Genomic DNA, 454210 nt, shown 5'->3' with positions numbered 1-454210 from the left:
CCGAAGCGGCAGGGGGAATGGTGCTGCTCAACTCGCGCATCTCGGCGTCGCTCGGCGACATCGTCGGGCGCATCACGGCTGAAGGCGGAGCGCGCGTACTCGCGGTTGGCTCGCCGGCAGGCCCCGGCATCCTTGCGGCACCGACGCTGCTGGAAATCGACGCTGCCGACTTCACCGAGGCCACCGCCGAGGAAGCCTTCGGGCCGGTGCTGGTCGTCGCACTGTACGACTCACTGCACGAGATCTTTCACGCCGTCGACGCAATGCCCGGTTCACTTACGGCCACGATTCATCACGGCGATCACGAGCCGGAAGTCGTGCGCGAGCTAGCGGACAAGCTCGCGCCAACGGTCGGCCGTCTGGTCTTCAATGGCTTTCCGACCGGAGTGCGAGTGTCGTGGGCGCAGCACCACGGCGGAAACTGGCCGTCGACAAACTCGCAGCACACCTCGGTGGGCGTGAGCGCCCTCCGTCGCTTCCTGCGGCCCATCGCATTTCAGGATGCTCCCGAGGCCGTGTTGCCCGAAGAGTTGCGGGAGGATTTCACCGCCATTCCGCGCAGGATTGATGGAGTGCTTGTTCTTGCCTCTCGCTCCCTGACCAGCGAAAACGTGATCGTGTAACCTCGACTCGTTGGTATACCAAGAGCTAGCAATCCCGATTTTTAGCACCTGAATTTCAGCGCTCAACCAGAAAGAGGCACCATGCAGATCAACCTCACCGGCCGCAAAGCCCTCGTCACCGGCGCAGGCCAAGGAATCGGCGCGGCCATCGCGCTCGGCCTCGCACAGTCCGGCGCCGACGTCGTCGTTCATTACGCCAGCAGTAAGGATGCTGCAGAAGCGCTCGTGGAACAGATCGTGGCGCTCGGTCGCACCTCTGTCGCGGTGCAGGGCGACTTGACTGACTCGACGCAGACCACCGCGGTAGTGGAGGCCGCAGCCGCCGCTCTCGGCGGACTCGACATCGTCGTGAACAACGCCGGCAACCTCGTGGGGCGCCACACCATCGCCGAGATGACGGATGACCACTGGCACAAAGTCATCGACGTCAACGTCACAAGCGGGTTCTCCGTCGTGCGCGCGGCGATCCCGTACCTTTCTGAATCTCCTGCCGGCCGCATCGTGATGATGTCATCGCTGGCTTCGGAAAACGGCGGCGGTGCTGGTGCAGTTGCTTACGCTACGGCGAAGGCAGCAGTCGTGGGATTCACCCGAGGACTCTCGAAGGAACTCGCTTCGGCGAACGTCACGGTGAACGCCCTTGCTCCTGGCTTTATTGGAGACACCCCGTTCCACAACCAGTTCACGCCGAGCAGCGCACAGCCGGGGATCATCGCCGGTATTCCGCTGGGCCGAGCCGGCACCGTCGAAGACGTCGCCGGAGCAACAGTGTTCTTGGCTTCTGAGCTCTCGTCGTACATCACCGGTCAGGTGCTCGACATCAACGGTGGTCTGAACTTCCGCTAGTCGCGGTGCGGGCTGGTAGTCACTGCGGTGGCTGCCAGCTTCGCTCGGCCCCTACGCGCTCGGTTTGCCCCGCATCTCGAGCGTGATCTGCGTCGCGTCGAGATTGTCGAGAGCATTCTCGAGTAAGTCGGCGTCGAAGATGCCGTTATCGCGCGCATCGAGAAGAGCCGTACGTTGAGCCCGGATGACCGCGATGCGATGGTTCTTATCCGCCTCGAACTGCACGCGGCGCGACTCGAAATCGTCCCCGTCAGGAGTGGTCGTGTCGCCAGCCAGCGGCTCGGTGTTCGCGGTCGCATCCTCGGTGGCGGGCGTCGCCGTAGCGTCAGCCGTCGCAGTAGCAGCGGGCGTCGCAGCGGCAGTGGGCGTCGCGCTGGCGGCGGGGGTCGCACCAACCACCGCATCCGCACTCTCTTTCAGCAGAGCGAAGAGGCGGGTGCGCTCCGCGACCGTACGTTCGTGCTCTGCCGCCTGATCAGAAGCGGGGGAGATGCGCCGAACCAGGGCGCCGATCGTGCCACCCTGAACTAGCAAGGAAAGCGCCGCCACCACGAACGCGATCAGCACGAGAGTGGAACGCAACGGGGTATCCGAGGGGAGCGTCTGGGCAGCCGCGACAGTGATTGCGCCGCGCATCCCGGCCCACACGACCGTCGTGCCTTCGCGCCATCCGAGAGGCTCCCGGGCAAAGTAGTCGATGTCGGCAAGGGACCGAGTGACGAGGGACGTGACCCGGCGAACGTAGCGCGGCGACTTCGTGGGGCTCAGACCGCTCGGATGTTCGGGAGCCTCCAAGATCTCGTGTGGCGACCGCAGCCGCTCCTGAATGGTCTCCATGCGCGGTCGAATTCTGGCGTGCCGGTGCGAGCGCCGAGCGAGGAACCACAACAACACCGCGACGAAGAGTGCCCGCACGAGAATCGTGATGAGGAGTGCGCCCACGGCGAAAAGCACGGCCCTTCTGATGCCGGCATCATCGTTCTCGACATCGATGAGGATGCTCGAAATCTGCAACCCCATCATCAAGAAAATGGCGCCCTCGAGCACCAGTTCGATCATGCGCCAATTCTGAACATCCGACAGTCGATTTTGGGGCGACAGCACCCGAGCAGCCCGGATGCCGGTCACAAGGCCAGCGACCACTGCAGCGACCAGTCCCGAAGCTCCCAGAAGCTCGGCCGGAATCGCCGCCACGAACGGCACAGTGAACGACAGGACCGTGTTCACCGTCGGGTCGGTGATGCGTTTACGAATCACCAGATTGAGCCAGCCGATGAAGCCACCGATCAGCAGCGCGACCACAACCGAGTAGGAGAAAGAGACGGCAAAGTTGCCGAAGCTGAACGTGGCGGCCGTCGCGACAATCGCTCCGCGCAGCAGGGTGAGGGCAGTCGCATCGTTGAGCAGACTCTCACCATCGAGCATCGCAATCACGCGTTTCGAGACCGGGGTCTGCTTGATGATCGACACGGCTACGGCATCCGTCGGGCTGATCACTGCGCCGAGAGCAAGGCCCCACGCAAAGCCGAGGCCCGGAATCACGAGCATGAAGAAGAAGCCCAAAGTCACGGCGGTGCCGATCACCAGAATGACCGAAAGCCCGCTAATCGCGCCGAACTCGCGGCGAAAATTCATCGTCGGCAATGAAACTGCCGCCGAGAATAGCAGCGGCGGGAGGATGCCCTCCAAGATCAGATCAGGATCGATCTGGATGTCGCTGAACGCCGGAACCACCAAGCTCGCCACAACACCAATGGCCACCAGCACGAGCGGCGAGGCCACTCCCAAACGCGGACCGAGGAGAGTGGCGGTTGCGATCACCACAAGCGTGGCCACCATTACGATCAGCAGTTCAGTCATGCGCCAAGCTTCTCAGTAAAAGCTATCGCGTCGCTGACAGCGCGACGCTCAGAGCGCGACCCTCACAGCGCGACGCTGCCTAGGACACCAACGGGATAACCGCGACCTTGCCCTTAGCACCAGCAACGATCAGTACGTGAGGTGCCGCAACACCGTCGAGCGCGGCGACGACAGCCGCGACATCCGGCTCTTTCGTCACAGGCTCGGCCCGTTGCAGTACCGTCACCCGCGCGCCGGTAGCCGCGCGAACAGCCTCGAGCAGCTCGGCGTTGGTGCCCGACGACACAAGAGTGACGCGACCAATGCGGTGTACCGGTTCGATATCGACATCGGATTCCCGATCTTTGCGCCAAATCATGAAGTGATAGGTGGCAACGAGTCCGGTTGCTGTAAGCACGCCGAGCGCCTGTCGTGATCGCTCGATGAAGCTCTCGCCGCTGCCGCCATCGAGCAAGAAGGCGAACAACTGGAACCCGATCACGAGCAACGTGATGAGCGCGACGAGAGCGCTCAATCCGAAGATGATGACGAGAAACACGCGACGGCCGGGAGTGGCGACGCGCTCCGGTAGAGAGGCCTCACGGGGCCGCCACGTCACCCACCAGAGCACGCCGCCGACGACGAGTGCGCTGAGACCAGCGAGCAGCAGACTGCGGATGTTGCCCGCAAGCAGCGGATCGCTCGATGTCGCGAGCAAGGCGTTGACTGTGACACCAAAGCCGGAGGCCGCGAAAGCCAACGAGACACCCGCGGTCGAGAGCGAAGTTGCCGCACGCACGCCGGCGGAACGTTCGGCAACGATGCGCGAGTGGTACGTGAAGACCAGGGCGCCAACCAAGGCTCCCGCGATCGCTGTTCCCAGCGGGTTGAGCAGGCTGGGAAGCGGCTGCTGCAGGCCGGTCGCGAGTTCAAGAAGGATCGATAACAGAATGATGAGGCCGAACGCACACACGGCGAGCGAGGCGATTCCCGTGATGAACACGAGAAGCACCGTGCTGAAGCCAAAGGTCTGGTTTCGAACACCGAAGCGCACCCAGTGCCAACGCCACAGCAGTGCGCCGCCGATAGCCCAGACGAGGGACTGCGCGACGATTTGCCACAGCGGATCGCTCACCACGACCGCGCGGGAGCCGGCATCCGCGGCGGCATCGATGAGCTGGGCGAGCGCAGAGACGAGGCCTCCGGCGCCGTAGGTCAACCCAATCAGGGAGGCGAGGGCGGGTGCTGCGCCCTGAAGCCGCGTCGGGCCCTTGGCAGGGTGCTGCCACATCCAGTAATGCCACCCCCACACGAGCGCCCACACGATGCCAACGGCGAGCCCCGCAGGGTTCCAGCCGTAGCGAATGGTGTCGGCAAGCCAGGAGAGCAAACTAATCGAGAAGACGAGCAAAGCAACCGTCGACATGACCACGAGATAGACGGGCCAGAGAATGGATGCGCGGTCTCGCGCCATCGTGCCGTCACGCCACATCAGCCACCAGAGCAGGGCAGCGAGGGGGCCGGCGACCAGCGCGGAGGCGAGAGAAGTCGCGAGCCCGTAGTTGTCGTAGCTGACCTCGATGCGATTGAGGGTGAAGAGACGGTCGAGTAGCCCACTGAGGCCGCTCGCCGCAATAATCACCGTCGCGGCGAGGAGTGCGTAGGTGATGAAGCGGCGGACGGTTTGCACGCCGCCCACCGCGAGAGTTGCTGCCGGAGAACTAGTGGTGGAGGTCATCCGCGAAATCCTTGGTCGTAGCAGTACGTGAGTTCCCACGGGCTGGTCGAGATCTTCCAGTCGCCACCTTCCTCGACAAGAGTGAAGAGATCGTCGTAGCTGTAGCTCGAACCGCCAAAGCTGCCGCTGCCCTGTTCGAGAGAGACCTTCACCACAGCGGTGGTGTCATCGATAGTGGTGGAGATGACGGTCATCCGCAGTCCTTGAAGCGGGTTGCGGTCGGCTTCTTCGCACTTGTCGAGCACGTCTGCAGAAACGTAGCTGCGTGCCGTTTCGAAGTCGCTGGCGACCATGGCTCGCGAGTACGACTGAACGACGCCCTCGGGTGTGGAGGGATCGATATCGGTGGGCCCGCCGCGCGTGAACACCACGACGATGGCAATCACGACGATCGCAGCGATAACCAAGAGGATCGCTACCAATGTTCGGTCGGGCCGAGCAGCTTCCTGAGTCATGGGCCAAGCATCTCTCAGAATTGTCGACAAATCTATTCAGGAGAACCTCTAATTTTGTGCTGGTTAATAGGCACAAGCCCGCAACGCCCTCGCCCTGTGAGGCGAGAGCATTGCGGGCTTACCGAACCGGTGTGACGATCGAGGCGACCGCCACACTCGCGGCTAGGGCTGGCTGCGAATGATCGAGATCGGGCCGGAGTGGTCCGTCACTTTCGTCAGCTCGTGAGATTCGGCATCCGGAGCCTCGATACCGTCGTCATCGCCGAGCACATTGAGCGTCTCGGTCGCTTCGGCGCGGTCGATCGTTGTGGCCAACGGAACTTCCTTGATGAACATCAAGAGCACAGCTGAGACAAGTACGAGCGGCACCATGTAGAGGAACACGGGAGCCAACGAGTCGTTGTAAGCACCGACGATGATCTCGCGAACGGCGTCAGGGAGGTCGCGAACGGCGGCGGGCGTCAAGGAGTTGGTGTCTCCCGTCGCCCCTGCGGCTGCAGCCGGAAGGCGAGTGTCGAGCAGCTCGGTGAGGCGAGCGACGAAGAGGCTGCCGACCACCGCAGTACCGATGGACGCACCGATCTGGCGGAAGTAGTTGTTCGACGAGGTGGCCGTTCCCACTTGAGCGTTCGGGAACGTGTTCTGAACGATGAGCACGAGCATCTGCATGCTCATACCGAGGCCGAGACCCATCACCGCGAGGTAGCTGCAGAGAATCCACACCGGCAGATCCGGCGTCATCGTGGAAAGCAGCGCCAGGCCTGCTGCGATCACGAACGAACCTGTAAGGGGGAGCCACTTGTAACGCCCCGTGCGGCTCACGAGCTGGCCTGCGACGATCGAGGTGACGAGCATCGCGCCCATCATCGGGATCATCAAGAACCCGGCCTGCGTGGCGTTGACGCCCGTGACCATCTGCAGGTACGTCGGCATGTAGGCGAGGGCACCGAACATCGCGATACCCGTGATGAGACCGGATGCCGTGGTGAGCACGAAGTTGCGTTCCTTGAACATGTGCAGCGGCATGATCGGCTCGGCAGCCGCACGCTCGACCATCACGAATGAGAAGGCAGAAACGATAGCGAGCGCGATGAGGCCAATGATGATGAGCGAATCCCAGTCGTACTGAGTGCCACCCCAGGTGGTGACGAGAACGATCGCTGTCGAGGCGATGGCGAGGAGAACCATGCCAGCAACATCGATGGTCGGTTTGCCGCGAGTGTTCTTGGGCAGCTTGAGCAGCATTACGGCAGCGAAGATGGCGAGCGCACCCAGCGGAAGGTTCATCCAGAAGGCCCAGCGCCATCCAATGGATTCGGTGAACCAGCCACCGAGCAGGGGGCCAGCAACGCTCGCGAGAGCGAAGACGCCACCGATCGCACCCATATAGCGACCGCGTTCACGAGCAGGAACCACATCGGCGATGATCGCCTGCGAGAGGATCATGAGGCCACCGCCGCCGAGGCCCTGAACGGCGCGGCCCACGATGAGCCAGGTCATGTCGGGGGCGAGACCACCAATGATCGAGCCAGCCATGAAGATGGAGATCGCACCGATGAAGAGGCCCTTGCGGCCGATGAGGTCACCGAGCTTGCCGTACACGGGCATCATGATGGTGGCGGCCAAGATGTAGGCGGTCGTGACCCACAGCATGTGGTTCACGCCGTCGAGTTCACCCACGATGGTGGGTAGTGCGGTGCTGAAAATGGTCTGATCGAGCGCCGAGAGCAACATGGTGACCATGAGGCCGGCGAACAGCAGCAGAATGCTGCGTTTCGTCGCTGGGTCGCTCGTGGTGGTGCCGTCAGCCGCAGTTACGGGAGAGTCGTTCGTGGTTGTCATCGAAGTGTGTTCAGTGTTTCTCGTGTGAGTCCGATCGCGCGGAGGTACATGGAGTCGATGTCGGCGGTAGCGCCGGCAGCGATCCATTCCTTGACTGCGATGCGAACGGATGCGACGCAAGTGGCTACGGCGATTTCGGCGACGTGTTCGGGGTCGCGGGGGAGCGTAGTTTCTCGCTTGGTGAGGAATTCGACAACGGCAGCAGCCATCGTGCTGTTTAGTTGCGTGAATTGGTGAATCTGTCGGCTCAAGAGACGCGGGTGCTCTTGCACGAGCGCCATCCGTTGAGCTTTGAGCTGAGTGCGGGCGGCCATCGGGCCAAAGATTTGGAACATGGTGGAGACGATCGCAGCGACTAGATCATCGGTTTCTGCGGAGGCGACTCCGGCGGCAATCGCGCGCTGAACTTCGCCCATGTCTTGAGTGCCGAGGATCGCGTCCTCTTTGCTGTCGAAATAGTTGAAGAAGGTGCGCGGCGAGATGCCGGCGCGGTCGCTGATCATGTCGACCGTGGCGCCCTCGAGACCCTCGGCCGTGACGATGTCGACCGCAGCGGTTTCGATGCGCAGGCGCGTTTCGATTCGTTTGCGGTCGCGAAGACCAAGGGCAGGAGTATCAGGCACTCGCCAATAATTGCAGAGACTGCAAAAATGCACAACTGCAAAAAGCTGTGAAAATGCTTAGGGGTTAGAGCGCGATCGATTCGCCCGGCTGCAGAACGGTGAACTCGCCGCCGTAGCCCGCCATGACATCCGAAATTCGTGCGGCTGACAGGGCGAGTCCCTTGTCGGAGAGCACGGCATCGTGCGTCTGAATCGCGCGCTTCGGGGCCAGCTCGGCCACGTAATCCATGACCTCACTGATCTTGAGCCAGGGAGCGCCGGCGGGGATCGCTGCGCTCTGTGCAGGCTTAGGTGGCACGGTAAAGGAGTCGCCGCCATACCAAAACGCGTCATTGACGAGAACGCCAACGTTATCGATCAGCGGGATCGACTTGTGGATGACAGCGTGCTCGCTGCCAAAGAATTCCAGCGTCCACACGCCAACGGTTTCGCTCGCGCCGTCTGCCACGGTCGTGACGTTCCAGCTCGAGGCAGCGGCCGCGACTCCGGCCGGACCGAAGATGGGCGCGTCGGGATTGCTGTCGCGAATGCGCGCCAGCTGATCATCCGACCAGTGGTCGGGATGCTGGTGAGTGACGACGATTGCGGTCACGTTCTCGAGTGAGGGGAGCGGGCTCGTTAAGTTGCCGGGGTCGATCACGAGGCGCTCGCCGTCGTTCTCAAGAACGAGGCACGCATGCTCATACTTGGTCACATTCATGTCCTGAGCCTATGCCCGTGGTGCGCCGGATGCGAGGCCGTGCGACATACTGAAGTGTGGAGTCGATCAAACCCCTGCGTCTTGTTGTCGCGATCAATCCCACAGCATCGTTTGGGCGTGGCAGAAATGTCGGCCCGCGTGCTGTTGAAGCGTTGCGCGCCCTCGGGCATGAAGTCACTGCCCTCGAACAACCCAACTTTGCGTTGCTGCTCAAGCGCGGCCGTAAGGCGGTAGCGAAGAAGCCGGATGCTCTGCTCGTTGTTGGCGGCGACGGCATGGTCAATCTGGGCACCAATCTCGTCGCGAAGACGAAGGTGCCGCTGGGAATCATCCCCTCGGGCACCGGTAATGACATGGCCCGCGGCCTGGGCATCCCTTATTCAGATACGGATGCCGCTGTCGCCAGTGTTGTGCGCGGCTTGGCCCGACCGCCGCGGGCGATCGATGCCGGTAGCGTCACCTACGTCGATGAAGCGACGGGGGCGGCGGCTACACGCTGGTTCGCGTGCGTGCTTTCGGCGGGTTTCGACGCCATCGTCAACGAGCGCGCTAATCTCATGTCATGGCCGCGCGGTGCCAGTCGCTACACGGTGGCCCTCGTTATTGAACTGCTGCGCTTGCGCCCCATCAAGTACAAACTCACTCTCGATGGCACGGTCATCGAAACGACGGGCGCTCTCATCAGCGTGGGCAACAACGTGTCGCTGGGCGGCGGCATGAAAGTGACGCCCGATGCTCTGGTGGATGACGGTCTGGCCGATGTGCTCGTCGTCGAAGCTCTTTCACGCTTCGCTTTCTTGCGCGTTTTTCCGCGCGTCTTCAAGGGGACCCATCTCACCGATCCGCGCGTCACGGTGCATCGGGCCAAGAAGATTCGGATCGAGTCCGAGGGCATCACGGCCTATGCCGATGGTGAACGGTTCGCGGCATTGCCCATCGACATCAAGATGGTCTCGGGTGTGCTGAATATTCTCGACCAGCGACCGTAGTCGCGGGAGTCGCGGGTCAGCGAGTCGGCGCCTCGGAAGTTCAGGGGCGCAGCGACTCAGCGCCGTCTAGGCTTCGGGTGTTGCGCCGTCAGTCGCAATGCAGGCGTAGTCCGTCATGAGTGTGCCGTCGTCGGTCGTGCGCTCGGAAATAATGAACTCTTGATCGGGGCGGTCGCCGTCAGCGACGGTCTCTTTGAACGCGCTGAAGGTGTCTGAGCAGGCTGACGAGACCGCGTTCTGCAATCCGCCCGCCTCAGTGATGGCGCTCTTGGCGAGTTCGCCCTTGCCGATCACGATGTGCGTGTGCTCCGCCGTGCACGGGGCAACTTCGGCTTCGCTGAGGTCAGATCCCTCCACAAATGTGAAGCAGTCAGCCACGAGCAGTTGAGTGGAGCCAATGACGGTTGGTTCGAGCACCTGGCCGGCAGCATCCCGAGGAATTTCTGGAGAAAGTAGAGAGCACCCGGCGAGCGCAACAATGGCTGCAATGCTGAGAAACGTGGCGGTGGTGGCGCGCATGAAGGCAGTCAAGAAAAATCCAGAGGTTCGAAAATGGCGGATGTGGAAAAAGTTGCCCAAAAGATGTGGCATACTTTTCTAGTTGTTGTGAGGCCCCATCGTATAGAGGCCTAGTACGCCGCCCTCTCACGGCGGTAACGCGGGTTCGAATCCCGCTGGGGTCACAGTAGCAAAATCCCGGTCACGTTCGTTTGAACATGACCGGGATTTCTTCGTTAACGGCACACCCAGTTCAGGGGGTTACGGGCGGCGTCACCGAGGGCCACTGGGCGCTCGGCCTCGGTCCTGTCGCGGCGACGTTTTGGTCCACTCGGCGTAACACCGAGTAGCCGTACGAAAAAAGGCGACACAAACTCCATATCGTGCTGATTCAGGCACAGGATGTAGTCCACCCATTCAGAAAACGGGGTCGACAACTCAAGGAGTATTGCTATGTCTGATGTCACCATTGCCCGTCCCGCGATCGAGAACCGGTGGGCTGAAATCGCCCGCCCCACCAGCCCCGAAGGCTGGCTCGAACGCGCTCACGAAGTCTCCGACATCCTCGCGGCCGACGCCGTCGAGCGGGATGCCGCGAACCAGCCCCCGCACGCGGAAGTTGCGCTTCTCAAAGACTCGGGGCTCGTCACGCTGCTCGGGCCGGTCGAGCATGGCGGTGGTGGGCAATCGTGGCAGACCACGTACAAGGTCATCCGCACCATTGCCCGGGGCGACGGCTCGATCGGGCAACTGCTGGGCTACCACTATCTGTGGGCGTGGGCTGCGCGCCTCGTCGCGACCGACGAGCAAATCCTCGCGGTGGAGAAGCACTACACGGAGAACAACTTTCTCTTCGGCGGGGCCGTGAACCCCCGCGACTCTGATCTGGTGGTCACGGATGAGGGCGACGAGATTGTCTTCACGGGAAACAAGTCGTTCTCTACGGGCGGCGTCGTGTCTGACCTCACCGTACTCGAGGGCATCCTCGAGGGAACCGACACCCACGTCTTCGCTATCGTGCCCACGGCTCAGCCGGCGATCGTGTTCAACAGTGACTGGGACAACCTCGGCCAGCGACTGACCGAATCTGGTTCGGTGCAGATCAACGGCGTACGCACCGGATGGTCGTCAGCCCTCGGCTTCGTGAACAAAGAGTTCCAGCCGCTCACCTACGGCACGCTCAACGTGCCCGCGATCCAACTGGTCTTCGCGAACTTCTATCTCGGAATCGCGCAGGGAGCGATCGAAGCCGCATCCTCGTACACGCGCACGAAGAGCCGCGCTTGGCCCTACGGCGGCGACAACAAGGCTCACGCGAGCGAGGAGTGGTACATCCTGGCTGGCTATGGCGAATTGCAGTCAAAACTCTGGGCGGATGAGGCCCTGCTGGATGCGGTCGGCAGCGAAATCAGTGCCGTGCTTCACGCGCCGCGCACCGAGCTCACCGAACGCCGTCGTGGCGAAATCGCGGTGCGCATTGCAGCGGGAAAACTGCGCATCAGTGACGATGGATTGGAAGTCGCGACGAAGGTGTTCGAGCTGACGGGCGCGCGAGCATCCGCCAACTCAGTGGGGCTCGATATCTACTGGCGCAACCTGCGCACCCACAGCCTGCACGACCCTGCGCCGTACAAGAAGCGCGAAGTTGGTCAGTACGTGCTGCTCAATGAAGTGCCCGAGCCGAGCTGGTACACCTAGCCCTTGACTGCGGCGTCAACAGCCTCTGGCAGATTCTCGAGACGGCTCGTCTCGATGTATTCGTCATTCACGAAGAAAGTGGGAGTGCTGTTGACGCCCAGCTCAACACCGGCGTCGAAGTCGGCCTCGACGCGCGCCTGAGTGGCGGGGTCGGCAACGGCGGCATCGTAGGCATCCAGATCGAGGCCGATTTCTTCTGCCAGCGCGCGGAAGGCATCCGTCTGCGGGGGAGTGCCGCCGGCCCAGTCGCCCTGAGTTTCGAAGAGTCGCTGGTACATGGCCTCGAACTCACCCTGCTGGGCGGCAGCCTCGGCAGCGATAGCGGCATCCATCGAATTGAGGTGGCTGGGCAGCGGGAAGTAGCGAACAACGTAGTTGATGTCGCCCTCGTAAACCTCGCGCATCGCCTCGACATACGGGTAGAACTGGCCACACGCGCCACACTCGAAGTCGAGGAACTCAACAATCGTTACGGCGTCCGGCCCGACGTTATCGACGTAGTTCGAGTCGCTGGCCACAGTGGAAGCGAGCTCCTGAGAATCGGTGCTGCTGGCGGTCTCGGAGTCCGCGTTCTTGGCCGTGACGTACACGAACACGAAGGCGGCAACGAGCGCGAGAATCCCCAGCGCGGCGAAAGTGGGCAGGAGGGCTTTCTTCACACGAGACTCCGAACAGGCTGGGGTTGGTGGCGATCGCTCAGCAGCGCGCGCGAATCAAGGCTAGGCGAAAGCCGCGCTGCCCGCAGGCCATTGAGGATAACTACCAGCTCCGCAAGTTCGTGCACGAGCACGACCCCGGCCAACCCGAGAACGCCGGTGAGCGCTAGCGGAAAGAGGCCCACGATAATCGCGAGCGACAGCACGATGTTTCCCGTCATGATGCGACGCCCGCGCCGCGCATGAAGCAGCGCCACTGGAATGAGGCGCAGATCGCTGCCGGTGAAAGCGACATCCGCCGACTCGACGGCAGCAGCGGAGCCGGTAGCGCCCATTGCGATGCCCACATCGGCCGTCGCGAGAGCGGGGGCGTCGTTGATGCCATCGCCGATCATCGCTGTGGGGGAGTCGTTGGTCAGGCTGGAAATCGCGCTGGCTTTGTCGGCAGGCAATAGCTCGGCGCGCACATCACTGATGCCCGCGTCGCGCGCGATCGTTGCTGCCGTGCGCGCGTTGTCTCCGGTGAGCATGAGCGTGCGGGTGCCCGCGCTCGCCAACTGCGCAACAGCTTCAGCAGCCTCGGGTCGCAGTTCGTCGCGGATGCCGAGGAGCCCGATCACGATGCCCTCGCGCTCGATCGCCATGACTGTCATGCCGTCGTCGGCTAGGCGCACCGCGGCCGGCGACAGTTCGCCAGCGTCCATCCACCGGGTGCTTCCGGCGCGCACGGAAACACCGTGGAGCGTACCCGATATTCCGCGACCGGCATCTTCGCGAACGTTCTCGGCTTCCGCGTGTGCAGGCTGCTCGGCGAGTACTGCCTGGGCGAGCGGATGCGTGCTGTGAGTTTCGAGCGCGGCGGCGATATTGAGCACTTCATCCCGGGTCACGGTAGCTAGCGTCTCGACAGCGACAACGCTGGGCCGATTTTGGGTGAGCGTGCCGGTCTTGTCGAAAGCAACCGTGCGGATGCTGCCCATTCGTTCAAAGGCGGCGCCCGACTTCACGATGATGCCGAGCTTGCTTGCCGACCCAATGGCCGAGATGACGGTCACGGGAACGGCAATCGCGAGAGCACACGGAGACGCGGCGACGAGCACGACGAGCGCACGCTCGGTCCAGAGCTCGGGGTCACCGACGAGGAAGCCAAAGCCCACAATGGCCGCAGCCACGCCGAGGACGATCGGCACGAGCGGGCGCGCGATGCGGTCCGCCAGTCGAGCTCGATTACCCTTCTGCGCGTTGGCTTGTTCGACAAGCTTCACGATGGTGGTGAGCGAATTGTCAGTGCCGTTTGCCGTCGCGCGGATGCGCAGGGCGCCTTCGCCGTTGATCGAGCCGGCAAACACCGCGTCGCCGGTCTCCACCGTCGCTGGCATCGATTCGCCTGTGATCGCAGAGGTGTCGACACTGCCGCGGCCACTCGCGACTATGCCATCCGTGGCCACGCGCTCGCCCGCTCGCACGACAAGAATGTCGCCGATCATGATGTCGCTCGCCGGCAGGGTGAGTGGTTTCCCGTCGCGCTCGACCAGGGCGGCGTTGGGGATGAGGGAGAGCAGGGCCCGCAGGCCATGGCGGGCACGATCCATCGCGCGGTCTTCGAGCGCCTCGGCGATAGAAAACAGGAACGCAAGGGCGGCTGCTTCGCCGACATGGCCCAGGAGCACGGCCCCAATCGCGGCAATGCTCATGAGTAGGCCGACCCCGAGAGAGCCGCGCAGCAAGCGGCGTACTGTGCCGGGCACAAATGTTGCCGCGCCGGCGATCAAGCTCAGGCTCTGAAGAACGGTCACGAACCAATCTGCGCCGCCCGTCCAGCCCGCGACGAGGGACGCCGCCAGCAGGATGCCTGAAGTTGCGGGGAGACGCAGCCCGCGGTCTTTCCACCACGGAGAGAGGTCGTCGTGCGCGGCGCCAGCGGTGACGGTCGTGGGCGGAGTGGGGGAGTCGCTAGCGCGGGACTTCGGCGGAGCATCCACTCCGCAGCATTCTTCGCTCACGCGGTCACCTCGGCGGCCGTATTTGGGGTACAGCAGAACGGGTCATTGCAACTGTCGCCGGCGCAGGGCGTGCCATCGTCGACCGCGAGCACGACGTTCACGACGTCGTTGAGGGCGTGGGCAAGATGGGGGTCCGAAATCTCGTAGCGAGTCGACCGCCCTTCAGGCGTTGCCACTACAAGTCCGCAGCCGCGCAGGCACGTGAGGTGGTTAGAGACGTTGCTGCGCGTGAGCTCAAGGTCGTGGGCCAGTTGCACGGGGTAGCCCGGCTTCTCGAGCAGTGAAAGAAGAATGCGAGCACGAGTGGGGTCAGTCATGGCGCGACCCAAACGGTTCATGACATCGACGCGAGAAGCAATAGTCAGCATGTGCTGACTATACAGCGGATGCTGACCTAAAGCGTGCTCGTGAAGCTGTGAATTTCTCGGCGGCGTTCAGCACAGCGTCGGCTATCATGGTGCACGCGAAGGGGAGTATCCCACCTCGTTGTCCTCGTCAATACGAACCACTCGGTAGTGGTTCCGGGGCAGCGGCATCCACTCGGTTTCTGGATGCGGGAGAGACTTTCGAGACCTGCTACGCCTCGAAAACCTTGAACGGAATCTCTTGACCACTCTGCCTATTTGGTTCGAAGTCACGTCGCTGACGGTGCTGTTGATCATCCTCACTGCCGACCTGATCATGGCGTACAAACGTCCGCATATCCCGAGCACCAAAGAATCAGCCTTGTGGGTCGGTTTTTACGTCTCGCTCGCACTGATTTTTGCGCTGCTCATGTTCCTGCTTGGCGACGTTGAGCAGGCCGGACAGTTCATTGCCGGTTGGGTCACGGAGTACAGCCTCTCGATTGACAACCTCTTTGTGTTCGTCATCATCATGGGGCGCTTCTCGGTGCCGCGAAAGTACCAGCAAGAGGTACTGATGGTGGGCATCCTGATCGCCCTCGTGCTGCGCGGAATCTTTATTCTGCTCGGTGCTCAGCTCATCGAAAACTTCAGCTTTATCTTCTACATCTTTGGCGCATTTTTGCTCTACACCGCCATTCGCCAGGTGTTCGAAGACCACGACGACATGGAGGAGACCGAGAGCGGAATCATCCGCTTCTTGCGCAAGCACATCAACATTTCGCCGATCTTTGACGGTGGCAAGGTGCGCACCGTGATCGACGGCAAGAAGGTCTTCACCCCGATCCTTGTTGTCTTCGTAGCTCTCGGCATCACCGACCTCGTGTTCGCGATCGACTCGATCCCGGCCATCTTCGGAATCACGACAGACCCGTTCATCGTGTTCACCGCGAATATCTTTGCGCTGATGGGACTGCGTCAGCTCTACTTCTTGCTCGGCGACCTCATCGACAAACTCGTGTACTTGCACTTCGGCATCGCGTTCGTGCTCGGCTTCATCGGCGTGAAGCTGTTCTTCCACGCCATGCACGTCAACGAACTGCCCTTCATCAATGGGGGAGAACCGATCCTGTGGGCGCCCGAGATCGGCACCTGGACCTCGCTCATCGTGATTCTCGTAGCCATGGCCGTCGCCGTCATCGCGAGCCTGCTCAAGATGAACAGCGACAAGAAGCGTGAAGCTATCTCTGTCGACAGTGAGTAGAGGCAGCTCGCTAGGGGCACTCGCCGCCTAACGGCCAGCACTAACGACAAACGCGCGGTGTCTGCACCCTGAGCCAAAACTCGGGGGCGCAGACACCGCGCGTTTCTGTTGTAACGAAATAAGTGCGCGAAGGGCTAAATCGTGGTGGCGAGGCGAGATTGCGCGAGGCGCTCCGCGGCGTCCAAGGTGGTGATGCCCTGGGCGGCGGCGTCGCGGAAGATGGTCGTGACCGTGTCACCGATAGCTTCCACGCGTGTGGCAATCGCGTCAGTATCCGCATCGGGTTCTGAAGTCATGTCGAGGTAGATCACGCCGCCGCCGTTAACCACGAAGTCGGGAGCCCAGAGAATGCCGCGCTCAGCGAGTGCTTCAGCGCCGTCGTGCTGTGCGAGCTGGTTGTTGGCGGCGCCCACGACACCGCTGACGTTGAGTTCGCGGATGACGCGGGGGCTCAGTACGCCACCCAGCCCACAGGGAACAAAGATGTCGGCCACGACGCTGTGAGCTTCGTCGACGTCGACCCAGTTGGCATCGAGCTCGGCGGCGAGCAGTTTGCGGTCGAGGTTCACATCGGTGACGGTGAGCACGGCGCCGGCGGCGGTGAGGGAGCGCGCGAGGCGGCCACCGACCTGGCCGAGGCCCGAAACAATGAGGTGGCGACCAGCAAGGTCGCGCGTTCCGAAGAGGGCTTCGCACGTGGCGAGGATGCTCGCGTGAACGCCAGCGGCAGTCGCGTCCGCGGGTTCACCGGCTCCACCCTGATCGGCAGGGAGACCACAGACGTGTTCGGTGCGCTCCGCGACAACCGACATGAGTTCGGCGCTCGTGCCGACATCCTCTGCCGTCATGTACGCGCCGTTGAGGCTTTCGATGGCATCGCCCAGATCGAGCATCGCATCGCGCTTCTGTTCGGTCGTCAGCGTGACACCCATCGGAATGTGGATGACCGACTTTCCGCCACCGCGGTTGAGGCCGGCGGCCGAGTTCTTGAGCGTCATCGCGGCAGAGAGGCGCAGGGAGTCTGCAACGGCATCCGTCCAGTGCGGGTAGTTCCACATTCGGGCACCGCCGAGGGCTTGCCCGAGAACGGTCGAGTGGACTGCGACGCTGATGATCAGGCCGGAGCGCTTGCCCGTTGACACGAGAACTTTCTCGTGACTGAATTCGGCGTTTTCAAGAGCGGAGACCGGGGCCTCGAGCGTCGTCGATGCTTGCGTAATCATGTACTTCTCCTGCGTGTGGGCCTTGTGGGCAAAACAACAAAATGGCAAGTGGTGGTAGCACGAGGGTGGTGCGCTCTGGTCAGCATACCGCTGGGCTTCGGTGCTGTCGCCTGTTCCCCTGTGGCTTATGATCTGACCATTGCTTAGACGGTCAGGAACGGTCGTCGCGGCCCCGCTCTGCGGTGTACGCCGATGACAGAGAGTGCAGTTAATGAGTGACATTCCGGCGGCACCCCAGCCGCCCCGCCGCACCCCGGTGTGGAACCTCGTGAAGTTTCTGGTCATCCCGTTGATCGTCATCGCGGGCATCGGTTTTGCGACGCTCGGCAACCACGACGACCGGGCCACCATCCTCGACAAGGGCGTCGTTGCCGAAGCGGTGCCCACGGGCAATACGGTGGCGGAATCACAACGCGATGGCCGCCACACTATTCAAGTCGTGCGGCTCGAATTTAGCTTTGAAGTTGACGGCACAACGTACACGGCGTTGGGTGACCACACCTTCGACGAGGAGTCCTTTGACAAAGCAGCGGCCCTCGCGGCGAATGACTCTGCCGAAGTGCACTATCTCGACGACGATCCTGCGGCGGCAGTCGTGCTCGACAACGACTATCGCTAGCTGGCTTCGAAGTCGCAAAAGCGCGTTGCACGCGGCGTAGACTAGAGAGATTGAGCCGCGCTCTTTGCGGTGCGATCGTTGATTCGAAAGAGGTGCGCTATGGGCAAGACCCTGGCAGAGAAAGTGTGGGATGACCATCTGGTCGTCAAGGGTGCCGATGGCACGCCCGACCTTATCTACATTGACCTTCACCTTGTGCACGAAGTCACGAGCCCTCAAGCTTTTGACGGACTGCGGATGGCCGGCCGCCCGGTTCGCCGCCCCGATCTGACGATCGCGACCGAAGACCACAACACCCCCACGCTCGCCATCCACAAGCCGATTGCCGACCTCACGAGCCGCACCCAAATTCAAACGCTGCGCAACAATGCAGAAGAATTCGGCGTGCGCCTGCACTCGCTCGGCGACATCGAACAGGGCATCGTTCACGTTGTCGGCCCGCAGCTCGGGCTGACCATGCCTGGCATCACCGTGGTCTGCGGCGACTCGCACACCAGCACCCACGGCGCTTTCGGCGCCATGGCCTTCGGAATCGGCACGAGTGAAGTTGAGCACGTACTTGCCACTCAAACTCTGCCGCTCAAGGCCTTCAAGACCATGGCGATCACCGTCGAGGGCGAACTGCGCCCCGGCGTCACCGCGAAAGACATCATCCTCGCGGTCATCGCGCAGATCGGAACCGGCGGAGGCCAAGGGTACGTTCTCGAATTCCGCGGCAGCGCCATCCGCTCCCTCTCTATGGAGGGTCGCATGACGATCTGCAACATGTCGATCGAAGCAGGCGCCCGCGCCGGCATGATCGCGCCCGACCAGATCACCTACGACTACCTCAAGGGCCGCCCGCATGCCCCCGAGGGTGCTGACTGGGATGCCGCCGTCGAGTACTGGAACACCCTCGCGACCGACGAGGATGCGGTCTTCGATGCCGAAGTCTTCCTCGACGCCAACACGCTCGAGCCGTTCGTAACCTGGGGCACCAACCCCGGCCAGGGCGTCTCGCTGAGCGACAACGTTCCTGTTCCCGCCGACATCGCCGATCCCAACGAGCGTGCTTCGGCTGAGCGTGCCTTGGACTACATGGCGCTCGACGCTGGCATGCCGATGAAGGACATCCAAGTCGATGCCGTCTTCATGGGATCGTGCACCAACAGCCGTATCGAAGACCTCCGGGCCTTCACCTCGATCATTCAGGGCCGCAAGAAGGCCGACAACGTGCGCGTCATGGTCGTACCCGGCTCCGCACGCGTTCGCCTCGAAGCAGAAGCCGAAGGCCTCGACAAAATCGTCGAAGAGTTCGGTGCCGAGTGGCGATTCGCGGGTTGCTCGATGTGCCTCGGCATGAACCCCGACCAACTGGCTCCGGGGGAGCGTTGCGCCTCCACCAGTAACCGCAACTTCGAAGGTCGCCAAGGCAAGGGAGGGCGCACCCATCTGGTGTCGCCGCTCGTTGCCGCAGCCACCGCCATCCGCGGAACACTCTCAAGCCCGTGGGATCTCGAAAACAGCCCCCTGCCCGAGCAGCTGGCGCTCGCCGCTACGACCGCTGAGGAGTCACGCTAATGGACAAGATCACGACAATCAGCGGAATCGCTGTTCCGCTCAAGCGCAGCAACGTTGATACCGACCAGATCATCCCTGCCGAGTTTCTCAAGCGAGTAACGAAGACTGGATTCGACGACGCGCTCTTCTTCGGTTGGCGTCAAGACCCCGACTTCATTCTGAACCGCGAGCCCTACAGCCACGGCAAGATCCTGATCGCCGGCTCTGACTTCGGCACTGGCTCCAGCCGTGAGCACGCCGTCTGGGCGCTTCGTGACTTTGGCTTCCAAGCCGTGCTGAGTTCACGCTTCGGCGACATCTTCCGAGGCAACTCGGGAAAGCAAGGGTTGTTGGCCGCGCAGCTTTCTGAGGCAGACATCGAGTCGCTCTGGGCCCTCGTCGAGGCTGACCCTGAACTTGAAGTGAGCGTTGACCTTGAATCCCGCACCGTAACAGCGGGGTCCGCACAGTTCACATTCGAGATTGATGATTACACTAGGTGGCGTTTGCTCGAAGGCCTCGATGACATCGGCCTCACCCTGAGAAACGAAACAGACATCACGGAGTTTGAAAGCCGCCGCGAATCATGGCGACCCAAGACTTTGCCAGCGAAGTAGAGGTAACGATGAATCCATTGGCTCAAGACGCAACAGCGGCGGCCAAGCGATCCGGTCTGCATTCCAACCAAATCGTCATTAATGGTGGAAAGCCTCTTCGTGGACGCATCAACGTTCGCGGTGCGAAGAACCTCGCTACTAAAGCAATGGTGGCGGCGCTTCTCGCCGACACCCCCAGCGTTCTCAGGGACGTTCCGGCTATTAGCGACGTCGGCGTCGTTACCGGGATGCTTGAGGCCTACGGCGTTACGGTCACCGAGACCGGAGACGGCGAACTCACCCTCGACCCCAAAAACGTACTCAAGGCGCACTTCGCCAAGATTGACGCCCTTGCCGGCTCGAGCCGCATCCCGATCCTTTTCTGTGGACCGCTGTTGCACCGCCTCGGCGAAGCGCTGATCCCCGACCTCGGTGGTTGCCGCATCGGCGACCGCCCCATCGACTTCCACTTGGATGCTCTGCGTGCCTTCGGCGCTGTCGTCGACAAGAGCTATGAGGGCATTCGCCTCACGGCCCCCGATGGCCTCCATGGCGCGAACATCGACCTGCCCTACCCGAGCGTGGGCGCGACTGAGCAAGTGCTGCTCACGGCGGTTCTCGCCCAGGGCGTTACCGAGCTCAAGGGCGCGGCAATCGAGCCCGAGATCATGGATCTCATCGCTATCTTGCAAAAGATGGGTGCGATCATCAACGTCGAGCCCAACCGCGTCATCTTCATCGAGGGCGTCGAGAAGCTCAGCGGTTACAACCACCGCGCACTCTTCGACCGCAACGAAGCCGCGAGCTGGGCGTCCGCTGCTCTGGCCACCGGCGGAGACATCTTCGTTGAAGGCGCCATGCAGCAAGAGCTCATGACCTTCTTAAACATCTTCCGCAAGGTGGGTGGCGCCTTTGATATTGCTGAAGACGGCATCCGCTTCTGGCACCCCGGTGGAGCGCTCAAGCCCGTTGTTATCGAAACTGATGTGCACCCTGGCTTCATGACGGACTGGCAGCAGCCCCTTATCGTTGCGCTCACTCAGGCTGAAGGACGTTCCGTGGTTCACGAGACGGTGTACGAGAACCGTTTGGGCTTCACCGAGGCGCTCGTTGAGATGGGCGCGAATATCGAGGTGTTCGAAGCAGGAATTGAGTCGGTCAGCCGCCGCGTTCCTCGCCGTCCCCTCGAGCAGGCAGCGGTCATCATCGGCCCGACAGCGCTGCACGGTGCGGATGTTGAGATCCCCGACCTGCGCGGTGGATTCAGCCACCTCATTGCAGCGTTGACCGCTGACGGTCAGTCGACAGTCAGCAACATCGGGATCATTGCGCGCGGTTACGAACACTTCATCGACAAGCTCGAATCGCTGGGCGCTGACTTCGTCTACGAGGGATAGCCGCCGGTGACATCCAGCTCACCGCAGCCGAAGCGTGTGAAGTCGGAGAAAACGGCCGCCTTTCGGGTGCTCGCTCTTCTCCTGCTCCCCACGATGACCGTGTTGGCGAAGTTCAGATTGCACGACGCCCACCACGTTCCCGCTGAGGGTGCGTTCGTCATGTCGCCTAACCACTACAGCAACATCGATCCCGTCGTGATCGGCGTTGCCATGTGGAAAATTGGGCGGATGCCGCGCTATATGGCCAAAGCGTCGCTATTCAAGGTTCCCGTTGCTGGCTGGCTGCTCAAGAAATCGGGGCAGGTTCCCGTAGAGCGTGTCTCCCGCGGTCGCCAGAGCGGCGATCCCATGAAGGCCGCTCGTCAGATTGCTGACCAGGGCCTCGCGGTAGTGATTTATCCCGAGGGCTCGCTGACCCGCGAGCCCGACATGTGGCCGATGCGTGGCAAGTACGGTGCCGTGCGTACTGCGCTTGAAGCGGGCATCCCCCTCATCCCCACCGCGAGCTGGGGTGCGCATGAAATCCTGCCGCGGTACTCGAAACGTATTAGTGTTTTTCCCCGTAAGACAATTCACATTCGTTTTGGTGAACCCATCGATCTCTCGGAGTACGAGGGCAAGCATGTGGATTCGCGTGTGCTCGCTGAGGCAACGGAGAAACTCATGACTGCCATTACGTCGCTGCTCGAAGAATTGCGACAAGAGAGCGCCCCCGCCGTGCGCTACAACCCCGCCGAGCATGGTCAAAGCGAGACCGGCCGATTCGAGAGTAAATAACGTGATCAACGACAACGCTGAAACGCCCGAAACTCCCCGCCGCGTCGCCGTTCTCGGTGCTGGCTCCTGGGGAACCACGTTCTCCAAAGTTCTGGCTGACGGCGGCAACGACGTTGCGCTGTGGGCACGCCGCCCCGAGTTGGCTCGCGAAATTTCGCAGTCCAAGCGCAACAGCGATTACCTTCCCGGTATCAACTTGCCACGCTCCCTCTGGGCCAGCGACAAACTGCATGAGGTTTTGGATGGCGCCGAGCAGGTCTATCTCTCAGTGCCAGCTCAGTCGCTGCGGGAGAACCTGCGCATCGTTCGCGAGCTCATTCCAGAAGACGCGATTATCGTCTCGCTAATGAAGGGTGTCGAAAAGGGCACCGGAGCGCGAATGAGTGAAGTTATTCTGCAGGAGTTGGGCGTTGATCCCAACCGGGTTGCCGTGGCATCCGGCCCCAACTTGGCTCTAGAGATTGCCAAGGAACAGCCGACCGCTGCGGTCATGAGCAGTGCGAGCCTCGAAACCGCAACTGCGGTTGCCGTCACCGCACGCAACCGCTACTTCCGTTCCTTCGTAAACACCGATGTCATCGGCACCGAGTTTGGCGGAGTGCTCAAGAACCTCATCGCTGTCGCCATCGGAATCGTGGATGGCGTGGGTTACGGCGAGAACACCAAGGCCTCGATCATTACGCGCGGCCTTGCCGAAATGACAGACTTCTCGGTCGCCTTTGGCGCCCGCCCTGAAACCTTGGCCGGTCTTGCCGGGCTCGGCGACCTCATCGCGACGTGCGAGTCATCACTTTCGCGCAACAACACCGCCGGCCGCCTGCTGGGTCAGGGCTACAGCTTCTCTGAAGTTATCAAGCAGATGAACCAGACAGCCGAAGGCCTCTCGTCGGTGGCGCCGATTCTCGAACTCGCGCTCTCAAAGGGCGTAGACATGCCGATCGCCAGCCAGGTCGCCGAGGTCTTGGCCGGCACGCTCGCCCCGCGGGATATCGCGCCGCACCTCACCACTGACGACCTTCCTCAAGGGGAGTAAACGATGACGACTCAGCCCACACCAACCGCGAGTGGTCCTGTGACGGTAGTGCTGCTGTTCGGCGGTCGTTCTTCGGAACACAGCATCAGCTGCGCGACCGCCGGGGGAGTTCTCTCCGCGATCGATCGTGACAAGTACACTGTCATCCCCGTCGGCATCACTCGGGACGGCGCGTTTACGCTGCAGCCCGATCACGCCGAGACTTTCTTGCTGAACCCCGAGGCGATGCCCGAGGTCGTTGACAATGGCACGCGCGTGCGCTGGCCAGATTCGGCGGCGTCCCGCGAAATGACCGTGGTGGAGGCCGACGGCAGCGTTCGCAGCCTCGGCGACGTCGACATCGTGTTCCCTATCTTGCACGGACCCTTCGGCGAAGATGGCACCGTTCAGGGCCTCATCGAGCTCTCGGGATTGCCTTATGTCGGCAACGGCGTACTCGCCTCTGCCATGGGCATGAACAAGCACTTCACGAAGCTCGCGCTCGAGGCTGCCGGTGTTGCCGTTGCGCCGTGGGTGACCGTGTCGGCGCTCGACTGGCAGCGCACCCCGGATGTCTGGCGCAAGCGCGCATCCAGCCTGGGTTTCCCTGTCTTTGTGAAGCCTGCCCGCGCTGGCTCGTCGGTGGGCGTGACAAAAGTCTCGAGCCCCGACGAACTCGATGCTGCCTTCGCTACTGCCTTTGCCGAAGATTCCACTGCTCTCGTAGAGCAAGCAATGACCGGTCGCGAGATCGAGTGCGGAGTACTTTCGGGCCGCGATGGTGGCGAGACGCGGGTGAGCCTCCCAGGCGAGATCGTGGTCACCGGCCGCGATTTCTATGACTTTGAAGCAAAGTATCTCGATGTGGCCGCCGCCGAACTTATTTGCCCCGCGCCGTTGCGCGATGGCGAACTCTGGCAAATGCAGCGCACCGCGGCCCGCGCTTTCGAATCGATCGGCGGGGCAGGCCTTGCCCGCGTTGATTTCTTTTTCGACGGCTCTGAGTTTGTGGTCAACGAGATCAACACGCTGCCGGGTTTCACGCCGATCTCGATGTTCCCCAAGTGTTGGGCAGCGAGCGGAATGAGTTACCCCGAGCTGATCAACGAACTGATTGAACTCGGGCGTGAAACCGTTCGCTAGCTCGCTCTAGCGGAGCAGTTCGCGTCGAGCAGGAGCAAGGGGCGCCGAGTCCACCGTGGCATCTGGGCTATTCAGGCGCGTCGGTGTCCGTCGGTGCAATGGTGTCTGACAGGGCGACGCAGAAGCTGTCGGCGGGCACTTGGCTCACGGCCCCGGCTACGTCGCTCAAAGCGTCGAACCCAGAAACCTCGTCGCCTTCGATGTCGGGGTCACCATCGCTGTCGATGATGACCTGCACGGCAGGGTCGCGGCCGTATGACGTGAAGACGTAATTGGGGGCGTCGCTGTCGTCGCGCAGCCAGTCGATACCGTCTTCGGGCGCTGTGACACAGGCAAACTCAGCAGTGGGGTCAGGAACGGCAACGCCGCAGCGCAGCAGGATGGTGGCGGGTTCGCCCCATGCGCCGGTGCCCTGAGCATTGGTCTCGCGCTTGTCGAGCCCCGCGACAGTATCGGGCAGTCGCACGATGACGTCGGCGCACGTCGGGTTACCCGCGTCATCACCGGGCTCGAGCGGCACGATCGCCGCGCATCCGCCCAGCGTTGCCAGTAAAGGGACCATCGCGAGCAGGGCGATCAGGGGAGTGCGGGTCGTCGTTCTCATCGCCTTCAGGCTACCGTGAGTTCATGACGATTGACCGCGAGAGCGAGACCCCAGACACTCTCGGTGGCGTTGGCGAACTTGCTGCCCTGAAGCGCATTTTCCCTCGCCTGCCTTCTGCCGCTGCCGAGCTAATTGGTCCGGGCGACGATTCTGCCGTGTTGGCGACGCCGGACAAGCGCGTCGTGATCACAACGGACATGATGATTCATGGCCCCGATTTTCGGATGGCGTGGTCGAGCCCGTATGACCTCGGCTGGAAGGCCGCGGCCACGAACCTGTCAGATGTCGCTGCGATGGGGGCGGTGCCCACCGGTCTCGTGGTCGCGATCGCTGCCCCGAACGACACTCCGGTCTCGTCGCTCGAAGCGATTGCTGATGGCCTGCGCGAAGGCTGCGAGGCGCTGGCTCCCGGCAGCGGAGTCATTGGTGGCGACCTTTCGGTGTCGACCGTTCTCACAATTGTCATCACCGCTTTTGGAGATCTCGAAGGCCGCGCTCCCGTTTTACGCTCGGGGGCCCGCGTCGGTGATGTGATCGCGGTCTCTGGCACGCTGGGTCTCGCGGCCGAAGGGCTGCGGCTGCTCTTCGCCGAGGGTGTCGTCGACGGGGAACCGGATGCTGCAGCCGCCGCCGCGCTGGCAGCCCAGCATCCCGAGGCCATCGCCGCCCAACTCAGGCCAGCGCCTCCCATCGCGGACGGCAAAGCTGCCGCGCTCGGCGGAGCCACTTCGATGCTCGACCTCAGCGATGGGCTCGCGATTGATGCGCGCCGCATTGCGACGGCCAGCGGAGTGGGGCTCGACCTGTCATCCGAAGCGGTGGGTGGTCGAGTGCAACTCGATGGTGGCGAAGATCACTCGCTGTTGGCGACGTTCCCCGAGGGGGCAACGCTACCGGCAGGTTTTCGGGCGATCGGTCGCGTGGTCGAGGGGGAAGGGCTACTCGTCGATGGAGTCGCGTACACCGAGCGCGGTGGCTGGGACCCGTATGCCGGGTGGGATGGCGCGGCGGGGTAGCGCTCGCTCAGGCTCCACCCGCGAAGCTGTGCCCAGAAGTGCGAGCCTGCGGTACGGCTACTGCTCGCTCGGCTGCACCCAGTACAGGGTGGTGTCGCCGTAGTCTTTGCGGCGGTCGAGTTCGAGACCCGCGGGCCACTCTGGTTCGGGGTCGCGTGAACTGCGTTCCACAATCACGAGGGCGTCAGGGCTCAGTTGCGGTGCGAGCAATGCGAGAGCAACGTCGAGTTCGGCATTGCCGAGCTCGTACGGCGGGTCAATAAAGACGAGATCCCACTGATCACCGGATGTCTCCAAAAACGTGTGCACGGCGCGGGCGGCGGTGAGAATGATTGGCTTCGAACCGCGCGGAGCCTTCGCCGCGATGAGCGTGGCGTTCTTGCGGCACGTGTCGGCGGCGCGCGGATTCTTCTCCACCAGGGTCACGTGCGGTGCTCCGCGGGAGGCGGATTCGAGACCGAGGGCTCCGGAACCGGCATAGAGATCGAGCACGCGGGCGCCGTCGATGGCGTCGCGAGCTTCAAGTGCGGAGAAGATCGCTTCGCGCAAGCGGTCGCTCGTGGGGCGCGTACCCGCGCTGGGAACGGCAATCGTGAGGGAGCCGGCGTATCCGGCGATTATGCGTGTCATGGCCTTTCGAGCCTAGCCGTCTGAAGAACGCCAGTGGTCGCGGGTACTCTTCTAGAGTGACCTCGCCCCTTGATCAAAAGCTCAGCGCTGTGCTGGGCGGGCGCACTGCTACTTCGATGCAGCGCGGCCTTGGTTTGCTCACGGTCGGCGACCTCATGACGCACTATCCGCGGCGGTACGCTCGGCGCGGTGAGCTCACCGCTCTTGCCGAATTGCCGCTGGATGAGGCGGTCACGATCGTGGCAGAAGTGCGCGAGGTGCGTAACCGCCCGATGCGCAACAAGCGCGGCTCGATTCTTGAGGTGTCGATCAGCGACGGCACGGGCATCCTGACCCTCACTTTCTTCAATCAGGCGTGGCGGGCGAACGAGCTCCTTCCGGGCGTTCGCGGAATCTTTGCCGGCAAGGTCGGCCAGTACCGTGGCACGCGTCAACTGGCGCACCCTGATTACGAACTTTTCGATCGCGATGCTCTTGAGCTGAAGAAGCCCGAGCAGGCTAAGGGGTGGGCAGAGCAGCCGATCCCGATTTACCCCGCGACTTCCACTGTCGCGAGTTGGCAGATTCAGAAGGCGGTCGAGGTTGTGCTCGATACGCTCGGCCCGCTCGAAGACCCGGTTCCGGATGCCGTGCGCCGCGAACGCGAACTGCTGCGGTATTCGCAGGCGCTTGAGCTTGTGCACCGCCCCAAGGTCGATTCCGATTGGCGCAGCGCTCGCGATGCTTTGCGCTTTCAAGAAGCTTTCGTGCTGCAATCCGCTCTCTTGCAGCAGCGCCAGAAACAACGCGAGTCTGAGGCGATTGCGCGCTCGGCGGGCTCTCTGCTCGAAGGTTTCGATGCTGCGTTGCCGTTTACGCTCACAGGCGACCAGCAGTCCGTCGGCGAGCAAATTTTCCATGATCTTGCCGAGCCTGTGCCGATGAATCGCCTGGTGCAGGGTGAGGTGGGTTCCGGTAAGACGCTCGTCGCGCTGCGGGCGATGTTGGCTGTGGCACAATCCGGTGGCCAGTCAGCGTTGCTGGCGCCCACCGAGGTGCTCGCTCATCAACACTTTCGGTCGATCGTGCGAACGCTGGGTCCCGATCTCGCGGCCGAATTGCGCCCGACCCTCATCACTGGTCAGTTGCCCACGGCAGAGCGCAAGAAGGCCCTGCTGGCGACCGTTTCGGGTGCTTCGCGCATCGTCATCGGCACACATGCACTCCTGGGTGATGCCGTCAGCTTCGTCGATCTCGGTCTCGTCGTCGTCGATGAGCAGCACCGCTTTGGTGTCGACCAGCGTGAGGCTCTGCGGCTCAAAGGCGCCAAGCCGCCGCACGTTCTCGTGCTCACCGCAACGCCGATCCCGCGCACCGTGGCAATGACGGTCTTCGGCGACCTCGACATTTCGTCCATCGCCGAGTTGCCCGCTGGCCGCCAACCGATCAGCAGTCATGTCGTGCCGCTGGCAGAGAAGCCCGGCTGGGTGTCGCGCGTCTGGCAACGGCTGGCTGAGGAACTGGCTATCGGGCGGCAGGGCTTCGTGGTGTGCCCCGCGATTGACGCCAAGACAGAAGAGCCCGGCAGCGAGCCCGCCCCGAAAGCCACCGATGATCCGGACGCCGGCCCGCCGCGACCCATCGCCAACGTCACTGAGGTGCTGGCCTCGCTGCGCAGCAACGAGGTCCTCGCAGGCAAGCGGATCGAGGCGCTGCACGGCAAGCTTTCGAGCGACGAGAAAGACGAACTCATGCGCTCGTTTGCTGCGGGCGATATCGATGTGCTCGTCGCGACGACCGTGATCGAGGTGGGCGTCGACGTGCCCAACGCTTCAGTGATGGTCGTTCTTGATGCGGACCGCTTCGGAGTTTCCCAATTGCACCAGCTGCGCGGCCGTGTCGGCCGTGGTGGCGTCCCCGGCCTGTGCCTGTTTGTGACAGCAGCCGAGGGGGAGTCATTGGCTCGCGAACGCGTTGAGGCTGTGGCATCCACTCTCGATGGCTTCGAACTCGCGAATAAAGACTTGGAACTGCGTCGCGAAGGCGATGTGCTCGGCGGAGTGCAGTCGGGCGGGCGTTCGAGCCTCAAGCTGCTGCGCGTGGCCAACGACGGGCAACTCATCACGGAAGCACGCGAGGCAGCACAAACGGTGCAGGCCGCCGATCCGACCCTTGCGGAGCATCCGGCGCTCGCCGAGGCCTTGCAGCGTCGTCTCGACGAGAGCGCCGAAGCCTTCCTCGGTAAGAACTAGCCCAACGAAAACTAACGTCAGCAAAACAAGTTCTCCGCACAGCGAACTCCCACGATGTTGCAAGCCCTCAGCGGCTATCGTTGAAGCATGAGTCGGATCGCTGTCGTTCCCGGGTCCTTTGACCCTGTCACCCTGGGCCACCTGGACGTGATTGAGCGGGCAGCAAAAACCTTTGACGAAGTGCACGTTCTTGTCGTGCACAACCCCGGTAAGACGGCACTTTTGCCGATTGCCCAGCGCGTCTCGCTGCTTGAGCAAGCGATAGCGGATGCTCGGTTCGCCGGCAACATCCGCGTCACCAGCTGGAGTATGGGCTTACTCGTCGACTACTGCACCGAGGTCGGTGCGAGCGTCATCGTGAAGGGCATCCGTTCTCAAGTGGATGTTGCGTACGAAACGCCCATGGCGATCGTGAACCGCGATCTCGCGGCCGTCGAAACCATCTTTATGCTGCCGAATCCCGCGCATGCGCACGTCTCCAGCTCGCTCGTGCGCCAGGTGGCGGCGCTCGGCGGAGATGTTGCGCCGTATGTACCTCGGGTGGTTTCTGAGTTTTTGCAAGCGCCGCGCGACTAACACCGGCACAATGGGTCTATGACTCTCACTCTCGGATACAAAGCGTCAGCCGAACAATTCGCCCCGCGTGAACTCGTAGAGATTGCGGTGGCCGCCGAAGCTCACGGTATGGAGAGTGTTGCGGTCAGCGACCACTTTCAGCCGTGGCGTCACGAGGGCGGTCACGCCCCGTTCTCGCTGAGCTGGATGGCAGCGGTCGGTGAGCGCACGAGCACGATCCGTATCGGCACGAGCGTGATGACCCCGACCTTCCGTTACAACCCCGCCGTGCTCGCTCAGGCCTTCGCCACGATGGGTTGCCTGTACCCGGGGCGCATCATGCTCGGCGTCGGAACAGGCGAGGCCCTCAACGAAGTAGCGACCGGATTCCGCGGTGCCGGAGAGCAAGACTGGCCCGAGTTCAAAGAGCGCTTCGCTCGCTTGCGCGAATCGGTTCGCCTCATGCGCGAGCTCTGGACTTCAGACCGGGTGTCGTTCGAGGGGGAGTATTACTCCACTCACGGTGCGAGCATCTATGACCGCCCCGACCAGCCCATCCCGATCTATATTGCCGCCGGAGGACCCATGGTGGCGCGCTATGCCGGCCGCGCGGGTGACGGCTTCATCTGTACCTCGGGCAAGGGTATGGAACTCTACAACGACGCGCTCATCCCGGGCGTCAAGGAGGGTGCGGCCAAGGTGGACCGCAAATTCGAAGACATTGACCGGATGATCGAAATCAAGCTCTCTTACGACACCGATGCCGACGTTGCTCTCGAGAACACGCGTTTCTGGGCGCCACTTGCTCTCTCGAAGGAGCAGAAGCACGACATCACTGACCCCATCGAGATGGAACGCGCCGCCGATGCTCTGCCGATCGAGCAGATCGCGTCGCGCTGGATTGTGGGCAACGATCCCGACAAGATCGTTGACGAGATTCGCCCGTACGTGGATGCCGGCCTCAATCACCTCGTGTTCCACGCGCCCGGTGGCGACCAGCGTCGCTTCCTTGAACTCTTCGAGCGCGACATCGCTCCGCGATTGCGGGCGCTGTAGAGCGCTAGAGCGCGAGACGCGCACACGGTTTAACGAACGATGGGCGGATGCGTGAAGCATCCGCCCATCGCTGCTGTGTCGGCAATCAACGCCGCCGACTACTGCTTGCTGGCTAGCTCGTAACAGCGACCTTCTCAGTCGATCGAGCCTGGTTCACGGAGTTGGTGCTGACCTCAATTTTGCGAGGTTTTGCCTTCTCCGATACCGGGATGATGACGCTCAGCACGCCGTTGTCGTAACTGGCACTGATGTTGTCGCGGTCAATGCCCGCACCGATGCTGAACTGGCGAAGGTAGGAACCGTAGCGGCGCTCCTGCGAGAGCCATTTGGCTCCTTCGCGCTCGCCAGCGGTGCGCTCGGCTCGAATCGTGAGGAGCTGACCGTCAACGTCAACGTCAACGGAGCCGGGATCGACGCCCGGAAGGTCGGCGGTGAGAACGTACTCGTCAGCCTGGCGGTAGAGATCCACGGGCATGGGCTGGGTGCCGACGCGGGACTGGGCAGCTGTGGAGAGCCTGTCGAGTTCGGCAAAAGGATCAAATGACAGTGTCATGGGAAACCCCTTTCTCAAAGTTGAGTCACTGTGACTCAACAATCAAAAATTAGCACTCTCGCCCCGAGAGTGCCAAGTCATTGTGCTCAAAGTTCGCTGACAACGAAACGACCGTCGCCGGAGGGCTCCGGCGACGGTCGCGTGCGTGGTTCTCAGCGGATGATGAACCGCGGGTAATTCTGCTCGGCACGAGCCCTGGCCTGAGCCAGTCGCTCGCGACGAAGCTGATGTTCGGCCCGCAGCTGGGCCGAGGCGAGCAGTCGAGCTCGGTGCGGCCGGCGGCTCCACGTGATGAGAGCGATGCCGAGGTGCAGAGCAAGACGGTCGATGACTCCGACGCGACGCGGTGAGGCGTGGCGCGGTTGTTCAGCGACGGGGCTGGGGTTGGGCGGATGGTCACGGCGGTCTTTAGGGACCGCCAGAGTTGCGTTCATGAGATGTCTTTCGTGAGCTGTATTCGTGAGAAAACTGGATGCGGAAGGCGCGCAAAATTGCGCTGTTTCAGGTGGTGACCCAACGGCTTCCCACAGTGATCGCGAGTCGCTGAAGAAGGGACAATCATCGAGAGGCGAACGCACCCGCGAAGGGGATGCAGACTCGTCAGTCGTCGCAGTCTCGCGATGATCGAGTTGGGCCGTGTGCTCCGTGAGCGCCGCCACCGTCAGAACCGGTGAGCGAAAAACGCTAACCGATTAGGCGGTGAGGCGCCAGACGGAGCCGGCGGTCGTGGGGTTCTTCGTAAAAGTGAAAATAAACACGCGAGGCTCCTTTCAATAGTTGGCGTTTGCTCAGTGTAGGGCGGGCAGTCGCTGACGACAAGACCTAATTTAGGTGCGATGCAAAGCCGTGATGATGGCGTCCGAGAGCTCAGCGGGTTTCGTGAACTGCGGCCAGTGCCCGGTCGGTAGGTCCACGAGTTCGAGGTCGGTGAGCTGAACGAGTTCGGTCGCGAAGGGTGTTCCCTCGCTCATCCACTCTCGCATCTGGTCGGCGGGAAACTCACAACAGATCACGGTGGCGGGCACGCTGAAGCGCGCCGGGGTGGAGAGCGTTTGCGGGGTGGTTGCGATCAGCGCTGGCTGGGGGATCGCGATTTCTTGAAACCAGGTGCGCAGTTCGTCGGTGAGGTCAACGAGATCTTCATCATCGAAAACGCTCCAGTCGGGCAGGGGAATCTCGCCCTCCACGGTGGGTAACTCGGTGTTGATCGGCATGCCGTTGGGCAGCGGCACGGTGTCGACGTGCACGATTCTGGCCAAGCACGTGGGCCGGGCATCCGCTACCGCGTGGGCAATGGGGCCACCGCCGCTGTGGGCAACGAGGGCAATGCGGGGCGTCGGTCGTTCGTCTTCGTCACCGTTCTCGCTGCCATCAGCCTCCACGTGGGTGAGGGCGTCAACGACCGCGACCACGGCCGCGATGTGGTCAGCCAGGGTTACCGTCGCGCGGTTGGTGTCGCGGCGTCGCAAGCCAGGGAGGGTGAGCGGGTGCACGGTGTGTCCAGCATTGCGAAGTGCGCGGGTTACAGGAGCCCAGGAGTCTCCATCGAGCCAGAATCCGGGGATGAGAATGACGTGCATCGGCGGGCTAGCGGTGCTGATCGATCAGGATCGGGACTCGCGCTCGACTGCATCTCTGGGGGAAAGCGAGAGGCACCGCACGGTATTTCACGGTGACACTGACTGAAAACGCGCCGAGCTTCATGCTGACTCCTCATTGAGTAGACCGCCATTATCCGCCCGTCGGCGTGCCAACTCAACGGTTGCGCGAATGGTGGGCCCACTTGGGGCACCATTACCGCCACAATAGACGGATGCCCGTGACTGTTGCTGCCCCCCATATCGGCTATGCCGCCATGCTCGAACGGTTTCATCCGCGCGAGGTGATGGGCTTTGCGCAGCATGCAGAAACGCGGGGCTTTCGCGGGGTCATGGCCGCGGATCACTATCAGCCGTGGGTGCCGCAGCAGGGGCAAGCATCGTTCGTGTGGAACGTGCTGAGTGGTCTCGGCGAAACCACGACGGGAGATCTCGGTACGGGCGTCACAGCGCCGACGTTCCGGTGGCATCCTGCGATGGTCGCCCAGGCCTCCGCCACCCTTGCCGCGATGAACCCGGGCCGTCACTGGTTGGGGCTTGGCAGTGGCGAAGCGATCAATGAACACATCGTCGGTCAGTACTGGCCCGAAGCCCCAGAACGCATCAACCGGATGTTCGAAGCCGTCGAGATCATCAAAAAGCTCTTCGCCTCGGGGCTCGCGAACAAAGACGTTCGCCACGAAGGCCAGTTCTACCGCCTCGAGTCGACGCGACTCTGGACAATGCCCGAGGTCGCCCCCGAGATCTTGGTCGCGACGGCCGGCCCGGTCGCCGCAAAGCGCGCCGGCAAGACCGTCGACGGCCTCATCACCGAAGCGGCACCGCTTGAGAAGATCGACATGTTGCTGGGGCGCTTCGCCGAAGGTGCCCGTGAGGCGGGGCGCAGTCGAGAAAGCCAGAGCCGCGTGCTGCGGCTGCACTTGAGCTGGGCCGAAACCGACGAACAGGCCATGCGCAACGCGCTCACCGAATGGCCGAACGGTGGACTGCGGTTCGCTAAGAACGACATCCGCTCGCCCTTCGAGCTCGAACAGCTTGCCCGCATGGTGCGACCAGAAGACTTCGAGGGGCGGATGCCCGTCAGCGCCGATCCCGACGTGCACCGCGCCTACATCCAGAGCTACCTCGACGCCGGGTTCGATCGCATCTACCTGCACAACGTAGGTCGCAATCAGCGGGAATTCTTGGATGTCTTCGGCCGCGACGTGCTTCCCGCACTGCGCAAGTAGAAGCGCGCACGAATAATGCCCCACACTAGAAGCGTGAGAATGAGCGCATGGGCCGTGCCCGGCATCCCCGAAATTGTGTCCGGAGACGATCTCGTCGAGGTGATTGCGGACGCCCTCGTGGCAGAGTCTGGCGATGTTAATGCGGGCGGACTGCTCGATGGTGACATCCTCACCGTGACCTCCAAGATTGTGAGCAAGGCGGAGGGTCGCTCGGTCGAAGCGGCAGATCGCGAACAAGCGATCACCGACGAAACCGTGCGCATCGTCGCATCGCGCGAGCACCCCAATGGTGTTACGCGTATCGTCGAGAACCGACTCGGTCTCGTGATGGCGGCCGCCGGTGTTGATTCCAGCAACACTCCCGACGGCATTGTTCTGCTCTTGCCGCTCGATCCCGACGCGACCGCGCGCACGCTGTGTGCTGGCCTGCGGCAGCGGTTCGGCGTGACCATTGGCCTCGTGATTACCGACACCGTGGGGCGCCCGTGGCGCAAGGGGCAGGCCGACATCGCCATCGGTGCCGCCGGCATTCACGTGCTTGACGACCTGCGGGGAACCGCGGATGCGTCGGGCCGCCCGCTCGCGGTGAGCGTCACGGCGCTCGCCGACGAGGTTGCCTCCGCGACTGATTTGGTCAAGGGCAAGGCCGGGGGATTACCCGTGGCGGTGCTGCGCGGGCTCGGCAGCCATGTCGCCGATCTCGATGCTCCCGGCGCCCGCTCCCTCGTGCGCAGCGGCCCCGAAGACATGTTCAGTCTGGGCACAAAAGAGGCGTGGATGGCAGGCTTCGATGAGGCTCATGACGAGAGCGCCCTCAAAGAGGAATAATGCTCGACTGTGGCTGATTTTGCGCTTACGATATTCGAATGGGGCTCCTCGTTTCGTTCGCGTATTTCGCGCTACTGATCTCTGTTCTGATCGACGTCATCCTGATCGATGAATCTCGCATCAAGAATCTCGGCAAGATCACGTGGTTGTTTATCGTGATCATCATGCCGTTCCTCGGCAGCATTTTGTGGTTCGCGGTTGGTCGCGAATACAACTCGGCTGCACCGACCTTCTCATCGTTTGGCGCACCCGAGCGCCGTGCAGACCTCGCGACGAACACCATGAGCTCGACAGAAGCCGAGATCGCCAAGCTCGACGCCGAGATCGAATATTTTGAGCGCCAACAGAAGATTCGGGCTCTCGAAGAACGCCTCCGCGACCGCAAACAATTGCCGTAGTGCAAGACGGGTGTAAGACTCACTCCATGGATGTCCCTAGCTCCGGGTCTCTGCCCGATGACGTGTTCCACGAGCGCTGTGATGCGATTATTCGCAGTGTTTCGACAGTGATCGACGGCAAAACCGAGGCAGTGCGACTGGCGCTCACGGTGCTGCTCGCCGAGGGACATTTGCTCATCGAAGACGTCCCGGGCGTCGGCAAGACGATGCTCGCGCGTGCACTGGCCCGCACGGTCGACAGCACGGTCTCTCGCGTGCAATTCACTCCAGACTTGCTGCCCGCCGACATCACCGGTGTTTCGGTCTACAACCAGAACACCCGCGAGTTCGAGTTCAAGAAGGGCCCCGTTTTCGCGAACATCCTCATCGGCGATGAGATCAACCGCGCGAGCCCCAAGACCCAATCCGCATTGCTCGAGTGCATGGCTGAATCCAGCGTGACGGTCGACGGTGCCACCTACACCTTGGAATCACCGTTCATCGTGGTTGCGACGCAGAACCCCATCGAGATGGAGGGCACCTACCCGCTGCCCGAAGCGCAGCGCGACCGCTTCATGGCACGCATTTCCATGGGCTATCCGGATGCCGCCGCCGAGCTCGAGATGCTGCGTTCGCGTGAGCTGTCGAGTCCGCTCGATGCGCTCACTCCGGTCGTCTCCGTTGAGCAGTTGCGCGAGCTCATCGCGACGGTGCGGCGCGTCTATGTGAGCACGGCGGTTGAGGAGTACGCGGTGGCGATTGCGCAGGCGACGCGACGTGACCCCGAAGTGCGGTTGGGGGCGAGTCCGCGAGCCACGCTGCACCTGGTCCGGGCCGCGAAGGCACGCGCCGCGATCGATGGCCGAGACTTCGTGTTGCCCGATGACATCGACGCGCTCGCGGTGACGGTGCTGGCACACCGGATGATTCCGGCGCGGCATTCGGCTCAGGCATCCACTGTTCTCACGGGGCATTCGATCGCTGATGTGATCGAACGCATCGTCGCGGAAACACCGGTTCCGGTCACCGCTGCGGCGTCCTAGTCGGCCCTGATGCCTCGCCTTCGCCCGTTCCGAGCTCTCTCCGTTGCGCTGCGCGTGGTGCGGCTCACCAACCGCGGCAGTGCGTTCGTGGTGCTCGGCGGGCTAGGGCTTGTAGCGGGCTATGCGGCCGGTATGCCGATTCTGTTATATGCCGGATGCTTCGCCCTGGCCTTGCCTCTGATGGCGGGGCTGCTCGTGCGTTCTCGAGAATCCTCTCTGGCCGTCGCGCGTCAATTTGCGTTCCCTGTCGTGGAGGCCGGCAGCACTAGCCAGGTCACGCTGCGGGTCGATAATCATGCGCGTACGGGCCTTCGCGGGGTGCACTGGGCTGATGGTTTGCCGTGGCAGCCGTGGGCGACTGCAAGTGGCTGGTTGCCGCCGCTCTCAGCTCGCGTGGGTGGGCTCAACCAGCGCAGTGCCGCACAACTCACGTACTCTCTTACCCCGCGCGATCGTGGCATCTTTGAGATCGGCCCGCTCTTGCTGCAGAGCATTGACCCGCTGGCGTTGGCTAATGGAACCTGGAGTGTCGGCGGGGTGACTGAACTGACCGTCACGCCGCGAGTCGTCGCTCTGGCCCAGTCGGCATTGCTCGCTCAGTCGGGCGATGGTGAAGCTCGGGTGCTTCAGCGTCGGTCGGCTGGTGACGACGACGACGCGATGACGCGGGAGTACCGCCGCGGCGATGCGATGCGCCGGGTGCACTGGCGAGCATCCGCCCGCCACGGCAGCCTGATGGTGCGCCAAGAGGAGCAGCACAGTTACCCCGAAGCCCGCATCATCGTGGATACCCGTGTGGCGGGATATCCGGATGCCGGCCGCAACGAATCCGCGCGCCTCTCGAGCGGAGCGATCACCGCAGCCGCCCACAGCCCGCGTTTCGAGTGGATCGTCAGTATGCTCGCCTCTGCCGCCGTTCAACTCAAGCGCGAAGGCTTTCTCGTCGAGGTCATCGAAACGGGTCCCTCACAGCTGGCGGAGGCGTCGATCGTGCACCGGCGGGCTGCTGAAGAACAAGAGTTCTTGACCCGCCTTGCTACGTTCGGGCCGGTCGAAAGTGCGCCGGGCTGGTGGGGTGAGCCGGTGCCGAGCACGAGTGCGGGAGGCCCAGTGCTGGCGCTGGTCGCGCATCCCGAGCCTGAAACGGTGGCGTACTTGCGACGTCAGGCACTTGCGGGCGTTCTTGCTGTGGCGTTTGTGGTGGAATCGTCGTCGAGCTTCGGAGATTTCACGCGCACGGGTGACCCTGCGCGGCAGCCTGTCGTGGAGGAATTGCGCGATGCCGGGTGGAAGGTCATTGCGGTGCAGTCGTTCGATGATGTTGCCGAGGCGTGGGCACTGTTCGTTGCGGAGTCGAGGGCACACCGTGACAACAACTGAGGAGAGCCGCGCTCGTAGTTTGCGCGCTCACGAACGGCGCGTGCGCATCTGGTCGCTGAGCGCCACTCTCGTTCTGGCGCTCGGCGTTGCGGCGAGCAGTTTGGGCGAAGTGCTTACCGAGGGAGCGTGGTGGTTCCCCTACATCGGCGTCGTAGTCGTGGTGCTTGCCGTCGCCGCCGTGGCTCATGCCCTCATTGTTCGCGCCTGGATCGGATCGCTCGTGGGGGCCGCGGCTGGCTTGGCGACCCTGACCCTGTTCTTTGCGCCCGCTACCGCAATCGTGGGCATCATCCCCACCTTCGACACGTTCGATCGCTTTGGCGCGCTGATTGCGCAAGGTCGGTCTTCGATGGAGAACCAGCGATTCCCCGCGGATGCCGACACCGGCATCGTCTTCCTGATCTGCCTCGGTGCGGTGGGGCTCGCCGTCGCGATGGATGCCATTGCCTTCGTGCTGCGGAGACCAGCGCTGACGGCGCTTCCCCTGCTCATCATGCTCGCAGTTCCCGCTTTTGTGCGCAGCGAGCTGCACGATGCATTCGGCTTCGCGGTGACGGCTCTCGCCTACGCCGGCATCCTGCTCGTCGCGGGGGAGCGAACGACGGTGCGTGCCGCGTGGCCAGTGGTGGCAAGCGCGCTCGTGCTGGCGTTGATTGTTCCCGTGCTCTTGCCGAGCGTTGAACCGGGAGAGTCATCGTCGAGTGCCACGGGCCTTATCTCTACCGGTGTCAACCCGATCCTCAACCTGAGTAACGATCTGAGGCGTGACTCGGCGCTGCTCGCGCTGACCTACTCCTCTGACGAGGGTGACGAGTACCTCAGAGTGGCTGCGCTCGATGAGTTCAGTGACGAAACGTGGAGCCCCTCCGAACGTGAGATCGACGACGCAAACACCGTTGACGAGTTCGCTCCCGCCCAGGGGCTCTCTGATGAGGTTCCTCGAACCGAAAACGTCATGCAGATTCAGATCCAGCGCTTGCGGGGAAAGCTGCTGCCGGTGCCATACGCCGCCACGAGCATTACGGATGCCGGGCGCGGGTGGGTGTGGGAGCCCGAGGGCCTCACGGTGGCCAGTTCGTTCGCGAACTCCAAAGACGCCAACTACGAAGTGTCGTACATCACGCCAGCGCCGACGATCGAGCAGTTGGAATCAGCGCCGACCGAATTGCCGGCGGGATTCGACAAGTATTTGGCGCTGCCGGAGTCGTTGCCCGCAGTGGTGGCCGAAACCGCGCAACAAGTGGCGGGGGCTGAAGCGACGCGCTTCGACCAAGCCTTGGCGCTGCAGACGTTCTTTCGCAACGGAGATTTTGTTTACTCCGAGGAGGCACCCGTCACCGACGATTACGACGGTTCGGGTGCCGAAGTGCTCGGTGAATTCCTCTCGGCCCAGAGCGGCTACTGCGTGCACTTCGCTTCGGCGATGGCGGCCATGGCTCGCAGCCTCGATATCCCTGCCCGCGTGGTGGTCGGCTTCACTCCGGGTCAGCGTCAGGTGAACTCAGAGACGGATGAGGTGCTCTACGCCGTCACGACCGACAACCTGCATTCGTGGCCGGAGCTCTATTTCCCGACCGTCGGTTGGGTGCGTTTCGAGCCGACAACCTCCGTCGGCAGCACGCCGAGCTTCGCGCAAAGCGTGAACGATGATCCGAGTACTCCGGATGTCGATGAGTCGAAGCCTGAACCCACCGCCACTCCCACCGCGAGCGCAACTCCGGGAGCTCTACCCGACGTGCCGCGTGATGACATCCCCGATAACTCGACCCCGGGCGAGACTCGGATCTCACCGTGGTGGTTGACGCTGTTGGCCATTCCGTTCCTGCTGGCGATTCCCGCTCTCGTGCGCGCCGTTCGTCGTGGTCTGCGACTGCGGGCAGTGGGTCGGGGAAACATGGCTCTGGCGTGGCGAGAGATTTGCGACAGTGCCGCCGATCTCGGGGTAGCCGTCTCCCGCAATGCCACTCCGCGCCAGCAATACGAGCAGCTCGCGGCTCAGCTCGGCCTCGTCACCTCGGGCGCCGAGTCGTCGAGCTCGGCGCCTCCTGCTCTGGCCGCCGTGCTGGCCGCCGTGGAGGCATCCGCATTCAGCCCGCACCCGCACCCCGTGCGCCGAGACGCCGTGACCAGCGTGCTGGCTTCGCTGCGGTCATCAGTCGGCTGGAAGGCCCGGATCGCGGCGACTCTCGCACCCCGCACGGTATTCGACCGCTAGCGAGCTCGAGCGCCACACCGGCGAATAGCTACGCCGGGCTGAAGCCGATCACAGGCTTGCCCGTAACAGGATTGCGCAGGATGGATGCCGTAACGCCATACACATCGGCGATCAGCTGTTCGGTCAGCACCGTCTCGGTCGCGCCCGCCGCCACTACGCGACCGTGGGACAGCACGATGATGTGGTCGCAGTAACTCGCCGCGAGAGAGAGATCGTGGAGGGCAGCCAGCACGGTCACACCGGTGCTGCGCAGGCTCGACAGTAGTTCGAGCACCGCCAGCTGGGCGGCGATGTCGAGGTGATTGGTGGGTTCGTCGAGGGTGAGCAGCTGCGGCTGCTGGGCGAGTGCCCGGGCCAGCATCACGCGCTGCTTCTCGCCGCCGGAGAGGCTCTGAAACTCGCGCTCGCGGAACGCGGTCATTTCTACGGTCTCGAGGCTCGCGGCAATGATGGCGGCAGATTCGGGGGAGTCGGCCTCCCACAGTGACTGGTGCGGCAGGCGGCCGAGTGAGACCACCATTCCCACCGTGAGGGAGGTGTCGGTGGTGGCGTCTTGTTCCACGAACGCGGCGAGGCGGGCGCGTTGGCGGCGCGGCATCCCAAGCAGATCGTGGCTGCCGAACGTCACGCTGCCCGCAGCGGGAGTCTGTACGGCGGTGAGGGCACGCAGCAATGTCGATTTGCCGGCACCGTTTGGCCCGACGAGCGCGCTGAGGGAGCCGCGCGCGACCGTACAGTCGACGTCGTCGATGAGCAGGGTGCCGTCGGTAGTGACGCGGATGCGTTCGGCGACAAGGCCGCTGTCGTCGCCGAGGCTGGCGGCGCCCAGACTGTCGTCGCTCATGTGGAGCTCTTTCGCCGGGTGAGGAGGAACGCAAAGATGGGGGCGCCGATCATCGCAGTGACGATGCCCACGGGAATCTCGCGAGGATCAAAGAGGGTGCGGGCAAGAGTGTCTGCCCAGACGAGAAAGACAGCGCCGAGGAGGGCGCTGAGGGGGAGTAGCGCGCGATGGCCTGGCCCCACGAGCAGCCGCACAGCATGCGGCAGTATCAATCCCACAAAGCCGATCGAGCCGCTCACCGACACCATGGCACCCGTGACGAGAGCGGATGCCGCCAGCAGCCCCCAGCGGGTGGCGCTGACGTTGACGCCGAGCGACGCTGCCTGCACGTCGCCAAAGGCAAAGGAGTCGAGCAAGCGTCCCGTGAGCATCACAGGGATGCCGATCACGATGATGGCGGCCATCGTGATGCCGACGGCGGGCCAGCGTGCTCCGCTGAGCGAACCCAGCAGCCACGAGAGCACTTCGCGATACGAGTCGCCGGTGACGCTCCAGAAGATGACAAAGCTCGTGATGGCCGAGGCGAGTGCCGAGACGGCGATACCCGCCAAGACTGTGCGCGAGGGCGTGATCGTGCCAAGCGACCCCGCGAGCAGCAACGTCAGGGTGAGAGCGAGCAACGCTCCTACAAAGGCGGCGAGCGGCAGCAGTACCGCCGCGCCCAAGAGCAACACCGAGACCGCGCCGAGTGCAGCGCCCGACGACAGCCCCAAGAGGTACGGGTCGGCGAGCGGATTGCGCGTAATCGCCTGCATCACGGCACCACTCAACGCGAGCCCTGCGCCCACCGCAGCAGCAGTCAGCACTCGTGGCAGCCGCAACTGCCACACAATGCCATCCCGAAGCTCGCTCAGCGGGCTCACCCCGATACCGAGGTGACTGGCAATCGACCGCCACACTTCATCGAAGCGGATGTCGGCAGGGCCGATCGTCACCGCCACCGTGATCGACACCAGTAGTGCGATCGCGAGGGCGGTACCGAAAGCGAGCGGAGAAACTTTAGCCATCGAGCTCCGCAATCTGGGCCGACAAGCTTGCGGCAGCTTCAACGCTGCGCACGCCAGCCTCGCTCGCGGCGAACGGCACCACGAGGTAACGGCCAGCTTTCACAGCACTGAGGTTAGCGGTTGCGGGATTGGTCTCGAGAATGTCGATTTTGCCTTCGGCTGTGTTCCAGGCGGCATCCACGAGCACAATGAAGTCGGGGTCGGCGTCAACGACGGCTTCCCAGTTGAAGGGAGCCCAAGTGGAGTCGATGTCGGCTGCGATGTTGGTCAGCCCGACGGTATCGAGCAACAGTTGCGGTGCTCCGATGCCGGCGCCCACATACGGGGTGTCGGACCCTGAAGAGAACCACAGCGCGGTGCGGGAGTCGCCATTCGCATCGACGTCAGCGAGCTGAGTGGCCTGTTCGGCGAGAAGGGTGCTGGCATCCACTCGGAAGATCGACGCCACCGTTTCGATGTCGCTAAAGACATCGTCGAAGCTCAGCTGAGCGGGCTGCTCTGCACTCTGGCAGGCCGAGGGCGCTACGAAGGTATTGATGCCCAGAGCAGTAAGGTCGGCACGCTCGCCAGATCCATCAGCACTGAAGTTGGATTCCCAGCCGGCGAAAATGAGATCGGGCTCAAGGTCAAGCACTGCTTCTTCGCTGGGCACTTTCTCAGCGATCGAGGTCAGATCAGCGGCCTCGGATGCCCACTGCTCGGGCACCGGGCCGTCTTGAAAGGCGGTTCCAATGATGCGGTCGCCCAGACCGAGCGCCAGCAACATCTCGGTGGTCGATGACTTGATGGTGATGACGCGCTCGGGGGCTGCATCGAAACTCACGTCAAAGCCGCAGTTGCTGAGGTCAACGCTCTGCGCGGCGGCGTCGGGGGAAGCGGTGGTCTCCGGCGTCGCGGTGGCGCAGCCGCTCAGGGCGAGAGCCGACACTGCGAGAAGAGCAGCACTGCGAACAACGGTGCCACGGGTGCTGCTGCGGTGAATGTTGGAGCGAGCAGCGAAAAAGGAACGGGTAAGAGCAGACATGGGGCCTTTCGAGAAACGGCGAAGGGGGCGCGAGAGTGCGCCACGAAAACGAAAAAGTGTTTCAAGAAGACCGGAAGCCCAATCCTGGGCAAACCAACCACGCCATACCAAGCGCACGGGTCTGTCGCACCAGTCTAGAGAGGCGCGGATGCTCGTGCCTACACCGACCCGCGCACCGGTGAACGCTCATCCGTGGGTCACAAGACTGAGCGATCACTGACCGGGGGCGACAGCAAGCCCTTCTCCGGGGTAGAATTATCGATCGTGTCTAGAATCAGTGAGAACCCGTACGCCGTGATGGTGCGCGACCTCATCCACCGTCCCGGTGAGATGAGAGAGCACTCCGTCTCTGTCGTCGTACCCGAGTCCTTTGGCAACGCCGTTATCGCGGTGCCGGCGGGATCTCAACTGACGATTAACGGCCGTTTCGAATCGCTTCATGACGGAGTCCTGGTCGACGCTGTCGTCTCGGGGCAAGCTCAAGCAGAGTGCGTTCGTTGCCTCATTGACGTCACGATGACGGTTCGGGTCGAGTTTCAGGAACTTTTCGCGTATTCTGAGGACGAAGCTTTTGACTACACGGTTATTGACGAGCATGTCGATTTAGAACCTGTAGTGCGGGATTCGGTAGTGTTGTCACTTCCGTTCCAACCGGTCTGTCAAAAAGATTGTCTTGGCCTGTGCCCTGAGTGTGGGGTTCGGTTGCTCGATAATCCAGGACACGAACACGAAGCACCCATCGATGCTCGCTGGGCAGCGTTGGCCGGCCTCCAAGATTTCACGCAAGACTCGCACGATCACGACTTGAACGACACGAACGATTTCCCTGAGACCCAAGAAGAAAAGAGTTAGTCATGGCAGTACCGAAGCGCAAAATGTCGCGGGCCAGCACCCGCATGCGCCGCGCCCAGTGGAAGGCAACCCCTACCGCTCTCGTTAAGACCATCGAAAACGGCAAGACTGTTTACAGCCTCCCGCACCGCGCCAAGGTAGTCGAAGACTCCGCTGGCACCCCCCTGTACATGGAGTACAAGGGCCGCAAGGTCGCTGACGTTTAACTAGTTTCCACACTCTCGAGTCGAAATGGCGATGACGGGCTCCAGCTCACTTGCTGAGCTCTCCGCTGTGCTCGGGGTCAGTATTGATCCCGAGTTGCTCACGCTTGCGTTGACTCACCGCTCTTTCGCGTACGAAAACGGCGGCATCGCGCATAACGAGCGACTCGAATTTCTTGGTGACTCAATTCTTGGCCAGGCAGTAACGGTCAAGCTGTATCGCGATAACCCGGAGCTTGACGAGGGAGACCTTGCCAAGCGCCGGGCTAGTCTCGTTTCTTCTGTAGCTCTTGCCGAAATTGCGCGCCTGATTGGTCTTGGCGCGTACATTCGCCTCGGTAAGGGTGAAGAGCAAACGGGCGGCCGTGAAAAGCCGTCCATTCTGGCAGACACCGTTGAGGCGATCATCGGTGCTGCCTATCTCGACCTCGGCGGGGACGAAGCCACAGCTCTCGTCCTCCGCCTCGTCGCCCCTCTGCTGGCAGATCCTGCACGGTTCGGCGCGGCGATGGACCCCAAGACGAGCCTTCAAGAGCTCGCCGCTCAGATCGGGCGTGGGGCTCCCGACTATCGCATCGAAGATAGCGGCCCCGATCACTCCAAGCGTTTTCACGCGAGCGTCTGTCTCGACGACGAAGTAGTTGCGACAGGTATCGGCTCCAGCAAGAAGCAGGCCGAAATGGCCGCAGCGCTCGAAGCCTGGACCATCCTTCAAGCCGCAGTGAAGTAACCGGCGTGCCCGAACTTCCCGAAGTCGAAGTGGTTCGCGCCGGGCTCGAACCGGCAGTCACCGGCGCGACTGCGGCATCCGTCACCGTCTTCGACGAGCGCTCTCTGCGTCGCCATGATGGGCCGAGCGAAGACTTTATCGACCGTCTGACCGGACGCACGTTCCTCACCCCTCAACGCCGCGGCAAGTTCATGTGGCTTCCGCTCGCTGATAGTGCCGAAGCTGATCGGGCTGAGGCCCACGGTGAAGCGCTCGTCGCCCATCTCGGAATGAGCGGGCAGGTGCTCTTGCGCGATCGGAGCACGGATGACCGGCTCACGCGCATCCGCATCGAACTTGATCACCCGGACCACGGCGCGCTGCGCCTCAACTTCGTCGACCAGCGTATCTTCGGCTCGATGGCGATCGACAGCATGCTGCCCACCGTTGATCAGCCCGCTTTCGCGGTGCCGAGCCAAGTGGCGCACATCGCGCGTGACCCGCTCGACCCCTTCTTCGACGACGCCAAGTTCTTGCGGTTGCTGAAGGCGAAGCGCACGACCGTGAAACGAGCGCTGCTCGACCAGACCCTGATCAGCGGCATCGGCAATATCTACGCCGACGAAGCACTCTGGGCGGCGCGCGTGCACTACAACCAGCCCACCGAGACCCTCAGTCGAGCTAAGGCCGTTCAGCTGCTTGCCGAAGTGCGGGCGGTGTTTTCCAAGGCGCTAGCCGAGGGCGGCACGAGCTTCGACACCCAGTACCTCAACGTGAACGGTGAGTCGGGCTACTTCGCGCACTCGCTCAACGTCTACGGCCAGCAGGGCCGCGCGTGCCCGCGCTGCGGTCGCGAAGTAGTGCGGGAGAGCTTCATGAACCGCGGCTCGCACTTCTGTAAGTTCTGCCAGCGTATTCGCGTAGCTAAATAGTTGTTGTGAGCTCAGCCCCTTTGTAAGCGAAGGACACATTGCTCACTGCGTGTCTGGAGCTGACGGTAATGAAGTTGTGGTTTCCGATATTCGTCTTCGGGAGTGACCAGGGGAAGTCGTGGGTCGCGCCGAGCGACTCGAAAAAGTGTTTTCCTGGTTGAAGTTGCTTGTGTGTGAGCTTGTCACTGCCATTATTGCCAGTGCACGATACTTCGATTCTCGAAATTGGAGCGGGGAGACTGTTCGTGATCAGGATTCCCCATTTTTCCCCAACCTCGCCGGTGATTTCAGCCTTCACCCACGCGGCGTTCACGCTGCTCTCTATCTCAGCGTGGGTGCGCGCTTGGCTCTCGAGTCGGTCTTGCCGACGCCAAAAGAAGATCACCGCAGCGCTGGCTGCGCTCAGCGCCATAACCCAATTCGGGATGGTCTCGGACCAGATGTAGAGAGATTCATTATCCATAATGATAATTTATCGCTATTTGCGTGGCGTTGGTCTCGGCTTAGCCTTAATTCTTCGCATACGGCGGGCAACATCGGTCACGATCCCGACCGTGCACTTGGCCTGATTGCCGTCGGATGCTGCGCGAACGACCGGCGATCGATGCCCGTGACTGCAGCTCGCTAGGCCGCAATTGCCTGCAGCCTAGCGAGCGCGTTTTAGCCCCAGGTGCGTGCGTCACCGCTCGTGCGGTAGTCAGGCCAGGGGAGATCGATCGGCGGCTGGAAGTCCACCGGCAGCAGGGCGGGCATCGGCTCGTCAGCGACTCGTTTGTCGAACTCGCTCTTCGCCTCGGCGAGAAGGTCCGGGTCGACTAGGAGGTCGATGAAAGTTCCCGCAACGGTCTTGCCCGCGGTCTCGATGGTGGGGTCGATCGTCTCGGGGATGCCGCCGAGAGCGTTCATGACCCACCCTGGGTAGGCGCCTGTTCCGGGCGCGGGCTTGAGGGCGGGCCGTGAGACGTAGAAGCGCACGGTCGGCGCGTAGTGCGTCATCTCGACATAGTCGTCGCTCGTCCAGTTCTGCTGCCACGGAGCGAGGTGTTCGCGAAGCGCCTTCTCGGCATCCTGCGGGGTGATGAGCTGTTCGCACTCGTCGAGGAACGGCTTCTCCATGGCCTCAAGGCCAAGGTTTCGCTGAATTTCCTGTGCCACAGCGATAGCGTCAGCGCCGTAGCGGGGGGCGCCCACCGCTTCGAGGTTGTTGTAGAGAACGGTCGACATCGCGTGGTTCGTGCGACCGGGGCGGCTGCGCGCCACCCACGTGGTCTCCACGTCGCAGTGCGCCATAGCGCCAGCGTGCTCAGCGTTGCGGTCGAGCACAGCAAGCACGTGCTCCGCCATCTCGATGTTCGGGGTGCGCCACGAATACTGGATGCGGGCAACGCGCGCCGGCAGATTGTCGGCGGTCGCTTGACCGTCGAGCAAGATGGCGTCGCTGAGACTCCACCCTCCAAAGCTCGGGAGCATGGCATCCTGCATAATGCGCGACGAGGTGTACATCGACATCAGGGCAACGTTGGCGCCGGGAGCGCGCGCTGCGGAGTGCGAGGCAGGAATGGGCGAATTGGGGTTGGCGTTGAGCTGCCACGACTCCGGCTCGTCGCAAATGAAGGTATAGACCTTGCTGTAGTAAGCACCGCACTGGGTGTCCCAGCGGGCGGTGTTGCACAGCGGCAGCATGTAGAAGGGGTGGAAGCTCACGATGGCATCCACGTTGTCGTAGTAGCCGCGCAGGCCGTGAACGACCTTGGAGCCGTGCATCTTTTCGGCGGGCTCGCCCGTGTACTTGAGGGTGCCGGGGATGTCGTGCTTCTCCATGGCGTGCTTGGTGGCGAGCAGTCCCGCGAGAGTCGAAATGCCGAGCGCTGAGTGCGGGTCGGTGTGACCGGGCGCGAAGCGGCTCATGCCCTCGCGGCTGTCTTGAGTAACGGATGCCGACTGGTTGTTGCCGGGCACCGCGTCGTATTCGGCGTAGCTCAACATCGTGGGGCCGCCCGTGCCGTTGGTCCATTCCGCGCTGAAGGCGGTCGGCATCCCGGCCGAACCTTCTTCAACCGTAAAGCCCTCCGTGCGCAGCAACTCGACGTACCACTGCGCTGAATGGAACTCGCGCCAGGCCGGCTCAGCGAGCTGCCAGATGTGGCTGTGCCACTCCGAGAGACGCGGCATGTTGTTATCCACCCAGGTGCGGGCGGTGGCCTTGGCGTCGGCGGCGAGAGTGATTTCGGTCATGTCGTGATCCTTGAGCTAAAGAGAAATGGTGATGAGGAGAGGTGTCGGGCCGCTGGGGCTAGCCCCCGTTGCTAGCCCCAGCGGCTTCGAAGATGCCGAGCGGCACGTGAACGAGCGCGAACCCCGGGGTAGCGATCGCCTGAGCGACGGTCTCCGTGAGTTGCTCGGGTTGAGTGACCGAGAACCCATGACCGCCGAAGGCCGCGGCGAGAACCGACCAATTGGGCTGAGCAAGTACGACGCCAACGGGAGTGATGCCGCGGTCGCGCTCGTTCTGGTTGATCTCGGCATAGCCGCCGTTATCAACGCATACGATCGTCACGTCGAGGCCCTGTTCGATCGCGGTGATGAACTCCTGCACGGCGAACATCAGCGCACCATCGCCCAGAACGCAGACCACGGGGCGATCCGGCGAGGCTACCTTGGCGCCCAGCGTGGCGGGCAGGCCATAGCCGAGCGTCGCGTACGCGGGCGTGTAGAGGAACGAGTGCGAGGTTTCTTGGCGAACGACGCTCGCCATCCCGAAGTAGGTGATCTGCGAGGAGTCACCCGCGACGATCGCGTTCTCGGGAATCGCCTCGTTGATCATCGTCGCGACCCGGTGCAGGGTCGGTGAGACCTCTTGAGCCTCACGAACCGCTGTGGCGCGCACGGTGTCGAGCTCTGCAGCCTTTGTCGAGTTGCCAGTGATGGTGCGGGTAGCCAGAGCGTCGCGCAGCTGGCCAACGATGACCGAGCTGTCTCCAACCAGACCGAGATCGCTCGCGACGTTCTTGTTGAGTTGCGATTCCAAGACATCGATGCGGATGACCGTGCCGACCGGCGCGATGACGCCGCCCCACAGCTCTGCTTCGCCCAGCTTTGAACCGATGATGAGTACGGCATCCGACTGGTTGATCAGTTCGTGGATGACCGGCAAACGAATCTCGGAGGCCAGTGACAGCGGGTGTGTCTCGGGGATCGATGCTTTGCCGTTGAGTGTTGTCACGACGGGCGCGTTGAGCGATTCGGCCAGAGCGGTGAGCCCGCTACCGACACGGCTCGCACCGCCACCCGCGATGATGACGGGATGCGCGGCAGCGGCCAAGATCTCGGCGGCGCGTTCGACGGCACCGGCATCAGCGGCGGCACGGGCACGCTCAGGGCGGGCCTGCAGCAGTTCGTCCGGGCAGTCGCTCGCCGACTCGAGCACGTTAAGCGGAATCTCGATGTGCACGGGGCGCGGGCGACCGTAGCGGAACAGCTCGAAGGCGTCGTGAACGGCGGTGACCGCATCCGTCGCGCTCGTGACTCGACGGCTCCACTCCACGATGGCGCCAGCGGCACCCGTGGAATCTTTCGTTTCGTGGAGGGCGCCGTTGTCGGCAAACTCGCTGCCCTCGGCGACACCGGGGGAGATGAGGATCATCGGGCGAGATTCGCAATACGCGGTGCCCGCGCCCGACAGAGCGTTGAGTAGGCCGGGGCCGGAGGTGGTAATTACGACACCGGGCAGGCCGGTCTGCTGCGACCAGCCATCCGATCCGTAGCTCGCTCCCTGTTCGTGACGAGTGGTCACGGGGTGAATGCCGAGCGCGCTGAGGGGGCGGTACAGCTCAAGGTTGTGCGTGCCCGGGATGCCAAAGATGGTGTCGATGCCGTAGTTGCGCAAGACGGTCATCAGCGCCAGGCCCGCATTGTTCACGTCCACTCCCACGGCGAAGGCGGTTGCGGCAGCGTCAGCGCTGTAGTTGTCGTTGCTGGTCGTCGTCATTGCTGTGCTCACTTCTCGTCGGTGCTGTACTGGCGAACGCCATCGACCCACGTCTCGGCGACGGTAATCGCACCGATCTGAGCGCATTCGGTTTCAAAAATGTCGGCGGTCAGCACAGCAAAGTCAGCGCGCTTGCCGACCTCGAGGCTGCCTAAGTCATCTTCGCGCCCCAGCGAGTGGGCCGCGTTGATCGTGTGTGCCCGCAGCGCTTGCTCACGGCTAATCGCGAGGGAATCGGGGCCGAGCTGAGTACCGCGGCGCGTGATGCGCGTGGTGGCCGCCTGAATGGCTTCCAGTGGACGCGGGTCTGCAACTGGGGCATCCGAGCTGATCGTGATGGGTACGCCAGCCGTAGCGAATTCACCGAGAGGGTTGAAGCGCTCGCCGGGGGTGCCGATGGCCTGTTCTACGCCTTCGCCCCAATTGAAGTGGTGCTGCGGTTGATTGACGGGCCGGATGCCGGCTGCCGCCATCCGTTCAATCTGGCCGGCGGTGGGCAGGCCGCAGTGTTCGATGCGGTGCCGGGCGTCACTCGTGGGGTTTTCTGCCTGCGCCGCTTCAATCGCGTCCACGACCATTTCGATGGCGGTGGGGGACTGGGCGTGGGTTGCGGTCTGGAGCCCGACGGCATGAGCGCGGCTGATGAGCGCCTTGTAATCGGCCGGGTCGTGGTAGAGCTGGCCGGTGCGGCACGGGTCTCCGACGTAGCCGTCAGGGAAGTACGCGGTCCAGCCGCCGAGGGTGCCGTCGGCATAGAACTTGATGCCCGAGAAGCTCAAGTGGGCGTTGCCGAAGGCTCCGTGCATCCCGGTTTCGATCGCTTCGTCGAGCAAATGCGAGAGCAGGTACATCGAGATGCGGGTCTTGAGCTGGTTTTGCTCGGCGAGACGCAGGTAGGTGTCGAACTCGCGACGGGAAACCTGCGCGTCACCAATAGTCGTCACGCCGCCCTCGAGGAAGGCGTTCTGCGCCACGGCGAGCTGGCGCACGTGTTCCGCGGGGGTGTCGGCGAGGTGGAAGTTGGGGCCGTGGTGGCCGACCTTCACTCCACCGAGGCCGGTAAGAATGTTGCAGGCGGCATCCGAAAGCTCACCGGTGAGGTCGCCATCGGCGTCGCGGAAGAACTCGCCGCCCTGTGGGTTTTCCGTCTCGCGAGTGATGCCAAAGAGTTCGAAGGTGTAGCTGTTGACGACCCCGCCGTGGCCGGAGGCGTTCATGAGGTAAACCTCGCGGTCGAGGGCGACTTCGTCGAGCTCAGTGCGGTGCGGATGGCGCTGTTCGGCGAGATTGCGCTGCTCGTAGCCGTAGCCCCGAATCGGTTGCCCCTCGGGAACAGTATCGGCCGCGGCCTTCAGCAGCGCCACAATCTCCGGGATGCTCGAGGCCTTGTCGGGCCCGCAGTCGACCCAGCTCATCATCTGACCGAGCATGAGTGGATGAGCGTGCGCGTCGATGAAGCCGGGCACAATCACCTGGGTTCCAAAGTCAACCCGTGCAGGCTCCGCCGGTGACAACGTCGCTGCGGCGGCGAGACACTCGTCAACGGTTCCGGCGGCGGCGACCGTGCCGGCGAACATAAGAATGGCGCTCACGACAGTGTTCTCGGCATCCAGAGTGTGGATGGCTCGGGCGGTCACCACCGTGGGGGTGAAATCGGAAAGTGGCACGTCAAAGGCCGAAAGCTTGCGCATGAGTACTCCGGTGAGGTTCTTAGTGAGTGGAGGTTGAGGGTGCCGGTAGCGACACGAGAGGAGTGTCGGGGGTGCCGGTCGAGGCCCACGAGACAACGTTCTGGGCCTGCAGGCGCACATACTCTGCTTCGCTACGGCCAGAGAAGTAGGCGATGTGCGGCGTGATCAGAGCCCGGGGATGACCAAGGAGCGGATGCTCGGCGGTCGGCGGTTCGACATCCAGCACGTCGAGGCCAGCGCCGGCGAGGTGGCCGCTGTCGAGGGAGGCGCGGAGGGCGGCGCTGTCGACAAGTCCGCCACGGCTCACGTTGATGAGGTACGAGAGCGGCTTCATCGAGCTGAGGAAGTCGGCATCGACCATGTTCGCGGTGTCGTTCGTGAGCGGCAGGTGCAGCGACAGAACGTCGGACTGCGAACGCACAGCGTCAGCGTCAACGCGGCGAACTCCCGCAGCGGCAAAGCGCTCGCGAGTCTCCTCGGTGTCGGGGATAAACGGGTCGTAGCCGATGATCTCGCCAAACAGGGGACGCGCAAGTTCGGCGAACTTCATGCCGATGCGGCCCAGGCCCATGAGGCCGAGTGTGAGCTCGCTCAGTCGTGGTTGCACGAGAGTATCCCGCTCATTCCAGCGCTCGTCGATGACAGCTCGCTGGGAGAAGTTCACCCCGCGAGTGAGCTGCAATGCCATCGCCAAGGCGTGCGTTGCGACCTCTTCGGTCGCGGCGCCGACGATGGTCGTCACCCAGATTCCGTGTTCGGTTGCCGCATCCACATCGACGTTGTCGAAGCCCATCGACATGAGGGCGATGACCTTGACCGAGGGCATCCGCTCCATCATCGAGCGAGTGATCTGGGCGTAACCGACGAGCAGTGCGCTCGCGCCTGCTGCGCCAGCGACGATCGCTTCGGAATCCAGAGAATCGAGGTAGCTGACCTCGAAACCGGCAGCGCTGAGGAGATCGCGTCCGGCCGAGAAGTCGGTGCCATCGAGGTCGGTGTAGACGGCGCGAAGCACGTCGTCGCTGCTAGTGGACATGGCTCAAGAACTGCTTCGTGCGCTCGTGCTGCGGGTTCTCGAAGAACTCGGCCGGCTCGGCCTGCTCCACGATCACTCCGCCATCGAACAGCGTGACCTCGTCAGCGGCCCGACGGGCGAAGCGCACCTCATGGGTGACAACGATCATCGTCATTCCGGCGGCAGCCAGGTTCTCCATTACCTCGAGAACTTCGCCGACCAGCTCGGGGTCGAGCGCGGATGTCGGCTCATCGAAAAGCATGACGTGCGGGTTGAGAACGAGAGCGCGAGCAATCGCGACGCGTTGCTGCTGGCCACCGGAGAGCTCAGAGGGAAAGTGTCCGTCGCGCTCAGCAAGCCCGACCTTATCGAGAATCTCGAAGGCACGCTCGCGAGCTTCGACCTTGCCGACTCCCTGCACATCAGTGAGGCCGAGAGCCACATTGTCGAGTGCGGTGAGGTGGGGAAAGAGGTTGAACTTTTGGAAAACCATGCCGATATCGCGGCGCTGCACGGCGAGTTTGCGCTCGGAGTGGTGCGCGATGCGACCGTTGGCGTCGGAGGCGCCGATGCGTTTTCCGTCGAGCAAGATCTCACCAGCATCGGCGGGCTCGAGCAGCGCCATCAGGCGAAGCATCGTAGATTTGCCCGAACCCGATGGCCCGAGAACCGCTTTGACTTGGCCCTTGTTCACGGCGAACTCAACACCCTTGAGTACTTCGTTGCCGTTATAAGCCTTGTGGAGGTTGGACACCTGGAGGGTAGGCACGGTGGCCGGAGTCTCGTTGCTCATGCTTACTTCTCCTTGGGAACGGTGGCGAGGGCGCGGGTGTTGAGCGAGAGAGGCGACGTGCTCTTCTTGAGGCCTCGTGAGGTCCAGAGGAATCGTCTCTCGATGCGGCTCTGAATGATCGTGATGATCGAGACGATGACGAGGTAGTAGATGATTGCGACGGCGTAGTACTCGGCGTAGCGGAAGGTGATGTTCACGCCAACCTGCGCGGTCGTGAGCAGCTCTTTCAGCGAGATCACGGATGCCAGCGAGGAGTACTTGATCAGGCCGATGAACTCGTTACCGGTCGGCGGCAGCGCCGTACGGATTGCTTGCGGCAAGATCACCTTGCGCATAACGGAGCCGGGCTTCATGCCGAGGGCGCGGCCGGCAAGTTCTTGGCCGTCATCCACGCTGCTGAGGGCGGAGCGGATGATCTCGGCCATGAATGCCGCTTCGACGAGGCCAAGACCGATGGATGCTGCGATGAACGGGGTGTACCAGTCCGAGCGCAGGGCCGGAATGATCTGGGGCAGGGCGTTCCACATGATGAGTAGAACGAGCAGTGCGGGCAGGGCACGGAAGAACCACACGTACAGGTGGGAAGGGCCTCGCAAGTATGACTTCTTGGAGGTGCGACCGACGGCGAGGAAGAAGCCGAGAACGGTGGCGATGACGAGCGAGAATGCTGCGACACCGATCGAGGTCAGTGCGCCCCAGAGGTATGCGGGGTTGACGAGCTGCTCGAAGAAGATTTCTGGATTGAAGATCATGTGGTGTGACTCCCTGGTTGTGGGTGGTCACGCAAGGTGACCACCCACAGTCGAGTGTTCTTAGTAAACGTCGACGATCGACGCGTCGAGGTTGTAGTCGGCGGCGATCTTGGCGAGCGTGCCGTCGTCGTAGAGAGCGCGCAGGGCTTCGGCAATTGCCGGGCTCAGTTCGCCGTCCTTGGGGGTGAAGACTCCGAAGGTCGTGTCGGGGTCAAACACGCCATTGGCAACCGCGAGGAGGCCGTCGTTCTGGGTCGCCATGTAGGCGGCGGCTACGTTGGTTTCAACGAGAACGTCTGACTTGCCGTTGATCACAGCGAGTACGGTTTCTGCAGTCTTGGGGTATTCGGTGTTCGTGATGGGGTCTTTACCCGCGGCGACGCAGTCATCGCTGAGCTTCTGAACGCTGACGGTGTTGCTCGATGCTGCTTGAGTTGCCACCTTGAGCCCGCAGAGGTCGCTGCCCTCTTTCAGTGTCGCTGCGAGGTCAGGTGCTGCCAAAGCGGCAGGGCCAGCGTTCATGACGGCGGCGGCGTCGGCGATTTGCAAACGCTCTTCGCTCATGTAGAGCCCACCGAAGATGACGTCGCACTTGCCGGTCTGAAGGCCGGGCATGAGGCCGTCGAAGGAGGTCACTTCGAACTTGGTCTCGACGCCCCAGTAGTCCGCAACAGCGCGGATGCCGTCGGCGTCGAAGCCGATGATGTCGCCACCGGTCGAGTCGGCGTAGTACTCAAGGGGAGCGTATTCGGGGTCAATGCACGCGGTGAAGGTGTTCGCGTTGACGAGCCCTTCGGGTGCGTTGGATGAAACGGCGGCGTCGGTGTCTGTGGCGGTGTCTGTGCCGGCGGCACAGCCCGTCAATAGAGCCGCGACCGAGATGCCGGCGGCGATGCCGATGATCGATTTCTTCATTGTTTCTCCTGTGGCTGCAGAGCGATTCACCCGGTGGAGGTGCTGGGAGGGTGACTTGGTTCTGACCATTGTGTTCACACCGCGGCACCTTGTCAATGCATATTTGCGTTTAAGTAACCAACTTGACGCAAATTTGAAACAAATACTCTCCAAATTGACGATGAAACTGGAATATCGGCCAAAAAATGTGACAAATCGCTACGTTTGTCGGGTGTGCTGCGATAGTCTGGCCGCGTGGACCAGCTAACCGAGCAATCTTTCGCAATCTTGCGCCAGGACGGCCGAACGTCGTTCAGCGATATTGCGCGCCAACTCGACACCAACCGAGCCAGCATCGCTAAACGCATCAACCCCCTGCTGCAATCGGGAGACATCCGCATCATTGCTGCCGTGCATCCGCGACTCTTGGGACTGCACGTCCTTGCCCACTTGTCGATTCAAACCGAGGGGGATGCCGGCGAACTCGCCGAGCGCATCTGCACTCTCAACTCGCCCGTTTTCGTGTCGGAGCGCACGGGCAAATATCAACTCATCTCTGAGCTGCACACGACGACCATGGCGGAGCTGCACAATGAGATCCGAGCGATTCGCGCGTTCGACGGTGTCGTGGACGTTCAGGTGCTCGTGTACGAGCGCACGCTCAAGAGCTTCTTTCTCGGCGAGGAACCGGAGCTTGCGGGGCTGCCTATGGATTCCATCGACCTTCAACTCATGGAACTGCTGCAGGACGATGGTCGCCTGGGCTACGCCGAACTTGCCGAAGCGGTGGATCTTTCGATCAGCGGCTGCCGCACTCGCATCAATCGGTTGACAGAGACAGGAGCGATGCGAATTGGACTGCTGCGCGACCGCAGCGACATGACCTCGCACCTCACGTTCGGATTCGGATTCATCACGAAGGGTGATCTCGAGCCTCTCCAACGTCTCATCGACGAACAAGCGGGAGTCGAATTCATGGCGCGCACGATCGGCCGATTCGACTTCGTTTCCACGATTTCGTTCCCCACCTTGGCGGCCTACAACGATTTCGTGGCCGCGCTGCGCGAACTCGACGGTGTGACGTCACTGGAGACCTGGCTGCACGCTCGCATCCACAAGGAGCGCTATCAGCACAGCCTGCACCGCATTCGGGATGGCGCATCGGTGCTGGCCGACCGCAGTGCCGTCGCTGCGCCCTAAGGCCGACGGCGCTGCAGAGCGCTAGCGCAGCTCCTTCTTCCACGCGCCCTCATATCCGATGGGTACGAACCCAACGGCTTCGTTGACCGAGAGCATGTGGCGGTTTTCCTCAGCGTTGTAGGTAATGACCGAGGGATGCCCGGGCGCGACTCGTTCGAGGTGCGCGAGGTTCAGCACTTTGAGTAGGTTGCCGAGACGGTGACCGCGGTGCTCGCTGAGAACGATCGTGTTGTCTTGGAGTACCGCACGCTCGGTCTGTGTGGGCACCGTAAGCGCCGTATAGGCGACTAACTCTCCCGACGCGACGTGCTCGATTGCGGCATACACGGTCGTCACGCCGCTCGCGAGTTCACGCTCGTCGTGGTCAACTACTCGTTCTGCAGTCCAGACATCTTCGGGAGGCTCAAGCCCCGCGCTGGGTTCGTCCGTACTCATCCGCGTGTAGAGAAGAGCGAGGTCGTTGCGCCACTGTTCTGGACACAACCCCACCCACTCGTGCACGGCATAGTCGCGACTGCAGCGTGTGATGGCGTCGTCAACCAGAGAGTGCAGGCTGGCGATGGGAAGGGGCAGCCGGCTCACCCGTTCAACCTGCTCGAAGCTGTACTGCTGCGCGAGCAGAAACTGAGTTCCGGCGCCGTCGCGGGCCACAGCGCCAAAGCCGGTGGGGGAGTCGAGGAGCGCGCCCTCGCTCGGCAGGCTCGAGACATACACGTGGACTTTGCGTTTGCCGGCATCCCGAGCAGTGGTCTCGAGCTCGGCGAGCAAGCGGGCCCCAATGCCGCGACGCCGATAATCCGGATGCACGTACGCTTCGATCCACGCGGTATCGGCCTCCTCGCCTACGGTGGTGCTGTAGTCGCCGCGGCCCACGATGCGACCCTGATCTCGGGCGACGAGCATCCGCCGTTCCTCAAAGGCGCTGGGCTGCTGAGTCACGAGCGCAACCGCCGGGTCGAAGGCCAGTTCGGGGTAGTGAAGCAGCAACTCGTCGGTCTCGTTGCGCAGCACAGTCGCCGCGATGAAGTCATCCGACCCCTCGGCGGAGAGCGCGAGAGGAATCTCGAGGGTCGTGATCTCAATCTCTGACATGAGCGCACCAATCTGCCGGGGTAAGCGCTACGGAGGTAGCCGACCAGACTACGCCGCGAGCTCACAGCACGCCAGAGGCTCAGGGGACTCGTTCTGCGCGGCAGAACGGTGCAACCCCGCGCATCCGGTACCGTATAGCAAGGTTCTGGCCAGCAACTTGGTCAGAGATTTGACCAACGCTGAGACCAGCAACGACCGGGCGGTGACGTGTACCTCAAGAGTTTGACCCTCAAAGGGTTCAAGTCGTTCGCTCAACCGACCACTTTTGCGTTCGAACAGGGCGTGACGTGTGTCGTCGGCCCCAATGGTTCGGGCAAGTCGAATGTGGTGGATGCTCTCGCCTGGGTCATGGGCGAGCAGGGTGCCAAAACTCTGCGCGGCGGCAAGATGGAAGACGTCATCTTTGCCGGAACTGCGACCAAGGGTCCGCTGGGTCGTGCCGAGGTTATCCTTACGATCGATAACGCGGATGGCGCGCTGCCGATCGAGTACAGCGAAGTCACCATCAGCCGCACCCTGTTCCGTAACGGCGGCAGCGAATACGCGATCAACGGCACCTCATGCCGATTGCTCGACGTTCAAGAACTCCTCAGCGACTCCGGTCTGGGTCGCGAAATGCACGTCATCGTTGGCCAAGGCCAGCTGGATGCGGTGCTGCACGCGAGCCCCGAGGACCGTCGCGGTTTCATCGAAGAAGCCGCCGGCATCCTCAAGCACCGTCGTCGCAAAGAGAAGACGCTGCGCAAGCTCGACGCGATGCAGGCGAACCTCACGCGCCTCTCCGACCTGGCGGGGGAGATCCGTCGTCAGCTCAAGCCCCTCGGCCAGCAGGCCGAGATCGCCAAAGAGGCAGCGTCGATTGCTTCGATCGTTCGGGATGCCCGCGCTCGCCTCCTTGCCGACGAAGTCGTTGAACTGCGCTCGAGCATCAACGACTTCAGCCGCAGCGAGAGCGAACGCAAAACGCAGCGCATTGTGCTGCAAGAGCAGCTCGACCAGAACAAACTGCGTGAAGCCCGTCTCGAACAGGCGCAGGTCGGTGACGACGTTGATGAGGCGCGTCGCGTGGCCTTCGGTCTCGAATCGGTGCAAGAGCGCCTGCGCAGTCTGTACACGCTCGCCAACCAGCGCCTCTCGCTACTCGGGCAGCAGAGTGATGCGCCCGTCTCCAACAACAGCGTCAGCCAAACCCTTGTTGACGAGGTCAATGCTGAAGCCGATCTTCTTGCCGCCGGTGTCGCGGATGCCGAGAAGGCCGTCGCCGCTGCCGCTGCGGCAACCGCCACAGCGAAGGCCGCGCTCGACTCGCTCGACGAAGAAATCGCCGCGCAGAGTGCGCTCGTATCGCGTCACGAACTGGAGAGCGCCGGGCTCACCGCCCGCGTGGAAGTCGCCACCTCCACTCTGACTGCAGCCCAGGGTGAACTCGTTCGTCAGCAGCAGGCGCTCGCCGAAGCGCAGGCTCGCCGCGAGGCCGCTCAGGCCGAGTTCGAAGCCCTCGAAGCCGAAGCCGGTAACTCCACGATCGAAACCGATGGCTCGCTCGACACCGCGTACGAAGCGGCCGAAGCAAAGGTTTCGAGCGTTCAGGCGGAGATTGAAGCCCTGCGCGAAGCACTCCACACGTCCGAGCGTGAGCGCGATGCCCTCGCCGCCCGCAACTCGGCGCTATCCCTCGCGGTCGATCAGAAAGACGGCTCAAGCGCTCTCGTCGCGGCTAAGCTCTCGGGCATCCGCGGTCTCGTGGCCGAGCACGTGAAGATCACGCCCGGCTACGAAGCGGCGATCGCTGCCGCTCTCGGCACGCTTGCGGATGCCGTACTCGCCGATGACCGCGATTCGGCCATTGATGCGCTGGCCGAGTCTGCCTCGCGCGATTTCGGTCGCGTTGAAGTGGTTGTGGCCAACGCCGCGAAGCAGACTGTATCCCTCGGAACGGCGGCCGGCACTGTTCCCGCCACCGACGTTGTCACCGCTCCTGATGGTGTTCACGGTCTCCTCACTCACGTGCTCATTGCCGACGATCTCGAGGCTGCTCGCGCGGCCTATGGATCGCTGTCGAACGCCGCCGACCTGACCTTCGTCACTCGCGACGGCGACGTGCTCACCCAGTTCGTGCTGCGCGGCGGCTCTGGCGCCAAGCGTTCGCGCCTCGAACTCGTTGCCGAGCGAGATGCCGCCGCCGACAAACTCGGTGTCGTCACGACCCAGATTGAGCGCACGAGCTTCGAGCTCGACGAGAAGCGCCGCGAACTTACCTCCGCCAAGGCCGATGCCGAAGCCGCTCTTGTGGCCCTGCGCGAATATGACGCCCAGCTCGCTGCGCAATCCGAATTGCTCGGACGCCACCGCATTCAAGCCGAAGCAGCGCAAGCCGAGTGCGACCGCCTGGCGCGTGCCGTCGACGTTGCCGAAGAAGCGGTAGCCGACGCGACCACCGAAGTGGCTCGCGCGCAAACTGCGGCCGACAAGTACCAGGCTGCTCCGCGCCCCATGCTCGACGTCTCCGAACGCGAACCCATGCTGGCCGAAGTGGATGCCGCCCGAGCTCGCGAAGTCGAGTTGCGCATTCAGATGGAGACCATCCGCGAGCGGGTGCGCGCTGAGCGTGCACGGGCCGAGCAACTCGCTGCCCAGCTCGTGCGCGAGCGCGAAGCAGCGCAAGAGCAGGCCCGACTGGCCGTTATTCGTCAACGCCAGATGGCATCCGCCACCAAGGTCGTCGAGATGTTGCCCGCGGTCCTGGATTCTGTCGATCGTTCGCTGTCGGAGGCGCGCGTGTCGCTCGCCTCGAAAGAAGCCGAGCGCTCAGCGCAGAACGAAGAGCTGTCGGCGCTCCGTCGCGAGGAATCTGCGCTGCGCGAGCGTCTCTCGGCTGTCAGCGAAAGCGTTCACGGCCTCGAAATGCAGATCTACGAAAAGAAACTGCACCTCTCTAGCCTGCTCGAACGATCGGGCGAAGAACTCGGTCTCGTCGAAGATGTACTCGTCGCGGAATATGGCCCCGAGGTGCCGGTTCCCGACGATCGCGTAAGCGACCCGAGCGACGAGCCCAAGGCTCCCGCTGGCGGCTCCAGCAGCGAGGCATCAAACGACAACAGCGACGACAGCGGCGACAGCGACGATAGCGGCGACGACCGCGACTATCGCGCCACCGAAACCGACGCTGACGCGGCTGCCGAGCCCGCGGCATCCGGTCGCCCCTTTGTGCGTGCCGAGCAGGAAGCCCGACTGCAGAAGGCCGAGCGCAAGCTTGCTCGCTTGGGCCGCGTGAACCCGCTCGCGCTCGAAGAATTCGATGCGCTCGAGCAACGACACAAGTTCTTGACCGAGCAGTTGACCGACCTCACGAACACCCGCAAGGACCTACTGACTATCATCGACGAACTCGATGACAAGATGCAGTCGATTTTCGCCAGCGCGTTCGAAGACACGAAGAATGCCTTCAACGATGTCTTCCCCGTGCTGTTCCCGGGCGGAACCGGCAGCATCTTCCTCACGAACCCGGATGACTTGCTCGCGACCGGCATCGAGGTCACGGTGAAGCCGGCCGGCAAGAAGATCGAACGACTGTCGCTACTGAGCGGTGGTGAGCGTTCACTCGCCGCCGTCGCGCTGCTGATCGCCATCTTTAAGGCGCGCCCCAGCCCGTTCTACATCATGGATGAGGTCGAGGCTGCCCTCGATGACGCCAACCTGGGGCGTCTGCTCGCGATCTTCGAAGACCTACGCCAAACGAGCCAGCTCATCGTCATCACGCACCAAAAGCGCACGATGGAAATTGCGGATGCTCTCTACGGCGTCAGCATGCGCGCCGATGGCATCAGCGCCGTCGTGGGCCAGCGCGTCGCCAAAGAGACTGCTTCAGCCGACGCGAGCTAGCTGCAGCCAGCTCGCTGCGGCGAGCTAGTCGACTCGCTTGAGCGGTTCGCTGTTGACCGTGTGCACGCACCAGCCGCTGTGAAGCTTTTCGACGGTGGAGACCGAGCCGTTGATGATCTGGTCGAAGTCGCGGCCAGCCAGTTCCGACAGGGTGTAGCGAATGATCGTGCCGTGGCACACGATGATCACTTTCTTGCCGGGGTAGTCCTGCGAGACCTCGTTGAGGGCGGCGATGCCGCGCTCAACGACGTTGTGCAGTGATTCGAGCCCCGGGTACACGGCGCTGTTCGGCCAACGATCGTCGATCTCGGCTCGAGTGAGTCCTTCGCCCTCGCCGTAGTTGCGCTCAATGAGCAGGTCGTAGGTGCGGCCGAGCTCAAGACCGAGACCATCGGCAATGATCTGGGCGGTCTCGCGGGCGCGCTGCAGGGGAGAGCTGACGATGACGTCCCAGTCGCTGCCACGCAACACCTCGACGGCTTCGCGCGCCTGCTGGCGGCCGGTGTCGTTGAGGGGAATGTCGCTGGAACCTTGCATGCGTCCGGCAGCGTTCCAGTCGGTTTGGCCGTGGCGAATCAGTGAGAGCATCCAAAAACCCTAGCGCGGTTAGGGAAGCGGCATGCACCTGCCTTAACCTGTAGTCATGGCAGCATCCTGGTCGCTCTCGGGCGCACTCAAATCTATGTTCGCGCGTGACACGATCGACGCTGATACGTGGAACGACCTTGAAGACGCGATGATTTCCGCCGACTTCGGGCCCGACATCACCGAGTCGGTCATCGACGAGTTGCGAGCAAGTGTGGCGAAGTTCCGCACCGACGACCCGGCAGACCTGAAGCGGATGCTGCGCGAAACTCTCGAGGAACGCCTCGCTCGTCTCGACCCGACCCTCACTCTCAGCGCGCGCCCCGCGGTCGTGCTGGTCGTGGGTGTCAATGGCGTCGGAAAGACCACCACGATTGGCAAGTTCACGAAGTTTCTCGTCGGTCACGGCCGCTCGGTGGTCGTGGGCGCCGCAGACACGTTCCGCGCCGCTGCCGTTGAGCAACTGGCGACGTGGGCCGAGCGTGGGGGAGCATCGATCGTGCGCCCGCAGCAGCAGGGCCAGGATCCGGCATCCGTCGCCTTCCAGACGGTGGAGCGCGCGCAACGTGAGGGCATCGACATCGCCATCATCGACACCGCTGGTCGTTTGCAGACCAAGAGCGGTCTAATGGATGAGCTCGGCAAGATTCGTCGCGTCGTCGAGAAGCAGACCGAAATTGCTGAGGTGTTGCTGGTGCTCGACGCGACAACCGGCCAAAACGGTGTGGCGCAGGCAGAAGCGTTCATTCAGCACGCTAGTGTGACCGGCCTCGTCATTACGAAGCTTGATGGTTCAGCGAAGGGTGGTTTCGTGCTCGCCGTTCAGGAGCGCACGGGCATCCCGATCAAGCTCGTCGGCCAGGGTGAGGGCATCAACGATCTCACCGGTTTCACCCCGCACGTCTACGTGCAGGGTCTCATCGGCTAGTTCGGGGCAGATGCCCGCGAGCTAGTTGCCGACTGCTTTGTGCGCGGCAGAAAGTTCGAGGTAGTGCGCGGCATTCTCGCGAACGCCAGCTTTTTCTTCGTCGCTGAGTTCGCGGCGAACCTTGGCGGGCACTCCGGCCACGAGCGATCCGGGCGGGATGATGGTGCCTTCGAGAACGACGGCACCCGCCGCCACGAGCGAACCAGTTCCGATAACCGCACCGTTGAGCACGGTCGCGCTCATGCCGATGAGGCAGTCGTCTTCGACGGTGCAGCCGTGCAGCACAGCGCCGTGGCCGACACTCACTCCAGAACCGACGGTCGTCGGGATGCCCTCATCACAGTGCACCGCCACGTTGTCTTGGAGGTTCGAGCCTTCGCCAATGGTGATCGAGTCGGTGTCCCCGCGCAGCACTGCACCATAGAAAATGCCGACTCGCTCGGCGAGGGTGACGTTGCCGATGAGGGTCGCGTTAGGCGCTACGAAGGCGCTGTCGGCAACCTGGGGCGTGTGTCCGGCGATGGTCACGATAAGAGCAGTCATGGTTCTAAGTTAGCGCGAGAGCTACCGCGGCGAGAAGCGCGAGGCGATCTCGACCATGACACTTTCTTTGCCGGCGTAGATGCCATCGGCGCGGGGCCAGTGCCCGATCACGTCGGTGAAGCCGAGTGCATCAGCGCGACCGACGGCGTCTTCCCACGTGTCGACGCTTTCGAGGCTGAACTGGGGTGCGCCATCCAGATTGAGGTAGCGATCGAGGCTCGCGGATGCTCGGCCGGCCTTCTCGAGCGCGTCATCCATGCGCGCGGCGGTGTCGGCGACAATCTGCCACCACTCGTCGAGGGTGTCGGCGGTGCGGCCGAGAGTGAGCCAGCCGTCGGCTAGTTCGGCGGTCAAGCGCAGTCCGCGGGGGCCTTCGGCGGCGACCACGAATGGCATGCGTGGTCGTTGGGCGGGTGCCCCGACCATCCGAGCGTTGACGGCAGTGAACCAGTCACCGCTGAAGCTGATGCCGCCGCTGCCGGGGTCTTCGAAGCGCAGTAGCTCGTCGAGTCCGCGCACGAACTCTTCGAAGCGGGCATGACGCTCGCGCGGGGTGAGCTCCTCTTGGCCGAGCACAGTCGCGTCGAAACCTGTGCCGCCCGAACCGACGCCGAGCAGAAAACGGCCAGCGCTCACATCGTCGAGGGTCGCGAGTTCTTTGGCAAAGGGAACCGGATGCCGGTAGTTGGGCGAGGCAACAAAGGTGCCAAGCCCGATGCGGTTCGTCACGCTCGCTGCCGCAGTGAGTGTGGGAATGGTGGCGTACCACTGCTCATCGGCGAGAGATCGCCACGACAGGTGGTCGTAAATCCACGCGTGATCGAAGCCCATTTCTTCGGCCTGAATCCAGCGATGTTGGGCTTCAGCCCACGGCTGTTGGGGCAGTATGACGATTCCGTGTCTCACGCTCTCAGCCTACTCCGAGCGTCTGTCGGCGTTGTGGAGTCGCAGCACAGCCCAAGACACCTTAAACTGGTGTCATCATGGCCACTTTTGGAAATCTCACCGACCGCCTCGCGGATACCTTCAAGAACCTGCGCGGCAAGGGCAAGCTCAGCGAGGCGGATGTCGATGGCACCGTTCGCGAGATTCGCCGCGCCCTGCTCGAAGCTGACGTTGCGCTCGAGGTTGTTAAGCAGTTCACGGGTCGCGTTCGCGAACGTGCTCTCGGCCACGAAGTTTCTGCTGCGCTGAACCCCGCGCAGCAGGTGGTGCAGATCGTCAACGACGAACTCGTCACGATTCTCGGTGGCGAAGCCCGCCGCATCCAGTTCGCTAAGAACCCGCCGACCGTCATCATGCTCGCGGGTCTGCAGGGTGCCGGTAAAACGACGCTCGCCGGAAAGCTTTCCAAGTGGCTTGCGGCTGACGGCCACACGCCGCTGCTGGTCGCTGCCGACCTTCAGCGCCCCAACGCCGTCACGCAGCTGCAGGTAGTTGCTGAGCAGGCGGGCGTTGCCGTCTTCGCGCCTGAGCCGGGTAACGGCAAGGGTGACCCGGTCAAGGTTTCCAAGCAGGCAATGAAGTTTGCCAAAGACAAGCAGCACGATGTGGTCATCATCGACACCGCTGGTCGTTTGGGTGTGGATGCCGAGCTGATGAAGCAGGCCGCCAACATTCGCAAGGCTGTTGACCCTGACGAAGTACTTTTCGTCATTGACGCAATGATCGGTCAAGACGCCGTCACCACTGCTCGCGCCTTCCAAGAGGGTGTTGACTTCACCGGAGTCGTGCTGTCGAAGCTCGATGGTGATGCTCGCGGTGGTGCAGCGCTGTCCGTTGCCTCCATCACGGGGCGCCCGATCATGTTCGCTTCGACGGGTGAAGGCCTCGACGACTTCGAGCCGTTCCACCCCGACCGCATGGCTAGCCGCATCCTCGACCTGGGTGACATTCTCACCCTCATCGAGACGGCGCAGAAGACTTTCGATGAAGAAGAGTCGCGCAAGGTCGCTGAAAAGTTTGCAACCGACAGCTTCACTCTCGACGACTTTCTGCAGCAGATGCAGCAGCTCAAGAACATGGGCTCGATCAAGGGCATGCTCGGCATGCTTCCCGGTGCCAAGGGCATGCGCGAGCAGCTCGACAACTTCGATGAGTCGGAGATCACGCGCACTGAGGCAATCATCCAGTCGATGACCAAGCAAGAGCGCACCACGCCGAAGCTCCTCAATGGTTCGCGTCGCGTGCGTATTGCGCGCGGATCGGGAACCACCGTCACCGAGGTGAACGCGCTCGTCAACCGCTTCGAGCAAGCAGCGAAGATGATGAAGACGGTTGCGAAGGGTGGCGTGCCGCAGATTCCGGGCATGGGCCCGATCCCCGGTGGTCACGGTGGCAAGTCATCGAAGAAGAACCAGAAGAAGAAGGGGTCCAAGTCGGGCAACCCTGCCAAGCGCGCAGCGGAAGATGCTGCTCGCGCTCAGGGCGCGGTCGCCCCCTCGGCTCCCTCCGGTTCAGGCTTCGGTCTCGGTGGCGCCAAGGCTCCTGCCGGCGGTCCGTCGCCGGAAGAACTCGAGAGCCTGCAGAAGTTCCTCGGCCGCTAATACGCGCGAGAGTGTATGCACGTTTGTGCTGCCCGCTAAGTGCGCGGATTTGCTCTTCGTCGTGTCGCTCGCTCGGGATACTGTGGAGCTATGACACAGAGCCGTCCCGTTCGCATTGCCGTTCAACTTCAACCCCAGCACGCTGAATACTCGCTCATTCGTGATCGCGTAAAAGAGCTTGAGCAGCTGGGCGTCGACGTTTTGTTCAACTGGGATCACTTCTTTCCCCTATTTGGCGAGCCAGACGGCCTCCACTTTGAAGCGTGGACCGAATTGGCCTCGTGGGCAGAGATGACGAGCCGCGTTGAATTCGGCACGCTCGTGAACTGCAACAGCTACCGCAACCCCGACCTGCAGGCCGATATGGCCCGCACGCTCGACCACATCAGTGGTGGCCGCTTCATCTTCGGCACGGGCTCGGGCTGGTTCGAGCGTGACTACCAGGAGTACGGCTACGAGTTCGGCACCGCCGGTTCGCGGTTGGATGCTCTCGCTGAGGCATTGCCTCGTATCGAGTCGCGCTGGGGCAAGTTGAACCCGGCGCCGACGCGCAAGATCCCCGTTCTCATTGGCGGTGGGGGAGAAAAGAAGACCCTCAAGCTCGTGGCCAAGCATGCCGACATCTGGCACAGCTTCGCAACTGGCGACGAGCTCGTTCACAAGCTGAGCGTTCTCTCTGGCCACTGCGAGGCCGTTGGCCGCGACATCAACGAGATCGAGATCTCGAATGAGCTGCGCGACAAGAGCGTTGAAGACGCCGACAGCATGCGCGAGCAGGGCATCACGCTCTTCACTTTGGGCATTACTGGCCCCGAGTATGACCTCACGGCGGCCAAGCAGTGGCTCGCGTGGCGTGACTCTCAGAACGGTTAACGGCACCTCTTTGGGGCTTTATTGGCGATCGGTTCCCGAAGCGCGCAAAACTCTGGCAGAATAGGCGGTTGAGTCCTCCGTAGCCCGACCCTCTAATCAGGCCCGGATGGAATCCACTAGAGCTTTTCTGCCGAGTGTGCCCCCACGCTCACGGCTAGCGGTTCGCCACCAATAAACATTTAAATCAGGAGAATTGTGGCTGTAAAGATTCGTTTGAAGCGCATGGGCAAGATCCGTGCACCGTTCTACCGCATCGTCGTTGCCGACTCGCGCAAGAAGCGCGATGGTCGTGTCATCGAAGAAATCGGAAAGTACCACCCCACCGAGGAGCCCTCGTTCATCGAGGTCGAGTCCGAGCGTGCGCAGTACTGGTTGAGCGTTGGCGCCCAGCCCAGCCCGCAGGTTGAGGCTATCCTCAAGCTGACCGGCGACTGGGGCAAGTTCAAGGGTGACAAGAACGCTGTCAGCACCGTCAAGGTCAAGGAAGCTAAGGCTGAGTTCCAGGCTGACGAGAAGAAGAAGCCTGTTCTCAAGCCCAAGACTGAAAAGGCTGAGCCTAAGGCTGAAGAGGCACCCGCTGCAGAGGCTCCCGTCGCTGACGAGGCTCCCGCTGAAGCACCTGCCGCTGACGCAGACAAGGCTTAGCAATTGCTCGCTCCCGCTTTAGAACATCTCGTCAAGGGAATCGTTGACCACCCCGACGAGGTCCAGGTCGTTGCGAAAAACACGCAGCGCGGTGACCTCCTCGAGGTTCGCGTGCACCCAGAGGATCTCGGCCGTGTCATCGGTCGCTCTGGTCGCACCGCGAAAGCTCTGCGCACGCTGATCACGGCTCTGGCCGATGGTCGCAAGGTGCGTGTCGACGTTGTCGACACTGACTTCTAGCCAGTGAGCGAAACAAAGATTCCCCGCGAAGGTCGCACACAGCTGCGAGTGGGGCGCTTGACGAAAGCTCACGGGCTTAAGGGAGCGATCAAAGTTGAGATGTACACGGATGCCCCGGAACGTCGTTTCGTTCCGGGCGCCGTGTTTTCTCTCCAAGTGCCCACGAGTTCTCCGTGGCACGGCAAGACACTCGAGCTCGTCGAGCTCAAGTGGTTTAACGCACAGCCGGTCGCGTTCTTCAAGGGCGTTCCCGACCGCAGTGCTGCAGAAAAGCTTGTAAAGGCTATTCTCTGGATCGATTACGATCCCAACGAGGCGCCAGAAGAGGATGCGTGGTTCAACCACCAACTCATCGGCCTCAAGGTCATTCGTGACGGCAAACAGGTCGGCACTCTCGCGCAGGTTGATCATTTCCCCGCGCAAGATCTGCTGACCGTCTCTACAGCCAATGGCGATGTGCTGGTTCCGTTCGTGAAGTCGATCGTGGCGAGCGTCGACATCGAAGCGGGAGAGATGGTCGTTACGCCTCCGCCAGGACTCTTCGAAGAGATCGCTGACGAGGCGGCGGCTGCTGAAACAGACGTTACCGAAGCAGACGCCACTGAGGCGGCTGCCGACGACGCAGGCAACTCCACCGAATCCGACTAACAGTAAGGGTCGACGAGTGCGCATCGACATTCTGACGATCTTCCCGGATTTCTTCGGGGTGCTAGACATTTCTCTTCTGGGTAAAGCGCGCGAGCGTGGAATCATCGAATTGGGCGTGCACGATCTGCGTGACTACACGCACGATCGTCACCGCACTGTTGACGACACTCCCTACGGTGGTGGCGCTGGCATGGTCATGCGTCCCGAGCCGTGGGGCGAAGCGCTGGATGCCACGCTCACGCCCGAAACGGTAGTCATCGTTCCGAGCCCTGCCGGTGTTCCTTTCACGCAGGCAGCAGCCCGCGAGCTGGCCCAAGAGAAACATCTCGTCTTCACGTGCGGTCGCTACGAGGGCATCGACCAGCGCGTCATCGACTACGCCGCAGATACGGTTCGTGTTCGCGAGATCAGCTTGGGCGATTATGTGCTCAACGGTGGTGAAGTCGCCACGATGGCCATGATTGAAGCGATCGGTCGCCTGGTGCCAGGCGTGGTGGGAAACCCCGAAAGCCTCACCGAAGAAAGCCACGAAAACGGCCTGCTTGAGTACCCCAGCTACACGAAACCGTCGACGTGGCGTGAACGCTCCGTACCGCCGGTGCTGCTGAGTGGAAACCACAAGGCGATCGCCGATTGGCGTTACGAGCAGCAGCTCGAACGTACGCGTCGAGTGCGCCCCGATCTTTTGCCTGACGGCGAGTAGTACAACTCTCACCGCATTCCGGCCCGTGTGAAAACATGGACGCATGACTTTCCGATCGACGCACGTTTCATTCTTGGCCGCGATTGCCGCCGTTGCCCTGCTGGCCGGGTGCACCGCGACAGCGACCGAGGATGTCGACTCGTCGGCTGACTCGGCGACGCCGGGGCCCGCATCCACTTCGAGTACTGAAGGCGGTGCTGGGGAGTCGAGCGATTCGACCCTGACGACGCGGCGGATGACCGTTGACGACGTCACCTTCGCAGATCTCGCTGCGCACCCGCTGCCGAGCGGTTACACGCAGTCTGCGGTGTCGGTGGACGCCTGGCCCTCGGTCGAGGTGCTGGTAGATGCCACCGACGACGAGGTGGCTCAGGCGCGCGGCGCCTTGGCGGCGACGCTCGGTGGCGCAGACATGGTCGTGACGACCGAAGTGCAGTCGTGCGAACTCATCGCCGTCTGGGTACTCCCGCAACCGGACAGCCTGCGGGTTGGTCACGAAACCCACCCCGATTCGGCAGGCTGCACCGACACCACCACGTACGACGTGCTATTTGCGATCCCGCAGGCGGGTACCAACAGCGAGGGCGCCTGGGATTACACGACGTCGGTGCCGCCGATTCAGCTTGAGGTTCGCGCGGGCGCGCAGAACTAGAGGAATAAGCGCGCGTTCATCGTCGCCCGCCGGCTAATCGTGTGGCGGTTCGAGCGGTGCGAGCCGTTCGCTTACTCGCGGGCGCTTACTTGCGCGCCGTGAGAACGAGCGGGCCGTCGGGGGTAACCGCAACCGTGTGCTCGAAGTGGGCGGCGCGAGAGCCGTCGACGCTCCGCAGGGTCCAGCCGTCGTCATCCGTGAAGATATCGTCGGTGCCGATCATGAGCCATGGCTCGATCGCGAACACGAGGCCGGGCTTCAATGGCATGCCGCGGCGAGCCTTGCCATCGTTCGGGATGTGCGGGTCGCCGTGCATTTCGCGACCAACGCCGTGGCCGCCGAAGTCGAGGTTCACTTCGTAGCCCGCGCCGTAGGCGACGTCTCCGATGGCGGCCGAGATGGCCCCGATGCGGTTGCCGACGATGGCGGCGGCGATGCCGGCGTCAAGGGCACGCGAGGTGGCATCCATGAGTTTGAGGTCTTCGTCACGGGGAGTACCCACGGCGAAAGTGATCGCAGAGTCAGCGACCCAGCCATCAACCGCAACAGCGAAGTCGAGGCTCACAAGGTCGCCATCTTTCAGCGTGTAGTCGTGGGGGAGTCCGTGCAGGGCGGCGTCGTTGATCGACGTGCAGATGACCTTGCCGAAGGGCGAAGCTCCGAACGAGGGGTGGTAGTCGATGTAGCAGCTCTCGGCGCCACGCTCGCGGATCATGCTGTGCGCGAGGGCATCGATCTCGAGCAGGTTGGTGCCCACCTTGGTGGCCGCTTCCGTTGCGGTCAGAACGCTGGCCACGAACTCGCCGGCTGCCTTCATCTCGTTGATTTCGGCGGGGGTTCTCAACTCGATCATGCGGTAGCTGCCTCTTTCGTGTGCGGTGCCAAAAGTTGCGCAATGAACTCTCGGAGCTTGTCGATAAACGGTTCTTCACCGCGCGGGTCATACAAGAATGCACGCTCGAGGAGTGAATCGGCGATTTCTACCGTCACTTCGATATCGAAAGCGAGGGCATCCGAGGCCGGAACTTCGTACGTGGTGACCAGAAGGTCAGTCAGAATTTCGGCCAGCGCCGTGTTGTTGCTCTTGCGGTCGACATTGAAACGGCGGTCGATGATGTTGCCGAACGACAGCACTCGAAAGCCCGGTTCGGTGCGGCAAAATTCAACGTAGAGGTCGATCGCGGTGTTGAGAGCTTCGAGACCCGTCGTGGCCCGTTTTGCGAGGGTTGCCGAGAGCCCGGCGCGGTACTTGTCGAAGTTGCGCGACGCTAAGCCACGAAGCAGCGACTGGATGTTGGGGAAGTAGCGGTAGATAACGCCCACAGAGGACTGCGCTCGCTTCGAGACGTCGCTCGTGGTGAGCGCGTCGATCCCGACTTCATCGAGCAGTACCGCGGCTGCATCGAGCAGCACGTTGATTCGTTCTGCACTCCGCTGCTGCACTGGTTCGGTGCGAACGTTCGCGGGGTTGGGCACGGGGGATACCTGGTCTTTCGGTCTGATGCTTCTCAGCATTCCTGATCACAACGAAGATACCCTGAGAACCATGATGATTAGGCGCGCGTTCTACTACTGGCAGTTCATCGCGGTAATCGTGTTGCCGCTGTGGGTATTGCTTGCCCGCGGTATCTACGGTTCGAGCGTGGGCTGGGATTTCGTCCTGTTCCTTATCCTGTGCCCAATTCTGGCTTTTGCCCTGCTGGCCATCGCGGGGCTCACGGTCGCCCGTAAGAGTGTGCGCGATTCGAAGCAGGTGTCGTGGATCGACGCGGGAGTGCTCGCGGCGTGGCACGCGGCGATCATCGTCTATGGCTTTGTGGATGCTTCGTTCCCGGCCGCGCTCATCGTGATTGTCGCCATCGCGGCGTTCTGGATCGCGCTCTGGCAGCTCGTCACCGAGACCCGCAATCGCTTTACGAGCCTCGTCGAGGGCTTCGAGCGCGACGCGCAACGACCCTCGCGCCCGGGAGAGAACCTCGACAACGGTCGCGTCATCATCCTCGAAGCCGAGGAGAATCGCACTTTCGACTGAATGTGTGGCAGAATTATCGATTGTGCTCGCGCACGACTCTGCCATGAGGGCGTCGTAACCGCTTGAAGCACAAATTTTCTTATCTAACTAAGTGCGTTCGACTCATGGCGGGCGCAGAGAGCGATTACTCATGCATATCCTCGATGGCGTCGACAAGGCGTCTCTCAAAGACAACATTCCTGACTTCCGTGCCGGCGATAACGTCAAGGTTCACGTAAACATCATCGAAGGTACGCGCTCGCGTATTCAGGTGTTCCAGGGCGTTGTAATCGGTCGTTCAGGCCACGGCGTTCGCGAGACCTTCACCGTTCGCAAGGTCAGCTTCCAGGTCGGCGTCGAGCGTACCTTCCCGGTTCACTCGCCCGTAATCGACCACATTGAGGTCGTTTCGCGTGGACTCGTTCGCCGCGCCAAGCTGTACTACCTGCGCGACCTGCGCGGTAAGAAGGCGAAGATCAAAGAGAAGCGCGACAACTAACTCTCGCGTAATTCACAAACCAACGGCTCCCAGCGGCATATGCTTGCTGGGAGCTTTGGGGTTTAATGACACACAATACTGTTGACGACGCGCTGCCCAGCAGCAACAGCGAGCGCCACCGTGCCGCCAAGAAGACGGGCGGCTGGAAGCTGTTCATTCGTGATCTTCTGATCATCTTCGTGGCTGCGATCGTGATCTCCTTCATGATCAAGACGTACCTCGTGCGGTCGTTCTACATTCCGTCGTCGTCGATGGAAAACACCCTGCAAATTGATGACCGCATTCTGGTCAACCAGCTCGAGCCCGCTCTCTTTCCGATCGAGCACGGCGACGTCGTTGTCTTCACCGATCCGGGCGGCTGGCTTCCCGCAGTTTCGAGTGAGCCTGAGAACTGGTTCGTCGGCGCTGTCGATGGTGTTCTCGCGTTCGTGGGGCTGAGCGCCCCTGACAGCAGTAACCACCTCATCAAGCGTGTCATCGGGCTGCCCGGTGACACCGTGGAATGCTGCAACGAATTCGGCCAAATAGTCGTCAACGGCATCCCTCTCGAGGAGCCCTACATTCTGCTGCCGGATGCTGTTACCAAAGCGACTCAAGAAGATTTCTCGGTCACGGTGCCCGACGACTCCATCTGGGTCATGGGTGACAACCGCTACAACTCTGCTGACTCTGCCTTTCACAAAGACGACCCCACGGGTGGTTTCGTGAAAATCGACTCTGTCGTGGGGCGTGCCTTCTTGATCAGCTGGCCCACCGAGCGGTGGACCATGCTCGACAACTACTCCACGACGTTCCAGCGGGTCACACAGAACGCCGAGTAGATCATGGCAGTGTCAGACCCGCACAGCGAGGTCGAGAGCGAACTCTTTCATGCAGGTGCGCGAGCAGTAATAGGTTGCGACGAGGTTGGTCGTGGCGCGATCGCCGGCCCCGTTGGCGTGGGCATGACGGCGATGACGCCTGCCCATGGCGTCTGGCCGGTGGGGCTGCGTGACTCCAAGATGCTCAGCCAAAAACGGCGCGAACTTCTTGAGCCGCTCACGCTCGAGTGGGCACCACTTTCTGCGGTCGGCTACGCGGATGCCACCGAGATTGATGCGATTGGCATCACGGCCGCCCTGGGGCTGGCCGGCAAGCGCGCGCTCATCCAATTGCACGAAGCGGGCCTCGACGTGATGTCGAGCGTTGTGCTGCTCGACGGCAGCACCGACTGGCTCAGCGGCGCCCTGACCGTCGCGCCGCGAGTGCAGACCAGGGTGAAGGCTGACCGCGACTGCGTCTCTGTTGCTGCGGCATCCGTGGTGGCAAAAGTGCACCGGGATCGCCTCATGATCGAGGCCGACGAGGAGTACCCCGGCTATGGCTGGCCGAGCAACAAAGGCTACGGTTCGGCAGCCCACTTTGAGGCGGTACGCAGCCTTGGCGCCACCGAGCTTCATCGGCACACATGGTTGCGCTAGCGCGGCCTACAATAAGGGCAGCATGGATGAAGACGAGTTTGAAGACTACGACCGCGAGGTCGAGCTTGCGCTGTACCGCGAATACCGCGATGTAGTGAGCCAGTTCCGTTTCGTGATCGAGACAGAACGGCGGTTTTACCTGGCCAACGAGGTCGATTTGGTGCGCCGCGATACGGAGCACGACTTCTACTTTGAGCTCTCGATGACCGACGTGTGGGTGTGGGATGTGTATCGTTCCGACCGCTTCGTGAAGAGCGTGCGCGTGCTCACCTTCAAGGACGTCAACATCGAAGAGCTCAGTGCCAAAGATCTCGAACTGCCGAAGGAACTCGCGCTCGACGAGTAGCTGGTACCGCCGTTTAACGCTCAGGAAGCGCAGCGGCAAGGACCTCCGCGAGATGCTTGCCCTCGGTGTTCGCGAGTTGTGATGCCTGCGTGCGGCACGAGAAGCCGTCGGCCAGCAGCGTACTGTCGGATGCCGCAGCGCGCAGAGCAGGCAGGATGCCGTTCTCGGCGACGGCGACCGAAACGTCGTAGTGTCCCTTCTCCATGCCGAAGTTTCCGGCGAGCCCGCAGCATCCGCTGATCTCGGTGACGGTTGCTCCTGTGGCGGCGAGCAGTGCGCGATCGGCGTCGAAGCCCATGACCGCGTGCTGGTGGCAGTGTGGTTGAACGACAAAGGTCTGGTCGCTGAGAATGGGCGGTTGCCAGTTGGCTGGCCCCAGCGGTGCCGGCGCGGTGAGCAGCTCGGAGAGCGTGAAAGTTGACCGGGCGACTGCTGCCGCCGCGGGGTTGCCGGGCAGAAGCTCGGTCAGGTCGGAGCGCAGCACGGCCGTGCACGAGGGCTCGATGCCGATGATCGGGATGCCGCGGTCGACATAGCCAGCGAACTCGCTCACCAGGTCGGTGAGCTTCTGGCGCGCGCCCGCCAACTGCCCGGTGGTAATCCAGGTGAGGCCGCAACACACATCGCGCTCGGGAAGCAGAATCTCGTAGCCGGCCTCATCCAGCACGCGGATCGTGGCGCGGGCGATGTCCGGCGAGAAGTTGTCGGTGAAGGAATCGGCCCAGAGGAGGACTCGCGGGCGTGGGGCTGCGGTCGAGTTGCTGACGGTGGCAGTTGCGTCAGCGAGAGCGCCGGGGGCGGTGGCTGCGGTGGCGGGGGTTGCCCGTCCAGCGATCGGCGCCTCGGCCGGGGGCGCAGCGCGCAGGGCGCGAGCCTCGGAGCTCGAGCGGAAAGGATGACGGGCGAAAGCGGGGAAGGTGCGCCGAGCATCCATTCCGCCGGCCCACAGGGTGAAGCGTCGCACAAGTGGCACTCGCAGCAGAGCATTCGCGAGCGGGGCGATCGGCGAGATCAGGCGTGCCCAGAGCGGGAGCTGGCCGAGGAGGTAATGGCTGCGCGGGCGGAGCTTGCCCTCGTAGCGGCGGTGCAGCACTTCGGCTTTGAGCGTGGCCATATCGACGCCCGCGGGGCAGTCGCTCGCGCAGGCTTTGCAGGAGAGGCAGAGATTGAGGGCGTCGTGCACTTCAGGGGAGTTCACTCCGCCGGAGATGAGAGAACCGTTGGCCATTTCTTGCAGCACGCGGGCGCGGCCGCGAGTGGAATCTTTCTCGTCGCCGGTCGCCAAGAACGACGGGCACATCACACCGTGGCTGACCGAGTTGTCGGCGCGACACTTGCCGACTCCCACGCAGCGGTGGCTGGCGGTGGTGAGGTCGCCATCGTCGTCGCTAAACGCAAACCCGTTGACCTTGATAAGAGGTAGGGCGGCCGGGCGGCGCAGAGCGGCATCGACCGGAGCCGGGTCGACAACGATTCCCGGGTTCATCAGATTGTTCGGATCGAAGAGCCGCTTGAACTGCCCAAACAGGTCAATCGCGGCCGGCGAATACATGCGCGGCAGCAGCTCGCTACGTGCGCGACCGTCGCCGTGTTCGCCCGACAGCGAGCCGCCATAGGACGCGACAAGCGTGGCGGCGTCATCCACGAAGGCACGCAAAACGGTGCCATCGGTCGCGAGAGGAATATCGAGCCGCACATGAACGCAACCATCGCCGAAATGGCCGTACGGCATCCCCTCGATGTTGTAGTCGGCGAGCAGGGCGTCGAAGTCGCGAAGGTAGGCGCCGAGGCGTTCGGGTGGTACGGCGGCGTCTTCGAAGCCGGGCCACGCTTGCGTTCCGGATGCGGTGCGCCCGGCGAGCCCGGCCCCGTCTTCTCGGATGCGCCACAGTTGCTTCGCGGCCACCGGATCGGTGATGACGCGGGACTCGATCGCCGCAGCATCGGCAGCGAGACGGTTTGCGCGCTGAAGGGTCTCCGCGGGGTCGTCACCGGTGACCTCGACGAGCAGCCAGCCAGCGCCCGCGGGCAGGGCGGCGACGGCGCGGGCTCCGCGGGTGCGGCTGACGGCATCCACGATGCGGGCGTCGAGACCCTCGATCGCGCTGGGGCGGTGGGGGAGCAGCGCGGGCACGGCGTCGGCGGCGGTCGCCATGTCGGGGTAGCCCAGCGCGACGAGCAGCGGATGCTGGGGCTCGGCCACCAGATCAACGGTCGCCTCAAGCACCGTCACGAGACTGCCTTCGGTGCCCACGAGACTGCGGGCGAGGTTGTGGCCGTGCTCGGGCAGCAGGTGTTCGAGGCTGTAGCCCGACACTTGACGGCCGAAGCGCCCGAGCTCGGTGCGGATTATCCCGAGGTTGTTGCTGACGAGGGCGGGGAGGCCCTCAGCGACGCTCGGGTCGTTGGCCGCAGTGAATCGTCGACCGAGGCCGTCGACCACATCGAGGCTCTTCACATTGTCGGCGGTTTTGCCGAACTGCAGGGAATGGGCTCCGCAGGCGTTGTTGCCGATCATTCCTCCGACGGTGCAGCGCGACCACGTAGAGGGATCGGGGCCGAAGCGCAGACCATGAGGCTGCGCGGCGGCTTGGAGAGTGGCCAACACGGTGCCCGGCTGCACGCGGGCGGTTCGGGCATCCGCATCCATCTCAAGAACCTGGTTCAGGTACCGGGAGAAATCGAGCACGATGCCGGTTCCGATGGCATTGCCGGCGACTGATGTGCCGCCACCGCGCGAGGTAAGAGGCGTGCCGCTGTCGCGAGAAACCGAGAGTGCTGCGAGCGCGTCGTCGGTGTCACGCGGAAACACGACCACCTGCGGCACAACCCGGTAGTTCGAGGCATCGCCGGAGTATTCGGCACGGCGGCGCGTGGAGTCATCTACCTCGCCGCGCACCGCAGAAGTCAGCGCGTGAACGAGGTCACGGTGCTCCGGCGATGGCGTGGTCGGCATGAACCCATTCTGCCCCTAGAGTCATCTCATGCCTCCGATCATCGCCGTCGTTGTCGCCGGGTTCGGCTTTGGGCTCTCGCTGATCATCGCGATCGGCGCGCAAAACGCGTTCGTGCTGCGGCAAGGGCTGCGGCGGGAACACGTCACCGCGGTCGTGCTCGTCTGCATGCTCTCTGACATCGTGCTGATCACCGCCGGCGTTGCTGGCCTCGGCGCGCTCATCGAACAAGCCGGGTGGCTGCTCGTGATCGCGCGGGTCGGCGGTGCCCTCTTCCTGCTCGTGTACGCGTTCTTGTCGCTGCGCCGCGCCGTGCGCCCGCAAGCCCTCACAGCATCAACCGGCGGCAAGGGGATGACGCTCGCCGCCGCCCTCTCGACGGCGTTCGCGCTCACCTGGCTCAACCCGCACGTGTACATCGATACCGTGCTGCTGCTCGGCTCCATCGGCGGCACCTACGGCGACGACCGCTGGTGGTTCGCGCTCGGAGCCTGCCTCGGCAGCGTGATCTGGTTCACAGCGATCGGTTACGGCAGCCGCTATCTGCGACCGCTCTTCGCCAAGCCCGTTGCGTGGCGGGTGCTCGACATCGTGATCGCGGTGATCATGGTGGTGCTGGCGGCGAGTTTGATTGCCGGGTTGTTCGCGTAGCTGAGACCCGCGCCGGGACACTTGTGCCCTGCTTGTGGCGACCGGAGCCCTGTGTACTGTGCCCTGTGTGGTCCAAAACGGTTTCATGACAATTCGTTAGATTCACTAGGCGGGTGCGCGGCCGAGTGTTAGAAAGCCACTATGCGTATTTGTGGAGTCGCTCTTGTCGGTGTCGCGGTATTGCTCGGACTTGTCGGGTGCGTCCCGGCTGAGCCCCAAGCATCCGAGACTTCGGGACCATCGGGGGCTTCCAGTGATGCGGGCGAATCGAGAATGCCGTTCTTGAGCGCGGACCCCGGAATGCAGCGATCAGGGTTCAGTGACGCCATTCTCTTCGAGCAGGTGGATGTGGGTGCCCACGAATACTCCCTCCCGCCGCTCAGCGGCTCCGTCGATCAGCTCTTTCTTGCCATCGGCTGCGACCGCCCATCGGAGTTTGAACTCTTTCTCGTGTCCGACGGAGAAATCGTAGACGGAGTGCAGGCAAACGACTGTGTGAGCGAGCGCGGAACTGCGGCAATGGCGAGCATTACGGAGCCGTTCGACGCTGACCCGGCCACTCTGAAGCTCAGGGTTACCGTCGACGATGGTGTGTGGTTCAGCGTCTCGGTGTTCGAAGCGGGCAACGCGACCGAGTAGCCAACTAGTCCTCCCCATCGGGGTGCGGCGGCGGGGCTTCTCCCACATTGCGTGCAGGCTCGGTCGCGGCTGCGCCGAGGCGCGACGCTTGAGCCATGGCAGCAAAAGATGAACTTGGCGCACGTGGCGAACAGCTCGCGACCGACCACCTGACTAGTGCAGGGCTCGAGATCCTCGACCGCAATTGGCGGTGTTCGCAAGGGGAGCTCGACATTGTGGCGCGCGAGCGCGACGAGTTAGTTTTCGTCGAGGTCAAGACTCGCTCGAGTGTGATGTTTGGGCATCCCTTCGAATCGATCACTGCCACCAAACTCGCGCGGCTGCGGCGACTCGCTGCGGCCTGGTGCGATGACCATCCGGGATCTGGTGCTTCCGTGCGCATCGATGCCATTGCGGTAATCGTGCCGTCTCGTGGCGTCGTGGAAATCGAACAGTTGAAGCGCATCTCGTGATCGGCAGAACGTACGCCGTTTCCCTGCTGGGACTCGAAGGGGCCATCGTGGAGATCGAAGCAGACCTCTCCAACAACCTTCCCGGGTTCGTCCTCATCGGGTTACCCGACACTGCGCTGGGCGAGGCAAAAGATCGCGTACGGGCCGCAGCAACGAACTCTGGATGCGGGCTGCCGAATCGCAAGATCACCGTCAACCTGTCGCCGGCTGCGCTTCCCAAACACGGCTCCGGCTTCGACCTCGGAATCGCGCTCGCGGCGCTCGCCGCCTCGGGAACAATCTCGGCAGAATCGATCGACCGCGTGCTTCACATCGGTGAGCTCGGTCTCGATGGGCGACTTCGTCCGGTCAATGGGGTACTGCCCGCGGTGCTCGCCGCGTCGCGGGCCGGGTTCACGACCGTGATGGTGCCGAGCGGCAACGCCGACGAGGCATCCCTCGTTCCCGATATGCGGGTGATTGCCGTGCCTTCCCTGAGGGATGCTGCGATCTGGCACGGCGGGGAATTTGAGCCTGAACCTGTCGAGATCATCACTCGGCCCGCTCCCGAAGTGACGCTCGAGAACGCGGGCGACCTTTCCGACATGATCGGCGGAAGCGACGCGATCGACGCGATGCTGGTCGCCGCGGCGGGTGGTCATCATGTCTTCCTGCTGGGCCCGCCCGGTGCCGGTAAAACGATGCTCGCCGCGAGGCTGCCCGGCCTCCTACCGGATCTTGATCCGCAGGCGGCCCTCGAAGTCTCCTCCATTCGTTCTCTCGCCGGACTCCCGGTCGGCAGCAGCCTCACGACTCGACCACCCCTCGAAGCGCCTCATCACACGGCGACGGCCGCGGCGCTCGTGGGCGGCGGCAGCTCCCAGATACGTCCGGGTGCTGCCGCCCGAGCCTCCGACGGAGTGCTCTTTCTCGACGAAGCACCCGAGTTTGCGCCGGCAGCGCTAGACGCACTTCGGCAACCTCTCGAATCGGGGGTAATCAGCATCCATCGAGCCAACGCACTCGCCCACTTTCCCGGCCGCTTTCAACTCGTGATGGCCGCCAACCCCTGCCCTTGCGGGCAGTGGGGTGCGCGCGACAGCGAGTGCACGTGTCCGCCCAACAGTCGGCGGCGGTATCTCGCACGTCTCTCGGGGCCGCTGCTTGATCGCATCGATATTCAGTTTCGAGTCGAGCGCATCACGAGCGCTCAACTGCGCTTGGCAGGGGAGCGGCCGTCACTCTCGACCGCGGATGCTCGAGCTCAAGTCACCGCTGCTCGCGAACGTGCCGCGGCTCGCCTCGAAGCAACACCGTGGCGGCTCAACTCTCACGTGCCGGGTTCGTATCTGCGTGGTCGCGAACTGCGGCTCGCACCCAAGGTCACCGCCGGCCTCGACCGCGCTCTTGAACGCGGAGGCATCACGATGCGCGGGTACGACCGCGTGTTGCGCGTCGCGTGGTCGCTTGCCGATCTCGCCGACGATTCCCGGCCCGACGACACCCACGTTGGGCAAGCGCTTTACCTCAGAAAGGCCATGTCACAGTGACCATGTTTGGACTCAAAGAATCAGAAGTAGCCACTCTCGTCAGGGCAGTCAGCGTCGGTGGCGGTGAAGACTTCGACCGCGATGCGATCGAAGAACGATTCGCTCGCGCCACGTGGAGTGGCTTGGCCGAGCCCGGCGACCGCCTGGCCGGTCGCGCCATCCAACAGCTCGGAGCCGTGCGCGCTCTCACGGCCGTTGTCGAGCATTGGGAGCCCGAGCGGTTCGCCGCGACGCTCTCGGCTGACGGCGATGCAGTGAGCGACGACGATATGGCCCAAGCAATCGACCGGTGGATGCCACGGCTCAAGTCCAACACCGCGCTCATCGCTCTGCGTCAGGCCGCCCGTTTCGGCGCACGACTACTCACGCCCGGCGACACCGTGTGGCCGTCGCGGCTCAACGATCTCGACTGGCATGCGCCCTCGGCGCTGTGGGTTCGCGGAACCGATGAAGCCCTTGCCGGAATCGAACGCGGCATCGCCCTCGTCGGCGCCCGCGCCGCCACTGGCTACGGTGAACACATCACGATGGAGGCTTCCGCCGGGCTCGTTGATCGTGGATACACAATCGTGTCGGGCGCCGCCTACGGAATCGATGGCATGGCCCACCGTGCGGCGCTCGCCAGCCACGGCCTCACTGTTGCGTTCCTCGCCGGGGGAGTGGACCGCTTCTATCCGAGTGGTCACGACGCGCTTCTCGGTCGCATTGTCGAGAATGGCGTCGTCATCTCAGAGCTCCCGTGCGGCTCACCACCCACTAAATGGAGGTTTTTGCAGCGCAACAGGCTCATAGCCGCAGCGAGCATGGCGACGGTGGTTCTCGAAGCGGGCTGGCGATCCGGCTCCCTCAATACGGCTGGTCACGCGGCCACCTTGGGCCGACCGCTGGGAGCGGTGCCCGGCCCGGTTACCAGCGCCGCCTCCGCGGGCTGTCACCGCCTCATCCGTGACTATGACGCCGTGTGTGTCACTAATCCCGACCAGATGGCCGAGTTAGCGCCGATCGAGCAAGCGTTGCTCACCATCGATGAGGTGGCGGGCGCAGAGCAGTTCGCGGCCTCTTCAGGCGCCGGCGCGGATGCCCGCGGCCCCCGCGACACCGACACGACCCGTCTTCTCGACGCCCTCAGCGCTCGCAGCGCCCGTTCCGCCGATGATCTAGCTGCGCGCAGCGGGCTCGCGCTCTCCACAGTTCGCGCCCGACTCGGCTTGCTCGAACTCGACGGCCGTGTCACCGAGACTGAGCGCGGTTGGAACCGTGTAACGAGCGCGCGGTAAGTGGGCAGCGCTGTGTTTGATGCCAAGCGAAGAGTTCAGCTACTTGATTCGATACAACACATCCGCGGTGGAACGTGGATCGAACCAAGCAACAAAGTCTCGTTCGTTCGGTACCCAAACCTCGTCCCATAGCCGTTCGTGATCTCGTCCAAGCCGGCGATCACGCGCCTTCCCCTGAGCAGTGGCATCGTCGAGCGCTAAGTCAACCCACACGGTGAGATCGAAGGCGCCCGCAAGCTCCGGATGAAAGAGCCCGATCGCGTCAACCACGACGACATCCGCGAAGGGCAACGCCTCGGGGGTCGCGAGAGCGCGAGCTGACCAATCGAACCGCTGAAACGAACCGCTGCGGCCGTGGCGAAGAGGATCGAGCACTTCTCGACGCAAGCGCAAACGTTCAACGCCAGCGCAGTCGTTCGAGCGCTGGTGCGATCGAACAGGCTCAAGAAAATCGTCGCCACGTATGCGAACACAACTCGGCAGTGTAGACACCAGCTCGCGAGCGAGCGTTGACTTGCCCGCCCCGCCGAACCCCGAAATGCCAACGACGGTCGTATGCGAGGTCGGAGGCAACTCGTCGATGGCGGAAAGGACGCGAGCGACTGTCATAGTGGCGTCAGTTTACGCGGCGTCGAGGCTGACCTCGAAGTGTTGAAAATTGTGTTCAGCTGTGGCCGGGCGCAACACTCCTGTGTGGGCTCCGCATAAGCGCGTGATTCCTGTCTAACTGCGCACAAGCGTTAGAAACTCTTACCTTTTATGTGCGTCGATTGAGATTGTTACTAATCCTTATCTCTGCAAGGGTAGACAGGCTTAACCCACGCACACGCATGAGAAAGGCGACACCTTGAACGATCTAACCTTCCAAATTATTGCGATGGTCATTTATATGGCCGCAATGCTCGGGATCGGCTGGTGGGCCTACAAACGCACTACCGACCTCGACGACTACATGCTTGCTGGTCGCAAGCTCAGCCCCGGAGTGGCGGCGCTCAGCGCAGGAGCATCCGACATGTCCGGCTGGCTCCTCCTCGGACTCCCCGGTGCCTTCTACGTAGGAGGCCTCGTAGAGGGCTGGATCGCCATCGGTCTGACGATCGGCGCCTGGCTCAACTGGAAATTCGTCGCACCCCGACTGCGGGCGTACACCGAAGTGTCCAAGAACTCGATCACGGTACCCAGCTTCTTCGAGAACCGGCTTCGCGACAAAACACACATCTTGCGCATTACCGCAGGAATCATCATCCTCGTCTTCTTCACGTTCTATGTCTCCTCCGGCATGGTGGCCGGTGGAAAGTTCTTCGAGAGCGCATTCAACTCTGAATACCTCGTCGGAATGCTCCTCGTCGGTGGCGTCACCGTGCTTTACACCCTCTTCGGTGGCTTCATCGGTGCGACCTACACTGACGTTGTTCAGGGCATCATGATCTTCCTTGCACTGATCTTCGTACCGATCATCGGTATCTCGCAGGTCGGTGGCATCGATGGCGCAATTGAGTCAATCCGCGCAGTCAGCACTGAAGAAGTCGACATGCTCAACCTCTTCGGCGGTTCCGCAATCGCGGCAATCTCCGCAGCAGCGTGGGGCCTTGGCTACTTCGGTCAGCCGCACATTTTGGTCCGCTTCATGGCGCTGCGTTCGCCCGGGGATGCCGTAGCCGGTCGCCGCATCGGCATCAGCTGGATGATCATCTCGGTTCTCGGTGCGCTGGCATCGGCCCTCATCGGTATCGCGTACTTCCAGCAGAACCCCGACCTCACCCTTGACGACCCCGAGAAGGTCTTCCTCGAGCTGTCGCAGATCTTCTTCCACCCGCTCATCGCTGGTTTCGTTCTCGCCGCAGTGCTCGCTGCTGTCATGAGCACGATCTCCTCGCAGTTGATCGTGTCGTCGTCGGCTCTCGTCGAAGACCTCTTCAAGATCATCGCGAAGAAGGAAGCAACTCCGAAGGCACAGGTTGTTCTTGGTCGTATCGGCGTTCTCGTCGTCTCGGTTGTTGCGATCATTATCGCGCTTGACCCGCAGGCGTCAGTGCTCGATCTTGTTGGTTACGCTTGGGCTGGCTTCGGTGCCGCATTCGGGCCGATCGTCTTGCTGTCACTCTTCTGGCGCAAGCTCACCGCCCCCGGCGCGATCGCCGGAATGATCGCCGGTGCTGTCACCGTCGTCATCTGGGGCAACACCGATGCGCTGTCGGGCGTCATGTACGAAATCGTTCCTGGCTTCCTCCTCAACCTCGTTGTTGCGATTGTCGTAAGCCTGTTCACTTTCAAGCACAGCGACAACATCGTCACCGAGTTCGATTCTGCCGTCGAAGGTGTTCGCACCGGAACGGTCACGTTGCCGGTCTTCGACAAGAAGGACTAACGTCACACGATCGAACGCGCCCCACCGGGCGTAATCGGTACCGGATGCCCGTCGACCACAGTTGTGGCGGCGGGCATCCTGCGTTAACCAGCACGGTTCGAGCACGCAGGCTTTCGCACCGCCTTGCGATGCCCTATTGAATGACACCCGGCAGGCCTAGGCTGGGCGTGTGATTCAACTCGGCCAGTACCCTGCCCCCAGCCACGTCATCGCTCACGTGAGCGACACCCACTTACTTGCGGGCGGCCGACCGCTCTACGGCGCGGTCAACACGATCGAGCACCTCGAGCAGGCGCTTGCCCAGCTCGAGCGATCAACCGCCAACCCGCAAGCGATCGTATTCACGGGTGACCTCGCCGATCTGGGGGAGCCCGACGCCTACGTTCGCCTTCGCGAAATTGTGGAGCCCGCAGCTAAGCGCATGAACGCCGAAATCATCTGGGTGATGGGCAACCACGACGAGCGCGACCAGTACTCCAAGCTGCTTTTCAATGACGAATCGGATGCTCCGCAAGACCGGGTCTACATGATCGACGGGTTGCGCATCATCTCCTTCGACACCACGGTTCCGGGTTACCACCACGGCGACATCAGCGACGAGCAGTTGGAATGGCTGCGAGCCGAACTGGAAACCCCCGCACCGCACGGCACGCTGCTCGCTGTGCACCATCCGCCGATCCCCACCCCCATGCTCGAAGCAATGGGCATGCTCGAACTGCAGCGCCAAGAACGCCTAGCGGAGGTGCTGCAGGGCAGTGACGTGCGCGCGATTCTGGCCGGGCATTTGCACTACTCCACCCACTCGACGTTCGCGGGCATTCCCGTCTCGGTCGCTTCGGCGACGTGTTACACGCTCGACTTGAGCGCTGAAGATCGGCTGCTCTCGGGCGTCGACTACGGCCAGGCCGTGAACGTGGTGCACGTGTACGAGAAGCAAACCGTCCACTCGATCGTCCCGGTGGGCGACACCGCCGAGATCACGGGGCACTCAGCAGAGGCGTGGGCACAGATCGAGGCGATGACTCCCGAGCAGCGGCTCGAAACATTCTCGGCCAAGAACTCCACTTTCAATGCTGCCGAAGTTGCTGCCTCCGACTAGAGCGCTGGCACTGGCGCGTGCACTGGCACGTGCGCGGTAACTGTCGTCGTGGGGCACCTCGTGCATTGCGTGCCCAGTTGAGCGTGAAATCATTGCGGTATGACCTTGGGTTCGACACACACTGCACCGGCCACTCGAATCGAACAGGAACAGCGCGAGATTTCGCCCGAGTTCGTTACCGACACTATTAAGGTGCTCACTAGCCACGAGTCGATTCGCAGCTTCGAAGAGACGCCGATTGCGGCGGAAGTTCTCGAGGCCATTCTGGTCTCGGCTCGCAGCGCCCCGACGTCTTCGAACCTCCAAGCCTTCAGCATCGTCGTGGTCGAGGATGCTGAGCGTCGTGCCCGCCTGGCTCACCTCGTCGGCGACCAGCGCTACGTCGCCGAGGCTCCCGTCATGCTCATCTTCTGCGCAGACGTGTCGCGGTTCCACTACTTGGCCGAGCGTCAGGGGCGCACCTTCGGGGCAGACAATCTCGAGATGTTCTTGACGGCATCCGTCGATGCCACGCTTGCGCTTCAGAACGCGCTCGTCGCCGCCGAGTCCTTGGGGCTCGGCACTGTGCCCATCGGATCGGTGCGCAATAGCCCGAGCGCTATCGCCGAAGAGCTGGGGCTGCCGCAGGGCGTCTTTGCCGTGGCGGGGCTCACGATCGGCTATCCGAAAGAGGGCGTGCGGCGGGGCACCAAGCCGCGCCTGTCGAGCGAAGCCGTGGTGCATCGCGAGCAGTACTCCAGCGCGGATGTCGAAGAGCACGTGCGAGAGTACGACGACGTCATGATCGCCAATGGCCTCTATGCGGGGCGTCAGGTCGCCGGCGGTGCTGCTCACGTTCCGGATGCCGAATACGGCTGGGCTGAGCACACCGCTCGCCGCACAAGCAAGCCCGATGGGGTGACCGGGCCGTCCGCTGCCCTGCGCGATCATCTCAAGGCTGAAGTTGAGGCGCGCGGCTTTCCGATTCGCTAGCCGGCGGCCTTTGCCGACTCAGCGCGGCTCGATCGCGCCACCGCAACAAGAATGAGCGGCTGGGCCACCTTCATAAGCGCCCACACCAACTTGTAGCGAATGCTCGGAACGGAGAGTGCGCGACCGCGCGCCGCCGAGTGCAGAGCCGAGCGAACCACGAAGTCCGCGTTGAGCCACATCCACTTCGGGGCCATGTCTGAGCGTTCGATGCCGAGGCGGGCATGAAATTCGGTGCGTACGAAACCGGGTGCGACCGCACTGAAGGTCACGCCGCGGTGGCGGTAGTGCGCATTGGCCCAGCGGCTGAAGCTCAGCGGCCAGGTCTTGGCGGCTGCATACATTCCGAGCGGCGCCCCTCCCGCGATACTCGCGACCGTCAGGATCGTGCCCGAGCCGCGGGAGAGCATTCCGCCGAGCGCAGCATGGCTGAGGCGCATGGGCACCGTCGCCAAGATCTCGAGCATCCGCTCTTCGTCATCGACGGAGTTTTTTTCGAACTCCTGCGCAAGGCCGTAGCCGGCGTTATTCACGAGATAGCTGACCGGATGCTCCGGGGAAGCCAGCCGCTCTTCAACCATTGCCCGCTGCTGCGGGTTAGTGAGGTCGGCGGCGAGTACCTCGACGTCCACGCCGAAAGTCGAGCGCAGCGAATCGGCCACACTCTCTAGGCGAGCGCGATCGCGTGCCACCACGATGAGGTCGTGGCCGGCTGAGGCGAGCTGGCGGGCGAACTCTGCGCCCAGTCCCGAGGTTGCGCCCGTCACGAGAGCGGTGCCGACGTGCTGCGCTGAAGATGGAGTGGTCATCCCGAAACGCTATCGCGTCGCACACTAATGTCTGCAGCATGCCGCACGATAGACACGTGAACCTGCACCGGCTCGTGGATGTGTTTGTCGAGTACCTCTCGGCAGACCGCGGCTTTAGCGTGCATACGATCCGTTCGTATCGTTCCGATCTCACCACGCTCGTCGATTTTGCTGCTGAGCGCGCCGCGACAGCACCGGCTGACCTCGATCTCGAACTGCTGCGCGAGTGGCTCTGGCAGTCGTCGCAAGACGGCCTCGCTAAGGCGACGCTCGCTCGGCGGGCGGCAGCGGCCCGGGCTTTCAGTGCCTGGCTAGCAGCTAACCACCACACCGAAGTGGATGCCGCGGCGCGGCTCAAAGCCCCTAAAGCCGAGCGCCACTTACCCCGGGTTCTCAATCGCGACCAAATGGCTGAGATGCTGCAGAGTGTTGAGGCGCGCGCCTCCTCGTCCGACCCGATTGCGCTGCGGGACAGGGCTATTGTCGAGCTCCTGTATGCCTCGGCACTGCGGGTGAGCGAACTCGTGGGCTTGAGTGCCAACGATGTCGATGATTCGCGACTAACCGTGCGCGTGATGGGTAAAGGTTCGAAGGAACGTGTTGTTCCGTTCGGCATCCCGGCCCAACGGGCACTCAGCGATTATCTTGAGCGCGGCCGGAGTCAGTTGACTACGGAAACCGGGGGAGCGGCTCCGCTTTTCGTGGGCGCTCGGGGAAAACAGGTCAGTTCGCGCACAGTGTATGAAGTTATTGCGCACTTGCTTGCCGATGTTCCGGGGGCCGGCGGTTCGGGGCCCCACACATTGCGGCACACGGCGGCGACCCACTTGCTCGATGGTGGTGCTGATCTGCGTGCTGTGCAAGAACTCCTCGGGCATGCCAGCTTGGGTACAACGCAGCTCTACACTCACGTTTCTACCGAGCGCTTGCGCGAAAGCTACCGAACGGCGCATCCGCGAGCGTGACCGGGCTCGGTGCCGAGACCTCGGGGGCCGAGCTCGCCGGCAGTGCGTGATGTGTGCGGCTGACGCGATCTAGCTACTGAATGAGGTCGGCCCGACCTGGGTCTCAGGCTTCCACGACGAGCGCCGCGGTCCGGGCGGATCAATCTTGGGCGGGGCGACGGCCGGCTTCGGCGCGGGAATGTCGGCGGGGTCGGGGAGTTGCTCACGATAAATCGTGACGACTTGATTGAGGTAGCGCTCGATGACTTCTTTCTCGGTGTCATCGAAGTTGTCGAGTACGCGGTCGATGCCCATGATCATGGGCATCAGGGTGGCCATGGCGGTAGCAACAGATCGCGGATTGGGCACGACGACAACACTGCGGCGGTCTGTCGGATGCTGTTCACGAGTGACGTGGCCAACGCCAATAAGACGGTCGATCGAGGCGGTCACCGCCGGTGTCGAAATATTGAGGCGGCGCGAGAGCTCGGTCGGCGGCAGCGGTCCACTCATGATCAGGTGTTCCATCGCTTCGAGATCAGTGGCGTTGACGGAAAGCGTGCGGCCGACGTGCTCCTCAAACTCTTCACTGATGTCCAGGATGTCCCGCAGCAGCTGGGTGGGGCGGCGTGCTTGGGGGCGCTCCATGGCGGGTTGGGTGTGTTGCATGCCGCTCAGTTTACCGCTATGTTTCTAACTTGTCTAATATCTAGTTAATCGAAGTACTTTGCTTCAGAAGGAGAGCGATGTCTCGCCTCAGGACGTTCATCACCGCCCGAAAGACTTCGTGGATCGTGTTGGTCACCGCATTCCTCGCCGCTGGCGCGATCTTTGCTGCCGGTTCCGGTAACGAAGAGGGCGCTCTTCCCGGCGTTGGTCTTCCGGATTCCGCCGAATCCGCCCAGGCTGCCGCTGCCGCAGAAGACCTGCCGGGCGCCGATTCCACAGTCGCGCTGCTGGTCTACACCCGTGACGGTGGAGACCTCACCGACGACGACATCGCCGCGATCACTGACGCAACGGGTTCGCTGAGCGAACTCTCCGCTGAAGGATTCGTTCCGCCGCCCTCGTTCTCCGACGACGGCACGACAGCCCTCGTCACCGTTCCGCTCGACGCGCTCACTGAAGCGGGCGCACAAGCGGAGCGCGCTGACGAGATTCGAGCCGAAGCCAACGCGGGACTGCCAGACGGACTCTCCGCTCTGTTGAGCGGTCCTGAAGGATTCGCTGTCGACATCGCTGCCGTCTTCGAGGGCGCTGACTTCACTCTTCTCCTCACGACCGTGATCGTGGTCGCCGTGCTGCTGCTCGTCACTTACCGCAGCCCGTGGTTGTGGCTAGTGCCGCTCATCGTCGTGGGTACTGCTGACGGTCTCGCAGGCATCGTTGCCGCTCGCGTTGCCACTCTTGCCGGCATCCAGTTGGATGCTTCCGTCACCGGAATCCTCTCCGTACTCGTTTTCGGTGCCGGTACTAACTACGCGCTCCTGTTGATTGCGCGTTACCGCGACGAATTGAGGCTCGTCGAGGATCGCCGTGAAGCCATGTCTCGTGCCTTGCGCGGTGCAGGCCCCGCCATCATTGCCAGCGGCAGCACCGTCGTGCTTGCCCTCCTCACGCTCGTGTTCGCTGAGCTGGAGGGCAACCGTGCCCTCGGTATCGCGTGTGCCACGGGTGTTGTTATTGCGATGATTTTCGCGCTCGTCGTTCTGCCTGCCGCTCTCGTACTCTTCGGCCGTGGCCTCTTCTGGCCGTACATTCCCAAGTTCGGCACTGAGGGCAGCGCCGAGCGTGGCGTCTGGCACAAGCTGGGTGTTCTTGTTTCCAAGAAGCCTGTCGTCGTCGCAATCCTTGGCGCAGTCGTGCTCGGCGCGCTCTCCTTGGGCGTGCCGCAGATCAAAATCGGCCTCTCGCAGACCGAGAGCTTCACGCAGGTTCCCGAAGCTGTCCAAGGTCAAGAGCTCATTGCAGATGCGTTCCCTGCTGGTAGCGGATCGCCCGCGTCGGTCATTGTGAATTCTGACTACGCCGAAGAAGCAGCCCAGGCTGCCGAAGGTGTCGATGGCGTTGATGCGGTGCTCATCGGCGAAAGCACCTCCACGATCACGCAGATCAGTGTGGTGTTGGATGACGCGGCCGAAACGGAAGGTTCGTTCGCTGCCATCGAGGCTCTCCGTGCTGAGCTCTCCACGATCGAGGGTGCTGATGCGCTCGTCGGTGGGCTGGATGCGCAGGCTCTCGATGTTGAGCGCGCTCAACAGTCTGACCAAGACTTGGTGATCCCGCTCATCCTCGGTCTCGTGTTCATCGTGTTGGTGTTGCTGCTCCGTTCGCTGGTGGCGCCGATCCTGTTGCTGCTCACGGTTGTTGCCTCGTTCTTCGCGAGCCTCGGTGCTAGCTGGTTGCTCTTCCAGACAGTCTTCGACTTCCCAGCAATCGATACGAACGTGGTGCTGTTCAGCTTCCTGTTCTTGGTGGCCTTGGGTGTCGACTACAACATCTTCTTGGTCACTCGAGCTCGAGAAGAAGCCGTGGAATACGGCACTCGCCAGGGCATGATCCGCGCGCTCTCGTCGACCGGTGGCGTGATCACGAGTGCGGGTATTCTGCTCGCCGCGGTCTTTGCGGTGCTCGGAGTGCTGCCGCTCATCACGCTCACGCAGATCGGAATCATCGTCTGCATCGGTGTGCTGCTCGATACCCTCCTCGTGCGTACGGTGATTGTTCCTTCGCTCGCGTTCATGCTGGGGGAGAAGTTCTGGTGGCCGACTCGGGTGATCTCGGTGGGTGCTGAAGTGCGCACTCCGAAGGGAACGGGCGATCACGTGCGTACCCATGCTCCGGCGCACTCGACCGAGCACACTCCGAAGCATGCCGAGGGTGACGCCGCTCCCAAGCACAAGGTCGACCACTAAGTCTCCGTTCGGATCACGGGAAACTAGCCCTAGTCGGGTTCCTGCGCCTCGCGCTCGAACCCGGCTAGGGCTTTCTGGTGGGCAAGAGGATCGCGCGCGGAATCGCTCCGAGGTAGTTCAGCGGCGACACGTACTCGCCATCGAGGCGCACGCCAAAATGGAGGCACAAGACGGAGCAGTGCCCTGGCTGCAGTTCGCCCACAATCTCACCCTGCGCCACGGGGTCGCCTCGAGCCAGCGCGCTCGTTACAGGCTCGTAGCTCGTGATGAGCCCACCAGGATGCAGAATCGACAGCACCGGGCGATCGACAACGGTGCCGGCGAAATGCACCACGCCCGCGGCTGGTGCCTTCACCTCGGTTGACGCACCGGCGCCGATGTCGATCCCGCGATGTCCAGCCGAGTAGGGAGTTTCGGGCGCGATATAGGGCCGGATGATCGGATGCGGTGTCTCCACCGGCCAACTCCACCCGGCTTCGGCGCTAACAGCGGCGCTCGCGCCGGTCGACACGGCAACGACTAGGGCAAGAATTGTGAACAACGGGGCTCGAATCATCCACCCAGTGTCGAGAAATCACGCAGGGCTAGTCGCTAGAAAACCGCTCCCGGGGAAAACCGAAACCGGTGACGTTGTTGTGGGGGAGCGATGGTATGATTTTGGCAGCACCGCGTGTATTCGCGGTGACTACGCGTGCCCCGGTGCAGTACAACTACTTCACCACACGGCCGCTATCTCCACTCAGTCCCCTTTCGTGCAGCACTGCGATCGGGGCGGAGGTATGCCCGGGCACTAGGATTCGCGCCAACCGGTAGCGAGTATTAACTGAGAAGGCCATTGCCGCCACGCGCGCCAGTGAGCCAGAAAAGGAGAACGGCCATGGCCGTCGTAACCATCCGCGAGCTGCTTGACAGCGGCGTACACTTCGGACACCAGACTCGTCGTTGGAACCCGAAAATGAAGCGCTTTATTCTGACCGAGCGCTCGGGCAGCCACATCATTGACCTTCAGCAGTCGCTGGGTCACATCGACTCCGTTTATGACTACGTCAAGGAGACCGTCGCCCACGGCGGAACCATCCTCTTCGTTGGTACCAAGAAGCAGGCACAGGGTTCCATCGCTGAGCAGGCACTGCGCGTAGGCCAGCCCTACGTCAACCAGCGCTGGCTCGGTGGACTCCTCACCAACTTCCAGACGGTTTCCAAGCGTCTTGCACGCATGAAGGAACTCGAAGAGGTCGACTTCGACGACACCACTCGTGGTTTCACCAAGAAGGAACTCCTCATTCAGAAGCGCGAGCTTGTGAAGCTGCAGAAGAGCCTCGGTGGTATTCGTAACCTCACGAAGACCCCTTCGGCTATCTGGATCGTTGACACCAAGAAGGAGCACCTCGCCATTGACGAGGCTCACAAGCTTGGTATCCCGGTTATCGCCATCCTCGACACCAACTGCGACCCCGACGACGTTGCGTACCCGATCCCGGGTAACGACGACGCCATCCGCTCGGTTGGTCTCCTCACGCGCATCGTTGCTGATGCAGCTGCTGAGGGCCTCATCCAGCGTCACCAGAAGCCAGAAGAGGGCAAAGAAGTAGAGCCCATGGCTGCATGGGAAGCTGAGCTTCTCGGCCAGGCTGATGCAGATGCTGCTGCAGCTAAGACCGAAGAGCCCAAGGCTGAGGAAGCAAAGGCTGAAGAGCCCAAGGCTGACAAGGACGACGCAAAGGCCGATGACGCTGCTGCTAAGCCCGCAGCAAAGAAGACCCCCGCGAAGGCTGCAGATGCAGCTGACGACAAGAAGTAAGGATTCGAACAATGGCAGACTTTAGCCTCGAAGACCTCAAGACCCTGCGCGAGCGCCTCGGCACCGGCATGGTCGAAACCAAGAACGCTCTCGTTGAGGCAGGCGGTGACCTCGAGAAGGCCACTGAGCTTCTTCGTCTGCGCGGTGCCAAGAGCAACGCCAAGCGTTCCGACCGCTCCACCAGCGAAGGCCTCATCGCCGCACAGTCCGCTGGATCAGCAACGACCATCATCGAGCTCGCCTGCGAGACCGACTTCGTAGCAAAGGGTGACAAGTTTGTTGCTCTCGGCGAAGCCGTTGTAGCGGCAGTTTCGGCCGCTGGTGCTTCGACTGTAGAAGAGGGCCTCGCAGCAACTGCAGGCTCGGCTACGGTTGCAGACCTGATCAGCGACGAAGCAGCAATCCTCGGTGAGAAGATCGAGCTGCGCCGCTTGGCCAAGCTCGAGGGAGACTCGTTCGAGATCTACATGCACCGCACCAACAAGGACCTGCCTCCGCAGGTTGGCGTTGTTGTCGCGTACACGGGTGACGATGCAGAGACCGCCCGCGGAATCGCTCAGCACATCTCGTTCGCTGCTCCTTCCTACCTCTCGCGCGAAGACGTTCCGGCAGAAGATGTCGAGAACGAGCGTCGCATCGTTGAGGAAATCAGCCGCGGAGAGGGCAAGCCTGACGCTGCTCTCCCCAAGATCGTAGAAGGCCGTCTCGGCGCATTCTTCAAGCAGGTTTCACTGCTTGACCAGGATTACGCTCGTGACAACAAGCTCTCGATCGCTAAGGTCGCCGAAGCTGCAGGCATCACCGTTACCGGTTTTGCTCGCTTCAAGGTAGGCGCCTAACACTCAGTGTGATGAAGGCCCGAGGCTCTATTGCCTCGGGCCTTTATTGTGCGCGCACCACCGGTGGAGGCCCGGCGCGGCTTGCGGCGAATCTGCTGTGCGCCCGTGCTGAAGGCACCACAACGCAATAGCCTGTAAATGAACATCAACACGGAAAGAAGACGATGACAACTCAACGCAAACGCCGAGTGCTACTGAAACTATCGGGAGAAGCGTTCGGTGGTGGTCAGCTGGGTGTGAACCCGGATGTTGTCTCGGCACTCGCCAAGGAAATCGCTGCGGCATCCGCCCAGGTCGAAATCGCGATTGTCGTTGGTGGAGGCAACTTCTTCCGTGGAGCCGAACTAAGCCAGCGCGGTATGGACCGTGGCCGTGCTGACTACATGGGCATGTTGGGCACCGTCATGAACGCCCTCGCCCTTCAAGACTTCTTGGAGCAGGCCGGCGTAGCAACGCGCGTGCAGTCGGCCATTGCCATGACTCAGGTTGCTGAACCGTACATTCCGTTGCGTGCAGAGCGTCACCTCGAAAAGGGTCGCGTTGTTATCTTCGGTGCGGGCGCTGGCCTGCCCTACTTCTCGACCGACACAGTGGCCGCCCAGCGTGCCCTCGAAATCGGTGCCGAAGAAGTGCTCGTTGCCAAGAATGGTGTGGATGGCGTCTACGACGCTGACCCCCGCAGCAATCCCGATGCCCGCAAGCTCGAGTCAATCAGCTTTCAAGACGCTCTCGTTCAGGGCTTGAAGGTTGTTGACTCAACCGCGTTCAGCCTGTGCATGGATAACTCCATGCCCATGCTCGTGTTCGGCATGGAGCCGGCCGGAAACCTCACGCGCGCTATTGTCGGTGAACAGATCGGCACTCGCGTGCACGGATAGCGCTCTGCTATCCGAAAACCCATCAAGCTAAACGATTTCCGAGTGCCGCGCAACGGTTGTAGCAACGACCTCACGCTAAACTCGGGTAAGACCTAGAGGAGTGCCCCCGTGATCAGTGATGTTCTAGCCGAGGCTAGCGAAAAGATGAACAAGGCAGTGGATGCTGCCAAAGAAGACTTCAGCACGGTGCGTACCGGCCGCGCTAACCCGGCGCTGTTCCAGAAGGTTCTCGTTGACTACTACGGAACACCGACCCCGCTGCAGCAGTTGGCTTCGATGGTGAACCAAGAGGCTCGTACTCTGATCATCACGCCGTTCGACAAGTCAGCTCTCAAAGACATTGAGAAGGCGATTGCTGCGGCCCACCACATTGGTGCCAGCGTCGGCAACGACGGAAACGTCATCCGTGCCACGCTGCCAGAACTCACCGAAGAGCGTCGCAAGGATTTCGTCAAGGTTGTTCGCGAGAAGGCTGAGCAAGCTCGTGTCTCGCTTCGCAACGTGCGCCGCAAGGCAAAAGACGACCTCGACGCGCTGACCGAGGTCGGCGAAGACGAGATCGCTCGCGCAGAAAAAGAACTTGAAGCGAGCACGAAGGCTCACGTTGACGCGATCGACGATGCACTCAAGCGCAAAGAAGCTGAGCTGCTCGAGGTCTAATGGTTTCTGAATTCGAAGCTCAGGTTCGAGCAACAAACGACAAGATCAACGCCCGCACGGGGCGTCCTTTGGCGATGGCAATCATCGTTGGATTGGCTTTGGGTCTGTCGTTGTTGTTCAGCCTGATCTTCGTCAAAGAGCTCTTCATGCTCTTTGCCGGAGTGCTCGTCGCGTTCACCGCGTTCGAGCTGGCGAGTGCGCTTCGCTTCTCCGGGCTCAAGATTCCTCGTGTAGGAGCGGTAATCGCCGCCGTCGCGGTGGTGCCCGCATCGTTCTACTGGCATGCGGAAGGTCAGTGGTACATAACGCTGGCCGGCATCGCCTTCATGTGGGTCTGGCGACTGGTCGAAGTGGTCATTCTGCCGAGCCATCGCGGTTCAGTGCGTTCGATCATGCGCGACCTCGGCGCTGGCGTCTTCGTGATGCTGTATGTGGCGTTCTTGGCAAGCTTCACTGTCATCCTCACGTCGGAAGACGGCGGCCAGTGGTGGACTCTTGCCATGTTGATCGTCGTGGTCGTCAGCGATATTGGTGCGTATGCCAGTGGACTGTCGTTCGGTAAGCATCCGATGGCTCCCACCATCAGCCCCAACAAGACGTGGGAGGGATTCGCTGGTGCAGCGGCTGCTGCCGTCACCGCCGGCGTGCTCCTCGCAATCTTCATGATCGACCAGCCGTGGTGGGTGGGGCTCATCTTCGGCCTCGTTATTCTCGGCACCGCAACGATGGGTGATCTCGCTGAATCGCTCATCAAACGAGACCTCGGCATCAAGGACATCAGCACGTGGCTGCCCGGCCACGGAGGCTTCCTCGACCGCGTAGATTCGTCACTTTTGTCGGCCGCAGCCGGCTACGCGCTGTTTCTCATCTTCGCGTAAGGCAGAATGGAACCGTGAGTACCACATTTCCCCGCAGCCGTAAGTCAAAGTTGGGGTACAACGTCGACCAGGTCGAGGACTTCCTCGAGGAGGCGCGTCGTGCCTACACCGCCGATCGAAGCGACTCTTCTGTAGTGTCGTCGCGCAGCATCCGCAAGTTGGCGTTTGCCATGCAAAAGGGCGGCTATTCGCCCCTCCATGTCGACTCGGCGTTGGAACGCCTTGAGGATGCCTTCGCCGCTCGCGAACGTGATCGTGCGATTGCTGAGCTCGGCGAGACCGCCTGGTACGCCAATGCCCGTGCGGAAGCGCAGGAGATTCTGAACCGCCTCGCCCGCCACGACGGCAAAAAGTTCTCCAAGGTGAGCTCGTTCACGATGGGGTACTCGGTCAAGGATGTGGATGCCTTCGCTCAAGAGCTGGCCAACTACTTTCAGCACGGTGCGCCCCTCACGATTGACCGCGTTCGCACCGTTGCTTTCCGCAGTGCCAAGGGCGGTTACCGCGAGGCCCAAGTTGACTACCTGCTCGACTCGGTAATCGACGTCATGCTGGCTGTTCGCTAGTTCTCTCTGTTTTTTCAGGTCTGTCGACTAATATCGCTCATACTTTGTTTATTAATTCGCGAACGGCAATCATCCGCGCTCAGGCTAAAAGCCAGGGTGCGGATCTTTCTGGGCGCCACAAACGTGTGTCGTGGAGCCTCCCAGTCTTTGCTTCTGCAGTGAGCTTGGGCTTCGTTGCCACCCTCATGATGGCTGCTCCCACCCCCGCGAGCGTCGTTTCGGCTGCTCCTGCCCCCGTTAACAGCATTGAGCGTGCAGAAGTGCAATCGCTCACCGTGGCTGAGGGATTTGTCAACGAAGTTTCGCGTGACAAGCTCGCCATCAAGGAGATCGTCGTTGAGCCGGTTCTTCCGGCTGCCCCCGTTGCTCCTGCAGCAGGAACCCCTGACCCGGGCACTGCGCAGGCCATCGCTCAGTCGATGCTCACCGCGCGCGGCCTCGGCGCCGGAGAATACAGCTGCCTCGTGAGCCTGTGGAATCGCGAATCGGGCTGGAACGTGTACGCGCAGAACCCGTCGAGCGGTGCCTACGGCATCCCGCAGTCGCTGCCGGGCAGCAAGATGGCCACGGCTGGCGCCGACTGGGCCACCAACCCTGCCACTCAAATCTCGTGGGGCCTCAGCTACATTGAAGGCCGCTACGGCACTCCCTGCGGCGCCTGGGCTCACTCAGAGTCCAACGGCTGGTACTAGAACGCTTCGCCTCACCGCATAAGCTTGAGCTATGCCTCGTTCCAATCGTCCCCGCGGGCGACGTCGCCCCGACGATGACGAGAGCAGTGACTTGAGCCATGTGCTCTTTGGTTCGCGCCGCACTGAGATCAAACGAGACGGTGCCTGGAACGTTCAACCCGTTTCGCCGACGAACGCTGTCAAGAACTACACGTGTCCCGGATGCTCGCAGACTATCTCTCAGGGCACTGCCCACACGGTGACGTGGCGGGCCGACGGCATCATGGGCGAAGCCGACGACTTGGCAGCGCGCCGCCATTGGCACCAGCACTGCTGGAAAATCAGATTGTGAGTGATACCCGATGAGCGACATTTCCCCCCACGACGAGGCAGCCGTGCAGCCCGAGGCCGAGCCCATTCGTGGCGCCACAGAATTGCCCGCGGTTCGGGAGAACATCGAACTGCACACGAGTGACGGCCTCACCTTGGTGGGGGAGCTATCGCTTCCCGAATCTGGCCACATCGCCGCGACGTTGGTCACGCTGCACCCGCTGCCGACCGCTGGCGGCTTTATGGACTCCCACATCATTCGCAAGGCTGCAGCACGACTGCCGGCGCTAGCGGATGTCGCTGTACTCCGATTCAACTTTCGCGGAGTCACCTCACCACGCGGTACCTCTGAAGGCTCATTCGGCGAGGGCACACTCGAGGAACTCGACCTCGCAGCCGCCATGGATTTCGTGCGCGAGCGCGAGTTACCCAACGTGTGGCTTTTGGGCTGGTCGTTCGGCACTGAAGTCACCCTCAAATACGGTCTGCAGCATCCGATCACGGGCGCAATTTTGCTGTCACCGCCGCTTCATCGTGCAACGGCGGATGATGTTGCTGCGTGGGCAGGCAACGAACGCCGACTGGTTGCAGTGATCCCCGAGCTCGATGACTATTTGCGCCCTCCCGAAGCCGCCGAACGGTTCTCTTCGGTGCCCGAACTGGAGTTCGTGGCTGTTGAGGGCGGAAAGCACCTGTGGGTGGGGGAGACCCAGACCTATCGCGTGCTCACTGAAGTCGTGGAGCGACTCAATCCTGTCGTACTGCCGCTGCCCCGTACGTGGCCGCCGGAGTCGCCCTCAATCGCTTAAAGGTCTGCCTGACGCGGCACGATCACCTGTTGCACGACGATCAGAATCGCGGCGGCAACAGGGATAGCGATGAGTGCGCCCAGAATGCCGAGCAGCGTTCCACCGGCGAGTGCTGCGATCACAACGAGCGCACCAGGAATCTTGACGGCCTTGTTCATGATGCGTGGGTTGAGAACATACGCTTCGATCTGCATGTAGACGAGGTAGTAGATTCCGACGGCGATGACGCTCGGTGACCCGTTGAAGAGAAGCACGAGCAGCGTGATCACGATCGAACCACTGAGGGTTCCCACGAGGGGAATCAACGATCCCATGAAGGCGATGAAGGCCAGCAGCGCGGAGTACTTCACGGGCAAGCCAAAGGCCGGGAAGATCAGGGTGAGCACAATGAACGAGAGCACGCCGTTCACGAGAGCTAGCGATCCCTGCCCAATGACGTAGCGGCCGACGGCAGCGCTCACTTGTTCAGCAAGGTCGATGAACTTGGCCCGCTTGGTGGCGGGCACGAGTTGGTAGATGCCCGACTTGATTCCGTTGAGTGACGACACAAAGTAGATCGTGAGAATTAGCACGATGATCGCGCCGGTGATCCCGGTGGCGATTCCGATTCCGACGGCGAACACCCCGCCACCGATGGTCGTCACGTCGAGATCGGCGATCCAGCTGTTGAAGCCATCGAGAAGATCTTGAACGTCAAGCCACGGCAGTGCGGTCTCGACGTTTTCGCGCACGGTGCCGTCAAAGAACGCCGTGACGAGTCGAGGTGTGGCTTCAACGGCGTTTCGAACCTGCTCGGCGATGACGGGCACGATTGCGAAGATCAGGCCTGTGAAGACGCCGAGCACGCCCGCGAGCACCGTGAGGATCGCTGTCCACCGCGGAAACTTCTTGGTTTCGAGCCACGTGACCACGGGATCCAGCCCGAGAGCAAGGAACAGTGCTGCGCCCACGTAGGTAAGAATCGTGGCGAGCGAAATGACGGTCTGACCGATTCCGACCGCGACGAGAACCCCCAGACCGCCAAGCAAACCAAGGCGGAACGGATTGAGGATCTTCATTGCGTGGCTCCATTCAGCCTGACCAACAAGTGTCAGGCTGAGCGCAATTCTAGAGGCCGCGCGGGCAGTTCCTAGTTAACTTCCTCGGCTTGGTTGAGAACTCCACGAAGGTTTTCGAAGTATCCAGCAACGGTCTCGCGCTCGGCCTTGATCTTTGTGAGACGATCTTCGGCATCGCTGACCAGTTCGCGCGAGCGCTTCTCGGCTTCGTCCACAGTCGCCTTGGCGCGCTGCTCGGCATCGGAGAGTTCCTCGGCGGCGCGAGCAGAAGCGTCGGCGAGCACAGCTTTTGCCTCTGCCTGCGACGACTTGGTGAGTTCTTCGGCTTCGTGGCGCTTCGCATTTGCCTCTCGCACGGCTTCAGCCAGCTGGGCCTGAGCTTCTTCGAGGTAGTTGTGGGTTTGAGCGGTTGCTTCTTTGTGCTGCGCCAAGAATTCCTTCTCGGCGTCATCGCGACGCACGGCGAGCTCTTGCTCGAGAGAAATGCGAGCCTCTTCTGCTTCACGCTCAATCGTGGTGCGGGTTTCTTCAAGCTGGTGCTTGATCGTTGCCCTCGTTGATTCAACTTCGTTCGCCAGTTCAGCACGCTGACGCGCAATGTCGCGCTCCAGATCAGCGGTCTGCTTTTCCACATCGTGGGCGAGCGTTGCGCGAGTCTCGCTCACGTCGCTGTCGAGTTCGGTGCGCTTGCTGTCGATATCGGCGTCCAAATCGGCGTGACGGCGTGCCATCTCTTCTTCGAGCGCGGCGGTGGCAGAAGCAATCTCGGCCTCGAGCTCGTTGCGACGCGTGCTCATTTCGGAGTCGAACTCCGCACGGGCTGTCGTGCTCTCGTGCTCGAATGCGGCGCGGGCGGTTTTGATTTCCTCTTCGAGGCCGGCCTGAGTCGTCTCCACGTCACTCTCGAGCGCTGCGCGCGTGCTTGACACCTCTTTCGCCAACGCCTTCTTCGTGGAATTGACTTCGCGATCGAGCGCCTTCTTCTGTGCGGCAACGTCTGCCGCGAGTTCACTTCTGGTGGCCTTCACGTGCGCTTCGAGCTCGGCACGAGTAGTCGTTACTTCGTCGTTGAGCGCGGCCTTGGCTGTAGCTACTTCGTTGTCAAGCTCGGAGCGTGTGGTCGTAACCTCTTGCTCCAACGAAGCCTTCGTGACCTTGACCTCTTGTTCTAGGGCCGTCTTGGTCGTCGACACTTCCTGCTCGAGGGCAGCCTGGGTACTTGTGACTTCGTGTTCCAGAGCAGCCTTCGTCGTCGAAACTTCGTCCTCGAGTGCAGCGCGCGTGCTCGTCACGTCGTGTTCGAGCGCCTGACGCGCTTCGCGTTCTTCGGTCTCCCAGATTTCGCGAGCTTCAGAAAGCTCGGCATCGAGGGCGGCCCGGGTTGTCGTTACGGTCTTCTCGAGTTCAGCGAGAGTGTTTGCGGCCTCGGTCGCGGCAGCGTTGCGGGTGGCCTCGGCTTCTGCTTCGAGCGCGGCGTAGCCGGCATCCAGATCTGCCTTGAGCTTGGCTTGGGCAGCTTTGGTCTCGTTGGCGAGCTTCGCGTGACCGGCTGCGGTCTCGTTGGCGAGCTTCGTGTGCGCTGCTTTGGTCTCGTTGGCGAGCTTCTCCCGAGCCGTCGTTGTCTCGGCTTCGAGTTCAGCGCGCGCTGTCTCAATCTCACGAGCGAGATCGGTGCGGGCCTGCTCGATGTCGCGCTCGAGGTCTTCGCGCTGCTTGGTGTTCTCTGCCTCGAAGGTAGCGCGACCGAGCTCGGCGTCCCGAGCGAGGGACTCTGCTGCTTCGCGTGCTTCGGCTACTTCGGCCGCTGTACTGGCGCGCAGCTCGGCCATTGCTCGTTCGGTTTCGGCACGCAGTGCTGCGGCTTCTCGCTTAGCGGAGGTGCGGGCATCCGCAGCCTCGGTGGCGACGGCGCCACGAATAGTTGCTGCTTCTCGTGAGGCATCGCCGACGAGCTGTGACGCCTCGTCCTTGGCGCGTGCCACCAGCGCGTCTGCTTCGGCGCGCGACGACTTGGCGAGTGCTGCGGCATCGTTCTGGGCGTCGTTGAGAATGCGTTCGGCTTCACTCGCGGTCTCGTTGCGCAGCGCGGTGGTCTCGGATTGAACCGCCTTGCGCATCTTCTCGGCGTCGATGTCTGCCTGGCTGATGAGCTGAGTCGAGTGCTCTTCGGCAACGCGAAGCATGCTCTCGAGCTTGGAGCCGAGCCCGCTGTACGTGGGACTGCCGGATTCATCAAGCTCAGCCTGAAGATCTTCGTTAACGGCGAGGAGTCGCTTGACTTCCTTCGTGGAAGCGGTGCGGTCTGCTTTGGCGGCAACAAGCTCGCGACGAAGTTCGCCGATGAGCTTGTCGACTTCGTCCTTCTTGTAACCGCGCATCTCTGTGCCGAAATCGGTATCGTTCGCGGCCAAGATTTCTCCTCGATGTCAGCGGAATGAACCCTCTGAGTTTAGTGGGGCAAAGAGGCCTCCTGTCATTTTGGTCTCATCCCCCAAAAGTGGGCATTCAACGTTCTCCCAGAAACTTCCCAGAAGAGTAACTAGGTGGCGCCAAGGCGATCGGCTATTCTTGAACGTCTTTGTTGTTGCCTACCCGAATGGATGGGGCCCTTACCTCCAGACCAGCGGAGGTTTTGCCAGCGTGGCAAGGGTTGTCTTTCCGTGAGTCATCTTGGGCAACACGAAAGGAGAGATAGTGAGATTCGTTCTCGCCATAGTGAGCTTCATGCTCGCAGCCGTCATGATCGGCTACGGCATTGCACAGCAAACAATACTTGCGACCCCGGATGAGGTTTCAGTCTCAGCGGAGACTGACGGCACTGCGCCCCTCACCGTGATCAGCGGCGAGGCGTTTAACACGTACTCGGGCAACCAGACCATCCGTATTGAGGGTCCTCGCCGGATCGTGGCCGCCTACGGCCGCTCTATCGACGTCATGGCTTGGGTTGGCGACGCCAGCTACAACATGGTCACGGTCGACCCGGAGACGGGCGACCTTGTTTCCGAGACCATCACGGGCACCGAACAAGAGGTTCCCGACCCCTATAACTCCGACCTCTGGCTTGAAAACTACGAAGCCGAAGACGAACTTGCTCTCACCGTGAAGATTCCGAGTGATGTGTCGTTCATCTTGGCATCGGATGGAGTAGACCCGGCACCCAACGCCGTCTCGCTGTCATGGCCGCTCGACAACAGCACGCCGTGGGCAGGAACGCTCATTCTCGGTGGTGCTGCCGTGCTGCTGATCGGTCTCATCTTCTTGATGTGGGCTGTGCACCACATGCGTCGTGCCGGCGGACCTCGCCGCAAGCCGCAGAAGATGCCCAAGGTTCCTAAGAAGCCTCGCTACAAGCCTGCGAAGCGCGGCGCTAAAGCAAGCGACGCACCCTCGCTCCGCACGAGTGTGCGCGTTGCTGTGCCGACCGTGCTGGTCAGCGCGCTTATTTTGAGTGGCTGCACCGCATCCACCGCTCCGAACTCCGCCGCAGATCAAGGCGATCCCACGCCGACCCCCACGTCAACGTCGGAGGGCAGCACTGTCACAGCGCCCGCGGTCGCGGTTCGACAGATCGAGAAGATCGTCGCTCAGATCAGCGCTGTTTCTCAAGAAGCTGATGAGGAGCTCGATTCGGACCTGCTCGAGACACGATTCTCTGATGCAGCGCTCGAATACCGCCTCGCAAACTACGAGATGCGCGACGCGGATAGCGATATCTCGTCGCCGGTCGCGATTCCCGACGGTCCAGTGCAACTGACCCTGCCCCAGCAGACCGAGACCTGGCCGCGCACGGTATTCACGATCATCCTCGATGAGGCCGATTCCACCGTCGCGCCGATCGCCCTGTTCCTCGAGCAAGAGACCCCGCGCGATAACTACAAGGTCAGCTATGCCATGAACCTGGAACCCTCCGTGGTGTTCCCGGATGTCGCAGCAGCCAGCGTCGGAACCTCGCGTCTGCCTGCCGACAGCGGGCTTCTGCGTTCGTCGCCGACCGAGGTTGCCCTCGACTACGCCGAGATCCTTGAACAGGATGTCGACAGCGACTCCTACCTCGACTTCGAGGAAGAGGGCGACAGCTTGCGCGTGAGCGTTGGCCTCGACGTCAAGAACAAAGAGAAAGCGGCGCTCTCCAGCACCGCCACTCTGACTTACGGTCACGAACTCGGGTCTGCCGAACCCATCGCGATGGCCACCATTGACGCTGGCGCGATTGTGGCGGTTCATCTCTATGAGACCAAGGTCGCAGCGCCGAAAGAGGAGGGCTCTGCCGTCACCTTCAGCGGGCAGACAAAGGCTCTGTCGGGAATCTCGATTACCGAAGAGGGCATTAAATCCACCTACGGCGATCAGCTACTCTTTTATGTCCCCGCAGCGGGCAGTGGCGAGAAAATCGTTCTGCTCGGCTACACCCAAGGACTCGTTGCAGCATCGGAGTTGAAATGACAAACGCCCCCTTGAACGCCGCTAGTCTTCGCGGAGCGGTCGACCTTTCATCGCTCGTTCGACAGCACAACACGCCCGCTCCCGCGGCTGGAGCTTCCGGCGCGGCGGGCGCCGCGCCTACCGGCGAAGCACCTGCGCCGAGCGGGTACGCCACGAGCGCGAATGATGCGTCGTTCGCCCAAGTACTTGAACTCTCTAACACGGTGCCCGTCATCGTTGAGTTTTTCGGCCAAGGGATCGAAGCATCGCTCGAGCCGACAATTGCCCAGTACAAGGGGCGCTTCGCTTTGGTAGTCGTGGATGCCACGAGCAACCCCCAGCTCGTGCAGGCGTTCCAAGTGCAAGAGGTGCCGACCGTCGCTGCCGTTATTGGCGGGCGCCCTGTGCAGTTGTTCAGCGGCATCATGCCCGAGAACGATCTCAAGGAAGTTCTCGAACAGGTGCTGCAGCTCGCCGCCGAAAACAAGGTGACGGGCACGCTGCCGCCCGCTGACGAGGCAGCCGAGGGCGAGGCCTCAGAACCGGTTGAAGAGCCGCTTCCGCCCCTGCACCAAGAAGCTTTCGATGCAATTTCTGCGGGCGATTTCACGAAAGCGATCGAGGCCTACAAGACCGCTATTACTCAGAACCCCCGCGACCAGCAGGCCATCGCCGGCCTTGCTCAGGTCTCGCTGCTGGCCCGGCTTGAAGGTCACACCGCTGACTCGGTGCGCAGTGCCGCCGCGCAGGCACCATCAGATGTCGCGGCGCAACTTGCTGTTACTGACCTCGATGTTTCCGGTGGTCATCTAGGCGACGCTTTCGATCGTCTTCTCGAACTCTTCCCGACGACAGACGCCGATGGCAAGAGCGCGATTCGCACTCGCTTGCTCGACTACTTCGAGATTGCAGGAGCCGAAGACCCTCGCGTGGCCGATGCTCGTCGCCGACTGACGCTGCTGCTCTACTAGTCGCGCGCAATCGCGCCGACGTAAGCGTCGGTAGCACGAAGAAGATCTGCGGGTGAAAGCTCGATGTCGAATCCGCGTTTGCCGCCGCTCACGAATACGGTGTCGAAGAGTTCGACTGTCTCATCGATCACGGTTCGGTGGGCAAGTTTCTGTCCGATTGGACTGATACCGCCCAGCACATAGCCGGTGCGACGCTGGGCCAACGCAGGGTCAGCCATCGTCGCTTTCTTAGCGCCGAGGGCGGACGCAAGTGCTTTGAGGTCGAGCTTTCCTGACACGGGAACGACGGCGACGACCATGTCGTCATCCACCATCGTCATCAGAGTCTTGAAGACCTGTTCAGGAGCAACCCCGAGCACCGTGGCGGCCTCGACGCCGTAATCCTGGTTGCTAGCGTCGTGCTCGTAGGGGTGCGCGGTGAACGTGATACCCAGCGAATCGAGTGCGACGGTCGCGGGGGTTCCGAGCGCCATCAGTGGTTGTCCGCGCGGGAGCGAGTGAGGGCCGGGTCGAAGCAGCAGTGCATGCGATCTAGAGTAATGACACACAGTCATCCATGCGGATGTTGTGGGGGAGTAGCGGAGTTACGGTGACCATTTATCTCGATCATGCGGCAACAACGCCGATGCGCCCTGCCGTAGTGCAGGCGTTCGCGGCGGCGCTGCCGGTTATCGGTAACCCGTCGTCAATTCACTCTCAGGGTCAAGCGGCCAAGCGAATGCTCGAAGAAGCGCGCGAAGTTGTTGCTGCGAGCGTGGGTGCAGACTCCGTCGAAGTCACTTTCACCTCGGGCGGCACTGAAGCCATCAACCTTGCGCTCAAGGGACTGTACTGGGCGCGAAACTCGGGTTCGGTCGAACGCCGACGTGTGCTCGTCGCTCAGGCAGAACACCACGCCACGATTGACGCGGTCGACTGGATGCAGGCCCACGAAGGCGCCCAACTCGACTGGATTCCTGTCGACGCTTTCGGTCGCATCGATGTCGACTATGTGCGCACTGCGCTCGCCGACGATGTTGCGCTGGTCTCGATGCTCTGGGCCAATAACGAAGTCGGCACCCTGCAGCCGGTAACCCAAATTGCGGCCCTCGCGGCCGCTCACGGAGTGCCGGTTCATGTGGATGCCGTGTCTGCTCTCGGCTACGTTCCGATTGATTTTCATGCGGCCGGTATCGCCGCGCTCAGCGTTTCGGCACACAAGATCGGTGGGCCGGTTGGCGTTGGCGCTCTCGTGATCGCGCGTTCCGCATCCGTTACTCCGCTGATTCACGGCGGTAGCCAGCAACGGGCCCGCTCGGGAACCATGGATGCGCCCGGCGCGGTTGCTTTTGCCGCGGCCGCACGCGAGGCTACTGCCGACTTGGCTGAGCACGCGGCACGGCTCACTGTATTGCGCGATTCGCTCATTGCGGGGGTGCAGGCTGCTGTTCCCGAGGCTGTTTTGCGCGGCGATCCGAGTGATCGTTTGCCGGGTAATGCCCACTTCACGTTCCCCGGTTGTGAAGGTGACTCTTTGCTCTTTTTGTTGGATGTCGCGGGCTTTAGCGTCTCGACTGGCTCTGCCTGCCAGGCGGGAGTGCCCGAAGCGAGTCACGTGTTGCTGGCGATGGGCCTCGACGAACCTACGGCGCGAGGAGCGCTGCGTATCTCGCTGGGGGAGTCCACGACTACAGCTGAGGTTGAGCAGTTCGTTGCGGCGCTTCCCCGCGCTGTCGAACAGGCGCGCAGCGCTGGCTACTCCGACCGTATGACGGTGCTGGGGCGCGGCTAGCTGGACTACAGCGATGCGGCGGAAGGGCAGTTCGCCACTTGCCCGGCCCACCCGGAACTTGCCCAGTAACACGTCTCGTACACTGGACTCATGAAGGTTTTAGCGGCAATGAGTGGCGGAGTGGACTCCGCCGTAGCTGCCGCGCGCGCTGTCGAAGCGGGGCACGAGGTTGTTGGGGTGCATTTGGCGCTGAGCCGGCAACCCGGAACCCTGCGCACCGGTGCTCGCGGTTGCTGCACGATTGAAGATTCGATGGATGCCCAGCGGGCCGCCAACATCATTGGAATCCCGTACTACGTCTGGGACTTTTCCGAGCGCTTCAAGCTCGATGTCGTCGATGATTTCATTGCCGAGTATTCCGCCGGTCGCACCCCAAACCCCTGCATGCGCTGCAACGAGCGCATCAAGTTTGCTGCCCTTCTCGAGAAGGCCGTGGCGCTCGGATTCGATGCGGTGGCAACCGGTCACTACGCCAACATCATCGAAGATGAGAACGGCAACCGTGAGCTGCACCGCGCTGCGGCCTGGGCTAAGGACCAGTCCTACGTTCTCGGTGTGCTTACTACCGAGCAGTTGGCGCACAGCATGTTCCCGCTCGGCGCTACGCCTTCCAAGGCAGAAATTCGCGCGGAAGCCGCTGAGCGCGGCTTCTCGGTAGCCAACAAGCCCGACTCCCACGACATTTGCTTCATCCCGGATGGCAACACCCGTGGTTGGCTCGCCGACAAGGTTGGCGCGGAGCAGGGCGAAATTCTCGACCGCAACGGCGACGTTCTCGGAAAGCACGAGGGTGCTTTGGCCTTCACCATCGGCCAGCGCAAGGGCCTCAACGTCGGCTACCCCACGGATGACGGCAAGCCCCGTTTTGTGCTCGAGATCCGTCCCAAGACCAACCAGGTCGTAGTCGGTCCGCGCGAAGCTCTCGCGCTCTCGCAGGTCGCGGGCACTAAGTTCTCGTGGGCGGGGCTCGACCCGCAAGCATCCGGTCTCATCTCCGAATCGGGGGAGAGTTTCGAGTGCCACGTGCAGGTTCGCGCTCACTCTGACCCGATGCCTGCGGTTGCGCGTATCGCCCCGTCGACCGAGGGCACCGACAACGTCGGCGACGCCACCGGGCCAGAGCTGATCATCACACCCCACGAACCGCTCAATGGTGTCTCGCCCGGCCAAACCGCCGTGGTTTACGTCGGAACCCGCGTTTTGGGGCAGTGCACAATCGCGCGCACCGTCTCTGCGGTTCCTGCTGGTGTCTAGCCCTGCGCAGGCACGCACGAACCGACGCACGCACGAACGTTCTCTCGCACTAGCGTGAGCCACGCTCGACTGCGCTGTCGTTTCACACGGAGAAGTCAGTGCCGCTGTTTACACTTGTGCTGTGGCCAATAGCACTGTGAATTCGGGTTCTTCTCACTCTTCAGACGAGCACGTTCCCGAGACTGTCGATCCCGAGCTCGCTGAAGCACGGGATGAGGCGCAAGCGCTCACGACGCGCATTCTTGAACTCCGCGACGCTTATTACGTTCGCGATGAAACGCTCGTCGACGATGCCGAGTACGACGGTTTGATCGGCAGGCTTGAAGAGCTGGAGAAAGCGCATCCCGAGCTCCAAGGACAAGACAGTCCTACCTTGCGCGTCGGTGGCCGCGTAGCGACCCTGTTCGATCCCGTCGAACATGCCGAACGCATGTTGAGCCTCGACAATGTCTTCTCGCTCGAGGAGTTCGGCGAATGGGCCGCCAAGGTTCAGCGCGACTCCGCTCGCCACATCGATTTTCTGTGTGAGCTCAAGATTGATGGGCTCGCTATCAACCTGCGCTACATCGACGGCGTTCTCGTCAGTGCGGCAACGCGGGGCGATGGTCGCGTCGGCGAAGACGTGACCGAGAACATTTTGCGGGTTGAAGGTATCCCGCAGCGCTTAGCTGGCTCGGGGCATCCGCCCATCGTCGAAGTGCGCGGGGAAGTCTTCATTCCTTTGGAACTCTTCCGCGAGCTCAACGCAGAACAGGCACGCATCGGTGAGAAGGTCTTTGCCAACCCACGCAATGCTGCAGCCGGTTCGCTGCGCCAAAAATCTGAGGGTAAGAACGACGAAAAGTTGGCGGCCATGCGGCGTCGTTTGTCGTCGTTGCGGATGCTCGTACACGGCATCGGGGCTTGGAACGGTGAACGCGAAGGCAGCGATCCGATCCGCACCCAGAGTGAGGTGTACGGCGTTCTGGCACAGTGGGGTTTGCCGACGAGCAGCTATTACAAGGTTGTGCCCACAGCGACCGAGGTTGACGAGTTCATTCGGTACTACGGCGAGCACCGCGACAGCGTCGTGCACGAAATTGACGGCATCGTTATCAAGGTCGATGAGCTCGCGCTGCATGAAGAACTTGGCGCAACGTCTCGTGCTCCGCGCTGGGCAATCGCGTACAAGTACCCTCCCGAGCAAGTGAACACGAAGCTGCTTGACATCGTGGTTGGCGTTGGGCGCACAGGTCGAGCAACCCCGTACGCCGTAATGGAGCCAGCGCTGGTTGCTGGTTCGGTCGTGCGCCAGGCCACGCTTCACAATCAGGATGTCGTCAAGCGCAAGGGCGTGCTGATTGGCGACACCGTTGTGCTGCGCAAAGCGGGAGATGTTATCCCCGAGATTCTTGGCCCGGTTGAAGAGTTGCGTGATGGCACGGAGTACGCCTTCGTCATGCCCACGAACTGCCCGGAATGTGGCACGCCGTTGCGCGCCATGAAAGAGGGCGACATCGATTTGCGGTGCCCAAACGCTCGCAGTTGCCCGGCGCAGGTTCGAGGCCGCATCGAGCACACCGGCAGCCGGGGTGGGCTCGATATCGAGGTGCTCGGCGAGGTAATTGCGCGGGCGCTTGCTCAACCTCGAGAGCCCGAAGTGCCCCCGCTCATCAACGAAGCGGGACTCTTCGACCTGACGGTCAGGGATATTTTCCCGATTGTGGTCGCGGTACGGGATTCCGAGACCGGTGAAGTGCTCACCAACGACGATGGCACCGAGCGGCTCGTCACCCCGTTCCGGCGCGCACGTAAATCAACGGGCAAAGACGCTGACCCCGAGTTCGACGCCGACGCTGACGGTGAAAATTTCGCCGGCACTCCCGACTGGGTGCCCTCGAGCAATGCGATCAAGCTAATCGCCAACTTGCAGGAAGCTAAGACGAAGCCGCTCTGGCGACTGCTCGTGAGCTTGAGCATCCGCCACGTCGGTCCCGTCGCGGCTCGTGCGCTGGCTGACTACTTTGGTTCGCTAACGGCCATCCGTGAGGCTACGCGTGAAGAGCTGGCTGCTGTCGATGGTGTTGGCCAGATCATCGCTGACTCGGTAGCCGATTGGTTCGAAGTCGACTGGCATCAAGAGATTGTTCAACGTTGGACGGATGCGGGAGTGCAATGGTCCACTCCCGGCCATCCGGGCCCCGGGGCAGCGCAGTCTAACGACGGACCTCTCGCGGGTCTCACGATTGTCGCGACCGGCAGTCTGGAAGGATTCACGCGCGAAGGTGCCCAAGAGGCGATCATTGCCGCAGGGGCAAAAGCGGCGTCGAGCGTGAGTAAAAAGACCGACTTCGTGGCCGCGGGACCCGGTGCGGGGTCAAAGTTGACGAAAGCGGAACTGTTGGGAATCCCAGTTATTGACGCGGCACAGTTCGCTCGACTGCTCAAAGAGGGGCCCGACTCCCTCTAAAACCTAGTAAAACGTTGATAATGCCTTCGTCTCACCCCTGAATGGGGCCGTTTTCCCTTAGGATTAGCTGAACGTGATCGTGCGCGGGGATGGCGCACAGTTCACGGTCCTGAGGGGATCACCCGACGTTGCTGATTGAAATTGCACTCGCTTTGGCTACCTCGGTCGCAGGCTTACCCGCCGCCGAGGCCTCTGGCGCGCCCTCAATTGAGTTCCGCTCCATCGTCACGAGTGACGCACCAACTCCCTTTGTCGGCCCCATCGTCGACACCACGGGTTCTCTCGGCACCGCAACGTTCAGCGGTCGCACCCTCACCTCACTCGCGAGTATCCCCGCCGACAGCATCCCCGAGTTCTTAGCAGCGCGACCGGGCGCAATCGAACAGATTCTCGCCTCGCAACCTCCCGCCCAAGAAGTTGCGCTCTGGTGGGGCGACTTGGCGACTGACAGCCAGACCGCTCTCGAGATTGCTAGCCCGCAACTGTTGGGCAACCTCGAGGGCGTTCCCTACACAATTCGCGACGTCAGTAACCGCACTGTTCTCGACGAAACAATCGTCGAACTCACCGCGGTCGTCAACTCGGATGCGGGTCGTGCCGTGCAGCAGAGCGCGCGCCAGCAGCTCAACATGCTGTCGTCGATCTCGGAGTCTCTCGCGTTCGATCGGGCGGCGCCCGAGCGAACCCTCATCACCCTCGATGTCACGGGTCAGGGCAAGGCAGCCATCGTCCTCGGCGACTTGAGTGAAGCCGACTATGTCAGTTTCTTAGTGCCGGGCATGTTTTTCACCATCGAAGGCCAAATGTCGTACTGGGCGGATGCCGCCTACACGCTCTACTGCGAACAACAGTTGTGGCTCGATTACTTCGAGTCGCAGTCGGTGTTCACCAGCAACGAGACCGTGGCGACGGTTGCGTGGATCGGTTACGACACCCCCAACCTCACCAACGTGGGCGCGATCGACAACGCGAACCAGGGCCGCGACACTCTTGCCGATGCGATTCTTGGCTTGCAGGCGCTGCGCGGCACAGACCAGCCGTATATCTCGGTGGTGGCGCACTCGTACGGAACTACTGCCGCCATGATGGCGCTGTCGGAATACGACTTCGAAATCGATGCACTCGCCATGGTCGGGTCACCCGGCAGTCCCGCGACATCCGTCGACGACCTGAACGTACGCGATGGAAACGTCTTCGTGGGCGAGGCAGCGTGGGACCCCATCCCTAACAGTTCCTACTTTGGTGCCGACCCGGGAACGGAGTCTTTCGGCGCCAAGTCGCTCGGTGTCGGCGGTGCTTACGATGTTGTTATGAAGCAGCCGCTCGCCGGCTCTGTCGGTCACAACGAATATTTCACTCCGGGCACAGAGTCGATGCGCAACTTCGCTCTGCTGTGCATCGGGCGCAGTGACCTTGTGATTCCCGAGGACGCACCCACCGTTCAACGCGCGGTCGCCTCCGTGGGTAACACGCAGAGCTGATGGCTCTTCGCCCCAAACGACGACTGCATCTCGCTGAGCCCACGGCTGGCGACGAATCTTTGATCGCGCGGGTGCAGAACGAGGTGCGGCCGCGTCGTCACGACCGATTGAGTGTTGCGACCTGTGCCGAGGGCCAGTGGCAGACCGCGCACTTCGGGGCGTCGGATTCTCTCGTCTACGAAATCGGTTCCCTCACCAAGACTGTCACCGCATCGCTGCTGGCGCTCGCGATCGAGCGCGGCGAGGTTGCTGTCCAGACACCAGTGGGGGAGTTGCTAGAGCTCGGATCAAGCCCTGCCGCGGCACTCATGCTTGGTGACATCGCAACTCACACCAGCGGGCTCCCGAGACTCCCTGTGAGCTTCGCTGAGATTCGCCGCGGAACTCGTGCGGTGCGCGCCGGGCTCGACCCATACATAGCGACGGTGGCCGAACTAATCGCGCAGACCGCCGCCACTCCGCTCGGGCGTGCTGGCGCATTCAACTATTCCAACCTGGGGTTCGCGGTATTGGGGCAAGCACTCGCAGCTGCCGCCGGTACCGGTTACTCCGCACTTGTCGAGGATCGGATTGCGGTTCCACTCGGGCTGAGCGCTACTCGTTCCGCCGCGACCGCGGCCGAACTGCCCGTCGACGCCGCTACCGGATTCGATGGGCGGGGCAGAGCTAACGCCCCGTGGACTATGAACGCCTATGGGCCGGCGGGCAACATCCGCTCTACGCTGGCAGACATGACGCGCTACACGCAGGCGCAGCTCGACGGCAGTGCGCCCGGACAGGATGCCTCTACGCCGCGAGTGAGCGTTCCGAAAATGGGCAGAATCGGTTACGCCTGGCTCACGAACCCCGAGGGGATGACGTGGCACAACGGAATGACGGGCGGCTTCGCGAGTTTCGTGGGATTTCATCGCGAGCGCGCGCGAGCTGTCGTCGTGCTGAGCAATACGGCCGTGAGTGTTGACGCTCTCGCCCTGTCGCTCATCGCCGACCGCTAAGCCGAATACACTGGAAGGGTTCCCTGTCTGTTTCCCATCTTCGGAGCTCCATGACTGACACCAATCCGGGTGCGATCACTACTGAGGTCGTTACGCACCTCGCATCGCTTGCCCGCATCGCCCTTACCCACGACGAAATCGAGAAGCTCACTGGTGAGCTTGGTGCGATTGTTGACTCTGTGGCCAAGGTCAGCGAGGTCGCAACCGATGAGGTTCCGGCAACGAGCCACCCGATTCCTCTGAGCAATGTTTTCCGTGCGGATGTTCCCGGCGTCACCCTCACCACCGAACAGGCGCTCGCCGGAGCCCCTGAGCACGACGGTTCACGCTTTGCCGTGAGCGCGATTCTGGGAGAAGAACAGTAATGGCAGCTTTGAACGACCTCACCACGATGTCGGCAGCAGATTTGGCCGGCAAGCTGAGCTCGGGCGAAGTGTCGTCTGTCGACGCGACCCAGGCGCACCTCGACCGCATCGCTGCCGTCGACGACCGGGTTCACGCGTTCTTGCATGTGTCGGCGGATGCTCTGGCCCACGCCAAGCGCATCGATGAGCGTCGCGCGGCAGGGGAGTCCCTCGGCGAGCTCGCCGGTGTGCCCGTCGCCGTCAAAGACGTGCTCTGCACGATCGACATGCCCACTACCGCGGGCTCCAAGATTCTTGAAGGCTGGGTTCCGCCCTACGACGCCACGCCCGTGGCAAAGTTGCGTGCCGCTGGCCTGATCCCGCTCGGTAAGACCAACATGGACGAATTCGCCATGGGCTCGTCCACCGAGCACTCGGCGTACGGTCCGACGCGTAACCCGTGGGATCTCGACCGCATCCCCGGTGGTTCCGGTGGTGGCTCTGCTGCGGCCGTCTCCGCGTTTGAAGCTCCGCTTGCTCTCGGTTCCGACACCGGCGGATCGATCCGCCAGCCGGCATCCGTCACGGGCTCTGTTGGCGTCAAGCCCACTTACGGTGGCGTATCGCGCTACGGCGCGATCGCTCTTGCGTCGTCGCTCGATCAGGTCGGCCCTGTCTCGCGTACCGTTCTCGACTCCGCGCTGCTGCACGATGTGATCGGCGGGCACGACCCGCGCGACTCCACCTCGCTCAACGAGCAGTGGCCGTCGTTTGCTGCCGCGGCTCGTGCCGGTGCCGCAGCCGAAAGCCTCAAGGGCCTTCGCGTGGGTGTTATCAAGCAGCTCGACAGCCCCGGCTTCCAGGCCGGTGTCTCGCAGCGTTTTCACGAAGCTCTGCAGTTGCTGACCGATTTCGGTGCCGAAATTGTTGAAGTGGATGCTCCGCACTTCGAGTACGCCGTTGAGGCGTACTACCTCATCCTCCCCGCCGAGGCGTCGAGTAATCTCGCCAAGTTCGATTCGGTGCGCTTCGGCCTCCGCGTCACGCCCGAGGGCGGCGGAACCGTTGAAGACGTGATGGCAGCGACCCGTGAAGCTGGTTTCGGCGACGAAGTCAAGCGCCGCATCATTCTCGGTACCTACGCCTTGAGCGCTGGCTATTACGATGCGTACTACGGCAGCGCGCAGAAGGTGCGCACGCTCATTCAGCGTGACTTCGCTGCGGCTTTCGAGAAGGCTGACGTTCTTGTCTCGCCTTCGGCGCCCACCACCGCGTTCAAGCTCGGCGAGAAGCTCGAAGACCCAATGGCGATGTACCTCAACGACGTCACCACAATTCCGGCCAACCTTGCGGGTATCCCCGGCATGGGGCTTCCGATGGGGCTCGCTCCTGAAGATGGGCTGCCGACTGGTTTCCAGATCATGGCTCCGGCTCGCGGCGATGCTCGCCTGTACGAGGTCGGCGCCACGCTCGAGCGTTTGCTCGAAGCTCAGTGGGGCCACACCCTGCCGAGCCAGATTCCGGCCCTCGGGTAGTCAACGCGCCGTTATTTGTTGCACGGCGGTCGCCGACGCTTAGTCGTCGGCGGCTTGCCGTTCGCGGTAGGCGATTTGGTTCATCCGGTTTCCACAGCGGATGCTGCAGAAGCGGCGTGAGCCGTTGCGCGAGAGGTCGGCCATCAGGCCTTCGCAGTCGGGAGCTTCGCAGCGCCGCAATCGCCACATCGCGTCGGACCGTACGACGTCGACGAGTGCCAACCCCACTTCGGCTTGAATGCGCTCGGCGAGCGGTGCTTCGGGGTCGTTGGCGTGCAGGTGCCAGTCGAGGTCGCCGTGGCGCGCTAAGAATGGCAGCGCTTTCGCCTCAGCGAGCATTGCGTTGATCTCGATCGCGGCGTCGTCGCGCGTGAGCTTCCAGACGCCGCGGATGCGGTCTCGAACGGCGCGCACTTCGGCCACTTCAGCGTCGTCTCGGTCGATGCGACCGCTAAACCGAAACTGCATGATGAGCTCGTGCACTTGCGCGACCGTCATGAGTTCGTCGTTGCCTGATCTGCTCGCGAGTTCATGCGTATTTCCGAGTAAAACGGCGAACTCGAGACTCTCCACTGTGTCAGGGGCAAATTGCAATTTGACTCCTTATTTGCTTCGAGACTAGCGTCAGCAGAAATACTCGTCAATCTCGTTCAAAGTAGCTGCCTATGAATCGCTCCTCCACCACCCTCGGCCTGCTCATTGCTGTGATCGCTGCGGCCAGCTTCGGGTTGTCGGGCGCGCTGATTAAACCGGTACTGGAAGCCGGGTGGAGCCCCGCTGCTGCAGTGACCGTTCGCGTTCTCATCGGTGGCACCGTGCTCGCGCCGTTCGCGATCCTGGCCCTCAAGGGTCGCTGGATCGCGCTCTGGTACGCGCGCAGCCGCATCCTGCTCATGGCCATCATTGGCGTCGCGGGTACGCAGCTTGTCTACTTCGCGGCCGTAGAACGCATCCCCGTGGGCATCGCCATCCTGCTCGAGTACATGGCACCACTGCTTCTCGTCGGCTTCGCTTGGGCGACGACGCGTCGCATGCCCAAAGCGGTTGTGCTGATCGGCTCGGTGGTCGCGCTCGGCGGTCTTATCCTCGTCGTCTCTCCCGAAGGATCAGGCGCTCTCGACCCGATCGGCATCATTTTTGGTGCTTGCGCGGCAGTCGGGGCGGCCGTCTACTACGTGGTTGCTGCGCGCTCAAGCGAGGGCTTGCCGGCTGTCGCCCTCGCCGCAGCAGGTCTGCTGATCGGTGGCATCATCTTGGGGCTCATCGGTCTCGTGGGTATCGTGCCGTTCGATATGCCGATGGTGGATGTCTCGGTGCTGGGTTTTGTGGCGCCGTGGTGGGTTCCGCTGCTCATCGTGGGTATCGTCGCGACCGGTATCGCGTACTCCACGAGCATCATGGCGAGCGAAATGCTCGGTTCCCGACTGGCGTCGTTCGTCGGGTTGCTCGAAGTCGTTACGGCAGCGATTTACGCCTGGCTCTTGATCGGCGAGAACCTGTCGATCACGCAGTTCATCGGGGGAGCGCTGATTCTGGCGGGGATCGCCTTCGTGCGTTCCGAGAAGTCGGAGCATATCGGTGACTTCACGATCGAGGCCGAGGCCTTCCCGAGCGACGAAGATGAACCAATTTTGGCCCCGGCATCCGCGCCGCTCGAACCGGGTACCGATACGGTGCCGCTGCGCCACGTACAATCGTCTGGTGGCTAAAGCTGAATTGATGGACTACGACAAAGCACTCGAACTATTTGAGCCGACGCTCGGTTTCGAGGTGCACGTCGAGTTGAATACCCAGACCAAGATGTTCTCGGATGCTCCGAACCCTGCCGCGGCGGGTGCTGAGCATGGCGAACCGAACACCATGATCACTCCGGTTGATCTCGGTTTGCCCGGCAGCTTGCCTGTCGTCAACGAAGAGGCGATCAAGTATTCGATCTCATTGGGGCTCGCGCTCGGGTGCGAGATCGCGCCGAGTTCACGCTTCGCCCGCAAGAACTACTTCTACCCTGACCTCGCGAAGAACTACCAGATCAGCCAGTTCGATGAGCCGATCGCGTTTGAGGGCTCGGTCGAGATTGAGCTCGAGAGCGGCCGCACAATTACCGTGCCGATCGAGCGCGCGCACATGGAAGAAGACGCAGGCAAGCTCACCCACGTGGGTGGCTCGACCGGTCGCATTCAGGGTGCCGAGTATTCGCTGGTTGACTACAACCGCGCGGGTGTTCCTCTCGTGGAGATCGTCACGCACATGATCACGGGTGCTGAAGCGGATGCTCCCGAGGTCGGCAAGGCCTATGTCTCGGCTATTCGCGACATCGTTCGCTCGCTGGGCATCTCTGAAGCACGCATGGAGCGCGGCAACCTGCGCTGCGACGCCAACATTTCGCTGAGCCCGCGTGGTTCGGGCAAGTTGGGTACGCGCACCGAAACGAAGAACGTGAACTCGATGCGCAGCGTTGAGCGTGCGGTTCGTTACGAGATCCAGCGCCAGGCGGCGATTCTTCAGAAGGGTGGCACGATCACTCAGGAGACCCGTCACTGGCACGAAGACACCGGCGTCACGAGCGCTGGTCGCCCTAAGAGTGACGCCGATGACTACCGTTACTTCCCCGAGCCCGATCTGCTTCCTGTCGAGCCTTCGGCTGAACTGATTGCCGAATTGCGTGCGGCCCTTCCGGAGCCTCCCGCGCAGCGTCGTAAGCGTCTGCAAGCGGCATGGGGCTTCACTGACCTTGAATTCCGTGACGTCAACAACGCCGGACTCTTCAGCGAGATCGAAGCCACGGTTGAGGCCGGAACAACGCCAGCTCAAGCGCGCAAGTGGTGGACGGGCGAAATTGCTCGTCTCGCCAACATGCAGGGTGCTGACGCCAGTTCGTTGATTAGCCCCGCGGATGTTGCGGCTCTCGTTGCGCTTATGAACGACGGCGTACTCAACGACAGCCTGGCCCGCCAGGTTCTCGAGGGTGTTATCGCCGGCGAAGGAACTCCCGCCGAGGTTGTGGAGAGCCGCGGGCTCAAGCTCGTGTCTGACGATGGTCCGCTGATTGCTGCTATCGATGAGGCCCTTGCTGCCCAGCCCGATGTTCTTGCGAAGATTCGCGAGGGCAAGGTGCAGGCTGCTGGTGCTGTTATCGGTGCTGTGATGAAGGCGATGAAGGGTCAGGCTGACGCTGCTCGCGTTCGTGAACTTGTCTTGGAGCGCGCCGCCGCCGAATAGGGTGCCCGAGGTGGCGTGGGCTTGGCGTAGCTCGAACGTCAGTTGTAGGCAGTACCGTTGAGGTCATGTCTGAAACTGCCGATCTTGTCGTCGAAATCCATGTTCCCCTCACTCCCGACACCGAGGTAGCCGAGGGCGAGAGCCGCTTCCCGTGGATTGAGTCGCTCGTGGAGTTCACGAGCGAGCTCGACGAGGGTGGCGAAATTTTCGTCGTCGAAGAGGGCGACGTCTTCAACGAGGCCTACGTGATTGTGATCACGGGCGCCGACGAGTCGACGCTCATGGGTGTCGCCAACCGCGTAGCGAACCTGCCGGGCATTCCGACGGGCGTTTTCGCGGTGCAAACGGATGCCGATGCTGACGAACTCGGTCAGGGCACCGTCGTCGAAATCTCCTAGCGAGAAGCGCGGTCAAACTTAGTCAAATTTGTTTGTTTTGCGTCGGCTGCGGCGTACACTGAGAAAGCACCGCAGCCGCCAGTACACGCGCGTGATTGAGTCACCGCCCTGACGAGGGACGATCCGCCCCGTCTGCAGTAGCTTCGTACTACTGAAGAGCACAACACCATGACAAGCAGCACCCCGGTGGGTACGCCCACGAGCCCCATTCCGATTCCCTCCACCATCTTTTCGCCGCAGGTGATGTGGACCACGATCGGCGCGTTCTCGCTGATCTTCTTGGGAGCGTTCGAGACCCTCGCGGTCACGACGATCATGCCCACGATTAGTCGCGACCTTGAAGGTGAATCGCTTTACTCCGTAGCCTTCTCGAGCACCCTTGCGGCGAGCGTGATCGGTATGGTCCTAGCCGGGCAGTGGTCCGACCGCACGGGGCCAGCCAAACCCCTGATCGCCGCCATGGCGGTTTTCACCGTGGGGCTCCTCGTGGCGGGTTTCGCCGGCACGATGGGTGTCTTCATCATCGGGCGCTTCCTGCAGGGGCTCGGTTCCGGCGCGCTTATCGTGGCGCTCTATGTGGTCGTGGCCCGGCTGTACCCGGCGGTGCTGCATCCGAAGATCTTCGGATTGTTCGCGTCGGCCTGGGTGTTGCCCTCTCTGATTGGCCCGCCGCTTGCCGGTGTCGTGGCCGAGCAGATTAGTTGGCACTGGGTCTTTTTCGGTGTGGTCTTTCTCGTGATCGCGGCCGGTGCTGCAATCTTGCCCGCGGTGCGCGTTTTGCTCGACCAGCCGGTCACGGTGGGGGAGAAGTCGTCCGGTAAGCGTGCCGTCGTGTGGGCAGTCTTGGCTGCCGTGGCGATCGTCGCGATTAGCCTCGGCGGTGAGAGCGAGGGAGCCCTCGCCTGGCCGCTCGCGATTGCAGCCCTCGTGATCGCCATCATCGCTCTGCGCCCGTTGCTGCCAGCCGGCTCTCTCACTTTGCGTCGTGGTTTGCCCACCACGATCGTGTTGCGTGGTGTCTTCGCCGCTGCGTTCTTCTCGACCGAGGTGTATTTGCCGTATCTCCTGAGCGAGCGCTACGGTTTGCCGGCGTGGGCCGCGGGGCTCATCCTCACCGTCGGTGCGGTGTCGTGGGCCACCGGTTCTGCGCTGCAAGGGCGACTGCCGGAGTCTGTCTCGCACAGCCACGTCGTGGTCGTCGGATCTCTGCTGCTGAGTGTGGGTATCGCGACCCAGTTCGTGACGGCCTACTTCATGCTCTCGCTGTGGATCGCTGCGGCGGGTTGGCTTATCGCTGGCGCGGGCATGGGAATCACCTTCCCTCGACTGTCCACTCTCGTGCTCAGCCACTCGAGCTCGCGCGACCAGGGCTTCAACAGCGCTGCGCTTTCCATTTCGGATGCCGCGGGCGGCGCCGTCGCGATTGCTTTCGGTGGTCTCGTCTTCGCTGCCGTCGGCGGGCTCGTGAACGGTGCGGGATTCGTGGCGGCTCTCGGCCTTGCGGCGGTGTTGGCTGTGGCATCCATTCCTGTGGCCCTGCGGGTGCGCACGCGCTGACGCATTATTTCGCTGTGTTAAGCAGTGCGTCGAAGCGTTACGTCGCGCTCTCGCGGGCGTGAACGATTGCGATTACCGTCGCCGCATGACACTTCTCACCAATGACACCACGACCACTAACCTCGCTGCCGACCGCGCCGCCCGACTGACTGCCGCTGGTTCCGCGTGGAACTCGCGAATCGCTGCCAAGCCCGCCGCTGCAGAACTCACCTACGCCGTCACCGGCAACGGTGTTGGTTCCGTCGGCACCGTTCTCAAAGCCGGCAAGCACGTCTTTCACATTGACGAGCCCGAAGGGCTTGCGGGGGACGATGTCGCTGCCAGCCCGGTCGAGATTGCGCTCGGCGCACTGATTGCCTGCCAGGTCGTGGTCTTCCGACTCTACGCTCAGGCGCTCGACATCCAAGTGGATGACATCTCAGTCAAGGCCGAGGGCGACCTCGATGTGCGTGGTCTCTTCGGCATCGACGAGAACGTTCGCAATGGCTTCGGAGCGATTCGCCTGTACGCCACCATTACTGGTCCAGAATCGCAGGAACGCTATGACGAGCTGCGCGACGTCGTTGACGCTCACTGCCCGGTACTCGACCTCTTTGCTAACCCCACCCCCATCACCACGCAGGTGGTCAAGGGCTAGGGGAACCCCATGATGATGCCCTCAGACATGATCGACCGGTAGCTCAGGCTACCGGTCGATTTTCTGTTAACGGCAGCATCGACGAGTAGCCTCGAGGCTATGAAGCCCGCCTTCGAATTCACGTCAGAGCTCACGCCGTGGGCATCGAAGCCCAGTGTGCACTTTCTTCACGTACCGCCGGATGTCGGAGTCGATATCAAAGAGATTCCGTCACCGCCACGGGGCTTCGGTGCCATCGCGGTCGAAGTCACGATCGGCGCCACCACGTGGACCACGTCGATCTTTCCCGACAGCAGCGTTGAAGATAGCTACTTCTTGCCTGTCAAAATCGCTGTGCGGCGCGCTGAAGCCTTAGAAGCCGGTGCCACAGTCGAGGTTACGATTCAGCTGATCTGAGGCCCCGCGCCGGCCGCTGGGGCGTCAGCGCGCAGCGGCGAGGGGCAGGCGTCCCGGCGTTAGGCGGGCCAGACTCCGATGATCAGCGCCATCACAACGATGGTGACGAACTCATGGCTCACGTTGAGCACAGTGAGGCCGTTGGGGCGCCCATCGAACTGGTCATGGGTGATGAAACGAGCGGCCGTGAATCCGCCCCACAGCACGATGCTAGTCAGCAGTGTGTTCACAAAGAAACTGCCGCCGTAGAAGTCGAAGGCGATGAACGCTGCTCCCGCGAGTACCCAGGCAGTGATGAAGCTCACGATTACCGTGACGACGATCGGGCGGATGGCATCCGCTGAGTTGCCGCTGGGCGTCACGCCTGCCGCTTTCATCCAGTAGTTGCCGAAGACGCGAGGGGAATACCAGATGGTGCCCACGATCATGCTGGAGAGAGTCGCGAGAATGACGGCGATGTAGTTAATTTCGGGAACCATGACAACCTCCGGTTGATACTCGGTGTCCGAATCCTACTCTCGCCGCCGTTAGCCGGTGATGCTTTCTTCGAAGCGCTGGATGGGGTCGTACCAGCCTTGTTCTAGAACGTAGCTCTGGAATTGCTTGTCGAGTCCCAGGATCACGGCGAGACCGACGATCAACAGGATGATGCCGACCACGCGCTTGAATACCCCGTTGGGGTTGGCAAGCCAGCCAAGTTTGCGAGCGAATGCTTGCCCGAGGAACGCGATCATTAGGAGCGCAATGGCGAGGCCGAGGGCGTAGACAACGATATAGAGCAGGCCTTCGCCGAACGACACGGGGAGTACCGTCGCCAAAATCAAGGCGTAGGTGGGGGAGCAGCTGCTGAACGTGGGGCCGAGGGCGGCGCCCAGCATGACATCGCCGCCGAGGCCGCCGCGCGAATACGATCGGTTCATCACGGCGTTAGTGCGGTTCTGGATGCCCGTGGCCATCATGAAGCGTTCCCAGAGCGCGGGAAACACGAGGGTGAGACCGAAGATGATGAGGATGCCGCCCGCGATGACTTGCCACACGAGTTGTGGAATGCCCAGAAGCGCGGTTGTTGCCTTGAGCAGCAGCGTGAAAAGGATGACCGAGCCCGCGAGGCTGACCGCGATCACGACCGGTCGGAACCACTGGCGTTCGGCGACTTTCGCGTCACTGCTCGTGCGCACGATGGAGCCGCCAACGATCACGGGCAGCAACGGCAATACGCACGGTGCCGCGACGGTGAGAATTCCCGCCACAAACGAGAGCAGGATAAGGCTGAGCATCGTGGCTTAGTTGAGCGCGGTGAGAACGGCGTTCAGAGTGGGGTCGGCGTAGGCGACGAAATTGTCTTGAACCTTGGCGCCGCTGGAATCAACCTCAACAAACGTCGTTTGTTGCGTCACGCCGTACTCGGCACGAAGATCTTGATTGGTGTCGTAGTCGACCTTCACGATCGTGATTCCCGAAGGAACGCCCGAGGCCTTGATGTCTCCGTCTGCAGAAACGCACTGCGGGCACCAGGTGGCGTGGAAGAACAGGATGACGCGGCCATCGGCATCCGCAATGGCGCTCGGGCTGTAGTCGACGTAGTCGCCGCCGCCATCGTTGGCGATTGCAGCGCTCTGGTCGGCGTCGGGCTCAACGTTCGAGTCGGCATCACTCGAGTTTTCGGAGACTTGAGAGCCGCCGGTGGATGCCGCAGTGTCAGCGGGGTCGTTTGAGTTTTGGACTGCGACGATCGAAACTGCTGCAATAACAATGACGGCAAGAGCGACAATGACCGCGAGAATTCGCTTGTTCATGCCATCTAGTAACGCATGCGGTCGACGAAAACTTCCGCCTCGCGAGAAATTTCTGGGACTATACCCAGACTTCAGCAGTGTGCGAATACAGCTTGAGATCGCCGAAAGTTAGCGCACCTGTGAATCTGGCTCGCGTATACGGAAGCAAAACCATCAATGCTGCGCCCGCTTTGTGCTCGATACGAACCTCGATCGCGTCCGACTTGAGCGACGCGATTCGCGTGTTGGAAACGATAGCGCTGCAGCGCGAGATGGCGGCCATTTGACGCAATTGCGTTACGGTCTGCGCGATCAACGCTTGGGCATCCAGATGCTTCTTCTTCAACGCTTCGTCCGCCGACATTTCCAACACCCGGCCCGTGGCATCCGTCATCAACGCGAACGTCATGAACTCGCTGGCATGGCTCAAATGATTGCGCGCCACGCTCAGTGACGAGTCGAGAATTCGATCAACGTCAGCCTGCTGCTCGGCGTTGAGCGCGTCCCTCCACGATTTCATATCCAAACCGTAGCGAGTCAGATGGCTCCTTGTCCTGCGAAGCGCCCAAATCACCCGCGTTTTGGTGTCAAGACTCTTTCTCACGTGTTGAGTTCGATTACCCCGTTTTTCGCCGACTGTCGCCGTGCTGCGCTAACGTCGAAGCATGCATAAAGCGCAGCTCAGCGGTGCCCAACGTGGCCATTCCCTCGTCGCCGGCGCGGTCGCGCACGCCCTCTTTTCAGTCGGCTGGCTCATGCTCGGGTTCGTTGCTCTTGGCGGAGGTATCACGCTGCTTCTCGGCGGCACTGCAAACGGCGTCAGCGGGCTTTTCGGTGATGTTCCGGTTGTGGCCGACTTCATCGGCAGCGCAGGCAGTGTCATCGGTACCGTCATCATCGTGGTTGCGGTGGTGGCCCTGTTGCTTGTTGCTCTTGCGGCCGTCGCGAGTATCTTCCTTCTCAAGCGAGGTGCCGTGCGCAAGCCGTGGCAGGTGACATTCCAGTCGCTCGGTATCGTCGCCCTGCTCGACATCCCGCTCTTCGTGGCGTACCTGACGATCGCGGCGAACGCTACTGATTCCGCCGTGGGTGGCACTGTGCTGCTCGGCCCTGTCGTCGGCATCATCGGTTCCGCCGTCGTGGGAGCGCTCGTGTGGTGGTGGATGGCGTGGGCACGCCGTGGATCAGCCTCGAAGTTTGCCGGAGTCACCGCCACGGCATCCGCAACCGCCGTTGCTCCTCAGAAATCGTCGAGCGCTGCTGGAGATACTGACGCCACCCCGTCGAAGTAATACGCCAGCGAGCGACACCCCGCAGCGGGCAAAACCGAGCAGAGAGCGCATGATGACGGCACGCATTGACACCCTGATCATCTTGGGAGCGGGCGGCGACCTCACGTCGCGACTGCTGCTGCCCGGCCTGGCATCGTTCTTGGCGAGCGATCAGAGCCAGCCACTGACGCTCATTGGGGTAGACCGCCAAGAAATGGATGACGCAGCCTGGCGCAACCGAGTGACGCAGTCATTCGACGCCATCGCTTCGCTCGCAGCCACCGCCGTGGCCAACGCGGCGCACTACGTTCAGGCTGACGTTACCGATGCCGAGCAACTGCGTGAATTGATCGCGTCGGGCTCCGGCCGGGTAGCGCTGTACTTCGCTCTGCCGCCCGCGATTGCTCAGAAAGTTGTGGCAGTGCTGGCGACGCTCGAGCTCCCCGAGGGGATCGTGCTCGCGCTCGAGAAGCCATTCGGCACTGACGAAGCGAGCGCTCGCGACCTCAACCGCATCCTGCAGACGATCGTGCCCGAAGAACAAGTTTTCCGAGTCGATCATTTTCTCGGCAAGTCAACGGTGCTGAACCTATTGGGGTTGCGCTTCGCCAACCGAATCTTCGAGCCGCTGCTGGCGGCCCCGAACGTGGCAAAGGTCGAGTTGATCTTCGATGAGGCGCTCGCTCTTGAAGGGCGTGCGGGGTACTACGACCGTGCTGGCGCGGTCGTTGACATGATTCAGAGCCACTTGTTGCTCGTGATGGCGCTGACGGCGATGGAGCCGCCGGCAAGTGTGAGTTCCGAGGATCTCCGTGGCTCGATGGCCCAAGTGTTGCGCGCCACTCGTGTGCAGTCGGTGGATGGCACGTGCGCCCGCCGCGCCCGCTATACAGCGGGAACAATCGGCGATCGCAACCTTCCGGCCTATGCGGATGAAGACGGCGTCGATTCCGAGCGAGGTACCGAAACTCTGGCCGAAGTCACGCTCGAGATCGACAACTGGCGGTGGGCCGGAGTTCCCTTCGTATTGCGTTCGGGCAAGGCTTTGGGCGATTCACGGCAAGACATCGTGATCACTTTCGCGCCCGTGCCTCACCTGCCCCGTGGCTTGACGGGCAGCGCTGAACCCGCTCAACTCACTATTTCGATCAAACCGGCGACGCTCTCCCTCGACCTCATCGTCAACGGTGAGGGAGATCCCTTCACTCTCGATCGCACTCAGCTGAACACCACCCTCGGCGACGCCGCAATGAGCGCGTATGGCGAGGTAATCGCGTCGTTAATCGATGGCGATCCGGTGCTCTCGGTTCGGGGTGATGTTGCCGAACAGTGCTGGCGCATCGTGGCTCCAGTGCTTGAGGCCTTTCGTGCCGATCAGGTTCCGTTGGAAGAGTACCCGGCAGGCTCCGGTGGCCCCGCGAGCTGGAGCTCGGTGTGAGCGCCACCGTGCGCGGCGTAACCGCCCGGGCCACGGCGCGTACTCGAGCGAGCGCCAGGCAGGCGTACGACCTTTCTGGTCCGCTCGACCCCACCCAGTTTTACCCGCGGTTCGGGCCGCTGCCCGCCGTCGTGGCGGTGCTGGATCAATCAGGGGAGTGGGACACGATTGGCCGCACCCGTCGCCTCGTTCTCTCCGACAGCGGTCATGTCATCGAGACAATTACCGACACCGAAGTTCCGGGGCTTTTTGCCTACGAACTTACTGATTTTCAACGACTGTTCGGGATGCTCGTCTCGGGTGCTCGTGCGGAATGGCGTTTCGATGACAGCACCAACGGTGCGCGCATCTCATGGAGCTACACCTTCTTCGCTAAACCGGCCAGACGCGGAATCGTGTGGCTCATAGTGCGGCTGTGGTGGGGGCGTTACATGCGCCGCGTCTTGCCGCCCATCGCTCGCGAGATTGAACGGCTGGCAGCACAGTAGCGACGTCAGTTATCGAATCGTTGCGATAAAACGAGCCGTTCACACCCTGCACGCACCATTCTCACAACTTGCGCGGAGATGGGCTTGTGAGAATGTTCGTATGTTCCGATCGAGATTCGCAGTCGCTGCCGCAGCAGCGCTGTACTTCGCCGCTCTGGCGAGTCTCGCATTCGTCATCGCTCCGGGCAGCGACGGTCGTTTCTGGCTCTGGACCACCGTGGCATTCATCCCGGTTGGAGTCTTTCTTGTGGGCATGTTCGGCCGCCGTCGGTGGTGGGCCGCTCTCGCTTTCAGCATTGTTGCCGCGGCGTGGCTTGAAGCAGCACAGACGGTGTGGATGCCCGCGGGCTACGCCGCCGTCGTCGACATCCTTCTGGCGAGCATCGGTGCCGCCATTGGCGTCTCTGTTGCTGTTGCGGTGGCTGTGTCGCGTGAACACTCGGAGCGGCCAGCACCGCGCACGGCGCACGCCGCCACCAACCTCGCGACCTCTCGTCGCGCCTCCGCCAGCAAATCGGCGGCACCGCTTAACCTCGATCGGTGACTGACGACCGCTACTCCCACGACGTTCTCGCCGACTTCAGCATTCAACGCGGCCCGAAGATTCTCCCGAAGGTGCCGATCGAACGCGACATGGTCGTTGAGGTTATTGCTGACGGCTACGTGGGAGCGCTCGTCCGATTCACTGATGGCCTCATGGAACTTGAAGACCGCAGCGGCCGTTCCCGCGCCTTTCCACTGGGAAGCGGCTATCTGATCGATGGCGTACCCGTCGAGCTGGTGAAGCCCCTGCCGAAGGCCGGTGCCGCTGCCGCTCGCAAGACCGCATCGGGCTCCTTTGCGGCGCCAGAGCAACGCGCTCGCACCGCTCTCGCGAGCCGCATCTACGTGGAAGGTCGCCACGACGCCGAACTCGTTGAGAAAGTGTGGGGCGATGACTTGCGCGCCGAGGGAGTCGTCGTCGAGTTCCTCGGTGGCATCGATGACCTCGAGAAGATCGTCGCCGACTTCGCGCCCACCTCCGAACGCAAGCTGGGAATCCTGGTCGATCACCTTGTTCCTGGATCGAAGGAGAGCCGCATTGCGGAGGCGGTGGGGCGCGGCAAGTACGGCACGTACGCGCTCGTGGTGGGGCATCCATTCGTGGATGTCTGGCAAGCGGTCAAACCCCAGAGCCTCGGTATCGCCGCGTGGCCAACAGTGCCCCGCACGATTGAGTGGAAGCACGGCATCTGCGAAGCCTTCGGCTGGCCGCACGAGGATCAGGCGGATATTGCGCGCGCGTGGCAGTTCATCCTCTCGAAAGTGAAGAACTTTGGCGACCTCGAACCGGAACTATTGGGTCGAGTCGAGCACTTGATCGACTTCGTGACGGTCGACCAGGAGGCGTAGCTAGCCCGCGGCTGCTTTAGTCGAGCTGAGGGATGACTTCGCGCGCGAGGAAGTCGAGCTGGTCGAGATCGTGGAAGTCCATGACTTGAAAGTAGACGCGGGTAAAGCCGAGGGCTTTCAGCTCGGAGATCTTGTCGACGACTTCGCTTGCAGTTCCGGCGAAACCGCCGTGGCGTAACGCATCGGGGGTGCTGTTGGCGGCGGTAGCTCGAGCGTCGATCTGAGCTTCGGTAGCGCCGACGGCCGTCGTCCCGGCGATCGACAGCACAAGAGTCGCGGGGTCGCGGTCGAAGTGCTCGCACGCGGCGTGAACGCGGTCGATGCGTTCTTTGAGCGGCGCGATGGTGGCGAAGCCAGCGTTGTACTCGGCCGCAAACGTGGCGGTGAGCGCCGGTGTGCGGCTCGGTCCACTGCCGCCGATGATGATCGGCAGCGGATTCTGCACCGGCTTCGGCAGCGCGGGGGACTGGCTCAGCTGATAGTGCTTGCCCTCATACGAGAAGGTCTTTCCGGGGTCGGTACGCCAAATGCCCGTAATCACGTCGAGCTGCTCTTCGAGCATCCCGAACCTCTTCGCCGGAAACGGGATGCCGTAGGCGGTGTGCTCCTTTTCGAACCACCCGGTGCCGAGGCCGAGTTCGATGCGCCCGCCCGACATGTCGTCGACCTGAGCCACCTGAATGGCCAGAATGCCCGGATGCCGGAAGGTTGCCGACGACACGAGGGTGCCGAGACGAATGGTCGAGGTTTCACGCGCGAGACCGGCCAGCGTGGTCCAAGAATCTGTCGGACCGGGCATCCCACCGTTGCGGTCATCCATCGTCAGGTAGTGGTCAGAACGGAAGTAGCCCTCGAAGCCGAGCTTCTCTGCCGCGTGCGCCAGCGCGAGCTGATCGGTGTAGCTGGCGCCGTTCTGAGGTTCGGTGAAGATGCGGAAGTCCATACCCCGAGCCTATTGATGATTAGACTGGGTGGCGAACACGGGAGTCCGGTGAGCCGGGCTGAGAGGGAGCTTCTCCAAGCTTCGACCGTCGAACCTGATCTGGATCATGCCAGCGCAGGGAGCAGACACTCTTGAAACCCGTGCCATTCACTAGTGAAAGGCACGAAAGTGACCACAACAGCATCATCCTCGTCCACGTCCAGCTCGCTGAAGCCAGGAATGCGGTTTCGGTGGCGCGTCATCGACATCGTCGTAGCCAGCGTGATCGGCGTCGCGAGCGGATTGATCTTCGTCGTGTGGAACGTCGCATCCTCTCCCGCCCTGGCTCCGTTTGCGGCGCTGCTGCCGGGACTGCAGGCCATCGGGGGCGGGTTCTGGCTGTTCGCCGGTGTGCTTACGGCGCTCGTCATCCGCAAGCCTGGTGCCGCCATTTATGGCGAGATGGTCGCGGCATCCGTCTCCGCGCTTATCGGTAACCAATGGGGCGTACTCACCCTCGTGAGCGGGTTCACTCAGGGAGTGGGCGCTGAGATCGTCTTTGCCGCCTTCCTCTACGCCAACTGGCGCGCGAGCGGTGCGATTCTCGCAGGAGCGGGCGCCGGCCTCGCGATGGCCATCACTGACCTGCTGCTCTGGTACCCCGGATCAGCGCTGCCGTTCATCATCATCTACACGGTCGCTGCCGTCGTCGGCGGAATGATCATCGCCGGGCTGCTCTCCTGGCTCGCCACTCGCGGTCTTGCTGCCACCGGAGCGCTCAACCGCTTCGGTGCCGGTCGCGAGATTGCGAAGCGGGTCTGACCCCCACTACGCCTGCTGGCGTTACCGTCGAAGGATGGGGGTGGCGCCACTCCAGCAGGCTTGCGTGGGCGGTGCGAGGTCTCGACCTGCGCATCGAACCGGGCGAACGCGTACTGCTGCTCGGCGAATCCGGTGCCGGAAAATCGACGTTTCTGCACGCCCTCGCCGGGGTTGTCGGTGACGACGAAGGGGAATCCGAAGGCTCACTGCTCGTGGATGGCCAGCATCCGGCAGCTATGCGTGGTCGCACCGGGCTCGTCATTCAAGACCCCGATAGCCAAGTAATTCTGGAGCGCGTCGGTGACGACGTGGCGTTCGGTTGCGAAAACCTCGGCGTGCCGCGCGACGAGATTTGGCAGCGGGTGCGTCACAGCCTCGACCAAGTCGGGCTCGACGTTGCCCTTGATCGCTCGACTAGTGCGCTGTCGGGCGGGCAAAAACAGCGCCTGGCGCTCGCCGGTGTGCTCGCGATGCAACCGGGGCTCATCGTGCTCGACGAGCCCACCGCCAACCTCGACCCCGCTGGTGTCACCGAGGTTCGGGATGCTGTGATTCGAGTTGCTGAAGCGACCGGCGCCACGATCGTGGTCGTCGAGCATCGCGTGTCGGTGTGGAGCGATGTCGTCGACCGCGTCGTTGTACTCGCGGCTGGCGGGGGAGTCATCGCCGACGGAGCACCCGCCGACGTACTGTCACGCCAGGGCAAAGAACTGGCAGCACGCGGGGTGTGGATACCGGAGTTTCCGCCGCCGCGCCCCGAACGTCGCACTCGCGGCGAGCAGCACACACGGCTGACAGCAGAACGCCTCGCCTTCGGACGGGCGAAGAAAGCACTCGGAGTGCCGTTTGATCGCGAAATTCTGAGCAGTCATGCGCTCGCCATCACCGGGGCCAATGGCGCCGGCAAATCCACGCTCGCGCTGACACTCGGCGGGTTACTCGCGCCGGTGGACGGTGCTGTGGTCGCGAGCTCCGCACTCGCGGCCGGCGCGGGCGAGCATCCGATTCGCTGGAAATCCCGGGAGCTACTCACCCGCATCGGCACCGTATTTCAAGACCCCGAACATCAGTTCTTGACGAGCACGGTGCGCGCAGAGCTCGAAGTCGGCCCGCGGGCTCTTAAGCTTTCGACTGGCGAGATGAGCGACCGAGTGGATGAACTGCTCACGCGATTGCGCCTCGACCGGCTTGCCGAAGCCAACCCCTTCACACTCTCGGGCGGTGAGAAACGTCGCCTCAGCGTCGCCACAGCGCTCGCTACGCGCCCCCAAGTGCTCGTGCTCGACGAACCCACGTTCGGCCAAGACTCGCGCACGTGGAGCGAACTGCTGGCTCTGCTGGCCCGCCTCGTGGATGTCGGCAGCAGCGTCATCGCGGTCAGCCACGACCTCGAATTCGTCGATGCGCTCGCAGACTCTACGGTGGTGCTCAAATGATCCCCATCGCGGCCGTGAATCCCGTGGCCAAACTCGGAGCCGGGCTCATCGTGAGCCTCTTCCTCATCGTCACGATCGACTGGGTTTCAGCGACGACAGCTCTCGTGCTCGAGCTCGTGATCATTTCCTTCATGGGCATCGAGCCGAAGCGCTTGTGGCTGCGAACGCTGCCGGTCTGGATCGCGGCGCCCCTGACGGCGCTCACGATCCTGCTCTACGGGCGCTACGAAGGCGAGGTGTACTTCGAGTTCCTGCTGATCAGCATTAGCGACGGTTCGATCGAGCTCGCTCTCGCGACGTTGCTGCGGGTGCTCGCGATCGGCCTACCCGCGGTGGTGCTCTTCATCTCGATTGACCCCACCGACTTCGCCGATGGTCTTGCTCAGCGGTTGCGCCTTCCCGATCGTTTCGTTCTCGGCGCGCTCGCAGCGGTACGGATGGTCGGCCTCTTTCTTGAGGACTGGCGCTCGCTTGAGCTGGCCCGTCGCGCTCGCGGCGTCGCCGATCGCGGAAGGCTCCGCCGACTCGCCGGGCAGGCGTTCGCCCTGCTCGTGCTGTCGATTCGGCGCGGCAGCAAGCTCTCTATTGCGATGGAAGCTCGAGGTTTTGGCGGCTCTCAGCCGCGCACCTGGGCGCGGGAATCACGTTGGGGGGCGGCGGAGTGGCTCACTCTGCTCGTCGGGCTTCTGGTGGGCATCACCGCTACCGTGGTTGCTGTGCTCACGGGAAGTTGGAACCTCATTGTCAACTAAACCCTCACCGCTTAAGCACTCACCGCTTCTGCCATCGCCGCTTCTGCCATCGCCGCGGTGGCGCTGTCTGATCGACGGCCGCTCCGGCTCGGGCAAGACCGAGTTGGGCCGAGCGATGGCGGCCGTGTGGCCCGAAATTCAGCTCATCAAGCTCGATGACTTTTACCCGGGCTGGGATGGTCTGGATGCCGCTAGCGCCCTTGTGCCGCGCATCCTCACCCAATTGCGGTGGCAAGAATGGAACTGGGCTACCGATTCGCCCGGAGGCTGGCACGAGCTCGATGGCGATCGCCCCATTGTGGTCGAAGGGATCGGATCACTCAGCCGTGCCTCCCAGCCGTTGGTCGATCACAGCATCTGGGTTGATCTCGACGATGCCTCCCGCAAGAAGCGCGCTCTCGATCGCGACGGCGACACCTACGCCCCACACTGGGAGCGGTGGGCGCGCCAAGAAGAGCGCTTTATGGCGCGCGAGAACCCGCGAGAATTGGCCGCCGAGATCGTCGATGGAACCGACATCTCGCGCTGGTTCACCCGTCGCTAGCTGGTTTTATTCCAAGTCTGCACGAGGTCAAAGCCGCGCGGGTTGACCGTCATCACGTCAGCTTCACACGTGATGATGAGGCCAACGACATCATCGAAGTCGCTGCGTGGGATCGTGTACGCGAGTTCTTCGACGGGCTCGTCAGCGATCGTGGCTGATGTCTCAACGGTGTAGTCCGAGACATCCCAATCGCGGGGGATCGCAACATCCACATTGATCAGAGCCTCGCCATTCACTGTGCCGGTGTAGGACTGCGTGATCGTCATGATCTGGTCCTTTTTAGGCTCGGCGGTAATCGTGAACACGAGGTCGGAGTCAATCGTGACGGCGCCCTCGCTTCCCCAGGTGAGGGTCTGGCCGCCGCTGGGCTCAACGGCCTTGGCGGGAACGTCTTCGGAGGGGAGTTCTGCAAGCAGCTTCTCAGAGAGATCGGCGGTGTCGAGCGACCACGTGTGACCCATCGCGCACAATTCCATAGCCGTTGGCGGCTCGCTGGTATCGGCGGGTTCGATCAGTGCGCAACCAGACAGCACCAGCAGTGCGGCGGGGGCCATCAACAACGCACTCGCGCGCTTGCTCGAAATCATCAATCCTCCTGAGGTTCGTGACACTCACGAAATCCTACGCGGTTGCGGCCGCAAGACTGCTCAACGACAGCTAGGCCCAGCCGAGTTCGTGCAATTGCTCGTCGTCGATACCGTAATAGTGGGCGATTTCGTGCACGAGAGTGATGTGAATCTGCTCTTTTAATTCGTCGAGCGACGCACTCACTGCAAGGAGCGGTTCACGAAAGAGGATGATGCGATCGGGCAGTTCGCCGAAGCCGTACTGGCCGCGTTCCGTAAGAGCGACGCCGTCATAGAGTCCCAGCACCGAAAGCGAGCCGTCTTCGGGGCGATCTTCGGTCACGAACACCACGTTGTCGAGGCCGTCAACAATCTCGTCAGAAAGCGCATCCAAGCCTTCGACCACGAGCGCTTCGAACTGTTGCTCGTTCAGATTCTCCATGAATACACCTTGCCAGCCGTGACAGCCGGGGGAGGCCCGATAGTCAGAGAACTGATGAATTGGGGCTTAAATAAAACAGTGGCTTGGCTGTGCGTGAAATCACGCGTGCCAAACCACTGTTTTCTTGGGGTGAACGACGGGGCTCGAACCCGCGACATCCGGCTCCACAAGCCAGCGCTCTACCAACTGAGCTACGCCCACCAAGGTTGTTTTTCGCCTTGCGGCGATAAGCAACTCTACAAGTGTATTACAGTCGCGAGGCGAATCCGTCCACTACGTCAGCAGAAATTGCTTGAACCTGCTCTGTAGTGGGCCCTGGCTCGCTGACAAACACTGCTTTTCGGTAGTAATCGAGCTCGCGGATCGATTCCAAAATATCTGCCAGAGCGCGGTGACCACCGTTTTTGTCGGGGGCGTTGAAGTACACGCGCGGGAACCAGCGCTTAGAAAGTTCTTTGATCGACGAGACATCGACGCTGCGGTAGTGCAGGTGAGTGTCGACGCTTGGCATGTATTTTGCCAAGAACGTGCGGTCGGTGCCGATAGTGTTGCCGGCCATCGGAGCGGTGCGCGCGTTCGGTACGTACTGCAGGATGTAATCGCTCACGGCGGTTTCGGCTTCAGCAAGCGAGACACCAAGCGGCATCTCTTCGATGAGGCCGCTTGAGGTGTGCATTGCGGTAACAAACTCACCCATGTTGGCGAGAGCTGCCTCGCTGGGCTTGATGACGATGGTCATGCCTTCGTCAACGGGAACCAGGTCGTAGTCGGTGATCACCACCGCAACTTCGACGAGTTCGTCGATTTCGACATCCAACCCCGTCATCTCGCAGTCGATCCAAACCAGATAATCAGCGTGTGATGCCATGAATCGATTCTACCGCCGAACAGAAGTCGCCAGCGTTCGCTCACTCTGGTCTGCTAAACCTGAGGTATGAGCGAAACAACTCCCACACTCGCGCATGGCGACGAGTACATCGTGTTTTTTGTCGGAGGTCCGTACAACGGCCAGAACGATACGCGTATTGCAACCGAAGCAGGATGGGATGATTATGTGACCCTGATCGCTGCAGATGCTGTCGGTTCCGAGACGCAATTGCGTTACGAATCTCCAGTAGCGAAGCAGGTCGGTGACAAAGTCCACGTGACCTACACGTGGGACCAAGCCGATAGCGACCCTCTGGAAGACCTTGACGAACGAAACGACCTCTAACAGCACTCCTACTGAACAGCCCACTGTGCTGTTCTTTTCGTCTGCTTTCTGTGACCCGTGTGCCGCGGCGCGCCGCACTCTCGATGAGGTGGCGCGTCTCGTGCCCGCGGTGACATATGCCGAACTGGATGTCGCGCGCGAGTCTGATCGTGCCGAACAGGCCGGAATTACCTCCACGCCCACGATCGTCATCGTGTCTTCGGCGGGAGAAGAAGTTTTTCGCGCCCAAGGCGCCCCCACGGTCAATCAGATGCTCGTGGCGCTCGCGAAAGCCGTTTAGAGACTGAGACATTCCGGCGCCGCTGACACGCTATCGTTTAAGCCGTATACCCCGCCCTCGTAGCTCAGGGGATAGAGCAGGAGCCTTCTAATCTCTTGGTCGCAGGTTCGAATCCTGCCGAGGGCACCCGCAATGAAGGGGACGGTCAGATGACGAATAAGCCAAACAAGACCGTGGTGACCGCGATGAGCGTCGACGAGTTCATTGCTGAAGTTCCCACTGATCGCCGCCGCGCTGAGGCGGAGACTCTTCTCGAGATCTTCTCTCGAGCATCAGGCCAATCCGCAGCGATGTGGGGGCCAACGATCATCGGCTTCGGCTCAACGCATTATCGCTACGCGACCGGTCGCGAAGGTGACACCGCCACGATCGGTTTCTCGCCTCGCAAAGCCAAGATTTCGCTTTACACCGCACGTAACTTTCGCGATTTTCCCGAACTATTAGAGCGCTTGGGCAAGCATGAGCTTGCGGTGGGGTGTCTTTACATTAAGAAGCTCGAGGATGTCGATCTTGCGGTTCTCGAAGAACTGCTCACGCGCAGCTACGAAGTGGCTCGTTACGATTACGACGCGCGAGCAGAGGGTAACTAGCCTGTGGCGGTGGCTCCGCGGTGGGGGCGGACTCTGCCACCATCCCGATTGCTTGCAGTTCTCGCGGTAACGACGCTCACGCTGACGGCGGCGGGGTGTATCGGCGGCCCGAAGCCGACGGTCGCGGTCTTCGAAGTGTCGGGTGGCGAGCAATTCACGATCGAGCTGGCCACGCCGGAGCTGGTGGAACACGCCCAGGGGTTGCTGGCGGGCGAGAACCTTGCAACGGTACCTACCGGCGAAGTGGTGCCCGGAAAGTCCAGCGTCAATGAGCCCTGGTCGTGGCACATCGATCCGGCAACGCTTGAGTTCACCAACGTGACGGTCGAGTCGTGCGACGGCAGTCCACAACATGTCGAAGACGACATCTCGTCGTTCGAACGTTTTTGCCCGTGGTCAGCCCGCGTGGTTGCTGTCGAAGGCCCTGACGCCTAAGCGAAGAGCCTTCCGCGCGCTACTTACGGTCGGGGGTGACGACGACCGTGGGCGTGGCTTCTGAGGTGGAGCTCGATGTGGTCGACGTTCCCGCGGTGGTGGGCGGCGTCGTTGTCGAACCTTCAGCAGCCTGACGTGAAGCCCACTCTTGCTGCTTGACGACGAGTTCGTCTTCAGCTTCGCCCGTTTCGTACTTCCAGCTCGCGAGGTCTTGTGCGAAAAGTTTCTTAGCGCGGCCGGGACGGGCCTGCCAGTCGATAAGGCCGTCCTGCAGTTCAGCCAGGTCCTGTTCGGCTTGGAAGCTGTAGTTGACCGAGTTCTTCTTCATGGCGGCCAACTTGTGGGCTGCCCAGTCGGCGGCGATGTTTGCACCCTTGAGGGGGAGCAGGCGTACGCGCACCTCGGCCTCGCTGGCCTGATGGTCGACGTGTTCCTTTTCGCCGGCCGAGAGCGTGCTCCACACGGCAGCGCGACGCCCGGAAGCGATAAGTGCTGCAACAGCGGCCGCTTTTGCTTGGCGGTCCTGCTGAGCAATGAGGCGACGCAGCGACGAGCGCGCGATCATGCCCACGATGATTCCTCCGACGACAATCGCGAGGAAGGGCACGAGAGCGCTCGTAATGAACGTCCACCCCTGATCGGAGTTGAACCAGTCGACGAGATCGTTCCACCACTCAAGAATCATGTTGGCACTGTAACCCCGCTAAGGGCCGCGAGAGCAGAGCGACAGGCGCGACACATCAAAACCGGAAGATATCCAAAGCATCTTCGATCGTCCAGAAGTCTCCGAGGGGCAAAAAGCGGCGTTGGCGTTGCAGCATTCGCTTCGCTTGGTAGCGTGCTCCGGCCGCTGACATCCAGCGGTGAACATAGCCCAGCACTTCGCCGTCGGGGCGAGTGATACGCCAGAGATCGTCGTTGAGCTGCACCGTTACGATGCCCGAACGGATCGATTGCGCGGGGCCGGCGAAGTCGAGAGTGGTCATGGAAAGCTCCTTCAGCTGCTGGGCACGAGTATCGAGTGATTCGAATATATGTTCGAACACTGACATTCGGCTGCGCCAGTGCGAAAACAGCAGACATGACAAAGGCCGGATTCCGCACGAGCGTGCGAAATCCGGCCTTTGTTGAGGTGCGGGAGTGGCTAGCGAAGAGCCGTACCGTCGACCGCAAGCGGCTCAATCGCGGCGAGTTCATCATCCGTCAGCGGTGCTCCTTCAAGAGCCGCGAAGTTGTTCTCCAACTGCGCGACACTGCTCGCGCCGACAAGAGCAGACGTGACCTGTGGATGCCGCAGCACCCAGGTGAGGGCAAGCTGCGCCAGGCTTTGACCGCGGTTCTGTGCGATCTCGTTGAGGGCGCGAACGCGCTGAAGATACGTGTCGCTGAGCGGACCGGGCTGAAGCCAGCGGCCCTCAGAAGCACGCGAACCCTCGGGGATCGTGCCGTCCATGTAGCGATCGGTCAGCAGACCCTGCGCCAACGGCGAGAAGACTATGCTGCCCGCGCCGATCTGGTCGAGCACGGGGAAGAGCCCGTCTTCGATGTGGCGATCGAACATGTTGTAGCGGGGCTGATGAATCGTGAGCGGGATGCCGTATTCGGCGAGCGCCTCTTGGGCGGCGAGCGTTTGCTCGGGGTTGTAGTTGGAGACACCGACGTAGAGTGCCTTGCCTGAGTTCACCGCGGTCGCGAGTGCGCCCATGGTCTCCTCAATCGGAGTCTCAGGATCGGGGCGGTGGTGGTAGTAGATATCGACGTACTCGAGGCCCATGCGGTCGAGACTCGCGTCGAGTGAGGAGATCAGATACTTGCGCGAACCGAAGTCTTGGTAGGGGCCCTCACCCATCGTGTAGCCGGCCTTGGTCGAGACAATCATTTCGTCGCGGTACGGCACAAAATCGTCGGCAAAGATCTCACCGAAGTTGCGTTCGGCGGCGCCGATTTCGGGGCCGTAGTTGTTGGCGAGGTCGAAATGGGTGATTCCGAGATCGAAAGCGCGGCGCAAGATCGCGCGCTGGGTGGCGCGAGGGCGATCATCGCCGAAGTTGTTCCACAATCCCAGTGAGATCGCGGGAAGTTTGAGGCCGCTGTGGCCTACGCGGTGGTACTCGGTGGAGTCATAACGAAGGGGAGAAGCGTCATAAGGCATTCGCTCAGCATACGCCCAGCGACTGAGGGAACACAGCGTGCGAGGTGTGCGTTGTATGAGACATCCAGCCCAAGAAAGTAGGCTCAACTTATGCACACATTTCATCTCGCAGGCGGCTGTTTCTGGTGCCTCGATGCGGTCTACCGCACCCTCAATGGCGTTACTGACGTAGTTTCCGGTTACACCGGCGGAACCGTGCCCAACCCCAGCTACGAACTGGTCTGCACGGAGACCACGGGTCACGCTGAAGCGGTTGCGGTGACGTTCGACCCCGAGGTCATCCCCGACGAAGTCATCCTTGACGTCTACTTCACGCTGCACGACCCGCGCCAGCTCAACCGACAGGGCAACGACATCGGTTCGTCGTACCGTTCGGCCATGTTCTATGTCGGCGACGAGCAGAAGGCGCTGTTCGAAGCAGCCCGTGATCGCGCATCCGAATACTGGGATGGTGGCATCGTGACCACGATCGAGCCACTCGACACCTACTACAACGCCGAGGAATACCACCAGGACTTCTTCGCTAAGAACCCCGGTCAGGGCTACTGCATGGCAGTGGCATTGCCGAAGGTCAACAAGATTCGTTCGTCGTTCTCGAGCTACATCAAGTAGCTTCCGCAGCGGCACTGTCTGTGCGCCGTCTGGCACGAAGGTCTTTATCTTCGTCGCGAGGCGGCGTACGGTCGTTAACGAACGACATTGGCGTCGCTCTCTAATTCGAAGGAGGTTCGGAAATGACAAACCACACTCTGACCGGACAAACCTGGGTGGCATTCACTCAGGCAGGAGCAGTTGGCTCGGTGCACCGGGTAACAGACGGGTTCACCTTCAAGTTATTGAAAGACGAAGACTATCGAGGGGTCTATCCGACGCTGGATGCCGCGAAGTCTGCCCTGCACGCGAACCTGCTGCCCGGCACGGCGTGGCCTGAGTTCCGCGAGCATTAGGCCGCGGGAGGGCGCGAGGCTCCTGTCGAAATGTCTCGGGTGTCCGTGAGCAGTGGAACGGGCCGTCTTCCCACTGTGCGGAAGACACCTGAAACTGCTAACGCCCCGACAATAGCGAGTTCAAGGAGTCCGAGGCAGACGAGCCAGAGCCCAATTCCTTTGGCATTGTCGCTCCCGATGTATTCGGCGATGCTCCCTCCGAGAACGACAGCGATGGGGAAAGTGCCCTGGCCGAGAAGTCGGCGTGCTCCGAACACCTTCCCTTGGTGGTGTCGCGGTGTTGCTTCGAGCCAGATAGCGGTTAGTGGTGCGTTCGCAAGCTGCACGCAGAGCGCGCGCACCATTCCGCCGAGTATCCATGCTGTCGGAAACGTAGTGAGCCCGACTGCGACGCGGCCAGCCACAGCCGCCACAGTCAACCCGCTAGCGATCGATGCGCCCCGGTTGAGTTGTGCGCCCCAAAGTGCAACGATTCCGGCGCCCACTACGAGCCCTAGCGCGGATGCGGAATTGAACGCACCCAGAACTGTAGCTCCGCCCATAGCACTGACGAGAATGAACGTCGACAGCCCGGCGGCAGCTAATCCGTTTGCGAAATTTCCCGCCGCATTTCCGATTTGAAGCCGGCGGTACGCGGCGCTGGCCCACACGAGACGGACTCCTGCTGCAGCCCCTTTCCACAAGGCATGCGGGGTGCTAGCTGACTCGTCAACGGAGGGCCACCTGACGATCGCGGCCACACCTGCCGAGAGTAAAAAAGTTGCTGCGTCAGCGATCAAAACAACGTGGATGCCGAAGCTGGCGAACAGGACCGCCCCGAGAATAGGTGCGACGATCGTAGGCGATGTCTCGAACACACTAATCACCCCGCTCAATCGGGTGAGATCGCCCTCGCGCTGAATATCTCGAATACTCGCGGTGAGCGCCGTGACGAGCACGCTGTCTGCGAAGCCTGAAATCGCGAACAGAGCCAATACGAGTCCGAGCCACGGGTCGTCAGCAACGATAATCACGACCGCAACGACACTGCTCACCGCGGCAAGGGCAACGTTGGTGGTGATGATGAGGCGCTTTCGCTGATATCTGTCAGCTATGGCGCCGGCGATGGGCGCGAAGTAGATCGTGATTGCAAATTTGAGCGCGATCACGACGCTAAGGGCAAAGGCGCTCGCGGTGTTGTCGAACACCCACAGGCTCACCGCAATGGTGGTCGCGCCTGAGAGTAAAAGCGACACGGCTTGACCGCCCCAGACTGCGAGAAATATTCGATCCATCGTTCCCAATTCTGCAGTCGACTGTTGAGCGAGAAATACTCTATTCGTTGACGTTTCGAAGGGTGGGAGCTCTCCACAGTCGATTGTGTGATCTGGATGTCCACTCCTGCAGCGTGCGGCGAAGTCGCAGCCGTCCACAGAAGGCGGCTTCGGCGGTTCTGAGCCGTGCGCCGGGCGAACACTGGTGTCAGACGGATGCCGGGTCGGCTTCCCGGCACGAGTGTCGGCCTGCATCTGTCTGCCATTCGGTCGCGCTCGTCGTTGCGCGACCCCTACCAAGGAGCAGCTATGTCAGACACCATTACCGTTTCCGGGCTTGTCGCCACCGCACCGCGTCATATCGTGACAGGGGAAGGTCTGCCGATCACTTCGTTCCGTCTTGCCTCAACGCAGCGACGCTTCGACCGCAGTAACCAGCGCTGGATCGACGGCGAGACCAACTGGTACACGATCACCTCGTTCCGTCAGCTCGCCATCAACAGTGCTACATCGATCGGCAAAGGCGATCGAGTTGTGCTGACGGGCCGGCTAAAGATTCGCGAATGGGAGAACGCCGACCGCAGCGGAACGAACATCGAGATCGAAGCAGACTCGCTCGGGCACGACCTCATGTGGGGAACGGCCCAGTTCTCGCGCACTATTTCGAGCGGAAATCAGCCGAACAGCCACAGCCGCAGCGACAATGACGGCGACGACAGTTTCCCTGCTGCGGACGACGCAGACGGTCACGACAGCGCAGAGGAAGGCGAACTCGTTGGTGTCGCAAGCGGAGAGGCTAAACCCTTCTGAGTAGATCGTGCGCGCAAGCAATCTAGACTTGACGCGGCCCGGAAGAATCGTGGCCGACGAAGGGAATGCAATGCGCGTACGACCTACCGGCCGACTCGGTGCTGCTCTCGCACTTACCATCGCGGCAGCGATTGCCCTCAGCGGTTGTGTTGCGCAAGAGCCCGAACCGACCGCAACGCCGACCGCAGAAGCCAGTAGCACACCCGAACCTGGGGCTACGGCTGAGGGGCCTGTGCTTCGTCCCGGCGAAGCTGCCGCTGGTAACCGCCAGTTCTTCGACATGCTCAACAACGAGTCTTTCGACGCGAATGGTCGCGGAGACGGCCGCAGCATCGTCGACACGCTCGTAGAAAACGGCTTCGAGAAGCAAGACATGGAAGTTACTCCCGATGCGACCGCTATTGGTCTTGCGGCAGACTCCATCGTCGTCTCGGTGCGCATCAAGGGGGAGTGCCTTATTGGGCAGTTCACCGCCGACAACTACTCGTCATCTATCGAACCTTTGTTGGGAACGGGAAGCTGTCTCGTCGGAAAGACTCGACCGATCGACTGGTAACTCCTCAACGGGTTCGACTGAACCCGAACGCTCCGTAGAATGGTCGCATGGCCGAATTCATTTATTCCATGGTGCGCGCGCGAAAAGCGGTCGGCGACAAGCTCATTCTTGACGACGTCACGATGTCGTTCTACCCCGGTGCAAAGATCGGTGTGGTTGGCCCCAACGGTGCTGGTAAGTCCACGATCCTCAAGATCATGGCCGGTCTCGACACCCCCAGCAACGGTGAAGCTCGACTGAGCCCCGGCTACAGCGTGGGCATCCTCATGCAGGAGCCCGAGCTCGACGAGACGAAGACTGTTCTCGAGAACGTGCAAGAAGGCGTCGGGCCCATCAAGGCCAAGGTTGACCGCCATGCCGCAATCGGCCTCGAAATGGCAGAACCCGATGCTGACTTCGACGCGCTTCTCGCCGAAATGGGCACCCTCCAAGAGGAGATCGACGCCGCCGACGCGTGGGACCTCGACTCCCAGCTCGAACAAGCAATGGACGCCTTGCGCACCCCTCCCGGAGACTGGCCCGTCAACAAGCTCTCTGGTGGTGAAAAGCGCCGCGTAGCGCTCACCAAGTTGCTCCTTCAGAAGCCCGACCTGCTGCTTCTCGATGAGCCCACTAACCACCTCGACGCCGAGAGCGTTCTCTGGCTCGAGCAGCACCTCTCCAAGTACCCGGGCGCCGTACTGGCCGTCACTCACGATAGGTACTTCCTCGACCACGTCGCCGAATGGATTGCCGAAGTCGACCGCGGTCACCTCTACCCCTACGAGGGCAACTACTCGACCTACCTCGAGAAGAAGCAAGAGCGACTTCAGGTGCAGGGCAAGAAAGACGCCAAGCTCGCGAAGCGTCTCTCGAGCGAACTCGAATGGGTGCGCTCAAACTCCAAGGGCCGCCAGACCAAGTCGAAGGCTCGACTCGCTCGCTACGAAGAAATGGCGAACGAGGCAGAGAAGACCAGAAAGTTGGACTTCGAAGAGATCGTTATCCCGATCGGTCCCCGCTTGGGCGCCCAGGTCATCGAAGCGAAAAACCTCAAGAAGAGCTTCGGCGACCGTGTGCTGATCGACGGGCTGAGCTTCACTCTCCCGCGCAACGGAATCGTGGGAGTCATCGGCCCCAACGGTGTCGGAAAGACCACGCTCTTCAAGACCATTGTTGGCCTCGAACCGCTCGACTCTGGAAACCTTAAGGTCGGCGAAACAGTCGATATTTCCTACGTCGACCAGAGCCGTGGAGGAATCGACCCCAACAAGACGCTGTGGGAAGTTGTGTCTGACGGCCAAGACTTCATCCAGGTCGGCAAGACCGAAATCCCGTCGCGCGGCTACGTTTCGCAGTTCGGCTTCAAGGGGCCAGACCAGCAAAAGAAGGCCGGTGTGCTTTCTGGTGGTGAGCGCAACCGTCTCAACCTCGCGCTGACCCTGAAGCAGGGTGGAAACCTCCTGCTGCTCGACGAACCGACTAACGACCTCGACGTTGAAACCCTCGGAAGCCTTGAGAACGCCCTTCTCGAATACCCCGGCTGTGCTGTGGTGATTACTCACGATAGGTGGTTCCTCGACCGCATCGCGACCCACATCCTCGCCTACGAAGGCACCGAAGAGAACCCGTCGTACTGGCACTGGTTCGAGGGAAACTTCGACGCTTACGAGGAGAACAAGATTGAGCGCCTCGGCCCCGACGCCGCCAAGCCTCACCGCAGTGCCTACCGCAAGCTCACGCGCGACTAAGCGATGAGGTTGCACGTACCGCTCCCGCTGCGCTGGTCAGACGTTGACGCGTATCAACACGTCAACAACGCCGAGGTGTTTCGCCTACTTGAAGAGGCGCGCATTCACGCGTTCTGGCCCGCGGCGGGAGCGGATGCGCCCCTCACCGCAGTACTCGATGGTCGCCCCGGCGGCCCGACGATGACGCTCATTGCGCGCCAAGAAATCGAGTACCTGCTGCCGATCCCGTACGTGCGCGAGCCGGTCGACATCGAGATGTGGATCGGTAGAGTCGGGGGTGCAAGCCTTGAGGTCTGCTACGAGATCTATACCCCGGTGAACGTTGCACCGCGCGAGTTGTATGTGCGAGCATCCACGACTTTGGTGCTCGTCGACGCTGCCAACTCGCGGCCACTGCGGATCAGTGCTGAGCAACGCGAGGTCTTCGCGCAGTATGCCGAAGAGCCACTGCAGTTTGGCAAACGGCGCTAACGTCTAGTCGTCAAGAACTCCGAGGCCGTCGCCCTCATCGTCGCGAAACTCTTCGTCCAGATCGGTGGGTTCGATCCATTCGGCAATAGCGTGAGCTCCTCGTGCTTCGAGCAGGGGAGCCGCCAGCTGGAAGAGTTCTTTACGGCTTTCGATTCCTGAGCCCAGCGGCAGAGCTACGTCAATGCCAGCAGCCTTCGCTTCGCTCGGGCTCATCCCCACACTGCCCGCGATAACCGCGAGCCAGCCGCGTGGACCTTTGGCGCCGCGCAGGTAGTCGACAACTTTGCCATCGAGTGACTGCGAGTCGAACCGGCCTTCGCCTGTGAGGATGATGTCGGCGTTGGCAATTACCTTGCTCAACCCGATCGCATCAGCAACTAGCTGGGCGCCAGGGACCAACTCAGCGCCGAAGAGCGCCACAAGAGGAGTGGCCATTCCGCCGCCCGCTCCCATGCCAGGGAGGGCGGAGATGCCGGCGGCAGAGAAACCGCGTTCGGCAGCGAGCGGAGTTTCTGCCAACACTTCGGCTAGGCGGGTGAGCCCGGCGTCCAAGACAGCGACATCGGATGCCGAAGCCCCCTTCTGAGGCCCGAAGATGTGGGCTGCGCCCTGTGCTCCCACCAGCGGGTTGGTCACATCGACGGCGATGCGCCACTGCGTCTCCAGTGCGCCGTCGATGAGGCCGCTGAGGTCGATCGTTGAGAGAGAGGTTAGCGCGCCCCCTCCGGGTGCCAGTTCGTTACCCTCGGCGTCGAGGAATCGCGCACCGAGCGCGCGGAGAATACCTTTGCCGCCGTCGGTGGTTGCGGAGCCGCCGAGAAAGAGTGTCACGTCGCGCGCGCCACTTTCGATGAGGCGTGCGGCGATAAGGCCGACGCCGTAGCTGTCGGCGCGCAGCGACTGCAGCGGAACATCGCTGACGAAGGGGAGTCCATTGGACTGTGCGGCTTCAATGATCGCCCGGCGACCTTCGCTGTCTAGGCCGTAGCGGGCTTCGCGTTCGCGACCGATGGCATCTACCGTCGTCATCGTGAGCGCCGGCTGGAGCCAGGCGGCCAGTACAGCGTCGAGAGAGCCTTCTCCGCCGTCAGCCATGGGAAACGTCAGCACGGTTGCGGTGTCGGGAAGCATCTCGCGTGCACCGCGCTCAAGGGCTGCTGCGGCATCCGCCGCGGTCAGGCTGCCTTTGAACGAATCGGGAGCGATGACGACGACTGGATTATCAATTGCTGGCACCATTCGACCCTAGCGTGACACTGGGTGGTTGCCGTGCGCACGCAAAAAGGGGCCGCCCGAAGGCGACCCCTTTTCGTGAGTTACAGCTCCGAAGTGCTGAAAGCTAAAACAGTATTAGCTGGTGAGGCCGTCTACGTAGTCCTGGTTCGCTGCGATCCAGTCAGCAACGATGGGCTCGAAGTCGGTTCCGTCGTACTCGTTGTACATGACGTTCTCGAGCGAGTAAAGCAGCTCGGAGTCCATCTTGAAGTTCGAGATCCACTCGGTGATCTCAGGCATGTCGTCGCTCAGTCCGTCGCGTGCGAAGGAGTGAATTTCTTCAACGTCTCCGAGCGTTCCCTCGGGGTCAGCAAGATCCTTGATGTCGAATGCATCGTAGGCCCAGTGCGGACGCCAGAGCGTAACGGCAATGTTCTCGCCGTTGTCGAGTGCAGCCTGCAGTTCAGCAAGCATGGCGGGAGTCGACGAGGTCAACAGTTCCATGTCCTCGAGGCCGTAGGTCGGCATGGTGTTGTTCAGTACTGCCTCGGTGAGGCCTGCACCAGGCTCGATTCCAACGATGCGGTCGCCGAAAGCGTCAGCGTTTGCTGCGAGCTCTTCGAGCGAGTCGATCGGTGCATCAGCGTTTACAGCAACGGTCAGTCCCGCTTCGCTGTTCCAAGCGCCGAGGTCCTCGATCGTGTCGCCGTATTCTTCCATGAGGCTGGCGTGAGTGATGGGGAGCCATCCGTCAAGCGCGATGTCGTAGTCTCCGGTGCTGAGACCCGAGAAGATCGGGGTGACGTCAGCGTATTCGAGCTCTACGTTGTAGCCCTCTTCTTCAAGGATTGCCTTCCAGAGGTACGAAACTGCTTCGCCCTCGGGCCATCCGTTGAATACGGCAATGCTGAGATCCTTGCTCTCAGCAGCGTCTCCGCTAGCCGTGTCGTCTCCGCCTGCAGCGCAAGCTGAGAGACCGAGGAGCGCAGCGGCTCCGATTGCAATTGCAGCGCGTGTCTGCTTCTTCATTGTGTCGTCCTTTTCTGTCAACGCTAAAGCGCGACGATGTTGACGTCGATGCACACAGGGTTTTCTGCATGCGGGGAAACGAGCGCGGGTGGGCGCCCGAAAATTAGCGAACGGGAGGAGTGAGTTCCGCAGGTTCGGTTGTTGCCGTGTCGCTGTTTGCGGCAGCATCCACTGCAGCAGATTCTGCGCGACGACCGCGAACGTTGAATGATTCGATGATGAATCGGAAGTAACCCTTACCCGAACCGAAGGATGCGGTGAGGCGGTCAAGGAAGATGGCCAAGATCACTACCGAAAGTCCAGCTTCGAAGCCGAGTGCGACATCCGCACGGCTCAGGCTCTGGATAACGGGCTGACCGAGGCCGCCAGCACCAACCATGGACGCGATAACGACCATGGAGAGCGACAGCATGATCACCTGGTTGATACCGGCCATGATGGACGGCAGTGCCAAGGGAAGCTGGATTTGACGCAGGATACGGCCCGGCGATGAACCGAAGGCCTGGCCGGCTTCAACAACTTCGCTGTCTACACCGCGGATTCCGAGTTCGGTGAGGCGTACTCCGGGAGCAAGCGCGAAGAGCACGGTTGCAACGATTCCGGGAACATCACCGATACGGAACAGGATGAGAGCAGGGATGAGGTAAACGAAGGCAGGCATCGTCTGCAGGAAGTCGAGAATGGGCTTCACGATGGTGGAAACCGTGCGGTACTTCGCGGCGAGCACTCCGAGCGGAACGCTGATGAGCACGGCGATAGCTGCAGCGACCAAGACGAGCGCCAGCGTGTCCATGGCGTTTTCCCACTGATCCAAGCTGAGGATCAAAAGGAAGCCGAGCGTTGTTCCGAGCGAGAACAGCCAGCCGCGGGCGACGAACGCGAGCACGGCGAAGATGATCAGCATGATCCAGAACGGCGGCGACGTGAACACGAAGTTCATTCCGTCGGCAACCGAGGAAATGATCAGCTTGATGAAGTCAAAAACAAAACCGAATGTGTCGGTGATGAAATCGATGCCATTTTCGACCCACTGGCCGAGGGGAATTCTGAGGAAGTCGTTCATCGTGCGTCCTCCTTCGCGTCGGAGCTCGTATCGCTGGCATCGAGGGCATCAGTGATGACGTCCGTCGAAACGGTTAGTGGTGGCTCTATGACCTGCAGTTCACCGGTGTCGGTCGTGACGTTGCCGAGCGCGGCGAGCAGTGTGACCCGCGGAACAACGCCCTTGAGGCGCCCACGCTCGTCGATCACGGCCAAGGGAAGGGGGCTTTCGACCGACGGAACAAAAAGTTCTGAGAGGTAGGTGTTCTCGTCGACAGCGTTGTACTCATCGCTCAAGATCGTTGTCATGTCGGTAACGCCCTTGCGAACCAGCTTCATGACATCCGCGTCGCGAACGACACCCTGAAGGGTGCGGTCGCGGCTGATCACGAATGCGGTTGAGGTCTGAAGGTCGCGCATGACCTTCAACGCTGCGCGCGGTCCGCCACTGGCGAATACCGTCGCGCGGACGGGCTCCATAACGCTGGCGGCCGTGAGAACACGCGAGCGGTCGACATCCTGAACGAACTGAGCAACGTAGTCGTTGGCCGGGTCGGTGAGGATGTCTTCTGGCGTACCGATCTGAACGATGCGGCCGTCGCGCATGACGGCAATGCGGTCACCCAGGAACATGGCCTCGTTGAGGTCGTGAGTGATGAAGATGATTGTCTTGCCGAGTTCGGTCTGAAGCTCGAGCAGCTGCTCTTGCATTTCACGACGGATCAGCGGGTCGAGCGCACTAAAGGCCTCGTCCATAAGAAGAACGTCGGTGTCGGCGGTCAGGGCGCGGGCAAGGCCGACGCGCTGCTGCATTCCACCGGAAAGTTCGGAGGGCATCTTGTGGCCCCAGCCCTTGAGGCCGACGAGGTCGATCGTCTTCTGGGCGCGAGCGAGTCGCTCTTCGCGGGCGATGCCCTGAACTTCGAGCGCGTACGCGGCGTTTTCGAGAACGCTACGGTGCGGGAAGAGTGCGAAGTGCTGGAACACCATCGAGATGCGGCGACGACGAACGTCGCGCAGCTTGGGAGCTGAGATGCCGGTGATGAGGTCGCCACCGACGGTGACGGTACCGGATGTCGTGTCCCAGAGGCCGTTGAGCATGCGAATGAGGGTGGATTTTCCGGAACCGGAAAGACCCATAACGACGAAGATTTCGCCGGGCAGAACGTCGAAGCTCGCATCGATAACGGCTGCGGTGCCCAGTTCGGTGATCTCATCACGGGAGGCGCCGTGCTGGAGCCTCTCTACTGCTTCATTGGGGCGACGTCCAAAAACCTTGTAGATGTTTTTGGCGCTGACAGCAAATTTCTCGGTCACGTTCTCCTGATTACTCGGCACCTTGAGGGCTTCGCTTCTCTCGATTACGGTCCGGGTTGAACGCAGGGCTCTGTCGAATCCTTGGGTGATTCTGGTGGGAAACGATAAGGGAGCGCTTTCGGAGCAACTCCACTGCGAAACAACCATACGAACGACATCCCAGTGCTGGGGTGGCGCGCGCGGCCTGATTCGTAGCACCTTGCCGACAGGACCCAAAAACGGGCACACCGGGGGCAAGGCCGATAACAACGGTAACGTTTTTTAAGGGTTCTCGCAGGCTGGAGTCCGCCAAATTGGGGACATCTCGTGCCGGGCGTAGTCGCCGATCCGCAGCACAGTAGGGATCGAGCGGGGTCGCCTTCGTTACTCTTTTGTTACCCAACGGTGTCGAATTAACCGACCAATTTGACGAAACGGTCGTGCGCTAGCGCGGCGGTCGAACCATTCCCTCTTGCGCAACGCTGGCGATCAGGCGCCCCGCGCGGTCGTAGATGCGCCCCTGCGAGAGGCCACGCCCGCCAATGGCGTTCGGCGACTCCTGCACATAGAGCAGCCACTCATCCACGCGGGCATCACGGTGCCACCACATGGCGTGGTCGAGGCTCGCGACCTTGATGCCGGGCGTGACCCAGGCCAAGCCATGCCGGCGCATGATCGACTCCAAGATCGAGTAATCGCTCGCGTAGGCGAGCGCAGCGCGGTGCAAGTTCATGTCGTCGGGCATCGGGCCTACCGATTTGAGCCAGACAGCCTGATGCGAAACCTTTCCGCCATCGACGCCAAGGAAGATCGGTGACGTGACGTAACGCATGTCGAACGGGCGTTCGGAGGCCCAGTAGCGAGCGACGGGATGATCGAAGGCCGCGAGAACCTCCGCCGTTGTCGGCAGCGATTCGGGATCCGGCAAATCAGTGGGCATATCGATCTGGTGGTCGAGACCCTCATCGTCGTCCTGAAAAGAGGCGATGGCCGACAGAATCGGCACGCCATCCTGATAGGCCTGCGTGCGGCGCGTGGAGAACGAACGGCCGTCGTGAATGCGATCAACCGAGAACGTAATAGGGAGTTCGATATTGCCGGGGCGCAGAAAGTAGCCGTGCATCGAATGCACCGAACGCTCTTCGGCAATGGTGCGCTGCGCGGCAACGAGGGCCTGCGCTAGCACCTGCCCTCCGAACACCCGGCCCTGCGGCATCCACTGGCTAGGACCAGTGAAAATGTCTTCGCTTGTTCGTGCGCCGGTGTCGGTCAGATCGAGGGCAGTCAGAAGCCCAGACATAGGGTCGCTCATGCCTGTAGTTTAGAGGCCTATGACTGCAACGTTTACTTTGGTTGATTCCCTTGCGCTGGGCGACCTGCAGGTTTTCTTGGGCCGAGCTGCCCGAGTGGATGAGGGCTCCGTTCGACTCATCGGTGGCGCCGGTGTACTCGCCGTCTATGTCTCTGTGCTGCACCCCGCCGGACTGCTCGATCAGAGCCCCACGGTACTGGGCCTGCGCACCTTTGCTCTCGCTTCGAAAGACGAGTTCGATGCCGTAGTTCCCGTTCGTTCTCTGCTGGCGCGCACTGAGAGCGCAGCCGAGGAATCAGCGGATACCGTGGGTGAGCCCGTCGCCGTCCGTTTGCCGATGAGTGTCAACACCGTCACGTGGGCGGCCATCACTCCGCCACGCGGGGGATGGGTGGCGATTGATTCTGTGCCGAGCGCCGTGCTCGAAGAAGCCGCCCGCGCTGGAATCGACGAAGTTGCTGAAGCGATTCCCGCCGGCACCGGCGAAGCGCTCGTGCACAAGGTGCGCACCGAAGTCTGGGGGCGTCCGCTCGACGAACCCGACTACATTCCGGCGGGTGCAGGATTCGCGGCGGTGAGCCTCGGGTTTATCGGCGATGACGAAGAAGCAGCATCCATCTACGAGTCAGGCGCGTGGACGCGGCTGACAACCAAGCGCGGCCACGTGCTCGTCAAGCGCCGCGCGTGGTCAGTCGCCCGCTAAGAACTGCTCCACACGCGAAGAATGGATTAGAGGCCGCCGCCGAGCGGGCCAAAGTTTGATCCAAAGTTCGATATCGCCGTGAACGCACCCCAGGTGATCACGGCCGCACCGAGAACTTGAACCGCAAGAGTCGCCCAGAAAAGTGAAAGCCCGGAACCGAGATAGCGCTTCACGTTGGCTGTACGCCCAATCACAAAGATGAAGGCGCCGAAATAGATCAGGCCCCACGGCATGGGGTATGGCACTCCGCGGCTCGCCAGTTTCTTGCCGTCTGACCGGGCCAAGAAGAAGTTGGCGATGAAGACAAACCAAATGCTGCCCATGGCCACGGCATAGAGCGGGTTGGTGACGATCGCGAACTGCTCATCGGATGACAACAGGCTCGTGTCGAGTGCAGCCGTGGTTGCCGTGATGTAGCTGGACCCCACGAACGGCAGCAGCGAGAGCACGATAATTGCCCACGCCTGCCAAGTATGGGGCGAGGGTGTTTCTGTCGCAGCGGCGGTTGGGATGGCTGGCGAAACCGTAGTGGCGCTGCTGGTCGGGACAGCCTGAGGGGGTGCCGCGCTGGTCAGCGCTGGCTGGTTCGTGGGCTGGTAGCCAACGACCTTGCCGCCGGGAACGTACTCCGAAGGGCCCCAGGAAGTGCCATTCCACCACGCTTGACCTCCGCGCCCTGAGGGGTCGGAATACCAGCCGGGAGCACGAGAAGTCATTGAGTCGTTCACCACTTCATTTTACGGGAGGATACGGGGCGAGGAGAGAGTTAGTAGTTGTAATTCATGGTGTTCGTCCACTCGATTGCGAGGCTGATTACGCGAGCCATGAAGATGAGGCTAGCGATGAGTCCGATCACTTGAACCGCAATTGCAGCCCACAGCGGCGCAAGACCCTGCCCAGTGCGGCGACGTACGACAACGGAGCGCCCGATTACGTAAACGGTCCCTCCCAAGAAGGCGAAAGCCCAGTGGAAGGGGCGGCTGATTTCGCGAGCGAGAAGAGCACGACGGTCGTAAATGGCCAGCGGAATACCGAGCCCGTACAGTAGCCAGCCCGCAGCGGAAAGCATCAGGTAGCCGGGATCGGTGTACTGGCGAAGTTGAGCGGTAAGCGGATCTTCGCCCGGCGCGGGGAAGAACACCGAAATGTCGATCGTGAACAAGAACGGGATCGTGAGGAGCGGGAAAAGCGCGAGTACCCAGATCTGCCAGGTGTTTGTTTCCGTCGTCGTCGTCACAGCAGTCGGTGCGGCGGGAGTCATTGGTGCGGCGGGAGGAACCGACGAGACCGGAGGCACCGCTGGGGTGGATAGCGTCGGAGTTGCCGCGGGAGTGGACGTCGCCGTCGGTAACGGCGTTGCATCCGCGGGCACAGTGTTGGCAGCGGCCCAGGCTGTTCCGTTCCACCAGCGAGGAGCAGCTCCTCCAGCGGGGTCGCGGTACCAGCCAGCAGGGGGGAGAGGATTCGAGGCGTCAGTCACGCTGCGATTCTAACGGTGAACAGCGCTAAAGCTGACACTTACTCGCGGGCGATTCGGCTCGCTGCGATCTTCCAGTCGGCGGCTTCTTCTGCGCTCAGGATGAGCTGCGCATCCTCTCAATCTGGGGCCACTTTCGTGCGGCGTCTTGTGAACGGACCAGTGTGTAGGTACCGTCAGATTAACTCCGAGCGACGAGGCTCGGGTCAACCGGCGATTTACCAATCGCGGTTGTGAGGATCGCTAGAGCGCGGCTTACCAGCAAGCGCAAAGGCAGATCGGAGAAACGATGAGTACCACCGTGCCCGTGAAAGCCCAGATGTCTGGGGCGAAGAAGCAAACTCCTGAGTTTGTACAACTTCTCGACCCTGACGGAAAACGGCTTAGCGACGAACTCTACGACCCTTGGGTTTCTGACGTCACCGGTGATCAGCTCGCGAGCCTCTACGAAGACCTCATCATCGTGCGCCGTATCGATACGGAAGCAACCGCCCTGCAGCGTCAGGGTGAACTCGGCCTCTGGCCACCACTCTTGGGGCAAGAAGCTGCGCAGGTCGGCTCTGCCCGCACGCTGCGCCCCGACGACTTCGTCTTCTCCAGCTACCGCGAGAACGCTGTCGCCTACTGTCGTGGCGTCAAGTTGCCTGACCTTGTGCGCGTCTGGCGCGGCACGGCATCGTCGGGCTGGGATCCCTTCGAAATCGGCATGGCAACGCCCGCCGTCATCATCGGCGCTCAGACGCTGCACGCCACCGGCTATGCGGTCGGGTGCACGTTTGACGGCGTAGACAGCGTCTCTGTCGCGTACTTCGGAGACGGTGCTACGAGCGAGGGGGATGTCAACGAGGCGATGGTTTTCGCCGCCTCCTTCAACGCTCCCGTGATTTTCTTCTGCCAGAACAACCAGTGGGCAATTTCTGAGCCCGTGGGGCTTCAAGCTCAGCGGCCGATTGCCGATCGGGCTCCGGGGTTCGGGATTCCGAGCATCCGAGTCGATGGCAACGACGTGTTGGCTGTCATGGCGGCGACCCGCAGTGCTCTTGACCGTGCTCGCACCGGCGGCGGTCCCACCTTCATCGAAGCGGTGACGTACCGTCGCGGGCCGCACACCACCTCTGACGACCCGAGCCGCTATGTCGACCCGAAGGTCGCACAAGAGTGGGAAGCCAAAGATCCCATCGCGCGCGTGGAAGCATTTTTGCGCAGCGAAGGGGTGCTGACCGACGAACTGGCGGCATCCATTCAAGCCCGAGCAGACGAGGTGGCGGCAGAATTCCGCGCCGGATGCTTGGCGCTCAAGAACCCCGAACCGCTCAGCGTGTTCGACAACGTCTATGCGACCGAGCACTCGGGGCTCGCGCGTCAAAAGAGTCAGTACAAGGCCTACCTCGAGGGATTCGACAAATGACTGAACTCACTCTGGCGAAAGCTCTCGGCTCGGGACTGCGGCGTGCGCTCAGCGACGATGACAAAGTAGTCTTGCTCGGCGAAGACATCGGAACCCTCGGTGGCGTTTTCCGCGTCACCGACGGGCTGCAGCGCGACTTCGGCAAGGACCGCGTGATCGACACCCCGCTTGCTGAAGCTGGCATCATCGGTATGGCCGTTGGCCTCGCGTTCCGTGGCTACCGCCCGGTCTGCGAGATTCAATTCGACGGCTTCATCTACCCTGGCTTCGACCAGATCGTTGCCCAGGTCGCCAAGCTGCACTACCGCACGGCCGGAAAGGTGCGGATGCCGTTGACGATTCGGGTTCCCTATGGCGGCGGTATCGGCGCGGTCGAACACCACTCGGAGTCGCCCGAAGCGTATTTCGCGCACACCGCGGGACTGCGCGTTGTGACGTGTTCGACCCCGCAGGATGCCCACAGCATGCTGCGTGAGGCGATCGCGAGCGATGACCCCGTGCTGTTCTTCGAACCCAAGCGCCGCTACTGGACCAAGGGCGAGGTCGACGAAGACGCCACCGGTCTGCCGATGGGCAAGGCCCGGGTGGTGACCGAGGGAACCGACGTCACGCTCGTGACCTATGGTCCGCTCGTTGCGACAGCTCTGGATGCCGCAGTCGCCGCCGCCGATGACGGCATCTCTATTGAAGTGATCGATCTTCGCTCGCTCTCCCCGGTCGACTTCGACACTGTTTCGGCGAGCGTGCAGAAGACGGGGCGGCTCGTGATCACCCACGAGGCATCGGAATCTGGCGGCCTCGGTGCCGAGATTGCTGCGACGCTCACCGATCGTTGTTTCTACTACTTGGAGGCGGCTCCGGTGCGCATTACGGGTTTCGATGTGCCGTACCCGGCGGCGAAGTTGGAGGACCATTTCTTGCCCGACCTCGACCGCATCCTCGACGGTGTTGACCGTGCGCTGGGTCGCGTGAATTCACTCACCGGTTGGAGCGCATAGTGGCTGTCAAAGAGTTTGCCCTGCCCGATTTGGGCGAGGGGTTGACCGAATCTGAGCTCGTGGAATGGCATGTTGCTGTTGGCGACCTCGTGACGCTCAATCAGCCCATTGCTGAGGTGGAGACCGCCAAGGCGATCGTCTCTCTGCCTTCGCCCGTTGCCGGCAAGATCTCGGCCCTGCACGCTGAGCCAGGTTCGACCGTGCAGGTCGGCACGCGCATCGTGACGTTCGAGCTGGAGGGTGGTGGGCCCGCGGGCGACAGCGGTTCGAGCAGTGCCACCGATTCAAGCGGTGCTGCGGATGATGCGACACAGGCGAACGGCGCAGACACCGCGGCTGCGGCAGAGGCCGCCCCCGAACGAAACTCGGTGCTCGTCGGCTACGGCCCCGCCGTGGAGAGCGGCAAGCGCCCCACGCGCAAGCCGCGCAAGGGCGGTGGTGCACCGGCGGTGGCAGAGTCAGCGGCAGTGTCATCGCCAGCTGCGGATGCCGCATCCGGCACCGTGGCAGAGCCTGCGACATCCACTACCGATGCCCCTACGGCCGCATCCTCGGAGCCCGCAGTCTCGCAGGCCGACGCCCGCACAAAGACAACGCCACCGGTGCGCAAGCTTGCCGCCGACCGTGGTGTTGACCTTACGCAGGTGACTGGAACGGGGCCCGAGGGCATCATCACTCGGGATGACGTGCTGGGCGCGGCGGAAACGTCAGCCGCCGGAGCGCTGGCTGACGATGACGCGGGAGCGGGAGCATCCGCCCCGACTGGCAGGGGAGCGCTTGCGGGCTCGCGTCCGCGCGAAACCCGTACGCCGATCAAGTCGGTGCGCAAGGCAACCGCGGCCGCCATGGTCGCGAGTGCGTTCACGGCACCGCACGTCACCGAGTTCTTGACGATTGACGTCACGCGCACGGTAGAACTGGTCGCGAAGCTCAAGGCCAAGGGAACCGCATCGTCGGTGCTCGGCGTGGTGGCGAAGGCGCTGTGCATCGGTGTAGCGCGCAACCCCTCGCTGAATTCGCGGTGGGATGCCGATGCCAACGAGATCGTAGAGTTCGGGTTCATCAACCTCGGTATCGCTGTCGCGACGCCGCGGGGCCTCATGGTGCCAAACCTCAAGGACGCCGACGCCATGAATCTCGCCGAACTCACCGAAGCAATTGGTGATCTGGCCCGTAATGCGCGCGCGAGCAAGGCCACTCCGGCCTCGTTGAGCGGCGGAACGATCTCGATCACCAACGTCGGAGTCTTCGGCATCGACGCGGGCACACCCATCCTGAACCCGGGCGAAGCCGCGATTCTGGCGATGGGCGCCGTACGCAGGATGCCGTGGGAACACCTCGGAGAAGTCGCGCTGCGCGACGTCATGACGTTGAGTCTCTCGTTCGATCACCGACTCGTCGACGGCGAGCAGGGCGCCAGATTCTTGACCGATGTTGGCTCGATTCTGAACGACCCCGGCACCGTTCTGACGATGGTGTGACAGCGGCGGTGGCCGCAACAGGTAAGAATGGTCTTATGACCGAGAATCTCGACCCTGCTGCGGCCACTCCGACGACGGCGACCACCCCGGCCACCCCGGCGACGACCCCGCGCGCACCGCGCCGTTTGCTCGTGGGCCTCTTTGCGCTCGCCGCATTCGTGATCGCTGCTGACCAGCTCAGCAAGTGGTGGGCTGAAGCCAACCTCAGCGGTGGCGAGAACATCCCGATCATCGGTGATTTGCTGTCGTTCCAGCTCGTCTACAACCCCGGGGCTGCCTTCTCGCTCGCCGAGGAGTTCACCTGGGTGCTCACGATCATTGCGGCGATCGCAGTCGTCGCCATCATCTGGTACTCATTGACCGTGCAGTCGCGCGCCTGGGCAGTTGCCCTCGGCATGCTCCTCGGCGGCGCGATCACTCACCTCGGTGACCGCCTGTTCCGCGACCCCGGTTTTGCTCGCGGCCACGTTGTCGACTTCATCAATTACAACGGATACTTCATCGGCAACATCGCCGACATTGCTCTCGTCGGCGGCGCCATCATGATCGTCATCCTTTCGATCATGGGCATTGCCGCCAAGCCAGAACCGGTCGCCGCTCGCGCTAACGCTGATGCGAAGACTGATGTCACGCCCGACTCCGAAGCGGATGCTGCGGCTCGGCCCTCGACAAGCGAATGACTGATCTCAGCCTCCGCATGCCCAACACGCGGCTGCGGGCAGTTCTCAACCTCGGCACGCGGCGCACTCCGCCCATCGACCTGCCGCCGACGCTGGCAGCGCCGGAACTTTTCGCCGGCTGGGATGACGAAGCCAACCTGAGCGACCTGCACGTTGAGTACGCGAACGGCCAGCTGCACTGCGAGACCACGAGCGAGGGCGTCAACCACCACTTTCACAGCGCGCAAGGCGAACCGCGCGAAACGAGCCCGTGGTCGGCGAATGACACGCGCACGCTCGTGCAGTGGGCAACCCGACTCGCGAGCGACTTTCACGCGCTGCTACCGCACCTGCTCGACGACATCACCCAAGCCGCAGCGTGGCACGACGCCGGTTTCGATCTCTACATTTGCGAAGTAGCAGACCCCGTTCAGCTCGATCTGCTCGAGATTGAGGTCGAGGGCGAGCTTCTGACGCTGCCGTGGCTCGGTGCCGGCACCGTGGGCCATGACCACATCGACGGCGAAAATCATCCGATCGCCCTGTTGTGGGGCGCGGGGGAGTCCGAGCCTGACCAACCCATCGCTGAAGCGTGGACGGACCCGCGCACGGGAGAGCCGCGCTCGAAAGCCGTTCCCGGCGTCGACTGGAGCACGATTGGTATGGCGGCCGAAGAAGTGCTGCCGTGGCTCGAAGGCATCTACCTGAACCATCACGTGATTCCGGATGCCGAGGGCACGCTTCTCAACGCCGTGCTGCGTCGACTCGGCAGCCTCGACGGCGGCGCTTAACCCCTCACGCGAAAGGGCCTGCGACCGATCAGTCGCAGGCCCTTCGTCCTGGGGGAGGTGTGCGGGGTGAGGCTTACTCCTCGGTGTCGCTTTCGGTTTCGGTGCTGGTGTCGGTGTTGGCGTCAGCAGAGCCACTGCGGTCACCCATCTGGCTGCGGTCGCCACGGTCTGCGTGCTCAGCACGATCTGCGCGGTCGCCATGGTTTCCGCGCTCACCGTTGTAGGCGTCAGGGTTGGTTTCGTGCTCGGCCTCATGCTCGTCGCGAAGCTCGGTGAGGGCAGCGGTGAGCGTGTCTTCGTCCACATTGAGTTCGGCAGCGAGAGACGTAACGAGGGCTGCTCGGCGGTCATCCTTTGCTGCGGTGCGCTCGTCGTCGGTGGCGTCGGAATCGAGCCATTCGGGGGGTTCCGTGCTGTCGCGCAACGCCGCTAGAGCATCCGAGACCTGAGTCTCGGTGAGGTTGAGCTTGGTGGCAAGGCCGGCCGCGTCGAGGCCGCGACCATGTCCGCGCCCGGCACGATCGCCATCCGCTGTGCTGTCGGAGGTGCTGTCGGAGGCCACCACGGTGGCAGCCGTGGTCGCAGTGTCGATCGTGTCAGCCTGGGCGGGCAAAGCAATGCCCAGTCCGACACAGGACGCCAGCACTACGCCGGCTGCTCCGGTGATCAGTTTCTTGTTCATTGTTGATCCTTTTCGTCCTATCCGGAATCTCCGGTGTACAAAATCAACAGTGCGCGCCGGTTCTATCAGAGCGCTGTGGTGAGGCTGCACGGGTCATGAGCAAGCTCTGCCGTAACCCAGTGAGGCGCCTATGGGCTTGCCCAGCGCTGTCTCTTTGTGCGGCGCTGCGGTGACGCGGGCGCTGCGGTTGAGGCATCCGGCTGCGGTTGCGGCGCTAGGCGTCGAGGGCGGCCAACGCCATCCGCTCGAGCACGGCACGCGTCGCGCCCGCGCGCCCGCTGTGGGGAGTGGAGTTGATGAGCCCGAAGGTGGCGTGAGCACGGGTGCGCAACTCGGTGGTCGCGGCATCCGGATGCAGGCGGGCGAGTGTGGCAACCCACTGCTCGACGTAGCTGCGCTGCAGGGCGCGCACCTCGTGGCGGTCGTCGTCGGTGAGGCTGTCGAGGTCGCGGTCTTGCACCCGGATGACGTTGGCATTGCGGAGCGCAAATTCAACATGAAACTGAACAAGGTTTTCGAGCGCGGCGCGTGCTGTGGGGGCGTTTTCGATCACGGTCTGGGCTCCGGCGCGCAGGCTGGAGCTGGCGTCGACCAGTATCGCGGCGAGCACGTCTTGTTTGCCGTCGAAGTGGCGGTACACGGCAGGGCCGCTTACGCCGGCCGCGGCGCCGAGTTCTTCGAGCGAGACGCGCGTGAAGCCGCGCTCGGCGAAGAGGCTGGCGGCGGCGTCGAGGAGGGCCTCGCGGCGGTCGGCCTTCGCTTGGCTGCGCGGAGTTGGCGTCTCGTTCATGTTCTGAGTCTAGACAGTTCGGTTAATGCTCGCTAACCTAAATTCAGTTAGTAATGACTAACCCAAGTGGCCACAAGCTGCGCTGAACGAAGGTGTTCGATGGAGAAGATTTCCACGGCCGCTCAACCGTCCCACCCGACGTTTGCGGCTAACGAAGAGTCAATGCGCGGCCTTGTCGAGCAATTGCGCGAACGACTCGCGACGACGGCTCTCGGCGGCTCGGAGAAATCTCGCGAACGCCACGTCTCCCGCGGCAAGCTGCTGCCTCGTGATCGCGTCGATGAACTGCTCGATGAGGGCAGCCCGTTCATTGAGATCGCCCCGCTCGCCGCGAATGGAATCTACGACGACCAGGCTCCCGGCGCTGGCGTGATTGCCGGTATCGGCCTCATCCACTCTCGCCCCGTGCTCGTGATCTCGAATGACGCGACCGTCAAAGGCGGCACTTACTTTCCCCTCACCGTCAAGAAGCACTTGCGGGCGCAGGAGATTGCGTTCGAGAACAAGCTGCCGTGCGTTTACCTCGTGGACTCGGGCGGTGCTTTTCTCCCGATGCAAGACGAGGTCTTTCCCGACCGCGACCACTTCGGGCGCATCTTCTACAACCAGGCTCGGCTCTCGGCGGCCGGCATCCCGCAGATCGCGTCGGTCATGGGCTCGTGCACCGCGGGTGGCGCGTACGTTCCCGCGATGAGCGACGAAACGATCATCGTGCGCAATCAGGGCACGATCTTCTTAGGCGGGCCGCCGCTCGTGAAGGCCGCCATCGGCGAGATCGTCACGGCCGAGGAACTCGGCGGGGGAGACGTGCACGCGCGCACCTCTGGCGTCACCGACCACCTGGCCGACGACGACCGCCATGCGCTCGAAATTGTGCGGGACATCATCAAGACGATCCCCAAGCCTGCTGCTCCCGCGTGGGATGTTGTCGCCTCGCGGCCTCCCGCCGTCAACCCTGACGAGCTCTACGGCGTCGTGCCGACCGACGTGCAGAGCCCCTACGAAGTGCGCGAAGTGATCGCGCGGCTCGTCGATGGCAGCGAGTTCCACGAGTTCAAGAAGGAGTACGGCACGACGCTCATCACCGGGTTCGCGACGCTGCACGGGCATCCGATCGGCATCGTTGCTAACGCCGGGGTGCTGTTCAGCGAATCGGCGCTCAAGGGCGCGCACTTCATCGAACTGTGTGATCAGCGCGGCATCCCGCTGCTGTTCCTGCAAAACATTTCTGGTTTCATGGTCGGCAAGGAATATGAGGCCGGCGGCATCGCCAAGAACGGCGCCAAGATGGTGACCGCGGTCGCAACGACGCGCGTTCCCAAGTTCACGGTCGTCATCGGCGGCTCGTTCGGGGCCGGTAACTACTCGATGTGTGGCCGCTCGTATTCGCCACGTTTCTTGTGGATGTGGCCCAACGCCCGCATCTCGGTGATGGGTGGCCCGCAGGCTGCTGCTGTGCTCTCCACGGTGCGCCGCGATCAGCTCGGCGAAGACGCCTTCACCGACGACGACAAGGTCGAGTTCGAGAAGCCCATCCGCGAACAATACGAACGTCAGGGCAGCCCGTACTATTCGACAGCCCGCCTCTGGGATGACGGAATCATTGACCCCAAAGACACTCGAGACGTGCTCGGCATGGCCCTCGATATCGCCGCGGCCACCCCGCTGCCCGACCCGGGCTTCGGCCTCTTCCGGATGTGATGGCGATGTTCTCTGCTGTTCTGGTCGCCAATCGTGGCGAAATTTCCTGTCGCATCACGCGCACCCTGCACTCGATGGGCATCCGCTCGATCGCGGTCTACACCGAGCACGATCGTGACGCGAATCACGTTCGAGTCGCGGATGCCGCGGTACTGATCGACAATTACCTTTCGGTCGAATCGATCGTTGCTGCCGCCCATGCCGTTTCGGGCATGAGCGCCGACGCGATCCACCCGGGCTATGGTTTCCTCTCCGAAAACGCGTCCTTGGCCGAGGCCTGCGCCGCCGCCGGAATCACGTTCATCGGCCCCGGCGTCGAAGCGCTTGAGATCATGGGCGACAAAATCGCGTCGAAGAAGCACGTGACCGAGCGCGGTGTCGCGGTGATCCCCGGCATCGCTGAGCCGGACATGACGAACGATGATCTCGTGGCCGCTGCCGCCGAGGTCGGGTTCCCGCTGCTGATCAAGCCGTCCGCTGGTGGCGGTGGCAAGGGCATGACGATCGTGCGCGAGCCCGACGCCGTCGCGGGCGCGCTCGACTCTGCTCGTCGCGTGGCCAGTGCCGCATTCGGAGATGACACTCTCTTTCTCGAGCGCCTCGTGGAGAAGCCCCGCCACATTGAGGTGCAGGTGCTGGCCGATAGCCACGGCACCACGATTCACTTGGGGGAGCGCGAATGTTCGCTGCAGCGCCGCCACCAGAAGATCATCGAAGAAGCGCCGTCGCCCCTGCTCGATGAGGCAACGCGGCAGCGCATCGGTGAAGCCGCCTGCGAGGTCGCGCGCAGCGTGAACTACGTGGGCGCGGGCACCGTCGAGTTCCTCGTCTCCGACAATGCGCCAGACGAGTTCTTCTTCATGGAGATGAACACGCGCCTGCAAGTGGAGCATCCGGTGACAGAAATGGTCACGGGAATCGACCTCGTGGAGTGGCAAGTGCGCATTGCCGCCGGCGAGAAGCTCGCGGTGGAGACGCCGGTGCTCACCGGTCATTCGGTCGAGGCGCGCATCTACTCCGAAGATCCCGCGAACGACTTCTTGCCGTCCGCCGGCCAGATCGTTGCGCTTCACGAAGCGAACGATGTGCGCGTCGACAGCTCGCTCGTCGAAGGCGGCACCGTCTCCGCCAACTACGACCCCATGCTCGCGAAGGTCATTTCGCACGCGGCAACCCGTGACGAAGCCCTCACGAAACTCGACCGCGCTCTCGCCGACACCGTCATCCTGGGCGTCACGACCAACATCGAATTTCTGCGGGCTCTCCTCAACCGCGACGATGTGCGCACGGGCGACCTCGACACGGGCCTCATCGAGCGGGCCCTCACCGAGATCGAATTCGCCGCCCCAACTCCGGCGGTGCTCGCAGCGGCGGCTTTGAGCATCCATTCCGATCGCTGGATGCCGGGCTCACCCTGGCAACGCCCCTCCGGTTGGCGCGTGGGAAACCATCGCCCAGCCCGCTACCGTCTCGCCAGTGCGGGGCAGGTGCACGAGGTCCTGGTTGCCGGCCCGCCCAGCGCAGCGGAAGTCACGATCGACGGCACCACCACCCCGGCTCGCCTGACGAGTACCGGTATCGAGTGGGGCACGCAGAGCATCCGCCTCACGATCGAAACGGTTGAGGCAACGGTGTGGATCGCGCAGGAGGGCACTTCCTGGGCTCTCACTATGCAGTCCCGCGCCGAGTCACTGGCAGCGCACCGCGCCACTCTCGCGAGAGTCGCCGGTGTGGTCGATCCCGAACTGCGTTCGCCCATGCCCGGCACCGTTGTTGCGGTCGCTGTCGCGCACGGTGACACCGTCACGGCCGGCCAGACGGTGCTCACGATTGAAGCCATGAAGATGGAACACCCCGTTGTCGCGACCCTCGATGGGGTTGTCGACATCAGTTTGAAGCCTGGCGATCTGGTCACGCGCGATCAGATCGTTGCCCGAATCGAATCGCCACAAGCGAGCACTGAAGGAGAAACCTCATGAGTCACGACGCTACCCGCGGCGAAATCACCCACCTCGGCCTCACCGATGAGCAGCTGAAGTTGAGCGCTGACGTGCGCGATTTCGCGGACAAGGTTGTTGCTCCGGCAGCGTATGAGTACGACACGAAGCGTGAACTGCCCTACGGCATCATCGCTCAGATGGGTGAGATGGGGCTCTTCGGTTTGCCATTCCCCAAGGAGTTCGGCGGGCAGGGCAAGGATTACGTTTCGCTGTGCATCGCAATTGAGCAGCTTGCTCGCGTTGACCAGTCGATCGCGGTCACGCTCGAGGCCGGCATCGGTCTTGGCGCCATGCCAATCTTCAAGCACGGCAGCGAAGAGCAGAAGCAGCAGTGGGTTCCGATGCTCGCGCGCGGTGAAGCTCTCGCGGGTTTCGGTCTGACCGAAGCGGATGCGGGCTCCGATGCTGCGGGAACAAAGACCACTGCCGAGCTCGTCGATGGCGAATGGGTCATCAACGGCACGAAGCAGTTCATCACTAACTCGGGCAGCGAGATCACGAAGGTTGTGACGGTCACGGCGGTCACGGGGCGTCGAGAGAATGGTCGGCCCGAGCTGAGCGCGATCCTCGTTCCGAACGGTACGCCCGGGTTCACTGTGCACCCGGCCTACGACAAGGTCGGTTGGCACACCTCTGACACGCATCCGCTGTCGTTCGACAATGTGCGGGTTCCCGAAGCGAACCTGATGGGGGAGCGCGGCCGTGGTTTCGCGAATTTCATTGAGGCTCTGGATGAGGGTCGCGTCGCGTTCTCTGCACTCTGCACGGGTGCGGCTCAGGGTTGCCTGGAGGAGTCGATCCGTTACGCCAACGAGCGTCACGTCTTCGGTCGTTCGATCGGCTCGAACCAGCACATTGCGTTCAAGATTGCGCGGATGCAGGCCCGAGTTCACTCGGCACGCTTGGCAACCTACGACGCAGCCCGCAAACTGGTTGCCGGAGTTCCTTTCAAGATGGAGGCGAGCTTGGCGAAAATGATCAGCAGCGAGGCGGCCATGGATAACGCTCGGGATGCCACTCAAATCTTTGGTGGTTATGGCTTCATGAACGAGAACCCGGTCGCCCGCCACTACCGTGACTCCAAGGTGTTGGAGCTCGGCGAGGGCACCACTGAGGTGCAGATGATGGTCATTGCCCGTGAGCTGGGGTTCGCAACCCTATGACCGGCAAACGTATTCAGCAGCGCGGTCTCTGGTTCGACGAGTTCGAGGAGGGCGCGGTCTATTTGCACGCTCCCGGCCGCACCGTCACCGAGGCTGACAATGTTCTCTTCACGACGATGACGATGAACACCCAGTCGCTGCACTTGGATGCCGCGTGGTCAGAGCAGCAGCCTTTCGGGCAGCGTTTGGTGAACTCGATGTTCACGCTCTCGACAATGGTGGGGGCATCCGTGGCTCAACTGACTCAGGGCACGATTGTGGCCAACTTGGGCTTCACGGAGGTCAACTTTCCGCATCCGCTGTATCACGATGACACGATGTATTCCGAGAGCGAGGTGCTGGAGAAGCGACTCTCGAAGTCGCGCCCCGGCCAGGGAATCATTTCGTTGCGTCACACGGCCAAGAACCAGGACGGCGTTGTGGTGGCTGTCGCAACCCGATCGGTGATGGTCTGGACTGAGGAGGGCGCACCGTGAGCTTCACGTTAGGGCCGTCCATTCTGTTTGTTCCGGGCGATCGCCCCGATCGTTATGCCAAAGCGCTGGAGCGCGCGGATGCCATCATCATCGACCTTGAAGATGCCGTTGCCAGTGTCGACAAGGCGGCGGCCCGCGCTGCTTTGATCGCGAACCCCATGGATCCGGCCCGCACGATCGTGCGCCTGAATCCGGCCGGAACCGAGGATCACGACAGTGACCTCGAGGCGTTGGAGCAGACGGAGTATCGCACGGTGATGCTCTCGAAGTCGGAGTCGGTTGCTGACTTCGATGCGCTCACTGACCTCGACGTGATCGCCCTGTGCGAGACGGCGCGCGGTGTGCTGGCGGCGACAAGTTTGGCGGCGCTGGAGTGCGTTGTTGCTCTCATGTGGGGTGCCGAAGATTTGGTGGCGTCGCTCGGCGGCTCCTCGTCCCGCGAAGATTCCGGTCCCTACCGCGGTGTCGCGCTGCATGCGCGCTCGTCGGTGCTGCTCGCGGCGGGAGCCTACTCAAAGGCTGTGATCGACGCGGTGCATCTCGACATCGCCGACACTGATGGTCTGGCTGCTGAGGCTCGGGATGCCGCAGCACTCGGGTTCACGGCCACGGCCTGCATTCATCCCTCTCAAGTGGCCATTGTGCGCGAAAGTTATGCGCCCACGGTCGAGCAAATCGCCTCAGCACGGGCGCTTCTCGCCGCCGCGGAATCGCAGCCCGGAGTCTTCAGCTTCGAGGGTCGCATGGTCGACGGCCCCATCCTGCGGCATGCGGAGTGCGTTGTTGCTCGGGCGGGGTTGCGCGAAAGCTAGTCGCTGGGAGAGCTTTTCTCTGGCGCAAATCTAAGTTCCTTGGCGTGCGGCTGCACGGCGATCGGGTGCGTGTCCACGGTACCCGCGACTAGAGAAGTTGACCAAGGTAAGTGGCGGTGAGTGGCCTCGGTTGCGATTGACTAAAAGCACCTATGCGGCCGGTTCCAGCAGGGCGCATCAGAATTAGGTAATTCGCCCGATAGACAGAGCGGCACGCACGGAGTGCGCGACAGTGGCGCGTTCGAATGGGCTACCGGACGCAGGAGGCAGGAATGATCGGATCATCTTCCTCACTTTGGAAACACAAACGGTTCTGGCGGTTCACTCATTACCATTGCCTCGCCAACCGCTGATCTACGTGCACCTGTGCCCCGCCGTCGCTCAAGCCAACTAGGTGGGCGTACATATGACACAAACGCTTGCCCAATCGAGCCCGTGAATGTTCCGCTTCCGACAGGGAACGAATACTCCCATGATCTTGAATCATGTGCCTCCAGCCTCATAGGCATGTCCTTTGGAATTGTCCCTCCAGTCAAACTAATCGGGTCGCCGTTAGCATTAAGTATTCGCCAAGCTAGGTGATCAATGGTCACTGCGGTTCCGCCTGCGTTCACTACTGCCAGGTCAATGAACCACAGCGGTTCGTCCGGATTCTCTCCGCTTATCCCGTAGCTGGCCACGCCGTTCACTGTTACCTGCGGTTGCTCCTGTCTTTCGCGAGCTATCTGACGCCAGAGACTAGAAATGGCCACTATCAATGCGAAAGACGAGAGTAGGACTGTCCAGATTTCTGCTGCGGTCATATCTAGAATCTAGTGGTGTGCTGGTGCATCCCGTAGGGCCTCACCCTTAACTTGAATAAGCAGCATGACTCGGGGCTGCCCGATCGAGTCCAAGTCGCGTGGGTCCGCGGAGCGACCTCACGAGCACGCACGGCTGGTGCTCACCGAGGTGGTCAATCTCGCTCGGTCGCGAAACCGTTGATGGCAATGGTTTGAGACAAAATTCCGCGCATTTCAAACCGTCTGGATCGGGCGCCGCGCCTGCAAAATCAGGCCTCGCAGTCGGTTGCCACGAACCTACAGCGTTATTTCCTGAGACAAATTAATTCCAGTCTGGGCTGCTGCCTATCAAGCGTGTGCTGTTAATCTGTTGATTTAGGGCGGGCACAATTCTCGCGACCAATCGCGATACATGCCTGATGGCGTCAACCGTGACACAACGGCGCCCCCGCACTGAGTAATTCCCTCTTTAGAAGCCAGAGGTTCGAGCGGATTCCCGTTCTATGTAACGGCTCAGTAGCGCTTCAAATGTGCCCCAGTAATGCTGCAGAAAACCGGTTAGGCGCTGAGTGGCACAGCTCAAGGTCGGGCTCGTCCGGGTACATCGGCAGGAGTGCCTCATCCGCTGCGACGCCTAAGTAGAATTCGCGCACGAGATTCTCGAACCTATCTCGGGCTACAAGCCCCGCAGCTTGTCTCGCAGCTGATCGACAGTGGGTGCGCCGGCAAAGCCATCCGGGGTGACATAGCGGCGGCAGGCAAGCCCGACCGGGGCATCCGGCTGGGCAAAGGGATCCACGCCATTGAAGAGGATGCTCGGTGACCCGCGGAACCCTACGCGCTCAGCTTCTTCGACCGTGTCGACCAGGTGTCGCGACACCGTGATCTGCGGGAACTCTTGCACGAGCTCGGTGATGTGCTGATCGGCAACCTTCCAGTTGGGGCAGCCCTCGAAGTATTGCAGCGTGATCTCCATACCCTCACGGTAACCCCTGAAGTTCAGGTGAAGCTGAAGCGGTGACGCGGGCGTCACAGCGCGCGCGACCAATATAGTGGGCGTCATGGCCATCACTAGCCCCGCTATCGAGACGCTTCGGCGTGCGGGGGTCACCTTTCGGCTCATGCCCGATGCGGATGCGCAGGGCGAGGACCCTACCGAGCAGACACAGGGTCTGATCAAACCGTTTCGTTCGCTCGCCTGCTTTTGCGTGTACCGAGAGAAACTCCCACCGGTGTTCGTGGTGCTTTCGCCTGAGCGCACGATAACTCGACACAAGGTCGCCGATGCCGTAGCCGACGTCATTGCGTCGATTGAGCCGCGAAAGCCCAGCGACATCGCGACGCGGCTGGGGGCCGAACGCGCCCCAGAGGTGCCTTCGCGGGTCATCGTGGATGTTGCCCTGACCAAGAAGACCGGGCACCTCATGCTTCCCAGCGGTGCTAAGGGTCAAACCATTGTCATCAGCCCCGAGGGCCTAATCGTTGGCTTTGACGCGCATGTCTGGGATGTGAGCGACGCACCGGTGTGGGAACGCGTGGAGCCTTACTTCGCCGTCACTGCCGATGGGATCCGATCACTAGAACCCAACAAGAAATATTTCCACGTGAGCCCTGGAGAAATTTACTTTCCCGAGGTCCGCCAAATCGTGAGTGTCGGCGCCACGGAGGAGTACATGGAGTGCTTCGATCGCGCGCTTCTGGCGGGCAAGAAGCATCACCCGAAGCAGTCACAGACCGAACACGCGGCAGCACATTTCAAATTCCTCAAGGAACGTTAAATGCACATCGCGCACGGTGGGGATGTCGAGAAAACCCCATCGTGCGCGACGGTGCAAAGTTAGCGGAGCAGAACGCGGCTGCGCCTAGCTGATGCCGTTTCCGGTGTAGGCATACACGTCGAGGTCGTCGCCGCTGACCTCAAAAGTGACGACAACGTTGGTGTCGTTGTCGGCATACCAACCGTGGTATTCGAAGATGACCCCGCCGGCGTCGTAGTCATTGTTCACGTAGTACGCGCCGTCAACACCGAACATGTCGGCAACATCCTGATAGCTCGTGGCGTCTCCGCTGAGGTTTGCCGCCTTCAGCTCCTCGAACGCCGCAGCGAAATCATCCGCTGGGATCAGCGGGTAGTCCTCGGGGAAGGCCGTGACATCCAATTCCTCGACATCAACCGTGTAACCCGTTGTATCTTCAGCGGAGGTACTTTCACCACTGCTGCACGCAGCCAAGGTCAGAGCTAGTGCGCTGGCAAAAAACAATGCTGTGATGCTCTTCACAATACGTATCCCTTTGTCGTAGTCATTCCGAACGTCGAAGGCGGATAACCTCTCGGCACTAACGGAATGACACCTCACGCAAAGAGACCTCAACAACCGCAGTCAGTCGAAACGTGCGGCGACTGTGCCGGGGTGCTGAGGCTCGTTATCCGGCGCCAGTTTAGGGAAAGTCAACGTGCTCAAGGAACCCAAAAAGGCGAATGTAGACCAATTATTTCAAACTAATCCTCAAACGTGTTGACCATGGCGTGCGCGGCACGGTCGAGGTGCGCCCAGATTTCGGCGTCGTAGAGCGGCGGCAATTCGAGGGCGTTCAGATGGCTGCGCTGGGGTGAGCTCGTCGAATTGGCAATAGCATCCGGAACCACCGCCGGCTTTGTTGGTTCTCATCGTCGGCGATTTGCGAGGCCTCTCTTCATGAGAATGGGCGGCTGCACAACGTGTTGACGAACTGAGTCGGCTCCAGCCGCGTCACTCCTTTTGGGGTGGGCTCACCGCCAGAATAGTCGAGAAACCAACGTGTGGTGCCTAACGTTTGGATTGATCAAAAGCATATGATGTGGACATATTCGATGCTGGTTGTTCGATGCGATCGTTCCAGAAGACGCCAGGGGATTTTCAGGGGGATTTCGATGGTCTTGTCACGCTCGTGTGCGGCGCTAGTGTCAGTCAGTTTTGTTGCAAGCTTGATCGTCGCGGTGCCGACCGCTGCGCTGGCTGAGGGCACGAAAGCCTCCGTGGTGCTCGCCGGAATTTCTGTGACTGCAGAAGACACGAGTCCATACGACCGCGACGATTTCGAACACTGGATAGATGCGGATGGCGATGGGTGTGACACTCGTGCCGAAGTGCTCAAAGCAGAGTCAACGATTGCGGTGACCTACTCCTCTGGATGCACGGTCGCCACTGGGCGGTGGGAATCTTGGTACGACGACGAAGTGTGGACCGAGGCGTCCGATGTTGACATCGACCACATGGTTCCGCTTCAAGAAGCATGGCAATCCGGAGCGTGGGCCTGGACCGATGAACAACGCAAAGCGTACGCAAATGACCTCACGTTTGAGCCTGCCCTCGAAGCAGTTACGGATAACGTCAACCAGTCCAAAGGGGCCCGCGATGTCGCTGGTTGGCTGCCATCCGCAACCTCGGCGACCTGTCGCTATCTCGAGAGCTGGATGCTGACCAAGTATCGGTGGAGCCTCAGCATCGACGCCGCCGAGAAAGTGGTCCTGCAGACACAGCTCGTCGAAAACTGCAAGGATCCGGCATTGACGTTGCCGGCCCGAGCAGCTGTGAACTCACCCACTGCTACCGGAACGACTTCGGGCGGGGAAGGCGCACCCGCAGCTGTCACTGATCCAACGTTCAGCGACGTGCCCGCTTCCCACCAGTACTTCGATGAAATCTCTTGGCTCGCCTCAACCGGCATCACGACCGGCTATTCTGACGGCACGTTCAAGTGGAGCAAGTCTGTATCGCGTCAAGCAATGGCCGCATTCCTCTACCGGTTCGCCGAAATTCCCGTGTACAACGCACCACTCCGCCCGACTTTCAGCGACGTCAAAGCCTCCCACCAGTACTACGAAGAGATCGCTTGGTTAGCCTCAACCGGCATCACCAAGGGCTACTCGGATGGAACTTTCAAATGGAGCAAGACGGTGTCACGACAGGCGATGGCTGCATTCCTCTATCGTTTCGCCGGATCGCCCGCGTACACACCGCCAGCCGAGTCAGTGTTTAGCGACGTGAGTACATCCCACCAGTACTACAAAGAGATTTCTTGGCTCGCCTCGACAGGGATCACAACGGGATACTCCGATGGAACTTTCAAATGGAGCAAGACGGTGTCACGACAAGCGATGGCTGCATTCCTCTATCGTTTCAACGATTCCTTCGATACACAGGTATTCGAGGGCCCGGGGAGCCCCGGCGACACCAAAAATTGCAGCGACTTCACAACGTGGAGTTCAGCACAGGCTTGGTATGAAACCTATTACCCCTACTACGGTGACATCGCGAAGTTGGATGGCGATAACGATGGAACTGCCTGCGTGTCGCTTCCGGGGGCGCCCTAGCGCGGAAATCGGCGGTAGAGCCCACGACGACCACGTAAACCCACCGTAGGTGTCGCTAGGCGCCTCGGTGCTGACAACCCAGCTAGTACTCAATCCTCAAAGGTGTTGACCATGGCGTGCGCGGCGCGGTCGAGATACGCCCAGATTTCGGCGTCGTAGAGCGGCGGTAGTTCGAGTGTGTCTAGGGCGTTGCGCATGTGGTGCAACCAGCGGTCGCGAGCATCCGGGTTCACCTTGAAGGGCATATGACGCATGCGCAGGCGGGGGTGTCCGCGTTCCTGGCTGTACGTGTTCGGGCCGCCCCAATACTGTTCCAAGAAACCCGTGAGGCGCTGGATCGCACCCTCGAGGTCGGGCTGCTCCGGGTACATCGGCAGCAGCACCTCGTCGGTAGCCACGCCAACATAGAACTCGCGCACGAGCTTTTCGAACGTGGGGCGGCCGCCGATGAGTTCCCACATCGAATCGGCCGGAGCATCCGGAGTCACCGCCGGCTTCGCAATGATGCGAATCTTGGGGCGCTTCGCGGGCTCGGCCGCGTTCGCAGTCTCGGCCACGTTCTCGGCGCCGGCTACGCCCTCGGGCCCGGTCGCGCTCTCAGAGCCCGCCACGTTCTCAGCTTCGGTCATTTCTTGGGCTTCTCCTCGCCAAAGTTCACGGGCACCGGGCGCGTGCGGGGCGGTCGTGCACCGCGCACACTCGCAGCACCCTCAAAGCCACTCAACACGATCGAGTTCAATGCGGGAAGTTTGACACCCGCCTCATCCAAATCCTTCTTCAAACGGGCCCGCAGCTCGCGAGCAACATCATCCTTAGTCGCGGATGCCGTCTTCACTACGAGACGAACGACCACGGCTTCATCCGAAATAGATTCGATGCCCCAAATCTCGGGCACCTCCAAGATGCGGGTCCTCCACTTGGGGGTCTTGTAGAGATCCACGGCGGTCTTCAGGATGCGCTCCTGCACGGCATCCACATCAGAGTCATAGGGCACAGCAAGATCGATGATCACGCGGGCCCAGCCCTGCGACATATTGCCCACCCTGGTGATCTCGCCGTTGCGCACAAACCAGAGGGTTCCGTTGACATCGCGCACCTGAGTGGTGCGGATGTCGACCGACTCCACAACGCCAACAGCCGGCCCGAGGTCAACAATGTCGCCCACGCCCAACTGATCCTCGGCCACCATAAAGAGACCGTTGAGTACGTCCTTAACGACGTTTTGGGCACCGAAACCCAGACCAGCACCGGTGGCGGCGGTGATGAGCGCGAAGGCGCCCGTGGCATTCGGCGCGAAGAGATCGAAGAGCAACAGCAGCACGACGATGACGATTGCAACGGTGACGAGGCTGGAGAGAACGCCGCCGAGAGTGCGGGTACGTTGAACAACGCGCACAGCGGCAAGAGGGGAAGTCAGCAGAACTTGCGTGTCGTGAATGTTCTCTTTGTGCTTCACGCCGTTCACTACGCGGTCGACGACGCGCTTAATGATGAAGAGTAAAGCCAGGCGCACAAACCATGCCACCACGATGATGGCGACACCCTTCACGATCGTCTCAACGACCGGCCACTCTGCGAAAAAGGCCGCAAGGCTGTCGCGCAAGCCGCCCAAGGTGAAATCTTCCATGCTCGGAGCCTAGCGAGTGACTTCTGTGTAGTCACCGCTAGGCCCCAGCATGCCCGCCATGAGGCGGCTGAGAGGGGTTAGGAGTTGTCGCGAGCTTGAACGATCAGCGCACGCTCAACACCCGCAAGGTTTTCCACGATGATGCGGCGCAGGGCCGGAACATCGGGGTTCGCCTCGAGCCAGGCGTTCGTGGCATCCACGAGTTCCTGGTTAGCCAACGGTGCCGGGTAGAGGCCACGGATGACCGTCTCGGCAATCGCGTAGCTGCGGTTCTTCCACACATCGTTGATCGCGTCAAAGTACGGAGCCACAAAAGCTTCCAGCACTGCGGGGTCGTTCACGTGGGTGTAGCCCATGGTCACGTTGCGCACGATCGCGTTCGGAGCCTTGTCGCTCTTCACGAGCGAATCGAAGGCGGCCTGTTTGCCCGCCTCCGTGGTGATCGTGGCGCGAGCGCGGGCCGCAGCCTGCTGGCCGTTCGCCGTCTTGTCCTTGGCGAGAGCCTCATCCACTTCAGCATCACCGGCAGCACCGTTGAGCACGAGGCCCTCCAGAAGCTCCCAGCTCAGGTCAGTGTCAATCTCGAGACCTTCAAGCGTGGTCGAACCGCTGAGCAGAGCGCGCAGCACCGTCACGTGCTGTTCGGTCGATGCCACATTCGCGAAGTACTTCACGAACTGGAACTGAGCATCCGATCCCGCTTCAGCACTCTGAGCGAGACCCCAGAGCGTGTCGCCGATCTTCTCGATCGTGGCGGCACGACGCTCGGGAGCAACGTACTGCTTCGCAACCAAAACCAGCTGCGCGAGCGTGGTGCGGATGGTGGTCGACTCGGTCTCCGACGCAATGTTGCCGAGAACCAGGGCGACATAGTCGCTGGCCGGAGTCTCAGCATCACGAGCAGCATCCCACGCGGCACCCCACACGATGGCGCGAGCCAGCGGGTCGGTGATGTCGGAGAGGTGCTTCATCGCGACAGCAAGCGACGAGTCATCGAGACGGATCTTCGCGTACGCAAGGTCGTCATCGTTGATCAGGATGAGGTCGGGGCGCGTCGTGCCGACGAGCTCGGGAACCTCGGTGCGCTCGCCCACAACATCGATCTCGATGCGGTGGTGACGAACGAGCTTGTCGTCCTGAAGCGAGTAGTAACCGATCGCCAGGCGGTGCGGGCGAATCGTGGGGTAGTCCTCGGTGGCGGTCTGAACGATCGAGAAGCTTTCGACGGTTCCGTCTTCGGCAGTCATGACATCCGGGCGCAGCGTGTTTACACCAGCGGTCTCAAGCCAAAGCTTGCTCCACTCCATGAGCTCGCGGCCACTGGTCTTCTCCAGCTCGACCAGCAGATCCTTGAGCTCAGTGTTGCCGAAGGCGTGCTTCTTGAAGTACGCGGCAACGCCGGCCATGAACGCTTCGAGGCCAACCCAGGCAACGAGCTGCTTGAGAATCGAGCCACCCTTGGCATAGGTGATGCCGTCGAAGTTGACGAGAACATCATCGAGGTCATTGATCGAGGCGTAGACGGGGTGCGTCGACGGAAGCTGGTCCTGCTTGTAGGCCCAGCTCTTCTCCATGGCCGCGAACGTGGTCCACGCTTCGGTCCACTCGGTTGCTTCCGCAGTAGCGATAGTTGATGCCCACTCGGCGAACGACTCGTTGAGCCACAGGTCGTTCCACCACTTCATAGTGACGAGGTCGCCGAACCACATGTGAGCCAGCTCGTGCAGGATCGTGACAACGCGACGTTCCTTGATGGCGTCGGTCACCTTCGAACGGAATACGTAGGTCTCGGTGAACGTGACAGCGCCTGCGTTTTCCATGGCACCCGCGTTGAACTCGGGCACGAACATCTGGTCGTACTTCTCGAAGGGGTAGGGGTACTGGAAGTGCTTTTCGAAGTACTCGAAGCCCTGCTTGGTCTTCTCGAAAATGTAGTCAGCATCGAGGTACTCGCTCAGCGAGGCACGCGTGAAGATACCGAGCGGGATGACGCGGCCGTCGCTCGAGGTGAGCTCGTCGCGAACCTCGGCATACGGGCCCGCCACGATCGCGGTGATGTAGCTCGACATGATTTGTGTGGGCGGGAACTCCCACGTAGCATTCTCGCCATCCACTACCGGTGTGGGCGTGGGGGAGTTGCTGATCAGCGCCCAGCGTGCCGGTGCCGTCACCGTGAACTGGAACGTGGCCTTGAGGTCAGGCTGCTCGAACACAGCGAAGACGCGACGCGAATCGGGCACCTCGAACTGCGAGTAGAGGTACACCTCGTCGTCAACGGGGTCGACGAAGCGGTGCAGACCCTCACCGGTGTTGGTGTATTCGGCATCCGCCACAACCTCAAGAACGTTGTTCTCAGCAAGGTTGTCGAGCTGGATGCGCACACCATCGTTCACGGCAGCAACATCAAGAGCGGTGCCGTTGAGCGTGACCGAATCAACCGTGCGGGTGATCGAATCAATGAACGTGGATGCGCCAGCAGTGGCAGTAAAGCGAACAGTCGTGCTGCACTTAAACGTCTCAGGACCCGTAGTGAGGTCAAGCGCAATCTCATAGCTGTCAACGTTGACAATCGCTTTACGTTCTTGCGCTTCAATTCGGGTGAGGTTCTCTCCGGGCACGTACAACTCCTTCGTGTTGGGGCGGTTTGTGACCGCACCTATCTACCTTATGCCGCGGTCCCTCAAAGTAGGCACTGGTGGATGCTCGCGACCCTAGACTGGAGGAATGCGCATCCACATCGCCACCGATCACGCCGGCCTCGAGTTCAGTGCCACTCTGCAGGAGCACCTCACCGCGGCGGGCCACCAAGTTATCGATCACGGCCCCGTTGCCTACGACGCTCTCGACGATTACCCCGGGTTCTGCATCGCCGCAGCGCGCGCGGTAGCGGCAGATCAGACCGCTGGTATCGAGGCGCTCGGCGTCGTCTTCGGTGGCTCAGGCAACGGCGAGCAGATGGCCGCGAACAAGGTCACGGGCATCCGCGCCGCTCTGGTCTGGAACGACTCGACCGCCGCGCTCGCTCGCCAGCACAACGACGCCAACGTCATCTCCATCGGCGCCCGCCAGCACACCGTCGACGAAGCCACCCGCTTCATCGACCTCTTTATCGCGGAGCCCTTCTCGGGCGATGAGCGCCACTCTCGCCGCATCGCGCAGCTCGCCGAATACGAAACCACCGGCGCCATCGCAGCGCACCCCTTCGCTCTCTAATGCCTGAGGGGCATTCCGTACATCGCATCGCGCGTCAGTTCGCGCTGCACTTCGTCGGCAAAACCGTCGCAGTGTCGTCTCCGCAAGGCCGCTTTGCCGCGGGAGCCGAACGCATCGATGGACTTCGGATGCTCAGCGCCAAAGCCGTGGGCAAGCAGATGTTCCTCGAATTCGAGCACGACCGCTGGTTGCGCGTGCACCTCGGGCTCTACGGAGCCTGGGACTTCGCGGGCAACTTCACCGCCGACGCGACGACGGCATCCGCCGCCGGTCGCATGGGGCAGACCAACCAGCACGGGACGGTTGTGGGGGAGCACGAAGACTCGCTCGCGAGCATCGGCGCCCCGCGACGCACTCGCTTACGGATGTCGGAGCAAGAGAAAGCCAGCGACACCGTTTCTGATTTCCCGCCCGAGCCCATCGGTGCCGTGCGTGTTCGCCTGCTCACCGAGACGACGTGTGCCGACCTGCGCGGGCCCACCGCGTGCGAAGTGCTCACTCCCGATGAGGTGCAGGTCGCGCTCAACAAGCTCGGGCCCGATCCGCTCGTCGATGACAATGGCGAGGCCGAAGAACGTTTCGTCGCTACCGTGCGCAAGAAGCAGACGGCTATCGGCATCCAGCTCATGGATCAGTCGATCGTCAGCGGAATCGGCAACGTCTACCGCGCCGAGATTCTGTTCCGCGCCCGCCTCGACCCGCACACGCCGGGCAAGCTCATCCCCGAAGAACTGCTGCGCGAACTCTGGCGCGACTGGGCGCACCTGCTTGAAATTGGTGTGCGTACCGGCCAGATGATGACGATGGATGGCCTCACCGGCGCCGACTACACGGCCGCGCTCGCGAGCCGGGATGACCGTCACTGGGTCTATCACCGCGAGGGGCTGCCGTGCCGCGTGTGTGGCACCAACATCGCGATGGAACTCGCCTCGGCCCGCAAGCTGTATTGGTGCCCGAGCTGCCAAGCGCCACTAGGCAGCTAACGTGCGTCACCGCGCTAACTGCGCGTACGCTAGCTCAGAACTGGCCGCAGAAATGACAAGGGCTTTACCGAGTGAAACTGACTAACGCGCGCATCGTCGGCGACGATGCCACCGCCCTGGTCGATGTCACCCTCACCGAGGGGCGCATCTCCGCTATCGAGCCCCACCGGCATACTGCGGATGCCGCGGGCGACACTGCTGCAGACCGCGACTCTGCCGAGCACGAGACTGTCGATCTCGACGGCCGCTGGATTATGCCCGGCCTCTGGGATCAGCACGTGCACTCGAGCATGTGGGCGCAGCAGTCGCAGCGCCTCGACCTCAGCCACACGACCTCAGCCACTGAAGTCGCCGTCACTCTCGCTACTTCAGTTTTGCCGCAGTCGGAGGGCATCATCGTCGGCCAAGGTTTCCGCGATGCCCTGTGGCCCGACCAGCCCACGCGTGCGCTGCTCGACTCGGCCGTCTCTGACATTGCCGTCGTTCTTGTCAGCGGCGACCTGCACGCGTGTTGGCTTAACAGCCTCGCGCTCGAACGTTTTGGTTTCTACGATCACCCCACCGGCTTTTTGCGCGAAGAAGAAGCCTTCGCGGTTGGCAGTGCCCTCAGCCGGGTCGAGCCCGAAGTGCTCGATGGGTGGATTCAGACCAGCGCCCGTGAGGCAGCATCCCGCGGCGTCGTCGGCATTGTCGACCTCGAGATGACGTGGGAGTTCGAGAACTGGCAGCGCCGCATGCTGCACGGCTTCGACCTCTTTCGCGTGCGCGTTGGCGTGTACCCGCGCTTCTTGGAACGCGCCATTTCCGAAGGTCTGGCCACCGGGCAACGCCTCGCACCGCTGCTCGAAGTCGGTCCGTTCAAGATCATCACCGACGGCTCGCTCAACACCCGCACCGCGTACTGCGTCGAGTCGTACCCGGGCGAAGCCGAGAACAGGGGAGTGCTCAACATCCCCACCGACGAACTCGTCGAATGGATTCGCACCGCCAGCGATGCCGGCCTCTCGCCCGCCGTTCATGCCATCGGCGACGACGCCAATACTCTTGCCCTCGACGCTTTCGAAGCTGTCGGATGCCGTGGCCGCATCGAGCACGCCCAGTTGCTTTCCGCCACGGACCTGCCTCGCTTCGCGGCTCTCGGTATTGGCGCGAGCGTGCAGCCCGAACACGCCATGGATGACCGAGACGTAGCGGACGCACTGTGGCCTGGGCGCAACGACCGCACCATCGCCCTGCGGGCTCTGCTCGATGCGGGTGCTGAGTTGCTGATGGGCTCGGATGCTCCGGTCGCTCCGCTCGATCCGTGGGCGGCGATTGCGTCTGCCGTGAGCCGCAGCCGCGATGGGCGCGAGCCGTGGCATCCAGAGCAGTGCATCACGGTGCAAGAAGCGCTGACGGCATCCGTTCAATCAAGCATCGCGGTAGGAGAAGTCGCTGACATTGTCGTGACACGTAAAAACCCGCTCGACTGCAGCGGTGATGATCTGCGATCGATGCGGGTTGACGCGACGATTCTGGATGGCCGCTTCACTCACAACGAGCTGTAGCTGCGACGAGTCGCAACCACAGCCAGTCGCCAGCGAAGCGACCGCCCGAAAAGTTACTTCGTGGCGAGGTGAGCGAAGAGGAACCAGCGGTCCTTCTCCAGCCCACGGGCAATCTCAATCGCAACGTCTTCGCTGACCTTGTCGAGCTCACCGAGCTCGTCAACGGCGGTGCGAACGGTCACGAGCGTGGCATCGATCGCGGCGATAACCTGCGCGATGACCTCATCGGACTGCTGGAAGCCAGCGGTCATGCTCGGAGTCGTTGCCTTAGCGCCAACGGTCTGCGTGCGAGCGTCGAGAGGGAGTCCGAGAGCAACAACGCGCTCTGCGGCCGTGTCAGCCCATTCGCGGGCGTGGTCGACGATGATGTCGAGAAGTTCGTGTACTGCCTGGAAGTTGACACCGCGAACATGCCAGTGAGCCTGCTTGCCGTCGATCGACAGGGCCGTGAGGTCGGTGACGACCGGGCCGAGGAACTGGGCAACACCCGAGGTGACATCAGGGTCTGCTGAGGTCTGCGGAACTGCTTGAATTTCGGTCATTGTGTGCTCCTTCATTGTTCTTCAGATACAACGCTACGCAGCCACAAAAATTTCACAAGCAAGCTGAGGCAACGCTAACCCGCCCGTAGGCGCTCCGATCAGTGCTCCGATCAGTGCTCCGGAGGTGCACGCCATTGCCGCCCGGAGCTCGAGCACGGGGGATATCCCCACCGCCAGTTGGTGTGCATCCACGCTGGGGCACTGTAGCCGTTTTCGAGAATCTGTATTCAACGAACATCCGCCCCGCTAATGCGCGAGACTGAAGCGAGAGAACAATGACTACAGACACTGTGACGAAACCCCGAAACCCGTATTGGCAGCTCTGGCGAACCACGCCAAAAGAGGTGCTCTATCTGATGCTGAGCTTCCCGCTCGCGACGACCGGATTTGGCGTGGCCATTTCTCTCGTCGCCAGCGGTGTCGGTACGCTCGCCGTATTTTTGGTCGGGTTCTTCGTCATGATCTTGGCCTTGTATGTGGGTCGAGGTTTCGGGCTCGCTCACGTCAACCTGCTGGAATGGGCCGGCCGCGACAAGATCGAACGACCGGACTGGCAGGATGATCGTGCTGCCACGGGGTTCGGCGGCTGGCTTTCTGCAACCCTCGGCAACGCCCACTACTGGCTCTACCTTCTCCACACTGTGATCCTGAGTTTTGTACTCACGCTCATCACGTGGACCCTGTCGGTGGTGTGGCTCAGCGTCGGTCTCACCGGAATCTTCGCGTGGTTGCTCGATGGCGAAGTGCAGACGGGCGACCCCGACTGGTCGCTCGGCGAGTGGTTCTTCGGCCTGTTCGGTGTCAACACCGCAGGCTGGAACCTCGAAGTTGCCGACAACATCGTCGTCTTCGTCGTGGGCCTCATCTTCATCGCGACCCTTCCCTTCGTCACTCGCGGTCTCGTGCTGACCCACTGGTGGCTGGCCCGCGCTCTGCTCTCTGCGTTCAAGTCGGATGGGCTGCGTCGAGAAGTGCAGTCCCTCGAAGAGTCACGCGGTGCCGCTCTCTCGGCAGAAGGACACTCGCTTCGTCGCCTTGAGCGCGACATCCATGATGGACCGCAGCAGCGTCTCGTTCGCCTGCAGATGGATCTCGCGGCAGCGGAACGTCAACTCGACGCCAACCCCGAGCAGGCGCGCCAATTGCTCTCCGAAGCGCGAGCGCAATCAGCCGAAGCCTTGGAAGAATTGCGTGCTCTCTCTCGTGGCTTCGCGCCGCCGCTCTTGCTCGATCGCGGCCTTGTCGCTGCCCTCGAGTCGGTAGTGACGCGTGCTGCTGTGCCTACCACCCTCACCGCTGAGCTGCCCACGCCGTTGGCGCTGCCCGGCGAAGTGGAACGAGCGTCGTACTTCGTCGTTGCTGAACTGCTCACGAATGTTGCGAAGCATTCGAAGGCCAGTCACGCCGGAGTGCACCTCGGTACAGAACTCAGCGACGACCGCTCGTGGCTGCTTGTGCAGGTGACGGATGACGGCCAGGGCGGTGCCGCAGTGCTCGCCGACCACGGCCTTGCCGGCATCGAAGAGCGTGTGCGCGGTGTGGGCGGACGTCTTGAGATCACGAGCCCTGAGGGCGGGCCGACTGCGGTCACGGCGCGACTGCCACTGCCCAAGTCGAGTGCAGATCGGGCGCCCGTTGACCTCTAGTCTTAAGCGCATGAGCCCTTTGCGCGTTGCTGTTGCCGATGATTCGGTACTGCTGCGCGAAGGGCTCGTGCGTGTTCTCATCGAAGCGGGTTTCGACGTCGTCGGCTCATTCGGCGACGCGGATGAACTGCTGGCGAACCTCGATGACTGCGCGCCCGAGCTTGTCGTGCTCGACGTGCGCATGCCGCCGACGTTTCGCGATGAGGGAGTGCGGGCCGCGATTCGCTTGCGTGAACTCCGGCCCCAGATCGGCATCCTTTTGCTCTCGCAATATGTCGAGGTTGTCTATGCGCAGGAGCTCTTGTCGTCGGGCCGTGGTGGCGTCGGTTATTTGCTGAAGGATCGCGTGGCATCGCTTTCTGAACTGCAGGATGCCGTGGAGCGAATTTCGGCGGGCAGCACGGTGCTTGATCGCGAGGTTGTCGCGCAGCTTGTCGGGCGCCGTCAGGATCCGCTCATGTCGCTTACGCCGCGCGAGCACGAGGTCATGACGCTCGTCGCCGAGGGGCGCACCAATGCCGCTATCGCCAAGCAACTCGTGATCGGAATCGGCGCGGTCGAGAAGAACGTGACCTCAATCTTTCAGAAACTGAACCTCGAAGATTCGGGCAGCGACCACCGCCGGGTGCTCGCTGTACTCACCTGGTTGCAGCGCTAGCGTCGTTTTTCTCGCTAGCGTGGTTTCTTCTCGCTAGCGAAGGGCGCTGAACTTTGTGTTGAGAGTCTTGAGATCCCGGATGCGCCGCTCCAGCGTTATGCCGAGGAACAACACGATCGCGCCACCGACCACAGCCCACAGCCACCAATCGGTGAGTTGGTACAGCGCCACGATGGCAGGAGCGAACGTGTGCGCCGCATGGATGAGAGTGACAACGGCGCCGATCACGAGGGGCGCTTGAAGTTTGAGCCAGGTACCGGCCACGATGGCGACGATGGAAGCAATGCCGAGAGCAAGGATTCTCCACACCGTGTTGAGGCTGTCGGTGGCAATGAATGTCGCGATCAGGCTGGGCAGCAGAATGACGACCAACCCGGCGGTGAGCGCGGAGAAGCTGCGAAGTTCGGGGTGGCGTGCCATGCGAATCACTCCGTGGAGAAGCACGGCAGCACCGAGCGGAACGGTGACCCACTCAACCGGAGTGATGAGTCCTCCGAGCGCAGCGATGGCCCCGACGAGGCTCGCGAGCCCGAACGCGAGGTAGCTAATGCGGTGCGTGAGTGGTCGTGCCGAAGGGCGAGCAGTCACGAGCAAGAGCGCGCTGCCGATCACCACGAGCCCAACGATGCGGATGCCGTCTAGCGCGCTCTCCACGCTGCCAGAGTCGAGCAGAACAAGGGTTTCTATCGCGAACAACAGCACGACTGCGGTGCCGAGCAAAATCTCGCTCGTCGGTGCCCAACGCGAATGTGCCGGATCGGTAGTGAAGCTAGTGGAGGCGAGGCCGAAACTGCCGAGGGCGATCACTGCAACGGCGCCGAGCAGCCACGAGTCAAGTTCTGGCAGCAGGTTGGTGTTGTGGCTCGCCAGCACGAGCGCGCGACTTCCGGTCGTAGCAACGAGTCCGACGCCGGCGGCGACGATCGCAACACCCCAGAAGTCGACGAGTCGTTCATGAGGCTCAACAAAGCAGGCGGTGAGCAGCAGCGCTCCGCTGAGTCCGGCAATGATGAGCGTGTGCAGGCCGCTGCCCGATGCGGCGTTGAGCCCCAGCGGCAAGACGGCAATGAGCAGTGCGGCGAGCACAATCGCGGGAGCGGAAACAAGGCGTGACTGGCGCAGTTCTGCGCGTGCCGTGAACATACCCACGATGAGCACGACAGCGGCGAGTGGCAGCACATAGGCCTCAAGCGCCTCGACACGACCCTGGTCTAGCCGCAGCCAGAGCGCCGCGGTGCCGAAAGTAACCGCGGCCCACACGAGGTGTCGACGTGGTGAGGGCGAACCGAAGATGCCATCGCGAGAAATGGATGCCAGCAGTAACGTGATCGCGACCAGCAGCACGATGAGCCAGTGACTCGCTCGCGGCTCGACGATCGCGTTGGCGGCGGTGATGCCGGCCACGGTGAGTGCGCTGATTTCGCTGACCCGACGCATCCGCGGGTGAAGTCCGCGCACGCGCAGAGCCATGCTGGCCGCGCCGACGAGAACGGATGCGGTTGCCGGTGCCAGTTGGATCGCAATGTCGGAGAGCCCCAGAGCGCGGCTCGCGCTGTCGAGTGCCCATACCGTTGCTGGTGCAAGGAGAGCGGCTGCCGTGTAGCGGGCTTCGAGCCGGTCGATTCCGACACGACCCGTCATGGTGAGAGCGAGCACGACGAGAGCAGCTGCGGCGATGATGAAACTCACGACCGACAGGTTGAGTACTAGCGGTGCTGAGTCGCGGGGTGCGCCGTTAATCGTGGCGATCCACAACACTGCGGCAGCCAGAGTGGTGGCTGCCAGCCCGATCCACCACACCGTGAGACGATCTGCCGCGGTCGTCTTCGGCGCCGATTTCCAGAACGAGAGCGCCAGTAGCAACACGCCTGCGGCTGCGACCACGAGCCACGATTCGAGTTGGTTCGGTTGCCCATCAGTGAAGCCGAATTGCAATTGTTCGCCCACTCCGGCTGCTGCCAGGAGCAGCACGATGCTAGCGCTGCCCAGCAGAGCGGCGCGATCGCCGATGCCGGTCAGCACGGAACGTGCGGCAACCAGTAGTGCGGCAGTAACCACGCTCGCGAGCACCCACGTGTGGTGGCTTGACCAGCCTGAGCTGTATGCCAGCACGAGGGGGAGCAACCCACCTGCCGCAATAGTGATGTGGATGCGTCGAGCCCCGTTGCGCCGTCGATCTCGCGCGATCGACACGAGAGCTGCCGTCGCGAGAATGAGCCACGCGATGACTGCGCTGAGGAGCGTGCCTGTCAGCGGAGCGGCGAGGGCAAGGGCGATGCCTGCGCTGCCAAGAACACTGTGCAGGCGGCCGCGCAACTGGCGGGTGAGCCACCAGACAATCGCCATCGTTGCCGGCACGATCAACAATGTCAGCTGGGGCCAGCCGCCGTTTTCGATGTCGAAGGGTGCACTGCCGGGCGTGATGCGTCGCAGATCTTGTTGCCCGGTAAATTGCAGCGCGACGACGAGTGACTGAAAGAGAGGGATGATCGCGGCAGCACCGGCGACAATCCAGACTCCAACCGCAGCCCAGAAAGTTGCGAGTCGGCCAGCGGTGGTGAGCCGCCTCCCGATAGTTTCGCTGGCAAGTGCTGTGGCCGTGAGTGCGGCAACGACGAGCAACAGGCGGAATGGGGCCGCATCCGCTCCTTCGACCGCACCGTCGACCGCTTCCACGTTCGGTGTGATCGCGATCCAGAGAGCGGCGCCGAGCAGCACGCCTGCCACTGCAGCGAAGACGTTGTACAGGCCGGGCATAAGGGCGTTGCCGCGGCCCCAGACGGCGATGCCGTGGAGTGCTGCCAGCGCAGCGAGTGCGAAGACCCACCCGACGGTGTCATTGTTGCCGCTCACGGTGTGGGTGAACGCCGCGAGGATAAGGCCACCGGTGAAGGCGAAGAGAGCGTAGACAACGGAGATAATGCGCTCGGCGTGGGCGGTGTAAGAGCCGTGAGCTGCGAACACATGGATGAGCGAGGCGGCCCCGAGAGCTACGAGCGTGGCGAGGGCTGCCGTGTCGAAGTCGCTTTCGTCAGCGAGTCCGGCCGCGAGGAGTGCGGCGGCGAGGGGAAACAGTGCGAAGCCCACCACGTTGACGAGCACGAGCGCACTTGCTCGATGCCACAGCATGAATCCGAGAGCGGCAAGCAATAGCGCGCCGCCCCAGTACAGTCGCCCTGCCTCGTCGCCGAGGACCACGAGGTCATTGGCCCTCAGCGCATAGATGTCGAGAATCACCAGCACCACGGCGAGAGCGGAGAGCGCTTCGCCGGTAGCGGCAAGCCCCCGGCGTTTCATGGCGGATGCCGTCACGATGCTTGCGATCGTGATGCTCGCGATGATTGCCGAGCGCCAGATGAGTCCGAATGTCAGGAATGCGTAGATAAGGAAGAAGATCGCGCCGATAGAAAGCAACGAGACTCCAACAACAAGCAAGAGAACTTGGATGCCGGAGTGCGGCTTGCCTGCCACCTCAGTGCTGGAGCGGGGAGGGTTCGCTGGCGTCGAGATTGTCGAGTCATGAGCTGGCGGGGTAGCGGCACCCGGAATTGCTGTGTTCGCGGCAGCGGCGGGGGCGGTGGCTGTGGCGGACGTAGCGGCAGAAACAGTGCGATTGTCAGATTCCGACGCGGCGGCTGATCGGGCCGCACGGTGAGCTGTCGCCGCCTCGAGCGCAGCGTACTCGGCATCCCGAATTTCGTCGCGAACGCGTTTGCGTTCGGCGGCAGTCTCGAAACGGATCTTGCCGATGAGCTCGAGCCGGGCATCGAGCAGAGTCGCAACGTCGAGTGATTCCTCGCGGAGAAGGGCGGCATCCGGGTGATTGAGATCAAGCCCACATTGTGAGCACACCGCAGAAGGCGGGAGCATGACAAAGCACGCCGGGCATCGCGAGGTATCGGTGAGGTCTAGCGGTCCACGAGGAAAGAGAACATGGCCTACATGCTCAATGAAGGAACGCGCTGAACTGACCATCTACTCTGACTTCCTTTCGGGAGGAAGTCTCAGAGTAGCGGTGCTGAAAGCCTAAGAAGCGATGAGGCGCGAAAGTGTGGACTGTTGCTGGGTGTAGCCCTTTGCAGCCTGAAGTTCGGGGCGCGGCTTTTCGAGACGGTTGGTCCAGACCTTGCCATCCCACCAACGAAGCAGGTGGCTACCAGCGGGGTCCGGGTACCAGCCGAAGGGAGGAAGTTGAGTTGCGGTGTTAGACATCGGGGGCGTCCAAGGTGCCCTGCCACAGGGGGCGATACGGGTGTGGCGTTCGATCCAGCCGCCGAGGATCAGTTCGGGGGAACGGCTAGTCCCCAGTATAGGGGGCACATTTCCGGCCCCACAAGGGGGTACGCGCCTCGGCGAGGGTGACTTCGGTGTGAGAGCACTCGTGGGTAAGATGGAGGAGTGAACATTCTTGGATTTGTAATTTCCTTCGCGCTCTTCGTGGGCGGCATCTACATGATGGGCGAAGCCTTCTACGTTGAGGGTCTGGAGTCTGTCGTGTTCGTCGGTGGCCTGCTCGTCACCACTGCGGGAGTCTTTATCCCGATCCACGTGATGAAGCGCGTAGACAGCTAGCACGACATGGCGAGCCTTCTCAGTCGGCTCGCTCCAATTGCGTTGACCCTTCGAGGGTCAAAACGCATGTTCAGCGATCCCCAGCGAACACTCGCGCGGATCGCTGAGCTTCGAAAGAAACCTGTTCAGTTCGCCCCTCCGGCGTCGATCTCCCGGCACGTCTCGGTCTCGCGACGCGATGTCGGCGGTTGGCCCGTGTTCACGATTGCACCCCAGTCGTCTTCAGGCGCCGGCCACGTCGTCTATCTCCACGGTGGAAGCTACGTCTTTCAGATCGACCCCCTGCACTGGAAACTCATCGCGCGTCTCGCGCGCGCCACCGGAACGACGTTCACCGTTCCGATCATGCCTCTCGCTCCCGACGGCCGTGCCTCCGTGGTCGTTGATCGAGCGGCATCCATCGTTCAGTCCGTTGTGGCCGACGTCGGCGCTAAGAATGTCAGCGTGATGGGGGATTCCTCCGGTGGTGGGATGGCGATGGCGGTCTCGATGGAGCTGCGCGACCGCAAGCTGCCGCCGCTCCGATCGATCGTGCTTATCGCGCCCTGGCTCGACATCAGCGGCACAGACCCGATGTTGGCGGAGATTGCTCCGCGGGATCCGTGGCTTGCGGTTCCGGGAACGCATGCAGCGGGGGCGCTCTATCGCGCCGAGCTCGACGAGAGCGACTGGCGTGTGAGCCCCATCCACGGCGACCTCACTGGCCTCGCCCCCATCACTGTCTTTACGGGAACCCGAGACCTCGTGCATGCGGATGCTCTGCGCCTTCGTGATCGCGCGCAGAAAGAGGGCATCGCCCTCGACTTCCATGTGGGGGAGGGCATGATCCACGACTACCCGCTCCTGCCGATTCCCGAGGCTGCCGAGGCGCGCTCCGTTATCGAACGCGCAATCAGCGGGGACGCCTCAACGAAGTAGCCTGCGGTGCACGCACCCGTGGACTACGCGCGGCTCGCTATTGCGGCTAATCGGTGGCATGTGGCAGCGCCGCGCTCGTGTGCGTGGCTACGCGAGCGCTAACGAATGAAGGCCGCCTCAGTGAGGCGGCCTTCATTCTGTAATGGAGGGGATACGGAGAATCGAACTCCGGTCATCAGTTTGGAAGACTGAGGCTTTACCATTAAGCTACATCCCCATTTGGTACCCGTTCGTGCTGTGTACCGAGGAATACTGTACCCGAAACCTCGCAAAGTGCGAAGTCGAGATCGCTCAAGGCGAAACTTCCCAGCGAATTGTTGGATGGGAGCCCGATAAACACGGTGAACGGGATGTGAAAGAGATCGATATTTGAATCTCGTCAACATTCTCTGCGCGCTCAGGCTAGACTTGCCGAGGCCAATTTTGTATCGGCATTGCACTGTGATGCCGCGGCCATGAAACAGCACGGCGCCCCGGGGCGTAGCTCAGCTTGGTAGAGCGCTCGGTTTGGGACCGAGAGGTCGCAGGTTCGAATCCTGTCGCCCCGACGAAATACACCATCGAATTACAGGAGATCCACGACGTGAAGACAACCGTTGAGAAGCTGAGCCCGACCCGCGTCAAGCTCAACATCTCGGTCACCCCCGAAGAACTCAAGCCGAGCATCGATCACGCGTATGGCCACATTGCCTCGCAGATCAACATCCCCGGCTTCCGCAAGGGAAAGGTGCCGCCGCAGCTGGTTGACCAGCGCGTTGGCCGCGAAGAGATCTTGAACCACGCTGTGAGCGATGGACTCGATGGCTTCTACCGCCAGGCTGTTACCGACGAAGAGATTCGCGTTCTCGGTCGCCCCGAGGCTGACATCGTCACATGGCCCGAGGTCAAGGACTTTAGCGGAGACCTCGTTCTCGCTATCGAGGTTGACGTTCGCCCCGAGTTCGACATGCCTGCCTACGACAAGCTCACCCTCACGGTTGACGCTGTTGAAGCATCCGCCGACGACGTCAAGACTGAACTCGACACCCTGCGTGCTCGTTTCGGCACGCTCGTCACCGTTGACCGTCCCGCCAAGACCGGCGACTTCGCTCAGCTCGACCTCGTCGCCAAGATCGGCGAGACCGAGGTTGACTCCGCAACGAGCATTTCCTACGAGCTCGGCTCGGGTGAACTGATCGAGGGCATCGACGAAGCCCTTGACTCGCTCAGCGCCGGCGAATCCACCACCTTCGAGTCAGTACTGCTCGGCGGAGACCACGAGGGCGAAACCGCCGTCATCAGCGTTTCGCTGCTCACGGTCAAGGAGCGCGAGCTTCCTGAGGCTGACGACGACTTCGCTCAGATGGCTAGCGAGTTCGACACCATCAAGGAGCTCAAGGCCGATCTCAAGGAGCAGGTAAAGCGCTCCAAGTCGTTCGGTCAGGCTTCTGAAGCTCGCGACCAGATCGTTGACGAACTGCTCAAGAGCGTTGAAATCCCCGTTCCCGAGAAGCTCGTTGAAGACGAAGTTCACCGTCACCTCGAGAACGAGAACCGCCTCGAAGACGACGAGCACCGCGCAGAGGTAGTCGTCGCCAGCGAGAAGACCTTCCGCTCGCAGATTCTCCTCGACTCGATCGTTGAGAAGGAAGAGATCAAGGTCAGCCAGGAAGAGCTCACTTCGTACCTCGTGCAGGGCGCCCAGCAGTACGGCATGGAGCCCGGCGAGTTCATCCAGATCCTGGACAAGAACGGCCAGATCCCCGCCATGGTGGCTGAGGTTGCTCGCAGCAAGGCTCTCGCAGTCGTGCTCAGCAAGGCCAAGGTTGTCGATACCAAGGGCAAGGCCGTCGATGTATCGGCGTTCACCGCTCTCGCTAACTCAGACTCCGCTGAAGAGGTCGTTGCAGAAGACGACGCAAGCGACGAGTCCTAAGCGACACAGTTTTACCCCTCACGGCCGACTAGCTATCTAGTCGGCCGTGAGGTCGTTAAGCGCGAAATATTAGACAGGGATCACCATGTGCTCCCGGTGCTTTCTAGTCGGCGAGTAACTCCGCGGCGTACCCGCGCACGGAGCGCTGGTAGATCGGGAGATAGCTTGCCAGAGCCATCAGGGCGACGGCGGCGCCCTGGGTAGGGTCGCCGCGACTGGTGAGGGCAAGAGCGAGGAAGGCGGCGGTAGGCCCCGTCCACTCATCGTCGGGATGCTCGTGGAGCTGCTGTTCGAGTAACGCGATTGACTCCTCGATGCGATTGAGGTTGCGTAGCGTGCTGGCTAGCTGGATGGTTGCACGGGGCATCAGGGCTGCATCCAATCCATTCTCGATGGCTCGGCGGTAGAGCGGTTCTGCTTCGGTCTCTAACCCGGCATAGTCCCGCGCGCCCGCTGCCTCGAAGAGCGCTTCGGCGTCGTCAGGGTCGCGTTCGGCGACAAGCTCATCGATCGCCGAGACAACATCGTGCTCCGCCATGGTGCCTGCGTGGGCCCAAATATCTGCGATTCGATCGCGCCAGTTCTGCTGCATTCGGTGAGCCTACAAGCAGCCTCTGGCGACGCGGTACTTTGCCTAGGGCGAACACGCCAGAATCACGGGCCGTACTCGGATAGATTCTTACTACGCGATAACTGAAATGGAGCGCAACAATGGCCCAACCGGCATTGGTCTCGAGCATCTTCGACCAACTCCTCAAGGACCGCATCATCTGGCTCGGCTCAGAGGTGCGCGACGCAAACGCGAACGAGATCTGCGCAAAGATCTTGCTGCTCGCAGCAGAGGATCCCAAGCGCGACATCTACCTTTACATCAACTCGCCCGGTGGCTCGATCACCGCTGGCATGGCGATCTACGACACGATGAAGTTCGTTCCGAACGACATCGTGACTGTCGGTATTGGCCTTGCCGCCTCGATGGGGCAGTTCCTGCTCTCCTCGGGCACCAAGGGCAAGCGCTACATCACCCCCAACGCACGCGTGCTCCTGCACCAGCCGTCGGGTGGATTCGGTGGAACCGCCGCAGACATTCAGACTCAGGCTGGCGTCATCCTCGACATGAAGAAGCGCATGGCAGAGCTCACCGCTGAGCAGACCGGCAAGAGCGTCGAACAGGTTCTCATTGACAACGACCGCGACAACTGGTTCACGGCTCAAGAAGCACTCGAATACGGCTTCGTTGACCACCTGCGCGAATTCGCATCCGACGTTGTGGGCGGTGGCGGAACCGAAGACAACGCGTCCGACGACAACGCAACCGGCAAGAAGGACTAATCATGGAGAACTTTAACCTCGGTGCTCAGGCACCCGCAGGCATTGGCCGTCCGGATGCTGACGCTCGCTACATTCTGCCGACGTTCGAAGAGCGCACGGCCTATGGCTACAAGCGCCAAGACCCGTACGCCAAGCTGTTCGAAGACCGCATCATCTTCCTGGGTGTGCAGATCGACGACGCATCCGCTGACGACGTGATGGCTCAGCTTCTCGTTCTCGAGAGCCAAGACCCTGACCGCGACATCGTGATGTACATCAACTCACCCGGTGGCTCGTTCACCGCGATGACGGCGATCTACGACACGATGCAGTACATCCGTCCGCAGATTCAGACCGTCGTTCTCGGCCAGGCTGCCTCGGCTGCCGCCGTGATCACTGCCGGTGGAACCAAGGGAAAGCGTTTGGCTCTGCCCAACGCCCGCATCCTCATCCACCAGCCCAGTGGTGGCTCGGAAGGGTCGAGCCAGGCGTCGGACATCGAGATTCAGGCTCGCGAGATTCTGCGCATGCGCGGATGGCTCGAAGAGACGCTGTCGTTCCACTCGAACCGCACTCCTGAGCAGATCAACAAGGACATCGAGCGCGACAAGATTCTGAGCGCGGCTGAGGCAATGGAGTACGGTCTCATCGACCAGGTGCTCACGAGCCGCAAGACGCTGCCGGCGATCACGAGCTAGTTTCCCTTAGTTACTGTCCAAAGGCCGCTACCCGAATCGGGTAGCGGCCTTTGTGCGTTGACGGCGCTACGCCAACGCCCATTCTCTCCACACGACATCGAGCGGCGAGAGGTGGTTTTCGCGCCCAAGCCACCGCGCAACACCGCCCGGCTCCTCGAAGTCGAGCACGACTACACCGCGTTCGATGGATGTCGTGGGTGGCCGTCGGCCAGCAAGCAAAACAGTATCCATGACACGCTCGTCCCCCAGATGGCCCCAGACGGGTGCGCTTCCGTCGAAATCTTGCTGCTCAATCAACACGGGGACAGCGTCTGCCGAGACGGAGGTTCGGGTTACGACCCGACCGCCTTTTTCCCCTTCGCGCCCTAAGACGAGAGTCTCCCGAATGAGCGCCACAGCGCCGTCATTCAACTCGACGTTCAGTACGCGCATGACGTAGGCGCCGTCGGCGATGATGAACGGGAGCGTAGCCCACGACAATCGAGCTCCGACCTCCAGCCGGACCTGAATCGTCATGGTCGCGGACTGACCCTCACCGTCGTACGCAACCATGCCGCCAATGTCTTCGAGCGTGAGGTTGCACCCCGCGCCGACCGTAATTTCGATCGCAACAGTATCGCCGCCGAGCAGTAGTGCGCCCCCGGCGACGAGAGCGACATCCGCTGACTGGTCCGTGCACGAGATGAGTCGCGGTATGAGTATTCCTGCCCTCAACTCCACGCGCGCGTTCCCGGACGCGTTCGCGTTTACAGAGACTCGCGTGACTCGCGAACCCGCATCGGACTGCACGCGAACGCCTTAAGCTCTCACGGGGTGGTCGTGGTCGTGGTCTGAGCTGGGACTGTGGGTGTGAACCACAGCTTGGCCGCCCTCATCGAGGTGACTATGCGGCGCCATCGGACCGGGGTCTTGGGGGCTGTGGGTTCCGGAGCGATAGGCGGCGAGCATTTCGAGCACCCATAGCCGTAGCTGGGCAATCGAATTGTCATCCGTTCGCGACAGGGCAACAACAGGCCGACCTTCGCGCGCGTGAGTCGCGTCAGAGACCATCGTCTCCACATCGACGCCGACGTAGGGGGCGAGGTCTGTCTTGTTCACCACGAGTAGATCGGCGCGGGAGATGCCCGGGCCGCCCTTGCGCGCCACGTCGCCGCCGCCGGCGACATCAAGCACGAAAATTTGCGCGTCGACGAGCGCAGGAGAAAACGTTGCGGTCAAGTTATCACCGCCGGACTCGATGATGACGATGTCGAGGGGAGCGAAGTCGGCTTCAAGATCTTCGGCCGCCAGCAAGTTCGCAGTCACGTCATCACGGATCGCTGTGTGTGGGCACGCGCCCGTCTCCACTGCGCGGATCCGTTCGGGATCCAGCACTCCGGCGGATCGCAGGAAGCGCGCATCCTCATCCGTGTAGATGTCGTTGGTGATGACACCGAGTCGCAGTTCCTCACCCAGAGAACGACACAGAAGTGCGATGAGCGACGACTTTCCGGTTCCCACCGGACCGGCTATTCCCAGACGTAGAGCGCGGGAGGGGGCGTTGTTTTCAAGCACGGAACAACCTCTTCTTCATAACAGCGTGGGCCTCAGCCCACCCTTCGGCTTGCGGAGCGCCCAAGGCGGGGATCGCCTCAGGCGTAGTGATGAGCGAAAGCTGGTCGATAAATGGTTCGGCTGCCTCGCAGGCATGGAGCACCCATGTGACCGCTGTGGCGGGGTCGATCGGGTCGAGCTTCAGCACAGCGGATGCCGCATTCTGAACCTCTTCGTAGACGACAAGACGAACCAGGTCGGCTGGCTTCATCTGGGTAGATGCCGCGATCGCCCCGAGAACCACAGCCCGGGGCGGTTGCTTCAGCTGAGCGCAGAACGCAATTGATGCGCTGTGCGGCCACACGGTGTGGCCAATCCTCGTGTAGCCGCGTCCGAGGAGTCTGGACGCGTCGCGCAACGCCGGGCTCGGGGTTCTCGCCGCCCAGGCCGCGATTAGTGCGTCGATCTCCGACGGCGAGGCTTCGCTAATGAAGTGATGCCGTGCCACCACCGCCGTTCCGGCTTCGACAAGTGTGGTCGACCGTGTTTTGCCGGCGAGGAACGAGGGGATGCCGTCTCGCTGAAGCCCGCCAAGCAAAGCAGGCTCCATTCCCGCCGAGTGAGTGTGCCCGCCCGTGGGCAGGCGCGCATCAGCGAGGAGCATCGCAAGCGTCCCCGAGTCGACCATTAGAACATCGTGTAGAGCTGAGCGAGGGGCAGAGTATCGACGGGAGCGGGCACGACAAGTTCGTCATCGATAGAAATCGCGAAGGTGTCTGGACGAATATCGATCTTCGGGAGCGTGTCATTGTTCTTCAGATCATGCTTGGTCACTTCCCGAGTGGACTGCACGGCGACAACGGTGCGCCCGAGGCCCACTCGTTCCTCAAAGCCGTCATCAATCGCAGCCTGCGCGACGAACGAGAGTGAGAGTCGGTCTCCAATGGCATCCGCGAATGACGGCCGCATGAGCACCGGTTGCGGGGTAGGGATCGACGCGTTTGGGTCCCCGAGAGCGCCCCACACCAAGCCGCCTCCCTTGATTACGACTTCGGGCCGGATGCCGAAGTGTCGCGGATCCCAGAGCACCAAGTCGGCTAATTTACCTGGCTCGATGCTCCCGACTTCTTTATCGATTCCGTGACCGATGGCGGGGTTGATCGTGTATTTGGCGATGTAGCGCCGTGCGCGCTCATTGTCGGCAGGATGCGCGGCGCCGAGCGGCCCGCGCCGTGCTTTCATGACGTGGGCAACCTGCCATGTGCGGGCGACGACTTCGCCAATTCGACCCATCGCTTGCGAATCTGACGACGTGATCGACAGGGCTCCAATGTCGTGAAGGATGTCTTCCGCCGCGATCGTTGTTGCGCGAATTCTGGACTCAGCGAACGCGAGATCCTCCGGAACCGACGCGTTCAAGTGATGGCACACCATCAGCATGTCGAGGTGTTCCGCCACAGTATTCGTGGTGTGGGGGAGCGTTGGGTTCGTTGACCCGGGGATGACGTTGGGAAGAGAGGCGATCGACAAAATGTCCGGGGCGTGACCACCGCCAGCACCTTCAACATGAAAAGCATGGATGCCACGCCCGGCAATCGCATCGATCGTGGACTGCACGTAGCCCGCTTCGTTGAGCGAATCGGAGTGTAGCGCGACCTGAAGACCGAAGGTATCGGCCGCCTCCAGAGCCGCATTGATCGCTGCAGGCGTTGCGCCCCAATCCTCATGAATCTTGAAACCACCGGCACCAGCTAGTGCCTGTTCCTTGAGCGCCTCGGGCGAGACGGTGTTGCCCTTGCCGAGCAGGAGCAGGTTGACCGGGAGGTGATCCATAGCGCGGTGCATGGTCTCCAGATGCCACGCACCAGGGGTGACAGTTGTGGCCTTTGATCCCTCGGAAGGCCCGGTGCCGCCGCCGACCACGGTCGTGATTCCGGTGGCGAGCGCCTCATGAATTTGAGAGGGCGAGATGAGGTGAACGTGGGAATCAATACCGCCGGCGGTGAGGATGCGACCCTCTCCAGAGATTACGTCGGTCGATGGACCGATCACGAGTTGAGGATGGACGCCGTCGGCGATGTCGGGATTCCCCGCCCGACCCAACGCTACTATGCGTCCATCTCTGATCCCGACATCCGCCCGCTGAATACCCCACCAGTCGAGCACGATTGCATTCGTGATCACAGTGTCTAGCGCGCCCTCGGCGCGAGTGCGCACGCCTTGAGCCATAGACTCTCGAATCGATTTACCGCCACCGAATACGGCTTCTTCTCCGCCGACGGTGAGATCGCGCTCGATTTCTATCCAGAGGTCGGTGTCGCCGAGGCGTATCTGGTCGCCTGCCGTCGGGCCGTAGATTGCTGCGTAGCGCTGTCGGTCAATGGATACCATCGAGTTGCTCCTTGCCTGCATTCGGAATCTGGAGGCCGGGAATACGCCTCGCTCCTCGAATTGCTACCGCGTCGAGTTCTCGAGACGCGCCTGGTTCGAATCGTTGCGACGTGCCCGAGGGGATATCGAGCCGAAAGCCGTGGGCTGCGTCGCGGTCGAAGGTGAGGGCGGTGTTCGCGTCTGGCAAGTGAAGATGAGACCCGATTTGGATGGGCCGATCTCCAGAGTTAAGGAAGACAACGCGAATACGCTCGGCCATCGTGCGGTCGGCGTTCAACTCGATGCTTCCCGGCCGGATTCTGAAGGCGCCTGGCCCTTCGGAGGGTGCACTAGCCATGATTTATCTCCCTTTTACTGGATGGGGTGATGCAGTGTGACGAGCTTGCGACCGTCGGGAAAAGTTGCTTCGACTTGAACGTCGCGGATCATCTCGGCGACACCAGGCATCACTTGGGCTCGAGTGAGTACCTCCCGGCCTTCGTCCATGAGATCGGCGACAAGGGCGCCGTCGCGCGCACGTTCGATTACCCAGCTGCTGAGCAATGCCACGCTCTCTGGGTAATTGAGGGCGACTCCGCGGTCGAGTCGCTCCCGAGCGACCATCGCCGCAACGCTGAGCAATAGTTTCTCGGTATCGGCGGGAGTGAGATGCATCAGACGCCTTCTTTCATCATTGACTGAGGAGCAACGAATGCAGCAGTGCGATGGCTGTACGATCGTCCGATTCCCAGCACAACAAGCCAGCCAACAAGGATGAGCCCCGCTAGTACGAAGCCAAGCGATGACACCTCGGCACCCGAGATCCAATTCAGCACGCCCGCGGTTCCGCCAGACGCAGTCGCCGCCGAAGCGAGCTGCACGACACCGACAACAACCGCGACGGTGACAGCGACGACAGTCATTCCGATGCTGAAGGCTCGTTGCACGCGTGAGGAGCGCGAGCCCGGTCGGTAAACGCGGCTTGCCATGAGGCCTTGAAGGGTATCCATTGCGGTCATTCCCGCTGCGAACAGAATGGGAAGCGCGAGCACAGCCCACAGCGAAGTAGTCGAGAGAGCGGCGGCGCCCAACAGGACGAGAAGCCAGATCTCTGTGGCGGTATCGAGCCCAAGTCCGAACAGGAGACCGACTACGTACATTCGACTTGGTCGATCCACCGCCTTATCGAAACGTCCGAGCAGCCAGGTGACGGGGCCTCGAACTCCGTGACGATGGGATCGGGTGAGCGCAATAATGTTGGCAGCGGCGATGACGAGCAGAAAGATCCCTGAAATCGTGGGGCCGTAGATAGTCGTGGTGAACTGAACCACTGAGCCGTCAGCTGCCATGGCGGTTTCCAATGCCTGCCCGAACGTCATAAGAAGCACGCACAACACCGTGACGATCGTCGAATGCCCCAGCGCGAACCAAAATCCGACGGTGCCGCGTGTTTCGCGGGGCGACGCCGCTAGTCGCCGGGTCGTATTGTCAATGGCGGCGATGTGGTCGGCATCAAAAGCGTGACGAACGCCTAAGGCATAAGCAGTGAGCCCGATTCCCAGAGCGACTGCCAGCCCGCTTGCGGCGTCCGACGAGTCCACTGCTGACGGCGCGTTCGCGAGAACGAGCGCGCCGAATCCGACGACGTGGAGCACAACGATCGCTCCGAGAACGCCCCAGGAGCGTTTGATTCGTGCGGTCGTGGCAGACCGTGACGGCAGGCTCACGACTTATCCCTCAGTCTGGTCGTCACTGCGACCGGAGAGTTCACTGACGAGGGTGAACAATGCTGAATGATCGAGGTCGCCATCACCGCGCGCTTTGAGCGAGCCCATGAGCTGTGCCACCACCGCACCGAGGGGAATAGCGACACCGGCTTCCCGGGCTGCCGCCGTGACGATTCCCAAATCCTTATCGTGCAAGGTCACTCGGAAGCCCGGTGCGAAGTTTCTAGAGAGCATGTTTGGGGCTTTTCTCGAGAGAACTGTGCTGCCGGCAAGACCTCCAGAGAGCACCTTCACTGCCGGTTCCATGTCTACACCGTGAGCCTCGAGGAAGACGAGAGCTTCGGCGACGAGTTCCATCGTGCCGGCCACAATGAGCTGATTGGCGGCCTTCACTGTCTGGCCCGAACCCGACGGCCCCACGTGAACGATGGTTGAGCCAACGGCGTCGAACACGGCAGAGGCCTGAGCGAAGGCCTCTGCTGATCCTCCGACCATGACCGAGAGAACACCCTCGATAGCTCCTGCTTCACCACCTGAAACTGGAGCATCGAGCATCTGGACGCCCGCGGTCGCTGCTTCTTCGGCGAGTCGGATGGCAACATCCGGTCGAATCGTTGAAAAGTCGATGACGAGGGTGCCCTGCGGCACACGCGCGAAGACTCCGTTTTCTCCGCTCAGCACAGATTCGACGTCGGGGGAGTCGGGCAGCATCGTCACCACAATTTCGGCGCCGACAATCGCTTCTTCGACGCTCTGTGCGCCTGACCCGCCCTGCGAAATGAACGTGTCGACGGCGGCACGGCTGCGGTTGAATCCTGTTACGTCGTGTCCGGCGGCGACCAAGTTTGCCGCCATGGGGGCTCCCATGATGCCGAGTCCGATAAATGCAATCGTTGTCATTGTGTGAAACCTCTCGTTACTGAAACTGTGATCGATGGGAAGTCATTGAGATTGGCGACGCTGGCTTGAGTGTCGCCAGTGGACGGTTTGTATTCAAGCGCGACCGCCCCGGTATAGCCTCGCTCGGTCAATTCGCTGAGATAGCGGTCGAAGTCGAGCGTTCCGGAGCCGGGTTCTCCGCGGCCGGGAAAGTCCGCAATTTGCACATGGGCAACGGCCGAGGTATGGCTCGCGATAGCGGCGGAAATGTCATCCCCGTTCGCAGCTAAGTGGAATATATCGAGCAAGAAAGCAACGTTCGAGTGTCCGGATGCTCGGACGCGATCGACCACCGCGATCGCATCTGCTGCGGTACGCAGCGGATAAGGCTTGGGGCCGCTGACAGCTTCGATGAGGACTGTCGCCCCGATCGTGGCGGCAGCGTCTGCGGCAAAGCCGAGGCTCTGGATCGCGAGCTCATCCTGTGCTTCCGGAGTCGAGGTCTCAACTCGATTTCCATACAGGGCGTTGAACGCTCCCACCTTGAGACGCGAACCGATGGCCGTCGCGATTTCTACGCTGTCACGAAATTCCGCTTGGCGCTCGGGGAGCGAGACCACACCGCAATCGGGACCGAAGAGGTCACCCGCAAAGTAGTTGAGTCCGACTAGCTTCGCGCCAGAATTATCGACTGCACTGACGAAAGCGTCAACGTCACGTTCGGAAGGTGAGGCCGATTCAAACGGCCACCAATATTCGATCGAATCGAAACCCGCGTTGTAGGCGGCGGCGGGGCGCTGCAGGAGCGGCAACTCCTGAAACAGCAGCGAGCAATTGGCAACGTAAAGGGAGCGTGGAGCGGAGTGCATGCGATGTCCTTACTTGAGTCCGGAAGAAGCGAGGCCCTGCACGAAGAAGCGCTGAGCGAAGAGAAAGAGCAGGATCAAGGGCACTGTGGCCACTGCTGCGCCAGCAAAGGTCAAACCCCAGTTGGGCAGCTCGCCGGCAGACACTGACTGGGCTATGGCGACTTGCACCACTTGATTCTGAGAACTTTGAACCACGGTCAGTGGCCACAGGAATGCGTTCCATGAGAACAAGAAGGTAACGAGGCAGAGCGTTGCCAAAGATGTACGCACGTTGGGAAGGATGATCGACCAGAACACGCGGAAGTGTCCTGCACCGTCGAGGCGTGCAGCCTCATCCAGTTCCATCGGAATTTCTTCGAAAGCCTGCTTCAACAGGAAAAGACCGAAAACGCTTGACACCCACGGGAGTGCGACGGCGAGGAGGGTGTCTTGCAGGTTGAGCCCGGCGACTACGCCATACATCGGCACGACGAGTGCTTCTGCCGGGAGCATGAAAGTAGCGAGGATCACTGCGAACACTACGCCGCGGCCCTTGAAAGATATTCGTGTCAGAGCGTAGGCGGCGAGGGTGCACACCACCAGAGTGCCGCCCACTTGGATAAACGCGACGATGAGGGAATTGACGAGCGCGAGACCGATTCCCTTCTCGAAAAGCGCCACGAAGTTGTCGATCGTTCCGCCGACGGGAAGAAACACCTTCCACGACAGCGGATTGAGTTCGTCGAAGATCGCGGTCTGGTTTTTTAAGGCAGACGACACCATCCACAGATAGGGCAAAAGAAATGCACCCACGATGATCGCGATGACCACGAAGGAAAGAGCGAAACGGGCGAGAGTGCGCGTAATTCGCTGGAGTTGAGCTGGTTCCGCTATGCGTTGCGTAGTCATGGCGTCCTCCTAGTAGTTCCAGCGAGTGCGGAGCAGTCGCATCTGGATCAAGCTGATGATGATCGCGAACACGAGCACGACGAGCGCCATTGCCGACGCATAGCCAGGCTGCTGAAGAATGAACGCAGTCTTGTAGATGTGGTAGATGATGAGGTTTGTGGTGCCCTGAGGGGCGCCTCCCGTCATGATGTATGCCGGCGCAAATGCTTGGAGCGCGAACACCGTCATCACCACGACGATGAACAACGTCGTTCGGGAAAGTAGCGGCAAGGTGATGCTGAGCGTGCGGCGGATTGGCCCGGCACCATCCATGTTGGCGGCTTCGCTGAGTTCGGCAGGAACCGCCTGAAGCCCTCCGAGAAAGAGGACGGTCGCGAGTCCCACTTGTTGCCAGACCGTCATCACGATGATGGCTGGCAGCGCCTGAGTCGTGTCGGTGAGGAATCCAGCGGTGGGGAGCCCCAGTGTCGAAAGAGTGGAGTTAATCAGCCCAGTTTCGTTAAGGAGGAACGTCCACAGCGTCGCGACGACGACGGATGATGTGACGACAGGAAGGAAGATCATCGTGCGGACGATTGCGCGAGCGGGAAGCTTACCGTTGAGGAAAACTGCGAGTGCGAAGGATGCCGGGACGACAAGGATCAGGACGCCGACGATGAATGCCAGCGTGACCAAGAGCGACTGAACTGTTTCTGCGTCGGTAAAGACACGGATGAAGTTATCCGCACCCACAAACGTTGAATTGTCCGGGTTGAAAAGGCTGTAGTCGAGCACGCTGCTGCGAGCCATGACTGCTAATGGAATGTACTGAAAAATGAGGAGGAGTAGGAGGAAGGGCGTGAGGAACGCAAGCGCAGGTAGTGCGTTTTTGCCCATCGCGATCTTCGATCTGCGCCTGGGCGAGAGCGACGTGCTCCCGCCCAGGTCTCTGACCGCGAGCGGCGTGGAATCGATCGGGCCAGAATGCATGACGATTTTTCCTGTTCTACTTCGAGAGGATCGGGTCGAGCTTGGCGACTGCCTGATCGAGCTCAGTCTTCGGATCCGCTCCGTACGCGATGTTCTTCAACGCTGCGGTGACGTAGAGGTCATACGCATCGAAGTGAGGTCCGGGAGGGCGCGGTACGCCCCACTCCTGAATCTCTTGGACGGGAATGTTCAACGGTGCTTCGTTAAGCGACGGCAGTGCTTCGGTCGTCGAAACCAACACAGGGATCCGGAGGTTGTTTTCAACCCACTCGAGGTACTGGTCGCCGGTGTCCATCGCGACAACGGCCGTGGCCGCTGCCTCTGCGTTGTTCGATCGTGCGGTGACGCCGAATGTAACAGCGCCGGTGTGCACAACCGGGGTAACGAGATACGGCGTTGGGCTCACACCGAAGTCCACTCCCGCGTTAGTAAGAGTCGTAGCGTTGGAGCTCACTTCGAGGTCGAAGCACGCTTTGCCATCAATCAACGCATTAGGAAGACCAGTCTTCGACGTCACAGCATCCGGGCCTTCAAACAAGTTCTGGTAGAAGGTCGCGCCCTCGATAGCTTCAGGCGAGTTTAACCAGCCATCAACAGTGGTGCCGTCGTCAGAGATTGCATAGAACGTCTTGTACGCCGATGACGACTCAGGAGCAGTGGGGTCTCCCATGCTGCGCAAGAAGAGCTGATCGCGGTACGACGTTCCCGGGGTACCGTCTCCGAGTCGTGACGGTGCGAGACCGTACACGGTTGACCCAGCAGCCTCGGTTGCCGATGCCTGGCAGGTCAGCATTGCGGCTTGCGCCTCTGGCCATGTCCACGCGGTGTCAAGAGAGGTGGGAGGTGTGATGCCGGCTGCATCAGTCAGCTCCTTGTTGAAGTACAAGGAGAGAGTGTCTTGCTCGTTGCCGGGCGAGTAAACCTGGCCGTCCCACGAGTTCTCTGTCAACGTCGCTGACGTCACGTCGTCAAACCAGCCATCGGGCAGGTAATCGTCAAGCGGAAGCAAGAAGCCCTGCGATGCGTAGGATGCGGTGCTTGGAGCGTCGAATCCGACAATGTCTGGCGGGTTCGACGACGGCGCGAGCACCGCGATCTTTTCTGCCAAGTTGCCGAACGGAACTTCGTCCACGGTGAAAATGACGCATTTGTTGGCGGCCGTGTAGGCATCCAATTGCTCGTCAGTGGGGGAGTTATTCTCTGCGCGGAGTACGGAGAGTTCCGTGACGCCGTCTTCGCAGCCGGCGATGGTGGGGGTGGAGCCGGCGGAGCATCCGGCGAGCGCCATGATAGCTACCGTCCCGAGCGCCGTGCTCATTGTTGCGATGTTGCGTTTCATTGTTTTCCCTTGCTTAGGTGGAGCGAAATATTCGAAACGTGAGAAGCAGTAGTTAGCGCTGGATAGAGACACACTCCTTTAGCAGTCGATAGAAGACGTCAGCATCCGCCGTCAAAGCGACGAACGCATTCGGTTCTTCCATGCCTCGGTGACGAACGTCGATTACAGTTCTGCCGAAGGTGCGCACTCCTGTTGTCTCGATGCCGACGTGAAGGTGGTTAAGAGGAATGACAGCGGGGTCAAGCAAATACGCGATGCAGACAGCATCGTGAATGGGGGCGCTGTCCGGAATCGCCTGCGGCTGGCTCTCATCGTGAGCGACAATGCGCTGTTGAATGCAGATCGCGGTCGCCAACCCCGCAGGAGTGCCGAGAGCCTGAAGTTCGGATGCCTGCGCTCCGGTAACGAGTGCGTCGTGCGTTGAATCGAGGGGAACGAGGACGATGCGTTCGAAGCCAGCTTTGAAAACAACGTCGGCGGCGACGGGGTCGTGCCAGATGTTCGATTCTGCTGACGGCGTTGCGTTACCGAAAGCGTGAGCCCCACCCATAATCACGATCTCGTCGACCTTGTCGATGATGGACGGGTCGAGGGTAATCGCCGCAGCAATGTTTGTGAGCGGTCCGACCGGCACGAGGGTGATGGGCTCTGTGCGAGCCCGCAGCGTTTCGACTAACCACTCGACAGCGCCCTGTGTTTGAGCGACGGAACTGGCCGGTGGAAGGTCGAGTTCCTTCGGGTGCATCTTTCCGCCGCTGTGATCATCCGAAGGATTCGGCTGCGGTACAACGATGGGGCCGAATGGTTCATCGAGTCCCCGGTAGACGGGGATGTCAGAGCGATTGATGTAGTCGAGCACTCGGAGCGTGTTGTCCGTCGTGTCCTCGACTGGACGATTGCCCCATACTGTGGTGCACGCAACGAGGTCGATCTCTGGCGATAGCGCTGCCATCATGATTGCAATCGCGTCGTCAGTTCCTGTGTCGACATCGAGGATGATTGACCGTGGCATGTAATGGGCTCCTTATTAGTTGGTGATGATGAGGATCAGACCGCAAGTACGGGGTCTGTCCGGAAGCGATCGTTCAGCATTTCTCCACGGAAGTCCTCGCGCGGGAACGCCCCATCGGCGAAGACGACGACGCCGCCGCAGACGGTGACGCTCGGCCACATACGCAGTGTCATGCCGGCGTAGGGTGAGTAGTCGATGGGCGAGTGAAGATCCTCGATCCGCACGACTCGCTCGCCCTCCTCGAGGATGACGAGGTCAGCATCCATGCCGATCGCGACCTTTCCCTTGCCCTCGAGCCCAAACCGCAGGGCCGCATTGCGGGACGTGAGTTCGATGAGTTTTTCCATGCTCATGCCGTTGTCAACGACGAGGTGTGTCAAGAGGAGGGGAAGCATGAGGCCGATGCCGGGCAATCCAGGCTTGGATGTCTCCCAGTCGGTCTTTGCTGCGCTTGGCCACTCGTTGTGGTCGGATCCAAAGAAGTCAATGTCGCCAGCGAGAACGGCTTCAGTAATGGAGTCGGAAAGGCTGCGGTCGCGGATCGGCGGGGCGACCTTTCCCTCGGGGCCGATGGCGGATTCTGTGCTGAGCACCATGTAGTGGACGCATGACTCCAGCGCTGCGCCCGGGTACCCCAGCGCCTTTCGCGCTTTGATGGCTTCCAAGCTGGAAACGTGCACGATCGATACTTGACACCCTGCTTCCTCAGCAAGGTAGAGGGCAGTCCACGCGGCATCTCCCTCGGCGATGGTGGGGCGCGAGCGCTCCCATCCTGCGAGTGAGTCAAGCCCCGCGGTGCTCTCCGTTTGCATCGCCGCGTCGACGATGTCGCCGTCCTCGGCATGCACCAAGGCCTGAGCACCGTTCGCGACGATTGCGGCGAACGCCTCCCGCATTTGCGCGTGGTTGAGGCTGCCGATTCCGCCGAGGTTCTTCGCCTCTTCACCCCGGTAGGGCATAAAGATTTTGAAGGTGCGCATACCTTCCTTGGTTGCCTGTTCGATCTCTGAAACCTGGCCCATATTCATGAGGCAGCCGTGGAACATCACATTGATCTGAGACTGAACGCGTGCTGCGGCAAGGCCATCGTGGAACGAGTCAAGAAGTGACGGGGTGCCGAACTGCACGTAGTTGAGGGCTGTCGTGCAGCCACCGGCCAGCGCGCCACGCGATTCGGCGGCAAAGTTATCGTCCGGGCCAAGGCCGGGGATGTGGTTGTACTCGTCAGCACGCTGGTTAATATGGGCGTGTGAATCGATCGCGCCGGGAATCACCCAGCGGCCAGCAGCATCTGTGGTTTCGGTCGCGGAGCCCAGATCTTGGAGGTTGCTCGACATCGCGACGATGATGCCGGCCTTGACGCCGATGTTGTAGAGCGCATCATCGTCGGAACGAATTTTTGCGTTGGTGATGACGAGGTCAAGGTTCTCGGCGGGCGCCGAGGCGCTGTGGTCGTGGGACATTACTGTGCCATCCATTCGGTTTTCAGATAATCGGTGTCGAGGTAGCGTTCGGAAAGTTGGATGCGGTACCACTCCTCGTGCTCGGTTTCGTCGAGCGCGCGGTACTCGCGCCAGAGGAGACCGATGGCTACGCCGGCGTACAGCTGATAGTCGAGAACGTTGGCGAGTGCCTCGCGGTCGTTGAGCAGCGCGTCGGCGCTTTCCGTCGTAAGGGTCTGAGGGGCCAACGTCACGAAGTCGGCGAAAGCTGCGCTCTCGACCGCAGCGAGCGAGTCGACGTGGGGCCGTCCTTCAGGACGGGAATCTACGTAGGTGACGAGATCGTCGTACAGAGCGAGCCACTGGCTGCGCTGAGGCTCATCGAGCCAGAGTGCAGAGCTGAAGAGCATCAGGGCGTGGTGCCGAATCATCGTGTAGTCCTCGACAAGCCCGTCGAGTTGGATCTGGAGAATGTCGTTCGTGATCGACATTTGGATGCGACTGGTACCGGTCAGCAATGCGCGGTAGGACGGGTTGGCTTCGAGCACCGGTGCATAAGCGATCTCGATGAGGCGAAGAAAGAACGCTGCGTCGGGAAGATGCCAGATGCGGCGAACCGCTTGGCTTGAGTCCAACCACGTCAACATGAAGTTGCCGAAAGTCCAGTCGGCCTCGTCGTCGGCGAGGACACCGACGACCTCGGCACGATGAGCGACAGGGCCCGCGAGCGAGAGTAGGTGATCAGAGTGCGACTGGGCCTTCGCGACCCACGCTGGCACGTCAGCCGCGACAACTGGTGCGCAGGTCGGCGCGTGGTGGTGGGGCGAGGGGAGTGAGGAATGAGCCACAGCCTTGGTTCCTTTCGAATCGCCGGACGAGCGTGCGATGTGAGGTTTGTTTAGCGATCTACGCGGGTAGATTGTGGACTATACAAACAGACCGTTTTGTCAGGGTCAAGCGTGAATACTGAAAATAGCCCTGTGATCGCGCAGATTTAACGTCAAAGAAACATAGAAATCTGCGTGAATTCTTGCCGTACGCACCTTTATTGCCTACCCGCGTAGATTTTTTTCAGGTAAAGTGAATTATCTTTAGCCTTGTGCTGCGGGTCGCGTCACGATCGCTTGTGCGAGGTGCGGGTCATCCACGGACTCCACGCAGCACAGGGCGACAACACTGATGAATAAGGGGATCGGATACACCGTGGTAACCAGAGACGATGTTGCTCGCGAAGCGGGCACTTCTACGGCTGTTGTCAGCTACGTCATGAACAACGGCCCTCGGAATGTTGCAGCGCCCACCAGGCAACGCGTGCTCGATGCTGTTGCACGGCTCGGTTACCGCCCCAACGCCACGGCTCGTGCTTTGGCGTCGGCATCCAGCACAGTCTTGGGGCTGATTGCTTCCGACATCACTAACCCGTACTGCAGCGAGCTTGCCATCGAAGTCGAGAACTCCGCTCTTGCACGCGGTCATTCGTTGCTGCTCGGGAACGCCATGAATAGCGACGAGCGACAAGCGCGCCACCTTCGCTCGTTCATGGAACACCAAGTGCGGGGGATTCTCTTCGTCGGCAGCACGGATGAGCGCCGTTCAAGTCATGAAGAGACCTCCAGCGTGCTTGAGAGCAACCACACACCTCTGGTGTTCTTCGACCGCCCGGCAAGCGAGCTTGGAGCGACCGCGATTCTGGTTGATAACCGAGGCGGAGGTTTTGCCGCCACCTCGCATCTGCTCGACCACGGGTACGAGTCCGTTGCGTGTTTCTCTGGCCCGGCGCACCTCTATGGCGTCAGTGACCGTCTAGCAGGGTGGGGCGACGCGCTCGAAGCGAAGGGCATGAAGGCCGAGGATCACGAGGTATTTGAGAGCGAATTCGATCGCTACAGTGCTTTCGCGCTCGCGCGGGTTATTCTTGCGCGGCCCACGCGTCCGCGCGCAATCTTTGTCCACAGCGATGAGCAAGCGTTCGGAATCATGACGGCGGCCACGCAAGCGGGTCTCAGCATTCCCGAAGACCTCGCGCTGATTTCATTCGACGGGCTCAAAGAGTCGAGCATCGTCTTGCCCCGCCTCACAACTGTTCAGCAACCGTTCCACACGGCGGCGTCGCTCGGTGTGGATGTTCTTCTTGACGCCACTCCGGGGTCTCGCGATGCTCCCCATAATCGTGTTCTTCCGCTAGATCTCACCATTCGGGAGAGCTGCGGCTGCGGGTGAGCGGAGCCCGTTCCGCCCGCGGCATGAGCGGTTAAGTTTTCAGAACCTAGTTCACGACGCTGGCGGACGAGACTAAGACGTCTCTTGCTCGTCTTTCTTGCGTTTGACGGAGATCAAGAAGATCGCCACGCCAGCAATGAGAACGAGCGCGATCGCGCCGCCGATCAACACGACCGTTTCAGCATCGATGCTCGTGCCGGCATCAGAACCGTCAGTATCGTTGCTGCCGTCGGAGCCTTCGGATGCTGCCGGGGGAGTGCTCTCCTCGAGCGACCCACCGCCGCAGGCTGGCGGGGCATCCAACGCTTCGGAGAGCACCTGATCGACATCCGGTTGCCACGTGAAGTTAATCTCGTCAGAGATGGTGTGGCCGTCGGCTGACACCAGCTGCCAGAGCATCCGGTACTCGCCGGGCTCACCGAGAGCCGCGAGCGTGGAGAGCGACTCGTCGCGGATGCTGACGCAGCCGTCGCCGTAGTAGCCGCCGTCGGCATCCAGAATCTGAATCGCGAAACCTCCGCCGTCTCCGGCGAGGTCGAGCAATACGTCATTGGTGGTGACGGAGAACTCGTCGGGCAGCACGGTGAGGGTTTCGCCCTCGAGGGGGGTGCTGTCGACGAGGTAGTTGTGGGCAGACGCGGGCGCGGCCACGAGCAGCAGCAGAGCTGCGATCGTGGCCGCGCTGAACGCGGCGCCGATGCGATTAACTCGACGCATGGTTCGAACTACTTAGTGGCGGGGCGGCGGAACGCGAATGCCGCTACGAGCGCGCCGAGACCGGCAACGAGGCCGGCGATTCCCAGTCCGCGGGCAACGGGGTCACTGCTGGATGCTGCTGCAGCGTCACTGTTCTCGTCTTCGCTCGCGTGGTCGTCACCGTGAGCGTCTTCTTCCGTTTCAGAGTGATCGTGGTCGTCCACCGGTGCGTCGTTGACGTAGAGGACAGGTGCGGGCTTCTCGGCTCCTTCTTCAGTATCACTCCAGCTCACTACGGTGCCATCGGTGTACGTCTGGTCGGCCGTCAGCACAACGCTTCCGACATCCGGAACCGGTCCGAGCGAGATCGGAAGCAGCAGCAGTGCGCCGTCTCCGATTTCGGAACCCGCTTGGGCTGTCCACACAATCGAGGTCACTGCTTCGGTGATCTCGCTTTCGCCGACCATGACGGGCTCCGGCAGTTCGCTGCGCACAAGCTCAGCGTCCCAGCCGGGAACAGGCACGAAGCGCACGCTCGTGAATGGAGTATCCGTGGGCAGGTTGAGCTCGACCTTGTTGGTCTTCTCGGTGTCTGATTCGTTGGGAACCTTGACCGTGATGAGGGCGTAGCTTCCGGCGTCTGCCTGGCCCGGGTCAATAGTGACGTGAGCCATCGCTGCGAGCGGAGCCGCTACCGCGAGTGCAGCACCTGCAGAGAGTGCGAGGGCAGCTTTAGTGAAGTTTTTCATTGTGTTCTTTCTCAAAAAGGGTCGCGAATGAGCGACAAATATCGGGGATGCTGTGCGGCGTCGTTAGGCCGCGGCGAGAGCGGCCGGTGGGCCCCGATAGCGCGTAATGGAGAGAAAGCGAGCGACGAGTTGCACCACTGGCGCACTGCGTGGCTCAAGGCGGAACTCCAGCACAGGAGTTGCGACGAGGGCGAGCGTGGCGAAAAGGCGCGAGACGAACATCCGCGCTGTATCGAACAGGCCCCAGAACGCGACTTCGGCGTGACGGAAAGCCACGATGGTCACTATGGCGGCGACGATGTGCGAGAGCGACATCGCCGAATCAGCAGACTGCGCTACTGAGCGCAAGTCGAAGGTCATTGCCGCCATGTCGTGTTGAGCGATTTGCGCCGGGGCGAGCATGGAACTGAACAGTGCGTGATACATCGCCTGGCTCGCCAGTATGGCGATGCTCAACCGTGCAAGCGAGACCGTGCGGCCGGTGAGCAAGGTGCAGACGGAGATGGAGAGCACAAGCGAGACGCCCATGCCGAACAGCGACGGCGAAACACCGCCAGCAAGTTGGTGAGAAAACGCGGCAGTGAACGTAGCGAAGAAAGCCGCAAGGCTGCCGCGGAGCACGCGCATGGCACGAGTATGCATGGGGCTCCTTCGGTTATCGGCGCTAGCCCTTCAAGCCTAGTTCCTCTTCGAGGCCTCGTTATCCGCCAAGAAACGGGGATATTGCAGTGCGACCGACTCGCCGAAACGCCGCCGGTAATGGTGACGAGACTGAACGAATATCGGGTTAGGCTCGTTATCAAGGTATTTACTCAGGGAGAGGAACCGGCATGGCCCGAATTGGGGAAAGCGCGGACCTGCTCAAGTGTTCCTTCTGCGGCAAAAGCCAAAAGCAGGTACAGCAATTGATTGCCGGTCCGGGTGTCTATATCTGCGACGAGTGCGTAGATCTGTGCAACGAGATCATCGAAGAGCGTCTTGCTGAAGCGGGCGAAGAGCCGTCGAGCGAATTCGACCTGCCTAAACCACGCGAAATCTACGACTTCCTTGAGGAATACGTCATCGGCCAGGAGGCAGCCAAGCGCTCGCTCTCCGTTGCCGTCTACAACCACTACAAGCGTGTTCGTGCTCGCAGCACCATCACCTCCGCCGATGCGGTCATTGACGATGTTGAGATTGCCAAGTCGAACATTCTGCTCATCGGTCCCACCGGTTGCGGTAAGACCTATCTCGCTCAGACGCTGGCCAAGCGCCTCAACGTTCCGTTCGCTGTTGCGGATGCCACCGCACTGACCGAGGCCGGTTACGTCGGTGAGGATGTCGAGAACATCCTCCTCAAGCTCCTGCAGGCAGCTGACTATGACGTCAAGCGCGCCGAGACCGGCATCATCTACATCGACGAGATCGACAAGATCGCTCGCAAGGCCGAGAACCCCTCCATTACGCGCGACGTGTCTGGTGAGGGCGTTCAGCAGGCGCTTCTCAAGATTCTTGAGGGCACTGTCGCGTCCGTTCCGCCCCAGGGCGGGCGCAAGCATCCGCATCAGGAGTTCATACAGGTAGACACCACCAACGTGTTGTTCATCGTGGCAGGGGCTTTCTCGGGTCTCGAAGAGATCATTTCCAACCGTGCAGGTAAGAAGGGCATTGGTTTCGGTGCTCCGCTTCACAGCAAGGGCGACGATGTGAACCTCTTCGGTGAGGTTCTGCCTGAAGACCTCCACAAGTTCGGTCTCATTCCTGAGTTCATCGGTCGCCTCCCTGTTGTGACCACGGTCACCCAGCTCGACCAGGTCGCCCTGATGGACATCCTCACCACTCCCAAGAACGCGCTCGTGCGTCAGTATCAGCGCATGTTCGAGATCGACGGTGTTGAACTGGAGTTCGAGCGCGATGCACTCGAAGCGATTGCCGACCTTGCCGTGCTTCGGCAAACGGGTGCTCGCGGGTTGCGCGCAATCCTCGAAGAAGTTCTCGGGCCAATCATGTTTGACGTGCCGTCTGATGAAACCGTCGGTCGCGTGATCGTAACTAAGGCTGCCGTTCTGGAGAACGCTGCCCCCACGATCGTTCCTCGCAAGCCAGTACGTGCGGAGAAGTCCGCCTAGTCGCAGTCACGACAACCGCGTACCAAAAACGCAGATGCCCTCGGGCGTCTGCGTTTTTTGCGGTCTTCGGCGCAGACCAGGCTATGACTCTGCGTGTGTGTAGCGGGGTCAGCGCGACCGGCAGAGCGTGCTCTGACGATGACGCAGCATGAGCCTCTGCGAGAAGTGATGTTCCTGAGGGCGACCGCGCCGGGCAAACTCATTGCAGCCAAATTCGGGGGGAGGCTGAGATGGGATCGCCCTCAGGACATCGTGCTAGGTGACGTCTAAGTGTGTTGGGGCGCGTCAAACGCGACCGGGACTATTGTGCCCGACCGGAGGGCGTTAGCGAAAGGTTTTCACAAATTTTTGTGGGTCGAGCACAACAATCACGCGTCTGGGGATTCAGCGACGTGAGGTAGTGACAACCAATTGAGCCGAACGGCCGTGAGAAGCGCTTCGCTGTCGCCGTTGCGCGCGTGTTCAATGATCGCTTGGTGCTGCGGCACAGACTCGCGCCCCGAGTGAGAGCTGAACCGCATTCTTTCCACCCGACGGAGCACCGGGGTGAGTTGGCTCAGCACTTGAGCGATGGTGTCGTTACCGCTGGCGTTGATGAAGACATCGTGGAAGTCGTCGTCAGCGTCGAGTGCGGCGTCTACATTTTCGGCGTCAAGAGCACTCGCGAAGCGGCGGTTTGCTGCCGACATCGCGCTGAAGTGATCGGGGGTGAGTCGAGGCAGCGCTAGCTGCGCTGCGAGCTCGTGCAGCGCTGCAGTGACCTGTTGAACGCCATGAGTGGATGCAGGGTCGTACGGCGCGACCAGGGTTGCCTTGCCGGGGTGCGAAATTACGAGGCCACCGCGTTCGAGTCGAAGCAGTGCTTCGCGAATGGGGGTGCGGCTGACGCCGAGCCACTTTTCGAGTTCGGCGTCGCGCAGTCGCTCACCCGGTGCAAATGTGCCATCGACGATGGCGTCGCGGATCGACGTGTACACGTCGTCGCGCAAGAGCGATCGCTTGTGGACAGCATTCTTTTCGGGCACTGGCATGCGAAATATTGTATGCCGCAAGCATGCAGTGCGTGTGCGCGTATTCAAAGCCGGTGGTCTTGGGGGTCGCGCGCCGTGCATGTTGTCGTCGGCGAAGGGGTTGACATCGCCATCTCGAAGCTGCAATATATTGCATATTGGTTAGGCCATAAGGCCTCGACGACAGGAGCCCTCATGGCGATTTCAGACTTCGAGCGTTACCCCCTCACGTTCGGCCCGAGCCCGATTCATCAACTGCCGCGCCTGAGTGAGCACCTCGGGGGAGCAACCGTCTGGGCTAAGCGCGAAGATGTCAACAGCGGCCTGGCTTTCGGCGGCAACAAGACTCGCAAGCTCGAATACATCGTTCCGGATGCCATCGCTCAGGGAGCTGACACGCTGGTCTCCATCGGTGGCTACCAGTCCAACCACACGCGCCAAGTTGCTGCAGTCGCGGCGAAGCTCGGCATGAAGGCAGTTCTCGTTCAGGAAAACTGGGTCGACTGGCCCGACCCGCTCAGTGACCGTGTGGGCAACATCCAGCTCTCCCGCATTATGGGAGCGGATGTTCGGCTCGACAACTCCGGCTTCGATATCGGTATTCGCGACAGCTGGAAGAACGCGATCGCCGACGTGGAAGCCTCGGGCGGCAAGCCGTACCCGATCCCGGCTGGCGCCTCCGAACATCACCTTGGAGGTCTGGGCTTCGCTAACTGGGCTGACGAAGTCGAAGCGCAAGAGCGCGAGCTCGGTGTGTTCTTCGACACCATCGTCGTGTGCACTGTGACCGGATCCACCCATGCGGGAATGATTGCTGGTTTCGCCGGGCAAGAGCGTCCGCGTCGCGTCATCGGCATCGACGCCTCGGCCACTCTCCAGAAGACTCGCGACCAGGTTGGCCGAATCGCACGCCACACCGCCCAGCTGATTGGTCTCGACCGCGACTTGCGCGACGACGAGATCACCGTGCTCGAAGGCTGGGCAGGAGACCTCTACGGCATCCCAGTCGACTCGACGCTCGAGGCTATCCGACTCGGGGGAACTCTCGAAGGCATGATCACCGACACTGTTTACGAAGGAAAGTCGCTTGCCGGCCTGATCGACCTCGTGTCTAGCCGTGAGATCCCTGCCGACAGCAACGTGCTTTACGCTCACCTCGGCGGCCAGCTCTCACTCAACGCCTACAGCGGGTTGTTCCGCTAGACGCACTATTCGGGTGTGGCTGCGCGCTGGCCGGCCGCGGAAAGCGCGAAGCCACACCGGTAACTCAGTAAGTCAATGACGACGATTCGCGCTCAGTGAGGACCGATAGATGACGCACGACAGCAGCCCAGCCGCCACCCCCGCAACAGAGTCCACCGAGACTGCCGAGACTGCAGAGACCGCAGGGTACATCGGAGCTCACGCTCTCGTCGCTGCGGAGTCGGAGCCCGCCGTGAACTCACGCCCGCTGTCGGCGGCCGCGAGTCTCGGCGATGATGTGCTCGACTCCATAGCGCAGCGCGTGTTGTGGACCGCCACAGCGATTATCGACTCGGCCAACCGGGGGCGTGCCAACGCATCCGGGGTCAAAGTGGGCGGGCATCAGTCATCGAGTGCATCGATGGTCGGCATCATGACATCGCTCTGGTTTTCGGAGCTCACCTCTATCGATCGGGTATCGGTGAAGCCGCACGCTTCGCCAGTGTTGCACGCCATCCATTACCTGATGGGGGAACTTCAGGAGAAATACCTCCCGACACTGCGCGAGCTGGGCGGGCTGCAGAGCTACCCCAGCAGGCTCAAAGATCCCGATACCGTTGATTTCTCTACCGGCAGCGTGGGAATTGGGGCGACCGCACCGCTCTGGGCCGCCATGTCGCATCGTTATGTGCGCGACCAGTTTCCTGAAACTCCAGAGTCGGGGCGCTTCATCAGCCTCCTTGGCGATGCCGAACTCGATGAAGGTGCGGTGTGGGAAGCGGTCACCGACTCGGGTGCGCGCAAGCTCGGCGAGCTCGTCTGGATCGTTGACCTCAACCGACAATCACTCGACCGCGTCATTCCCGACGTGCAGATCGCGCGCCTTCAGGGAATGTTCGCAGCGGCGGATTGGCAAGTTCTCACCTGCAAGTGGGGGCGCCGCATCCAAGCGCTTTTCGCGCAGCCCGGGGGAGCGCACCTGCGCGAACGTCTCGAGTCGATGCCCAACGAGGAATACCAGCGTCTGCTGCGTAGTCACCCCGACGAAGTCCATGCTCGTTTGCTCGGCGACGGCGCCTTGCCAGAACTTGAGCAGCTCGTCGCGGGGCTGAGCCCGCAGGAGCTCGCGGCAAGCATTCGCGACCTCGGTGGGCACGACATCCACTTGCTGTCAGAAACGTACAGAGACATTGACCCCGAGCGCCCGACAGTTATCTTCGCCTACACGGTGAAGGGGCGAGGTCTCGCCACCGAAGGTCATCCGAACAACCACGCCGCCCAGCTCACCGAAACACAAATGCAGGAGCTCGCCGAGCTGTCGGGAATGTCGCTCGATGAGCCGTGGCAGAAGTTTGCGCCGGGCAGTGCAGAAGCGACCGTGTGTGCGGATGCCGCAGCACGCCTCCAGCGGCCCGCGATCGAAAAACATGCGATCGCCCCGGTGCCAAGCGAGTTGCCGTGGAGCTACAAGCCGCTCATCTCCACCCAAGCGGCGCTTGGTCGATTCTTGCTTGATCTGAAGCGCGCGTCGCCCGAGGTGGCGCGCCGGGTTGTCACCCTGAGTCCGGATGTCGCGTCATCCACCAATTTGGGTGGCTGGATAAACAAAACCGGCGTGTGGTCGGTCGGTGAGCGGCACGATTGGTTCGCTGACGACACCGATCGTCTCCTCAAGTGGAGTGAGGGCGCGCAAGGGCAGCACATCGAACTCGGTATTGCCGAGGTGAACCTTGTGTGTTTGGCTGCAGAGCTTGGCTCGACCTGGAGTCGCTGGGGACAGCCCCTGATTCCAATCGCGACGCTCTATGACCCCTTTGTGTCGCGGGCTCTCGAACCCTGGTCGTACGGCATCTATTCGGGTGGTCAGTCGATCCTGATCGGCACCCCGTCAGGCGTCACGCTGGCTCCGGAGGGTGGCGCACACCAGTCGATTACGACGCCGTCCATCGGTCTTGAGCAGCCGGGTTGCATCGCGTGGGAGCCAGCTTTTGCGCAGGACCTCGAGTGGTGCCTGCTCGCCACCATGCAGCAGATCGGGGCTACTGGTGGGCAATCGGCTTACTTCCGCATCTCCACCCGTCCCATTGACCAACAGCTCGCACCGTTGCCCGACGACCCCGCACTGCGCGAGCGACGTCGCCGCCAAGCGATCGCCGGCGGCTATCGACTGAGTGCTCACGACCCGAGCCAAGACGTCGTCACTCTCGTGGGAGTGGGCGCTATCATGCCCGAGGTCATTGATGCGGCAGAACGGCTGACGTCGCGGGGCATCCGTGCCGGCGTGGTGTGTCTTACGAGCCCCGACCTGATTTTCCGCTCCATCAATCAGCGGTACGACGCTGCGGCATCCGCGCGAACATCGATCGTCGACGAACTGTTCCCGGCTCATGCTCGAACACCGCTCGTGACGGTAATGGACGGTCACCCCCACACTCTCGCCTTTCTGGCGGGAGTGCGAGGGGACCGTACCCGCAACTTGGGAGTCAGCGAGTTCGGACAGTCATCGAGCGTGGAGGACGCTTACGAGTTGCACGGCATTAATGCCAATGCGATCGTTCGCGCCGCCAGTGACGTGCTGGGGTACTCGGCTTAGCTCAAGCCGCGGCGGTCGAGCAGTGGCTGCAGTTCGGCGTCGCGACCGCGGAAGTCGCGGAAGGCATCGAGCGGGTTCTTCGACCCGCCAACGCCGAGCAGCCGCGAGCGGAAACGGTCGCCGTTTTCGCGGGCGAGGCCGCCGTTTTCGGTGAACCATTTCACTGTGTCGGCATCCAACACTTCGCTCCAGATGTAGGAGTAGTAGCCAGCGTCGTAGGCGGAGTTCGCGAAGATGTGCTGAAAGTAAGTGCTGGAGTAACGAGGGGGAACGGCGGGGTTATCGAGACCGACTTCGGCCAGTGCCTGCGCTTCGAAAGCGGCGACATCCGTGACCTCGTCAGCAACGCCGATGCGGTGCCACGCCTGATCGATCAGGGCAGCGGCTAGGTACTCGCTCGTGAGGAAGCCCTCATTGAAGGCGGCGCTGGCCTGAATGCGCTCGACGATCTCGCGGGGCATGGGCTCACCGGTCTCGTAGTGCTTGGCGTAGTTGTCGAGAACCTCGGGCCAGAGCATCCACATTTCGTTTACTTGGCTGGGGAACTCGACAAAGTCGCGGTAGGTGTTGGTGCCCGCGAATTTGGGGTATGTGACGCGGGCAAAGAGCCCGTGCAGCGCATGCCCGAACTCGTGGAACAGCGTGTTGACCTCGTCGTAGGTCAGCAACGTTCTCTCACCGGCGGCCGGCTTCGGCACGTTGAGGTTGTTGGTGACAATCACCGGATGGCCGAGTAGGTCTGACTGTGCGATGAGCGAGTTCATCCATGCTCCGCCGCGCTTGGAATCCCGCGTGTAGAGGTCGAGAGTGTAGAGCCCCACTTCAGTGCCGTCTTCGTTGGTCACCTCGAAGACGCGAACCTCGGGGTGGTACGCGGCAAGGTCGTGGCGCTCGCTGAAGGTGACGCCGTAGAGCTTGGTGGCGGCGAAGAAGACTCCGTCGCGCAGCACGCGCTCCGCCTCGAAGTAGGGGCGCATCTGGGCGGTGTCGACGTTGTACTGCTCGGCGCGCACCTTTTCGGCGTAGTACGCCCAGTCGGCGGCCGTCACCTCGGTGCCAGCGAGCTTCTCGAGAGCCGCGTGCTCGTCGCGAGCGTTGCGCGCTGCGGCGGGAGCAAGCTTGCCAAGCATGTCAGCGACCCGCTGCGGGTTCTGCGCAGTCTCATCGGCCGTGACCCAGGCCGCGTGGCTCTCGAAGCCTAGGAGAGCCGCACGCTGCGAACGAACCTTTGCGATCTCGAGCACTAGCTCGCGGTTGTCGAACTTTCCGCCGCGGATGCCACGGGTGCGCGACGCCGCCATAACCCGGCCGCGAACATCCGCATTCTTCAATACGGAGAGATGTGGTTGGTTAGTGGGCAAGATAAGCGTGATGAGGTACTTGCCGGTGAGCCCGCGATCATGTGCGGCGCTGGCAGCCGCCGAGATTTCGGAGGAGTCAAGGCCGTCAAGTTCGTCGATGCTGTCCACCACGACGGCGAGGTCGTTGGTGTCGGCAAGCAAGTTCTTCTCGAACTTGGTCGTGAGGGTCGACAGGCGCGAGTTGTAGTTGCGCAGGGTCGCTTTGGCCTCGTCGGAGAGTCCGGCGCCGGCGAGCGTGAACTCGGTGAAGTAACGCTCGACGAGGTAGCGGGCTTCGGCATCTAGCTCGGTGTCATTGAGACCGTCACGGATGCTGCGGATGCGTTCGTAGAGGGCACTGTTGAGGCTGATGGCGTCGTTGTGCGCGGCAAGTTGGGGAGCGATGACCTCTTCGAGAGCATCCGAGGCTGCATCGCCGTCCGCGGAGGTCTTGTTGAAGAAGACGATCGCGACCCGGCTCAACAACTGGCCGCTCTTTTCGAGCGGGATCATGGTGTTCTCAAAGCTGGGCGCTTCAGCCTGCGCTGTGATCGCTTCGATCTCGGCGAGCTGCTCGGCCATACCCTTCTCGAACGCGGGAGCGTAGTGCTCGTCTTCGATGTCGGCAAAGGGTGGCATGCCGAAGGGCAGCGTGCTGGGCTCAAAGAAAGGATTGGTCATTCTTCTACCCTATTCTCGGAAGATGACGAGCGAGCGATATACCCACGGCCATCATGAAAGTGTGTTGAAGTCGCACACCTGGCGTACGATCGCCAATTCGGCGGCGTACTTCGAGCCGCATCTCGAATCCGCGCTCTCGTTGCTCGATATCGGCTGCGGGCCGGGCACGATCACAGCGGAGTTTGCTGACCGATTGGCCCCCGGCCGCGTTGTCGGGCTGGATGCCGCTCCCGCCGCGATAGAAAAAGCCTCGGCTTTCACCGCCGCCAACCTGAGTTTTATTGTGGGCGACGCCTATGCGTTGCCGTTCGACGACAACAGTTTCGATCTCGTGCATTCGCATCAGACTCTGCAGCATCTGGGCGATCCGGTCGCGGCTCTCGTGGAAATGAAGCGCGTCGCTAAACCGGGCGGTCTCATTGCGGTGCGTGACGTCGACTATGCGGGCACCATTTGCTTCCCCGAACTGCCGGGGCTGAAGGTCTGGGCTGACGTGTACGACGCGGTGCACCGCAGCAATGGGGGAGAGCCGAATGCTGGCCGCCGTCTGAAGTCGTGGGCGTTGCAGGCGGGGTTGACTGATGTGGTGACGTCGGCTTCGATCTGGAATTTCTCCGACGACACTGACCGCGAGTGGTGGGGCAGCATGTGGGAGGCACGAGTGTTGGAATCGGCCTTCGCCGCCGACGCCCTGAGCAAGTCGCTGGCCACACAAGAGGTACTGCAGCAGATCAGCAGCGCGTGGCGTGAGTGGGCTGATTCGCCCGAGGGATGGATGGCGATGCCGCACGGTGAGATTCTCGCGCGAGCGTAATCTCACCGGCGGCTTACCGGGTTCTGCAGAAAGGTCGTGTGGAAAAGACCTACGACGGGTGCCCTACGAAACGGGTTCTTCGACGGTTACGGTGCCGTCGGCGCGTTGGCGCACGACGGTGCCGTCGTCGAGTTCGGCGACAGGACGCGATTCAAGCCACGTGAGCGTCCAACGCCACGCGCTTGTATCGAGGTGGGCGACATCCGCTTCAACACCAGCGATCGCCTCGCGCATTGCTGCGCCGAGGCGTTCGGGTACGTCGCCGCCGACCGACCATCGTGTGCCGAGCTGCATTAAACGTTCTTTTCGTACAGGATCCACGACGTGCGGTCAGCGACCTTGTCGTAGAGAGCCTTAGCGCTGTCGTTTTCCTTGTTGGTGATCCAGCGGAGCTTTCCGCCGCCATCTTCTGCCGCACGGGCAGCGATGTCGTCGATGATCGTTCCGGCAACTCCGGCACCGCGGTGCTCGGGGTCGACGTAGAGGTCATCCATGAACCAGCCCCACGAGGCGGTGAAGGTGTCGGGCAGGCGGCGGTACAGGCCAAAAGCGGCAACTGCGCCAGGAGTGGGACGGCCTTCGGGGGCCACGGCAACGACAGCGTTGAGCTGTGCCGAGTCATCCATGAGCCATTCCCAAACGCCCTGCACGATTTCTTCGGTGAACTCAGTGTCGTAGAACACTCCGTACTTTACGAAGTGTGCTTTCCACTGGTCAAAATCGTCCTGCTGAATGTCGCGAACTGTGTACGAAGGCTTCTCTGAATTCGTCATTTATTCAACAATACGCGGTTTTGGGGTTCGACGCCGTGCCGGCGCCGAACCCTCAGTAGACCTTTAGGCAGAAGCCTCCGGTGCAGCTTCAACCAGAACGATGTCGCGAACCTCGATCTCGTCGGCTTCCACAATCGTCAGATCGTGGATGCGGCCAACAGCCTTCAGGTCGTCAATAGCGGCAGCAATCAGGGCTGGTCCCGCGAGGGTGGCCGAGGTTACTTCCGTCTTTTGCGATGCCTTCGCGTCGGTCTTGGCGCGACGAATCGTGATGAGTGCCTGGCTGACCGCGTGGAACAGACCGCTCGGCTCAGCGGTGACGCCGAGTTCGTCGGCGGTGGGCCACGATGCCGAGTGAACTGAGGTGTCGTGCGTCCAACGCCAGACCTCCTCGGTAGCGAACGGCAGGTACGGTGCGAAGAGGCGCAGGAACACGTCAATTGCAGTGTGCAGCGCACGGTTCGCGCTCGCTTGAGCTCCGGGTGTTCCGGCGCCGTAGGCACGCTCCTTGACGAGCTCGAGGTAGTCGTCACAGAAGGTCCAGAAGAACTTCTCGGTGACCTCGAGCGCCTTGGCGTGATCGAAGTTCTCGAGGGCGGTCGTGGCCTGCTCAACGACCGAAGCGAGCTCAGCGAGCATCTCCAGGTCGAGAGCCTCGGTAACGACTGCACCGGAATCCGTTGCCGCAGCAGCGGGAGCCGGGAATGAGTAAACGAACTTCGAGGCGTTCAAGACCTTGATCGCGAGTCGGCGACCGATCTTGATCTGCTTCGGGTTCTGCGGGTCGAAGGCCGCGTCAGTTCCGAGGCGGCTGGATGCTGCCCAATAGCGAACGGCATCCGAACCATGGTCATCGAGCATGCCCTTGGGCGTCACAACGTTGCCCTTGGACTTGGACATCTTCTTGCGGTCGGGGTCAACGATGAAGCCGGAGATGCCGGCGTTCTTCCACGGCACCGTTCCGTGCTCGAGTTCCGAACGCAGCGCGGTCGAGAACAGCCACGTGCGAATGATGTCTTGGCCCTGGCTGCGCAGCGAGTAGGGGAAGACCACGTTGAACAGCTCAGGGTCGGTCTCCCAACCACCGGCAATCTGCGGGGTCAGTGACGAGGTGGCCCACGTGTCCATAATGTCGAGTTCGCCCTCGAAGCCTCCGGGGACACCACGCTGGTCTTCCGAGTAGCCGGGAGCGGTATCCGATGAAGGATCGATCGGCAGCGAGTCTTCGCTCGGAACGATTGGCGAACCCTTTTCGCCCTCGGCGTCGAGCTCGTACCAGACGGGAATCGGAACGCCGAAGAAGCGCTGGCGCGAAATGAGCCAGTCGCCCGTGAGGCCACCAACCCAGTTGTCGTAGCGAACGCGCATGTGGTCGGGGGTGAAGTTGATCTGCTGGCCAGCGTCAAGAAGGCGGCTGCGCAGCTTCTCGTCGCGGGCACCGTTGGTGATGTACCACTGGCGCGTTGAAATGATCTCGAGGGGCTTGTCGCCCTTCTCGAAGAACTTGACCTGGTGCTGAATCGGCTTAGCGTCGCCGATCATTTCGCCGGAGGCCTTCAAGAGCTCGACCATGGCGGCCTTCGCGCTGAAGACAGTCTTGCCCGCAAGCTCGGCGTAGGCGGCCTGCGCGGCGTCACCCACAATGACATCGGGAGCGTCAGCAATGATGCGGCCGTCGGCACCGATGATCGTGCGGTTCGGCAGATCAAGCTCGCGCCACCAGACAACGTCAGTGACGTCACCGAACGTACAAATCATGGCGATTCCCGAACCCTTGTCTTGCTGAGCAAGGTGGTGGGCCAAAATCGGAACCTCAACGCCAAAGATCGGCGTCTTTACCATCGTGCCGAAGAGGTGCTTGTAACGCTCGTCATCAGGGTGAGCCACGAGAGCAACACAGGCCGGCAAAAGCTCGGGGCGCGTCGTCTCGATGTGGATGTCCTCGCCATCCGCCTTGTGGAAAGCCAGGCGGTGGTAGGCGGCAGGCTGCTCTTTGTCTTCGAGCTCGGCTTGCGCAACGGCCGTGCGGAACGTGATGTCCCACAGGGTGGGAGCATCTGCCTGGTAGGCCTCGCCACGCTCAAGGTTGCGCAAGAACGCACGCTGGGCGGCGCGCTGAGCGTCGTCGCCAATAGTGCGGTAGGTGAGGTTCCAGTCAACACTCAATCCGAGCTGGCGCCAGAGGTCTTCGAACTGCTTCTCGTCCTCAGCGGTCAGCGTCTCGCAGAGCTCAACGAAGTTGCGGCGCGAGATCGGAAGCTGCGCGGCAGCCTTCGTTGACTTGCCTTCGCCACCCTGCTGCGGAGGCTCGAAGCCCTCGTCGTAGGGGAGCGTGGGGTCGCAGCGTACGCCGTAATAGTTCTGAACCCGACGCTCGGTGGGCAGACCATTGTCATCCCACCCCATCGGGTAGAAGATCTCCTTGCCACGCATGCGCTGGAAGCGAGTAACCAGGTCCATGTGGGTGTAGCTGAAGACGTGGCCAATGTGCAGGCTTCCGGATGCCGTTGGCGGGGGAGTGTCGACCGAGAAGACACAGTCAGAACCATCGGTGAGCGCCTTCTGGCGATCGAACCGGTACGTACCTTCGTTCTCCCAGACGGGAGCCCACTTGCCTTCGAGGCCTTCTAGGGCGGGCTTTTCGGGAACGCTCGACGACATTATTTCTCCGGTTCGATATGTGCGGCACCGAGTCAAAGAAGAGGTGCCTGAGTGTGAGTGGTATTTCCAATCGTAACTGAAGAGGGCAGGCCGAACGCGAACGCTGTGACGAGCCGGAACGAAGATTGCGGCGGAGCCTAGTTCTTGGTGACCGTTACCGACTTATGGGCGAGTGTGCCCGCAGAATCCTCGAGCGTGACGGTGTAGACCTCAGAGTCATTACTGCACTGATAGTCGATCGTGTAGGTCGCCGTCGTGGGTACTTCTTCGTAGGGCTCAGCTTTCGCATTTGTCGTTCGTACGCCGATCCACGCGCGTACGGCATCCGTGCTGCTCCACGAGAAGGTGAGCTGACTCGTGGGGTTCGCCGACGTACACATCGCGCTTTCCGGGGCGCTGAACGTGGCGAATGACGGACTCGCTGCTGGCGGCGGAGCAGTCGTCGGCTCGGCCTCCGGGGCTGGTTCCTCAGTCTCGCTTTCGCTCGGCTCAGGAGAAGGGCTCTCGCTTTCGGTGGAAGACGGAGTCGGCGACGTCGCCACCGGTACGGAGTCGCCTGAGCCTCGTGTCGCCATCAGCGTCAATGCGATCACGAGAGCGATGAGAAGTAGTCCGCCCACAATCGTCAGAATAATCAGTAGGGTGCGTGACTTGCCCTCCGGCTCCGAGAGAGGGGCCGGAGGCTCCCCTGAACCCGGCGGCGTAGTGACTCCGGCGGAAGCACCGCCGGTAGGAGCGCCTCCAGCAGGCTCGAAGCGCACCGTGGGCGCGTCGCCGCTCTGAGCATCGAATCGTTCAGTGGGTTGATCGTTACTCATGGCGTCGCTCCAAGATGGGGGATCATGCAAGCTGTCCAGCGTGGCTGAAGCCTAAACCCGCTACAGGCCTGTGTCGAGAGCTGCTCAATAACTGTCAGGCAACGTGCGACGTGGCGAGCACCGAGTCGAGTGCTCGCTCGACAAACGGCTCAAGGTGACCCCGCTGCGGCCCCGCCTGCGCCCACTCTTGCGCCGCCGCCACCACGCAAGCAATCAGCGCATACGCCTGGGCTCTCGCCACGGCCGGGTGCACGCCATGACGCTCGGCGAAGCCTGTCAAGAGTCGCGCTTGCGTGGCGAAACGACTCATCGCCGATGCTTGCAGTTCGGCCGCGCTGCCAATCAAGTCGTACTGGGTAAGAATGAACGGCACATGCTGTGACTCCAACGGTGCAACCGCGGCGAGCATTGCCGAGCGGATGGCGGTGAGCGCGTCAGCGGGAGGGGCCTGCTGATCCACCAATGCGGCTTTCAATCGCTCGGTCGCGGCATCCAGTTCGACCCAGAAAACTTCGCCCTTTGCCTCGAAGTAGTTGAAGAACGTATTGCGGCTAACTCCGGCTCGGGTCGCGATTTGGTCGACAGTGGTGCCGGTGTAGCCGTTCTCGATAAACAGCTCGAAGGCAGACTCTTGGAGGAGTTCGCGAGAGGCAGCGGGCGGGCGACCACGGGTGGCCGAGCGGGGAGGTGTCACGGCATCATCCTCTCACTCGCGGCAGCGCCGAGAGTAGCGACTGCGTGTACGGATGCCGAGGATTCGTGAAGATTTCATCTGTCTCGCCCCTCTCCACGACGCAGCCCTCGTTGATGACAGCCACGCGATCACTCATGTGGCGAATCACCCCGAGGTCATGCGAGATGAAGAGATAGCTGAGGTGAAGGTGGCGCTGCAATTCGTCGAGCAGATTCAGAACCCGGGCCTGAGTCGAGACATCCAGCGACGACACCGGCTCGTCGCACAGGATCGTCCGTGGCCCCGGTGCCAGTGCTCGCGCAATGGCTACCCGTTGCCGCTGACCGCCTGACAAGTGCAGCGGACGACGGTTTTTGAGCGACTGAGACAAACCCACAGCGTCGAGCAGTTCAGCCGTTGTCGTCAATGAAGGGCGAGTGTCGGATGCTCGCGCGCTGAGGGCATCGTTCAGGATGCGCTCGACGCTCAACCGTGGATCGAACGAGCTCAAGGCATCCTGGTAAATCGCGCCCAGGGTGGGACGAAGCGGGCGGCGCTCGCGGGCACTCAGCGAACCCCATTCGTGGCCGTCGAGCAGCACCTCGCCGCTATCGGCGGTCTCGAGCCCGAGTGCGATGCGTGCGATCGTGGTCTTGCCCGAGCCCGACTGGCCCACCAGGCCGAGCGTCGTGCCGGCGGTGAGCGTGAGCGAGACGTTATCGAGGGCTTGGATGGCGCTGCCGTGCGGCGTCGGATAGCGACGTGACACCGAGCGGAGCTCGAGAGCTGGTGGTCTGGGGAGGGCGGCGCTCGCGGTGGCAGTGGCGAGGTTTGTTGGAGTCGTGCTGGCTACCGCGCGATCGACATGTGCAATGACCGCCGTACCCCCGGCCGAACTATCCGTACGAGGCTTGGCATCGCTACCGGGTAAGGGAACGGCCTCGGCATCCGACGGCAGCGTCAACGGAACGCCGCGCGGAACATCCACGGGGATAGCAGCAAGCAACTGCTGGGTGGGCAGCGCTGCCGGCGCCCGCAAAACAGCGTTCGTTTCCCCGGTCTCCACGATGCGGCCCTCGTTCATGACGGCAACTCGATCGGCAACGCGCGACACAACCGCCAAGTCGTGGGTGATGAGAATCAGGGCGGTGCCGTTATTGCGCAACGACGACAGCAGCTCGAGCACGCGCGCCTGCACCGTGACGTCGAGAGCGGTCGTGGGCTCGTCGGCGATGATGAGTGCGGGGCCGGCCGCGATTCCGGCGGCGATGAGCGCTCGCTGGCGCAGTCCGCCCGAGAGCTCGCCCGAGCGTTGCCGGGCTCGCAGGGCAGGGTCGGGAATGCCTACAGCATCCAATAGCTCAAGCACGCGGTCCTGACGCTCGCGCTGGCTCAGCGTGGTGTGCAGCCGCAGTGCATCATCGATTTCGCGGCCGACCGGGCGCAACGGGTCGAGGGACACGAGCGCATCCTGCAACACCAGCCCGATGGATGCTCCGCGAATCGTTCGCCACCGTCGAGCACCGGGTGCCGGAGGGCTTTCTCCCGCCAGACTCAACTCGCTGAAGCTCACGTGGGCTCCGGCAGGCGCAAGCCCGAGCAGGGAACGTGCCGTGACGCTCTTGCCTGAGCCAGACTCTCCGACAATGGCGAGGCATTCGCCGGCGGCCACCTCGAAGCTGACATCGTCAACGGCCGGGCGGGCGGCGCGGTCGAAGTGCACGCTGAGGTTGCTCACGCGTAGGAGTGGGGTGGCGGTCATCCGCGGGCCTCCTGACGGGTGCGCGCGTTGAGGGCGCGACCAAGCACAGTGAATGACGCGGCGGTGGCGACGATAGCCAGGCCGGGGAAGACCGTGAGCCACCACGCGACATCGATGTAGGTGCGGCCGCTGGAGAGCATGGCACCCCATTCGGCGGCGGGTGGGGCGACGCCGAGCCCGAGGAACCCGAGCGAGGAGGCCCAGACGATCGCTTGGCCGACGCCGAGGGTGCCGAGCACAAAGATCGGCGAGAGCGCGCCGGGCAGAATGTGCTGCCACACGATGCGCGCCCGCGAATGCCCGAGCACGGTCGCGGCTTCCACATAACTGGCGCTGCGCACGCTGCGCAATTGGCTGCGGATGATGCGGGCATAGCCGGGTGCGGTCGACAGGCCCACTGCGACTGTTGAAGTGACGACTCCGGGGCCGGCAATCGCGATGAAGACGAGCGCTAGCAGTAGGCCGGGAAGAGCAAACATGACCTCAACGATGCGGGTGCTTACGAAGTCACCGATTCTGCTGCCGAGGCCGCCCAGCAGGCCCAGAATGAGGGCGAGCGCGAGCCCCACAACGGTCGCGGCGATTCCGATGAGCAGCGAGTTTCCGGCTCCGAAAACAACGCGGGTGTAGACATCGCGACCGGATTCATCGGTGCCGAAGAAGTGAGCAAGCGATGGTGACTGGAAGGCTTCGGCCGGGGCTACGGCATCCGGGTCAGCGGTCGTGATGAGCTGGGGCGCCAGAGCGGCGGTCAGAATAAGCGCGAGAACCGCGAGGGCAATCACGACGCCCGTGTTGCGCAGCAAGCCGCGGCGACCCCGGATGCCGCCCGCGCGCCCCGCAGGCTGCGAGAGACGGCCAGCCAAGATTTCCGTCATCGTGCTGCCACCTCCGTCACGCGCGGATCGACGATGCGGTCGACGGCATCCGTTGCAATGGTCATGAGGATGAAGGTCAGCGCCGAAAGTAGCGCGACGGCGGTAACGACGGGGATGTCGCGGATGGTGACGGCGTTCAGGAGTGTTCTGCCGAGGCCGGGTCGCGCGAAGATCGTTTCGACGACGACGGCACCGCTGAGGAGCGAGCCGAAAGCCCAGCCGGAAAGTGAAATGCCGGGCAGGGCCGCGTGACGCAGCACGTGACGCAGCCGCACTCCCCATTCACTCTCGCCGCGAGCCCGCGCCGACAGCACAAAGGACTGCTCGTAGGCATTCGCGAGAGACTCGCGCATCACCTGACCGAGGAAGCCGGTGAGAGGGAGCGCCAGAGTGAGCACGGGCAAGACGAGGCCGAGCGGGCCGGGCACGCTAATCGGCGGGAGCCAGTGCAGCGTATTGCTCAGCAGAATGATGAGTAGCGATGCCAACCAGAAGTGGGGAACGGCAGCCGCCAGCAATTCGAGACCCGACCCGATCGCCCGCGAGACGCGCCCGCGACCGCTCGTCGCCAAAGTGAGGGCAAGAGCGCCCAGCCAGGCCACGACCAGAGCAGCAATCGTGAGCACGAGCGTCGACCAGAGTTGCGTCAGCACATAGGGCGCCACCGCCACCTTGAGCGCATAGGAGTTGCCGAAGTCAGCGACGGCTAGCTTGCCCATCGCCAGAAAATACTGAACGATCAGCGGCTGATCGAGGCCGTAGTCGGCGCGAATCTGAGCCACGGCTTCGGCGGACGCTTGAGAACCGGGGCCGCCCAGAATTGCATCCACCGGATCGCCCGGAATCAACCGCAGCGCAAAGAAAATGACGGTTGCGACAGCCCACAAAACAAACACGCCGCCGCCCACCCGGCGCGCGATCCACCCCAGCGACCGCAATCGCGTCGCTGGGGCAGAGACACTCGCTGATGCAGCAGTGTCAGCCGAAACCGTCACAGAGGGCGTTCCTTTAGTTGCTCAACCACGCATCGTAGAACGTCGGCGCGGCGACCGGTGGCAAAGCCCGGAAGCCCTCAACGTTCGTGCTGTAGAGGTAGTGGTTCTGCTGATCGTAGAGGGGCAGAACATAGAAGCCATCGACAATGATTGACTGTGCCTCGGCGTATAGCTCTTGGCGCTCGCCGGCATCCGAGACTTCGCTTGCCGTCGTCAGAATCTCGTCCAAAGCAGGATCGCTGAGCTGGGCGAGGTTCGCGTAGTACCCGCTCGGCGCCGGAATGATCGAGTCCGAGTGGTACAGAATGCGCAGCACGTCAGCGCCGACCTTCGTATACGGAGCGCTTACGAGGTTGTACTCGTTCGTGAAGAGTGCGCCGTACCACGACGACAAATCGGTCGGCTGCAGGATGACCTCAAAGCCGACATCTTTCGCCGAAGCCTGAATCTGCTCAAAGAGCGACTGCTCGGCCGGGATCGACTGGTTCGTGCTTATGGGGAACGTGAGGCTCAGGCGCTCGCCGTCTTTCGTGCGGTACCCGTCGGAGTCGATCGTGTCCCAGCCGGCTTCGTCGAGCAGGGTCTTCGCGGCCTCAGGGTCGGTGGTGAACACGTCAGGGGTCGAGATGCCCGCACCTTCGACGCTCGAGAGTACCGAGTAGGAACGCTCGGCTGTTCCAAAGAAGAGGCTCTCGATTCCAGGGTCGACATCCACAGACCGGATGAAGGCTTCGCGCACGCGGATGTCGTCAAATGGCGCCTTGCCCGAGTTCAGCTCGATGCGGTTGGCGGCTCCGGGGCGCGGCGCGTCGAGTTCTTCGATGGTGGCCACGTCGGCGGCGGACGAAATGTTATTGGGCTGCGCGTTGTCGATCACGTCGACATCGCCCGACTGGAGAGCCGCGTAGCGAGTGGCGGCATCCGGAATGAAACGCCACTCAATAGCGTCGAGGCGGGCGGCGCCGGTGTGCTCGGCGTCAGCGGGAGCGGAGTTGTAATCATCGTTGCGCTCGAGAGTGACCGACTGTTGCTTGACCCACTCGGTGACGATGAACGGGCCGGTGCCTACGGGGCTCTCGCAGTTGGTGGCTTGGTCGCGCTCAAGCGCAGTGGGGGACTGGATGCTCACCCAGGGCTGCGAGAACGACTCGAGGAGCGCGCTGTCGGGCGCCGACAGGGTGAAACGTACTTGGTCGGCGGCGACGGCTTCGATGCCGTCGATCTTGCCCACGGCGAGGTAGCCGGTGGAGGAGGCGGTGTCGGGGTCTTTCAGGTGCTCGATGTTCGCTTTAACGGCCTCAGCATCAAAGGGGGTGCCGTCGGTGAAGTTCACGTCGTCACGCAACGTGAAATCCCACGTGAGTCCGTCTTCGCTCTCGGTCCAGTCGGTGGCGAGCCACGGGATGATTTCGCCGTCGCTGTCCTTGGAGACCAGAGACTCGAGGTACTGGGTGCTGATGAGTCCCTGTGGGTAGTTTCCGCCGACGTGGGGGTCGAGGCATCCGGGCTCAGCGTCGCCGGTCGCGTACACGAGCGTGCCGCCGTCAACGGGCTCAGCAGCCGGTTCGGTCGTCGCTATGCAGCCGGCAAGCAATGCGGCGCTGGCCGCTATCGAGAGGGGGAGTAATAGGATGCGGGGCGCGTTCACGGGGATCCTTGTGTGGGGGAGAAATGCTGCTCGGGTGCGAGACACTCAATTATTGTTGAACTGAGTACATTAAGTCCAACTGGGCAAAAAACCGGGCCGATTTGCCTGAGCAAACCGACCCGGTTGGTGAAGCTAAAGAGCGAGCGCTAGTCCTGCTTGCGCGAGAACTTCGTGGCGATCTTCCACGTGGTGGGGATCACGGCGGCGGCGATACCGGCCTTGATAAGTCCACCGATGATGAACGGGTAGAGACCCCAAGCGAGAACCTGCTCGAGAGTTCCGCCGGTAACGATGGCGAGCCAGGTGAGACCGAAGGCGAAGGTGACGACGGTGCCGCCAAGGAATGAGAGCGCCGCGCCGAGGAACTTCTTGTCCCAGTCGCGCTGAGCGAGCCAGCCCGTAAAGGCCGCAGCGACGATGAAGCCGATGATGTAGCCACCGGTCGTGCCGGCAAGAACGCTCCACCCGGAGGAAGCTTCGCTGAAGACGGGGAGCCCGACCAGGCCGAGCAGTGCGTAGAGCGCCATCGACAGCGCACCACGCGTTGCGCCAAGCGATGCACCAACAAGAAGCACAGCGAGCGTCTGGCCCGTGATCGGCACGGGGTACAGCGGCACAACAACCTGGGCCATCACAGCAGTCAAAGCGGCGCCGGCGGCAACGAGCGTGATGTCAGTGGCGAGGCTACGAGAAAAGACGGTGTCGGCGAGCGTGGGCCGGCCGAGGGTCAAAGTGAGAGTCGACACGCGACGCTCCTTTCCTTTGTCTGCGAACTGTGAAGAGCCCAGCCTGAATAGGCGGGTGCCTGAATAACCCTAGTCATAGTTCGCGGGCAGCGGTGTGCGCCTCGTGCTAACAAACCTGCTCAGATTTGTGCGATGCGTAACAATCACGATTCTCACCGGGTAGCGGTCACGCCAGCAGCGGTCGTTGTTGGTGCGTCCGCCACGGCTGCCGGTGCGGCAGCAAGAAACAGGGTTCCCCTCAGCACGCTTCCATTGAACGTGCGCACAGCGACGATTAGCCAGGCCGTGACGAGAGCTCCGTAGCCAACGACGGCCATCCACTCAAGAACGTGGGCTCCGGTGTGCAACGCTAACGCGCTCATGCCGGTCACGAGCGTGCCGACGGGGAACGTGAATGACCACCACGTCAGGCTGAACGGGAGCCCTTGGCGCGCGGTGTGCACAGTCATGGTGATGGCGAGCGCTACCCACAGCAGGGCGAAACCGAGAGTCGGGATGCCGTAGATGATGCCGAAGAATGTCAGGGCATCCGCAAACTCGGCGGGTACCGCGAAGTGGGCGACCGCTCCCAAGAGGTTGACGGCGGTGATCGACTGCCCGAGCGGGCCAAGAATGATCCAGAGAGTGGGCACGGCCGCCGACGGGCCAATCTTGTGGCGTACCAATCGCCCCCAGATGAGCGTAATGATCACGATCGACGCGATCAGGCTGAGCCCGAACATGGCGTAGCACGCGAGCAGCATTGTGAGTCGCGCCTCGCCCTCGGGTAGGTGCGGGATGAGCGCAGCGCCCGTCGCGGCAGAGACCATCGGCGGCACGACGGGCATGAGCCACCCGCCGAACGCGGAGTCATCGGCGGTGGACAGACTCGTGAACATCAGAAATGGCACCACCACCGCGGTGGCGAGCCCCAGTGCAGTACCGATTGACCACAGTGTGAGGGAAACGATGAGCGCGGCATCTGCTCCGATCACGGTTGGCCCGAGGAGGAGCGTGCCGGCGCCAACGGTCATGAGCGCCATGGGCGGTGCGCCATAGAAATGAGCCATGACGGGATGCCGGTGATGCGAACGCGCAACGTCGCGATGGGCGGCCCAGTGGGCTGCGGTCGCGGCGAGCAGCCCGACGAGGAGCACTGACGCAACTAACCAGACGAGGGTAGCGAAGGCGCGCAGTTGAGGTGCGAAGAGGGGAAGCGTCACTGCGGCATTGGCGATGATTCCAGTGCCCATAACTGAGGCGAACCAGTTGGGGGTGATGTTCGAGACGACGAGCCGCGGGTTACTGAGTTCGCGAAGAAACAGGCGCGGGCTTCTGGTGGTCGTGAGAACGGGGTCAGGAGTCGAGGGAGCGGTGCTGGCGGGAAAGGTCATGGTTCGATTCTCGAAATACGGGCAGCTGTCGGCGACGGGGCTAGGGTTGGAGCGCAACAACCTCTCTTTGTAACCGCCCTCTGTCTAACTGGAACCGCGCGCATGTCATTCCCCGATCTCGAAAGCCTGCGCATCCTCACCATCGTGGGCGCCAGCGGAAGCTTGACCGAGGCGGCCCGTCGCGCCGGGAGCAGTCAACAAGCGGTGTCCGCCCGAATGACGACTCTCGAATCCCAGCTGGGGCTTACTCTGCTGAAGCGCAGCAGCCATGGCACCGGGCTCACGGACGCCGGCAGCGTCGTCGCGGAATGGGCAGAGGAACTCGTCGTCGCTGCAGAGCGATTCACGGCGGCGACCGAAGCTTTAGCTGCCCCGCCCGCGCCATCACTGGCTGTTGCTGCCAGCTTGACGATTGCCGAGCACCTTGCGCCTCGCTGGCTCATGGAGTTGCGTCATGCCGCACCGACCACTCGGCTCGAGATGACAGCTGTCAATAGCGCGAACGTGCTCGATCTTGTCGTGCGGGGAGCGGTAGATGTCGGCTTCGTTGAGACTCCCGACATTCCCGCCGAATTGCACAGCCAACTCATTGCGGTCGACGAGCTGGTCGTGGTGGTGAGCCCCCAACACTCTTGGGCTCGTCGAGTCAGGCCTATCAGCCCCGCCGAGCTCGCCCACGCGCCTCGAGTGTCGCGGGAGCACGGATCGGGCACTCGACTCGTTGTGGAGCGCGCACTGGCGGAGGCCGGGCATCCGGCGATCGCGCCCGTGCTCCAGCTATCGTCTAGCGGCGCGATCCGCGCGGCACTCACCGGAGGCGAGCTTGCTGCCGTCTTGAGCATCGTGGTGGTGCGGGAACAACTTGCAAATGGTTCGCTCGTGAAGGTTCCCTTGGCGGGGTTGCGTATAACGCGCCCCCTCAGTGCTGTGCGTCTGCCTGCGGCTGCGCGCGATCATGAAGGAGCGGATGTGCTGGTGGAAATCGCCCAGCGCATGCACTAATCCGATCAGTGCTCGGGCGGCCCCGTCCGTAGAATCGCGCGACGACTATTCTGAGATAAAAGGCGGCGATCGACCGCAGCGGAGGAACCATGACCGAACTCGTGATCGTCGCCTTCGTGATCTTCGCCTTCGCGATGGTGTCGCGCAAGTTGGCGCTGTCTCCCGTGACCGCGCCGATGGTGTTTACCGCGGCGGGCATCCTGCTGGGCATTGTGGGCGCGCAGTGGTTTCAGCTCGACCTCAAGAGTGAGGTCGTTTCGATCCTTGTCGAGGCCACCCTTGTCTTAGTGCTCTTTACCGATGCCGTGCGCATTGATCTGCGCGCGTTGCGCACGCAGGTCTTTCTTCCGCTGCGCCTCTTGGGTATCGGCCTGCCGCTCACGATTGTGCTCGGAGCGGTCGCCGCCTGGGCCCTGTTCGGTGAGCTGACTTTCATCGAGGCTGCCCTCATCGCCGCGATCCTGGCGCCCACGGATGCCGCGCTCGGCCAAGCGGTTGTCAGCGATAAGCGGTTGCCGGTTCGCATTCGGCAGGCCCTCAACGTGGAGAGCGGCCTCAATGACGGAATCATGGTTCCGGTTGTGACGGTCTTTCTGGCGATTGCCGCCACAGAAACGGGCGCCGCTGCGGGCGAAAGCTGGGGCCTCTTCGCCGCGCAACAGATCGGCTTCGGAATTCTGTTCGGCGGGCTCGTTGGTGTTGTGGGCGGGTGGTCGCTGAGCCGAGCTGCACGCGCGGGCTGGGTTGACGGCATTTACCGCCAGTTAGCTACCATCGCGATCGCAGTCACGGCCTATGCGAGTGCCGGCGCCCTCGGGGGCAACGGCTTCATTGCTGCGTTCGTCGCCGGTCTTGCGTTCAGCGCGGTGGCCCGCGACCACTGCGAGGATGTGCAAGATTTCACCGAAGACGAGGGAGAGCTGCTCAGCTCGATCACTTTCTTGGTGTTCGGTGCGGTACTTGCAGCGCCGATCCTCACCTCGCTCACGTGGCAGATCGCGCTCTACGTGGTGCTGTCGCTGACGGTGGTGCGCATGGTGCCGGTTCTCCTTGCGCTGGCGTGGTCGGGCACTCGCTTCGAGACGCGGCTGTTCATCGGCTGGTTCGGGCCGCGAGGGCTCGCCTCAATCTTGTTCGCGCTGCTCGTGTTCGATGAGCTGAGTGGAGCCGTGGCCGATACCGTCTTCTCCGTGGCGGTGTGGACGATCCTCGTGAGTGTCTTTGCCCATGGTGCGACGGCGAGCCCGTGGACCTCTCGACTGGCACATCGTTTGAGTTCGGCGCCGGCATCCGCTGCCGAGTTGAAGCATGTGCAGGAGATGCCCGCACGCCGTCGATTCTGATGCGTCTCGACGGAAAACCAAAGTGCACTTGTGCTAGTCCAACTAGAACAACTAAAGTAGAGTCATGCTAGTTCGAGTCGATCCCGCGTCAGAGACGCCACTGTTCGAGCAACTCGCGGCGAGTATCCGCCAATCAGTCATCGATAGGTCGGTTACGGCAGGGGAAAGGCTCCCCAGCGCGCGTGAGCTGGCCAGCTCGCTCGGCGTCAACATGCACACCGTGTTGCGCGCCTATCAAGAGCTGCGTGATGAAGGCTTCATCGAACTTCGCCGGGGCAGGGGAGCGATCGTCGCGGCCACCGCCCACAGCTACGACACCCTCGCCGATGGCATCACCGCGATCGTGGCCGAAGCCCGCACCCAAGACGTTTCCCTAGCTGCACTGACCGCCCTCATCCGAGAGGAATACAAATGACCCTTCCTGCCGAGAACGTTGCGCCCCAACTCGCACGCAACCGTCGCCTCATTATCGTGATCGGCGTGGTGATCCCCCTGCTCATCACCATGGCCGCGGCCTTCGTCATGGCGCTGTGGGTCCCCGAGCTTCCGAACCCTGTCGCATCGCACTGGGGAACCTCCGGGCCCGATGGCTACTCCACAGTGGGAAGCGTCATCGCGCTGCCGCTGCTGCTCACCCTCGTAGTCGCGGCCCTCTCCGCTTTCGCGAGCTGGAAGGGCGGGCCCAACGGCGGCATGCTCTGGGTGCACAAGATCATGGTGGCCACCTCCGTGTTCCTCTCCATTTCCCTGAGCGTTATTGCGGCAGGCTCGCTCGCGGTTCAGCGTGGACTCGAGAACGCTGAGAATGCACCGGCGATCGGGGGAATCATGCTCGCGACTTTCCCGATCGCGTTCGTCGTCGCTGGCTTTGCATGGCTCATGCTGCCGCCGTCCGAGCAGATTAAGTCGACATCGGTCGCGGTAAAGCCGCTTGAGGGCACCACAACGCAGCGTGTTCATTTTTCCAGCAGTACGCGCGTCGGAGCTGGCGTTGTCCTCGTAATCGCGGTGGCACTCGCGTTCCTCGGAATCGCGCTCGGCGTGCAAGCCGTCAGCAATCCCACGGAACTGCTGCTCCCCTCCGTCATCGGGCTCGTCGTGATGGCGCTCGCCGTGAGCACGCTGTCCTGGCGCGTCTCCATCGATCAGCGTGGGCTGAAGGTTCGCTCCGCATTCGGTTTTCCCCGCGCCACGATCGCTCCCGACCAGATCGCCTCGGTCGCAACCGTCGAGGTGAACCCGATCGGCGAATTCGGCGGCTACGGCTGGCGTTGGGCTCCCGATGGCCGCAGCGGAATCGTGCTTTCCAAAGGCGAAGCCCTCGAGGTAACGCGCACGAACGGCAAGCGGTTCATCGTCACGATGCACGATGCTCAACTCGCGGCAGAGGCGCTCGCCACGGTCGCCAAGAAATAGCGCTCCACAGTCAGCTAACTCGCGTATCATTGCTGCCACACGCTATGAACCGGCTATCACCGGAGAGCGTTCGGAAGAAACCATCTCAACTTCAGCTTCGGCGGGGGAGCGGGCGGCGGTAGAACCGAACGGGTAAGCCCGTTACAGCGATACGAGTGGTGTGCCTCCGGGTGCACAAGCGGGGTGGTACCGCGGCCGTGAGGTCGTCCTCGTGCAGATTATTCGCACCCACGTACCACTGGAGCCTCATGTCGTATCCCCGCCACAGCTCAGACGATTCCGTCGCGCCGTCACCGAAGTTTCCGGCGATCGAAGAGCAGGTGCTCTCGTACTGGAAGTCCGACGACACTTTTCAGGCATCCATTGACCAGCGTGAAGGCGCCGATGAATGGGTCTTCTACGACGGCCCTCCTTTCGCCAACGGCCTGCCGCACTACGGCCACCTGCTGACCGGCTACGCCAAAGACCTCTTTCCGCGCTTTCAGACCATGCGCGGCAAGCAAGTTCACCGCCGCTTCGGCTGGGATACTCACGGGTTGCCCGCGGAACTCGAGGCAATGCGCCAGCTCGGCATCACCGAGAAGAGCCAGATCGAAGAGATGGGCATTGACACGTTCAATGCCGCTGCTCGCGAATCAGTGCTCAAGTACACCGGTGAATGGCAAGAGTATGTGACGCGCATGGCGCGCTGGGTCGACTTCGAGAACGACTACAAGACGCTCGACGTCAACTTCATGGAGAGCGTCATCTGGGCGTTCAAGCAGCTGCACCAGAAGAACCTCGCGTACGAAGGCTTCCGAGTGCTGCCGTACTGCTGGAACGACGAGACTCCGCTTTCCAACCACGAACTGCGCATGGATGACGACGTCTACAAGATGCGTCAAGACCAGACCGTCACCGTGACGTTCCCGCTCGACGGCGTAAAGGCCGAAAGCCTCGGCCTCACTGGTGTGAAAGCTCTTGCCTGGACGACTACTCCGTGGACGCTCCCCACCAACTTGGCTCTCGCCGTCGGCCCCGACATCGACTACGCCGTGCTGCCGTCGGGCCCGCTGGGTGCTGGCGACGGCTCCGAAGAAGGAGCGGCGCAGTTCATGCTTGCTGGCGACACTGTTGCCGCCTATGCGAAAGAACTCGGCTACGAGACCGCTGAAGACGCTCTGGCTGCCGTAACCCGCACCATCAAGGGTGCCGAACTCGAAGGCGTTCGCTACGACCGTCTCTGGGACTTCTACGCGGATGCCGAAACGTACGGCACCGAAAACGCGTGGCAGTTCTTGGTCGCCGACTACGTCGCCACGGGTGAAGGTACCGGCATTGTGCACCAGGCGCCCGCCTACGGTGAAGATGACCAAAACGTCTGTGCTGCAGCGGGCATCCCCGTTGTCATCTCGGTCGACGACGGCGGCAAGTTCTTGCCCTCCGTCGCACCCGTCGCCGGCATGCAGGTCTTCGACGCCAACAAGCCGCTCACCAAGCTGCTGCGTGAAGAGGGCCGGTTGCTCAAGGTCGCCAGCTATGAGCACTCGTACCCGCATTGCTGGCGCTGCCGCAACCCGCTGATCTACAAGGCCGTTTCAAGTTGGTTCGTGAAGGTTCCCGAGTTCCGCGACCGCATGAGTGAACTCAACCAGGAGATCAACTGGGTTCCCGAGAACGTCAAGGAAGGCCAGTTCGGCAAGTGGGTGGGCAATGCCCGCGACTGGTCGATCAGCCGCAACCGCTACTGGGGTTCGCCCATCCCGATCTGGAAGAGCGACAACCCCGACTTTCCCCGCGTGGATGTCTACGGCTCGCTTGCCGAGATCGAAGCCGATTTCGGTCGCTTGCCTCTCAACCACGATGGTGAGCCCGACCTGCACCGCCCGTTTATCGATGAGCTGACGCGCCCGAACCCCGACGACCCGAGCGGTCAGTCGACGATGCGCCGTATCGAAGACGTGCTCGACGTCTGGTTCGATTCGGGCTCGATGCCGTTCGCTCAGGTTCACTACCCCTTCGAGAACCAGGAGTGGTTCGATAGCCACAGCCCGGCCGACTTCATCGTGGAGTACATCGGTCAGACCCGTGGCTGGTTCTACACCTTGCACACGCTCTCAACGGCGCTATTCGATCGTCCGGCATTCTCGAACGTCATCAGCCACGGCATCGTGCTCGGTAACGATGGCCAGAAAATGTCGAAGAGCCTGCGCAACTACCCGGATGTCTCCGAGGTCTTCGAGCGTGACGGTGCCGACGCGATGCGCTGGTTCTTGATGTCGAGCTCGGTGATCCGTGGCGGAAACCTCATGGTCACTGAAGAGGGCATCCGCGATGGTGTTCGCCAGGTTCTTCTTCCGCTGTGGAGCACGTACTACTTCTTTACCCTGTACGCCAATGCGGCTGACAACTACGAGGCCAAGTGGCGCACCGACTCCGAGAACGTTCTCGACCGTTACTTGCTCGCCAAGACGCGCGAGCTGATCGAAGATGTCACCGCTGAACTCGATGCGCTCGATAGCCCCATGGCAGCCGCAAAGCTCCGCGATTTCGCCGACGTTCTGACCAACTGGTACGTGCGTCGCAGCCGCGACCGCTTCTGGAGCGGTGACGACACGGATGCCTTCGACACCCTCTTCACGGTGCTCGAGACGGTGGCGCGCGTTGCTGCCCCGCTGGTTCCGCTCGTCTCTGAAGAGATGTGGCGCGGGCTCACGGGTGAGCGCAGCGTTCACCTCACTGACTGGCCCGATGCTTCGGCGTTCCCCGCCGATCACGACCTCGTAGCTTCGATGGACCGCGTTCGCGAAATCGCTTCCAGCGGGCTCGCTCTCCGCAAGGCTCGCAGCCTGCGCGTGCGCCTGCCGCTGGCTTCGCTCACCGTCGTCAGCGCCGTGCCGTCTGCTCTCGCGCCCTTCAGCGACATCCTGCGCGACGAGCTCAACGTTAAGGCCGTGAAGTTCGAACTTCTTGAAGAGGGATCGCTCGACAGCTTCGGCATCACTAAGAAGCTCACGGTCAACGCTCGTGCGCTCGGCCCGCGTGTGGGAAAGCAAGTGCAGCAGGTCATCAAGGAGGCCAAGGCCGGCAACTGGGAAACCACCGCCGAGGGCGTCTCCGTTGACGGCATGCCGCTTGAAGCGGGCGAATACGAACTCCAGATGGAAGCCGCCGACGAAGCAAGCGCCATCGCGTTCCTCTCTGATGGTGGTTTCGTGATCATCGACACCCAGCTCACGCCGGAACTGTCGGCCGAAGGGCTCGCTCGCGACGTCATCCGTGCCATTCAGGATGCTCGAAAGGCTGCCGGCTTCGACGTCAGTGACCGAATTGCGCTCACCATCGGTGCGCTCGATGCCGCCGATCACGAAGCAATCGCGTTCCACAGCGCGATGATTGCGTCAGAAACGCTTGCAGCGGAATCCGTCGTTCAGGCCTTCGCGAATGAGCCTGCAGAAGGCACACTAGAAATGCACCGCACCGAACTGGCGGCAGGAAAGTATGCCAACACCGGCGCACTGGTGATCGACATCACCAAGATAGGAACGACCAATGCCTGAGCGCGATGATGAACTCGATAACGATCCCGAGTCCAACGACGATGCCATTGAAGCCTCGCTAACAGATGACGAACGCGCCGAGCTCGGCGATGACCATCCTCTCGCCGATCTGAGCCCCTTCGCCGACGGTTTCGAAGGCACCAACATCGACGACGACTCGGACTTCGAACTCGAAGACTCCGAGTACCAGTCGGATGCCGAGAATGTCTTCGAAGAATTGCTCGCCCGGGTGGGGGAGCAGGCGCCTCAGCCGCGGCTCGAAGCCACTCGCCGCGCCGTGGAACTAATCGGCGACCCGCAGCGCACCTATCCCGTGATTCACATCACCGGTACGAACGGCAAGACCAGTACGAGCCGCATCACCGAAAGTATCCTGCGCGCCTACGGGCTGCGAACGGGGCTCATGACGAGTCCGCACCTTGTGCGCGTCAACGAGCGCATTGTGATTGACGGCCGCCCCATTTCTAACCGGGCTTTGGCAGAGAACTGGGCTGACATCCGCCCGTTCCTGCTGATGGTTGATGCCGAGTTGCTTGCTAAGGGCGAAGAGGCTTTGACGTACTTCGAGGCGCTCACGGTGCTCGCGTTTGCGAGCTTCGCCGAGGCACCCGTCGATGTCGCCATTCTTGAGGTCGGCATGGGCGGCGAGTGGGATTCCACGAACGTCGCCGACGGCCAGGTCGCGGTGTTCAGCCCGATTGCCCTCGACCACACGCACCGCTTGGGTTCGACGATCTCCGAGATCGCTCGCACGAAGGCGGGCATTATCAAGCCAGCTGCGGCGATCGTGTCTGCGCTGCAGACCGCGGATGCTCAGATCGAGCTTGAGCGTGCTGCTGACCTCACCGAATCCACGATGGGCGTGGAAGGAGATGCCTTCGAGCTCGTCAGTAGCGATGTTGCCGTCGGCGGCCAGCTCATCACCGTTCGCGGAATCGCTGGTACCTACTCCGATCTCTTCATGCCGCTGTTTGGTGAGTTCCAGGGCCACAACGCCGCCCTCGCCATCGCCGCCGTCGAGTCGTTCCTGGGCGCGGGCACGCAGGCTCTCGTCCACGATGTTCTTGCTGAGGGGCTGGCGACCGTCACGTCGCCCGGTCGTCTTCAGGTGATCGGTGCTGAGCCGACGGTCATCGTGGATGCCGCTCACAACCCTCACGGTGCTGCTGCTCTCGCGGCCGCGCTCAAGGAATACTTCACTTTCGACGACATCGCCTTCGTGATCGCGGTACTCGACGACAAAGATGCTGCGGGAATCGTCGGTGCCCTTGCCCCGATCGCAAACCGCTTCTACGTCACCACTTCGGAGTCGGAGCGAGCAATTGCGCCCGAAGAACTCGTCGAGACCGTACGCACCTTCACCGATGAGACCACTGACTTCGACACCTTCGCCGAGGCTATCGAGCTTGCTCGCAGCTGGGCAGGGGAGAACGAACGCCGCGCGGTTGTGGTGACGGGCTCAATCACGCTCGTCGGCGAGGCTCTCGCCTTGGCGAAGGCGGAAGGCTGGAAGCCATGACCGCGCAGCCCAATGTTCGCCGCAAGCGGTCTGTGACCGAGCTGCTGCTGAGCATCGTGTTGGTGCTCGACGCCACGTTGATTTTCTTCGTCGCACTCACCGCATTCGGGCTCAAAGCGCTGGAGCCGGCTCCCGCCTTTATCGGGGGAGCAGTTCTCATTCTTGTGTTTGTAGCGTTAGCTCGCATGCTGCATCGCCCCGGTGCGATGGCTGTCGGTTGGGCCCTGCAAGGAGGCCTCATTGCGCTTGGCTTCATCCTCACCCCCATGTTCGTGGTGGGTGCCGGCTTCGCCGCAATTTGGGTGTTCTGTTTCGTCAAGGGGCAGCAAATCGACCGTGCGAAAGCCGAAATTCTTAGTACCCAGTCCATGACCACCCCCTCTGAGGAGACACAATGAACATCGAAGAGACCCTTGTACTGATCAAGCCTGACGGCGTTGCTCGCAACCTGACCGGTGAGATCCTTCGCCGCATCGAAGCAAAGGGCTACCAGCTCGTTGACGTTCGACTCGTGCAGGCAGATGTCGACCTTCTGTCGCAGCACTACGCTGAGCACGAAGGTAAGCCCTTCTACGAGCCGCTGCTCGACTTCATGCAGTCGGGTCCGACGGTCGCCCTGCGCATCGCCGGCAACCGCGCCATCGAGGGATTCCGCTCGCTCGCCGGCACCACCGACCCCACCACGGCAGCTCCGGGAACCATCCGTGGCGACCTTGGCCGCGACTGGGGCCTCGCCGTTCAGCAGAACCTCGTTCACGGCAGCGACTCGCCCGAGTCGGCCGCTCGTGAACTCGCGCTCTGGTTCGCCTAAAACGATCCTGTGCGTGAGCGGCTAAACCGCTCCCCGCAGAACAACGGCGAGAGTGTGACTTCGGTCAGACTCTCGCCGTTGGTGCGTTAACGAGGTCTGTTTTTAGTTCGGCTTCGGTATTCGCGTCGACGGCGGCGTTCTACTTGATCGCTGCGTTCCCGCCAGGGAATACGTTCTAGAGGTAGGCCAGCACGTCGAGTCGCACCTGGGCGACAATGGCGATGATGATGTAGCCGACGATCGTGATCACGGGAACCCAACTGTACGCTGCACCCGCGGCTTTTCGAATACGCTTCGGCGCCGGGATCGCACCGACCTTGAGGTTGCGCAGGGTCACTGCCCAGAACAGCGGAATGGTCACCGACCACACGGTCATGCACCAGATGCATAGCGTTCCGAGGTTGAAAATGCTCTGATATGCCAACCAGAGAATAAAGGCGAAAGCACCAGCAATCCCGAGGTTGAAGACCACCCAGAACCAGCTGTTGAAGCGTGCGCCGGCGAGAATCGCGGCACCGACAACAACGGGAGCCATGAAGGCGATGAGGCCGATGATGGGGTTGGGGAAGCCAAGGACGGCACCCTGCTGTGAGCCCAAGTTGGCGGCACACTGCACCACGAGGCTGAAGTCGCAACTGAGATCGACACCGGGATTCTCGAGCGCATGAATCTTCTCGATCATCAGTTCGAATGACGCCCAGAGACCAATCAGCCCGGCAAAAATCATGAAAATGGCGAGGGCGATGGGCCTGTTGCGAACCCCGGAAGCAGTCATGGAGGGATTATCGCACGCGCGCCCGGCTCACTTTCTCAGAATGCGTGCGATAATGAACCGTAGTTATTCCGAGCCGCGCTCGGAACAACACCAAGAAGTCTTCCCGGGCATAGCGACCGGACCAGTTGCGCAACGCTAGTTGCGTGAGTCGAATAGCCAGTTTCGAAGTGCTGTGAGAGAGCACAACTGCAACGCGAGCCACGGGCCCGTTGTAGGACCTGAAGAATTAGTAGCGGTTCCTGAACCATAGGTTTGGCGGGGGAATAGCGCACGAGAGAGTACCCGGTGGGTGGCGCGGTCGCCTACAAGGGCAAGGAGTACACCAGCAATGGTGAATGAAAGCGATAAGTCGAAAGAAGTTCCGAAGAAGAAGGGCCTGTTTGGCCGTATTCTTCCCTCATCCAAGGCAGCGACAGAGAAGCCTGTGGCGCAGACGCCTCAGGTTGACACTCCCGCGGTTGTGGAGGCTCCGGCCGCCGCACCAGCCGCCGCCGAGGCTCCCGCTGCAGCGCGCGAACCTCGCGCAGCCAAGTCGACGCAGCGTCCCGCCGCGAAAACTGCGAGTCAGCACCTCGGTCTCGAAGTTCCGGATGCCGTTACGGGCATGAAGGCGGATGCTGCGGCATCCGACTCTTCCGCTGCTCCCGCAGCCAAGGCCGACAAGAAGTCTGATTCTGAAGCGCCCGCTCGCTCGCGTTCGCGTAAGAGCACCGCGCCCAAGAAATCGACGGATGACACCAAGGCTGCCAAGGCCCCCGCCGCTGCCTTGACTCCGACGTCGACCACGTCGCTGCTCTTTCAGGCCCCTGACCTTCCCGATCTTCCGGAGCGCGCACCTCGTTCGCGCAACGACAGCGGCTCCAATGGCGACAGCCGCGACAACCGTGACAGCCGCGACAACGACAACGGCAACAACGATGAGGCCGGTAACGTCCGTCGTCGTTCGCGTCGTCGTTCCGGCGAAGATGCTCGTCCCGGCGACGAGTCGCCCAACACGGTCGTTCGGGTGCGCCAGCCGCGCAAGCAGGCTGAGCCCAGCAACGAGCCGACTCGTGTCAAGGGGTCAACGCGCCTCGAGGCTAAGAAGCAGCGCCGCCGTGATGGTCGCGATGCTGGTCGTCGTCGTCCCGTTGTCACCGAGAGCGAGTTTCTCGCGCGCCGTGAAAGCGTTGACCGCGTCATGGTGGTCCGCTCAAAGTTTGACCGCATTCAAATCGGTGTTCTTGAAGACGGCGTCTTGGTCGAGCACTACGTGGCGAAGGCCCAAGATGCGAGCCTCATCGGCAACGTCTACCTCGGTCGCGTTCAGAACGTGCTGCCCAGCATGGAAGCGGCGTTCGTCGACATCGGGCGCGGCCGCAACGCCGTGCTCTACTCGGGTGAAGTTGACTGGGATGCCGCGGCAGAGAACTCCGCTGACGGTAAGCCGCAGGCTCGTCGCATTGAGCTCGCGCTCAAGCCCGGCGACCGCGTGCTTGTTCAGGTCACGAAGGATCCCGTAGGTCACAAGGGTGCACGACTCACGAGCCAGGTTTCCTTGCCCGGCCGTTACCTCGTCTACGTGCCGAACGGTTCGATGAGTGGCATTAGCCGCAAGCTGCCCGACACCGAGCGTTCGCGTCTCAAGAAGATCCTCAAGGGTGTTCTTCCCGAGAACGTCGGTGTGATCGTGCGCACCGCCGCTGAGGGCGCGACCGAAGAGCAGCTCACGCTCGACGTGAACCGCTTGACCGACCAGTGGGCCGACATCAGCGCACAGGTCGACAACGCTCAGAACCAAGGTCCAGCGCTATTGCACTCGGAACCTGACCTCCTCATCAAGATCATCCGCGATGTCTTCAACGAAGACTTCCAGAAGCTCGTCATCGAGGGAAACGACGCTCGTAAGACGATCGAAAGCTACGTTCGTTCCGTTGCGCCCGACCTCGTTGACCGCCTTCAGACGCACGAGAGCTCGGTGGACTCTTTCGAGGAGTACCGCGTTTCAGAGCAGATCGAGAAGGCGCTTGACCGCAAGGTCTGGCTGCCCTCGGGCGGTTCTCTCGTGATCGACCGCACCGAAGCGATGACGGTCGTTGACGTCAACACGGGCAAGTTCGTCGGCTCTGGTGGAAACCTTGAAGAGACCGTCACGAAGAATAACGTGGAGGCCGCTGAAGAGATCGTTCGCCAGCTGCGTCTGCGTGACATCGGTGGAATCATCGTTGTCGACTTCATTGACATGGTTCTGGAATCTAACCGCGACCTCGTGTTGCGCCGCCTCGTCGAGTGCTTGAGCCGTGACCGTACGAAGCACCAGGTTGCCGAAGTTACGTCGCTCGGTCTGGTTCAGATGACGCGTAAGAAGCTTGGCCTCGGCCTGCTCGAAACGTTCAGCGAGAACTGTGAAGTGTGCGCTGGCCGTGGTGTCATCGTTCACCACGACCCCGTGTCGAAGCACCGTTCGCAGCCGACCCAAAACGAGCAGTCCGGCGGCGGTCGTCGCGGACGCAACCGTGGTGGTAACAACAGCTCCGGTGACTCGAACAACAACGGTCCAGGCAACTCCGGCTCCAACGGTGGCGGCAACGGAAACGGCGGTTCGAACGCTCAGCAGTCGAACGGCTCCGCGAAGGCGGCTGCGGCTCCGGCAGCGGGTGCCAGCAACGGTACCCACGCCATCACCGAAGACGTCCGTAACGCCCTCGCGCGGGTTGCTGCCAGCACGGTCGTTCCCGTAGTAGAGAACGGCACGGATGCTCCGGCCGCCGATTCCGCAGCGAAGAGCGCCGCACCCGCAGCAGAAGCCGCGACCACCTCGGCTCCTGAGCCGAAGAAGTCGCGCCGCAGCAAGAGCGGCAAGCAGACGAGCAAGTCGACATCGCCATCTCAGGCTGCAGCGGAACCAGCAGCTGCTGTGGCCCCCGCTGACGAGCCTGCAGTTGCGATTCTCGACATCCCGATCACGAAGACTGAAAAGGCTGCTCCCAAGATCAGCACGCAAGACGCGGAGCAGATTCTGGGATCGGTACTGGAGGCTCTTCCCGAGCCCAAGCAGCCCGGCCACGGCCGTGCTCGGGGATCGCGTCGTGCCAGCAGCCAGGGCAAGATCGTCACCGCCACCCCCAGCGACGAAAAGTAGTCTTTGGCGGCTCGGCACTTTTGGAGCTTCGAGTTTGTAAGGTTATTCCGTGACAACAACTTTGCCCGCGAGCGTCGATGATCATCATCACCACGATCATCGGCCTCGCCGCTCCCGAAAGCGATGGTTGTGGCTCGCAATCGGCACCTTGGGTGTGGCCGGTCTTCTTGGGCTGCGCGCTTTCACCGGTGGGCAAGAGTCGATCGGTGTTCCAGGCCTAACTGCTGACCTCGTCACGCTCTCCACGAGCGTCATTATCGAGTCGCTGCCTTTTGTCGTGCTGGGTGTTGTTTTGTCGATTGTGGTGCAAGCCTGGCTTCCGGATGATCTCCTCATGCGGTATCTGCCGAATAGCCCGGTGCTCCGTCGCGCCGCAATCTCGATGTTCGGAATTGCGTTGCCGGTGTGTGAATGTGGCAACGTTCCCCTTGCTCGTGGACTCGTGATGAAGGGGTTCTCTGTCCCTGAGTCGATGACGTTCTTGCTGGCAGCACCGATCATCAACCCGATCACTATCCTCACTACGCATCAAGCTTTCGGTTTTGATGACGGCATTCTCGTTGGCCGCATCTTGGGCGGTCTGGCGATCGCCAATATCGTTGGCTGGCTCTTCAGCCTCCACCCGCAGCCCAACTCCTTGTTGGAAGGGCGCTTTGCGGCTCAGTGTGCAGCAGGCTCTCACGGCCACAGCCAGTCGAGGTATGAGAAGAGTCTCGACATTTTCATGCGCGAGTCGAGCGTCTTGATGCCGGCAGTTTTCATCGGTTCGCTCATCGCTGGCGCCATTCAAGTTGCAGTGCCACGTGACGTTTTGGTGACGCTCGGCAGTAATCCTTTGTGGTCGATCCTGGCAATGATGTTGTTGGCGTTCGTTATCTCAGTCTGTTCCAGTGTGGATGCGTTCTTCATCTTGCCGTTTGCGAGCACTTTCATGCCTGGCTCTATCGTCACGTTCCTCGTGTTCGGTCCCATCATCGATATCAAGATGCTGGCGATCATGCGCACTACGTTCACGGCGAAGGTGCTCGTGCAACTGTCCCTTGTAGTCGCACTGATGAGTGCCTTGATCGGGTTGGTGATCAACTATGTTGCCTAGTCTTCGGCGCTGGTGGGGCGTCATCCTCATTCTGGTGGCGGTGAGCGCCACTGTCTGGCTTGCTGCGACTCAACAGCTTGTTCTTTATATCCATCCTCGTTATGTGGTCTTCACCGTCATCATGGCGGTCATTGCGCTTGTCATTGGTGTTCTCAGCGTGGCGGTACGCCCCGCGGACACCGAGGGTGCGGCACCGCGTAGAGGGTGGTCCCGTGTTGTTGGCGCGCTGGCGCTCGTTCTTTCCGGCGCCATGGCGCTCAGCCTGGTTCTCCTTCCTCCGACGACTTTGTCGAGTGCTACGGCCAGCCAGCGGGACATCGTGGGCTCCACGGTGGGCAGCGACAGTCAAAACGCCGATGAGGTCGAGAACGCTGACGACGAATTGATTGCGAGTTTCACCGTCGTTGATTGGGCATCGCTGCTTCGTCAGACGAGCGACCCCAGCTTCTACGCCAATAAGCAGGCCGATGTTGTTGGCTTCATCACGCCAAGTGAAGATGACCCCACCAACATTTTCTACGTGTCCCGGTTCACGGTGACGTGCTGTGCGGTAGACGCCCAGCCGGCCGGCGTTGCGGTGTACGCCCCTGACTGGCAGAACGAGTTTGAAGTTGATGCGTGGATAGAAATTGTGGGGTCGTTCGAGATCAACCCGAGCTCGCGAAGCGATTTGCCGCTCGTTTTGGTTCCGGAGAAAATGACTGCAGTGGAGCGGCCCAGTGAGCCATATCTCTATTAGCGCGCCGCCGCCGGAGGCCGCTAACAGCATGCGTTCGTTCCGTCGCACCTTTGCTTGGACGGTCGCAGCTCTCTTCGTGCTATCCGGTATCTTTCTCGCTTTGGGCTATCTTCAGGGCCCTAAATTGTCGAGTGCGCAGGTCGACGGGGACGCTTTGGTCGAGTCGTCAGATCAAACCTTGCGCTTGTTTGCGAATCAGACGATCGCTGAGATTGACCCTGAGGCGGTCACGGTTGTGCCGGCCGTCGACGCCGTGGCATCCAGCGAAGGCGACCTCATCTCAGTGCAGTTCGCCCAAGCGCTCGACTACAACACCGAGTACACCGTGAGCGTCGAAGGTGTCACGACGGCGTCTGGCGGTCCTGAGTCCACGTTCAGCTATTCCTTCACGACGGGCGAGCCTGAGCTTTACTACCTCGACCGGGGCCAGCCGTACGACGAAATCATTCGAACGGGCCTGACCTCGCAGGAACGCACGGTGGTGTTCGCGGGCGAGGGAATTCAAGAGTTTGTACCGGTTGGCGATGTGGTGGCCTTTACAACCGCAGCTGCCGACCGCACAGGCACTCTGACACTCGCGAACCCCGATACCGGGGTGACGGAAGAGGTGCTCCTGCCCGAGGTCGGTGAGGTCGCCGATTTGGATGCCACCCGTTCGGGCTCCCTGTTGGGCTTTACGATTTCGAGCAATGATCCCGGGCCCATCCCCACTGTTTCGCACACGCTATACACGGTTGATCTCGATCGAGGCCGCGATGTGGTTGCCGTCAACGACTTAGACGGTGAGCCGATGCGTGTCACGGGCTGGCAGTTTGTGCCTGGCACCACGGAGATCGTGGCGGTAACTACCGAGAGCACGCTCGTGCGCGTCGACATCACGACGGGTCTCATCGTTCCCCTCGGTGGCTATTTCAATTTTGATCGCGTTTCGGCAGATGGCTCTACGGCGATCGTGAGTGACACTACTGGCAGCGCGGCAGTAACGCTGGCAGATGGCACCGAAGTGCGGCTGCAACCTTCGCCTATTGATGGCGAACAACCCTTCATTGGTCAAACTGATGCCGATGAAGAAGGCAACCTTGTAGCCAAGATGGTGTTGGTGGGAGAGACCGGGGCATCGTTCAGCAGTGTTCTCGCGTTTGACAACGGCGAGGAGTCGCGAATCCTCTACCAGACAGTTGGCGACAAGGGAGCCATTCTCGGTTTTGAGGTTTCCCCCAATAACCAATTCGTCGCTGTCGAGGTTCAACCGAACGTTGCGACTCTCGATGCCGACGAATACGTAATGAATCCGCGACCGCAAAGCACCACGACCTATCTCGTGGAGATCGCCACGGGAGCCGTTACGCGCAGCGTTGAGGGCTTTGGTGCCGTCTGGCGCTAGCGTCGTTATATGACCGCTGTTTCTGATCTCAACGAGTTGCTCTCAACTATGGAGCCTCATCTCAACGAGGGCATTTACGTTTTCGCCACGGTGAAGTCGCTCGCGGACGTCGAGACGGAGTCACTTGTGGCCGTCATGCGCGAGACAGAGGGCGTCTCGGTAGTGATGTCCGAGGCGGATGCGGTGCGCCAGCGCATTCCGCACGAGTTCCGTTCATCCTGGATCACTCTCACGGTCACCTCGGCGTTAGAGGCAGTGGGGCTCACGGCAGCGTTCGCGCAGGCTCTCGGTGACGTGCAGATCAGCTGCAATGTGATTGCCGGGCATCATCACGATCACTTGTTTGTGCCTGTGGAGTCAACGGATGCCGCCCTCGCGGCCCTGCGGTCGCTGCAGTCGGCAGCGAACTAACTTTCGCTCGCGCCGACCGTTAGTGCGCCGGGCGATCCTTTTGCGCTACCCGCAAACCGCTGGCTTGGAGGCGATGCACGAACTCTCGCACGCCTACGGGCTCGGCGCCGAGTGCCACGAGATCACTCCACATGCGGGCGGGAACGTCGTAGTGGTCGAGGTCGAAGCCCCGGCGGGGGATGCCGGCACGCTCGGCGAACTCGTGCAGTTCTTCGAGCGAGGTGTCGCTCACAATGTGCGCCCAGACCGTATCGTGGGCTGGCCAGATGGGCTGGTCAATCAACACGGTCATAGGTTGAGCCTAATTGACGGCCAATCTGCAGGCGGAGGTTTTGACCCAGTGCCCGTTAGCGGCGTACTATTGAACCCGCTGCACCCGAGTTGTGGTTTCGATCTCCGAGATCGTGACCAATGTTGGTGTACACGTTCTCGTTTTCGTCGGGTCAAGTTGTGATTGATTCAGTCGAAAGCTACCGCAGCGTGTCGTTTGACCGGGAGTGCCCACGTCGAGTATCGTTGATCCTTGGCGTGTGCTGGGCAAAGCCCGCAGAGATCGCCACAAGCTTCAGTAGTTCTAGCTATTCAATCGTTAAGTAAGGGTCAAAAGTGGTTTACGCAGTTGTGCGCGCCGGTGGGCGGCAGGAGAAGGTAGAGGTCGGCACGATTGTCGTTCTCGACCGCATCGCAGCCGACAAGAACGGCAATGTTGAGCTCGCTCCAGTTCTGTTCGTTGATGGCGACAAGATCACTCACGACGCCAAGGCGCTTGAGAAGATCAAGGTCGTTGCCGAGGTATTGAACGACGAGCGCGGTCCCAAGATCGTTATCCAGAAGTTCAAGAACAAGACCGGCTACAAGGTTCGCCAGGGTCACCGTCAAGAACTGACCCGCATCAAGATCACCAGCATCAAGTAACTGCTGACGGACGTAAAGGACTTCTAGACAGATGGCACATAAAAAGGGCGCAAGCTCCACCCGTAACGGTCGTGACTCCAACGCGCAGCGCCTCGGCGTAAAGCGCTTCGGCGGCCAAGAGGTTCTCGCCGGCGAAATCATCGTTCGCCAGCGTGGCACCCACTTCCACCCCGGCGTTAACGTCGGTCGTGGCGGCGACGACACCCTGTTCGCTCTCGCAGCGGGCGCGGTTCAGTTCGGTGCAAAGGGCGGCCGCAAGGTCGTCAACATCGTTTCCGCGTAACTTTCCGCGGCATAAACTCCGCGTCACCTGCGTGCAGGGGGCGTAAAAGCGAAGAGCGAGCTTCGGCTCGCTCTCGCCATTTAAGATGGCAGGCTTCTGCTGTCTAAAATGACAGCAGAATATTTTCAGTAGCTCACGAGAACAGGAGGAACCATCGTGGCATCGTTCGTCGATCAGGTAACTCTTCACCTCGTGGCAGGCCACGGTGGTAGCGGTTGTGTGTCCGTTAAGCGCGAGAAGTTCAAGCCTCTCGCCGGCCCTGACGGTGGCAAGGGCGGTGACGGTGGAGACATCGTTCTCGTCAGCGACCCGCAGGTGACGACCCTTCTCAACTACCACCGCTCACCGCACCGTAAGTCGCAGCACGGTCAGCCCGGTCAGGGTGACCTCAAGGCGGGTACTGCTGGTGCGGAACTCGTTCTTCCTGTTCCGGTGGGCACTGTCGTGCGCGACGGCGACGGCGAAGTGCTCATCGATATGGACGCTCCGGGAATGCGGCTCATTGTCGCTCCTGGCGGTCAAGGCGGTCTCGGTAACGCTGCTCTGTCATCCACGAAGCGCAAGGCGCCCGGTTTTGCGTTGCTCGGTACTCCGGGTTTCGAAGGTGACATTCACCTCGAGCTCAAAACAGTTGCTGATGTTGCGCTCGTCGGTTACCCGTCCGCGGGTAAGTCCAGCCTCATCGCTGCAATGAGTGCCGCCAAGCCGAAGATTGCGGATTACCCGTTCACGACCCTGCACCCGAACCTGGGTGTAGTCGAGTCAGGTGAGATCCGGTACACAATCGCCGACGTTCCTGGTCTCATCGAGGGCGCGAGCGAAGGCAAGGGCCTCGGTCTTGAATTCTTGCGTCACGTCGAGCGCTGCACCGCTCTGCTGCACGTTCTCGACTGCGCGACCCTCGAACCTGGTCGCGACCCGATCAGTGACCTCGACATCATTCTCGGCGAGCTCGCTGCGTACCCCGTTCCCGAAGGCCAGAAGCCTCTCCTCGAACGTGAGCAGATCATCGCTCTCAACAAGGTCGATGTTCCTGACGGAAACGACCTTGCGAACCTCGTCAAAGCTGAGCTAGAGGAGCGCGGCTACCGCGTCTTTGAAGTCTCCGCTGTATCGCGTCACGGCCTTCGTGAGCTCTCCTTCGCCCTTGCCGCCCTCGTCGTGGCGGAGCGCGAAGCGCAGAACTCCGAGCCGGTCAAGGAACGTATCGTTCTGCGGCCGCGTGCCGTCAACGCCAAGGACTTTGTTGTCAAGGTCGAGGGTGGTACCTACGGCAACGTGTACCGCGTTGTGGGAGAGAAGCCTGAGCGTTGGGTCGCCCAAACAGACTTCGTCAACGAAGAAGCCGTGGGATACCTGGCTGACCGCCTTGCGCGCCTTGGCGTTGAAGACGAGCTCTTCAAATCAGGTGCCGTTCCCGGTTCCACAGTCATCATTGGTGCCAACGGTGGCGTCGTCTTTGACTGGGAGCCCACTCTGTCATCGGCCGCGGAATTGATCGTTGCTCCGCGTGGAACTGATCCGCGACTCGACGACAACCCACGCGAGACTAACCGCAGCCGTCGTCGCAACTACCTTGAGCGTATGGATGCTAAGGCTGCGGCTCGCGCCGAGCTCGAATCCGAGCGCGAGGCCGGCATCTGGCGCGACGACGAAGGCTTCGCAATTCAGCACGACGATGAGACAGAGGATCGTGACTAACAAGCCCACCGTGCGCGCCGAGATCCCTCGTGCGCGCCGCATCGTTGTCAAAGTCGGCTCGTCGTCGGTGAGCGGTGCCAACGTGGGACAGATCGGTGCTTTGGTTGATGCTCTAGTGTCAGCACATGCGGCGGGATCTGAAGTCATTCTTGTTTCCTCCGGTGCTATCGCCACTGGTATTCCGTTCCTGAAGCTCGATAGTCGTCCGACTGACCTCGCGACTCAGCAGGCTGCCGCGGCAGTGGGCCAAAATGTGCTCATCTATCGCTACCAGGAGAGCTTCGACCGCTACGGCGTTGTCGCCGCGCAAATCCTGCTCACGGCCGGGGACATGGAAAACCCCACTCACCACAGCAACGCTCAGCGTGCGCTGGAGCGTCTGCTCGGGCTCAAGATCTTGCCCATTGTGAACGAAAACGACACGGTTGCGACCCACGAGATCCGCTTTGGCGATAACGACCGCCTCGCAGCGTTGGTGTCTGTTTTGGTGCGGGCGGATGTGCTGGTGCTGCTCTCGGACATTGACGCGCTGTACACGAAACCTCCGTCTGATCCGGGTGCCGAGCGCATCAGTTTCGTCCCGTTCAGCAACGACCTCAGCGAGGTTACTTTTGGTGACATCGGGGCAGCGGGCGTCGGTACTGGGGGAGCGGGCACGAAGGTTGCCGCTGCTAAGCACGCTGCTGCGGCTGGAATCCCTGTGCTTCTTGCCGAAACGGGCAGTGTCGCGGCGGCTCTCGCCGGGGAAGAAATTGGCACCTGGTTCGAGGCAGACACCCTTTCGTTGTAACGTTCTTCGGCCTCGGGTTCGCGCCGCTACACTCTGACTATGGTTGATTCGGCAGTTACCGCTCTCTCTATTGACGACAAGCTTCGTGCAGCGCGCGCAGCTTCGCGCACGCTGGCAACGGCCACAACGGTGCAGAAAAATGCCGCGCTGGAAGCTATCGCCGCTGGAGTCGTTGCTAATGCGAACCGCATCGTTGAAGCTAACGCGCTCGACCTCAAGCGGGGTCAAGAAAACGGGATGACGGTCGGACTTCAAGATCGGTTGCGCCTCACTGCGGAACGAATCGACCAGTTGTCCGCTGCAGTGCTCGAAATCGTCGATCTCGCTGACCCTGTAGGCACTGTCGTACGGGGTTCGGTGCTGCCCAATGGGTTGTCCGTAGCGCAGACACGTGTTCCCTTTGGCGTTATCGGCGCTATCTACGAAGCGCGCCCCAACGTCACGATCGATATTGCTGCGCTCGCGCTCAAGAGCGGCAACGCGGTGATGCTACGCGGAGGTTCTGCGGCCGAGGACTCCAACCGCGTTCTGGTTGACGTCATCCAGACGGCACTGGGGAGTGTGGGTATTGACCCCGCTTCCGTGCAGACTGTTGATGAATTCGGCCGGGAGGGGGCGAAAGCGCTTATGCAGGCACGAGGCTTCGTAGACGTTCTGATTCCCCGAGGAAGTGCCCAACTCATCCAGACCGTAGTTAATGAGTCCACGGTTCCCGTGATCGAGACAGGCGCTGGCATCGTCCATATTTTTCTGGATGAATCGGCGGATGAAACAACCGCAGTCGAGATCGTGCATAACGCCAAAGTGCAGCGTCCGAGTGTCTGCAACGCCCTAGAGACGTTGCTGGTTCACGAGAACGCTGCTGAGCGACTGATCCCGGCCGTGCTTGCTCGCCTCGCTGACTCGGGCGTGACCATCCACGCCGACGCGCGTACTCGCGAGCTTTTCCCCTCTGCTGAAGCGGCCACCGATGAATCCTGGTCTACTGAAAACTTGAGTCTGGATGTCGCGGTGCGGGTCGTCGCCGACCTCGACGCCGCAATCCAGCACATCGATACTTACTCCACTAAGCACACTGAGTCGATCATCACTAATGATCTGGCGAATGCTGATCGCTTCTTGGCCGAGGTGGATTCGGCGGTCGTTATGGTCAACGCCTCCACTCGGTTTACCGATGGCGCGGAGTTCGGGTTCGGCGCAGAAGTGGGCATCTCAACTCAGAAGCTTCACGCGCGTGGACCGATGGGGTTGCCGGAACTTACGAGCACGAAGTGGGTTGTGCGCGGCAGTGGTCAAGTGCGCGGGTAGACTGTCAGTGGTTTTGTGAATGGAGATCTGATGCCGATTTTTCTAAACGTTCTTGCGTCGACCGAAGAGCTTGCACCTCTCGTGCTGCCTGCGCTCGCTTTCCCGCTCATTGCGGCTGTCGTCTTCACGACTCTGGGCTTCGTCACGTGGAGCTTCCGCGACGTCGCTAACCGTCAAGAACCGAAGGCCGCGAAGGCTGGCGACGCTCACGGCGCAGGCCACTAAGGCTTTTCATGACCGCCGAAACGGCGCCGCGCCGCGCACGCATCGGCATTATGGGTGGAACCTTCGATCCCATCCACAACGGCCACCTCGTGGCCGCAAGCGAAGCTCAAATTCAGTTCAACCTTGACGAGGTTGTCTTCGTGCCCACGGGTAAACCGTGGATGAAAGATACCGTCACGCCGGGGGAGCACCGCTATCTCATGACGGTCATTGCGACGGCGGCCAATCCAGGCTTCAACGTCAGTCGCGTCGACCTCGAGCGCGAAGGTGCCACGTACACGATCGATACGCTTCGCGATATGCGTCGAGCGTATCCGGATGCCGATCTGTTCTTCATAACGGGTGCGGATGCGGTGGCCCAAATTATGGAATGGAAGGACGTCGCGGAGGTCTGGACCCTTGCGCATTTCATAGCAGTTTCACGGCCAGGACACGCCTTAACTATTAGCGGATTGCCTGAGCAAGGCGTAAGCTCGCTTGAAGTGCCGGCGCTTGCGATCTCATCCACCGATTGTCGAAACAGGGTCAGTCGGGGTTATCCCGTCTGGTATCTGGTTCCGGATGGTGTCGTTCAGTACATCGCCAAGCACCATTTATATCGGAGTACTTAATGACCACTTTTCACGATCCGCCGCCGCAGTCGCGCCGTGCGGCGCGTCAGAGTGAGCGCGAGCACACGTCAGACGGGCAGCCCACGGTCGAAGGATTCACCACCTTCCCGGCGCAAGCACAGAACGAGCAGCCTTCGGCTGCCAAAAACCACGCCTCTCCCTCAGCAGATGCCGTTGCAGCCCAGCCAGCGCCCACTAGCGCGCCAGCAGCACACACCGCTGCTCCCGCAAAAGCCGCACCGACCGCAAGCACACCGACAACCGCATCCAGTGCAAACGGCGATGTAGAACCTGCTCGCGAACGCACGCTGACTCGTCGAGAGCTTCGCGAGATGCGAGCGCGCGAAGAAGCTGCGAAAGCTGCGAATCAGAACCCCGGTGAGGCGGCCCCAGAGCCCCGCGGCGCAGTGTCAACTGCGGCAGCCCCTGCTGCTCCCGTTCAGGCTCCGCCTGTTGTCCCGGTTGCACGCCCCACGGCGGCGGCTGCGCCTGCAGTTTCGCCTCCGCCTGCAGTTTCGCCTCCGCCGGCAGTCTCGCCGGCGCCTGCAGTTGCGCCCACATCCTCAACTTCAACCGCAGCGACGCCAGCGGCACCCGCGCCTGAAGCTCCTGCACGCTCGTCAGCGCCGGCACGTCCGAGCCTGGCCGACTTGGCCGCGGCAGCCTCCGCAGCGGCAGCAGCACCGTCTAAGCCTGCCAAATCAGTCGACGAGCTCTCGTTTGCACCCGATGCCCAGCTCTATGTTGAGCCTCCAGCTCTCGTCGACCCGCTCGCTGTTGTGCCCGAAGCCGCGTCTGACTCTGCTTCGGTCGACGCTTTGAGCGCGTTTGAGTCGTTGCTCGGCAATGCCGATGGCTCTGCGGCAGCGGCGCCTGAAGCGGCCGCACCGCGATCCCCTCTCGCGGACTTGCCTGCACCGAGTGCGTCGGCCCCGTCGTACGCCGCAAACTTGCCTGCTCCGACCTCGACTCCGGCATCCGCCAAGCTCGAGCAGCCCACGATCGAGGGTCTCCTCGGTCTCGAGCCCCCAGTTGAATCCACGAAGGCTGAGCCTGTCGCGCCCAGCCAAACCACGTTGAGCAACGCTCGCGCGGAATTCGACGAGCTTGCTCGCAAGCGTCTCGATGGCGACGTTGCTGCGCCGGCGACGACGACTCCAACTGCGCCGGCTCCGTCCGCAGCAGCGAAGGCTTCGGCTCAGACGGCCGCTCCGGCGAAGGCTGAACCGAACGCCGCGGCACCAGCAGCCCCCGGCACCTCGGCATCCACTCTCTCGGCCGGACACTGGTCCAAGCAGGCCAGCGTTACCGACGATTCGAACGACGCTATTGTTGCGCGCACGATTGGTAGCGGAAGCACGGCGACCAACGCCCTAGTGCTGCCAGCGATCCCGTTCGCAACTGACATTCGTGGGCCGCTGAACTCCAGCGGCGAAACTATGCTCACCGGATCAATTGACCTGCCGAGCACGCTTTCGGCAAGCGGGGTCTCTGACCGCTTCGATAAGGGCGACATTGATTCGCTCCTGGATCTCAACGACAGCGACATGGTGTCAACAGATTCAGCACCTGTGCGTGCGGTCAAAGCCGTCAGCACGTTCTCTAACCAATCAGTTACGCAGACGCAAAAACCGAAGGGCACCCGTGCGCTCACGGTTCTGCTGATCTCGGCGGCGTCGATGGCGGTTGTCGTTGCGGGTCTTCTCGTGGCAGCCTTTGCCTTCAACATGTTGTAGCTTTAACTCTTTGCCATCAGCTAATTTCCGATTAAGGATCCTGTGACTGCTTCTCCTCGTGCCAACGAGCTACTTTCCATCGTCGCGCACGCCGCTGACGCCAAGCAGGCGACCGACATGGTTGCTCTGGACGTCACCGGGCCCATGCCTTACGCCGATATCTTCTTCCTCGCGACCGGTCGCAACGAACGTAATGTTCAGTCGATCGCCTCCGAGATCGAAGAGAAGATGATCGCAGCCGGCGCCAAGCCGTTGCGCCGCGAAGGTCGTGCGGAGGGCCGCTGGATTCTTCTCGACTTCGGACACGTGGTCGCGCATATCTTCCACGAAGAAGATCGCCTGTACTACTCGCTCGAGCGACTCTGGAGTGACTGCCCCGTGATCCCGATCACGATCGAGCAGCCCGCACACGACGACGCCGATAGCGACGCGGAGTAACAAACTTCACACTTCGTAACCCAATTTTGTGGGGTTGCGTTTTACTGGTGTGCTTGGGGTATCCGGGCAGTTAGACCCCGGGGTCACTCGTACCGAGTCACCTTCTCACACTGGGGTTTCATGATTACGCTCAATTCCGTCACTAAGACTTTTGGTGATGTCGCGAACCCTGTTCGTGCTCTCGACGACGTCAGTCTGTCGGTGGCGAGCGGGGAGATCTTCGGCGTCATCGGCCAGAGCGGTGCCGGCAAGAGCACGCTCATCCGCACCGTCAATCTGCTCGAACGACCGGATGCTGGCACAGTGACGGTCGGCGACCGTGAACTCACCGCGCTCAACGATCGCGAACTGCTACAGGCACGGCGCGAAATCGGAATGGTCTTTCAGCAGTTCAATCTGCTCGATAGCCGCACGGTGCGCGGCAACGTTGAACTTGCTCTCGAAGTCGTCGGCGTCGATCGCCGTGAACGTACTAAGCGCACCAATGAAATTCTTGAACTGGTGGGGCTCGAGCACAAAGCCCAGCAGTATCCCGCTCAGCTCTCGGGCGGCCAGAAGCAGCGCGTGGGCATCGCGCGTGCTCTCGCATCACGCCCGCGGGTGTTGCTCAGCGACGAAGCAACCAGCGCACTCGACCCCGAGACAACAGAGTCGATTCTGCAGCTGCTGCGCAGCATCAACAAAGAGCTTGGGCTTACGATCTTGCTGATCACCCACGAGATGGATGTCGTCAAGAGCATTTGCGATTCCGCAGCGCTCATGAGCGGCGGCCGCATTCTCGAGCAGGGCCGTCTGGTGGACTTGCTCTCGCAGCCTGGATCGCAGCTTGCGCGCGGACTTTTCCCGCTGGGGGAGCTGCCGGAAGGTAATTCCACCGTCATCGACGTCACTTTTGTGGGGTTGTCGTCGGGTCGCCCCGTGGTGTCTCAGCTGGCGCGTACTCACCAGATTGATGTAGGCCTCGTTGGTGCCGCCATCGAGACGATTGCCGGTGCCCAATCGGGTCGCACGCGGCTCGAATTGCCGGGATCCGCTGACGCCAACGCGGCAGCGATCAACGACCTGCGGGCCCAAGGGCTCGTTGTTGAGATTGTGAGGAGCGGACGATGATTGATTCCACTGCTCCCGGCTTCTGGCCGCAGCTGTTCGAAACGCTTCTGAAGGCGACGGGGGAGACCCTGTACCAGGTGGGCGTCACCATGCTCATCACGCTCATTCTCGGGCTCGCCCTGGGAACGCTGCTGGTCGTCACTGATCGCGGCGGCATTCTTGAGCGCCCCTTCGGCAGCCTCGTCGCTGGCCGCATCATCAACGCGGTCACGCAGACTGTGGTGAACCTCGGTCGGTCCATCCCGTTCATCATTCTGATGATCGCGCTCATCCCGTTCACACGGTTGCTTCTCGGTTCAGCGTTCGGCGTCACCGCGGCCATCGTGCCGCTGACAGTGGCGGCCATCCCGTTTTACGCTCGCATCGTCGAGATCTCATTGCGCGAAGTGAACGAGGGGCTCGTTGAAGCAGGTCACTCGCTCGGCGCGACGCGGTGGCAGTTGGTGTCGAAAGTAATTATTCCTGAGGCAGTACCGGGCCTCATCCGTGGCTTTACAACGACAGTGGTGTCGATTGTGAACTACTCGGCAATCGTGGGCGCGATTGGTGGTGGAGGTCTGGGCGATGTTGCTATTCGCTACGGGCACCAGCGCTACAGCGTCATCCACATTGTCGCGGTAATCATCGTGTTGGTTGCGATTGTGCAGATCGTTCAAGTGGTCGGCGCTCGCTTGGCAAACCGAATGTCTCACCGCTGACACAGTCGGCGGCTGACCCTCACGTAGTTCTCTTTTTCCCTTCGTTTCACCCTTCACCAAAGGAATAGTTATGTCACGCTCTAAGTTCTTCTCCCTCTCCACCGTGGCCGCCGCTGGCGTGCTCGCTCTGACGCTGGCCGGATGCTCGGCTCCTGCTGAAGAGTCCGCACCGACTGATGGCACCCTCGGTTCGTTGACCGTCGGCGCCACGGCAACGCCCGCCGGTGAGATCGTTCAGTTCGTCATCGACAGTGGCCAGGCCGAGGCTGCCGGTCTCGAACTCGACATCGTAGAGTTCACCGACTACACGACCCCCAACCCCGCGCTGAGCGAGGGCAGCATCGACGTGAACCTGTTCCAGCACGCGCCGTTCCTTGATCTCTACAACGAGAACACCGGCGACACTCTCGCCGTAGTGGGCCAGGTGTACCTCCCACCGCTGGCGCTGTACTCGAAGACCGTCGATGAGCTTGCTGACCTGCCCGATGGCGCCAAGATCGCTCTGCCGAACGATGCCAGCAACGAAGGCCGTGCGCTGCTGCTTCTCGCGGATGCCGGACTCATCGAAACCACGGATGCCCCGTCGACCGTGTCGGACATCACCGCCAACCCCCACGCCTACAACTTCATCGAGATCGACGCAGCGAGCCTGCCGTCCGCTCTTGACGACCAGGACGCGGCGATCGTGAACTTCAACTACGCGGGCGCTGCTGGCCTTTCGGGTGACCTGCAGCTGGTTACCGAAGGCACATCGAGCGTGTACTACAACGTGCTCGCCACCCGCGATGAGCTCACGAGCGACCCGCGCGTCACGAAGCTCTACGAGCTGCTGACCTCCGACGAGACGAAGGCATACATCAACGACTTCTACAACGGACTCGTCATCCCCGTTTCCTAGGCAACTTAGCGACTAGGCGACGCGGGTAGCATCACCGTTCGCTCAGGCGCACGAAGGGCGGTCACCATCTTCACGGATGCTGGCCGCCCTTCGGCTTTTCCCAAATATTTTCCGTAGTTTAGGCCGGTATTCGCTCAGATGGTTTTGGATGCGCTGAGCGTGTAGTAATCTTGTCAAGTTGCGTTTTCTACACGGAAACAAAACAAATGGGTCCATGGCGCAGCCCGGTAGCGCACCTGCATGGCATGCAGGGGGTCAGGGGTTCGAATCCCCTTGGATCCACCATTTAGCCCCGCAATCGTAAAGATTGCGGGGCTTTTTCGTGCCCGCCTGCTGGCCTGCGCGAACTCCACCGTGGGCGTTGCCGTGTCAGAACTCCGTGCGGCAACCCCCGTGCGCTCAGCGCAGCCATTAGCCTGAGCGAAAACGATGTGGAGTGCGCCGCGCGAGTAACCGCAGCCGGCGGGCATCCACCTCACAGCAGAGCTGAATGGAAGACGCGCCGATGCATGAAGTTACCTGCCCTCACTGTGGCAAAGCGTTCACTATCGATGAGGCAGGCTATGCCGACATCGTGAAGCAGATTCGTGACCGTGAGTTCGAGAGTGAGCTGCACGAGCGACTTGAGTCGGCCGAGGCCACCAAGAAGGCGGAGATCGCGCTTGCTGAAGCGAAGGTCGCGCGGGAGCTGCAGGCCGAATCATCGAAGAAGGATGCCGCCATTCAGGAGCTGAAGGCGCAGCTGGAGTCTGGCGCTGTTGCTCAGAAGCTGGCAGTGTCAGAGGCTCTGAGCGCGGTGCAGACCGAGCGGGATGCTCTGGCTAACGATCTCGAGAAGGCCAAGCGAGAGCGGGAGTCTGCCGCCGAGCTGGCTGAAGCGAAGCGCGTGAGCGAGCTCCAAGCCGCCACCGCAGAGAAAGAAGCTGAGATCCAGGCGCTGAAGTCGAAGCTTCAGGCCGCAAGTTCAGAGCAGCAGCTGGCGCTCTCCGCAGCGGTGGGTGCCGTGGAGAAAGAGCGCGACGGGCTCAAGGGCACTCTTGAGCGGGTAGAGCTGGAGAAGAAACTCGCCGAGACGTCGCTAAAAGACAAGTACGAGACTCAGATCAAAGATCGCGACGACGCCATTGAGCGGCTGCGCGACATGAAGGCGCGACTTTCGACCAAGATGATCGGTGAGACGCTCGAGATCCACTGCGAGACCACGTTCAACCAGATTCGGGCTACCGCTTTCCCTCGCGCCTACTTTGAGAAAGACAATGACGCGCGCAGCGGCAGCAAGGGCGACTACATCTTCAAAGAGGCGGATGAGTCGGGCACCGAGATCGTGTCCATCATGTTCGAGATGAAGAACGAAGCCGACACTACGGCCACGAAGAAGCGCAACGAAGATTTCTTGAAAGAGCTCGACAAAGACCGCAACGAAAAGGGTTGCGAGTACGCGGTGCTGGTGTCGCTGCTCGAGCCAGACAGCGAACTGTACAACTCCGGCATCGTGGATGTCTCGCACCGGTACCCGAAGATGTACGTCGTGCGCCCCCAGTTCTTCATTCCGATCATCACGGTTCTCCGCAACGCGGCGCTCAACTCACTCACGTACAAGAATGAGCTTGCGCTTGTGAAGGCGCAGAGCATCGATGTGACGAACTTTGAGGAAGAGCTGGACTCCTTCAAAACAGGCTTCGCTCGTAACTTCGATCTGGCATCCCGTAAGTTCCAGACGGCGATCGACGAGATCGACAAGTCGATCGATCACCTGCAGAAAACCAAGGATGCCCTGCTCGGTACCAACCGCAACCTGCGCCTCGCCAATGACAAGGCACAAGACGTGACGATCAAGAAGCTGACGAAGGGCAACCCCACGATGGCTGAGAAGTTTTCCGACCTGAACAAGGGCGACGAGTAGCCTACGGCTGCGCGCTCGCTTTCCTGTTGAAGGAGCCACACTCCAAAGTAGGTATAGAGATAGGGTCATTTCTATAAAGGAGATTTTGTGACCGATGACGCTGTGGCCCCACCTGCTGGCTGGTACGCCGACCCGAACGATCCGACGCTGAGCAGATGGTGGAGTGGCTCATCGTGGACCGAACACTATGCGCCTGCTGTCGCCGCCCCCATTCAGGTTGTTGCGGTCGTTTCGCGCAAAGACGTGGCGATCACCTATCTGCTGGCGATCTTTTTGACCGGCTTCGCAGCGCACTACTTCTACCTAGGCCGGATCGGCAGCGCGATCGGCTTCCTTGCGTTGTGGTGGATAGGCATCGCTACGGCAGCCATTTTCATCGGTATCCCTCTTATCGTGGCCGCGTACGTATGGCTGATTGTCGATCTCTTCTTGATCCCCAGCTACGTTCGGGCCTACAACGCAAAGACCCTCGTTCGCTGAGGAATGGTTCGAGGCGAGACCCGAAGGCCGCTGCGTAACACCACCGCGGGCGTGCTGTTGGCGGCTAGCGCGTAGCTACGGGCGTCGTCGGCGGAGCTGCGGTGGGCTTGCGCACGCGCGCCTTGAACCACGCGGTATCCGGCACACGCGCCAACAGCGGGCCGGCGATGATCGTCATGAGTACGTAGGCAGTGGCGAGCGGGGCGAGCATGGGTTCGATGCCGGCGCCAACCGCGAGGCCTGCGATGACGATGGAGAACTCTCCCCGCGGGGTCAGAGCTAGCCCGGTACGCCAACGGCCAGGCGCGGCGATACCGGCGTGTTTTGCGGCTCGATATCCGGAGTACGTTTTGGTGCCGATGGTGAGCACAGCGAGGGCGAAGGCGGGCAGCAGCACCGGAATGATGTCGGCGGGCGAGGTCGAGATGCCGAAGAAGACGAAGAACACGGCAGCGAAGAGGTCGCGCAGGGGAGTGATGAGCTGAGCGGACTGGTGCGCTACAGGCCCCGAAATGGCGATACCCACGAGGAACGCACCAACTGCTGCGGAGACGTTGACAGCTTCGGCAAGGCCCGCGACGAGCATCGTGAGCCCGACTACTCCGAGCAGCAAGGCTTCAGCGTTCTTCTGGGGGAGCAAGCGCGACAAGACACGACCATGGCGCAGCGCTACGTAAAGAATGGTGACGACAACAGCAACGGCGATCGCCACGGTGAGAGACCCCTGCAGCAGCCCGGCACCGATCACGAGCGCCGACAGCACCGGCAGATAGAACGCCATGGCGAGGTCTTCCATCACCAGGATCGACAAAATTACCGGCGTCTCGCGGTTACCGAGTCGCCCGAGGTCTCGAATGACCTTGGCAATAACTCCGGAGGATGACACCCAAGTCACTCCGGCAAGAGCGACGACTGCGGCGGGTTCCCACCCGAGCAGAATGGCAAACAGTGCGCCGGGGAGCGCATTGAACACGCCATCCAGAATCCCCGACATCCGTGATGACTTCAGGTTCGCCATGAGTTCGTCGGCTGAATACTCGAGACCGAGCATCGCCAGCAGCAGGATCACGCCAATTTGCGATCCGACTTCAAAGAACTCTTCGCTGGCCTGCAGCGGGAGCAATCCGCCTTCCCCCACGGCGAGGCCGGCAAGAAGATAGAGCGGGATCGCCGAGAAGCCGAAGCGTGCGGCAACTCTGCCGAGCACACTCAGAACGAGCAGGAGAGCGCCAACCTCGATGAGTAGCTGCGTCGTCTCATGCATACGTGACTCTTAGCTGGGACCGTTATTGATGAGCTTGCCGAGGGCGTCGAGACCCTGGCGGGTGCCGACAGCAACGATGACGTCGCCGGCTTCGAAAACAACTTCAGGGCCGGGCGACGCGACAACGTCATTGCCGCGCACAATGGCAACGATCGAGGCACTCGTGAGGGTGCGGGCTTTCATCGCACCCATCGGGTGTCCGACAAAACCGGAGCCGTTGGGCAGCGAAATCTCTTCGTTGAAGAGACCTTCGGCCTTTTCGCCGAGAGCCGACAGCCGGCTGAGGGTGAGCGACGAACCGAGAACTTCCGCGATGGCGGATGCTTCATCATCGGTCAACGAGATAGACGCAGCATTCGAGTCGGGGTCGTCCGCATTGAAGAAAGCAAGATCACGTTCACCCGAACGCAGCGAGACCACGCTGACGCGGCATCCCGAGTTCGTGATGACGTCGTTGCGCACGCCAAACCCGGGAAGGTCAATTCGTTCGATTCTTACGCCCACGGTTTCAACTTACCTATTCGATTGTGGCCAATACTCCAGCGAGCAGCCTACGCCTGTTACGCCGCAACCCCATACTTTTTCATCGCAGTCTCAACGATCGTGAGACCTTCCATCCCGGGCATCCGAGAAATGTGGTCGTCGAGCTTACGGATTTCGCGCAGACCCTCTTCACCTGAGAAGAGGTGGCCCATCACATGAGTGACCTCATCCGCTGGCATGATGCTCGAACCCACAGGACCCCACGCGCCCTTGAGAGCGAATCGGGCCAGCAACTGACCCTTCTTGCTCTCTTCCAAGCGCTTTCGAGCTTGGGTCGCATAGAACGCCACATGACGAGCTTCTTGCTTGGCGATGCGGCGCAGCAATTCTGACAACACCGGATGCTTTTCTAAGTCAGCAAGCCGGTTGTAGGCGGCGACTGCCGACCATTCGTTCGCGGCACCCCAGATCATGTGCACGGCGATGAAGTCTTTGCCGATGACATTACCGAGGACCGACTGCTTAATAGGGTCGAGGCGGTCTTTCCAGCCCAACTTCAGGCGCGTCGCTTTGAGCTCGTCATAGTCGAGCGTGACGTCGTGCGCGCGCAGAACGTGTGAGAGCGCTTCTCCGTGCCAGAACTCTTCACGATTCCACATCGTCATGAAGGCGCTGACGTCGGCTTCCTTGTGGGAGGGCGTAACCAGAAGATCGCGAAGGTAGCAGACCGTGTGGTACTCAACGTCTGCCATGTAGCGGAGGCTACGCAGCGTTGCCTCAGGCAGAGGGTTGCGCTCAAACTCTGTGAAGTCGAGGTCAGCCCACTGCACCTTCTTGGATGTTGCGGTGTAGCGATCAATATCGAATGCCATGGTGTGTGGGAGCTAGCTCGACGGTGTCGAGTGGGGCTCCGCTCCTTCCGTTGTCGCAGGGGCCGCGGCGCGGGGTCGCGGGATGCGGGAGTTGGGGGTTCGACGCTTCCAGTCGAGCACGGTCCAGCGCTTCTCCTGAGCGTGCTTGTACAGGTTGACGTCAGGGTTGACCGCGTTGGGATGCCCGACGAGCTGCAGCCACCGCATGTCGGCGTGGCTATCGCCGTAACCGTAGGACTGGCTGAGATTGAGGCCATTCTGGGCCGCGTAGTGAAGCAACCAGGCAGCGCGAGCTTCGTCGACGAGCGGCGGGTCGGCGAGGAAGCCCGTAAGAACTCCGTCGCGTTCGTGCATGCGGCCTGCGATTACTTCGTCGAAGTACGGCAAGAACGGTGTCACGACGAGATCCATGGTTCCGGTGACCAAAATGGTGCGGTGGCCGGCGTCACGATGCGCTTGAACTTGGCGCAGAGCATCCGGCATTACTCGACGCATCATCGCGCGCCCGAAGCTGCCGCGAACCATACGCTCGATTTCCGCAATCTTAAAGCCCTCGTAGCGACGCATGAAGGTGCGGATGAACTCTCCACGGTCTCGACGCTCGGCCCGCACATATTTGCGCAGCGAGAATGTGAAGTCGGCAAGGTCGTGGATGACCTTCGAGCGCGGCACGGTGCCGCCCCACAGAAGGAGGTACTGCTTGACGAGGTTGGAATCGACAACGGTCCCCTCGAGGTCGAAGACCGCCACGACATCCGACCGCACCGGCAGTTTCTCTGCTGTTCGAGCTCGCGCCGCCGGTCGGTTAGCGAACGCTCGCGTGAGCGTCGTGATTGCAGGAAAGTGCACCTGCTGAAAATAGGTTTCCCAGTGGATGTCGTTGACGTCGAATCGCGCACTGGCCTCGGTTTTGCCGGGCAGCGCTGCCAGAAGGGCTCGCGTGTTCGCGTCGTCGAAGATGATCTCTGTCTGCACATAGGCCCGGTAGAGATTGGTGAAACCACGAAGCACATCGAGCTGGTGCTGACCGCTCTTGACTTCGTCGAGCCAGCGCCGAGTTCGAGGTGTTGTCGGCAACTTGGCGATAATGCCCTCGGCGCGTGCGGCTTGGCGTTCCCGCTTGACGAGCGCCTTCTCGACGCGCTGGCCGCCGGGGAAGCGCCACAGTGGCACCGCGATCTCGCCATCGTCGGCGGGGAGCGGGTTTGCGGTGAAATACGCGTTGACGTTCTCATACATGCGATGGAAGGGCAGCGGATTGCTTGCGCCCGAACTCACGTGGTAGTACTCCGGCGCGGCAGGATCAGCGGTGGTAGTGGCCGCTGCCAGAGCAGCGTTGACCACAAAGTCCACCGGAATGACGTCGAGAACAGAGTCGGGCAGTCCCGGGAAGTCCGGCAGCTGCCCGCGCCCATACGCCAAGATCAGCGGGTCGGCGACTTTGAAACCATCAATCCAGCCAGGGAACGGATGCAGCAAAGCGCTCTCAATGATCGAGGGCCGCACGACAGAAAGCGGATGACCGGCCTGAGCCCACATCTCCTCAGCGACTCGCTCAGCGAAGGCCTTCGTCAACGTGTAGACGTCGGTCCAGCCCAGGCTCTCGGCGCGCATGCGACCGTAGTCGACGAGGCGATCATGCACCCACTCAGCGCGAGCGGCTTCGGTGTACTGCGCAACAGCCTGCGGGCCGGCCTTACCGTGGCGTGCTTTCGCAGCCGTGAGCTGGGCGCGCAGAGCTTCGGGCTGCCGCGATTCGAACTCCACGCGTGAGCGAGCGGTGCGGGCGGCCTCATACTCAGCCCGCCAATCAACCTCATGAATCAGCGAGGCCTCGGGCACGATCCCCTTACGGATGCCGCCCACGTACGCGGTCGAAATGTGCACCACATGCGGGCGCGACTTGCTCGCCAGCAGGGCGGAGTAAATTCCCGTCGCTCCGCCGACGTTGGTGTCGAAGGCTTCATCGATGGGCGGATCGAAAGAGACAGTAGAGGCGCCGTGGATCACGATGTCGATGTCGTCGGGCAGGGTACCAACATCCGTCAGGCTGCCTTCAATCACGGTGACGCGGCGAGCGACCTGCGCCAGAGCCTCGTCTTTGCCCACGCGCTCCATCCACTGCGCAAATACAGGTTTGCGCATGAGGTTGGTGAGGCGGCCCTCGCCGCTGGTCGAGCCCTTGCCGCGCACCAGAATAGAAATGCGAGTTTCCGGGTGGCTCGACAACAATCGCTCGAGGATCGCTTGGCCGACAAAGCCGGTAGCTCCCGTGAGAAAGACATGCTCGCGGGTCAGGGCGGTGGTGGTCGTCATTTGGCGGCTGCCCTTGTCATGAGGTTGAGATTGGCCTGACCAGCGAGCGAGTCGATGAGGGCGTCAATCTGGGGGAGAACGTTCGGAGAATCGCCGAACAAGTAGGAGTAGAAAAACTGGGTGTTAGCTCGCGGTTCGGCCCGGGCACCAATCGGCCACGGAGTCTTTGAGAGGCGTCGTCGTGTGACCTTCTGCGCTCGCGGCGATTCGGTCAGGCGATGGCGGGCTTGGGCTTCAAAAAATTCAAGCTGACGCGTCTTCGTTGCCAGAATGCGCGCGACGATGTCGGCGAGTTGTGGATGCGGGTCTAGCTCGGCAAGGCGACGATAAGCGGCTTGCATAAGCCACTCATCCACGGTGCCGAGCGACGTGTGCACGGCAATCATGGGAAGACCAATGATGTTCGCCGCGATCGACTCACGGATCGTACGCTCGACCGGAGTGCGGAAGGGCGCGCGATTGGCGTCAGCGCCGTCATGAGCCCGAATGATCTGATCGAGAGCGTCAGCGATCCAGTATTTCTCGAAGGCCCACGTGATCAGAAACGCGGTAACGCGAGAGTCCTTGTGGGTCGCGGTGACGAGCACGCTGCGCAAGTGCGTCATTGTGCCCCGCTCTACTACATGAAGATAGCGAAGCGCGCGCACCGTATCGTCGCTAAGCGGTCGCTCTCGGTAAGCATCGAGCGACAGTTCTTCGCGATAACTTGCCTGTGCCTCTGCGGCATATCGCCGTACATCGAATGTGTGTGCCGGAACGGCCATATCATCGAGAGCAATCTCAAGACCCTGAGTCATCGTGCTCCTCCGCTCGCTGCATTGGTGGGGCGCTGAATGTCGCCAAGTGTAGTTTGTGTGCGCGTGTGTGACAGCGAAGCCACGGCGGTGTCGTGCCGTAGGGTTGGCGCCATGGCAACAGCGCTCATCACCGGTGGCACGTCGGGAATCGGCGCAGAATTTGCGCGACAACTGGCCTCAGCCGGCACCGATCTCGTATTGGTGGCTCGCAATGAAGAGCGGTTGGCTGCAGAGGCCCAGGCCCTGTCGCGAGACTTCGGCGTCGCTGTCGAGACGATCAGTGCTGATCTGGCGGACCGCGACGATGTGATGCGCATAGCCGAGCGGCTCGAAGACGTTTCTCGCCCGATAGATCTGTTCATCAACAACGCTGGGTTCGGTGTGCACGCCCGTCTCACCGATGCCGCGGCTGTCGCTGTGCACGAACATGCCTTTGACGTTATGTGTCGCGCAGTTTTCATCCTGGGCGGAGCTGCGGGGCGAGCAATGCGTGAGCGCGGCGCCGGATCCATCATCAATGTTGCCAGCATCGCCGGGCTTGTCATGATGGGATCGTATTCTGCGATCAAGGCGTGGGTAGCGTCGTACAGCCAGGGGCTTTCCGTTGAACTGCGCGGTACTGGCGTTTCGGTCACTGCCCTCATGCCGGGCTGGGTTGTTACGGAGTTCCACCAGCGGGCGGGCATCCGCACCTCAGCGATCCCCGACGCGCTCTGGATAGACGTCACCACTCTGGTGCGGGGTGCATTACGTGATTCAGCTCGCGGCAAGGTTGTCTCCACACCTACTGTTCGGTACCGAGCCATCGGATGGTTTGCCCGACATTTGCCGCAATGCACCATTCGTTGGATTTCGGCCAAGATCTCATCAAGCCGAAGTGGCGAGGGCTCCGAACTACCGGGCGTGAAAGATTCAACGTCGTGACGCCACCGGTCGACCGCTTTACCTCGCCAGCGATGGCGTGCGCTCGCTTTGTCGCGCAGCGGGGGCTGCTGAAACCGCTCGTCTGGTCTCTCGTGCGGGTGAAAGTCGTCGGTATGAGCACGATTGCTCGGTTCGATGGCCCGTTTGTCGTGGTTGCCAACCACTCGAGCCATTTGGATGCGCCTCTCATCATTGGAGCACTGCCGCGGGCTCGGGCGCGCTATCTCGCTGCCGGAGCGGCGGCGGACTATTTCTTCGAAGTCTGGTGGCGCAAAGGCCTGACGACTCTCTTTTTCAACGCCTTCGCCATTGAGCGCAATGCCGAGGGAAAGCGGGCGGGAGTATCGCGCGCGCTTCTGGAACGCGGAGTTCCCCTTCTCATTTTTCCCGAAGGCGGTCGCACGCGCGAAGGCGCTCTCGGCCGGTTCATGCCGGGCGCTGCAGCGCTCTCAATCGCAACGTCAGCTCCGTGCTTGCCGATCGCTCTGGTGGGAGCATCCGCTGCCATGCCGCGAGGCTACAACTGGCCCAAGCGCGGAAGGCTGCCCGTCACGGTAGTCTGTGGCGAATTAATGTATCGCGAAGGCACCGAAACCCCGGAACAGTTCTCCGTGCGTCTGGCCGCCGCAGTGCGGGCGCTGCACGAAACCGTTCACCCCATGCCAACCGCACTGCCGAAGGGATCGAAATGACCGCTGTCAAGCACATGAAATGGTGGGGCTGGGGAAACGAAGGTGTGGGCTTCCGTCACGAAGACAAGCCCGGTTTTGCGCCGTTCGTGCAGTATGCGGTCGGGCTCGATCTTACGAAAGCGGTGCGAGCCGGCGAGCCGTCGTTCGCTGACCTCAACGTTCCGGCGAGCAAGGCAACCGCAGCGTTCGTGAAGACGCTTGCGAAAATTGTGGGCGATGACAACGTCACGCGCGATGACATGGTGCGCGTCATCCACACCTATGGCAAGAGCTTGCGCGACCTCGTGCGTATTCGCAGCAACGCCATCCTGCGGAGCCCCGACGTCGTTATCTATCCCGCCGACGAGGCTGAAGTGCAAGCGGTCGTGGATGCCGCTGTCGCCGCCAACGCGGTCCTCATCCCGTTTGGTGGGGGAAGCAACATTGCCGGCAGCCTGGAGCCGTTGCCCGCGGAGAAGCGTGTCGTCATTTCGCTTGACCTTGGCCGCTTGCGTGAGGTCATCGACATCGACCAGGCGGCGGGCCTCGCCCGCATTCAAGCGGGAGCTCAGGGCCCCGACCTCGAACAGCAGCTGAACGATCAGGGCTGGACAATCGGTCATTTTCCCGACAGCTTCACGCACTCTACGGTGGGCGGTTGGGTAGCCACACGCTCGTCGGGAATGCAGTCAGACAAATACGGTGACATTGCCGATATCACCCGAGGGTTGCGAGTGGTTCGCCCCGGCGGAATGCTCGTTCTGCGCCCGCTACCCAGCACCTCGAGCGGTCCGAGCGTTCGCGAGATGATTCTCGGCAGCGAAGGGCGCCTGGGTGTCATCACCGAGGTGACGGTGCAGGTGCACCGCATCCCCGAAAAGCGCGACGTTTACGCGTACTTCTTCCCCAATTGGGAAGCCGGAATTGCGACGATGCAAGCCATCGCCGAATCGGATGCTGCGCCATCCATCACCCGAATTTCTGATGCGAAAGAAACGGGCTTTTCCCTTGCGACGAGCAAGACGCGCACCGGTTTTAGCAAGTTCACGGCCGAAACGGCGCTGCCCAAAATCATGCTCGCCAAGGGCTGGAACCTCGACGACATCTGTCTATCCTTCATCGGTTTTGAGGGCGAGACATCGCACGCGAAACGCCAAAAGAGTCTCGTGGACAAGATCGTTGCCAAGCACGGTGGCATGGGCGTCGGCAAGGGGCCCGGCATCCTTTACGACCAGAAAAAATTTGACACGCCATACCTGCGCGACTTTCTGCTCGACATGGGCGCCGCGGGCGACGTTTCCGAAACGGCGACCCCGTGGTCGTCGGTCGTGAAACTACACAAAGCCGCACACAAAGCTGCCCAGGATGCCTACGATTCGCTCGGTACCAAGGGCTGGATCATGTCGCACATGTCTCACTCTTATCACTCGGGCGCGTGTCTCTACTTCACGTTCGCCTTCACCTTCGGCGACGACCCGATGGGGGAATACGACACCGTCAAGCGCGCGATTCAGAAGGCGTTTGTTGACAACGACGGCACGATTTCACACCACCACGGCGTGGGCGTCGAGCACTCGCCCTGGATCGAGCAAGACATCTCGACCGAAGGTGTCAAAGTGATGCAGGGGCTATTCGACTCGGCAGACCCAGGCGCACACTTCAACCCCGGCAAAGTGACGCCGGCACAACTGGCTGTGGCAGTCGCGGTGAAGTCCGCGCCGGCGGAGAAGGCACCCAAGGCACCCAAGGCACCCAAGGCACCCAAGGCACCGAAGGCACCGGCGAAAGCTAGTCCGAAGAAGTAGCGCGCGGGCGCGGCGCTGGCGGTGGTGGCACTTCTTTGGCGGCGATCACCTTCGCAAGCTCGATGGTCTCGAGACCACGCTTGGTCGCGACGACGCAGTGAGTGTCATCGGCGAGGTGAAAGTAGCCCAGGGAGTCGGTGGCGCGGCCATCCTCGATGAGGTGGCGCACCACAACTCGGGTTCCACTCGTGGTGGCTTTCAAAAACTCTGCGGGGGTCGACATCGGGGTTACCACGAACTCTTGTCGTAGTCCTTGAGGAAGATGCCGAACAGATCTTCGCCATCCTCGCCGCGCACGATGGGGTCGTAGACGCGCGCTGCACCATCGACGAGGTCGAGCGGCGCGTGAAAGCCCTCTTCTGCCAACCGCACCTTGGTGGGATGGGGGCGTTCATCCGTGATCCACCCGGTGTCGACGCTCGTCATGAGAATGCCATCGCTCTCAAACATTTCGCGGGCACTCGTGCGGGTGAGCATGTTCACGGCGGCTTTGGCCATGTTGGTGTGTGGATGCCCGGGACCCTTGTAACCGCGGCCGAACACGCCCTCCATCGCCGACACATTCACGATGTATTTGCGACGGGACTCGGACGCTGCCATCGAGGGACGCAACTTGGAGATCAGCACGAACGGTGCCGTGGTGTTGGCCAGCTGAACTTCGAGCATCTCGAGCGGGTCGACCTGATCGACGTGCTGCGTCCACGAGTTAATCGAGTCGAGGTCAGGCACAAGGCCACCGGCATCAATCGCTGTTCCGGCAGCGAGTCGCTCCAGTGAGCTCGAGCCAGCGGTCATGGCTTGCTCGGTCAGCTCTTCAGCCCGTGTGGCAGCGGCGGCCAAGATCGGATGCGCCGACACCGACTGCGCTAGCGCCTGCGGGTGCGGGTCATTTGTGTGACCAAAGGTCACGAGCTCGGGTAGCGGGCCGTCGGGCAGGGGAGCAAGCTCGCCATCGACGAGCGGCTGGTATGCCCCGGGGGAGCGACGCACAGTCTGCGTCGCATTGTTGATCAGGATGTCGAGAGGACCCTGAGCTGCGACGGAGTCGGCCAGGCCGATTACTTGAGCGGGGTCGCGCAGGTCGATTCCGACCACGCGAAGGCGGTGCAGCCAGTCTGCCGAGTCGGGCAAGCTCGAGAAGCGACGAACGGCATCCCGCGGAAAGCGCGTCGTGATGGTCGTGTGCGCGCCATCCCGCAGTAAACGCAGCGCGATGTACATGCCGATCTTGGCGCGGCCACCGGTGAGCAGCGCACGCTTGCCCGTGAGGTCAGTGCGGGCGTCACGCTTAGCGTGATTGAAGGCCGCACAGCTCGGGCACAGCTGATGGTAGAACGAATCAACGGTCGTATACGGCTGCTTGCAGACGTAACAGGGACGAGCCTTAATCAGCTCGCCGGCGGTCGGCGTCGTCGTGCTGGTGGAGATAGGGATGCCGCGGGTCTCGTCATCAATACGGTCGGCGGCGCCCGTAGCGGTTGCTGCAATCACTTCGCGGTCGGCGTCAGCGATGGCAGCACGCTTCTCAAGGCGGCGCTCTTTCTTGACCGCCTTGAACATAGCGGCGGTCGCCCGGCGAACGGTCACAAAGTCGGGGTGCTCTTCATCCATGCCCACCATCTGGTTGAGCACTTTGAGGGCAACCTCAAGCTCGGCGGGGTCAAGACCGCTCGGGCCGTGGTCGGGGGAGGATGAAGAATTAGGCACACCCGATTCTACCCGCGCGTCCGGGCGCACCGCGCTCTCGGCGGTCTCCGCTGGCTCTATGCTGACGGGATGATTCTCAGCGTCGTTCTCGCCCTCGCCGGCTCCGTGTTTTACGGCGTCTCCGACTTCTTTGGCGGCTTGAGCACACGACGCTTGCAGGTGGTGCCGGCGACCACGATCATCCACGTCTTCGCCACTGTTTCGCTGCTCATCGCGATGCTGTTCGTCACCGTGAGTTTCGAGCCCGGCGCCATTCTGTGGGGTGCCATTGCTGGAGTAGCCGCCATCGTCGGGCTGCTGACGTTCTACGCGGCGCTCGCCGATGGGCCGATGAGCCTCGTTGCCCCCCTCATCGCGGTCGTGGGAGCCGTCGTGCCGGTCGCCTTTGCCGTGGTTTCGGGCGAACGCTTGCCGGTGCTCGCGTGGGTCGCCATCGTGTTGGCCATCGTCAGCGCTTTACTCGTGTCGGTCACCCGTTCGGATGCCGCCGCGCGCGTTCGCCCGCGAACCGTCGTGGTGGGCGTTGTCTCGGGCATCGGTCTCGGTACCGCTCTCATCGCGCTTGATCAGGCGCCGGAATCCGCGGGCCTCGCCACCGCGGTCGTCGAGATCGTGGTCGGCCTCGCCGCCATGCTGGTCCTGCTCGCGCTCACTCGCCTCAGCACGCCCATCCGCCGCTTCTTCGCGCAGTTCGATCACCAACCCGAGGGCGGTGCCGTCGTGAGTGTGAGCCGGGCACGGATGCTCGCTGCCGCCGGTGGTGTTCTCGTCGGAGCATCCAACGCTTTCGTGCTGTTTGCGCTGCAAGCCGGAAGCCTCGCGGTCGTCTCAGTTCTCGTGAGCCTGTATCCGCTGGCGACCATTGTGTTGGCGCGCTTCACTCTGCAGGAGAAAGTGAGCCGGGTGCAACTGCTCGGAATGGCACTCGCGCTCATCGCCTCGGTGATGCTTGCTCTGAGCTAGTGAGGTGCTGGTTGCGCGCTCGGTGCCTGCTCGTTGCGTGCTCGCCGTGCTCCGATGTCCTGTGACCCGGCTACGGTGGAACAATGCCCTCACTCTTGGATGCGCTTCCGACGCCCTTCGACGCAGACGCAACCTATGACGCTTTCGTCGGCTGGGCATCCGGCCGAGGCCTCGATCTCTACCCTGCTCAGGATGAAGCGGTCATCGAGCTCGTCTCGGGTGCCAACGTCATCCTCTCTACGCCAACGGGCACAGGGAAGTCGCTCGTAGCGATCGCCGCCCACGCGATTGCGCTCGCCCAAGGGCAGCGCACGTTCTACACCGCGCCCATCAAGGCTCTCGTGAGCGAGAAGTTCTTCGCGCTTGTCGAGGTCTTCGGCGCCGAGAACGTCGGCATGGTCACGGGGGATTCTTCGGTAAACGCCGATGCGCCCATCATCTGCTGCACCGCAGAAATCCTGGCAAATCTCGCGCTGCGCGAGGGGGCGGATGCTCGTGTCGATCAGGTTGTGATGGATGAGTTCCACTTCTACGCCGATCCCGATCGCGGCTGGGCTTGGCAGGTACCGCTGTTGATCCTGCCCAAAGTGCAGTTCGTGCTGATGTCGGCGACGCTCGGTGACATGCAACCGCTGGCGGATGACCTGAGCCGCCGTACTGGCCGCGAAACAAGTCTCATCACGGGTGTCGAACGCCCCGTGCCGCTGCACTACTCCTGGGCCCTCACCCCTATCCACGAGACGGTAGAAGAGCTGCTCTCCACCGGGCAAGCGCCGATCTACATTGTGCACTTCTCGCAAGCCGCTGCTCTCGAACGCGCGCAGGCGATGACCAGTATCAAGGTTGTCTCCCGCGAACAGCGTGACCAGATTGCTGACGCGATCGGGGACTTCCGCTTCACGACCGTATTTGGCAAGACTCTCTCGCGCCTCATCCGCTCCGGCATCGGCGTGCACCACGCGGGAATGCTGCCCAAGTACCGCCGCCTTGTGGAGCAACTCGCTCAGCGCGGGTTGCTGCGCGTGATCTGCGGAACCGACACTCTCGGCGTCGGCATCAACGTGCCCATCCGTACTGTGCTGCTGACGCAGCTCACCAAATACGACGGCACCCGAATGCGTCAGCTGACCGCCCGCGAGTTCCACCAGATCGCCGGTCGCGCCGGTCGCGCTGGTTTCGACACGGCAGGAACCGTCGTCGCTCAAGCTCCCGAGCACGAGTCAGAAAACGCCAAGCTCGTCGCCAAAGCCGGTGACGACACCAAAAAGCTCCGCAAGATCGTGCGCAAGAAGCCTCCCGAAGGGTTCGTCACGTGGAGCGAGACCAGCTTCGAGCGCATGATCGCCGCAGAGCCCGAACAGCTCACCAGCAACATGCGCATGAACCACGCGATGATCCTCAACGTGATCGCTCGCGGCGGCGACGTCTTCTCCAACGTGCGCACTCTTGTCGAAGACAACCACGAACCTCGTCGCAAGCAACGTGAACTCGCCAAGCAAGCGCTCGCGATCTACCGCACCTTGCGCACCGCTGAGATCGTCGAAGAGCACCGCGTTGCCGACACGATGATCGTGGATGGCGAAGAAGTCGAGAGCTTCGACGAACGCATTGAGATTCGCCTCACTGTCGATCTGCAGGCCAACTTTGCGCTCAACCAACCGCTCTCGCCGTTTGCCGTGGCATCGTTCGATCTGCTCGATCGCGAGTCGCCGACTTACGCGCTCGACATGATCTCCGTGCTCGAAGCGACGCTGGATGACCCACGCCCGATCCTCTCGCAGCAACAGTTCATGGCTCGCGGCGAGGCCGTCGCGGCGATGAAAGCCGAAGGCATCGAGTACGACCAACGCATGGAACTGCTCGAAGAAGTCACCTGGCCCAAACCCCTCGAAGAGCTGCTGGATGCTGCCTTCGATATGTACCGGGCGAGCCAGCCGTGGATCGGCGACTTCGCCCTCAGCCCCAAGAGCGTCGTTCGTGACCTCTACGAGCGCGCCATGACCTTTGCCGACTTTGTGGGCTTCTATGGTCTAGCTCGCAGCGAAGGCCTCGTGTTGCGCTACCTCTCCGACGCCTACCGTGCCACCCGTCAGACCATTCCGGATGATGCCAAAACCGACGAACTACTCGACCTCATCGAGTGGCTCGGCGAACTTGTTCGCCAGGTCGACTCGAGTCTCATCGACGAGTGGGAGGCCATGACGAACGGGGTCGACTCCGCCACTAGCGGTGAGCCGGTGTTGCCGCCTGCTCCGGCATCCGTCGTCACGAATGCTCGCGCTTTCCGCGTTCTCGTGCGCAACGAAATGTTCCGTCGCGTGCAGTTGGCTGCCCGCGACGATGCGGTCGCTCTCGGCGAGCTGGATGCCGCAGCCGGCTACGACGAAGAAGCGTGGGGCGAGTCGCTCGATCGCTACTTTGAGGAGCACGACTCTCTCTCCACGGCGGGTGATGCGCGGGGTCCCGCGATGATCACCATCACCGAGGAGCCGGGGCAGTGGCACGTGCGGCAAATCATCGAAGACCCGGAGGGCAACCACGACTGGTCGATCAACGCGACCGTGGATCTCGCTGAGTCCGCTGCCGAAGGTATCGCGGTTGTGCGCGTGACAGGGTTCAGCCGCCTCGACTAGTCGGTGCCCAAACAGCAGTAACGCCAGCAGCGCTCCGAGCTGGGCATAACGTGACGCTGGCGGGTGTTGAATAGAACCATGACCCGCGATCAACGATTTGTGCTGACCATCGCGATTCTGGCGTCGTTTGTTGCCTTTCTCGACGGGTCTGTCATCAACGTCGCGCTGCCTGCAATCAGCTCGGAACTGGGCGGTGGACTGAGCACTCAGCAGTGGGTTGTTGATGCGTACTTGATCACGCTCGGCTCCCTTATCTTGCTGGCAGGCTCTCTCTCCGACGTCTATGGTCGCCTCGTTATTCTGCGGATTGGCCTCATCGGTTTTGGCATTGCATCGCTGCTCATTGCCGTAGCGCCCACCGCCGAATTGCTCATCGTGATGCGTGGCGTTCAAGGAATCGCTGGCGCACTACTTGTGCCGAGCTCGCTCGCCTTGATCATGTCAACGTTCCGCGGCACCGCGCAGGCTCATGCCATTGGGCAGTGGACGGCCTGGACCAGCGCGGCCTTTATCGTGGGCCCCGTGCTCGGTGGTGTCTTCGTGGACCTGCTCAGCTGGCGACTCGTTTTTGCCATCAACGTCATCCCCATCGCGATCACGCTCTGGCTGCTGGTCAAGCTGGGGCACCGCGACGAGCGCAGAGCACACACGCGCATTGACTTCCTCGGCGCCGCCCTGGGCATCGTCGGGCTTGGTGGCCCGGTCTTTGCGCTCATCGAGCAGGGAAACTTGGGCTGGGGCAGCCCCGCCGTTTTCGTGCCGCTGGTGGTCGGCATCTTGAGCTTTATCGCCTTCATTGTGTGGCAGAGCCGGGCGAATCAGCCGATGCTGCCGCTTGAGCTGTTCCGCCACCGCAATTTCAGTCTGGGCAATATCGCCACGTTCTTCATTTACGGAGCGTTGGCGCTCGGCGGTTTCATCATGGTCGTCTACTTGCAAGAAGTGGCCGGCTACTCGGCGACCTTCGCCGGGTTTGCGTTCCTGCCGTCGTCCCTCGCCATCATTCTGCTCTCGTCATTCTTCGGCCGGTTGAGCGGCAAATACGGTCCGCGTTTGTTTATGACGCTCGGCCCGTTTCTTGCTGGCAGCGGTTACGTGACGTTCCTCGGTCTGGGGGAATCGGTCAACTACGTGACGGAAGTACTGCCCGGCGTGTTGCTGTTCTCCGTGGGGATGTCGATGACAGTCGCTCCGCTAACCGCGGCGATTCTCGGCGCGATTTCGGCCGAGCAAGCGGGCATCGGCTCCGCAGTCAATAACGCCGTGTCACGTATTGCCGGGCTCGTCACGGTCGCGCTGCTCGGCGTGATCACCGTCGGCTCGCTTTCGCCCGACAATTTTCACCGCGTTGTGATCGTGACCGCGGCCCTGCTGTTTGCCGGCGCTCTCACCTCGCTGCTGGGCATCCGCAATCCGGCTGTCGCTGCAGACGAACCGAGCGATATCGCGCCGCCGGTGGCGTAGAGGGTTAGCTAAGCTGCGGTGCCGACAGCACGAGAAGCGCGGCCGTGATGGCGGCGGCGACGATCGTTAGGCGAAAGAGCAATCGCTGGAGAGTTCCCCGTGCGATCAGCACTACGCTGACCGCAGCAACAGTGATGATGGCGACGAAGCCGATGAGAGCAAGAGTGCTCGGAGCTGTGCCGGGCCCGAACACCACGGCGATGCTCGCGCCGATCAGCCCGACGGCGATTGCGGCGGCAGAAAGACGGGTGCCCAGAGCGTGCGGCAACCCGCGCACCCCGGTGCTCGCATCGTCATCCAGGTCGGGCAATACATTGCTGAAGTGGGCCGCAACTCCCAAGAGCGCTCCCGCCGCAATCGCCCACGGCGCAGCAAGCTGCGGAGCACCGGCAGCAAGGGTCACGATGGCGGGCAGTGATCCGAATCCCGCGATGTACGGCACAACGGAGAACAGCGTCGCTTTGAGCCCTAGGTTGTAAAGCCAGCCGCTGGCAAGAAACACCGCATGGGCAAGAGCAGCAAGTGGCCCGAGAAGCAGCGAAAGAACAATGGATGTCGCGGCAAGCCCCGCGGCGATGCCCGCAACTTGGGTGACCGAGACTTCGCCCGACACGATGGGTTTATCGGTACGGCCGGAGGCACGGTCGCGCTCGGCGTCAAGCCAGTCATTCGAGAGACCCACCGATAGCTGATTGGTCAGAATCGCGGCAGTTAGGATGGCGATTCGCCACCCCTCGAGACCGTAACCCCACGCGAGTGCCAACATGATCACGGTCACTGCGGCAGTGGGGCCGGGGTGAGACGACCGAACGAGAGCGCGCATCATTTGCCCAGAGTAGCCGCAGACTCGAGTCGTGATGCGGACTCTCAGCCGCGGTGTTCTATGTTGAACTCGTGAGTGAAGTTTTTGATGCTTCGGTGCTAGCCGCCAAGCTGCCCGGCACCTGGTGCGTTGAGGCGACCAATTTTCCGATGTGGCTCGATGGAACGCGCCATAACCCGGAGTTTAGCTACGAGACAGCCGAGGGCGACGAGCTCACTTTCGCCGACACCGTCAGCTACACGACTCGCGATGGCGAGCAGAAGACCATCGTCGGCACCGACCGTTTGCGGGGCGATGAATTCGTCTGGCGCGGCCAAGGCTGGTTGAAGGTGCTCACGAGCCGTTGGCAAGTTGTCGGGGCTGACGATGCCTTCGACACCATCGTTCTGCGTTTCTCGCGATCGCGCCTCACGCCCGCCGGTATCGACGTTCTCACGCGCAAGGGCGTAGAGGTGCCCGTCGTACGAACAACCGTCGCTCACGCCACCGATCAGTTCGGTCTCACCGCGGAAGATTTTGCTTCGTTGACCTGGCTCTCCTGACCCTCTAGCGCCGAAGCCGGGTACGATCGCTGCATGACGATCGCGCGACGAATCCCTGCGATCGCCGCCGCTGTAGCCGCGACTCTCGTGCTTGCGGGGTGTACCGCGGGGCCTCGAACAGACGTTGTTCCCGCTCCGACCTTCACGCCGCGACCGGAGGCACAACCGGTAGATCCGATCGCTCAGTACGCGACCGACCGTCTCTCCACCATGTCGCTCCGCCAGAAGGTGCTCAGCATGCTCATGGTGCACGTTCCCGGCGAATCACCGGCCGAGCGAGTGAGCAGCGCTCTCGACGGCGTCGGCGGTTTCATTCTCATGGGGGATAACATCCCGGGCAGCTTGGGCGAGCTGAAAGCCGATACTGCCGCGCTGAGTTCAGAGGCAGGCCTGCCCGTTCTGGTCGCCACTGACCAGGAGGGCGGCATCGTGCGCCGTGTACCTACGGACGACGCGGCATCGGCGCTACAACTTCGCTCTCAAGCCCCCGACGCAGCCTTCGAGGCCTTCGCCCAGCGCGGTGCCTTGCTCGAATCTGTCGGTGTCTCGGTGAACTTTGGCATCGTCGCCGATATCGCCAGCGATTCATCCAGCTTCATTTATGAGCGATCGTTCGGAGCAACGGGCGCGGATGCCGGGGAGCGCGTTGCGGCGGCGGTACAGGGGGAGTCGATGGTGCTTTCCACTCTCAAACACTTCCCGGGCCACGGAGCGGCCGCGGGAGACTCGCACACGAGCATCCCGACGACGTCGCTGTCCTTTGCAGACTGGGAGAAGACGCACGCCGTTCCTTTCGCGGACGGCATCGCAGCGGGCGCACCACTGGTGATGTTCGGCCATCTGAAGTTCACTGCGGTGGATGAGGAACCCGCCACGTTCTCGACCCGCTGGCATGAGATTTTGCGTGACGATCTCGGTTTCGATGGCATCGCGATAACGGATGACATGGGCATGTTGGAGCGCTCCGGCGTCGCCGAATACTCCAACCAGATCACCAACGCGGTGCGGGCGATTGAAGCCGGAAATACGATGCTGCTCTATGTCGGAGCGGTTGATACCGAAGGAATCGTCGCCGCTGTAGAGCAGGCCGTCGACGAGGGCGAACTCGACGAGGCCCTCATCGACGATGCCGCGGGGCGATTGCTTGAGTTGCGGCGTGAACTCTCTGGTGAAACCGGGCGATTCGTTGCTTGTCTCGCGGAGTGCAGCGCGCTCGTCGGCTAACTAGCTCGCGCCGTCGTCGCCCACAATTTCTTCATGAACTCGGCGCACGTCTTCGAGCAGCGAGCCGATCAAAATCCAGTGCTGCGGATGTGGCGTCAATACCGTCAGTGGAGCGGTGAGCGTCAGCAGTTCCCGCGTTGGCGGCGCGGCTTCCCGTTCGCTGGGGGAGCGGCCGCGCAGCCGCAGGTCGTGAGCGGCCCTTTCTAGTTCTCGCGCGATTGACAACGCCACGGGGTCGGTGGCGAGGTTGGGGTCGTAGCGGTCGTGGATAGCGCGCGCCATTCCGAGGGCGCGAGTGACTAATACGGTGAGCATCGCGAAGAGTTCGCGGTCGCGGTGCAGAATTCGGTGGTGCTTGCTGCGGCGCGGATTCAGGGTGAGGCTGTCAGCGCCCTTGCGCAGGGCGGCGGACGCGGCATCGCGCAGCTCTTTGAGGTGGCGAGAATCGGCGAGCAGAACGTCGAGTTCGGCATCCGATTTCGGCACACGCAGAGCAGATGCCAACGACTCGAGCGCGGCCGCGGTGTGCTTGGTGAGGAGTAAGACTGCGGTGTGCGCGGGGCTCACGATCACGGGCGCGACGATGGCGAGATTCACGATCAAGCCGATCATGGCGCCGATGATCGTCTCTATGATGCGATCAACGGCATATTCGGCGTTCTGCCCGCCCAGGGCAATCACGAGCATCGCGCTGATGGGAATCTGGTTGGCAGATCCGGCACTCAGTTTCAGCAGCCACGCGACGAGAACCGCCAAAACGATCACCATCAAGATGACCCAGCTGGAAGTGCCGAAGATCTGGCCGGCGCCGAGCGCAATGACCACGCCCGCAACGACGCCGATACTGCGCTCGAGGCCCTTTTCGATCGACTGCGTCACGCTCGGCTGCACGACGAGCAGCGCAGCAATTGCAGCAAAGATCGGTAGCGGTTGTTGCACGACGAAGCCGGCAACGACCCACGCAATTACCGCGGCGACGGATGTTTTGAGCACCTGAAGAAGCGGTGAACGACGCGCAATCACCAGCGTCGTTACAAACTTCACTGCGGTGTCTTTGCTTCCGAGATCGCGTCGGCGGCGCGCACGAGGGCCAAGTGGCTGAGCGCTTGCGGAGTGTTTCCGGCCTGGCGATCGTTGGTGGTGTCGTATTCCTCACTAATGAGACCGACATCATTGGCGAAACCAACGAGGCGGTCCATGAGCACGGTCGCGTCATCGACGCGGCCCGAGGAGGCGTACTGCTCTACCAACCAGAACGAACACGTTAAGAACGGGTTCTCGCCGTCGGGCAAGCCGTCAACGCCACTCTCGGTGCGATACCGCAGCACGAGGCCATCGTGCAGCAATTCTTCCTCGATGGCAGCGACAGTGCCGAGCATCCGCGGGTCGTCAGCCTTGAGGTAGCCGACCTGAGGCAGCTGCAATAGCGACGCGTCTACGCCGGTGCCGCCGTAGTACTGCGTGTACGTGCCGCGTTCGGCATCCCAGCCGTCGCGTTCGATCTCTTGACGAATTTCTTCGCGGATGCCGATCCACTTATCGACGGGCCCTTCGAGACCGAACTCTTCCACGGCGGTGATTGCACAGTCCATCGCAGCCCAGAGCATCACTCGGGAGTGCGTGAAGTGGCGCTCGGGACCACGAATTTCCCAGATGCCGTTGTCGGGACGGTTCCAGTTGTCTTCAACGTGAGACATCAGGGCGCGCTGAAGCGGCCAGGAAAAGTCATTCTCGTGAACGCCGGAACGTCGTGCGGCCTGCAGCGCGATCATTACTTCGCCAAAGACGTCGCCCTGGAACTGGTCGAAAGCGCCGTTGCCCACGCGAACGGGAGAAGCGCCTTCGTAGCCCGGCAGCGAAGTGAGCTCACGCTCTTCAAGCCAGCGTTCGCCCGAGAGGCCGTACATGATCTGTACGTCGGCGGGGTCGCCCGCGATCGCGCGCAGAAGCCAGCGGCGCCACGCCTCGGCTTCGGCAACGTAGCCGTGGTCGAGAAGAACGTGCAGCGTGAGGGCAGCGTCGCGCAGCCAGACGTAGCGGTAATCCCAGTTGCGCGTGCCACCGAACCACTCGGGTAGGCTCGTCGTTGCCGCGGCAACAATTCCGCCAGTGTCTTCATGAGTGAGTACTCGAAGTACGAGTAGTGATCGCTTGACGATCTCGCGGTACTGTTCGGTCGGTTCGCAGTGCGCCGACCAATTGAGCCACCACTGGCTTGTGGTTTCGAGCACAGCATCCACGTTGACCTGAGATGGCGGATTACGGTGCGCGGGGTACCACGTCATGGTCAAGTCGCGAACCTCGCCCGCGCTCACAGTGAATTCGCCGCGGTGAGTGTGCTCGGAGGCGTGCATTTCGACACCGCGCGCAACGATCGCATCGGGGCCAGCAACACCGATGATGGCGTGGCCGCCCGCTTCGGGTGCCTGGTGCAACCACGGCAGGGCAGTGGCATAGCCAAAGCGGATCAACATCTCGGCGTACATCTCGACAGAGCCACTGATGCCGCGGACGCGACGGATGACATCGGCTCGACGGTTGCCGTGAGGCATGAAGTCAGTGACTTCGACTTCGCCGGTTTCGGTCACCCAGTTGGTGACGAGGATAAAGGTATTGGGTTGGTACTTGCGCGTCACCGTGACGGTGGCGGGAGCATCCATACTCGCTCGCGGAGCCACGAGCCAGCGGCCATGGTCTTCGTTGCCGAGCAACGCTCCAAACATTGAGGCGGAGTCGAAACGCGGGAAGCAGAGCCAGTCAATGCTCCCGTCTTTTCCGATGAGGGCAGCAGTCTGACAGTCGCCGATGAGGGCATAGTCTTCGATTGGTAACGCCATTAGTCAATCATTGCAGCGTCGCGGCTTGTGTTCATGTGCATCGCGGCATTCGTGCACCAAATTTAACAAAGCAATTCTGCTTTAGTCGTTGATCAGGCCCAGCTCGCGAAGTTCGATCGCCAAACGGGCGCCGTCGGGGGCATACCGCCACGGTACGGATGACTCACGCTCGCGTTCCGCAATTTTGCTGCGGCCACCGGCGAGCACCGCTTCACCATTCGACAGCTGGCGGATGGCGACGGCCGCGACGTTCTCGGGATGGCTGGCGACGAACTCCCCATAAATTTCTTCATCGTGCTGGCCGTCATCGCCGACCAGTAGCCATTTCACGTGGGGAAACTCAGAGGCGAGGCGTCGAAGGTTGGCACGCTTGTGGTCAGCGCCACTGCGGAACCAGCGATCGTGAGTGGGGCCCCAGTCGGTGAGCAGCATCGCGCCGCGCGGGTACAGGTTGCGGCGCAGAAAACGTGTCAGCGTCGGGGCAACGTTCCACGCGCCAGTAGAGAGGTAGATCACGGGAGAGTGGGGATTTGCCCGAGTGATGCGGTCGTACAGCACAGCCATGCCGGCGACCGGACGTCGTGCGTGCTCGTCGAGCACGAAGGTATTCCAGGCCGCGAGCAGTGGGCGGGGGAGTGCGGTCACCATCACGGTGTCGTCGACATCGGAGATCACGCCAAACTCTGTAGTGGGATCAACAACGAAAATATGGGCCGTGGTGGGGTCAGAGCCTGCCGAGTCGAGGGTGGCAGTGTGCCAGCCCGGAGACTGAGCGACCTCAACCTGTTCGTCGATCACTCCGCCGCGCCCGGGAGTTAGCTGGACCTGAATCCCCCCGATGGTGACGGTGACCACTTCAGAGTTCACGGGGATGCTGAAGAAGCTGCGCCAGCCGCGCACCTTCTCGGCGCGCTTCTTGGACGCTTCGGTACCTCGCGTCAGAACGACGCGACAGAGCACTCGAGCCCATCCCTCCGTCGCATAGCTGCTGTACGGAATGATCGTGGTGGTGAGCCCGCGCTTGCGGCCGCGGCGTTCACGCCAGCGATGGAAGGCATCCTCGATCCGAGCGGCTCGATGAAGAATCTCACCCGCTGTTTGGCTAGGGGAGTGGGACTTGCCGGTTCGAGCCATTACTCCAGCCTAGGCTCCCGCGCGCCCCTCGCGTATTCGCGGCAACTGTCGACGACCGCTCAACTCTGGGGTTCGGCATGCAACTGTTCACTCAGTGTTGCGGATGCGGCTACCGTCGCGTCAACGAGCAGACGGTCGCCGCGCGTGCGCGGATCGACCCATTCGTCGATCGAATCGTGATCGAGGATGACCGGCATCCGGTCGTGGATGTCAGCAAGAGCCCCGGTTGCCTGCTGGGTCAGCATGGTCGTGGTGAGATGCCAGCGCGCTGGATCGTCGGGGGCAGCCGCGGGATCTTTCCACCAGGAGTAGAGCCCGGCGAAGTACAGCAGGCCACTTGGTGGTGCGATGTAGTGGGGAACCGGCGTGGGCCCCGACTTCTGGGTTTCGAAGTATCCGATGGCGGGAAGCACCGCGCGCTGACTCACGATGGCCGAGCGAAACGTGGGCTTCTCAGTCACGGTCTCACTGCGCGCATTGAAGGTGGGGTACTTTCCGCGCAGTACAGGGGAGAACGGAGGAGTCAGCCACCACTGCGCGAGGGCCGCGCGTGGTACCAACTCAGACGAAGGATCGTCGCGGTCTTGCAGTGTCTTGAGCAGGATTGGCACCTGATCGGTGGGGCGCACAATCGGTGTCGCGAGCCAGTCTGCTTGCCACTCTTCGGGTGGCCGCCCGGTCGCCGTCACAAATTCGGTGATCATCTGATTCACCGTGTCGTCCATCGCAAATCGACCGCACATATATGAACTTTACGGTCTTCTTTCAGAAAAAGTGAGCTTCTACCCAGCGTAGAACAATCGTTCTAAAGGTTAGGATTGGTCAGACACCGAGAAGGGGGCCATTGTGTCCGCACAAACAACAACCATTGAAAGCGCGACTGAACCAGCAGTCTCGCTTCGCAACGAGCCGGTGCAAGCACGTAGCACCGCTCGTCTAACCGCACTACTTGATGCAGCAGCATCCATCGTCGACGAGGTCGGCATTGAGCGACTAACCACCGCTATGGTCGCCGAACGCGCGGGAGCGTCGATCGGCACCGTTTACCGTTATTTCCCTGACCGCATCGTTTTGTTGCAGGCTTTGGGATCGCGCAACTTTGAGCGCGTGATGGCTCGTATCACTGAGGCCATCAACGACCCGGCACACGCTGACTGGCGTGCTGCGCTTAGCAGCTCGTTCGCTACTGTGATCGACACCTACCGTACCGAGCCAGGCTTCCGTGGTCTTCGCGTTGGTGACCAGCTCGACTTGCGCCCGCTGCCCAACGGCCGCACGTTCAAGTCGTTGGTCGCTGAGCGAATCGTTGAAGCCCTTTCGGCGCGATTCGGCGTTGAGAACTCTGCAGCAACGCGCTTCACGCTCGAAGCCAGCCTTGAAATGAGCGATGCGCTTGTCGCTCGTGCGTTCTTGATGAATCCGCAGGGTGACGAGGAATTCATTGCGGTGAGCACCTCGTACCTTCGTGGCTTCATTGCGGAGAACATCGGCTGGTAGCTGATTTCGCTCTATGCGAATTTGCCTGAGTTATACCCAATCGGGAATGACAGCGGCGTCGAATACTGTTTAGCTATTAGTGCTGGCAAGTGTCGATCCGCGCATGGGCGCGAGGAATGAGCCGAAATCATGATTGAATTTCGTGCAGTAACCAAGCGTTTCCCCGACGGAACCGTGGCCGTCGAAGACTTTAATCTCGTGATTCCGTCGCGAAAGATTACAGTCTTCGTCGGGTCATCGGGCAGTGGTAAAACCACTCTGCTCCGGATGATCAACCGAATGGTCGATCCCACGGATGGCGACATCGAGATCGATGGCGACAGCATCATGGGCAAAGAGCCGGTGGCTCTGCGACGCAGCATCGGCTACGTCATGCAGAACTCCGGGCTTCTTCCGCACTTCAAAGTGATCGACAACGTCACTACCGTGCCAACGCTTAACGGCGTGCCTAAAAAGCAGGCTCGTGAACAAGCTCTCGAGCTGCTCGATACCGTGGGCCTCAGTCGAGGCCTAGCGGATCGCTACCCGAGTCAGCTGTCGGGCGGCCAACAGCAGCGCGTGGGTGTGGCACGCGGCCTTGCCGCTAACCCCAACATCCTGCTGATGGATGAGCCTTTCGGTGCGGTTGACCCGATCGTGCGCGCGGAGCTGCAACAGGAGACAATCCGCCTGCAGCATGAACTCGACAAGACGATCGTCTTCGTCACGCACGATATTGACGAGGCCTTTTTGCTGGGCGATCAGGTCGTCATCTTGGAAAAGGGCGCCAAGATCGCTCAGGTCGGCAGCCCGAACGAGATCATGGCTGCTCCGGCGAGCGACTTCGTGGCGAACTTTATCGGCACCGACCGTGGCAAGCGCGCCCTTACTCTCAAGAAAACGGAAGCTGGGACGATCCTGGTCGACAGTGAAGGCCGCGGGGCTGGCGTTCTTGTCGGGGGATCGGAGTCGGCGTGACGTGGATCATCAATAATCTTGATCTGATCTGGGGCCTCACGCTTGAACACATTCGGCTGAGCATCCCGCCGATTGTTATTGGCTTCCTCATTTCAATCCCGTTGGGCTGGCTGGCGTATCGCTTCAAGCTCACTCGAGGCATCCTGCTGACCCTTGCCGGTTTGCTGTACACGATTCCGTCGCTCGCGCTGTTCGTGATCCTGCCGCCGCTGTTGGGCATCAGCTTCCTCAGCGAACTCAACATCACCATCGCGCTCACGCTTTACGCCGTTGCCATCATGGCTCGTTCGGTAGCGGATGCTCTTGCCTCAGTTGATCCGGCAATCCGTCAATCGGCCACCGCTGTAGGTTTTGGCGGCTGGCGTCGATTCTGGACCGTGGATTTCCCGCTCGCGGGCCCCGTGGTACTCGCGGGCCTCCGCGTCGCGGCTGTGTCGACGGTGAGCCTTGTGACTGTCGGAATTCTCATTGGAGTGCAGAGCCTCGGCTATCTCTTCACTAACGGCTTTCAGCGCCGAATCTTGGAAGAGATCTTCGCCGGGGTCGTGATGACAGTGATTGTCGCGTTATTGATCGACCGCGCTCTCGTGCTGCTGGGCCGGATGCTGATGCCCTGGACGACGGTCGCTAAGCGCAAGACGCCCGCTCCCGCACTGGAAGGAGCACCCGCATGAACTTCCTCATAGAAGCAGTGCAATGGCTCTTCTCTCCGGAACGACTCGTGGGCACTAATCCGATTCCGCTCAGGCTCGAAGAGCACCTTTTCTACACCTTCTTTTCGGTAATCGTTGCGGCGCTCATCGCGATTCCCCTCGGTTTCTACATCGGGCACACGGGTAAGGGGCGCGACTTCGCCGTCGGGTTATCGGGAGCTGCACGCGCCCTGCCCTCGTTTGGTCTCATCCTGCTTCTCGTGCTGCTGATTGGGGTGACTCAGGTTCAACTCCAGCTCGCAGCAATCACGGCGTTCGTTCTTTTGGCCATCCCCTCGATTCTGGCGGGAGCGTATGCGGGAATAGAAGCGGTGGACCGCCGCGTTATAGATTCCGCGCGCTCCGTCGGTATGACGGAATGGCAGATCCTCTGGAAGGTAGAAGTTCCGCTGGGTCTTCCGTTGCTCATCGGTGGGCTCCGCGCAGCAACCCTGCAAGTCGTCGCCACCGCAACGCTTGCGGCGTACGTGGGTCTCGGCGGCCTCGGAATCTACATTTTCCGTGGTCTCCCTCTCCAGCGTTATGACGAGATGTTGGGCAGCGCGCTACTGATTGCGGCGCTCGCTCTGGTTCTCGATGGAATATTTGCGCTCATCCAACAATTCGCGGTTCCCCGCGGAGTTTCGGCTGGGCGTGCTAAAGATGTCCGCACGTCATCAACTCGACGACGTGCGGTGGCAGCAAAACCTGCCCAAGAAAGAAGAGGATAGAAATGTTCACAGCTAAGAACAAAGGCCGGCTCGCGCTTGGCGCCGCCGCGGTCGGGGTTGCAATTGCCCTGTCAGGGTGTGCAACTGGTGATCCCCTGGACTCCGGATCGAGTGACGAGAACACGAACAGCGACACCATCGTTGTCGGCTCGCAGGCTTACTACTCGAACGAAATCATTGCCGAGATCTACTCGCAGGCACTGGAGAACGCTGGCTTCGAGGTCGAGCGTCAATTCCAGATCGGCCAGCGCGATGCTTACCTGCCCGCTCTTGAGAGCGGCGAAGTAGACATCATCCCCGAATACACGGGAAACCTCCTCCAGTTCTACAGCGCTGACACCACGGCAACGGCATCAGAAGATGTCTACGCTGAACTCGCTGGTGCGCTGCCCGAGGGCCTCACGGTTCTCGAACAGTCGTCGGCTACTGACCAGGACTCCTATAACGTGACGGCTGACTTCGCGGCAGCTAACTCGTTGACGAGCCTCGCGGACCTCGCCGATGTCGCGGACCTCAAACTCGGTGGAAACGCTGAGCTCGAAGAGCGCCCCTATGGTCCTGCCGGACTTGAGGACGTCTACGGCGCCACGGTTGGCTTCACCGCGACCGGTGACACCACCGTTGCCGCACTCGTCGAGGGAACCATCAACATGGCTAACGTCTACAGCGCCGACCCGCGCATCCAGACCGAAGGCCTCGTTACCCTGACCGACCCTGAGGGCCTGTTCTTGGCCTCGAACGTCGTGCCTCTGGTGAACGCAGACATCGCCGACTCGATCGCCGATGTTATCAACGCCGTCAACGCCAAGCTCACCCCTGAGGGCCTCGTTGCTCTCAACGTGGAAAGCACCGTTGACAAGATGTCGTCTGACGACATTGCCACCGCATGGTTGAGCGCCAACGGCCTCATTTAACGCTGGCTACAACTGAACACGCTGCTGGCTAGTCCAGCACGAGGGGCGGATGCACGTGCATCCGCCCCTCGGTCGTTAAGAGTTATTCAGCGTCGTGGTGTTCCATGTGACGCTGTTGCGAGCGATGCAACAGCTTCTTGGCGATCACGGTGACGATCGCGATGACGGCCACGATGGCGACGAAAATATAGCCCGCGTAGTGCAGTTGATCGAGCAGCTCCCGAAAACTGCCTGCCGTGAGGGCGCCTACAGAGACGTACGCGATTGACCAAATGCTGGTGGCGGGAACGGTCCACGCCATAAAAGTGCGGTACCGCATCGTGCTCATGCCCACGGTTACGGGGATGAGCGAGTGCAGCACGGGCAAAAAGCGTGAGATGAAGACGGCAATGCCCCCTCGGCGCCCCAGATAGCGTTCGGCCTGCACCCAGTGCTGTTCACCGATGCGCTTGCCGAGGCGCGAGTGCCGAATCTTGGGACCAAAGTAGCGGCCAAGGGCGAAGCCGACGCTCTCGCCGATCAAGGCTCCCACGACCACGACCGCGATGAGGATGGCCGCCTCGAAGACGCTCCCTACGGCTGTGCTTGCCACCAACACCACTGTGTCGCCGGGCACGAGAAGGCCGACCAGTATCGACGTCTCCAGCATGATCGCCACGCCCGCGAGAATCGTGCGGAGCACCGGATCGACCGACTGCACGGTGTCAAGAATGTAGCTCAGCGCATCGTTGACCCACTGTCCGAAGTCGGCACTAGCAGCACTCGGTTCAGCGCTCAGAATGAGGTCTACGGGATCCACGCAACGAGCCTAGCGAGCAAACCCGAAAGCTCTCTGGCTAAATGGGGCGTGCCAAAGCGCCCAGGCGGGTGCGCCACTGTTCGAGCCGACCAGGTTTCTCGGCAAGCTCCGGGCCATCGACCCACTTCGAGACAATCCGGATGCCGTGCAGCGCATTCACGACCCAGACTTCGGTGCCCGCGAGCTCCGCCGGGGTGACCGCTTCTTCGTGGGTATCCAGCCCGAGCGCGCGGGCCAACGTCAGCACGCTGCGGGCGGTAACGCTATCAACACGCTCAAGCTCTGCCGGCGGACCGCAGAGAATCTCACCACGCCACCACAGCACAGCGCTATAGGCGCCTTCGATGACGAAGCCTTCCTCCGTGAGCAGAATCGCCTCGTCGGCGCCGTGGGCGCGCGCTCCTGCCTGCAGCGCGCCCATCGCGTCGATATCGGGGCCTTTGACCGCGGGCGCGGTGCGCGGGTCGGCGCCCCGAAAACTTACGGTCGTGGCCGAGCGCTTCAATTCGGGGTTCGCGCGCAAGCGCAGAAAGAACTCGACTCCGCGTAGCTCGACACGCGGAAACCACGTACCGGCGCGGGGGAGCGCCGCGATCGCAGTAGTGAAGAACAGGTCGGCAGTTTCTTGCTTGGCGGCGGGTACGGCATCCAGAAACCGTTGGCGGTGCAGATTGAGTGCGAGCACTGAGCCCGAGTTCACGAGCCAGGAATCGGCGACGGTCATCGGGGTTGTCGGCACCTCGTCGGGGGAGATCTCGAGAAGTTTGTCGTTCTGCCACCGATAAATTGCGTCCGCACTCATAGGCTTAGGTTATGCGCTCTCGCGTCTTGACTGCTGCCTTGCCGCGCTGGGTTGACCCTGCGGCAGTGTTTGGCGAACTCATGGCGCAGCAGGCGTCGGATGCCGCTGGTGCCGTCTGGCTCGACAGCGGAGCGGCGGCCGCTTCAGGGCGCAGCTACCTCGCCGTTTCGACTCGGGCTGTGCTGAGCACGGAGCTCAACGAACCGGTCTTCGAGTGGATGCGCCGCGAGTTCGCAGCGACAGACATCGATCACTCTGCTGCGCCCGCCGGCTTTCGGCTGGGCTGGGTCGGGTGGCTCGGCTACGAACTGCGCCGCGAGTCTCTCGGGGTTGGGGTAACAACGCCCGCAACGACTCCGGATGCCGCCTGGCTGTGGGTAGATCGTGTGATCGTTGTCGACCACGGGTCTCGCTCGCTCAGCGTGCTCGCGCTCGGCGACAGTTGGACGGGCGAGCTCGCGAAGTGGCGCGACGGTATTGCGGCTCTCGTCGAGACAGCAGCGACCCGCACCGCAACGGCGACGACCTCCCCAACCACCTCGTCGCCCACGGCAACACACCCTCCGGTGCCCGCCCCCACCGCGGTCTGGCGCGACTCCGATGCCGATTACCTCGAGATGATCGCAGCCTGCCAGCGGTCGATCGTCGAGGGCGATGCCTACCAGCTGTGCCTCACGACGAGCGTGCACGTCGACCACGGCGACAGGCCCGCGGATCCGGTCGCTACGTATCTCGCTCTGCGCCACGCCAACCCCAGTCATCACGGCGGCTTCATGCAGGTGGGCGAGATCTCGCTCCTCAGTTCCACTCCCGAGCAGTTCCTAGCGATTGATCCCTCGGGGTTCATCGAGACGAAGCCAATCAAGGGCACGCGCCGCCGCAGCGCCGACTCCGCCGAAGACCAGCGCCTTGCCGCCGAGCTGCTGGCCAGCGACAAAGAACGCGCCGAAAACCTCATGATCGTCGATCTCATGCGCAACGACCTCGGGCGGGTGTGCGAGGTCGGCTCCGTCACGGTACCGAAGCTGTTCGCCGTAGAAAGCTACGCGACCGTGCACCAGCTCGTCAGCACCATCCGGGGTCAATTGCGCCCTGACGTGAGCGCCGTCGACGCCATCAAGGCTTCGTTCCCGGCGGGATCGATGACCGGCGCCCCCAAACACTCCGCGACTCTCATTCTTGATTCGCTCGAGCGTGCCCCGCGCGGCATCTACTCGGGCGTCTTTGGGTACGTGGGCCTCGACGGTGCCGTTGACCTCGCCATGGTCATCCGCTCTATCGTCATGGATGCTCGGGCCTCAACGATCGGGGCTGGCGGCGGAATCACGGCCCTTTCGGTGCCCGAAGAAGAGCTGGCCGAGGTCAAGTTGAAGGCAGCAGCGCTGCTGCGAGTGCTGGGTGTTTCGGGCGACTGAGCGGTCGAGCATCCACTCTCGGTCGTAGTGAACGACCGGTCTACCGAGTTGCTGTGTACTGTGAGATGCGTCAACTCATAGACAATGGAATAACCCGACACTTTTTGGCCCCCTCGAGCGCGGCCGTGAGTTGGGTAATCTTAGATCTTCCCTGTAACGAATTGAGAGTGTTTACGTGACTGAGCAGCCCAACTTTGCTGGTGCACACGACGACCGCGAGAGTGGCTCGGACTACGATGTAGCCGCCATTCACGCTAAGTGGCAAGCCAAGTGGGAAGAGCTCAAGCCGTTCGCGACGAGCGACCCCGAAGACAAGCGCCCACGCAAGTACATTCTCGACATGTTCCCGTACCCCTCGGGCGACCTGCACATGGGTCACGCCGAGGCCTACGCCTTTGGTGACATTGCGGCGCGGTACTGGCGCCAGCGTGGCTTCAACGTGCTTCACCCCATTGGATGGGACTCCTTCGGCCTTCCTGCCGAGAACGCCGCCATCGAGCGCGGCATCGACCCTCGCGGCTGGACGTACGACAACATCGACCAGCAGAAGAAGAGCATGAAGCTCTACGGGGTCTCCTTCGACTGGGACCGCGTTCTGCACACGAGCGACCCCGAGTACTACAAGTGGAACCAGTGGCTGTTCCTCAAGATGTACGAAAAGGGCCTCGCGTACCGCAAGGATTCCTGGGTCAACTGGGACCCGGTAGATCAGACCGTTCTCGCCAACGAGCAGGTTCTGGCCGATGGTACGTCCGAGCGTTCGGGCGCGATCGTCGTCAAGAAGAAGCTCACGCAGTGGTACTTGAAGATCACCGATTACGCTGACCGTCTGCTCGATGACTTGAACCAGCTCGAGGGCGCATGGCCGTCGAAGGTTCTCTCGATGCAGCGCAACTGGATCGGCCGCTCGATTGGTGCGGATGTCGACTTCGAGATCGAAGGTCGTGACGAGAAGGTCACGGTGTTCACGACGCGCCCCGACACTCTGTACGGTGTGACCTTCATGGTCGTCGCCCCTGATGGAGACCTCGCCGCTGAACTCGTTGAGGGTACCGACGACGAGACGAAGGCATCGTTCGCGAGCTACCTCGAGCAGACTCAGAAGCAGACTGAAATTGAGCGCAAGGATGCTACGCGCACCAAGACCGGCATCCCGCTGAACCGTTTTGCAATCAACCCGGTCACGGGGGAGCGCATCCCGATCTGGACTGCAGACTACGTACTGGCCGACTACGGCCACGGTGCCGTCATGGCTGTGCCCGCGCACGACCAGCGCGACCTCGAATTTGCGATCAAGTTCGACCTGCCTGTGCGCGTTGTTCTCGACACGAACGCGCCCATCACCGGTGCGATTCCTGTTCTGGAGCTCGACGAGAACGGTATGGCGATTCTGCCGGATGATCTGCCGCCGCTGAACCCTCGCGACACCGGACAGTCGTTGCAGGGCGATGGCCGCATGATCAACTCGGGTCCGCTCGACGGGCTCAGCAAGTCCAACGCGATCAAGAAGATCGTGGAACAGCTCGAAGCTGCCGGCACCGGCCGCGCCGCGAAGACGTATCGGCTGCGTGACTGGCTGATCAGCCGTCAGCGCTTCTGGGGAACCCCCATCCCGATCATTCACGGTTCGGATGGCGAACTGATTCCGGTTCCCTTCGAGCAGCTGCCCGTTGAGCTGCCGTCGACCGAGGGCCTTGATCTCAAGCCCAAGGGCAAGTCGCCTCTCGCTGCCGCCGAAGACTGGATCAACGTTGAAGACCCGCGCGATGGCAGCCCTGCCCTGCGCGACGCCGACACGATGGACACCTTCGTTGACAGCTCCTGGTACTTCTTGCGCTTCTTGTCACCGAATGATCCCAACAAGGCCTTTGACCCGGCTGAGGCCGAGAAGTGGGCTCCCGTCGACCAGTACGTCGGTGGCGTCGAGCACGCGATTCTGCACTTGCTCTACTCGCGCTTCATCACCAAGGTGCTGTTCGACCTCGGTTACGTCAGCTTCACGGAGCCCTTCAGCGCGCTGCTCAACCAGGGCATGGTTCTCTCTGAGGGCAAGAAGATGTCGAAGCGCAGCCGCAAGGCCGTCACGTTCTCGGGCGAAATTGCCGAGCACGGCGCCGACGCCCTGCGACTCACGCTGGCCTTCGCTGGTCCGCCCGAGGAGAACATCAACTGGGAAGACGTGTCGCCTGCGGCATCGCACAAGTTCTTGGCTCGGGCGTTCCGCGTAGTGCGGGATGTCACGAGTGCTCCCGAGATCGAGTGGAAGACGGGCGACACCACGCTGCGTCGCGCCACCCACCGCTTCCTCGCTGATGGCCCTGGCCTCGCTGAGTCGTTGAAGTTCAACGTACTCGTTGCTCGCATCATGGATCTCGTGAACGTGACCCGCAAGGCTATCGACACCGGTGCTGGCGGCGGCGACGCTGCAGTTCGTGAAGCTGCCGAAGTCATCACGATCGCCCTCAGCTTGTTCGCGCCGCACACGGCAGAAGAGATGTGGGAGAAGCTCGGCTACGAGCCCACGGTCGCTCTTGCCGGCTGGCGCAAGGCCGACCCGGCGCTCCTCGTTGAAGAGTCGGTGACGGCTGTCGTTCAGGTGGATGGCAAGGTTCGTGACCGCCTCGAAGTCTCGCCCAAGATTGATGGCGCCGACCTCGAAGCTCTGGCCATGGCATCAGAAGCGATCAAGCGCACCGTCGGTGACCGCGAGATTGTCAAGGTCATTGTGCGGGCGCCGAAGATCGTGAGCATCGCGACTCGTCAACAGCCCGCCGAAGGCTAAGAGACTCCACACCTTGTGACTAAGCGCGCTCCGAGCAATCGGGGCGCGATTAGTTTGTGGAGGTGGAAGAGTTTGAGCAGGCCCGTCAAGCGCGGCTACGGGCACCCCCCCCGTTAGGGGGAGACAGCTCAGCAAAACCTGAGTTATTCTTTCAATAATGGCCGGTTGGCCACGATCAATGTAGATCAAATTGGAGGAAGACAATGGAAGAATTGGTCGCTCGAATCGAAAAGGACCACCTTGAAGCTTTGAAGCGAGGTGAGCTGGACTGCTGCTCAAACCCTGTCGCGACGTAGCAATAGTTGGGAGGGAGCGCTGACGCTCCCTCCCATTTGTTCGCCGAGGGACCAATAAAGGGGAGAAGATTGATTAGCGAAACATACAAACGAACAGCTCTATCGCGGATCGAGGGCAGGCCCTCTGAGACGTTGGAGCGTCAGTTGGGCGAGTGCCTAAAATACTTGGCAATCGTATCGATGACCGAGGGGAGGCGAATTCCAGTTACCCCAGAGGTCGACGACGTGTGGCATGAACTGCTGCTTCAAACAAGCAGCTATCGTCAGTTATGCGGCTCGCTGCCAGGAAAGAAGTTTCTGGATCACGAATCGATAGACCCACTCTCGTACAACGAGCGAGTGGGAGATGCAGCCTTCGTGCGGGAATGGGTCCAATGGATTCCCGACTACGTACAAAGTTTCGGTCCTTTCACCGCTGAGGTTGCCCAAGATTGGAACGTTGTGCGATTTTTGCAGGATGAACTCGCCATGTCTCTAGACCAGATCAATGAATTTGGGGCAAATAGCGAAGCGATTGCCGTCGTACCACGAGATTCCCTGTGGTCCGCTCTTTCCTAACGCGAGGAAGCCTTGCAGCGTTGGGCGCGTTTATTCCGAGCGTTCGTCCTGTCCTCATTCTGGGCATATTGGTCGTTTCTTACGACGCATCTGTGCAGACAGTGGTGGGTCTTACTGGAACCTACTTTGGGCTTGCTCTCGTCCTCGTGGCCGGTTTTACGGTTTCGGCGATCTTCCGACTATCTAGAATGAAGAACGAGAGCGTCGAAGCCCTCCGGGCTCCGATTACCGAAGAGTTTCGACTCGCGAGTGGTGCAGCGGTGTCGTTGGGCGTTTTTGCGGCCGCCGGTGGGTTTCTATTGCCACTCGTTCTCAGTGTCGACCCGGTCCTGTTTCGTACGTATTGGTTCGGGGCTGCGTTGTCGCTCCTAATCTTGCCGTTTTCAGCAACCCTCCTTGGGGTCTATCAGACTCGGAATCGTGATGGAGAAAACCTTGCAATTGCGGTAACGGCTGCGCTTTTTCAGGTTCTAGTTGCCGTCTCTGTCGTTGCAGCGGAACTATCTTCTTTGAACGCGGTCTTAGTCATTGGGGTGAGCGGGGTGGTTGGCGACGTGGGTGCTCTGGTTTATAGGCTCAAGCGTTTGGGATTCGAAGAGGGTACTACCCGCCGTGTTTTAGCGGATAGCGTGCGCCTTTTTGTCGCCAGTCCTATACATGCTATTCGTGAGTTGCCCAGTCGGCTGAAACCAGCGCTTGATGGTCTTGTGCTCATGACAGTTTTCACTGTCGCGGGCACGGTCGCTGCAGCTAGCGGTCCGAGAGACGGAGCAGTTGTTGTGCTGGTGGTTGCGTTGATGCGGGCTGTAGTCATTCCGCTTAAGCAATTTGGATTGGTTGGAGGGCGACTTATCGCTCAAGCGGGAGGGACGCTGGCGGATGATCGGGCTAGATTCCTTCAGCTAACGGCGATAGCAACGGGGATCCTCGTATCAATTGCGGCGAGTCTATTAGTAGTTCGAGCCATAGCTACACCATTAAGCCTGATCCCTTGGATGATCGTTTCGATGATGGCGCTACAGCTTTGTATGGAGCCGGTCACAGGCTTCGGGTTTGGGGCGCAAAAAGTGCTGACATCCCCCACATTCGGCCTTAAGAGCCTCGTCGTTATTTCGTTGGGCTTGACCATTCCTGCGCTACTTACTCTTTGGCTGTTGGGCTTGGGATCCGCGGAATCCATCTGGGCGGTTGTATTTTTGGGAAGGCTAGTTTTCTTCTCGTCGCTCGTGATTAGGCTTGCAAACTTGTCATCAGCTTCACAGCTCAGAAGATGAAAAGTCGAAAGGAGCAAGTATTCGCGTTGCCGCCGAAAGGTGTCTCCTTCGCATTGCCGAGTGAGGACTTTCCTGAAGAGCTGAAGAAGCAAGTCGCTAAGCGCATGGTAAGTATCGAGTGGAACAAATACATAGATCCAGAATTGAACAATGCGCGTCGGCAGCTTAGCGACGCTTTCGCGACCGCTCCAGAGTCTCTCATTTTTACCCATGGTTCAGATGACGCAATAGACAGAGTGGTCTCGGGCATGAAGCCAACCTTTGTCCTGCTGCCCCGTGGTGGTTACCCTGGATACTCGCGTTCTGCGGCCAGTTCGGGCTCGCGATCGCTGGTTTATCACCCTGAATCAACGTCAGATGTGCTGGTCGGCATGCTTGAGAGTTGCGTTGGCAGAACGCTGGTCTTTTTGTGTTGGCCAGGCAATCCACTAGGGAATTATGATCAGCTCAATGGTTTGCGTGAAATCGTGGCCAACTCGGATCGTGTCGTCGTGGACCTCACATACCTAAATCCGTTGACAACGGAGTTCGTGGCTATTCTGCATGGGATCATTCAAGCTGGAGCTTGCGCGGCCTTCAGCTTCTCGAAAACCCTCGGCCTCGCGTCTGCTCGTCTTGGGGGGATTGTGTTGCCCGAAGGGCATCATGCAGTTCTTTCCCGCGGCGAACATTTCCCGTGGACTCTATTCCAGCTTTGCGCCTTAGAGACGGCTCTCTGCTCCGAACCGGAGACGAAGCAACTACTCGCTCGAATGGTCACGAACCAGAAAAAAGTCAAGGCTGAACTCATTTCTTCTATCGAGGAAGTGGGCATTCCAGTGCGAAATGCAGATGCTGACAGCTTTCTAAGCGTCGACTTGGCGAGGCTAGCTGGGGGTGTCGAGGTCGGCACCTTGAACTTCCCCGTCGGTTCGAAGCAATATCCTTCCCTTGACGTGTTGAGGCTTGACGTCTCGCAGGCGAACGTCTCTTGGATGCAACAGGTTAAGGCCGCGCTGACCTAATCGTTGTCGCTGGCGGCTTTACCTTGAAGGGAAGGCAGCGAGCAGGCGCGGGCGACTCGTCAACAGCCCGCCGAAGGCTAAGCCACTCCACACGTTGCAACTAAGCGCGCTCCGAGCAATCGGGGCGCGCTTAGTTTGTGGGGGTGGAAGAGTTTGAGCAGGCCCGTACAGCGCGGCTGCGGGTGCGCGTTGGCGCTGTCATCGTGGTGGTGCTTGTGGCGCTCGGTTGCGCCGTGCTTGCGACCGCACTCACGGGCAGCCCTACTGCCGTAGAGATCGCGCGCGGAGAAGTGGGCTCGGGCGAGGATGCGCTCGTTGTTGAGTCGCCGTCCCTTTTTGTGCACGTCACCGGGGCTGTGGTGCGCCCGGGGCTCTTCGAGCTGACTGAAGGATCACGCGTCATTGACGCGATCGCTGCCGCCGGAGGTTTCACCGAAGACGCGAAGCAGGATCAGCTCAACCTCGCGCGTGTGCTGACCGATGGAGAACAGTTCGCCGTGCCCGCCGCTGGCGATGAGGATGCCGCGGCCACGGCATCCGATGGACGAGTCAACCTGAATACCGCGGATGCCGCCGCCCTCGATACTCTGCCCCGTATCGGGCCCGTGATGGCCGCTCGCATTCTGGCCTGGCGGGAGGCAAACGGGCGCTTCACGAGCATCGACGACCTCCGTAACGTCGCAGGAATTGGAGACGCTACCTTCGACGGGTTGCGCGAGCTGGTCACGGTATGAGTCTCGACCTACGGCTCAGCCTGCCCGTGGCGGCTGCGTGGCTTGTTGCCGCCATCGTAATCGGGGTTCCAGCGTGGGCGCCTGCTGTTGCCATTGCGCTGTGGCTTGCGACCGGGGTGCTCATCGCGGGTGCGCTGCTGAGCCAGCAGCGTTTTCTCGCGAGCGTCGCCTTGGGGTGCGCTCTGGCCGCGTTGTGCTCCACGTCTGTCGCTGTTCATGCTGAGACCCGTCAACCCGAAGCGCTGGGTGAGCTGGCTGCGAAGCACACGACGGTTACTGTCATTGCGACAACTACCTCTGCCGTCAAGGACAGCGCCGACTTCTTCCACGCAACAATTTCCACTCTCGAGGCCGACGGCGAATCAATCCAACTCAAGTCGCCCGCCTTGATCTTCACGGAACGCGGGAGCTTTGGTGCGGTCGATGCCGACCCTGATATACCGCAGCCCGGTCTAGACCCCTCGAATACCGACGACGAACCGTGGGGGATCGGCGTCACATTCACGGTCACGGGCACCTTGGCGAGCACTGCCCCGGGCGATGGGCGGGCAGCGCTGCTCTTTGCTACTGACGCGCCGGAGTGGCTGGCCGATCCCGGCTGGCAATTCGACTGGGCGAATCAACTGAGACGCACGTTTGCGGCCGCCACCTCGTCGTTGCCGGGCGGTGGCGGGGAACTTCTGGGTGGGCTCGCCATCGGCGATACCAGCGCCGTGAGTGACGACTTGGACGCCGCGATGAAGACCAGCTCATTGAGCCACCTCACAGCAGTGTCGGGCGCCAACTGCGCGATCGTCGTCGGGCTAATCATGGCTCTCGGCGGCCGGGTCGGTGCCCAACGGACCCTGAGGATCGGCCTCTCCATTCTCGTGCTGCTCGCGTTCGTAGTCGTGGTCACTCCAGACCCCAGCGTGCTGCGGGCAGCGCTCATGGCAACGTTCGTGCTGATCGCGCTGGGCAGCGGCAGGCCGATCCGAGGAATGGCGGTGCTGTCACTCGCAACGATCGCCCTCCTCGTCTTCGACCCCTGGCTAGCGCGCAACTTCGCGTTCGTGCTCTCGGTGTTCGCCACGGCAGGTCTCCTTCTCTTTGCGGAGCCACTCGCGCAGTTTTTGGGGCGTTGGATGCCGCGGTGGCTGTCACTGGTGATCGCCGTGCCGTTGGCCGCTCAGCTGGCCTGCCAGCCCGTGCTGCTGCTCCTGCAGCCCTCGCTGCCGACATACGGTGTGATCGCCAACGTGTTGGCTGCACCCGCAGCGCCGATTGCGACCGTTGTCGGTCTCGCGGCCTGCGTGGCGCTCTCGGTGATCCCAATCCTCGGGCTGGCATTGATGTGGGTCGCGTGGGTGCCGTCCGCCTGGGTCGCGGCCGTTGCTAACTTCTTTGCCGAGGCTCCGTGGGCGCGCATCCCCTGGTGGGAAGGCTGGGTGGGAGTACTCACACTCAGTGTGCTCACGGTTCTTCTCCTCGCGGCTGTCGTGACCAGCGGTGTCTGGCGCACGCACGCGCGTACGTCTCTCGCTATTGCGTCCACGCTCGCGCTGGCAGTCGTTGTAGGGTCTGCGGTCAGTGCCGCGTTGACGTGGCCGAGAGATTGGCAGTTTGCGCAGTGTGATGTTGGCCAGGGCGATGCGGTGGTTATGCGAAACGGCGAGGAAGTTGCACTCATTGATACCGGCGCCGAACCAGACCTGCTGAAAGCTTGCCTCGATCGACTCTCGATCGACCACATTGACCTACTCGTCCTGACGCATTTCGATCACGACCACGTCGGAGGAACCGATGCTGTTGTTGGCCGCGTGGATGTTGTCCTCGTCGGCCCCACCGGCTCGCCAAGCGATGAAGCGTTGCTCGAGAGCTTTGCGGCGGGTGGCGCGCAGGTTCACTCTGTCAGCGCGGGGGACCGCGGCCAGTTCGGCGAGCAGCAATGGCGCGTGCTCTGGCCACCGGTCCAGCTTTCGGGCATCGACCCCGGTAACGACGCGAGCGTCGTCGTCGATTTTCTGCCGCGCTCCGATTGCCTGAGTCACTGTCTCAGCTCGGTGTTCCTCGGAGACCTCGGCGAGAGTGCTCAAGCTCGTCTCGCTGCGGGTAATACATTCAGGCAAGTGGATGTGGTGAAAGTCAGCCATCACGGTTCCGGAGACCAGTACTCGGCCCTCTATGCCGAACTGCAGGCCACCCTCGGACTCATCGGAGTCGGAGCGGACAACGGCTACGGGCATCCGACCGCTAGCGCTCTCGCCATGCTCGACGACGCCGGAACCGCAGTGGCCCGCAGTGACCTGAACGGACTCGTGCTGGTATCGCCCACCGCCACGTCTGGCGTCGTTTCAGTGTGGTCGGAGAAGGATGTGGGCGCCCGGCATTAGGCTGGGTTTGCAGTTCAAAAAGAGGAGTCTTGTGGCCGCCAGAACCCCCGCCCGATCGCCGGCGAAGTCCAAAGTCGCGATCCCGCAATTGGCGTGGAACAAGGTGCGTCCCGCGCCCATCGTTCTTGTCAGCGGCACGGAAGGCTTCCTCGCCGACCGCGCTATCCGCATGCTGCGCGACACCCTCAAGGTCGAAGACCCCAGTCTTGAAGTCAACGACTTAGAAGCAGATCACTACGGCCCCGGTGAGCTCATCAGCCTGGCGAGCCCTTCGCTCTTTAGCGAACCGCGGATGATCCGCGTTACGAACGTTGAAAAGTGCACCGATGCGTTCATCACCGAAACCCTCGCGTACCTCGAGGCTCCGGCCGACGACACTTATCTCATTCTTCGCCATGCCGGGGGAGTGCGCGGTAAAAAGCTGCTTGACGCTATCCGTGCGGGCAAGGGTGGCGGCATAGAGATCACGTGCCTCGAGCTCAAGAAAGACGCCGAGAAGTACGATTTTGCCTCCGCCGAATTCGCTGCCAAGCGCCGGCGCGTGACGCCGGGCGCCCTTCGAACCCTCGTGTCAGCATTCTCAGCAGACCTGGCAGAGCTCGCCGCTGCGTGCCAACAGCTTCTCGCTGACGATGCCGACGAGATCAACGAAGCCACAGTGGCCCGTTACTACTCAGGCCGCGTCGAAACTAGTGCCTTCAAGGTTGCAGACTCAGCGATTGCCGGCCGCTCAGGCGAGGCGCTGGTGCTCTTGCGCCACGCTCTCGCCTCCGGAGCCGACCCGGTGCCGATCGTCGCCGCGTTTGCCGCGAAGCTGCGTACAATGGCGAAGCTTTCCGGGGGATCGATGTCGTCGGGGCAAGCCGCCAAAATGTTCGGTATGGCACCGTGGCAGGCCGACCGGGCAATGAAAGATTTGCGCGGCTGGAGTGATGCGGGGCTCGGCTCCGCCATTGAAGCCATTGCCGATACAGACGCTCAAGTAAAAGGTTTGGGGCGCGACCCTGTCTTCGCGCTGGAACGAATGATCTCTGTGGTTGCGGCTCGCGGCATCCGCTAGCCCGACCGCAACGGTTAGCGGTTGCTGCGGCTGGGCGACAGGTCCGACTGCTTGCGCCACTGGCTCACACGCACCGCTTAACGACAAAAGCCCCTGACCGCGAACGGTAGGGGCTTTTGTGTGGTCGGCGTAATGCCGATCAGAGAGCTTTAGAGAGCTGCAACCTGCTTGGCCATAGCCGACTTGCGGTTTGCTGCCTGGTTCTTGTGCAGAACACCCTTGCCTGCAGCCTTGTCGAGCGACTTGGATGCTGCCTTGAGGCGCTCGATGGCGGTCTCTTTGTCGCCAGCCTTGATAGCTTCGCGCGTTGCGCGGATCGCGGTCTTAACCTGGCTCTTCACCTGGCGGTTGCGGTCTTGAGCCTTCTTGTTGGTACCAATGCGCTTGATCTGCGACTTAATATTTGCCACGTTTGTGTGCTTTCTTGTTTGTGGATCAGAGATGGTGGGCGGCCGTGGAAGAGAATCGGTGTTCTGATTCCCGGCCGCGATGCGCATACTGTTCGACAAGAACCATATGCATAAGCCAACAGGCAACATTACCAAAGCGGCGGGGATATGGCAATTGCGCGGCACTAGCGCCGTGCAAAGCGGTGTTCGCGGGTTTCGAGACCGTGGAGCTTCCGAAGCCAACTGTCAGCGCAGTCAAGACTAGTGAACGTGGCTGAGTGTCTCGGTTGCCACGCCAAGTTCGCGCGTTAAAGTCGCCAGCCCAGCCCGTTGACTGTTCGCACGAGGGCCGTCCCCCTGCGCTTTCGGGGGTTACCCCGATACCGGCAGCGGCGCGGTTTTTCTACCGTGAATACATGACCTCCTCAACGCCTTCAACCCTTTCACCTTCAGCTCCCTCGTCCTCTGATTCCTCAGTGCCCGTCGAAGGGCCGAGCTTCGTCACAGCAGTCGACGCTCCGGGAGCCGGTGCCACAGCATCCGATGCTTCGGCAGCCGACATTCCGCCCGCGCCCACTTCGCGCAGCACGGCATCCCGCACCATGAGCGTGCTCGCTCTGAGCCTCGGCATCGCGTCGTTCTTCTTCGCCCAGAGCATCGTGGTGCCCCTGGCGGCCGTGATCCTCGGGGTGTTCGGCTTGCGCGACGAGCCAACGGGCCGCGGCTTCTCCATCTGGGGGATTGTGCTCGCGTGTGTAGCAACCTTCGGTTGGGTGCTGATTGTCCTCGCTGGGGCTTTGGCCGCGCTGCCGTTCGTCTTCCTGGCGGCAGCCCTCTAACAGGCGCCGTTCCTCCCGAATCCTTAGCCGCGCATCCGCCCCTTTGGGGCATTTGGCCTGTCGTATTGGGCGGGTGCGCGCAGGAACGTCGGCTTCATGGGAGAATTGGGCGGATGTCTCCTCGCGCCTCTTACACACTTGAGCCTGCTTCGACCGATCCTGCGTTTATCCGCAACTTTTGCATCATTGCGCATATCGATCACGGCAAGTCCACCCTCGCTGACCGCATGCTGTCGGTCACGGGGGTTGTCAGCGACCGCGATATGCGGGCGCAGTACCTCGACCGTATGGATATCGAGCGTGAGCGCGGCATCACGATCAAGAGCCAGGCAGTGCGGATGCCGTGGTCGCTTACCGACGAGAACGGTAAGGAACAGTCGTACGCGCTGAACATGATCGACACTCCCGGCCACGTCGACTTCACTTATGAGGTTTCACGGTCGCTGGCGGCGTGCGAGGGTGCAATTCTTCTCGTCGATGCCGCGCAGGGCATCGAGGCTCAAACTCTCGCCAACCTTTATTTGGCGATGGAGAACGACCTCACGATCATTCCCGTGCTGAACAAGATCGACCTGCCGGCGGCAGACCCCGACAAGTACGCCGAGGAAATCGCGGGCCTTATCGGTTGCGACCCGTCGACCGTGCTGCGCGTCTCGGGCAAGACCGGCATGGGAGTTCCGGAACTCCTCGACGAGGCTACGCGCCTCATCCCGGCTCCGGTCGGTAACGCGGATGCTCCGGCCCGCGCCATGATTTTTGACTCGGTGTACGACGCGTACCGCGGCGTTATTACCTATGTGCGTATGGTCGACGGTCAGCTCTCGCCTCGCGAGAAGGTCATGATGATGTCGACTAAGTCGGCTCACGAACTGCTCGAGATCGGCGTGAGCTCTCCTGAGCCGACTCCGACTAAGGGCCTTGGCGTCGGTGAAGTGGGTTACCTCATCACGGGCGTGAAGGATGTGCGCCTCAGCAAGGTCGGCGACACGGTCACTAACCACGCTAAGCCAGCCGAGGTCGCACTCAAGGGCTACTCCGAACCGAAGCCGATGGTCTTCTCGGGGTTGTACCCGATCGACGGGTCCGACTATCCGGTGCTGCGCGAGGCGCTCGACAAACTCAAGCTGTCGGATGCCGCCTTGGTCTACGAGCCAGAAACATCCGTGGCTCTTGGCTTCGGTTTCCGCTGCGGCTTCTTGGGACTACTTCACTTAGAGATCGTGCGCGAGCGACTCGAGCGCGAATTCAACCTCGACATGATCGCCACCGCGCCGTCGGTTATCTACGAAGTTATGGGCGACGACAAGAAGCTCACGACTGTCACCAACCCGAGCGAGTTCCCTGGCGGCAAGATCGCCAGCGTGACCGAGCCCATGGTGAAGGCATCCATTCTGACCCCGAAGGACTTCGTGGGAACGGTCATGGAACTCTGCCAATCGCGCCGCGGCACCATGCAGGGTATGGAATACGTCGGTACTGACCGCGTCGAGCTGCATTACACCATGCCGCTCGGTGAGATCGTGTTCGACTTCTTCGATCACCTCAAGAGCCGTACGCAGGGCTATGCGAGCCTCGACTATGAACCCAGCGGCGACCAAGAGGCAAACCTCGTCAAGGTGGACATCCTGCTGCAGGGCGAAGCCGTCGACGCGTTCAGCGCGATTGTGCACCGCGACAAGGCCTATGCGTACGGCGTGCTCATGACCGAGCGGCTGAAGACCCTCATCCCGCGCCAGCAGTTCGAAGTGCCGATTCAGGCTGCCATTGGTGCTCGCATTATTGCGCGTGAGTCGATTCGCGCTATGCGTAAAGACGTTCTTGCCAAGTGCTACGGCGGTGATATCAGCCGTAAGCGCAAGCTCCTCGAGAAGCAAAAGGAGGGCAAGAAGCGTATGAAGATGGTCGGTCGCGTCGAGGTTCCCCAAGCTGCCTTCATCGCTGCTCTTTCTGGCGAAGTCGAAGCCGGGAAAGACAAGAAGTAGACCGATGGATGCGCGCACCTACCCCAATGCTCCCGTTACGTACGGGGCGGTCGGTGCCACGCGTGGCAACACTTTCACGGTGCTGCCGCCTGCCGGGTTTCGTCGCGTTCAACGCAGCGCCCGAATCGGCCATGGTGAAGCACGGTGGGCTTTTGCGCGCGAACAGATTCTGACGTGGGGTGTGAAGCGCCGCAGCGGTTTCGGCGTGACGCTTCTTCCGCGCGATCCTCACGGCGAGAATCTCGATCTGTCGATCGACAACGCCGATCATCCGCACGTGCGCCCCGGCGACACGATCGTGCTCTCCATCGGCAGCGGACGGTTCACAGCGCACGAGCCCGTGCGCGTTGTGTATGTCGTTGATGACCCGGCTGTTGCGGGCTTTGCCTACGGCACACTCGAAGGTCATCCGCTGCGGGGAGAAGAATCCTTCATGGTGGAGCGGCGCGACGACAATTCAGTGTGGATGACCGTGCGATCGTTCTCGCGCCCAGCATCGTTCAAGTGGATGCTGGTGTCACCCGCGCTGCGCGTGTTCCAGTACATCGTGGTCGGGCGTTACCTTCGCGCTCTCGCCGGAGCGATTCCCGCTCAGAAGTAGCTGCCTCACCGCGCCGGAGCGCGATGGTGTCTGGGGCCGCGCCTAACCGCGCTGAGCGAGCTCGGCGATCATGCCGAGTACATCGTCACGACCGGCAACCAGATCTTCGACAACGACTAGAGCGCTCGTGTCGCGCAGTTCAGCAACGGTGTAGGCGCCGGTGGCGACCGCGATAAAGGGGATGCGGGCCGAATCGGCGGCCAGGCCGTCGTTCGGGGTATCGCCGATGATCACGCTGGGCTGCTCACCCAGAACGGGAGCGACGAGAGCTGTCAGGTGGTGACGGTCAGGGGAGCGGTCTCCAAAGAACGAGTTGGTCCAGTTGAAGTCGTCTTCGGCGTAGCCTGCCGCGGTCAGCTTCACACGCGAATGCTGCGGGCCGTTTCCGGTGAGCAGCGCGTTGGTCCAGCCTCGACCGCCAGCGTCTCGCAAGGCATCAGCGCCGCCGACAACTGCAGTGCGAACGTAGCCCGTCTCAAGCAGCTTCTGGGTACGCGCATCCAACTCGGCCAGCACGTCGTCGAGCATGGTTGCAGGGTGGCCGTTGAGCTCGAGCAAAGCGGTAAGAATCTGACCTTCAGTCTGCCCGTGAGGGTTCGTGATGAACTTCTGCGGCTCTGTGCCCGTCACGTGGGTGAAGGCCTCGAGATAGACAGCAGCGCCGTCTTTCGAGTTATGGATGAGCGTTCCGTCGATGTCCCAGAGGATGTGCATAGTCACCCACCAATGCTCCCACGCAAGAGGTGCGACAATTGACCAGTGCCCGTCGCTACGACAATGGGCACGTTTTCTTCACCGGTTGTTAAGGGGATTAGTTCGTGCCAGGTGCGTTGCCGATTGCTGATCCTGCTCCTCTCGACGGCGCTTTGCCTGCCAGCGTTGCTCTAGGCTCCCACGACCGTGACTGGAGCGTGTACCTTCACGTTCCGTTCTGTCGCGTGCGCTGTGGCTACTGTGACTTCAACACGTACACGGGTGAAGAACTGCGCGGAGCTAAGCGTGCGGACTACGCCGATGAGGCGATCGCAGAGATCAAGCAGGCGGCCATCGTGCTCGCGAACGCTGGTGTCGCGCCCCGCAAGGCATCAACGGTGTTCTTCGGCGGCGGTACGCCCACGCTGCTCCCTGTCACCGACCTCACTCGCATGCTCGCTGCAGCGCGAGACACGTGGGGTTTCACGGATGACGTCGAAGTAACGACCGAGGCGAACCCTGATTCTGTCGACCGCGATTACCTTCTTGCACTCAAAGAGGCTGGATTCACTCGCGTGTCTTTCGGCATGCAGTCGGCGGTACCGCACGTTCTCGCCACGCTGGAGCGCACGCACGACCCCGAGAAGGTTCCGCATGTGGTGAAGTGGGCGCGCGAGGTCGAGCTCGACGTCAGTGTCGACCTGATCTACGGCACGCCGGGGGAGTCATTGGCCGATTGGGAGCGCTCGCTCGATCACGCCATCGCGCAGAACCCCGACCATATCTCGGCGTACGCGCTCATTATCGAGACCGGTACGAAGCTGGCGGCGCAGATTAAGCGCGGCGATGTTGCTCCGGTAGACGACGATCTGCAGGCAGACATGTATGAGCTGGCCGATAAGAAGCTCGCCGCGGCGGGCTACGACTGGTACGAGGTCAGCAACTGGGCGAAGCGCGACGAAGACCCTGCCATCAGCCACGCAAGCCGTCATAATCTTGGCTATTGGCTAGGCAACGACTGGTGGGGTGTTGGCCCGGGTGCCCATAGCCACGTTGGCGGCGTTCGTTGGTGGAACGTCAAGCATCCGGCGGCCTACGCCGACCGAATTGCGGCTGGTCATTCTCCGGGAGCCGGGCGCGAAACACTCGCGGACTCCAGTAAATATCTTGAGCATGTACTTCTGCGGGCGCGTGTTCGCGGAGGTTTGACAACGGCATCGCTGGATGCTGAAGGTCGCACGGCAGTCGCCGGGCTCATCGCCGATGAACTCGTTGACGCTCCCGCGGCATTCAAAGGAACGATCATCCTGACGCTGAAAGGGCGCCTGCTCGCGGATGCCGTCGTGCGGCGATTGCTAGCAGACGCCCCCGTGTAGAGCGAGAATTCGCGCTACGGCGAAAGTTCGAGCTACTTGATGAATTCGATGGTCAACGGGTACTTGTACGCCTGACCATTGTTAGCGGCGACGGCAGCAATGATGCTGAAGATGAGGATGAAGATTCCTGCTGCAAGGATGACGAGAAACCCAATGCCGGCGATTGTAAGGAGTCCGCCGACGAACATCGCGATGGTCATCGTGATCTGGAAATTCAAGGCAGTGCGGGTGTGAGCCTGCACGAAAGGACCGCGGTCTTTCAGCACGAGGTAGCCCACGAGTGCGGGGATGAACGAGAAGAAGATTCCGCCAATGTGGATCAACGTTGCCCAGAGCTTCTCGTCGCTCGGACTCATCGGTTGGATCGGCGCGTACGGCGAGGCGGGGGGAGGTGTGGAATCTGACATTCCTCCATTAAAGCGCTAGTTGGGCAAAAAAGTAGCCCTGAGAGCAGAAGCTCTCAGGGCTAGCAGCTATCGAGCTAGTCGATAGCGGGAATTACTTGATGAGGCGCAGGGCGAATGGGTAACGGTAGTGGTTACCCTCTTTGGCCTTCGTGAAGCCGATAATGGAGAAGATGATTGCGACAGCGACGAGCGCGAACCAGAGCAGACCTTGGATGATGCCAAAGATGCCGAAGGTGGCGGCAGTCAAGATCGAACCGAGGATTGCAAGCGCAATGTGCGCAATAGTTAGTGTGATCTGGAAGTTCAGGGCTTCCTTCGCTTCGGTGTTGGTGAACGCCCCGCGCTCCTTGAAGACCAACCAGATAATCAGCGAGGGCAGGAAGCTCAGGATTCCACCAAGGTGGGCGAATGATGCCCACTGCTTGTCCTCAGCCTCGGTCAGTTGAGCTGCCGGCTGCGGTGCTGCGGGCTGCGGATTTGCGTCAGTCATGTGTTCGTGCCTTTCAGGTGAACGAGGGAACTTCCCGGGTTTCATCAAAGTGCTCGGTGTCACACCTGAGCATTTCCACAAAAAGGTAGCGCTCAAGTACACAGACACGCTAGCGCTATGACTCGCGCGGTGCAACGGCTGTGTCGTGGTGTGTCGAGTAAGATTGGCAGTCGAACGGATTGAGTGCCAATCAAGAGAGGTGGGTGGTGGAATGGTTTCCGCCCGCGGACTTGACGTACTTCGAGTCATCGTGCAGGACTACGTTGCTACGCGCGAGCCTGTCGGATCTAAGTCGATCGTTGAGCGACATTCCTTCGGGGTGTCCGCAGCAACGATTCGCAACGACATGGTCTTACTTGAAGACGAAGAGCTCATCACGGCGCCCCACACCTCATCAGGGCGTGTTCCGACCGACAAGGGCTACCGCATGTTTGTCGACCAGTTGGCCGACCTGCGCCCGCTTACGAGCGCTCAGCGTCAAGCCATCGAGTCGTTCCTCGGTCAGGCCGACGATTTGGATGACGTACTTGCGCGCTCGGTTCGCTTGCTGTCGCAACTGACCAACAGCGTGGCGCTCGTGCAGTATCCCTCGCTGGCGACCGCTCGCGTGCGGCATGTGGAACTTGTTCCCTTGCATGCCACTCGCATTATGACGGTGTTCATTACCGACTCTGGTCGAGTCGAGCAGCGCCTCATTGACGTCTCTGACCCCGTGGATGAGGCGTTCCTGGGCGAGGTTCGCGCCAAGCTGAATTCTGCTCTCACCGGGCAGTCACTGCCCGAAGCGGCCGATCGGCTCGCAAGTTTTGCGCAGATTTTTCCCGCAGAGAGACAGGCATTTGTTGGCCAAATTGCTACAAGTTTGATCGAGCAGGTGCTGGCCAACCGTGCCGACAAGCTCGTTCTCGCTGGCACCGCAAACCTCGCTCGCACCGAGCAAGACTTCACCGGCAGCATCTTCCCTGTACTTGAGGCAATAGAAGAGCAAGTAACGTTGTTGCGCCTCTTTGGGGAGATGGAAGTAGCAAATGGATCAGTTTCTACTCGCATCGGGCGAGAGAACGCAGAATTTGGGTTAGAAGAGACATCGGTCGTCACGGGCGGGTATTCCTCATCCGGCGGCGGTGTTTCGCGCTTGGGCGTGCTTGGCCCGACGCGCATGGACTATTCGAACAACATGGCGGCGGTTCGCGCAGTAGCGCGATACCTCTCGCGACTTTTGGAAGACAACTGAGCTCGTAAGGAGCAATCGGAACTTTGGCAGATCACTACGAAGCCCTCGGCGTTGCGCGCGAAGCGACCCCGGAGGAAATCAAGAAGGCGTACCGCAAGCTCGCACGCGAGTTGCACCCCGACGTCAACCCCAGCGCGGATGCGTCGGAACGCTTCAAGTCGGTAACTCACGCGTATGACGTGCTGAGCGATCCCCAGCAGCGCCAGCAGTACGACATGGGCGGCAGCGGCGGATTCGGTGGAGGCGCCAACTTCGGCTTTGGCGACATCTTCGAGACGTTCTTCGGCGGTGGGGGTGGCGCTCAGACCGCTGGTCCGCGGTCACGCCGCGAGCGGGGCCAGGATGCGCTGCTGCGTATCGAGGTCAGCCTCAAAGACACGATGTTCGGTGTCACTCGCGACATCGAGGTCAACACTGCAGAACTCTGTGAGACGTGTGAGGGCAGTTGTGCTGCCCCCGGCAGCTCGCCGGTTCGCTGCGACATTTGTCAGGGTAGCGGCCAGATCCAGCGCCAGGTGCGAAGCCTCCTCGGCAACGTCATGACGTCGAGCCCCTGTGGCACGTGCCGCGGCTACGGCAACATCATCGTGAACCCCTGCGCTACGTGTGCCGGCCAGGGTCGTGTTCGTGCGCAGCGCACGCTCTCGGTCGACATCCCCGCCGGCGTTGAGACGGGACTGCGTTTGCAGATGCCCGGTCAAGGCGAAGTCGGTCCCGCTGGCGGCCCCAATGGCGACCTGTTCCTCGAGATCAAGGTGCGCCACCACGACATCTTTAGCCGTGCCGATGATGATCTGTTGGCCACTGTGGAGGTCGAGATGATCGACGCAATCTTGGGTACAACAGTGAAGCTCGATGGCCTCGACGGAGAAATTGAAGTGGTCATTAAGCCTGGTACGCAGAGCGGCGAAGTGCTCACAGTTCGCGATCGCGGAATTACGAGCCTGCGTGGCAACGGCCGCGGTGATCTGCGTCTCGGCATCCAGGTCGTCACGCCGACGAAGCTCAGTGGTGCAGAACAGACCCTAATGAAGCAGCTCGCCGCCGTGCGCAAGAGCAAGCAGCCGCATTTTGCCGAGTTCCAGCAGGGGCTGTTCGCGAAGCTTCGCGACCGTTTCCTGTAGGCACTCATGGCACATCTCTATATCGATGAAGAGCTTGGCGACGTTGGTGTTGGCGCCTCCGTTTCTCTCGGCAATGCTGAAGCACGCCACGCTGTCACTGTGTCGCGCCTGAAGGTAGGCGAGACGATCGCGATTGGTAACGGTGCTGGCCTGATCGTTTCTGGTCCTATCGTCACGGCGGAACACACCGAGCTCACCATCGAAGTAGCGGATGTTCAGCAGTCGCCGCGGCGAACACCGGCCGTTTTCCTCGCTCAAGCCCTCGCCAAAGCGGATCGCGACGAACTCGCGGTTCAGGTCGCCACCGAACTCGGCGTCGACGGCGTCATTCCGTGGTCTGCGGCGCGCAGCATTTCGCGCTGGCAAGGCGCGAAGGTTGCCAAGGGTCGCGATCGCTGGGCCGCTATCGTTCGCGAAGCGAGCAAGCAGTCTCTGCGCAGCTGGATCCCCGACGTTCTCGACCTCGTCACGACCAAGCAGTTGGCAACCTTTGCTTCGACGACGCGGATGCTCGTGCTCGAGCCCACGGCAACCGAAACGTTGGCCGAACTCGAAGTCGACGACCGTGACATCCTGCTCGTAGTGGGGCCGGAAGGCGGGGTTGCGGATCACGAACTGGAGCTCTTGACGGCGGCGGGAGCATCCACTATTCGGCTGGGTAGTGAAGTGCTGCGCACGTCGACAGCGGGCCCAGCGGCGTTGGCGGCGTTGAACGTCAAGCTTGGCCGCTGGAGCTAGAGGTTTAGGCTAGAGACATGTCTGATTCCCCATCGATCTTTACCAAGATCATCGCTCGCGAGATTCCCGCGGATATCGTCTTCGAGTCAGACGCGGTAATCGCGTTTCGCGACATCGCGCCTCAAGCACCCGTGCACTTGCTCGTTGTGCCTAAAACCGAAGAGTTCGCCAACGTTACGGAGCTTGCGGCAGGCAACCCGGCGCTACTGGCCGAACTTGTCTCGGTCGCCCAATCGCTTGCCGACGAACATGCAGGCGGGCAATACAGACTGATCTTTAACACTGGCGAAAACGCTGGTCAAACTGTTTTCCACGTGCACGCTCATGTGCTCGGCGGAAACCTCGAGGAAGGCACCCTTGGTCACTAGTGACTCCGAGTCCGCAGGTTCGACAGAGCGCGAGAGCGTCTCGATTGAAGTAGACGGTGTCGCCATGGTGCGACTTCTTGGCCCTCACGATCGACTTCTCAAGGTCGTCGAAAGCAAGTTTCCGAACGTAGAAATGCACGTTCGCGGCAACGAAATCACCCTGACGGGCGATGCGTCGTCGGTCGCGGCCGCCAAAGAACTCGTCGACGAACTCGTCACGATGGTGCGCGACGGCCACGACCTCGGCGAGATCGAGGTCGACGCGTCGGCAAAGATTCTTCGCGGCAATCAGGGCAGCCCGCAACAGCTGCTCGGGCACACCATCCTGACAGCGCGGGGTAAAGCCATTCGCGCCAAGACTCTCGGTCAGGCGCAATACGTCGATGCGATGGACAACAACACCATCGTGTTCGGCATCGGCCCGGCCGGAACGGGAAAGACCTACTTGGCGATGGCTAAAGCCGTGCAGGCTCTGCAGCGCAAAGAGGTCGAGCGCATCATTCTGAGCCGCCCAGCGATCGAAGCAGGGGAGCGTCTCGGATTCTTACCGGGATCGCTCACCGACAAAATCGACCCTTACCTGCGCCCGCTGTACGATGCCCTCAACGACATGATGGATCCCGATCTCGTGCCCAAGCTTCTCGCAGCAGGCACTGTCGAGGTCGCACCGCTCGCCTATATGCGTGGTCGGACTCTCAACAACTCGTTCGTGGTTCTTGACGAAGCTCAGAACACCACACCCGAGCAGATGAAGATGTTCCTGACCCGTCTCGGCTTCGATTCGCAGATGGTCATCACCGGCGACATCACTCAGGTTGACCTTCCTGAGGGTGCGAGCGGGCTCAAGCTCGTCTCGAATGTTCTACGGGACATCGACGACATCCACTTTGCAGAGCTGTCGAGTGCTGACGTCGTTCGTCACAGCCTCGTGGGTCAAATCGTGGATGCCTACACCACCTACGACGCCGAAAAGCAGCGTGACGAATACAACCGCAATAACCGGCCGCCCAAGCGCAGCCGCAATCACGAGGGGCGCTAACGTGTCGATCGAAATCAACAACGAATCGGCCGTCGAGGTAGACGAGCACGCCTTCCAGCGACTCTGCACTTTCGCCCTCGACCAGCTGCACGTGCATCCGGATGCCGAATTGGGCATCGTCTTTGTCGACGAGGCCGCCATGGAGCAGCTTCACGTGCAGTGGATGGACGAGCCGGGTCCCACAGACGTCTTGAGCTTTCCGATGGACGAACTGCGCCCCGGAACTGAAGACCGCCAGACGCCCGCCGGCTTGCTCGGCGACATCGTCGTGTGCCCGCAAGTGGCGATCTCGCAGGCCGAGACTGCTGGCCATACGCCTCTGGAAGAAATGCTGTTGCTGACCACTCACGGTCTGCTGCACTTGCTCGGCTTCGACCACGCCGAGCCAGACGAGGAAAAAGAGATGTTTGGCCTCCAGCGCGAAATTCTGTTGGGGTTCGCCCTCGCAGAACGAAGTTAGTAGCCGATTGTGCTGATTGGTATTTTCATCACCGTCGCGATCCTTTTGGTTTCGCTCGGTGGTCTGCTCGCCGCTGCTGACTCTGCGCTAACTGTGTTGAGCCGTAGCGACCTTGTCGAATTAGCGGGGCGCAGTCGCGCGCACAAGTCGATCCTTGCGATCTCTCGAGACACGGGCGCGCACATCAACGCGCTCAACTTCATGCGAATCGTCGTGGAAACGACCGCGGCCGTGCTCGTTACCCTCGTCTTCGCCTCCGTCTTCGAGCAGTGGTGGCTCGTACTGCTATTCAGCGCGCTCATCATGACCGGGGCATCGTTTGTGCTCGTCGGCTCCAGCCCTCGCAGCGTCGGGCGTGCCCATTCACGCAAGGTGTTGCAGCTCTCGGCTCGGTTCGTTCGCGGCATCCGCGTCATCCTCGGCCCGATCGCGGATGCACTCGTCGCGATCGGTAACCGCGTCACCCCAGGGCGCCCGCGCACGGCAACCTTCTCGAGTGAAGAACAGTTGCTCAGCATGGTGGACGAAGCCACCGAGCACGAAGTTCTCGATCAAGACGACCGCGACCTCATCCACTCCATTTTCGACTTCAACAGCACGGTGATTCGTGAAGTAATGATTCCGCGCACCGACATGGTGACGGTCGAAGCTGATGTAACGGCCAGTGCCGCGATGGGCCTCTTCTTGAGCCGCGGAGTCTCCCGGGTACCCGTGATTGGCGACGACATCGACCAAGTGATGGGCGTGCTGTACCTGCGCGACATCGCGCGAGTCGTCTACGAGCAGCCAGCCGAGGCAGACAAGCTCACCACTCAGGCGCTCGCTCGCCCCGCACTCTTTGTGCCGGAATCGCAGCGCGCGGACAGCCTGTTGCGCCAAATGCAACTCGAATCGAATCACTTGGCCATGGTCGTCGATGAGTATGGCGGCATCGCTGGACTAGTCTCGCTCGAGGACCTCATCGAAGAACTCGTCGGAGATATTTCTGATGAGTATGACCGTGAAGTTGCCGAATTTGAACAGCTGGACGATGGATCATTCCGTGTGAGCGCCCGTCTCCCGATCGACGAATTGGGCGACCTGTTCGGTCTCGAGCTCGATGATGACGAGGTCGACTCCGTCGGTGGCTTGATCATGAAGACCCTGGGGCGACTGCCCGAGAGTGGCGCAGTCGCGCACTACTCGGGCCTCGTTCTCACGGCAGAACGTACCGAAGGCCGTCGCAAACGCATCAGCACTGTGCTGGTGTCAGTCGACCCCACCTTCACCAATCAGCACGACTCACGCCCGAATGAACGAGAGAACGGTGAATCACAGTGACCGACACCAGTGAATTCAGAGCAGGATTCGTGACCTTTGTAGGTCGACCCAACGTGGGCAAGTCCACGCTGACCAACGCCCTCGTAGGCGAGAAGGTCGCGATCACGTCGTCGAAGCCTCAAACCACTCGCCGCGCCATCCGGGGTCTCGTGCACCGCAACGACGGCCAGCTCATCATCGTGGACACCCCAGGTATGCACCGCCCGCGCACCCTGCTGGGGGAACGCCTGAACTCGATCGTGCAAGACACCCTCGGTGAAGTCGACGTCATCGGTCTCTGCATTCCGGCAAACGAGAAAATCGGTCCCGGCGACCGCTACATCAACGAGCAGTTGGATGCCTTCCCACATGCCAAGAAGGTTGCCATCGTTACGAAGATCGATGCTTCGTCGCGCCCCGGCGTTGCAGAGCAGCTCAAGGCCGTGGCAGAACTGCGCGACTGGGACGAAATCATCCCGATCTCGTCGTTCGACGACATCCAGCTCGACATCCTCTCGACTGAACTCGTCAAGCTCATGCCGGTCTCGCATGCGCTTTACCCGGATGACGCTGTCACCGATGAGTCGACCGAGTCGCGGGTGGCAGAGCTCATTCGTGAGGCGGCTCTTGAGGGCGTTATGGATGAACTTCCGCACTCGATCGCCGTCACGATCGACGACATGATCGAGCGCGACGACAAGAACCTTCTTGAAGTGTTCGCGAATATCTTTGTCGAGCGAGACAGCCAAAAAGGCATCATTATCGGTAAGGGCGGGGAGCGCCTGCAAGATGTCGGCGCCCGTGCCCGCGCTGAGATTGAGAAGCTCGTCGGCAAGCAAATCTTCCTCTCGCTTCGCGTGAAGGTCGCCAAGGAATGGCAACGCGACTCCAAGCAGCTCGGTCGCCTCGGTTTCTAAACTTTTATTGCCGCATCGCGGCAGCGCGGTAACAGTTGGAGAACCAGTCCTGCGGGGCGGCGCCCGCAGTGCTAGGGTGAAATTGTGTTCTTCGGTCTGCTCCTCCTTAGCTGCCGCGACGAGTCCTAACCCAGGCCTCACTCGTCGCGGGGTTTGTCATTGGCTGACCAGATTCGTTGCGAGTGGCCCATAAGGCCTTGAGAACAGCAGGAGCTTCACATGAAAAACAATCAGTCCGCATCATCGATGCCGGTTCACAAGTACCGTCCGTTTCACGAGATCATTTCTGTAGATCTGCCGGACCGTACGTGGCCTTCGAAGCGCATTACCGAGGCACCCCGCTGGTGTGCCGTTGATTTGCGTGATGGCAACCAAGCGCTCATCGACCCGATGAGCCCCGAGCGCAAGCGGATCATGTTCGATCTGCTGGTGAAGATGGGGTACAAGGAGATCGAGGTCGGGTTCCCCTCGGCTAGCCAGACTGACTTCGACTTCGTTCGTTCGCTCATTGAAACGAACGCGATTCCGGATGACGTCACCATTCAGGTGCTGACGCAGGCTCGCGAAGAACTGATCGTGCGCACGTACGAATCGATCAAGGGCGCTAAGCAAGCGATCGTTCACCTCTACAACTCCACGAGCGTTCTGCAGCGCGATGTCGTATTCCGCAAAGACAAGCAGGGCATCATCGATATTGCCCTCAACGGTGCTCGCATCTGTAAAGCTTCCGAGGCGATGGTCCCGGAGACCGACGTCTACTACGAGTACTCGCCGGAAAGCTACACCGGCACCGAGCTCGAGTTCGCGGTTGATATCTGCAACCAGGTGCTCGAAGTCTTCCAGCCCACGCCGGAGCGCAAGGTCATCCTGAACCTACCCGCCACCGTCGAAATGGCTACCCCCAACGTTTATGCCGACTCGATCGAGTGGATGTCGCGCAACGTGAACCACCGCGAGAACGTCATCATTTCGCTGCACCCGCACAATGACCGCGGAACCGGAATTGCTGCGGCGGAGCTGGGCTACATGGCCGGTGCTGACCGCATCGAAGGTTGCCTGTTCGGAAACGGTGAGCGCACCGGAAACGTCGACCTCGTTGCTTTGGGACTCAACCTGTTCACGCAGGGTATCGATCCGCAGATCGATTTCAGTGACCTCGACGAAATCCGTCGCACGGCTGAGCACTGCAACCAGCTGAAGGTGCACGAGCGCAGCCCGTGGGCTGGCGACCTCGTCTACACGGCCTTCAGCGGATCGCACCAAGATGCCATCAAGAAGGGCTTCGAGTCGATGGCGGCTCAGGCCGAACGCGAGGGCAAGCACGTGAACGATCTGGTCTGGGCTGTTCCGTACCTGCCGATCGACCCCAAGGATGTTGGCCGCGGCTACGAAGCAGTCGTGCGTGTGAACTCGCAGTCCGGCAAGGGCGGCGTCGCCTACCTGCTCAAGACTGACCACAGCCTCGACCTGCCGCGCAAGCTGCAGATCGAGTTCAGTGGTGTTGTTCAGTCGAAGACGGATGCCGAGGGTGGCGAAGTGTCGAGCGAGCAGATCTGGACGGCCTTCCAAGACGAATACCTGCCAGCATCCGCCGATCACGCCGAGCAAAAGTGGGGTCGCTACGAGCTGCTTTCTACTCGCACGACGAGCGCCAACGATGGTGAGGTCAGCCTCGAAGCGCGACTGCGAGTGGATGATGCCGAACTGGAAGCCCAGCATGTCGGCAACGGCCCGATCGATGCGTTCCTCGGCATGTTGTCCGCGCAGGGGCAAGGCATCGGCGTGAAGCTCTATGACTACGTTGAGCACACCATGAGCGAGGGCAGCAATGCCCAGGCTGCCGCCTACGTCGAACTCGACATCAACGGCCAGCGCCTTTGGGGCGTCGGCATCGATGGTGACATCTCGCGGGCATCCCTCAAGGCGATCGTGTCAGCGGTCAACCGCTGGGTGCGCGCTTCGCAGAACGCTCCTGAATCTGAGCTGGTCGCTGGCTAGGTCTCGATTTCGCACATGCCCCGCAGCGAGAGCTGTGGGGCATGTGATCGTTAACGGCAGTGACGGCGAGGGGCCGTGAGCGAGTTAGGGCCGGCGGAACTTGGGCAAGCGATTAATGGTTCGTTGCTCGGGCAGCGTCCAGTTGAAGAGGACGGCGAGCACCCGAACGCCCACCGTGATGGCGACACAAAATGATGCGGCCAGAAGAACCGGAACATCGAAACTGCGCATAATGACGAGGCTTGTGGCGCCGGACACCGCAGCGACGGCATAGAGCGACCCCACATGCATGAGCGCGATCGGCATCGAGAGCAGCATGTCGCGAAGGACCGAGCCGCCGACGCCCGAAATGGCGCCGACGAAGATGGCCGGCACCTCGGGAAGCCCCATCGCGAGTGCTTTAGTCGTGCCGATCGCGCCGAAGAGCCCGATGGTCAGCGCGTCGAGAACTGTGATGACCGGGCCCATCCGGGCGATGAGCCGTTCCAACAGCATCCCGCATAGGGCGGCGCCCGTGGCCACGATGAGATACCAGTTGGTGGTGAGAACTATCGGTACCTCAGAGAGCACGACATCGCGAATGATGCCGCCGCCAAAGCCGGACGCCAAGCCGATAATGGCGACCCCCAGCAGGTCGAGGCGACGGTCACGAAACTGGGCCGCGAACATCGCACCCTGCATGGCCCCGACGCCGACCGCCAACAGCCCCGCCCACAGCGGAATCTCGAAAGTCTCGTCCACGCACCATTCGTACCACGCGCGGAGCGCGCGGCGCGATTGTGCTCCGGGCAAGCCTGCAATCGCGGTGTGTGCGCTGCCGCTGTCTCCTGCGCCGCTTTCCTGTACTGCCTTCTGCGCCGCTTTCCTGTACTGCCTTCTGCGCCGCTTTCCTGCCGCTGTCTCCTGCACTGCCTTCCTGCACTGCCTTCTGTGCGCCGCCTTCTGTGCGCCGCCCGCGCCCTTCCCTTCCCTTCGGAAATTCAGGAAAAACGCCGTGATCTCGTTCGGGAAGTTTGTGTCTCCGCGGCTCGGGGCGCCGTCGGCGTGCGGATTTCCTGAATTTCCGAAGGGGCGAGGGGGCGAACAAAGGCAATGGGGAGGGGAATGCACGAGAGAACGGGGCTGGAAAGCCGGGATGTGCGCGAGCGAGGCTGCGGGCGGAGTCGCGCGGGACGCGGGACACGGACGGCGCGGGGTGACGCGGCACGGCGTGACGCGGCGCCGGGCTGCGCGGTGCAGAGCTGCGCGGTACGGCCTGACGCGGCGCCGGGCTGCGCGGTGCAGAGCTGCGCGGTACGGCGTGACGCGGTGCAGCGCGAGACGACGCACTGCGAGGCGGCGTGACGTGGCGCAGTGCGAGGCGGCGTGACGTGGCGCGGCGTGACGTGGCGCAGTGCGAGGCGCTGCAGTGTGAGGCGCTGAAGTTCAGGGCCGAACGGGTCAGGGCTGGCGCTCAGCGAAAGAAGCCGCGTGCGGGCCGTCGCTCAGCAAACTCGCGATAAGCGGAGGATACTTGTCGGGTGCCTACCTATCGTGATGAAGCCGTCGTGCTGCGCACCCACAAGTTGGGTGAAGCCGACCGCATCGTGACAATGCTTTCGCGCGAGCATGGCAAGATCCGCGCGGTAGCCAAGGGGGTGCGTCGCACGGCCTCGAAGTTCGGGTCGCGACTGGAACCCTTTATGGTCGCCGACATCCAGTGCTATATCGGTCGCAGCCTCGACATTATTCAGCAGGCGGAGTCGCTTGGTTCGTACGGCTCGAACATCACGGCCGATTATGCGAGCTATACCGCCGCAAGCGTGATGGTCGAAACGGCGGATAAGGTCACGGATGACGATGGCTCCCTGCAGCAGTATTTGCTGCTGGTGGGCGCGTTGCGGTCTCTGTCGCGGCGTGAGCACAACCCGAGCCTGACTCTCGACTCGTATCTGTTGCGCAGCTTGTCGATTGCCGGTTGGGCACCCAGCTTTGTGGATTGTGCGGTGACCGGTGCTCCCGGGCCGCACTCGGTTTTCGTGGCGCAGATGGGTGGTGTGGTGGCCGACGAGGTTGCGCCCCCTGGTTCGCCCCGATTGAGCCCCGCGACTCTCGGACTACTCGGCGCGTTGCTCGCCGGTCAGTGGGATGTCGCCGAGGCAGCTGACGAGCGGTCACGATCGCAAGCCAGCGGCGTTGTCGCCGCGTACACCCAGTTTCATTTGGAGCGCAGTCTTCGCTCCATTCAGCATGTGGATCGGAGCGCATGAGCCGCGTAGCAAAAACTCACAAAGATGCCGTGGAGTTTCGTCCGCTGGACTGGACTGGCATCCATCCTCCCGCGATGCCCAAGGGGTCTGTTCCCGAGCACATCGCACTCGTCATGGACGGCAATGGGCGCTGGGCCAACGCGCGCGGCCTCACGCGTGTCGAGGGTCACAAAGCGGGGGAGGCGAGCCTGTTGGATGTCGTGGCTGGCGCCATCCAAATCGGTGTGAAGCACATCAGCGTGTATGCGTTTTCGACCGAAAACTGGAGCCGTTCGCCCGAAGAGGTTCGCTTTCTCATGGGCTTCAACCGAGATGTTTTGCACCGTCGCCGCGATCAACTCAACGATTGGGGCGTGCGCGTGCGCTGGGCTGGGCGACGCCCGCGCCTGTGGACCTCCGTGATCAAAGAGCTGCAGTTCGCCGAAAAGCTCACCGAGAACAACAGCACCCTGACGCTCACAATGTGTGTGAACTATGGCGGCCGTAACGAGATCGCGGATGCCGTGCGTTCCATTGCCGACGATGTTGCGGCGGGCAAACTGAAGCCCTCCGCCGTCTCGGAGAAGCTCATCCAGAAGCGTCTCTATCAACCGCAGTTGCCCGATGTTGACCTGTTTGTGCGGTCGTCGGGGGAGCAGCGGATGAGTAACTTCATGCCCTGGCAGAGCGCCTACGCCGAAATGGTCTTTCTCGACACGTTGTGGCCTGATTTCACCAGGGAAGACCTGTGGGAAGCGATTCGCATCTATGCGAGCCGCTCGCGCCGCTTTGGTGGCGCGGTCGATGCGCCAGCGCCCTCTTCCGCCTAAGTCCGTCGCCCTTTTGGTCAGGGTGACTTTAAGGTGTATTCTGTGTTCAGGTCAGCATGACTCTTACTGAAGGGGGTGGCGATGGAACAGAGTGAACAAGCAATCTCGCTCGCGGTGTCCACCGTGATTTTTGCGCTGCGCCCCATTCCCGAGTCGGGCGAGAGCGCGCTGTGGATCCCACTCGTGCGCCGCACCCGCGAGCCGTATGCCGGCCAGTGGGCACTGCCCGGCGGTTGGGTCGGCAACGACGAAAGTCTTGCGGATGCCGCAGCTCGCAACCTGCTTGAGACCACTGCGCTCGAACCTGCTTACCTCGAGCAGCTCTACGCTTTTGGTGACGTGGAGCGGTCGATCGGTGGGCGTGCGGTATCGGTCGTTTATTGGGCGCTCGTGCGTCAAGAAGAGGCCGATCGGGCCACCGAGGGCGAGAATGTGCGTTGGTTCCCTGCAGATGACCTGCCGGAGCTTGCTTTCGATCACAACGTGATCATCGACTACGCCCTGTGGCGGCTGCGCACCAAGATGGAATACTCGCGCATTGCTCGTGCTTTCTTGGGTGAGACGTTCACTCTCAGCGAGTTGCGCATTGTTCACGAGGCCGTGTTGCAAAAGCAACTCGATCCCGCCAATTTCCGTCGTCAGATCGAGAATTCAGGTTCACTGGTTCCCACTGACCACGTTGTCTCGGGAGGGCGTCACCGGCCTCCGAGGCTGTACCGCTATGACGAGGGCGTTGAGCTCGTTGATAACGGCCCGCTCGGCCATCTAAAGACAGGGAGCACTCGTGTCATCCATTGATTCGACTATTCAGCGCATCACCAAGACGGGCGACGGGGAAACCTGCGCTCCTGAGTTGGCCGATGGCCCCTGGACCTTTGACCTCGGTGTTCCGAGCTACGGCCCCGGTGCATCCATGGGCGATGTGATTCCCACCGGCGCACCTCGTCAGGGTCAGTTGCCGCTGGAATACCAGCAGGCCTCAAACGAAGACCTCCACGCCCGCATCGTCGCCGCTAAGGCCACGCTGGGCGACCGTGCGGTGGTGCTCGGGCACTTTTACCAGCGCGACGAGGTCGTGCAGCACGCTGATTTCCTCGGCGATTCCTTCCAGCTCGCCAACGCGGCGCAGACCGTTCCGAACGCCGAGGCGATCGTGTTCTGTGGCGTTCACTTTATGGCTGAGACGGCTGACATCCTGGCTCGCGAGGACCAAGCGGTGATCCTGCCGAACCTCGCCGCCGGTTGCTCAATGGCTGACATGGCCGACATCGATTCTGTGGAGGAGTGCTGGGAACAGCTCACCGAGATCTACGGAACCGAGCCGGATGCCGATGGCCGCGTGCCGATCATCCCCGTGACGTACATGAACTCGTCTGCCGCGCTCAAGGGCTTCTGCGGTCGTAACGGCGGCATCGTCTGCACGAGCTCGAACGCTGCGACGGTCCTTGAGTGGGCCTACGAGCGCGGTCAGCGCGTGCTGTTCTTCCCCGACCAGCACCTTGGCCGCAACACGGCAAAGAAGATGGGCATTTCGACCGATCTCATGCCGATGTGGAACCCGAACAAGCCCCTCGGCGGCAACGACGCTGAGACCCTCAACGAAGCGAAGGTTGTGCTCTGGCACGGCTTCTGCAGCGTGCACAAGCGCTTCAATGTTGGCCAGATTGAGCAGGCTCGCGCTGAGCACCCCGGCGTTCGTGTGATCGTGCACCCCGAGTGCCCGATGCCGGTTGTGGATGCCGCTGATGAAGCAGGGTCGACCGACTACATCCAGAAGGCTGTTGCTGCGGCGACCGAACCGACAACGTTCGCGATCGGTACCGAGATCAATATGGTCAACCGCCTCGCTGCCGAGTACCCGCAGCACACGATTTTCTGTCTCGACCCGGTCGTCTGCCCGTGTTCCACGATGTACCGCATTCACCCGGGCTACCTTGCGTGGGTGCTTGAGGGCCTCGTTCGCGGTGAAGTGCTCAACCAGATCACTGTCGCGGACGACGTGGCAGTACCGGCTCGCGTGGCCTTGGAGCGGATGCTCGCCGCGAAGCCGCCGGTAACGACGAAAGAAGCGTAACCATGGCACGGGTCATTGTTGTCGGCACGGGTATTGCCGGTCTCATCACCGCCTACCGCGCAAGTGCTCACCACGAAGTGGTTCTCGTGACCAAGTCGGAGCTCGCGGAAAGCAACACCAAGTACGCCCAGGGCGGCATCGCTGCTGTTCTGTTCCCCGACGACACCGTGGCCAGTCATGTTTCCGACACGATGATTGCGGGCGCGGGACTGTGCGAGCGGGATGCCGTTGAAGTGTTGTGCAGCGAGGGTCCGTTGCGCGTGCAAGAACTCATCTCTCTCGGGGTGGAGTTCGACCGCATTGCCAATGGTGAGCTCGCTCGGGGACACGAAGCGGCGCACTCCTCGCGGCGCGTCATCCACGCCGGCGGAGATGCCACGGGGCTCGCGATCGAAGTCGCCCTGTTGCGCGCCGTCCGCGCGCTGGCCGTCGAGACCTACGCCTACACGTTCATGCGCGATCTGGTCACGGAGACGGATGCCGACGGCACGCCCCGCGTAACCGGTATCGACGTCATTGCTCCCGACGGCAACGCCCGGGTGATCGACGGAGACATCGTCGTTCTCGCCAGCGGAGGAGCCGGCCAGCTCTACAAGCACACGACGAATCCGTTCGTCACGACGGGAGACGGTGTTTCTGCCGCCTACCGTGCCGGCGCTGCTCTGGCCGATGTCGAATTCTTCCAGTTCCACCCGACATCGCTTGCGGTGCCCGGCAACCCGCTCGTCTCCGAAGCTGTTCGCGGCGAGGGAGCAACCCTGCTCGACGAGAATGGCAAGCGCTTCATGTTCGACGTGCACCCCGACGGTGAACTCGCCCCGCGCGATGTCGTCGCTCGCGGCATTGCCCGCGCTATGGAAAAACAGGGCGGGCGCCCGATCATGCTCGACGCAACAGCGCTCGGCTCCGAGTTTCTCGCCACACGATTCCCCGGCATCAGCGAGGTCTGCGAAGAGCATGGTTTCGATTGGGGCACAGAACCTATTCCCGTGACGCCCGCTGCGCACTACTGGATGGGCGGCATCCGCACCGACATCTCGGGGCGAACCAGCGTGCGCGGTCTCTATGCCGTGGGGGAGGCATCCTGCACCGGCGTGCACGGCGCCAACCGCCTCGCCTCCAATTCCCTTCTCGAATCGCTCGTCTTCGCCTGGCGTGCTGCGGATGCTCTCAACGAGCCCCAGCGAGCGATTGAGGTCGACACGCTTGAGCCCCAGTTCGAAATCACGGGCAAAGAGCCATTTACCCGTGATCAGTTGCGCGAACTCATGTGGAGCCACGTCGGACTCGAGCGGGACGCGACTCGTCTCGAAGAAGCATCAGCGATTTTGGCCAGCTGGCACTCCGAATCCAACACGGTCGAGGGCGCCGAGAACGCGAACCTGCTCGACCTCGCGCGCCTCGTCGTCGTCGCGGCGCTCCGCCGAAAGGAATCTCGCGGTGCCCACGAGCGCACCGACTACCCGGAGACCCGCGAAGAGCTCGCTTTTTCCACGCGCTGGGCGGCAGTCAACGTAGCGGGCGACTTCATCCCGGCAGAGGACCAAGCAGAAACGATTAAGCGATGAATCAGCAGCTCGTGGACAACGTCATCCTGATGGCCCTCGCCGAAGATGCGCCTTGGGGAGACATCACGAGCGACGCTTTCGTGCCTGAAGACGCCACCGCCACCGCCGTGCTCAATGCGCGAGAGGCCGGAGTCGCCAGCGGTCTCGAGGTCTTCGCTCGCACCTTCTACCTAGTGGATGCTCAGGCTGACGTCACGCTGCAGGCCAGCGATGGCGACTCGTTCACCGCCGGCCAGCAACTCGCATCGGTGTCCGGTAACGCGCGCGCCGTTCTGCGGGCGGAGCGCATCGCTCTCAACCTCAGCCAGCGGATGTCGGGAATCGCCACGCAGACCGCGGCCTACGTCGCGCAGGTGGCGGGCACGCACGCGCGGGTAGTCGATACCCGTAAGACAACGCCGGGGCTCCGGGCTCTCGAACGTCACGCTGTTCGTTCGGGGGGCGGCCACAATCACCGCTTCAGTCTCTCGGATGCCGTGATGGCTAAAGACAATCACCTGGCGGTTCTCGCGGCCGCCGGTATCGAACTTGGGGACGCCATTCGTCTCGCTCGTGCCCGGATCGGTCACACCACTCACCTTGAGGTCGAAGTCGACCGTCTTGACCAAGTCGAGACTGTTGTCTCGGCGGGAGTCGACACAATCATGCTCGACAACTTCTCGCTCGATGACCTGCGTGCGGGCGTCGAGCTCGTGGCCGGCCGTGCGATCGTCGAGGCCAGCGGAGGCGTGAACCTCGACACCATTGCGGCGATCGCAGCCACCGGTGTTGATGTCATCTCGGTAGGCGCCCTCACGCACAGCGTTCGCTCGCTCGACCTCGGTCTCGACATTGCGGTGAGCGCCGCCACCTCATGATCTTTCTTGACTCCGCCGCCACCACACCGGTGCGCCGTGAGGTGCTTGAAGCGATGTGGCCGCTGCTGACGGGAGACTTCGGTAACCCGTCGAGCCATCACGAGTTGGGGGAGTCCGCGAAGCGGGCCCTGGATGCCGCCCGCACGAGTGTTGCCGCGTCACTGGGGTGCCGGGCATCCGATGTCGTATTCACGTCGGGAGGCACGGAGTCAGACAACCTCGCCATCAAGGGCCTCGCGCTTGCCGAACCACGCGGACGCCACATCGTCACGAGTGCGATCGAGCATGAAGCCGTGCTGGAGTCCGTCGACTATCTCGCGCGCATTCACGGGTTCGAAGTCACGGTGTTACCTGTAGACGCTCACGGTCTCATCAACCTTGACGACGCTCGGGATGCGCTGCGCCCCGACACCACGCTCTGCACTGTTATGTATGCCAATAACGAGATCGGTGCTGTGCAGCCCATCGCTGCGCTCGCTGAACTCTGTCGCGCGCACGGGGTGCCGCTGCACACGGATGCCGTTCAAGCCGCTGGTTGGCTTCCCCTCGACGTCGCCGGGCTGGGCGTCGATGCCCTTAGCCTGTCCGGACACAAGCTCGGAGCGCCTAAAGGTATTGGTGTGCTGATGGTCAAGGGGCGCCGCAGCCTCGAGCCCGTGTTGCACGGGGGAGGCCAAGAGCGCGGCAAGCGCTCCGGCACCGAAAACGTCGCGGGTTCCGTGGGGTTCGCGCATGCTCTCGCACTCGCCGAGACCGACCGGGCTGAGCGTGCGGTCAGGATCGCGCAGCTGCGGGATGACTTCGTGGCTGATGTGCTGGCGCGGGTTCCCGCTGCGATCTTTACGGGGCCGGTTTTGGCTGGCAAGCCGGCTGGCGCTCAAGTTGGCGCTGACGCCTACGCTGCTGCCGGCGGAGACTCACCCACACCCACCCGTCTCCCGAACAACGCTTCATTCTGTTTCCCCGGCACCAGTGGGGAATCACTTCTGCTCGAGCTCGGCCGTGCCGGGATCATCTGTTCAGCCGGTTCGGCCTGTGCCGTCGGCAGCGACGATGTCTCGCACGTGCTGACTGCGATCGGCATTGACGAAGCGATCGCCCAGACGGCGGTGCGGTTTAGTCTCAGCGGGGATACGACAGCAGAACAACTCGCCACCGTAGCTGCCGAGATCGAAACGGCCTACCGGGCGGTTCGCTCGCTCTCCGGGTAGTCCTTCAGGCCCCAGACGTCTCCGCCCAGCGCGGTCAACGTTGCAATAGTCGTTGCCACGCTGGGGATTCGCGTGGCCCCCGGCTGAATCACGTACTGAATGGTGCGCTCGCTCGACGGCTGCGGGGCATGGATGCTCACGCCCTCCGGCAGCGTCAGCGACGACAGCGCCAGCTGGGGGAGAAGCGCCACCCCCAGCCCGCGGGAGACGAAGCTCAGTACTGCGAGAGCGTTATCCGTCTCCAACCCGATCTCTGGAGCGAAACCCTCGATATTGCACAGGGCCAGCAAGTGACCGCGACAGAGGGCGCAGCCTGCAATCCACGCGTCGTTGGCAAGATCGGCCAGGCTCACGCTGTCGGCCTTCGCTAAGGGGTGAGTATCCGGCAGCACGAGCACTACAGGCTCAGTGAACAGCGGGACCGTGGTGTGGCCGCCATCGCGCGACAAATGCGGATCAGCGCGATCCTCCGGGTACGAAAACGTAATCGCCAGATCCGCAGAACCGTCCCGCAACAGCTGCAGCGCCTGGGGAGGCTCAGCCTCGACGTAGTTCACCGTCAAATTCGGATGCTGCTGCCGCAACTGACGAATCAACCGCGGCACGAGCGTCGACGACGCCGTCGGGAAAGCCGCGATGCGAACCGTTCCGCTCGAGAGACCGGCTAGCTCTGCGAGTTCGGCGCTCGCCGCATCCACCGCGTTGAGCACGGTCACGGCATGGCTCGCGAGGGCGCGGCCAGCTTCGGTGAGGCGCACCCCACGGCCGGAACGCACAACGAGCGCGAGCCCCAGTCGCGACTGGGCGCGAGTGAGGTGCTGGCTCAGGGCCGGTTGGCTGTAGCCGAGTACGCGGGCGGCTTCACTGATGGTGCCGTGCTCGGAGATGGCGCGAACGATGCGCAGCGAGAGAAGGTCTGGAGTGGTGTCCATGGAGCAAGCATAACTAAACGTGATCGTTGGTATCCCAATCATGCTCTTGTCGCATGTATCGCGGCGCGGGAACATGGGGGCATGACCTCCCCAGCTCTGGCCAGCGCCATCGACAGCTTCGCGAACACCCGGGGGTACCTTTCCGCTGCCACCATGGGGCTCCCGACCTGCGCCGCCGTCACCGAGATGACTGAGAAGCTCGGGCAGTGGGCTACCGCCACCTGCAACCCCATGAATTACGGCGACATCGTCGAGCGCACGCGTGGTCACTATGCCCGTCTTGTTGGTACAGACACCAGTCGCGTTGCCATCGGTTCGCAAACCTCGGTGATGGCCTCATTGATCGCGTGCTCGCTGCCGGCCGGTTCCGAAGTGCTGGTCGTCGAATCCGACTTTACGTCGATCGTTTACCCGTTCCTGCAGCACCGTGACCTTCAAGTGCGCGCCGTGCCGCTGGCCGAACTGGCGGATGCGATCACCGACACCACCGCGCTCGTCGCGTTCTCGCTCATCCAATCGTGCAACGGCAAGGTCGCCGAGGTCGCGGCGATCACCGCCGCTGCCGACCGTCACGGAGCACGCACGCTGTGCGACATCACTCAGGCCGCCGGTGTGCACCCCGTGGATGCCAGTCATTTCGACGCGACCGTCTGCCACGCCTACAAGTGGCTGTGTTCGCCGCGCGGCGTCGCGTTTCTCACCATCTCCGAGGATTTCGCCGAGCACATCACGCCCGTGCAAGCGGGCTGGTACGCCGGAGATGACGTCTGGGGCAGTGTCTACGGCACCGAGATGAACCTTGCGAAGGATGCTCGCCAGTTCGACGTGTCACCCGCATGGCAGGCGTGGGTGGGAGCCGAGCATCCGATCGCCATGTTTGCCGACCTCGATATCGCCGAAGTCTGGGAACACTGCACCGACCTCGCCAATCTGCTCTGCGATGAGCTCGGAATCGAACGTCAGAATCAGGCCATCGTCACCTGGCCGGATGAATCGGGTGCTGACCTCGCCAAGCTGACTGCTGCGGGAATCACGGCCTCCGGTCGCGCCGGACGCCTTCGCGCCGCATTCCACCTCTGGAATACCGAAGAGGACGTCGCGGCGGTTATCGCTGCGCTGCGTGTCTAGCTAAACTGGTCGTCCGCCGACCGTGCATCCAGCTCGGCTGACTATTGGAGTTTCTGTGGCTACGCCTAACCCCCTCGACGCCGTTATCAACCTCGCCAAGCGCCGAGGTTTTGTCTTCCAATCGGGAGAGATCTACGGCGGTTCACGCTCAGCTTGGGACTACGGCCCGCTGGGAACCGCCCTCAAAGAGAACATCAAAAAGCAGTGGTGGCAGACCTTCGTTCAAGGTCGCGAAGACGTCGTCGGGCTCGACTCGGCCGTCATCCTGCCCCGCAAGGTGTGGGAAGCATCCGGTCACGTCGAGGTCTTCTCCGACCCGCTCGTCGAATCGCTGCACACCCACAAGCGCTACCGCGCCGACCACCTTCTCGAAGCCTACGAAGAGAAGCACGGTCACCCTCCCGTGAACGGGCTTGCCGACATCCGTGACCCTGACACCGGTCAGCCCGGATCGTGGACCGAACCGCAAAACTTCTCGGGGCTCCTCAAGACCTACCTTGGCCCCGTCGACAACGAAGAGGGCATGCACTACCTGCGCCCCGAAACCGCTCAGGGTATCTTCACCAATTTCGCCAACGTCATGGGTGCTGCGCGCATGAAGCCGCCCTTCGGTATCGGTCAGGTCGGAAAGTCGTTCCGTAACGAGATCACGCCCGGAAACTTCATTTTCCGTACCCGTGAATTCGAGCAGATGGAGATGGAATTCTTCGTCGAGCCGGGCACGGACGAAGAGTGGCACCAGACCTGGATCGACGAATCCATGAAGTGGTACACCGACCTCGGGATTAACCCCGAAAATCTGCGTTTCTACGAGCATGCTCAGGAGAAGCTCTCGCACTACTCCAAGCGCACGGTGGATGTTGAGTACCGTTTCCGCTTCGCCGGTAGCGAGTGGGGCGAGCTCATGGGTATCGCTAACCGCACCGACTTCGACCTGCGCACGCACTCCGAAGCCTCCGGTGCCGACCTGTCGTACTTCGACCAGGCCAAGGATGAGCGCTGGACGCCGTTCGTTATCGAGCCCGCGTTCGGCCTCACTCGCGCACTAATGGCCTTCCTCATTGATGCTTACGCTGAAGACGAAGCGCCTAACGCTAAGGGTGGAGTCGACAAGCGCACTGTTCTGCGCCTCGACCGTCGCCTCTCGCCGGTCAAGGTCGCCGTTCTGCCGCTGTCGCGCAACGAGCGCCTGTCGCCGATGGCGCGCGGCGTTGCTGCTGACCTGCGCAAGTACTGGAACGTTGACTTCGACGACGCCGGTGCGATCGGGCGCCGTTACCGCCGTCAAGACGAAATCGGCACCCCGTTCTGCGTCACGATTGACTTCGATTCGCTCGACGATAACGCAGTTACGATCCGTGAGCGCGACACGATGGAACAAAAGCGCATGCCGATCGAAGAGCTGCGCGGCTATCTCGCGCAGGAGCTCATCGGCTGCTGAACCCCGCGGTGAGTTTCGCGGCGTCTTTCGCCTCGAGCCCGCACTACACGAAAGCGGCCCTGGACACGTGTCCGGGGCCGCTTTTTCTTGCTCGGACGCCTTCGCCTTCGCGCCGCTTGCACCCCCTTCGCGGCGCTTTTAACCCCTTCGCGGCCTTCGCCCTCTAAAACGCCCCACCTCGCCCTGGTCTGCCGGCTTCCCGTCGCCCTTTCGTGCCGAATCGGTCCGCTTGTTCGTCTTTTGCCCTGACACCCTTCGGAAACCCTGTCACCCTTCGGAACCCCTGACACCCTTCGGAACCCCTGTCACCCTTCGGAAATTCAGGAGACCTGGGCTGGGGCGCGATCCCGTCATGGCCTCGCCCGCGGAATCCCGACCCTCCTGCTGACGGGCCCTGCGGATTTCCTGAATTTCCACAGCGAACTGCTCGTCCACATCACTTCAGTAGTCCGTCAGTCAACTGAATACTTTTTCGCAGACCGCGCTGGAGAATCCGCGACGATGCTGTCGTCATGGCAGATGTGCGCGAATTGGTCGATGAGTTGGGTGGGCTTGCGCAAAAACAGCAATTAGTCGCACGGGAAGTCCGCGATTGCGATCTCACTCAAGCAGTCAAGCGAGGTGAGGTTGTTAGAGCGCGCCAAGGTTGGTACTCCACGGCGGCTGAATCAGAACCACGGTTGCGAGCGGTGCGGGTGGGCGGTCGTCTTACCGGGGTCTCAGCAATTGCCGACTGGGGCGGCTGGGTTCTCGGCGATCATCCGTTGCACGTGTCCGTGGCTCAGAACGCAGCAAGATTGCGGAGCCCCCGGAATCGGCGTCGCCCGCTCAACGATCACAGCGGGGTCCACGTGCATTGGGATTCCGCCGAAGTCAATGATCAGGGAACGAATTGGCACGTCAGTGTATTCGAGGCGCTCAAGCGCACGATTCTCGATGAAACCCTAGAAACGGCAGTTGCTGCCGTCGACTGGGCGCTGCACACTGGCCGCATTGACGGGTTCGATTTCGAGCGGCTGATTCTCGCCTTGCCGCTAGGCAAGCGAACAATCCGTTCGTGGGTTGATGGGCGTTGCGAGAGTTTGCCTGAGAGTCTCGCACGTACCCGTCTGAGGCTGCACGGCCATCGGGTCGAGATCCAAATTCCTGTAGGCCTCAAGCGAATTGATCTCGTGGTGAACGGAATCGTCGGCCTTGAGATAGATGGGCGCCAGTTTCACGCGCATACTTTCGAGGAGGATCATCTCAAGGCGATCGAAATTACAATTGCAGGCTTTCATGCCATGAGTATCAGCGCCAGGATGGTTTTCACCCAGTGGGAGTTGTTTCTGCGGGGCTTGGATAGCGCGCTGGCCTTTCATTCGCAGTCTGGCTTCGGAAATTCAGGAGATCCGACGTTGTCAGAAATACGACGCCAACGAAGACGCGAGTTGTGAGGGCTGAGCTTGTGGATTTCCTGAATTTCCGAAGGTGGAGGCGCCACAAGCTTTAAGTCGGCCAGCACCACCAGGTCGGCCAGCACCACCAGGTCTGCCAGCACCACCAAGTCGGCCAGCACCACAAATCCAGCCACTACCCAACAGGAAAGCCGCCGGCACCCGCACGAACGGGAATACTCGGGGCGTCCGCGCGTTAACGCTGAGGTGAATGATTCAGCAAACCCGATTGCCCCCGTCAAAATCGACATTTGGTCCGATGTTCAGTGCCCATGGTGCTACATCGGAAAACGTCGCCTCGAAGCGGCCGTCGAAAGCTCCGGTATCGCCGTTGACATCGAGTACCACTCGTTCGAGCTGGCTCCCGATACTCCGGTGGAGTACGAGGGAACTCCCACTCAGTTCTTGAGCGAGCGCAAGGGATTGCCGATGCCGCAGGTGAAGGAGATGCTGACCCGCGTCACCGACATCGCCACGAGCCTCGGTCTTGACTATGACTACGACCACATCCACCAGACGAACACGATCAAGGCGCACGAGCTTCTGCATTTTGCGAAGGCTCAGGGCCGTCAACTCGAAATGAAGGAACGCCTTCTTGAGGCGTACTTCATCAAGACTGAGCACGTCGGTCGCGTCGACGACCTCGCCGAGATTGCGGCGTCCATCGGCTTCGATCGCGATGAAGTCGTTCGTGTTCTTGAGTCGAACGAGTACCTCCCCGCGGTGAAGGCCGACATGGAAGTTGCTATGCAATACGGCATCCAGGGCGTGCCGTTCTTCGTGATCGAAGGCAAGTATGGGGTCTCGGGCGCGCAGGAAAGCGAAACCTTCGCTAACGTACTCACACAAGTACTTACCGAAAGAGACGCGTAACGCAATGGATGCCGCAACGAAGCCAATCCCGACCTTCGCACTACAGCAACTCGGCGACCCGAACGCGGTGGCCTGTGAAGGCGACGCGTGTGTTGTCGCTGACGACCGCCACTCGCAGGCTCTCGTCAACCGCCAGATCGACGAAGGTCTGGTCTAACCCACAAAACCGCGCTTCGACCATTCGATGAGTTCGGCAGCGCTGGCCTGTTCTGGCGCAGCTTTTGCGACCCGCGACGGTATGAGCGTGAGCGGCGCAGTGGTGGGGCGTGCGGGCAGTGACGCGTGCTGAGCATCCGGTGCGTTGAAGCGCTTGTTGATCAGTGCGCCGATGATCGCGCCGCCACCGAACCCCACCGGCAATAGCAACAGGTAGAGCGTGGGGTCGAGGTTGGCGGCAGAGCCGACGGCGAGCACTCCCGCAACGCCCACGGCGGCTCCGATCGAGAACGACACCCACCAGCGCTGCAGCTTGGCGTTTTCTTTGTCCCAGGCCCGTTGGGCTCGTAGTTGCTCAAGTGCTTCGTCGCGCGGCGCGGGGCTCACCCACAGCCGTGCTTCGAAACGGAAGACATTCGGATGCTCGTCGAGGGCCATTAGTTGTTTCCTGCTTCGGTCGTGATGTCGGCAACGATCGCGTCGAGGCCGCTGATGAGGTCATCCGCCAACACCCACGCGGTGTGACCGTGGTCTCCGGCACCCATGGAGATGCGCTTTCCGGCGATACGTTCGTCGGCGTAGACGGGCCAGGCGGTGGTGCTGCCGAGTGGCGTGATGGTGCCGCGGGCGTACCCGGTGGCGTCGAGGGCGACCTCGGCTTCCGGCATCCGCAGCTTATTGACGCCCACGAGCGTCCGAAGTTTGGGCCACGAAATCTGACGATCACCGGGCACTAGCGCGAAGAGAAAACTGCCGTCGCTGCGCTTGACGACTAGCGACTTCACGATTTCGGCGGGAGTAATGCCCAGCAGCTCGGCAGCGTGTTCGAGCGAGGTCGCGGGCGCACGTTCGATGATTTCGATGGGGATGCCGCGGCGTTCGGCATCGTCTCGAACGCGGTCAGTTCCTGCCGTCATTCGGGGCCTCCCGGGATATGCGGCAAGGTTCAGGCTCGCCGTGGGACAATTGGTACGTGACTATTCTTGCCCCTGCCGACCCGCGTGTCGCGCCACAGCTCTCTATTGGGAACCTCGACCTCGATGTTCCTGTCGTCTTGGCGCCCATGGCAGGCATCACCAACACCGCTTTCCGCCGCTTGTGCCGCGAGTATGGCGCTGGTCTGTACGTCAGCGAAATGATCACGAGCCGCGCGCTGGTGGAGCGCACGCCGGAGAGCATGCGTCTCATCACTCACCACGAGTCGGAGACGACCCGCAGCATCCAGCTTTACGGCGTCGACCCGAAGACGGTGCGCGAAGCGGTCACGATGTTGGTGGCCGAAGACCGTGCTGACCACATTGACTTGAACTTCGGATGCCCGGTTCCCAAGGTCACTCGTAAGGGTGGGGGAGCGGCGCTTCCGTGGAAGATCGATTTGTTCCGCGACATCGTGGAGGGCGCTGTGAAGGCGGCCGGCGATGTTCCGTTGACGATTAAGATGCGCAAGGGCATTGACTCTGATCACTTGACGTACCTTGAGGCCGCGCGCGTTGGCGCGGGGGCCGGGGTTGCCAGCATTGCGCTGCACGCTCGCACTGCCGCCGATTTCTACTCGGGGCACGCCGACTGGTCGGCTATCGAGAAGCTTAAGAACACGATCACCGATACGCCCATTCTCGGCAACGGCGACATCTGGAGCGCCGCCGATGCTCTCAGCATGGTCGATGAGACCGGATGCGACGGTGTCGTTGTCGGGCGCGGGTGCCTCGGTCGTCCGTGGTTGTTCGGCGATCTCGCTGCGGCCTTCCGCGGTGAGACGCTCAAGGCTGAGCCCACACTCGGCGAAGTCGCCACGGCGTTTAAGCGCCATGCCGAACTTTTGGTCGAGTTCTTTGGCGAAGAAGATCGCGCGTGCCGCGACATCCGTAAGCATGTCGCTTGGTATTTCAAGGGTTACTCGGTCGGGGGCGAGTTGCGGGCCGGCATGGCAGCAGTTCAGTCGCTCGATCACATGGATGAATTGTTGGGCAACCTCGACTGGTCGCAGGAGTACCCCGGCATCGACGCCGAGGGGCAGCGCGGCCGTGCGGGGCGCCCGAAGAAGCCGACGCTTCCGCAGGGGTGGCTCGACAGCCGCGAACTGCAGGAGTCGCATCGTTCCGAGCTGAATCAAGCAGAATTGAGTACCAGTGGCGGTTAAGGGCTATACGGAAGCGGACGCTGAGCGTTGGCTTCCCGAGCAGCATTCGAGTCGCCGCAGTGATTTTGCACGCGACCGGGCACGGGTTTTGCACTCGAGCGCGCTGCGTCGCCTCGCGGCCAAAACTCAAGTTCTCAGCCCCACTATGGGCACTGACTTTGCCCGCAACCGTCTCACCCATTCGCTCGAGGTCGCTCAGGTCGGCCGCGAGCTCGCCGACAGCTTGGGGCTCGACCCGGATGTTGTTGACACGGCGTGCCTTTCTCACGACCTCGGGCATCCACCCTTCGGCCACAACGGCGAGCGTGCGCTCAATGAGTGGGCGGATGACATCGGCGGCTTCGAGGGCAATGCTCAAACCCTGCGCCTACTGACGCGCATCGAGCCGAAGGTGTTCGGCCCCGACGGCAAGACCTACGGTCTCAATCTCACGCGCGCCAGCTTGGACGCGAGCACGAAATATCCGTGGCCGAGCGCTCAGGGCATTCCGGATCCGAGCGGTCGCAGTAAGTACGGCTTCTTCGACGACGACACGGCCGCCTTCGAATGGTTGCGGGCCGGAGCGCCGGATCGTCAGCGCTGCATCGAGGCTCAGGTCATGGACCTGTCCGACGACATCGCCTATTCCGTGCACGACTTTGAAGATGCCATTGTGGGCGACTTTATTGACGTCACGGCTCTCGGTGCCCGCGTGAATCACGACGACCTCGTGAAGTCGATGTTCGAGTGGATCGGTGGCGAGTTCACCCACGACGAGCTCATCGCGGCCTTCGACCGTCTTGACCTGCTCGATCCGTGGATCGATCAGTGGGATGGCAGTCGTGCCGCCCACGGTCGCCTCAAGAACCTCACTAGCCAACTGATTGGCCGCTTTGCCGGTGCGGCCGTTCAGGCCACGCGCGAAGCTCACCCCACGGATGCTCTTGCTCGCTTCGGCGGCAGCTTGGTCGTGCCGAAAGAGATTCAGGCAGAGATCGCGGTGCTCAAGGGCATCGTGGCAGCCTTCGTCATGTCGACGAACGCGCGTCGCCCGATCTACCAGCAGCAGCGTGACGTACTCACCGAGCTCGCCGATGTGTTGCTCTGGACGGCTCCTGTGAACCTCGATTCCGGTTTCACCGCGGATTGGAATTCCGCTGAGAACGATCACCAGCGCAAGCGCGCGGTAGTTGATCAGGTAGCTAGCCTCACGGATCAGTCCGCGATTGCCTGGCACACACGACTCGTTGGCTAGAGTCGTCGGCCGGTCGGCCTAGAATTGCGATTGTGGCTGGCCTGATTAAACGAAGCGATATCGACGAGGTGCGTTCGCGCACCAACCTCGCCGACATCGTTGGCGACTACGTCACCCTCAAGAGCGCCGGTTCCGGCTCTATGAAGGGCCTGTGTCCTTTTCATGAGGAGCGCAGCCCGAGCTTCCACGTTCGGCCCCAGGTCGGCTTCTATCACTGCTTCGGATGCGGTGAAGGCGGCGACGTCTACACCTTCCTGCAGCGCATGGACCACGTCTCGTTTTCCGAGGCCGTCGAGCGCCTTGCCGGCCGTATTAGCTATGAACTTCACTATGAGGATGGCGGCGCGGCGACCGATCACGGCAATCGCGCGCGCATCTTGGCGGCCAATCAGGCGGCATCCGAATTTTTCGTCGCCCAGCTAGCGAGCCCCGAGGCCGCACCCGGGCGCAGCTTCTTGGGTGAACGTGGTTTCGATCAGTCTGCTGCTGAGCGCTTCGGCATCGGCTTTGCGCCTCGCGGTGGCGTGCTCATGAAGCACCTCAACAAGCTGGGCTACTCGTCCGAAGAGCTCGTCGTTGCCGGCCTTATCGGCAAGGGGGAGCGGGGCGACTATTACGACCGTTTTCGCGGGCGCCTTGTGTGGCCCATCCGCGATGTCACCGGTCAGACGCTGGGCTTCGGCGCTCGGCGGTTGCTCGACGACGACAAAGGCCCCAAGTACCTGAACACTCCGGAGACGCCGGTTTATCACAAGAGCCAAGTGCTCTACGGGCTCGATCTCGCCAAGAAAGACATTTCGCGCGGCAAGCAGATCGTCGTGGTCGAGGGCTACACGGATGTCATGGCCTGCCATCTTGCGGGCGTCACGACCGCGGTCGCCACGTGTGGCACGGCGTTCGGCGTGGACCACATCAAGATTGTGCGCCGCATGATCGGCGACTATGACAACGCTGACACCACAGCCACCGGTGAAGTCATCTTTACCTTCGACCCGGATGAGGCGGGCCAGAAGGCCGCGAACCGTGCGTTCGCCGAAGAGCACCGTTTCGCTGCGCAAACCTTTGTTGCGGTGGCGCCCGACGGCCTCGATCCCTGCGATTTGCGCCTGAAAAAGGGGGATGGCGCGGTGCGCCGTCTCGTCACCACCCGCAAGCCCATGTTTGAGTTCAAGATTCGCCGCGAGCTGGCCGTGCACGACCTCGAAACTGTCGAGGGCCGGGTTGCGGCGTTGCGTGCTGCGGCCCCCGTGGTCGCGGGCATCCGTGATTCTGCTTTGGGTATTGGCTACGTGCGCAGTGTCGCGGGCTGGCTCGGTATGGAGCCGACTGAGGTGCAGAACGCTGTGACCGCCGCAAAACGCACTGCAGCCCCGTCAGGACCGCCGAAGGCGCCGCAGCAGTCGCCGTCCGAGGCGTCTTCCCAGTCCCCGCCAGAGGGCTTCGGCGAGGCGCCAGCGCAGGCTGGTCCCTCGATCATGAGCTTGAAGGTCGACGCTATTACGCGCCTTGAGCGAGACACCCTCATGGCGGTGCTGCAGCATCCGGATGTCGTGGGTGCCGAGCTCATCGGCAAGCTCACGCAGATTTCGATCGCTGAGCCGTCACTCGCGGTAGTGCGCGATGCGATCGCCTCTCTCGTGAATCGCGCGCTCGAGCCCGGTTGGGCCTCCGCCGTGGCCGACGAAGTGCCATCGTCGTTCTCGACTTTCGTCAAGCAACTCAGTGTGGCGCCGATTCCGGAGCGTGAAGAGCGCATCGCGGTGTACTGCGTTCAGGTCACGACTGACCTCATCGAGCGCGACTTCTTGCGCCAGAAGCGGGAGCTTCTCGGTGTCCTTCAACGCATGGACCGGGAGAGCGACCCGGAACGCTACGTGCAAACCCAGCGCGACCTGATGAGGATTGAAGCGGACCGCCGTGCGCTCCGCGAAGAAACCTAACCGCTGCTCTTTGGTTGCGTTCGTGTAAATATCCCCCTTTCGCGGGTATACAACCTAGTCTCGAAGGTTCCTCGTGTGTTACTACTGAGGAACTACGATGCGCGGCGCCTACAAACGCGCCGTCGCATTTTCTGCACGCAACAGGAAGAGGTAGACGGATATGACATCCGCATCCAAGAACAGCAAGAGAATCCTTGCTGTAGTTGCCGGCTCAGCAGCGTTCGCGCTCGCTTTGACTGGTTGCCAAGCTGGGGGAGATTCCAGCGGTGGCGGTTCCGAGTCGCTTATCGTGGGCACGACTGACAAAGTCACGTTCCTCGACCCGGCCGGTTCGTACGACAACGGCTCGTTTGCACTCATGAACCAGGTGTACCCGTTCTTGCTCAACTCGCCACTCGGCACCTCCGATGTCGAACCTGACATCGCCGAGTCCGCTGAGTACACGAGCGAAGACGAGTACACCGTTGTACTCAAGTCGGGCCTGAAATTCGCCAACGGCAATGACCTCACGTCCTCCGACGTGAAGTTCAGCTTCGACCGCCAGGTTGCGATCAGCAACGAGAACGGCCCTTCGGTTCTTCTCGGCAATATCGAGAGCGTCGACGCTATCGACGACACCACGGTGGTCTTCAACTTGAAGAACGGCAACGATCAGACGTTCGCGCAGATTCTCTCGAGCCCGGCCGCGCCGATCGTTGATGAAGAAGTGTTCTCGGCTGATTCGATTACGCCTGATGACGAGATCGTGGAGGGCATGGCGTTTGCTGGCCAGTACGTGATCGACAGCTACGACTTCAACAACATCGTCTCGTTCAAGGCCAACCCTGACTACCAGGGCGTTCTTGGTGCCGCGGCTACTGACAGCATCACGTTGAAGTACTACACCGACGCGTCGAACTTGAAGCTCGATGTTCAAGAGGGCAACATTGACGTCGCGCACCGCAGCCTGTCTGCCACCGACGTTGCTGACCTCGAGGGCAACGACAACGTCAACGTGATCGTTGGCCCCGGTGGAGAAATCCGCTACATCGTGTTCAACTTCGACACGCAGCCGTTCGGCGCAAAGACTCCTGAGGCTGATGAAGCGAAGTCGCTCGCCGTTCGTGGCGCCGTGGCTGACCTCATCGACCGTCAGGAAATTTCTGACCAGGTTTACAAGGGCACCTACCTGCCGTTGTACTCCTACGTTCCCGACGGACTGACCGGTGCTACCGAGGTTCTCAAGGACCTTTATGGCGACGGCAACGGCGGACCCAGCGTCGAAGCCGCACAGAAGCGTTTGGCGGATGCTGGAGTCGAGACTCCCGTGAAGCTCAACCTTCAGTACAACCCTGACCACTACGGTGAGTCTTCGGGTGACGAGTACGCGCTGGTCAAGAGCCAGCTCGAGGCTGACGGAATTTTCGAAGTCAACCTGCAGTCGACCGAATGGGTGACCTACGCGAGCGAGCGCACCGCTGACGCTTACCCGGCCTACCAGCTGGGCTGGTTCCCGGACTACTCCGACGCTGACAACTACCTGACCCCGTTCTTCGGCGATGGCAACTTCCTCGGTAACCACTATGCGGATGCTGAAGTCAACGACTTGATCGTGGCTCAGGCAACCGAACTCGACCCCGCCACGCGTGAGGGAATGATCGAGGACATTCAGGCGAAGGTCGCGGCTCAGCTGTCGACTGTTCCGTTCCTTCAGGGAGCGCAAATCGCTGTGACGGGCAAGGACGTGACCGGAGCTACGCTCGACGGTTCGTTCAAGTTCCGCTACGGCAGCTTGGCCAAATAGGAGTAACTCGCTCCAGTTAGGCCTCGGCCTAGCGTTATGACGAACGGGGGTGGCCCGCACACAATGTGGGTCACCTCCTCGTCTTCGTTCTCTGCACGATAGGTAGGTATGTCGCAGTCCGCTTCCGCCGTGATCAATCCGGCACCGTCAGATCCGCCCACCCGGCGTTTTCGGGGGATCACAAATCCCCTTGCTCGTTTTCTTATTGTTCGATTCCTCCTGATTTTCCCGACCGTGTTCATCCTCGTAACGATGGTGTTCGTGCTGATGCGCTCGATCGGTGACCCCATCACGGCTGCCCTGGGGGATCGCCTGACAGCCGCCCAACTCGCTGAGCGCATCAGCGCTGCAGGTTATGACCGGCCGATTCTGGTGCAGTACTTCGAGTACCTCGGCCAGATCTTCACCGGAAACTTCGGTACGGCCATCACCGACGGTCGCCCGGTTTCGGAGTTGCTCGTCACGTATGGCAGCGCCACCCTTGAGCTCGCGTTTTACGCCGTTCTCGTCGCCCTGATCGTCGGTATTCCCCTCGGTATGGTCGCCGCGTATTTCCGTGACAAGTGGCCGGATGCGGTGCTCCGCGTTGCGGCGATCCTCGCCTACGCGACTCCGGTCTTCTTCGCCGGTTTGCTGCTGAAGCTCGTGTTCGCAGTGTGGCTGAAGGTGCTGCCGGTCGCGGGCCGCGCATCCACTCGCACTGAATTGCAGTTGAGCACTCTCGACGACAAAACGGGGATCTACCTCATTGACGCATTCCGTCTCGGCAGCCCGGCAGCGATCGGCGATGTTCTCTCGCACGCCGTCCTTCCCGGGTTAGCGCTGGGATTGTTGACCGCCGGTATCTTCCTGCGTCTCGTGCGCACGAACGTCATCGGCAGCCTCTCCATGGACTACGTGGATGCCGCCCGCTCGCGCGGCGTGAGCGAATACCGCCTCGTGCGCAAGCATGCCTACAAGCCCGCGTTGATCCCGATCATCACGGTCATCGGTCTGCAGATCGCGCTCCTGCTGGGAGGCGCGGTGCTGACTGAAACCACCTTCGAGTGGAAGGGCCTCGGCTTCAAGCTCGTCGAGTATCTCGGCGCGCGTGACTTTGTCGCCGTGCAGGGCATTGTGGTGCTGCTCGCCGTCATCGTTGCCCTCACTAACTTCATCGTCGACATAGTTGCGGCGATCATCGACCCGAGGGTGAGGTACTAATCATGACGACGACACCCTCACGTTTCGTGGCTGTGTGGCGCACGTTGCCGATTGTTCGGCAGGTTCGTCAATCGGTAGGGCTCCAGCGTGGAATGCTCGTTGCTGGGCTGATCTTGACCGGCATCTTCTTGCTGACGGCACTGTTCGCGCCGCTGCTCGCACCCTATGGCTTTTCTCAATTGCGCGACGACGACGGCGCTTTCGGGGCGCAAGTACCTCCCGGTGGAGCGCACATTCTGGGCACCACAGTGGGCGGCTACGACGTGCTCTCGCGCGTGATCTGGGGATCGCGCACCGCGGTTCTCGTGATCGTCGTTGCGGTGGCCCTGTCGATCTTTGCCGGCGTGCTGCTCGGTCTCGTATCGGGCTACCTCGGTAGCTGGATCGACCGCGTGCTCGTGGTTATCTCCGACGCTGTGTACGCGTTCCCGACTCTGCTGTTGGCCATTGTGGCCGCGATCGCGATTAGCGGTGGTCAGTCGAGCTTCTGGGGCGGCGTGTTCGCGGCGGCCGTGTCGATCACGGTTGTCTACATTCCGCAGTACTTCCGCGTCATCCGGGCCGAAACCGTGCGTATCAAGTCGGAGGCCTACGTCGAATCGGCGAAGGTCATTGGTTCGAGTACTCCGCGCATTATGTTCCGTCACGTGTTCCGCAACGCAACCCGCACGCTGCCGTTGATCTTCACGCTCAACAGCTCCGAAGCGATTCTGACCCTCGCCGGTCTCGGCTTCCTCGGTTTCGGTATCGAGCCATCGGCGGCAGCAGAGTGGGGTTACGACCTCAACAAGTCGATTTCGGATGTCACGAGTGGCATCTGGTGGACCTCGCTGTTCCCGGGGCTTGCGATCGTTCTTGTTGTGCTCGGAATCACTCTGGTGGGGGAGTCACTCAACGACCTCGCTGATCCACGACTGCGCACTCGACGTCGTGCCGAGCAGTCGGCGCCGGTTCTCGAAACCGCCGCTCTCTCGACGGTCGACCTCGACGATGATGCGAATCCGATTGACCCGCTGGAGGCTCGCTCATGAGCAAAATTGTCGAGATCAAGAATCTTGAAGTCACCTTCGCTACCGACAGTGGCGACGTCAAAGCAGTAGACGATGTCTCGTTGACCCTCGCTCCCGGGGAGGTGCTGGCCATTGTCGGTGAAAGCGGCAGCGGTAAGAGCGTTACTGCTAAATCCGTGCTCGGGCTGCTGCCCGAGACTGCGGTGTCTCGCGGTGCCATTGTGCTCAACAACAAAGAGGTCATCGGCATGTCGGGCAAGCGACTGCGTGAGCTGCGCGGCGTGGATGTGGCGATGGTCTTTCAAGAGCCCTCTACCGCGCTCAACCCGGTGTTCACCGTCGGCTGGCAGATTGCAGAAGGCCTTCGCGCACACGGCAACGTCAGCAAGCGGGAGGCGCGCACCAAGGCAATCGAGATCCTGCGCAAAGTCGGTATTCCTGAGCCGGATAAGCGCGTCGATTACTATCCTCACCAGTTCTCGGGTGGGCAAAAGCAGCGCGTGGTCATCGCGATGGCGCTGGTACTCGAGCCAGAACTGATCGTGGCTGACGAGCCCACGACCGCGCTCGACGTGACGGTGCAGGCGGAGATCCTCGATCTCCTCCGCCGCTGCCGCGATGAGTTCGGAGCGGCGATCATCCTGATCACCCACAACATGGGAATCGTGGCCGACCTGTCTGACCGCGTTGCCGTCATGTACCAGGGCAAACTGGTGGAAGAAGCGCCAGCGCAGCAATTGTTCGACGCTGCCCAGCATCCGTACACGCAGAAGCTTCTGGCCGCCGTTCCTCGCATCGGTTCGGGGGCATCCCGAGCGGCGGCTCGCGTTGCTGACCGCGCTGCCGTTGGCGGAGAGAAGGATGCCGAGGCGATTGTCATCGCCGACAACCTTGAGATCGAGTTCCCCGGCCGTTTTGGTCGCGCTCCGTTCCGGGCTGTCGACCGCGTGAGCTTCACCATTTCACCGGGCGAAGTGCTCGGGCTCGTGGGGGAGAGCGGATCAGGCAAGACCACGATTGGTCGCGCTATCGGTGGGTTGAACAAGATCACCGGTGGATCGCTCTCGGTGCTTGGGCACGAAATGTTGGGTTTCAAGGAGCGCAAGTTCCGGCCGGTGCGCAGCGATATCGGATTCGTCTTTCAAGACCCGGCATCGAGCTTCAACCCGCTGCTCACGATCGCGCAGTGTGTCGCTGAACCACTGATTGTGCACGGCGCGGCCGAAGATGCCAATGACGCCCGCGGGCGGGTCAACGAACTCCTCGAAGCGGTGCAGTTGCCGCGCGCGTTTGGAGACCGCTACCCGCACGAACTCAGTGGAGGTCAACGTCAACGCGCAAGCCTCGCACGCTCCCTTGCCTTGCGGCCACGACTGCTGATCGCAGACGAGCCGACAAGTGCGCTCGACGTGTCGGTTCAGGCGAAGGTGCTCGAGTTGTTCGCCGAATTGCAACGAGACCTCGGCTTCGCGGCCCTGTTCATCAGCCACGATCTCGCCGTCGTAGACATGCTCTCGGATCGCATCGCGGTGCTCTACAAGGGGCAGTTGGTGGAGGAAGGTGTGGGTTCCGAAGTGCTCGGAAATCCGCAACATCCGTACACTCAACGGCTGCTGGCATCCCTGCCGGTGCCCGACCCGCGTGAACAGACTGAACGAAGGGAAGCGCTGCGGGCGCTGACTGCCGTAGATTATTGAGGTGACTTCCACTCAGCCCACGGTGAGCGCCCGCGATCTTTCGCTGCGCTACCCGTCTCGCAACCCTGAAACACGCTCGGTCGCCGTCAACGGACTGAGTTTTGAGATCGGTGCGGGAGAAGTGCTGACTGTTGTTGGCGAGAGTGGCTCCGGTAAGAGCACCCTCGCCAAAGCGGTCGCGCTGCATGCTGAGACCGGTGCGTACGGCTCGCCGCTGTTCAGCGGCGGAGAGCTCACGGTGTTGGGCACTGACCTTCGCAAGGTGAGCCGCCGCAAGCGTGATCGTCTCAGCGTCAAGGTGGGCTACCTACCGCAGGATGCCGGAAACCATCTCAACGGTCGACTGACGGTGGGCGAAAACATCGCCGAGCCGATCTTTGTGCGCGACCGTCGGTTCAACCAGATCGAGGCCGCAGAAGCAGTCGCCACGCTGATCGATACCGTGCGTTTGCCGCTGTCGGTGATGAATCGCTACCCATTCGAACTCAGCAAGGGTCAGCGTCAACGCGTTGCGATCGCCCGCGCCATGATCTTGGAACCGCAGCTGCTTGTGGCCGATGACCCGACGGCGGGCATCGACGTGAACGTGCGCGCTGCCATCCTCGATCTCATCGTCGACCTTCAAGCGCAACGCTCGTTCTCGGCGCTGCTGGTGACCGCTGACCTTGCGGCTGTTCGCCGAGTCTCGACGAACGTAGCGGTGATGCACCGCGGCATCCTCGTTGGCATCGGTGAGCTGGATGCCGTTCTCGACAACCCCTGGCACCCCTACGTGAAGGGGCTAGCCGACTCACTTCTGGAGTTGCACCGTGACAACGCCTGACGTCATACCTGTTGCCGCGTCCACGTGGCTGGTTGGCGGCTTTGGTCCCGACATGGAGTGCGAGTCAGAGGGTATCTCGGTCATGCACAGCCGTGCCGATGGTTCTCTCGAACTCTCGCACCTGGCAGCAGCGGTGCCTTCGGCATCCTTCCTCGTGGTCGATGGAGCCAAGGTCTACTCGACGCTTGAGGGATCGGGTCAGGTTGCGGCGTTCGACCGCGACGGTGAGAGACTCAGCGAAGCAAGCCTGACCGCGAGCGGCGGGCAGTACCCCTGCCACGTCACCGTCAACGGCGGCACTGTAATCGCCGCCAACTACGGCACGGGCACATTGGGTGTCATCGACGCGGGAGGGGCTTCCGGAACGCTCGACACTCGCCAAGTTGTTGAGACCACCGGCATAGGGCCGCGCCCGCAACAGGAGGGTCCCCACGCCCATTCATCGCTGTTCGTGGATGACGACACCGTGTTCTCGCTCGATTTGGGCGCGGATCGCATCCGCATCTTCAGCTACGGCAACTTTGCGCTCGAGCAGATCGACGAGGTCACGTTGCCGGCCGGTTTCGGTCCGCGAGACATTGTCGCGCGCCCGGGCAACCTGTTCTACGTGCTGGGAGAACTCGGCTGCGGCTTCATGGTGTTCGAATGGAAAGACCGCCAGCTGCACAAGCTGTGTTCCATCGCGCTTCCCGGCGCGGTTGAGGGCGATCAAGCGGCAGCCATCGCGATCTCGGATGACGCCCGCCACGCGTATGTCGGCGTGCGCCACAGCAACCTGATCGCCGTTCTCACCATTGCCGAAGACGGCCGCAGCGTTGCTCCGCTCACGGCGATCTCGTGCGAGGGAAATTGGCCCCGTCACATGATTCTCAGCGACGGCATCCTTCATGTGTGCAACCAGTTTTCGAACCAAATCGCGAGTTTTAGAATTGATGACAACGGTATTCCTCAGTTAATTACTGCCCCCACGAGGGTTCTTTCGCCGACATACCTCGCTCGAATCGCCTGATGGTTTTCGAAGTGCCAAATCATTTGCTAAAGTAGTCGAGTCGCACAGCGATCCTCGATAGCTCAATTGGCAGAGCAACGCACTGTTAATGCGTAGGTTCTTGGTTCAAGTCCAAGTCGAGGAGCAGATTAGTCCCGGTCACTTCGGTGGCCGGGACTTTGTGCTTTCCAGACGGCTCCCAGGCGGCGTTCCGCAGGGTGATTTATGGCGACGTCGTCGGCGAGTTTTCGCGCTGTGTCGACTGCGACCGTGCCTCGACCACCCGCTCTACTCCGCCGGGAGTAGCGCACGCTGCACCAGCTGGCCGACGCGCGTGCTGGTAGCCGCAACTACCATCGAAGAATGCCTTCGTCTTCCCGTCGCTCAACACCGCGCGCATCGAGTGCGATGCTCGACGCACTCGTGAACGGAACAGGTGTCAGTGCATCGCGATCGCCGCGATCGCGGCGTTTGCGGCGGTGGATTCCCGTCGTTATCTCGCTACTGGTGCAGGTTCCCATCACGATCATGGGCGTCATCTGGAGTGGCGCCTATGCAGAGTTCGGTGATGCGGCATCCGTACTGCCGTTTAGCACTGTTCTTGAGCTGAGCAGTATCGGTGCCGGAGCGATCGCCGCCATCGCGCTCTCTATCGTCGGGCCGCTGCTGCTGTTGTGGATCCGTCGGTATCCGGGGCCGCTTATCGCTGTGATTTCAGCCCTAGCCGCTGCAGATTTTCTCATTGGTTACTCGGTGCTGTCGGCGCCCTACCTCGCTCTCGCGTTTGCGATTGTTATCGCGATCTCGCACGGTGCGCGCACGTGGACCTGGGTGTCGATGATCGTGGTGTGGGAGGCGACGCTTCTTGCCGCGCTCGTCGTGGGCATTGAGCTGGACCCGCATCGCGTCGTGCCGACCACCATCGGGCTCCTTTTTGTGCTCGGGTTCGCCGAAGCTCACCGCCGCCGGCGTGAACAACTGGAGCAGTTCCACACCGCCTTTGCGAGTCGTAGAGAAGAAGAACTGCGAGCCGAGCGCACCAGAATTGCCCGCGAATTGCACGACGTGCTGGCGCACTCGCTCAGTCAAATCAACGTGCAGGCCGGCGTCGGTCTTCACCTCATGCACAAGCAGCCGGAACAGGCGGAGGAAGCACTCGCGAGCATCAAACTGTCGAGCAAGGAAGCGCTCGACGAAGTGCGATCGCTGCTGGGGATGCTGCGCAACGACGGCGACGGCGCCGATTCGGGCGACGGGAGCCCGAATGGTGCTCCGCTCGTTCCGGAGCCCGACCTTTCCCGCCTCACGAGCCTCGCCGATTCGGTGCGCGCCCAAGGCGTTGAGGTCGATCTCGCGTCAGAGATCTCAGAGCACACCGCCGCAGCCGTTCAGTTAGCGCTGTATCGCATCGTGCAAGAGTCCCTCACCAATGTGGTGCGGCATGCGTCCGCGACCTCCGCTGTCGTCTCGCTGGCGGTCGAGGGCGACGACTATCTCGTTACTATTGCCGATGACGGTGTTGGCATCGACGCCGACGGTCACACAGAGGGACGAGGGCTGGTGGGCATGCGAGAGCGAGCTGAACTACTCGGCGGCACACTGACGGTGCGCGAGAGCGCGCTGCGCGGCACCGTGGTGACGGCTCGAATTCCGCGCCGTTCGGCATCCGCATGATCCGGGTTGTTGTTGCCGACGACCAGCAGTTGATCCGTGCTGGCTTCAGCAGTCTTCTCAATGCGGAAGAGGGCATCGAAGTCGTAGGCGAAGCGGCCACCGGCACCGAGGTCATTGAGGTAGTGCGTCGTGAGCGTCCCGACGTTGTACTGATGGACATTCGGATGCCCGAGGGCGATGGGTTGTGGGCGACGGAACAGATCGCGACCTACCCCGAACTTGCTGACACGCGCATCGTCGTCGTGACCACGTTCGAAGTGGACGAGTACGTCGCTCGCGCCATCCGGGCGGGCGCCAGCGGTTTTCTAGTGAAAGACACCGAACCTGTCGAACTAATTCGCGCAGTTCGCGTTGTTGCGTCGGGCGATGCCCTCTTGAGCCCCGGGGTCACGAAGCGACTGCTCGAACGTTTCGCTCGCGGCTCTCAGGTTGTCGTTGACGATGCCATCCTGTCGGCGATCACCGACCGCGAACGTGAAGTGCTGGCTCTCGTGGGCCAGGGCCTCACCAACTCAGAGATCGGCACCGCACTCTTCTTGAGCCCGCTCACGGCGAAAACTCACGTCTCTCGCATCATGTCGAAGCTCGCCGCTCGAGACCGCGTGCAGCTCGTCGTGATCGCCTACGAGACGGGGCTTGTGTCGCTGGGACGGGCGGTGTGACAGGCAGCATCGCGCGCGGTGCTGGGCGCGCGGCACGGTCTCCGCAAGTATCGGCCGCCATCCGTTCGAGCTTTGCGGTGGGACTTGCCGTTGCCGCGTACGGAATTTCCTTTGGCGCGCTGGCCGTAGCGGCTGGACTGGATGTCTGGCAAGCCTGCGTGCTCAGCCTGCTGATGTTCTCGGGCGGCTCCCAATTCGCGCTCGTCGGTGTGCTCGCAACGGGTGGCGCGGCAGCCGGCGGCGCCGCGATCGCGAGTGCAGTGCTGCTGGGCGCCCGCAACTCGCTGTATGCCCTGCGAGTGGCTCCGATGATCGGCCCGGGCGTCGCCAAACGACTGCTGGCGGGCCACTGGACCATCGATGAGAGCACCGCCGTCTCCACCGCTCAACCCACTCTGGCAAGCCAGCGTGCGGGCTTCTGGTGGACCGGCGCCATCATCTACGTCGGCTGGAATCTCACGACGCTGATCGGGGCGCTGATCGGCGATCAACTCGGTGACGTGAGTCAGTACGGTTTGGATGCCGCGGCCGCCGCAGCGTTTCTCGGTCTCTTGTGGCCGCGATTGAAGCAACTGCAACCCGTCGTGGTCGCGGTTGGTGCTGCAGTGGTCGCCGCGGTGCTCATGCCCGTGATGCCCGCCGGGCTGCCGGTGCTCGCCGCGACGCTCGTGGCTGTCGCCGTGGGCCTTACAAACTGGCTGGGAACGCGCGAGAGTGACCTCGCTGAAGCTGAACCCGACCCGATGGGGGAGCGATGACTGTCTGGCACATCATTCTGATCGCCTCCATCGCCGTGCTGGCCCTCAAACTTGCGGGCTTCACGATTCCCGCCGTGTGGGCCGAGAGGCCCACCGTGGCGAGGCTCGCGAACCTGCTGACGGTCTCGCTGTTGGCGGCGCTGATCGTTGTGCAGTCGTTCGGTTCAGTCCGCGGCTTCGAAGTGGATGCCCGGCTCCCGGCTGTCGCGGTGGCCGCCGTGCTCTTCGCCCTCAGGGTGCCGTTTATCGTTGTGATCATTGCGGCCGCTCTTGTGGCGGCCGGCATTCGGGCACTCACGTAGCGGCGCTGACGTAGCGGCGCTGACGTTGAGGGGCTGACGTAGGGTCGTTGCAAACGTAGAGCGCTGTTCGGTGGCGCGGTTACGCCGCGTTGCCTTACGCCGCGTCGCGCTTAGGCGTCGAGCTGTTCCTCGGTGGGCAACCACGAGTGGCCGGGCTGACCCCAACCCTGCTTGCGGATGGCCTTCGCAGCGGCTTTGGCATCCGGAGCCTGCAAACGGTCGGCGTACAAGACGCCATCGAGGTGGTCGTACTCGTGCTGGAAAATGCGGGCGAGCCAGCCAGACGCTTCAATTTCGAAAGGCTTCTGGTCGAGATCAAGGGCGCGCAGGATGACGCGGTCGGAACGAATGAGCGGGAAGCGTTCGCCAGGGATAGAGAGGCAACCCTCTTCATCCACTTCGTCAGCGTCAAGCAAGGGGAGCGGGCTCTGCCACAACTCGGGGTTGATGGCGACGCCGCGCCAGAGCGTGTCGTTCTCGTCGATCCAGTCGTAGACGAAGACGCGCAGCCCTACGCCTACCTGCGGGGCGGCAAGGCCGACGCCGGGCGCCTCTTCCATCGTCTCGAACATGTCGGCCACGAGGGTCGCGAGTTCACTGTCGAAGGCCGTTACCGGATTCGCGGGAGTGTGGAGCACCGGTTCGCCGGTGATGATGATGGGAAGAACGGCCATGTGCCCAGAATATCCCGAGTTAACCCAGTACATTTGACGGGTGCCGCCAGACATTCTTGACCTCACCGATCAGATCAGTCTGACCCCGCTTCAGGTCGCCGGAATCCCTCTGGCACTGATCGGGGCGATTCTGCTTTCGCTCGGGGCGCAGTTTCAGCACCGCGGCGTCGCTCGCATGGAAGAGAAACACGGCAGCGAAGCGAGCACCGGTCTCAACTTTTCCCAGATCAAGGCCTTACTGGCTCGCCCCTCGTGGGTAATCGGCACTGCGTTCCTCGGCCTAGCGATTGTTTTCCAGCTCTCGAGTCTCGCTATCGCGCCCATCATGGTGGTTCAGCCGCTCGGCGCTGTTGCCCTCGTGATGACAGCCATCATGAACTCTCGTATTGCCAAAGTGCGACTGGATGCGATTTCCATCCGTGCAATTGTGATGTGCGTTGTCGGAGTGGGCGTCTTTGTTGGGATCGCTGCAATGTTTGCAAAGTCGACGGTTGTCACTCAGCGTGAACTCTCGCTCGTACTTATCATTCTGGCGGTCGTGTTGACCGCCTGGATCATTCTTTTCTTGATCTTCCGCAAGAACGCGTCTCCCATTTTCTATATCTTGGGCGCCGGCATGCTCTTCGGCTTCGTGGCAACGCTGGCGAAGGTTGTGATCGACCGCGTCAAAACAATCGTGATCTCGGGTTCCGGCTTCGAGAGCACAGACTTCTTGACCATCCTCTGCATCGTCGGTCTCATCGTCGCGTCGTTGCTCGGTTCTTACTTTGTGCAGACGGCCTACGCCTCGGGCCCGCCCGATCTCGTCGTTGCTGGACTCACGGTCGTTGACCCTCTCGTGGCAGTCACCGTCGGCATCCTCGTGTTGGGTGAAGCGGCGGATGCCCCGGTCTGGGCAGTCATCGCCTTCGTGATCACCGGCGCGATTGCTATTTTCGGCGTGTTTTCACTCTCTAAGCATCATCCGCAAATCAAGTCGTAGCATTTCGGGGTCTGCGGCTCAGCGCCCCGCCCACACGGGCGTCGTGGGGTACGTTATTAGATGCCGTTGACCTGACCGGGTCGTAAACGAGTGGCTCATAACGCACAACTGTTAAGGAAATCTTCGACTGTGACTTCCGCTGTGAAACGCTCGCCCCACGAGGGCAAACCGCGACTTCGCATCCTGATCGGCGCTGACACTTTTTGGCCCCAGATTAATGGTGCCGCGACGTTCATCGCGCGGCTCGCCGCCGGCCTTGCTGAGCGTGGCCATGACGTGCACATTGTGGCGCCGTCGTACTCCAACAAGACGTTGGGAACAATGGTTGAGGAACACGAAGGTCAGAAAATGACCCTGCACCGCCTGTATTCGTGGCGTTGGCTCGGTCACCCGTGGCTTCGCTTCATGATGCCGTGGCGCGTGAAGCAGAACTCCGCTCGCATTCTCGACCAGGTGAAACCCGACGTAATCCACTTTCAGTCGCACATCATTATTGGCCGAGGGATGACGCTGGAGGGCGGCAAGCGCGGCATCCGTCTCGTGGGCACCAACCACTTCATGCCCGAGAACCTTCTCGACCACGCCTACATCATCCCCAAGTTCATGCGTCGAAAGGCCATTCGAATGGGCTGGGAGGCTGCGGGCCGTTCCTTCGCTCGCGCCGAGAGCGTCACCACTCCAACGCGTCGCGCCGCTGAATATCTCGAAGGCAATACGAAGGTGCGCAACGTCGTCGCCGTGTCGTGCGGAATTAACGCAGACGGCTACAACGGCAACCTCGACCCGAAGCCAGAGAACCTCATCGTGTTCCTGGGGCGGCTTTCGGAGGAAAAGCAGATTGACCGCCTAATCAAAGCTCTCTCGATCATGGATCCGGCGCTGAATGCGAAGCTCGAGATTGTGGGCGGGGGAGAGCTTGAGGGCAAACTTCGTGCGCTAGCGCAGTCGCTCGGTCTCGAAGATCGAGTCACGCTCACCGGTTTTGTTGAACAGGATCAGCTGCGGGATGCTCTTCAGCGCGGTTCTGTCTTTGCGATGCCTTCGATCGCTGAGTTGCAGAGCATCTCCACGATGGAAGCGATGGCCTCCGGTCTGCCGGTCGTCGCCGCTGACGCCATGGCGCTGCCCCATCTCGTGCACGATGGCGAGAACGGCTTTCTCTTCGAGCCCGGCAACGTCGAAGACCTGGCCGCGAAGCTCACGACGGTGCTCACAATGTCGCCGGACGAAGTTCTCAAGTTCAAGAAGGAAAGTCTCGCGATCGTCGCATCCCACGACATTCAGCGCACTCTCGACACCTTCGAGAGCATGTACCGCGGGGAACAGGTCACCGACCCTGCTGCCTTAGGCAAAAAGAACGAGAGCGCCTCCTAACAGGAGACGCTCTCGTCGGAGCCACAGCAATCGGCTCGTGAGTGTAGGCGTGGAACCTACTTCTTTGCCGGGGTGCGGTTCTCGGCCGACACCATCCAGGCGTACTGTTCAAGCGTTTCGATGATGCCGTGAAGCAAATCAGCGCTTGTGGGGTCTTCTTCATCGATCGGATCGTGCACCTCACGGATCGTCGCTACCGTGCCCTCAAGGCGCTCGGTAAGCAAGTCAATGGTGTCGGTGGTGCTGACCTCACCCGCAGGGAACGCGGGAAGAGTGGTGGTTTCGGCAACGGTGTCGCTGCGTCCATCAGGCGTGGCGTGGAGGGCGCGCATCCGCTCGGCGATCGTGTCGCTGAAGCCGCGAGCGGCATCAATGATTTCGTCGAGCACGAGGTGGGTATCGCGGAAGTTCTTGCCGACGACGTTCCAGTGCGCTTGCTTGCCCTGAAGCTGGAGTTCCAGCAGGTCAACAAGCACCTGCTGCATGCGATCGGCTAACCCTTTAGATGCCGTGAAGCCGTGCTCAGCGTTCTGCTGGCGGGTCTTGCGAGCCCCAGATTTGGCTGGACTCGTGGTCTGCGCTTTCTGTGAATCAGTCATGGTGCAACCGTACGAGCGTTGGTTTGACGCTGGCTCAACGTTGCGTGAGAGCAAGCTGAGTGGACGTCATTGGCATCGTATCGATCACACATTGTGCGCGAAGTGGCGTGCGTGGGTTGAGGCGTTTTGCCGGTAACGTAGGTACGCGCCCGCACCAGTGCGGGCACGGGGCGGTAGCTCAGCTGGTTAGAGCAGCGGACTCATAATCCGTCGGTCACGGGTTCAAGTCCCGTCCGCCCTACTTTTGTGTCTAGGCCAGGTGCGTGTGCAGCTGTTCGAGCTTTTCCGCCGTTACGGTGGGCGCGGTGAAATGGGCAGGGTACGACTTTCCATTGCGGTTCACCCACACCGTTGAGAGCCCTGCTGCCGCAGCGCCGTGAATGTCCCAGGGATGCACTGCCACGAGATAGGTAACGCCGCCGGTGTCGGTGCGCGTCAGTGCTTCCTCGTACGATGCGCGCGCGGGCTTCCAGGGTGAGTTGCCCTCCACCGAAAGGAAGCCAGCCATGGCATCCGCAACTCCGGCCTCGGTGAGCATGCGCTCAGCATTGCTCGCGGGCCCGTTCGAAAGCGTAAAGAGTCGGTGGCCTGCGTCGTGCAGGGCGCGGATGCCGGGGACCACGTCGCTGTGCAGGCTCACGTTTGAGAATGCGGAGATCACCGCATCCACAGCATCGTCGAGGGGCATGCTCAGTGTGGAAGCGCCGAGGCTGTCGCGCGCATTCGTCGTAGCGATGTCGAGGAACCGTGCCTCGGTGCCGACCGCCGTGAGCGCGAAGCCATCACGCAGAATGCTCGCAAACCACGACGACGCAACCTCGCGGGCGGCCCCGACGGACTCGAACGCGTCTCCGACGGGCGAAAGATCGGAGAGGGTCTCGTTGACGTCGAAGAAAATCGTTGCTGGTGTGTTCGGCATTGCATCCCCACTCGGTGTGCGGCTCCGCACCGTAGCGGCGGACCCTCAAGGTGTGGGGCTCTAAGGTACGCGCAGTACCGAGCGCTTTCCTGAGATCCAGAACACGAGCGAACCGAAGGCAAGCATGACAAAGACGATGAGGCCGACGAAGAAGAAGACGCTGGCGTAGCCAGTGTCGGGGTGCAGGAATGGGTACGGAACCCAACCGTCGGTGGCGCCGCGCACGAGCACGACGACGACCCAAACAATGGGGTAGATCAGCACGATCCACAGCCGGTTCAGCGCGATGCGGGCGCGGTCAGAGAAAAGGATCCAGTCGGCCAGCGCGAAGATCGGGGTGATGATGTGAAGCGCTGTGTTCGCCCACGCTACGGGAACGCCGCCGGCGGCCCCGAGTGGAGCAAGCAAGGTCGCATACACGACGCCGACGATGATGATGTACGTGGTGACCGAGGCTCGTGCGATGTTCAGCGCCGGTGACGCTGCGTCGCCGCGCAAGGCGACCACAGCGATTACGGCATAGATGACCGCGAGGATGATGTTCGACTGAATCGTGAAATATCCGAACATGTTGAAGGGGTTGATCACCGTGCGCCCTGCCGCCTCCGCAACGGTCGCAATTACAGCTGCTGTTACCAGCGCGGTAATGGCGAGGCGTAGAACGGCGACGATAACGGTGCCGCTTCGTGTTTCGGGTGTAGCGGGTGTAGCGGCGTAGGTCATAGTTCCCCTCGAACTAAAGCAAGTGTGAGCCTGACTATAGCGGGGTGGATCGCCGGCTTAAGAGCGGGCGCGCGGTTACTTGCGCACCTTGCCGCGACCGAAGATCAGCCAGAGGATCGAACCAAAGATAGACAAGAAGAATGCCACTAAGATCCAGAGGAACTTGCCGACGACTCCATGGTTCGTGCTCTTGGCGATCGAAACGACGGTGATAATAAAGACGATCAACCCGACGATGCCGAAGCTGAAGCTAATAGGTTCCATGGTCTAAATCTACCGGGCATGGCACTATCAAGTTATGAGTTTGCTGGATGCTGCGTGGCATTCCCTTGGGGAAGATGCTGCCGCCCTCGCCTTAGTGCGCGAAAACGGTACTGCGGTACCTCTCACCGGAGTGGTGCCCACGGGTCGCTTCGTTCACGATGCGATTGCTGCGGCATCGTTTTCGGCGTCGCTGCTGGCCGCCCGTCGGGTGGGCTGTGCGGTGCCCGCTGTCGAGCTGAGCCCGCTCAAGGTGGCGACCGCAGTCACAAGCGATAAGCACTTCCGTCAGGGTGGTGAACCCGTTGCAGCGTGGGCCGAGCTTTCGGGTTTCTGGCCGTGCAGCGATGGCTGGGTGCGTACTCATGCGAATTACCCACATCACCGCGCAGCATTGCTTTCGGCGTTGGACTTGCCTGTTGACACCGGCGCTGACGGGTTCATGCTCGCGCTCCACACCATGAACGCTGCCGACGTCGAAGAGAAAGTGGTCGCCGCCGGGGGAGTCGCGACTGTCGTGCGCACCGCCGAGGAGTGGGCCGAGCATCCGCACGCCCGCGCACTGGCCGATCTTCCCGTCATCGAGATGACCTCGCTGGGGGATACCGAACAGTCGGTTCTTGGTGACACCACCATCGACGCGCCGCTCGCTGGGCTGCGCGTTCTCGACCTCACTCGCGTGATCGCCGGCCCCGTCGCGGCACGAACGCTCGGACTCTGGGGAGCCGACGTCCTTCGAATCGACAGCCCGCGGCATCCAGAAATTGGTTGGCAGCACCTCGACACGGGCGCCGGCAAGCGCTCGGCACTGCTCGACCTCGAGGTCGACGCCGACCGTGCCACGTTCGAGAAACTACTCGAGACCGCGGATGTCGTACTCACCGCCTACCGCCCCGGCACCTTAGATAAGTTCGGACTTTCGCCCGCGGCTCTCGCCGAGCGCCGCCCGGGAATCATCGTGGGTCGTCTTTCGGCGTGGGGAACAGTGGGACCGTTGGCGGAACGCCGTGGCTTCGACAGCATTGTTCAGGCCGCGACGGGAATCGCGCTCACCGAGGGTGAAGGTAAGGGAACGCCAGGCGCCTTGCCCGCTCAAGCTCTCGACCACGCGGCGGGCTATTTGTTGGCGGCCGCGGTCACTACGGCAGTGCGACGCCGCATCGATGCGGGGCACTCGTGGCTCGTTGAAGTTTCGCTCGCGCGCGTGGCAACTGAGTTGTTGCAGCAACGCCGTCCGCGCCATGCGCCTACGGCATCCGCGAACTTTGTCCCCACGGTGACGACGAACGACGGCATCACGAGCGCAGTACCAGCCCCGGCCTACGCCGGCAGCCCTGGGCGTTTCGGCGCTCCCGCCGTGGAGTGGGGTTCGAGCGCAGCGGAGTGGCTCGCGTAGCACGATCGATCTAGCTTTCCTGAAATAATCCCGTGTCGGCAGTGGTTGGCATGAGGGACTTCAACAAGGATGGACTTATGACTGACACTGCCGCTCCCACACTCACGCCCGAAGCCAAGCTCGCGCTCTTTCGCGAACGTCGCGACCAGGCGGTCGTGCAGCAGAACGGCAACCTTGCGCTGACGAATACCCAGTGGGTTGACGCCGAGCAGACCATCTGGGGCGTTCCCGGAACCTGGGCTCCGCACGAGGACGGCCTCACGGTCACCGCTACCGCCGACGACAACATCGTGGTCGACGGCACTCTCGTGGATGGCAGCGCCGTAGTTCGCAGCAAGAGCCACGAGAACCCGAGCGCGATCGTCTTTGGCGAGACCGTGACGGGCTTCGTCATCACGGCGCCCGAAGGCAACCACGCCCTTCGCGTGTGGGACACCAACTCGCCTGCAATTCAGGAATTCGGCACGATCGACGCCTACCCGTACAACCCGGAATGGGTCATCACGGCGACTTTCACGCCCAACCCCGAGGGCACCACGCTCGGCTTCGAGCACATCAAAGACAACGGCCAGGAGCGCGAGCAGCCAATTCCCGGTGACATCTCATTCACCAAAGATGGCGTTGACTACAGCCTTGCCGCCTTCAAATCGGGTCGCGCCCTTCAACTCGTATTTGCGGATGCCTCTAGCGGTGTCGACACCTACAGCGTTGGTCGCTTCCTCTTCGTCGCTCCCAACCCCGACGGAACCATCGTTCTCGACTTCAACCTCGCGATCTTGCCTCCGTGCGCCTTCAGCTACAACTTCAACTGCCCGATGCCTCCCAAGCAGAACCGTTTTGCGGTTGCTATCGAGGCCGGCGAAAAGAACGTGCTGAAGAAGGATGGCTCGCTGCTGCACGACTAAGCGGTGTGCCTAGTCGCTAGCTGCTACTGCACGACTAAGCGCTCGGCGAGTGCGACTCTAAGAACTCGAACACTTCGGTGGAGTCCACGCCGGGATACATTCCCGTGGGCATCGCGGCGAGCAGGGAACTGTTGAGCCGCGCGCTCGGGAGTGAATGCTGCGCCCAGCGCTCCGTGAGGTCGTCGGGGGCGCTGCGGCAGCATCCGTCATCGGGGCACGTCGACACGGCACGATTCGTCGTGTCGCGACCGCGGAACCATTTTGCAGAGGCAAAGGGTGTTCCCAGACTGATCGAGAAGTCCCCGCGTCGCCCCGACTGAATGCGCGACGTGCACCAGTAGGTGCCGCCCGGCTTATCCGTGTACTGGTGGTAAGGGCTGAAGCGATCTTCGACGTCAAAGACCTGGCGCGCACTCCACTGCCGACACACAATCTGGCCCTCGATTGCTCCGAGCGCATCGGTGGGGAAGGCCGCGTTGTCGTTCTCGTAGGCTTTAGAAATCGTGCCGCCTTCGTGCACCTTCAGAAAGTGCACGGGAACGCCCAAGTGCTCGGTCGCGAGGTTCGTGAAGCGATGGGCGGCGGTCTCATAGGGCACGGCGAAGGCATCGCGCAGATCTTCGACCGACAATTCGCGTTGCGCCTTGGCGGCCGTCAAGAACTCCACTGCCGTCTTCTCGGGAATCATGAGCGCGGCAGCGAGGTAGTTGGTCTCCACGCGCTGGTACAGAAACTCGGAGTAGTCGGCGGGCTCGCGGATGCCCAGCACATGCCCCGCAAGAGCCTGCAACAATGTCGACCGTGGGTCGGTGCTCTCCGCCTGGGCCACCGGCAAATAGATGCGGCCATTGCGCAGATCCGTCACGCTGCGGGTGGAGGCGGGAAGGTCGGGCACGTAGTGCAGCGAGAACCCGAGGTGCGAGGCAAGGTCGGAGGCAACACGCTGCGAAAGCGGACCGCCGGTGTGGCCCACGGCATCCAGTAGCTCGGTGGCTGTCGCTTCGAGCTCACCAAAGTAGTTGTTGCGTTTACGCATCAGGCGCCGAAGTTCGGTATTGGCACGGCGAGCTTCTTCGGGCGTTGCGGCGCGCTCCCGGTGCAGCCGTTGTAGCTCGTCGTGCAGGCCAAGCACGGTCTCAATCGCTTCATCGCTCAGCGTCTTGCGGATCGGAAGCTCGGGCAGTGCAAGTGAGTTGTAGAGGGGGCCGCGCTGAGCACGTTCCAGCGCGATCTCGAGGGCCGCGCGCCGCGAGGGCGGTTCGGCGTTGAGCAGGTCGTCGACCGAAACGTCGAAGATGCGCGCGAGCTTCTGCAACTCACTGAGCTTGAGCTCGCGCTTGCCATTCTCGATGACAGACACCTGAGACGCGGCTCGATTGAGGGCAGCGCCAAGGTCGTCGAGGGTGAGACCGCGATCCGTGCGAAGTTGCCGGATGCGTCGGCCAACGGTGAGGGAATCGATCATGTCCTCATCGTCTGCCTGCGCGAGCGTGCGTGGGGTCATCGTGGCGTCCTCCTTGACGGCCTTCTGCGGAAAAACAGAAGAATGCAGAGAATTCTGCCGTAAAACCCGGTGAAGAACCAGTGCTAAGGCAGCAGAGTCGAAGAAACGCACCACCGACCATCCCTGACGAAGGAGCCAGCAATGTCGAACAACCGCCCCGGCGACCAAATCCAGACCGCAGCTGAACTCGAAACCGAGTGGAAGACTGCCGCGCGCTGGAATGGAATCGAACGCGAGTTCAGCGCGGAAGACGTCATTGCGCTGCGGGGGAGTGTTCGTGAAGACCACACGCTCGCTCGTCGCGGCGCCGAGAACCTCTGGAACCTTATTCAGCGAGACGAGACCGAGTGGGTTGCCGCTCTCGGAGCGCTCACTGGTAACCAGGCGGTGCAGCAAGTGCGCGCCGGACTCGAAGCGATCTACCTGAGTGGCTGGCAAGTTGCCGCTGACGCCAACCTGTCAGGTCAGACCTACCCCGATCAGAGCCTCTACCCGGCCAACAGCGTGCCGGCCGTAGTGCGCCGCATCAACAACGCCCTCCTGCGAGCAGACCAGATCGAGACCGCCGAGAACGGTGCTCCCCAGACCGACTGGATGGCGCCGATTGTGGCCGATGCGGAGGCAGGCTTTGGTGGGCCTCTGAATGCCTACGAACTCATGTCATCCATGATCGAAGCCGGCGCGGCCGGGGTTCATTGGGAAGACCAGCTGGCCTCGGAGAAGAAGTGTGGCCACATGGGCGGCAAGGTGTTGATTCCCACCTCGCAGCACATCCGTACGCTCAATGCCGCGCGTCTCGCCGCCGACGTTGCCGGGGTGTCGAGCATCATCATCGCTCGCACCGACTCGCTCGCCGCCGACCTCATTACCAACGATGTGGATGACCGCGACAAGCCGTTCTTGACGGGCGAGCGCACGAGTGACGGTTTCTACCGCACCACTCCGGGTATCGAAACGGTGCTCAGTCGCGGGCACGCTTACGCGCCCTATGCAGATCTGCTCTGGGTCGAGAGTGCGAAGCCCGACCTGGAGCTGGCGCGAACGTTTGCGGAGAGCATCCATAAGGAATTCCCCGGCAAGAAGCTCGCCTACAACTGCTCGCCGTCGTTCAACTGGAAGCGTCACCTCGACGACGCTCAGATCGAGACATTCCAGCGGGAACTCGCCGCGATGGGCTACGCCTTCCAATTCATCACCCTTGCCGGGTTCCATGCCCTCAACCACTCGATGTACACGCTCGCCCGTGGCTACAGCGAGCGGCACATGAGCGCCTATGTGGAACTGCAAGAAGCAGAGTTCGCGTCCGAAGCAGACGGCTACACGGCCACACGCCACCAGCGTGAGGTCGGCACGGGGTACTTCGATCGCATCGCGACCGCCCTCAACCCCACCAGTGAAACGCTCGCCCTCGTCGGAAGCACCGAAACGGCGCAGTTTCAATAAACCCTCTGGCGCCCTCGCCCACGCGGGGGCGCCAACCCCACCGACACCTCATGCCAGAACAATCTTTCTAAGGACCCATCATGACCACGCACAGAATGGAACCTCTCGCTGATTCGCATGACCGATCAAGCGAGATCCTCACTCCTGAAGCTCTGCACTTTCTGACTCGGCTCCACGACCAGTTCGCGGGTCGTCGTCACGACCGTCTCGCAGCGCGCATGGAGTCGCGCAAGCACATCACGAACGGTCGCAACCTGCGCTTCCTGCCGGAGACGGCCGCGATTCGCGAGGACGACAGCTGGCGCGTTGCCGGCGCAGGCCCCGGCTTGCACGACCGCCGCGTTGAGATCACCGGGCCGACCGATCGCAAAATGACGATCAACGCCATGAACTCGGGCGCGAAGGTGTGGCTCGCTGATCAAGAGGACGCGACGAGCCCGACGTGGCACAACGTGATTGGTGGTCAGGTGAACCTGCGCGACGCGATCCGCCGCCAGATTGACTTCACCACCGAGGAGGGAAAGACCTACGCTCTCGGCGAGGAGACACCCACGATCGTGATGCGACCGCGCGGGTGGCACCTGGTAGAAAAGCACCTGCGGTACACCGACCGGGCAGGGCTGCGTACGCCGGCATCCGGCTCGCTCGTCGACTTCGGGTTGTATATATTCCATAATGCGCACGAACTAATCGAGCGCGGCAGTGGGCCGTACTTCTACATCGCCAAGATCGAGAATCACCTCGAAGCGCGGCTGTGGGATGACGTCTTCACGTTCGCCGAAAACGCTCTGAACATTCCCCACGGCACGATTCGCGCGACAGTGCTGATCGAGACAATTCCGGCGGCGTTCGAGATGGAAGAGATCCTGTACGAACTGCGCGAACACTGCGCGGGCCTCAACGCGGGCCGCTGGGATTACATCTTCTCGATCATCAAGAACTTCCGTGGCCGCGGCGCCAGCTTCGTGCTTCCTGACCGCGCCGCAATCACGATGACGGTGCCGTTTATGCGGGCGTACACCGAGCTGCTCGTTGCAACCTGCCACAAGCGGGGTGCACATGCCATCGGAGGTATGAGCGCGTTCATCCCGAACCGCCGTGACCCCGAAGTGACCGCTCGCGCCCTCGATGCGGTAACGCGCGACAAGCGTCGCGAAGCGACCGACGGATTCGACGGCACGTGGGTCGCTCACCCCGATCTCATCCCCACCGCCCGCGCCGAGTTTGACGCGGTACTGGGAGAGCGCCCCAACCAGGTTGACCGCCTGCGCGACGATGTTCACGTGACGGCGGATGACCTGCTCGACCTGCGCATTGACGGTGCGGTAACGGATGCCGGAGTGCGTTCCAACGTCTCCATTGCGCTGCGCTACATCGAGAGCTGGCTGCGCGGAGTCGGCGCCGCAGCCATCGACAACCTCATGGAAGACGCCGCGACTGCTGAGATCAGCCGCAGTCAACTCTGGCAGTGGATGCACCAGCACGTCGTGACGGCGGAAGGCACACCGATTACGAACCGCAGCATCGAGGAGGAACTCGCTCACGTGTTTGCCACGATCGAGCGCACCCCCGGCGATCGCTTCGATGAAGCCGCTGCGGTCTTCCGCGAAGTAACGCTGGAAGAGGAATTCCCCACCTTCCTCACTCTCAGCGCGTACAGCAGCTACCTCGTCGAACAGCCCCGCGAGAACGCTGCCTGACAGTTCCACGGGCTAGCCAACTAAGCTAAGGGCACTCGACCAACGTTGATCGGAGTGCTTGTGGCTAGCCCGTGGATGTCCACCGCTGAATCCAGCGCGCGTGCCCGCGTTGAGCAGGCCCACAGTCGGGCCGTCGCCGATGGGGCACCGACTGCCGGAGTGCGACGCCTCGTTCACGAATCGTGGCAACGCTCACTCCAGCTGGAACTCGATCCCGATCAGCCGCTCGACGCTCGTCAACTCACCGAGCACGACCTGCGCGAGTACCGAGACTCGCACCCGCTCTCGCTCGCTCTTCCCACAATTCATCGTCTCCTGATCCGACACACTCTGGATGCCGGACTCATCGTCGCTGTCGGAGACCAAGACGGTCGTCTGCTCTGGATCGATGGCGATCGCACCATGCGTCGCCGCGCGGAAGGGATGCTCTTCGTAGAGGGTGCCGACTGGAGTGAACAAGCCGTGGGAACGAGTGCACCGGGCACCGCTCTGGCTCTCGACCACGGCATCCAAATTCATGGTGCCGAACACTTCAACCGCATCGTGCACCCCTGGAGCTGCACCGCCGTTCCGGTGCATGATCCGTCGACGGGGGCAATGCTCGGTGTCATCGACATCACTGGTGGCGATGAGGCCGTGGCTCCGGCGACTCTCCCGTTGATGGAAGCAGCGGTGGCCGCCATCGAGTCAGAGCTTCGCATCCGTACCCTTGACGCACAGATCGCTCGGCCTGCCCGCCGTATTCAGCACGCCGTATCCCGCCCGGAGTCACTGCCTGCGCTGTCGGTGCTGGGCCGCGAAGGTGGCGCGCTCGATGTTTCTGGCAGCTCGAGCGATCTCAGCCTGCGGCACGCCGAAATTCTTGTCTTGCTCGCCTGGCACTCCTCGGGGCTCTCGGCCGAACGGTTAGCGGAACTTCTCGGTTGTTCCGTCGACACTTTACGGCCCGAAATGGTGCGTTTGCGTCGGGTGCTGGAGAGCGCAGATGCGAGCCTCGTTCCCAGTTCACGCCCCTACAAAATGCCTCGCAGCTTCGACGTCGACGCTCAGCGGGTTCTCGCGTTTCTCGACCGTGGGGCGCACCGCGTCGCCTTGGCGGGCTATTCGGGGCAACTGTTGCCCACCTCGACTGCCCCCGGCATCCGTTCGATCCGGGATGATGTCAGCTCGCGTCTGCGCGAGTCGATGCTGACGGATGCCTCTCTCGACACTCTGCTGGCCTACGCCCGCATCGACGAAGCCGCCTATGACGTTGAGGTGTGGACAGCCTGCCTCACGCGTCTGCCCGCCAAGTCGCCCAAGCGAGCATCGATCGTCGCGCGCCTCGAACGCATCAACTCCGAGTTGGCCTAGCGCGACCCGTTAGCTTGCCACGAGGCTGCCCCTGAGGCTCCGGGGCAGCGCCTTTGCTTCCCACACGCGCCTCGCGATGCAAGCTTTCGCAACGTTGCTGCAACCTGTGTGCGCGTACCGTTCTGGCCACGGCATCCGCTTTACCGCCGCATCCCAGACAACGACGTCGACAGGAGTCATCGAATGACCGTTTATGCAGCCCCAGGCACTCCCGATTCGCTGATGGCTTTCAAGCCACGGTACGAGCACTGGATTGGCGGCGAGTGGGTAAAGCCCATCAAGGGCCAATACTTCGAGAACGTTTCTCCCGTGAATGGCAAGCCCTTTACCGAGGTTGCTCGCGGCACAGCAGAAGACATTGACGCAGCTTTAGATGCTGCGCATAAAGCAGCGCCGGCGTGGGGCAAGACCTCCACGACCGAGCGCGCAGCGGTGCTACACAAGATCGCCGACGTGATCGAGGCAAATCTAGAGTTACTTGCCGTCGCTGAAACGTGGGACAACGGTAAGCCCATTCGAGAGCCACTCAACGCTGACCTTCCGCTCGCGGCTGATCACTTCCGCTACTTCGCGGCTGCAATTCGGGCTCAAGAAGGTCACTTCGCTGAGATGGACGGCGACATGACGGCGTACCACTACAAAGAGCCGCTCGGCGTTGTCGGGCAGATCATCCCGTGGAATTTCCCGATCTTGATGGCGGTGTGGAAGCTCGCTCCGGCGCTAGCGGCGGGCAACGCGGTCGTGCTGAAGCCGGCTGAACAAACTCCGGCGTCGATCCTCGTGCTCATCGAATTGATTGGCGACATCCTGCCGCCCGGAGTGCTCAACATCGTCAACGGATTTGGTGCTGAGGCGGGCAAGCCGCTCGCATCGAGCCCGCGCATCCGCAAGATCGCGTTTACGGGTGAAACCACCACCGGCCGACTGATTCTGCAGTACGCGAGTGCCAACATCATTCCGGCCACGCTCGAGCTGGGTGGCAAGAGCCCCAACATGTTCTTCTCGGATGTCGCCGATCATGACGATGCCTATTACGACAAGGCGCAGGAAGGGTTCGCTCTCTTCGCTTTCAACCAGGGCGAGGTCTGCACCAGTCCCAGTCGCGCGCTCATCCAAAAGCCGATCTATGACGGATTCTTGGGGGATGCCGTCAAGCGCACGGCGTTGGCCATTCAGGGAAACCCGCTCGACACTGACACCCAGGTCGGTGCGCAAGCCTCAAACGACCAGCTTGAGAAGATTCTGAGCTACATCGACATCGGCAAACAAGAGGGTGCCAAGCTGTTGCTCGGTGGCGAGCGCGTAGATCTCGGGGGAGATCTCAGCGGCGGCTTCTACGTGCAGCCGACGATCTTCGAAGGCCACAACAAGATGCGGCTCTTCCAAGAGGAGATCTTTGGCCCCGTCGTCGCCGTCACGAGCTTCGACGACTACGACGATGGAATTTCGATCGCGAATGACACGCTCTATGGTCTCGGCGCTGGCGTCTGGTCGCGCAACGGCAACATCGCCTACCGCGCTGGTCGTGATCTTCAGGCGGGCCGCGTGTGGGTGAATAACTATCACGCCTATCCCGCCGGTGCCGCTTTCGGTGGCTACAAGAGCTCCGGAATCGGTCGCGAAAACAGCGCTCTTGCTCTTGACCACTACCAGCAGACGAAGAACCTGCTCGTGTCGTATTCCGAGAACAAGCTCGGCTTCTTCTAAACCAGGAATCAGCTCTCTTCAACCAGGGAGCAGCTCTTCTCAACTAGGGAGCAGTTCTTCTCAACCAGGGATCAGGGCGGCCAGGCGGCTGTCGCGCCACACAACGCGACAGCCGCCCTCGGCATCAATCGACAGGACTAACTCATGATCGAAGCACGCATAGCGATTCCCGGCGAAACGAAGCCGCGGTTAGGGATGACGGCAGAGAGCATCGACCTGCTGCGGTCGTTGTGGCGAACGCACGGGCCGCTGATGTTTCACCAATCCGGCGGATGTTGCGATGGCAGTTCCCCGATGTGCTTTGCCGCGGGGGAGTTTCTCACTGGTGGTAGCGATGTGCTGCTGGGAGTCTTCGATATCGCGCCGGAAGGGCATCCCGAGCAGCTGATTGACTTTTGGATGTCGGGTGAGCAGTTCGCCTACTGGAGTCACACCTATTTGACGGTGGATGTCGTCGCTGGGCGGGGCAGCGGATTCTCGCTCGAAGCACCCGATGGTGTGCGATTTCTGATCCGTTCCACGCTCATGGAAACCGCCGAACCGTTCAGCTAGACGGCCGCTGTCGGTGCAGCACGGCAGACTAGGGGCGTGTACCTCGTGCTCGCGACTAGCAGCCGCACCCTCACCGCCACACGAGTGGATGCTGCGGGCGCGGTTGTCGGCGAACGCGTTGTCGACAATCTGGCGGCGTTTGTTGCGCAGACGCAGGCCGCGGAGCCGGCCGTTCGTTGGGTCTGGCATGACACAGCGGCGTGGTATCCGGAGTTGCTCGAGGCGCGCGTGCGGGTCAACCGCTGCTTCGATCTGCGGTTGTGCCACGCGATTCTGCGCAATTCGGTCTTCACCCGAGAGTCGGCGTTAGCTCAGTCGCGCACGAGCCGCTGGGACGCGCTCGCTCAGGCGGGTCACGCGGCACCGGTAGACCCTCTTAGGCCGCAGCACTCAACGCTGTTTGATTTCGACGACGATTCTGAAGCCGTGGCCGACGGCGACCTCAACGCGTTGACCGAATTTCTGAGCCAGCTCGAGGCGGTGGCAACGTCGTCTGAGGCCGGACGGTTGCAGCGACTGCTCTCCGCCGAGTCCGCCGGCGCGCTCATCGCCGCCGAGATGCGCTTCGCAGGCTTGCCCTGGAGTGCGCAGGCTCATGACGAGATCCTCACCGAGATGCTGGGGCCGCGCCCGAGCGTCGAGGGCGACAGGCCCGCACGACTCCAAGCACTGGTCGACGAGATACGGCTGCGGCTCGACTCTCCGCGATTGGCGCCCGAGTCGCCCGCTGAACTTTTGCGGGCGTTGAGCGTCGCGGGCATTCAAGCGACCACAACCCGGTCGTGGGAACTCAAGCAGCTCACGCATCCGGTTATTGCCCCGTTGCTCGAATTCAAGAAACTTCAACGGCTGATGACGGCGAATGGATGGTCGTGGCTCGACGCGTGGGTGGTCGACGGTCGTTTTCGTCCCGACTATGTTCCCGGCGGGGTCGTGACCGGGCGCTGGGCAACCAGCGGCGGCGGTGCTCTGCAGCTTCCGCACCTGATTCGTGGTGCGGTCCGGGCCGATCCGGGCTGGAAGTTTGTTGTTGCGGACGCCTCGCAACTCGAGCCCCGCATCCTCGCAGCGATGGCCGGTGACCGCGGAATGGTCGCGGCCGGAGCCTCGGGTGATCTCTACGAAGGCATCGTGGCGAGCGGTGCCGTCGATACTCGCGCTCACGCGAAGCTCGCGATGCTTGGCGCAATGTACGGCGCGACATCGGGGGAGAGTGGCCGGCTCATGCCTCGCCTCGCGCGGGCCTACCCGCAGGCGATTGCTCTCGTGGAGAAGGCGGCACGAGCCGGTGAACGTGGCGAAGTGGTGAGCACCCAACTCGGGCGCAGTTCGCCTCCGGGCACTCACGCGGCGGACTACGACGATTCGCAGTCTCCCGCTCAGCGCGCGGTGTCGCAAGAACGCGGGCGCTCGTGGGGCCGCTTCACGCGCAACTTTATTGTTCAAGGCACTGCGGCCGAATGGGCGCTGTGTTGGATGGCGAGCATCCGCAACCGCCTCGGCCAGCTGTCTGAAGGCGCCTGGCTCACTGAAGCGCCCCACCTCGTGTTCTTTCTGCACGACGAGGTTGTGGTGCACGCTCCCGCAGAGCTCGCGGACAGCGTCGCTGAACACGTGACGGCGGCAGCAGCGGATGCTGGGCGGCTCGTCTTCGGCGACATCCCGGTCACGTTCCCGCTTACAACCGCCATCGTCGATCGCTACGATCACGCCAAATAGCCCGAGCGCTGCCAACCTGGCCCGTGGGTCCCACTATCCGTTGGACGAAGAGGAAGCACCGGTGGCGGGTCGCCCGCGCTTGGGTTTCGTGGGGTTCAAGGGAAAGGCATCAGCGAACCCGCGGGATTGTGCCGTGGTCAGTGCGCTCTCGACGCGGTCGAGCCACTGCAGTTCAGCTTCGGCGTGCGCGAGCAAGGAATCAGTGACGAGTTGCTCCGCGAACTGGCTGGCGTCGCGGGCATCCTCGCGCACTTCGGCGGTGAGGGAGAGGGCGTCAACGGCGCCACGGGTGGCTTGCCGTTGGTGTTCGATCACGGAGTGCGCATCCACTCCGGGGAGCGTCACGGCGATGGCGAGCTTGATCGCAAGCTCATCGCGGCTGACGGAATAACTGTCGACCGGAGTCGTGAGCCAGTGCTCCACTTCCTGCTCTCCGGCATCCGTGACCGTGTAATACGTCTGCTGCGGTCCGTCTGAGTCGTCGTCAGCGGGTGCGCTGGTCGTGAGCACGAGACCGTCGCGCACGAGCCGATCGAGCGTGTTGTAGATCTGGCCGACGTTGAGTGGCCAGGTGGACCCAGTGCGCCGGTCGAACTCCGACCGCAACTGATACCCGTAGCAGGGGCCCTGCGCCAAGATTGAGAGCAAGCTGTGGCGGATTGACATGCCAGACCTTCCGGGTAAGTCGATACTGAGTATGTAGTAGTTGACCCTAGCGAGGGGGCGGATGCTCGCCCGCTACTGTTCGGTGTGTCGAGTTCTTCGGCCTCGAGTGGTACCTCTCTGGTCCGCTCGTCGCAGTTTTCTCGGGGTGGATCATTGGAGGCCATAGCTCCCCTTCCGGCGACAAAATGTCCACGCAAGCCGCACGCGTTCTAGATGAACTGGACTCTTCGCGGTCGATTTCGTGCAGACCGCCTCCGCGCCCCATACTCATCTGCGTGAGTGATGCCCCCGTAGCCGCCGCAGCGGCCCAGCCTGTTCCCGATTCGATCAATAACCGCGAGTTCATTCTGGTCTCGTCCTCGGGGAGCGCTGTGTCGACGGCAACTCCCACGCGATTCCGCTATCACCAAGACGGCCAGATGGTCTGGGGTGAGTACTACGGCGACACCGTTGCTCTCGGGCGCTTCGTCGGTCGTCGCGATGGCGACATCGTGTCGATTCGTTTCGCCCACCGCTTGGCCGCGAGCGAGGAAATCGTTCTGGGTATGGCGTCCAGCACTATCCAGTGGAATGCGGATGGCAAGCTCGAGCTCTACGAAGAGTTCGAGAAGAATGGCGAAGCTCACGTGAGCATTTGCGTTGAGGCTGACCGCCGCGGGGCGTGGCCCGAGCTCGACCCAGCGCAGCGCAGCACTCCTCAGCTCGACGGCACCACATTCATCCTCGAGGAGTCGACCGCGAGCACGGTCAGCGCTGAGCCCACTCAGTTCGAGTTTGACGAGAACTCGGGCATCGTGTGGGGCTTCTACTTTGGAGACACGGTTACGGCAGGCCGCTGCGTCGGTCGCTACCGCGACGGCGTGCTCGATGAGTTCTTCGTGCACCACGTCATCGCAAGCGATGCAACCCTGCTGGGCGACAGCAGCACGACCCTCGGTTCACGCCCCGACGGTCGTCTTGAACTCATCGAGGAGTTTGTGCTCGATGGCGTTCCCGGTAAGAGCGTGTGCGTTCAGGTCGTCTAGCGCCTGAGGTGACGTGGCGAATTAGTTGTTGAGCCCAGCCCGCCCCGGGTCAGCCCGGGTGAACCGGGTGAGGCCCAATTGTGCGGGTTCTTGCGGGCGCTCGGGCAGGTCCGTGGGTAGCAGGTACGGGCGCTGAAAGACTTCGTCGAGTACCAGAACGGTCTCGAGCGACTTTACTTCGGGCAATACCGAGAGCACTCCGACAATGAAGTCGTGGATGGCGCCCACCTCGTGGCCGCGGATCAACAACATTGCGTCGTGCTCACCGGTAGTGATTCGGCACGACTCGATTTCTGTCATGTTTGTGATGCGATCGCGAAAGCTGGCCCAAGTCTGCGGATGCACGGAAAGAAACACCAGTGCGCAGATGCCGAGCCCGGCTTTGGCCGGGTCAACCTGGGCACTGAAGCCGGTAATCACTCCTTCAGACATGAGCTGTTCCACGCGCGTGTAGACGTTGGCGCGAGAGACATTTACCTTCTCTGCGAGAGCAGACATTGATATTCGTCCGTTATAGCGGAGCTCACTCAATATCTTCAGGTTGATCTCATCCAATTCTGACGATGATTGTCCAGTACTGGGTGAGCCGGTGGTGCCTTTACTGGACATATTGTGTGAAATCTCCCTCATGTTTAACTCATGGTCTGAATTATCGCGCCTTTGATTGGACAGACTAGCGGGAATTGTGCCAATCTCAAGCACAGCCGTCCAGAGGCTGTTCTATAACCACCAAGGAGTTCCCTTTGCGCACCAAGTTCCGCTACGTAGCGGCCGCGTTCGGACTGACTGCATCACTGGCTCTCGCCGGTTGCGCTGCAGCAGCACCCGAAGCAAGCGACAGCATCGTTATTGACACCGCTTTCACGCTCGAGACCAGCGACCCCGGTCGCAACTACGTCCCCACCGGGTACATGGTCTCGAAGGCTCTCTACGAGACTCTTCTCGACTTCGCCGGCTCCGACGAGTCGACTCCGGTTGACGGCCTCGCCTCCTACGAGTCGAACGACGACGCCACGGTCTTCACCTTCACGCTCAAGGACGGCCGCGTCTTCTCTGACGGTTCAGCAATCACCGCTGACGACGTTGTCTTCTCGCTCAACCGCGTCGCCGGTATGACCGAGAGCAAGGCAAACTTCTTGATGAACGGCATCACCGTCACCAAGATCGACGACATGACCGTCGAGCTCAGCACGGAAACCCCGTCGCTCAAGCTCCCCGCCCTCATGACGAACCCGTCGCTGGCCATCCTGAACTCCGCGCTCGTTATCGAAAACGGTGGAACGACGGATGACTCGGATGCTGCTGAAGCATTCTTGAACGAGACGTCGGCTGGTTCCGGTCCGTACATCCTCGACTCGGTTAACTTCGAGTCGCAGGTTGTTCTCACCGAGAACGAGAACTACAACGGTGACGAAGACATCGACTTCACTCGCGTTGTCATCCGCAACGTTTCTGAGGCCGCAACCCAGAAGATCAACCTTGAGGGCAATGACTCTCAGGTAGCGGTTGACCTCAGCGGTGACCAGGTCGCAAGCCTCAGCGATGGCATCAACGTGTTCTCGACTCCGTCGGCACAGACCATCTTCCTGCTGATCAACCAGAGCGAAGAAGTGGGTGGCGTTACGTCGAACCCCGACTTCGCTAACGCCGTTCGTTACGCTCTCGACTACCCGGCGCTCCTCGAGCTTGCTGGTGCAGGTTCCGAGCAGGCCACCGGCGTTATCCCGCCGTCGTTCCTCGGCGCGCTGGAGAACGGTGTAGAGCAGGACCTCGACGTTGCCGCTGCTTCGCTTGAAGCATCCGGCTACGACGGTGAGAGCATCACCCTCGAGTACCCGAACGACTACCCGGTTGGTGGCGTGAGCTTCACCCCGCTCGCCGAGCGCATTCAGTCGCAGCTTGCGGATGCTGGAATCACCATCGAGCTCGCTCCGGCACCGTTCACCACGCAGATCGACAGCTACGTCAACGGAACCGAAGCCTTCAGCATCTGGTTCTGGGGCCCTGACTACGCCGACTCCGCCAACTTCCTGCCGTTCTCGGCGGGACAGAAGGTTGGACTGCGCGCCGGTTGGACCGCTGAGCAGGACACCGACGTGGTGAACCTCGCTTCGGCAGCAGAGAACGCCACGAACTTCGACGAGCGCGAGACTGCATTCAGCAACTTCGCTGAAGCTCTGCAGCAGCGTGGACCGTTCGTTCCGCTGATCGTTCCTGGCTCCAACATCGCGACCGCCTCGTACATTGATGGAGTTGCGTACAACTCCACCTGGACGATGGACATCGCTGAACTGCAAGCTAAGTAGAAAGAACCTCTAGCGTGGGAAACACACCCCGCGCGACTCGCAGGTACTCGGCCAGATCACCTCTGGTCGGGTACCTGCTTCGTCGCCTCGGAACCTCAGTCCTGCTCCTCTTCGGAGTCACTATCGTCACGTTCGCTCTCGCGAACCTTGTGCCGGGTGACCCCATTGCGGCAGCGCTCGGTGAAGGGGCGGCGAGCAACCCCGCCACGGTCGAGGCTTACATCAAGGAACGCGGGCTCGATCAGCCGCTTCCCGTGCAGTACGCCAACTACATCGGCGGGCTGTTCCAGGGCGACATGGGAATCTCGCTGCGCACAGCACAGCCCGTGGCATCAGACCTCTCGAAGGCAGTGCCGGCCACGGTCGAGATCGCTCTGTTGGCCATCGTCGTCAGCCTCGGAGTCGGGGTGGCTCTCGGCTCCCTCGCGGCCTACCGCCGCGGCAAGATCAGCGACCAGCTGGTTCGCGTGTTCTCGCTCATTGGCCTCAGCATCCCGACCTTCTGGATGGCGCTGGTCAGCTTCAACTTCTTCTTCCTGCAACTGCGCATCGCGCCAGGTTCGGGCCGGCTCTCGCCCGCGCTGGCGCCGCCGCCCACTGTAACGGGGTTCTATACGGTCGATGCCCTGCTGGCGGGCCAGTGGGTCACGTTCACGGATGCCCTTGCTCACCTCATGCTTCCGGTCTTTGTCCTCTCGCTCTTCACGATCGGTCTGCTCACGCGCTTCGTTCGCACCTCGGTGCTCGAAGTGTTGGATGCCGACTACGTTCGTGCCGGTCGCGCTAAGGGGCTTAGTGGCCCACGACTGCTCTTCGGCTACGTGCTGCGCGGAGCATCGCTGCCCATCCTCACGATCGTCGGCCTCGCGTTCGGAACCCTGCTCTCGGGCACGGTGCTCGTCGAGGCAGTATTCGCGTGGCCCGGGCTTGGCAGCTACGCCTACAACTCGGCAACCAGCCTCGACCTGCCCGGCGTCATGGGCGTCGGTCTCGTAGTGGGCGTTGTCTACTTGACTATCAATTTCGCCGTCGACCTTCTTTACGGTGTACTCGACCCGAGGGTGAGGCTCGCATGAGAAAGCGCTGGCTAAAGATTCCTGCCGCGTGGATAACCCCACTCGGCGTCATCGGCGCTGTTATCGCAGTCGCTTGGGTGGGCATTGCCTTCACCGCTCGACTGTGGGTTCCGTTCGACCCGCTGGCGCAAGACTTGCCTCGACTGCAGGCTCCCGGCATCGACACCCTCATGGGAACGGATGCGCTCGGCCGCGACATCTTCTCGCGCCTGATGACCGGTGCGGGCGTCACGATTCCGCTGGCGCTCATGCTCGTGGTGATGTCACTCCTCGTCGGAACCCTCATCGGCGCGATCGCCGGGTACTTCGGCAAGTGGGTCGACGAGCTGTTGATGCGCTTGACTGACCTCGTCATGGCGTTCCCGACGGTCATCCTCGCGATGGTGGTCGCTGCAGCTCTCGGACCCTCGCTCTTCAACGCAGTGATCGCAGCCTTCGTGGTCTCGTGGCCGCAATACGCCCGCATGACACGAAGCATTGTGCTCGGGCTTCGTGCTCAGAATTATGTGATGGCCGGTCGGCTGATGGGCTTCTCGCCCTTCAAGACGCTGCGGGTCGATATCGCGCCGAACGTTGTTGGCCCGATTCTCGTTCTTGCGAGCCTCGACGTCGGAACCGCCATTCTGCTGCTGTCGGGCCTGTCGTTCCTCGGCCTCGGAGCTCAGCCTCCGACGCCGGAGTGGGGCTCGATGATCTCCGCCGCTATCCAGAACTTCGACAGCTGGTGGATCGGGTTGTTCCCCGGTCTCGCCATTCTCACCGTAGTGATGGCCTTCAACTTCGTGGGTGACTCGCTGCGAGACATCTTCGATCCGACTTCTCAGGTATCGCGAGCGGGGGCTCGGTCATGATCGACGCACCAACACCACAGTCCGCGGATGCCGCATCCGCTGCCTCCACGCCCGTGCTCACCGTCGACGGTCTCACGATCGGCATCGGCTCCCGTAACAACGTCAAATCAATCGTCAAAGGCATCAGCCTCGCGCTCACCCCCGGACGTATCCAGGGCCTCGCGGGGGAGTCGGGCTCGGGCAAGACCGTCACGTCGCTCGCGATGTTGGGTTTGCTGCCCAGCAACGCCGTCGTGGGTGGCTCGATCCGGCTCACTGATCCTGAACGTGGCGACACCGAGCTGGTCGGGATGTCGCACCGCCAGTTGAATGAGATCCGCGGGCGTCGCATTGCGATGATCTTCCAAGACCCATCGTCGAGCTTGCACCCGCAGCTCACCGTCGGAGTTCAGCTCACCGATCACGTGACGCGCCACCTCAAGCTCTCCAAGAAGCAGGCCCGCGAGCACGCCATCGGGCTACTCGACCGCGTGCGCGTGCCCAACCCCGCAGAGGCTCTTGGTCGCTACCCGCACCAATTCTCCGGTGGTCAGCGCCAGCGCATCGCCATCGCAATTGCTCTCGCGTGCGATCCCGTCGTGCTCTTGGCAGATGAGCCGACGACCGCTCTCGATGTGACTGTTCAAGCGGGCATCCTGCACTTGCTGCGCGATCTCGCCGATGAGCGTCAACTGGCCGTTCTCCTCGTCACCCACGACCTCGGTGTCATGAGCGCCATCGCCGACGACATCGCGGTGATGCGTCACGGCGAGATCGTCGAGTCGAACGTTCGTCACAGTATTTTCGCCGACCCACAGCACGCGTACACGCGTGAACTGCTCTCGTCTCTGCCCGGTGCAGAAGGCTTTCAGGAGGTAAGCCAATGAGCGAGCTGCTCGAAGTATCCGACCTCGTTATCGAGTACCACGGCGCGAGTGTCGTGCGCGCTGTCGACGAAGTCTCGTTGACGATCGCCCCCGGTGAAGTTCTCGCTCTCGTGGGGGAGAGCGGCTGTGGCAAATCGAGCCTCGCGCGTGCCGTCGTCGGCATGGAAAAGCCTCGTTCCGGCGCCGTCACCTACCGTGACGCTGAAGTCCCTCTTCTTGGCGTGCGTCGCCGCAAGGCGCAGTTCACGTCCATTCAGATGGTCTTCCAAGACCCCAATTCGTCGCTCAATCCGCGCATCCGCGTCGGCCAGCAGATCTCCGAGGGCATTCGTGCCGCGCTGGAGCGCGGTGCTGAAGGCTCCCAGCCCGAAGAATGGCTAGAGCGCGTAGGCCTGCCCACCACGATGGTGTCGCGCTACGCCCACGAACTTTCGGGTGGCCAGCGTCAGCGCGTCGCAATCGCGCGGGCTCTTGCCGCGCGCCCCGATTTGTTGGTGGCTGACGAACCGATTTCTGCTCTGGATGCCTCCAGCCAGGCCTCTGTCGCTGACATGATGCGCAAGCTCGCGCTCGATGCCGGCGCCGGGTTGCTCTTCATCTCTCACGACCTCGCGATCGTGCGTCTCATTGCCGACCGCACCGTCGTGATGTACCGCGGCAAAATCGTCGAATCCGGAGTATCCGATCTCATCTGGAACGATCCCGTCCATCCCTACACGCGGGCACTAATCTCGGCGATCCCGGAGCCCGACGGCAAGGGCATCCTGCCCGCGGCTCCCGCTGCAGAAGCCCCAGAAGAGTGGCGGATGACGGTACCTGAGGCTCTGAACCGCGTCTAATTCGCACAAATATAGTTACACGCTTGTATTTTCCCGGATTCGTCAGGGATAATGTCCCCAAGCGGTTCGCCGCACAATTTAATAGCCAAAGTGCCGTCACAGGTACCGTTCATGGGTCGATGGGGAAGTCGCATCCAACGGAACGGAGATATCGTGACTGCACACAACGCTCGCGGAGTGCTCTACGTGCACTCTGCTCCTCGCGCGCTCTGCCCACACATTGAGTGGGCGGCTGGTCGCGCTCTCGAACGTGCCGTGAACTTCGATTGGGATAACCAACCGGTGCTCAAGGGATCCCAGCGCGCCGAGTTCTATTGGGAAGGCCCGCAGGGCTCCGGCGCCGTGCTCGCTGCTGCGCTTCGTGGATGGGAACACCTTCGTTTCGAAGTGACCGAGGACCCGAGCCCCGGCTCCGACGGTGGACGCTGGATGCACACGCCTGATCTCGGAATCTTCTTCGCGCAGACCGATAGCGTCGGCAACATGGTAATCCCCGAGGATCGCCTGCGTTACGCGATGGAAGTTGCCGGTTCCGATGCGTTCGAACTGCATCGTGAACTCCGCCTGGCCCTCGGCCAGGCTTGGGACGACGAACTGGAGTCGTTCCGTCACGCCAGTCAAGACTCTGCAGTTGTGTGGCTCCACAAGGTAGGTTGATCATGATTTCCGAACGTACGCACACTCCAGAAGTAGCGGTTGACACACGGATTCCCTTGATTGAGTGGCAGGACTGCACCGACATCGTGCTCGACGCCGTCGACTCGCTCTTTGATGGCGAGTGCACCCTCCACGACGGATGCCGCTCCATCCTGTGACGCGTTGCATTCGCTGACGCGCCACATTTTCTGAACGCAGCGCCTTCATTCGAGCGCTGAAAAGCCATCTGCACATTTGTGTTGCTGTTTGTTCGCTGCGAGCGTGCCGTTCAGGTCGCTTGCAGCAGACTCTCGGAGTAGCGTTGAAATGTGGCCGGAAGTATTCGGGCACGGTTGCCACAATGGGCCGTCCTCGGGTCCTCGGGCCTTCTCCTTCCGGCTGAAACCGATTCAGTATTTGGAAGGAACACCATGTCTCGCTTTGACGGAAAAGTAGTTCTCATCAGCGGCGGCGCCCGCGGAATGGGCGAATCGCACAGTCGCGGAGTCGTCGCGGAGGGCGGCAAGGTCGTCATCACTGACGTTCTTGATGCCGAAGGGCAGGCTCTGGCCGAGGAACTGGGTGAAAACGCCATCTATGCGCACCTCGACGTCACGAAGGAAGAAGAGTGGAACGCGGCTGTCAAGCTAGCGGTCGACACCTTCGGTGGCCTCAACGTACTCATCAACAACGCCGGCATCGTGAACTTCGGAACCCTTGATGGATACACCGAAAAGGACTGGTCGCTGATTATCGGCATCAACCTCACCGGATCGTTCCTCGGCATTCGCGCGGCAGCTCCTGAACTCGTCAAGAACGAGACCTCGGCCATCGTCAACATCTCGTCGACCGCCGGCATGCAGGGCTTTGCGGCGCTGCACGGCTACACGGCATCCAAGTTCGGACTCCGTGGTCTCACGAAGTCAGTTGCGATGGAGCTTGGCCCGCAGGGTGTTCGTGTGAACTCGGTACACCCCGGAAACATCCGCACGCCGATGACCGACGGTCTGGGCATCGACGAGACGCGCACGCCGATTCCGCGCCTGGGCGAAGCAGAAGAGGTCACCAAGATGGTGCTCTTCCTTGCCAGCGAAGACTCGAGCTACTCGACCGGTTCTGAGTTCATCATCGACGGTGGAGTGCTCGCCGGTGAAGGCGCAGTTCCTCAGTAACTAGCACCTCAGCCGCTAGCGTGCTGCTGCGGCGTGGGCGCGGAGAAATCGTCTCTCGCCTCATCACACTCGTTAACAACACATCGCCCGCCTCGATCTTATGATCGGGCGGGCGATGTGTTGTTAAGCGCTTACCGGCACAGCCAACGAGCGCAGCGGAGCTTAGACCGAGCGGAACGCTGCAACAGCGTTGTGGCCGCCGAAGCCGAACGAGTTACTGATCGCCAATTGGGGGCCCGAGCCGAGGTCGCGAGGCGACGTAACGACGTCCAGCGGAATCGCCGGGTCCTGGTTGGTGAGGTTGATCGTCGGGGGAGCAGTGCGGTGGTGGAGAGCCAAGACGGTGAAGATTGCCTCGAGTGCTCCTGTGCCGCCCAAGAGGTGCCCTGTGGCGCCCTTAGTGGCCGAGACCGGAATGTTCGGCAGGTGGTCGCCGAAGATGCGCAGAAGCGCCTTGTACTCGGCGATGTCACCCACAGGCGTGCTCGTCGCATGAGCGTTGATGTGGGTAACTTCTTCCGGCGTTGCTCCGGCCGCTTCGAGAGCGTCGCGTACAGCGCGGGCTGCAGCGGTTCCCTCGGGGTCGGGAGCAGTGATGTGGAACGAGTCACTCGTCACGGCGCCACCAGCGAGTTCAGCGTAGATGCGCGCACCACGGGCGAGAGCGTGCTCTTCGGTCTCGAGAACGAGCGTTGCTGCTCCTTCGCCGAGAACGAAGCCGTCACGAGAAACGTCGTAGGGGCGCGAGGCCGTTGCCGGGTCGTCATTGCGCTTCGAGAGTGCCTGCATCGACGCGAAGGCGGCGATGGGAAGCGGGTGCACCACTGCTTCCGTTCCACCGGCGATGACGACATCCGCAAGCCCAGCCTGAAGGTGCGCGTACGCGTTGGCAAGAGCCTCGGTGCTCGAGGCGCAAGCCGATACGTCGGTGCGAGCGTAAGCACGCGAAGGAATTGCCATGCTGATCGCGGCCGCAGCGGCATTGGGCATGAGCATGGGGATCGTCATGGGCAGAACACGACGGGGGCCCTTTTCGCGCAGGGTGTCCCAGGCGTCGAGAAGAGTCCAGAGTCCACCGATTCCGGTGGAGTAATCGACACCGATACGAACGGGGTCTACATCGGGGGAGCCGGCATCCGCCCAGGCTTCACGAGCCGAGATGAGGGCGAACTGGCTCGAGGGGTCGAGACGCTTGTATTCAACGCGCTCAAGAACTTCCTCGGGGCGAACCTTGGCTTCAGCAGCGAAAGTCACGGGCAACTCGTGCTTGGCGACCCATTCATGCTCGAGCGGACGGGCGCCTGACTCGCCAGCGAGAAGGGCGTTCCACGACTCGGTCGCGGTTCCGCCAATGGGCGTAGTGGCACCGATACCGGTGACAACGATCTTTTTGGTCATTTCACGTTCCTTTAGAGTGCATGGCTCAGAAAATCGGCCAACGGCAGACTTCTGGAGTGCTGCGCGGAGGCCAACCGCAACGAGTGCGGTTGGCCGTCCACGACGAGCGGGTGTTACGCCTGAGCGTTGGTGATGAAGCTCACTGCGTCACCGACGGTCTTGAGGTTCTTTACCTCTTCGTCGGGGATCTTGACGTCGAACTTCTCTTCTGCGTTGACAACGATCGTCATCATCGAGATCGAGTCGATGTCGAGGTCATCGGTGAACGACTTGCCCATTTCAACAGTGTCGGTCGCAATGCCGGTCTCGTCGTTGATGAGCTCAGCCAATCCGGCCATAACTTCTTCAGTGGACAGTGCCATGTTTTTCTCCTTGGGATGTAAATTGACCGTTAGCCAGTGTAGGCCAGCGGCAGTGATTCTTAGGGTTACTACGGCAGAACGATTACTTGCGCGCCGAAGACAAGGCCCGCACCGAAACCAATCTGGAGGGCGAGGCCGCCGCTCAGTTCGGGGTTCTCTTCGAGCAGACGGTGGGTTGCCAGCGGAATGGATGCTGCTGAAGAGTTGCCCATCTCGGCAACGTCGCGAGCGATCACCACGGATTCAGGCAGCTTGAGCTGCTTCGCGAATTCGTCGATGATGCGCATGTTGGCCTGGTGGGGGATGAAAGCGGCAAGGTCGTCTGCGGTGATTCCCGCAACATCCAAAGCTTCCTTCGCGACCTTGGCCATGTCCCAGACAGCCCAACGGAAGACCGTCTGGCCCTCCTGGCGCAGCGTCGGCCAAGCAGCGTCGCCTTCACGGAAGTCGACGAGAGTCGCGTTCATCTTGATCGCATCGGCCTTGGAGCCGTCTGAACCCCACACGGGAGCGGAGATACCGGGGGTGTCGCTCGGGCCGATGACAACCGCTCCGGCGCCGTCAGCAAGAAGGAACGAGATGCTGCGGTCGGTCGGGTCAACGATGTCGGAGAGCTTCTCGGCACCAATGACGAGCGCGTATTTGGCAGCACCCGCGCGAATCAGGGCATCAGCTTGAGTCACCGCGTAGCTGAAACCAGCGCAAGCAGCGTTGATGTCGTAAGCCGCAGCGGGGTTAGCGCCCACACGGTCGGCGACAACGGCGGACATCGAGGGCGTCTGCAGAACGTTGCTGATCGTGGCAATGATCACGAGGTCGATGTCTGCGGGGTCGATACCCGACTTCTCGATCGCTTCGCGAGCGGCGTCAACGGCGAGATCGACCGCGAGGATGCCGGCGGATGCGCGATGGCGGGTGATCATGCCGGTGCGCTGCTGAATCCACTCATCGCTTGAGTCAATCGCTTCGACGAGCTGATTGTTGTCAACGACGAGGTCACCACGGGCGGCGCCGTAGCTGTAGATCTTCGTGAACTGTGACCCGGCGGACTGGGTGAGGGTGGGTGCGGTCATGCGTTGGCCTCCATCAGGTCAAATGCTGCGGATAGATCATCAGGGGTCTTCACTGCCACAGCAGGAATTCCGCGGAGGCCGCGCTTAGCGAGGCCCGTCAGTGCGCCCGCGGGCGCAAGTTCGATGATGCCGGTGACGCCGGCATCCGCCAGCGAGTTCATGGTGAGATCCCATCGAACCGGCGAAGAAACCTGGCCGACGAGAAGGTCAACGAAGTGTGAACCGCTCTCAATCAGCGAGCCATCGCGGTTCGTATAGATGGGCAGCGAAGGATCGTTCGCGGTGAGGCCGGCAGCCACGGTTTCGAGGTGCGCGACCGCGGGCTGCATGTACCGGGTGTGGAAGGCGCCGGCGACCTGAAGCGGCACAACACGCGTTCCCTTGAGCGGTTCTTCGGAGAGTTTGGCGAGCGCGTCGAGCGCTCCGGCGACAACGATCTGGCCGCCACCGTTGAAGTTGGCCGGCTGCAGACCGAGTTCGGCGAGACGCTCAAGCAGCGCAGTTTCGTCTCCACCGATAACGGCAGACATGCCGGTGGTCTCGAGTGCCGCAGCGGCGGCCATGGCGGATCCGCGCTGCACAACGAAGCGCATCGCGTCGTCTTCAGAGAGGATGCCCGCAGCGGCTGCCGCAGTGATTTCACCAACGGAGTGACCCGCGACAGCACCGATGTGCTTGCGACGGTCTCCGGCAGTCAGCGCGCTGAGCGTGAGTAGACCCGCAGCGACGATAAGCGGCTGAGCCACTGCGGTGTCGCGGATCGTGTCAGCATCCGAAGTCGTGCCGTGCGTGATCAGATCGATCCCGGCAGCCTCAGAGATCGCTCCAAGCTGCTCTCGCAGGGCGGGGTCTTCGAGCCAAGGCTCAAGAAAACCGGGGGTCTGGGAGCCCTGACCGGGCGCTACTACAACAATCACTTAGCTAGTCTGCCAATCTTTCGTCGGAATCGCTTGGATGACCCCACCAAAGCTCGACGGGATCGTTGTGTGAACTCACCAAACGGCGGAACGCTAGCGAGTGCGTCCGGGCTCGGGTTCAGAAATCGAACCCACGATGAGGGCTGCTTGTAAAATCAGCGCTTCGCGTGCTCCCGTGGCATCCCAGCCAATGACTTCGCTGACCCGCTTCAAGCGGTAGCGAACAGTGTTGGGGTGCACAAAGAGCTCGCGTGCGGTGGCCTCGAGAGACCTGCCGTTGTCGAGATAGCACCACAGTGTGGTGAGCAGATCGGTCGAATGGGCTTGGAGTGGTTTGTAAATCTTGTTGATGAGGGTCGAGCGAGCGAGCGGATCTCCCGCGAAAGCACGCTCCGGCAACAGATCGTTCGCCAGCGTTGGGCGGGGAGCATTGCGCCACGATCGAGCTACGGCAAAGCCAGCCAGAGCAGCCTTCGCGCTCTTCGAGGCATCAACAAGGCTCGGAACCTCTGGACCAAGCACGAGGTGCCCGCTACCGAAGCCGGGTTCCAGTTGCTCGGCGATCGTGATGAATGGCAGTGGCTCATCATCGTCGGTTTTCTCCGAGCGTGGGGCTGCGCGGCCAATGACAAGCACCAACCGAGAACCTTGCACTCCGATGAGAACGTCGGCGTCGAGATGACGGGCTGTACGACGCAATTGGTCGACGTCGAGCATTCGCGGGGAAGTGCCCACGAGTACGCACACTTCGCCATGACCGTTCCAGCCCAGAGCTGCAATGCGACTCGGGAGTTCGTTGTCGTACTCGCCGCTGAGGATGGAATCGACAACGAGGGCCTCAAGGCGCGCATCCCACAGTCCGCGTGCTTCAGCAGCACGGGCGTACACGTCAGCGGCAGCGAAAGCGACCTCTCGCGAGTACAGCAGAATCGCTTCGCGTAGTACGTCGTCGTCAGCCTTGACCCGCGCTTCAACAACTTCAACCGCAATACGGATGAGTTGCAACGTTTGGAGCAACGACACCGACCGCAAGAGTTCGCGGGGAGCCGCGCCGAAAACGTCAGCCGCGATCCACGGGGTGGAGGTGGGGTCTTCAAACCAGCTGATGAAGCTGGTAATTCCGGCCTGAGCGACGAGCCCGACGGCGGAACGCCGCCCTGGAGGGATTTCTCCGTACCAGGGCAGCGTGTCCTCGAGACGCTTGAGCGTCGCCGTCGATAGTTCGCCCGAGATAACACGCAACCAGGCGAGCGTTTGCGCCTTGGTCTTCTGTACCGGGGGAATTGTTTTTGCCTAGCTTTCGCCGCCGGCGGAACCGGTGGTACCAGCGTTGACGTCGTGCAGGCTGTACTTCTCAATTGCTTGAGGAAGCACTGCGGGGTCCATCTCGCCGCGCTTCACGAGCGACTGCAAGGTACGAACAACCAGCGAGTGGCTGTCGATCTTGAAGTAGCGACGTGCTGCTGCGCGGGTGTCCGAGAAGCCGAAGTCGTCAGCACCAAGGGTGGCGAAGTCACCGGGGATAAACGCGCGTACCTGGTCGGGTACAGCGTGCATGAAGTCGGTGACGGCCAAGAACGGTCCCTGAGCATCCGCGAGCTTAGACGTGAGGTACGGAACCTTGGCTTCGGCGGTGGGGTTGAGGAAGTTGTGCTCCTCAGCCGCCAAACCTTCGCGACGCAGTTCAGACCACGAGGTAACAGACCACACATCAGCGGCTACGCCCCAGTCAGAGGCCAGCAACTGCTGTGCTTCGAGAGCCCACGGAACGGCAACACCCGACGCCATCAGCTGAGCCTTCGGCCCGGTGATAGTCGGCGATGCCAAGTGGTAAATACCCTTGATCGCGCCCTCGACGTCAAAGTTCTCCGGCTCAGCGGGCTGAACGAGAGGCTCGTTGTACAAGGTCAGGTAGTACATGACGTTGGGGTCTTCGTGCTCCCCGCCGTACATGCGCTCGATACCGTCACGCACGATGTGACCGAGCTCGTAACCGTATGCAGCGTCGTAGCTGATCACTGCGGGGTTCGTGGATGCCAGCAGCAGTGAGTGACCGTCAGCGTGCTGCAGTCCTTCACCGGTGAGCGTCGTGCGGCCGGCGGTAGCTCCCATGATGAAACCACGGGCCATCTGGTCGCCCGCAGCCCACATGGCATCGCCTGTGCGCTGGAAGCCGAACATCGAGTAGAAGACGTAGACGGGAATCAGCGGCTCGCCGTGAGTGGCATACGAGGTGCCCACCGCGGTGAAAGCGGCAAACGCTCCTGCCTCGTTGATGCCCACGTGAACGATCTGACCCTGCGGGCTCTCCTTGTAGGCCAGCAATTGCTCGCGGTCTACCGAGGTGTACTGCTGCCCAGCGGGGTTGTAGATCTTGGCACTGGGGAAGTACGCGTCCATTCCGAACGTGCGTGCCTCATCCGGGATGATCGGAACGATGCGGTTACCGATCGACTTGTCGCGCAGAAGATCCTTGAGCAAACGAGCGAACGCCATCGTTGTGGCGATCTCCTGCTTGCCGGAGCCCTTCTTGACGACGTCGTAAGTCTTCGCTTCGGGAAGCTCGATCTGCGTGTACTTGCTGCGGCGCTCGGGAACGTAGCCACCGAGTTCGCGGCGACGCTCCTGCAGGTACTGGATGCCCTCGTCGTCGTTACCGGGGTGGTAGAACGGCGGCTGGTAAGGATCAGCTTCGAGCGCAGCATCCGTAATCGGGATGTGCATCTCGTCGCGGAACTGCTTGAGGTTGTCGAGCGTCATCTTCTTCATCTGGTGGGTCGCGTTGCGGCCCTCGAAGCTGGGGCCGAGGCCGTAGCCCTTGACCGTCTTCGCCAGAATGACCGTGGGCTGACCCTTGTGTTCGCTTGCAGCCTTGAACGCGGCGTAGACCTTGCGGTAGTCGTGGCCACCGCGCTTGAGGTTCCACACCTCGTCATCGCTGAGGTGCTCAACCATCTTGAGGGTGCGGGGGTCGCGCCCGAAGAAGTTCTCACGAACGTATGCGCCTGACTCAGCCTTGTACGTCTGGTAGTCACCATCGGGAGTGCGGTTCATGAGGTCGCGCAGGGCGCCCTCGTGGTCGTTGGCAAGCAGGTCGTCCCACTCGCGGCCCCAGATGACCTTGATGACGTTCCAGCCGGCACCGCGGAAGAAGCTCTCGAGCTCTTGAACGATCTTGCCGTTACCGCGAACAGGGCCATCGAGACGCTGCAGGTTGCAGTTGATAACAAAGTTCAGGTTGTCGAGCTTTTCGTTCGCGGCCCACTGGAGGGCTCCACGGCTCTCAACCTCATCCATCTCGCCGTCACCGAGGAAAGCCCAGACCTGCTTGTCTGACACATCCTTGATGCCACGGTTACTGATGTACTTGTTGTTCTGTGCCTGGTAGATCGCGTTGATCGGTCCGAGGCCCATCGATACGGTGGGGAACTGCCAGAACTCCGGCATAAGGCGGGGGTGCGGGTAGCTCGAAATACCGTTCGGCGCTTGCGACTTCTCTTGGCGGAAGCCGAGGAGCTGGTCCTCGCTCATCCGGCCTTCGAGGAAGGCGCGGGCATACATACCGGGGGAGGCATGGCCCTGATAGAAGATCTGGTCTCCACCACTTTCGTGGTCTGCACCACGGAAGAAGTGGTTGTGCCCTACTTCATAGAGAGCAGCGGACGACGCATACGTCGAGATGTGGCCGCCGACGCCAACGCCGGGGCGCTGCGCACGGTGCACTGTGATCGCGGCGTTCCACCGGATCCACGCACGGTAACGACGTTCGAGCTTTTCGTCACCGGGGAAATCGGGCTCATCATCCTTTGCAATGGTGTTGATGTAGTCCGTAGTCGGAACCATCGGAACACCGAGGTGCAAATCTTTGGAGCGCTTGAGAAGGCTGAGCATGATCTCCCGACCGCGCTCGTGTCCTTGTGCTGCAACGAGGGAGTCGAGTGATTCGTTCCACTCGGCGGTCTCCTCCGGGTCCTTGTCGGTGTTGGTTACCGAGTATGGGTCCTGGTCGTTTACCGTCACCGTTGACCTCTTTCGTGTAGAGAACAGAGTCGTGCGAGTCGAGGCACTACCGGGTTGCGGATGTGATGGGATCGACTACGCCCATCGATTCTAGTTGTCGAATGCGGCAAGATTCGAACCGGGGCTTTTTATCCCGCAAACACGGGGCGTTCGCTCAGTTTTCTCAAGAAAGGTTCTGTATGCCGATCACGCCGGGAGCTCGTGCGCCGAGTTTTGCGTTGCGCAATCAGCACGGTCAACACGTCGATTCCCAGGAGCTTCTTTCGCGACGCGCGGTGCTCGTCGTGTTTGTGCCCCTTGCGTTCTCGCCCGTGTGTGCTCGGGAGGTCGCTCAGCTGAACGAATGGCACGATGTTGCGGCCAGTGCCGGAGTTGAAATCGTTGTGGTCTCGGTGGATTCGACCGCGACTCTGCGTGCCTGGTCCGACGCCGACGGCCTCCGGCTGTCATTGCTCTCGGACTTCTGGCCCCACGGCGCGGTCGCGAACACGTTCGGGGCGTTTCTAGACGACAAAGGCTTTGCCAGCCGCACGAGTTTCTTGATCGATAAGACGGGAATTGTTCGCGATGTGATCACGTCGCCGCTCGGTGAACCCCGCTTGTTTGCTGACTACGAACGGGCTATCGAGCGACTTTCTGAGGAGCATCGCTGAACGTTTTGCGGCGGGTGTGTAATCGGCACCAAAATCCCGTGTAACATTATCGAGCGCTGCTTCGCATTGCGTCGCTGCGGGCCTTTAGCTCAGCTGGTAGAGCGCCACGTTTACACCGTGGATGTCATCGGTTCGATCCCGGTAGGGCCCACCGCAACAGAAAACCCCCGTCATTGACGGGGGTTTTCTTCGTTTCGCGCACAGCACCATTCCCTGCGCTACCTTCAAGGCCTGGCTGCTCGCCATATCGGTGCGCGCGCGGGGCGCGACGAGAAGATGGCGGCATTGCACAAACAACTGCCGACGCTGGGGGAGACGCCTTTTCCGCTCTCGTAAATCGGTCTATCCCTCATATTTGTTTCGATAACTGCGCTAACAACGGCTAGTCATACCCGCAAAACATTGGTATCGCCTTAGGATTTGTGCATGGCATTCCACGACGACGTTGACGACGCGAACGATGCGAACGACGAAACGTCTTCAAAGCATGAGTTCGAACTACCTTTCCCGCACGCTGCGGCTGCGAAAAAACCCGGCTCAGATTCGGCTGAGCCCCTGAGCGATGACGGTCGTATCGACCTCAGCGAAGCGTCAGCTGACGGCATTATCGATCTCGATGCCGCCCTCAACGGCGAAGCACCCGAACATGCTGCAGCGCTGGATGACTCTCTCGCGCCTCCCGTGGATTCTGCTATCCCTGCACCCTTCGACTTGAACGAAGAATTTCAGCGCTCGGATATCGCGGATGCGCTCGATCAAGGAATGCCGCCCTGGGCCATGGCCCCGGCGCCCGATCCGACTCAAGCCGTTCCGCAGCTTGACGCCCCCGAGTCCGCTTCAGTTTCGGATGCCCCGGTGAGCGCCGAAGAGCTGCCCTCCGCTGTCTCGGACTCAGCGACTGCCTCCGCAGATGATGATGACGACGACCCGTACCAAATTCCTGCTGACTACACGACGCCCGATTTCTTCGCCTCACGAATTTCGCGTCGGCGGACTCCGGCCGAAGCAGAGGCAGAGAATGCTGCCGCTGCGGCTGCTGAACTTGCGGCGTTGGAGGAAGAAGCAAGCGCGACTGCCGGAGGTGCCGAGGGGGGCGCTGCAACCGGTGACGCTTTCGATGTGAGCGCGGACTCTGCAGACGAAAAAGAGTTCAGCTTCGAATCCCTTTTCGCTACTGAGGAACCCGCCGCCGCGTCGAAGCCCCCAGCATCCGCTGACGACTTTGACGACACGATGTGGGCTGACGTTTCGCCTGCGATTGCTGAAGACGAGCCCGCTGCAGAGGCGGCCGAATCAGACGCGCCAGCAAACCACATTTGGAAGCTCGGGCCGCTTGAGCCCGAGGTCGCCGGAACGCCGGTGCCCGCTAGTTCTTCCGTGCCAACCGATGGCACTGAGCTTCCGACGGACACCGCCGCCGCTCTTCCCATTGAAGAGGTAGTTGAAGGCGCCCCGATGTGGAACCTCGACGGCAAAGACGCTGCCGCCACGGCCGCAGAGGCTCCGAGCCTTGGCCTCGACGGGTTCCTGTCGCTCGATAACGACCAGCCCGTTGAGGATGGGGCTGCTGGAGCTGAGCAGTCGGCCACTGACGCTTCTCATGCTTCATCAGATGCCACTGCGGAAGCCGAAAACGTCGCTGCTGAGCTCCCGCCGGTCGAAAGCGTTTCGGCCTTCGACCTCGATGCTGCGTTCAAAGAAGCGGCTGCCGCCGTACCCGCGGGTGACTCGAGCGCCGACGCCGAGGGAGACGTTGCTGACACCACCGACCTCGCAAACGATGATCCCACTCTGGGTGCCCCGGCCCCTGATGCTGCGTTCGATTTCTTCGCTGCGCTGAACGACGACGTCGCACAAGATGCACCCGTCGAGCACGCCAATCAACCATTAGGCAGCGGAGAAGCCGCAAACAGCGTCGAGGAGTCAGGCGTCAATGATGTTGACGAGCCAGCTGCCAACACCGTCGACGAGTTGCCTGTCGACAGCGTAGACGCGACCGCAGACGACGCTTCGATCGATCCCGTGGTCAAGTTCTTCGCCGCCCCTGCTCCTGCTCCCGGAACTCCTGCGCCTCCAGCCGAAATGCACAACAGTGCCAGCTCTGCGGCGGAGTTCGATGTGTCTGAGGTTGCAGGATCGGAAGCAACTAAGGCGGATACCGCTGAGGCACCAATAGCTGATGACGAGGATGCCGCTCGTGATGCCGAAGCTGCTTCGCCCCTAGCGCCATGGTCGTTGAGCGCTGAAAATGCAATTGATCTGGATGACGAAATCGCTCCCGTCGTGAATACGCACGACGAGTCGACCCAGCTCGATCACTCTGAGTCGCCGGCTGTTGAGCCAGTTGCGGACGAATCGGTAGACGCTGGCGCCGACGATTTCAGCGCGTTCCTTTCGCTTCCAGAGGAAGAGGAAATCGCGGCAACAACGGACGTCGAAGAGCAATCCGCTGCGGTAGCTGATGCCGCGCCATTTACTGTTGCGCCCGCCCAGCCCGCCGTCGAGAGTGACGCAGTTGATGCCGAATCAGGGTTCGGCTCTGAACTGCCGTCCTTCCCGGCGCCGGATGTCACCGCTTCATCCGCGGACGAGCCGGCTCAGGTGCCGTTGAGCAGTGAAACCGACGTCGTTGCTGACGCCACAGCCGCCACTAACTCTGAGGCCGACTCCGACTCCGACTTCGAATCGCCATTCGCCCCGCGGCAGTCATTCGTTGCCCCCTCGGCTGATGCGCCAGCTCCTCGCGTAGAGGATCTGTTCGCCGCAGCGGAGGATGTCGCCCCGGTTGATGAGTCGTCGCCGGCCGCACCCTTCGTCTCCAGCTTTGCTCCGCCGGCGCCGATGGCCCCGATGGTGCCCGAGAATCCGCAAACCGAAGCCACAACTGCGGCGCCCGCGGCCAATGCCTCGTCCACTCCGGATGATGCTTCGTCCACTCCGGATGATGCTTCGTCCACTCCGGATAGTGCCTCGCCAGTCGCCGGCGCGCCCATCGAAGAAGCAGCTGCTTCGACAGCGGACGAGCCCGCCGAGGCTTCCGCTGAATCCGATGCGAGCGCTACTGGCGAGGGTGATGACGCGCCGACGCCACCGACCCGCCGCTCGATGGCGGATGAAGAGTTGCTGACCTGGGCAGACAACCCTGCGAATCAATCGACGGGAACGCTCAGCGTCATCGAGGTCCTTGAGGCTCAATTGCGCTTGCGTGAAGAAGAAGCGCGCGAATATCGCGAGTGGGAGACTACGTTCCGTTCGCGCGGTGGCCCCGTAGCTGATCAGGTTATTGATCAAGTCCGATCGGAGTTCGCCGACGTCGTAGACGACGACCATGAAGCATCCGCGCCCAGCAATGCCGCAACGGATGCCCCCGAAGCTGACGCAGCGCCAGCCGCGTTCGCTCCCGCCCCCGAAGCAGTCGGAACCCCTGAAGCGGCCGAAGTACCTGAGGTTGCTGAAGCACCTGAGGCAGCTGAAGCACCTAAGGCGGCCGAAGCACCTGAGGCGGCCGAAGCACCCGAGGTTGCAGCAGCGCAGGAGGTTGCGGAGGCGCCCGCCGCCGCTCCGGCTGCCCAGCTGCCGGCCTGGGACGTGCCGCCGCCCAGTGAATCGTGGTCGCCCCCCGCTGACTTCGAAGACGAGATCCCATTCGCAGCCCATGCGGACCCGACCGGCTCCATCACGCTTCCCGTGGTTGGCGAAATCTCGGATGACAGCGCAGGGACTGCCGACACCGACGGTTTCGCATCCGCCTCTTCTCAGACGCCTGCTGCCGACACTTCGGCTGCTGCCGACACTTCGCCTGCTGCCGACACTACGGCCGCTCCTGAGAACGAACCAGTTCCTGACGCTGCGGCCGAAGCGACGACTCACGTTGCTGAGGATGCCTCCGCCGAGCCGGAAGCCGAAGTGCAGACCGAGGAGCAGACCGAGGAGCAGGAACCCGTAGCGGCGCCGCTGTTCGATCCCGCATCCGGTCTCCTGAGCTTCAGTGACACAACTCCTGAGCCTGCGGTCTCGCCTGACGCAACGGAAGCACCAGCAGCCCCTATCGCTGAGGATCTCTTCGCAGCGCCCGCTCCATCAGCCCCATCAGCGTCGGCTGCTCCTCCTGCTCCTTCTGCTCCTGACGCACCTGCTGCTTTTGCCGGACAGGCCGCACCGGAGTTCCCTGCCGACGAAGATGGCGATTACGACGAACTGCCCTTCGCCCCTCCGGCTCTCGTTGAGCCCGACACTGCACCGAGCATTCCGCGAGCGAATCTCGATGAGCATGTCTCCTTCGGCGATTTCGGCTTCGCGCCACCGCCGGCTGATGCTCCGGCTGCTGACATGCCCGAGGCTGTAGCTGAGGAGGACGCCTCCGAAGCGCCGTTTGCGTTTGGCCTGAGCGCTGAAGCGAACGCTTCCAACACTTCAACGCCCACCGTCGATGACGCAGTTTCTATCGACTCAGCGATCGCGCCGGTCGAAGCACAGGGTGCACCCACTCCAATTGCACCACTTGAAACGCCCGAAGCTTCAGCTGCAGCTGAAGCTGAAGTCGAGCCGACATCTGATGTCACGGCTGCTGCGGCCCCGGCGTTCAACTTCGCCTCGACGGAAAACCCGCACTACGTCGCGTCCGACCCGATCGATTTCGATGATCTCCTGAAGACTGACGACATCGATGATGCCGACGTCGACAGCGATGAGCCTGAGGTTGATCCTCTCGTGGCATTGCTGGCGAACGCCGCTCCGCCGATGCAGGGTGACCCTCTCTCCGAGCTGCAGACCGGTTCGATCGCGGTCAACCAGGCCGATTTCGAAGCAGAATCTGACGATGCTGTAGATGACAGCGATCGCCTTACTTATTCCACGGATCTTTCTGCAGGCGTTAGTGACGTTCCTTCCGAGAGCACTGCTACGAAGGACGATGAAATCCCGTTCGCCGCGGGTGCCGCAGGCGCCGCCGCGATCGGGGGAGCCGCTGCAGCAGCATCACTCGCATCGCAGCCGGCACCAATCGGCGCCGCAGTGCCGCTTCCGGCGCCCGCTGCCGCGCCCGTCGTTGCCGAGGCTGCGGCCGCACCGTCGGTACCTCAACCAGTAGCGCACTCCACTGCGGTGGTTGCTCAGCAGCCCCTCGGACTCGAGGAAGTTGCACCGACCGCTCAGAAGGTCTTCAGCCTCGAAGAGAGCGGCCTTGAGCCCACCCCTGTAGACCGTCGAATTGGTCACGCGGCTCGTTTGTTCTGGCTGTGGTTCGCGGCTAACTCGTCGATCGTGAGCCTCGGTCTCGGTGCCGCGGTCTTCGCTGTCGGGATGAGCTTGCGCCAGTCGATCGTTGCGATCTTGGCTGGTGTCGCTCTGTCGTTCATCCCTCTGGGCCTCACGACTCTCGCGGGCAAGCGCAGCGGTCAGCCGACGATGGTCGTCTCGCGAGCGTCCTTCGGCGTTCTCGGCAACATCGCACCGTCGGTTGTCGCTCTTATCGCTCGTCTCTTCTGGGGAGCGGTACTGCTGTGGGTCTTGGCATCGTCGGTGGCAATCGTGCTCGTCGGTTCCGACCTCAACGGTGGTCTCGGCGATCGTCAACTGCTGTTGATCGCTCTAGCCCTGTCGTTCCTGATTGCGCTAGTGATCGCCTTTGCTGGCTACCCGCTGTTTGCGCGCATCCAGCTCATCCTGAGCATCATCTCGGGTGTTCTCGTCGTCGGTCTCATTGGCTTTACGGCGCAGTTCATCGACGTCTCTCAGGCTCTCACCACCCCCGACGGCTCGTGGTTGCTCACGATCACCGGCGCCGTGCTCGTCTTCAGCTTCCTCGGTCTGGTCTGGGCCTACAGCGGTGCGGACATTGCTCGCTACCAGCGTCCATCGTCGAGCGGTGGGGCTTCGATGCTCTCCGCTACGTTCGGTGCTGCGCTTCCCGCGTTTGCACTGATCGCCTACGGTGCGCTTCTCGCCGCATCCGACCCGGCCATCGCTCGTGGATTCTTGGCATCGCCTCTCGATACCTTGATGCTCCTGCTGCCGAGTTGGTACCCGATCCCGCTACTGCTCGCTGCAACGCTGAGCCTCCTCTCCGGCATCACCCTGAGCCTCTACTCCGGCGGTTTTGCCCTCCAAGCAATCGGTGTGCGCGTTCCCCGTCAGTGGTCGATTGTGATCGTTGCCGTATTGCTCGGTGCTCTCTCGATCCTCTTCGCGTTCGGCGTCAACGGTGGCATCAACGAACTGTTCCGGGATGTCGCGACAACTCTCGCGGTACCCACTGCAGCGTGGGCCGGCATCTTTGCTTCGGAGACCATGATCCGCACCCGCAAGTTGGACAGTGCGGCGTTGCTTTCCCGCGGTGGTGTTTACGGCGACGTGCGTTGGGTCAACCTCAGCGCGTTCGTCGTGATCTCCGCAATCGGCTTCGCTCTCACGAGCGCAACGATCAGCTGGCTTTCATGGCAGGGCTACGGCTTCACCGCTCTCGGTGTAGACCTCACCTCGGAGCTTGCTGGAACCGACCTGGGCGTACTCGTTGCTCTCGGCCTCGGACTCCTGACGCCACTCGTCGCGGGCATCCCCGCCATCCGTCGTCAAGAGGCTGAGCAGGCTGAGCGCGCTCCGCGTCCCGCCTAGACTGAAAGCGTGTCTACTACTGTCGCTCACGTAATTGCCGCGGCTGAACAGCTCTGGCCCGTTTCTGGTGCCGAAGCGTGGGATGCCGTGGGCCTCGTCTCTGGCGACCTCGGTGCTCAGGTGTCGAAGATCTCGCTCGCTGTCGATGCGGTTCTCGACACCGTCGACGAGGCGATCGCCGACGACGCCGACATGCTCATCACGCATCACCCCCTTTTGCTGCGGGGCGTAACGTCGGTCGCCAGCGACCGCTACAAGGGCGCGGTACTTACCAAGTTGATCCGAGCCGAGTGCGCTTTGCTCGCTGCCCATACCAATGCGGATGTCGTAGAAACGGGAACATCGGGTCGCTTCGCCACCAAGCTGGGCTTGTCGTCCATCGCTCCCATCGTTGAAGGCGAAACCCCGGGTCGTGGCATCGGCCGCACGGGGCAACTGCCGGAGGCGATGACACTCGGTCGTCTCGCTCGCCTCATCGGTGAGATCCTGCCGCCGACGGCGACGGGCATCCGTGTCGCCGGCGATTTCGATCAACTCGTTCACTCGGTGGCATTGTGCGGGGGAGCGGGTGACGCATACTTGAACGACCCGGCCGTGTTGGCGTCGGATGTGTACATCACGAGTGACCTTCGGCATCATCCGGCCTCTGAGGCTCGGGAGAACGCTCGGCTGCAGAATGGCCCGGCACTGATCGATGTGTCGCACTGGGCGAGCGAGTGGTTGTGGCTCGATGCCGCAGCCAACGAATTGCGTGCGCTGCTGCCAGACGTAACGATTACGGTGAGCGAACTGCGCACTGACCCTTGGGATTTTGCGGTTGTGCAGTAAGCGCACCGTTAGACAGAAAGAAGCATGACTATGGCGTTGACCGCTAGCCCCGCTGACCAAGCTTTACTCCTCGACCTGCAGGCCTTCGACACGAAGATTGCCCAGTTGGAGCACCGCGCTAAGAAGCTTCCCGAGCACGAACAGCTGTCGGAACTCAAGAAGCACCGCGACAAGCTTCAGCTGACGATTCTCGAAGAGCGTGGCATCAAGGAAGACATCGAGCTCGAAATGAGCCGCATCGAGTCTGACGTCACGGTTGTCGAAGCGCGCATTGCTCGTGACACGTCACGCCTCGATGCCAGTTCTTCACCCAAAGACGTTGCCGCGCTTGAGCAGGAGCTCACCGCTTTGCGCACGCGACTCAGCAACCTTGAAGACATCGAGCTCGCCGTTATGGAGAAGCTCGAAGCGCAACAGAAGGTCGTAGATAACCTCCTGGAGCAGGGCGGAAACCTCACCTCTCAGTTCGCCGAACTCGAAGCCAGCCGCGACGAGGCTCTCTCCGTGATCGAAGCTGAGCTGGGCACGACTCGCACCGGTCGCACCGCGTTGCAGGCCACCATTCCGGCGGACCTTCTTGCTCTCTACGAACGTCAGCGCGATCGTTACGGCGTTGGCGCTTCGTTGTTGCGCGGCGGAGTATCGCTGGCATCTGGAGTCAAGCTGCTCGAGAATGAGATGCAGGAGATTCGTGCTGCCGCGCCCGACGCCGTGATTATGTGTGCCAGCAGCGAAGGCATCCTTGTCCGCACGAACGAGTCGGGACTCTAAGCGCTCTCCAAACGCTAAGCTAGACCGTTGAATGGGTCGGCAAGACGGTCGCGTTATCCGTTACGGATACCGAGGAACGTCCGGGCTCCGTAGAGCAGGATGGTGGGTAACACCCACCCGGGGTAACCCGCGAGAACAGTGCAACAGAAAGTAGACCGCCACAGACTTCGGTCTGGGGTAAGGGTGAAACGGTGGTGTAAGAGACCACCAGCGGCCGGGGTGACTCGGTCGGCTAGGTAAACCTCGTCCGGAGCAAGATCAGACAGAAGACGCCAAGGCTGCTCGCCAAGTCTTCGGGTAGATCGCTAGAGGTGTGCGGCAACGTACATCGTAGATAGATGACCGTCCAGCGCGAGATTTCGGTTTCGTGTGAACAGAACCCGGCGTACTAGCCGGCCCATTCCTTCATCGCAGCCCAGCTGCGCACTCAGCCGCGAAGCGCGGGCTCTGACGCGGCGCGCCTACCGGCGAGGCAGCGTCTAAACGACGCCGCTAGTGCCGAGCAAGGTTCCGATCAGGAACGTGGTGATGAGCGCGAGTGCGCCGCCAATCACGATGCGAAGTGTTGGTCGCACCCAACTATTGCCGCCGACGCGGGCCGAGAGCGCACCTGTAATTACCAAGGCCGTCAGCACCGCGATAAACGTCGCGAGAACTCGAATGGGTTCGGGAGCGATAAGAATTGCAGCCAGCGGTAGAACTCCGCCGACGGTGAAGGCTAGCGCGGATGCTCCGGCTGCTTGCCAAGCGCTCACGACGTCGTGTTCGGTGATGCCGAGTTCGGCTTCGAGGTGTGCCGCCAGCGCATCATGCTGCGTGAGCTCTTCAGCTACCTGCTGAGCGGTGGCAGCGCTAATGCCCTTGGCCTCGTAGATAGCGGCCAGTTCAGCCAACTCCTCTTCGGGCATCTCGGCGAGCTCGCGGCGCTCCTTCTCAATGAGCGCACGCTGGCTATCGCTCTGGCTGCTTACGCTCACATACTCACCGAGAGCCATCGAGATTGCCCCGCCAACGAGCCCGGCGACGCCGGCGGTGATGAGCGGTGCGATGGCGGATGTCGCACCCGCGACACCCACAACAATGGCCGCGACCGACACGATTCCATCATTCGCGCCCAAAACTCCCGCGCGCAACCAGTTCAAACGACCCGCGAGGTCTCCCGAGTGGGGCTCGTTCGAATGGAAGCTCATCGTTATTCCTTCACGGCTAAGGCTGCGGCGCCCATGATGCCGGCGTTGTTCCGCAGCTTCGCAGGAATGATTGGAGCATTCAGCTTCAGCAGCGGCAAGAACTTTTCGTGACTCTTAGAAACACCGCCGCCCACCAGAATGAGGTCGGGGGAGAAGAGCAGTTCAAGGTGGGTGTAATAGCGCTGCAGTCGCTTTGCCCAGGCTTTCCAGCTCAGACGGCGGCGTTCTTTCGCTGCAAACGAGGCGCCCTTTTCTGCGTCGCGGCCGCCGATCAGCAGATGCCCGAGTTCGGAGTTGGGAACGAGCGTTCCGTTGTAAATCAGGGCACTGCCGATTCCAGTGCCCAGTGTGGTGAGTAAGACGAGCCCCGAGACACCCTGGGCGGCGCCGTAACGCACTTCGGCAACGCCAGCGGCATCCGCATCGTTCACGAAGTGGATGTCGCGACCGAGGGCTTTCTCGAATTGCTTCTCGGCATCCAGCCCTATCCACTCTTTGGAGATGTTGGCGGCAGACATGGTCTTGCCGTTGCGAACGATCGCGGGAAAGCACACACCAACGGGCATGCCTTCTGGGAGGCCGCCGAGCTTCTCGATCAGTTCGACAACGACGGCAATGATCTCTTTAGGCTTGCCCGACTTGGGCGTTGCGATCTTCATCCGCTCGCTCACAAGTTTGCCGGTATCGGTGTCAACGATCGCACCTTTGATACCGGTGCCTCCGATGTCGATTCCAAGTGCCTGAGTCATAGTGTCTACTTTCGCGTGCGTAGGGATGCGTCAGATCGTGTGCGAGCGTTGTCGTTAGGGAAGCGTCAGAATTTCGGTGCCGCGTTCAGTCACAACCATTGTGTGTTCAAACTGGGCAGTCAAGCTCTTATCGCGGGTGGTAACCGTCCAGTCATCAGCCCACAGGTCCCACTCGTGGGTGCCGAGCGTCAGCATTGGCTCGATCGTGAAGACCATGCCGACCTCGATCACATCGTTGAACTGCGGCGCGGAGTCATAGTGCGGAATGATGAGGCCCGAGTGGAATGCTGAGCCAACCCCGTGCCCGGTGAAGTCTCGAACCACGCCATAGCCAAAACGCTTCGCGTACGACTCAATCGCGCGGCCGATCACGTTGACCTGGCGACCGGGTGCCACGGCCTTGATGCCGCGGTTGAGGGCTTCCTGAGTGCGCTCCACAAGGTTGCGGGCATCCTCCGATACATCTCCAACGAGGAATGTCTTGTTGAGGTCGCCGTGCATGCTGTCTTTGTAGGCGGTGATATCGATGTTGATGATGTCGCCATCCTCAAGCACGGTGTCATCAGGGATGCCGTGACAGATCACTTCGTTGATGCTCGTGCAGCATGACTTGGGGAACCCGCGGTAGCCCAACGTTGAGGGGTAGGCGTCGCGCTCGAGCATGTACTCGTGGGCGATGACATCGAGCTCTGCCGTCGTGATGCCGGGGCGAATAGCGGCACCAACCGCTTCGACTGCACCGGCGGCAATCTTTCCCGCGGCGCGAATGCGGTCAACTTCTTCGGCAGTGTAGACGTCGGAACCGGTGAACGGGCGCGGCGCCGTCTTGCCGACGTACTCGGGCCGAGTGATCGACTTCGGTACAGCGAGTTGAGATGGGATTACTCCCGGAACGAGGTGACCAGAATTATCCCGAGGCATTGGTCTAGTCTACCGGCGTAGTCTTACCGCGAGCGAAAGGACGAACCACATGGAGCAATGGTGGTACAACCACAAGACTGGTGAAGTCGAAGAGGGGCCGCAATCACTTGCGGTTGATCGCGATGGACCATTCGAAACGCGAGCAGAAGCCGAACGAGCTCCGCAGATCATCGCCGAGCGTGCCCGCAAATGGGCGGCGGAGGAATCCGACGCCTAGTACGAGTGGTCCTCGGCCGGGTAAGAGCCTGAGGCCACATCGGCACGGTATTCGTCTACCGCGCCCGCGAGCGTCGCACGCAAGTCGGCGTACTGTTTGACAAATTTGGGGATGCGACCCTTAGTGAGGCCAGCCCAGTCCGTCCAGACTAGGAGCTGCCCATCAACGTGGGGGCCAGCGCCGACACCGATCGTCGGAATCGTGAGTGCTTCAGTAATCTTGGCTGCGGCATTCGCGGGAACCATTTCAAGCACGACCGCAAACGCGCCAGCCTCTTGAACGGCGAGAGCATCGGCGAGAAGCTGCTCGAAGCCGTCGCCACGTCCCTGAATAACGTGGCCACCGAGGCCGTGTTCGCTCTGCGGTGTGAAGCCGATGTGAGCCATCAACGGAATGCCGGCATCCACGATGCGTCGGATCTGCTCGGCGCTGCGCACGCCACCTTCGAGCTTCACGGCGTGGGCGCCGGTTTCTTTCATGAACCGGAACGCCGTGTGGAGCGCCTCATCCGATCCGGTTTCGTAGGAGCCGAACGGCATGTCGGCGACAACAAAGGCGCGCGTCACAGCGCCAGCAACAGCGCGCGTAAGGGGGATGAGGTCGTCGATGCTCACCGGAAGAGTGGTGTCATAGCCATAAACGTTGTTGCCGGCAGAGTCACCCACCAAGAGGAAGTCGATTCCCGACTCGTCGAAGATTCCGGCGGTCAACTGGTCATAACTGGTGAGACCAACAATCTTGATGCCGTTCTCTTTCGCCGTCTGAAAGTGGCGAGTGCGAACTCGTTTGAGCTTGGCTTGGGCCTCAGCGGCGGCAGAGTCAGTCATAGCCGCCAGTCTATCGACACCGGCGAACGGTTCAATTGGGCTAGTGCGGCGGCGAGTGCGCTGCATAGATGCCTCAGAGCAAGTAGCCTTAGATTGGCAGAATCGATGTCGCAATTTCGCGGCAGGGCACGGATCGAGGGACTCAATGTCAATGGATAAGCAGCGCGACTTCGTTCTTCGCACTATTGAAGAACGCGGCATCAAATTCGTACGCCTCTGGTTTACGGATGTCGTGGGCACGCTCAAGAGCGTCGCTGTTGCTCCAGCAGAGATCGAGGGCGCGTTCTCAGAGGGCCTCGGCTTCGACGGTTCGGCCATTGAGGGCTTCACTCGGGCGTACGAGGCAGACATGCTCGCGCATCCCGACCCCACCACTTTCCAAATTCTGCCGTGGCGTGGAGAGATTGATCCCACTGCACGTATGTTCTGCGACATCACGACGCCTGACGGCCAGCCCGCAGCATCCGACCCTCGTAACGTGCTCAAGCGCACGCTCGAGAAGGCGGCCGAGCGCGGCTTCACGTTCTACACGCACCCTGAGATTGAGTTCTACTTGCTCAAGTCGAGCAAGCTCAAGAAGGGTCGCCCTGAGCCGGTTGACTCGGCAGGGTTCTTCGACAACGTTCCCGGGGGAACAGCCCACGACTTCCGTCGCCGTTCGGTGCGGATGCTCGAAGATCTCGGCATCTCGGTGGAGTTCAGTCATCACGAGTCGGGCCCCGGCCAGAACGAGATCGACCTCCGCTACGCCGACGCTCTCACGACCGCCGACAACATTATGACGTTCCGCACCGTGATCAAAGAGGTCGCTATCGAGCAGGGTGTCTACGCGACGTTCATGCCCAAGCCGATGTCGGGTCAGCCTGGTTCGGGAATGCACACCCACATGTCTCTCTTTGAGGGCGACCAGAACGCGTTCTACGACGCGAGCGGTCACTACCAGCTGTCAAAGGTCGGTCGTCAGTTCATGGCCGGCGTTCTCAAGCATGCTCCCGAAATCACCGCCGTCACGAACCAGTTCGTGAACTCGTACAAGCGGCTCTGGGGTGGCGACGAAGCGCCGAGCTTCGTCACGTGGGGTCACAACAACCGTTCCGCTCTCGTGCGTGTGCCGTTGTACAAGCCTGGCAAAGGGCAGAGCGCCCGCATCGAGTACCGCGCTCTCGACTCGGCTGCCAACCCGTACCTTGCTTACTCGTTGCTGCTTGCTGCCGGGCTCAAGGGCATCGAAGAGGGCTACGAACTTCCCCTCGAGGCTGAGGATGCCGTCGGCGATCTCTCGGAGCATGAGCGCCGTGCGCTCGGTTACGAGCAGTTGCCGTCGAACCTCAACCACGCGCTGAGCATCATGGAGAACTCCGAGCTCGTTGCTGAAACGCTGGGGGAGCAAGTCTTCAACTTCGTTCTTCTCAACAAGCGTCGCGAGTGGAAGGAATACCGCGCTCAGGTAACGCCGTACGAGCTCGAGAGCAGCCTAGAGATCCTCTAGACCCCGCGGTCACGTTATGTCGACGCCTACCTACACCCTGACCGAACTCGCCAAACTGGGCTTTCTCGAGCTCAGCGAGGCACGAGAGCGCCTTGTGGCGCTCGATCGGCCAGAAGTGCCGGCCGCGTTGTTCTCTCGTGCAGCGGACCCTGACCAAGCGCTTCGGCTGCTTCTCGAGCTCTCCGAATCGGCGCCTCAGCAGTTAGTGCCGCTGCTTCAGAACGATGAAGCCGCTGTGCGCCTCGTTCAAGTGCTCGGAGCATCCTCCGGGCTCGGCGACTTTCTCGTTCGTCATCCCTCTGAATTGGATGCGATGTGCACGCCGATCGCGGCGCCATCCTCGCCGGAGGAATACGTCGAGTCGCTCACTGAGGTAACGCGTGAACTCGACGAGGAGGATGCCTGGGTTGCGCTGCGCGTTCGGTACCGTCGTGAACTAGCCAAGATCACGGCGTGGGACCTCGCTCAAGACGATCCGCTTGCCGCCGTCGACCGCGTCGCGATGGCACTCGCCGACCTTGCGGGAGCAGCCCTCGAAGCTTCTCTCTCGGTCGCCCGTCGTTCCGTGAACTTTCCCGAAGCGGATGTTGCTGCCACCCGCATCGCCATCATCGGCATGGGTAAGGCCGGCGCGCGTGAACTGAACTACGTGTCGGATGTCGACGTGATCTTCGTCACGGAGCCCGACGGCATCAGCGCCGACAGGGCTGTCACGATCGCAACGCCACTCGCCGTGCAGACGATTCGCGGCATCCAAGACCTCACGATTGAGCCTGCCCTGTGGGAGGTCGACACGAACCTTCGCCCCGAGGGCAAAGACGGTGCTCTCGTTCGCACGCTCGACTCGCACCTGGCGTATTACGATCGCTGGGCAGAGAGCTGGGAGTTTCAGGCTCTGCTCAAGGCGCGCCCCCTCGCCGGTGACCGCGAGCTCGGCGGCCGCTATATCGGCGGCGTCTCGCCGCTTGTCTGGTCCAGCGCCTCTCGTGAAAACTTCGTCGCTTCAGTGCAGCGGATGCGGGAGCGCGTAACCGAGAACATCCCGCCTCAGGAGCGCGATGTGCAGCTCAAACTCGGCCCCGGCGGTCTGCGTGATATCGAGTTCACGGTGCAGCTACTGCAACTCGTGCACGGGCAGAACGATGAGAGCGTTCGCCAAACCTCGAGCCTTCAGGCGCTCATCGCGCTGGCCGAGAGCGGCTACATCGGGCGCACTGAAGCGGGCGAGTTCGCGCGCGACTATCGATTCTTGCGGCTGCTGGAGCACCGCATCCAGTTGTCCCGCCTGCGTCGAACGCATCTCATGCCGCGCGACCCGGATGACCTCCGGGTGCTCGCACGCGCCACCGGCATCGCGAAGAACGCCGCTGACCTCACCGAACAGTGGCAGCGCACCAAGATCGCCGTGCGTCGGCTGCACGAGCGTCTCTTCTATCGCCCCTTGCTCTCCGCGGTGGCAGCACTGCCCGAAGAGGGCTTGGCGCTGTCGAGCGAGCAAGCGGCTGCGCGTCTCGCGGCCATCGGTTTTCTCGACCCCAAGGGTGCGCTCGCGCATATTGCGGCGCTCACGGGTGGTGTCTCTCGCCGCGCGACGATTCAACGCGCGTTGCTGCCCGTCATGCTGCAGTGGTTCTCTGAGGGTGCCGATCCCGACTACGGGCTGCTCGCGTTCCGTCGTCTCAGTGAGGCGCTGGGGGAGGCCTACTGGTTCTTGCGAATGCTGCGGGATTCCTCCGGAGCAGCTGAGCGACTGACGCACGTGCTTTCGGCATCCAAATATGTGGGTGGATTGTTCGAACGTATTCCGGAGGCGGCTGCGTGGCTCGAGCATGAGAAAGAGCTTCGTCCCCGACCACTCGCGGTCCTCCGTGATGAGGCACGCGCAATCGTCTCCCGCCACAAAGGACATGAGGATGCAGCGGCGGTGGCCCTGCGAACCGCACGTCGTCGTGAAGTGCTTCGACTCGCGATCGGCTCCATCGTTGGCGTGATCTCGATTCAAGAGCTCGGCCGTGGGTTGAGCGACATCACGACCACCATTCTCGAGGGAACGCTCGCAGTCTTGCGTCCTGAACCCGACGGAATCGAGTTTGGCATCATCGCAATGGGACGCTACGGGGGAGCCGAGTCCGGCTTCGGCTCCGATACTGACGTGATGTATGTCTATCGGGCGACTGATGCGTCCGCCGAAGACGCCGCGAAGCGGGCTACTGCTCTCGCGAAGGGCCTCACTCGAATAACCGAAGACGTCAAGCTTCCTCTCGATCTCGACCTCGATCTTCGTCCTGAGGGAAAGAACGGCGCCATTGTGCGGTCTCTCGAGTCGTACGAGGCCTACTACGAACGCTGGTCACTCACCTGGGAAGCGCAGGCCCTGTTGCGTGCGCGCGGTGTTGCTGGCGATGAAGCGTTGCTCAACGATTTCACCGAGCTTGCCAATCGCGTGCGCTACCCGAAAGCGATCTCTCCGCAGGATGTTCGTGAGGTCAAGCGCATTAAGGCCCGCGTCGAGTCAGAGCGGCTTCCACAGGCTGCAGATCCGTCGCGTCATCTCAAGCTCGGCCGAGGATCACTGAGTGACGTCGAGTGGTTCGTGCAGCTTCTTCAGCTTCAATACGGTGCCGCCGTGGAGGGTTTACGCACAACGTCGACGTTGGACGCTCTGGATGCCGCTGTCGCGGAGAAGCTGGTCACGGCATCCGATGCAGAGCGGCTTCGTGAAGCATGGATCCTGGCATCACGAGCTCGGTCTGCCATCACACTGTGGACGTCTAAAACGTCGGATGTTCTCCCCAACGATCGCCTTCAACTCGAGGGAATCTCGCGCATGTTGGAGTATCCGCCGGGCTCTGCCAGCGAACTTGAAGAGGACTATCTTCGCGCCACACGTCGTGCTCGCCGAGTGTTCGAGCGGCGCTTCTACGGCGTCGCCAACGTTCCTCGTTCCTAAGAAGCTGCTCGGCTCTGCGCCGCGGAGTTCATGCCGTCTGGCGTGTGCTTCTAGGGGCTTCATTGTTTCGGCTATGTAAAACCTGAAACCAATTCGGGCACCTTCAGGCGTCGCTTTAGCGCCCTCCATTCTTGTACCCCATTGTGGGGAGGGGTGGCGGCGAATTCGCGCCTTGGATTCGAAACCGACGCCGCCGTAGACGATCAGTTCTACCCGTTCCCGCCGAGTTCTCATCGCCCGAAAAGCACCTCGGACGGGCACTTTCTTGAATCCGACTCTGCCTCAGTGACCGAGTGTCGATACAGCTAACGAGCCTTCGCTCGACGTCGCAGAGCGAGGAGTAATAGTCGCCCGAAAACGTCAGCCGAAAGGCCCACATCGCGACTGCGCGGCGTCTGCGACCGAGACCACTTTGTGTCGCAACCTGCCGAAACAGGAGCCTTGCGGCTGGCGAAACTAGCGGGCAATAATCAAGCAACTCAGCGCTGAGAAGCATCCTCAGCGTCGCGGATGATCACCTTTCACAATGACAAAGTCGGGGGCATTCGTGTTTATTTTCATTCTGCAGCTTCGCCACATGATCGAGGGTCACCCCGAGATCTATATGTTCGCCATCTACTCATCGCTTATCTGGGCGCTCTGGCTGCTCAAGGTCATTCTGTCGTCGCGGTATCGACCGTATACGGGCACTTTTACGGGCACGACAAGTGTCGTTGTGCCAGTGCTGGACGAGCCCGAGGATCTCTTTCGAGACGTTCTCGCTCGTATGGTCGAACAGCGGCCCTCCGAGATCATCGTGGTCATCAACGGTGCGCCGAACCCCACGCTGGAGAGAATCAGCGAAGAGTTCGCGCCGCTGGTGCGGTGGGTTCACACTCCCATCCCGGGCAAGCGCAATGCCGTAATGATCGGCACGGAGCTGTCGACAGGCGACATCACCGTGCTTGTCGATTCCGACACGGTGTGGACAGACAACACATTGTCAGAGCTGGTTCGTCCGTTCGCCGATACCAAAGTGGGCGGGGTCACGACGAGGCAGCGCATCCTGGAGCCGGAACGAAGCTGGATTACCCGCTGGGCGGACTGGCTGGAAAACTCGCGGGCGCTGTACTCAATGCCGGCTCAGAGCGTGCTCGGCCAAGTGGGATGCTTGCCCGGACGCACGATCGCGTTCCGCAGGTCGATCATGATGCGCGTGATGGACCGCTTCATGAATGAGCGATTCATGGGCGTGTTTCTCGAGGTCAGTGACGATCGAACCCTCACCAACCTCGCGCTTCAGGAGGGTCATCGCACGGTGTACCAACACACCTCGCTGGTATACACCGATGCTCCGCTTGAGGTGAAAAAGCTGTACAAGCAGCAACTGCGGTGGGCACGGGGCAGTCAGTACAACACACTTCGGATGCTCCCCTGGATGCTAGGGCACGCTCCCGTACTCGCCGTCTTCTTCATTATGGACATCATCCTGCCGTTCCTGCTTGCGGGAGTAATAGCGGGCTGGATCTATAGGGCCGTGAGCGGGCAGGGATACAACTTCTACGAAGGCTTCCTCTCGGAATACGGAGTGCAGAGCGGCGTGCTTTTGGTGCTCGGCCTCATGGTCGTTTCCTCGGTCGTGAGCATGGCGATTCGGCAAGTGCGCCACCTCTCTGAGAAGCCCATGGACTTCTTCCGGCTTCCGGCCTTCATTATCGTTTCGACGGCGTTCCTCATGCCCATCCGACTCATTGGTTTCTTCAAGATGGGCCACGCCAGCGGCTGGGGCACCCGGGCAGGGGCGTACGCGGGTGGCAACTCCAATGATCTTCTCGTCGAACAACTCGATGCTGACCGTAACGCTATCGCTGATCTCGATTTCCAGCCGGCGAGCCCTGCCGGGGCGGTGGCTGTGCTTGAAGCGCCGCCACGACGCGCAACACGCGTGGCAGCGAAAGCAGCTCCTGCACGTCGGCTCAACCCCAAGGCCGCGTGGCCTTACGTCATTGGCATTTCGATCTTTGCAGTAGAGGCGGTATCCATTGTTTTCTTCTCGTAACTCCGCAATCAGTAGTAGCGCCGCAGCATGGTGGGCAGTCAGTAGCGCGAGAACACGCTGGACGGGCGTCGGAAGCGCCGCACTAATTCTCACGCTCGGCGCGACTAGCGCCTTCGTCTGGATCTCACCGACTAGTCCCGTCAATCAAACCCTCAGCAACGCCGCGAAGAGCGTGCTCGGAGCAGAGACTTTGGCGGCTGAACGAGCCGCGTGGGAGGAGGAGAGAGACGATCTTCTCTCCGAGATCGAAGGGCTTGAAGCATCGATTGATGTCGCCAAGGAGAACCTGACGGAGACGAACGCCCAGTCTGCTGCGCTGCAGCAGGAACTGTGGTCGGTCGAGGGCACGCTCAAGGCTTTGCAAGCTAGTAAGTCGGCAAACTCCGCAGCGCCAGCACCATCAACCTCCAGCAAACCGCAGACTCCGTCGATCACGGCAGGAATAACGGCGCCGTCCAAAGCCGAGATCGTGAATCCCGCCTCGTCCTATCTGGGGCTATTCACGGAGCAAGCACCGTTCAACTGGGCAACGTACGACTCGGTTTCAGACAAGTTGGGCAGCACCCCCAACGCGGTGGGCTATTTCGGCGGCTGGGATGAAGACTTTAGGGCAAATGCGGTCACGCGATCGTGGGAACGAGACACGCTTCCCATTCTGACCTGGGAGTCACGTCCGATCGGCGCGGCAAACGATCAAGTCATCGAGCCTGATTACACCCTGCCGACGATCATCGGTGACCCCGAGGCTGGCGTTGCTGGTGCGTTCGATGACTACCTTCACCAGTACGCACGGGACATCGTTGCTACAGGGCTACCCCTCGGCATCCGCCTCGACCACGAGATGAACGGTGTCTGGTACCCGTGGTCTGAGACGGATGGGCAAGGCAACTCCATCAACTCGAATGGCGTCGGGGACTTCGTCGCCATGTGGCAGCACGTCCACGACATCTTCGCCGAAGAAGGCGCCAATGATCTTGTGGTCTGGATTTGGTCTCCCAACATCATCAATAATCTGCCCGCGACCCATCAATCGTCTGATTTCCTCGACGCTTTATATCCCGGCGACGAGTACGTGGACTGGGTGGGGCTATCCGGTTACCTCCGACCGCCGTACATCGCTGAGAACGACTTCACCTTCAGCTACACCTTCGACGCGAGTCTCGCTGAACTGCGGCGCATCACAGACAAACCGATCTTCCTCACCGAAATCGGTGCATCAGAAACAGGAGGCCATAAAGCCGAGTGGGTTTCCACGCTGTTCGAATCACTTGCAAAACCAGAAAATGACGACATCATCGGAATTTCCTGGTTCAACTTGGCAGTCACTTCCTACGTAGAAGGGGAGCGTGCGACGAACGATTGGCGCATTGATTCCCGTGCTGACTCGCTCACGGCCTTCATTGAAGGCCTGGCGAGACCCGATAGCGACTTCACCCTCACAACACGCTGAACCGATGAATAAGGAGAACGATATGAACAGCACAGCAGCATCCGCAGCAGGGCAGATCATCGGTCAGTGGGGCGGCGCTGAGCGTCCCCGCTTGAGCGTCGTCGGTACCGGCTATCTCGGAGCAACCCATGCCGCCGCGATGGCCGAGATGGGCTTCGACGTCATTGGGGTCGACACCGATCCCGCCAAGGTGAAGCAACTCAGCGAGGGAAAAGTTCCCTTTTTCGAGCCGGGATTACCTGAGCTCATCCGCACGCACGTCGCGAGCAGGAGACTTCGCTTCACGACCGACCTGGCAGAGGCTACTGCGAACTCCGACATCCACTTCATCTGTGTGGGTACCCCGCAGCAGCGGGGGAGTAACGCGGCGAACCTCGATTATGTCGAAGAAGCGACGCGACAGGTGGCGCGCTATCTCACGCACGACGGGCTCATCGTCGGCAAGTCGACGGTGCCGGTGGGCACAGGGGCACGCTTGCGCTCCATCATTGCGGATGCGGCCCCTCTGGATGTCGCGGTCGAACTGGTGTGGAACCCCGAGTTTCTCCGTGAGGGTAAAGCTGTCGAGGACACGCTGCGCCCAGATCGCATTGTGCTGGGCGGAGTCTCTCCCCGATCGGAAGCGGCGCTTCGCCAGGTGTACGCGATCCCCATCGAATCGGGTACACCCGTAATTGTGTGTGACCTTCCGACGGCAGAACTCGTCAAGGTGAGCGCGAACGCATTCTTAGCCACCAAGATCTCCTTCATCAACGCGATCGCGGAGGTGTGTGACTCCGCTGGCGCCGACGTGGCGGTCTTGGCGGATGCGCTCGGTCACGATGTGCGCATCGGCCGGCAGTTCCTCAACGCGGGCCTCGGATTCGGTGGGGGCTGCCTGCCGAAGGATATTCGCGCTCTCATCCACCGCTCGAGTGAACTCGGCGCGACGAAGGCTGCGGCGCTGCTTCAACAGGTCGATGAGATCAACATGTCGCAGCGGCTCCAGGTAATCGGTCTGGCCATCGACGCCTGCGGAGGCTCAGTGCTCAACCGTCGCATCGGAATCCTGGGTGCTGCTTTCAAACCGCTCACCGACGACGTGAGAGACTCGCCAGCGCTTAACGTGGCAGCAGCGCTGCACCTGCGCGGGGCTCAAGTGGTGGTCTATGACCCGGAAGCCACTGAAACGGCCCAGCGGATGTTCCCCACGCTCACCTATGTGGGTTCGGTCGACGAGGCGGCAGCAGGTTCCGATGCATTGCTTGTGCTCACGGAATGGGACGAGTTCACTTCGAGCGATCCGGTTGCTCTGGGTACTCTCGTCGGCCGCCGGGTCATGATCGATGCCCGAAACTGCTTGCACGCTGCGACGTGGCGTGCTGCTGGCTGGTCATTCAGCGGACTCGGGGCGGCATCCTCTCAGGCTCCGGCTATTGACGGCAGCGGCGTCGACCTCACGCGGCGCATGCCGCAGTTGGCAGCAGCGGGCTAGTTCGGAGTCGTTAACGAAGTGGGGCCGCATCCCGAAGGATGCGGCCCCACTCTGTGCTGTGTGAGCGCTTAGACGCCGAAGTACAGTTCGTACTCGTACGGGTGCGGGCGCTGTGCGAACGGAAGCAGTTCGTTCGTACGCTTGTAGTCGATCCAAGTCTCAATGAGGTCCTTGGTGAACACGTTGCCTTCCATGAGGAACTCGTGGTCGGCTTCAAGGGCAACGAGTGCCTCTTCGAGTGAAGCGGGAACCTGAGGAATCAGGCGTGCTTCCTCGGGAGGCAATTCGTAGAGGTCCTTGTCAACGGGCTCGTGCGGCTCAATCTTGTTCTTGATGCCGTCGAGGCCAGCCATGAGCTGAGCCGCGAATGCGAGGTACGGGTTACCCGAAGCGTCAGGCGCGCGGAATTCGATGCGCTTGGCCTTGGGGTTCGTTCCCGTGATCGGGATACGGATGGAAGCTGAACGGTTTCCAGCCGAGTACACGAGGTTTACGGGAGCTTCGAATCCCGGGATCAGGCGACGGTACGAGTTGACCGTGGGGTTCGTGAACGCGAGCACAGCAGGAGCGTGCTTGAGGAGTCCACCGATGTACCAGCGAGCAGTGTCGCTGAGTCCGCCGTAGCCCTTTTCGTCGTAGAACAGCGGCGATCCGTCGTTCCAGAGCGACTGGTGGGTGTGCATACCTGAACCGTTGTCGCCGAAGAGCGGCTTTGGCATGAACGTTGCCGTCTTACCCCACTCGTTCGCCGTGTTCTTGACGATGTACTTGAACTTGAGGATGTCGTCACCGGCGTGGACGAGAGTGTCGAACTTGTAGTTGATCTCACCCTGGCCTGCGGTGCCGACCTCGTGGTGGCTGCGCTCGACCTCGAGTCCGACATCGATGAGCTTCACGACGATGTCGTCGCGGAGGTCAGCGTGCTGGTCAACGGGGGAGACGGGGAAGTAGCCGCCCTTGAAGGGGGTCTTGTTGGCGAGGTTTCCGCCTTCTTCGGTGCGGCCGCTGTTCCAGGCACCTTCGCTGGAATCAACTTCGTAGAAGCTCTTGTTGGCCTTCACTTCGTAACGCACGTCGTCGAAGATGTAGAACTCTGCTTCGGAGGCGAAGAATGCGGTGTCCGCAATTCCCGTTGAAGCAAGGTACTTTTCCGCCTTCTTGGCAACCTGGCGCGGGTCGCGAGCGTAGATCTCGCCGTTGCGGGGGTTGTAGATGTCGAAGATGATGACGAGGGTGCGCTCGACGCGGAAGGGGTCGACGTACGCGGTAGTGACGTCGGGGATCAGCTGGAGATCCGACTCGTGGATTGACTGGAAGCCACGAATCGATGAACCATCGAACAGCTGGCCGACAGCGAAGAAGTCTTCGTCGACTGAGGCTGCGGGAATGTTGAAGTGCTGCTGGATACCGGGCAAGTCGGTAAACCGGATGTCGACGAACTTGACGTCTGTGTCCTTGATGAAAGCAAGAACCTCAGACGAATTGGTAAACTTCGGATGAGACATTGAGTGGAACTCCAAGGGGTTCATTTGGTGATCGGCTGTCGTTACAGCCACCTCTTAGGGTACAGAACCCGAGTTTCGACGTCACGTCAGAAATGTTTCCGGCATGTTACGCGCCTACCGTTCGTTAGGCTGGTGAAGTGAACCAGCAAGCAATAACCCCCGACGAGTGGCCAGGTAAAAGAATCGGACTTCCCGCGGAAGGCCCGAGATCAATAGGTCGCTTCGGCCGACGGTTAGTGGCCCTCGCTATCGATTGGGGCTTTGCGGTTGTCGTCTCAATCGCCTTCTTCGACTACGACGCTTTTGCCACGCTCGGCATCTTCGTGGCGGCCCAAGTCGTGTTGCTGATCACGGCCAATGGAAGCTTCGGTCATCTGATTACCGGAATGCGAGTAGTGCCGGTGACCGGTGGCATGCTGGGCGTCTGGCGTCCGCTTGTCCGCACAATTCTGATGGCACTGGTCATTCCTGCAGTGATTTGGGATGTCGATCAGCGCGGTATGCACGATCGTCTCGCTGGCACGCTCTTGGTGCGTCGCTAGTCCCGCGACCGGCACGGAAGTCACGGCGGTTAACGCACGAAGCCGACACGCCCTGGGGCATGTCGGCTTCGGTAATGAAAAGCTTAGGCGCGCTGCGAACGCTGAGCACGAGCCTTCATCGGGTCGATTCCCTTGGGAATCGGAAGGCTGTTCTTATCGAGTGAGGTCAGTCGGTTGGTGATGGCGAGGATCTCTGGTTTGCGCAGTACGTTCTTGAGTCGACCGAGTGCCGGCGCGAGCTTGTGCAGTGCTACCGAGTCAGCGTCGGGGCCGACGTAGATAAAGTGCACGGGAACGTTGGGTAGGAAGCGGTTCATCTTGCGACGTTCATCTTCGAGCATTTTCTGGGTGCGGCTGCGGGGACCCTCGCCGATCAGCGCAATGCCGCCCTTGCCGACCGCGCGGTAGACAGCATCTTGAGTCTTGGGGCTAATCGCTACGGGCATTTCGCTTGCGGTCCACCCGCGGCGAAGAGAGCTCTTCAAGACGGCGCCTACAGCTCCGGGCTGACCTGCGATTTGAGAGTACGCAGCGCGTTCGGCGCGACGGCCCAAGACGATGAGGAAGGCGAGAAGACCTGCCATCACGCCGGCCACGATGTAGAGCACGAAGCCGAGAACGTTCTCTGACGATAGAAGGAAAGCCAAGGCGAGTCCGACAAGAATCGGCAGCAGGAAGGCCAACAGGAAGAACCAAATCGCGAGGTTGTCGTACCGTCGCGTCATCTGGAAAACCTGGTACATCTGCTTGATGCGACCGGGTTCTTTTTGAGCCTTGGGGGTCTTTTCGCTGCGTGCCATGGTTCTAGGATAAGGCCTCCAGCGGTTCTATGAATTCGACGAGGGCAAAGATGTCGTTTCGCCCGCGGGAAGCCGAGCATCGAGAGCTCTAGTCCTCCAGTTTCCGGCACCCTCACCGTGATCCCCATGTTCGTGCGCGAGCTCCATCGCGACTCACCAACACGCGAAGCTGAGCGGGTGAATGAGAACACTATTGCGGGCTATCGCACGATTCGGTCACTGAAAGAAAACACTGAGGCTCAGACGATCTTGGTCCGTTCGAGCGCCCACGAGGGCGAAGCAGCGCTTGCCGAGTTGAAGACTGTCAAGCGCTTTGAGGCGGGCGCCGCGATATCGCGCATACTCTCGGAGATCGAGTGCGGCGTCCGAGCGAACGGGGAGTCCGTGTGCCCGGTTGAAGACATCGCGTCAGCTCCCGATGGTTCACCTGTGATCGTATCGTCGTGGCAGAGCGGAGGAACGCTTCGCCGCCTCTTGCGGGAGCGCGAGGCATTGCGGCCAGGCGAAGCGATCACGATTCTGGCTCCACTGAGCGCTGCTCTAGGTCGGGTTCATCGCGCTGGCGTCGTGCTGAGCGTAATCACACCAGACGGCATCCATTTCGATGCGGCAGGACGCCCATTCTTCGCCGAGTGGGAACACGCGCAGTCGAGGGAGACCTCTCCCACGCCGAAGGAGTTGCAGTGGGACTCCGCATTCCGGGCGGATCGCATGAACTTCGCTACCCTTGCGTGTGGAGTACTTGCGGCTATTAGAGCGGACCGAGAAATTGAGCGACGTGCCGCAGAGCTCACGGAGTGGCTGAGTGACATTGAACAGAGTGCCACGTCTGTGTGGGAGCTCGATTGGGAACGCAAGCTTTTTGAACTGGGGGCACCCGAACCCGTGCGGCTCGAGCTGGAGGGCGAATCCCCGGCTGCTCACTCTGAGCCGGTCCTATTCGACCGCAGCGCACTTGTGACGACGCTGCCCGAGGGCGTGAAGTCTGAATGGGGTGCTGTATTCGCGCTGCCGCCTGGTATTCAGCGCAGCGTCGTCGAGACGGCTCACCGTATCCGCGGATTCTTCGACGGCGTGGTTGGCTCGGCGCGAAAGTGGTGCGCACCGGTCCGAAAGCGAACATGGTTCATCGCCGCAGCGGGAGCTCTCGCGCTCGGACTGGCTGCAACAATACTGCTTTCCGATGATGCGGATGCGGGCGCGGATGCCAGCGCAGAAGCCTCCCGCGCAATCTCCGCCCCCGATAGCGGAAGCGATACTCCGGATGTGTCGGCTGCCGGCGCGGCACCGAGCAGCGATGGAGACGCTGCCGCTGTCCCGGAGATCGAGTTGACGAGTGGTGCCGGTGGACTAGCCGAGGACCCGCTCGAGGCGCTCCCCACTCTTTTGGCGACTCGCGCAGATTGTCTTCGGGATCTCTCAGTGGAGTGTCTCGACGCGGTGTCGCGTAGCGAATCGCCAGCATTCGCGGCGGACTCGGCCATGATCAGCGAGGTGATCGAGGGCGCAGAACTCTCCTCTGTCGTGCTTTTCGACGCGGCTCGTGCCGTGGAGGTGCAGCGTTTGGGCGACAGCGTGCTCTTCGAGTTTGAAACGCCTGGGGACGAAAGCGAACCGGCCTCGCTCCTTCTGGTGAAGGGCGAGGCCGGTTGGCGAATCAGGAGCTATACGCTCCCTCGATGATGCGGGATAACTTAGATTCCGAGCTTGTCGGCGAAGTCGCCACCCTCGAGGCGCTTCTTCATGTCGACGAGGAAGCCTGCGGCATCCGCGCCGTCAACGATGCGGTGGTCGTAGCTCAGTGCGAGATAGACCATCGAACGGATCGCGATCGAGTCACCATTGGCGTCGCTGATTACGACGGGCTTCTTGGTGACAATTCCGGTTCCGAGAATTGCCGACTGGGGCAAGAACACCACGGGAGTGTCGAACAGGGCACCGCGTGAACCGGTGTTGGTCAACGTGAACGTTCCGCCCGAGAGCTCGTCAGGAGTGAGCTTGTTGTCGCGGGTGCGAGCTGCGAGATCAGCGATCTCGCCAGCAAGGCCTGCGATGTCAAGCGAGGCAGCGTCGCGGATGACGGGCGTGAGCAATCCACGTTCGGTGTCAACAGCAATGCTGATGTTTTCCTGCGCCGGGTAGACGATCGAGTTGTCCTCGATTGTCGCGTTGATGATCGGGTGCGCGGTGAGTGCCTCCGCTGCAGCCAGAGCGAAGAACGGCAGGAACGAAAGCTTCGTGCCGGTCTTGGCGAGGAAGTCATCTTTCACCTTGTTGCGGAAGTTCGCAACAGCGGTGACATCAACTTCGACGACTGACGTGAGCTGTGCCGACGACTGCATCGACAGCACTGCGCGCTCGGCAATGACCTTGCGCAAACGCGACATCGGAACAGTGGTTCCGCGCAACGGCGAAACTTCGAGCGGAGCCGATGCGGCAGCGGGTGCTGCGGCTTCCGGTGCCGAACTCGTGGCCTGCTCGCTTGCGGCAAGAACATCCTGCTTGCGGATGCGGCCGCCGACGCCCGTTCCCGTGATCGTGCTCAGGTCGACACCACGCTCGTTCGCGAGCTTGCGCACGAGAGGAGTGAGGTATCCAGCCTGCGAGTCGTCGCTGTCGTCCGAGTCAGTTGCTGCAGGTGCAGTTTCTTCAGCGGGAGCGGCGGGTGCTTCTGCCTCGGTGGCAGCGGCGGGCGCTTCCTCCGCAGCAGGAGTAGCGTCTTCGGCAGGAGCCTCAGGGGCTACCGCTGGAGCCTGCTCAGTCGCGGCAGGAGCAGCAGACTCGGCAGCGGGTGCCGCTTCAGCTGCGGGTGCCTCGGCTGCAGAAGTTTCCGCTGCAGGAGCTTCGGCTGCCGGAGCCTCCGCTGCAGGCGCAGCCTGCTCGGCCGGCGCTTCAGCAACGGGTGCGGCTTCTTCAGCCGGCGCCGCTTCAGCAGCAGGTGCGGCTTCTTCAGCAGGTGCCGACTCAGCGGGGGCTTCTTCTGCGGGAGCGTCTCCGCCACCCGAACCGTCGCCGATCTTTACGAGCGCGGTGCCCACTTCAACTGTTTCGTCTTCGGCAACCAAGATCTCTTCGATGACACCGGCGACGGGAGACGGAATCTCCGTGTCGACCTTGTCAGTCGAGACCTCGAGCAGGGGCTCGTCAACCTCTACACGCTCGCCGACTTGCTTCAGCCAGCGGGTCACCGTGCCCTCGGTGACACTCTCTCCGAGTGCCGGAAGGTTAACGGATTCGCTCATCAGTACTGCTCCTTTGTGATGCTTGTCATCAATAGCTTAGTTCCGTGGTTGAGGCGGAGCCTAGACCGCGTGAAGCGGCTTGCCTGCCAGAGCGAGGAATGCCTCGCCGAGGGCTTCATTTTGGGTGGGGTGTGCGTGAAGCAGTGGCGTGATGTCTTCGGGGTGTGCTTCCCAGTTGACGATGAGCTGTGCTTCACCGATCAGTTCGCCAACGCGAGCTCCGATCATGTGGACTCCGATTACCGGGCCGTCGACAACGCGAACGACCTTAATCGAGCCAGCGGTGCCGATGATGGCGCTCTTGCCGTTGCCGCCCAGGTTGTAGTCGTATGCCTTCACGTTTTCAGCGCCGTGCGCCTCGATGGCCTTAGCTTCGCTCAGACCGATCGATGCAACCTCGGGGTCGCTGTACGTGACCTTGGGGATGTTGAGGTCGTTGATCACGATCGGCTTGAGGCCGGCGATCTCTTCGACAACAAAGATTCCCTGCTGGAAACCGCGGTGCGCGAGCTGGAGTCCGGGAACGATGTCTCCCACGGCGTAGACGCCGGGAACGTTGGTTGCGAGTCGCTCGTTTGTCAGAACGAAGCCACGATCCATCTCGATGCCGACCTCTTCGAAGCCGAGGCCTGCAGTAGACGGGCCACGGCCGACAGCGACGAGCAGAAGTTCTGCTTCAACGGTCTCGCCGTTTTCGAGTGTCACGACGACACCGTCATCGTTCTGCTCAACGCTCTTGAAGCGAACGCCCGTGTGGAAGTTGATTCCACGGCGGCGGAATGCGCGCTCGAACTGCTTGCTGACCGACTCGTCTTCGTTCGGGACGAGGTTGGGAAGACCTTCGATGATCGTGACGTCGGCACCCCAGCTCTTCCATACGCTGGAGAACTCCACGCCGATGACGCCGCCACCGAGAACGGCGACCTTCTTGGGAACGAAGTCGAGCTCGAGCGCCTGCTCCGAAGTAATGACGCGGCCGCCGATTTCGAGACCGGGGAGGCTTCGCGAGTACGAGCCAGTCGCAAGGATCACATTCTTGCCCACGACAGTGTCTTCGCCCACCTGAACAGTGTTCGGGGCAACAAGCTTGCCTTCGCCCTCGATCACGGTGATGCCGCGCATCTTCACGAGGCCCTGAAGGCCCTTGTACTTGCTCGCGACGATGTCCTGGCGGTACTTGGTGACGCCGGCGATGTCAATTCCGTCAAGGGTGGTGGTGACGCCGTACTTGGCGGCTTCGCGGGTGACGTCAGCCACTTCTGCTGAGTGCAGCAGTGCCTTTGTGGGGATGCAACCAACGTGCAGGCAGGTGCCTCCGAGCTTGTTCTTTTCGATCAAGCCAACAGTCATACCGAGTTCGGCGGCGCGCAACGCTGCTGCGTAGCCACCACTTCCTCCACCAAGAACGACAAGGTCAAAATTGTGCTCAGCCAATACAGCAGCTCCTCTGTAAGGAATTTGTTCGCCGGAACGCATCGTCTGTAATCCGTGCGACCGGATGGTGCGGAAAGAATCCGCGTTTAAAAAACCTTACTACGGACGGGAAAATTCCTCGGCCAGTTCAATGAGTGTTCGAACACCGATTCCGGTTGCTCCCTTACCGACGTAACCCCAGCCGCCACCGCGGTTGTCGGACGGACCAGCGATATCGATGTGCGCCCACGGGATCGTCTCGGTGCTATCAGGACGCTTTCCCACGAAGTCTTTGAGAAAGGCGGCGGCGATGAGCATGCCACCGGCAGTATTGCCCGGCTTGATGTTTGCGATGTCGGCGATGTCTGATGCGAGCAAAGGACGCAGCTCGGGGCTGATCGGCATCGGCCAGAAAGGTTCGCCTACTCGATCTGCGACAGCGACGACTTGGTTTACCAAGGCCTTATCGCCCATGGCTCCGGCGTAGCGGTTACCGAGGGCAACGACAGCGGCACCGGTGAGAGTGGCGATATCGACGATGGCGTCCGGGTTCTCTTCGCTGGCCGCTACCAGCCCGTCGGCCATGACCAGTCGCCCTTCGGCGTCAGTGTTAAGCACTTCGACGGTCTTTCCTCCGCGAATGGTCAACACGTCGTTGGGACGAATGGCGCTGCCTGACGGCATGTTCTCGGCCAGGCAGAGCCAGGCGGTGAGGCGCACATTGGTGCCGAGTTTTGCGCAGGCCTCTACGACGGCCATGACCGTTGCGGCGCCACTCATGTCGAACTTCATACCGATCATGGAAAGACCCGGCTTGAGCGAGAGCCCGCCGGAATCGAAAGTGATTCCCTTGCCGACGAGCGCAAGATGCTTGGCTGCGTCAGTCGGCGTATAGCTGATCTTGACGAGGCGCGGTCCTCGAGTCGATCCTTGGCCAACTCCTAGGATGCCGCCGAAGCCGCCTTCTTCTAGTTCCTTCTCGGCAAACACTTCTACTTCAACGTTGGCGAGTGAGGCGAGCTCGCTGGCGCGGTCCGCGAAGGTAGCTGGGTAGAGTTCGCGAGGAGCTTCGTTCACGAGGTCGCGCGTCACGTGGGTCGCGTGGGCGATGATGCTGGCGCGCTCGATGAGCGCGGCATCCGTCACTGGGCTAAGAACAGTAATGCTGCTCGCCTGGCTCTTCGCAGCATCAGGGGCGGTGGAACGGTACGCGTCGTACGAATAGGCGCCGATGGCTGCGCCTTCGAGTACGGCGAGCGTGTCCTCCGGTGACTCCGCGCCGAGGGCTAACGCGATGTGTGCGGCGCCGCGCAGCTGACGAGCAGCGGAACCGGCCGCGTAGCGCAGGCTCTCGGCTGTGGGGGAGGAGTCACCGAGACCGATAAAGGCGACTGCAGGCGCAGTAATGCCGTTAGCAGGAATGCGGAAAAGCTCATCAGCAGCCCCGGTGGCGCCAATGACGCTCAGCGACTGCTCGAACGATGAAAGCTCTGGCGACGCGTCGACGAGCTTGGGGCCAGAGTCTGTCTTCACCACCCCAATAACGAGAACATCGGATTCGAGTTCAGAGGCGGACGAGGTGGACAAGTGCAACGTAGCAACGGTCATATCCTCATGATAGCCAGCATCCGTCTGCATGTTCGCTAGGAGCATGATGCTGTGGAGGCGTTTGAAGAGGATGCTGTCGTGCCCGCGATTAGAGTGGGAGCATGCGAGATCCTGCCGGCTTATATGACATCGCGACCGATGTTGCTGGTGTGCCGCGCGGCCTGCCCCTTGTAGCCGGTCTGACTGGCTTCGCGGATGCCGGTGGTGCTGTCAGCCAGTTCAGTCAGTACCTGCTCGACACTCTCGAGCGCACCGTCGTTGCGTCGTTCGACAACGATGCACTCCTTGACTACCGAGCGCGGCGCCCGACTATTTACTTCGACCAAGATCACTTGAGCGACTACCGGCCGGCGAAACTCGAGCTGTACTTAGCCAAAGACGAGTTGGGGCAACCCTTCCTGCTGCTGACCGGATACGAGCCCGACTTTCAGTGGGAGCGCTTCTCCGCAGCGGTGTTGCGATTGATTTCGAAGCTTGATGTGAAGTCCACGACGTGGGTTCATGCCATCCCCATGCCTGTTCCTCACACCCGGAGCATCGGGGTCACGGTCAGCGGAAACCGCTCAGAACTCATCGACTCGATGTCGGTGTGGAAACCTCACACCCAAGTGCCGGCCAATGCGATGCACTTGATTGAATTCCGATTGCAGGAGCTTGGGCATCCCACCGCCGGGTTCGTGCTGTTGATTCCGCACTACCTCGCAGACACGGAGTGGCCGACGGCGGCTGTTACTGCACTCGAGAGCGTGAGTGCTGCAACTGGTCTCATCTTCCCCACAGACCGGCTCCGGGAGGAAGGTCGAGAATTCGTGGCCAAGATCGATGGCCAGGTCGAAAGCAATCAAGAGCTTGCGAAGCTCGTGGGAACGCTTGAAGAGCGCCACGACAATTACATGGAGGAGAACCCTATGCGTTCGCCCCTTACGGATGAAGATGGCGAACTGCCGTCGGCAGACGAGATTGCTGCCGAGCTGCAGAAGTTTCTCGCTATTCGTCGCGCTGGTGATGATGACAGCGCTTCGCAGCCTCCGTTGTAAGTAGCGCGTCTCCGGGGCGGTGCAGATGACAGGTTCTCACTACCGCGATCGCGTGCAGGGTCCGTCGCCTGTGAGCATTGGTGCAGAGCATCAGAAAAGCGTGGCATAATAGGAGTAAGACCCGGTCTTGATTCTGGTTCTGTTTCGCCATGCGGCGGAACAGTCAGAGACTTGACATGGGTCTTAGTACTGCCCGAAAACCTCGGAAAGGTGTTCACATGGCGACCCGAACTAAGACTGCGGAGACTGCATCCGCACCAAAGAAGGCCCCCGCAAAGGCGGCCACGAAGACTGGAACGCGCACTAAAGCTGCCGACGCAGTTGAAGAAGTAGCGACTGACGCTGAAGGCGCCGAGAGCACAACGAAGAAGGCCACGACAAAGAAGGCCACGACAACGAAGTCAACTGCCGCTGCGTCTGCCGCTAAGAAGCCCGCTGCGAAAAAGCCGGCCGCGAAGAAGCCTGCAACGCGTGGCAAGAAGGCTGCCGCCGAAGCTGACGACATCGTCGAGGCTGACGGCGAAGAAGCGAAGCCCGAAGACGATCAAGAAGAGAAGTCAAAGGGTAAAGACGAGGCGCTGCCCACGGGTGCTCTCGTTCTCTCGCTGGTTGACGACGAAGACGACGTTCCCGTGTACTCGGCCGCCATTACCGGTGCCACGGCAGACCCCGTCAAGGACTACCTGAAGCAAATCGGTAAAGTCGCGCTGCTCAACGCTGCTCAAGAAGTTGAGTTGGCCATGCGTATCGAAGCCGGCCTTTTTGCAGAAGACAAGCTTTCTCAGATGGCACCCGGCGAAGTTCGTTCGACCCTCGGCCGCGAACTTCAGTGGGTAGCCAAGGACGGCCAGCGCGCGAAGAGCCACTTGCTCGGCGCCAACCTGCGTCTGGTGGTATCGCTTGCAAAGCGCTACACCGGGCGCGGAATGCAGTTCTTGGACCTCATTCAAGAGGGAAACCTAGGCCTCATTCGTGCGGTCGAGAAGTTCGACTACACCAAGGGCTTCAAGTTCTCGACCTATGCCACGTGGTGGATTCGCCAAGCGATCACCCGCGCAATGGCTGACCAGGCTCGCACGATTCGTATCCCCGTGCACATGGTTGAAGTCATCAACAAGCTCGCACGCGTTCAGCGCCAGATGCTTCAAGACCTGGGCCGCGAGCCCACTCCAGAAGAGCTCTCGCGCGAACTGGATATGACGCCCGAGAAGGTCGTTGAAGTTCAGAAGTATGGTCGCGAGCCTATTTCGCTCCACACGCCGCTCGGGGAAGACGGCGACAGCGAGTTTGGTGACCTCATTGAGGACACCGAAGCTGTTGTTCCTGCCGACGCCGTTGGATTCACCATGCTGCAGAAGCAGCTGGAGAGCCTTCTCGATTCCCTCTCCGAGCGCGAAGCCGGCGTCATCCGCATGCGCTTCGGCCTGGGCGATGGAATGCCGAAAACTCTCGATCAGATCGGTGACACGTTCGGCGTAACGCGTGAACGCATCCGTCAGATCGAATCAAAGACGATGGCCAAACTGCGCCACCCGTCACGCTCGCAGTCACTGCGCGACTACCTCGAATAGGCCAACAATGGGTGCTGAAGCGAACGCTGGTAAGAGTCTCACCGTCGAGGTCGATGGTGCCGTTTACGAACGGCTTCCCATCAAGACTCGTTTGGTGGTTCGTGAAGACGACATCGTTCAGGTCGTCTCGGAGTACGCGGCCGATGTCGTGCGTGATGGAGACCTGCTCTTTGTCACGGAGAAGATCGTCGGAATCACGCAGGGGCGGGCTTACCCGATCTCTGAGGTAGAGCCGCGCAAGCTTGCGACCTTCCTGTCGAAGTACGTGACTAAGACATCTCACGGCATTGGCCTCGGGATGCCTGAGACCATGGAGATGGCGTTGCGCGAGTGCGGGACTCCGCGCATCCTGTTCGCCGCAGCCGTCGCTGCTGTCACGAAGCTCGTAGGCCGTCGCGGTGACTTCTACCGAATTGCAGGGCCCAAGGCTCGCGCGATCGATGGGCCCACGAAAAACACGATTCCGCCGTACGACTCTCACGTCGTACTTGGCCCGGCTCGTCCGGATGGTGTTGCCGCCGACATCGCTGCCGCGCTCGGTCGAAAGATCGACGTGCTCGTCGTTGACATCAACGACTTCGGTGGCAATATCTTAGGCTCGACCGCTACTAAAGCAACGAATGAACTCGTGCTGAAGGTGTTGAAAGACAACCCTCTCGGGCAGGATCACCAAAGCACTCCGCTCGGCGTCATCCGTCGCGCTTAGGGATTCTTGCGAAGAACGAACGATCGGCGAGAGCTCCGCGTGAGCCTCTAGAAGTCGATTACCTCGCGGAACTTGGGGAGCAGTCCTGTCTTGATTCCCGTGAGACTCGGCTTCATCTGGAACACGCCAGTGTTGTAGTTTCCTTCGATTATGGCTGGTCCGGTGGGGGAGATGGCGACATCCCAGCCCACGTAAGGAATTTCCGGAATCACTCGGCCCACGGTGTCGAGCGTGGCAAGAACTTCGTCGTAGAGCGGCACCTGGAATCCGACGATGGGCGTTCCCGTCTGGGGGTGTTCGGTGAAGGTGTTGGCGTACTTGTCGAACGCCCCATAGGGAGCGATGCCGGTCTTTTCGTCGAGAACCGTATACATGCCGCCGCGACCGTAATTGTCGACATCGGCGCCGTTGCCCATGCGTAAGACAGCCTCCATGATGTGAACCTCGGTGCCATCGAAGAAGGTGATCATGCGCAAAGAGTTGACGCTCGTGGGGCATAGTGCCGACATGCCCTCGTGCTGCTCGATAAAGGCTTCAACGAGGAATTGGCGTTTGTTCATGAGCTCGCGATAGAGCGCATGAGCATCGTCGAAGTCATCGCCGCCGTGCTTTTCGATCCCGGCACCGCTCATGCTGTCGACGACTTTGACCATGATTGGATCGTGGTTCTCGACGAATTCGACGAACTCGCTTTCCGAAGCGGTTCTCAGGTCGAGCCATGCACGCCCGAGCCACTCGTCGAAGGTCTTATTGAAAGTGGGCTTGTCGTAAAACCGTTCGCGAAAATCGCGCTGGTTGTACTTGACGACAATGGAATTCGCGTTGCCGCTAGTGATCCAGGTGCGGCGTTCGGCACGACTCAGTACGTTGAACTCGAATTCTTCGTAGTCGAGGTAGCCGGCCTGGTAAACCAGTGAGCACCACACCATGTCAATGAGGATGAAGAACACCGGGGTGCGGCTTCGCGAGCTGATGGCCCGGGCCACAGCGAGCATGTTCTTTACGTCGAGCGAGACAAGACGCGACACGTAGTGTCGGATGCGCTTCACAGTTCTCCTACGAAGGTCACACCGACACACGTGCCGGCAAGCGAGCTAACTATCTGATGATGCTAAACGAAAGCTTAGGCAGTCAGACGGCTGGACTCGTCGTGCCACTTGAGCGCGGTGGGAAACAGCTTGTCTTTGAACTTAGCGCCGTGGTGGGCGCAAAAGAGGAGGTCGCCACTGGCGAGGGTCGCGCGGATATATGCCTGCGCGCCACAACTGTCACAGCGATCGATCGCCGTGAGGGTGTAGTCCATCTCATCGACTGGGGTGTCTTCTGTTGCAATGTTCGACATGGCCTACTCCTTCTTCTTGCTTGCGGTTGTTATTCCGTACGCCTATACAAGCACGAGCGCCTGAAGATTCTTCCTACATTGCAGGCATTTCGCTCAGCGCGTACCGCATCCGGAACGTCGGCCTCGGCCACAGCGTGATGGGTGTCGGTGAGCGGCAATGTCGTGCAGAGAACGTAGTCTTGAATGTGGCCTTCCGTTCTCAAACCCTAGGAGATTACTATGGCGAGCTCTGACTATTCAGCCCGTCACCTATCCGTGCTCGAGGGGCTAGAAGCCGTTCGCAAACGTCCCGGTATGTACATCGGGTCCACCGACTCGCGGGGACTCATGCATTGTCTCTGGGAGATCATCGATAACTCGGTTGACGAGGCTCTCGATGGTCACGGTTCTGAGATCAGCGTCATCCTTCACGCCGATGAGAGTGTCGAAGTGCGTGACAAGGCGCGCGGTATCCCTGTGGATGTCGAACCTAAGACTGGCCTTACCGGCGTTGAAGTCGTGTTCACCAAGCTGCACGCGGGTGGCAAGTTTGGCTCCGGATCCTACGCAGCGTCTGGCGGACTCCACGGTGTTGGAGCTTCAGTCGTTAATGCGTTGTCGGAGCGCCTCGATGTGGAGGTCGACCGCAACGGCAAGACCTACGCCATGTCGTTCCATCGCGGCGAGCCAGGTACTTTTGCCGATTCGGGCGAACCAACGCCGGACGCTCCCTTCACCGCGTTTGTCTCGGGTAGTGAGCTTCGCGTTGTCGGCAAGGTGCCTAAGGGGCGTACTGGTACGCGAGTGCGCTACTGGGCCGATCGTCAAATCTTCACGAAGGGGGCGACTTTCCAGTCAGATGGACTAATCGACCGCCTTCGTCAAACAGCGTTCCTCGTGCCTAATCTCACCTTGAACGTGTCGGATGAGCGAGGCGAAGAACCTCGTCATGAGTCGTTCTCGTTCGAGGGCGGCATTTCGGAGTTTGTTGAGCACCTCGCGGTTGATCCGCCCATCACCGATATTTGGCGACTGACCGGTTCTGGCGGCTTCACCGAGAGTGTGCCGGTTTTGCAAGACAACGGGCACATGGTGTCGACCGAAGTGTCGCGGGACTGTGTAGTCGATGTCGCGCTTCGTTGGGGCACCGGCTATGACACGGTCGTCAAGAGCTTCGTCAACATTATCGCGACGCCGAAAGGCGGAACGCACCTCGCCGGATTTGAGCAGAGCTTGCTCAAGTTCCTGCGGGCAGAGACAGAGAAGAACTCGCGCCGGCTGAAGCTCGGCAACGACAAGCTCGACAAAGACGATGTGCTTGCAGGGCTCACCGTCGTGCTGACGGTTCGACTCCCTGAACCGCAGTTCGAGGGCCAAACTAAGGAAATTCTGGGAACGCCGGCTGTGCGCGCGATCGTGGCCAAGGTCGTGGCGACTGCCCTTTCTGAACGCTTCACCTCCACCAAGCGCGATGACAAATCGCAGGCGGCTCTTGTTCTCGACAAGGTCGTTGCCGAGATGAAGTCGCGTATTTCTGCTCGAGCTCACAAGGAAACCCAGCGGCGCAAGAACGCTCTCGAGAGTTCCAGCCTTCCGGCGAAGCTCGTCGATTGCCGTTCCAACGACGTTGCCAACAGTGAACTGTTCATTGTTGAGGGTGATTCTGCACTCGGCACGGCAAAGCTCGGACGCGACAGCGAGTACCAGGCGTTGCTTCCGATCCGCGGCAAGATCCTCAACGTTCAAAAAGCATCGATTAGCGACATGCTGTCGAACACCGAGTGCGCGTCGATCATCCAAGTTATCGGTGCGGGCTCGGGGCGCAGCTTCGATCTTTCTACTGCTCGCTATGGCAAGGTCATCATCATGGCGGATGCCGATGTCGACGGTGCCCACATCCGTACTCTGCTACTGACGCTGTTCTTCCGGTACATGCCTGACATGATTCGCGATGGGCGTGTCTACGCCGCCGTGCCACCGCTGCACCGCGTCGTCGTGATCAACCCGGGTTCCAAGCCGAACGAAACGATCTACACGTACTCAGAAAAAGAACTCACCGGAGTTCTGGCGGGGCTGAAGAAGTCGGGCAAGCGCTACCAAGACCCGATTCAGCGCTACAAGGGCCTGGGCGAGATGGATGCCGACCAACTGGCGACTACCACTATGGACCGCAACAACCGTGTTCTTCGTCGCGTCAACATTGCGGATGCTGAGAACGCTGGCACGGTCTTCGAGCTTCTCATGGGCAACGAGGTAGCTCCTCGTAAAGAGTTCATCATCCAGGGTCAAGGTCTCGATCGGGATCGTATCGACGTCTAGCTCGGGGGTCGTCGTGGGCGTTCATCGTTCGTTGGCGGCGTCTCAAGCAATCGATCTTCAACGACCGAGGGCCGTTACCTGAACAAATCAGGTAACGGCCCTCGGTCGTTGCGTGCGTGGGGTTGCGCGGTTGGTGCCGGTTACGGAGTGAAGCCGATCGATCCGATCACGCTATCGAGAGGCACGCCTGAACCGTCACGCTTTGTGCGCTCGGTCGGCAGCTGCCGTACAGCTCCATCGGCTCCGACCGCCGTAGCGGGAACTCGGCCGACCCACGCGAGCGTCAGGACGTCCTCGCCCTTGAGCAGCGAGTGAGCGCGAACACCCCCGGTACCGCGACCCTTGGCCGGGAACTGCGAGAACTCGCTGAGCTTGACGCGCCCGGGGTCGGTGCCGGGAATGGTGACACTCGATCCCGAGACTGTTACCGCGACGTTTTCTGCGTCGGCATCTACGGAGTCGAAGAAGATAACCTGGGCTCCGGCGCTTACCCGGATGCCTGCCATTCCTCCGGCGCTGAGACCCTGCGGGCGCACCGCCGAGGCAGCAAAGTGCAGCAGTTGAGTGTCGGAGGTCACAAACGTGAGTTCTGCATTATCCGCGCTATGAGCTGCACCAATAAGCTCATCGCCAGCTTTGAGGGAGATGATCTCGAACTCGGGCTTCGATGGCCACACGCCGGGCGTGACGCGTTTGACGGTGCCCTGGCGGGTGCCAAGCGCGATGGGCTCGTCGCTGTCGAGAGACACGATCGCGAGAACACGCTCTTTCTTCTCTAGCGTGAGATATTCACTGATTTTTGCGCCAGCCCCAAGTTGAACAGAGCTGGTCGGGACGCTCGGTAGATCTACAGCGGTGAATCGGATGAGGCGGCCGCGGTTTGTGATCGCGCCGATCTCAGTTCGCGTTGTCGTGGTGACACGCGAGCGGATTGCGTCGTGCTTCGACCGGCGTGACGCCGCCAAAACCGTGTCGCCTTCGCTGATGCCGACTCGGATGATCCGGCCCGTCGTGGAGAGCAAGACGATGCAGGGTTCATCGGCGATCTCGAGCACGGCCTGATTCTTACGCGCTGCTGCTCGTGATGTCGTTGCAATCGAGGAGGGCGCCTCGGTGAGGAGCGTGCGTCGCGGGGTCCCGAACTTATCGGCAACGGCGTCGAGTTCTTCTGAGACGAGGGCCCGGATGAGTTTGTCGTCCGAGAGCAGCGCCTGAAGACGAGCGATTTCTGCGCGCAGTTTCTCGGCCTCAGCCTCCAGCTCGATACGGCTGAACTTCGTGAGACGACGCAGGCGCAGCTCAAGAATGTATTCGGCCTGCAACTCGCTGAGATCGAACACCTCGCGCAGGCGCGTGCGAGCCTGGTCGCTGTCGTCACTCTGGCGAATGACCTGGATTACTTCGTCGATGTCGACGATCGCGATGAGCAAGCCTTCAACGAGGTGAAGGCGCTCAAGGTGGCGCGCAAGGCGGTACTTACTGCGACGCGTGACAACCTGCAGGCGATGCTTGAGGAAGACCTCGAGCAGAGCCTTGAGTCCGAGAGTTTGCGGCCGACCATCAACGAGCGTGACCGCGTTGATGCTGAAGTTATCTTCCAACGGGGTTAGGCGGTAAAGCTGCTCGAGTACGGCATCCGGGCTGAAGCCGGTCTTGATGCCGATAACAAGACGCAGACCGTGATTGCGGTCAGTGAGGTCGGTGACATCGGAGATGCCCACGATCTTCTTGTTGTTGACGCCATCTTTGATCTTCTCGATGACGCGCTCTGGGCCGACCAAGTAGGGAAGTTCGGTGACGACAAGGCCCATCTTGCGGGCAGTGATCGACTCAACCGCAACCGTGGCGCGGGTTTTGAACGCGCCGCGACCGTTCGCGTAGGCATCCTTCACTCCAGCAAGCCCCATGATCTTTCCGCCGGTAGGGAGATCAGGGCCAGGAACAAATTGCATGAGTTCTTCGAGCGAGGCATCGGGGTTCGTCAGAAGGTACTGCGCCGCACCGACGACCTCGATGAGGTTGTGGGGAGCCATGTTGGTGGCCATACCCACGGCGATGCCGCTTGCACCGTTGACCAACAGGTTCGGGAACGCCGCCGGCAAAACCTCGGGCTGCGTAGTCGAGTTGTCGTAGTTGGGCACGAAATCAACGACGTCCTCGTCGAGGTCATCCGTCATCGCGATAGCGGATGCCTGCAAGCGAGCTTCTGTGTACCGGGGAGCAGCGGGGCCGTCATCCAATGAACCAAAGTTGCCGTGGCCGTCGATGAGCGGCACTCGCAGGATGAAGCTTTGCGTCAGTCGCACCATGGCGTCGTAGATGGAGGCGTCACCGTGGGGGTGGAGCTTTCCCATGACATCGCCGACGACGCGCGAGGACTTGACGTGGCCCTTTTCGGGGCGCAGCCCCATCTCGCTCATCTGGTACAAAATTCGGCGTTGAACCGGCTTGAGGCCGTCGCGTGCGTCGGGAAGCGCACGGGAATAGATCACGGAGTACGCGTACTCCAAGAACGAGCCCTGCATCTCGGTCGTGACATCGATGTCCTCGATGCGTTCGCCGGCAGGGGAGTCTGGGGTGGGTTTTGTGGGAGTAGCCATAGGATTGCCCTAATGTTACCGGCGCTCAACCCAGACTCAGCGAACCTTACCGATGTGTTGTCAAGTTCATTCCAGGCAATCTCAGGCGAGGGGAACCGCTTAAACCTGCCTCCCGTGCGGCACGCTGTTGTGCTGCTCGTCGATGGAATGGGTGCTCACAACCTGAAAGCGCGATTGGGGCACGCCCGCACGCTTGCGGGCGCGTTCTCCAAATCCGCCGTGATTCAGTCCGGGTTCCCGACAACGACGGCGTCAGCCATTGCTGGCCTCACGACGGGCCAGCGATCGGGCCAACACGGCTTGGTGGGATACAGCGCTTTTGATCCGGTGAACAATCGAGTTTTGCAGCAGCTTTCGGGGTGGGATTCTCTTACCGACCCCGGGACGTGGCAGAGGGTCCCGACGATCTTCGAGCGCGCGACGGAGCGTGGCTACACCGTCGTCACTGTTGGAGCCGCACGCTACCGGGATTCGGGGTTCACTAAGGCCGTCTTACGCGGCGCACGCTACGTCGTCGCCGGATCTCTAGCTGAGCGGATTCGCGCCGCGGTAGAAGTTGGTCACACGAGCGGTCAACCCTCACTTACTTATGTCTATGCGCCCGAACTCGATATGGCCGGTCATGCGAACGGGTGGCAATCGCCACAATGGACCCACGCCCTTGAATCTCTCGACTCGGCGCTTGCGGCTGCTGTCACAGAGCTGTCTGCTGATCAGGGCCTTCTCGTCACAGCCGACCACGGGATGATCGATGTCCCTCGTGAGTCGCACGTGCTGTTCGATTCCGCACCCGAGCTGCTTGAGGGAATCGCTCACATTGCTGGTGAGCCTCGCTGCCTGCAGCTCCACTTCGAGGCGAGTCTCGATGTGGATGCCCGCGCCACACTTCTCGAACGCTGGCGCGACTCCGAAGGCGGTCGAGCCTGGGTCGTCAGCAGAGATGAAGCCATCGCAGTGGGCTGGTTCGGCGACGTTGATCCCGAAGTGATCGCTCGAATCGGCGACATCGTCGTTGCCGCCCGTAAGGGGATCGCCTATTACGATTCGCGCGCAGCAAACGATAAGGCGCGCAACATGATCGGCCAGCACGGATCGTGGTCGGATGAAGAGCTTCGAGTGCCGCTGTTGAGGTACGGAGCATTCGCGCTCTAGGTACACCGTGTGTCGGTGAGGCTATGCCCACACAACGCTGTCGCGTCGGGCCGGGTTATGCCAGGCCGGGTCAGGCCGGGTCAGGCCGGGTCGTCGTCCGGCTTTGTGCCAAAGACGATGTCATCCCAGCTGGGCATCGCAACGCGTCGTCGTCGTGACTTTGCCGTCGGTTGAGGCGCCGTTGCTTGGGGAGGCGCGGGAGCATCGCGACGCTCTTCTGCCGCCGGTGGGTCAAGCAGGCGCATCGACGGTTCGGCGCTGGTCGTCGGTTCTGGCGCGTCTTCTTCGGCATCGAAGTTGGCGGGCTCCCGTTCGCCACGTCGGCGACGAAGAGCGTCGAGCAAGTCTGCGGTTTGGTTGCCGACGCCTGCGTCGGCACTGCGATCGCGCATGACGGGAAGTTCCGCTGGTCGGATCGGAGCGGGCTCATCGCCCAGATCGTCGATGTCGAACGCTCCACTATCGAAGCGTGCAGCATCCGGAGCGCCCTCGGTGGGCGTCACGGCACGGAGACGGGGGATGAGGGCTCCGCTCACTTCGCCCTGCTGCGACAGCGTTTTCGCCTCGTTGTTGAGCGGGGAGAGTGACTGACGCTTGGGATCGTACTGCCAGCGTGCGTCGTGATCGATGGTGTTTGCGCTGAACGAAAGCTTGACGATCCACCCTGACTCGGGATCCTTCCAACTCGCCCAGCGCTCGTCGGCCGCGCTCATGTCGGCTAAGCGTTCGCGGATGGCGGATCCAAAGGTTCGTGTGGAGGTGAGGGAGTCAGTTTCGCCGGCCACATGCACGGGAACAGCGAGTGCCGACTTGACGACAAACTCGCGCTCGGCGACGACCGGTCCTTCAAAGCGCTCGATGTACTCGAGGTCGGCGCCGGTGAGATTTGCAACATCCTGTGCCGACATGCCGGCACGGATGTGAGCCTGAATCTCGCGGGGAGCCAACTTGGGGCCGGTTCCCGAGAGGGCGCGGCTTTGGCGCAGTCGAGACTGCAACACGCTGTCAACAGCGAGACGATACCGATTGCCGTCGTTACTCGACACGATCAGTGCACCGTCTTGTACTTCGATTACCCGAAGGTCTTCCATAGCGAACTTCTCCAGCCCTCACGATTCCCCTTTAGGGTCGCACGCATTGGGAAGAATTCATGGGAATAACACGCCCCCATGAACAGTTATCACAGGCGCTGCACAGTGATGCAGAATCTGCGGTTTGCAATTCGTCTCGCTTTCATGGAGACTGTGCCCGCCGATTCCGGTGATTCAACGTAAAAAAGAAGTGGATGGGCATGGCCACCGACTACGACGCACCTCGTAAGACCGACGACGACTCCGAGTCGATCGAGGCTCTTAAAGAGCGTGTTCCTGACAAGATGTCGGGCTCGGTTGACGTCGACGATTCAGACAACCCGGCAAACTTTGAGCTTGCCGGCGCAGACCTTTCTGACCTCGACCTCGACGTGGTTGTTCTGCCTCCTCAGGCTGACGAATTCACTTGCGTGAGCTGCTTCCTGGTGAAGCACCGCTCGCAGGTAGACCACACCACGAAGCTCGGCGCTATCTGCCTGGAGTGCGCAGCTTAACCTCTGCGATCGCTTCAGCAACCAATTCGGGAGTGCGACTCGACAACAACCAATACGGTGTCGGGTCGCTCTCATCGAGTAGTTCAAGGCGCACGACAGGTGACACCCAGCCTCGAATCATCAACCAAGCCCGCGCATCCAGTCGCTGCCCGCGTTCGAGCGTCGCCTCGGTGCCGTCAAACGTCGCAACCTCTCCGATGATCTCAATCGGAAGGCGAGCACTTCCGGCGCGCAATTCTTTGTCATCAATCGTGATGAGCGGCGCCGACCACAGCAAGAAGCCGACAATCGCGAGATAAAGCACTGCAGCGGTGATGTAGCCGACGGTGATGTTGATCGGCAAAAAGACCAAAATGCTGGCCGGAATGATAAGTGCGGTGCTGAGGTAGAGCCACGCGGTGGGCCACAAGCGTTCACGGTAGTAAGTCACTCATCCATTACACACTGATTTTGCTGTGTGCGTTTCGGCGAGTTGGATCTTCTGCACTAGCCTCGAGTCGTGATTGACAACGTAGAGGTGCTTATCTCATCCGGCCAGACGCCGACCTACGCGCATCCTGGAGACGCCGGCGCCGACCTGTATTCGGCTGCAAGCTATTCGCTCGCACCTGGGGCGCGAGAAACCGTCGCCACAGGCGTTTCTATCGCCCTTCCTGATGGGTATGTGGCTTTCGTCGTGCCCCGGAGTGGCCTCGCGTCGCGCCACGGCATCACCGTCGTCAATAGCCCTGGAACAGTGGATGCTGGCTACCGGGGTGAAATTCGGGTTACGTTGCTCAATACTGATGCTTCGTCCACTTTCGAGATCGAGCCGGGCGATAGAATCGCGCAATTGATCGTTATGCCAGTTTCCCGAGCCCGATTCATTCCCGTATCGACTCTTCCTGGCAGCCATCGCGGTGAGGCGGGCTTCGGCTCGACCGGATTCCGTGCAGAGTCAACACAACAAGGAGCCACGTCGTGAGCGACACTACTGAGACCGAGCAGCCGCAGGATCACCCCAAATCGGCACCGGAGAATCGCGCCACCGATGGTCCTCTCGATGAGAGTGAGGCGAACGCCGTTCGCCCCTACGTCGACCTCGGTGGCGTCAAAATTCTTCCCCGTCAAGAGCTGCACCTTCGCCTCGAGGTAGAGGAAGCGAGCAAGCGCGTCGTCGCCGTGGGGCTTGACTACGCCGGATCGACGCTCCAAATCCAGCCTTTTGCTGCGCCCCGCTCGAGTGGTCTTTGGCATGAGATTCGTCAGCAGATTATCGACCAAGTGCACACGCAGGGCGGCACGACGAAGGTGTCCGAGGGGCCGTTCGGCCCCGAGGTTTTTGCTGAAATTCCCGTTGCCGGTAAGCCGGGGGAGAAGCGCATCGCCCGTTTCGTCGGTGTTGACGGGCCACGCTGGTTCCTTCGCGGCGTAATCGCCGGTGAGGCGTTGAACAGTGCGGATGCCGCTACCAAGATCGAAGATCTCTTCCGCTCGATCGTGGTGATTCGCGGTAACACCCCAATGCCACCGCGCGACCTCATCCCGCTGCACATGCCGGCGACGGGTGATAAAGAAGCCAAGGCGTGAGTTCGGCCGACGAGCACACGGGGGAGTCCGGTGCCGAAGGTGCCGGGGTCGAGCCCAGTGTTCGTGAAGCGCTAGCAGCCGCGGCTCGCCGGTCCGCCGTCGGTCAGGTGGCGCCAGGCGAGGCACCAACAACGGGTGCATTGCTTGCCGCGATGGGCGGCATCCGTGGCTTAGTAGAGTCGATTCTGCCCGGCCTCGCCTTTCTGGTCATCTTTACGATTACTCAGGAGCTCGTCGCTTCCGTTGTGGCGCCAGTGATCGTTGCGGTGGGCTTCGTTCTCGCACGCCTCATCTCGCGCACCCCGGTATCTTCCGCACTTGTTGGTGTATTGGGTGTCGCGCTCTCGGCTGGTCTCGCGCTCATCACTGGGCGAGCGGAAGACAATTTTGTGCTCGGTTTCATAATCAACGCTGTTTTTCTCGCCGCCATCATCGTCAGCGTGATTGCTCGGCGGCCGCTCGTCGGGATAATTGCAACGTTCCTCGTGCCGAGCGCGTCGGATTGGTTGGAAGATAAGGCCAAGTTCCGGGTCGCTTTGATCGCCACCGTGCTCTGGGCGGCGCTCTTCGCGGTTCGCCTCGGAGTCGAGTTGCCGCTGTACTTCGCAGAAGCGACGCAGGCCTTGGCTACGGCGAAGCTGCTCCTCGGAGTTCCGCTGTACGCGGGAGTGCTCTGGGTAACGTGGCTCTTGATGCGCGCGGCCTACGGACGAAGCGCATCCGAGTAGTTCGAAGTTGTCGCCGTGGCGATCGGCTCGCAGAAACGCCATGGTGTATATTTATCTCGACGTCAAGATACTTTTGACGTAGATCGCAGCGCAGTTTCTGCGATTCAGTCTTAGGCTTGCCTTGCTGGATGCAGCGCACGCTCCGCGCAAGGATTGAAGAACCGTAGCAAGGGAGATGACAGTGTCGACAGTCAATAGTTTTGGGTCGAAAGACACCCTCACAGTCGGTTCAGCCGACTATGAAGTGTTCCGCATCGACAAGGTAGCGGGATACGAAAAGCTACCGTTTAGCCTCAAGGTTTTGCTCGAAAACCTCCTCCGCACCGAAGACGGAAAGAACGTCACAAAGTCGCAGATCGAGTCCCTCGGATCGTGGGTGCCCAGTGCAGACCCCGACACCGAAATCCAGTTCACCCCTGCCCGCGTTGTGATGCAGGACTTCACCGGTGTTCCGTGCATCGTTGACCTCGCGACCATGCGCGAGGCCGTCGCTGAGCTCGGTGGAGACCCCACCAAGATCAACCCGCTAGCTCCTGCGGAACTCGTCATCGACCACTCGGTCATCGCGGACCTCTTCGGTTCCGAAAACGCTCTCGAACGCAACGTCGAACTTGAGTACCAGCGCAATGGTGAGCGTTACCAGTTCCTTCGTTGGGGCCAGACGGCGTTCGATGACTTCAAGGTTGTTCCTCCGGGAACCGGAATCGTTCACCAGGTCAACATCGAGCACCTTGCCCGGGTCACGTACACGCGTGAAGTTGACGGCAAGACTCGCGCCTTCCCCGACACGCTTGTCGGCACCGACTCGCACACCACGATGGTTAACGGCCTCGGTGTTCTTGGCTGGGGCGTTGGCGGTATTGAAGCCGAGGCAGCAATGCTCGGCCAGCCCGTATCGATGCTCATCCCCAAGGTTGTTGGCTTCAAGCTCAACGGTGAGATCCCTGCTGGCGTCACCGCCACTGACGTTGTGCTGACGATCACGCAGATGCTTCGCCAGCATGGCGTTGTCGGCAAGTTCGTTGAGTTCTACGGTGAGGGCGTTGGCGCAGTGCCTCTCGCTAACCGCGCGACCATCGGAAACATGAGCCCTGAATTCGGTTCGACGGCGGCGATGTTCCCCGTCGACGATGTCACGCTCGACTACTTGCGTCTTACGGGTCGCAGCGAAGAGCAGGTTCAGCTTGTTGAGGCGTACGCGAAGCTACAGTCGCTCTGGCACGACCCGAGCGTTGAGCCTAACTACAGCGAGTACCTCGAGCTCGACCTCGCCACTGTTGTTCCGTCAATCGCTGGCCCGAAGCGTCCTCAGGACCGCATTGAGCTCACCAGCGCGAAGAGCCAGTTCGAGATCGACCTCAACAACTACGCATCCGTGGACCACTCCAAGGTCGACGCTGCGGTTGAAGGAACCTTCCCGGCATCCGATCCGGTTGGTCTGACCCCGCAGGATGAAGATTCCGCTCACGAGCGTTCGCACACGCACTCCAGCCATGCACCGTCGACTGCATCGCAGCCGACCGCGGTGAGTGTCGATGGCGGAGACCCCTTCACTCTCGACCACGGTGCCGTTGCTATTGCAGCGATTACCTCGTGCACCAACACGTCGAACCCTTCGGTGATGCTCGCGGCAGGCTTGCTGGCTCGCAATGCAGCGGCGAAGGGCCTCAAGTCGAAGCCGTGGGTCAAAACCACCCTGGCTCCCGGTTCCAAGGTAGTCACTGACTACTACGCGAAGTCGGGTCTCGACGAGTCGCTTGAAGCTCTCGGTTTCTACACCGTCGGCTATGGCTGCACGACGTGTATCGGTAACTCGGGTCCTCTGGAAGATGAAATTTCCGCTGCGATCAACGAGAACGATCTCGCGGTCACCGCGGTTCTTTCGGGAAACCGCAACTTCGAGGGTCGCATCAACCCCGACGTAAAGATGAACTACCTCGCTAGCCCGCCGCTCGTCATTGCCTACGCTCTCGCGGGTTCGATGAACTTCGACTTCGACACGGACGCTCTTGGTCAAGACCAAGATGGCAACGATGTCTTCTTGAAGGACATCTGGCCCGACGCTGCTGAGGTTCAGGCAACGATCGACTCGTCGATTGACCGCGAGATGTTCACGCATGAGTACGCCGGCGTCTTTGACGGTGACGAGCGTTGGCAGAACCTGCCGACGCCGACCGGTTCTACTTTCGAGTGGGACGACGAGTCGACTTACGTGCGGAAGCCCCCATACTTCGAGGGAATGACCATGGAGATCACTCCGGTCAGCTCGATCACGGGTGCTCGCGTTCTCGCCAAGCTGGGTGACTCGGTAACAACCGACCACATCAGCCCCGCCGGTTCGATCAAGGGCGACAGCCCCGCTGGTATCTACCTCGCGGAGCACGGCATCGACCGTAAGGACTTCAACTCTTACGGATCGCGCCGTGGAAACCACGAAGTAATGATCCGTGGAACCTTCGCCAACATCCGCCTCAAGAACCAGCTTCTCGATGGCGTAGAGGGTGGTTACACTCGAGACTTCACCACGCCGGATGCCGCGCAGTCGTTCATTTACGACGCGGCTCAGAACTACGCAGCGCAGGAAACTCCGCTCGTCGTTCTCGGCGGCAAGGAGTACGGTTCCGGTTCTTCGCGTGACTGGGCTGCCAAGGGCACGAGCTTGCTCGGTGTGAAGGCTGTCATCTGCGAGAGCTTCGAGCGCATTCATCGCTCCAACCTCATTGGCATGGGCGTTCTTCCGCTCCAGTTCCCCGAGGGACAGAGCTGGGAGACGCTGGGGCTCGACGGAACCGAGAGCATCAGCATCACCGGTGTTGAGGAACTCAACGACGACCGCATTCCCAGCACGCTGCACGTTGTAGCGGAGCCAACCGCGCACTCGCCCGAGGGTAAGGCAACGATCGAGTTCGACGCGAAACTCCGCATCGACACTCCCGGTGAGGCTGACTACTACCGCAACGGTGGAATCCTTCAGTACGTTCTGCGTTCGCTGGTCTAACTAGCGCGTGCGCATCAGGCGCGCGGGAAGAGCATTTACGCTCTCCCCGCGCGCTTTTTGCGTTGCCGGCGAAGACTGAGGGTCGGCTCAGAACCTCATGCACATTTGTTCACAAGGCAAATGAAGGAGCCTAGACTGAGCGTATGAACATACTCGAGGGAATCAATGGTCCCCGAGATCTAGACGGTCTCTCTACACAGCAACTTACTCAGCTATCGCAAGAGATCCGCGAGTTCTTGATCGAAAACGTGTCGCGAACGGGCGGGCATCTCGGCCCCAACCTCGGCGTTGTCGAGCTCACTACGGCTATTCATCGTGTCTTTGATTCACCGCGAGATGCTGTGGTGTTCGACACCGGGCATCAGAGCTACGTTCACAAGATTCTGACGGGGCGCAAAGACTTTACGAAACTACGTTCGCAAGGTGGCCTTGCGGGTTACCCGCAACGCTCCGAGTCTGAGCACGACATCGTAGAGAGTTCCCACGCCTCGAGTTCGCTGTCGTGGGCAGACGGAATTTCCCGCGCCTTCGAGATGACGGGCCAGAGCGACCGTCACGTTGTCGCAGTTGTCGGCGACGGGGCCCTCACGGGCGGGATGACGTGGGAAGCGCTCAACAACATCAGCGACGACAACAGTCGCAATTTGGTCATTGTCGTCAACGACAATGGGCGGTCGTATGCCCCCACCATCGGAGGAATGGCACACTTCCTCAACAGTGTGCGCACCCGACGCTCCTACCGCACATTGCATGGATCGAGCGAGAAATTCTTCGGCACTTTTGGTGGGCCTGGTAGGGCTCTGTATCGAGGCATCCGCGGTGGCGCACACGGGTTCCTTTCGCGCTTCAGTAACAACGAAGCCCTCTACTCCAATCTGGACATTAAGTACTTGGGCCCTGTGCACGGCCACGACATCGGCGCGCTCGTCGAGACGCTCGAGCAGGCTAAGTCGTACGGCGCTCCGGTTATTGTTCACGCAATCACCGAGAAGGGCCGCGGCTACGAACCGGCCTTGGCCGACGTTGCCGATCAGTTCCATGCCGTCGGTCAGATCGATCCCGCGACGGGGGAGCCGATCGTAACGGGCGGCGCTGCATCCTGGACGTCGGTCTTCTCTGAAGAGATTGTGAAGCTGGCGGATGCCAACCCACGTCTCGTGGGAATCACAGCTGCCATGCTGCGCCCCACGGGCCTTCATCGCTTTGCTGAAAAGTATCCGGCACGGGTTCACGACGTCGGGATCGCTGAACAACACGCGGTCACGTCGGCGGCGGGACTCGCCTTTGGTGGGCTTCACCCGGTTGTGGCGCTCTACGCCACATTCGTCAATCGTGCTTTTGACCAGGTGCTGATGGATGTCGCGCTGCACCGCGCCGGCGTCACCTTCGTGCTCGACCGGGCGGGGGTCACCGGCCCCGATGGTGCGAGCCATCACGGCATGTGGGATCTCGCACTGTTGCAAGTCGTCCCGAATATTCGTATTGCTGCCCCCAGAGATGCTGCACGCCTGCGTGAGGAGCTCGGCGAGGCCGTCGCGGTTGACGATGCACCAACCGTCATTCGCTTTGCTAAAGGCACCGTAGGGACCGAGTACGACGCGCTTCGTCGCACTGACGACGGCGTCGATGTGCTTCGTGAAGACGAGCAGCGCGATGTTCTCATCGTCACGGTGGGGTCGATGGCCAAGACCGGGCTGCAGGTTGCAGAGCTTCTCGCAGCTCAAGGAATCGGTGCGACCGTAATCGACCCTCGCTGGGTGGTTCCGGTGCCCCGGAGTGTCATCGATTTCGCCGCTGATCACCGCATCGTGATTACGATCGAAGACGGTGTGCGAGTGGGCGGCATCGGAACGCGAATTCGCCAAGATATGCGTGCCCATGGCGTGGACACCGCGGTTAACGAGCTGGGGCTGCCGGACACGTTCCTCGACCACGGGAGCCGTGATTACATCCTTGACCAGGTGGGCTTGACCCCGCAGCACATTGCTCGCGACGTTGTCGCCCAGGTGCTGGGAAGCAAGATCCCGATTGCTCGGCCGCTCCTTGAGAGCGACTCTGATGAGTATCGGCTTCCCGCCGAACGCAGCTAGCGGCACCGCAGCGCGGTTTCTGCGCGTGGAAACTTAAAGACTCGAGGCCCTGTTCAGATTCTCTCTGAACAGGGCCTCGGCCGTTATACCGGTACGGGTGCGCGCCTACTGAACGCCGCGGATGCGCGGGTCGTGGAAGGTGCTGCCGAATGCTCGCTCCGACGCTCCGGCACGGTCGAGGTAGGGCGTCACTCCACCCATCTGGAACGGGTAGCCCGCGCCGAGAATGAGGCAGAGGTCGATATCTTCTGCCGCAGCGACAACGCCGCCTTCCAGCATTCGATGAATTTCGTCGGCGAGACCATCTTCGATACGGATCTGAAGCTCTTCCGCTGTCATGGGCGAGTTACCGCCCTTGACGATCTCGACGGCCTTCTTGGAGACACCCTTTGACTTGCCCTTGCTGTCACGGTCGAAGATGTAGCCAAGTTCCGCGAGCTTGTGAAGGTTCTTGCTCTCAAAGAAGCGCTCGGGGAACGCCGCATGGTGCGTGTCCAGAACGTGGGCGCCGACCTTGAGCCCGACGAGTTCGAGTAGCTCGAACGGTGTCATCGGAAGACCGAACGGGCGGGTGGACTCTTCAACGACCTCGAAAGGAGTTCCGGTGTCCACTGCGTGCATCGCTTCGCCGAGAACCTTCGCGAGGATACGGTTGACTACGAAGCCAGGAGTGTCGGTCGTGATCACGGCATTCTTGCGCAGGTTTTTCGCGGTCACCATAGCGGTGGAGAGGGTCTCGTCGTTGGTGTGAGGTGTCTTGACGACCTCGATCAACGGCATGACAGCAACCGGGTTGAAGAAGTGGAAACCCACAACGCGTTCCGGGTGCTTCAGTTTGGCACCGATTTGCTCGACAGAAAGTGACGAGGTATTCGTGGCCAAAATAGCCTCTTCGGAGATGTGCTGCTCGACCTCGGCGAAGACCGACTGCTTAGCTCCGAGTTCTTCGTAGATCGCTTCGATGACCCAATCGCAGTCAGCGAAGTCAGCCTTGTTCGTTGTTCCCGTCACGAGCGCCTTGAGGCGGTTCGTGTCGTCAGAGGAGAGGCGGCCCTTCTCGTTGAGCTTCTCGATTTCCGCATGAATCGCGGCGACTCCGGCGTCGGTTGCGGCCTGGTCAAGATCAGTGATGACGACCGGCACCTGCAGACGGCGAACGAAGAGCAGCGCAAACTGGCGAGCCATGAGTCCGGCGCCGATAACACCGACCTTCGTCACCTTGCGGGCGAGTTCCTTATCGGGAGCTCCCGCCGGGCGCTTTGCGCGCTTCTGCACGAGGTTGAAGGCATAGATGCTGGCCTGGAACTGGTCACCGGAGATCATGTCGGCGAGAGCGTTATCTTCGGCCTCAAAACCAGTCTTCTTGTCAGTGTTCTTGGCGGCCTTGAGCAGCGCAAGTGCAGCGTAGGGCGACTTGGCGACGCGACCAATGCGGTTCGCGAGCATTTTCTCGGCGATACCGATAGCCACATCCCACTTCACTGTGCGTTCGATCTTGCCCGGCTCATTCTTGCGCTTGACCTTCGTGGTGCCAGCGATGACACCATCTGCCCAGCGAATGGAATCTTCGAGGAAGTTTGCGGGGCCAAACATGGCGTCGGCGATGCCCAGCTCAAATGCTTCGGGGCCCTTGAGCATCCGGTTGTTCTTGAGCGGGTTCTCGATGACGACCTTGAGCGCGTTTTCGATTCCGATGAGGTTGGGGAGCAACCACGCGCCACCCCAGCCTGGAATGAGTCCAAGGAAGACCTCGGGCAGCGCAAGCGCCGGAACCGAGCTGTCGATCGTGCGGTAGTCGGCGTTGAGGGGAACCTCGACGCCACCGCCCAGAGCGAGGCCGTTGATGAATACGAAGGAGGGAACACCCAATTCGCTGAGTTTGCCGAGCGCCCAGTGACCAAGCTCGGCCATCTGCTTACCGGTTTCGCGGTCAGGGATTTCGCTGACCTTCGAAAGATCGGCGCCCGCAGCGAAGATGAAGGGCTTGCCCGTGACGGCGACACCGTGGATTTCGCCAGCAGTGGCGCGTTCCTTTTGCTCGTCGAGCACCTTCGCAAACTCAAGCAAAGTTGCCGGGCCGAGCGTATTCGGACGCGTGTGGTCCTTGCCGTTGTCGAGGGTGATGAGGGCGAGCGTGCGGCCCGCTGAGAGCGGAACGTCGCGCACGTAGGAGTGAGTGACTACTTCGTCTTTGGCCAGATCAGCAAGACGTGCAAATTGCTGGGTCATTGTTACTTTGCTCCCTTGTAGTTGGGGTTCTCCCAGATAACGGATCCACCTTGACCGAGGCCGACACACATGGCGGTCAGGCCGTAACGCACCTCGGGGTGCTGTTCGAACTGTGCGGCGAGCTGGATCATGAGACGGACACCGGATGACGCGAGCGGGTGTCCCATTGCGATGGCTCCACCCCACTGGTTGACGCGGGGGTCCTCGTCATCGATCCCGTAATGGTCGAGCAACGAAAGCACCTGAACAGCGAATGCTTCATTCAATTCGAAGAGGCCGATGTCGTCGATCGTGAGGCCAGCCTTGCGCAGCGCCTTCTCAGTTGAGGGGATCGGACCAATACCCATGATTTCGGGTTCGACGCCGGCGTAGGCGAAGCTCACCATGCGCATCTTTGGCTTGAGGCCGAGTTCACGAGCCATTTCGCCGCTAGCGATGATGCTGGCGGTCGCCCCGTCGTTGAGTCCCGAGGCGTTTCCGGCCGTGATGCGGCCGTGCGGGCGGAACGGCGTCTTGAGACCGGCAAGGCCCTCAAGAGTCGTTTCCGGCCGAAGCCCCTCGTCGCGAGTAGCCAAGCCCCAGCCGGACTCACTCTTCGTGGCGACAGAGATCAAGTCGGGCTGGATGTTGTTGGCTTCGTACGCGGCCGTGGCGCGCTGCTGGCTGCGCAGTGCGAATGCATCGGCGCGGGCCTTCGTGAGGTGCGGGAAGCGATCGTGCAGCTTCTCGGCAGTGTTGCCCATGTTGAGGGCTTCAGGGTCAACCAGCTTTTCTGCGAGGAAGCGAGGGTTCGGGTCTACGCCAGAACCCATAGGGTGATGCCCCATGTGCTCGACGCCGCCAGCGATCGCCAGATCATAGGCGCCGAAAGCGATTCCGCCGGCCACATTGGTGACTGCGGTCATCGCGCCAGCGCACATGCGGTCGATGGCATATCCGGGAACTGATTGGGGGAGTCCGGCAAGAAGAGCCGCACTGCGGCCGATCGTCAGGCCTTGATCTCCCGTTTGAGTGGTTGCCGCGATGGCAACTTCGTCGAAGCGTTCCTTCGGAATCTGGGGGTTACGCTCCAGAAGTCCGATCATCGCCTTGACGACGAGGTCATCAGCTCTGGTATTCCAGAACATGCCCTTCTCGCCGGCACGTCCAAATGGAGTACGGACTCCATCTACGAATACAATCTCGGTTTTCTCGGCCACAATGCCTCCACTAAATCCTTGGATGTAGCACTGATCATAAGTGGCCGAGTTTAAGGTTAGGAATCCTTTGATTGTTCCTACGACTCGGTGTCGACGGAGTCTTCAGGCGTTTGGTTGGCTTCCACAAAGGCTTGCGCAATTGACTGTGCAGATACGTCAAGTTGCCATTGTCGCGCGCCGAGCGCGACGAGGGCTTCAGAGATGCTCTCCGTGGAGATTTCTGCGGGCGGGTTCCACGCAACTCGGCGCAGGTAGTCGGGCGTCAATAAGTTCTCGATGGGAATTGACATTTCTTCGGAGAACTCGGTCATGAGAGCGCGAGCAGCCTTCAAGCGACGATCCGCTTCGGGATTCTTGTCCGACCAGACCCGCGGGGGAGGCAGAGTGTCGCTCGCTACGCGCGAGGCGGGAATGTCGGTCGATGCAAGCCCCGCCTGGATCGCGTCCCACCATCGGTCAATCTGGGTGCGGCTTGCGCGCCCGCGGAACTCTTTCAAGCTCGAGAGCAGTCGCTTCGACTCGGGAAGTACCTTCGCGGCTGCGAGCAGCGCTGAGTCCGGTACGAGGCGACCAGGAGCCGTATCCACTTCTTGCGCGTACGCATCGCGAGCGAGCCAGAGCTCACGGGCCACGGCCAAGTTCTTGCCGCCGCGAATCGAGTGGACTCCGCTCAATCGGCGCCATGGTTCGGCCCGAACATTGCTGAGATCGCGTCCCAAGACTGATTCGAACTCTTGGCGGGCGATCTCGCCCTTGCCATCCTTATCGAGCAGCGCACCAAGCTCTTCCCGAAGATCAACAAGAAGTTCGACATCCAGAGCGGCATAGACGAGCCACGACTGCGGAAGCGGGCGGGTTGACCAGTCTGCCGAGGAATGTTCCTTCGCAAGGTGGATACCCAGTAAGTGCTCAACGACCGTTCCGAGACCGACGCGGGGAAGACCCGCGATTCGCGCACCGAGCTCCGTGTCGAAGAGACGGGTGGGATTCAGGCCGACCTCGCGCAAACAAGTGAGGTCTTGAGTGGCTGCGTGCAGAATCCACTCTTCCTCTGCAATGACGTCGTTCAGTTCGCTGAAGTCACCAATAGCGGGCGGATCGAAGAGAAAAGTGCCAGCTCCACGTCGAAAGATCTGAATGAGGTACGCACGTTGCGAGTAGCGGTAGCCGCTGGCCCGTTCGGCGTCGATACCGATGGGGCCGTGCCCGGCAGCAATCGCGTCGACGGCAGCAAGATATTCGTCCCGATCGTCGATGACATCAACGGGAACATGAGGGGCTTGGGTGGCGGCGTGCGACTCGCCCTCGGGGGCTGCACTCTCGGAGGCGCTACTCACGCCCAGCTCTACGGGCCGACAACATGGTGACTCCTTCAATCGTGGGCGGAAGTCCGGCAAGCATGCAGACTAACTCGCTCCAGCCTTCCACATGAGCAGCAATGTCGAGATCTTGGGGGCTCCAAGAGGCTCGAAGTTCAATTTGTGCGCCGTCGGGCTGCGACTCAAGTTCGCCAAATCCCGTAGAGAGGATGCGAGTAGCCGTGCCGGAAACTTGGTCGTACTTCGCGCCACAGCTATCGAGCGCATCGACGAGCCAGGACCACGTAACTGAGCTCAGAAATTCATCGACTCCGATGTCAGGTTCGAGGGGTGCTTGGGCGAAGCAGATGATCCTGAACTCGCCCTCCCACGCGTCGGGCGACTCGGGGTCATACAACAGCACGAAGCGGCCTGTGCCGAGGTCAGAGTCTTCACCGTGACGGCTGGGCGTGACATCCGCAGCAAGGGCGAATGACCACGGCGCGATCTGAGTCGGTGCCGAAATCTCGGTAATCGCGAGCTCGGGGCGCAAAGCAGCGGCGCGGAGTGACTCGACCGCAGACGTAAATATCGCGGGCGGCGTTGGTCCAGCTGGCGATTCAGGCACGTCAGAAGATTAGGCTTTAGCTGAACAATCGCTAGTAAGGCACGCCGCGCTCTCACGGCTGCACGATGGAGGTTTTAGGATGCCGGTATCTTCTCGACTCCGCGTCGCTGCCAAGGTTGTTGGCGGAGTTGCAGTTGCTGCGGTGGCAGCGGGAGGCATCGCTCTGGTCAGCGGCGCTGCGCTATCGGTCTACTTTGCGCGCAGAATCGTGACCCCGCCAGGGATAGCCGACAGCACTTTGCGGGTACTCGCGGTGGGAGAGTCGACGATCGTGTTGTCGTCGGCGGCGGAGAGCCGGGCCCCTGGTCGCTTCAGCCTGTGGTTCGCCGACAACTCGGGACTCGCGCGAATCGGTCCGGTGGTTTCGCAGGGTGCTCAATGGGTGGCGCGCGAATTGATTGAGGTAGAGAAGGGTGTGCCGCAGCCGGGCGATAACGCTCGGACTAGTGGATGGTTCTATGTCACGCCGGCTGGACTCGGACTCGAGTATTCCGAGGTGATGGTTCCTACGGAGCTAGGCCCAGCACCCGCGTGGCTGGTTCCTGCGGCGCGTCCTACGGCGACGTGGGCCATCCATATTCACGGCCGTGGCGTGCAACGTCCCGAAACGGTTCGCGCCTTGGGCGAGTTCTACGACGCGGGCATAACCTCTCTTGCTGTTTCGTACCGCAATGACACGGAAGCCCCGAGCTCATCCGATGGTCTCTACGGCCTGGGTTCGACGGAGTATCGGGATGTCGACGCAGCGATTACCTATGCCCTCTCGGCTGGTGCCGAACGCATCATTCTCATGGGGTGGTCGATGGGTGGGGCGACCGCCCTTCAGACGCTGGTTCGCTCGACCAACCGCGACACGATCATCGGACTCATCCTTGATTCGCCAGTCATCGCCTGGGGCCCGACCATGGAGCTTCATGGCGATCTCAACCGCATCCCCACCCCGGTTCAACGGGGAGCCCAGATCGTATTGAACAGCGACCAGGCTCCCTTTCTCGTCGGCATGGAGGGGCCACTCGATATCGCAGAGCTGAACTTCGTCGACCGTGCGGATGAGCTTGATCGCCCCATCTTGTTGATGCACAGCGAAGACGACGGCTATGTGCCCGTAGAGCCGTCTCGCGCGCTGGCTGAATCCCGACCCGACATCGTCACCTACGAAGAGTTCGACACAGCAGGCCACACACGCCTCTGGAACTATGACAGCGATCGGTGGCTGACCGCGATTAGAGTCTGGCTCGCGGCGCAGCTCGGTGCGGTTGAGTCATCCGTTGAATGAGCGACCGCGGCGGAGCGACCTGTGTGCTGCGGCGCTTAGACCGCGGTCTTGAGCCGGATTTGTCGTTTAGCGCGCGCCAGCATGCCGGTCATCCCGCGTAGCCTCAACGGGCTAACAGCTTGAGAAAGCCCGAGAGTCTGCGGAAAGTCATCCGACAGCTCAAGAACTTCGGCACTACTGAGCCCGGAGAGGCCCTGGACCAGGATGGACGCGAAACCTCGCGTCGTGGGAGCCTCAGCAGGCGCTGTAGCAAACATGTGAACGATGTCGTTTTCAACTTCGATGAAGATGAAAACAGGGGACTGACACTCTTCTACCCGTTCAAAGAGGTCGGGGTGATCGGCGTAGCGCGCGGGCAGCTCCGGAAGTTCGTTGGCGAACTCCAGCAGAAGTTGCAGCCGATCCCTCAGCTCGAAGCCAAGAAAGTCGTCTCGAATTTCGGCTAACTGGCTGGGGATCTGCTGCTCACTCACTGCACCAGTCTAGCGGGAAGGAACATCACCCGGCTCAGTGCCGAGAGCGATTGGAACCCGCACGAGGGAGCCCCACTCGGTCCACGATCCGTCGTAGTTGCGTACGTTCGGGAACCCCATGAGGTAGTTGAGAACGAACCAGGTGTGACTCGAACGCTCACCGATACGGCAGTAGGCGACGATGTCGTCGCCATCCTTCAGGCCCGCACCTTCCCGGTAGATGGTGTTCAGTTCGCTGAGCGGGCGGAACGTGCCGTCTTCAGCAACAGCCTTCGACCACGGCACGCTCTGTGCGCTAGGGATGTGGCCGGCGCGAAGTGCGCCTTCTTCGGGGTAGCCGGGAACCGTGGTGCGCGCACCGCTGTACTCTTCGGGCGAACGGACGTCGACCAAGGGGTTGCCAAGGTGGGCGAGCACGTCATCGCGGAATGCGCGAATTACCGAGTCGGAGCGTTCGACGATGGGGTACTCAGTCGGGGTCGGGGAGGGAACTTCGAGGGTGTATTCGCGGCCGTCGGCCTCCCACTTTGCGCGCCCACCATCCATGAGACGGACGTCTTCGTGACCGAATAGCGTGAAAACCCACAGGGCGTACGCAGCCCACCAGTTGGTCTTGTCACCATAAATCACGACGGTGCTGTCGCGCGAGATGCCGCTGCGCGACATGAGTTCAGCGAAGCCTTCGCCATCGATGTAGTCGCGCGTTACAGGGTCGTTGAGGTCTGTGTGCCAGTCGATTTTGACGGCGCCGCGGATGTGACCCGTTTCGTACAGAAGTACGTCTTCATCGGATTCGACGACAACGAGTCCGGGTTCGCCGAGGTGTTCTTCAACCCACTGAGCAGACACCAAGCGTTCAGGGTGAGAGAACTCAGCAAATTGGGGGGCTGGGTCGCGTTCGATAGTCATAACTACCTCCGATTGTGGGTGGAAAAACTGGCGCGGGCTTCAAACTAAGCTTGACGGGTCCCTTGCCCAAGAAATTACGCATTCGCCGCTGATTACACCGCGTTGCCGTAACACTGCGAAAAATAACCGAGGCTGAGAATGAGCGCTACTGCGCCTACGACTCCTGAGCGTCTAGTCGATCGTATCCCGTCGTTGACCGGAGCGCAGATGCTCGCCGAACTTGTGCCGCCGCGCCAGTTCACCGGCGCGACGTTAGATTCCTATCGTCCTGATCGTGACTACCCTTCGCAGGGCGCTGCAGTCGCTGCGATGCGGCACTTCGTCGCCGGCGCCAAGTCGGGCGGGTTGTTCTCTCGCAAGAAAACTCCCGCAATAAAACCTGGGGTTTACCTCGACGGCGGATTCGGCGTCGGCAAGACTCACCTGCTCGCGGCGCTCTGGCACCAGATGGCCGGCCGCAAGTACTTCGGAACCTTTATCGAGTACACGGCGCTCGTGGGGGCCGTGGGGTATGCGCCCGCCGTCCAGCTGCTTAAGGGCGCATCTTTGGTGTGCATCGATGAATTTGAACTCGACGATCCCGGCGATACCCGGTTGATCTCGCGCTTGTTGTCTGAGTTGGTTGCTTCGGGCACCAAAATTGCTGCGACGTCCAATACTCCACCGAACGCCCTCGGCGAAGGGCGCTTTGCAGCTCAAGATTTCTTGCGCGAAATCGACTCGCTCTCGGCGAAGTTCGAGACCATCCGTATCGACGGGCTCGACTACCGTCGCCGCGACACGGGAGCCCACGCCGTGGCGGTTGCGGATGCAGCGGCAGCTATTGCGACAGCGACCGGTGTGACAACACTCGATTCCTTCGACGAGTTGCTCAAGCATCTTGCTGGAGTTCACCCCTCGCGGTATGTGAAGTTGATCGAGGGGATTGATGCGGTCGGGCTTACCGGCGTTCACGAGTTTGCCAACCAAACCGACGCGTTGCGGTTCGTGGCCTTTGTCGACCGGCTTTATGACGCACAAGTCGCCATCTATGCAGATGGCACTGCGCTGGATGCGGTGTTCCCCGACGACATGCTTGCCGGCGGTTACAGCAAGAAGTATCTTCGCGCGGTGTCGCGGCTAATCGCTCTCACATCCAACAAAGCCTGATCTCATTGTTGAGAACCACTCGAACAATTACGAGTGGAGTGTTGTGCGGTGATCCATTGGGCGCGAAACTGGTGCGGGGAGGGCAACAGTGACGGCAGATTTAGCGGCGGCGAGCCTAGGGGCGGTCGCATTGTTGCTGCTGTTAGTGGCGCTCATCGTTCTGTACGCGAGCACCTTGCCTGCCGCGACGTGGACCGCGCTGACAATCTCCTCGCTAGCCTGCGCCGCTCCGGGCGCCGTTGCGTGGCTGGTCATCGTTCCGGCATTGTCCGTCGACTTACGCACGGTAATGATGCCTTCGCTAGCCGCTTTAGGCGCCGTCTGCTGTTTCCTCGTCACTCTGGTGTCGCGAAGTTCTGGCGCGCCCCTCTGGCGGAGCGTTGCTTATAGCTGTGTGTGGGGCATCGCCGTGTATGTCCCAATTGCCGTGCGCACGTTCGAGCCGTTTGGGACGACGACACCGCTGGGGCTGAGTCCGATCGATCATGGTGGCGCCTTGGTCATGAGCGTCGCGGTCGGTGCCAGCATGCTCGCCGTGCTCGTCGTGGAGCGGCGTTCTCTCATCCGTGGTGCGCGTAAGGCCGTTCCTGTGCGTGTTGGCATTACCGCGCTCGTTCTTGCTGTGTTGGGATGGCTGGCATGGCTTGTGGGAGCTGAATTCGCGTTCGATGACGTGGTGGGCCTCATCGTGGCCAATGGCGCTGTGAGCGCGATGTTTGGCGCATTGGGCTGGTGCATCGTGCAACTGATCAACCACGGCACGATCAGACTCAAATCGCTTGCCGGTGGCCTCATTAGCGGCCTTATTGCGGTCTCTGCCGGCGCACCGTTGTTCACTCCGGTCTCCGCGGCCGTCGCTGGCTTTATTGCAGGCGCCGTTGCGTGTGCATTTACTGTGCGCAAAGGGTCGCCTTTGGGCAACCAACTTCGGTTTCTGGTCAACACCCACCTCATTGGTGGGAGCATCGGGGTCGTATCTCTTGGTGTGTTAGCTACAGGTTCGGGGTTCCTCTTCACCGGTCAAACTTTCATCTTTGAACAGCAGCTTCAGAGCGTGCTCGCCTCAGCGGGCTTTGCGTTTGTTGTCTCGTCGCTCGTGTGGTGGCTCTTGGGCCGTATTGGTCGTCGCAGCGAGGTCGTTGAGCCGCGCATCCTCGCCAAGAACTGAACGGGTCAACAGTGTCGCGCCGGCAACTGCAGCGGGCATAGCGAGCACGGCCCCGAAAGGGATCAAGAAAACTACGTAGGTCGCAGCCCCTAGCCCCAGCGCTCGCGCGCGTGACGCTCGTAGTGTGCGCCGCCGAGCCGTGAGGTGGAGTCCACGGGATTCGAAAGGGATGTTGCTGAGCTCCACGACCAGCAACCATCCACCCAGGAGTGCGCCAGCTGTCGCTGCGATGACTCCTCCGGCAATGGGGATGAACCCCAACGCGAACACGAGGACAGCGAGTCCCACGGTGGGGATCAATACCCGGAGTCCTTCCCCGATTCCACGGCGGAGGTCGCGCCAGAAGCCTTGAGGCTGTTGTTCCGGGGGAGCACAGTGTACGGCGTCCACGTGGGTGGCGATCAATCGATAAAACGAGTCGCCCACCATCAAGGTGATCGTGGTGTAGGTGTTCAGAATGACGAGGATGCTCGCCACGATGAGAGCCAGACCCGCCGCGAAGTGGGTGGCAGCCTGCGCGACTTCACCCCATTCGCGAGCGAACGGAGTGATTGAGACGGCGATGACCTCAATGTTGACGATCAGGGCAACAAGCACGGCAATCGCGGCGATGCCCACGATGGCGGCAGGGATCATTCCCAGCAACATCAGCCGAGGGGCGGTGATCCACATTCGAAACCCGCGAAAAAGAAATCCGACGCCCGAAAAAAATTCTCGCAACACAGATGCGCGACGTGGAGAGGGAGCTGACATTCCTCAAGGCTACCGGGCAGGCCACCGACACTAGCCTCGATGATCCGCGGATTTCAGCGGCAAGACGCGGGAAATAACGGTGGGCGATACCGGACTCGAACCGATGACCTCTTCCGTGTGAAGGAAGCGCGCTACCAACTGCGCCAATCGCCCGCAGACCAATCTTCGCATATCTCGACGACACGCTCGCGGCCGAATTGGAACTTCGCGCACTCTTCGTATACAGTCATCTAGCACGCGAAAACGGGTAACCGAATAGCTTGCAAATGCGGATGTGGCGCAGTGGTAGCGCATAACCTTGCCAAGGTTAGGGTCGCGAGTTCGAATCTCGTCATCCGCTCGAATGAGAAGTGTCAGCCTCGTTGACACTTCTCATGTGCGGTGGAGTGGCCGAGAGGCGAGGCAGCGGCCTGCAAAGCCGTATACGCGGGTTCAAATCCCGTCTCCACCTCGTAACGAGTGTTCAGCCGGTTTCCCGGTTGGTGTTTGTAACTTGGTTAGTTTCTAACTAAATAGCATGAGCGATTGGCGCAGCGGTAGCGCGCTTCCCTGACACGGAAGAGGTCGCTGGTTCGATCCCAGTATCGCTCACAGATGAAGCCCCGGTTCGCCGGGGCTTCTGCTTTTTAACCACGCGAGGATATCTCCCGCGGGCGCGACGGTTCACTCTCCCGCGTGGCTCTCTTCTGAACGCCGCACATGCGCAAATATGGGCGCATGGGGAAAACTCGCACGCCGTCGAAACAGAGCAGAGCATTCGTGAAGCTGTTGCTCGACGAAGGGCTGGCAACGCCCGCGCAAATCGCTGAGGCGCGCGACGCGAAGGCACGCTCCGGTGTTCACATCGATCAAACTTTGGCGAGCCGCGGCTATCTCAACGACGCTGCGTTGGTTGATGTGATTTCCCGCGTGTGGGGTATCGAACGCGCCCAGATGACAGAGGTTGATGGAGAGTTTGCGCGGCAGTGGAGCGGGCAGCTCTATATCGCCGAGAACTGGATGCCGCTGCGTGAGCTCGCCGATGGCCGCGCCCTCGTCGCGACAGCTCGTGTTCCTGATGACGAGCGAAGTGAGCGCATCGCCACCGCCCTCGGCAGGGGAGTGGTGTTCGTAGCGGCAACCTCCGCGCAAATCTGGCACTCGATCCTCGATGTCTTCGGCCCGGCGATCGCCGATCAAGCGGCAAATGAGTTGTGGAACAGAAATCCCGTGCTCTCCGCCAGAACCGTGGCTTCCCGAGGCCAAAAGATCGGGCTAATCATCCTCCTGATCGTGTTCACTGTTGCGCTGGTGTTGTGGCCCGCCGCAACGGTTATCGCGCTGATAGCCATCACGAGTCTCGTTTTTCTCGCGGGCACGGCCTTCAAATTCTTCATTTCCTTGCGCGGAGCACGTTTCGACCTCGTCGAGCGAGTGTCGGATAGCGAGGTCGACGCACTCGATGACGACACACTGCCGCGGTACACCGTGCTTGTGCCTGTATTCAAAGAGGCAAATATTGTCGCGCAGCTCGTAAAGAACCTGGGCGGCATCGATTGGCCCACTAACCGGCTCGAAGTCTTCGTACTGATTGAGGAATCGGATGACGAAACGAGAGCGGCGTTTGAGGCGAGCTCTCCTCCCGACCATTTTCAGATCATCACGATTCCGGCTGGGCATCCGCAGACGAAACCGCGCGCCTGCAATGTGGGGTTGTTCTTCGCCACGGGGGACTACCTCGTCATCTTCGATGCCGAAGATACGCCTGAACCCGATCAACTCAAGAAGGCGTACATTTCGTTCCAGCGCGGTGGCGAGAAGACCGTCTGCGTCCAGGCCGCGTTGAACTACTTCAATGCCAGCGAGAACGTGCTCACTCGGATGTTTTCACTCGAGTACGGCTACTGGTTCGACTACATGCTCTCTGGCTTGGACTCGCTGGATCTGCCCATCCCGCTTGGCGGCACGTCGAACCACTTCCGTACAGAAGCTCTCAAGAGCTTGGGCGGTTGGGACCCGTACAACGTGACGGAGGATGCCGACCTGGGAATCCGTGCCAGTGCGCTGGGGTATCGCGTGGGAGTCGTTAACTCGGCGACCATGGAGGAGGCGAACAAGTCGATCCCCAACTTCATCCGACAACGCAGCCGTTGGATCAAGGGCTATATGCAGACAACGTTGGTGCATGCACGACGCCCGCGCGCGCTGATGCGTCAGATCGGATTCTGGCGCTTTTGCAGTTTTGTTCTCTTGATTGCGGGCACCCCGGCAACGTTCTTGGGTGTGCTTCCGTTCTACGTTCTCACGATCCTGTCATTAGCGTTGCCCACCGAGTTCGTCGCTCAATTCTTCCCGGTGTGGTTGCTCTGGGTCTGCTTCCTCAACTTCGTTATCGGAAGCTCAGTCATGGTCTATCTGTCGATGATGGGGCCGTACAAGCGGGGAACTTTCGCGCTGGTGCCGTGGGCGCTGTTGAATCCGCTGTACTGGATTCTGCATTCAATCGCTTCTTACAAGGCGCTGTGGCAGCTCATTACGAAGCCGCACTACTGGGAGAAGACGGAGCATGGCCTGACGAGCCAGACCCACCATGAGTGAAACATCGACCAATACCCGGGCGCTCCGAATCGCGACCCGTCCGCCGCGCACGCGCCTTGACGTGTGGCCACGCCGTACGCCTCGACGGTGGATGCTCCGCGGCGTGTTCGCGCTGCCCTACGTGATCTTCGCACTCGTCGTTTTCATTCTGGGGGCGACCGATTCTCCGAATGCCACTCTCGTAGACCGCGCTACTCAGATTGACTGGGACCGAGCGGATGCTCAGTGGCTGGGGGATATTTTCCCGCCCATCAGCACGCTGCTCGCCGGCTTCGTTCCCGGTGGCGCGCTCACCCTTTCGATCATCGGTGCGCTCAGCGCGGGCATCTTCCTGCAAAAGCTCATCGAGATTATGGTTCAGCGACGTTTTGCCCGCTCAACAATCGTGATCCTGATGATGGCGCTTGCCCTCAACCCGCTCTTCTTCTACAACGCGACGCAAAACTGTGCGGCATTCTTGGGCCTCTTGCTCTTCGGTTTGGGCCTCTCGCACATCGTGCGTTTCATCACGTGGGGAAACACAGAATCAGGCTTTCGCACGGGAATTTACTTTATGGTGGCGGTGCTTACTGACGTCACTGCGCTTGTCTACGTCACGGCAGCTGCGGTTTCGGCTCCGTTCCTCCGGCATCGGCGGGCCGGGGTTGCGGGTAACCGCCGTGCGAACGCTCTTGTCATCCTGTATCCGGCCGCGTCGGCGCTGCTCTCTTTAGCGGCTCTGAATGCTCTCTTCCTTGGACGTCCGTTTGCGGGCGCCACTCAGACCGCGTTTACCGGGTTTGGCGAGCGACTCATCGTCGTGGCCGAGTTCTTTTCCACGGTAGAGGGAATGATCGTGATCGCTCCTCTCGTGAGCGCGTGGATGGTCGCCCTGATCGTGCGGAGACCTGGCGCGATCATCATCTCGACACTCGTGTTCGCTGCCTTCATCGTCGGCTTTGCACTCGGATTGCTTCCCAGCGGCTCGACAGGAAACATTTTCATGGCGATGACCCTTCTGGCGATCGCGCTCATCCCAACGGCGCGCACGGACAGGGGCACACTGATGATTGCCCTTGTCGGAATCTTCCAGTTGGCCGTCGGCTGGGCGACCGCACTCACCAGTACGGCTTTCGCCCAGTGGTTCAGCCAGATCTTTGGTGGCTAGCGGCGGCGGATGACACGGGTTCGCTCCGAACGCCGCTAAAGTTGTTGTGTGAGTAACACTGGATTTGAGCTGTTTACCGACCGCAACGTCGTCGCCATGCGCGTCAACGGTGAGTTGAAAGATCTCGCCGCGACAGTAACTGACACGGATGAGGTCGAGGCCGTCACTATCGACTCGCCCGATGGACTCAACATCCTTCGTCATTCGGCCGCCCACGTCGCGGCTCAGGCTATCCAGACGATCAACCCGCAGGCCAAGCTCGGTATTGGCCCGCCCGTCACCGATGGTTTCTACTACGACTTCGACGTCGAGGAGCCGTTCACTCCAGAAGATCTCAAGGCCATCACTAAAGCGATGGACCGCATCATCCGTCAGGGCCAGCGCTTTCAGCGTCGTGTCGTGACTGAGGCTGAGGCTCGTGCCGAGCTCGCTGACGAGCCGTACAAGCTTGAACTGATCGGTCTCAAGGGCTCTGTCGATGACAGCGAAGTGGATGGCGACAACGAGTCCGTCGAGGTCGGTGGCGCCGAATTGACGATCTACGACAACGTCGATGGCAAGACGGGCGAGGTCTACTGGAAAGACCTGTGTCGTGGCCCGCACCTTCCCAATACCCGCATGATCGGCAATGGATGGTCGCTTACGCGCACTGCTGCCGCCTACTGGCGTGGCTCGGAGAAAAACAAGCAGCTTCAGCGCGTGTACGGAACGGCGTGGCCGACCAAGGACGAACTGCGTGCCTACCAGGCGCGTCAGGAGGAGGCTCTCAAGCGCGATCACCGCAAGCTGGGCGCTGAACTCGACCTGTTCTCGTTCCCGGACGAAATCGGCTCTGGGCTCGCAGTCTTTCATCCCAATGGCGGCATCATCCGGCACGAAATGGAAAACTACTCACGCACACGTCATCTGCAAGAGGGCTATGCGTTCGTCAACACTCCGCACATCACAAAGTCGACACTGTTCGAGACCTCTGGACACTTGGGCTGGTACAAGGACGGAATGTTCCCGGCGATGCATCTCGACGAGGCTCGCAACGAAGAGGGCGAGATCACGCGCCAGGGTGCTGACTACTACCTCAAGCCCATGAACTGCCCGATGCACATCCTGATCTACAAGTCGAGCGGTCGCTCGTATCGCGATTTGCCGATGCGCTTGTTCGAATTCGGCACTGTTTATCGCAATGAGAAGTCGGGCGTTATCCACGGCCTCACGCGCGTTCGTGGGCTTACTCAAGATGATGCCCACCTCTTCACTGCGAAAGAAGGGATGAAGCAAGAACTCACGAACACCCTGAATTTCGTTCTCTCCCTGCTGCGCGATTACGGTCTTTCAGACTTCTATCTTGAGCTCTCGACGAAGAACCCTGAAAAGTATGTCGGCGACGACGACGTGTGGGAAGAAGCAACCCAGACTCTCGCTGAAGTTGCTGCCGAGACGGGCCTCGAACTTGTTCCTGACCCGGGCGGGGCTGCGTTCTATGGCCCGAAGATTTCAGTACAGGCTCGCGATGCTATCGGCCGCACGTGGCAAATGTCGACCGTTCAGCTCGACTTCAACCTGCCGGAGCGATTCGACCTGGAGTACACAGCGGCAGATGGTTCGCGTCAGCGCCCCGTGATGATCCACCGTGCACTCTTCGGCTCGATTGAGCGCTTCTTTGGCGTGCTCACGGAGCACTACGCCGGTGCCTTCCCCGTCTGGCTGTCGCCAGTTCAGGTCGTCGGAATCCCCGTCGCAGAGGCGTACGAGGAGTACTTGGCTGGCGTTATCGATCAGCTCAAGGCCCTCGGCGTTCGCGCCGAATTGGATGCCTCGAGCGAGCGCATGCAAAAGAAGATCCGTACCCACACGAAGTCGAAGATCCCGTTCCAGCTCATCGCTGGCGAACAGGATCAGGCTGCGGGTTCGGTGAGCTTCCGTTTCCGTGATGGAACTCAAGAGAACGGCATCCCGATTGCGGATGCTATCGCCCGCATCACTGACGCGATCGCGACGCGAGCGCAGGTTTAGTTCGTGCACGACTACGACGGTTCTGAGCTGCCCGCGGGGGAGTCGAGTTCTGACTTCGCCGCGGTGCCCGACGCTTTTCAGCGCTTGTGGACGCCGCATCGCATCGCCTACATCACCGACCAGACGCAGCCGGATAAGGATGACTGCCCGTTCTGTGTCGCGCCCACGCTTGACGATGAGAAGGCTCTCATCGTTGCGCGCGGAACGCACGCCTACGTGTTGCTGAACCTGTTTCCTTATAACAGCGGTCACCTGCTGGTGTGCCCGTATCGTCACGTGCCGCTCTACGACGAGGCAACTGAGGAAGAGACCGCTGAGATCGCAGCTCTTACCCAGACCGCCATGCGAGTGCTGCGCGAGACTTCCAAGGCTCACGGCTTCAACATCGGGATGAACCAAGGCGCTCTGGCTGGCGCCGGTATCGCCAATCACTTGCACCAGCATGTTGTTCCGCGGTGGGCTACTGACTCGAACTTCTTCCCGATCGTGGCCGGCACGAAGGCGATTCCGCGACTGCTCGGTGAAGTTCGGGATGAGCTCGCGAAGGCGTGGCCGACGAACCACTGAGTTCAAATTGGCTGCATTCTTTTGGTGGATCCGGTCTTAGCGTTGAAGCTATGAGCGAGAACACTTCATCCAACGAATCGGGTACGAGCCGCGTCAAGCGCGGACTGGCAGAAATGCTCAAGGGCGGCGTCATCATGGATGTCGTCAACGCTGAGCAGGCAAAGATTGCCGAGGATGCCGGCGCCGTTGCCGTCATGGCCCTCGAGCGCGTGCCTGCCGACATCCGTTCGCAGGGTGGCGTTGCTCGCATGAGTGATCCCGATCTCATTGACGGAATCATCGAGGCTGTCTCGATCCCTGTCATGGCGAAGGCTCGTATCGGGCACTTCGTTGAAGCTCAAGTTCTTCAGGCTCTCAAGGTCGACTACATCGACGAGTCCGAAGTGTTGAGCCCCGCTGACTATGTGAATCACATCGACAAGTGGAACTTCGACGTTCCCTTCGTCTGTGGCGCGACCAACCTGGGCGAAGCTCTCCGCCGCGTCACCGAGGGTGCTGCGATGATCCGCTCGAAGGGCGAAGCTGGTACCGGCGACGTTTCTGAGGCGACCAAGCACATCCGTACCATCAAGGGCCAGATCAACGAGCTCCGCTCTAAGTCGGTCGACGAACTGTATGTCGCCGCGAAGGAACTGCAGGCACCGTACGAACTCGTTCGCGAAGTAGCGCAGAGTGGCAAGCTTCCCGTCGTTCTCTTTACCGCTGGTGGAGTAGCCACGCCGGCCGATGCTGCGTTGATGATGCAGCTCGGCGCCGACGGTGTCTTCGTCGGTTCGGGAATCTTCAAGTCGGGTAACCCGGCGCAGCGTGCCGCAGCGATCGTCAAGGCGACGACCTTCTTCGATGACCCCAATGTCATCGCTGAGACCTCGCGTGGTCTGGGCGAGGCCATGGTGGGCATCAACGTTTCTGACCTTGCTGCACCGCACCGCCTCTCCGAGCGTGGCTGGTAACCCTTCCGTCGATCAGCTTCCCATTGGGGTTCTTGCTCTTCAGGGTGATTTTCGTGAGCACTTGCAGGTGCTCCAGCAGCTCGGTGAAACCGCAGTAGCGGTCAAAACTCCGGAGCAGTTGGAGCACATTGCAGGTCTCATCATTCCTGGCGGCGAGTCGAGTGTGATCGACAAGCTTTCGCGGCTCTATGGTCTTTTCGAGCCGATTCGCACTGCTATCCACGCGGGGCTTCCCGCCTACGGAACCTGTGCCGGGCTCATTATGCTGGCGGATACAGTTGAAGATTCGATCGAAGGTCAGCAGTCGTTCGGCGGCCTCGATGTGGTTGTTCGCCGCAATGCATTCGGCTCTCAGACGGACTCGTTCGAAACCGATCTGAGCATCCCGGAACTGGGGGAGAACCCCGTGCACGCCGTCTTTATCCGCGCTCCGGTGGTCGAAAGCATCGGCGCTCGGGCTCGAGCTCTCGCAACGTTGGATGACGGCCGCATTGTCGCGGTGGAACAGGGCAACCTGCTCGGCACGTCGTTCCATCCCGAAATTACGGGTGATGCGCGATTCCACGAGTATTTCGTGCGTCGAGTCCGCGCCACGCAGTAGTTCCTGCATCATGGGGGAATGCAACTGTATGCCGACCAGCCCGCGCGTCGAGCGCGTCAAATCATTGCTGACTTGATTTCCCTCGGGTTCATCGCGGTGTGGATTGCTCTCGGTGTCTGGGTCTATCAGCTCATCGCTGCCTTTCAGGAACTTGGCGTTCGGATGCAGGAGGCCGGGGCCGGATTCGAATCAACGATGGTCGAACTGGGCGACACACTCGGCGCGGTCCCGCTGATCGGATCGGGCATCCGGGCACCGTTCGACGGTGCGAGCGAAGCAGGGGCAGCGCTGGAATCCGCGGGGCAAAGCCAGCAAGCCTCAGTCGAGGCCGCAGCGATCGGCATCGGGCTGTTCATCGGCATCGTGCCTGTAGCGCTCATTCTTCTCGTGTGGCTGCTGCCGCGCATCCGTTTCGCTGCACGGGCCAGCGAAGCAAAGCGGCTGCTGGCCACGCCGGGTGGGGCCGATTTGCTTGCTCTCCGTGCGCTCTCGGCGCTCAGTTTGACGGAACTAGCGCGGGTCTCCGAGGCTCCGGCCGCAGAATGGCGAGCGGGAAACAGCGCGACTGTGGCGCGACTAGCCCAATTGCAATTGGCTGAGTTGGGGCTCCGTAGCTCGCTTGAAGAACGCTAGCGCGGGGATTCGCGCAGTCGAGCGAGGTTCATACGCGTTAGAATGTCCCTTATGTCAGGGCATTCTAAATGGGCAACTACCAAGCACAAGAAGGCGATTACAGACTCTCGCCGCGCGAAGGCTTTCGCGAAACTAATCAAGAATATTGAGGTCGCCGCCAAAATTGGAGGCGCTGACCTTTCGGGAAACCCGACTCTTGTCGACGCCATTCAGAAGGCAAAAAAGACGTCGGTACCCAACGACAACATCGATCGAGCGGTCAAGCGCGGCTCAGGCCAGCTCGGCGACGCCGTTGAGTACCTCAACATCATGTACGAAGGCTATGGCCCCAACGGCGTAGCGCTCATGGTCGAATGTCTGACCGATAACAAAAACCGCGCTGCAGCAGACGTTCGCACGATCATGAGCCGCAACGGTGGGTCGCTCGCAGATCCCGGCAGCGTGGCTTACAACTTCGAACGCAAGGGCGTTATCTCGATCACGAAGACCGAGGGCGTCTCAGAAGACGACATCCTCATGGCTGTGCTCGACGCTGGCGCCGAAGAGGTTAAGAACCACGGTGAGGGCTTTGAAGTCATCACCGATACTGCTCACTTGGTCGAATCGCGCAACGCTTTGCAGTCCGCCGGGATCGACTACGACTCCTCCGAAGCAGAGTTTGTTCCTAACCTCAAGGTTGAGGTCGACGCCGACACTGCGCGCAAGGTTTTCAAGTTGATTGATGCGCTAGAAGAGTCTGACGACGTGCAGAACATCTACTCGAACTTTGACATCAGCCCCGAGGTGCAAGCCGAACTCGACGAGGACTAGTCGATGACCCTGCGGGTAATCGGGATTGATCCCGGTCTCACGCGCTGTGGTGTCGGAGTGGTCGACGTAGCTCCCAATCGGCGGGCAACGCTCGTTTATGTTGGAGTCGTTCGTACGCCGCCAGAGATGGCGCTCGAAGAGCGACTGCGGGTGATCGGTGAAGGTATCGATGCGGTGATTGGCGAGTACGAGCCAACGCAGCTCTCTCTCGAACGAGTCTTTGCTCAAAACAATCTCAGTACAGTGATGGGCACTGCTCAAGCGAGCGGCGTCGCGATGTATGTGGCCGCGCACCGGGGGCTTTCCGTCTCGCTGCACACTCCGACCGAAGTCAAACTTGCGATTACTGGCTTCGGCGGAGCTGACAAGAAGCAAGTGGGCACCATGGTTGCCCGGGTTCTTGGTCTAGCCGAGGCGCCTACACCAGCGGATGCCGCAGATGCGTGTGCCCTAGCGATCTGCGGTGCGTGGAAGAGTGGCCCGGGTTTCTCGACGGCGCCCCGCTCAGCCGCCGCTGATGCTCGGGCTCGCGGGTCTCTTCCAACCCCAGCGTCCTCGAGCGGCTCCGGTCTTACCCCCGCGCAGGAGGCGTGGCGGTCGGCAGAGAAGTCGGCGGGTGCTCGTAGGCTGAACTTATGATTTCTTCCCTTCGTGGCACCGTTCTCGCCGCGGTCGGAACCTCACTCGTTATCGAAGTTGGGGGAGTCGGGCTCAGTGTGAGCGTTACCCCCGAGCACGCCCTGTCGGTGCGAGTAGGTTCTGAAACCCAAGTCAATACCGCGCTCATCGTGCGCGAAGACGACCTTGCCCTGTACGGCTTCCGGTCATCCGACGAGCTCGAGGTCTTCAACCTCTTGCGGGGTGTCACCGGCGTCGGCCCCAAGAGCGCGATGGGGGTTCTTGCTGCGCTCTCACCCGATGACGTTGCTCGCGCTGTCACTGAAGAAAACGACTCTGCTTTTCGCAAGGTCTCGGGTATCGGCCCCAAAACTGCCAAGCTCATCGTGCTGAATCTGGCCGGCAAGCTCATCGTGTCGACGCGCCAGCCTGGGGTTGCCTCCGTTCGCGCGAACTCGGTCTCTGAACAAGTGTCGATGGCTTTGCAAGGTCTGGGGTGGCCTGAGAAGCTCGCTCAACCGGCTGCCGAGAGTGCACTGCGTGATGCGAGCGAAGCAGAGTTTAACGACGTTCAAGCGATTCTTCGCCGGGCGATCTTGCTTGTCGGCTCGCGCAGTGGCAAGGCAGGTTCTTAATGTTTGACAGCGGCGACGAAGTGGTGGCGAACCCAGCTGTTGAGTCGGATGCCGAACTCGCGTTCGAGGGAGCGTTGCGGCCCGCCTCTCTCGCAGAGTTCGTTGGGCAAACGAAAGTGCGCGGCCAACTGCAGCTTCTGCTGCGCGCTGCGGCGATGCAGAACCGCACCGCCGACCACATTCTTCTCGCCGGGCCTCCCGGCCTGGGCAAGACGACGCTCGCGATGATTGTGGCTCATGAGAGCGAGAGGCCGTTGCGACTCTCGAGCGGCCCCGCGATCCAACACGCGGGGGATCTTGCGGCAGTGCTGTCCTCGCTGCTTCCCGGCGAAGTTCTCTTCATCGACGAAATCCACCGCATGGCGCGCTCAGCCGAAGAGATGCTCTACCTCGCGATGGAAGACTTCAGAATCGACATTATGGTGGGCAAGGGGGCCGGAGCGACATCGATCCCTCTGGATATCGCTCCCTTTACTCTGGTCGGCGCGACCACCCGCTCGGGGTTGCTCCCTAATCCGCTCCGCGATCGTTTTGGTTTTACCGCTCACCTTGAGTTTTACGACGAGGCAGAGTTGGAGCGCGTCATCGCGCGCACGGCAGGGATGCTCGATCTTGACATCGATAAAGAGGCTGTCGCGGAGATCGCCGGGCGCTGCCGGGGCACTCCGCGTATCGCGAACCGACTCCTTCGACGCGTCCGCGACTATGCGCTTGTCAACGACACGGCCGCGAGTAAAGATGCCGTGCGCGCGGCACTTGAGCTTTACGACGTTGACGAACGGGGACTCGACCGCCTCGATCGAGCCGTGATGATGACTGTCCTCGAACGCTTCGACGGGGGACCAGTAGGCCTCAGCACTTTGGCGGTATCTGTCGGTGAAGAGGCTGAGACCGTAGAGTCCGTTGTTGAACCGTTCCTCGTGCGCGTTGGTTTGCTCACACGAACGCCCCGTGGACGAGTAGCGACACGGGCGGCGTGGGATCACTTCGGGATGACCGACAGGAATTCGAGCCCGGCTAGCGATGAACTATAGTTTTACTGGCTTAACACGCGCCTCAGCTTGAGCGCCAGGCCCACAGACCAACCGAAAGGTACCTCATGGATCCGCTTTCTATTGCGATGCTCGCCATTCTCGGCGTGCTCATCTTCTTCATGTTCCGCAACAGCCGCAAGCGCAAGGCTCAGATGGAAGAGCTGCGCGACCAGATGGTTCCCGGCGTAGAAGTAATGACCAACTTCGGTCTCTTCGGAACACTCATCACGATGGACACCGTCAAGAACGAAGCTGAGATCGAAATCAGCAAGGGTGTCGTCGTCAAGGTCCACAGCCAGACTCTCGCGAAGGTCGTCACCGAAGACGTCGTCGAAGATGGTGCTCCCCGTTCCGTTGAGGAAGCAATGGAGATCGCTAACCGTGAAGCTGCAGAGCGTGAAGCTGCATCGGATGACTCGACCGATTCTTCAACCCCTGAGTTCGGCGAGCTCTCCGACTCGAAGGACGACAAGTCCTCAAAGTAGAGGAACGTCGCCTGTAACCCACTAGTGTTGAGAGTCGTCCTACCCGAGGGTGGCTGTCGAACGGCGTGCGATTCTGCACTGCTCTGTCAAGAAAGCTGAGTCAAATAGGTGGCAAGAACAACCCCTGTGAAGAACGCCTGGCGGGCCATAGTCTGGCTCACAGCAATCACGGTGGGATTCACCGTCTTAGTTGGCGCTGGCTCCATCTTCGGTACGGCATCCTGGGCTCCCAAGCTCGCTCTTGACCTTCAGGGCGGAACGCAAATCGTTCTCGCCCCGCAGCTCGAAAGCGGACAAACCGTCTCGGGCGAGCAACTCGCTCAAGCTGTGTCGATCATTCGTGACCGTGTTGACGCCAGTGGAGTCTCCGAAGCTGAGATCACCACGCAAGGTGCGAGCAATGTCGTTGTCTCTCTCCCGGGGACACCGGACGATGAGACTCTCGCCCGAATTCAAGCGTCCGCCAAGCTCGAGTTCCGCCCGGTTCTTTATACCGATGTCGCGAGTACCGCTACAGCGGAAGAGACTCCTGATCCGGCCACGACGGATGCCCCAGACAGCGAGACAGCCACTCCCGAGCCCACGCTCGCGACTACTCCGACTGCAGCGCCGACCGATGCCAGCGATTTGAACTGGATCACCGATGCCCTCTTCGATGAGTTCAGCAACTTTGACTGCTCGTCGCTCGACAACTTCAGCGTTGCGCCTGCCGACGAAGCTCTTATTACCTGTGAAGCCGATGGTTCGTTCAAGTACATCCTTGGACCTGTTGAGGTCGAGGGCAGCACCATCACCGATGCGTCCGCTGGTCTCGTATCGAGTTCACAGGGCATTAGCACCGGCCAGTGGGGAGTGTTCCCGACCTTCAACTCAGAGGGCACTACCGCTGTCGCGGATATGACTACCCGCCTCTTCGGCTTCGACGAGACGG

Annotated in this window: 429 protein-coding genes, 13 tRNA genes and 1 other RNA gene (2 of these 443 running past the window's edge); 277 read left to right on the top strand and 166 right to left on the bottom strand. The window is 61.6% G+C overall.

All coding sequences use genetic code 11. The features are described from left to right. Nucleotides 1–623, top strand: partial view of an aldehyde dehydrogenase family protein gene (locus ACWTV3_RS03915; protein ID WP_498476931.1) — the 3' portion only. It extends 913 nt beyond the left edge of the window; the window shows 623 of its 1536 coding nt (coding positions 914–1536); its start codon lies off the left edge, out of view; its stop codon occupies nucleotides 621–623. A gap of 81 nt (nucleotides 624–704) precedes the next feature. Beyond that, nucleotides 705–1469: an SDR family NAD(P)-dependent oxidoreductase gene (locus tag ACWTV3_RS03910; protein WP_498476930.1), complete on the top strand. Its 765-nt coding sequence runs from the start codon at nucleotides 705–707 to the stop codon at nucleotides 1467–1469. Between the two features lie 51 nt (nucleotides 1470–1520). Here ACWTV3_RS03910 and ACWTV3_RS03905 read toward each other — a convergent pair whose 3' ends face one another. From ACWTV3_RS03905 to ACWTV3_RS03880, 6 genes are all read right to left on the bottom strand, one after another. Further along, nucleotides 1521–3329, bottom strand: coding sequence for a cation:proton antiporter (locus tag ACWTV3_RS03905; protein WP_498476929.1), 1809 nt, complete (start codon nucleotides 3327–3329; stop codon nucleotides 1521–1523). A 79-nt stretch (nucleotides 3330–3408) separates the two neighbouring features. Further along, nucleotides 3409–5046 carry a DUF5671 domain-containing protein gene (locus tag ACWTV3_RS03900; protein WP_498476928.1) on the bottom strand — a complete coding sequence of 546 codons (1638 nt, stop codon included), beginning with the start codon at nucleotides 5044–5046 and terminating at the stop codon, nucleotides 3409–3411. Beyond that, the gene (locus ACWTV3_RS03895; protein ID WP_498476927.1) at nucleotides 5043–5501 is read right to left on the bottom strand and encodes an LpqB family beta-propeller domain-containing protein; all 459 of its coding nucleotides are present in this window, start codon (nucleotides 5499–5501) and stop codon (nucleotides 5043–5045) included. The genes ACWTV3_RS03900 and ACWTV3_RS03895 overlap by 4 nt, the downstream gene beginning before the upstream one ends. Before the next feature lie 162 nt (nucleotides 5502–5663). After that, nucleotides 5664–7343 carry an MDR family MFS transporter gene (locus ACWTV3_RS03890; RefSeq protein ID WP_498476926.1) on the bottom strand — a complete coding sequence of 560 codons (1680 nt, stop codon included), beginning with the start codon at nucleotides 7341–7343 and terminating at the stop codon, nucleotides 5664–5666. Beyond that, complete coding sequence (locus tag ACWTV3_RS03885) at nucleotides 7340–7966, bottom strand: TetR/AcrR family transcriptional regulator (protein WP_498476925.1); 627 nt, start codon at nucleotides 7964–7966, stop codon at nucleotides 7340–7342. Before ACWTV3_RS03885 ends, ACWTV3_RS03890 begins: the two co-directional genes overlap by 4 nt. A 64-nt stretch (nucleotides 7967–8030) precedes the next feature. Continuing rightward, the gene (locus ACWTV3_RS03880) at nucleotides 8031–8666 is read right to left on the bottom strand and encodes an MBL fold metallo-hydrolase (RefSeq protein ID WP_498476924.1); all 636 of its coding nucleotides are present in this window, start codon (nucleotides 8664–8666) and stop codon (nucleotides 8031–8033) included. A gap of 56 nt (nucleotides 8667–8722) precedes the next feature. Between ACWTV3_RS03880 and ACWTV3_RS03875 the strand changes: the two genes are divergently transcribed. Continuing rightward, on the top strand, nucleotides 8723–9655 hold the full coding sequence (locus ACWTV3_RS03875; RefSeq protein ID WP_498476923.1) for a diacylglycerol kinase family protein: 933 nt from the start codon (nucleotides 8723–8725) through the stop codon (nucleotides 9653–9655). A gap of 66 nt (nucleotides 9656–9721) precedes the next feature. Here ACWTV3_RS03875 and ACWTV3_RS03870 read toward each other — a convergent pair whose 3' ends face one another. Further along, nucleotides 9722–10174: a hypothetical protein gene (locus ACWTV3_RS03870; protein ID WP_498476922.1), complete on the bottom strand. Its 453-nt coding sequence runs from the start codon at nucleotides 10172–10174 to the stop codon at nucleotides 9722–9724. A gap of 91 nt (nucleotides 10175–10265) precedes the next feature. Between ACWTV3_RS03870 and ACWTV3_RS03865 the strand changes: the two genes are divergently transcribed. Both ACWTV3_RS03865 and ACWTV3_RS03860 read left to right on the top strand, forming a co-directional pair. After that, nucleotides 10266–10338: transfer RNA gene (locus ACWTV3_RS03865), tRNA-Glu, on the top strand. Nucleotides 10339–10606: 268 nt separating this feature from the next. Beyond that, nucleotides 10607–11851, top strand: coding sequence for an acyl-CoA dehydrogenase family protein (locus ACWTV3_RS03860; RefSeq protein WP_498476921.1), 1245 nt, complete (start codon nucleotides 10607–10609; stop codon nucleotides 11849–11851). Here ACWTV3_RS03860 and ACWTV3_RS03855 read toward each other — a convergent pair. From ACWTV3_RS03855 to cmtR, 3 genes are read right to left on the bottom strand one after another with little or no spacing between them, the layout of a single operon-like run. After that, the gene (locus ACWTV3_RS03855) at nucleotides 11848–12510 is read right to left on the bottom strand and encodes a DsbA family protein (protein WP_498476920.1); all 663 of its coding nucleotides are present in this window, start codon (nucleotides 12508–12510) and stop codon (nucleotides 11848–11850) included. The genes ACWTV3_RS03860 and ACWTV3_RS03855 overlap by 4 nt on opposite strands. Next, nucleotides 12507–14510 carry a heavy metal translocating P-type ATPase gene (locus ACWTV3_RS03850; RefSeq protein ID WP_498476919.1) on the bottom strand — a complete coding sequence of 668 codons (2004 nt, stop codon included), beginning with the start codon at nucleotides 14508–14510 and terminating at the stop codon, nucleotides 12507–12509. The genes ACWTV3_RS03855 and ACWTV3_RS03850 overlap by 4 nt, the downstream gene beginning before the upstream one ends. Next, nucleotides 14507–14878 carry a Cd(II)/Pb(II)-sensing metalloregulatory transcriptional regulator CmtR gene (gene cmtR / locus ACWTV3_RS03845; protein ID WP_341619527.1) on the bottom strand — a complete coding sequence of 124 codons (372 nt, stop codon included), beginning with the start codon at nucleotides 14876–14878 and terminating at the stop codon, nucleotides 14507–14509. Before cmtR ends, ACWTV3_RS03850 begins: the two co-directional genes overlap by 4 nt. 238 nt (nucleotides 14879–15116) lie before the next feature. Between cmtR and ACWTV3_RS03840 the strand changes: the two genes are divergently transcribed. After that, nucleotides 15117–16118, top strand: a complete 1002-nt coding sequence (locus ACWTV3_RS03840) for a TerC family protein (protein ID WP_498476918.1) — start codon at nucleotides 15117–15119, stop codon at nucleotides 16116–16118. 134 nt (nucleotides 16119–16252) lie between these two features. On the opposite strand, the gene ACWTV3_RS03835 is transcribed toward ACWTV3_RS03840, so the two are convergent. Next, nucleotides 16253–17341, bottom strand: coding sequence for a Glu/Leu/Phe/Val dehydrogenase family protein (locus ACWTV3_RS03835; RefSeq protein ID WP_498476917.1), 1089 nt, complete (start codon nucleotides 17339–17341; stop codon nucleotides 16253–16255). Between the two features lie 211 nt (nucleotides 17342–17552). On the opposite strand from ACWTV3_RS03835, the gene ACWTV3_RS03830 reads away from it, so the two are divergent. From ACWTV3_RS03830 to ACWTV3_RS03800, 7 genes are all read left to right on the top strand, one after another. Further along, nucleotides 17553–17960: a DUF3592 domain-containing protein gene (locus ACWTV3_RS03830; RefSeq protein ID WP_498476916.1), complete on the top strand. Its 408-nt coding sequence runs from the start codon at nucleotides 17553–17555 to the stop codon at nucleotides 17958–17960. Nucleotides 17961–18059: 99 nt separating this feature from the next. Further along, a complete protein-coding gene (leuC, locus tag ACWTV3_RS03825) occupies nucleotides 18060–19520 on the top strand; it encodes a 3-isopropylmalate dehydratase large subunit (protein ID WP_498476915.1) in 1461 nt (486 codons plus the stop codon). Further along, nucleotides 19520–20116, top strand: a complete 597-nt coding sequence (leuD, locus tag ACWTV3_RS03820; RefSeq protein WP_100388553.1) for a 3-isopropylmalate dehydratase small subunit — start codon at nucleotides 19520–19522, stop codon at nucleotides 20114–20116. Before leuC ends, leuD begins: the two co-directional genes overlap by 1 nt. Nucleotides 20117–20124: 8 nt before the next feature. After that, nucleotides 20125–21492: a UDP-N-acetylglucosamine 1-carboxyvinyltransferase gene (gene murA, locus ACWTV3_RS03815; RefSeq protein WP_498477935.1), complete on the top strand. Its 1368-nt coding sequence runs from the start codon at nucleotides 20125–20127 to the stop codon at nucleotides 21490–21492. A gap of 6 nt (nucleotides 21493–21498) precedes the next feature. After that, complete coding sequence (locus tag ACWTV3_RS03810; RefSeq protein WP_498476914.1) at nucleotides 21499–22269, top strand: lysophospholipid acyltransferase family protein; 771 nt, start codon at nucleotides 21499–21501, stop codon at nucleotides 22267–22269. A 1-nt stretch (nucleotide 22270) separates the two neighbouring features. Beyond that, entirely contained in the window at nucleotides 22271–23302 is a 1032-nt protein-coding gene (locus ACWTV3_RS03805) for an NAD(P)H-dependent glycerol-3-phosphate dehydrogenase (RefSeq protein ID WP_498476913.1), read from the top strand. A gap of 3 nt (nucleotides 23303–23305) precedes the next feature. Then, nucleotides 23306–24424: a D-alanine--D-alanine ligase family protein gene (locus ACWTV3_RS03800; RefSeq protein WP_498476912.1), complete on the top strand. Its 1119-nt coding sequence runs from the start codon at nucleotides 23306–23308 to the stop codon at nucleotides 24422–24424. A gap of 67 nt (nucleotides 24425–24491) precedes the next feature. Here the strand turns inward: ACWTV3_RS03800 and ACWTV3_RS03795 are convergent, their stop codons facing one another. Next, the gene (locus tag ACWTV3_RS03795; RefSeq protein ID WP_498476911.1) at nucleotides 24492–25028 is read right to left on the bottom strand and encodes a DUF3515 family protein; all 537 of its coding nucleotides are present in this window, start codon (nucleotides 25026–25028) and stop codon (nucleotides 24492–24494) included. A 23-nt stretch (nucleotides 25029–25051) separates the two neighbouring features. Between ACWTV3_RS03795 and thiL the strand changes: the two genes are divergently transcribed. After that, on the top strand, nucleotides 25052–26044 hold the full coding sequence (thiL, locus tag ACWTV3_RS03790) for a thiamine-phosphate kinase (RefSeq protein ID WP_498476910.1): 993 nt from the start codon (nucleotides 25052–25054) through the stop codon (nucleotides 26042–26044). 57 nt (nucleotides 26045–26101) lie between these two features. Here the strand turns inward: thiL and rsmD are convergent, their stop codons facing one another. Next, nucleotides 26102–26674, bottom strand: coding sequence for a 16S rRNA (guanine(966)-N(2))-methyltransferase RsmD (rsmD, locus tag ACWTV3_RS03785; protein ID WP_498476908.1), 573 nt, complete (start codon nucleotides 26672–26674; stop codon nucleotides 26102–26104). A 116-nt stretch (nucleotides 26675–26790) separates the two neighbouring features. Between rsmD and ACWTV3_RS03780 the strand changes: the two genes are divergently transcribed. The 3 genes from ACWTV3_RS03780 (at nucleotide 26791) to fgd (ending at nucleotide 30516) form a co-directional block, all read left to right on the top strand. Beyond that, entirely contained in the window at nucleotides 26791–28905 is a 2115-nt protein-coding gene (locus ACWTV3_RS03780) for an ATP-dependent DNA helicase RecG (RefSeq protein WP_498477934.1), read from the top strand. 87 nt (nucleotides 28906–28992) lie between these two features. Beyond that, a complete protein-coding gene (gene coaD / locus ACWTV3_RS03775; RefSeq protein WP_129071832.1) occupies nucleotides 28993–29481 on the top strand; it encodes a pantetheine-phosphate adenylyltransferase in 489 nt (162 codons plus the stop codon). Nucleotides 29482–29499: 18 nt separating this feature from the next. Next, nucleotides 29500–30516 carry a glucose-6-phosphate dehydrogenase (coenzyme-F420) gene (gene fgd, locus ACWTV3_RS03770; RefSeq protein WP_498476907.1) on the top strand — a complete coding sequence of 339 codons (1017 nt, stop codon included), beginning with the start codon at nucleotides 29500–29502 and terminating at the stop codon, nucleotides 30514–30516. A 112-nt stretch (nucleotides 30517–30628) separates the two neighbouring features. On the opposite strand, the gene ACWTV3_RS03765 is transcribed toward fgd, so the two are convergent. The 3 genes from ACWTV3_RS03765 to ACWTV3_RS03755 all read right to left on the bottom strand — a co-directional run bounded on the left by ACWTV3_RS03765 (nucleotide 30629) and on the right by ACWTV3_RS03755 (nucleotide 32649). Beyond that, nucleotides 30629–31069: an Hsp20/alpha crystallin family protein gene (locus ACWTV3_RS03765; RefSeq protein ID WP_498476906.1), complete on the bottom strand. Its 441-nt coding sequence runs from the start codon at nucleotides 31067–31069 to the stop codon at nucleotides 30629–30631. A gap of 152 nt (nucleotides 31070–31221) precedes the next feature. Beyond that, entirely contained in the window at nucleotides 31222–31503 is a 282-nt protein-coding gene (locus tag ACWTV3_RS03760; RefSeq protein ID WP_498476905.1) for a hypothetical protein, read from the bottom strand. A 393-nt stretch (nucleotides 31504–31896) separates the two neighbouring features. Then, a complete protein-coding gene (locus tag ACWTV3_RS03755; RefSeq protein ID WP_498476904.1) occupies nucleotides 31897–32649 on the bottom strand; it encodes an alpha/beta fold hydrolase in 753 nt (250 codons plus the stop codon). A 233-nt stretch (nucleotides 32650–32882) separates the two neighbouring features. Between ACWTV3_RS03755 and ACWTV3_RS03750 the strand changes: the two genes are divergently transcribed. Genes ACWTV3_RS03750 through ACWTV3_RS03725 form a run of 6 tightly spaced genes read left to right on the top strand, consistent with a single transcriptional unit; the run spans nucleotide 32883 to nucleotide 39739 of the window. Then, the gene (locus ACWTV3_RS03750; RefSeq protein ID WP_498476903.1) at nucleotides 32883–33896 is read left to right on the top strand and encodes a TIGR03557 family F420-dependent LLM class oxidoreductase; all 1014 of its coding nucleotides are present in this window, start codon (nucleotides 32883–32885) and stop codon (nucleotides 33894–33896) included. Between the two features lie 39 nt (nucleotides 33897–33935). Then, nucleotides 33936–34724 carry a coenzyme F420-0:L-glutamate ligase gene (cofE, locus tag ACWTV3_RS03745; protein WP_498476902.1) on the top strand — a complete coding sequence of 263 codons (789 nt, stop codon included), beginning with the start codon at nucleotides 33936–33938 and terminating at the stop codon, nucleotides 34722–34724. A gap of 38 nt (nucleotides 34725–34762) precedes the next feature. Continuing rightward, nucleotides 34763–35122: a PLD nuclease N-terminal domain-containing protein gene (locus tag ACWTV3_RS03740; RefSeq protein WP_498476901.1), complete on the top strand. Its 360-nt coding sequence runs from the start codon at nucleotides 34763–34765 to the stop codon at nucleotides 35120–35122. A 26-nt stretch (nucleotides 35123–35148) separates the two neighbouring features. Continuing rightward, nucleotides 35149–36144 carry an AAA family ATPase gene (locus tag ACWTV3_RS03735; RefSeq protein ID WP_498476900.1) on the top strand — a complete coding sequence of 332 codons (996 nt, stop codon included), beginning with the start codon at nucleotides 35149–35151 and terminating at the stop codon, nucleotides 36142–36144. A 9-nt stretch (nucleotides 36145–36153) separates the two neighbouring features. Further along, complete coding sequence (locus ACWTV3_RS03730) at nucleotides 36154–37524, top strand: DUF58 domain-containing protein (protein ID WP_498476899.1); 1371 nt, start codon at nucleotides 36154–36156, stop codon at nucleotides 37522–37524. After that, a complete protein-coding gene (locus tag ACWTV3_RS03725; protein ID WP_498476898.1) occupies nucleotides 37511–39739 on the top strand; it encodes a transglutaminase TgpA family protein in 2229 nt (742 codons plus the stop codon). The genes ACWTV3_RS03730 and ACWTV3_RS03725 overlap by 14 nt, the downstream gene beginning before the upstream one ends. Before the next feature lie 28 nt (nucleotides 39740–39767). Here the strand turns inward: ACWTV3_RS03725 and ACWTV3_RS03720 are convergent, their stop codons facing one another. Genes ACWTV3_RS03720 through ACWTV3_RS03710 form a run of 3 tightly spaced genes read right to left on the bottom strand, consistent with a single transcriptional unit; the run spans nucleotide 39768 to nucleotide 42614 of the window. After that, nucleotides 39768–40583 carry an ABC transporter ATP-binding protein gene (locus ACWTV3_RS03720; protein WP_498476897.1) on the bottom strand — a complete coding sequence of 272 codons (816 nt, stop codon included), beginning with the start codon at nucleotides 40581–40583 and terminating at the stop codon, nucleotides 39768–39770. Further along, nucleotides 40580–41590, bottom strand: coding sequence for a putative F420-0 ABC transporter permease subunit (locus ACWTV3_RS03715; protein ID WP_498476896.1), 1011 nt, complete (start codon nucleotides 41588–41590; stop codon nucleotides 40580–40582). Before ACWTV3_RS03715 ends, ACWTV3_RS03720 begins: the two co-directional genes overlap by 4 nt. Then, nucleotides 41583–42614, bottom strand: coding sequence for a putative F420-0 ABC transporter substrate-binding protein (locus ACWTV3_RS03710; RefSeq protein ID WP_498476895.1), 1032 nt, complete (start codon nucleotides 42612–42614; stop codon nucleotides 41583–41585). Before ACWTV3_RS03710 ends, ACWTV3_RS03715 begins: the two co-directional genes overlap by 8 nt. A 264-nt stretch (nucleotides 42615–42878) precedes the next feature. On the opposite strand from ACWTV3_RS03710, the gene ACWTV3_RS03705 reads away from it, so the two are divergent. Genes ACWTV3_RS03705 through mutM form a run of 4 tightly spaced genes read left to right on the top strand, consistent with a single transcriptional unit; the run spans nucleotide 42879 to nucleotide 45310 of the window. Beyond that, nucleotides 42879–43466 carry a YceD family protein gene (locus tag ACWTV3_RS03705; protein WP_498476894.1) on the top strand — a complete coding sequence of 196 codons (588 nt, stop codon included), beginning with the start codon at nucleotides 42879–42881 and terminating at the stop codon, nucleotides 43464–43466. A 2-nt stretch (nucleotides 43467–43468) separates the two neighbouring features. Continuing rightward, the gene (gene rpmF, locus ACWTV3_RS03700) at nucleotides 43469–43672 is read left to right on the top strand and encodes a 50S ribosomal protein L32 (RefSeq protein WP_129071820.1); all 204 of its coding nucleotides are present in this window, start codon (nucleotides 43469–43471) and stop codon (nucleotides 43670–43672) included. A 25-nt stretch (nucleotides 43673–43697) separates the two neighbouring features. Continuing rightward, entirely contained in the window at nucleotides 43698–44399 is a 702-nt protein-coding gene (gene rnc / locus ACWTV3_RS03695; protein ID WP_498476893.1) for a ribonuclease III, read from the top strand. A 5-nt stretch (nucleotides 44400–44404) separates the two neighbouring features. Then, complete coding sequence (gene mutM / locus ACWTV3_RS03690) at nucleotides 44405–45310, top strand: bifunctional DNA-formamidopyrimidine glycosylase/DNA-(apurinic or apyrimidinic site) lyase (protein ID WP_498476892.1); 906 nt, start codon at nucleotides 44405–44407, stop codon at nucleotides 45308–45310. Here mutM and ACWTV3_RS03685 read toward each other — a convergent pair. From ACWTV3_RS03685 to ACWTV3_RS03650, 8 genes are all read right to left on the bottom strand, one after another. Beyond that, nucleotides 45303–45773 carry a hypothetical protein gene (locus ACWTV3_RS03685; RefSeq protein WP_498476891.1) on the bottom strand — a complete coding sequence of 157 codons (471 nt, stop codon included), beginning with the start codon at nucleotides 45771–45773 and terminating at the stop codon, nucleotides 45303–45305. The two genes, mutM and ACWTV3_RS03685, sit on opposite strands and share 8 nt — an antisense overlap. Before the next feature lie 197 nt (nucleotides 45774–45970). Further along, nucleotides 45971–47545 (bottom strand): zinc-binding metallopeptidase family protein, encoded by a 1575-nt coding sequence (locus tag ACWTV3_RS03680; protein WP_498476890.1) that lies wholly within the window; start codon nucleotides 47543–47545, stop codon nucleotides 45971–45973. 58 nt (nucleotides 47546–47603) lie between these two features. Next, complete coding sequence (locus ACWTV3_RS03675) at nucleotides 47604–49298, bottom strand: thiamine pyrophosphate-binding protein (RefSeq protein WP_498476889.1); 1695 nt, start codon at nucleotides 49296–49298, stop codon at nucleotides 47604–47606. 8 nt (nucleotides 49299–49306) lie between these two features. Further along, entirely contained in the window at nucleotides 49307–50989 is a 1683-nt protein-coding gene (locus ACWTV3_RS03670) for an amidohydrolase (RefSeq protein WP_498476888.1), read from the bottom strand. Nucleotides 50990–51008: 19 nt separating this feature from the next. Beyond that, nucleotides 51009–52025, bottom strand: coding sequence for a C-terminal binding protein (locus ACWTV3_RS03665; RefSeq protein WP_498476887.1), 1017 nt, complete (start codon nucleotides 52023–52025; stop codon nucleotides 51009–51011). After that, nucleotides 52015–52797 (bottom strand): amino acid ABC transporter ATP-binding protein, encoded by a 783-nt coding sequence (locus ACWTV3_RS03660; protein ID WP_100388578.1) that lies wholly within the window; start codon nucleotides 52795–52797, stop codon nucleotides 52015–52017. Before ACWTV3_RS03660 ends, ACWTV3_RS03665 begins: the two co-directional genes overlap by 11 nt. A gap of 2 nt (nucleotides 52798–52799) precedes the next feature. After that, a complete protein-coding gene (locus ACWTV3_RS03655; RefSeq protein WP_498476886.1) occupies nucleotides 52800–53549 on the bottom strand; it encodes an amino acid ABC transporter permease in 750 nt (249 codons plus the stop codon). Between the two features lie 60 nt (nucleotides 53550–53609). Then, on the bottom strand, nucleotides 53610–54464 hold the full coding sequence (locus ACWTV3_RS03650) for a transporter substrate-binding domain-containing protein (protein ID WP_498476885.1): 855 nt from the start codon (nucleotides 54462–54464) through the stop codon (nucleotides 53610–53612). Between the two features lie 234 nt (nucleotides 54465–54698). On the opposite strand from ACWTV3_RS03650, the gene ACWTV3_RS03645 reads away from it, so the two are divergent. Continuing rightward, nucleotides 54699–55643, top strand: a complete 945-nt coding sequence (locus ACWTV3_RS03645; protein ID WP_498476884.1) for an Lrp/AsnC family transcriptional regulator — start codon at nucleotides 54699–54701, stop codon at nucleotides 55641–55643. Nucleotides 55644–55664: 21 nt separating this feature from the next. Here the strand turns inward: ACWTV3_RS03645 and ACWTV3_RS03640 are convergent, their stop codons facing one another. Next, entirely contained in the window at nucleotides 55665–56735 is a 1071-nt protein-coding gene (locus ACWTV3_RS03640) for a GNAT family N-acetyltransferase (RefSeq protein ID WP_498476883.1), read from the bottom strand. 207 nt (nucleotides 56736–56942) lie between these two features. Between ACWTV3_RS03640 and smc the strand changes: the two genes are divergently transcribed. Further along, complete coding sequence (smc, locus tag ACWTV3_RS03635; protein WP_498476882.1) at nucleotides 56943–60617, top strand: chromosome segregation protein SMC; 3675 nt, start codon at nucleotides 56943–56945, stop codon at nucleotides 60615–60617. 24 nt (nucleotides 60618–60641) lie between these two features. Here the strand turns inward: smc and ACWTV3_RS03630 are convergent, their stop codons facing one another. After that, on the bottom strand, nucleotides 60642–61205 hold the full coding sequence (locus tag ACWTV3_RS03630) for a histidine phosphatase family protein (RefSeq protein WP_498476881.1): 564 nt from the start codon (nucleotides 61203–61205) through the stop codon (nucleotides 60642–60644). A 55-nt stretch (nucleotides 61206–61260) separates the two neighbouring features. Here ACWTV3_RS03630 and ftsY point away from each other — a divergent pair, with 55 nt between their 5' ends. Beyond that, nucleotides 61261–62130 carry a signal recognition particle-docking protein FtsY gene (ftsY, locus tag ACWTV3_RS03625; protein WP_498476880.1) on the top strand — a complete coding sequence of 290 codons (870 nt, stop codon included), beginning with the start codon at nucleotides 61261–61263 and terminating at the stop codon, nucleotides 62128–62130. Between the two features lie 21 nt (nucleotides 62131–62151). Here the strand turns inward: ftsY and ACWTV3_RS03620 are convergent, their stop codons facing one another. Together ACWTV3_RS03620 and ACWTV3_RS03615 are read right to left on the bottom strand one after the other, a co-directional pair. Then, nucleotides 62152–62673, bottom strand: a complete 522-nt coding sequence (locus ACWTV3_RS03620; protein ID WP_498476879.1) for a gamma carbonic anhydrase family protein — start codon at nucleotides 62671–62673, stop codon at nucleotides 62152–62154. Nucleotides 62674–62694: 21 nt separating this feature from the next. Then, entirely contained in the window at nucleotides 62695–63579 is an 885-nt protein-coding gene (locus ACWTV3_RS03615; protein ID WP_498476878.1) for an LLM class flavin-dependent oxidoreductase, read from the bottom strand. Between the two features lie 77 nt (nucleotides 63580–63656). On the opposite strand from ACWTV3_RS03615, the gene ffh reads away from it, so the two are divergent. The 7 genes from ffh (at nucleotide 63657) to ACWTV3_RS03580 (ending at nucleotide 68980) form a co-directional block, all read left to right on the top strand. After that, entirely contained in the window at nucleotides 63657–65219 is a 1563-nt protein-coding gene (gene ffh, locus ACWTV3_RS03610) for a signal recognition particle protein (RefSeq protein ID WP_498476877.1), read from the top strand. Nucleotides 65220–65309: 90 nt separating this feature from the next. Next, nucleotides 65310–66092, top strand: a complete 783-nt coding sequence (locus ACWTV3_RS03605) for an LLM class F420-dependent oxidoreductase (RefSeq protein WP_498476876.1) — start codon at nucleotides 65310–65312, stop codon at nucleotides 66090–66092. A gap of 195 nt (nucleotides 66093–66287) precedes the next feature. After that, nucleotides 66288–66737, top strand: coding sequence for a 30S ribosomal protein S16 (gene rpsP, locus ACWTV3_RS03600; RefSeq protein ID WP_100388590.1), 450 nt, complete (start codon nucleotides 66288–66290; stop codon nucleotides 66735–66737). Nucleotides 66738–66740: 3 nt separating this feature from the next. Next, entirely contained in the window at nucleotides 66741–66977 is a 237-nt protein-coding gene (locus tag ACWTV3_RS03595) for an RNA-binding protein (RefSeq protein ID WP_100388591.1), read from the top strand. A 3-nt stretch (nucleotides 66978–66980) separates the two neighbouring features. After that, nucleotides 66981–67625: a ribosome maturation factor RimM gene (gene rimM, locus ACWTV3_RS03590; protein WP_498476875.1), complete on the top strand. Its 645-nt coding sequence runs from the start codon at nucleotides 66981–66983 to the stop codon at nucleotides 67623–67625. 16 nt (nucleotides 67626–67641) lie between these two features. Further along, nucleotides 67642–68328, top strand: a complete 687-nt coding sequence (trmD, locus tag ACWTV3_RS03585; RefSeq protein ID WP_100388592.1) for a tRNA (guanosine(37)-N1)-methyltransferase TrmD — start codon at nucleotides 67642–67644, stop codon at nucleotides 68326–68328. A 43-nt stretch (nucleotides 68329–68371) separates the two neighbouring features. After that, a complete protein-coding gene (locus ACWTV3_RS03580) occupies nucleotides 68372–68980 on the top strand; it encodes a hypothetical protein (protein ID WP_498476874.1) in 609 nt (202 codons plus the stop codon). Nucleotides 68981–69065: 85 nt separating this feature from the next. Here ACWTV3_RS03580 and map (ACWTV3_RS03575) read toward each other — a convergent pair whose 3' ends face one another. Both map (ACWTV3_RS03575) and ACWTV3_RS03570 read right to left on the bottom strand, forming a co-directional pair. Continuing rightward, the gene (gene map / locus ACWTV3_RS03575; RefSeq protein WP_498476873.1) at nucleotides 69066–69833 is read right to left on the bottom strand and encodes a type I methionyl aminopeptidase; all 768 of its coding nucleotides are present in this window, start codon (nucleotides 69831–69833) and stop codon (nucleotides 69066–69068) included. Then, nucleotides 69830–70456: a TetR/AcrR family transcriptional regulator gene (locus ACWTV3_RS03570; RefSeq protein ID WP_498476872.1), complete on the bottom strand. Its 627-nt coding sequence runs from the start codon at nucleotides 70454–70456 to the stop codon at nucleotides 69830–69832. The genes map (ACWTV3_RS03575) and ACWTV3_RS03570 overlap by 4 nt, the downstream gene beginning before the upstream one ends. A 70-nt stretch (nucleotides 70457–70526) precedes the next feature. On the opposite strand from ACWTV3_RS03570, the gene ACWTV3_RS03565 reads away from it, so the two are divergent. The 5 genes from ACWTV3_RS03565 to ACWTV3_RS03545 all read left to right on the top strand — a co-directional run bounded on the left by ACWTV3_RS03565 (nucleotide 70527) and on the right by ACWTV3_RS03545 (nucleotide 73296). Next, on the top strand, nucleotides 70527–71012 hold the full coding sequence (locus ACWTV3_RS03565; RefSeq protein ID WP_498476871.1) for an MFS transporter: 486 nt from the start codon (nucleotides 70527–70529) through the stop codon (nucleotides 71010–71012). A gap of 130 nt (nucleotides 71013–71142) precedes the next feature. After that, nucleotides 71143–71490 (top strand): 50S ribosomal protein L19, encoded by a 348-nt coding sequence (gene rplS, locus ACWTV3_RS03560; protein ID WP_129071803.1) that lies wholly within the window; start codon nucleotides 71143–71145, stop codon nucleotides 71488–71490. A gap of 65 nt (nucleotides 71491–71555) precedes the next feature. Next, nucleotides 71556–72311, top strand: coding sequence for a signal peptidase I (gene lepB / locus ACWTV3_RS03555; RefSeq protein WP_498476870.1), 756 nt, complete (start codon nucleotides 71556–71558; stop codon nucleotides 72309–72311). A 3-nt stretch (nucleotides 72312–72314) separates the two neighbouring features. After that, nucleotides 72315–72950 carry a ribonuclease HII gene (gene rnhB, locus ACWTV3_RS03550; protein ID WP_498476869.1) on the top strand — a complete coding sequence of 212 codons (636 nt, stop codon included), beginning with the start codon at nucleotides 72315–72317 and terminating at the stop codon, nucleotides 72948–72950. Between the two features lie 22 nt (nucleotides 72951–72972). After that, entirely contained in the window at nucleotides 72973–73296 is a 324-nt protein-coding gene (locus ACWTV3_RS03545; RefSeq protein WP_009772690.1) for a DUF2469 domain-containing protein, read from the top strand. A 13-nt stretch (nucleotides 73297–73309) separates the two neighbouring features. On the opposite strand, the gene ACWTV3_RS03540 is transcribed toward ACWTV3_RS03545, so the two are convergent. Beyond that, complete coding sequence (locus ACWTV3_RS03540) at nucleotides 73310–76252, bottom strand: FAD-binding and (Fe-S)-binding domain-containing protein (protein ID WP_498476868.1); 2943 nt, start codon at nucleotides 76250–76252, stop codon at nucleotides 73310–73312. Nucleotides 76253–76280: 28 nt separating this feature from the next. On the opposite strand from ACWTV3_RS03540, the gene ACWTV3_RS03535 reads away from it, so the two are divergent. From ACWTV3_RS03535 to dprA, 5 genes are all read left to right on the top strand, one after another. After that, entirely contained in the window at nucleotides 76281–76901 is a 621-nt protein-coding gene (locus tag ACWTV3_RS03535) for a LysE/ArgO family amino acid transporter (RefSeq protein WP_498476867.1), read from the top strand. A 141-nt stretch (nucleotides 76902–77042) separates the two neighbouring features. Beyond that, complete coding sequence (locus ACWTV3_RS03530) at nucleotides 77043–77540, top strand: hypothetical protein (RefSeq protein ID WP_498476866.1); 498 nt, start codon at nucleotides 77043–77045, stop codon at nucleotides 77538–77540. Nucleotides 77541–77635: 95 nt separating this feature from the next. Further along, nucleotides 77636–77992 carry a YraN family protein gene (locus ACWTV3_RS03525; RefSeq protein WP_100388603.1) on the top strand — a complete coding sequence of 119 codons (357 nt, stop codon included), beginning with the start codon at nucleotides 77636–77638 and terminating at the stop codon, nucleotides 77990–77992. Then, nucleotides 77989–79521 carry a YifB family Mg chelatase-like AAA ATPase gene (locus ACWTV3_RS03520; protein ID WP_498476865.1) on the top strand — a complete coding sequence of 511 codons (1533 nt, stop codon included), beginning with the start codon at nucleotides 77989–77991 and terminating at the stop codon, nucleotides 79519–79521. The genes ACWTV3_RS03525 and ACWTV3_RS03520 overlap by 4 nt, the downstream gene beginning before the upstream one ends. After that, nucleotides 79518–80798, top strand: coding sequence for a DNA-processing protein DprA (gene dprA / locus ACWTV3_RS03515; RefSeq protein ID WP_498476864.1), 1281 nt, complete (start codon nucleotides 79518–79520; stop codon nucleotides 80796–80798). The genes ACWTV3_RS03520 and dprA overlap by 4 nt, the downstream gene beginning before the upstream one ends. A 39-nt stretch (nucleotides 80799–80837) precedes the next feature. Here dprA and ACWTV3_RS03510 read toward each other — a convergent pair whose 3' ends face one another. After that, entirely contained in the window at nucleotides 80838–81407 is a 570-nt protein-coding gene (locus ACWTV3_RS03510; RefSeq protein ID WP_498476863.1) for a uridine kinase family protein, read from the bottom strand. Nucleotides 81408–81645: 238 nt separating this feature from the next. On the opposite strand from ACWTV3_RS03510, the gene putP reads away from it, so the two are divergent. The 3 genes from putP to ACWTV3_RS03495 all read left to right on the top strand — a co-directional run bounded on the left by putP (nucleotide 81646) and on the right by ACWTV3_RS03495 (nucleotide 85237). Next, complete coding sequence (putP, locus tag ACWTV3_RS03505) at nucleotides 81646–83166, top strand: sodium/proline symporter PutP (protein WP_498476862.1); 1521 nt, start codon at nucleotides 81646–81648, stop codon at nucleotides 83164–83166. Between the two features lie 169 nt (nucleotides 83167–83335). Beyond that, the gene (locus ACWTV3_RS03500; RefSeq protein WP_498476861.1) at nucleotides 83336–84265 is read left to right on the top strand and encodes a phosphodiesterase; all 930 of its coding nucleotides are present in this window, start codon (nucleotides 83336–83338) and stop codon (nucleotides 84263–84265) included. Between the two features lie 99 nt (nucleotides 84266–84364). Continuing rightward, nucleotides 84365–85237, top strand: a complete 873-nt coding sequence (locus ACWTV3_RS03495; protein ID WP_498476860.1) for an NADPH-dependent oxidoreductase — start codon at nucleotides 84365–84367, stop codon at nucleotides 85235–85237. Here the strand turns inward: ACWTV3_RS03495 and ACWTV3_RS03490 are convergent. Next, nucleotides 85234–86043, bottom strand: a complete 810-nt coding sequence (locus tag ACWTV3_RS03490; RefSeq protein ID WP_498476859.1) for an SDR family NAD(P)-dependent oxidoreductase — start codon at nucleotides 86041–86043, stop codon at nucleotides 85234–85236. The two genes, ACWTV3_RS03495 and ACWTV3_RS03490, sit on opposite strands and share 4 nt — an antisense overlap. A gap of 38 nt (nucleotides 86044–86081) precedes the next feature. Between ACWTV3_RS03490 and ACWTV3_RS03485 the strand changes: the two genes are divergently transcribed. Beyond that, a complete protein-coding gene (locus ACWTV3_RS03485) occupies nucleotides 86082–87008 on the top strand; it encodes a tyrosine recombinase XerC (RefSeq protein WP_498476858.1) in 927 nt (308 codons plus the stop codon). Nucleotides 87009–87077: 69 nt separating this feature from the next. Here ACWTV3_RS03485 and ACWTV3_RS03480 read toward each other — a convergent pair whose 3' ends face one another. Beyond that, entirely contained in the window at nucleotides 87078–87656 is a 579-nt protein-coding gene (locus ACWTV3_RS03480; RefSeq protein WP_498476857.1) for a MarR family winged helix-turn-helix transcriptional regulator, read from the bottom strand. Nucleotides 87657–87733: 77 nt separating this feature from the next. Between ACWTV3_RS03480 and ACWTV3_RS03475 the strand changes: the two genes are divergently transcribed. Continuing rightward, nucleotides 87734–89902: an MMPL family transporter gene (locus tag ACWTV3_RS03475; protein WP_498476856.1), complete on the top strand. Its 2169-nt coding sequence runs from the start codon at nucleotides 87734–87736 to the stop codon at nucleotides 89900–89902. Nucleotides 89903–89966: 64 nt separating this feature from the next. Here the strand turns inward: ACWTV3_RS03475 and ACWTV3_RS03470 are convergent, their stop codons facing one another. Then, a complete protein-coding gene (locus ACWTV3_RS03470) occupies nucleotides 89967–90458 on the bottom strand; it encodes a M23 family metallopeptidase (RefSeq protein ID WP_498476855.1) in 492 nt (163 codons plus the stop codon). A gap of 321 nt (nucleotides 90459–90779) precedes the next feature. Between ACWTV3_RS03470 and rpsB the strand changes: the two genes are divergently transcribed. The 9 genes from rpsB to ACWTV3_RS03425 all read left to right on the top strand — a co-directional run bounded on the left by rpsB (nucleotide 90780) and on the right by ACWTV3_RS03425 (nucleotide 97334). Further along, the gene (rpsB, locus tag ACWTV3_RS03465; RefSeq protein WP_498476854.1) at nucleotides 90780–91703 is read left to right on the top strand and encodes a 30S ribosomal protein S2; all 924 of its coding nucleotides are present in this window, start codon (nucleotides 90780–90782) and stop codon (nucleotides 91701–91703) included. 11 nt (nucleotides 91704–91714) lie between these two features. Continuing rightward, entirely contained in the window at nucleotides 91715–92542 is an 828-nt protein-coding gene (tsf, locus tag ACWTV3_RS03460; protein WP_498476853.1) for a translation elongation factor Ts, read from the top strand. A gap of 164 nt (nucleotides 92543–92706) precedes the next feature. Next, entirely contained in the window at nucleotides 92707–93420 is a 714-nt protein-coding gene (gene pyrH, locus ACWTV3_RS03455; RefSeq protein ID WP_498476851.1) for a UMP kinase, read from the top strand. A 108-nt stretch (nucleotides 93421–93528) separates the two neighbouring features. Then, nucleotides 93529–94080, top strand: a complete 552-nt coding sequence (gene frr, locus ACWTV3_RS03450) for a ribosome recycling factor (RefSeq protein WP_100388618.1) — start codon at nucleotides 93529–93531, stop codon at nucleotides 94078–94080. Further along, the gene (locus ACWTV3_RS03445) at nucleotides 94080–94958 is read left to right on the top strand and encodes a phosphatidate cytidylyltransferase (RefSeq protein WP_498476850.1); all 879 of its coding nucleotides are present in this window, start codon (nucleotides 94080–94082) and stop codon (nucleotides 94956–94958) included. Before frr ends, ACWTV3_RS03445 begins: the two co-directional genes overlap by 1 nt. 14 nt (nucleotides 94959–94972) lie before the next feature. Then, the gene (locus ACWTV3_RS03440; protein ID WP_100388620.1) at nucleotides 94973–95524 is read left to right on the top strand and encodes a DivIVA domain-containing protein; all 552 of its coding nucleotides are present in this window, start codon (nucleotides 94973–94975) and stop codon (nucleotides 95522–95524) included. A gap of 158 nt (nucleotides 95525–95682) precedes the next feature. After that, a complete protein-coding gene (locus ACWTV3_RS03435) occupies nucleotides 95683–96216 on the top strand; it encodes an aggregation-promoting factor C-terminal-like domain-containing protein (protein WP_498476849.1) in 534 nt (177 codons plus the stop codon). A 31-nt stretch (nucleotides 96217–96247) separates the two neighbouring features. Continuing rightward, nucleotides 96248–96547, top strand: a complete 300-nt coding sequence (locus ACWTV3_RS03430) for an Rv1322 family protein (protein WP_498476848.1) — start codon at nucleotides 96248–96250, stop codon at nucleotides 96545–96547. Nucleotides 96548–96557: 10 nt separating this feature from the next. After that, nucleotides 96558–97334 (top strand): alpha/beta hydrolase, encoded by a 777-nt coding sequence (locus tag ACWTV3_RS03425; protein ID WP_498476847.1) that lies wholly within the window; start codon nucleotides 96558–96560, stop codon nucleotides 97332–97334. Here ACWTV3_RS03425 and ACWTV3_RS03420 read toward each other — a convergent pair. Together ACWTV3_RS03420 and ACWTV3_RS03415 are read right to left on the bottom strand one after the other, a co-directional pair. Continuing rightward, nucleotides 97331–98392: an AI-2E family transporter gene (locus tag ACWTV3_RS03420; RefSeq protein ID WP_498476846.1), complete on the bottom strand. Its 1062-nt coding sequence runs from the start codon at nucleotides 98390–98392 to the stop codon at nucleotides 97331–97333. The genes ACWTV3_RS03425 and ACWTV3_RS03420 overlap by 4 nt on opposite strands. A 71-nt stretch (nucleotides 98393–98463) precedes the next feature. After that, a complete protein-coding gene (locus ACWTV3_RS03415; protein ID WP_498476845.1) occupies nucleotides 98464–100803 on the bottom strand; it encodes a hypothetical protein in 2340 nt (779 codons plus the stop codon). A gap of 283 nt (nucleotides 100804–101086) precedes the next feature. Between ACWTV3_RS03415 and ACWTV3_RS03410 the strand changes: the two genes are divergently transcribed. Beyond that, the gene (locus ACWTV3_RS03410) at nucleotides 101087–102835 is read left to right on the top strand and encodes a DUF8094 domain-containing protein (RefSeq protein WP_498476844.1); all 1749 of its coding nucleotides are present in this window, start codon (nucleotides 101087–101089) and stop codon (nucleotides 102833–102835) included. Beyond that, nucleotides 102832–103785, top strand: a complete 954-nt coding sequence (locus ACWTV3_RS03405) for a tetratricopeptide repeat protein (RefSeq protein ID WP_498476843.1) — start codon at nucleotides 102832–102834, stop codon at nucleotides 103783–103785. Before ACWTV3_RS03410 ends, ACWTV3_RS03405 begins: the two co-directional genes overlap by 4 nt. Here ACWTV3_RS03405 and ybaK read toward each other — a convergent pair. Then, nucleotides 103782–104258: a Cys-tRNA(Pro) deacylase gene (ybaK, locus tag ACWTV3_RS03400; protein ID WP_498476842.1), complete on the bottom strand. Its 477-nt coding sequence runs from the start codon at nucleotides 104256–104258 to the stop codon at nucleotides 103782–103784. The genes ACWTV3_RS03405 and ybaK overlap by 4 nt on opposite strands. A 116-nt stretch (nucleotides 104259–104374) precedes the next feature. On the opposite strand from ybaK, the gene ACWTV3_RS03395 reads away from it, so the two are divergent. From ACWTV3_RS03395 to gatA, 7 genes are all read left to right on the top strand, one after another. Next, on the top strand, nucleotides 104375–105556 hold the full coding sequence (locus tag ACWTV3_RS03395; RefSeq protein WP_498476841.1) for a cysteine desulfurase family protein: 1182 nt from the start codon (nucleotides 104375–104377) through the stop codon (nucleotides 105554–105556). Nucleotides 105557–105646: 90 nt separating this feature from the next. Next, nucleotides 105647–106810 carry a tRNA 2-thiouridine(34) synthase MnmA gene (gene mnmA / locus ACWTV3_RS03390; protein WP_498476840.1) on the top strand — a complete coding sequence of 388 codons (1164 nt, stop codon included), beginning with the start codon at nucleotides 105647–105649 and terminating at the stop codon, nucleotides 106808–106810. 121 nt (nucleotides 106811–106931) lie between these two features. Then, the gene (gene ligA, locus ACWTV3_RS03385; RefSeq protein WP_498476839.1) at nucleotides 106932–109259 is read left to right on the top strand and encodes an NAD-dependent DNA ligase LigA; all 2328 of its coding nucleotides are present in this window, start codon (nucleotides 106932–106934) and stop codon (nucleotides 109257–109259) included. A 128-nt stretch (nucleotides 109260–109387) separates the two neighbouring features. After that, complete coding sequence (locus ACWTV3_RS03380) at nucleotides 109388–110740, top strand: alpha/beta hydrolase (protein ID WP_498476838.1); 1353 nt, start codon at nucleotides 109388–109390, stop codon at nucleotides 110738–110740. Further along, nucleotides 110740–111735 (top strand): serine hydrolase domain-containing protein, encoded by a 996-nt coding sequence (locus ACWTV3_RS03375; RefSeq protein ID WP_498476837.1) that lies wholly within the window; start codon nucleotides 110740–110742, stop codon nucleotides 111733–111735. Before ACWTV3_RS03380 ends, ACWTV3_RS03375 begins: the two co-directional genes overlap by 1 nt. 50 nt (nucleotides 111736–111785) lie before the next feature. Next, nucleotides 111786–112100: an Asp-tRNA(Asn)/Glu-tRNA(Gln) amidotransferase subunit GatC gene (gatC, locus tag ACWTV3_RS03370; protein ID WP_100388632.1), complete on the top strand. Its 315-nt coding sequence runs from the start codon at nucleotides 111786–111788 to the stop codon at nucleotides 112098–112100. Then, on the top strand, nucleotides 112100–113614 hold the full coding sequence (gene gatA, locus ACWTV3_RS03365; RefSeq protein WP_498476836.1) for an Asp-tRNA(Asn)/Glu-tRNA(Gln) amidotransferase subunit GatA: 1515 nt from the start codon (nucleotides 112100–112102) through the stop codon (nucleotides 113612–113614). Before gatC ends, gatA begins: the two co-directional genes overlap by 1 nt. A gap of 39 nt (nucleotides 113615–113653) precedes the next feature. Here gatA and ACWTV3_RS03360 read toward each other — a convergent pair whose 3' ends face one another. Further along, nucleotides 113654–114208, bottom strand: coding sequence for a CGNR zinc finger domain-containing protein (locus ACWTV3_RS03360; RefSeq protein ID WP_498476835.1), 555 nt, complete (start codon nucleotides 114206–114208; stop codon nucleotides 113654–113656). Nucleotides 114209–114279: 71 nt separating this feature from the next. Here ACWTV3_RS03360 and ACWTV3_RS03355 point away from each other — a divergent pair, with 71 nt between their 5' ends. From ACWTV3_RS03355 to ACWTV3_RS03330, 6 genes are all read left to right on the top strand, one after another. Then, on the top strand, nucleotides 114280–115323 hold the full coding sequence (locus ACWTV3_RS03355; RefSeq protein ID WP_100388634.1) for an EamA family transporter: 1044 nt from the start codon (nucleotides 114280–114282) through the stop codon (nucleotides 115321–115323). Beyond that, on the top strand, nucleotides 115316–116833 hold the full coding sequence (gene gatB, locus ACWTV3_RS03350) for an Asp-tRNA(Asn)/Glu-tRNA(Gln) amidotransferase subunit GatB (protein ID WP_498476834.1): 1518 nt from the start codon (nucleotides 115316–115318) through the stop codon (nucleotides 116831–116833). Before ACWTV3_RS03355 ends, gatB begins: the two co-directional genes overlap by 8 nt. A gap of 65 nt (nucleotides 116834–116898) precedes the next feature. Next, a complete protein-coding gene (locus ACWTV3_RS03345; RefSeq protein WP_100388636.1) occupies nucleotides 116899–117231 on the top strand; it encodes a glutamyl-tRNA amidotransferase in 333 nt (110 codons plus the stop codon). A gap of 168 nt (nucleotides 117232–117399) precedes the next feature. Beyond that, nucleotides 117400–118788 (top strand): MFS transporter, encoded by a 1389-nt coding sequence (locus ACWTV3_RS03340; protein ID WP_498476833.1) that lies wholly within the window; start codon nucleotides 117400–117402, stop codon nucleotides 118786–118788. A gap of 85 nt (nucleotides 118789–118873) precedes the next feature. Continuing rightward, on the top strand, nucleotides 118874–119425 hold the full coding sequence (locus ACWTV3_RS03335; RefSeq protein WP_498476832.1) for an OsmC family protein: 552 nt from the start codon (nucleotides 118874–118876) through the stop codon (nucleotides 119423–119425). 99 nt (nucleotides 119426–119524) lie between these two features. After that, a complete protein-coding gene (locus tag ACWTV3_RS03330) occupies nucleotides 119525–119821 on the top strand; it encodes a DUF1905 domain-containing protein (protein WP_498476831.1) in 297 nt (98 codons plus the stop codon). Nucleotides 119822–119880: 59 nt separating this feature from the next. Here the strand turns inward: ACWTV3_RS03330 and ACWTV3_RS03325 are convergent, their stop codons facing one another. From ACWTV3_RS03325 to ACWTV3_RS03310, 4 genes are read right to left on the bottom strand one after another with little or no spacing between them, the layout of a single operon-like run. Beyond that, nucleotides 119881–120300 (bottom strand): DUF1761 domain-containing protein, encoded by a 420-nt coding sequence (locus ACWTV3_RS03325; RefSeq protein ID WP_100388641.1) that lies wholly within the window; start codon nucleotides 120298–120300, stop codon nucleotides 119881–119883. A gap of 48 nt (nucleotides 120301–120348) precedes the next feature. Next, entirely contained in the window at nucleotides 120349–121098 is a 750-nt protein-coding gene (locus ACWTV3_RS03320; protein ID WP_498476830.1) for a cytochrome c biogenesis CcdA family protein, read from the bottom strand. Nucleotides 121099–121104: 6 nt separating this feature from the next. Further along, nucleotides 121105–121617 carry a thioredoxin family protein gene (locus tag ACWTV3_RS03315; RefSeq protein WP_498476829.1) on the bottom strand — a complete coding sequence of 171 codons (513 nt, stop codon included), beginning with the start codon at nucleotides 121615–121617 and terminating at the stop codon, nucleotides 121105–121107. A 58-nt stretch (nucleotides 121618–121675) separates the two neighbouring features. Further along, nucleotides 121676–122116, bottom strand: a complete 441-nt coding sequence (locus tag ACWTV3_RS03310; protein WP_498476828.1) for a hypothetical protein — start codon at nucleotides 122114–122116, stop codon at nucleotides 121676–121678. A 145-nt stretch (nucleotides 122117–122261) separates the two neighbouring features. Here ACWTV3_RS03310 and ACWTV3_RS03305 point away from each other — a divergent pair, with 145 nt between their 5' ends. The 5 genes from ACWTV3_RS03305 to ACWTV3_RS03285 all read left to right on the top strand — a co-directional run bounded on the left by ACWTV3_RS03305 (nucleotide 122262) and on the right by ACWTV3_RS03285 (nucleotide 126185). Then, entirely contained in the window at nucleotides 122262–122888 is a 627-nt protein-coding gene (locus tag ACWTV3_RS03305) for a hypothetical protein (RefSeq protein WP_498476826.1), read from the top strand. Nucleotides 122889–122940: 52 nt separating this feature from the next. Next, nucleotides 122941–124305: a glucose-6-phosphate dehydrogenase gene (locus ACWTV3_RS03300; protein WP_498477933.1), complete on the top strand. Its 1365-nt coding sequence runs from the start codon at nucleotides 122941–122943 to the stop codon at nucleotides 124303–124305. After that, on the top strand, nucleotides 124302–124793 hold the full coding sequence (locus tag ACWTV3_RS03295; protein ID WP_498476825.1) for an SRPBCC family protein: 492 nt from the start codon (nucleotides 124302–124304) through the stop codon (nucleotides 124791–124793). Before ACWTV3_RS03300 ends, ACWTV3_RS03295 begins: the two co-directional genes overlap by 4 nt. A 100-nt stretch (nucleotides 124794–124893) precedes the next feature. After that, nucleotides 124894–125337, top strand: a complete 444-nt coding sequence (locus tag ACWTV3_RS03290) for a VanZ family protein (RefSeq protein ID WP_498476823.1) — start codon at nucleotides 124894–124896, stop codon at nucleotides 125335–125337. Beyond that, nucleotides 125334–126185 (top strand): DUF3097 domain-containing protein, encoded by an 852-nt coding sequence (locus ACWTV3_RS03285; protein ID WP_498476822.1) that lies wholly within the window; start codon nucleotides 125334–125336, stop codon nucleotides 126183–126185. The genes ACWTV3_RS03290 and ACWTV3_RS03285 overlap by 4 nt, the downstream gene beginning before the upstream one ends. Before the next feature lie 16 nt (nucleotides 126186–126201). Here the strand turns inward: ACWTV3_RS03285 and ACWTV3_RS03280 are convergent, their stop codons facing one another. Further along, on the bottom strand, nucleotides 126202–127128 hold the full coding sequence (locus ACWTV3_RS03280) for an LLM class F420-dependent oxidoreductase (RefSeq protein WP_498476821.1): 927 nt from the start codon (nucleotides 127126–127128) through the stop codon (nucleotides 126202–126204). Nucleotides 127129–127296: 168 nt separating this feature from the next. Here ACWTV3_RS03280 and ACWTV3_RS03275 point away from each other — a divergent pair, with 168 nt between their 5' ends. The 4 genes from ACWTV3_RS03275 (at nucleotide 127297) to ACWTV3_RS03260 (ending at nucleotide 130661) form a co-directional block, all read left to right on the top strand. Continuing rightward, the gene (locus ACWTV3_RS03275; protein ID WP_498476820.1) at nucleotides 127297–127929 is read left to right on the top strand and encodes an ECF transporter S component; all 633 of its coding nucleotides are present in this window, start codon (nucleotides 127297–127299) and stop codon (nucleotides 127927–127929) included. A 71-nt stretch (nucleotides 127930–128000) separates the two neighbouring features. Beyond that, nucleotides 128001–129365 carry an ABC transporter ATP-binding protein gene (locus ACWTV3_RS03270; protein WP_498476819.1) on the top strand — a complete coding sequence of 455 codons (1365 nt, stop codon included), beginning with the start codon at nucleotides 128001–128003 and terminating at the stop codon, nucleotides 129363–129365. Beyond that, on the top strand, nucleotides 129362–130117 hold the full coding sequence (locus ACWTV3_RS03265; RefSeq protein WP_498476818.1) for an energy-coupling factor transporter transmembrane component T family protein: 756 nt from the start codon (nucleotides 129362–129364) through the stop codon (nucleotides 130115–130117). Before ACWTV3_RS03270 ends, ACWTV3_RS03265 begins: the two co-directional genes overlap by 4 nt. Further along, the gene (locus tag ACWTV3_RS03260) at nucleotides 130107–130661 is read left to right on the top strand and encodes a nucleoside/nucleotide kinase family protein (RefSeq protein WP_498476817.1); all 555 of its coding nucleotides are present in this window, start codon (nucleotides 130107–130109) and stop codon (nucleotides 130659–130661) included. The genes ACWTV3_RS03265 and ACWTV3_RS03260 overlap by 11 nt, the downstream gene beginning before the upstream one ends. Here ACWTV3_RS03260 and ACWTV3_RS03255 read toward each other — a convergent pair. The 4 genes from ACWTV3_RS03255 to orn form a co-directional block, all read right to left on the bottom strand. Beyond that, on the bottom strand, nucleotides 130658–131248 hold the full coding sequence (locus ACWTV3_RS03255; RefSeq protein ID WP_498476816.1) for a hypothetical protein: 591 nt from the start codon (nucleotides 131246–131248) through the stop codon (nucleotides 130658–130660). The two genes, ACWTV3_RS03260 and ACWTV3_RS03255, sit on opposite strands and share 4 nt — an antisense overlap. Nucleotides 131249–131318: 70 nt before the next feature. Continuing rightward, nucleotides 131319–131669, bottom strand: a complete 351-nt coding sequence (locus ACWTV3_RS03250; RefSeq protein ID WP_498476815.1) for a metallopeptidase family protein — start codon at nucleotides 131667–131669, stop codon at nucleotides 131319–131321. Nucleotides 131670–131794: 125 nt separating this feature from the next. Next, nucleotides 131795–131870: transfer RNA gene (locus tag ACWTV3_RS03245), tRNA-His, on the bottom strand. A 46-nt stretch (nucleotides 131871–131916) separates the two neighbouring features. Then, entirely contained in the window at nucleotides 131917–132537 is a 621-nt protein-coding gene (orn, locus tag ACWTV3_RS03240; RefSeq protein WP_498476814.1) for an oligoribonuclease, read from the bottom strand. Between the two features lie 66 nt (nucleotides 132538–132603). Between orn and ACWTV3_RS03235 the strand changes: the two genes are divergently transcribed. The 5 genes from ACWTV3_RS03235 (at nucleotide 132604) to ACWTV3_RS03215 (ending at nucleotide 134187) form a co-directional block, all read left to right on the top strand. Beyond that, nucleotides 132604–132882, top strand: coding sequence for an oligoribonuclease (locus ACWTV3_RS03235; protein WP_129071746.1), 279 nt, complete (start codon nucleotides 132604–132606; stop codon nucleotides 132880–132882). Then, a complete protein-coding gene (locus ACWTV3_RS03230; protein ID WP_205030338.1) occupies nucleotides 132860–133162 on the top strand; it encodes a thioredoxin family protein in 303 nt (100 codons plus the stop codon). The genes ACWTV3_RS03235 and ACWTV3_RS03230 overlap by 23 nt, the downstream gene beginning before the upstream one ends. Before the next feature lie 53 nt (nucleotides 133163–133215). After that, a tRNA-Arg gene (locus ACWTV3_RS03225) sits at nucleotides 133216–133288 on the top strand. A 23-nt stretch (nucleotides 133289–133311) separates the two neighbouring features. Further along, nucleotides 133312–133752 carry a DUF1801 domain-containing protein gene (locus tag ACWTV3_RS03220; RefSeq protein ID WP_498476813.1) on the top strand — a complete coding sequence of 147 codons (441 nt, stop codon included), beginning with the start codon at nucleotides 133312–133314 and terminating at the stop codon, nucleotides 133750–133752. Nucleotides 133753–133761: 9 nt separating this feature from the next. Continuing rightward, a complete protein-coding gene (locus ACWTV3_RS03215) occupies nucleotides 133762–134187 on the top strand; it encodes a BP74-related protein (protein WP_498476812.1) in 426 nt (141 codons plus the stop codon). Nucleotides 134188–134206: 19 nt separating this feature from the next. Here the strand turns inward: ACWTV3_RS03215 and ACWTV3_RS03210 are convergent, their stop codons facing one another. From ACWTV3_RS03210 to ACWTV3_RS03200, 3 genes are all read right to left on the bottom strand, one after another. Further along, the gene (locus ACWTV3_RS03210) at nucleotides 134207–134872 is read right to left on the bottom strand and encodes a hypothetical protein (protein WP_498476811.1); all 666 of its coding nucleotides are present in this window, start codon (nucleotides 134870–134872) and stop codon (nucleotides 134207–134209) included. Between the two features lie 55 nt (nucleotides 134873–134927). Next, complete coding sequence (locus ACWTV3_RS03205) at nucleotides 134928–135173, bottom strand: hypothetical protein (protein ID WP_498476810.1); 246 nt, start codon at nucleotides 135171–135173, stop codon at nucleotides 134928–134930. A gap of 158 nt (nucleotides 135174–135331) precedes the next feature. After that, entirely contained in the window at nucleotides 135332–136339 is a 1008-nt protein-coding gene (locus tag ACWTV3_RS03200) for an aldo/keto reductase (protein WP_498476809.1), read from the bottom strand. 90 nt (nucleotides 136340–136429) lie between these two features. Here ACWTV3_RS03200 and msrA point away from each other — a divergent pair, with 90 nt between their 5' ends. Together msrA and ACWTV3_RS03190 are read left to right on the top strand one after the other, a co-directional pair. Then, on the top strand, nucleotides 136430–136951 hold the full coding sequence (gene msrA / locus ACWTV3_RS03195; protein WP_100388663.1) for a peptide-methionine (S)-S-oxide reductase MsrA: 522 nt from the start codon (nucleotides 136430–136432) through the stop codon (nucleotides 136949–136951). 122 nt (nucleotides 136952–137073) lie between these two features. Next, nucleotides 137074–137286 (top strand): methyltransferase, encoded by a 213-nt coding sequence (locus ACWTV3_RS03190; RefSeq protein ID WP_129071738.1) that lies wholly within the window; start codon nucleotides 137074–137076, stop codon nucleotides 137284–137286. Here ACWTV3_RS03190 and ACWTV3_RS03185 read toward each other — a convergent pair. Beyond that, nucleotides 137283–138560: an MFS transporter gene (locus ACWTV3_RS03185; RefSeq protein ID WP_498476808.1), complete on the bottom strand. Its 1278-nt coding sequence runs from the start codon at nucleotides 138558–138560 to the stop codon at nucleotides 137283–137285. The two genes, ACWTV3_RS03190 and ACWTV3_RS03185, sit on opposite strands and share 4 nt — an antisense overlap. A 288-nt stretch (nucleotides 138561–138848) precedes the next feature. Between ACWTV3_RS03185 and ACWTV3_RS03180 the strand changes: the two genes are divergently transcribed. The 4 genes from ACWTV3_RS03180 (at nucleotide 138849) to ACWTV3_RS03165 (ending at nucleotide 142106) form a co-directional block, all read left to right on the top strand. Continuing rightward, nucleotides 138849–139349, top strand: a complete 501-nt coding sequence (locus ACWTV3_RS03180; protein WP_498476807.1) for a single-stranded DNA-binding protein — start codon at nucleotides 138849–138851, stop codon at nucleotides 139347–139349. A 70-nt stretch (nucleotides 139350–139419) separates the two neighbouring features. Continuing rightward, the gene (locus ACWTV3_RS03175) at nucleotides 139420–139905 is read left to right on the top strand and encodes a DUF6993 domain-containing protein (protein WP_498476806.1); all 486 of its coding nucleotides are present in this window, start codon (nucleotides 139420–139422) and stop codon (nucleotides 139903–139905) included. A 47-nt stretch (nucleotides 139906–139952) separates the two neighbouring features. Then, nucleotides 139953–141635 carry an energy-dependent translational throttle protein EttA gene (gene ettA / locus ACWTV3_RS03170; RefSeq protein ID WP_498476805.1) on the top strand — a complete coding sequence of 561 codons (1683 nt, stop codon included), beginning with the start codon at nucleotides 139953–139955 and terminating at the stop codon, nucleotides 141633–141635. Nucleotides 141636–141638: 3 nt separating this feature from the next. Further along, nucleotides 141639–142106: an acyl-CoA thioesterase gene (locus ACWTV3_RS03165; RefSeq protein WP_498476804.1), complete on the top strand. Its 468-nt coding sequence runs from the start codon at nucleotides 141639–141641 to the stop codon at nucleotides 142104–142106. A gap of 3 nt (nucleotides 142107–142109) precedes the next feature. Here ACWTV3_RS03165 and ACWTV3_RS03160 read toward each other — a convergent pair whose 3' ends face one another. The 5 genes from ACWTV3_RS03160 to ACWTV3_RS03140 form a co-directional block, all read right to left on the bottom strand. Then, a complete protein-coding gene (locus ACWTV3_RS03160; protein WP_498476803.1) occupies nucleotides 142110–143345 on the bottom strand; it encodes a glycerate kinase in 1236 nt (411 codons plus the stop codon). A 111-nt stretch (nucleotides 143346–143456) separates the two neighbouring features. Further along, complete coding sequence (locus ACWTV3_RS03155) at nucleotides 143457–144350, bottom strand: glycine betaine ABC transporter substrate-binding protein (RefSeq protein ID WP_498476802.1); 894 nt, start codon at nucleotides 144348–144350, stop codon at nucleotides 143457–143459. A 103-nt stretch (nucleotides 144351–144453) separates the two neighbouring features. After that, the gene (locus ACWTV3_RS03150; RefSeq protein ID WP_498476801.1) at nucleotides 144454–145413 is read right to left on the bottom strand and encodes an ABC transporter permease; all 960 of its coding nucleotides are present in this window, start codon (nucleotides 145411–145413) and stop codon (nucleotides 144454–144456) included. Next, on the bottom strand, nucleotides 145410–146708 hold the full coding sequence (locus tag ACWTV3_RS03145; protein ID WP_341619636.1) for a quaternary amine ABC transporter ATP-binding protein: 1299 nt from the start codon (nucleotides 146706–146708) through the stop codon (nucleotides 145410–145412). The genes ACWTV3_RS03150 and ACWTV3_RS03145 overlap by 4 nt, the downstream gene beginning before the upstream one ends. A gap of 424 nt (nucleotides 146709–147132) precedes the next feature. After that, nucleotides 147133–147987: an acyl-CoA thioesterase gene (locus tag ACWTV3_RS03140; protein ID WP_498477932.1), complete on the bottom strand. Its 855-nt coding sequence runs from the start codon at nucleotides 147985–147987 to the stop codon at nucleotides 147133–147135. Between the two features lie 31 nt (nucleotides 147988–148018). On the opposite strand from ACWTV3_RS03140, the gene ACWTV3_RS03135 reads away from it, so the two are divergent. After that, entirely contained in the window at nucleotides 148019–148702 is a 684-nt protein-coding gene (locus tag ACWTV3_RS03135; RefSeq protein WP_498476800.1) for a DUF8185 domain-containing protein, read from the top strand. Nucleotides 148703–148728: 26 nt separating this feature from the next. Here ACWTV3_RS03135 and ACWTV3_RS03130 read toward each other — a convergent pair whose 3' ends face one another. Together ACWTV3_RS03130 and ACWTV3_RS03125 are read right to left on the bottom strand one after the other, a co-directional pair. Further along, nucleotides 148729–149430: a hypothetical protein gene (locus ACWTV3_RS03130; protein WP_498476799.1), complete on the bottom strand. Its 702-nt coding sequence runs from the start codon at nucleotides 149428–149430 to the stop codon at nucleotides 148729–148731. A gap of 38 nt (nucleotides 149431–149468) precedes the next feature. Continuing rightward, nucleotides 149469–150182: a DUF2510 domain-containing protein gene (locus tag ACWTV3_RS03125; protein WP_498476798.1), complete on the bottom strand. Its 714-nt coding sequence runs from the start codon at nucleotides 150180–150182 to the stop codon at nucleotides 149469–149471. A 286-nt stretch (nucleotides 150183–150468) separates the two neighbouring features. On the opposite strand from ACWTV3_RS03125, the gene pdhA reads away from it, so the two are divergent. The 5 genes from pdhA to ACWTV3_RS03100 are packed head-to-tail and all read left to right on the top strand — an operon-like array spanning nucleotide 150469 to nucleotide 155516. Next, the gene (pdhA, locus tag ACWTV3_RS03120; protein WP_498476797.1) at nucleotides 150469–151587 is read left to right on the top strand and encodes a pyruvate dehydrogenase (acetyl-transferring) E1 component subunit alpha; all 1119 of its coding nucleotides are present in this window, start codon (nucleotides 150469–150471) and stop codon (nucleotides 151585–151587) included. Further along, nucleotides 151584–152585 carry an alpha-ketoacid dehydrogenase subunit beta gene (locus ACWTV3_RS03115; protein ID WP_498476796.1) on the top strand — a complete coding sequence of 334 codons (1002 nt, stop codon included), beginning with the start codon at nucleotides 151584–151586 and terminating at the stop codon, nucleotides 152583–152585. Before pdhA ends, ACWTV3_RS03115 begins: the two co-directional genes overlap by 4 nt. Next, complete coding sequence (locus ACWTV3_RS03110; protein ID WP_498476795.1) at nucleotides 152585–154066, top strand: dihydrolipoamide acetyltransferase family protein; 1482 nt, start codon at nucleotides 152585–152587, stop codon at nucleotides 154064–154066. Before ACWTV3_RS03115 ends, ACWTV3_RS03110 begins: the two co-directional genes overlap by 1 nt. A 35-nt stretch (nucleotides 154067–154101) precedes the next feature. Beyond that, nucleotides 154102–154746, top strand: a complete 645-nt coding sequence (locus ACWTV3_RS03105) for a signal peptidase II (protein ID WP_498476794.1) — start codon at nucleotides 154102–154104, stop codon at nucleotides 154744–154746. Continuing rightward, nucleotides 154743–155516, top strand: a complete 774-nt coding sequence (locus tag ACWTV3_RS03100) for a hypothetical protein (RefSeq protein ID WP_498476793.1) — start codon at nucleotides 154743–154745, stop codon at nucleotides 155514–155516. Before ACWTV3_RS03105 ends, ACWTV3_RS03100 begins: the two co-directional genes overlap by 4 nt. A gap of 73 nt (nucleotides 155517–155589) precedes the next feature. On the opposite strand, the gene ACWTV3_RS03095 is transcribed toward ACWTV3_RS03100, so the two are convergent. Together ACWTV3_RS03095 and ACWTV3_RS03090 are read right to left on the bottom strand one after the other, a co-directional pair. Further along, nucleotides 155590–156198: a hypothetical protein gene (locus tag ACWTV3_RS03095; RefSeq protein WP_498476792.1), complete on the bottom strand. Its 609-nt coding sequence runs from the start codon at nucleotides 156196–156198 to the stop codon at nucleotides 155590–155592. A 214-nt stretch (nucleotides 156199–156412) separates the two neighbouring features. Beyond that, on the bottom strand, nucleotides 156413–156988 hold the full coding sequence (locus ACWTV3_RS03090; RefSeq protein WP_498476791.1) for a TetR/AcrR family transcriptional regulator: 576 nt from the start codon (nucleotides 156986–156988) through the stop codon (nucleotides 156413–156415). A gap of 99 nt (nucleotides 156989–157087) precedes the next feature. On the opposite strand from ACWTV3_RS03090, the gene ACWTV3_RS03085 reads away from it, so the two are divergent. Genes ACWTV3_RS03085 through ACWTV3_RS03065 form a run of 5 tightly spaced genes read left to right on the top strand, consistent with a single transcriptional unit; the run spans nucleotide 157088 to nucleotide 163140 of the window. Continuing rightward, nucleotides 157088–158689 carry a carboxyl transferase domain-containing protein gene (locus ACWTV3_RS03085; protein WP_498476790.1) on the top strand — a complete coding sequence of 534 codons (1602 nt, stop codon included), beginning with the start codon at nucleotides 157088–157090 and terminating at the stop codon, nucleotides 158687–158689. Then, entirely contained in the window at nucleotides 158689–160668 is a 1980-nt protein-coding gene (locus tag ACWTV3_RS03080) for an acetyl/propionyl/methylcrotonyl-CoA carboxylase subunit alpha (protein WP_498476789.1), read from the top strand. The genes ACWTV3_RS03085 and ACWTV3_RS03080 overlap by 1 nt, the downstream gene beginning before the upstream one ends. Further along, a complete protein-coding gene (locus tag ACWTV3_RS03075) occupies nucleotides 160665–161852 on the top strand; it encodes an acyl-CoA dehydrogenase family protein (RefSeq protein WP_197124017.1) in 1188 nt (395 codons plus the stop codon). The genes ACWTV3_RS03080 and ACWTV3_RS03075 overlap by 4 nt, the downstream gene beginning before the upstream one ends. Further along, entirely contained in the window at nucleotides 161849–162328 is a 480-nt protein-coding gene (locus tag ACWTV3_RS03070; protein WP_498476788.1) for a MaoC family dehydratase, read from the top strand. The genes ACWTV3_RS03075 and ACWTV3_RS03070 overlap by 4 nt, the downstream gene beginning before the upstream one ends. Continuing rightward, a complete protein-coding gene (locus ACWTV3_RS03065) occupies nucleotides 162325–163140 on the top strand; it encodes an HpcH/HpaI aldolase/citrate lyase family protein (protein WP_498476787.1) in 816 nt (271 codons plus the stop codon). The genes ACWTV3_RS03070 and ACWTV3_RS03065 overlap by 4 nt, the downstream gene beginning before the upstream one ends. A gap of 1458 nt (nucleotides 163141–164598) precedes the next feature. Here the strand turns inward: ACWTV3_RS03065 and ACWTV3_RS03060 are convergent. Beyond that, nucleotides 164599–164898, bottom strand: coding sequence for a thioredoxin family protein (locus ACWTV3_RS03060; RefSeq protein ID WP_498476786.1), 300 nt, complete (start codon nucleotides 164896–164898; stop codon nucleotides 164599–164601). Nucleotides 164899–164983: 85 nt separating this feature from the next. Between ACWTV3_RS03060 and ACWTV3_RS03055 the strand changes: the two genes are divergently transcribed. Beyond that, nucleotides 164984–165700 (top strand): hypothetical protein, encoded by a 717-nt coding sequence (locus tag ACWTV3_RS03055; protein WP_498476785.1) that lies wholly within the window; start codon nucleotides 164984–164986, stop codon nucleotides 165698–165700. Nucleotides 165701–165784: 84 nt separating this feature from the next. On the opposite strand, the gene ACWTV3_RS03050 is transcribed toward ACWTV3_RS03055, so the two are convergent. Together ACWTV3_RS03050 and ACWTV3_RS03045 are read right to left on the bottom strand one after the other, a co-directional pair. Continuing rightward, nucleotides 165785–166201 carry a hypothetical protein gene (locus tag ACWTV3_RS03050; protein ID WP_498476784.1) on the bottom strand — a complete coding sequence of 139 codons (417 nt, stop codon included), beginning with the start codon at nucleotides 166199–166201 and terminating at the stop codon, nucleotides 165785–165787. 221 nt (nucleotides 166202–166422) lie between these two features. After that, a complete protein-coding gene (locus tag ACWTV3_RS03045; RefSeq protein ID WP_498476783.1) occupies nucleotides 166423–166569 on the bottom strand; it encodes a hypothetical protein in 147 nt (48 codons plus the stop codon). A 294-nt stretch (nucleotides 166570–166863) separates the two neighbouring features. On the opposite strand from ACWTV3_RS03045, the gene ACWTV3_RS03040 reads away from it, so the two are divergent. Beyond that, entirely contained in the window at nucleotides 166864–168276 is a 1413-nt protein-coding gene (locus ACWTV3_RS03040; RefSeq protein WP_498476782.1) for an S-layer homology domain-containing protein, read from the top strand. Between the two features lie 89 nt (nucleotides 168277–168365). Here ACWTV3_RS03040 and ACWTV3_RS03035 read toward each other — a convergent pair whose 3' ends face one another. From ACWTV3_RS03035 to pepN, 3 genes are all read right to left on the bottom strand, one after another. Further along, nucleotides 168366–168737 (bottom strand): globin, encoded by a 372-nt coding sequence (locus tag ACWTV3_RS03035; protein ID WP_498477931.1) that lies wholly within the window; start codon nucleotides 168735–168737, stop codon nucleotides 168366–168368. A gap of 164 nt (nucleotides 168738–168901) precedes the next feature. Continuing rightward, entirely contained in the window at nucleotides 168902–169903 is a 1002-nt protein-coding gene (locus ACWTV3_RS03030; protein WP_498476781.1) for a mechanosensitive ion channel family protein, read from the bottom strand. Nucleotides 169904–169980: 77 nt separating this feature from the next. After that, nucleotides 169981–172521, bottom strand: a complete 2541-nt coding sequence (gene pepN, locus ACWTV3_RS03025; protein ID WP_498476780.1) for an aminopeptidase N — start codon at nucleotides 172519–172521, stop codon at nucleotides 169981–169983. A gap of 106 nt (nucleotides 172522–172627) precedes the next feature. Between pepN and ACWTV3_RS03020 the strand changes: the two genes are divergently transcribed. From ACWTV3_RS03020 to ACWTV3_RS03010, 3 genes are all read left to right on the top strand, one after another. Then, the gene (locus ACWTV3_RS03020; RefSeq protein ID WP_498476779.1) at nucleotides 172628–173116 is read left to right on the top strand and encodes a ribose-5-phosphate isomerase; all 489 of its coding nucleotides are present in this window, start codon (nucleotides 172628–172630) and stop codon (nucleotides 173114–173116) included. Next, nucleotides 173116–174099, top strand: coding sequence for an Fpg/Nei family DNA glycosylase (locus ACWTV3_RS03015; protein ID WP_498476778.1), 984 nt, complete (start codon nucleotides 173116–173118; stop codon nucleotides 174097–174099). The genes ACWTV3_RS03020 and ACWTV3_RS03015 overlap by 1 nt, the downstream gene beginning before the upstream one ends. Nucleotides 174100–174170: 71 nt before the next feature. Next, complete coding sequence (locus tag ACWTV3_RS03010) at nucleotides 174171–175646, top strand: amidohydrolase (protein ID WP_498476777.1); 1476 nt, start codon at nucleotides 174171–174173, stop codon at nucleotides 175644–175646. A gap of 53 nt (nucleotides 175647–175699) precedes the next feature. Here ACWTV3_RS03010 and ACWTV3_RS03005 read toward each other — a convergent pair whose 3' ends face one another. After that, complete coding sequence (locus tag ACWTV3_RS03005; protein ID WP_498476776.1) at nucleotides 175700–176188, bottom strand: Dps family protein; 489 nt, start codon at nucleotides 176186–176188, stop codon at nucleotides 175700–175702. Nucleotides 176189–176463: 275 nt separating this feature from the next. Here ACWTV3_RS03005 and ACWTV3_RS03000 point away from each other — a divergent pair, with 275 nt between their 5' ends. Together ACWTV3_RS03000 and ACWTV3_RS02995 are read left to right on the top strand one after the other, a co-directional pair. Then, complete coding sequence (locus ACWTV3_RS03000) at nucleotides 176464–177834, top strand: sensor histidine kinase (protein WP_498476775.1); 1371 nt, start codon at nucleotides 176464–176466, stop codon at nucleotides 177832–177834. Between the two features lie 10 nt (nucleotides 177835–177844). Next, nucleotides 177845–178492 carry a response regulator transcription factor gene (locus ACWTV3_RS02995; protein WP_498476774.1) on the top strand — a complete coding sequence of 216 codons (648 nt, stop codon included), beginning with the start codon at nucleotides 177845–177847 and terminating at the stop codon, nucleotides 178490–178492. A gap of 33 nt (nucleotides 178493–178525) precedes the next feature. On the opposite strand, the gene ACWTV3_RS02990 is transcribed toward ACWTV3_RS02995, so the two are convergent. Both ACWTV3_RS02990 and ACWTV3_RS02985 read right to left on the bottom strand, forming a co-directional pair. Further along, nucleotides 178526–182362 (bottom strand): SCO7613 C-terminal domain-containing membrane protein, encoded by a 3837-nt coding sequence (locus ACWTV3_RS02990; protein WP_498476773.1) that lies wholly within the window; start codon nucleotides 182360–182362, stop codon nucleotides 178526–178528. Nucleotides 182363–182518: 156 nt separating this feature from the next. Then, nucleotides 182519–182704: a DUF2510 domain-containing protein gene (locus ACWTV3_RS02985; RefSeq protein WP_498476772.1), complete on the bottom strand. Its 186-nt coding sequence runs from the start codon at nucleotides 182702–182704 to the stop codon at nucleotides 182519–182521. Nucleotides 182705–182890: 186 nt separating this feature from the next. On the opposite strand from ACWTV3_RS02985, the gene ACWTV3_RS02980 reads away from it, so the two are divergent. After that, nucleotides 182891–183064 carry a hypothetical protein gene (locus tag ACWTV3_RS02980; protein ID WP_498476771.1) on the top strand — a complete coding sequence of 58 codons (174 nt, stop codon included), beginning with the start codon at nucleotides 182891–182893 and terminating at the stop codon, nucleotides 183062–183064. A gap of 66 nt (nucleotides 183065–183130) precedes the next feature. Further along, a complete protein-coding gene (locus ACWTV3_RS02975; protein WP_498476770.1) occupies nucleotides 183131–183982 on the top strand; it encodes an alpha/beta hydrolase fold domain-containing protein in 852 nt (283 codons plus the stop codon). 143 nt (nucleotides 183983–184125) lie between these two features. Here the strand turns inward: ACWTV3_RS02975 and ACWTV3_RS02970 are convergent. After that, nucleotides 184126–184199: transfer RNA gene (locus tag ACWTV3_RS02970), tRNA-Gly, on the bottom strand. 257 nt (nucleotides 184200–184456) lie between these two features. On the opposite strand from ACWTV3_RS02970, the gene ACWTV3_RS02965 reads away from it, so the two are divergent. Then, a tRNA-Pro gene (locus ACWTV3_RS02965) sits at nucleotides 184457–184530 on the top strand. Between the two features lie 35 nt (nucleotides 184531–184565). After that, nucleotides 184566–185897, top strand: a complete 1332-nt coding sequence (gene tig / locus ACWTV3_RS02960) for a trigger factor (RefSeq protein WP_498476769.1) — start codon at nucleotides 184566–184568, stop codon at nucleotides 185895–185897. 103 nt (nucleotides 185898–186000) lie between these two features. Here the strand turns inward: tig and ACWTV3_RS02955 are convergent, their stop codons facing one another. Then, the gene (locus ACWTV3_RS02955; RefSeq protein ID WP_498476768.1) at nucleotides 186001–186489 is read right to left on the bottom strand and encodes a tetratricopeptide repeat protein; all 489 of its coding nucleotides are present in this window, start codon (nucleotides 186487–186489) and stop codon (nucleotides 186001–186003) included. A gap of 119 nt (nucleotides 186490–186608) precedes the next feature. Here ACWTV3_RS02955 and ACWTV3_RS02950 point away from each other — a divergent pair, with 119 nt between their 5' ends. Further along, nucleotides 186609–187229, top strand: a complete 621-nt coding sequence (locus tag ACWTV3_RS02950; protein WP_341619670.1) for an ATP-dependent Clp protease proteolytic subunit — start codon at nucleotides 186609–186611, stop codon at nucleotides 187227–187229. Between the two features lie 2 nt (nucleotides 187230–187231). After that, complete coding sequence (locus ACWTV3_RS02945; protein ID WP_100388715.1) at nucleotides 187232–187906, top strand: ATP-dependent Clp protease proteolytic subunit; 675 nt, start codon at nucleotides 187232–187234, stop codon at nucleotides 187904–187906. Nucleotides 187907–187972: 66 nt separating this feature from the next. On the opposite strand, the gene ACWTV3_RS02940 is transcribed toward ACWTV3_RS02945, so the two are convergent. The 15 genes from ACWTV3_RS02940 to ACWTV3_RS02870 all read right to left on the bottom strand — a co-directional run bounded on the left by ACWTV3_RS02940 (nucleotide 187973) and on the right by ACWTV3_RS02870 (nucleotide 201782). Further along, a complete protein-coding gene (locus tag ACWTV3_RS02940) occupies nucleotides 187973–188626 on the bottom strand; it encodes an urease accessory protein UreD (RefSeq protein WP_498476767.1) in 654 nt (217 codons plus the stop codon). Between the two features lie 78 nt (nucleotides 188627–188704). Continuing rightward, nucleotides 188705–189460: an urease accessory protein UreG gene (ureG, locus tag ACWTV3_RS02935; protein WP_498476766.1), complete on the bottom strand. Its 756-nt coding sequence runs from the start codon at nucleotides 189458–189460 to the stop codon at nucleotides 188705–188707. Next, nucleotides 189453–190127 carry an urease accessory protein UreF gene (locus ACWTV3_RS02930; protein ID WP_498476765.1) on the bottom strand — a complete coding sequence of 225 codons (675 nt, stop codon included), beginning with the start codon at nucleotides 190125–190127 and terminating at the stop codon, nucleotides 189453–189455. The genes ureG and ACWTV3_RS02930 overlap by 8 nt, the downstream gene beginning before the upstream one ends. Continuing rightward, nucleotides 190127–191830, bottom strand: coding sequence for an urease subunit alpha (locus ACWTV3_RS02925; protein WP_498476764.1), 1704 nt, complete (start codon nucleotides 191828–191830; stop codon nucleotides 190127–190129). The genes ACWTV3_RS02930 and ACWTV3_RS02925 overlap by 1 nt, the downstream gene beginning before the upstream one ends. Further along, nucleotides 191817–192167, bottom strand: coding sequence for an urease subunit beta (gene ureB / locus ACWTV3_RS02920; RefSeq protein ID WP_498476763.1), 351 nt, complete (start codon nucleotides 192165–192167; stop codon nucleotides 191817–191819). Before ureB ends, ACWTV3_RS02925 begins: the two co-directional genes overlap by 14 nt. Before the next feature lie 14 nt (nucleotides 192168–192181). Continuing rightward, nucleotides 192182–192484, bottom strand: coding sequence for an urease subunit gamma (locus tag ACWTV3_RS02915; protein ID WP_498476762.1), 303 nt, complete (start codon nucleotides 192482–192484; stop codon nucleotides 192182–192184). Further along, on the bottom strand, nucleotides 192484–193536 hold the full coding sequence (locus ACWTV3_RS02910) for a HoxN/HupN/NixA family nickel/cobalt transporter (RefSeq protein ID WP_498476761.1): 1053 nt from the start codon (nucleotides 193534–193536) through the stop codon (nucleotides 192484–192486). Before ACWTV3_RS02910 ends, ACWTV3_RS02915 begins: the two co-directional genes overlap by 1 nt. 3 nt (nucleotides 193537–193539) lie before the next feature. Continuing rightward, nucleotides 193540–194436: a 2-hydroxy-3-oxopropionate reductase gene (locus ACWTV3_RS02905; protein WP_498476760.1), complete on the bottom strand. Its 897-nt coding sequence runs from the start codon at nucleotides 194434–194436 to the stop codon at nucleotides 193540–193542. After that, nucleotides 194433–195284 carry a hydroxypyruvate isomerase family protein gene (locus ACWTV3_RS02900; protein ID WP_498476759.1) on the bottom strand — a complete coding sequence of 284 codons (852 nt, stop codon included), beginning with the start codon at nucleotides 195282–195284 and terminating at the stop codon, nucleotides 194433–194435. The genes ACWTV3_RS02905 and ACWTV3_RS02900 overlap by 4 nt, the downstream gene beginning before the upstream one ends. Nucleotides 195285–195293: 9 nt before the next feature. Next, the gene (locus tag ACWTV3_RS02895; RefSeq protein ID WP_498476758.1) at nucleotides 195294–196172 is read right to left on the bottom strand and encodes a carbohydrate ABC transporter permease; all 879 of its coding nucleotides are present in this window, start codon (nucleotides 196170–196172) and stop codon (nucleotides 195294–195296) included. A gap of 9 nt (nucleotides 196173–196181) precedes the next feature. Further along, nucleotides 196182–196961: a carbohydrate ABC transporter permease gene (locus ACWTV3_RS02890; RefSeq protein WP_498476757.1), complete on the bottom strand. Its 780-nt coding sequence runs from the start codon at nucleotides 196959–196961 to the stop codon at nucleotides 196182–196184. A gap of 196 nt (nucleotides 196962–197157) precedes the next feature. Then, complete coding sequence (locus ACWTV3_RS02885; protein ID WP_498476756.1) at nucleotides 197158–198480, bottom strand: ABC transporter substrate-binding protein; 1323 nt, start codon at nucleotides 198478–198480, stop codon at nucleotides 197158–197160. Between the two features lie 52 nt (nucleotides 198481–198532). Then, nucleotides 198533–199492 (bottom strand): nucleoside hydrolase, encoded by a 960-nt coding sequence (locus ACWTV3_RS02880; protein WP_341619684.1) that lies wholly within the window; start codon nucleotides 199490–199492, stop codon nucleotides 198533–198535. Nucleotides 199493–199527: 35 nt separating this feature from the next. After that, nucleotides 199528–200955 carry a dihydroorotase gene (locus tag ACWTV3_RS02875; RefSeq protein ID WP_498476755.1) on the bottom strand — a complete coding sequence of 476 codons (1428 nt, stop codon included), beginning with the start codon at nucleotides 200953–200955 and terminating at the stop codon, nucleotides 199528–199530. Then, nucleotides 200955–201782 (bottom strand): hypothetical protein, encoded by an 828-nt coding sequence (locus ACWTV3_RS02870; RefSeq protein ID WP_498476754.1) that lies wholly within the window; start codon nucleotides 201780–201782, stop codon nucleotides 200955–200957. Before ACWTV3_RS02870 ends, ACWTV3_RS02875 begins: the two co-directional genes overlap by 1 nt. Nucleotides 201783–202137: 355 nt before the next feature. Here ACWTV3_RS02870 and ACWTV3_RS02865 point away from each other — a divergent pair, with 355 nt between their 5' ends. Next, nucleotides 202138–203154, top strand: a complete 1017-nt coding sequence (locus tag ACWTV3_RS02865) for a LacI family DNA-binding transcriptional regulator (RefSeq protein ID WP_498476753.1) — start codon at nucleotides 202138–202140, stop codon at nucleotides 203152–203154. A gap of 72 nt (nucleotides 203155–203226) precedes the next feature. Here ACWTV3_RS02865 and ACWTV3_RS02860 read toward each other — a convergent pair whose 3' ends face one another. The 3 genes from ACWTV3_RS02860 to ACWTV3_RS02850 form a co-directional block, all read right to left on the bottom strand. Beyond that, nucleotides 203227–203871 carry a copper resistance CopC family protein gene (locus ACWTV3_RS02860; RefSeq protein ID WP_498476752.1) on the bottom strand — a complete coding sequence of 215 codons (645 nt, stop codon included), beginning with the start codon at nucleotides 203869–203871 and terminating at the stop codon, nucleotides 203227–203229. An 8-nt stretch (nucleotides 203872–203879) separates the two neighbouring features. Beyond that, nucleotides 203880–204599, bottom strand: a complete 720-nt coding sequence (locus ACWTV3_RS02855; RefSeq protein ID WP_498476751.1) for a YcnI family copper-binding membrane protein — start codon at nucleotides 204597–204599, stop codon at nucleotides 203880–203882. Nucleotides 204600–204662: 63 nt separating this feature from the next. Further along, nucleotides 204663–205241 carry a hypothetical protein gene (locus tag ACWTV3_RS02850; protein WP_498476750.1) on the bottom strand — a complete coding sequence of 193 codons (579 nt, stop codon included), beginning with the start codon at nucleotides 205239–205241 and terminating at the stop codon, nucleotides 204663–204665. Between the two features lie 188 nt (nucleotides 205242–205429). Here ACWTV3_RS02850 and clpX point away from each other — a divergent pair, with 188 nt between their 5' ends. Further along, nucleotides 205430–206707, top strand: a complete 1278-nt coding sequence (gene clpX, locus ACWTV3_RS02845; protein ID WP_100388719.1) for an ATP-dependent Clp protease ATP-binding subunit ClpX — start codon at nucleotides 205430–205432, stop codon at nucleotides 206705–206707. A 368-nt stretch (nucleotides 206708–207075) separates the two neighbouring features. Here clpX and ACWTV3_RS02840 read toward each other — a convergent pair whose 3' ends face one another. Continuing rightward, nucleotides 207076–207738 carry a GntR family transcriptional regulator gene (locus tag ACWTV3_RS02840; RefSeq protein ID WP_498476749.1) on the bottom strand — a complete coding sequence of 221 codons (663 nt, stop codon included), beginning with the start codon at nucleotides 207736–207738 and terminating at the stop codon, nucleotides 207076–207078. A gap of 174 nt (nucleotides 207739–207912) precedes the next feature. Between ACWTV3_RS02840 and ACWTV3_RS02835 the strand changes: the two genes are divergently transcribed. Beyond that, nucleotides 207913–208920 (top strand): 1-aminocyclopropane-1-carboxylate deaminase, encoded by a 1008-nt coding sequence (locus ACWTV3_RS02835; RefSeq protein WP_498476748.1) that lies wholly within the window; start codon nucleotides 207913–207915, stop codon nucleotides 208918–208920. A gap of 109 nt (nucleotides 208921–209029) precedes the next feature. After that, a complete protein-coding gene (locus ACWTV3_RS02830) occupies nucleotides 209030–211492 on the top strand; it encodes a thiamine pyrophosphate-binding protein (protein ID WP_498476747.1) in 2463 nt (820 codons plus the stop codon). Here the strand turns inward: ACWTV3_RS02830 and ACWTV3_RS02825 are convergent. Beyond that, nucleotides 211489–213513: a M3 family metallopeptidase gene (locus tag ACWTV3_RS02825; RefSeq protein WP_498476746.1), complete on the bottom strand. Its 2025-nt coding sequence runs from the start codon at nucleotides 213511–213513 to the stop codon at nucleotides 211489–211491. The genes ACWTV3_RS02830 and ACWTV3_RS02825 overlap by 4 nt on opposite strands. 22 nt (nucleotides 213514–213535) lie before the next feature. On the opposite strand from ACWTV3_RS02825, the gene ACWTV3_RS02820 reads away from it, so the two are divergent. Then, nucleotides 213536–214327 carry a class I SAM-dependent methyltransferase gene (locus ACWTV3_RS02820; RefSeq protein ID WP_498476745.1) on the top strand — a complete coding sequence of 264 codons (792 nt, stop codon included), beginning with the start codon at nucleotides 213536–213538 and terminating at the stop codon, nucleotides 214325–214327. Between the two features lie 63 nt (nucleotides 214328–214390). On the opposite strand, the gene ACWTV3_RS02815 is transcribed toward ACWTV3_RS02820, so the two are convergent. From ACWTV3_RS02815 to ACWTV3_RS02765, 11 genes are all read right to left on the bottom strand, one after another. After that, a complete protein-coding gene (locus ACWTV3_RS02815; RefSeq protein WP_498476744.1) occupies nucleotides 214391–214621 on the bottom strand; it encodes a hypothetical protein in 231 nt (76 codons plus the stop codon). Beyond that, nucleotides 214621–215100 (bottom strand): GNAT family N-acetyltransferase, encoded by a 480-nt coding sequence (locus ACWTV3_RS02810; RefSeq protein ID WP_341619702.1) that lies wholly within the window; start codon nucleotides 215098–215100, stop codon nucleotides 214621–214623. The genes ACWTV3_RS02815 and ACWTV3_RS02810 overlap by 1 nt, the downstream gene beginning before the upstream one ends. 63 nt (nucleotides 215101–215163) lie before the next feature. Next, the gene (gene valS / locus ACWTV3_RS02805) at nucleotides 215164–217761 is read right to left on the bottom strand and encodes a valine--tRNA ligase (protein WP_498476743.1); all 2598 of its coding nucleotides are present in this window, start codon (nucleotides 217759–217761) and stop codon (nucleotides 215164–215166) included. A gap of 137 nt (nucleotides 217762–217898) precedes the next feature. Continuing rightward, nucleotides 217899–218579 carry a hypothetical protein gene (locus ACWTV3_RS02800; protein ID WP_498476742.1) on the bottom strand — a complete coding sequence of 227 codons (681 nt, stop codon included), beginning with the start codon at nucleotides 218577–218579 and terminating at the stop codon, nucleotides 217899–217901. A 94-nt stretch (nucleotides 218580–218673) separates the two neighbouring features. Continuing rightward, nucleotides 218674–219273 carry a TetR/AcrR family transcriptional regulator gene (locus tag ACWTV3_RS02795; protein ID WP_498476741.1) on the bottom strand — a complete coding sequence of 200 codons (600 nt, stop codon included), beginning with the start codon at nucleotides 219271–219273 and terminating at the stop codon, nucleotides 218674–218676. A gap of 4 nt (nucleotides 219274–219277) precedes the next feature. Beyond that, nucleotides 219278–221014, bottom strand: coding sequence for a dipeptide ABC transporter ATP-binding protein (locus tag ACWTV3_RS02790; protein WP_498476740.1), 1737 nt, complete (start codon nucleotides 221012–221014; stop codon nucleotides 219278–219280). After that, nucleotides 221011–221892, bottom strand: a complete 882-nt coding sequence (locus ACWTV3_RS02785) for an ABC transporter permease (RefSeq protein ID WP_498476739.1) — start codon at nucleotides 221890–221892, stop codon at nucleotides 221011–221013. The genes ACWTV3_RS02790 and ACWTV3_RS02785 overlap by 4 nt, the downstream gene beginning before the upstream one ends. After that, nucleotides 221889–222887: an ABC transporter permease gene (locus ACWTV3_RS02780; RefSeq protein ID WP_498476738.1), complete on the bottom strand. Its 999-nt coding sequence runs from the start codon at nucleotides 222885–222887 to the stop codon at nucleotides 221889–221891. The genes ACWTV3_RS02785 and ACWTV3_RS02780 overlap by 4 nt, the downstream gene beginning before the upstream one ends. A gap of 13 nt (nucleotides 222888–222900) precedes the next feature. Beyond that, a complete protein-coding gene (locus tag ACWTV3_RS02775) occupies nucleotides 222901–224535 on the bottom strand; it encodes an ABC transporter substrate-binding protein (RefSeq protein WP_498476737.1) in 1635 nt (544 codons plus the stop codon). A 146-nt stretch (nucleotides 224536–224681) separates the two neighbouring features. After that, complete coding sequence (locus ACWTV3_RS02770) at nucleotides 224682–225281, bottom strand: biotin transporter BioY (protein WP_498476736.1); 600 nt, start codon at nucleotides 225279–225281, stop codon at nucleotides 224682–224684. Nucleotides 225282–225433: 152 nt separating this feature from the next. Beyond that, complete coding sequence (locus tag ACWTV3_RS02765) at nucleotides 225434–226654, bottom strand: TDT family transporter (RefSeq protein WP_498476735.1); 1221 nt, start codon at nucleotides 226652–226654, stop codon at nucleotides 225434–225436. A 102-nt stretch (nucleotides 226655–226756) separates the two neighbouring features. Here ACWTV3_RS02765 and ACWTV3_RS02760 point away from each other — a divergent pair, with 102 nt between their 5' ends. The 8 genes from ACWTV3_RS02760 (at nucleotide 226757) to ndk (ending at nucleotide 236284) form a co-directional block, all read left to right on the top strand. Next, nucleotides 226757–227656, top strand: coding sequence for a LysR substrate-binding domain-containing protein (locus tag ACWTV3_RS02760; protein WP_498476734.1), 900 nt, complete (start codon nucleotides 226757–226759; stop codon nucleotides 227654–227656). An 89-nt stretch (nucleotides 227657–227745) separates the two neighbouring features. Continuing rightward, nucleotides 227746–228999, top strand: coding sequence for a cation:proton antiporter (locus ACWTV3_RS02755; protein ID WP_498476733.1), 1254 nt, complete (start codon nucleotides 227746–227748; stop codon nucleotides 228997–228999). A 64-nt stretch (nucleotides 229000–229063) separates the two neighbouring features. Further along, complete coding sequence (locus tag ACWTV3_RS02750) at nucleotides 229064–229414, top strand: GntR family transcriptional regulator (protein ID WP_498476732.1); 351 nt, start codon at nucleotides 229064–229066, stop codon at nucleotides 229412–229414. Further along, nucleotides 229411–230415 carry a DUF1648 domain-containing protein gene (locus ACWTV3_RS02745; RefSeq protein WP_498476731.1) on the top strand — a complete coding sequence of 335 codons (1005 nt, stop codon included), beginning with the start codon at nucleotides 229411–229413 and terminating at the stop codon, nucleotides 230413–230415. The genes ACWTV3_RS02750 and ACWTV3_RS02745 overlap by 4 nt, the downstream gene beginning before the upstream one ends. A gap of 248 nt (nucleotides 230416–230663) precedes the next feature. Beyond that, nucleotides 230664–233954, top strand: coding sequence for an isoleucine--tRNA ligase (ileS, locus tag ACWTV3_RS02740; protein ID WP_498476730.1), 3291 nt, complete (start codon nucleotides 230664–230666; stop codon nucleotides 233952–233954). Beyond that, nucleotides 233947–235473, top strand: a complete 1527-nt coding sequence (locus ACWTV3_RS02735) for a bifunctional folylpolyglutamate synthase/dihydrofolate synthase (protein ID WP_498476728.1) — start codon at nucleotides 233947–233949, stop codon at nucleotides 235471–235473. The genes ileS and ACWTV3_RS02735 overlap by 8 nt, the downstream gene beginning before the upstream one ends. Next, the gene (locus tag ACWTV3_RS02730; protein WP_498476727.1) at nucleotides 235470–235871 is read left to right on the top strand and encodes a DUF4233 domain-containing protein; all 402 of its coding nucleotides are present in this window, start codon (nucleotides 235470–235472) and stop codon (nucleotides 235869–235871) included. The genes ACWTV3_RS02735 and ACWTV3_RS02730 overlap by 4 nt, the downstream gene beginning before the upstream one ends. Beyond that, complete coding sequence (ndk, locus tag ACWTV3_RS02725; RefSeq protein ID WP_009772535.1) at nucleotides 235868–236284, top strand: nucleoside-diphosphate kinase; 417 nt, start codon at nucleotides 235868–235870, stop codon at nucleotides 236282–236284. Before ACWTV3_RS02730 ends, ndk begins: the two co-directional genes overlap by 4 nt. A gap of 175 nt (nucleotides 236285–236459) precedes the next feature. Here the strand turns inward: ndk and ACWTV3_RS02720 are convergent, their stop codons facing one another. After that, nucleotides 236460–237059, bottom strand: a complete 600-nt coding sequence (locus ACWTV3_RS02720) for a vitamin K epoxide reductase family protein (protein WP_498476726.1) — start codon at nucleotides 237057–237059, stop codon at nucleotides 236460–236462. Between the two features lie 328 nt (nucleotides 237060–237387). Between ACWTV3_RS02720 and ACWTV3_RS02715 the strand changes: the two genes are divergently transcribed. The 5 genes from ACWTV3_RS02715 to ACWTV3_RS02695 are packed head-to-tail and all read left to right on the top strand — an operon-like array spanning nucleotide 237388 to nucleotide 243810. Continuing rightward, complete coding sequence (locus tag ACWTV3_RS02715) at nucleotides 237388–240180, top strand: Rne/Rng family ribonuclease (protein ID WP_498476725.1); 2793 nt, start codon at nucleotides 237388–237390, stop codon at nucleotides 240178–240180. Between the two features lie 49 nt (nucleotides 240181–240229). Beyond that, nucleotides 240230–241276 carry a permease gene (locus tag ACWTV3_RS02710; protein ID WP_498476724.1) on the top strand — a complete coding sequence of 349 codons (1047 nt, stop codon included), beginning with the start codon at nucleotides 240230–240232 and terminating at the stop codon, nucleotides 241274–241276. Further along, nucleotides 241266–242015: a TIGR03943 family putative permease subunit gene (locus ACWTV3_RS02705; RefSeq protein WP_498476723.1), complete on the top strand. Its 750-nt coding sequence runs from the start codon at nucleotides 241266–241268 to the stop codon at nucleotides 242013–242015. Before ACWTV3_RS02710 ends, ACWTV3_RS02705 begins: the two co-directional genes overlap by 11 nt. After that, nucleotides 241996–243399, top strand: coding sequence for an Ig-like domain-containing protein (locus ACWTV3_RS02700; RefSeq protein ID WP_498476722.1), 1404 nt, complete (start codon nucleotides 241996–241998; stop codon nucleotides 243397–243399). The genes ACWTV3_RS02705 and ACWTV3_RS02700 overlap by 20 nt, the downstream gene beginning before the upstream one ends. Nucleotides 243400–243408: 9 nt before the next feature. Next, a complete protein-coding gene (locus tag ACWTV3_RS02695; RefSeq protein WP_498476721.1) occupies nucleotides 243409–243810 on the top strand; it encodes an ACT domain-containing protein in 402 nt (133 codons plus the stop codon). A gap of 19 nt (nucleotides 243811–243829) precedes the next feature. Here ACWTV3_RS02695 and ACWTV3_RS02690 read toward each other — a convergent pair whose 3' ends face one another. After that, nucleotides 243830–244102, bottom strand: a complete 273-nt coding sequence (locus ACWTV3_RS02690; RefSeq protein WP_100388744.1) for a DUF4031 domain-containing protein — start codon at nucleotides 244100–244102, stop codon at nucleotides 243830–243832. A gap of 314 nt (nucleotides 244103–244416) precedes the next feature. Here ACWTV3_RS02690 and rplU point away from each other — a divergent pair, with 314 nt between their 5' ends. The 15 genes from rplU (at nucleotide 244417) to ACWTV3_RS02615 (ending at nucleotide 256906) form a co-directional block, all read left to right on the top strand. Beyond that, the gene (rplU, locus tag ACWTV3_RS02685) at nucleotides 244417–244725 is read left to right on the top strand and encodes a 50S ribosomal protein L21 (RefSeq protein WP_009772527.1); all 309 of its coding nucleotides are present in this window, start codon (nucleotides 244417–244419) and stop codon (nucleotides 244723–244725) included. 31 nt (nucleotides 244726–244756) lie between these two features. Beyond that, nucleotides 244757–245008: a 50S ribosomal protein L27 gene (gene rpmA / locus ACWTV3_RS02680; protein WP_100388745.1), complete on the top strand. Its 252-nt coding sequence runs from the start codon at nucleotides 244757–244759 to the stop codon at nucleotides 245006–245008. A 156-nt stretch (nucleotides 245009–245164) separates the two neighbouring features. After that, on the top strand, nucleotides 245165–246709 hold the full coding sequence (obgE, locus tag ACWTV3_RS02675; RefSeq protein ID WP_498476720.1) for a GTPase ObgE: 1545 nt from the start codon (nucleotides 245165–245167) through the stop codon (nucleotides 246707–246709). Next, entirely contained in the window at nucleotides 246702–247499 is a 798-nt protein-coding gene (gene proB / locus ACWTV3_RS02670; RefSeq protein ID WP_498476719.1) for a glutamate 5-kinase, read from the top strand. Before obgE ends, proB begins: the two co-directional genes overlap by 8 nt. A gap of 39 nt (nucleotides 247500–247538) precedes the next feature. Then, on the top strand, nucleotides 247539–248807 hold the full coding sequence (locus tag ACWTV3_RS02665; RefSeq protein WP_498476718.1) for a glutamate-5-semialdehyde dehydrogenase: 1269 nt from the start codon (nucleotides 247539–247541) through the stop codon (nucleotides 248805–248807). Between the two features lie 30 nt (nucleotides 248808–248837). Next, nucleotides 248838–249032, top strand: a complete 195-nt coding sequence (locus ACWTV3_RS02660) for a hypothetical protein (protein ID WP_498476716.1) — start codon at nucleotides 248838–248840, stop codon at nucleotides 249030–249032. 8 nt (nucleotides 249033–249040) lie between these two features. Next, entirely contained in the window at nucleotides 249041–249643 is a 603-nt protein-coding gene (nadD, locus tag ACWTV3_RS02655; RefSeq protein WP_498476715.1) for a nicotinate-nucleotide adenylyltransferase, read from the top strand. Further along, nucleotides 249643–251379 carry a hypothetical protein gene (locus ACWTV3_RS02650; protein ID WP_498476714.1) on the top strand — a complete coding sequence of 579 codons (1737 nt, stop codon included), beginning with the start codon at nucleotides 249643–249645 and terminating at the stop codon, nucleotides 251377–251379. The genes nadD and ACWTV3_RS02650 overlap by 1 nt, the downstream gene beginning before the upstream one ends. A gap of 42 nt (nucleotides 251380–251421) precedes the next feature. After that, entirely contained in the window at nucleotides 251422–251817 is a 396-nt protein-coding gene (gene rsfS, locus ACWTV3_RS02645) for a ribosome silencing factor (RefSeq protein WP_498476713.1), read from the top strand. Between the two features lie 120 nt (nucleotides 251818–251937). Continuing rightward, nucleotides 251938–252927: a methionine ABC transporter ATP-binding protein gene (locus ACWTV3_RS02640; RefSeq protein WP_498476712.1), complete on the top strand. Its 990-nt coding sequence runs from the start codon at nucleotides 251938–251940 to the stop codon at nucleotides 252925–252927. Then, nucleotides 252924–253625, top strand: coding sequence for a methionine ABC transporter permease (locus ACWTV3_RS02635; protein ID WP_498476711.1), 702 nt, complete (start codon nucleotides 252924–252926; stop codon nucleotides 253623–253625). Before ACWTV3_RS02640 ends, ACWTV3_RS02635 begins: the two co-directional genes overlap by 4 nt. 70 nt (nucleotides 253626–253695) lie before the next feature. After that, complete coding sequence (locus tag ACWTV3_RS02630) at nucleotides 253696–254523, top strand: MetQ/NlpA family ABC transporter substrate-binding protein (protein WP_498476710.1); 828 nt, start codon at nucleotides 253696–253698, stop codon at nucleotides 254521–254523. A gap of 208 nt (nucleotides 254524–254731) precedes the next feature. After that, nucleotides 254732–254808: transfer RNA gene (locus ACWTV3_RS02625), tRNA-Ala, on the top strand. Nucleotides 254809–255028: 220 nt separating this feature from the next. Further along, nucleotides 255029–256426, top strand: coding sequence for a DUF2130 domain-containing protein (locus ACWTV3_RS02620; RefSeq protein ID WP_498476709.1), 1398 nt, complete (start codon nucleotides 255029–255031; stop codon nucleotides 256424–256426). A gap of 87 nt (nucleotides 256427–256513) precedes the next feature. Next, nucleotides 256514–256906, top strand: a complete 393-nt coding sequence (locus tag ACWTV3_RS02615) for a DUF2510 domain-containing protein (protein ID WP_498476708.1) — start codon at nucleotides 256514–256516, stop codon at nucleotides 256904–256906. Between the two features lie 64 nt (nucleotides 256907–256970). On the opposite strand, the gene ACWTV3_RS02610 is transcribed toward ACWTV3_RS02615, so the two are convergent. Genes ACWTV3_RS02610 through ACWTV3_RS02590 form a run of 5 tightly spaced genes read right to left on the bottom strand, consistent with a single transcriptional unit; the run spans nucleotide 256971 to nucleotide 262638 of the window. Beyond that, the gene (locus tag ACWTV3_RS02610; protein WP_498476707.1) at nucleotides 256971–258170 is read right to left on the bottom strand and encodes a cation:proton antiporter; all 1200 of its coding nucleotides are present in this window, start codon (nucleotides 258168–258170) and stop codon (nucleotides 256971–256973) included. Nucleotides 258171–258179: 9 nt separating this feature from the next. After that, nucleotides 258180–258674, bottom strand: coding sequence for a cation:proton antiporter regulatory subunit (locus ACWTV3_RS02605; protein WP_498476706.1), 495 nt, complete (start codon nucleotides 258672–258674; stop codon nucleotides 258180–258182). Between the two features lie 56 nt (nucleotides 258675–258730). Then, nucleotides 258731–259525, bottom strand: a complete 795-nt coding sequence (locus ACWTV3_RS02600; RefSeq protein ID WP_498476705.1) for a ferritin family protein — start codon at nucleotides 259523–259525, stop codon at nucleotides 258731–258733. Nucleotides 259526–259537: 12 nt separating this feature from the next. Next, entirely contained in the window at nucleotides 259538–261841 is a 2304-nt protein-coding gene (locus ACWTV3_RS02595) for an SDR family oxidoreductase (protein WP_498476704.1), read from the bottom strand. Continuing rightward, on the bottom strand, nucleotides 261838–262638 hold the full coding sequence (locus ACWTV3_RS02590; protein WP_498476703.1) for a hypothetical protein: 801 nt from the start codon (nucleotides 262636–262638) through the stop codon (nucleotides 261838–261840). The genes ACWTV3_RS02595 and ACWTV3_RS02590 overlap by 4 nt, the downstream gene beginning before the upstream one ends. A gap of 111 nt (nucleotides 262639–262749) precedes the next feature. Between ACWTV3_RS02590 and ACWTV3_RS02585 the strand changes: the two genes are divergently transcribed. The 3 genes from ACWTV3_RS02585 to ACWTV3_RS02575 are packed head-to-tail and all read left to right on the top strand — an operon-like array spanning nucleotide 262750 to nucleotide 266038. Further along, nucleotides 262750–263562, top strand: coding sequence for an SDR family NAD(P)-dependent oxidoreductase (locus ACWTV3_RS02585; protein WP_498476702.1), 813 nt, complete (start codon nucleotides 262750–262752; stop codon nucleotides 263560–263562). Beyond that, complete coding sequence (locus ACWTV3_RS02580; RefSeq protein ID WP_498476701.1) at nucleotides 263559–264254, top strand: lysophospholipid acyltransferase family protein; 696 nt, start codon at nucleotides 263559–263561, stop codon at nucleotides 264252–264254. Before ACWTV3_RS02585 ends, ACWTV3_RS02580 begins: the two co-directional genes overlap by 4 nt. Next, nucleotides 264251–266038 (top strand): FAD-binding oxidoreductase, encoded by a 1788-nt coding sequence (locus tag ACWTV3_RS02575; protein WP_498476700.1) that lies wholly within the window; start codon nucleotides 264251–264253, stop codon nucleotides 266036–266038. The genes ACWTV3_RS02580 and ACWTV3_RS02575 overlap by 4 nt, the downstream gene beginning before the upstream one ends. Here ACWTV3_RS02575 and ACWTV3_RS02570 read toward each other — a convergent pair. Together ACWTV3_RS02570 and ACWTV3_RS02565 are read right to left on the bottom strand one after the other, a co-directional pair. Next, a complete protein-coding gene (locus ACWTV3_RS02570; protein ID WP_498476699.1) occupies nucleotides 266022–266261 on the bottom strand; it encodes a hypothetical protein in 240 nt (79 codons plus the stop codon). The two genes, ACWTV3_RS02575 and ACWTV3_RS02570, sit on opposite strands and share 17 nt — an antisense overlap. A 5-nt stretch (nucleotides 266262–266266) precedes the next feature. Beyond that, nucleotides 266267–267745, bottom strand: a complete 1479-nt coding sequence (locus ACWTV3_RS02565; RefSeq protein WP_498476698.1) for an SDR family NAD(P)-dependent oxidoreductase — start codon at nucleotides 267743–267745, stop codon at nucleotides 266267–266269. 69 nt (nucleotides 267746–267814) lie between these two features. Here ACWTV3_RS02565 and ACWTV3_RS02560 point away from each other — a divergent pair, with 69 nt between their 5' ends. From ACWTV3_RS02560 to ACWTV3_RS02550, 3 genes are all read left to right on the top strand, one after another. Continuing rightward, entirely contained in the window at nucleotides 267815–268708 is an 894-nt protein-coding gene (locus ACWTV3_RS02560; protein ID WP_498476697.1) for an EamA family transporter, read from the top strand. Between the two features lie 83 nt (nucleotides 268709–268791). Beyond that, a complete protein-coding gene (locus tag ACWTV3_RS02555; protein ID WP_498476696.1) occupies nucleotides 268792–271341 on the top strand; it encodes a DEAD/DEAH box helicase in 2550 nt (849 codons plus the stop codon). Between the two features lie 78 nt (nucleotides 271342–271419). Further along, a complete protein-coding gene (locus ACWTV3_RS02550; RefSeq protein WP_498476695.1) occupies nucleotides 271420–272805 on the top strand; it encodes a DHA2 family efflux MFS transporter permease subunit in 1386 nt (461 codons plus the stop codon). Between the two features lie 4 nt (nucleotides 272806–272809). Here the strand turns inward: ACWTV3_RS02550 and ACWTV3_RS02545 are convergent, their stop codons facing one another. Further along, nucleotides 272810–273631, bottom strand: a complete 822-nt coding sequence (locus ACWTV3_RS02545) for a UbiA family prenyltransferase (RefSeq protein WP_498476694.1) — start codon at nucleotides 273629–273631, stop codon at nucleotides 272810–272812. A 68-nt stretch (nucleotides 273632–273699) separates the two neighbouring features. On the opposite strand from ACWTV3_RS02545, the gene ACWTV3_RS02540 reads away from it, so the two are divergent. Together ACWTV3_RS02540 and ACWTV3_RS02535 are read left to right on the top strand one after the other, a co-directional pair. Then, nucleotides 273700–274170: a hypothetical protein gene (locus ACWTV3_RS02540; RefSeq protein ID WP_341619750.1), complete on the top strand. Its 471-nt coding sequence runs from the start codon at nucleotides 273700–273702 to the stop codon at nucleotides 274168–274170. Between the two features lie 33 nt (nucleotides 274171–274203). Next, nucleotides 274204–275394 carry a glycoside hydrolase family 3 N-terminal domain-containing protein gene (locus ACWTV3_RS02535; RefSeq protein ID WP_498476693.1) on the top strand — a complete coding sequence of 397 codons (1191 nt, stop codon included), beginning with the start codon at nucleotides 274204–274206 and terminating at the stop codon, nucleotides 275392–275394. Here the strand turns inward: ACWTV3_RS02535 and ACWTV3_RS02530 are convergent, their stop codons facing one another. The 4 genes from ACWTV3_RS02530 to ACWTV3_RS02515 all read right to left on the bottom strand — a co-directional run bounded on the left by ACWTV3_RS02530 (nucleotide 275395) and on the right by ACWTV3_RS02515 (nucleotide 280108). Continuing rightward, a complete protein-coding gene (locus tag ACWTV3_RS02530) occupies nucleotides 275395–276438 on the bottom strand; it encodes an FUSC family protein (protein ID WP_498476692.1) in 1044 nt (347 codons plus the stop codon). Beyond that, entirely contained in the window at nucleotides 276435–278231 is a 1797-nt protein-coding gene (locus ACWTV3_RS02525; protein ID WP_498476691.1) for a glycoside hydrolase family 15 protein, read from the bottom strand. Before ACWTV3_RS02525 ends, ACWTV3_RS02530 begins: the two co-directional genes overlap by 4 nt. Before the next feature lie 81 nt (nucleotides 278232–278312). After that, entirely contained in the window at nucleotides 278313–279365 is a 1053-nt protein-coding gene (locus tag ACWTV3_RS02520) for an App1 family protein phosphatidate phosphatase (RefSeq protein ID WP_498476690.1), read from the bottom strand. Between the two features lie 59 nt (nucleotides 279366–279424). Continuing rightward, nucleotides 279425–280108, bottom strand: coding sequence for an SOS response-associated peptidase (locus ACWTV3_RS02515; protein ID WP_498476689.1), 684 nt, complete (start codon nucleotides 280106–280108; stop codon nucleotides 279425–279427). Between the two features lie 103 nt (nucleotides 280109–280211). Here ACWTV3_RS02515 and ACWTV3_RS02510 point away from each other — a divergent pair, with 103 nt between their 5' ends. The 5 genes from ACWTV3_RS02510 to ACWTV3_RS02490 all read left to right on the top strand — a co-directional run bounded on the left by ACWTV3_RS02510 (nucleotide 280212) and on the right by ACWTV3_RS02490 (nucleotide 284156). After that, nucleotides 280212–280862 (top strand): TetR/AcrR family transcriptional regulator, encoded by a 651-nt coding sequence (locus ACWTV3_RS02510; RefSeq protein ID WP_498476688.1) that lies wholly within the window; start codon nucleotides 280212–280214, stop codon nucleotides 280860–280862. A 129-nt stretch (nucleotides 280863–280991) separates the two neighbouring features. Next, complete coding sequence (locus tag ACWTV3_RS02505; protein ID WP_498476687.1) at nucleotides 280992–281819, top strand: ABC transporter ATP-binding protein; 828 nt, start codon at nucleotides 280992–280994, stop codon at nucleotides 281817–281819. After that, a complete protein-coding gene (locus tag ACWTV3_RS02500; protein WP_498476686.1) occupies nucleotides 281816–282493 on the top strand; it encodes an ABC transporter permease in 678 nt (225 codons plus the stop codon). Before ACWTV3_RS02505 ends, ACWTV3_RS02500 begins: the two co-directional genes overlap by 4 nt. Next, nucleotides 282490–283242, top strand: coding sequence for an ABC transporter permease (locus ACWTV3_RS02495; protein WP_498476685.1), 753 nt, complete (start codon nucleotides 282490–282492; stop codon nucleotides 283240–283242). Before ACWTV3_RS02500 ends, ACWTV3_RS02495 begins: the two co-directional genes overlap by 4 nt. A 2-nt stretch (nucleotides 283243–283244) precedes the next feature. Next, on the top strand, nucleotides 283245–284156 hold the full coding sequence (locus ACWTV3_RS02490) for an ABC transporter substrate-binding protein (RefSeq protein ID WP_498476684.1): 912 nt from the start codon (nucleotides 283245–283247) through the stop codon (nucleotides 284154–284156). Between the two features lie 82 nt (nucleotides 284157–284238). Here ACWTV3_RS02490 and ACWTV3_RS02485 read toward each other — a convergent pair whose 3' ends face one another. Next, complete coding sequence (locus tag ACWTV3_RS02485; RefSeq protein WP_498477930.1) at nucleotides 284239–284934, bottom strand: DedA family protein; 696 nt, start codon at nucleotides 284932–284934, stop codon at nucleotides 284239–284241. 58 nt (nucleotides 284935–284992) lie between these two features. Further along, nucleotides 284993–285757, bottom strand: a complete 765-nt coding sequence (locus ACWTV3_RS02480; RefSeq protein WP_498476683.1) for an aminotransferase class IV — start codon at nucleotides 285755–285757, stop codon at nucleotides 284993–284995. Nucleotides 285758–285768: 11 nt separating this feature from the next. Here ACWTV3_RS02480 and ACWTV3_RS02475 point away from each other — a divergent pair, with 11 nt between their 5' ends. The 8 genes from ACWTV3_RS02475 to holA all read left to right on the top strand — a co-directional run bounded on the left by ACWTV3_RS02475 (nucleotide 285769) and on the right by holA (nucleotide 297252). Next, complete coding sequence (locus ACWTV3_RS02475; RefSeq protein ID WP_498476682.1) at nucleotides 285769–287172, top strand: anthranilate synthase component I family protein; 1404 nt, start codon at nucleotides 285769–285771, stop codon at nucleotides 287170–287172. Between the two features lie 175 nt (nucleotides 287173–287347). Continuing rightward, nucleotides 287348–289954 (top strand): leucine--tRNA ligase, encoded by a 2607-nt coding sequence (gene leuS / locus ACWTV3_RS02470; RefSeq protein WP_498476681.1) that lies wholly within the window; start codon nucleotides 287348–287350, stop codon nucleotides 289952–289954. 365 nt (nucleotides 289955–290319) lie between these two features. Then, the gene (locus tag ACWTV3_RS02465) at nucleotides 290320–290808 is read left to right on the top strand and encodes a hypothetical protein (RefSeq protein WP_498476680.1); all 489 of its coding nucleotides are present in this window, start codon (nucleotides 290320–290322) and stop codon (nucleotides 290806–290808) included. Between the two features lie 188 nt (nucleotides 290809–290996). Beyond that, nucleotides 290997–292082, top strand: coding sequence for a hypothetical protein (locus ACWTV3_RS02460; protein ID WP_498476679.1), 1086 nt, complete (start codon nucleotides 290997–290999; stop codon nucleotides 292080–292082). Beyond that, on the top strand, nucleotides 292079–293086 hold the full coding sequence (locus ACWTV3_RS02455; protein ID WP_498476678.1) for an aminotransferase class I/II-fold pyridoxal phosphate-dependent enzyme: 1008 nt from the start codon (nucleotides 292079–292081) through the stop codon (nucleotides 293084–293086). The genes ACWTV3_RS02460 and ACWTV3_RS02455 overlap by 4 nt, the downstream gene beginning before the upstream one ends. A 143-nt stretch (nucleotides 293087–293229) precedes the next feature. Further along, entirely contained in the window at nucleotides 293230–293820 is a 591-nt protein-coding gene (locus ACWTV3_RS02450) for a ComEA family DNA-binding protein (protein ID WP_498476677.1), read from the top strand. Continuing rightward, nucleotides 293817–296192, top strand: coding sequence for a ComEC/Rec2 family competence protein (locus tag ACWTV3_RS02445; protein ID WP_498476676.1), 2376 nt, complete (start codon nucleotides 293817–293819; stop codon nucleotides 296190–296192). Before ACWTV3_RS02450 ends, ACWTV3_RS02445 begins: the two co-directional genes overlap by 4 nt. A gap of 31 nt (nucleotides 296193–296223) precedes the next feature. Then, nucleotides 296224–297252, top strand: a complete 1029-nt coding sequence (gene holA / locus ACWTV3_RS02440) for a DNA polymerase III subunit delta (RefSeq protein WP_341619765.1) — start codon at nucleotides 296224–296226, stop codon at nucleotides 297250–297252. 149 nt (nucleotides 297253–297401) lie between these two features. On the opposite strand, the gene rpsT is transcribed toward holA, so the two are convergent. Then, nucleotides 297402–297662: a 30S ribosomal protein S20 gene (gene rpsT, locus ACWTV3_RS02435; RefSeq protein ID WP_100388784.1), complete on the bottom strand. Its 261-nt coding sequence runs from the start codon at nucleotides 297660–297662 to the stop codon at nucleotides 297402–297404. A gap of 455 nt (nucleotides 297663–298117) precedes the next feature. Here rpsT and ACWTV3_RS02430 point away from each other — a divergent pair, with 455 nt between their 5' ends. The 3 genes from ACWTV3_RS02430 (at nucleotide 298118) to ACWTV3_RS02420 (ending at nucleotide 301063) form a co-directional block, all read left to right on the top strand. Beyond that, nucleotides 298118–298480 (top strand): DUF4190 domain-containing protein, encoded by a 363-nt coding sequence (locus tag ACWTV3_RS02430; RefSeq protein ID WP_498476675.1) that lies wholly within the window; start codon nucleotides 298118–298120, stop codon nucleotides 298478–298480. 113 nt (nucleotides 298481–298593) lie between these two features. Then, on the top strand, nucleotides 298594–300462 hold the full coding sequence (lepA, locus tag ACWTV3_RS02425; protein ID WP_498476674.1) for a translation elongation factor 4: 1869 nt from the start codon (nucleotides 298594–298596) through the stop codon (nucleotides 300460–300462). A 4-nt stretch (nucleotides 300463–300466) separates the two neighbouring features. After that, nucleotides 300467–301063 carry a DUF1990 domain-containing protein gene (locus ACWTV3_RS02420; RefSeq protein WP_498476673.1) on the top strand — a complete coding sequence of 199 codons (597 nt, stop codon included), beginning with the start codon at nucleotides 300467–300469 and terminating at the stop codon, nucleotides 301061–301063. A gap of 42 nt (nucleotides 301064–301105) precedes the next feature. Here the strand turns inward: ACWTV3_RS02420 and ACWTV3_RS02415 are convergent, their stop codons facing one another. Continuing rightward, complete coding sequence (locus tag ACWTV3_RS02415; RefSeq protein WP_498477929.1) at nucleotides 301106–301777, bottom strand: HAD family hydrolase; 672 nt, start codon at nucleotides 301775–301777, stop codon at nucleotides 301106–301108. Nucleotides 301778–301881: 104 nt separating this feature from the next. Here ACWTV3_RS02415 and hemW point away from each other — a divergent pair, with 104 nt between their 5' ends. Beyond that, nucleotides 301882–303132 carry a radical SAM family heme chaperone HemW gene (gene hemW, locus ACWTV3_RS02410; RefSeq protein WP_498476672.1) on the top strand — a complete coding sequence of 417 codons (1251 nt, stop codon included), beginning with the start codon at nucleotides 301882–301884 and terminating at the stop codon, nucleotides 303130–303132. 32 nt (nucleotides 303133–303164) lie between these two features. Here hemW and ACWTV3_RS02405 read toward each other — a convergent pair whose 3' ends face one another. Together ACWTV3_RS02405 and ACWTV3_RS02400 are read right to left on the bottom strand one after the other, a co-directional pair. After that, a complete protein-coding gene (locus tag ACWTV3_RS02405) occupies nucleotides 303165–303539 on the bottom strand; it encodes a DUF4870 domain-containing protein (protein WP_498476671.1) in 375 nt (124 codons plus the stop codon). A 91-nt stretch (nucleotides 303540–303630) separates the two neighbouring features. Beyond that, the gene (locus tag ACWTV3_RS02400; RefSeq protein ID WP_100388789.1) at nucleotides 303631–304029 is read right to left on the bottom strand and encodes a DUF4870 domain-containing protein; all 399 of its coding nucleotides are present in this window, start codon (nucleotides 304027–304029) and stop codon (nucleotides 303631–303633) included. A 211-nt stretch (nucleotides 304030–304240) separates the two neighbouring features. On the opposite strand from ACWTV3_RS02400, the gene hrcA reads away from it, so the two are divergent. From hrcA to leuA, 9 genes are all read left to right on the top strand, one after another. Then, nucleotides 304241–305263, top strand: a complete 1023-nt coding sequence (gene hrcA / locus ACWTV3_RS02395; RefSeq protein WP_100388790.1) for a heat-inducible transcriptional repressor HrcA — start codon at nucleotides 304241–304243, stop codon at nucleotides 305261–305263. Nucleotides 305264–305286: 23 nt separating this feature from the next. Next, complete coding sequence (gene dnaJ / locus ACWTV3_RS02390) at nucleotides 305287–306387, top strand: molecular chaperone DnaJ (protein ID WP_498476670.1); 1101 nt, start codon at nucleotides 305287–305289, stop codon at nucleotides 306385–306387. 6 nt (nucleotides 306388–306393) lie between these two features. Continuing rightward, nucleotides 306394–307125 (top strand): 16S rRNA (uracil(1498)-N(3))-methyltransferase, encoded by a 732-nt coding sequence (locus ACWTV3_RS02385; protein ID WP_498476669.1) that lies wholly within the window; start codon nucleotides 306394–306396, stop codon nucleotides 307123–307125. Between the two features lie 17 nt (nucleotides 307126–307142). Next, nucleotides 307143–307493: a histidine triad nucleotide-binding protein gene (locus ACWTV3_RS02380; RefSeq protein ID WP_341619774.1), complete on the top strand. Its 351-nt coding sequence runs from the start codon at nucleotides 307143–307145 to the stop codon at nucleotides 307491–307493. After that, a complete protein-coding gene (locus ACWTV3_RS02375) occupies nucleotides 307483–308532 on the top strand; it encodes a PhoH family protein (RefSeq protein WP_498476668.1) in 1050 nt (349 codons plus the stop codon). Before ACWTV3_RS02380 ends, ACWTV3_RS02375 begins: the two co-directional genes overlap by 11 nt. Nucleotide 308533: 1 nt before the next feature. Continuing rightward, nucleotides 308534–308992, top strand: coding sequence for an rRNA maturation RNase YbeY (gene ybeY / locus ACWTV3_RS02370; protein WP_100388795.1), 459 nt, complete (start codon nucleotides 308534–308536; stop codon nucleotides 308990–308992). A gap of 9 nt (nucleotides 308993–309001) precedes the next feature. Continuing rightward, nucleotides 309002–310312: a hemolysin family protein gene (locus ACWTV3_RS02365; protein ID WP_498476667.1), complete on the top strand. Its 1311-nt coding sequence runs from the start codon at nucleotides 309002–309004 to the stop codon at nucleotides 310310–310312. Next, nucleotides 310309–311208: a GTPase Era gene (gene era, locus ACWTV3_RS02360; RefSeq protein ID WP_498476666.1), complete on the top strand. Its 900-nt coding sequence runs from the start codon at nucleotides 310309–310311 to the stop codon at nucleotides 311206–311208. The genes ACWTV3_RS02365 and era overlap by 4 nt, the downstream gene beginning before the upstream one ends. 219 nt (nucleotides 311209–311427) lie before the next feature. After that, a complete protein-coding gene (leuA, locus tag ACWTV3_RS02355; protein ID WP_498476665.1) occupies nucleotides 311428–313206 on the top strand; it encodes a 2-isopropylmalate synthase in 1779 nt (592 codons plus the stop codon). A gap of 84 nt (nucleotides 313207–313290) precedes the next feature. Here the strand turns inward: leuA and ACWTV3_RS02350 are convergent, their stop codons facing one another. After that, the gene (locus ACWTV3_RS02350) at nucleotides 313291–313947 is read right to left on the bottom strand and encodes a trimeric intracellular cation channel family protein (RefSeq protein WP_498476664.1); all 657 of its coding nucleotides are present in this window, start codon (nucleotides 313945–313947) and stop codon (nucleotides 313291–313293) included. Nucleotides 313948–314726: 779 nt separating this feature from the next. Between ACWTV3_RS02350 and recO the strand changes: the two genes are divergently transcribed. The 7 genes from recO to ACWTV3_RS02315 all read left to right on the top strand — a co-directional run bounded on the left by recO (nucleotide 314727) and on the right by ACWTV3_RS02315 (nucleotide 321974). Further along, a complete protein-coding gene (gene recO, locus ACWTV3_RS02345; RefSeq protein ID WP_498476663.1) occupies nucleotides 314727–315455 on the top strand; it encodes a DNA repair protein RecO in 729 nt (242 codons plus the stop codon). Continuing rightward, nucleotides 315452–316264, top strand: coding sequence for an isoprenyl transferase (locus ACWTV3_RS02340; protein WP_498476662.1), 813 nt, complete (start codon nucleotides 315452–315454; stop codon nucleotides 316262–316264). Before recO ends, ACWTV3_RS02340 begins: the two co-directional genes overlap by 4 nt. Before the next feature lie 81 nt (nucleotides 316265–316345). Further along, nucleotides 316346–317062 (top strand): NUDIX hydrolase, encoded by a 717-nt coding sequence (locus tag ACWTV3_RS02335; protein WP_498476661.1) that lies wholly within the window; start codon nucleotides 316346–316348, stop codon nucleotides 317060–317062. Next, nucleotides 317049–318338: a quinolinate synthase NadA gene (gene nadA, locus ACWTV3_RS02330; RefSeq protein ID WP_498476660.1), complete on the top strand. Its 1290-nt coding sequence runs from the start codon at nucleotides 317049–317051 to the stop codon at nucleotides 318336–318338. The genes ACWTV3_RS02335 and nadA overlap by 14 nt, the downstream gene beginning before the upstream one ends. Before the next feature lie 2 nt (nucleotides 318339–318340). Then, complete coding sequence (gene nadB / locus ACWTV3_RS02325) at nucleotides 318341–319906, top strand: L-aspartate oxidase (protein WP_498476659.1); 1566 nt, start codon at nucleotides 318341–318343, stop codon at nucleotides 319904–319906. Continuing rightward, entirely contained in the window at nucleotides 319903–320763 is an 861-nt protein-coding gene (nadC, locus tag ACWTV3_RS02320) for a carboxylating nicotinate-nucleotide diphosphorylase (protein ID WP_498476658.1), read from the top strand. The genes nadB and nadC overlap by 4 nt, the downstream gene beginning before the upstream one ends. After that, the gene (locus ACWTV3_RS02315) at nucleotides 320760–321974 is read left to right on the top strand and encodes a cysteine desulfurase family protein (protein WP_498476657.1); all 1215 of its coding nucleotides are present in this window, start codon (nucleotides 320760–320762) and stop codon (nucleotides 321972–321974) included. Before nadC ends, ACWTV3_RS02315 begins: the two co-directional genes overlap by 4 nt. Here ACWTV3_RS02315 and ACWTV3_RS02310 read toward each other — a convergent pair. Further along, complete coding sequence (locus tag ACWTV3_RS02310; RefSeq protein ID WP_498476656.1) at nucleotides 321944–322906, bottom strand: LysR family transcriptional regulator; 963 nt, start codon at nucleotides 322904–322906, stop codon at nucleotides 321944–321946. The two genes, ACWTV3_RS02315 and ACWTV3_RS02310, sit on opposite strands and share 31 nt — an antisense overlap. Nucleotides 322907–322987: 81 nt before the next feature. Here ACWTV3_RS02310 and ACWTV3_RS02305 point away from each other — a divergent pair, with 81 nt between their 5' ends. The 5 genes from ACWTV3_RS02305 to ACWTV3_RS02285 all read left to right on the top strand — a co-directional run bounded on the left by ACWTV3_RS02305 (nucleotide 322988) and on the right by ACWTV3_RS02285 (nucleotide 327941). Further along, on the top strand, nucleotides 322988–324034 hold the full coding sequence (locus ACWTV3_RS02305) for an aminotransferase class V-fold PLP-dependent enzyme (protein WP_498476655.1): 1047 nt from the start codon (nucleotides 322988–322990) through the stop codon (nucleotides 324032–324034). A 55-nt stretch (nucleotides 324035–324089) separates the two neighbouring features. After that, nucleotides 324090–325475, top strand: coding sequence for a glycine--tRNA ligase (locus ACWTV3_RS02300; protein WP_341619788.1), 1386 nt, complete (start codon nucleotides 324090–324092; stop codon nucleotides 325473–325475). 512 nt (nucleotides 325476–325987) lie between these two features. Then, complete coding sequence (locus tag ACWTV3_RS02295; RefSeq protein WP_498476653.1) at nucleotides 325988–326911, top strand: putative endonuclease domain-containing protein; 924 nt, start codon at nucleotides 325988–325990, stop codon at nucleotides 326909–326911. Between the two features lie 207 nt (nucleotides 326912–327118). After that, nucleotides 327119–327784 (top strand): DsbA family oxidoreductase, encoded by a 666-nt coding sequence (locus tag ACWTV3_RS02290; protein WP_498476652.1) that lies wholly within the window; start codon nucleotides 327119–327121, stop codon nucleotides 327782–327784. Between the two features lie 4 nt (nucleotides 327785–327788). Next, nucleotides 327789–327941 (top strand): hypothetical protein, encoded by a 153-nt coding sequence (locus ACWTV3_RS02285; protein WP_498476651.1) that lies wholly within the window; start codon nucleotides 327789–327791, stop codon nucleotides 327939–327941. Here ACWTV3_RS02285 and ACWTV3_RS02280 read toward each other — a convergent pair. Further along, nucleotides 327938–328378 (bottom strand): hypothetical protein, encoded by a 441-nt coding sequence (locus ACWTV3_RS02280; protein WP_100388811.1) that lies wholly within the window; start codon nucleotides 328376–328378, stop codon nucleotides 327938–327940. The two genes, ACWTV3_RS02285 and ACWTV3_RS02280, sit on opposite strands and share 4 nt — an antisense overlap. Continuing rightward, nucleotides 328378–328857 carry an aminoacyl-tRNA deacylase gene (locus ACWTV3_RS02275; RefSeq protein ID WP_498476650.1) on the bottom strand — a complete coding sequence of 160 codons (480 nt, stop codon included), beginning with the start codon at nucleotides 328855–328857 and terminating at the stop codon, nucleotides 328378–328380. Before ACWTV3_RS02275 ends, ACWTV3_RS02280 begins: the two co-directional genes overlap by 1 nt. 17 nt (nucleotides 328858–328874) lie before the next feature. On the opposite strand from ACWTV3_RS02275, the gene dusB reads away from it, so the two are divergent. The 14 genes from dusB (at nucleotide 328875) to ACWTV3_RS02205 (ending at nucleotide 344154) form a co-directional block, all read left to right on the top strand. Then, a complete protein-coding gene (dusB, locus tag ACWTV3_RS02270; RefSeq protein WP_498476649.1) occupies nucleotides 328875–330080 on the top strand; it encodes a tRNA dihydrouridine synthase DusB in 1206 nt (401 codons plus the stop codon). Next, the gene (locus ACWTV3_RS02265) at nucleotides 330070–331314 is read left to right on the top strand and encodes a deoxyguanosinetriphosphate triphosphohydrolase (RefSeq protein WP_100388814.1); all 1245 of its coding nucleotides are present in this window, start codon (nucleotides 330070–330072) and stop codon (nucleotides 331312–331314) included. Before dusB ends, ACWTV3_RS02265 begins: the two co-directional genes overlap by 11 nt. A 32-nt stretch (nucleotides 331315–331346) precedes the next feature. Next, a complete protein-coding gene (gene dnaG / locus ACWTV3_RS02260; protein ID WP_498476648.1) occupies nucleotides 331347–333254 on the top strand; it encodes a DNA primase in 1908 nt (635 codons plus the stop codon). Nucleotides 333255–333414: 160 nt separating this feature from the next. Continuing rightward, complete coding sequence (locus ACWTV3_RS02255) at nucleotides 333415–335037, top strand: ABC transporter substrate-binding protein (protein WP_498476647.1); 1623 nt, start codon at nucleotides 333415–333417, stop codon at nucleotides 335035–335037. A 108-nt stretch (nucleotides 335038–335145) separates the two neighbouring features. Further along, nucleotides 335146–336240, top strand: a complete 1095-nt coding sequence (locus tag ACWTV3_RS02250; RefSeq protein WP_498476646.1) for an ABC transporter permease — start codon at nucleotides 335146–335148, stop codon at nucleotides 336238–336240. A gap of 2 nt (nucleotides 336241–336242) precedes the next feature. After that, nucleotides 336243–337271: an ABC transporter permease gene (locus ACWTV3_RS02245; protein WP_498476645.1), complete on the top strand. Its 1029-nt coding sequence runs from the start codon at nucleotides 336243–336245 to the stop codon at nucleotides 337269–337271. Continuing rightward, a complete protein-coding gene (locus ACWTV3_RS02240; RefSeq protein WP_498476644.1) occupies nucleotides 337268–338947 on the top strand; it encodes an ABC transporter ATP-binding protein in 1680 nt (559 codons plus the stop codon). Before ACWTV3_RS02245 ends, ACWTV3_RS02240 begins: the two co-directional genes overlap by 4 nt. Nucleotide 338948: 1 nt before the next feature. Then, nucleotides 338949–339770, top strand: a complete 822-nt coding sequence (locus tag ACWTV3_RS02235) for an ABC transporter ATP-binding protein (protein WP_498476643.1) — start codon at nucleotides 338949–338951, stop codon at nucleotides 339768–339770. After that, complete coding sequence (locus tag ACWTV3_RS02230; protein WP_498476642.1) at nucleotides 339757–340779, top strand: lactonase family protein; 1023 nt, start codon at nucleotides 339757–339759, stop codon at nucleotides 340777–340779. The genes ACWTV3_RS02235 and ACWTV3_RS02230 overlap by 14 nt, the downstream gene beginning before the upstream one ends. 51 nt (nucleotides 340780–340830) lie before the next feature. Next, nucleotides 340831–340903, top strand: a tRNA-Asn gene (locus tag ACWTV3_RS02225). 218 nt (nucleotides 340904–341121) lie between these two features. Further along, nucleotides 341122–342432 carry a sensor histidine kinase gene (locus ACWTV3_RS02220; protein ID WP_498476641.1) on the top strand — a complete coding sequence of 437 codons (1311 nt, stop codon included), beginning with the start codon at nucleotides 341122–341124 and terminating at the stop codon, nucleotides 342430–342432. Beyond that, nucleotides 342429–343094: a response regulator transcription factor gene (locus ACWTV3_RS02215; RefSeq protein ID WP_498476640.1), complete on the top strand. Its 666-nt coding sequence runs from the start codon at nucleotides 342429–342431 to the stop codon at nucleotides 343092–343094. The genes ACWTV3_RS02220 and ACWTV3_RS02215 overlap by 4 nt, the downstream gene beginning before the upstream one ends. Then, nucleotides 343091–343852, top strand: a complete 762-nt coding sequence (locus ACWTV3_RS02210; RefSeq protein WP_498476639.1) for an AzlC family ABC transporter permease — start codon at nucleotides 343091–343093, stop codon at nucleotides 343850–343852. The genes ACWTV3_RS02215 and ACWTV3_RS02210 overlap by 4 nt, the downstream gene beginning before the upstream one ends. After that, nucleotides 343849–344154, top strand: a complete 306-nt coding sequence (locus ACWTV3_RS02205; RefSeq protein WP_498476638.1) for an AzlD domain-containing protein — start codon at nucleotides 343849–343851, stop codon at nucleotides 344152–344154. The genes ACWTV3_RS02210 and ACWTV3_RS02205 overlap by 4 nt, the downstream gene beginning before the upstream one ends. 110 nt (nucleotides 344155–344264) lie before the next feature. Here ACWTV3_RS02205 and def read toward each other — a convergent pair whose 3' ends face one another. Beyond that, nucleotides 344265–344828 (bottom strand): peptide deformylase, encoded by a 564-nt coding sequence (gene def / locus ACWTV3_RS02200; RefSeq protein ID WP_498476637.1) that lies wholly within the window; start codon nucleotides 344826–344828, stop codon nucleotides 344265–344267. A 40-nt stretch (nucleotides 344829–344868) separates the two neighbouring features. Between def and ACWTV3_RS02195 the strand changes: the two genes are divergently transcribed. Continuing rightward, on the top strand, nucleotides 344869–345810 hold the full coding sequence (locus ACWTV3_RS02195) for a DMT family transporter (protein WP_498476636.1): 942 nt from the start codon (nucleotides 344869–344871) through the stop codon (nucleotides 345808–345810). Between the two features lie 129 nt (nucleotides 345811–345939). Beyond that, entirely contained in the window at nucleotides 345940–347184 is a 1245-nt protein-coding gene (locus ACWTV3_RS02190; RefSeq protein WP_498476635.1) for a glycosyltransferase, read from the top strand. Nucleotides 347185–347240: 56 nt separating this feature from the next. Here ACWTV3_RS02190 and ACWTV3_RS02185 read toward each other — a convergent pair whose 3' ends face one another. Next, entirely contained in the window at nucleotides 347241–347783 is a 543-nt protein-coding gene (locus tag ACWTV3_RS02185) for a Dps family protein (RefSeq protein WP_498476634.1), read from the bottom strand. Between the two features lie 167 nt (nucleotides 347784–347950). On the opposite strand from ACWTV3_RS02185, the gene ACWTV3_RS02180 reads away from it, so the two are divergent. After that, a tRNA-Ile gene (locus ACWTV3_RS02180) sits at nucleotides 347951–348024 on the top strand. Between the two features lie 9 nt (nucleotides 348025–348033). On the opposite strand, the gene ACWTV3_RS02175 is transcribed toward ACWTV3_RS02180, so the two are convergent. The 3 genes from ACWTV3_RS02175 to ACWTV3_RS02165 form a co-directional block, all read right to left on the bottom strand. Then, nucleotides 348034–348702, bottom strand: coding sequence for an HAD family hydrolase (locus tag ACWTV3_RS02175; RefSeq protein ID WP_498476633.1), 669 nt, complete (start codon nucleotides 348700–348702; stop codon nucleotides 348034–348036). 60 nt (nucleotides 348703–348762) lie between these two features. Next, complete coding sequence (locus ACWTV3_RS02170; protein WP_498476632.1) at nucleotides 348763–349425, bottom strand: Pr6Pr family membrane protein; 663 nt, start codon at nucleotides 349423–349425, stop codon at nucleotides 348763–348765. A gap of 75 nt (nucleotides 349426–349500) precedes the next feature. Next, nucleotides 349501–349689 (bottom strand): PLDc N-terminal domain-containing protein, encoded by a 189-nt coding sequence (locus ACWTV3_RS02165; RefSeq protein ID WP_100388830.1) that lies wholly within the window; start codon nucleotides 349687–349689, stop codon nucleotides 349501–349503. Nucleotides 349690–349723: 34 nt separating this feature from the next. Between ACWTV3_RS02165 and ACWTV3_RS02160 the strand changes: the two genes are divergently transcribed. Continuing rightward, entirely contained in the window at nucleotides 349724–351082 is a 1359-nt protein-coding gene (locus ACWTV3_RS02160) for a CoA transferase (RefSeq protein WP_498476631.1), read from the top strand. A gap of 77 nt (nucleotides 351083–351159) precedes the next feature. Then, entirely contained in the window at nucleotides 351160–351987 is an 828-nt protein-coding gene (locus tag ACWTV3_RS02155) for a DUF1684 domain-containing protein (protein ID WP_498476630.1), read from the top strand. Between the two features lie 34 nt (nucleotides 351988–352021). Here ACWTV3_RS02155 and ACWTV3_RS02150 read toward each other — a convergent pair whose 3' ends face one another. Next, nucleotides 352022–353491, bottom strand: a complete 1470-nt coding sequence (locus tag ACWTV3_RS02150; RefSeq protein WP_498476629.1) for a helix-turn-helix domain-containing protein — start codon at nucleotides 353489–353491, stop codon at nucleotides 352022–352024. A gap of 141 nt (nucleotides 353492–353632) precedes the next feature. Between ACWTV3_RS02150 and aceA the strand changes: the two genes are divergently transcribed. The 6 genes from aceA (at nucleotide 353633) to ACWTV3_RS02120 (ending at nucleotide 361965) form a co-directional block, all read left to right on the top strand. Beyond that, complete coding sequence (gene aceA, locus ACWTV3_RS02145; RefSeq protein ID WP_498476628.1) at nucleotides 353633–354934, top strand: isocitrate lyase; 1302 nt, start codon at nucleotides 353633–353635, stop codon at nucleotides 354932–354934. A gap of 80 nt (nucleotides 354935–355014) precedes the next feature. Further along, nucleotides 355015–356634: a malate synthase A gene (gene aceB, locus ACWTV3_RS02140; protein WP_498476627.1), complete on the top strand. Its 1620-nt coding sequence runs from the start codon at nucleotides 355015–355017 to the stop codon at nucleotides 356632–356634. 60 nt (nucleotides 356635–356694) lie between these two features. Next, nucleotides 356695–357987 carry a sigma-54-dependent transcriptional regulator family protein gene (locus ACWTV3_RS02135; RefSeq protein WP_498476626.1) on the top strand — a complete coding sequence of 431 codons (1293 nt, stop codon included), beginning with the start codon at nucleotides 356695–356697 and terminating at the stop codon, nucleotides 357985–357987. A gap of 183 nt (nucleotides 357988–358170) precedes the next feature. Further along, nucleotides 358171–359694 (top strand): acetaldehyde dehydrogenase ExaC, encoded by a 1524-nt coding sequence (exaC, locus tag ACWTV3_RS02130; protein ID WP_498476625.1) that lies wholly within the window; start codon nucleotides 358171–358173, stop codon nucleotides 359692–359694. A gap of 144 nt (nucleotides 359695–359838) precedes the next feature. After that, on the top strand, nucleotides 359839–360246 hold the full coding sequence (locus ACWTV3_RS02125; protein ID WP_498476624.1) for a DUF779 domain-containing protein: 408 nt from the start codon (nucleotides 359839–359841) through the stop codon (nucleotides 360244–360246). A gap of 36 nt (nucleotides 360247–360282) precedes the next feature. Further along, nucleotides 360283–361965, top strand: a complete 1683-nt coding sequence (locus ACWTV3_RS02120; RefSeq protein ID WP_498476623.1) for a bifunctional 3'-5' exonuclease/DNA polymerase — start codon at nucleotides 360283–360285, stop codon at nucleotides 361963–361965. Nucleotides 361966–361998: 33 nt separating this feature from the next. Here the strand turns inward: ACWTV3_RS02120 and ACWTV3_RS02115 are convergent, their stop codons facing one another. Continuing rightward, nucleotides 361999–362631 (bottom strand): PadR family transcriptional regulator, encoded by a 633-nt coding sequence (locus tag ACWTV3_RS02115; RefSeq protein WP_498476622.1) that lies wholly within the window; start codon nucleotides 362629–362631, stop codon nucleotides 361999–362001. A 275-nt stretch (nucleotides 362632–362906) separates the two neighbouring features. On the opposite strand from ACWTV3_RS02115, the gene ACWTV3_RS02110 reads away from it, so the two are divergent. Continuing rightward, a complete protein-coding gene (locus ACWTV3_RS02110) occupies nucleotides 362907–363656 on the top strand; it encodes an avidin-fold protein (protein WP_498476621.1) in 750 nt (249 codons plus the stop codon). Between the two features lie 21 nt (nucleotides 363657–363677). Here ACWTV3_RS02110 and ACWTV3_RS02105 read toward each other — a convergent pair whose 3' ends face one another. Further along, nucleotides 363678–364265 (bottom strand): Lrp/AsnC family transcriptional regulator, encoded by a 588-nt coding sequence (locus ACWTV3_RS02105; protein ID WP_498476620.1) that lies wholly within the window; start codon nucleotides 364263–364265, stop codon nucleotides 363678–363680. 134 nt (nucleotides 364266–364399) lie between these two features. Here ACWTV3_RS02105 and ACWTV3_RS02100 point away from each other — a divergent pair, with 134 nt between their 5' ends. From ACWTV3_RS02100 to ACWTV3_RS02065, 8 genes are all read left to right on the top strand, one after another. After that, on the top strand, nucleotides 364400–365962 hold the full coding sequence (locus ACWTV3_RS02100) for an ABC transporter substrate-binding protein (RefSeq protein ID WP_498476619.1): 1563 nt from the start codon (nucleotides 364400–364402) through the stop codon (nucleotides 365960–365962). 14 nt (nucleotides 365963–365976) lie between these two features. Then, nucleotides 365977–367038 carry an ABC transporter permease gene (locus ACWTV3_RS02095; RefSeq protein WP_341619824.1) on the top strand — a complete coding sequence of 354 codons (1062 nt, stop codon included), beginning with the start codon at nucleotides 365977–365979 and terminating at the stop codon, nucleotides 367036–367038. Then, entirely contained in the window at nucleotides 367035–367889 is an 855-nt protein-coding gene (locus ACWTV3_RS02090) for an ABC transporter permease (RefSeq protein WP_498476618.1), read from the top strand. The genes ACWTV3_RS02095 and ACWTV3_RS02090 overlap by 4 nt, the downstream gene beginning before the upstream one ends. Next, nucleotides 367886–368755, top strand: a complete 870-nt coding sequence (locus ACWTV3_RS02085) for an ABC transporter ATP-binding protein (protein ID WP_498476617.1) — start codon at nucleotides 367886–367888, stop codon at nucleotides 368753–368755. Before ACWTV3_RS02090 ends, ACWTV3_RS02085 begins: the two co-directional genes overlap by 4 nt. Continuing rightward, a complete protein-coding gene (locus ACWTV3_RS02080; protein ID WP_498476616.1) occupies nucleotides 368752–369594 on the top strand; it encodes an ABC transporter ATP-binding protein in 843 nt (280 codons plus the stop codon). The genes ACWTV3_RS02085 and ACWTV3_RS02080 overlap by 4 nt, the downstream gene beginning before the upstream one ends. A 153-nt stretch (nucleotides 369595–369747) precedes the next feature. Continuing rightward, nucleotides 369748–370251, top strand: a complete 504-nt coding sequence (locus ACWTV3_RS02075; protein WP_100388847.1) for a DUF3145 domain-containing protein — start codon at nucleotides 369748–369750, stop codon at nucleotides 370249–370251. 2 nt (nucleotides 370252–370253) lie between these two features. Next, nucleotides 370254–370409, top strand: a complete 156-nt coding sequence (locus tag ACWTV3_RS02070; RefSeq protein ID WP_498476615.1) for a hypothetical protein — start codon at nucleotides 370254–370256, stop codon at nucleotides 370407–370409. Nucleotides 370410–370661: 252 nt separating this feature from the next. Next, a complete protein-coding gene (locus tag ACWTV3_RS02065; protein ID WP_498476614.1) occupies nucleotides 370662–371402 on the top strand; it encodes an SDR family oxidoreductase in 741 nt (246 codons plus the stop codon). A 162-nt stretch (nucleotides 371403–371564) separates the two neighbouring features. Here ACWTV3_RS02065 and ACWTV3_RS02060 read toward each other — a convergent pair whose 3' ends face one another. The 6 genes from ACWTV3_RS02060 to aceE form a co-directional block, all read right to left on the bottom strand. After that, nucleotides 371565–372800 (bottom strand): beta-ketoacyl-[acyl-carrier-protein] synthase family protein, encoded by a 1236-nt coding sequence (locus ACWTV3_RS02060; RefSeq protein WP_498476613.1) that lies wholly within the window; start codon nucleotides 372798–372800, stop codon nucleotides 371565–371567. A gap of 113 nt (nucleotides 372801–372913) precedes the next feature. Further along, nucleotides 372914–373162 (bottom strand): acyl carrier protein, encoded by a 249-nt coding sequence (locus tag ACWTV3_RS02055; protein WP_010202791.1) that lies wholly within the window; start codon nucleotides 373160–373162, stop codon nucleotides 372914–372916. Nucleotides 373163–373230: 68 nt separating this feature from the next. Beyond that, a complete protein-coding gene (locus ACWTV3_RS02050; RefSeq protein WP_498476612.1) occupies nucleotides 373231–374235 on the bottom strand; it encodes a beta-ketoacyl-ACP synthase III in 1005 nt (334 codons plus the stop codon). Further along, complete coding sequence (locus ACWTV3_RS02045) at nucleotides 374232–375152, bottom strand: ACP S-malonyltransferase (protein ID WP_498476611.1); 921 nt, start codon at nucleotides 375150–375152, stop codon at nucleotides 374232–374234. The genes ACWTV3_RS02050 and ACWTV3_RS02045 overlap by 4 nt, the downstream gene beginning before the upstream one ends. Nucleotides 375153–375245: 93 nt before the next feature. Beyond that, the gene (locus ACWTV3_RS02040; protein WP_498476610.1) at nucleotides 375246–376394 is read right to left on the bottom strand and encodes a PucR family transcriptional regulator; all 1149 of its coding nucleotides are present in this window, start codon (nucleotides 376392–376394) and stop codon (nucleotides 375246–375248) included. A gap of 51 nt (nucleotides 376395–376445) precedes the next feature. Next, entirely contained in the window at nucleotides 376446–379172 is a 2727-nt protein-coding gene (gene aceE, locus ACWTV3_RS02035; protein ID WP_498476609.1) for a pyruvate dehydrogenase (acetyl-transferring), homodimeric type, read from the bottom strand. A 179-nt stretch (nucleotides 379173–379351) separates the two neighbouring features. Between aceE and ACWTV3_RS02030 the strand changes: the two genes are divergently transcribed. The 6 genes from ACWTV3_RS02030 to rnpB all read left to right on the top strand — a co-directional run bounded on the left by ACWTV3_RS02030 (nucleotide 379352) and on the right by rnpB (nucleotide 388440). Further along, nucleotides 379352–379825: a redoxin domain-containing protein gene (locus ACWTV3_RS02030; protein WP_498476608.1), complete on the top strand. Its 474-nt coding sequence runs from the start codon at nucleotides 379352–379354 to the stop codon at nucleotides 379823–379825. 78 nt (nucleotides 379826–379903) lie between these two features. Beyond that, nucleotides 379904–379976, top strand: a tRNA-Val gene (locus ACWTV3_RS02025). Nucleotides 379977–380251: 275 nt separating this feature from the next. Then, nucleotides 380252–386437, top strand: coding sequence for a cytosine permease (locus tag ACWTV3_RS02020; RefSeq protein ID WP_498476607.1), 6186 nt, complete (start codon nucleotides 380252–380254; stop codon nucleotides 386435–386437). A gap of 9 nt (nucleotides 386438–386446) precedes the next feature. After that, nucleotides 386447–387265 carry a Nif3-like dinuclear metal center hexameric protein gene (locus ACWTV3_RS02015; RefSeq protein WP_498476606.1) on the top strand — a complete coding sequence of 273 codons (819 nt, stop codon included), beginning with the start codon at nucleotides 386447–386449 and terminating at the stop codon, nucleotides 387263–387265. A 30-nt stretch (nucleotides 387266–387295) separates the two neighbouring features. Further along, on the top strand, nucleotides 387296–388036 hold the full coding sequence (locus ACWTV3_RS02010; RefSeq protein WP_498476605.1) for a zinc ribbon domain-containing protein: 741 nt from the start codon (nucleotides 387296–387298) through the stop codon (nucleotides 388034–388036). A gap of 32 nt (nucleotides 388037–388068) precedes the next feature. After that, nucleotides 388069–388440, top strand: an RNA gene (rnpB, locus tag ACWTV3_RS02005) — RNase P RNA component class A. 75 nt (nucleotides 388441–388515) lie between these two features. On the opposite strand, the gene ACWTV3_RS02000 is transcribed toward rnpB, so the two are convergent. From ACWTV3_RS02000 to map (ACWTV3_RS01990), 3 genes are read right to left on the bottom strand one after another with little or no spacing between them, the layout of a single operon-like run. Further along, a complete protein-coding gene (locus ACWTV3_RS02000) occupies nucleotides 388516–389226 on the bottom strand; it encodes a VIT1/CCC1 transporter family protein (protein WP_100388859.1) in 711 nt (236 codons plus the stop codon). A 2-nt stretch (nucleotides 389227–389228) separates the two neighbouring features. Further along, entirely contained in the window at nucleotides 389229–389975 is a 747-nt protein-coding gene (ppgK, locus tag ACWTV3_RS01995; protein WP_498476604.1) for a polyphosphate--glucose phosphotransferase, read from the bottom strand. A gap of 54 nt (nucleotides 389976–390029) precedes the next feature. Next, a complete protein-coding gene (gene map / locus ACWTV3_RS01990) occupies nucleotides 390030–390896 on the bottom strand; it encodes a type I methionyl aminopeptidase (RefSeq protein WP_498476603.1) in 867 nt (288 codons plus the stop codon). A 49-nt stretch (nucleotides 390897–390945) separates the two neighbouring features. On the opposite strand from map (ACWTV3_RS01990), the gene ACWTV3_RS01985 reads away from it, so the two are divergent. Continuing rightward, a complete protein-coding gene (locus ACWTV3_RS01985; RefSeq protein WP_341619839.1) occupies nucleotides 390946–391113 on the top strand; it encodes a methionine aminopeptidase in 168 nt (55 codons plus the stop codon). Here ACWTV3_RS01985 and panB read toward each other — a convergent pair. After that, entirely contained in the window at nucleotides 391110–391940 is an 831-nt protein-coding gene (gene panB, locus ACWTV3_RS01980; protein WP_498476601.1) for a 3-methyl-2-oxobutanoate hydroxymethyltransferase, read from the bottom strand. The two genes, ACWTV3_RS01985 and panB, sit on opposite strands and share 4 nt — an antisense overlap. Before the next feature lie 151 nt (nucleotides 391941–392091). Here panB and glnA (ACWTV3_RS01975) point away from each other — a divergent pair, with 151 nt between their 5' ends. From glnA (ACWTV3_RS01975) to ACWTV3_RS01955, 5 genes are all read left to right on the top strand, one after another. Next, complete coding sequence (glnA, locus tag ACWTV3_RS01975) at nucleotides 392092–393429, top strand: type I glutamate--ammonia ligase (protein WP_341619842.1); 1338 nt, start codon at nucleotides 392092–392094, stop codon at nucleotides 393427–393429. A gap of 16 nt (nucleotides 393430–393445) precedes the next feature. Continuing rightward, complete coding sequence (locus ACWTV3_RS01970) at nucleotides 393446–396379, top strand: bifunctional [glutamine synthetase] adenylyltransferase/[glutamine synthetase]-adenylyl-L-tyrosine phosphorylase (RefSeq protein ID WP_498476600.1); 2934 nt, start codon at nucleotides 393446–393448, stop codon at nucleotides 396377–396379. 547 nt (nucleotides 396380–396926) lie between these two features. Continuing rightward, entirely contained in the window at nucleotides 396927–398417 is a 1491-nt protein-coding gene (locus tag ACWTV3_RS01965) for a glycosyltransferase family 2 protein (protein ID WP_498477928.1), read from the top strand. Then, nucleotides 398401–399867, top strand: coding sequence for a glycoside hydrolase family 26 protein (locus ACWTV3_RS01960; protein ID WP_498476599.1), 1467 nt, complete (start codon nucleotides 398401–398403; stop codon nucleotides 399865–399867). The genes ACWTV3_RS01965 and ACWTV3_RS01960 overlap by 17 nt, the downstream gene beginning before the upstream one ends. A gap of 22 nt (nucleotides 399868–399889) precedes the next feature. Further along, nucleotides 399890–401341, top strand: coding sequence for a UDP-glucose dehydrogenase family protein (locus ACWTV3_RS01955; protein WP_498476598.1), 1452 nt, complete (start codon nucleotides 399890–399892; stop codon nucleotides 401339–401341). Between the two features lie 68 nt (nucleotides 401342–401409). Here the strand turns inward: ACWTV3_RS01955 and glnA (ACWTV3_RS01950) are convergent, their stop codons facing one another. Then, complete coding sequence (glnA, locus tag ACWTV3_RS01950) at nucleotides 401410–402846, bottom strand: type I glutamate--ammonia ligase (protein WP_498476597.1); 1437 nt, start codon at nucleotides 402844–402846, stop codon at nucleotides 401410–401412. A 137-nt stretch (nucleotides 402847–402983) separates the two neighbouring features. Between glnA (ACWTV3_RS01950) and ACWTV3_RS01945 the strand changes: the two genes are divergently transcribed. Beyond that, the gene (locus ACWTV3_RS01945; RefSeq protein ID WP_498476595.1) at nucleotides 402984–403388 is read left to right on the top strand and encodes an RDD family protein; all 405 of its coding nucleotides are present in this window, start codon (nucleotides 402984–402986) and stop codon (nucleotides 403386–403388) included. Nucleotides 403389–403471: 83 nt separating this feature from the next. On the opposite strand, the gene ACWTV3_RS01940 is transcribed toward ACWTV3_RS01945, so the two are convergent. Then, nucleotides 403472–404188: a DUF4191 domain-containing protein gene (locus ACWTV3_RS01940; protein WP_498476594.1), complete on the bottom strand. Its 717-nt coding sequence runs from the start codon at nucleotides 404186–404188 to the stop codon at nucleotides 403472–403474. Nucleotides 404189–404365: 177 nt separating this feature from the next. On the opposite strand from ACWTV3_RS01940, the gene ACWTV3_RS01935 reads away from it, so the two are divergent. Next, entirely contained in the window at nucleotides 404366–405871 is a 1506-nt protein-coding gene (locus tag ACWTV3_RS01935) for a hypothetical protein (RefSeq protein ID WP_498476593.1), read from the top strand. Nucleotides 405872–405882: 11 nt separating this feature from the next. Here the strand turns inward: ACWTV3_RS01935 and sucB are convergent, their stop codons facing one another. From sucB to ACWTV3_RS01920, 3 genes are all read right to left on the bottom strand, one after another. Next, nucleotides 405883–407430 carry a 2-oxoglutarate dehydrogenase, E2 component, dihydrolipoamide succinyltransferase gene (sucB, locus tag ACWTV3_RS01930; RefSeq protein ID WP_498476592.1) on the bottom strand — a complete coding sequence of 516 codons (1548 nt, stop codon included), beginning with the start codon at nucleotides 407428–407430 and terminating at the stop codon, nucleotides 405883–405885. 60 nt (nucleotides 407431–407490) lie between these two features. Further along, nucleotides 407491–408864, bottom strand: coding sequence for a dihydrolipoyl dehydrogenase (gene lpdA / locus ACWTV3_RS01925; protein WP_498476591.1), 1374 nt, complete (start codon nucleotides 408862–408864; stop codon nucleotides 407491–407493). A gap of 99 nt (nucleotides 408865–408963) precedes the next feature. After that, complete coding sequence (locus tag ACWTV3_RS01920; protein ID WP_498476590.1) at nucleotides 408964–410451, bottom strand: leucyl aminopeptidase; 1488 nt, start codon at nucleotides 410449–410451, stop codon at nucleotides 408964–408966. Between the two features lie 101 nt (nucleotides 410452–410552). Between ACWTV3_RS01920 and ACWTV3_RS01915 the strand changes: the two genes are divergently transcribed. The 3 genes from ACWTV3_RS01915 (at nucleotide 410553) to ACWTV3_RS01905 (ending at nucleotide 413765) form a co-directional block, all read left to right on the top strand. Continuing rightward, the gene (locus tag ACWTV3_RS01915) at nucleotides 410553–411488 is read left to right on the top strand and encodes a proteasome assembly chaperone family protein (protein ID WP_498476589.1); all 936 of its coding nucleotides are present in this window, start codon (nucleotides 410553–410555) and stop codon (nucleotides 411486–411488) included. A 218-nt stretch (nucleotides 411489–411706) separates the two neighbouring features. Further along, nucleotides 411707–413059, top strand: coding sequence for an RNA polymerase sigma factor (locus ACWTV3_RS01910; RefSeq protein WP_498476588.1), 1353 nt, complete (start codon nucleotides 411707–411709; stop codon nucleotides 413057–413059). Between the two features lie 7 nt (nucleotides 413060–413066). Further along, complete coding sequence (locus ACWTV3_RS01905) at nucleotides 413067–413765, top strand: coenzyme F420-0:L-glutamate ligase (protein ID WP_100388877.1); 699 nt, start codon at nucleotides 413067–413069, stop codon at nucleotides 413763–413765. Nucleotides 413766–413812: 47 nt separating this feature from the next. Here the strand turns inward: ACWTV3_RS01905 and ACWTV3_RS01900 are convergent, their stop codons facing one another. Together ACWTV3_RS01900 and ACWTV3_RS01895 are read right to left on the bottom strand one after the other, a co-directional pair. Beyond that, nucleotides 413813–414814: a sugar-transfer associated ATP-grasp domain-containing protein gene (locus ACWTV3_RS01900; RefSeq protein WP_498476587.1), complete on the bottom strand. Its 1002-nt coding sequence runs from the start codon at nucleotides 414812–414814 to the stop codon at nucleotides 413813–413815. 74 nt (nucleotides 414815–414888) lie between these two features. Then, nucleotides 414889–415107 (bottom strand): DUF7455 domain-containing protein, encoded by a 219-nt coding sequence (locus ACWTV3_RS01895; RefSeq protein ID WP_100388879.1) that lies wholly within the window; start codon nucleotides 415105–415107, stop codon nucleotides 414889–414891. A gap of 219 nt (nucleotides 415108–415326) precedes the next feature. Between ACWTV3_RS01895 and ACWTV3_RS01890 the strand changes: the two genes are divergently transcribed. Next, a complete protein-coding gene (locus tag ACWTV3_RS01890) occupies nucleotides 415327–417405 on the top strand; it encodes a DNA gyrase/topoisomerase IV subunit B (protein ID WP_498476586.1) in 2079 nt (692 codons plus the stop codon). A 140-nt stretch (nucleotides 417406–417545) separates the two neighbouring features. On the opposite strand, the gene ACWTV3_RS01885 is transcribed toward ACWTV3_RS01890, so the two are convergent. Beyond that, nucleotides 417546–420005, bottom strand: coding sequence for a DNA gyrase/topoisomerase IV subunit A (locus ACWTV3_RS01885; RefSeq protein ID WP_498476585.1), 2460 nt, complete (start codon nucleotides 420003–420005; stop codon nucleotides 417546–417548). 114 nt (nucleotides 420006–420119) lie between these two features. On the opposite strand from ACWTV3_RS01885, the gene ACWTV3_RS01880 reads away from it, so the two are divergent. Next, nucleotides 420120–421157 carry an alkaline phosphatase family protein gene (locus ACWTV3_RS01880; protein ID WP_498476584.1) on the top strand — a complete coding sequence of 346 codons (1038 nt, stop codon included), beginning with the start codon at nucleotides 420120–420122 and terminating at the stop codon, nucleotides 421155–421157. 80 nt (nucleotides 421158–421237) lie between these two features. Here ACWTV3_RS01880 and sepH read toward each other — a convergent pair whose 3' ends face one another. Next, entirely contained in the window at nucleotides 421238–422248 is a 1011-nt protein-coding gene (gene sepH, locus ACWTV3_RS01875) for a septation protein SepH (RefSeq protein ID WP_498476583.1), read from the bottom strand. A 200-nt stretch (nucleotides 422249–422448) separates the two neighbouring features. Here sepH and ACWTV3_RS01870 point away from each other — a divergent pair, with 200 nt between their 5' ends. Next, nucleotides 422449–422742 (top strand): DUF4193 domain-containing protein, encoded by a 294-nt coding sequence (locus tag ACWTV3_RS01870; RefSeq protein ID WP_100389298.1) that lies wholly within the window; start codon nucleotides 422449–422451, stop codon nucleotides 422740–422742. On the opposite strand, the gene ACWTV3_RS01865 is transcribed toward ACWTV3_RS01870, so the two are convergent. Then, a complete protein-coding gene (locus ACWTV3_RS01865) occupies nucleotides 422717–423172 on the bottom strand; it encodes a DUF3093 domain-containing protein (RefSeq protein ID WP_498476582.1) in 456 nt (151 codons plus the stop codon). The two genes, ACWTV3_RS01870 and ACWTV3_RS01865, sit on opposite strands and share 26 nt — an antisense overlap. 69 nt (nucleotides 423173–423241) lie before the next feature. Here ACWTV3_RS01865 and dut point away from each other — a divergent pair, with 69 nt between their 5' ends. The 5 genes from dut to dxs all read left to right on the top strand — a co-directional run bounded on the left by dut (nucleotide 423242) and on the right by dxs (nucleotide 430127). After that, nucleotides 423242–423706 carry a dUTP diphosphatase gene (gene dut, locus ACWTV3_RS01860; protein ID WP_498476581.1) on the top strand — a complete coding sequence of 155 codons (465 nt, stop codon included), beginning with the start codon at nucleotides 423242–423244 and terminating at the stop codon, nucleotides 423704–423706. Continuing rightward, complete coding sequence (locus ACWTV3_RS01855) at nucleotides 423703–424311, top strand: DUF3710 domain-containing protein (protein WP_100388886.1); 609 nt, start codon at nucleotides 423703–423705, stop codon at nucleotides 424309–424311. The genes dut and ACWTV3_RS01855 overlap by 4 nt, the downstream gene beginning before the upstream one ends. Beyond that, the gene (locus ACWTV3_RS01850; RefSeq protein ID WP_498476580.1) at nucleotides 424308–425039 is read left to right on the top strand and encodes a DUF3159 domain-containing protein; all 732 of its coding nucleotides are present in this window, start codon (nucleotides 424308–424310) and stop codon (nucleotides 425037–425039) included. The genes ACWTV3_RS01855 and ACWTV3_RS01850 overlap by 4 nt, the downstream gene beginning before the upstream one ends. 181 nt (nucleotides 425040–425220) lie before the next feature. Next, a complete protein-coding gene (locus ACWTV3_RS01845) occupies nucleotides 425221–428037 on the top strand; it encodes an aconitate hydratase (RefSeq protein ID WP_498476579.1) in 2817 nt (938 codons plus the stop codon). Between the two features lie 143 nt (nucleotides 428038–428180). Then, the gene (gene dxs, locus ACWTV3_RS01840) at nucleotides 428181–430127 is read left to right on the top strand and encodes a 1-deoxy-D-xylulose-5-phosphate synthase (protein ID WP_498476578.1); all 1947 of its coding nucleotides are present in this window, start codon (nucleotides 428181–428183) and stop codon (nucleotides 430125–430127) included. 105 nt (nucleotides 430128–430232) lie between these two features. Here the strand turns inward: dxs and ACWTV3_RS01835 are convergent, their stop codons facing one another. From ACWTV3_RS01835 to ACWTV3_RS01820, 4 genes are all read right to left on the bottom strand, one after another. Beyond that, nucleotides 430233–432356 (bottom strand): 3-hydroxyacyl-CoA dehydrogenase NAD-binding domain-containing protein, encoded by a 2124-nt coding sequence (locus ACWTV3_RS01835; protein ID WP_498476577.1) that lies wholly within the window; start codon nucleotides 432354–432356, stop codon nucleotides 430233–430235. A gap of 2 nt (nucleotides 432357–432358) precedes the next feature. Further along, nucleotides 432359–433555, bottom strand: coding sequence for a thiolase family protein (locus tag ACWTV3_RS01830; protein ID WP_100388890.1), 1197 nt, complete (start codon nucleotides 433553–433555; stop codon nucleotides 432359–432361). Between the two features lie 77 nt (nucleotides 433556–433632). Beyond that, nucleotides 433633–434892 carry an HRDC domain-containing protein gene (locus ACWTV3_RS01825; RefSeq protein WP_498476576.1) on the bottom strand — a complete coding sequence of 420 codons (1260 nt, stop codon included), beginning with the start codon at nucleotides 434890–434892 and terminating at the stop codon, nucleotides 433633–433635. Then, nucleotides 434885–435481, bottom strand: a complete 597-nt coding sequence (locus ACWTV3_RS01820; protein WP_498476575.1) for a DUF3000 domain-containing protein — start codon at nucleotides 435479–435481, stop codon at nucleotides 434885–434887. Before ACWTV3_RS01820 ends, ACWTV3_RS01825 begins: the two co-directional genes overlap by 8 nt. A 79-nt stretch (nucleotides 435482–435560) precedes the next feature. Between ACWTV3_RS01820 and ACWTV3_RS01815 the strand changes: the two genes are divergently transcribed. Further along, nucleotides 435561–436757, top strand: a complete 1197-nt coding sequence (locus ACWTV3_RS01815; protein WP_498476574.1) for an alpha/beta hydrolase family protein — start codon at nucleotides 435561–435563, stop codon at nucleotides 436755–436757. Nucleotides 436758–436792: 35 nt separating this feature from the next. On the opposite strand, the gene ACWTV3_RS01810 is transcribed toward ACWTV3_RS01815, so the two are convergent. Beyond that, nucleotides 436793–437230, bottom strand: coding sequence for a SufE family protein (locus tag ACWTV3_RS01810; protein ID WP_100388894.1), 438 nt, complete (start codon nucleotides 437228–437230; stop codon nucleotides 436793–436795). Between the two features lie 9 nt (nucleotides 437231–437239). Then, nucleotides 437240–438139 carry a sulfurtransferase gene (locus ACWTV3_RS01805; RefSeq protein ID WP_498476573.1) on the bottom strand — a complete coding sequence of 300 codons (900 nt, stop codon included), beginning with the start codon at nucleotides 438137–438139 and terminating at the stop codon, nucleotides 437240–437242. A 138-nt stretch (nucleotides 438140–438277) separates the two neighbouring features. Between ACWTV3_RS01805 and zapE the strand changes: the two genes are divergently transcribed. Both zapE and ACWTV3_RS01795 read left to right on the top strand, forming a co-directional pair. Continuing rightward, a complete protein-coding gene (gene zapE, locus ACWTV3_RS01800) occupies nucleotides 438278–439288 on the top strand; it encodes a cell division protein ZapE (RefSeq protein WP_498476572.1) in 1011 nt (336 codons plus the stop codon). Nucleotides 439289–439376: 88 nt separating this feature from the next. Further along, on the top strand, nucleotides 439377–440456 hold the full coding sequence (locus ACWTV3_RS01795) for an ammonium transporter (protein WP_498476571.1): 1080 nt from the start codon (nucleotides 439377–439379) through the stop codon (nucleotides 440454–440456). On the opposite strand, the gene ACWTV3_RS01790 is transcribed toward ACWTV3_RS01795, so the two are convergent. Together ACWTV3_RS01790 and ACWTV3_RS01785 are read right to left on the bottom strand one after the other, a co-directional pair. Continuing rightward, nucleotides 440352–441209 carry an EI24 domain-containing protein gene (locus tag ACWTV3_RS01790; RefSeq protein ID WP_498476570.1) on the bottom strand — a complete coding sequence of 286 codons (858 nt, stop codon included), beginning with the start codon at nucleotides 441207–441209 and terminating at the stop codon, nucleotides 440352–440354. The genes ACWTV3_RS01795 and ACWTV3_RS01790 overlap by 105 nt on opposite strands. Nucleotides 441210–441289: 80 nt before the next feature. Then, a tRNA-Val gene (locus ACWTV3_RS01785) sits at nucleotides 441290–441362 on the bottom strand. A gap of 115 nt (nucleotides 441363–441477) precedes the next feature. Between ACWTV3_RS01785 and ACWTV3_RS01780 the strand changes: the two genes are divergently transcribed. The 16 genes from ACWTV3_RS01780 to secD form a co-directional block, all read left to right on the top strand. Next, nucleotides 441478–441549: transfer RNA gene (locus ACWTV3_RS01780), tRNA-Gly, on the top strand. 40 nt (nucleotides 441550–441589) lie between these two features. Then, nucleotides 441590–441660: transfer RNA gene (locus ACWTV3_RS01775), tRNA-Cys, on the top strand. 68 nt (nucleotides 441661–441728) lie between these two features. Continuing rightward, nucleotides 441729–441800, top strand: a tRNA-Val gene (locus tag ACWTV3_RS01770). Nucleotides 441801–441968: 168 nt separating this feature from the next. Then, on the top strand, nucleotides 441969–443786 hold the full coding sequence (locus ACWTV3_RS01765) for a glycosyltransferase (RefSeq protein WP_498476569.1): 1818 nt from the start codon (nucleotides 441969–441971) through the stop codon (nucleotides 443784–443786). Then, the gene (locus ACWTV3_RS01760) at nucleotides 443779–444933 is read left to right on the top strand and encodes a hypothetical protein (protein ID WP_498476568.1); all 1155 of its coding nucleotides are present in this window, start codon (nucleotides 443779–443781) and stop codon (nucleotides 444931–444933) included. Before ACWTV3_RS01765 ends, ACWTV3_RS01760 begins: the two co-directional genes overlap by 8 nt. A gap of 96 nt (nucleotides 444934–445029) precedes the next feature. Then, nucleotides 445030–446943: a threonine--tRNA ligase gene (thrS, locus tag ACWTV3_RS01755; protein WP_498477927.1), complete on the top strand. Its 1914-nt coding sequence runs from the start codon at nucleotides 445030–445032 to the stop codon at nucleotides 446941–446943. 3 nt (nucleotides 446944–446946) lie between these two features. Further along, nucleotides 446947–447510 carry an HIT family protein gene (locus ACWTV3_RS01750; RefSeq protein ID WP_498476567.1) on the top strand — a complete coding sequence of 188 codons (564 nt, stop codon included), beginning with the start codon at nucleotides 446947–446949 and terminating at the stop codon, nucleotides 447508–447510. 50 nt (nucleotides 447511–447560) lie between these two features. Beyond that, on the top strand, nucleotides 447561–448463 hold the full coding sequence (gene pdxS, locus ACWTV3_RS01745; RefSeq protein WP_498476566.1) for a pyridoxal 5'-phosphate synthase lyase subunit PdxS: 903 nt from the start codon (nucleotides 447561–447563) through the stop codon (nucleotides 448461–448463). Next, the gene (pdxT, locus tag ACWTV3_RS01740) at nucleotides 448453–449064 is read left to right on the top strand and encodes a pyridoxal 5'-phosphate synthase glutaminase subunit PdxT (protein ID WP_498476565.1); all 612 of its coding nucleotides are present in this window, start codon (nucleotides 448453–448455) and stop codon (nucleotides 449062–449064) included. The genes pdxS and pdxT overlap by 11 nt, the downstream gene beginning before the upstream one ends. A gap of 18 nt (nucleotides 449065–449082) precedes the next feature. After that, on the top strand, nucleotides 449083–449697 hold the full coding sequence (locus tag ACWTV3_RS01735; RefSeq protein ID WP_498476564.1) for a hypothetical protein: 615 nt from the start codon (nucleotides 449083–449085) through the stop codon (nucleotides 449695–449697). A 51-nt stretch (nucleotides 449698–449748) separates the two neighbouring features. Then, nucleotides 449749–450507, top strand: coding sequence for a YebC/PmpR family DNA-binding transcriptional regulator (locus ACWTV3_RS01730; protein ID WP_498476563.1), 759 nt, complete (start codon nucleotides 449749–449751; stop codon nucleotides 450505–450507). Between the two features lie 9 nt (nucleotides 450508–450516). Then, nucleotides 450517–451146 carry a crossover junction endodeoxyribonuclease RuvC gene (ruvC, locus tag ACWTV3_RS01725; RefSeq protein WP_498477926.1) on the top strand — a complete coding sequence of 210 codons (630 nt, stop codon included), beginning with the start codon at nucleotides 450517–450519 and terminating at the stop codon, nucleotides 451144–451146. After that, nucleotides 451143–451760 carry a Holliday junction branch migration protein RuvA gene (gene ruvA, locus ACWTV3_RS01720; RefSeq protein ID WP_498476562.1) on the top strand — a complete coding sequence of 206 codons (618 nt, stop codon included), beginning with the start codon at nucleotides 451143–451145 and terminating at the stop codon, nucleotides 451758–451760. The genes ruvC and ruvA overlap by 4 nt, the downstream gene beginning before the upstream one ends. Next, nucleotides 451760–452794 (top strand): Holliday junction branch migration DNA helicase RuvB, encoded by a 1035-nt coding sequence (gene ruvB / locus ACWTV3_RS01715; protein WP_498476561.1) that lies wholly within the window; start codon nucleotides 451760–451762, stop codon nucleotides 452792–452794. Before ruvA ends, ruvB begins: the two co-directional genes overlap by 1 nt. A gap of 65 nt (nucleotides 452795–452859) precedes the next feature. Further along, complete coding sequence (locus tag ACWTV3_RS01710; RefSeq protein WP_498476560.1) at nucleotides 452860–453279, top strand: preprotein translocase subunit YajC; 420 nt, start codon at nucleotides 452860–452862, stop codon at nucleotides 453277–453279. 108 nt (nucleotides 453280–453387) lie between these two features. Next, nucleotides 453388–454210 carry the beginning of a protein translocase subunit SecD gene (gene secD / locus ACWTV3_RS01705; protein ID WP_498476559.1) on the top strand. The gene runs 914 nt beyond the window's last position, so only the first 823 of its 1737 coding nucleotides appear in the window; its start codon is at nucleotides 453388–453390; the stop codon falls past the right edge of the window.

This window comes from Salinibacterium sp. AL4.1 (genome assembly GCF_059767305.1).
This window is presented reverse-complemented; position numbering and strand designations above follow the sequence as displayed.

Excerpts from the sequence above, each read along its gene's own strand:
- ACWTV3_RS03910 (WP_498476930.1), top strand. The coding sequence starts at position 705 with ATGCAGATCAACCTCACCGGCCGCAAAGCCCTCGTCACCGGCGCAGGC.
- ACWTV3_RS03905 (WP_498476929.1), bottom strand. The coding sequence starts at position 3,329 with ATGACTGAACTGCTGATCGTAATGGTGGCCACGCTTGTGGTGATCGCA.
- ACWTV3_RS03900 (WP_498476928.1), bottom strand. The coding sequence starts at position 5,046 with ATGACCTCCACCACTAGTTCTCCGGCAGCAACTCTCGCGGTGGGCGGC.
- ACWTV3_RS03895 (WP_498476927.1), bottom strand. The coding sequence starts at position 5,501 with ATGACTCAGGAAGCTGCTCGGCCCGACCGAACATTGGTAGCGATCCTC.
- ACWTV3_RS03890 (WP_498476926.1), bottom strand. The coding sequence starts at position 7,343 with ATGACAACCACGAACGACTCTCCCGTAACTGCGGCTGACGGCACCACC.
- ACWTV3_RS03880 (WP_498476924.1), bottom strand. The coding sequence starts at position 8,666 with ATGAATGTGACCAAGTATGAGCATGCGTGCCTCGTTCTTGAGAACGAC.
- ACWTV3_RS03870 (WP_498476922.1), bottom strand. The coding sequence starts at position 10,174 with ATGCGCGCCACCACCGCCACGTTTCTCAGCATTGCAGCCATTGTTGCG.
- ACWTV3_RS03860 (WP_498476921.1), top strand. The coding sequence starts at position 10,607 with ATGTCTGATGTCACCATTGCCCGTCCCGCGATCGAGAACCGGTGGGCT.
- cmtR (WP_341619527.1), bottom strand. The coding sequence starts at position 14,878 with ATGCTGACTATTGCTTCTCGCGTCGATGTCATGAACCGTTTGGGTCGC.
- ACWTV3_RS03835 (WP_498476917.1), bottom strand. The coding sequence starts at position 17,341 with ATGATTACGCAAGCATCGACGACGCTCGAGGCCCCGGTCTCCGCTCTT.
- ACWTV3_RS03830 (WP_498476916.1), top strand. The coding sequence starts at position 17,553 with ATGAGTGACATTCCGGCGGCACCCCAGCCGCCCCGCCGCACCCCGGTG.
- leuC (WP_498476915.1), top strand. The coding sequence starts at position 18,060 with ATGGGCAAGACCCTGGCAGAGAAAGTGTGGGATGACCATCTGGTCGTC.
- leuD (WP_100388553.1), top strand. The coding sequence starts at position 19,520 with ATGGACAAGATCACGACAATCAGCGGAATCGCTGTTCCGCTCAAGCGC.
- murA (WP_498477935.1), top strand. The coding sequence starts at position 20,125 with ATGAATCCATTGGCTCAAGACGCAACAGCGGCGGCCAAGCGATCCGGT.
- ACWTV3_RS03800 (WP_498476912.1), top strand. The coding sequence starts at position 23,306 with ATGACGACTCAGCCCACACCAACCGCGAGTGGTCCTGTGACGGTAGTG.
- ACWTV3_RS03795 (WP_498476911.1), bottom strand. The coding sequence starts at position 25,028 with ATGAGAACGACGACCCGCACTCCCCTGATCGCCCTGCTCGCGATGGTC.
- thiL (WP_498476910.1), top strand. The coding sequence starts at position 25,052 with ATGACGATTGACCGCGAGAGCGAGACCCCAGACACTCTCGGTGGCGTT.
- rsmD (WP_498476908.1), bottom strand. The coding sequence starts at position 26,674 with ATGACACGCATAATCGCCGGATACGCCGGCTCCCTCACGATTGCCGTT.
- ACWTV3_RS03780 (WP_498477934.1), top strand. The coding sequence starts at position 26,791 with ATGCAGCGCGGCCTTGGTTTGCTCACGGTCGGCGACCTCATGACGCAC.
- coaD (WP_129071832.1), top strand. The coding sequence starts at position 28,993 with ATGAGTCGGATCGCTGTCGTTCCCGGGTCCTTTGACCCTGTCACCCTG.
- fgd (WP_498476907.1), top strand. The coding sequence starts at position 29,500 with ATGACTCTCACTCTCGGATACAAAGCGTCAGCCGAACAATTCGCCCCG.
- ACWTV3_RS03765 (WP_498476906.1), bottom strand. The coding sequence starts at position 31,069 with ATGACACTGTCATTTGATCCTTTTGCCGAACTCGACAGGCTCTCCACA.
- ACWTV3_RS03760 (WP_498476905.1), bottom strand. The coding sequence starts at position 31,503 with ATGAACGCAACTCTGGCGGTCCCTAAAGACCGCCGTGACCATCCGCCC.
- ACWTV3_RS03755 (WP_498476904.1), bottom strand. The coding sequence starts at position 32,649 with ATGCACGTCATTCTCATCCCCGGATTCTGGCTCGATGGAGACTCCTGG.
- ACWTV3_RS03750 (WP_498476903.1), top strand. The coding sequence starts at position 32,883 with ATGCCCGTGACTGTTGCTGCCCCCCATATCGGCTATGCCGCCATGCTC.
- cofE (WP_498476902.1), top strand. The coding sequence starts at position 33,936 with ATGAGCGCATGGGCCGTGCCCGGCATCCCCGAAATTGTGTCCGGAGAC.
- ACWTV3_RS03740 (WP_498476901.1), top strand. The coding sequence starts at position 34,763 with ATGGGGCTCCTCGTTTCGTTCGCGTATTTCGCGCTACTGATCTCTGTT.
- ACWTV3_RS03735 (WP_498476900.1), top strand. The coding sequence starts at position 35,149 with ATGGATGTCCCTAGCTCCGGGTCTCTGCCCGATGACGTGTTCCACGAG.
- ACWTV3_RS03730 (WP_498476899.1), top strand. The coding sequence starts at position 36,154 with ATGCCTCGCCTTCGCCCGTTCCGAGCTCTCTCCGTTGCGCTGCGCGTG.
- ACWTV3_RS03720 (WP_498476897.1), bottom strand. The coding sequence starts at position 40,583 with ATGAGCGACGACAGTCTGGGCGCCGCCAGCCTCGGCGACGACAGCGGC.
- ACWTV3_RS03715 (WP_498476896.1), bottom strand. The coding sequence starts at position 41,590 with ATGGCTAAAGTTTCTCCGCTCGCTTTCGGTACCGCCCTCGCGATCGCA.
- ACWTV3_RS03710 (WP_498476895.1), bottom strand. The coding sequence starts at position 42,614 with ATGTCTGCTCTTACCCGTTCCTTTTTCGCTGCTCGCTCCAACATTCAC.
- rpmF (WP_129071820.1), top strand. The coding sequence starts at position 43,469 with ATGGCAGTACCGAAGCGCAAAATGTCGCGGGCCAGCACCCGCATGCGC.
- rnc (WP_498476893.1), top strand. The coding sequence starts at position 43,698 with ATGGCGATGACGGGCTCCAGCTCACTTGCTGAGCTCTCCGCTGTGCTC.
- ACWTV3_RS03685 (WP_498476891.1), bottom strand. The coding sequence starts at position 45,773 with ATGGATAATGAATCTCTCTACATCTGGTCCGAGACCATCCCGAATTGG.
- ACWTV3_RS03680 (WP_498476890.1), bottom strand. The coding sequence starts at position 47,545 with ATGACCGAAATCACTCTCGCCGCCGACGCCAAGGCCACCGCCCGCACC.
- ACWTV3_RS03675 (WP_498476889.1), bottom strand. The coding sequence starts at position 49,298 with ATGACGACGACCAGCAACGACAACTACAGCGCTGACGCTGCCGCAACC.
- ACWTV3_RS03670 (WP_498476888.1), bottom strand. The coding sequence starts at position 50,989 with ATGCGCAAGCTTTCGGCCTTTGACGTGCCACTTTCCGATTTCACCCCC.
- ACWTV3_RS03665 (WP_498476887.1), bottom strand. The coding sequence starts at position 52,025 with ATGTCCACTAGCAGCGACGACGTGCTTCGCGCCGTCTACACCGACCTC.
- ACWTV3_RS03660 (WP_100388578.1), bottom strand. The coding sequence starts at position 52,797 with ATGAGCAACGAGACTCCGGCCACCGTGCCTACCCTCCAGGTGTCCAAC.
- ACWTV3_RS03655 (WP_498476886.1), bottom strand. The coding sequence starts at position 53,549 with ATGATCTTCAATCCAGAAATCTTCTTCGAGCAGCTCGTCAACCCCGCA.
- ACWTV3_RS03650 (WP_498476885.1), bottom strand. The coding sequence starts at position 54,464 with ATGAAGAAATCGATCATCGGCATCGCCGCCGGCATCTCGGTCGCGGCT.
- ACWTV3_RS03640 (WP_498476883.1), bottom strand. The coding sequence starts at position 56,735 with ATGTCAGAGATTGAGATCACGACCCTCGAGATTCCTCTCGCGCTCTCC.
- ACWTV3_RS03630 (WP_498476881.1), bottom strand. The coding sequence starts at position 61,205 with ATGCTCTCACTGATTCGCCACGGCCAAACCGACTGGAACGCTGCCGGA.
- ftsY (WP_498476880.1), top strand. The coding sequence starts at position 61,261 with ATGGCAGCATCCTGGTCGCTCTCGGGCGCACTCAAATCTATGTTCGCG.
- ACWTV3_RS03620 (WP_498476879.1), bottom strand. The coding sequence starts at position 62,673 with ATGACTGCTCTTATCGTGACCATCGCCGGACACACGCCCCAGGTTGCC.
- ffh (WP_498476877.1), top strand. The coding sequence starts at position 63,657 with ATGGCCACTTTTGGAAATCTCACCGACCGCCTCGCGGATACCTTCAAG.
- ACWTV3_RS03605 (WP_498476876.1), top strand. The coding sequence starts at position 65,310 with ATGACACAGAGCCGTCCCGTTCGCATTGCCGTTCAACTTCAACCCCAG.
- ACWTV3_RS03580 (WP_498476874.1), top strand. The coding sequence starts at position 68,372 with ATGACTTTCCGATCGACGCACGTTTCATTCTTGGCCGCGATTGCCGCC.
- map (WP_498476873.1), bottom strand. The coding sequence starts at position 69,833 with ATGATCGAGTTGAGAACCCCCGCCGAAATCAACGAGATGAAGGCAGCC.
- ACWTV3_RS03565 (WP_498476871.1), top strand. The coding sequence starts at position 70,527 with ATGATGATTAGGCGCGCGTTCTACTACTGGCAGTTCATCGCGGTAATC.
- rplS (WP_129071803.1), top strand. The coding sequence starts at position 71,143 with ATGCATATCCTCGATGGCGTCGACAAGGCGTCTCTCAAAGACAACATT.
- lepB (WP_498476870.1), top strand. The coding sequence starts at position 71,556 with ATGACACACAATACTGTTGACGACGCGCTGCCCAGCAGCAACAGCGAG.
- rnhB (WP_498476869.1), top strand. The coding sequence starts at position 72,315 with ATGGCAGTGTCAGACCCGCACAGCGAGGTCGAGAGCGAACTCTTTCAT.
- ACWTV3_RS03545 (WP_009772690.1), top strand. The coding sequence starts at position 72,973 with ATGGATGAAGACGAGTTTGAAGACTACGACCGCGAGGTCGAGCTTGCG.
- ACWTV3_RS03540 (WP_498476868.1), bottom strand. The coding sequence starts at position 76,252 with ATGCCGACCACGCCATCGCCGGAGCACCGTGACCTCGTTCACGCGCTG.
- ACWTV3_RS03535 (WP_498476867.1), top strand. The coding sequence starts at position 76,281 with ATGCCTCCGATCATCGCCGTCGTTGTCGCCGGGTTCGGCTTTGGGCTC.
- ACWTV3_RS03530 (WP_498476866.1), top strand. The coding sequence starts at position 77,043 with ATGCGTATTTGTGGAGTCGCTCTTGTCGGTGTCGCGGTATTGCTCGGA.
- ACWTV3_RS03525 (WP_100388603.1), top strand. The coding sequence starts at position 77,636 with ATGGCAGCAAAAGATGAACTTGGCGCACGTGGCGAACAGCTCGCGACC.
- ACWTV3_RS03510 (WP_498476863.1), bottom strand. The coding sequence starts at position 81,407 with ATGACAGTCGCTCGCGTCCTTTCCGCCATCGACGAGTTGCCTCCGACC.
- ACWTV3_RS03495 (WP_498476860.1), top strand. The coding sequence starts at position 84,365 with ATGACCTTGGGTTCGACACACACTGCACCGGCCACTCGAATCGAACAG.
- ACWTV3_RS03490 (WP_498476859.1), bottom strand. The coding sequence starts at position 86,043 with ATGACCACTCCATCTTCAGCGCAGCACGTCGGCACCGCTCTCGTGACG.
- ACWTV3_RS03485 (WP_498476858.1), top strand. The coding sequence starts at position 86,082 with ATGCCGCACGATAGACACGTGAACCTGCACCGGCTCGTGGATGTGTTT.
- ACWTV3_RS03480 (WP_498476857.1), bottom strand. The coding sequence starts at position 87,656 with ATGCAACACACCCAACCCGCCATGGAGCGCCCCCAAGCACGCCGCCCC.
- ACWTV3_RS03475 (WP_498476856.1), top strand. The coding sequence starts at position 87,734 with ATGTCTCGCCTCAGGACGTTCATCACCGCCCGAAAGACTTCGTGGATC.
- ACWTV3_RS03470 (WP_498476855.1), bottom strand. The coding sequence starts at position 90,458 with ATGATTCGAGCCCCGTTGTTCACAATTCTTGCCCTAGTCGTTGCCGTG.
- rpsB (WP_498476854.1), top strand. The coding sequence starts at position 90,780 with ATGGCCGTCGTAACCATCCGCGAGCTGCTTGACAGCGGCGTACACTTC.
- tsf (WP_498476853.1), top strand. The coding sequence starts at position 91,715 with ATGGCAGACTTTAGCCTCGAAGACCTCAAGACCCTGCGCGAGCGCCTC.
- pyrH (WP_498476851.1), top strand. The coding sequence starts at position 92,707 with ATGACAACTCAACGCAAACGCCGAGTGCTACTGAAACTATCGGGAGAA.
- ACWTV3_RS03445 (WP_498476850.1), top strand. The coding sequence starts at position 94,080 with ATGGTTTCTGAATTCGAAGCTCAGGTTCGAGCAACAAACGACAAGATC.
- ACWTV3_RS03430 (WP_498476848.1), top strand. The coding sequence starts at position 96,248 with ATGCCTCGTTCCAATCGTCCCCGCGGGCGACGTCGCCCCGACGATGAC.
- ACWTV3_RS03425 (WP_498476847.1), top strand. The coding sequence starts at position 96,558 with ATGAGCGACATTTCCCCCCACGACGAGGCAGCCGTGCAGCCCGAGGCC.
- ACWTV3_RS03420 (WP_498476846.1), bottom strand. The coding sequence starts at position 98,392 with ATGAAGATCCTCAATCCGTTCCGCCTTGGTTTGCTTGGCGGTCTGGGG.
- ACWTV3_RS03405 (WP_498476843.1), top strand. The coding sequence starts at position 102,832 with ATGACAAACGCCCCCTTGAACGCCGCTAGTCTTCGCGGAGCGGTCGAC.
- ybaK (WP_498476842.1), bottom strand. The coding sequence starts at position 104,258 with ATGGCGCTCGGAACCCCCGCGACCGTCGCACTCGATTCGCTGGGTATC.
- mnmA (WP_498476840.1), top strand. The coding sequence starts at position 105,647 with ATGAAGGTTTTAGCGGCAATGAGTGGCGGAGTGGACTCCGCCGTAGCT.
- ACWTV3_RS03375 (WP_498476837.1), top strand. The coding sequence starts at position 110,740 with ATGGCTCTTCGCCCCAAACGACGACTGCATCTCGCTGAGCCCACGGCT.
- gatC (WP_100388632.1), top strand. The coding sequence starts at position 111,786 with ATGACTGACACCAATCCGGGTGCGATCACTACTGAGGTCGTTACGCAC.
- gatA (WP_498476836.1), top strand. The coding sequence starts at position 112,100 with ATGGCAGCTTTGAACGACCTCACCACGATGTCGGCAGCAGATTTGGCC.
- ACWTV3_RS03355 (WP_100388634.1), top strand. The coding sequence starts at position 114,280 with ATGAATCGCTCCTCCACCACCCTCGGCCTGCTCATTGCTGTGATCGCT.
- ACWTV3_RS03345 (WP_100388636.1), top strand. The coding sequence starts at position 116,899 with ATGTCTGAAACTGCCGATCTTGTCGTCGAAATCCATGTTCCCCTCACT.
- ACWTV3_RS03340 (WP_498476833.1), top strand. The coding sequence starts at position 117,400 with ATGACAAGCAGCACCCCGGTGGGTACGCCCACGAGCCCCATTCCGATT.
- ACWTV3_RS03335 (WP_498476832.1), top strand. The coding sequence starts at position 118,874 with ATGACACTTCTCACCAATGACACCACGACCACTAACCTCGCTGCCGAC.
- ACWTV3_RS03330 (WP_498476831.1), top strand. The coding sequence starts at position 119,525 with ATGAAGCCCGCCTTCGAATTCACGTCAGAGCTCACGCCGTGGGCATCG.
- ACWTV3_RS03325 (WP_100388641.1), bottom strand. The coding sequence starts at position 120,300 with ATGGTTCCCGAAATTAACTACATCGCCGTCATTCTCGCGACTCTCTCC.
- ACWTV3_RS03320 (WP_498476830.1), bottom strand. The coding sequence starts at position 121,098 with ATGCTCAGCCTTATCCTGCTCTCGTTTGTGGCGGGAATTCTCACCGTC.
- ACWTV3_RS03315 (WP_498476829.1), bottom strand. The coding sequence starts at position 121,617 with ATGAACAAGCGAATTCTCGCGGTCATTGTCGCTCTTGCCGTCATTGTT.
- ACWTV3_RS03310 (WP_498476828.1), bottom strand. The coding sequence starts at position 122,116 with ATGAAATCGTGGAGGGACGCGCTCAACGCCGAGCAGCAGGCTGACGTT.
- ACWTV3_RS03305 (WP_498476826.1), top strand. The coding sequence starts at position 122,262 with ATGCATAAAGCGCAGCTCAGCGGTGCCCAACGTGGCCATTCCCTCGTC.
- ACWTV3_RS03300 (WP_498477933.1), top strand. The coding sequence starts at position 122,941 with ATGACGGCACGCATTGACACCCTGATCATCTTGGGAGCGGGCGGCGAC.
- ACWTV3_RS03290 (WP_498476823.1), top strand. The coding sequence starts at position 124,894 with ATGTTCCGATCGAGATTCGCAGTCGCTGCCGCAGCAGCGCTGTACTTC.
- ACWTV3_RS03280 (WP_498476821.1), bottom strand. The coding sequence starts at position 127,128 with ATGGACTTCCGCATCTTCACCGAACCTCAGAACGGCGCCAGCTACACC.
- ACWTV3_RS03265 (WP_498476818.1), top strand. The coding sequence starts at position 129,362 with ATGATCCCCATCGCGGCCGTGAATCCCGTGGCCAAACTCGGAGCCGGG.
- ACWTV3_RS03255 (WP_498476816.1), bottom strand. The coding sequence starts at position 131,248 with ATGATTTCGAGCAAGCGCGCGAGTGCGTTGTTGATGGCCCCCGCCGCA.
- ACWTV3_RS03250 (WP_498476815.1), bottom strand. The coding sequence starts at position 131,669 with ATGGAGAATCTGAACGAGCAACAGTTCGAAGCGCTCGTGGTCGAAGGC.
- orn (WP_498476814.1), bottom strand. The coding sequence starts at position 132,537 with ATGGCATCACACGCTGATTATCTGGTTTGGATCGACTGCGAGATGACG.
- ACWTV3_RS03235 (WP_129071746.1), top strand. The coding sequence starts at position 132,604 with ATGAGCGAAACAACTCCCACACTCGCGCATGGCGACGAGTACATCGTG.
- ACWTV3_RS03220 (WP_498476813.1), top strand. The coding sequence starts at position 133,312 with ATGACGAATAAGCCAAACAAGACCGTGGTGACCGCGATGAGCGTCGAC.
- ACWTV3_RS03210 (WP_498476811.1), bottom strand. The coding sequence starts at position 134,872 with ATGATTCTTGAGTGGTGGAACGATCTCGTCGACTGGTTCAACTCCGAT.
- ACWTV3_RS03205 (WP_498476810.1), bottom strand. The coding sequence starts at position 135,173 with ATGACCACTCTCGACTTCGCCGGCCCCGCGCAATCGATCCGTTCGGGC.
- ACWTV3_RS03200 (WP_498476809.1), bottom strand. The coding sequence starts at position 136,339 with ATGCCTTATGACGCTTCTCCCCTTCGTTATGACTCCACCGAGTACCAC.
- msrA (WP_100388663.1), top strand. The coding sequence starts at position 136,430 with ATGCACACATTTCATCTCGCAGGCGGCTGTTTCTGGTGCCTCGATGCG.
- ACWTV3_RS03190 (WP_129071738.1), top strand. The coding sequence starts at position 137,074 with ATGACAAACCACACTCTGACCGGACAAACCTGGGTGGCATTCACTCAG.
- ACWTV3_RS03185 (WP_498476808.1), bottom strand. The coding sequence starts at position 138,560 with ATGGATCGAATATTTCTCGCAGTCTGGGGCGGTCAAGCCGTGTCGCTT.
- ACWTV3_RS03180 (WP_498476807.1), top strand. The coding sequence starts at position 138,849 with ATGTCAGACACCATTACCGTTTCCGGGCTTGTCGCCACCGCACCGCGT.
- ACWTV3_RS03175 (WP_498476806.1), top strand. The coding sequence starts at position 139,420 with ATGCGCGTACGACCTACCGGCCGACTCGGTGCTGCTCTCGCACTTACC.
- ettA (WP_498476805.1), top strand. The coding sequence starts at position 139,953 with ATGGCCGAATTCATTTATTCCATGGTGCGCGCGCGAAAAGCGGTCGGC.
- ACWTV3_RS03165 (WP_498476804.1), top strand. The coding sequence starts at position 141,639 with ATGAGGTTGCACGTACCGCTCCCGCTGCGCTGGTCAGACGTTGACGCG.
- ACWTV3_RS03160 (WP_498476803.1), bottom strand. The coding sequence starts at position 143,345 with ATGGTGCCAGCAATTGATAATCCAGTCGTCGTCATCGCTCCCGATTCG.
- ACWTV3_RS03155 (WP_498476802.1), bottom strand. The coding sequence starts at position 144,350 with ATGAAGAAGCAGACACGCGCTGCAATTGCAATCGGAGCCGCTGCGCTC.
- ACWTV3_RS03150 (WP_498476801.1), bottom strand. The coding sequence starts at position 145,413 with ATGAACGACTTCCTCAGAATTCCCCTCGGCCAGTGGGTCGAAAATGGC.
- ACWTV3_RS03140 (WP_498477932.1), bottom strand. The coding sequence starts at position 147,987 with ATGTCTGGGCTTCTGACTGCCCTCGATCTGACCGACACCGGCGCACGA.
- ACWTV3_RS03135 (WP_498476800.1), top strand. The coding sequence starts at position 148,019 with ATGACTGCAACGTTTACTTTGGTTGATTCCCTTGCGCTGGGCGACCTG.
- pdhA (WP_498476797.1), top strand. The coding sequence starts at position 150,469 with ATGAGTACCACCGTGCCCGTGAAAGCCCAGATGTCTGGGGCGAAGAAG.
- ACWTV3_RS03115 (WP_498476796.1), top strand. The coding sequence starts at position 151,584 with ATGACTGAACTCACTCTGGCGAAAGCTCTCGGCTCGGGACTGCGGCGT.
- ACWTV3_RS03105 (WP_498476794.1), top strand. The coding sequence starts at position 154,102 with ATGACCGAGAATCTCGACCCTGCTGCGGCCACTCCGACGACGGCGACC.
- ACWTV3_RS03100 (WP_498476793.1), top strand. The coding sequence starts at position 154,743 with ATGACTGATCTCAGCCTCCGCATGCCCAACACGCGGCTGCGGGCAGTT.
- ACWTV3_RS03095 (WP_498476792.1), bottom strand. The coding sequence starts at position 156,198 with ATGAACAAGAAACTGATCACCGGAGCAGCCGGCGTAGTGCTGGCGTCC.
- ACWTV3_RS03090 (WP_498476791.1), bottom strand. The coding sequence starts at position 156,988 with ATGAACGAGACGCCAACTCCGCGCAGCCAAGCGAAGGCCGACCGCCGC.
- ACWTV3_RS03085 (WP_498476790.1), top strand. The coding sequence starts at position 157,088 with ATGGAGAAGATTTCCACGGCCGCTCAACCGTCCCACCCGACGTTTGCG.
- ACWTV3_RS03080 (WP_498476789.1), top strand. The coding sequence starts at position 158,689 with ATGGCGATGTTCTCTGCTGTTCTGGTCGCCAATCGTGGCGAAATTTCC.
- ACWTV3_RS03075 (WP_197124017.1), top strand. The coding sequence starts at position 160,665 with ATGAGTCACGACGCTACCCGCGGCGAAATCACCCACCTCGGCCTCACC.
- ACWTV3_RS03070 (WP_498476788.1), top strand. The coding sequence starts at position 161,849 with ATGACCGGCAAACGTATTCAGCAGCGCGGTCTCTGGTTCGACGAGTTC.
- ACWTV3_RS03060 (WP_498476786.1), bottom strand. The coding sequence starts at position 164,898 with ATGGAGATCACGCTGCAATACTTCGAGGGCTGCCCCAACTGGAAGGTT.
- ACWTV3_RS03055 (WP_498476785.1), top strand. The coding sequence starts at position 164,984 with ATGGCCATCACTAGCCCCGCTATCGAGACGCTTCGGCGTGCGGGGGTC.
- ACWTV3_RS03035 (WP_498477931.1), bottom strand. The coding sequence starts at position 168,737 with ATGTGGGAACTCATCGGCGGCCGCCCCACGTTCGAAAAGCTCGTGCGC.
- ACWTV3_RS03030 (WP_498476781.1), bottom strand. The coding sequence starts at position 169,903 with ATGGAAGATTTCACCTTGGGCGGCTTGCGCGACAGCCTTGCGGCCTTT.
- ACWTV3_RS03020 (WP_498476779.1), top strand. The coding sequence starts at position 172,628 with ATGCGCATCCACATCGCCACCGATCACGCCGGCCTCGAGTTCAGTGCC.
- ACWTV3_RS03015 (WP_498476778.1), top strand. The coding sequence starts at position 173,116 with ATGCCTGAGGGGCATTCCGTACATCGCATCGCGCGTCAGTTCGCGCTG.
- ACWTV3_RS03005 (WP_498476776.1), bottom strand. The coding sequence starts at position 176,188 with ATGACCGAAATTCAAGCAGTTCCGCAGACCTCAGCAGACCCTGATGTC.
- ACWTV3_RS03000 (WP_498476775.1), top strand. The coding sequence starts at position 176,464 with ATGACTACAGACACTGTGACGAAACCCCGAAACCCGTATTGGCAGCTC.
- ACWTV3_RS02995 (WP_498476774.1), top strand. The coding sequence starts at position 177,845 with ATGAGCCCTTTGCGCGTTGCTGTTGCCGATGATTCGGTACTGCTGCGC.
- ACWTV3_RS02990 (WP_498476773.1), bottom strand. The coding sequence starts at position 182,362 with ATGCTCCCGCCTTCTGCGGTGTGCTCACAATGTGGGCTTGATCTCAAT.
- ACWTV3_RS02985 (WP_498476772.1), bottom strand. The coding sequence starts at position 182,704 with ATGTCTAACACCGCAACTCAACTTCCTCCCTTCGGCTGGTACCCGGAC.
- ACWTV3_RS02975 (WP_498476770.1), top strand. The coding sequence starts at position 183,131 with ATGTTCAGCGATCCCCAGCGAACACTCGCGCGGATCGCTGAGCTTCGA.
- ACWTV3_RS02955 (WP_498476768.1), bottom strand. The coding sequence starts at position 186,489 with ATGCAGCAGAACTGGCGCGATCGAATCGCAGATATTTGGGCCCACGCA.
- ACWTV3_RS02950 (WP_341619670.1), top strand. The coding sequence starts at position 186,609 with ATGGCCCAACCGGCATTGGTCTCGAGCATCTTCGACCAACTCCTCAAG.
- ACWTV3_RS02945 (WP_100388715.1), top strand. The coding sequence starts at position 187,232 with ATGGAGAACTTTAACCTCGGTGCTCAGGCACCCGCAGGCATTGGCCGT.
- ACWTV3_RS02930 (WP_498476765.1), bottom strand. The coding sequence starts at position 190,127 with ATGGTCGACTCGGGGACGCTTGCGATGCTCCTCGCTGATGCGCGCCTG.
- ACWTV3_RS02925 (WP_498476764.1), bottom strand. The coding sequence starts at position 191,830 with ATGGTATCCATTGACCGACAGCGCTACGCAGCAATCTACGGCCCGACG.
- ureB (WP_498476763.1), bottom strand. The coding sequence starts at position 192,167 with ATGGCTAGTGCACCCTCCGAAGGGCCAGGCGCCTTCAGAATCCGGCCG.
- ACWTV3_RS02915 (WP_498476762.1), bottom strand. The coding sequence starts at position 192,484 with ATGCATCTCACTCCCGCCGATACCGAGAAACTATTGCTCAGCGTTGCG.
- ACWTV3_RS02905 (WP_498476760.1), bottom strand. The coding sequence starts at position 194,436 with ATGACAACGATTGCATTTATCGGACTCGGCATCATGGGAGCCCCCATG.
- ACWTV3_RS02900 (WP_498476759.1), bottom strand. The coding sequence starts at position 195,284 with ATGCACTCCGCTCCACGCTCCCTTTACGTTGCCAATTGCTCGCTGCTG.
- ACWTV3_RS02895 (WP_498476758.1), bottom strand. The coding sequence starts at position 196,172 with ATGACTACGCAACGCATAGCGGAACCAGCTCAACTCCAGCGAATTACG.
- ACWTV3_RS02890 (WP_498476757.1), bottom strand. The coding sequence starts at position 196,961 with ATGGCTCGCAGCAGCGTGCTCGACTACAGCCTTTTCAACCCGGACAAT.
- ACWTV3_RS02885 (WP_498476756.1), bottom strand. The coding sequence starts at position 198,480 with ATGAAACGCAACATCGCAACAATGAGCACGGCGCTCGGGACGGTAGCT.
- ACWTV3_RS02880 (WP_341619684.1), bottom strand. The coding sequence starts at position 199,492 with ATGCCACGGTCAATCATCCTCGATGTCGACACAGGAACTGACGACGCG.
- ACWTV3_RS02875 (WP_498476755.1), bottom strand. The coding sequence starts at position 200,955 with ATGTCCCACGACCACAGCGCCTCGGCGCCCGCCGAGAACCTTGACCTC.
- ACWTV3_RS02860 (WP_498476752.1), bottom strand. The coding sequence starts at position 203,871 with ATGCGTCGAGTTAATCGCATCGGCGCCGCGTTCAGCGCGGCCACGATC.
- ACWTV3_RS02855 (WP_498476751.1), bottom strand. The coding sequence starts at position 204,599 with ATGAAAAACTTCACTAAAGCTGCCCTCGCACTCTCTGCAGGTGCTGCA.
- ACWTV3_RS02850 (WP_498476750.1), bottom strand. The coding sequence starts at position 205,241 with ATGCATACTCGTGCCATGCGCGTGCTCCGCGGCAGCCTTGCGGCTTTC.
- clpX (WP_100388719.1), top strand. The coding sequence starts at position 205,430 with ATGGCCCGAATTGGGGAAAGCGCGGACCTGCTCAAGTGTTCCTTCTGC.
- ACWTV3_RS02840 (WP_498476749.1), bottom strand. The coding sequence starts at position 207,738 with ATGCCAGTGCCCGAAAAGAATGCTGTCCACAAGCGATCGCTCTTGCGC.
- ACWTV3_RS02835 (WP_498476748.1), top strand. The coding sequence starts at position 207,913 with ATGGCGATTTCAGACTTCGAGCGTTACCCCCTCACGTTCGGCCCGAGC.
- ACWTV3_RS02830 (WP_498476747.1), top strand. The coding sequence starts at position 209,030 with ATGACGCACGACAGCAGCCCAGCCGCCACCCCCGCAACAGAGTCCACC.
- ACWTV3_RS02825 (WP_498476746.1), bottom strand. The coding sequence starts at position 213,513 with ATGACCAATCCTTTCTTTGAGCCCAGCACGCTGCCCTTCGGCATGCCA.
- ACWTV3_RS02820 (WP_498476745.1), top strand. The coding sequence starts at position 213,536 with ATGACGAGCGAGCGATATACCCACGGCCATCATGAAAGTGTGTTGAAG.
- ACWTV3_RS02815 (WP_498476744.1), bottom strand. The coding sequence starts at position 214,621 with ATGCAGCTCGGCACACGATGGTCGGTCGGCGGCGACGTACCCGAACGC.
- ACWTV3_RS02810 (WP_341619702.1), bottom strand. The coding sequence starts at position 215,100 with ATGACGAATTCAGAGAAGCCTTCGTACACAGTTCGCGACATTCAGCAG.
- valS (WP_498476743.1), bottom strand. The coding sequence starts at position 217,761 with ATGTCGTCGAGCGTTCCCGAAAAGCCCGCCCTAGAAGGCCTCGAAGGC.
- ACWTV3_RS02800 (WP_498476742.1), bottom strand. The coding sequence starts at position 218,579 with ATGAGTAACGATCAACCCACTGAACGATTCGATGCTCAGAGCGGCGAC.
- ACWTV3_RS02790 (WP_498476740.1), bottom strand. The coding sequence starts at position 221,014 with ATGACCGCCACCCCACTCCTACGCGTGAGCAACCTCAGCGTGCACTTC.
- ACWTV3_RS02785 (WP_498476739.1), bottom strand. The coding sequence starts at position 221,892 with ATGACGGAAATCTTGGCTGGCCGTCTCTCGCAGCCTGCGGGGCGCGCG.
- ACWTV3_RS02765 (WP_498476735.1), bottom strand. The coding sequence starts at position 226,654 with ATGACCTTTCCCGCCAGCACCGCTCCCTCGACTCCTGACCCCGTTCTC.
- ACWTV3_RS02760 (WP_498476734.1), top strand. The coding sequence starts at position 226,757 with ATGTCATTCCCCGATCTCGAAAGCCTGCGCATCCTCACCATCGTGGGC.
- ACWTV3_RS02755 (WP_498476733.1), top strand. The coding sequence starts at position 227,746 with ATGACCGAACTCGTGATCGTCGCCTTCGTGATCTTCGCCTTCGCGATG.
- ACWTV3_RS02750 (WP_498476732.1), top strand. The coding sequence starts at position 229,064 with ATGCTAGTTCGAGTCGATCCCGCGTCAGAGACGCCACTGTTCGAGCAA.
- ACWTV3_RS02745 (WP_498476731.1), top strand. The coding sequence starts at position 229,411 with ATGACCCTTCCTGCCGAGAACGTTGCGCCCCAACTCGCACGCAACCGT.
- ileS (WP_498476730.1), top strand. The coding sequence starts at position 230,664 with ATGTCGTATCCCCGCCACAGCTCAGACGATTCCGTCGCGCCGTCACCG.
- ACWTV3_RS02735 (WP_498476728.1), top strand. The coding sequence starts at position 233,947 with ATGCCTGAGCGCGATGATGAACTCGATAACGATCCCGAGTCCAACGAC.
- ACWTV3_RS02730 (WP_498476727.1), top strand. The coding sequence starts at position 235,470 with ATGACCGCGCAGCCCAATGTTCGCCGCAAGCGGTCTGTGACCGAGCTG.
- ndk (WP_009772535.1), top strand. The coding sequence starts at position 235,868 with ATGAACATCGAAGAGACCCTTGTACTGATCAAGCCTGACGGCGTTGCT.
- ACWTV3_RS02720 (WP_498476726.1), bottom strand. The coding sequence starts at position 237,059 with ATGACTGCTTCCGGGGTTCGCAACAGGCCCATCGCCCTCGCCATTTTC.
- ACWTV3_RS02715 (WP_498476725.1), top strand. The coding sequence starts at position 237,388 with ATGGTGAATGAAAGCGATAAGTCGAAAGAAGTTCCGAAGAAGAAGGGC.
- ACWTV3_RS02705 (WP_498476723.1), top strand. The coding sequence starts at position 241,266 with ATGTTGCCTAGTCTTCGGCGCTGGTGGGGCGTCATCCTCATTCTGGTG.
- ACWTV3_RS02695 (WP_498476721.1), top strand. The coding sequence starts at position 243,409 with ATGACCGCTGTTTCTGATCTCAACGAGTTGCTCTCAACTATGGAGCCT.
- ACWTV3_RS02690 (WP_100388744.1), bottom strand. The coding sequence starts at position 244,102 with ATGACCGTGTTGATTGACCAGCCCATCTGGCCAGCCCACGATACGGTC.
- rpmA (WP_100388745.1), top strand. The coding sequence starts at position 244,757 with ATGGCACATAAAAAGGGCGCAAGCTCCACCCGTAACGGTCGTGACTCC.
- ACWTV3_RS02665 (WP_498476718.1), top strand. The coding sequence starts at position 247,539 with ATGGTTGATTCGGCAGTTACCGCTCTCTCTATTGACGACAAGCTTCGT.
- ACWTV3_RS02660 (WP_498476716.1), top strand. The coding sequence starts at position 248,838 with ATGCCGATTTTTCTAAACGTTCTTGCGTCGACCGAAGAGCTTGCACCT.
- nadD (WP_498476715.1), top strand. The coding sequence starts at position 249,041 with ATGACCGCCGAAACGGCGCCGCGCCGCGCACGCATCGGCATTATGGGT.
- ACWTV3_RS02650 (WP_498476714.1), top strand. The coding sequence starts at position 249,643 with ATGACCACTTTTCACGATCCGCCGCCGCAGTCGCGCCGTGCGGCGCGT.
- ACWTV3_RS02640 (WP_498476712.1), top strand. The coding sequence starts at position 251,938 with ATGATTACGCTCAATTCCGTCACTAAGACTTTTGGTGATGTCGCGAAC.
- ACWTV3_RS02635 (WP_498476711.1), top strand. The coding sequence starts at position 252,924 with ATGATTGATTCCACTGCTCCCGGCTTCTGGCCGCAGCTGTTCGAAACG.
- ACWTV3_RS02630 (WP_498476710.1), top strand. The coding sequence starts at position 253,696 with ATGTCACGCTCTAAGTTCTTCTCCCTCTCCACCGTGGCCGCCGCTGGC.
- ACWTV3_RS02620 (WP_498476709.1), top strand. The coding sequence starts at position 255,029 with ATGCATGAAGTTACCTGCCCTCACTGTGGCAAAGCGTTCACTATCGAT.
- ACWTV3_RS02610 (WP_498476707.1), bottom strand. The coding sequence starts at position 258,170 with ATGCATGAGACGACGCAGCTACTCATCGAGGTTGGCGCTCTCCTGCTC.
- ACWTV3_RS02600 (WP_498476705.1), bottom strand. The coding sequence starts at position 259,525 with ATGGCATTCGATATTGATCGCTACACCGCAACATCCAAGAAGGTGCAG.
- ACWTV3_RS02595 (WP_498476704.1), bottom strand. The coding sequence starts at position 261,841 with ATGACGACCACCACCGCCCTGACCCGCGAGCATGTCTTTCTCACGGGA.
- ACWTV3_RS02590 (WP_498476703.1), bottom strand. The coding sequence starts at position 262,638 with ATGACTCAGGGTCTTGAGATTGCTCTCGATGATATGGCCGTTCCGGCA.
- ACWTV3_RS02585 (WP_498476702.1), top strand. The coding sequence starts at position 262,750 with ATGGCAACAGCGCTCATCACCGGTGGCACGTCGGGAATCGGCGCAGAA.
- ACWTV3_RS02575 (WP_498476700.1), top strand. The coding sequence starts at position 264,251 with ATGACCGCTGTCAAGCACATGAAATGGTGGGGCTGGGGAAACGAAGGT.
- ACWTV3_RS02570 (WP_498476699.1), bottom strand. The coding sequence starts at position 266,261 with ATGTCGACCCCCGCAGAGTTTTTGAAAGCCACCACGAGTGGAACCCGA.
- ACWTV3_RS02560 (WP_498476697.1), top strand. The coding sequence starts at position 267,815 with ATGATTCTCAGCGTCGTTCTCGCCCTCGCCGGCTCCGTGTTTTACGGC.
- ACWTV3_RS02555 (WP_498476696.1), top strand. The coding sequence starts at position 268,792 with ATGCCCTCACTCTTGGATGCGCTTCCGACGCCCTTCGACGCAGACGCA.
- ACWTV3_RS02550 (WP_498476695.1), top strand. The coding sequence starts at position 271,420 with ATGACCCGCGATCAACGATTTGTGCTGACCATCGCGATTCTGGCGTCG.
- ACWTV3_RS02545 (WP_498476694.1), bottom strand. The coding sequence starts at position 273,631 with ATGATGCGCGCTCTCGTTCGGTCGTCTCACCCCGGCCCCACTGCCGCA.
- ACWTV3_RS02535 (WP_498476693.1), top strand. The coding sequence starts at position 274,204 with ATGACGATCGCGCGACGAATCCCTGCGATCGCCGCCGCTGTAGCCGCG.
- ACWTV3_RS02525 (WP_498476691.1), bottom strand. The coding sequence starts at position 278,231 with ATGGCGTTACCAATCGAAGACTATGCCCTCATCGGCGACTGTCAGACT.
- ACWTV3_RS02520 (WP_498476690.1), bottom strand. The coding sequence starts at position 279,365 with ATGGCTCGAACCGGCAAGTCCCACTCCCCTAGCCAAACAGCGGGTGAG.
- ACWTV3_RS02515 (WP_498476689.1), bottom strand. The coding sequence starts at position 280,108 with ATGTGCGGTCGATTTGCGATGGACGACACGGTGAATCAGATGATCACC.
- ACWTV3_RS02505 (WP_498476687.1), top strand. The coding sequence starts at position 280,992 with ATGATTGAATTTCGTGCAGTAACCAAGCGTTTCCCCGACGGAACCGTG.
- ACWTV3_RS02495 (WP_498476685.1), top strand. The coding sequence starts at position 282,490 with ATGAACTTCCTCATAGAAGCAGTGCAATGGCTCTTCTCTCCGGAACGA.
- ACWTV3_RS02490 (WP_498476684.1), top strand. The coding sequence starts at position 283,245 with ATGTTCACAGCTAAGAACAAAGGCCGGCTCGCGCTTGGCGCCGCCGCG.
- ACWTV3_RS02480 (WP_498476683.1), bottom strand. The coding sequence starts at position 285,757 with ATGAGTGCGGACGCAATTTATCGGTGGCAGAACGACAAACTTCTCGAG.
- ACWTV3_RS02475 (WP_498476682.1), top strand. The coding sequence starts at position 285,769 with ATGCGCTCTCGCGTCTTGACTGCTGCCTTGCCGCGCTGGGTTGACCCT.
- ACWTV3_RS02460 (WP_498476679.1), top strand. The coding sequence starts at position 290,997 with ATGAAGAACGAGAGCGTCGAAGCCCTCCGGGCTCCGATTACCGAAGAG.
- ACWTV3_RS02455 (WP_498476678.1), top strand. The coding sequence starts at position 292,079 with ATGAAAAGTCGAAAGGAGCAAGTATTCGCGTTGCCGCCGAAAGGTGTC.
- ACWTV3_RS02445 (WP_498476676.1), top strand. The coding sequence starts at position 293,817 with ATGAGTCTCGACCTACGGCTCAGCCTGCCCGTGGCGGCTGCGTGGCTT.
- lepA (WP_498476674.1), top strand. The coding sequence starts at position 298,594 with ATGTCTCCTCGCGCCTCTTACACACTTGAGCCTGCTTCGACCGATCCT.
- ACWTV3_RS02420 (WP_498476673.1), top strand. The coding sequence starts at position 300,467 with ATGGATGCGCGCACCTACCCCAATGCTCCCGTTACGTACGGGGCGGTC.
- ACWTV3_RS02415 (WP_498477929.1), bottom strand. The coding sequence starts at position 301,777 with ATGCACATCCTCTGGGACATCGACGGAACGCTCATCCATAACTCGAAA.
- ACWTV3_RS02405 (WP_498476671.1), bottom strand. The coding sequence starts at position 303,539 with ATGTCAGATTCCACACCTCCCCCCGCCTCGCCGTACGCGCCGATCCAA.
- ACWTV3_RS02400 (WP_100388789.1), bottom strand. The coding sequence starts at position 304,029 with ATGACTGACGCAAATCCGCAGCCCGCAGCACCGCAGCCGGCAGCTCAA.
- hrcA (WP_100388790.1), top strand. The coding sequence starts at position 304,241 with ATGGTTTCCGCCCGCGGACTTGACGTACTTCGAGTCATCGTGCAGGAC.
- ACWTV3_RS02385 (WP_498476669.1), top strand. The coding sequence starts at position 306,394 with ATGGCACATCTCTATATCGATGAAGAGCTTGGCGACGTTGGTGTTGGC.
- ACWTV3_RS02380 (WP_341619774.1), top strand. The coding sequence starts at position 307,143 with ATGTCTGATTCCCCATCGATCTTTACCAAGATCATCGCTCGCGAGATT.
- leuA (WP_498476665.1), top strand. The coding sequence starts at position 311,428 with ATGAAAAACAATCAGTCCGCATCATCGATGCCGGTTCACAAGTACCGT.
- ACWTV3_RS02340 (WP_498476662.1), top strand. The coding sequence starts at position 315,452 with ATGAGCCGCGTAGCAAAAACTCACAAAGATGCCGTGGAGTTTCGTCCG.
- ACWTV3_RS02335 (WP_498476661.1), top strand. The coding sequence starts at position 316,346 with ATGGAACAGAGTGAACAAGCAATCTCGCTCGCGGTGTCCACCGTGATT.
- nadB (WP_498476659.1), top strand. The coding sequence starts at position 318,341 with ATGGCACGGGTCATTGTTGTCGGCACGGGTATTGCCGGTCTCATCACC.
- nadC (WP_498476658.1), top strand. The coding sequence starts at position 319,903 with ATGAATCAGCAGCTCGTGGACAACGTCATCCTGATGGCCCTCGCCGAA.
- ACWTV3_RS02315 (WP_498476657.1), top strand. The coding sequence starts at position 320,760 with ATGATCTTTCTTGACTCCGCCGCCACCACACCGGTGCGCCGTGAGGTG.
- ACWTV3_RS02310 (WP_498476656.1), bottom strand. The coding sequence starts at position 322,906 with ATGGACACCACTCCAGACCTTCTCTCGCTGCGCATCGTTCGCGCCATC.
- ACWTV3_RS02305 (WP_498476655.1), top strand. The coding sequence starts at position 322,988 with ATGACCTCCCCAGCTCTGGCCAGCGCCATCGACAGCTTCGCGAACACC.
- ACWTV3_RS02295 (WP_498476653.1), top strand. The coding sequence starts at position 325,988 with ATGGCAGATGTGCGCGAATTGGTCGATGAGTTGGGTGGGCTTGCGCAA.
- ACWTV3_RS02285 (WP_498476651.1), top strand. The coding sequence starts at position 327,789 with ATGGATGCCGCAACGAAGCCAATCCCGACCTTCGCACTACAGCAACTC.
- ACWTV3_RS02280 (WP_100388811.1), bottom strand. The coding sequence starts at position 328,378 with ATGGCCCTCGACGAGCATCCGAATGTCTTCCGTTTCGAAGCACGGCTG.
- ACWTV3_RS02275 (WP_498476650.1), bottom strand. The coding sequence starts at position 328,857 with ATGACGGCAGGAACTGACCGCGTTCGAGACGATGCCGAACGCCGCGGC.
- dusB (WP_498476649.1), top strand. The coding sequence starts at position 328,875 with ATGCGGCAAGGTTCAGGCTCGCCGTGGGACAATTGGTACGTGACTATT.
- ACWTV3_RS02255 (WP_498476647.1), top strand. The coding sequence starts at position 333,415 with ATGACATCCGCATCCAAGAACAGCAAGAGAATCCTTGCTGTAGTTGCC.
- ACWTV3_RS02250 (WP_498476646.1), top strand. The coding sequence starts at position 335,146 with ATGTCGCAGTCCGCTTCCGCCGTGATCAATCCGGCACCGTCAGATCCG.
- ACWTV3_RS02245 (WP_498476645.1), top strand. The coding sequence starts at position 336,243 with ATGACGACGACACCCTCACGTTTCGTGGCTGTGTGGCGCACGTTGCCG.
- ACWTV3_RS02240 (WP_498476644.1), top strand. The coding sequence starts at position 337,268 with ATGAGCAAAATTGTCGAGATCAAGAATCTTGAAGTCACCTTCGCTACC.
- ACWTV3_RS02220 (WP_498476641.1), top strand. The coding sequence starts at position 341,122 with ATGCCTTCGTCTTCCCGTCGCTCAACACCGCGCGCATCGAGTGCGATG.
- ACWTV3_RS02215 (WP_498476640.1), top strand. The coding sequence starts at position 342,429 with ATGATCCGGGTTGTTGTTGCCGACGACCAGCAGTTGATCCGTGCTGGC.
- ACWTV3_RS02205 (WP_498476638.1), top strand. The coding sequence starts at position 343,849 with ATGACTGTCTGGCACATCATTCTGATCGCCTCCATCGCCGTGCTGGCC.
- def (WP_498476637.1), bottom strand. The coding sequence starts at position 344,828 with ATGGCCGTTCTTCCCATCATCATCACCGGCGAACCGGTGCTCCACACT.
- ACWTV3_RS02185 (WP_498476634.1), bottom strand. The coding sequence starts at position 347,783 with ATGACTGATTCACAGAAAGCGCAGACCACGAGTCCAGCCAAATCTGGG.
- ACWTV3_RS02175 (WP_498476633.1), bottom strand. The coding sequence starts at position 348,702 with ATGCCGAACACACCAGCAACGATTTTCTTCGACGTCAACGAGACCCTC.
- ACWTV3_RS02170 (WP_498476632.1), bottom strand. The coding sequence starts at position 349,425 with ATGACCTACGCCGCTACACCCGCTACACCCGAAACACGAAGCGGCACC.
- ACWTV3_RS02165 (WP_100388830.1), bottom strand. The coding sequence starts at position 349,689 with ATGGAACCTATTAGCTTCAGCTTCGGCATCGTCGGGTTGATCGTCTTT.
- ACWTV3_RS02160 (WP_498476631.1), top strand. The coding sequence starts at position 349,724 with ATGAGTTTGCTGGATGCTGCGTGGCATTCCCTTGGGGAAGATGCTGCC.
- ACWTV3_RS02155 (WP_498476630.1), top strand. The coding sequence starts at position 351,160 with ATGACTGACACTGCCGCTCCCACACTCACGCCCGAAGCCAAGCTCGCG.
- ACWTV3_RS02150 (WP_498476629.1), bottom strand. The coding sequence starts at position 353,491 with ATGACCCCACGCACGCTCGCGCAGGCAGACGATGAGGACATGATCGAT.
- aceA (WP_498476628.1), top strand. The coding sequence starts at position 353,633 with ATGTCGAACAACCGCCCCGGCGACCAAATCCAGACCGCAGCTGAACTC.
- aceB (WP_498476627.1), top strand. The coding sequence starts at position 355,015 with ATGACCACGCACAGAATGGAACCTCTCGCTGATTCGCATGACCGATCA.
- exaC (WP_498476625.1), top strand. The coding sequence starts at position 358,171 with ATGACCGTTTATGCAGCCCCAGGCACTCCCGATTCGCTGATGGCTTTC.
- ACWTV3_RS02125 (WP_498476624.1), top strand. The coding sequence starts at position 359,839 with ATGATCGAAGCACGCATAGCGATTCCCGGCGAAACGAAGCCGCGGTTA.
- ACWTV3_RS02115 (WP_498476622.1), bottom strand. The coding sequence starts at position 362,631 with ATGTCAATCCGCCACAGCTTGCTCTCAATCTTGGCGCAGGGCCCCTGC.
- ACWTV3_RS02105 (WP_498476620.1), bottom strand. The coding sequence starts at position 364,265 with ATGTCCAGTAAAGGCACCACCGGCTCACCCAGTACTGGACAATCATCG.
- ACWTV3_RS02090 (WP_498476618.1), top strand. The coding sequence starts at position 367,035 with ATGAGAAAGCGCTGGCTAAAGATTCCTGCCGCGTGGATAACCCCACTC.
- ACWTV3_RS02085 (WP_498476617.1), top strand. The coding sequence starts at position 367,886 with ATGATCGACGCACCAACACCACAGTCCGCGGATGCCGCATCCGCTGCC.
- ACWTV3_RS02080 (WP_498476616.1), top strand. The coding sequence starts at position 368,752 with ATGAGCGAGCTGCTCGAAGTATCCGACCTCGTTATCGAGTACCACGGC.
- ACWTV3_RS02070 (WP_498476615.1), top strand. The coding sequence starts at position 370,254 with ATGATTTCCGAACGTACGCACACTCCAGAAGTAGCGGTTGACACACGG.
- ACWTV3_RS02065 (WP_498476614.1), top strand. The coding sequence starts at position 370,662 with ATGTCTCGCTTTGACGGAAAAGTAGTTCTCATCAGCGGCGGCGCCCGC.
- ACWTV3_RS02060 (WP_498476613.1), bottom strand. The coding sequence starts at position 372,800 with ATGACCAAAAAGATCGTTGTCACCGGTATCGGTGCCACTACGCCCATT.
- ACWTV3_RS02055 (WP_010202791.1), bottom strand. The coding sequence starts at position 373,162 with ATGGCACTGTCCACTGAAGAAGTTATGGCCGGATTGGCTGAGCTCATC.
- ACWTV3_RS02050 (WP_498476612.1), bottom strand. The coding sequence starts at position 374,235 with ATGACCGCACCCACCCTCACCCAGTCCGCCGGGTCACAGTTCACGAAG.
- ACWTV3_RS02030 (WP_498476608.1), top strand. The coding sequence starts at position 379,352 with ATGCCGATCACGCCGGGAGCTCGTGCGCCGAGTTTTGCGTTGCGCAAT.
- ACWTV3_RS02020 (WP_498476607.1), top strand. The coding sequence starts at position 380,252 with ATGGCATTCCACGACGACGTTGACGACGCGAACGATGCGAACGACGAA.
- ACWTV3_RS02010 (WP_498476605.1), top strand. The coding sequence starts at position 387,296 with ATGGCGTTGACCGCTAGCCCCGCTGACCAAGCTTTACTCCTCGACCTG.
- ACWTV3_RS02000 (WP_100388859.1), bottom strand. The coding sequence starts at position 389,226 with ATGAGCTTCCATTCGAACGAGCCCCACTCGGGAGACCTCGCGGGTCGT.
- ppgK (WP_498476604.1), bottom strand. The coding sequence starts at position 389,975 with ATGACTCAGGCACTTGGAATCGACATCGGAGGCACCGGTATCAAAGGT.
- map (WP_498476603.1), bottom strand. The coding sequence starts at position 390,896 with ATGCCTCGGGATAATTCTGGTCACCTCGTTCCGGGAGTAATCCCATCT.
- ACWTV3_RS01985 (WP_341619839.1), top strand. The coding sequence starts at position 390,946 with ATGGAGCAATGGTGGTACAACCACAAGACTGGTGAAGTCGAAGAGGGG.
- panB (WP_498476601.1), bottom strand. The coding sequence starts at position 391,940 with ATGACTGACTCTGCCGCCGCTGAGGCCCAAGCCAAGCTCAAACGAGTT.
- glnA (WP_341619842.1), top strand. The coding sequence starts at position 392,092 with ATGGATAAGCAGCGCGACTTCGTTCTTCGCACTATTGAAGAACGCGGC.
- ACWTV3_RS01970 (WP_498476600.1), top strand. The coding sequence starts at position 393,446 with ATGTCGACGCCTACCTACACCCTGACCGAACTCGCCAAACTGGGCTTT.
- ACWTV3_RS01955 (WP_498476598.1), top strand. The coding sequence starts at position 399,890 with ATGAACAGCACAGCAGCATCCGCAGCAGGGCAGATCATCGGTCAGTGG.
- glnA (WP_498476597.1), bottom strand. The coding sequence starts at position 402,846 with ATGTCTCATCCGAAGTTTACCAATTCGTCTGAGGTTCTTGCTTTCATC.
- ACWTV3_RS01940 (WP_498476594.1), bottom strand. The coding sequence starts at position 404,188 with ATGGCACGCAGCGAAAAGACCCCCAAGGCTCAAAAAGAACCCGGTCGC.
- sucB (WP_498476592.1), bottom strand. The coding sequence starts at position 407,430 with ATGAGCGAATCCGTTAACCTTCCGGCACTCGGAGAGAGTGTCACCGAG.
- ACWTV3_RS01920 (WP_498476590.1), bottom strand. The coding sequence starts at position 410,451 with ATGACCGTTGCTACGTTGCACTTGTCCACCTCGTCCGCCTCTGAACTC.
- ACWTV3_RS01915 (WP_498476589.1), top strand. The coding sequence starts at position 410,553 with ATGCGAGATCCTGCCGGCTTATATGACATCGCGACCGATGTTGCTGGT.
- ACWTV3_RS01910 (WP_498476588.1), top strand. The coding sequence starts at position 411,707 with ATGGCGACCCGAACTAAGACTGCGGAGACTGCATCCGCACCAAAGAAG.
- ACWTV3_RS01905 (WP_100388877.1), top strand. The coding sequence starts at position 413,067 with ATGGGTGCTGAAGCGAACGCTGGTAAGAGTCTCACCGTCGAGGTCGAT.
- ACWTV3_RS01895 (WP_100388879.1), bottom strand. The coding sequence starts at position 415,107 with ATGTCGAACATTGCAACAGAAGACACCCCAGTCGATGAGATGGACTAC.
- ACWTV3_RS01890 (WP_498476586.1), top strand. The coding sequence starts at position 415,327 with ATGGCGAGCTCTGACTATTCAGCCCGTCACCTATCCGTGCTCGAGGGG.
- ACWTV3_RS01885 (WP_498476585.1), bottom strand. The coding sequence starts at position 420,005 with ATGGCTACTCCCACAAAACCCACCCCAGACTCCCCTGCCGGCGAACGC.
- sepH (WP_498476583.1), bottom strand. The coding sequence starts at position 422,248 with ATGGAAGACCTTCGGGTAATCGAAGTACAAGACGGTGCACTGATCGTG.
- ACWTV3_RS01870 (WP_100389298.1), top strand. The coding sequence starts at position 422,449 with ATGGCCACCGACTACGACGCACCTCGTAAGACCGACGACGACTCCGAG.
- dxs (WP_498476578.1), top strand. The coding sequence starts at position 428,181 with ATGAACATACTCGAGGGAATCAATGGTCCCCGAGATCTAGACGGTCTC.
- ACWTV3_RS01835 (WP_498476577.1), bottom strand. The coding sequence starts at position 432,356 with ATGACCCAGCAATTTGCACGTCTTGCTGATCTGGCCAAAGACGAAGTA.
- ACWTV3_RS01815 (WP_498476574.1), top strand. The coding sequence starts at position 435,561 with ATGCCGGTATCTTCTCGACTCCGCGTCGCTGCCAAGGTTGTTGGCGGA.
- ACWTV3_RS01805 (WP_498476573.1), bottom strand. The coding sequence starts at position 438,139 with ATGACTATCGAACGCGACCCAGCCCCCCAATTTGCTGAGTTCTCTCAC.
- zapE (WP_498476572.1), top strand. The coding sequence starts at position 438,278 with ATGAGCGCTACTGCGCCTACGACTCCTGAGCGTCTAGTCGATCGTATC.
- ACWTV3_RS01790 (WP_498476570.1), bottom strand. The coding sequence starts at position 441,209 with ATGTCAGCTCCCTCTCCACGTCGCGCATCTGTGTTGCGAGAATTTTTT.
- ACWTV3_RS01760 (WP_498476568.1), top strand. The coding sequence starts at position 443,779 with ATGAGTGAAACATCGACCAATACCCGGGCGCTCCGAATCGCGACCCGT.
- thrS (WP_498477927.1), top strand. The coding sequence starts at position 445,030 with ATGCGCGTCAACGGTGAGTTGAAAGATCTCGCCGCGACAGTAACTGAC.
- pdxS (WP_498476566.1), top strand. The coding sequence starts at position 447,561 with ATGAGCGAGAACACTTCATCCAACGAATCGGGTACGAGCCGCGTCAAG.
- ACWTV3_RS01735 (WP_498476564.1), top strand. The coding sequence starts at position 449,083 with ATGCAACTGTATGCCGACCAGCCCGCGCGTCGAGCGCGTCAAATCATT.
- ACWTV3_RS01730 (WP_498476563.1), top strand. The coding sequence starts at position 449,749 with ATGTCAGGGCATTCTAAATGGGCAACTACCAAGCACAAGAAGGCGATT.
- ruvA (WP_498476562.1), top strand. The coding sequence starts at position 451,143 with ATGATTTCTTCCCTTCGTGGCACCGTTCTCGCCGCGGTCGGAACCTCA.
- ruvB (WP_498476561.1), top strand. The coding sequence starts at position 451,760 with ATGTTTGACAGCGGCGACGAAGTGGTGGCGAACCCAGCTGTTGAGTCG.
- ACWTV3_RS01710 (WP_498476560.1), top strand. The coding sequence starts at position 452,860 with ATGGATCCGCTTTCTATTGCGATGCTCGCCATTCTCGGCGTGCTCATC.